Raw genomic sequence first — 461,373 nt, forward strand, 5'->3', positions numbered from 1 at the left:
CGGCTGGGACGGTACCTTTCGGGGCGTAGCCATGCCCTCATCGGACTACTGGTTCCGCTACGAGCTCCAGGGAGGAAGGGCCTTTACCGGGCATTTTACCTTAAAACGGTAAGAGCAAAACAATTTCGTACTTACACCTAGAATATTGCTACATGAAGCCAATCTGTCTGGCGGATTGAACAATCGTTAAATTGGGCTGGTTTGCATCTGTTGACGGTATCAAATGAAAAAGCCCCATAAGATATGGGCTTTCGCAGCGAGAGGGCAAACTGGCTAAGTTTAATTGATACCAGAGTCCAAAACAAGAGATGCTCTAGCCATTCTATTCGGATGTGATTACCAGTTTTTTTGGACTAAGTTCAAATACTTCATCAGGGACAATGGATTTTTTGATGCTGGTCGCTTCTGAAATGGATTTGTAAAGCCCTTCATAAGTATTCTCGTTTCGAATGCTGATAGCCTTTGCTAATTGGACATATCTATTCCAAAACCCGGAATTATAATCCTTATACATTTTAGGGTTCAATTTATACTTTGTGCTGTAGTAATGCATTCCTTGGATAATTAACGGTGGATAATCAGGATGAGTTGTCTCATATTTAAGGACCACATATGCACATTTTTTTCCGAGTACTCTTCTTTTATCCTTTTTGTTCTTTCTTATTTCAAGTAGCGTGCTATTATTTTCTACCAAAGGCGTTTTTACGATCGTATCCTTTTTTTCAAACTCCAAATAAATGTATCCTTCGTCCAAGCGAACTATCTCTTTGGACCATCCATATTCTGCGCTTGAGTTGTAAATAATTACATACTTGTCTTCCTTGATATGGGCGGTAAATGAATCACCGAATTCCTTTTTTAAGTATTCGACAGGGAGATGCGGTGTATATGAATCGTATTCAATTTTAAATTCAATTTGGCCTTCAAAATACTTTTGGGAATATAGTGCTCTGGAAGAAAAAAGTAAAAAAAAAATGACTAAAGGAAGTATGCTTTTCATGGGGTAAAGGTATAGAAAAATAGAACTGGGACATAGGCCATAAAATGATGTTATTTTTCAAATTGTCTTGTTCCGTTTCCCAATGTTTGACCATGATAATTAAGAAAGCCCCTATTGGTAGGGGCTTTTGTAGCAAGAGGGAGACTTGCCTGCCCGTCTACTGTCGGGAACTCCTGACCTCAAGGTTATGAACTCAAATTATAGGTCCGCCCTGGATCTCATAGCTTCAATCCCCACGAAGGCGGGCAAATGATGTGGACTTCCTATTAAACCTTTTCCGCTTGCATTTTTCGATAATCGGCATTGTTGTGAGGTTTCTAGCCAGATATTTGCCGGAGTTTAACCGTTTTGTCGGCTTCTGCCAACAATCATCGATTCGGATCACAAAGGGAAACTACCTACACGTTGGCTATTTGGATTAGACGGAATAAATTATTCTTACCCTGCCATCCGGTACCAATTGACCCGCCTCGAATTGGTTTTTCATTGTGCACTAATCTATCCCATAGGCTTCGAAAAAGGAGCCTACCATTACGACCGTGGCCCCTTTTAAAAGTTTCTTTTTTGATATAAATATTGGGGCAAATGGACTTTTAAAGATATTGAAATCCTTACTTTTAGCCTATTGCTTTCAAGCTTTGATGTAATAAGATTGGCTATTGTGATTCTATGTTTTGTTTGCGTTCAAATGGTTTCCGTAAAGGTAGTCCCTTCCTCTATTTTTATGGAGGGTAGGATACTACAATGCAATAGCGAATCAGTAGTATGGGCCCAGAGCAATGTTACGGAACCCAACTTGTTCAAAGGTGCAGGTTTGCCCGTTTCCGTTTTTAGCCCTGAAGAGTATTAGGAATTTTTTAACTCATTGGAATACAGTTTCTTATGAAATTATTGGTTTTGTTATGTCTAGCAATAGGTTTGGTCTTTTCCTGTAATCAAAAGGACAAGGCGAAAAAAGCAAAGTTTGATAATCTACCCGTTACGAATCTTACTGGGAAGGAGTTGGCGCAAATTCATTGTGCTAGTTGCCATGCTTTTGTAGAACCGGAATTGCTTCCCAGGGCCAGCTGGAAGGACGATGTACTTCCCGCCATGGGCAATCGTTTGGGAATATTTAATGGAGACCGACAACCGGATAGTATTTTTGGCTCTCCACGCGGTCGTGCTATCATTAATCAGGCTAAAATATTTCCTGAGAAACCTTTGTTGGCCCGGGCAGATTGGCTAAAACTGACCCAATACTATATTGAAAATTCCTCGGACTCCCTGATTCCGGCAATAAAGTACAAACCGATTAACATGGGACTTGAACATTTTAAATATAAGGAGCCCCAATATGCCAGTAGGCCACCATTTACATCCATGGTAAAAATACGTTCAGGGAACAAGGGACTTGTATTCGGTGATAGCAAGCCGAGAGGAAGTAGATTGACTTTTTTAACTCCCGATCTAAAAAAGGAGTTTGACGTATCCTTTCAAAATACTCCTGTCGATTTTTATGAAAAAAGGGACACGATATATCTAACCACTATCGGTAGAAACATCTTTCCCAACGATTTCATGGACGGGGGTATCCAAAAAGTACCTTTCCATCATGAGGGTTCGCCTCCAAGCCCTGGGACAACCATTGTATCGGGGCTTCAACGGCCGGTGGATATGGCCTATGGCGATTTAACCGGCAATGGGCTAGAAGATATTGTGGCATGTGAATTTGGCAATCTTACAGGCAAATTAACATGGTTTAAGAATCTGGGGAATAACACGTATCAAAGAAACATTTTAAAGAAAAGTCCCGGTGCTATTTCGGCAATTATCAAAGACTACAACAAGGACGGACACAACGATATTTTTGTGCTCATGGCACAGGGCGATGAGGGGGTGTTCTACTATGAAAACTTGGGTGATGGGACTTTTTCCGAAAAACGGATACTTGTTTTTTCCCCGCTCAACGGCAGTCAATACATTGAACTTGCCGATTTTAACCAGGATGGCCTTGATGATATTGTTTATGTATGTGGGGACAATGCGGATAAAACCCCCATATTGAAGGACTATCATGGTGTTTATGTCTATATCAATGATGGAAGCTTCGCCTTTAAAGAGAAATACTTTTATCCCCTCAATGGGGCATATAAGGCCATGGCAAGGGACTATGACCTTGATGGTGACCTGGACATTGCCGCTATATCCTTCTTCCCGGATTATCTGGATCGGCCCGAGGAAAGCTTTGTTTATTTGAAGAATCATGGCAATTTGAAGTTTGAGGCATACACCTTTCCCCAATCCCCCCAAGGGCGTTGGGCCGTAATGGATGCCGGTGATATTGATGCGGATGGAGATATTGACCTGGCACTTGGCTCGTTTGTCTATTTTCTGGCCAAGGGAGACACAACGGGGCTTAGTAAGAGATGGTTAACAGAAAGTCCTTCTGTTATTTTGTTGGAAAATACGATAAAACCATAAAGTGTCCGTCACTTTGTAACGACCACTTTGGAAAAATATAAACCACTTTCATAAATGTGATACATAATGGAATCCTATTCTCGAAATTTCAATGTCCTGATTCTCGTTGTTCTTTTATCTTCTACAGGCATCATAGCCCAAAATTCACCAGAGCACGATGCCATCCTATTCGTGGAACGTATTTGGGATCGGGCGGCACATAACGCCTTCACCAGTAGTATACATTTCAATGGAAAGCTGTACTGTGCATTCCGGGAAGGAAATGGGCATGTTTCGGATATCAACGGAAGTATACGGGTAATTTCATCCGAAGATGGCCAAAATTGGTTGTCGGTGGCTTTGATCAGTGAACTTGGTATTGACTTGAGGGACCCTCAATTGTCCGTAACCCCTGATAATAGGATTATGTTGAATATTGGCGGCTCAAAATATACGGGTGGTAAATTGGAAGGTATGCGCCCAAAGGTAAGCTTTTCGGATAATCAAGGCACATCGTTCTCAGATCCGCAAAATGTTAGGTTGGATGAGAGGATAAAGACCAAAAAGGACTGGTTATGGAGAGCAACTTGGCACAAAGGTAAAGTCTATGCAGGGGTATACCAACCTACAAAAGAGAAATCGGTTCAGCTCGTAGTAAGCGAAGATGGAATCAACTATGATTACATTACCACCTTTGCAGTCGCCCATGGAAATGAGACTACCCTTAGGTTTAGGTCAAATGATCAAATGGTAGCGATAGTAAGACGGGGGAGCAACAATAACGGTGCCATAGGTTTTAGTGATCCGCCCTATGAAAATTGGAAATGGAATGCCCTGGATAAGAAATTGGGAGGACCCGATGTGCTATTGCTTGAAACAGGAACCATCCTTTGCGCCACTAGGGAGTATAATTTAGGTTCGGAAAGCAAGACTATCCTTATAAAGGTTGATCCAGAAGGCGCTACAACAAAACTCTTAACCCTACCCAGTGGAGGGGATTGCAGTTATCCAGGGCTTGTTTTAAAGGATAGTACCTTGTTTGTTTCGTATTACTCCTTGCATGAAGAAAAAACAGCAATATATCTGGCCCGTATTGCCATGGCAAACGCAATGTTTGAGAACGGCAACGGACAGTAAAAATATAAAGGTAAATTGGAAAAATTCGGATTATTGCTGATAGCCGTATTCGACTTGCCCCTTTTACACCAATTATTCCTAAACTACTTTGGGTACTACATAACCCTTTCTATAATCCCGACTTAGCATTTTATTTGCTTCCTTGTCACGTACAAATGATTCGGCCTTGCCGTCTATCTTCAATTCCCTACCCAATCTGTAAGCAATATTGGCTATGAGGGGCAGTACCGAAGATTTGTGCCCAATCTCAATAGGGCAACTCAATGCCGACCTATCATTATTGCGTATAGATGAAATAAAGTTGTCAAAAATACCTTCCCCACCACTTCCGGTCAGGTTCGATGCGTCGTAGGAGTCATCTTTTTCCCCAGAAGTTAGTCCGGGCTCGTTCTTTCTTCCAAAGAAGGTCTGCCAGTTGCCACCAGCATCGATTTGCATCCAACCTTCCGTGCCCAAGATGATAGTTCCAATTTTAATAGGTCGGGTATCGCTATTGGCCGATATTCTTCCATCTCCGGTGATATTGATATCGGGCAGTAATACGCCCTCAGGATTAGTAAATATGCCTCTTGTACCGAATTCCAATATTTTACCATCGGCATATTCAAAGAGCGATGTTTGAGTATTGGGTGTCTCCTGGGCCGAATTATAGCCGTAGTAACCCCCCATGGAATTTACGCGAACGGGCAGTTCGTCCTTGCCCAAGGCCCAGCGCGCAACATCAAATTGATGTGGTCCTTGGTTGCCTGTATCCCCGTTTCCATAATCCCAATGCCAATGCCAATTGTAGTGAAATCGATTTCTGTTAAAAGGCCTTTCCGGTGCAGGCCCCAACCACATATCATAATGAACCTTTTTAAGGTAAGCTTCGGTATAGGGCGGTTCGTAATGGCTCGATTCTAGGTTCATCCTAAATTTTTCGCCCGCCTTCATGGGCCCATCGGGGTATTTACCGATATCGGCCCTGGGTTTAAAACAGAGTCCGCGGGTCATATATACCTCGCCCAGCTTACCGTCCCTAATAAATTTGATGGCCCTCTGGGTATTTGTAATGGATCGGTTTTGAAACCCTACCTGTACCAATACATTGTATTTGTTGGCGGCTTCTATCATTTTTTGCCCTTCATAAACATTATGACAAGAAGGTTTTTCAACATATACATGTTTACCCGCCTGGGCACCCCAAATGGTGGAAAGGGCATGCCAATGGTTTGGCGCGGCTACGGAAACGGCATTGATTTCCTGATCATCAAAAACCCTGCGCATATCCCATACGGCTTCCGGGCGGTACCCTCCAAAGGCCTCCACCTCGTCCAAGCGTCTTTTAAAGAGATTTTCGTCAATATCCACCAAATATTTAAGGTGAATATTTTTCATTTTACCAAAATTATGAATGTGGCTTCCTCCTCTACCACGAATACCGATAACGGCCATTTGCAATCGGTCGTTGGCTCCTAGGATTCGGCTATATGATAAAGCACTGGTGGACGTTAAGAGGGCCGCACCCGCAAGTCCGGTAGATCCTTTTTTGATGAACTTTCTTCGACTAAGTTTTTTTTTCATGTGCTACTATTTTGTGTTTGTAATAAACGGAATCCCTAGGAATCATACTTCAAGAATTCTGTCATTTTTTGAAGCTTGATATACCTTTCGGAAAGGATATGCGCTTGGCAAAACCTCGTCATTGTCATTACAGTTTTGCACAATACTAAAAATATATATTTGTTTTATGTCATGACCATGTAAGTTGTTAAATTAAATCCATTCTATGGACGTTATGCCCATCCAAGGGAAAAGGGAAAATATTTCGTGTATTTTGGGCAAAATAGAAGAAGCGGTCGCCGTGAGCGCCACCCTATATTTGTTGATGCCCGATCAGAAAAAAAAGGAATACTTGTGGGGACAGGATCGTAGCGGACTCTGGGATGGTCAATGGATAGGCATTGCAGCAAAGAATTGGGAATTCGTATGCGCTTTGTTGGCAGTCCGGCCCGTGTTTAAGATTGCATCTACCCTGCATAGACATTGGGTTTAGTCCCTTGTTAATGGGATAATGGAGAGTTCTCCTAGTAGATAGGGCAATAATAGGGGTTTTATGGACCAATAGGGTCTTGAATGGTCCCTTCTTCAAATTAAATCTGTAAGTATGCCCGATTATAAAGGTAAATTGTTAGCACTCAAATCAGAGGCCGAAAAACACTTGAACCAAGAACTGTTGCCGTTTTGGTTAGACCGTTGTAAGGATACGGCCAATGGTGGTTTTATCACCCATTTTGATAAAATGGGAGAGGACAGCGGTGAGGATGAAAAATCAATGCTGGCTCAGGCCCGCTGCGTGTACACCTTTTCTTCGGCACACAGGGCAGGCTATGGCGAGGGAAAATGTCTTGAATATGCCAAACACGGCGTTGATTTTCTAATTGACAAGTTTTGGGACGATATCCATGGCGGCTTTTTTTGGACTACCGATAGGGCCGGCCAGGTGACCATTGATGAAAAAATCGCCTACGGACACAGTTTCATTATCTATAGCTTTAGTGAATATACCTTGGCATCAGAGGATCCAAGAGGACTTGAGTATGCCGAAAAATGCTTTGACCTTTTACAAAAACATGCAGTAGATACCTTTTATGGAGGCTATTATGAAATGTTTCGTAGAGATTGGACCCTCAAAGGACCCGGTGCATCGGGCGGGGATCGAAAAACATTGGATGTGCATATGCATCTTATGGAGGCTTTTACCACCCTTTATGAGTGCAGCGGAAAAGAGGTGCATCGGCGTAAGCTCCTGGAGATAATCCATGTATTGAACCAAAGAATAGTCCATCCCAAATACCTAACAGGCATTCCGCAATTTACGGTAGATTGGAAAGTGGCCCCACAGATTAAGTTCGACATCGTTTGGGGATGGGATCGTTTCACACAGGATGGTGTTAAGGCCGATGCCGAGGATAATACCAGCTATGGCCATAATGTGGAGTTCGCCTGGTTGTTGATGCACAGCCTTGAAATAGCCGACATCCCTTTTTCGGAGTATGAGACACTAATTCGTAAGCAGTACGACCATGCCCTGGCCGATGGCATCGATTGGGAGTTTGGCGGGGTCTATGTAGAAGGATCGCATGCCGGTGGAGTAACGGACCGTGAAAAGGAGTTCTGGCAAAATGCAGAGATGCTCATTGCACTTCTGCAGGCTTGTTTGGTGTTTGATGCTGAAAAATATCTACCCGCATATGAAAATGTGCATCGCTTTGTGTTCGATAAGATAATCGACCATAAGGTAGGAGAGTGGCGTCCCCTTTTAACCCGACAAGGCGAGCCTATATGGGAACATATGAGCCACAGTTGGAAAGTCAATTACCATTCGGTGCGCGCCATAATACAATCCATTGAACGGATTAGGGTTTTGATTGGCAGATTATGATTTTCCATGGCCTTTTGTCTTAAGACGTTCGGCTTCCCATCCATGGTCGATGTATTCCCATGAAAAGGTATCCCCCGCAATTTTGACTTTCACAAAACCTTCTTTGGTATTATGCCTTCTGCCTTTCCAGCCGTTTCCGGCTATGGAGCCTCCCGTAAGAAAGTGAAACCTATCATTTATAAAACCAAATTCCTTCCAATGGATATGGCCCTGTAGCACCAACTTTAAATTGTGGTTTTCAAGAAGTGTAAATACCTCGTGGGCATTGCCCACCTGTCTACTGCTCGGCTTACCGTGCAACTGACCGTAGGTACATATCATAGGGATATGGGTAGTTATTATTACTGGGGTTTCAGGGGCAACGGTCTTCAGGTGTGCCTCAAGCCACTGAAGCTGGTCTTTGTTAAAGACCCCTCTATAGCGTTTGTTTTCGGTAACATCTAGGGAGTTGAGAGTAATAAAATGCCACCCTTTATGGTCAAACGCATAATAGGTCTCGCCAAAATGTCTTTCCCACATACCATATTTGTAATCCGGATGTTCTTCCGTTTCCGGACTCTCTTCATAGATGGCGAACAGATCATGATTGCCAATACAATTATAAACCGGCATTTTAAATTTTTGTTCCATTTTTTTATAAAGCTGGAACAAGGCCTCGCTTTTTTCAAAATTACCCCGCATTACATCGAATACCAGATCGCCTCCGGTTATCACAAAATCGGGATTAAGGGCATTTACCTTGTCAATGGCCATTTGAAAACCTTTTGGGGCGTTCATTTCGGGTTTTAGGTGTATATCGGTCAAAAACACAAATTCGAAAGCATCTTCCTTCTTGGTCCCGTTAGGACTTTTGGGGCTGTTGGCGTAGGTAGGATGTAAAAAAGGGATCGCGGCTGCTGCTGCTCCGGATCGAAGTAAAAATTTTCTCCTGCCGATAGTATTATTCTTTTTCAAAATAGGTAGTTTTTGGAATGTCATTTTTTAGTATCCAAATCTCGGAGACCTGTGTTCCTCTTTCACCCTCTCCACATGTCCAAGTGATATGGATTTTACCATCCTCAAGACAGGTCTCGGGAATCTTGAATTCGTAAATGGGTTGCATGCCGGTTTTTATGAAGTCATGAACTAATACATTGTCAATGGTCATTTTAACTCTGGACGGAAACCTTCCGGTATAGGCAACCCGTACGGAATAAGATTCGTTAGAGTCCAGATCTTCATAGGTCATTTCAAGTGGGTTATCATAAAGGGTGGAGATCTGGTTCGTCCAAGCGAGTGGGGTATACCTGCCGTCAAAGCCCTTGGCAGAAACCTCGTGTACCCATTCTTCTCCACTTAGGCCAACCCCGAAAGCGACCCGGGGCGAAGCAAGGTTCCCAGGGTCGTACCGCCTATCTTTTCCCTTGGTTACACGTTTCCAACTTTGGGGAGACCCTAAGTTGTCATAAAAACCCCCGGGACCTGGATCGGTACGTTGCAGCATGGTTTGTATCGCCTTACGCCTTTCAGATTCGTTGGGCAGGTTTTTTATGGCCATTAATTGATCCGCGAACCATAGTACATCGTTCAATGGCTCGTCGATCGTATCTATAAAATTACCCCGCCCGGGCATTGCCCCATGTTGCTCTATGGTCAATTGGGCGCCAATGCTAGTGAAGAGGTTGTCCGCCAGTTGAAGACAACGCGCTTTCCATTGTGGCATAATAGGGGTTTCAACTGCTCTTGCCAACGTTTTTAGAGCTGTTCCAATTGCGGTTTGGCTGCCCAAGGTTTTGGCCGATGTTAAGATATCCCGTGCTCGTTGTTCCAATTCGGTTTCATAGAGCAACCTTCGGTATTGGTAAGCATCGAAATACGCTCGGAGCAGGCCCATTTGAAACCTAAAATTGGCAAGGACCTCCTTGGGAGCCTTTTTTTCAAGAGCTTGCCATTGGTGTAGTGTTCGTAGGACCAAGTGGTTTCCCAATAAAGGCCCGTCAAGGTTATTTTCCAATGCCAATAGCCCTTGGGCAACCCCTTCGGTGTAGTCAGGGCCTATAAAATACCTGGCATAATCGCGTAAGGTTTCTATAACCGGTGTTTCGGGATTCCAATCTTGGTCGCTCCATACAATCTTGTTCACGTCATCGTTGGTACCTTCCGAATAGCTTATGCTTCCTTGGGCATATTCGTCCAGGGCGTTGTGTATAAACTTTTGATCGTAGGGCCGCGGATTAATACATTCTCGTCCCAAAGTAATGGCATATGCCAGGTCCCATTTGGGCACAGGATATTGGCTGCTTAAACTATGGGTGATGTCCGGGTACCGACGAATGGGAATATCGGGATGGATGCGTTCTCGGATTTCTTGAATCGGGGTCTTGATCCAAGGACCAAAAACGATGCCACCAAACCAATCGTACCCCTGGTTTATATGGGCATAAAAGGCATCATACCACTTTTTTGTCGGCCTAAAAACTTGTGGTGAAACCCATACTTTTGCTTTGGGATGGTATTTATGAAGAACCGAGGCGACCTTGTCCAACCACCTGAAAAGGTTATCAGGAGTAAGGTCCCCGGGATCTCCGCCGGGAACAAAAAGGGCATCCAATCGTTTTACCTGTTTGAAGACCCTATGCCGTTCATCAATTTCGACCTGTAAAGAATCAGAATGGGTATAGTCCATACCCATATTGGGATACCACATCCAAACGTCCACTCCATAGCTGTCGCAAATCCTTGACTGCTCGGCAATCATTTCAATGGCCGGCATTTCCATGTGAACGCTGCTGAAATCGTCATCCGTTCGGGGAGGTACGATTTCGATACTATTGGCACCAAAAATGACGAGGTCACGAATATACCTATCGAATTGGGCAACCGAGAAAGCATCGTAGGCATTGGTTTTGGGCCTGTAGCCAAGTTGGTGCCCTCGAATGGGGTTTTTGGGTGTAGATGCCAGTTTTAGCTGTTCGGGTATCAATACGCTACCAGGGGATAATATCGCTTTGCGCAATAACTTGCCGACTCCGTATAAGGTTCCACGTTCATCATGACCAATAACCAGAACGGTCCGTAATTTAGGCAGATTTAACAGCTTGTACCCTTCTGGGCCGATAGCGTCCATTTTCGTAAGAGGCTCTAGCAGGCTTTTGGGTAATTTCTTTAATTCGCCTTCTATACCGACCAGGATTTTGGGACGGGAATTTGTAGACCATTTTTTAGCGATAGGTAAGCTAATGTTGCTTTTCAGGGCGATTTCCTCCTGTAGCACTAGAACTGCCCTTTGTGCCAGTTTGCCCTTGCAACTGAGACAAGCGATTTCCGATTTGGAAAAATCGTTTGTTTGGGCTTTTAGGTATAGGCCACCGGACAATAAAAACCAAATAACAATAAAGGGTACCCGTATAGCTCTCATAGTTGGATCGGTTAGATGTTTGGTCCGGAATCTTCCATGAAATTCAAAGTATCGCCACTAGCTTGTTTGATCTGTTTGAGGTCTGCCTTTAGCTTTTCGGCAAAAAGGAACAAATCCGAACTATGTAGCACAATGTTGGCTCCTTCTTTCACCCATTTGATCTGCTGGTCAGGGTGCTTCGGAAAATGAATCCCGGCCGCAATCTGTTTGTTTCGTGCTTTTTTAATGATGTTTTGTACAGTGGCCTCAAAAACGGGGTGATCATACTGTTCGGGCAGACCTAGGTTTATGGAAAGGTCGTGGGGCCCTATAATAACGGCATCCAAACCTTTGACAGCCAATAGGTTATCAATATTGTTTAGCGCAGCGCTACTTTCAATATTGATCAGGCATAGGCCATCTTGGTTGTAAGCACTCAGATACGCCTCCAATTCGGGTGTAAGGACTTCTTTTCCGGAGAGCACATTTTGTAAACGGAACCCCTTTAAAGGGCGGAGTTTCGTGGCTCCGACCAATTGTTTTACCTCTTCCGTATTTTCAATATATGGGGCGAGCACGCCTATGGCACCGGCATCTTTTGCCATGCAGGCCAAATAGGGGTCAGGACTGGGAATACGGACAATGGGCGACAGGTTTAGAGCGGCGTAGGTTTGACACATGGTAGTCAATTGGGCTCTATTCAAGGGGATATGCTCCGTGTCGATAAAAACAAAATCCAGCCCCGCTCCCTTTACCGCTTTGGGCCATATGGCCGAGGGAGATACAATACAGGTACCGTAAATGGTTTTGTTTCCGTGTAATTTTTTGTTTAACGATTCAAACTTTTCCATAACAACAAAATGGTTTGGTCAGGGGTTTACCACATTGATTGGATTTCCTTGCAGAAAAGCCTTTAAGTTACCCACTGCGATGTTCATGAGCCTTGTTCGCGATTCTTTGGGTGCCCAAGCTATGTGGGGCGTAATAAGGCAATTATCTGCGGTCAGTAAGACGTTGTCGGGCGACATGGGCTCCTGATTCACTACATCGATTGCCGCCCAAGCCACCTTGCCCGTGCTCAACCCAGTTTTAAGATCGTTTTCAACGATAAGTGGCCCTCTGGCAGTATTAATGATCATAACCCCATCCTTCATTTTGGCAATGTTTGCGTTATTGATTATTCCTTCGGTCTCCGCCGTCAAAGGGCAGTGCAAACTAATGATATCCGATTGGGCCAAAAGCGTGTTCAAATCGGTATAGCGACAGTTGGGAGTTTCCAGTTCGGGCCGTTTTCTATTGGCTGTTGCCAAAACGTGCATGCCAAAGGCGTTGGCCAATCGTCCAGTGGCCTGCCCAATACGTCCAAAACCAATTATTCCCATGGTCTTACCAGCAAGTTCTATCAGGGGAAAATCCCAAAAGGAAAAATCCTTACTTTCTGACCATCGACCTTGCTTTACGGCCCTATTATGGGCTCCTATCTGATGGCAAAGCTCCAATACGAGTGCCATGGTCATTTGAGCTACTGCGGTGGTGCCATAGCTGGGTACATTGGTTACCGTAATGCCAAGAGACCTTGCGGCCTTTACATCCACTACATTAAAACCCGTGGCCAGTAACCCTATGTATTTTAGATTGGGTGCCTTTTGAAGAACGGCTTTGGGCAAGGGGGTCTTGTTCGTAAAAATGACCTCGGCTTCACCGATAACCTCAAGAATTTTGTCGTTCGCATATTCGGTTCGGTCGTATATGGTAAGTGCCCCCAAGGTGCGAAGATCATCCCAACTTAAATCTCCGGGATTTAGGGTATAGCCGTCAAGAACCGTTAGTTTTAAACTCATGGTAAAAGGAATTCTTTAGATAAATAGTATTTCGTAGAGATGCTTGCGTTCGTCCTCTTAAATTAGGCCCTTCCCCACAAATATAGGCAAACCCCTTTCGGAACAGCTACCTAAAATTTATCTTGAATACATGACATATTAACCTATAGGAAATTTTATATGATCTAGCTTTGTTTTTTGTGTTAAAATCATACATGTTTGTCATGTAGCCATTTTTAAATTTTCTAAGAGAAATGCCCTATTCAAAAGCTGTACTTCCTTTGCTAATTATGTTTTTTTCGGTCAGTTTGGCTTGTCAGGCCCAGACCAAAAACCCTGTAGATTATGTAGATCCCTTTATTGGTACCGATTTCTTTGGTCACACTTTTCCAGGGGCGTCCTTGCCCAATGCCATGGTACACTTGAGTCCCGATGTACATACAGAAGGATGGACATATTGCGCGGGATACGTGTATTCGGAAAGCTCTATAATGGGTTTTAGCCACACCCACTGGAGTGGTGTAGGTATGGTTAATGGAGGAGAAGTACTCTTGATGCCGACTACGGCGAATAAACTTCAGATCGTTCCGGGGACCTTGGAAGATCCGGATGCTGGATATCGCTCAAGATTCGAGCATAAGGATGAAACGGCTTCCCCAGGCTACTATTCGGTTTTTCTTAAGGATGCCGATGTAAAAGCGGAATTGACATCCACACAAAGAGCTGGTTTTCATCGGTATACTTTTCCCGAATCGGAAACTTCTCGGATAATTCTGGACCTGGGCCATCAGATTGGCGAAGGAGCTGAAGAAGGAATTTCGGAACTTAAGATTATAGATGATTATCAAATTGAAGGATCCAAGGCGGCAGGTTTGGGCAAGGTTTATTTTGTAGCAGAATTTAGCAAGCCATTTTTATACTATGGCACTTTTGATGCCAGTTATAAGACCCCCGAGTCCAACGGCAGTATTTTTCCTTATAAAAACGCTGAGGCTGGTGATAAGATTGGGGCTTTTGTACAATATCATACCAAAGCGGGCGAAGAAGTATTGGTCAAGGTAGGTATTTCCTATACCAGTGTGGAGGGTGCGCGTAAAAATCTCAAAAAGGAAATTAAGGGTTGGGATTTTGATGAGGTGCATAAGCAGGCCGAGGAAATTTGGAGCTCGGAATTGTCACGGATCAAGGTCGATAATGGAACCGATACCCAGAAACAGCTATTCTACACGGCCCTTTACCGCTCCTTATTGTCACAGTATATTTCTCAAGACGTTGATGGTATGTATTTTGGGGCTGATGGGGAAATCCATAAGGCTAAGGACCATGATTTTTATGGATCTTTTTCCTGTTGGGACACCTACCGCACCCAACATCCCTTAATGACCCTTATAGCTCCTGAACATGTGGACGATTATATAAAATCTATTGCAGCCAAGGTAGAGAACTATGGATGGTTGCCGGCACAGCATTTTTTGAACGTTTATGGCGAGTCTATGGTCGGTGACCATTTGGTGCCTGTAATCGCCGATGCCTACGCCAAGGGATTTCGCGATTTTGATAGTAACCTGCTGTACAAAGCTATGCGCAAAAAAGCCCTAGAACGCCCAAAACCCCCGGTACCCGATCATATGGGGCGCTCCGGGCTACAATACTACAAGGAAGTAGGCTATGCTCCCATAGATAAAGTTACGGAGGCCGTACCCAATACGCTTGAACTAGCTTATGATGATTGGTGTATTGCCCAATTGGCCAAAACCTTGGGGAAATCCAAGGATTACGAACTTTTTAGAAAACGGGCCTACAACTATCAAAATGTCTGGGATAAACAAACCCAGTTTATGAGGCCTAAGACCTATGATGGCAGTTGGTTGCCCGAACTAAAGGACAACGTTCAAGAAATTGTTAGGGAGGGGGACCATGCGTATTATCGGTACTTTGACCCACTTTTGGTAGGTAGGCGCCCAAACCGGCATTATACCGAATCGAACGCATGGCAGTATATTTGGTCCGTACAGCACGATGTTAAGGGGCTTATTGATCTTTTTGGCGGAAAGGCTCCCTTTATTAAAAAACTGGACACATTTTTTGAAATGAGCCCACTTATTAGCCCTCCAAAATATGTGGGTGTTGTAGGAACTATGGGCCAGTACGTTCATGGCAACCAGCCCTCGCATCATGTGGCCTATTTGTATAATTATGCCGGGCAGCCTTGGAAGACCCAATTTCGGGCCCGCCAAATCACGGAGCAATTGTATAGGCCGGGGCCTGGTGGCCTTTGTGGAAACGAAGATATGGGTTCGCTTTCCTCGTGGTATATATTCAGTGCCATGGGTTTTTATCCCGTAACACCCGGCAGCCCCGTATATAGTATAGGTAGCCCTCTCCTGGACCAAGTAAGTATCAATTTGCCGAAAGGGAAAAAATTCACCATTAAGGCGATTAACAATACCAAGGATAATAAATACATACAGTCCGCTAGCTTAAACGGGAACAATTTTGAGCGCACCTGGATCGGTCATGACGAGATTCTTGATGGCGGAGTCCTTGTCTTTACAATGGGATCTACACCCAATAAAAAATGGGGGATAAACGGACCACCGTCTTCGATGAGTAAATGAACCCAAGAGGAGTTCAAGAAAAACCCTATACTATCCTAACGTTTTTTGATGGAATCTGATTTAATGATGTTGTTCTAGATAAAATAACATTGTTTGTGCGCAAAATTTAAGAAGGAAAGCCATTCGAAATTGAGTTAATTTGTAGAGGAACGTACCGTTCTGGGCTAACCAAAAGTTTAATTTTCCTATGGCAACCACATCCTTATGAGAAATGTATTCCAATTTTGTTTTGTATCGGTTTTTTTGCTCGTTAGCTGTAATCAAGTCTCCGAAAAGGGCCAAAAACCAATGGGCCAAATGCCCGTTTACCAAGATGTTCCCTATTTGCAAGATTTCGCCATAAAATATGACCTTACCGATGATGTTCTTTTGCTGGCCGCCTATGCGGACAGAAATGGTACAATTCAGGCAATCTCCTCTAATGGGCTGTACCGTACGCATGATGGTCAGTTTTTATATCCAGGTGTTTTAACGCCTGATAAGACCTATCGCCCGCTAAGGGATAAAAAGTTGTCCGGCATGACTTTGTATAAAAATCAATTTGTGTATCTGGACGATAAAGCCGTGTTAAGCAATGCCTGGGCAGGAAATTTATATCTAAAACACGATTTACCCAATGCGAATATCATTGCCGCGGGAGGTGATTTTCTATTTCTGATCAGTGATGGTACTACGCTCCAGTTTTTATCCATGGCCAAAACGCCTTGGCAAGGGCAATTGGAAGGGGACATTGTTCAGGATATTCTGTTTGATGCGTCCCGTGAAAAATTCTGGGTTTTGGGTCAAAATACGGTTTCTAGCTTCAATATAAGTACAAGTGAACTTAAAACCGTGCTCCGGGGATCCGATTTTACCTCCTTCGCGATTTTGGACAATAAGGTAATCATTGGCACCAATTCGGGGTATTTTGCGATGGATGCAATATCCGGTGAGCGAGTGGGTGACAAACAGACCAAATTGCCGGTAATAGAGATAACGGATCTGGAAGCTATAGATGGGGACCTTTGGTTTGGTTCAGCCCAGGGTGCGTTTAAGTTACGGAAAGATGGTAAATTCGATTATTATTATGGGAAGCGTTGGCTCCCGGGGAATAAAGTAGTACATATTTCAAAGGGTACCGATGGCTCCATACTAGTAGTTACCGATGCCGGACTTGGCCAGATCGTATTCAAGGAAATGACACTTTTTGATAAGGCCCAATACTATGATAAACAAGTGCGCAACAGACATATTCGCTTGGGTTTTAATGCCTCTTTAACGGACTTGGAGCGAGGTAATATTGATTCGGGGCGACTTACGGATTCCGATAATGACGGGCTTTGGACTACCATGTACCTTGCAGGGGAGGTCTTTCGGTATGCCGTTACCCAATCCGAAGAGGCCCTGCAAAATTGTAGGGAATCCATGGAGGCTATGGAACGCCTCTTCAGTATTAATCCTGTTCCCGGGTTTCCCTCACGTTCTTTTGAAAGGAGCGGCTATATCGAGGTTTTGAACGACCCACATCGCTGGCAACATACCGATGATCCCGAATGGGATTGGAAGGCCACCACAAGTAGTGATGAAGCCATAGGCCATATTTTTGCCTATGGTGTTATGGCCGAGCTTATGGACAATGACCTAAAGGATAGGGCGATTACCCTAATAGACACTTTAATGAGCCATGTGGTACAAAACGATCTGTATATGGTAGATTTTGATGGGAAACCTACTACTTGGGGCAAATGGAACCCTGAGTATGTGAATGCCAGGCCAAAGATGGTGGGAGACCGAAAATTAAACGCCTCCAACATTATTGGTATGCTACAGACGGCCTATTATTTTACCGGGAAGGAAAAGTACAAGGAAAAGGCATTTGATCTTATGGATAACCATGGATATTTCGAAAATCTGATGCGGCCCATCAAAGAAATAGGGCCTGCCCCGGACGATGCAGACGACTGGAGCAAAATGTTGTCCGAATCCTGGAACCATTCTGATGATGAAATGTATTATGTAGGGTACTGGGGGCTGTACAACTATGCTTTTAACGATACTTTAAAGGCAAACTACAAAAAGGCCATTATAGATCATTGGGAAGTGGAACGGCCCGAAAAAGAAGGGGCTTGGAACATTATGACCGCACTTACCGGAACTCCTGAATTTGATTTGGAAGAAGCGGCTTGGTACCTTAGGGAACATCCTATGGATCTTGTAACATGGGATATTAAAAACAGCCACCGAAAGGATATCGATTTTGTTCCGCCAAATTTTAGGGAACAGACCATCCGTGAAGTTCTGCCTCCTGATGAACGGCCCATACAACGGCATAACTCCAACATGTTCCGATTGGATAAGTTAGGGAGGGATGGCAGGCAAGAATATTCGGCCGGAGATATTTGGTTATTGCCTTATTGGATGGGAAGGTATTTAAAGGTGATAAGTGAACCACAACTTTAAATCGTATAATGCTGGGTTATAGTTACAGTCGTATAAAAATGGCCAGGCAGTTAAGGATCATCGCACAGTTGTGGATATCACTTTGCTTGGTTGGGTTCCTCGCTTCATGTACCAAGGATAGTTATAGGACGGAGCGTCAGCTTACGATTGATTTCTCCCAAAACCATGATCTGGATAATAACGATAACTTTTCACCGGACGACCAATGGCTGGTGTATGATACAAGAACAGAGGAAGGTGGGATAGGCGGAAATGGCAAAATTGAAAAGGTACATGTAGTTACCGGCGAGCAGGTAACGCTTTACGAGTTAGACCACAACAAGGCCTTTGGTCCCGGAGTTGGTGCCGTAAGCTACAGTCACACCAACAATCAAGTGGTTTTTATTCACGGACTTTTGAATGCGTCTACCGACTATCCGTATGAACAGTGGAGGAGGACCGGGGTAATCGTGGAGGACGATGCTCCCGGTATTCCTTTGTTTATGGATGCCAGGGACGTTTCCTTTCCATTTAACCCCGGAGCGTTACGGGGAGGAACACATCGTCATGAATGGAGCGGTGATGGCCAATGGATCGGTTTTACCTATAACGATGCCCTAATGAAAAAAAGGGAAGATTCTACCGGGGTAAACTACAATTTGAGGACCATTGGCGTATCAAAAAACGAGAAGAAGGTAATTGTAAAGGACTCGTTAAAGGGAGATAATTTTTCGGGCGATTGGTTCAGTGCAGTGGTGGTTCAGGTAGAACCGAATCCAAGGAACGGCAGTGATGAAATCAGTAGGGCGGAGGCCGATAGTTGGGTAGGAACTTATGGTTATAGTAAGGACGATGGTACAAAACAAAGGGCAAGGGCCTTTATTGGCACTGTAAATGATGCAACCGGAAAGGAAGTTAAGGAAGTCTATTTGGTAGACATTCCGGAATGTCTTTCATGTATTGGGGAAGATGGCCCACTTGAGGGTACCAAAACAAGCTTTCCATCGCCTCCTGCCGGAACAGTCCAACGGAGACTGACCTATACCGTGAAATCCAAATTCCCTGGGTGTGAAGGTGTTGTGCGATCCTCGTATGACGGTGCTTTATTGGCCTTTCTGGCTTATGATGACAATAACATCAAACAAGTGTTTACAATTTCACCTAAGGGCGGTACCCCGGTACAGCAGACCTTTCACCCCAGTGATGTACAAAGCGGGGTGCGTTGGCACCCTAAAGAATATCGTATTGGTTATGTTTGGAATAATGCGGTAGTAAGTCGTAAAATAGGGGAGAGGGCGTTTGAAATCTGGACCAAACCTTCAACCGAACCTCCTATGAATCTTGTTTGGTCGCACGATGGAAACACAATTGCCTATAATAAAATTGTGACCAACACTAAGGGCAGATCCGCAAAACAGATTTTTGTCATTGATCTTTAGCCTATACGAAAAAGTTTAGATCACTTCTTGGAATCGATATTCCCCCTTAACGCCTTCAATTGATTTTCAAGTCCAATAATGTTCATAATATGCCCGTCAGCGATTTTTTGATGAAGGGCATCAAATTCCAGAATGGGTTTTCGACTATTAGGAGTATTGTAAATGCCCTGTTTGAATAAGAGACGCTTAAAAAAGTGAATGGAAATATCCAGATGCTGATTGGAAAAGGCCAAAACGGGTAAAATCCGTTGGAACAACTCTTGCGCCTCTTCAATTTTGCCGCTGCTGTAAAGGCGATATATTTCGGTATAGCTATAGTGCATTCCCGTGGGCATAAATGCGTGGACTCCGCGTTGTAGTCCCTCCAACATTTGGGATACGGCCCAGCCGCCGCTTAAATTCAAGCGTCCTTGGGTCAACTTCAATATTCTTGAATACTTAATACCTGCGGGTACGGTTTCGATCTTTAAGCAACGAAAAGCTTCGCATTTATCAAACAGGTTACAAATAAGGCTATCCGGGAGGCCGTTACCGGAAAAGTCCCAGTCTTGGAGCATTATCATTTCCGGACCCAAATGGGCCAGTTCTGAAAAATGGGTTTTAAATTGGGCATCATTCTCATATGGAATCTGAAAAAGTACATTTTTGCAACCCAAGGCCAGGTGTGATTTTAATAACTTTTTACTTGCGGCAAGGTCATTCGCCCCTATTCCTGCAATTACAGGCACCCCTTCGGAAACTTCTAGGACGGTAGCTACCATTTCAAGTCGTTCGGAAGGACTCAATTTGTAGACTTCCGAAGCCATGGCCGGCACCAAAAATCCAGCCACACCTGCTTGTAAGGCGTACCTAACGTTCTTTTTCAAAGCAGGAAAATCTATAGTATCCTCTTTGGTAAAGGGGGTATTTAAGACGGTAACGATACCGTGGAGTGGAAAAAGTTCCATTGTTTTTACGTATTGTATTCCTTTATTCAATTAAATCCAAGGGTGCGTTTTTAAAAAAATAGAATTTTTAGATTGGCCCGTAAACCTTATGGTAGCTAATAAAACAAAGCAGATAAGACATAGGAAGTTCGTTTTTTGATTTCACGACACTGGCGTTTTCTAGTCTGGTTTCAATTTAAACATTTAATTGGCTATTCGGTTATTTTCGGATCCTGCTTTCCGGCTTTGTACCCATGTAGGGCATAGTACCCAATAAAGGCATAACATACCAGAGGAAGCACATAGGAGAGATGTAACCCTACTTCGGGAATATCGGCAAGCATCCCTTGAAGCAAGGGCAATAGGGCACCTCCTACCGGGGCCATGACAAGGATGCCGGACGCTTTGTTGGTATATTCGCCTAAACCATCAATGGACAGGGCAAAGATATTGGACCACATGATAGAATTAAAAAGCCCGACCGCGAGCATGGACCACATGGCCAACCAGCCATTGCTGGTAAGGGTTACAGCCAGAAGTCCCACGGCCGCAAGGGCAGAAATGAAGAGTACTTTTTGGGCACTGACCTTCCGTAGAATGGCCGATCCTAAAAACCGTCCGATCATAAGTCCCCCCCAATACAGGGCGATATAGTTGGCGGCCTTTTTTTCTTCAAGCCCCGCGATATGGGGCTCGCCCAAAAAATTGACTATAAAGCTGCCAATGGCTACCTCTGCTCCTACATAGAGCATTAAAGCTATGGCCCCAAGGCGTAGTTGACGAAAACGTAACACATTGATTTTTAGCTTTTTTGTTGATGGACTTATTACTTGGGGCAGTTTTAATAGTGCAAATATCCCCGCAATGGCAAAGGCGAAAAGGGCAAGGCCCACGTAAGGCCCTTCAACGGCGGCCGCAGCTTCTTTTGGGGTGGCATAGCTCCCGAGTATAAACAATCCACCGAACAGAGGGGCCAAAGTGGTGGCCAAGGAATTAACGCCTTGTGCCAGATTTAAACGGCTGGAGGCCGTTTCCGGCGGACCTAAAATAATGACATAAGGGTTGGCCACCACCTGAAGGATAACACAGCCGGTAGCCATGGTAAAAAGCCCGAACAAAAACAACGGATAGGAAATGGCCCAGGATGCAGGCAAAAAAAGTAATGCGCCCAAACCAATGGTGAGCAATCCCGCTGAGATACCTTTCTTATAACCGATCCGCTCAATGAGCATGCTTGCCGGAATGGCCATCATAAAATAGGCCCCAAAAAAGCAAAATTGAATCAGCATGGTCTCGGTATAGTCCATGGTGAACAGCCCCTTAAAATGGGGGATAAGAATATCATTCAGCGAAACAATGCCTCCCCAGATAAAAAATAGTAACGTCATTAGGGCAAAAGCACCTCTATAGGAGGTTGAACGACTGGTATTTTCCATAAATTGGGTTTTAGGTTAACGTTAGGGTATCGGGACGGAATCGACTATACTTTTTCTTCATCTTTCCGTATATTTTAGGCTCTAAACCTAGCCATATTTAAAAAAAAGTCTCTTCGAGCGTGATGCATAAAGCATGGTATATGGGTAAGTGGTATTCTTGTACTTCGGCAGTTTGCACGGCCGGCACACATATGGCCACATCACAAAGATTCTTTAGCTCACCACCCATTTCTCCTATCAGCCCAAGGGTCGATACCCCTTTTGCCTTGGCCACGATACAGGCATCGATTACGTTTTGTGAATTGCCAGAAGTGCTGATTGCCAAAAGGACATCTCCCTTTTTTCCTAGGGCTACGACTTGTTGAGCAAAGACAAAATCTCCCCCAATATCGTTTAAAATGGCCGATAATAATGCTCCATGGGCATTTAAGGAAACGGCTGGCAGGGCACCTTCAAGTGTCGAGGCCAAAAGGTCTCCCCGGGTTTCCGAAATGGCCCTTAGATTTTTTGCCAACTCTGAATCCACAGTCCGTTTTTTGGAAAAGGACTTCATTAACTCACCCACAATGTGATCGGCATCCGATGCACTTCCCCCATTACCACACAGCAATAGTTTACCTCCCTTTTTATAAGATTCAATGAGGAGTTCGGCAGCGGAACGTATTTCGTTTTCACAAAATGCCAAAGGTGGGTAACGCTTAATAAGGGTTTTTAGAATGCTATTCATAAGCCTGATTTATTCAAAGATTACTGCATGGCAACGCCCAGGGCCGCATAGTCCCCGATCTTATCCCCTAGTTTGGCGGGCACAATTTCACAGGCATCGAATGCCGCTGTGATAGCTTCACGTTTCAAAACCTTTAGGACCAACGGGCGTAGCAAAGCTTCGTTACGGGCATAAATACTGCCAATTACAATACGTTCGGGGTTAATAATATCTACTAAAAGTGCCAATCCTTTACCTAGGTATTGGGCGGTTGTTTCAATAATTTCCATGGCCAATGGGTCTCCCGCATAGGCCGCTTCAAAAATGGTTTTTGCATCAAGTATATCCAAATCCGTAACTGAACTGCAAAAACCGACATTTATAGCTTGTTCTAGTTTTTCGCGTACACGGATCTTGGCCAGTTGGGCTATTCCCCCACCACTGCAAAAGCCTTCAAAGGAACCGGCCTTGCCAAAACCTATAGGCCCTGAATCGGCCATGCGTACGTGGCCAATTTCACCGGCAAGATCGTTTGCGCCCGAATAGATTTGGCCATTAAGGATGAGGCCGGCACCCATGCCTGTGCCAAAGGTGAGAAAAATCATATTTTCAACACCCTGGCCCGCACCCATTTTCCATTCCGCCAAGGCACCGGCATTGGCATCATTCTGTAGGACTACAGGAACCCCAAATTCATCTTCAAATTGGTCTACGATACCCACCTCGTTCCAGCCCGGTAAATTGGGCGGCGATTTAATGATACCCTTTTTTGAATCCAAAGGCCCCCCACAACTAACACCTATTTTGAGCAAACCCTTGGGGCCATACCGTGTCATCAAGGTTTTGATGTGCGCCTTAAATTCCTCCAAAATGGCCTTATGCCCCCGATCTGCCTTAGTTTCAAAGCGTTTTTTGTCCACAAGCCTACCTTTGGCATCCCCCAATACTATGGCACACTTAGTACCGCCAATATCCAGCCCCAAATAATACGAATCAATTTTTAGAGTTTCGTGCATAACCGGTTTATTTTGAACCGAATAATAAATCTATCGAGGCCTGTAATCGCGAATAATCCGAAAAACCATCTTTTTCTTTTAAACTAGCACTGCTTGAAATGACTCCGATCGCGTTTTCCTTACCAAAAAACAAGTGCATCAGGGCGGAATCGATTCCGCCCAAAAAGGTCGTTATGGTTCCTTGGGCTTGCATACTATTTTTGGTACTTCATATTGAAAAATGGCTTCGACTTGCCCTAAGATACTCATTGTTTTATGACTCACAGACCGGTTCCTCAAGATTGTTTTTCTCCTGTTCAAAGTATTCTCTTCCAGCATATCCATGGTTACTATTTTATAATTATTGGAGGTATTGTTCCCTCTTATTGAATTAAATTTAAATAGCGTCCCATCCAATACGGCAGTAACCAAAAAACGGGTTCTCTTAATTGATGGGGATTCCCACTTATTGCATGGTAAGGGTTCCGATCCCAGCGGATGGTCCTATACTCACTTGGAGGCCTTAACTCGTTTACTTGCAAATCTTCCAAGATCGGCTCACGAACTACTTGTAAATCCTCCCTTTTTCCGTTGTCTATCCTCCAATCGATTAAATCCAAAGGGGCATCCTTTAAAAAGAAAATGGAACTTTCCAGTTCATCCGTACCCTTGGTAAAAAGATTATAGGTGAAATTGACAAATGGACTCTTGGCCCCTTTGTTTTTATGGAACCATTGGTCCAGATGCGTTCTATATTCCTTTTGTAATCCCTTATCTTCCTCCGTGCTCATTAAGGGCGGGTAGCAATACAAGGCAAGATAGGTATCAAAGTAAGTCTCCCAAGCCGGATTGGTGGTATACAGTTCTTTTGCATTTTCGAGGTATTTCTCCTCATGTATTAATTTGAGGTACTCTTTTTGATACTTTTCATCTTTTGTAATATGATAAGCGAACTTTAAAAAGGAAAGCAGTTCCAAAGAATTCAATGCCTTTTCGGGATTCCAATCCAAATCACGATTCAAAAGGTCCGGTGACCAGACGCCCCATTTGGTATGCGTATCGTCTACCCCCACAAGGTTAAAATCATTGCGTATAAGATGGTCCATTATTTTACTAAAATGATGAGCCACCCTTTCTTTTTCATCCTCGTCCGCAACCAGGGTATAATACCAATAGTAACCGAACAAATGCCCGCATAGTTCATCGCTGCTCGTATCTCCCTTCCATTTCCATTTACCATCCTTGGAGACATGCCATCGTTTTTCAACACTCTTCTGTCTCGGATTGGCTATTCTTTCCTCGGCCCTTTGTTTCGCATTGTAGGTTCGGTTCATATCATGCGATTTTTTCCAAGAAACCGGGATAATGGTCCTCGCGAAAAAACCGTCTATTTGGGTCACCTCTCGGAGGTAATGCAAAAACTCGAACGCCTTTTTAGCACGTTCTTTGGCCTCAGGGCTTTTTGTTACGGCATATCGAAACGATTCCATGGCCAGGTACATGGCCGTGTACTCGCCATCATTGTCATCATCTTCCCTTTCAATAACCGTGGTATCCCCGGCTATGGGCAGTCTGGATCGGGCAATTATCCAGGGTTCCCTTACATGATGGTCCATTAAGGCTTTATAAAAGAAATCGGCCTTGCCGGCCAAGGTCATTGTCCGATTTTTTATGGCGCTAATACCCTTTGCCGTAGCTATCCAGGCCGTACCGGAGGCATCAAAGGAGATATCCCGTACCTGATCGGACAATAACCACCTTTGTCCCAACAAGACCGAATAGTCCTTGGAGCTTGGTTCAAATCTTGAAATTCCATAGTTGGTTCCAACCCACATTCGGCCATCCGGACCTTTCCTTACAGCGGTAACATCTCCACTTGGAATACCATCTTTTGGTAATTTCTCGCCGATTTTCTGGTTCTGATCCCTAAGGGTAACGCCGCCCATACCACCCACCCATAATATATTATCATGGTCAAAGTCTAGGCCTTTTACCGCCGCACTGATCAAATCCTCGTTGCCCTGGAAAGCTTTGGTCCCGTTTTCCGCACAATGAAAAAGACCAACATCCGTGCCTATCCACAGTCCACTTCTGCCATCGGATAGTACGGCCCGTATACTTTTAGGGACATGATATTCTTTTTTTTGCCATTGGCCCTTATTAAACAACCAGATTCCATCTGGTCCCAAGGCATATACACCTTCTTTGGCGACGGCCAGTTTGCCAATGGGAAAGTCCAACCCTTGTGTTTTACGTGTTTTTTGGGAGGAATAGGTGTACACGCCGTTCCAAGTGGCCAGCCATAAGGTTCCTTCCATATCCATTTTAAGATCATAGGCAGGACCTTGATTCGCACCTTGAATCATTAATTGCCACGTTTTGGCGTCTTTCTTTTTTTGATACACTCCATGTTTGGTCGCTGCCCATAAGGTACCCGTTTTGTCCGAGTAAACCGCTCTTACGTCATTGGCCTCCGGAATGCGCTTGTCAATGATAAAAGGCTCATGGTATTCCTGAAGAAAGGGTTTATCCACATACGCGTTTACTCCAGCGGATAAATCCTTGTTCCCTTTTTCTTTTTCTGAAGAACCACAGGAACCCAATAAAATGATAAATATGTATAATCCCAGCTTTTGCAGGCCGTTGCGATATGGTTTTTTCATTGCTGATGCTACTCGCTATTGTTTTAGAATCCAGACATCGGTTATCCGAGATTGCTGTCTCCAGTTAAGATGGTCCTCATCCGGTTTATCGAAGGTTATGTTTAGTTTACCATCCGTTATTAACTCTTTGGGAAGCGGAAATTCCTTGAATTGTTCAAATCCCTTTTCGTATTTGCTAGGTTTTAAGAGCTCGCCATTTGCCCTTAAAAGAGCTTCCCCATAACCGGAAACGCGAATGATATACTCCGAATTAGGGTCCAACCCGTAATACGCCAAGGTGGGACTGAACTGAAAGAGTTGTGTGGAGAGCCGTTTTCTACTAAGACCGTTATTTTCCCACAGGTAATCTATAGCATCATCGGTCTTAGAGGTCACATGTTTGGCGTCAGCGCTGGAAATGTTGTCATAGAAGCTTCCTGAACCTGGATCTTCATAGGTTCTAAGGAATTCCAACCGCTTTAATTTTTCATCTTCGGTTTTTAGAAGGCTAATTTTTTTGAATTCATCCTCAAGCCACCATCGGTTGTTCAATGGATGGTCGATAAAGTCGAGAATGGCGCCCCTTTCGGAACCGCTGGCATTGTACTTTTCCACACTTGTTTGGGCTCCTACCGAATGGAACAGGGCTTCGGCATATTCAAAGACCTTATTCTTCAAATGTTGGGATATGGGTTCGTTATCTGCTTTTTGCATATGGGCCAGTGCTTTTTCCATCGCTTTTTCGGCCCCCATTTCCGGGGCTGCCTTGAATATTTCGTAAGCCTCTGACTCCAATTTCTTTTCGTATGCCGAACGATCTTGGATATAGGCGTCATAGTAGGCGCGCATAATTAACTGCTGCCACCGCCAATTATCCCGTAGCCCAGGATTTCCAGTCTCCAAGCCTTGCCAAAGGGCCAAGGTTTTTTGAACCGTGGGATTATCCGATAACGGCCCCTCCCAGTTTTTTTCAAGGGCAAAGATGCCCTCTGCCGCTGTTTCCGCCACTTCCGAGCCAAAGAAGAAACGACAATACTCCGTAATCGTCTTGTTTAAATCGATGTTTGGATTCCATCCCAATTGACTCCATACGACTTTGTTGACATCATCATGGGAACCATCCGAATAGGTAATAAACCCATCCGTATGTTGCGTGTCCTCATTAAAGAGTTTGGCGTAGTGCCGGGGTTGGGGGTTGCAGGGCTCCCGACCTAAGGTCAATGCAAAAGCCTGATCCCAATTAGCCGCAGGGTAGTGACAGCGTACGGTATGGGTAATATCTGGATAAAACCGATGCTTGTATTTTTTAGGCAGTAATTGGCGTTCCAATGCAATGGGAGGGCTGCTGGGCCCGTAAACCAATCCCGTGAGCCAATCTGGATCGTGTTCTTCTAGATAATTGAAAAAGTATTCCGCCTTTTCCTCTTCAAAGCCTTGCAACGAAACCCAAATACCCGCCTTAGGATGGTGCTTTTTAAGTATTTCCGAAAGGTCTTGCAAGTAGGGCATAAGATCCGATGGATGGTTGTCGCCAGGGTCGCCCCCTGGTACAAAAACCCCATCAAGCCGTGGACATCTTGCGTAAAAGGCCTCTTGTTGGGCAAGGCCTTCCTTATGTGCATCCTTTTCCGTTAAATCCCGTGGTGCCGGGGTCCAAGCCCAATAATCGGCCTGGTACTTGTTGCAAATTTTGCTGAGTTCCACTTCCATTTTTTGGGGATGAACCTTAAAATGGACACTGGAATTGGGGTCTTGAAAAGGAATGTTCTCAAAACTATTGGCTCCGAACAATACCTGTTCCCGAAAGTGCTGATCAAATTGTTCCACGGTCCATGAATCCCAAGAATTGGCCGTATTTCGATAACCAAATTGATGTCCCCGAATGGCGTATTTCGGCGATTCTGAAAAATCGGTATCCCTGGCAATTTGTAACTGCCCATTCCCTATTTGCGCCGTACGGAGGAGTTTGCCTAGTCCATAAAGTATACCACGGACGTCTGCCCCTATAACCCAGAGGATGTCTTTTCCGTTTTTCTGAATATGTACCAGGCGATATGCTTCGGCCGGCATTGTTTCCATATCTTGAACCTCAGGTAATGGCTCTCCGAACAAATCAGGGTCGTCTTGCAAGGCAAGACCTATGATAGTTCCGTTTTCCCAATTCTTGCCCATTTCAAGCTTCGGGCCATTGCGTTTGTGGAGCTCTTCGAACAAAATAGTTTTAGAGGTACTTCTAAACTGTTCCTCAAGGGTTGTACTTATTAGGAGGGTGGCCTTCGAAAATTTCAATATATCAGAATCCTTTTTACTACATGCGTTGGTGAAGGGTACTAGCAGTAAGCATAGGAGTAGTTTAAGAATATGGCAACGTGCGATACTTGAATTCATCATACTTAGGCTTCAAATCGTTTTATCGAACAGGTTTCATGATATGAAGTTAGCTACTACATGTAATGGGGTAGGTGATACACAAATCTATCTTAAAATTCCTGAGAAGCTTTATGATATATTATTCGTTCCTCATGTTATTTTACCCGAATCGTCCCATATTTCCATTTCCGTTGGCAGATTGGCAAATATAACATCGGCGGACAACCGAGATTCGTAGAAAGCCCTTGGGTTAGGAAAAGGTGGCTTATTCAATATCCTTTGCGCAACGGAAACCTACGGGATAGGCCCGTATATCCTCTGGTAACAAGTAGTAACGTTGCGTAGTCCGCAAAAAGGACTGGTTGTTAAAATTGGAGCCTCCCCGCATAACCTTGTATGTCTCGCCGTATTCTTCCATAGGTGTTTGGTTTCCGGGATAGGGCTGGTACCAATCATTGGTCCACTCCCAGACTCCACCGGCCATATCATAGCACCCATATGGGCTTTCGGGTTTGGCTATGGCCGTTCCACGGGTACTCTTTTGATCCCAGACCACATAGGTGCTATCATAGGTATCTCCCCAGGGAAACATACGGCCATCCGTGCCCCGCGCCGCTTTTTCCCACTCCTTTTCCGTGGGCAATCGTTTTCCGGCCCATTTGGCATAGGCATCGGCCTGTGACCAAGTAACTACGGCCGCGTTACTCTTCTTGTCTTCAGGAAAACGAAACGTCGGGTCGAACTGGGCAAATTCGGCATTGCTTATCTCGTAGCGATCAATGAAGAAGGCTTTGGTAGAAGCGATGTGTTTGGGCCTTTCATCCGGATCTCCGATTTCGCTGCCCATGATAAACGTTCCCGCTGGAACATAAACCATGCCTTTAGGTGGTTCGGGTGGTTTAGGTAAAGTTTGTGAAAAGGTAATAAAAGTCCCAAGGACATAGAATACCAATAGGCCGAGGTGTTTTGAAAAAAAGTGCATAATAGTGGTATTGTGGTTACCAGTTTTCATCGATCAAGTTATAGTATCTTCCAAACCAATAGTTCCGTATCATGGCGGCGGCAGTACCTTCTTCCTCGGCCACCACTTGTTTATAGGTACCGTCCTCTTGCGGCACGTTGAATGTCCTGGTTTTACGATCAAAACCCCACATGTCCTTTATAGTCTGGATGCGATGGTCGTTCAGTACATTTTCATCCATAAGTACTTGATAGACCATGATAAACCATATGGAACTTTCAAAGCTGAATTCCATATCCTTCCAATCATGCCAGTGACGGTTAAGGTTCATACGATATTTGATCAGCAAGTTAGGGTCTTCTTCGTAGCGCATCACCATATAAAGTGACCTTGCCGCGTGGTAATCGTCTCCCGGGTTTCGCCACTCCTTGGGAAACAAGAGTTTTGAATTTATTTGATCGTCATCGTAGTGATAGCGATCAATGAGCATATGATAGGCTGCGGAATACCGCTCCTTGCCCGTGATTTTATGGGCCACTTTAAGGCCTGCCAACATAATCAATGAATTGAGCGCTTGATGCGGAAGGTCTGGGCAGAGATTGCCCCACAGGGTCATTTTTCCGTCCAAATCGGTCAGTTTAAAATTGTCATCAATGATCCTGCCCACAAAACGATCGATAAGTTGGGCTACTTGTTCTTTGTGTGCTCTGTCGGCGCAAAGTTCCCAATAGGTGCCCAATCCATAAAAAATAGAGGTGAACTTGTCAATGCTAAGGTCACCTAACCACCGATACTCGGGCATGGAGGTAGATCGGTGCCATTCGTTGTACCATAGCACCTTTTCATGCCAAAGGGGCTTGTCCGTCTTGTTGTAACTTCGGGCAAAAAGCCCATCTACACCGGTAACCCTTTCCAATTTTAGTATGGCCTCAAAAATTTGATCGGCAATACGCCTGTCCTTGGGGTCTTTGGTAATGGCGTACTTATGGGAATACGCGGCCAGCATTTCACTAGTGGGATCAAGACAATCGGCTTGTTTACCTATTAGGGGCTTTTCAAGACCTGCTGGCGGAAAAAACACCCGTTGCATAATAGCCCCTTCGTTCCAGTGGTTACCCAACATTAATGCATCGAACATTTCCACCTTTTTGTGCAGGGGATCCGTTTTTCTGGGAAAGGCATTGACTTTTTGTCCCTTTACGGGTACCCACGGCCCACAAAGGCAATTCATGAGTAATATAAATAAAAATCGTTTCCGCATGCTCGTAAAGATAAAACTGCCCGGGTTTCCCCGGGCAATTTAAAACTAACTCAAAACAACATCAAATCAATTTACGATGTTTTTTAATTACCGTACTACCATGGCTCCGTAACGCCTTGCAGTATCCAAGGCTTGGACCATTGGCTATCCCCTGAATCGTTTGAGGGATTACTCTCCGTAAACCCTGTGGTCTCCAAGCGGCCAACGGCATCCAGCCAATTGGCTCCATTAGAATTTTTATCCGAATCATCGTATACAAAGCGAACGGGAATAACACTGGAAACCGCCCAAGGTCCGGGGGCCAGATCAGGAAGTCCTGTACGCCTCCAATCCAAATAGGCCTCGGAAGCCGCGGTGAAGGAAGCAATCCATTTTTGCCACATAATTTGCTCCAAGGTGCCATCATAGGCTATTTCGGGCTGGGCTATGTAATCGTCATATTGATCATCGATGCCCCAGGCTTCAAACGAGGCCCGTATACCTTCTTCATATAATGCTCCCGCATCCCCTGAGCCCCATCCTCTTTGGGCGGCCTCGGCCTTTAAAAAGCTAAGCTCGGAATAGGAGAACATACGGGATTTCAGGTAATCCCCGGAGCGCTCCCTAAATTGGACGTTCAACTCGGAGGTGTGTACGCTGGACACTTCCCTGTCCGTATTGGGGTTTAGGTTATACGCCACGGGATCCGCATTGAGTACCGATACGGGAAGGCCTACATATACGCTACTGGTGTCTATAAGTACGTTATTCCCGTCTGCAGCGATATCGAACCAAGTGTCCGGGTCATAAATAAAATAGTTGTTATTGGCCAAGGAATCCTGATTGATGTACCGAATACCAGAAAGAATGGTATCCCTCACGTTATTTGGAATCTCGTCACTGGGCTGCACTTGAATAGGGATGGCTACGGGTGCAAACCAAATATCCTGTCTGGGATCGTTCCATTCCTTTAACAAATCCACCAAGGTGGCACAGGGACGGATCCGAGTAAATCCGGAGGAGTTTCCTTCCTGAAAGAAATTAGGCCAGGAATCGTCATCGTTGTTGCCAAGGAAAGGAATGGACAACTCCTCGTCCACACTCTCGAACATGGGCTTGGATAGCGTAGCTTCTACCCCGCTTTGGGCAAATGAGGGATCTTTTTCGCTCAATCGCATGTAGTAGCGAAGCGTCATGGCATTGGCAAATTTTTCCCATCGCTCCACATCGCCATTAAAGAAAATATCACTAGTAACGCCAACACCAGCTGGCGGATTGGTCCCAAAAATGGCCGCGGCCTCTTGGAACATCTCAATAATTCCTTTGTAAATGTCTTCAGAGGAATCGTATACCGGGGTGGGATACTCAATGGGATTCAGGGATTGACTAAAGGGAACGTCGCCGTAGTAATCCACCAAAAGGCCATAGTTATATGCTTGCAGTACCTTAACAACCCCAATAAGAAAATTATTGGATTGTTCCGTAGCTAGGTCCTCGGCCAATTGCAGGGTTCTTAGGTTATCGTAAAAGTCGGGCCAGTCAGTATCGCCGGAGCCGTCCCATTCATATTTATGGTCACCCCAGCCCTGCTTTTGGGTGTGCTGCATCCAGGCTCCCAAGTATTGGGAATACCCATCCTCGGTAGTATTCCGTAGTAAGGATACCATAACGTTGGTGACCAAAAAGTTGGGGTCACCTTCATTAAGCCCTACCCCATTGGGGTTTTCATTAATATCGGTAATGTCTTCACAGGATGACAATACCATAACTGCGGCCATGGCACCCAAGACAATTTGTTTTAGATATTTCATTATAATATTCTTTTTATGAGTTATAAAAATCGCTTAGAAGCCAAAATTAAGTCGCACACCAACGGGAATGGCAAATGGGTTGGCATTATAGCGTTCTATACCTTGTTTGAACAAAACTCCGGTGTCGCCCACACCTCCGGTAGAAGGTTGGAAGGCTACTTCGGGGTCTATGCCGATATCCGCCGCGGTCCAAAGAATAATGTTTCGGCTGAACAGGGATATCGAGGCCTTGGTAAACCCTATGCTTTTCAGGTATTTATTAGGCAATGCATACGTAAAGGAAATTTCCCGTAGTTTAACGAAATCGGCATCAAAGGTGGCGTTACGGGTAAAGTCCCAGCCGTAGTGATCTTGATATCGCGTAGTAATGGTTCCGGGACCGCCAAGGTTTTCACCAATAATGTTCCCGTCATCATCCACAATAACCCCGGGCATAAAGACCCCATCGTTTAGAGTAATACCTCCTTCCGTATGCTCCAGACCTCCCATTTCTGCGGTAGGGCCTCCTACCAATACATAGAAATCACCGTCCGGGGATAGGTATTGATCCGCATTGGCCCTTAAGAAGCCGGGAACATCGTCCACTCCGCTCAGATCTACTAATTTGTCCAACCAGCGTTGGGTGCGCATATCCGATTCATTGTAACGATAGGTCTGGGAAACGAATTGTCCGCCCTTGCGCCAGTCGAAGTTCATGGATAGGGTGAAGTTCTTGTAGGATATACTTGTTGTCATCCCCGCATTGAAGTCAGGATTAAAATTACCGATTACATCCGCAACCCTGTTCCCATCGGCATCTTGAAGCGTTCTATCACTACTTTCAAAACCACCTTGATCGATTACCGGCCATCCAAAATACTCGGAATTGGGATCTTCTATACGTACCATTCGGGCGTCCACTATTTGGCCTATTTCATCGCCTTCCCAGGAATAGGCACCACCTCTGGCATCATTCCACAATCGTATAAAGGGCGTACCCTCGGGGAGGTCAACGATTTTAGAGACATTGGTGTTAAAGATAAAGCTCATGTCCCAATTCCAAACGTCATTGTCTACTATAGTAAGACCAAGGGAGGCCTCAAAACCTTCACTGCTGGTCTCACCGGCGTTGATAAGCTGTGAGGAGTACCCGGTGGATGAAGGGAAATCTACGTTAAAAATCTGGTTGGTGTTTCGGGCACTATAGTAGGTCGCATCTGCCCGCAATCGATTTTGAAAAAAGGCCAGTTCTATACCAGCTTCCCAAGATTTACTAAGTTCGGCGGAATAACTCGGGTTCAGCAAAGTGCCCGGTACGGAAAGTGTAGGTGCCGAGCCCCAATAACCCCCATTGCTCAATACGTTGGTTATTGCATAGGGGTTTGTATCATTACCCACCTCGGCATATCCGGAGCGTAGTTTTAACAAGGATACTTTAGGTCCTAAATCTACCAGTTCGTTCACCAATAGACTGGCGGATATCGAAGGGTAGAAAAAGGAATTGTTCCCTTCGGGCAAGGTACTGGACCAATCGTTTCGAGCCGTAAGATCTATAAAAAGCGTATTGGCAAAACCTAGGTTCAAAACACCATATAAACTATTTATCTTTCTATGCGATTCTTCGTTCTCGTACCTGAGGTTTCCAGGTGCAATATTGGAGATGCGGAAAAGGTTGGGTACCTCTAGACCCGTCCTATTTTGGTTCCCTATGAGGGAGTTGGCGCTCTTGGCATCCCGAATATTACCCCCGGCCGAAACCGAAAAGTCCCAGTTATCATAGGCCTTGCGGTATGATAAAAGGAAGTCGGCATTTATTTCACGTTGATCGATGTTTTGAAGTCCATAGGTACCATTTATGGCTCGATCATAGCCACTGGATATTTTGGTTTCCCGTTCTTCGTTATACCCATCATAGGTATAGCGCCCCATTAGGTTGAGTCCGGGCAACAACTCCCAATCTACTTTAATATTGCCAAAGATTCTATTTCGTTTAAAACTGTTTAGGGCTTCGTTGGCCAGGAAATAAGGGTTGTTTTGACTAATGTCCGTGGGGTCTTCTCCAAAGGAATAGGGCGAGTGTTGTCTTAACCCTTCAAAACCGTCCAACCAGTAATCCTCCATTTGCCGAACGTCAATATGAGGGGATAGTTGATACAGGGCATGAATTGGATTTACGCCACGATCCCCCCCAGGTCGGTTATTGGAACCGTTTTTCACATAGTTCAAATTTGAGGAGACCGTAACCTGCTCGCTCAGTTTTACGGAAGAATTAAGGCTGATCCCTGTCCTTTTAAGATCGGTGTTGGGAACAAAGCCGGTATTGTCCATGTTGTTTACCGATAGTCGGTAACTTATATTTTCACTACTGTTTTCAATGGATATGTTTTGGGTAGCGGTAACGGCCGTCTGAAAAAAGTTTTCAGGATTGCTGTACGACCTTAATTCCCGGGCCACGGGTACACCGGATTCGATTTCCTGTTGGGAATAGGGCCATTGAATGGCATTAATGCCCTTGTCCAATTCGGGTCCTGCCCAGGCGGATGCGCCCTCATTGATCAAAAGGGCCCCAAAGGCGTTTGAAGGAAAGTTATCTTCCGTATAAGGACGATCCCCGGAAGCAAAACGCCTGTGAGAATTTATATAGCGGAAGGGAATGTCGAAAACCGTACTTGAGGTTACGGTTATGCCCAACCCTTTTTTCGCCTTACCTGATTTGGTCGTAATCAATACCACCCCATTACCGGCACGTGATCCATATAAAGCCGCGGCACTGGCCCCTTTTAATATGGAAACATTTGCGATATCGTCCGGATTGATATCCGATATGGGATTTCCGAAGTCTACGGTGTTCCGATCTCCGAATCCACTAACGTTGTTAAGGGTGTTAAAAATGGGTGTACCATCGATAACGAATAAAGGCTGGTTGTCCCCCGTTAAGGAATTCGCCCCACGGATGACCATGTTTACGGAAGAACCTGGTCCCCCAGTAGAGTTGATGGACACCCCGGAAACCTTTCCGGATAAGGCGTTAAGTGCATTTTCTTGGGGCACGTTGTCCAGAGCATCACCGTCTACCTCACTAACAGCGTAGCCCAGCGATTTCTTTTCCCTTGTGATACCCAAGGCCGTAACCACAACCTCGTCCAGAGCTTCGGATGAAGTGATCATGGTAACGTTAATGGTAGGTCTACCTCCTACGACCACCTCTTGGGTCTCCATACCAAGGTAGGAAAAAACAAGTACAGATTGGGCGTTGGGTACATTAATGGTGTAGTTTCCATCAAAATCGGAGCTTACACCGGTTGTGGTTCCTTTAATGACAACAGATACCCCTGGAAGCAGTTCGCCATCATCGCTGGATACCACCCCTGAAACCTGCTGCTGGCCGTACAGATATACTGTAAACACGCTGCAGAAGAAGAGTGCTAAAAAACTTAGGTTTTTTCTTTTCATTGTTTGTTTAGTTTTAAATATTGTGTCGGCAGTTTTAAAAATTTAAGTCAAAGCTATTTTAAAATTCCTGTGAAAACATAAAGTATATTATTAGTTATCTATGACATTTTGACCTTGATTTGCGATATGTTAAAATAACTCAATTTTTAGGTTAATATAATATTAGTTTTAAGCAATAAACTTTAAAGTCCCGAATTCTTAAACTTGTCCTAAGGCTCTTTTTTTCAAGCTGTTGTGCCTGGCAAAAAATGGAAAATACCATTCTGGAATTTGGAATTAGAGGGTTCGGATAAATTGTAGGTTTTGCATATTATTTTTGTTTTTCCTATGTATCGCTCGCATTCGAATCCAAACTAATGGGTTTTTAATCCACAGTGTTTCGATTTGTAGGCTTTTAATGGTCTTCAGGGGAAGCGTTTAGCAGATGGCAAACGACCTTGTACAGGAAAATGAGCACTAACCAGGATGAAATTTCAAGGACATAAATCTTGACCCAAAATGGGTGAAAACGAGCCTAGAACATATACTAGGGTTTATATACCATAAAAAGACAATAAGATTTAATAAAACAAATTCTTCTTATTCGATTTAATTTGTATTTCCAACCCATAAAACCTTCCCATATGTTGGCCGGAATCGATTATTTTATAGTAATAGCCTATATCGTTGGAATGCTGTTGCTGGGGCTTTATTTCAAGAAATTTGTCAATAATTCCGAAGACTATTTTCTGGGGGGGAAAAGTTTGCCCTTTTGGGCAATCGGTATGTCTATCGTGGTTTCGGACATTGGAGCACTGGATTTTGTCGGGGTATCCGGCCAAGCCTATAGATACGGTGTGGCGGTAGGTAATTTTGATTGGGTGGGCTCCGTACCCGCAATGCTCTTGGCCGCATTTATATTTATTCCCTATTTCTGGCGCGGTGGAATGTACACCATTCCCGAATACCTCGGCAGAAGGTACAATAAGTCGGTGCGTACCATTGCTTCGGCTACCTGGATCTTGTTCTTTGCCCTGGACCTAGGTGTATTGTTTTGGGCCAGTGCGGTTCTTTTAAACGTATTGATGGGTTGGCCTATATGGATATCCATACTGTCTACTGCCGGTGTTGTGGGCCTCTATACCTATTTTGGTGGAATTACGGCAGTGATCATGACGGACGTAGTTCAAATGATCATCATGTTCATAGGAGGTTTTGCCTTGGTTTTTCTTAGTCTTGATGCGGTGGGCGGATGGGAAAATCTGGTAGAGAAAGTGAATACCATGGGACCGGAATACCGAAGCCATTTCGATATTATCCAACCTGTGGATACCACATCGCCCTTTCCGTGGACCGGAATTTTGTTCGGCCTAACTTTTGTAATGGCCAATGCCTACATGATAGGAAACCAATCCATTGTCCAACGTTGTCTTACGGCCAAAAACGAATGGCATGCCAAGGCAAGCATGATTTTTGGTTCGGCCTTAAAGATGTTTATCCCTATATTGGTCTTGTTCCCTGGTTTAATGGCCGTTGTGGTCCATCCGGATTTGGCCGATGGAGACCAGGCGTTGCCCATGATGATTAAAAGTATTCTGCCCCCCGGCCTGGTGGGCCTCATGTTCGCCGCATTTTTTGCAGGCCTAATGTCCAGTGTGGATTCTTTACTGAATTCAACTGCGACCTTATTTACCAAGGATATTTACGAACCGTTCATTAAAAAGGACGGAGATGACAAGCACTATTTAAAAGTAGGTAGGATAACCACATTGGTGTTATTGATTATTGGGGTTGCAACGGCTCCCATCAGTAGTGATTTCCCGGGCATTTATGTTGCCATACAAACCTTTATGTCCTACTTCCAAGGACCGTTGTTCGCAATTCTAATACTCGGTATTTTCTGGAAACGCACCACACAATGGGGTGGGCTTTCGGCTTTGGTCATCGGTATTGGTTTCGCTATTTTCCTTAATGTATTCAAAACGGAATTCTTTACCATTGAAGATCCCTTTTTGTACATTTCATGGTGGTCATTTCTTTTGGGCTTTATTATCAATGTAGTAGTTAGCCTAATGACCAAAAAGCATACGGCCCTTGAATTGGAAGGTTTGGTGTTCAGTGCCCGAATTTTAACTAAAAGCAAAACATAGAACTATGCTCAATTTTGACTGGCTTTCAGGAATTTCACAGGAAACGGCCAAACTGATTTTTTTTAGCCTCTATCTGCTCATTGGCGTATTGGTTCTCCTATTGCCCGACGAATATGTATATGAGGGAATCCCAAAAGAGAACCGTCATTGGTGGAACAATTTAAAACTTTGGTCCTGGACCGTATTGGCCATATTGGCCGTTGTTTACTACCAATTTTAATCCTAACCCTCCTTGAAACAAATACTATGGATCGTAATGCCAAAATTAAAACCGCCCAAATAAACCAAGCCCTAGGTTTTTTCATCTTCGCATTCGGTATTATAATTACCATAGCCATGGCTTTTACCGAAACTTTTGTCCAGCAAATGACAGATTTGGTCGCAGGTCTTGTCTTAATGGCTATTGGAGGAGGTATGATGTGGAGGTCAAAAAGGATTCTTAAGCATCGAAAGCGAGCAAATGAATAGTATGGATTTAGTGAAAACTTTCAGAAGTCGTCTGTCCGAAAATTGGAAAATACAGTCTTCAAAAGATATTTTGGAAAGGGGTGATGTTGTTTCAACGCCCGGTCATGACAAAAAAGCATGGATTCCGGCCCAGGTTCCGGCTACGGTTCTTGGCATTCTGGTCACGAATGAAATAATTGAAGATCCGTATTTCGGGGAGAATCTGAAAAAGATTCCGAAGGCGCTTTTTGAGGTGCCATGGTGGTATGCCACCCGTTTTACACTGGATGATTCCCATTCTAGGGCATTCGCTACACTTCTTTTTGATGGAATAAACTATAAGGCCAATGTTTGGCTCAACGGCAAGCAGATTGCAGATTCAGATTCCATCGATGGTGCCTATCGCAGAACCGAGTTTGATGTAAGTAAATATATCGTAACCGGGGAAAATGTGTTGGCTATTGAAGTAGTGCCTCCAAGACCCGGAGATTTCAGTATCGGTTTTGTGGATTGGAATCCCCCGGCGCCAGATGGTAATATGGGGGTCTTTAGGCCCGTTACACTGGAAATTCATCAAGGGGTACGTATCAAAGATCCCTTTGTACGGACCAAAATAGATTTGCCCCATTTAACGAAAGCAAAACTCACTGTTTCGACTGAATTAAAAAACGATGCCCACAAACCGCTTACTGGGATTCTTAAAGGAACCATAGCGCAATGTATATTTGAAAAAGAGATAACCATCCCTGCAGGAACAACAATAGAGACTCGGTTTACTTCTGAGGAGTTCCCGCAGTTGGTATTTGAAAATCCAAGGCTTTGGTGGCCCGTGAATTTGGGGGAACCCGAGTTGTACGAACTGCAATTGGAGTTCAAAATAGATAATGAAATTTCCAGTTTAAGCCATACCAGTTTTGGTATTCGTGAAGTGGAGGACTATTGGTTGAACGATATTCATCGCGGTTTTAAGATCAATGGTCAAAAAGTACTGATCAAAGGTGCCGGGTGGACGGATGACCTGCTTCTGATGGATACCGATGAAAATTTGGAGGCCGAGGTCAAATATGTGAAACAGATGAACCTCAATTGCATCCGCTTGGAAGGTTTTTGGGGAAAGGACCATACAATTTACGATCTCTGTGATGCACACGGTATTTTACTAATGGTAGGTTGGAGCTGCCATTGGGAACATGAAATACACATGGGCGTACCTGTAGACGAACGCTTTGGCGGGGTGTACAAACAGGAGCATATTGAACATGTGGCGCAAGCTTGGGAAGAGCAGGTTCTTTGGCTAAGGAATCACCCCAGTATCTTTGTTTGGACCGTAGCCAGTGATAAGGTCCCAATAACCGCCTTGGAACAAAGGTATATAGCAACTTTTGCAAAATACGACCCCACTCGGCCGTATTTGAACTCCACTGGAGGTGTTGGTAGTGATCAGCATGTTATCGGTAGTGAGGACGTTATAAGTGAAATCAGCGGTTCGTCGGGGGTTAAGATGTTGGGCCCTTATGCGTACACCGCTCCTGTATATTGGTTTACCGATACAAATTTTGGAGGGGCCTACGGATTTAACACCGAGACCGGACCAGGTGCCCAGGTCCCAACATTACGCAGTTTAAAAAGATTTATTCCTGAGGATAAGCTATGGCCCATCAATGAAACTTGGAATTACCACTGCGGGCTCTATGAGTTCGCAGACCTCGATCGTTTTGTGAAAGCCATTAACCAACGTTATGGCGAGCCTGATTCCCTAAAATCTTTTGATAAAAAGGCGCAGGTGATGAACTATGAGCTCATGCGGCCCATGTTTGAAGCCTTTCAAGTATACAAACAACGATCTACCGGAATAATCCAGTGGATGCTAAATGCAGCATGGCCTAAGATGTACTGGCAATTGTATGACTATTATTTGATGCCCACCGGGGCTTTTTATGCCACACAAAAGGCCCTTTCACCCTTGCATCTCATTTACAATTACGGGAATCATACCATTTATGCAATCAATGACCATTTGAAGGAAGTTAAAAACCTAAAGGCGTGTATACGGGTATACAATAGTTCCTCGGAGCTGCTTTTGAAAGAACATGTTCCCTTCAATGCCCCGGCGGATAGCTCCCTTTCCTTGTTTGAGGTGGATGTATTGAAAAACTTTTCAACGACCTATTTTCTAGATTTACGTTTGTTCGATGAAGACGAAAGGGAAATCGGGATTAATTTTTATTGGCTGTCTACCGAAGAGGAAGTCCTGGACTATGAGGCTAATTTAGGGGAATTCGCTTATCATACCCCAAGTAAGAAATTTGCAGATTTTCGTATGCTCAATGGCCTCCCACAGGTTGATGTGGTTATTGATAGTCATTTAAAAAAGCAAGGTGAGGAGCAGGTCTTTACCGCCCAATTGGAAAATATTGGGGATGCCATAGCTTTTGTGGTTAACCTGGATATCGTTGAGCAGGGAACGGACAAACCTATACTTCCCATATTTTGGGAGGACAATTTTGTAAGCCTGCTCCCCGGCGAAAAAAGATGCTTGCAAGCCACTTTTAAAAGTGATGCCGTTCCAGAATTAGAAGTGAACGGTTGGAATTTAAACAGAATACGTAATGGAAAAACTAGCGATACTAGGAGGGAAGCCCTGCCGTGATATAGAGGTACGCCCATGGCCGAAGTGGCCCGTCTGGGGCAAGGAAGAAGAAAATGCATTGATAGAAGTGCTAAACAGTGGTGTTTGGTCCTATAACGGTCCGAAAGAAACCGAGTTCAATCGACTTTTTGCCGAGTTCACCGGTACAAAATATTCCATTTGCACGGTAAACGGTACGGTTACCATGCAGCTTGCCCTAGAGGCAATGGGAATAGGAGTACGCGATGAAGTCATAGTTCCCGCCATTACCTGGCAGGCTACGGCAGCAACAGTAATAGATGTAAATGCAACACCTATTTTGGTAGACGTCCTGGAAGACACCTGGTGTATTGACCCCGCAGAAATCGAAAAGGCGATAACCCCAAGAACCAAGGCCATAATGCCGGTACACCTTTATGGGGCTTTTGCCGATATGGACGCCATTATGGAAATCGCCAAGAAACACGATCTGTATGTGATTGAAGATTGTGCCCATAAGCACGGGGGGGAATGGAACGGGAAAAAGGCAGGAAGTATCGGCGATGTGGGTAGCTTTAGTTTTCAATTGTCCAAACACCTCACCGCCGGAGAGGGGGGTGCTGTTACCACGGACGACCCAGGTTTGGCGGAAAAATTGGATGCCCTTAGAAACTGCGGCCGTAGACCCGAGGGAGATTCCCTCATTGGAGCGGATAAGGGTATTGGGGACTATGGCGACGATGGTAATTTCATTCAGTCCGGAAACCTAAGGATTACCGAGTTTCAAGCTGCTATCTTAGTAGAAGGCCTAAAACGATTGCCCGAACAAAACGCAAACAGAGATGCCAACGGGGCCTATTTAAATGGCCTTTTAAAAGAAATTCCTGGTATAACCCCTTTAAAAAGAGATTCCAGGGAAACCAAAAAAGCGTATTTTAATTTTGCTTTTCGATACGATACAAATGCATTTAAGGGATTGTCCATAGAAAAATTCAGAACTGCCTTGGAAGCGGAATTGGGTATTGTGGTAGATGCCTGCTATGAGCCTTTGAGTAACTGTGCACTTTATGTACCGCATACCAAACCGGCGAGGCATAAATTAAACGATGCCTATTGGGCTGCTATAGACCCTAAGAGATTTAAGCTACCCAAAGCGGAACGTATTTTTAAAGAGGAGTCCGTTTGTTTGCATCATAAAATCCTTATGGGGACAAAAGCGGATATGGACTTAATTGCGATAGCAATCCGAAAAATCTATGATAGTGCTGAAGAAATAATGATTTAAATTAACGATGGAAAGTGTGGATTTTTTTAGGAATTTATCGATGTTACTTTCCTTTGTTTTTTTAAGCTTATCCGCAACCGGGCAATCAAAAGTTTCTCATGTCTTGCCGCTACAAGGTATTTGTGCTCATCGTGGTGCTATGCAAACACATCCCGAAAATACAATCGCTGCCTTTAAGGAAGCTATCAGAGTTGGTGTGCAAATGATTGAATTCGATGTACGATTGACAAAGGACGACGAGCTAATAATAATGCATGATGAAACTGTCGATAGAACAACAAACGGCTCAGGTTTTGTAAATGACTTGACACTTTCCGAACTACGGAAACTTGATGCCGGATCATGGAAATCTGAAGAATTCACTGGCGAAAAAGTACCGACATTAAAGGAAGTACTTCAAATAATGCCAAAAAACATTTGGCTCAATATTCACTTAAAGGGAGGAAAGAAATTAGGTGTCGAGACTGCAAAACTGGTTATTTCCGAAAAACGAGAGCATCAGGCAGTAATTGCCTGTGAAAGGCAATCCGCAAAAGGTGTTAGAAAGGTTGATTCGGAAATCAAGATTTGCAATATGGAACGTTTGTCATCAAGATCAAAATACATTGCTGCTACCAAAAAACGAGATTATGTATTTATCCAATTGAAAAAAAGTCGAGATAATAATTATTTAAAGAATGATGTTGAGGACTTAAAGAAAAATGACATTCATGTTAATTATGTTCAGGCTGATGAGGCGAAGGAAATAAGTGCGCTATTAGATCTTGGAGTCGATTTTATTTTTACGGACGATTTGGTGCCTATGGTTCGTGTTTTTAATAGGTATACGGCACTTCATAAAAGTAGAAAATGACATGAAGACCATAAAAATAGCACTTATCGGTGCAGGCTATATCGCGGACTACCATATCCGTGGCCTTCAGTGTGTTCCAGAAGTTGAAATTGTGGCCGTTGTGGCAAGAACCAATGAAAGTGCCCAAAAGTTTGCACTTAAATACGGTGTTGCGTATTCGTATAGCGATGTTTCAAAGGTTGCAAATGACCCCAACATTGATGGAGTAATTATATCCACCCCCAACCAATTTCACGCACCCTATGCCTTGGATTGTCTAAAAAACGGGAAAGCCGTTTTTCTTGAAAAACCAATGGGAATCAATGCCCAAGAAGGAAGGCAAATTGGCAAGGTTGCCAAGGAATATGGCCAATTGGTCATGGTAGGCCATATGTGGCGGTTTGATACGGATACGGATTATGTAAAAGACGCCGTAGCTTCGGGAAAACTTGGAAAAATCTTTAAGACCAAGGGATATGGCATTCATGAGAATTGGGGGCCCTCAGGATGGTTTACAAAAAAAGAATTAGCCGGCGGTGGGGCTTTGGCGGATATGGGCGTGCATGCCATTGATTCCATACGCTACGTGCTTGGGGATCCCAAACCTGTAAAGGTCTACGCAAGAATTGCCACGAATTTCGGGGAATATGATGTGGACGATACCGGAATTTTGGTCATTACTTGGGATAATGGAACGGAAAGTATCATTGAAAGCGGTTGGTGGCACCCGCATATGGACGGGCCAGAGGCCGGGGCCGGGGTCTTTGGGACCAAGGGATACGCCAGTTTATTCCCTACTTTTTTGAAAATCACAAAGGGGGAGGAATCGTTTGAGAAAATTGTACCGGATCTTCCGAAGCGTGAAGAACATTGCGACCAGATTATCTATACCCGGCAAATGGAACATTTTGTTGAATGTATTAGAAATAAGGAAACCCCTGTTCCCGGTATTCTGGAGGGTCAGATAGTACTGGATATTGTGGATGCGGCGTATGAGTCTGCAAAGACCGGGGAAGTGGTCCATCTTTAAATGTGTTCCAGTGACCCCCCCCCATTTGGATCCATAGATTTTTAATCAATCCTTAATGAGCCAATAGGCCTTTACTTTTCAGGCAATTGCTCCAGTAGAAAGCGTTTTAGATTCTCGCCCATAACAGCTCGGATTTCCGTTTCCGTAAAGCCTTGGTCAACCATTTCCTGTACGATCAAAGGTAATCCGGTAACATCGATAGGTGTTGTGGCAGCGCCTTCAAAATCCGAACCTAGGGCCACATATTTTATGCCTACCAGGTCGCGCACATATTTCATTGCGTCTACAATGTCCTTGACCTCGCCTGCGATGGCCCCTTTAAAAAAACCGATACCAATAAGACCATCTGATGCCGCAATACTCTTAATCTGGTCATCCGATAAATTACGGGGACTGTCCTTGGTTCCCTTTACGCCCGTATGTGATACCAAGGTAGGTTTTGTGGTGAGATCTAGGATGTCATTAATCATTTTGGGAGAAACATGGGCCAGGTCGATGATCATGTTCAGTCGATCCATCTCCTTGATTACGGCCCGACCAAAATCGGTTAACCCTTCCCCGGATATTCCGTGGGCCGACCCTCCAAGCTCGTTATCAAAAAAATGGGTAGGAGCCATCATTCGTACCCCTTCGTCATAGAGTTTTTGTACATTTTCCAATTTGCCTTCCAGGCAATGTGCCCCTTCTATTCCTAAAAATCCACCGATGATCGATGGATCGGCCTTCCTCAAGGCGATGAGGCGTTTAAGGTCGTTTTGGGAGGTTACCACCATGAATTTCTCGTCGTACGCTTCGGAATACCCATGTAAGGACCTTGCTTGATATTCCGCTCGGTTGTACAGGCTAAACCATTTACCGGGTCCCCTTCCCTGTAAAAAATTAAGCAAGGTAATCATATCAAAAGTATCCCCGCTATTCTCCCGAAAGTTCTGGCCTTTTGGCGATTTGGTGACTATGGTAAATGCCTGCAGGGCCATATTTGCCTCTTGCATCCTGGGAAAATCAAAATGGGCAAAGTCTACCCTGCGCGTCATATCGCGATCCCAAAGCAGGGCATCGCAATGCAGGTCACCTATAAAATCAAGGGAATCGTAAAGCCTTTGGGTCTCCGGGCTTACCATTATGGCGTTAGTGTATTGTACGGGGTTCGTATCCTTCTCCAAGAGCACCGGTGCGATCAAAACAGCCAATAGGTAAATAAGCAACAGGGAACCTAAAATGTACCTTAATTTTTTTTTCATGATATGGGATATTTAATCGGAGTTTTGGAGCTTTTTATAAACTTATCTTTTTCGTTAATAGGAGGTAGGAAGGAGAACGTAAGGTACGAATGGTAGACCACTATTTTAAAACAGTGGAGAAGTTACGCATAGTATGCGGTTTAAAAAAACAACTGACTCCCCAATCCTGGTTTATAATAGCAACTATCGCTACATTTTGTAATTTCGGCAAGGATACGGTCTTACGAGTACTTCAAAGTAGAAATCAACCATGATAACAACCATAATTTTTGATATGAACGGCGTAATAACCGATGATGAAGATTGTCATGAATTGGCCACAAAAAAAGCATTTGACCAAGTGGGTGTTGCGGTAACCCCGGAAATCTATAGAACGTTCTTTTTAGGAAGACCGGATACTACGGCATTTAGAGAGTTGTTCACGGAATTTCAAGTCAAGGAAAGGACAATAGAAGATCTAATTTCAATAAAGACGCTATTGTATTTAGAATTAATTAAGGATAACTTAGAAATATATCCAGGTGTAGTCCAATTGATTCATAGCCTACATCCAAGATACACTTTGGCGCTTACCACCAGTTCTACCTTTGCGGAGATGAGCACGGTTATGGATAAACTTCAGATAGGAGAATTTTTTAAAGCAAAAGTCACTGCGGAAAATGTACGGCGGGGCAAACCTGATCCGGAACCCTATCTTTTAACTGCCAAACGGCTGGGAGTAGATTGCCAAAATTGCCTGGTCATCGAGGATTCCGAAAATGGGGTACGATCGGCAAAAGCAGCAGGGATGCAGTGTATTGCAATTACAAATACTGAAAAAGCCTCTAATCTTCAACTCGCGAATCATATAGTGGATCACTATTCAGAAATTACGGATATTCTTTTAAAATGAGGAATCTTTAGGTATTTGTCCTTGACTAGAGCTCTATGCATTCGAATACGATTTGACCGTCGAACAAAATTAATCACATGATGTGCTGAGTGCGATTCTCGATGGGAATAGGTAACCATGATTATGGTAGTACCCTCTTGATTCAATTGGGTCAACAGGTTCATGACCTCGACGCCGTTTTTAGAGTCAAGGTTGCCAGTGGGCTCATCGGCAAGTATTAACTTGAGATTGGTTGCCACGACCCGATAAATGGCCACACGCCGTTGTTGCTCTCCGGATAACTGGTGGAGATAGTGCTTTTACGGCATCCGATTTTCATTCGTCCCAAAACCTTATGTTCAGATGGTTTCTTTTGAGTTTTTGTAGTACTTACATGAGTAGGGAATATCACATTAAATACTTATCTTATAACTTTCAAAATAGGCGCTAATCCATAAAAAATTCTTTTGGACACAACCTAGGAGATCGTTGAAACCAAGGAGTTCAGGTCGGCGGGTTTTTATGTATCCTTCGAATAATTGTTTAAAATTTGGAAAACCTCAAGAACAAAATTCTATCCTTTACCCATGTCGATGCGGCTGAGATAGATTATCTCTTCCAGTTCTACAGAAAGATTCGACTAAAAAAAGGAGAGACCCTTATCCGTCCCGGAGAAGAGGCACATAGTTTTTATTATTTAAATACCGGTTGCATTAACTATTACAAAATTGAGGAGGGCGAGGTTAGAGTACTTGAATTCTACACGGAAGACGTTTTTTTTGCCGATTTGTATGCTTATGTATTGAACAAACCGACCACTTCTTTTTTACAGGCCACAGAGGATACGCTGGTTTATGCTATAGATAAGGCCGATGTGGAACACTGTTTTAGAAAATCCCATCAATTGGAAAGATTTGGGAGGTTGTCCATGCAAGATGCATTTGTAAGGACCTTTACACGTGTGGAGCGATTGAACAACAGAACCAATGAAGAACGCTACCTTAGGCTTTTACGCAAACGTCCCGAGCTTTTTCAACGGGTTCCTCAATACCTAATTGCTTCGTATTTGGGCCTAACACCTGTTGGCCTTTCAAAAATTAAAAAACGGCTGGTAAAGAGCTGATGGTTATGGCCTATCTACGGTTTTATTAAACAGGTTTAATGATTTTGAACCAGTATTACCTTTATCTTAGAAAACAGAATTTAAAACCGGAAAAGTATGGCACAGCAATATGTTGACATGGATACCCTAAAATTTTTGTTGTATAGGGTACATGACCTTCAAACTGTCCTGGACCAGGCCCGTTATGCCGATTACGACCAAGCCTCTGTGGATCTTTTTTTGAACGCTACCAAAGACTTTTCGGATAAGGAACTGTTTCCTTTTTTTCGTGAAATGGATGCGGCCCCGGCCCATTTTAAGGAGGGTGAAATCATAGTGCACCCACAGGTGGAAAAATACATGAAAAAGGCCGGTGAAATGGGCCTTATTGCTGCTTTGTTCGATTATGAGGTAGGAGGGTTGCAAATGCCGAATACTGTAGTGTCCGCCGCAGCCTATATTCAGGAGACTGCCAACAACCATCTACCCGGTTATGTGGGGTTGACCAATGGGGCCGCGGAGTTGATCATACACTTTGGCAGTAAGGCGCTGAACGAAACTTATGTGCCAAAAATGCTAACGGGTGATTGGGGTGGTACCATGTGCCTTACAGAACCCCAGGCAGGCAGTTCCTTGTCGGATATTATCACGGTGGCCGAACAGGCAGAGGATGGCTATACCATCTCCGGACAAAAAATATTCATATCTGGGGGCGATTATCGGGAAGCCGAAAATATTGTCCATCTGGTATTGGCACGGATTAAGGGTGCTCCTGCCGGTACCAAGGGAATATCCCTCTTTGTAGTACCTAAAAAACGGAGAACCGAGAACGGGGACCTAATATCCAATGATGTAAATACGGTAGGTGATTTCCAGAAAATGGGCCAAAAAGGATATTGTACCACGCATCTTTCCTTTGGGGATGAAAAGGATTGTAAAGGATGGCTAGTAGGGGAGGCCAACCAGGGTTTAAAATATATGTTCATGATGATGAACGGGGCCCGGATTGCCGTGGGCCGCGGCGCGGCCGCAATCACCATGGCGGCGTATCAAGCGTCCTTGGCCTATGCCAAGGAAAGGCCACAAGGACGTAGTCTGACCCGCACAGGAAAAAAAGATGTTTCCCAGGAGCAGACCTTGATTATTAACCACCCGGATGTAAAACGCATGTTGTTGTTCCAAAAGGTGGTTTCCGAAGGGGCCTTGAGTCTGGTGTTGTTGACGGCTAAGTATCATGACCTCTCCACTACCCATGCAGACCCCAAAGAGCGGGAGAAGTATCTGTTGTTATTGGAAATGCTTACCCCCATTGTTAAGACTTATCCTTCGGAAATGGGCTCCGTTTCGGTGAGCAACGGCCTTCAAGTACTTGGAGGATACGGATTTTGCACCGATTTTATTCTACAGCAATATTTTAGGGACATTCGTATTTTTCCAATTTATGAAGGTACTACAGGTATCCAATCCCTTGATCTTTTGGGAAGGAAAGTCACCATGGAGAATGGGAAGGGGGTTCTGCTTTTGTCCGAGGAGATTGGAAAAACGATCAGGGAGGCTTTGGGCATTGATACCCTCGCGCCCTACGCCAAACAGTTGAGCGGTAAACTGGAACTTTCCCAAGAAGTGCTTCAGTTTCTTATTCCATTTGTCAAAAAGGGAGATTACCAGCGTTTCCTATCTGATGCTACTGTATTTATGGAGTTTTTCGGGAATATTGTCGTAGGCTGGTTGTGGCTGAATATCTCCATCCAGGCGGAAAAAGCTTTGGTGTCAGGAGAAACACAGTATACAGGGGATTTTTATACCAGTAAGATTCATGCCATGAAGTTTTACTTTAAATACGAACTACCAAAAACTACGGCACTTGCCGAGATTTTAACAAATAAAGAGGTACTCACTGTAGCTGAGGAAAATTCATGGTTTGCATAAAGGGAACTGTGGAACGATCAGTTGAAAAAAGAGGGAGCCATTTTAAAGGCAACCAGCTAACAAGGAATTATGGATAACATAAAAGCAAAATTCGATTTAAAGGGTAAAGTAGCCGTTGTAACGGGGTCGAGCAAGGGCATTGGAAAATCCATCGCGGGGGGCTTGGCCGAAAATGGGGCCAAGGTGGTGGTAAGTAGCAGAAAACAGGAAGCGGTGGATGTAGTTGCGGATGAGTTTAAAGCGGATGGTCTTGATGCTGTGGGTATACAATGCCATATTGGGGATTCCGAACAGCGGCAAGCCCTTATCGCCAAAACATTAGAGCAGTATGGTAGCATCGATATCCTGGTAAACAACGCGGCCATCAATCCGTATTATGGCCCCTTGGAAGGTTCGGATGAAAAGGTATTCGATAAAATAATGGAGGTGAACGTTAAAGCACCCTGGGTACTTTCTAACCTGGCCCTGCCCCATATGATAGAAAGAGGAGGTGGTAGCATCATCAATATATCCTCGGTAGAGGGCTTACGACCAGGGTTTGGTTTAGGGCTTTACAGTGCTACCAAATCCGCCTTGATTATGCTTACCAAGAATCAGGCAAAAGAATGGGGGCGCTATGGAGTAAGAGCCAATGTATTGTGTCCGGGATTGATCAAAACCAAGTTCAGTGAAGGATTATGGACCAATGAAAATCTGGTCAGCGGATTTAAGAAGGCCCTGCCCTTGAACCGTATAGCAGCGCCTGATGAAATGGCAGGTATAGTAATGCTTTTGGCTTCCGACGCCGGATCCTATATGACGGGAGGGGTATATGTGGCCGATGGGGGATATATGATTTCGGGTTAGGTAGGGATAAACAACGTAAATATGAATTTTCAGCACAGCGAAAAGTCCATTGCGCTTCAAAAGCAATTAAAGCGTTTTATAGCAGAACATATCCATCCCATTCAAGAGGAGGTGCAAGCATTTCATTTGGACCCTTCCAATGCCTGGAAAAAATGGCCCGGTCTTTATGGTTTAAAGGAAAAGGCTAAGGGGGAAGGATTGTGGAATTTGTTTTTACCCAAACCATATGGGGGTCTGAGCCCAGGGCTTACCAATTTGGAGTATGCCCCTCTGGCCGAGATTATGGGAAGAATCCCTTGGTCTTCCGAGGTCTTTAACTGTAGTGCGCCGGATACCGGAAACATGGAGGTTTTGGCGAAATATGGGAACCAGCAACAACAGGAAACATGGTTGCGGCCGTTGATGAACGGCACTATACGATCTACCTTTTTGATGACCGAACCGGAGGTGGCCTCTTCCGACGCTACCAATATTGAAACGGCCATTGTTGCCGATGGCGATGATTATGTTATTATGGGAAGAAAATGGTGGGCATCCGGGGCTATGGACCCGCATTGTAGGATTGCTATTGTGATGGGGAAAACGGATTTCAATGCACCAAGGCATGTACAACAAAGCATGGTCTTGGTTCCTCTGGACACCCCAGGGCTAAAAATAGAACGGCCCTTGTCCGTTTTTGGATATAACGACTCCCCGGAAGGGCATGCGGAAATTGTTTTGGACAAGGTGCGGGTGCCCAAGGAAAATCTTTTGGTCGGTGAGGGCAAGGGATTTGAGATTGCCCAAGGGCGTCTGGGACCGGGAAGGGTACACCACTGTATGCGTTTGATAGGTATGGCGCAACACGCTTTGGAGTTAATGTCCCAAAGGGCCGTTGAAAGAAGTCCGTTCGGGAGATCTTTGGATACCTTTAGCAGTATCCGTCAGGAAATTGCCCGTTCGGCCTGTGAGATAGAACAAACGAGACTTTTGGTGCTCTCAGCGGCAGACAAAATGGATAGGGTAGGAAACAAGGAGGCCAAAGATCTCATTGCCATGATCAAGATCGTAGCACCCAATATGGCATTAAAGGTAATTGATAGGGCCATACAGATTATGGGCGGTATGGGTGTCAGTGGGGATACCCCCCTAGCTTATTTTTATGCATCTGCCCGGACCTTACGATTGGCAGATGGGCCCGATGAGGTGCATCTAAGCCAATTGGGAAAAAGTACGATAAAAAAATACATAAAGACCTGAACATGTCGCACAAAGAGTTGACAAGGGCCGTTCGAAAAGGGGAGGAGATCCATGAAGAAAATTTAAAACGATTCTTGAGGCAAGCGGGACTTTTGGATGATGAAAATAGCGAGCTTGTGGTACGCCAGTTTTATAATGGATATTCCAATCTCACCTATCTCCTAAAAATTGAACAAAAGGAATATGTGCTTCGGCGCCCCCCCTTTTCTGCACCAAAACGAGGCCATGACATGGGCCGGGAATTTAAAGTGCTCTACCATTTGAACAAGGTATTCTCCAAAACCCCTCGGGCCTATGTCCATTGTGAGGATTTGGATGTACTGGGTGCGCCTTTTTATATAATGACCAAGGTAGAGGGTATAATTTTAACTGCCGGAGAGGCTAAAGAACGGAAGATATCACCCCCTGAATTTAGGACGATAGCAAATACTTGGTTAGACACCTTTGTGGAATTACACCAGGTAGATTATAAAACAGCTGGACTTGAAACTTTGGGAAGACCGGAGGGTTACGTAGAACGGCAGGTCATAAATTGGGGAAAGCAATACCTTGCCGCAGCAACGGAAGAGGTTCCATCGGCATGGAAGGTAATGGCATGGATGGAGGAACGGCAGCCTAGGCAATATCAATATAGTTTGATCCATAATGATTATAAGTACGATAACATCGTTTTCGAAAATGACCAATGGACAAGGGTAGCGGCCATATTGGACTGGGAAATGTGTACTCTGGGAGACCCCTTGATGGATTTGGGAACTTCACTAGGGTATTGGACCACTTTGGATGACGCCGATTTTATGAGACACATGCTCCCTTCCCCAACGATGATGCAAGGCAACCCCTCCCGGACAGAAATGGTACAGCAATATGCAGTAAAAAGCGGAAGGGAAATAGACAATTTGACCTTCTATTTTGCCTATGGGCTCTTTAAGGTCGCGGTTATCGCCCAACAAATCTATTACCGCTTTAAACATGGGCATACGACCGATCCGCGCTTTGCCCAACTAAACAGGGTTTCGGCCGTTTGCTGCGATACGGCCTGGCAGGCTATACAGAAAAATCGAATAGATGGGCTCTACTAAGAGTGTAAGCCCAATGGAATAATACTATGGTAGAGCAAAAGTATCTAAGGTAAACCAGGAAAAATTTAAGATGCTCTCCGCTTTGCCCCCAGATGAGGAAGTTAGGATGTTGAATTTATTGAAGTATAAAGATATTGTGACAGAAACTGGACTTTCTGGAGCCACCTCCTATAGGGAATATACGAAGGCCGAAGACATGTTTTTTGGCACACCGCAGTCTACCCTCATTGGACCGGAAGATGAGGGACTTTGGGATGATGTGCCCATCTTAAAATATAGGAACCCCGGTAGTTTTTTTAGAATGGTTCGAGAAGAGGGGTATCCTTGGGAATTACGGGAGCAGGCCTTGTTGGATTCCAGGTTGATTTATTTTAGGTCGAATCCTGCCAAAAGATTGAAATAGTGACAGTGAACAAAAGTGGAGAACATGGAATTGATGAATAAAGTAGTGGTCGTTACTGGTGCGGGTAGCGGTATTGGTGCGGCAACGGCCACGCTTATGGCAGCACATGGTGCGAAGGTAATGGTAGCTGACATTAACTTAAAAAGTGCCCAAAAAGTTGCGGACGATATTACAAAAATGGGCGGGGAGGCGGTACCGTTTCAAGTGAACGTAACACAGTTTAACGAAGTAGAATCTCTCATCGTGGAAGTAGTTAAAAACCAGGGTTCATTGGACGTTATGGTGAACAATGCGGGTATTGGGGGCAAAAATCAAAAAAGGACGGCCGAGCATACCCTGGAAGATTGGCATAACGTAATTGCGGTAAATCAAACAGGAGTGTTTTATTGTATGAAAGTGGCCCTAGGACAGATGATGGAACAAGGGTACGGAAACATTGTGAATATCGCTTCCTTGGCCGGCCTAAAACCTTCGGGCAATAACCTCTCTTACAGTGCCAGCAAATTTGCTGTTGTTGGGATGACCAAATCGGCCGCTTTGGAATACGGACGAAAAAATATCAGAATCAATGCGGTTTGCCCGGGATATACCCAATCGCCCCTTCTGGATCAGCTATTGTCCAGCCGTTCGGAGATGAGGGATAGACTTAGGGGTAAGATTCCAATGGACAGGTTTGGGGAGGCCACTGAAATTGCCGAAGCCGTTGTTTGGCTGGCCTCGGACAAGTCAAAATACATTACTGGCCAGACGATTACCTTGGATGGCGGGATATCGCTGTAATAATCGGTTTGAAAGAAATTTAGAATGAATACGCTAAAGCTTGAAAAAAAACAAGAATATACCATAGTTCAGATGCATCGCGGTAAGGTGAATGCCATTGACCATGAGATGGTTCAAGAGCTCCGTCAGGTGTTCCGGGATATTGAAAATGACGAGGCAGTAAAGGGGGTGATCCTAAGTGGACAGCCCCACTATTTTTCAGCGGGTCTGGATTTGATCGAACTATTTCGATACAACGAAAAACAAATCAACAATTTTTTTCGCGCTTTTGGGGCACTTTACCTAGAACTGGCGAAGTTTACCAAACCCTTTATTTCTGCAATTACGGGGCACGCCCCGGCTGGAGGCTGTGTACTGGCCGTGACCAGCGATAACCGATATATGGCCGAGGGGGAGCCCTACCGTATAGGTCTTAATGAGGTTGCGGTAAACATACAGATTTCCCAAAACCTTACGGAAGCCTACGCCTTCTGGATGGGTTCTGGTTTGGCAAATCGATATATCCTGGAAGGAAAACTGCTCACCGGTTCTGAAGCCGTCTCCGGAGGTCTGGTGGATTTATTGGTCCCCTTGGATCAGGTGGTAGACCATGCTGAGATGAAAATGCAACACTATCTAAAAACGGACCAAGAAATTTGGGTCAACACAAAAAGGAAACTTCGGAAGCATTGGCACAGTAAACTTGATCCAGACGGACAAAGCTCATTTAAGGAGGCGGTAACCTTATGGTGGAAACCTGAGATTCGGGCCAAGATGGAAGCCCATATAAAAAGCTTTTCCAATAAAAAGAAAACCTAAAGAATGAATAAACAATTGCTCTTTGTAAAAAGACCGGTAGGTAAGGCCGATGCCTCTACCTGGTCCTTGGTAACCGGCCCCATTCCCGAAATAAAGAAGGGCGAAATTTTGGTGAAACAACACTATGTTTCTTTAGACCCGGCGATGCGCGGCTGGATGAATGATACCAAATCCTATATAGCGCCCATGGAAATCGGTTCCGTGATGCGGGCCGCAGCGGTTGGTGAAGTCGTTGCTGCGAAGAACCATCCTAAGTTTAAAGTTGGCGATTTCGTATCCGGGATGGGAGGTGTACAACAATACGCCGTTTCGGATGGAAAGGGATACTATGCAGTGGATCCCAAATTGGCACCATTGCCCACCTATATAGGTGCTTTGGGTATGCCTGGCATGACTGCCTATTTTGGTATTCTGGAAGTAGCTAAGGTCAAAACGGGAGATGTGGTGGTGGTCTCCGGTGCTGCAGGTGCCGTTGGAAGTATCGTTGGTCAGATTGCCAAGATCAAAGGATGTACGGTTATCGGTATTGCCGGTGGCCCGGTTAAATGCAAGTACATTGTAGAAGAGTTGGGTTTTGATGGCGCCATTGACTACAAAAACGAAGATATTAAGGAAAGGTTGAAAGAGGAAACCCCCAAAGGCCTGGACGTTTATTTTGATAATGTGGGCGGTGAAATCCTAGACCTTGCCTTGGGCAGGTTACGGCTTAATGCCCGGGTGGTCATCTGTGGGGCCATATCGCAATACAATAACAAAAATGCCATAAAGGGTCCAAGTAACTACCTTTCTTTGTTGGTCAACCGGGCCACCATGCAAGGAATGATAGTATTCGATTGGGCCAGTAGATATGGTGAGGGAGCAAAGGCCATGGGTACTTGGATGGCCCAGGGAAAATTAAAAAGTAAGGAAGCCATTTATGAAGGAATAGCGAATTTTCCGGAGACCTTTGATCGCTTGTTTTCTGGGGAAAAACTAGGCAAATTGGTATTAAAGATAATTGAAGATTAAGGAAGGATGAAGGCAATACGATGTAAGGCATATGGACCGCCATCTACCTTGGTCCTGGAAGAATTGGAAAGCTTAAGGCCCAGGGCCAAAGAAGTCGTTGTGCAGGTAAAAGCGTGTGGGATTAATTTTCCGGATACGCTTATTATTCAAGGACTATATCAATTTAAACCGAAGCTTCCTTTTACACCAGGAAGCGATATTGCGGGTGTGATACAAGAAGTAGGGGAAGAGGTGCTGCATTTGAAACAAGGGGATGAGGTCTTCGGGTTTGTAGTTTACGGGGCTTTGGCCGAAGAGGTTGTTGTCCCCGCCAATTCCTGTTTTCTTAAACCAAAGAAAATGGATTACCCGGTGGCTGCATCCTTTATGATGGCTTATGGCACCTCCTATCATGCCTTAAAGGACCGCGCCATGCTCAACGAGGGCGAGACATTGTTGGTGTTGGGCGCCTCCGGAGGGGTAGGCCTGGCGGCAGTAGAGCTAGGTAAATTGATGGGAGCAAAGGTCATTGCCGCGGCCTCCACCGATGAAAAACTGGAGCTTTGCCAAGCATATGGGGCGGATCAGATCATAAACTACACCAAAGTAGATTTGAAGTCAACGATCAAGGAGTTGACCGGGGGTAGAGGTGCCGACGTAATTTATGACCCGGTAGGTGGCAATTATTCCGAGGCTGCCTTTAGGGGAATTGCCTGGAATGGCAGATTCCTGGTCGTTGGATTTGCCGCAGGGACCATTCCCAATATCCCTTTAAACCTTCCCTTATTAAAAGGAGCCTCGGTGGTAGGGGTGTTTTGGGGAAATTTTGCCATGGGAAACCCAAAGGCCAATATGAAAAATGCCATGACCTTAATGAAATGGTATGACGAAGGCAAACTTAAACCTCACATTCATAACATCTACGATTTGGAGGATACTCCAAAGGCATTGCAGGAGATGATGGAAAGAAAAGTAAAGGGCAAACTGGTCGTCCGTATGTAGAACAAAAGCTCAAGACGAGTGTATAAACCATAAATTTTTCAAATGAGACTAAAAGATAAAATAGCCATCGTTACCGGTGGTTCGCGAGGAATAGGACAGGCAGTGGCCGAACTTTTTGCAAAAGAGGGGGCCAGGGTAATTATCATGGATTTATTGCCCCAAGGACAGGAGGTTGCGGACGGTATTAATGAGAATGGCGGTAAGGCCGAATACCATAAGGTTTCCGTAACTGATAAAACGGCAGTGGAAACCCTTTTTGAACAAATAAACCAAAACTATGGCAAAATCGATATTCTGATCAATAATGCCGGAATTACGAGGGATCGTACACTGGAAAAAATGAGTGAGGATGAATGGGATGCCGTTATCCGGGTAAATCTAAAAGGCGTCTTTTTGTGTACACAGGCCGCGGTGCCCTATATGAAAGCGAATAAATATGGTAGAATTGTAAGCGCGGCATCCAATGTTGGTCTACGCGGTAATTTTGGGCAAACCAATTATGCCGCCACCAAAGCGGGGGTCATTGCCATGGCCAAAACTTGGACGGTAGAATTTGGAAAACATGGGATTACGGCAAATGCCGTTGCCCCGGGTTTTACCATGACCGATATGGTGAAGGAAATCCCAGAACAACACTTTGAAGCCATTAAGGCAAGTATTCCTTTACAGACCGTGGCACAGCCCATTGATATTGCTTACGGATACCTGTATTTGGCATCGGACGAAGCACGTTTTGTCTCGGGAATTTGTTTGACCATTGACGGAGGAACTTCACGATAGATCAATAGCATGGCAAAACTGGAACTGGATAATTTTGAAGCTTTTAGGGCATGGGAGGGAAAATCCCTTCCTCTTGCGGACTGGCTTACCGTTACCCAAGAAATGATAAACGATTTTGCCAAGGCCACCATGGATTTTCAATGGATACATGTGGATGTGGAAAAGGCAAAAAAACACTCTCCTTTTAAAAAACCTGTGGCCCATGGCTTCATGTCCGTTTCCCTTCTTTCCAAAATGTTAGGGGATGTGGTTCGCATAAAATCTACTACAATGGGGGTAAACTATGGATTGAACAAAGTACGTTTTCCTTGTCCTGTTCTTGTGGATAACCGTCTTAGGTTGGCCGGCGAAATTCAAAAAATAGAGGACTATGGGGAAACGGGCCTAAAGATTACCTGGAACTGTGTTGTGGAAATTGATGGAATCGACAAACCCGCTTGCGTTGCAGAATTCATTAGCCTGATGTTCGAATAGTCCCTAATACGAGTGCTGCATGCTGAATTGGTATAATGTTTCCAAGATTGGAACAAGTTTTACCGGATTACTCTAGATCTTGGATTACTTCCACTAAGGAATTATAGATAAAGGGACCCGTTTCCGGACCCAAGGAGTTTTCCTCCCCATAGGTATCGTGCGGATCATTGTAAAGATAGGGTTTGCCCGTATCCCATTCACTTTTGGGAATAATATACCCGATCTCATCATTGGACAGGCCAAGGTAAAATATGTACCTGTCTTTTATTAAATCCTGAATCGGTGGAATTTCCAAGGGTTGAATGTCAAACTCCCTACCTTCTGGGGCCTCAATACCACCGAATACGAGTTCTGGATAAATTTCCCCGGGAATACTTAAAAATAGGGCAGGCCCCACCCGTATCGCGCCTACTTCCGTTCTGGTCTTAAAATACTCGGGCATGCCCAATTTTATGAGGCCAATGCCACTGGCAATTTTGAAAGTAGTGTTGTCCAGGTCCGGAAATACCGTTTTTGCCCGTACCGAAATATTCGAGCTGCTTACAGTATCCCCCTTCTTTTTAAGGGCCTCCAAGGATAATAAGGCGATTTGATCACCAAGTGCTTTGGTTTTCTCAAAGGTAGGTTCCGCGTAGGCCTCACCCGTAAAAGGATCTGTGATGGAAATGGAAGGATGCGGGGCCATAAGCCCACCAACAACCCCCGAAAAATAGATGGCCACCCCGCCCAGGCCATCCTCCATTTTTTCAGAACCATTAAAAACCCCGTTCTCCATGGCTTCCCGAACATAATGTGGAAAGTCTGAACTGATTAATAGGTTTTGGCTCCAGAGCGTTTCCGGATGATTCGACCAATTGACCAACGTACCTAGGGTGGTATCGTTTTCGGCATCTAATACCTGCATTACGTGAATGCCCGTAGCCTTTACTATAGGTTTTCGGGTATCCTTCATCAGGGCCGCGTCCTTTCCGGAGAGGTCTTCGGCAAAAACCAGTTTTGCAGGTCTAATACTTTTTGCAGCTTCAATAATGGCTGCAACAGTTTGCTCCTTTACATATTCCATCATATCGGGGTTTACTCCCGAATTGAACATGTTTTCCCCCCAAATGCCAATTAGATCATTGCTTTCATGGGTGTGGGTAGAGGAGAGCAAGGTATAGTCAATGTCCAGTTCTTTGGGAATTCGGTTTCTAATATCGATGACGTCGCCATGTAAAAATCCAATGGCGTCCATAGAAATCATGGCAATTCTGCTTTTTCCATCATCCAGGACCATGACCCTGGACCATACGTCGTCATGAACGCCTTGGGCCGGCTTGGCATTGCTCATCCCTGCGATCCAGAAAGCATCGAATTTTCCGTTGTTGTTATTGTCGTTATAGGTATCTCCCTCATCCTCATTGTATTTGTTATTGCCATTGGCATCGTTCCAGGTATCCACAATCGTTGGGGTTATCGGTTTCTTGGCAAATCCGGCCTGGATAATACCCGGCGTTTTGTTTTCAATCCGTACATCAATGGTATAATCCGGGTGCCGATCGCGCCAATTATAAATAACAATACAACTGGCAACTACAATTACTAATAGGATAACCAACCCCAATCCCTTTAAAATCCTTTTCATTTTCTGTTTTGTTTACAATCTTGAATCTGTAAGCTCATTGGCCAATTTAAAGTTCAGTTCCATTAAATAATCCCCCATACTCGGGCCGTACCATCCCATTAACCTTGCCTCATAGGTGTCATAATAGTAATATTTTTGGGGCACGATATAACCTAAATACTGACCGTTAAAACTGGTAAGGGCCGAATTGTATCCGGCCAGTTCCAAGGCATTTTTCAAATCTAATCCGTATTCACCGCTTAATTCGTAGGGCATGGCGATCCAAACGAAATCATTCAGTCGAATGCCCTGCAAATGGATGGAATTCATTTTGGCCAGTAATTTGCTTCCGGCCCATGGCGAAAGTCGTAGACGATCGGAGACGTAAAAGGCCTGTAGCTCGGGAATTTCTATTTCAGTATTTATGGCCGTGAGGGTTACTATGGAATCGTATTGCATTTTAGCGAGTAACACTTGGGCCGAATCGGCCAAGCTCTCGCCAATATATTTCGATTTCTGAAATTTCTCCCCTTTCCCCTTGTTGGAATGGCTGCCTACCGTTCCGGCAAAAAACATGGCCAAATCTATACCCTGGGCCTCCAAGCTTCTTTGAAAGTAACCGGGATAATCACCACTGAAGGTATCGTTCCAGGGGCCAATCGTAGTGGCATGCGCCCCAAAAATCCCAATTACTGCTTTTTTACCATTTTCTTGAGCAAAGCTTACCATGTCCAGTTTGTCGTTTAGCCTTCCCGTTTTCCCAATAATACGATTGCGTATCAAATGAGGGGCCTTTATAAAGCCCGAGGAAAACTTTGCAGGCTTTTTGTCTTTTCGGGCATTCTGTATCAATCGGGTCAATTTCCCACTAAGCCATGTCACAACTTCGGGTCGAAACTCGCCCATAAAACTTTCCCCAACAAATCCGGGGATACAGTTTCCAATACTCGCATGGGTATGTGTTGCGCCAAATATGATCTGCTCCCTTGGTATTTCTCCTTGTAGATTGGATTTTACCTGAAGTACCACTAGTTCAGGGACAAGAACCATATCGGCACTTAAAAATACAAGTTCCTTTCCGTCTACCTCAATCGCTATAGCCTTGGCAAAGAGGGAATCATGAATGCCCACGGCTATTTGCCCATCCCCATAACCGGCCATTTTTATGGCATTAAACTCATCTTTTGAAACATCCGGGGAGACCTCCGTATACTTGGGTGTAATATTAATACGGGCAAAACCTGCCCAAAGCTGCCCTTCGGTCTTCGTTTTTTTCTCGAAGGCCGTATCCATTTTTGCTACGGTATTCTTGTAGTAGGTGCTTTCAAAATAGGGATCGGTTTCAATGGTATTGGTCGAAAAATAGATAAGTAAAACGAGTAATAGGGCCAATACGGCAAAGACCCGTAACAATCTCCGTTGCCACCTTTTAGTACGCATCTATTGTATTTTTGTAGGATCTATAACTACATATTTCACGGTTTTCCGGTTCCAGGTATAGACCAGGTGTATTTTGCCATCTTCCGCTTGTATTATTGTAGGATAGGAGTATTCTTCACCTTCCCTGTCCGTTGTTTCGCGTAAGGGTTCCAGTTCAATGGACCGGTCCCAGTTTTTTCCATCCTTTGAAATTCCCAAGCTTAAAGGCACACGATCTCCCCAATTTTTATCGGTAGGATTGTAAATAAGGATATGGCGACCGTCCTTTAAGGTTACCCCGTCTACACCCGAATTGGGATTGGGAAGTGGGGTTGCTGTCATTTCGCTCCAGGTATTGCCATAATCTTCAGACCAGTTTTGTGAAACTACCTCGTTTTTGGTACGACTTAGCAATTGTAACTTTCCATTTCCATGGTTTAATACCACGGGCTGAATGGCCCCGAATTTTTTTGGGTCGTTCAAAGGCACAGTTTTAGACCAGGTCTTGGCACTATCCATACTTTGCTCCACATGGATGGTCCAATCCCCGGAAGTACTTTCATTGCTTGAAGGCGAAATTATAGTGCCGTTCTTTAGTTGAATAGGCTGATTTTTTATGGGGCCCAAAATACCATCAGGAAGCTTTACGGGTTCGGACCAGGTTTTACCATCATCTATAGAGGTCATATAAAGCCCCCACCATTCTTGCGGACTGGGGCCTACCTTATAGAAAAGATATAGGGGTTGCCCATGAGGTTTAAACAAAACGGGATTCCAGCAGGGATAGCGCGTGCCATCTTCCTGTACCCCATTAACCACCTCCTTGGGCTTGGTCCAAGACCCATTGGTGTTTCGGGATACCCAGATACCCACATCCTTATTTTTTTCCTTAGTGCCACCAAACCAGGAAGCAATGACCGTTCCGTTGCTTATTTCCACCGTGGAGGCATGGCATTCCGGAGTTAGGGCGTCCGCTATTTCGTAAATGAACTCTTGGGTCAAAACAGCAGGGTGATCCGTTGAGATTCGTGGAGGGAAATTGACAGATTCACTCTTTTTGGTCTCCTTACAGCCAAGAAGAAGAAGTAACATAATACAAGGTAATAACAATTTCATAGTTCTATGTCAAATTGGTATGAGTTCAATTCTTTGGGATGTGTTTTTCAAAAAATCGATCCATATGATATTGGGCATAAGCGTTCACTTTAACCGATGCATCCAGTGTATGGGGCCAACCTTCCAGTTTATGATAGTAGGAAGGAACCCCCAACTCTTCTAGTTTTTCATGAAGCCTGTCCGATTGTTCGTAGGGGACAAGTTCATCCAAAGTACCATGGAAGGTAATTGTTGGCGGTGCCATTTTTGTAATAAAATACAAGGGGGAGGCTGCCTTGTACAATTCCGGGGCTTCCTGTTCGCTCTTACCAATAAAATATTCAACCGTAGGTTTATCCTTTTCGGCAACGTCTATCAAGTCGCAAGGGCCATAAAAGTTAACAAGAGCTTGTACCTTGGGGGTAAATGGATCCTTATCCGATGCAGTTTTGGAGCTATTGGTAAAGGCATTCATCATGGCTAGGTGCCCTCCGGCAGACCCGCCCACAAGGGCTACTTTTCCGGGGTCTATATGGAATGCATCGGCGTTTTGTTTCAGCCATACCACGGCATCTTGTACATCCAAAAGTTGTGCTGGAAATTTGGCGACGCCAGCGAGCCTATATTGAACGGTAGCCGTAACATATCCCTTCTCGGCGTAGCTGGTCAAATAGACCAAATAGTCATCTTTATTTCCTTTTTTCCAAGAACCCCCATGAATAAAGATAATTAGAGGGGCCTTGCCCTTGAGACTCTTGGTATGATAAATATCCAACTTTAAAGCGATGGAATCCAATGTTTTATAGGTAACATCCTTGTATTCCTTGATGGTTTCCGGAATAGGAAAATCGGTTTCAACAATTTTTAGGGTCCCTGCTGCGTAAGCCATTTTGAGCATAGCATTGCTGGAATACCCTTTTGGGGGAATGGACACATGCTGTTCGCTCTTGCAGCCGGACAGTAAGGCCATTAACCCTATAAAAATCAATACTTGCTTTTTCATCAACAATAATTGTGTAAAAGGTTGACCTAGTCCAACAGTATTTCGCCTTTGCCGCCCAAACGGTTTCTAAGTAAGATTACTATCGCTGCGGTCCCGAACATCAACAATCCATAAACAGCGGGCACTATGGCAAACTCCGCATTGTTCAAGGCAATGGTTGCAAGGGTTATGGCCAGGGTTCCGTTTTGGATCCCGGATTCAATGGAAATACTAATGGCCTGCGGTTGTTTCAGCTTAAACAGTAAAGCCAATACGAAACCTATACCCATGGTAAAGATATTCAGCAGTATGGCCGGTAATCCCGCCTCGCTTAGATAATCCATAAGGGTATCCTTAATACTATAGGTAACTCCTATGACGACAAGGATGAATATAACGGCAGATGCCACTTTTACCGGTTTTTCCATTTTTAGGGCAAAAGCGGAAAACTTGGCCCTAACCCACATGCCGATACTTACGGGAATAAGGACAACGACCAATAACTGCTTGATCATGGTAAATGCATCGACTGATACTTCTTGGCCCTGGCCCGCGAACTCGTTCATGGCAAAACCCATAATAAAAGGAATCGTAATTATGGTAAGTAAACTGGCCACGGCAGTCAAAGAAACCGACAGTGCCAAATCTCCCTTGGCCAAATGGGTCAACAGATTGGATGTTGGTCCCCCGGGGCAGGCAGCCAATAACATTACTCCTATGGCCGTTACAGGAGATAAGTCCAGACCAATTGTTATTAAATATCCCAAGATGGGGAGGATGATAATCTGACTTGTAAGCCCAATAATCATGGCCTTTGGATACAAAACTACTTTCTTAAAATCGGATAGGGTAAGGGACAGGCCCATTCCAAACATGATAATAATCAAAGAAATGGCTAAGATAATTCCGAAAGTAGAGTTCATATGGGTTTTAATTGATTATTAGAGTTTAAGAGAATATCCAAGCCTTATAAATGGGTTATGGATACCTCTTATTTGCTTCGCATTTTACCGATGTTTCCGTATTTTATTTATCCATTTGTTCAAAACGTTCCATGATTTCTTGCCAGTTGGTAAAGATGATACCTTCATCCTTAAAAAATTGAATCAGGTCCGGATCGGAGAACATTGTAAATTCCCATTCTCTTTGTTGCCAAGAACCTGTAATGCTTTTAAGGTTGTCCGTCAATACCGAAGGGTGAAAAATGATTTCGGTAAGCCCCGGATCTAGGCTTTGGACCAACGTCTTGAAATTAGCAATTTTTTCTTCATAGGTTTCGCCTTTGGGGGCACTGGAAAAATAATCCAATTTGGGCAAGGTATATCCCTTTACCATTTCTACCACTTCATCCGTCAAGGGATAGCCCTTGTCCCGGAATTCTTTTACAACCATGGGATCGGACAGATCAATAATATTGGCGGGAATACCATATTCCTGTGCCACCTTAACGTAGACTTCCATAAAGCTGGGATGCCCGAATAGCGTGCCCATATGCGAGTCTATATGATCGGGCCTATGACCCCAGGTAATGGATTGTTCTATTTGGGCCCGTATTTCCTTTTCCACCTCTGCCGCAGAGGCATTTTCTACCACTTGCAGAACGGAATGCCACATTTTTTTGTCCGGATCCAAGAGGCCCGGGACCTCTTCATGAGGGGTAACCGTTCCCCAGCGGTATGTTTTCCACTCGCTGGTCAAGGTCAGATGTAGGCCTACGTCCATTTTAGGATTGTTTACGGCCCATGAAATAAATTCTTCCGCGTTAGGGCATGGAATCATTACGGCAGCGGATTGTATGACACCGTCTACCAGCTGTTTTTCCGCCGCTTCATTTGCCTCGGGGCACATGCCTATGTCATCGGCGTGCAACATGATTACTTTTTTTCCAGCCGGCCAGCCCAATTTTTCAGCCCATGTACGGGATGCTTCGGTCATTGTTTCTTTCTGCTTGGAATCATCGGCTGTTTCCGTATCACCTTTTTTCTTTTCGCCACAACCGCTAACCAATATTGAGAAACACAGTCCGACCGCCACTTTACTTACATATGATTTTTTCATTCGTACTATTTTATAAATATTCTTTAAACCAATTTAATCCATCCCCATAAATACGATCAATGGGCGCATCCTTGTGTTTAGCATCATACCAAACCATTTCTTTGGGTTCCGCCGCCGCATTAAAAAGCAATTTGCTCATGGCCGGATGCACCACTTCGTCATTCTTGGCATTTAGCATCAAAAATGGCCTTGGCGCAATGTGCTTCACAAAATTCAGCGGTTCTACAATGCCCATAAAATCCTTTGCCTCCCTAGAAAACGCCTTTTCCTTATAGAGCAGGTTCAACTGCCCTCCGGCCAGGGCTATCACGGGAACCTTGACCCTATTCTCCACACCGCAAAAAACGGTACCAATAATACCTCCCAAGCTTATCCCGTAATACCCTATTCTTTTGGAATCCAGCTCTTTTCGGGTTTCTATAAAATCCACCGCCCGGCGGAGGTCAAAAACCGTTTGGGCAATGACGTTGCGTGTCCAGTATTTATAGTCTCCCGTTAAATCGAAATCATAGGTAACGTTTTCCCGGTCCCCATGGTCACTAATATCCAATCGCAATACCGCAAACCCATTTTTCAAGAAAAAACCATTTCCATATTCTACATAATCAACCGCTTTATGATCACCGAGACCATGCATTAAAATGATTACGGGTGAGGGGGTGGTACTTTTTTTGGGAAGGCTCAAAAATCCGGTTACCCTTTTATCGTGAATACTATTGAACGAAACCGAGAACAATGTCAATTCAGCGGTATCTATGACTTTCTCCACAGAATCCTTTAGGGGAATGGCCCGGTCATAACCGTAATACGAGGTTACGGGCAAGCTTTCGCTTGTATCGTTGGCCATCTTGAAGGCGACAAAACCCACAAGGAACAAACCAACGATGGCGATACCCCAATTCCGGACTGTTTTAGAGGACTTCATTATTATCGGTTAAATACATTCTAGTGCTTTTGGTATAGGTTCCCCCATTGTCATCCGTATATTCCAAATCGATGTAAAAAGCTTTGTATCCTTTTTTTGGAAAGGAAACTTTTTGAATCGTTTCTTGGCCCTTGGACGGTGCTATTCTAATCGATTTCCATGCTTCATCCCTAAAATCGCGATCTTCTGAATCTGCAGACCACAAGTATGCGTTCTTAAAATCTTCCGAATTAGATACCACCGAAAGTGTTGCAGAACTTTCATCGGTATGCAACTCGTAGTTCATATCGGCATAGGGTTCTTTGGCCAAGGTCCGGCCCCAAAATCCGCTTAGGGCCTTTAAAGCACTTTCCCCACCATCCAGATTATGACCGGCATTGGGCGTGTAGTGAATGTAGTTCTCTCCAGGGATATCCTTAATATAATTCTTTACGGCGTCAACGGGCCAATATTCGTCATTGGTACCAATGAATATTAGTTTGGGCATGGTCAACTTTTCGCGATACGAATAGGGGTCGATCATTTGGGTCAACGCGTTTCCGTCTTCTGTATTTACCGTCTGTGGAATTTCCAATTTGATATAGTCGTTGATTTGCTCACTATATTCGTTCCAAGCGGTGAGATGGTAATCCAGACTTACAGGCATATTTAGAACGTCGATGACCATGGGGCCTATGGCTTCGACCCTTTTATCACTTGCTCCCGTCAGCCATGTGGTCCATCCTCTTTTGGAGGCTCCGGCAACGGTAAACCGTGTTACGTCCTTCTTAAGGTTTTGCTTTGAAAACTCCTGTATGGCATCCATTCCACGGACGGCACTTTTTACCATCGGAAAGAGCAAGGGCCAGGTAAGGTCTTTGTCCTGTTTGTAATTATGCAGTGTAAACGATATCAATTGGTCTTCAACGAGATCTCCATCATACAAGGGTTGCATGGGAACTTGGCGTATGATGGAAACAATGGCCCTGTTCTTTTTGGCCATTGAGGCCATGGGGGCGGTCTCATCAAGGTCTTCCGGTGAGGTCCATTTGGGTAAGCCGTCTTTTAATCTTCCCCCTGTAATAAAGAGGAGTGCCCCATCGTAGCTGATCTTTTCGGGCACCAAAAGGGTCAATTGGTGTTTCCAGACGTGGCCCCGCCAGGTTTGGCTGGTCAATAGAAGGTCATAGGCCTTTACGTCGTCAATTTCAAAAGTATCCTTTACCTCCCAATGATAGGAATCATCTTCAGTTTTTAAATAGCTTTCCAAAGCGGTTTCAGGGGTTACTATAAGCTCTTCAACTACTTCAGCATCCTTGTTTTTCTTGGGATTTTCGCGGCAAGAGGCCAAAAAACCAATTGCAGCGGCAAGTAAAATCCTAAATCCTGTTTTCATACTAACTTTTTGATTTATTTAATGTGGTTTTGGATTGTTTTCTATCATATCCATTAAATTCGTCACCAAAATCTCCCCGGTCATTTCACCTAAACTCGTGCGACTTACATAGTCATACCTTTTAAAACTGTTGAAATCTTCCTTGGTGAGAATGTACCCAAACGCATCATTGGTAAGTCCGAACAGAAAATCATGTTCGGTGGGCATCTTCCTTTTTAAATAATATCCTATGTTGGGCAATGCCTCTCCAGGAATAGTCAAAATTTGCGCTGTACCTATATTCAAAAGGTTGAGTATAGTACTAATGGAGCTGTCATCCGATGAACCCATACTCAAGGGAGAATACTTTAATATGAAACGCATCATTTCCGAATCGATGGGAAAAGCCACTTTCCTACTGGCACAATGGATAGTCGGATTTTCCTGAACCGGGGCATCCGCTATTATACGTAAAGCTTCATCGGCCAATAAGTTTCCGATTCTTTTACATTCTTCCCAATCACTGGCTTCCTTTCCATTACTTAATCGGTTGTCGGCAGTTACCATTCCCCCTTGGGCGCCATTCATGAAGACGGCCATACCCCCAGTTTTTTCCTCTATCCTATCGTAAAGGGGGCCAACCATATCGGGACTTAATATCCCTCGTTTGTTCCCGATTACTTCTGGATGAATGGCGTAGTTGACCAAAGTGACCAGAGCTTTGTCCTTGTTCTTTCCTATGGTGCCCAGGGCCTGGATTACTCCGCAGCGGGGATCGTACAATTGCGGGGCGTAGTAGTTATAGGCAATTTTCCCCTCTGCTTCGTCAACGGCAATTTTTAGTTTGGCGGGCTCCCTGTTTTTAAAAGCTTCGTTTACGGCCTCGGCAATCTGCACGGTACACCATTCCAGATACTCCAAATCGGCCCCATGTTTGCCGTTTTCATCGGGAAAGGCATACGCGTCGGGTGCACTATGGGTATGGGTAACCCCTATAAGGATATTTTCAAAAGGGATATCTGTAATCAATTTTCTGGATTTGTTACCTAGGGCGGCTGGCCAACCGAGGTTGTCTATGTTAACAATGGCAATTTTTTCATCACCTTTTTCCAAAACCATAGCCCTGGCCCATAAATCTCCTTTCTTCACCTTAACAGGTCTTGGGGTTCCTACGCCACCCGAAACGGCAATCAGCGGATCGGGAGTCAGCAGACGCTTGGCAGCGCCCACTTTTAGTTGTTGAGCATACAAGATACTGCAGGGCAATAAAAATAGTACTACTATTTGAATACAAATAAATTTCGATATATGAAAGAAATTACATCTATAATTTATAGTAAAATATGTTAAAAAAATAGTTTTACCGCCTGTTTTGGACATATTTGGAATATTAACATGATATCACAAAATTAGATCTAATAATCAAAATGGAAGGTTAATATTTCATATGAATTGAACAATATATTTGAAATATCTTCAGCTTATTAACTATAGTTTTGTTAAATAACGACATATTGTTGGTTTATATTAACATAACGTTAACTCTGTATTACGAAAGCTTAAGGCAGCTTGGTGCAAGTAAGGTATGTATAGATATGATGCGATTGACATTATGAATTTTAAAGTAAAAGTTATGTTTAAAAGAAATACCTGGGGATTAATTATATGGTCAACCATTTTGTTGATAGGATTGGGTTCTTGTGACTCGGATGATAATGCTGTTGCGGACATTCCCTTTACGGCGGATGTTTTTAACTCGGTCAATGGTAGACAAGTAGCTTTTCAGGGTATCACAAACAATGCGGTAAGTTGGTCATGGGATTTTGGGGATGGAAACACCAGTACTTCACAAAACCCGGTACATAGGTATGCCGAAGGAGGGTATTACGTGGCCACCTTAACGGCAACCGACGAAAATGGGGCTACCCTGACCTCCGAAGTGTCGTTAGCCTTAGATTTGCCGCCATATGCCTTATTGGTGGGCAATCAGACCGAAGAGGGCTATGATGGAAAAACATGGAGGATCTCTTCCGAGCATTCGGCCTTTGATTATTTTGCCTTTTCGGATGCCGATTTAACTCTTTTTGATGGCACTCCTGCTCCTTTGCCAGCGGGAATTTTCGGTTCGGGCTTAGGTATGGGTGAAATTTATAACGATGAATTTACTTTTTACTTCGACGGTTCCTATAAAATGGACTTAAAGGAAGACGGTACGGCTTTTAGCGGACTAGTTTTTCAGTTCCTGTCTTTTGGTGGTGCGAATATTCGAAACTTGGGAGGTGAGGACTTTGGCCTTTGTACGGCTGCTTATACCCCGGCGGAGGATGCGACTTTTACTTTTACAGAGAGTGAGGATATGACTACCACATCCGCATTCGGGCCAGGTGGAATGATTACTTATGAAGGAGTAACTACCCTTGATTTTTCAGGCACGGAATTCGTGGGGTTCTGGGATTACGAAAACAAGGTCATTCTACAAGATATCACCAATTCTACAATGCGCCTGGTCGTATTTGTAGCAGCTTCCCCGGACGTACCGGGAATCAACACCAACGCCATCATATTGACCTTTGAGGCGGTGGATTGAGCCAATAGCAAACCAAACAGCAATTTTTTAGAATACGACTATGGATATAATATTAAAAAGAGTAAAGGAGAAAAGGAGCTTTAAGGGTTTTTCTTTGTCCTTGCTATTTCTTTTGTTCGGGATAGGAGGCCTTTTGGCCCAAAACCTTCAAGTTACAGGTACGGTTACCGCAGAGGAGGACGGTATGCCCTTGCCCGGAGTTACCATATTGGTGGCGGATTCCAATAATGGGGAAACCACCGATTTTGATGGAAATTATAGTATATCGGTTCTGGCCAACGCAACCTTGGAATTTTCCTATATCGGTTTTGAAACCAAATATGTAGCGGTTAATAACCAATCGTCAATCAATGTGGCATTGAGCGTTAGTGCGGAGGCCTTGGATGAAGTTGTGGTAACCGCACTTGGAATCAAAAGGTCTGACAAGTCTTTGGGTTACGATGTTGAAAAAGTGGGCTCGGAAGAACTTACCCGGGTAGCGCAAGAAAACGTACTTAATAGTCTTTCAGGTAAGGTTACAGGGGTTACTCTTAATAATACCGGGGGAACGGGATCCTCCGTTAGTATGGTGATTCGTGGGGCCATTTCCCTAAGTTCGGATAACCAACCGCTCTTTGTAATAGATGGGGTGCCCGTAGAAAGCTCCTTGAACAATGTTGGAGGTTTCGGGAATCGAAATCGTGTCGATTATGGTAATGCCATTTCTGACTTGGATCCCAACAGTATTGAAGACGTGACTATTCTAAAGGGGGCCAGTGCGGCCGCACTTTATGGTTCACGTGCAGGTAACGGGGTAGTGCTCATTACGACGAAGAAAGCGAAAAAGGGCCAAAAAATGACGATAAACGTGGTAACAAACACGGTCTTTGATATTCCGGTTCGATTTTTAGACGCCCAACACCAATTTGGAAGTGGGTTCCTTTCGTATTCTCCCGAATCACAAGGAGGGAGTTATATTTTGCCCGATGCCTTGCCTGCCGGGGGTAACGGTGGACCCGAGTTGGATCGAGGTTACTATGCTGTTCAATGGAACGCACCGTTGGACGCCAATGGCCAACCTATACCCACAGAGCTGGTATCCCATCCGAATAATGTGGAGAATTTTGTAAATACGGGAATTACCACAACCAATAGTATAACGGTAAGCAACAGCAGTGATGTTCTCAACTATAGATTGGGCGTAACCAATATGGCCAATACCGGGATTATTCCAAATTCGGACATTAAAAGAAACAGCCTCTCGCTTTCGGTGTCCTCTGAGCTTAATAAAAAGTTGACCATTAGCACAAATATAAACTTCGTAAACAGTTATGCCGATAACCGACCGGCCTCGAATAGGGGGGCAAATCCTTTGGAATGGGCCTATAAGGTGCCGGCCAATATTGATATACGTGATCTGCGCGACTATGACCTGCCCGGAACCGAGGTCTTGGGGCTGGGTAACGCGTCCTTTAATAACCCATGGTTTTTGGCCAATGAGATAAACAATAGCTTCTCACGTTATCGTATTTACGGGAATGTAGGTTTGGAGTGGAAGTTATCCCCGAACTTTAGTATCCGTTCATCGTATAATCTCAACTATTTTAATCAAACCCAGGAAACCAAGATGGCACCGGGATACGCCCGAGAAGCCAATAATGGTACGTATGGAATTGCGAAAACAGATGGTTTGGAAACCAATGTCGACATTTTAGCCACCTACACGAAAGACTTTGGTAATTTCGATTTTTCAATATCCGGTGGGGGTAACCTGATGTACCAGAGACAGACGGGCCTTATTAACTCGGCCTTCAACGGAGCAGGACTTATTGCACCCAATCTTTTTACAGTAGACAATATTGCCGCCGGATCCTTGAACTATTCTAGTTTTTTAAGGGAAAGGGGTATAAATAGTGTCTTTGGTACCGGAACCTTTGGTTTTATGGATATGCTGTATTTGGATGTTACTGCTCGTAACGACTGGTCAAGTACGTTGCCCGTTGAAAATAGGTCCTATTTTTATCCTTCCGCTTCTGTGAGTTTTTTGGTCAGCGAGCTGGTAGATATTCCTAAGGTAGACTTGTTAAAGCTGCGTGCGGGCTGGGCCCAAGTGGGGAATGACACTAGTCCGTATCGGTTGGGAACCTTTTTTAACAATGGTGGCCAGTGGGGCAATTCCATCTTGTTCAGTGGGGAAGGAACCTTGAATACGCCCGATCTTGAACCTGAACAGGCTACCTCGCTCGAATTTGGGCTAGATTTGAATATGTTCAACAATCGTTTGCGTTTTGAGGGTACCTACTATACGGTTGAGAACAAGAACCAGATTATTAATGTGCCTTTGGCCGGGTCTTCCGGTTTTAGCAGTGTAAGTATCAATGCCGGGATTTTGGAGAGTACTGGCTACGAACTTGCTTTAGGTTTTACCCCCGTACGCACTGAAAACTGGGACTGGGACCTGAACATCAATTATACCAGTAACGAATCGAAAATACTTGAACTAACCGAAGGGGTGGATTTTATCCAGTTTTGGAGTGAAAATCGTAGTGTTTCACGAGGATACGCCCAAAATGCCGCTACTGGGGAAGATGGTCTGGTGGGTAATATCTATTCCCGAAAAATTTTAAGGGTTACCGATGAGAATTCGCCCTACTTCAACTATCCGTTGATCGAACCTGGGGAGGGTGAGCGTTTGGCCAATACCGAAGAATATTTTAAAGTAGGCAATTACAATCCCGATTTCATCATGGGTTTGCAGAGTAGCTTGCGTTTTAAGAACTTTACCCTTAACATGACCTTTGATTGGCGTTCTGGAGGGCAGTATATGTCACAAACTTCGCGTTACATGGTCGAGGATGGCTATGGACAACAGTTGTTGGATAATATCGTTAATCCAGGTATACCTGATGTAGGTCCGGAGATGAGACAATGGGTCTTAGATCGAGCGGATCAATTATTACTGGCAGAATCGTTTCCAAGGGTAGGAGGTACCCCGGGAAATGGCGGATTGCCAGAGACCTTAGGTGGCCAATTGGTGTTTGATGGAGTTTTTGTTCCAGGTGTAGTAGGGGAATACGATGCGGATGGCAATTTTGTACTGATTTCGGAAAACCTTGGGGACGAGGGTACCTTTGTAATGCCCTTTTCCATATCCAATCCATGGACTTTTGGTACGCCGCACATGTTCGATGCCGACTTCATAAAATTGCGCGAAATTTCCTTAGGATATGATTTGCCCAGCAAATTTACGTCCAGAGTCGGAATCGATAAGTTGAGCTTTGCCGTTTATAGTCGGAATATCATGTTATGGACTAAGGATTCCGCTTTTGGCGTTGATCCGGAACGTGCTTTTGAAGCGGAGACTTCAAGTGGTAATAGAGGAACCCAGTTTAAGCAGGGTATCGAGCGGTATAATGTTGAACCATGGGTGATTCCCGTTGGGATAAGAATCGGTATAACCTTTTAAGAAACTAAAAAAATGAAATTGTGATGAATCCAAGAAAAACTATACGGAGGTTCTATGGGCAATTGGCTTTGGCGATGCTGACACTCGTTTTATTCTCTTGCCATGGACTAGAGGAACTCAATGAGAATCCAAATCAGTTGGATGCTGAGAGTGTTGACCCTAATCTTTTGATTTCCACGGTAATCAATAATACGGGCAAAACTATTGTTGGTTTGGGCTTTGGCGATATCGCCGGTGTGATGCAGCATACTCAAAAGGACGGTTGGTCCGGAGGTCATAATGCCTATGATTGGACAAGTGAAAGCTACAACTGGTCGAGCTATTACCAAACCCTAAAGAACAATCAAACCATGCTCGAAAAGGCAGAAACCGAAAATCTTGATTTTCACGTAGGGGTCGGCCTTGTGCTAAAATCCTATTTATTCGGGATGATTGCCGACCTGTATGGTGATGCCCCATACTCAGGAGCGCTTAGAGGAGATCAAGGAGCGGAGTTCTTTGATGCTCCGTTCGATGCCCAAAGGGATATATATCTTGGTATTTTTTCCGATTTGGAAAGGGCGAATACCTTACTTTCCGGAGATTCCTATTTGAATGTAGAAGCAGATCAAGATATCCTATATGGTGGGGATGCTAGTAAATGGCGCAAATTGGCCAATTCCTTGGCTTTACGTTACTATATGCGCCTGTCCGAGAAGGAGTCCCAACTGGCCCAGCAGGGAATCGCAAAAATTGTGGGTAATCCTGGGACCTATCCATTGATCTTAAACGTGGTGGATGATGCCAATATGGGATATATTGGAAATAGTTCTGCGGATGCATGGCCCACCAATACCGTTTTCGATGAGGACCCCCAGGGCGCCTATATGCGGATAAAAATGGGGAAGACCTTGGTCGATATCATGCAAGATCTGAATGATCCGCGTTTGGGCGTTTGGGCGAATAGAGTGGCCGTTCCCTTAGCGGTAGAAGCAGGGGTTGCCGATGATTTTGATGAAGTAATCAACGGGGAACGACGTGTTTCACAGGCCATAGTTGATAATTATGAGGCCACCTATGGCTATCCAGTGGATTTTGACCCGGACTATGTAGGATACCCTACAGGAATGACCCTTGGTGCGGTGTACAACCTAAGCAAAGATCCTAATCAAGGGACCTTTAATGAACATGCATCCCAGTTAAATGAGATTTACAGGGAGGCCAGTGGTGATTTACTGCAGGCCCGTTTCATGTCGGCCACCGAAGTGAATTTTATATTGGCCGAGGCGGCCTTCAAAGGTTGGATTGGAGGCTCTCCCGAAACCTATTATAATATGGCAATTCAGCAATCTCTTAATGCCTGGGGCGTAGGAAGTGCTTATGGGAGTTACATTGCTGGCCCCGCAGCCTATGGTGACTACGAAGATATAATTATCCAAAAGTGGATAGGTAGTTGGACGGCCGCTACGGAGGCTTGGTTTGATTATAGAAGAACTGGCATTCCCGATTTGCAAACAGGACCAACCGCAAAGAGAACCGTACTCCCTATACGATTCTACTATAACGAAAATGAATTGGAAAATAATACCACGAATGCGGAGGCGGCCATCAATAATCTGGAGACTACTGAATTCAATGGAACAGATCCCCAAAACAGCGCATGGTCCAAGATATGGTTGTTACAGGGTACAAATGAACCCTATTGATTTTATGATATATGTAATGTCCATAAAAAGGTCTTTTCTAAAAAAGACCTTTTTATATAAATATTGGTGTCCACAAGTTTCGTTATCAGTTGATTGGGAATTGGTATAAATATCCATTTGCGATTACCTCTAGCAGTCTATAAAAGCGGGTATATATGTGCTCGGTTTCCTTTTTAAAGTTGCATTCCCCATAAACGAAATAAAGATTGGAAAGGTGTCCTGAAGACGGTTAAAATATAATAGGTTTCCTGTAACATTATGGTTGTACAGGTCTTGATTTTAAGCTTTATTCGGTAAAACAAAATAGTATATTTATGCAATTGCCCTTAAAAGGTATTATTCCACCTATGGTTACTCCTTTGCTTGAAAATAAGGAATTGGATCTTGTCGGTGTTAATAATCTTGTTGTGCATCTTCTTCAAGGCGGAGTCCATGGTATTTTTATTTTGGGTACGAATGGGGAAGGTCCCAGCCTTAGCTATGCCTTGAGGAAACAACTGATAACCGAGGTTTGCAAAATCGTTGATGGGGCCGTTCCGGTGTTGGTAGGTATAACGGATACTTCACTTGAAGGGACCCTGGAAATTGCCCATCATTCCAAAAAAGCTGGAGCCGATGCACTGGTGGTGGCCCCGCCTTTCTATTTTCCAATTTCTGATCAGGAAATGAACACATATCTTGAAGCAGTGGCCCACTTGTTGCCGCTACCCTTTCTATTGTATAATATACCTAGTTGTACCAAACTACACCTAGGAATTGATGTTGTAAGAAGGGCCAGAGATTTAGGGGCCATTGGGGTAAAGGATAGTTCGGGAGACATTGCATCCCTGAACCGGATAATAGAAGAGTTTCGGAATGAACACGACTTTTCCATAATCGCTGGCAACGAACTCTTTCTAGCAGATACCATGCTTAGGGGAGCGGATGGAGCTGTTGCGGGTGGAGCTAACTTTTTTCCGGGACTATTTGTGGAATTGTATAATGCGTGCCTTCGAAAGGATCAGGAAAGTATTGTTGAGCTCCACCGGAAAGTCCAAAAAATTGATGAAACCATATACCAGGTAGAGAATTCCCAGACAAGTAGTATCAAGGCCATAAAATGTGCGCTGTCCCTTATGGGCATCTGTGGCGATTCCATGGCCCAACCCCTTGCTAAACTAAACCCTGAGCAAAGAGCCCAGGTCAAAAACCACTTGGAAGAATTGAATTATGGCGAATACTTCTTTCTATAGTATAATAAACCTGAAAACATTCCTGAAATGAAATGGGCATGATTGCGATAATCCAATGCACCGAGTTATGCCCACCTAAACACTTGGGGCCGGATTATTTTAGCATCAAACCTGTCCGTACTATATGGGTCAAGTTTGCTTATGATCATAGAACAATAATGAAGTGTTTTGGACTTTTCGCGTTTTAGCAAATGGAAAAAGTAGAAACCACTCCAATAAAAATAAATACATGGAAAGAACCAGGATACAAAAGTTTGCCGTTGTAGTACTGATTCTATCAATCACTTTGTTGGCTACCTTTTTCCCTTTTCAAATTCATTTTGAAAATGCGTTATCGCTAAAGCCCGAGTCGGACTACACTATAAAAATAGAATTTTGGCGCATTCTGTTTGAACCATTTTTAGGACCTCTTCTTTATGCGAACAGGTCGCTATACGCCTTGGAAGAGTTGCCTATGATTCTGCTCTGGATACTCATTCTTCATGTGTTTTTTTATGGGATAGGCACTTTTAAATCAGTAGGAAATCGAAAAAAAAAGGGTTTGGAACTACTTGTAAATTTACCGCTCATTGCGGGTATCCTCTTTGCGGTTTTTGTTCTTATCCTCTTTATACCCTTGCCCAATAATACCATAGTGAACAATTCCAAGGATACAATATTGGTTACCACGCATGCCCATACCGAATTCAGTCATGACGGATTGATCTCTCAGGAAAACATGTGGAAATGGCATAAGAGAAATGGCTTCGACGCTTTTTTTATTACCGATCATGCCAATCATAGAAAAACTTGGGAATTTGCCCAAGATCAAAAAAAAGGAAAATTTCCTATGGATCCGTTGGTGATGATCGGGGAGGAATATTCCGCTTCCAATCATATGAGTCTATTGGGACTCAACAATTCATTTGAAACCCGCGGAATGGCCGATAAGACCGTGATCGATTCGGTTCATCATCATGGGGGAGTGGTAATAATCAACCATTGGTTTGATGGAAAGGGCAAGGAAAAGGAGTTGTACCATGAACTTGGTGCTGACGGTTTTGAAATCGAAAATTCCGGGAAGGACCTGTACTATGATAGGAAGATTTTTGAGGAACTCCGGACATTTTGTGAAGAAAATGAATTGCTCATGATCGGAGGTTTGGATTTTCATGGTTATGGAAGGCTATGTTCCCTATACAACGGTTTAGTAATACCTAACTGGGATAATTTGGACTACAATTCAAAGCAGCTGGCAGTTTTGGATGTTCTAAAGAATGGTCCCCAGGAGAAAATCAAAACCCTGCTCTATAAGGACCGCCCCTTTTATCCCAAGACAAATCTATTTCTAAGACCTTTTGTGAATGCCGTTCATTATTTTAGAACCTTGAACCTTTATCAGGTATTTTCCTGGATTTTTTGGTTGTTAGTTTTTCAATTTCTGGGAAAGGCTATTAAAAAAACCCTTGTCCCGCCTAGAACCGGAATTCTTATCTTAGGTATGGTCAGTGCTTTTTTCCTAATAGGTCTCACCATCCTCTACTATTTCAGAGGTGTGACAGTCGAGGGGTATAGTGAATTGTACTGGGAATATAGTGTTGTACTTGGACCTATTGGTCTTGCCCTTTGTTTATATGCTTCAGGGGTCATTTATTTTAGATTTTTCAAAAACCGCTCAAAAGCGATTTCTAGATGAAAAAAAAAGGGATCAAAATAATACTTTGGTCGGTTTTTGGGCTGGCCCTGGTGTCCTATTTTTATTTTCTACTTCCTTTTTGGGGTCTTCCTTTCAACTCGCAACGCCATGGGAATCCACCACTTACCCCTTCGTGGGCACTGGAATGTTGGTTGTGGGAGGATGATGTCAATACATCAGCCTATGTCAACGAATTGTTGGCGGGCTATCGGGAACATGATATCCCTGTACGTACTATCTTATTGGATAGCCCCTGGTCTGTTAGGTATAACGATTTTGAAATCGATACGCTCCGCTACCCAAACCCGGATGCTTGGTTTAAAAATTTGGAGCAAGAGAACTACCGTGTTGTGCTTTGGATGACCAGTATGGTTAATAGTACAAGCAAGGATGCCCAGATTAAGGAAGATAAAGTATGGTATAATGAGATGATGTCCAAGGGCTATCTGGCCAAGTCGGACGCACCCAATAAATGGTGGAAGGGTCATGGAGGGTTTGTCGATTATTCCAATCCGGAAGCCATGCACTGGTGGCAGGGCTTGCAACAGCGTGTTTTTGATTTGGGGATCGATGGCTGGAAGTTGGATGGTACGGCCACACTCTTTTGGAGCAAATTGGGACCAATCCCTTTCTTTTATAAAAGGACGAAAACTGGCCCAATGTCTACAAGAACCTATATGGACCACTATTACCGAGATGAGTACATTTATGGACTTACACGGAACCCGGAATTTGTGACACTTTCAAGAGCTATTGATCGGGGCTTTCATCCAGAAGGTTTTGCACCTATAGATGCATCCCCTGTAAACTGGGTGGGGGATCAAGAGCATAAGTGGGTCACCCAGGAAATGATGAAAACCAAGGACGGTGAACAAAAGGATATTGCTTTAGAGGGAATACAAGGGTTTTCTTCCGCCATTGAGAATGTGCTGGAGAGCGCCAAATTGGGATATAATATCATAGGTTCTGATGTTGCCGGCTTTTCGGGCAAAACAATTCCCCCGAGATTATACATCCGTTGGGCGCAATTTTCAACCTTTTGCGGTTTGTTCCTCAATGGAGGTCATGGAGAAAGAAGACTTTGGAAAAGAACGCCGGAAGAAATGGACATTATACGAAATTATAGTTGGTTGCATACGGAACTGGTGCCCTATATGTACCACTATGTGGTAACCGCACACAAAGGGGGACGCAGGTTACAAACGCCGCTAGGGAAGGGGAAGTACCACTATATGTTTGGGGATGATTTTCTTATAGCCCCCATTTATTCGGATTCCAAGATCCGTGAAGTTTCACTCCCAGAGGGGCAATGGAGGTACTTTTTTAACGATAGGAAAATAGTGCAAGGCCCCACTACTTTTGAACGTAGTTTTTCTTTGGACAAATTTCCGGTATATGTTAAGGAAGGGGCCATTATTCCTTTGGATGTAAAAAGGGATTATACCCATTTAGGCGACAGTACCTCCCAGGGCTTTGTTACCATTTTAATGTACCCTGATGTGCGTAATGATTTTACCTATTTTACGCCGGATACAAGGGAAAAGACCCATATTTCATATCAACAGGTGGAGGATACGCTAAAGATACTTCTGGAAGGAAAAAAGATAGCACATATTCTACGAGTGCACTCCGATAGGGTACCCAAGGAAGTTCTGCTTAACGAGCAAAAAGTGGATTCCCTAGAATGGCGCTATGATACTACCGTCAATAAGATAACCATTCGAACGAATGCCGATTATAGGAAAGGAGAGTATACGATCAAGTTCTAATACTAAACAGAATGAACAATAAGAAGCAAGGATTAGGGATTTTAGTAGTAGCCATGTCATTGGCTACGGCATGGGCCATAAGAGGTCAGTTTGGTCACGAGCAGGGAGCCGCCTGGGCCGGCGCCGTTGGAGCAGTGGCCTTGGTATTGGTTGCCAATAGAAAGGATTGGTATTCCAAAATGCCTATTGTGGCTTTGGCATCGGCCTTGGGTTGGGGAGCCGGAGGTATGATCAGTTACGGTGTAGTGGTAGGATATGGCAAGGCCGATAACTTCATTAATGCATTTTATGGTCTCAGCATGCTTTTTGTCATTGGGGCACTGTTTGGATTACTGGGGGGCGGTCTTGTAGGACTTGTGCTGGATTCTACGAAAAAGAACAGGGTCAATTGGGGCGCATTGGTATCGGAAATGGTAGCAGGAGGCTTGCTGACCTATTTTTTTCTGATAGAACAGATCGGGTTTAAGATGACTCCTCCGCGATCGGAAGCTTGGGCCCTTATTCTAGGAGCTGGGTTGGCCATGCTCCTGCACATGGCACGGACAAAACGAAATTCCGCAATACGGGTCGCTATTTTTGCTGCACTCGGAGGCGGTTTCGGCTTTGGTTTTGGAAACTTTTTGCAGGTTGTTGGCAATGTTATGGAGATTCCCTTTAACATGTGGAATGTTATGGAATATAGTATCGGTTTTTTTGGCGGTCTTGGGATGGCGTATGGGGTGTTTTCCTCCTCTTGGCCGATAGACGAGGAAGAAAGATCCGAAACCTGGATCAATAGGTGGGCTTTGTTCTTACTGTTGATTTTCATCCCTTTAATGGTGTATCGCGAATCGTTGACCTATGACCATTTTTTAAGACGTTTGGGAGAAATACCAAACCTGGAGCAAGTAGCATCTATGAGTACAATTTTCACCGCTGCCGTACTGGTGCTAATGGCCATATTTGTATTTTACAGATTCAAGGATAATACCTTTACGAAAAAAGGTGTTTCCTTGTTTTTGTTTGTATACCTAAGTACATATGCTTTGATGAGCTATTTGGTCACAGGACTTTTTGCCGGAAAAATGGGTCTAAACCATCACTTATACCTTTTGAACATAGTTTTGATTTTTCTACTGTCTCGCAAGGAGGTAATGGAATGGTCCTCCAAAACAACGGATAGCTTGATTATAAAAAAGTGGTTTCTTTATCTAATACTGATTCTTGCATTTCTAGCCGTTTTGTCGCTTATAGCAATAAGCAGTCACGGCGAGTTGCCCGGTAGTCATAACCGCTTTGATATTGGGGTTTTGTAAGATGTACAAAACGATACCTGGATGTGCTATAGGCTATAGGCCCTATCTAAAGTTTTTGCGATAGTCTGACGGAGTCTTGCCCATATTTGCCTTAAAATAGTGATTAAAGTTGGCTAGATTGTTATACCCGCTTTCATAGCAGATTTGTGTGATTTGTTTATCCGTTTCAGCCAAAAGTTTTGCGGCGATTCCCACCCGCACATTCTTTACATATTCCATAAAGGTATGTCCGGTTTTCTTTTTAAAGAATCTACAGAACGAACTGGGGGCCATATTAAGCACGGCGGAAGCTTCTTCCAATTTTATCCCTTCCTGGATATTCTGAAAAACATATTCATAGACCTTGTTTACCTTTTCAATGTTTTTGGAAAACACCGAAGAACCATTAATAGGATTGGACAGGCGCTCCCTATCCTCTATTTTTAGAAGGTTATGGAATATCTTCAGTAGGCCAATATAATATTCAAGCCCTTCACTTTCGGACATTTCTTCTAAAATCTCCCGTATTTCGGTATCGTCCTCGATTTTAAAGCGTATTCCCCGATTCGAGAGTTTCAACAAAGCGACTACTTTTTCAAGTTCCGGCATCTTAAAAAAATCTGAATCAATGATGTTCTCGGAAAAATGGGTAACAATACAGGTGGGCTCTTCCCCATTTTCCGTATCCAAAACTTCCCAGCAATGTGGAAGGTTAGGGCCCAAAAGCACCAAATCCCCTTTTTCAAATCCAGAAATATTATCGCCAACAATTCTTCTGCCAACCCCCGAGCTGATGTAATTCAGTTCAAAGTTTTTGTGGGAGTGTATTCTCGCATTGGAAGACAAGGGTAATTCCCGAGAGATAAAAGAGTGATTGTTTGGGACGAAAATTTTTTCACAAACAAATTCCATATCTTGATATATTAACTCTTCGTACCAATAATAATGATTTTTTTTTAATTAAAGGGTTAATATAATATTACATTTATGTAAAATACTGGTGGTGGAATGAAGCTATTTAAATTTACTTTGTTCTGCTTAAGTAAGCTGTATGCAATTGAATCTACGAGGGATAATCCCCCCAATGGTCACTCCCCTGACCGCAGATAAAAATCTAGACCAACAAAGCCTAAAAGGACTTATTGAACACTTGCTCTCCGGAGGAGTGCATGGCATATTTCTCTTGGGATCTAACGGAGAGGCGCCCAGTTTAACCTATGCCCTTCGAAAAGAATTAGTTACGGAAGCATGCCAAATTATTAACGGAAGGGTCCCTGTTCTTGTGGGTATTACGGATACGTCGTTCGAGGGTTCCATTGAAATGGCCGAGCATGCCAAAGCTTCGGGCGCAGATGCCGTGGTTATAGCCCCTCCTTATTACTTTCCTATTAGTGATGGCGAAATGGAAGCTTATTTAGAAGATCTTGTACCCAAATTACCTTTGCCATTCCTGCTGTATAACATGCCAAGCTGTACCAAGATGAACCTTTCAATGAATACTGTTGAGAAAGCAAAGAATATGGGAGCCTTGGGCATTAAGGATAGTTCTGGTAATCTGGAGTATTTGTATGATCTTATAGAAACATTTCAGGATTCCCCGGAGTTTGCCATAATTGTGGGAACCGAAGGGTTTTTGCCCCAGGCCATCGAACGGGGCGGCCATGGTGCCGTTGCAGGTGGAGCCAATTTTTTTCCGAGGATGTTTGTGGATCTTTACGATGCATCGGTTACCAAGGACGAAAACAAAATTGTTGAAATTCGGGAAAAGGTTACCCATCTTTACGATACCATTTATAATGTGGGGAAGGATTTTTCCCGAATAACCAAAGGAATTAAGTGTGCACTTTCAATTATGGGAATCTGTGATGATTACATGGCACTTCCTTTACGCAGATTTGATGCCGGGGATAGGGAAAGGATTAAAACGTATATTGAAATTTTTGAAAAACAGGGGATAAGGTAAAATGAATTACCAACTTGAATTAGTGGACACCCTTATTTTGATCATTTACGGATTGGTAATGATTGGGATGGGTGTTTATTTTTTAAGGAAAACCAAAACGTCCAACGAGTTCATGGTCGCCGGAAGGGGTATTCCCGCTTGGGCTGCGGGCATAGCAGTAATGAGTGCCTATACGAGCAGCATATCTTATATTGCCGTACCCGGAAAGGCATTCGATGATAACTGGCACCCGCTCATTTTTGCATTGACCGCACTACCTGTGGCCTGGTTTGTGACCAAATACGTAATACCTCATTATAGGAAGCACAAAATAATATCGGTTTATAAATATCTTGAAGATAAAATAGGGAACTGGGGTAGAGTGTATGCCTCTTTGTCCTTTGTGTTGTTTATGGTCGGGCGCACTGCTGTAATCCTGTACCTTTCCTCGCTTTTGCTCACCTCTTTTGTTGATGTGGATATTAAAACATTGATATTGGTCATTGGTATTATGACCATTGCCTATACCTTAATGGGAGGTATGGAAGCCGTTATATGGACGGATGTTATGCAATCTATAATAATGATCGGGGGGCTCCTGTTCAGCGCGTATATTCTGACGACCGAGGTTTTTGCCGAACCTGATTTTCTGATTCAAGAAGCATTTGATAAAAACAAGTTCAGTTTAGGGGATACTTCATTCTCCCTAAGCAGCAGAACAATTTGGGTAATGATCATTTATGGGGTTACCGAAAATATCAGAAACTTGATGGCCGATCAAAACTATACCCAAAAGTACAGTTCCGTGGCCACAGAGAAAAAAGCCAAGAAATCGGTTTGGGTCGCCATGCTGATTTATTTGCCCTTGACTGCTATTTTTCTCTATATAGGTACGGCAATGTTCGCTTTTTACTCGGGCTCTGGCAATGTTCTTGACCCCTCCATAGTTAAGGGTGATGAGGTTTTCCCCTTCTTTATTGCAACGGAATTGCCAACGGGACTTAAAGGGTTAATAATTGCTGCAATTTTGGCAGCATCCATGAGCACAGTGGATTCCGCTCTAAACTCTTCAGCTACTGTTCTTTACCTGGATTATTTTAAAAGATACTTTAGGCCTAATGCTTCTGAAAAGAGCAGTTTAGGTTTTCTTCGTTTTACCACCATTGCCTGGGGTTTGTTGGGCATTGCTTTTGCACTTTTATTGATCAATGCCCAAAGTGCCCTAGATATTTGGTGGCAAATATCGGGAATATTCGGTGGCGGCATTTTAGGCTTGTTCTTGTTGGCACTTTTTAACGTAAAACTTACACCTGCGCAAGGAATCATTTCGGTGGTCTTTAGCCTATTGATTATTGTTTGGGGTACTTTTATGCGGGACCTCCCGCCATCATTGGCTTGGTTGCAATGCGATTTGGATGCTATTATTATTGGTGCGGTAGCCACTGCTGGTCTAATTGTACTGGCACTGCTGTTTGCCATGTTCAACCTAAAGAAACAAAAGCGATAACAGTTTACCTTTAAAACCTAGTTTGTTGAAACGATTGGATAATTTATTAAAACTGTTGGATACGCTTACCAGTCTATTTTGTTCTATAGTTCTAGCTCTGCTTCTTGGCTCCTGTGGTGAACCGATCCCCAAAAAAACGGCTGATAATAAGAACCTTTCATTATCCGAATCCGTACCGTATAGAGATCGGATGTTTGTACAGGAATATCATGAAGCTTTTCCGATGGATAGCAATGAAAAGGGGGCGCAGGAGGTGAAGGCGATATTGCCCCTGGACGATGGAACGGTTTGGATAGCTACCATGGCCGGGGTTTTTCGTAAGTCTAAGGATTTACGCTCTTGGGAACCCATGTTACCCGAAAAGGACCAAGGACCCGCCTTTGATTTGGAAATTGATGGTCAGGGCAGGGTCTGGGCAGCAGTATGGAACGGTGTGTACCGATCAAATGGTAGGGGCAATCTAGAGTTACAGCAAGGAACGCTACCACCAATAGCCGTGCTGGCAAATTCGGAAGAAGGAATGTACGCCCTTGGCCCAAAGGGAATATGGCTTAAAGTTAATGAAGGTTGGTCGCGCAAGGAATACCATACGGGCAGGAGTATTCGCTCAGCTTTGTCCGATCAAAAAGGCGGACTTTGGATCGGGACCGATGTAGGTCTTTTTCATTGCGGACCACAAGGTGTAACAATACATCAAGGAAAAGAACAGTTGATTAGTGCGTATTTGAGCAGTATGGCATACGCTACCCCGGACACGCTCTGGGTAGGTGGTATGGGTGGGGTTTCCATAAGGGCCAATGAAAGAATGGTCGATATGAAAAGACCTAATGACGGACTTCCCCATAGTCAGGTAAACGTGGTAAGGAAGTCTCCAAACGGTGCCATGTGGGTGGGAACCGATTATGGTATTTCGCGCTTTACGCCAGGGATTCCCGATTACTCCGTGCGCCTTAGCCAACGCTGGTTGATGAACAATACGGTAAATGACATTGCCTTTGATACCAAAGGAGATGCCTGGATAGCCACTGAAGGCGGGGTAAGTGTAATCCATTGCTTTCAAATGACCTTGGAAGGTAAAGCGGACTTCTTCTACCAAAAATTGTTACAACGTTATGTACGGAAACCTGGAGCAGTAGGACTTCGTTGGATGGAGATACCTGGTGATACCACAACCTCCAGGGCCAGCGATACGGACAATGATGGGTATTACACCGCTATGTATCTGGCCATGGAGTCCTTTCGGTATGCCGTGACTAAAGATCCAAAGGCCCGGGAACGGGCCAAAAAAACTTTCGATTTTCTACAGTTGTTGCGTGAGGTGACCGAAATACCCGGCTTTTTTGCAAGAACCGTGGTGCCAGCGGAATGGGAGAAGACCCACGACATGAACCGTAGTTACACGGAGCGTGAATATGCTGCGGAAATAGTGAAAAACCCTAGGCAAAAACCCGTAGAAAAGCGCTGGCATGTATCTAACGATGGGAAGTGGAAATGGAAGGGAGATACCAGTAGTGATGAAATGTGCGGGCACCTTTTTGGGTACTACTGTTACTATACTCTGGTGGCCGATGAAGATGAGAAAAAGCGGCTGGTATTTCATTATCGTCAGATTATGGACGCCTTGATCGCAAATAACTATAATTTGATCGGGGTAGATGGAAAGCACACCAAATGGGGCGTATGGTCACCAGATCAACTCAATCGCGACCCAGAATGGCGCCCCGAAAAAGGGATAAATTCGTTGGAGCTGTTGGCATTCCTAAAATTCACTTACAGCATCACAGAGGATTCCAAGTACCAGGAGCATTACACACATTTGATTGAGAAAGAAGGCTATTTGGACAACATTGACCTAATGCTGGATCCCGACCCTGCCTGGGAGACTTATTTTGATATTTACTTGGCATTGTACGTTTATACCCCCTTGATCATGGGCGAAGAGGATGAAGAGATCAAGGCACGTTATCTGAACCATTTGGATGGTTGGTACGAACGGTACAAACCTGCGGGGAGTCCCATGCTCAATTTTGTATACAATTGGTTAAAAGGTGGAGCTGATGGTCTTGAGGCCTCTGTATTCTTTTTGAAAGATGCCCCTTTAGATCCGGTAGACTGGATTATGGACAATGGGGCAAGGGAGGATTTACCCGTGCTTAGGGAGCCCATTTTGGAGGTGCTCCAGGTTCCGCTTAGACCACCGAGCGAATATCGAACTATGCGCTGGGACCGTAATCCATATCATGCCGTCGCCGGCTGGCCGAATCAAGAACGTGACCCGGTATACTGGTTATTACCGTATTGGATGGGAAGGTATTTGGAGTTGATACAACCCAAATAACACGTAGAAGCAACTTTAAAATCGATAGTAAAAATAATTGATGCGGGATAAAATACAATGGGGAATATTAGGGACTGCCACCATTGCAAAGGAACAGGTAATTCCCGCAATGCAGAAAAGCAACCATTGTACTGTGATGGGTATTGCTTCAAGGGATGGGGAGAAGGCGGAACGGATAGCAAAGGAATTCCATATCCCCAAATATTACGAGGGGTATCAAGCGTTATTGAATGATCCGGAGATTGAGGCGGTTTACATTCCGTTGCCCAACCACCTGCATGTAGAATGGGCCAAAAAGGCTTTGATTGCAGGGAAACATGTATTGATAGAAAAGCCAATTGCCCTAAGCAGTAAAGAGGGCAATGAGCTATTGGCGATGGCCATGCAATACCCGGGACTTAAAGTGGCGGAGGCCTTTATGTACAAGTTTCATCCGCAGTGGATCAAGGTAAAACAAATGGTGGATGCGGAGGAAATTGGAGAGTTGAAAACAATACAATCCTCATTTTCCTTTTTTGAGGATGACCCTGACAGCATTGTAAATATTAAACCGTTCGGGGGAGGTAGTTTAATGGATATTGGGTGTTATTCCATTTCTATTTCACGATTCTTATTTGGTAGTGAACCTAAGCGTGTTTTGGCGAATATAGAATATCACCCTGAATTCAAAGTGGATATATTGGCTTCGGGAATTCTTGAGTTTGAAGGCGGTAGTTCTTCCTTCTTTTGTGCCACACAGTTGGTCGAAAACCAACAGGTTCAAATTTTTGGTACAGAAGGGAGTATTAGGTTTGAGCTGCCGTTCAATCCGCCCAATGACAGACCATCTAAGATTTGGTTTACCCGGAAGGAAGTAACTACGGAACTGGAATTTGAACCCTGTAATCAATATACCCTTCAAGCCGATGCTTTTTCCTTGGCCATTTTGGAAAACGAGGAAACAGGCATACCCTTGGAAGATGCAGTGTATAACCTGTCCGTAATCGAAAAAATGCATGAAAGTGCGGCGTCGGGTTGTCGCGTGAGTTTGTAGCGACTAAGATTTTAACCATAGATCAACGGCAGTATGATATTGGAAAATTGGCCTTGGCCTAAGATATAGTGTAACCTAGTTTTGAAAGAAAATAATCGAATAATGAACAAGACAAAGAGATTCCAGATTTTGGTATTGGCGCTGATGCTAAACCTATTCCTGAATGCACAAGAGAAACAACATTATCACGACGGTCATGCACATAGCCATTATATGGACTATGATGATTTATCCGAACATAAGCTTATTTTTCCATCCCATACACCAGACCGGATAATAGCCAATCTCACCGTGGATCCGGCACATAGTTTTGCGGTCAACTGGAGAACCGATCAACAAATAGGGAATGGGGTGGTAGAGGTGGCAAAGGCTACGGACGGCCCTGAATTTTTACTGGGGAATGTCCGTAGGATAAAAGCGGTTTCCCAAAAATTCGAAAATCAAAATAGAAAGGAACCTTTGGTCAAGGCCACCTACCACTCGGCCGTTATAGGCAACCTTGAACCGGGAACCACTTATATATACCGGGTCGGAAATGGGGGGGAAGGCAATGGATATTGGAGCGAGTGGTTCCAATATACAACGGCTTTTGCCGAAACTGCGGAAGAACCTTTTAGCTTCATCTATTTTGGTGATGCCCAAAACAATGTGAAATCACTGTGGTCACGGGTCATTCGAAATTCGTACCGCCAATTTCCGGAGGTGGACTTTATGCTGCATGCCGGGGATTTGATCAACGATAGGGATGCCAATTTGGAATGGGGCGAGTGGTTTTATGCCGGCAGCTTTATTCATGCTACAGTCCCCAGTATGATGACACCCGGAAACCATGAATACAGGGACGGGGTACTCTCTTCCCTCTGGAGACCCCAATTTACATTACCGGAAAACGGACCCATTGAAGAATTGAAGGAAACTTGTTATGCCATAGACTATCAGAATATGAAACTGATCTCCATTGATGCGGAGGGCTTCGATGAGAGTAAACAAGCACGGAAATCCCAAGTAAAATGGCTGGATTCCGTTTTACGTTCAAATACCAAAAAATGGACCGCTATTACCATGCATTATCCCATTTATTCAACGGCTAAAGGCAGGGACAACAAAAGGCTTAGGCAAGCCTTGAAACCCCTGATTGACAAATATGGTGTTGATTTGGTCCTACAAGGGCACGACCATACCTATGCCCGGGGGTATGTAAAGAACGAAGGCAAGGGCCTAACGGTAGTGGACGATGCCGGTACCATCTACGCCGTTTCCGTCAGCGGGCCTAAAATGTATGAATCCCAGGATAGGGAGTGGATGGTAAGACGAGGGGAATTTACCCAGTTGTTCCAGATTATAACAGTTACGGAAGACAGTATCGAATATGGTGCATATACTCCTATAGGTACACTTTACGATGCTTTTGAACTTATAAAGAAGAATGGTAAAAAGAAGTTAATAAACAAAGTACCCAAAAGTCCTATTCGATTAAAGAAGAATTTTATCAAATCGGAGTAGTACCAGAGAAGCGGAAATAACCTTTCAAATAGGTCCAAGAACCTTGTCTAAGGATGTGTTTGGTTTTCTCTAAGAAAATGAAGTAGCTCTTCGGGAAGGTCGGTCTGTATCACATTAATGTATTTTTTTTCACGCAGCTGACTGAATCCGGAATCCTTTTTAAGTCTTTCCATTTGATCGTATTTTCCTAAGGCATTGGACCAGATCCTAGCTCCTGAGCTCCTAATTTTCTGCATAATCCTGTTTTTATAAAAGCTCTCATCGATATGAATGACTTTAATACCTCCAATTTTAAGAATCTTTCTAACATCCTTTCGGGAATAGGCCCTAGGCATTATTTTTATTTTTGGATTCAAATCACGCAATAGTGGAATTAACTGATAATTGTCGTAGATGTAAAAAAGAATCTGTTCTTCCATATGGTGCTTTTTAATCAAGGTATATGCTTTTTTTAGAGCCGTTGGGTCATCTTGTTTAAAATCTACATCAATCATGATTTTACCTTTGGCGATTTCTAACAACGCTTCGAAAGTCGGTATGTGCTCTACAGTAATTTCTTCGTTATGAATCAGATTAACATCTTTCAAAATTGAAAAATCCAAGTCACTTACTTTTCCTTTACCGTTTGTAGTTCTATCTATAGTTTCATCATGCATAAGAACCAATTTGCCATCTTTGCTTCCTCTTACATCGATTTCTAGAATATCGACTCCAAGATCTATGTTTTCCCGAACGGCTGCTAATGAGTTTTCGGGATGTTTTGGATGCATTGCCCTATGGGCAGCAACCATAATATGCTCCGGGTCTTTTATAAAATCATCGATTAAGCCATCAAATCTTTGATTTTGTCCAAAAGAAGATAGACTCAAAAACAGCAGAGCTATCCATGAATTGCTTTTTAAATAGACTTTCAGGAGGTTTTTCATCTTTTGATTTTTAATTTGTAGTGATTTAAACTCTTTTTAGTTTTAAAACAAAAGACTTCCATTAGAAACTAAAGGGCTCCCAATTTTTGGGAGCCCTCATCGGATTATATGTTTACTCATTCTTCCAATAATAGAAATATCCATCTTCGGCCCCTAAAAGTAAGTCTGGTTTTCCATCGGTATTCCAATTCACAAGCGTAGGGCTAGTGGAATGACCGGCCAACTTCAAACTGGAGAAATCACCTTTAAATTTAAAGTCGACTTTATTAGGGGTTTGCCCAACATTTTCGAGAAGAACGGCATTTATTCCATTGATGACGATATCCATGTCCCCATCGGTGTCCCAATCGCCAAAGGCAAGCTTCCTTCGTCCGCTGGAGCCGTACTTCCGCTCGTTGAGCCGCAATGGGCCATTTAAGCTATCTACGAGAATATTTTTTCGGTCATAAGTGCCATTTGTGGTATGAAAAATACGTTTCCCAGGTCTTAGAAAGAGTGTTCCTGCTTCATTTTTATAGCGCTCGTAATAACTTAGGTAGCCTTCTTGGTCCAGCATGATAAGATCCATAAGACCATCTTTGTTCCAATCGATTGCGGTAGGGGTGGTTCGCCATTGGGTGGCCAAGGTGTTGGGTTCGGGGTTCCACCAAAACCATTCGGGCTTGGGAGTGCTATCCTTCCATTTTACCTGGATAGGTTGCTCTTTACCAAGTTCTGGTTTTCCTTTAGAACCTATATTTTTGAACCAAACTACCTTTCCCCAAATGGAATTTACGATGATATCCTTAAGGCCATCATGGTCCCAATCTTCAACGGATAAGGTGGTATATCCCCATTTGGCCTCACATGGCCCCTGAATAGAACCATTTTCGCCTGCTTGGATTCGTATGACCTTACCTTCGCTCTCCAAAAGCTTTGGTGCATCCCATTTGGGGGTATCTCCTCCATCCAAGTTTTCAATAAAGGCGAGATGACCCGCGGAATTTCCACAAATAAGGTCCTCATCACCATCCTCATCCCAATCCGTACTAAAGGGAGTGACCAAGGCCCCGAATTTAACATGCTCTGCCCTCTGTTTAAAATACTTCGGGTTTTCAAAAACGGGCATTCCCGTTTGTACTTTCCCCGTGTTTTCTATAAAGGCGACCCTCCCATCCTCATCACCGACCACCAGATCTATATCTCCGTCCTTGTCCCAATCCAAGGAAACGGGCAAGATCATTTCCAAATCCATGGTAAGGATACCTTCTCGGTTTTTCAGGTATTTTCCTTTCGCATACTCAGGGGCATTACGTGTGCCTATATTTTCGAAATAGGTGAACTTGTCCAGGAATTCCCCGCAGATGATGTCCAGGTCGCCGTCATTGTCATAATCGTCAAAATTCGGGGAAGGTGCGCCATACACATCAATAGGTTTGCCTCCCGCAAGAATTTTATGCTTTAATTCATAGGCGCCATTTACATTTTCAATGAGATAAACAAAACCGTGCAGCGGGCCATTGGTCCAATTTCCTTGGTCATCAAAAGCATTGTCCCAGCCATAATCCTCGCCATCTTGAATGCCCACTACAATATCCAGATCCCCGTCATTTTCAAAGTCAACATATTTCCATTGATTGAAGCGAATTTTGTTGTGCAATTTGGAAAAAGCTTCACTTGGGAAAAGTGCCTTTACCTTTTTAGTAAAGGACGATTTAAAATCTTGTAGCTCCTCTCCAGGTCTTAAAAACCGGGGATTGCCGTTCACATAAGAAACTTGAATGTGTTTGATCGGGTCGCTTACCTTTACCGGAGGCTCGAACACGGGGAATGCCTCGCTACTTGTATTTTCGAAAAAAAAGATGCCGTTAAAGGGGACATCGTTGCAAGATACCAAAAGATCCAAATCCCCGTCCTCGTCATAATCCATGGGAAGTGGAGATGCCCAAAGGCCTACCCCAAGATCTACGACCAGGTCCGGATTGTTATAGGGTAATCTTTCAAACTTTGGTGAAATCTGCTGTACGGTCTCGGGTGCCTTATTCTTTTGATTGCAAGCTAAGATGAGACATAGCATGCCAAGGAATAAGGGTTTTGTCCGTTTCATAATATTGGATTATCTTTTTAAACAGTCTCCAAGAGGGTAGGAATAAATATAGGCATCACAGTGGTGTACTACTTCATGATTTTTGATGTATCTACATGGAAAGTTAACCATAGTATGTGGGCTTTCATCCTGAATTAAAAACCATAATATCCGTGATTTTTCCGGATTTTAATACTCGGAATAGCGATACGGTGGGTTTCATATAAAAAAAATACGAAGCGTACCCTTTGCTTCATTAAATGGTATTGACCAAGAGGAAGGTTAATATATAATATGTTTTAACCAATAATAATGAAACGGCAGGTGGGGTAAAGCACTAATTTTACAAGGTCTTATTTAAACTTTTTGCTTGACTTAAGGTTAAGTGGGCCCAGAAATTAAATGATAAAAACATGAGAGAATTAACACTGATTAGTTACTTAGTAGTATCCCTTACTTTAAACGCCCAGCAATATATGGATAAGCCTTACATCCAGGATTTTGCCGAAAAGTACGAGTTGGGAGGGGTGGTTAGCGACGCATCACTTTGGCAAGTACGCAGCGATAGAAATAAAGCAATAAAGCTGGTTTCCTCCAAAGGGCTTTTAAATGCCTACGACAATACATTATTACCAGATCTGCATTACCGTCCCTTGTCCGATATGAAAATTAAGGCCTTGGAGGTTTATGATGGGCAGTTTATCTATTTGACGGACAAATCCATCCTGAGCAACGCCTGGGGAGGAAAGTATGAGGTGGAACACGGTTTAGATAAGCCGGCTCTTTTCGCCATGGGCCCGAATTTTATGACCTTGGTCGCCTCCGCCGATGAAGTAAAGCTGTTTCAGAATGGAAAGCGTGTTTGGAACAAACAATACAATGGGGTAAATCCCAAAACCATTCTTTTTGACGAAAAAAGCAATGCGTTTCTAATACAAGGGACCCATGGCGTATATAGGGTTACCATGGCGGACCTGGAACTTAGAAAGCTATACGAGGGATCCGATCTAACATCAATGACAATGTATAAGGGTAACCTTATTGTGGGTACAGGAAATGGGGTAGTCCAATTATCCGGGGAGTCTTTTAGCAAAAATGAAACAGATCAGAAATTGCCCTGGACAGAAATTACGGTGGTCAAGACCATTAATGATGAATTGTGGTTCGGATCTACAAAAGGCGCATTTAAACTCCGAGATGACGGCAAATATGACTATTACGCATCAAAACGATGGTTGGTGGACGATTATGTAGTCGATATTGCTCAGGGCCCGGACAATAGTGTGTTGGTGCTTACCAAAGAAGGACTGTCACAGATCAACTTTGTGGAAATGACCCTCTCTGAAAAGGCCGATTATTTTCAAGAAATTCAGCGTTTACGCCATATTCGCTATGGTCTAACGGCCAATTTATCCTTAAAGACCCCCGGAGATCTTGCTACGGGCTATTATCACGATACCGATAACGATGGTCTTTGGACGTCCATGTATTTGGCGGGGGAGCTTTTTCGGTATGCCGTAACCAAAGAGGAGGATGCCAAGCACAATGCCTATGAGGCTTTTGAAGCTATGGAACGTTTAACGGATATTACACCCATGCATGGTTTTCCGGCGCGATCATATGAACGCGATGGCTATGAGGTAGGGCTCCATGCCAATGGATTTTCGGAAGAATGGTATAAAAAACATGTAGAGGAACATGGAAGGGTCTGGCAGTTGGCGGATGACAAAAAGTGGCGATGGAAATCAACCACTAGTAGCGATGAATCCTGTGGACATTTTTTTGCCTATGCCCTCTTTGCAGAACTGGCCCCAGATCAAGAATGGAGGGATCGGGCAGTACATCAGATCAAGATCCAAATGGATCATATTATGGATAATAATTGGTATTTGGTAGATTGGAACGGCCAGCCTACCGCATGGGGCCGGTGGAACCCCAAATACGTAAATAGCTTCCCTATCAACGTTGGTGATAGACGACTAAATTCGACCCTTATACTTTCATTCTTACAAACGGCCTACCATTTTACCAAAGATGAGAAATACCGAAAAGCTGCTCATAAATTGATGAAAAAACACGGCTATGATGAGAACGCCAATCGTTCCGCCACTGTAATCGGTTATGTGGAAGGGGAAGATTTAAGTGATAAGTGGAACCATTCCGATGATGAGATGTACTTTTTAACCATCCCGGGGTTTGTTAACTATTCTTTTTCGGAAGAACAGAAAACGAAGCATTTTGAAACGGTAAAGAGTCATTGGGAAATTGAAAGGTCCGAGAAAAACCCGTTGTGGAACTATCTTTTTGCCCTTACTGGGGGGAATCCCATTGATAGTGGTGCTTCGGCCTGGTGGCTACGTGAATTCCCTATGGATTTGATCGATTGGAAAATTGATAATAGTCATCGGAAGGATTTGATCAAGATAGCCCCGAATTTTAGAAGTCAGACTTACACTGAGGTGTTGCCGGGCGATGAACGCGTTCTGCACAAACACAATGGGGCCTATAGAAATGACGGAGGCAGTAATGGAAACCGGGAGTATGCGCCCTATATTTATCTTCTACCATATTGGGCCGGCCGATATGTTGAGGCCATTAGTGCTCCGTCACCATGACAAATGATGGCCCTCTATCGCTTAGCACGGGTAAGCTGAAAAATCGGTGCTATGCAAGGTTGTAATAATGACTTAGTAAGGGTTTTAAGATTTTAAAGCGATATTGAGACCTATCCGAATAAGGCACAGTACTAGTGAGCGAGGGCCGGAAGTGCGATGCACGGACCACTTCCTCAACGACCACAAACGTTTTAAGGGACGAGTTGATTTAGGGAATTAAATTGCAATTTAATGTTGTACAGAAATGAAAAAACCCAAGACTAAGATAAGATCTTGGGTTTTCTTTGTAGCGAGAGGGAGACTTGAACTCCCGACCTCAGGGTTATGAATCCTGCGCTCTAACCGCCTGAGCTACCTCGCCATTTGGATTAAAACGGCTGCAAATATAAAGCTTAATTTCGTGCCTATCAACACCCATACTTTAAATTATTCCATCGGTTTTATTTTTTTATCATTTGGAAATCTATATATTGCCCGAAGAAAAAACATCGTAATGGATGATAAAATAAAATTTGAACTTGAATTTGTAATACAGTCCTCTCCACAATTGCTGTATCAGTACTTGTCCACACCTTCCGGACTTTCGGAATGGTTTGCGGATAATGTGAATTCCCGTGGGGAAATGTTCAGTTTTATTTGGGACGGTTCCGAGGAAGAGGCTAGATTGTTAAAGCGCAAAAGCGATGAATTCGTAAAATTTGCCTGGGAGGAAAATGAAGATGATTCCTATTTTGAAATGAAGATTATCGTAGATGAGATAACCAAGGATGTCTCACTTTTTATTACGGATTTCGCAGAGGAAGACGAAGTGGATGAAGCAAAAATGCTTTGGGAAAATCAAGTCTCCGATTTAAAGCACGTTTTGGGATCCAAATAACGACTTTTTATATTTAACTCTATATTTGACCTTGATTTTTCAAGGTTTTTTTATGATCAATTTTAACGGTACACTTTTCCCCGAAAATGCGTTCTTTTTAAATCATGAAAATAGGGGACTCCGGTATGGCGACTCCCTGTTTGAAGCTATTAGATATGTCAGCGGCCAAGTGTTGTTATGGGAGGACCATTACCTTCGACTTATGGCCTCAATGCGGATATTACGTATGGAGATACCTATGGAATTTACCATGGAATTCCTGGAATCCGAAATATTGAAAACGGTCAATGCCAATACATCTATTAAAAACTCCCCGGTTAGAATTCGTTTCACCGTTTTTAGGAATGATGGAGGCCTATATTTACCACACAGCAATGAAGTTTCCTATATCATAGAGAGCAAGGAGTTGGTCAATCCCTTTTATGTTCTGGAAGAAAAGCCGATTGAAGTAGAACTTTTTAAGGATTTTTATGTGAATGCGGGTCTACTTTCTACCCTAAAAACCAACAATAGGCTTATAAATGTGGTCGGTAGTATTTATGCCAAAGAGAACCGCTACGACAATTGCTTGTTGCTCAATCAGAACAAAATGGTCGTTGAGGCCTTGAACGGGAACATTTTTCTAGTAAAGGGCTCTTCAATTAAGACACCACCTTTAAGTGATGGTTGTCTCAATGGGATAATCCGAAAAAAGCTTTTGGAAATCATCGGTAACTTAAACAGTTATACATTGGAAGAGGTATCGATATCCCCATTTGAGCTTCAAAAAGCCGATGAGCTGTTTATTACCAATTCTATTTCAGGCATACTGTCCGTTACCAAATACAGAAAAAAGGAGTACGATGTAAAAGTAGCTAGGGATTTGGTGGGTAAGTTGAACGCAATGATACGATTGGGTGCAATAGGTTCGTCTAGTTAAGACTTGGATTTTCTGGGGCGTTGGACCAAAGCAGGTAATTACCACCTAATTCGATCATTTTCTCCTTCCAAAAGGCTACCGAGGATTTTTGGATAATGGCACTTTCATATTTGTTCTTGACCACGATCCAAGATTTTGAAGACAGTTCTTGGTCCAATTGAAGGGAAGACCAACCAGAATAACCTAAGAAGAATCGGATATCGTTTTCCGAAATAACCTTTTGGTTAATAAGGCTTATGGTCTTTTCAAAGTCACCTCCCCAATAAATACCGTCCGAGATTTCTATGCTATTATCGATTAAATGAGGGACCTTGTGGATGAAGTACAGGTTGTCCTGCTCTACAGGGCCTCCATTATACACCTGGAAAGGAATACTAATTTCGGTGACCAAGTCATTAATGTGGTATTCTAAAGGTTTGTTCAAAATGAACCCTACAGAACCTTCCTCATTATGTTCCGCTAGGAGCACAACTGAACGATTGAACGAAACATCCCCTGTTAATGAGGGCTCCGCAATAAGAAGCTTACCTTTTTTAGGTTTTAGACCTACCATAGTTTATATAGTTGTCAATCTAAAATAAGACAATTCCCATAAATACCAAAAGCTAGGATACAAAAAGGCATCCTAAACCTCTTGGTAAAGGATGCCTTGATATATTGTACAATGGTATAAACTAGTTTACCGCGTTGCCTAAATCGGCACCTGCCTTAAACTTAACAACATTTTTAGCTGCAATTTGGATAGTTTTACCGGTAGAAGGATTTCTTCCTTCCCTTGCATTTCTTCTAGATACGGACCAAGATCCGAAACCAACTAGAGAAACTCGGTTTCCACTTTTAAGAGATCCCTCTACATTTCCCAAGAAAGATTCCAATGCCTTTTTTGCCGCTGCCTTAGTGATGCCAGCATCCGCTGCCATAGCGTCGATTAATTCTGTTTTGTTCATAATGTAATTAAATTAATTGTTGTTAAAATAATTTTAATACCTAACAACAAATTTATATGGATTTGCCATGAACACAAGTAAAATGGAGGGAAATCCCCGTTTTTGTTGATAACTCGGGGCGTTTGTTGATAAAGTAGGGCGATTTTTACGTTTCTCGCAGCCCAATAACGGCGGGGCCTTACGCCATATGGGCCGATTTGGACAATTTAAGGCCGTTTAAGATTTCTTGGGACCTCATTTTTCGTTTCCCAGATAATTGCATTTCCAAAAGTTGAATGAAGCCATCCGAAACAGCAACACGAATTTCCTTTTTGTCAAATAGGATCTGGCCATTTTTATGGGAATGATCTTTCCTTTCCATCGCAACGGCGTAAATCTTTACCAATACGGTTTCGGTGTCATTGATTAGCATGGTCCATGCCGCTGGGTAGGGGCTTAACCCGCGGATATGGTCATGGATTTCCTGAATAGGGCTATTCCAATTGATACGACAGGTTTCCTTGTGTATTTTGGGGGCTTTTTTTAGATTTTGGGAGTTACTTTGTTTGTTTCTTTTTATAGAACCGTCTTCAATCTGTTGGATGGTCCTCAATACCAGATCCGCACCTAAAAGCATCAATTTGTCATGAAGCGTCCCTGCCGTATCTGTTTCTTCGATGGCCACTCTCTCTTGAAGTATTATTTCACCCGTATCTATTTTTTCGTCCAAAAAAAAGGTAGTGACCCCGGTTTCCGTCTCCCCATTGATAATGGCCCAATTAATAGGTGCCGCCCCCCTATATTGTGGCAATAAGGAAGCGTGTAGGTTAAAAGTGCCATATTGAGGCATATTCCATACGGCGTTCGGGAGCATCCGAAAAGCGACTACCACCTGTAGATTGGCATTCAATGACCTTAATTCGTTTAAAAAGGATGGGCTCTTCAGATTGGTAGGTTGTAAAATTTTGATATTTTGCTGTATGGCATACTTTTTTACTGCCGATTCCTGAAGTTTTCGACCACGGCCAGCGGGCCGATCTGGAGCGGTAATTACACCCACAATGGCATAGCCGCTTTCCACCAATTTAGACAGTGAGGCTACTGCAAAATCAGGGGTTCCCATAAAGATAATTCGTAATTTCCCCATGTTACATCAGTTCGTATTCGTTTTTGGTATTTATCCGTATTTCTCCATCTTCCAAAAGATTAGCGATGGCTTTTAGGATGCTATCCTCTTCATACGCCAACACTTCTATCAATTGCCTGGATGTTCTTTCTTTTTCCCTTAATAAGGTCAATATTTTTTTGGGAAGCGATTCCAGACTTTCGGTATTTTTAAAAACTCTCTTTAGACAAACATCACATATACCACATTCTTTTGTACCCTTTTCTCCGAAATAAGCCAAAAGTTGTTTGTTTCTACATGTGGAATCCGTGTTGACATAGCGGAGCATATGCTCCATATTTTCTTGCTTAATCCTATTTTGTTCCTCTACATTTTTGGCAAATACGTTTATAGTGATATCATCCTCCCTGGGTACAAGAAATAATACGTTCAGGTCTTGATTGACGGCATTGTATACAATAATGCCATCCTTTTCCAATCGACTCAATATTTGGATGACATTTTCTTCGTTTTGTCCTGTTTTTTTGGATACAAGATTAGTATTTATTTTTGTATCGAAATCGAAAACTCCGCCATAGGTCCTTAATAGTGTTTGGACAATATCTGCCAGGGCGCGATTTTTCTCCAGATATTCAAAAATTTGCTGTTTGCTTGCCAAAAAACGGATGGTACTTGTCTTAAAAAAGGATTCGGAGAGGGATATTACAGAGTTTAAATCCAGGATACGGAACGCGTTATAGGTAAGCCTGGTATTCAACTGATATGCAGCGCAAAATGTATTGAAGTTCAATGGATAGGCTTCGTTGCTTCCACCACCATAAGGTATTTGAAGGTAGTTGTTGAGTCGGTTATATACTTTTTTTAAGAATGATACATCCGGCAAGACACTTAAAAACTGATTCCTTGCTTGTTTTTCATCTGTTTTATTGGTAATAAGAACAGCTTTTGCCGTTTTGCCATCCCTGCCCGCTCTACCAGCTTCTTGGAAATAGTTCTCCAAGCAATCCGGAATTTGGTAATGTACAACGAGTTCTACATCCGGTTTGTCTATGCCCATCCCAAAGGCATTGGTGGCAACGATTGTTTTCACGTGGTTAGTAAGCCATAAATTCAGTTTCCTCTCCTTTTCCGCATTGGAAATCCCACCATGAAAAAAGGTGGCGCTAATAGCATTCGCATTCAAATAATTGGATAATTCCTCTGTTAGGCGTCGGGTGCGGACATAGACGATACTGCTGTTTTTTGCTTTGGAACAAAGCTGTTTGAGCCTGTAAAGTTTATCCTCTTCCCAAATTACGGTAAAGGCAATATTGTTCCTGGCAAACGAGTCCTTAAATACCGAATGTCTTTTGAACTGTAAATTTTCAATGATATCCAGAGCTACCTTTTCCGTTGCAGTGGCAGTAAGCGCCAAAAATGGCACATTAGGATGTAGCTCCCTTAACTTTGAGCATTCAAGATAAGCCGGTCTAAAATCGTGTCCCCATTGTGAGATGCAATGGGCCTCGTCTATAGCAATTAGGTTTACGTTCATCCGCTGTATCCTTTCGAGTACCATTTCCTGTTTTAAGCGTTCTGGGGAGAGATATAGGAATTTGTAATTGCCGTAAATACAGTTATCCAGTAGGTTGCTTACCTCCTCAAATTGGATTCCTCCAGTAAGTGCCATAGCCTTGATGCCCTTTTTTTTAAGACTATCAACCTGATTTTTCATTAATGCTATCAGTGGGGAAACAACGATACAGATGCCTTCCCTGGCCAAGGCGGGCACCTGAAAACATATGGATTTTCCTCCACCTGTGGGCAAAAGCGCAAGTACATCCTCGTCATTTAGGACACCTTCAATGATATTTTTTTGGGAACCCCTGAATTCTGAAAACCCCCAATACTGTTCTAGAAGTTCACTTGGACTTTCCATTACCCAAGATTTAGCAGATTCAATACATGGTTCTTTCTTTCTTCCACCGGAACCTTGGGGACAATATAAAGATCATACCCAAAATGTTCGTAAGTGCTCGTTAAGCATTTATGTATACGTAGGGATTCCTCATAGCTCTCAAATCGTGCGTTGTCCACCATATGGATTTCGGGCCAGGGGGGCATCATCAATACCATGTCATAACGAAACGTCTGGCAGGCCTTTGTGAAGGTATCGTCATATTTCTGTCCAAAGCAGTCCATATAGGCCAGTACGTCCGGAATACCTCTATCAAAAAAAACGATATTCTGATCCATCCCCTCAACGGATTGATGTTGAGCAATTCGCTGCTGTAGCAATTTTGTATTAAATTGGATAGGATCTTGCACGGAAACGATAGGATTTATGGTGAAGGACTCCAGTCCGGCTTGTTCCTTTTCCTCGAGGGTCATGTTTCTGATTACTTCATGGAGACAGGTGAGCCCCATTTTTTCCAAGCTTTGGATTACCGAGGTCTTTCCGGTACTTGGCCCACCGGTAATTACAATTTTTTTTGGATTCAATAGTTATGTATATGATAGTTACAAAAGTAATCAATAGACGTTAGGTTAAGAAATCTGTTGACGAAGCATTATCTTTGCAAAAACATCTTTATGAATACCGAGAAATCAGATGAGTTTTACAGTCGTCTAAGGGAACAGCTTCAAGAAAGCACTAGCTGGCCCTCCAACTACTTGTATAAATTTATAGTCCCTACCGATACCGAGAAGATAAATAGGATACATGGTATTTTTGACAACACCGGGGCAGTAATTGAATCCAAGAAATCAAAAAAGGGAAAATATACCAGTATATCCATAACCGTAAACCGGAAAAATCCGGATGAGGTTATCCAAAAATATAAGGAAGTTGGTGACGTGGAGGGCGTAATTTCCCTTTAAGGTGAGTATTGGGGATATTTTTGTTACTTTGCAAAGATACCCGTAGAACTACTCCTAATTAATTTTTAAGCTAAAACTTTTAATTTGAATCAAGTAGAGAATTTAGAATACAACACGGAACGTCCCAAGTTGATCATACCGGAATATGGCCGTCATTTCCAAAAGATGGTGGACCATGCTGTTTCCATTGCCGATGATTCCGAAAGAAACCGAGTGGCCAAGGCCATCATAAGTGTTATGGGAAATTTGCAGCCACACTTAAGGGATGTCCCGGATTTTCAACATAAACTCTGGGATCAGTTGTTTATCATGTCCGACTTTAAACTCGATGTAGAGTCACCTTTTCCCATTACTTCCAAAGAGGTATTGCAACAAAGGCCAGAACCGTTGGAGTATCCCCAAAATCACCCTAAATACCGTTTTTATGGCAATAACATCAAAAGAATGATCGATGTGGCCGTAAAATGGGAAAAAGGCGATATGCGGGACGGTCTGGAATATGCAATTGCCAACCACATGAAAAAGTGCTACTTAAATTGGAACAAGGATACGGTAGACGATAAGGTAATATTCAAACACCTGCACGAACTGAGCGACGGCCAGATAAACTTGGTGGACGAGAACCTTACTGAAAGTGGGCAATTCCTCAAAAATAGAATCTCCAAAACAGGGCGAAGCGGTTCCAATAAGAAAAACCAAAGAAACAATCGCGGTAAAAAGCGATACTAACATTCCTAATCCTACATGGGAACATTTAAAATTGAAGGCGGCCACCAACTCTCCGGTGAGATCACGCCCCAAGGGGCCAAGAACGAGGCCCTCCAAATTCTGTGTGCCGTTCTTTTGACACCGGAAAAAGTTACCATCCACAATATTCCGGATATCGTAGATGTCAACAAGTTGATATTATTATTGGAGGATTTGGGCGTAAAGATCCAAAAGAAGGGGAAAGGTTCATATACCTTTAAGGCAGATGATGTGAATTTGGATTATCTGCAGTCGGACGATTTTAAAAAGGACGGTAGGGGACTACGGGGATCTATAATGCTAGTGGGACCATTGTTGGCTCGTTTTGGGAAGGGATATATTCCCAAACCGGGAGGCGATAAGATAGGTCGACGTAGGTTGGATACCCATTTCGAGGGCTTCATTAACCTGGGCGCCAAATTCCGATACAATAAGGAAGAACACTTTTATGGTGTAGAGGCCAAAAAGCTAAAAGGCACCTATATGCTCTTGGACGAGGCTTCCGTAACCGGAACGGCCAATATTGTAATGGCCGCCGTTCTTGCCGAAGGCGAGACTACCATATACAATGCCGCATGCGAACCTTATCTACAACAACTTTGTAAAATGTTGAATCGTATGGGGGCCAAGATTTCCGGAATTGGATCCAATATGTTGACCATCCAGGGGGTAGATCAACTGGTGGGTACCGAACACACTATGCTTCCTGATATGATAGAGATCGGTAGCTGGATCGGTCTTGCTGCCATGACCAAAAGTGAATTGACCATAAAGAATGTCAGTTGGAAGGACTTAGGCCTTATTCCCTCTGTTTTTGGAAAACTGGGTATCCAAATGGAACGCAAGAACGATGACATTCTTATTCCGAAACATAAGGATGGATATAAAATACAGAACTTTATAGACGGCTCTATCCTAACCATTGCCGATGCTCCTTGGCCAGGGCTTACCCCTGATTTATTGAGTATAATTCTTGTAGTTTCCACCCAGGCCAGGGGAGAGGTGCTTATACATCAAAAGATGTTCGAAAGCCGTTTGTTCTTTGTGGATAAACTCATAGATATGGGAGCTAAAATTATTCTTTGTGATCCCCATAGAGCTACGGTCATTGGTCATGATTTTAAATCTACCTTAAAGGCCACTACCATGGTTTCCCCGGATATAAGGGCAGGTGTTTCCTTATTGATCGCGGCATTATCGGCAAAGGGCACCTCTACCATTCATAATATTGAACAGATTGATAGGGGGTATGAGGATATTGACACAAGACTTAGAGCTATCGGAGCTAAAATAGTACGAGTTTAGTTCTTGCGCCCAATCAGGAACTTTATGGATTGATTATTTTTCTACTAAAGACCCATCGGGATATTGGGCAAACCTTCCCTTTTCCTTTGGGTGCACGTTATCGGGATAGGGCCATGGCCAACCTCCGAACTGTGTGATACGATATTCTTGCATCGCTTTTTGAATTTCTTCTTCGGTATTCATGACAAAAGGTCCATATTGAACAACAGGCTCGTCCAACGGTTTGCCCTGCAACATCAATAGCGATGCATCTTTTCTTCCGTTTCGGATAGTTGTATCATGAGAAGCGTCCAACGCTATTCCAAAATTTCGCTGAATCACATTATCACCTATCTTGAGCTCCGAACCTTCATAAAAATATAAGGTTCTGTTTATGGGAGTATCTGTTTTTGGGATGCTAAAGGAGGTATTGGCATTTAAATGGATGTTCCAAATAGCAACTTCGTTTTCAGCATTTGCCGCCCATGAATCCGGAGCAGGTTTTGGTGCCGTAACATCCTCATAAAGGCCAGCAACTATTTTTACCGTACCTCCTTCAAACTCAATAGTTGGAATGTCCTCATGCCATAGCATTTTAAAATGGGGATCCACAAATTTGCTTGCTTTGGGCAGGTTTAGCCAAATCTGAAAAAGCTCCAAGGGGTTTTCCTTTTCCGTCTGCAACAAGGGAAACATTTCCGAGTGTTGTACACCTCTGCCAGCGGTCATCCACTGCACATCCCCTTGACCAAAACGACCGGCAGCACCTAATGAATCGGAATGGTCACAATACCCTTTGTTCACTATGGTAATGGTTTCAAAACCTCTATGGGGGTGAGAGGGAAATCCAGGAATAGTTTGCCCATGATACATGCGCCAACCGTCTTTTACGGTAAAGTCGTTCCCCAAATTCCTACCTTCCAAAGTGGCTGCCGGGGACATGTCTTCCTTTCCCTTGGGATAATGGTCCAAATGATACACGCAGAACAAAAATGGATCTTGGGTCTGCCAGGGAAAACCCAAGGGGAAACTATTTTTAACGGGACTTTTCATGAATCACAGTTTTTGGATTTTTGTCTATTTGTGTTTTGAGGTATTATGTATAGTTATAATAATTGCCTTTTAAGATGTTTGATAGTCTATTCTGTTAGGGCTAGGCTTTTTTTGTCGAGATTTTAATACTTGGGGTTATTGGAATTTTGGTGCCTGAGCTTGTCGAAGGCACCCCATATTGGGTATAGTTTCTAGATAACCTTGGTAGCCGGTTATGTTTACCATCTATTAACGCTTCTTTCTTTTTTCTGCTCCAACCTTGAATTTGTTTTTCACGTTGAAAGGCTTCATCAATTCTATTAAAGATTTCCACATATACAAGATTTATTGGTAATCTTTTTTTGGTATGATTTGCTCCCTTTCCATTTTGGTGTTGCCGTATTCGGAGTTCAAGGTCTTTAGTACTTCCGGTATAATAACTCCCATCGGAACATTCCAAAATATAGGCATAGCCTTTCATTGTCCTAATTTATGAGTGATACGTGCCTTCGACAGGCTCAGGCACCCATTTTGAACAAATTTTCCGCGCATAGTTTTACTCGCGATATCAATTCCCTATTTCCTCATATGAAACAAATGCGAATCGTTTATTATCCGGTGCCCATGAGGGTACATTAATGGTCCCTTGGCCACCGGTAAATTCACATAAGGTTCTTATGTCGCCATTGTCCAAATCATAAAGGCGTAAGGCCACCTTTTTCATGGGTGGATGTTTATCCCCTTGGTCTTCCAGATATGAAATAAAAACAAAATATCTTCCATTTGGGGAAGGATGGGCAAACCAGTTGGAATAGGAATCATCCGTTAGTTGCTGGGGAATACTACCATCGGCTTTCATCCGCCATATCTCCATTTTTCCGGATTGCATGGAATTATAATAAATAAATTGACCGTTAGGGGAATATTCCGGCCCATCATCCAATCCCGGGGAATCCGTCAGTCTTTTTTCTTCTCCTCCATCGGAGGAAATACTAAAAATGTCGAAGTTATCATTTCGTTTTGCCGTATAGACCAAGGTTTTACCGTCCGGGGACCAGCCATGCCAATACGACGGATAATCCGGAGTGATCAATTTTGGGGTGTCTCCGGAAATGGGCATGGTATATATGCGCGAGGTACCTGAAGTAGCCCCTTCAATTTTATCATTATTGCTTATAGCGAGGAATTTTCCATCAAAAGAAATACCATGGTCGTTGTTACAATTTTTAAGATTTCCGGTCGGTAGTAATTCCTTCTTGCTGCCATTAACGGCTACTTTGTATAACAAGCCATTTTGGTTGATAATAAAATAACTTCCGTCCAAACTCCAATTGGGGGCCTCAAAATGTGCTTGCTCCTGGAGCACTATTTTTCTTTCGTTTGTTTCGATGTCAAATATCTCAAGTGTTGATTGGATTTGTCCTGATTGGGAATACATAAATAAAGGGAACACGATTAATGGAAAATTGAAAAGCTTCATTGTTCTTAAATATACCGGTTTAACAGAATCCTAAAGATAATGGAAAATGGTGGGTTTATAGTTCTCGTATGACTTTACATGGATTGCCGAAGGCAAGTACATTTTCCGGAATATTTTTGGTGACAACGGAACCCGCTCCAATGGTTGTATTATCTCCAATGGATACCCCAGGCATTAGTACCGAATTTCCCCCGATCCAAACACTATCCCCAATAACAACTGGAAGTGTTGCCGTTAAATAGGACGTTCCTTTTTCTTTGTTTTCAATAATCCTTTCTGAGGCCTTTAATGGGTGAAGAGCCGTATAAATTTGGACATAAGGTCCAATAAGACCATTTTTACCGATGGTAATCGTATTGTTATCCAGGAAAGAGCAGTTGGCATTGATGAAGGTATTTTCGCCAATGGATATGTGTTCCCCATAATCACAAAAAAAGGGGGCTTCTATCCACACACCGCTCCCTTTGTACTTGAAAAGCTGGCCGAGCAATTCACTGCGTCGATTGGTTTCTTCAGATTCCAAACGGTTATATTCTTGAAAAAGCTTCCTCGCCCTATGATATTGGGCGATCAATTCAGAATCTCTGGAATCATAGTTTTGTCCAGAGAGCATTTTTTCTTTTTCCGTCATATCGCGTTTAAGAAGAAGCGGTTAAGGCCTCTATTTTCTTTTGTACTTCATCCGCTTCCGCATATTTGGTATCACTCGCAGAGCGATTACTTTTGGAAAGGTCGAAAGCTTCCTTCATTAATCTTTGATATTTTTTCTGTAGTTTTTCTACTTCCGATTTCTTCTTAAATAGTCCGAACATCTGTTTTAATCCTTAAAATCATTTTTTGAATGTGTACCGTCGCAATACGGCTTGTTGGCCGATCCCCCGCACCTACAAAACGCCGTTGTACGTTTTTTTTCTTCAATACTCCCATCTGCTAAAGTGACGGATAGATTCCCTTGAACCAATAGAGGACCATTAGGGGAAACCTGTATTTGCATCTGGGATGTGGTCTCCATGTTTTCCTGGATATTTTCTTCGTCCATTTCATAGCTCAGCGCTCCAGAAGGGCATTTGGAAATCTGTGTTTTTAATTCTGCCGTACTAGCATTTTCAGCTTTGATCCATGGCTTCTCTTTAGGATTGTACACATTGGGCAACATATTTACGCAAATTGCCGAGTGTATACATAGTTTTGGTTTCCAGACCACAGTTAACTCTCCGTTGGAGTACTTCTTTACAATTTCTCGTTCAGCCATGATTACGCAATGTTAATTCCTTTTAAAACCAATTTTTTCCATTCGGGATGACGTTTAATATACATGGCCACAAACGGGCACATGGGAACTAAAGTCAAGTCCTTTTTTTCGATGTCCTCCAAAACCGCCTTTACCAAGGAAGTACCTATTCCCTTGCCCTCCAAACCTCTTGGAACTTCGGTATGCGTTAGATAAATTTTATCCTTGGCCTTAATGTATTCTATCCTAGGAACAAGCCCATCAACATGAATTTCATATTGTTTGGCTTCCGAATTGTCTATTAATTGTAAATCGTCCATTATTTTATGATCTCAAATTATTTTGTTCCTATCGGCGGGGGTCCTTCGGGTATCATAGGTTTGTATACTTCGCTACCCTTACGCTGTTTGAATTCGGCTTTCACCTTTTCTACCAATTTTGGATTTTCAAAAAGGTCCACTGCGGTCATGCCCAATGCCTTGGTCGCATGAACCATTCCCTTATGGCCTATGGTCATACCTCCACAGGCCACTACTGCCCACGAATGCCACGGCGTGTCCTTTGGGGCCACTGTCACTTTTAGATTGATATTGGGAACATTCCAGCTTACATCACCAACATCCGTGGAACCTCCTCCCGGATGTTCCTTGGTCTCTGCAAAAGGCTTTAGAGCACTATCCATCCCCACCTGAGGTTTGTTCGTAGCCTCCTGAATTTTTTTTCCAAAAGCAATTTCATCTTCGGTATAGGTTAAAGGATCCAAAAGTTCTAGGTTTTTTTGCATAATCTCACCACCGGCCCTATTGACCAAAACTTCATAAATTCCTGAAATAAGTGAAATTTTATAATCTACATTGGCCATAATGGCAGCACCTTCCGCCATTTTTTGTACCTGTTCATATACGGGCAGCATTCCCTTCCTCTTGGTATCGCGTACCCGTACCCAAAGTTTGGAGTAATCTGGAACAACATTCACCACTTGGCCACCATCTTGGATATGGTAGTGGATACGTACCGTAGGTTTTATATGTTCGCGGTAGTAATTTATTCCCGTTGTATAGAGTTCTAGGGCATCTGAGGCACTGCGCCCATTCCAAGGATCACTGGAGGCGTGGGCAGCCTGACCAAAAAATTCAACCTTAAAATCGACCAAGGCCAAGGAACTTTGAACATCGGCTTCTGTTACCGCTGAAGGATGCCAGCTTAAATTAACATCCACACCATCCCATAGCCCATCCCTGACCATCCATATTTTTCCAAAGAACTTCTCCTCGGAAGGTGTTCCAAAAAATTTAATCGTGCCCTTGATCTTCCCTTGCTCCATAAGTTCCTTTACCGCAATGGCCGAACCAAGGCTTGCCGCTCCAAATAGATTATGTCCGCATCCGTGTCCCGCGGCACCTTTATGTAAGGGTTCCTTGGTCGGTTGGGCCTTTTGGGAGATTCCCGGTAAGGCATCAAACTCACCCAAAACACTAATAACAGGATTTCCGGAACCATACGTGGCCACAAAAGCAGTTGGCATACCGGCGACTCCCCTTTCCACGTTAAAACCATTTTTCTCCGCATAATCCGCTAGAATTCGTGAGGAATCATCTTCCTCAAATGCGGTCTCGGCCAGGGCCCAAATGGAGTCGCTTATTTTTATCAATTCCGCCCTGTGCTTTTCAACCGATGCGATAATGGCCTTTTTGTTGGAGGTCAATTTTTGTCCATGGGCAATAACCCCAAGGAAAAGAAGAATTAAAAGTGATGTTCGGGTCTTCATAAGATTGAATTAGCTATTGTATTTCTTTTTGTAATGTTCATAGGTTGAGCGAATCAATGCTTCAAGGGTGTTCATGTCCACGTCCGACAATCTTTTGATATAAAGACAAGACTTGCCCATCTTGTATTTGCCTAACTTGGTCAGAAAGCCTTGATTACGTTTAGCACCTGCACCGACGTACAATGAAAAGTTTTGCTTGCGAGGAGAAAAACCGATACGGAGCATATCACCTTCCCTTCCGGAATCGTACTTATAGTGGTAGCTTCCAAAACCAATAATACTGGGACCCCACATAACAGGAGGTTCGTCCGAGATTTTCTCCATCAGATTCAAGAGTACGTAACTATCTTTTCTTTTATTCCCGTCTTCCAATCGATCCAGAAACTCCTGTACGGGGACATTGGTGGGTACGGTCTTGTTGCTGGACATTTTTTGGGTCTTTGGTCGAATCCTAAATATACTAAAAAAGGTAGATCATCCTACTGCGTCTTTATAGACTTTAAGGCAACGTTCACGGGCTTCCTTATGGTCCACTATTTTTTGGGGATAGGTGCTCTCATTATGCTCTGGGACCCATTTTGAAATATATTTTTTGTCCGAATCAAATTTGGTAATTTGGGTCATAGGGTTAAAGATGCGAAAATAGGGTGCGGCGTCCACACCACTGCCAGCGGCCCATTGCCAATTTCCTACATTACTGCTCATCTCGTAATCCAACAGTTTTTCGGCAAAATAGGCTTCTCCCCAGCGCCAATCGATCAATAAATGTTTGCATAAAAAACTTGCGACCAACATACGTACACGGTTGTGCATATACCCGGTTTCATTCAACTGACGCATTCCAGCATCCACTAATTTATAACCAGTTAAGCCATTCTTCCACTTTTCGAATTCCTCTTCCTTATTACGCCAGGCGATACGATCGTATTTTGGCTTAAAAGCATTTGTTACCGTTCTGGGATAATGCCAGAGAATTTGCATAAAGAACTCCCGCCAAATAAGTTCGTTCCAGAACACTTCATTTTTTTCCGCAATCGCTTTTTTTACCATTTCCCGAACGGAGACCGTACCAAAACGCAGATGCGGTCCCAGACGAGAAGTTCCATTTTCCTTTGCAGGGTAGTCGCGCGTATCCTCATAACTTTGTACTAAATTGGGAGTCACATTGTACCCGGGGATTTCTATTGATGATGTCTTAAAACCGATATCCGACAGAGTGAGATTGGGTAGTTTGGATTGTGTTACAAAATTTTGAAAATGGGGAATAATGTCATGGACTTTTGTATGATCGTTGGCTTTAAACCTTACCTTCCATTTCTTCATATAGGGAGTATATACCACATAGGGACTACCGTCGTCCTTGACTACTTCGTTCTTTTCAAAAATGACCTGATCCTTAAATGTCTTAAATTCTATGTTGTGCTTTGCCAGTAGTTTTTTAATGCATTCATCCCGTTCCTTGGCATAGGGTTCGTAATCACGGTTTGTATATACGCCTTGAATATCATATTCCTTTAGCAAATCTTTGTAGATGGCCTCGGGTTTTCCATAATATAAGGCCAAACCACTTCCGGATTCATTTTGAAGAGTGCCTCGCATTTGCTGAAGCTTTTTGTGTATAAACGTTACCCGTGCATCGTCTTTGGGTAGTTTGTCCAAGATTTCGCTATCGAAGATAAAGATGGGAAGTACAGGGAAATCAGCTGTTAAAACTTTCAAAAGACCAACATTATCATTCAAACGTAAATCCCTTCGAAACCAAAAAATGCAAACTTTAGCCTTCATTTCAATTGATGTTCAGAGTAGATATTCCACCATCGATCCCGATTACCTGCCCCGTCATCCAACTGCTTTTATCACTTAGGAGGAAAACCGCCATATTCGCTATATCTTCTGCCTGGCCCACTCGTTTTAATGGATGTCGCTCAGCCATATTCTCTTTTTTTCGCTCGTTGCTGAGAAGTTTTGAGGCCAGTGGTGTATCTACCAAGGAGGGTGCTATAACATTCACCCGAAGCTTTGGAGCGTATTCGGCGGCCAAGGATTTTGCGAAACCTTCAATGGCCCCTTTGGACGCCGCAACGCTAGTATGGAAAGGCATTCCCTTTCCAACGGCTACGGTACTGAAGAATACCATGCTGGCACTTTGAGCCATTTTTGGTATAATCTCCTTGACTATTTTCACCAGACCAAGAAAATTTATGCGCATGTCCTGTTCAAAGGTATGCAGGTCCATCATCTTAAAGGGTTTAAGGTTTATGCTCCCAGGGCAATATATAAAACCGTGGATTTCTTCCGGTAAGACGGATAGTTCAAAACTATCTTTGGTTGCGTCGAATGGAATGTACTCGCATTGAAGGTCTTCTAAACCCTCTTGGGAACGGGATGCAATAAAAAGGGTATGGGTTTCATGGAGTTGTTGGGCTACTGATTTTCCAATGCCGTGGGAACCCCCAATTAAAAGGATATTTTTCTTCATTTCAAAAAGATTTTAGGGACAGTACGTTAGGGACACCCTCTACCCTCCCGAAGAGTTCGGTAAGCTTTTGTTCGCGATATTTGAAAATCTTTGTCAACTGCTTTCTTACCAACAATGGATGTGCCCATTGTCCTAGAATACCGAACGGGACTTTGTAGTCAATAATATCCTCCATCTCTACACCATCATCAATTGTTTTCAAAAAATGCTTGTGATGCCAAAGTGCATAAGGACCAAAACGCTGCTCGTCCACAAAATACGATTCATCAATAACATGGGTAATCTCGGTTACCCATTTAGTGTTGTAACCCGGAAAAGGGGACACTTTGTATTGTATAATCTGACCTGGAAACATGGAGCGGTCAGCTCCGGTAAGTATCTTGAAACCCATATGGTCCGGTGTAATTACTTTTAGATTGGCAGGGCTTGATAAGAAATCCCAGGCTTCCTTTTTTGTAATGGGCAAGGCCTGCTTGGAATGTAACTGGTATAGTTTCATAACGGAGTTTGTACAAATATAGAATCAAAAATGTTTAACAAAAAAATAAAAAGGTTAAACAAATAATAAATATAACGATTTTACTACTTAAACCATTGAATATCATTTAGTTTGAGTAAACATTTCTATACTTTTTTTGTACATTGAAAATAAAAACTTTTGATAAGGATTATAGTTTCATATTATTTTCTTTTTCTACCTGTTCTTCTTTCGGCGCAACAGGGCATACGAACAATTGGGGAACTTCCTGGAGCAGTTTCGGAAACCTCCGGACTTATTTTTTACAACGACAGATTGATTACGCACAATGACTCCGGGAATGAGGCGAAACTATTTGAAATAGATACCACCTCCCTGCAAGTTTTTCGGGAAGTAGTTGTTTCCAATGCCCAAAATGTGGATTGGGAAGATATGGCCCAGGACGAGCATTATATTTACATAGGGGATTTTGGAAATAATTTGGGCATGCGTAGGGATTTGAAGGTCTACCGCATTTCTAAGGAAGAATATACTACTTCCGATAGGGTTAGTGCAGAAGTCATTTCTTTCGAATATGAAGACCAAGAAGATTTCTCGAATAATGGAAACAGCGATTGGGACGCCGAAGCCCTATTTGTACTAGGCAATGAACTTGTAGTACTTACCAAACAATGGCTGACCTATGGGACAACGGCGTACAGTATTCCCAAGACTCCTGGAGTGCATATCGCCCAGATATTGGATGAATACCCGATTAATGGTCTTGTAACCGGGGCCACATTGAATCCAAATAACGATGTACTGTATTTAACAGGGTATTCGTTTACTCTTAGTCCTTTTTTGGTTAGAGTTAGTGGCATAAGTCCAAGGACTATTTTCACTGAAGATATGGTACGCATAAATTTGGATTTAGGACTTACACAAATAGAGGGTATTACTCATATGGACAACGAATCATATTTCCTTTCTTCGGAAATGTTCTCAAGAACCAATCCTTCGATTACTACGAAACCTATTCTTTTCTCCTTTAACAACAAAAGTATACAGGCGGGGGAAGAAATTCCCATGGATGATCCGATAGATTCTGAAGATAGCCCGGAGGAACTATTGGAAGAGCTTCTCCTTTTTAAAAGGTTTGGTTCGGATTTACTTGAATATAGACTAGCTACTGCGGAATCCGTTTATGGATATGCTATTTTTGATACCTCCGGTAGGCGTATTCAGCACAAAATCCGTCCTGGAGTTCCAGAATCTACAATTGATGTATCCACTTTGAAATCTGCAATTTATTATCTTACCTTTTATTTTGGCAACAAATCCTCAACTAAGCCTTTTGTTTGTCCCTAAGATAGGGTCACTTTTTATTTAAGACTTCCTTAACAAACCTGGCCCAGGTTTATATTTAGTTTTGTGCATAACTCAAAAACTTTAGTACTGATGAAAAAAATAGTGATTATCCTTTTTATTGCTGCTCTTTCCTTTCCTTTGGCAGCTCAAGTGAAAACTCCGGCTCCGAGCCCTTTCTCTAGATTAGAGCAAAAAATTGGATTGACCGATGTTGCCGTCGAATATTCAAGACCTTCCATGAGGGGACGAACCATTTTTGGGGATTTGGTGCCCTATGACAAATTATGGCGTACAGGTGCCAATGGCTATACCTTGGTTACTTTTGGTGATGATGTGAAAATAGCTGGTAACGCGGTAGAAGCAGGAACATATTCCATTTTTACAAAACCTGGCAAAGAATCTTGGGAAGTATTTTTTTACACGGATACGCAAGGTGGTGGTACGCCAAGAAATTGGGATGATAGTAAAGTAGCGGCTAAAGTTACCGTTCCGGTATATCCAATCCCTATGGCGGTGGAAACTTTTACGATTACCCTGGATGATTTAAAGACAAATTCTGCCAATTTAGGCCTGCTTTGGGAAAAGACCTATGTTGCCGTACCTATTGAGGTACCTACCGATGCAGCGGTCTCCAAAAGTATTGAACGTGCATTGAACGGTCCGTCCGCAGGGGACTATTATGCTTCTGCTGTCTACTATCTTATGGAAGGCAAGGATATCAATAAAGCTAAGGAGTGGATGGATAAGGCCATGTCCATGACCGAAGAACCTGCGTTCTGGCAATTACGCCAACAATCATTGATATTAGCGAAAGCTGGAGATAAAAAAGGTGCCGTCGCAACGGCAAAAAAATCTTTGGCGAAAGCTGAAGAAGCAAATAATGCCGACTATGTAAAAATGAACAAAGCGTCCCTAAAAGAGTGGGGTGCCCTTTAGAAGATAATTGAATGTAATTTTAAGCCCGCTTTTAGAGCGGGCTTTTTTTGCATTATACTATCTTTAGGACAACAACGAAACATCCCGATTATGTATAAGGTGCTTTTTTATCTGATGGCCCCCGTTTTTTTAATTTCTTGTAATAGCACTATTGAACGACCTGTTTATACGGCGGAAAAATGGGAAAATCCCGAATGGGAGGACCCGGAAATCTTTCAAATTAACAGGGAGGAACCTACCGCCTCTTTCTACAGGTACGAGAGCATTGACGAGGCATTACAGAACCAAAGTTGGGAGAGCTCTCCCTTGTATAGGTCCTTAAACGGAACATGGGATTTTTATTGGGCAAAAAACCCGCAAGCCCGTCCTCAAAACTTTTATGAAAAGGGATTTAACATTTCTGGCTGGGATACCATAGTCGTTCCCTCCAATTGGGAAATACAAGGGCATGGAATTCCCGTTTATACCAATGTTTCTTATATGTTCCCTCCCAATCCGCCCTATATTCCCCATAAAACTAATCCTGTGGGTAGTTATAAGAGAGACTTTGAAATTCCACAAAACTGGGAAGGCAAAGATATCTATCTTCATTTCGAAGGTGTTAGCGGTGCCATGTACGTATGGGTAAATGGGCGAAAAGTTGGGTACAATGAGGGGAGCAAGACCCCGGCTGCTTTCAACATTACCGATTACGTGGTTCTCGGTGAAAATTCCGTGGCCGTTCAGGTACTTCGTTGGTCCGATGCCAGTTATCTGGAAGACCAGGATTTTTGGCGTTTGAGTGGTATGAACAGGGATGTATATCTATACGCCACCAACAAGACGACCATCAAGGATTTCAGGATAATAGCGGATTTGGAAAATGGATATACCAACGGATTGTTTCAACTTTCCGTAGAAGTTTCAAATCCTGGGAATCAGGAGTTGGAGATACAACTTTTGGATAACGATACCCCAATATTCAGTAGTTCCAAAAAAGTGAACTCAGAAAAAGATGTTTCATCGATTACCTTTGAGGAAAAGCTTCCCAATATACAAACCTGGAACGCCGAAAAACCCTATTTGTATACCCTATTATTAAAGTTAAAGGATGCCGATGGAACTTTAATGGAAGCGGTTAGTTTTAAGACCGGTTTTAGAAACATAGAGATCAAGGACAATCAATTTCTGGTAAATGGAAAACCTGTGTTGATCAAGGGAGCCAACCTTCATGACCATAACGATGTAACTGGGCATGTAGTTACCGAGGACTTGACGTTGAAGGACCTTATCTTAATGAAGCAGAATAACCTCAATGCCATTCGATGTAGCCACTACCCAAAGAATCCCCACTTTTATCGAATGTGTGATCAATATGGATTTTATGTCATTGATGAGGCCAATATTGAAATCCATGGGATGGGGGCCACCAACCAGGGGCTGGATGATAACGAAGAAGCCCAGGCCATACACCCAGCCTATTTACCGCAGTGGAAGGCCATGCACCTGGATCGGACAAAACGCATGTTTGAACGTGATAAGAATTTTACTTCCATCGTTACTTGGTCGTTGGGGAATGAGGCAGGTAATGGCCAAAACTTTTTTGCCACCTATGATTGGTTAAAATCGAAGGACACCACGCGTCCCGTTCAATATGAAGGTGCTACCGCTTATGAAAACACGGATATTCAAGCCCCGATGTATATGCGCATTCCAGATATGATTGCCTATGCAGAAGATGGCCCAGAGCGCCCGTTGATCCAATGCGAGTATGCCCATGCCATGGGAAATAGTCTTGGAAATCTTCAGGATTATTGGGATGTAATCGAAAAATATGATGTTTTGCAGGGTGGATTTATTTGGGATTGGGTAGATCAAGGTTTACTGGCCAAAACTGAAAGTGGTGAAGCCTATTGGGCCTATGGTGGTGATCTTGGCGGACAGGACCTACAAAATGATGCTAATTTTTGTTTAAATGGGGTGGTGAACCCGGACAGGTCGCCACAGCCCTTGTTACATGAACTTAAAAAGGTATATCAATACGTAAACTTTAGAGTCGAAGACGCCAGGTCAGGGAGACTAAAAATTAGCAACCGGTATGATTTTACCAACTTAAATGAATTTAATTTTAGTTGGGAATTAATGGAGGACGGTACAAAGGTAGCTACCGGAAACCTTCCTGAAATTATCTTGAATCCTTCAGAATCGGCAGTATTGAATATAGACTTGCCCAGTATGGAAAAGAATGGTGCCGAATATTTACTGAATGTATATGCCAGGACTAAAACAAAGGCTCCTCTTGTTCCTAAGGACCATTTGGTAGCCTATGAGCAGTTTTCCATTTCGGAGTATACCCCTGAAGTTTTTGAGACCAAAGATTCCGGAAACGGATTTTCCATTGCTTCCGATGGAGATACCCTTATTATTTCCGGAAAGGATTTTGAAATGAAGTTCAATAGTACTCAAGGAAAATTGACTTCTTTGGATTATGGTAATGGGAATATATTGTTACAAGGGATGCGTGCAAATTTCTGGCGACCGACGAACGATAATGATTTTGGGTATAATATGCCCAAAAAACTGGGTGTTTGGAAAGATGCTTCTGAAAGCCAGGATTTCATTGGACTCAATGTGACTTCTGACCGGAGTAATACGTCCATCGATGTTTTAAAACTTGCAGAAAATCCATATGAAGTTGATGATGATAAGCTTAAAATAACCACTACTTACGGATTGCCTTCAGTAGGGGGGAAGGCTACAATTACCTATGACGTAAACGATAAAGGTGAAATACGGATTACGAATCGACTCTTGGATATTAAAGATAGCCTACCTGTAATGCCCCGCTATGGAAACAATTTTATCATCAATGAAAACTACCATCTAGTAAACTGGTATGGGCGTGGTCCGCATGAAAATTATGAAGATAGAAAAACTTCGGCTTTGGTGGGAAGATATGAGGCCAAAGTAGCTGATTTATACTTCCCCTATATCCGTCCTCAGGAAAATGGCAACCGGACGGATATTCGTTGGGTTCAATTTGTGGATGGCAAAGGAAAAGGCATAGAAATTTATGCACCTCAATTATTTGGTTTTAGTGCGCATCACCAATATAATAGCGATTTTGATGCGGGAGAAACCAAACAACAGCGCCATACCTTCGACATCGTAAAGCGAGACTTGGTCAATATCAATATCGATTACCGCCAAATGGGTGTTGGAGGTGATAATAGTTGGGGCCTAATGGCCTTGGAAAAATATCAGATCCCGGCTACCAATTTATCCTATAGCTATATCATAAAACCGATTCGGTAAAATAACGTTTGTCCCATTTATGGTGCTACCTGCTGCGCGGACCATTGTGCCAATTCCCAGACATCCAGTGGGATGTTGTCCCCATTTTGGGTGGTATTTGGACTTTGTTCGAGCTTTAGAGCCAATTGGCCCACACTATGGTTTTCGCCAATCAGTCCCTTCAAATAATCCTTAACCTTTTCGTAGCTGCCGTCATTGAGCCTTTTAGCCGCTAACAGGCCATATAGATGATTGATCGTATTTTTTTGCTCCGAACTTTGGGTATATGACACGATATTTTCCAAAAGGGATTTACTTTCTTGAGATTTGTCCATTTTTTCCAGGGTCATGGCCAAAAGGAAATCCTGCTCGCGCTCATCGGTATCATATGGTTTGCCTACCCCAATATTTTCTGGCCATTCCTTGGATTTTTCTAAAACCTCCTTAGCCTTGGCAAATCGATTTTTTTTGTATTGTTCCATGGCCACTGCCATATGGGCCCTTTCATAAATACTTCGACTTTCCGTGGCATGTTCGTAGGGTAAAATTTGAATTTTATCCAATACCTTAAGTACATCGGCATGACGATTAGTATTTACCGATGCCTTGGCGTGAGACAGACCAATGCTATAGTGGTCCGGGAATTTTCGATACGCTTTTCTAGATAAGACATAAGCGTCCTCATATTTTTTATGCTGTAAATAGAATTGAATATGTTCCTCCCATACCCTCCAATTAGAGGGGTTTAAGCTCAATGCCTTTTTTAAATCATTCAATCGCTGGGGATAAGGATTTTCGTCCATAAATTCCGCTCGGAAACGATAGAAAACATCACTATCCGGTTGTTCCCCTAAGGAATTCAGCAGTTCCTTTCCTTCCTCTTCAAGACCTATGGCTACATAATTCTGAGCCAAATAATAGTTTAATTTCCAATGGCCATTTTGTGCAGCGGCCCATTTCAGGACAGGCAGGGTTTCATTTCGGTATGGAAAGACAAAATCTACGGGATTTTGTGTCAATTCATTCAGTAAAGCGTTACTTTTCGGATTATCGGCATTTCGGGATAAATAAGCAATCCAAAGTTTATTTTTGACGGTTTCACCTTTCCCTAGAACGGCAAAGGCTTCATCCTCCGAACCATAACTGAAGTATTGCAAAGCCAATTCCAACAAAGTTTCTTCCGGAAATTCATTGTGGATTTCCAAATCGACCTTACTGGTAGAATCCATAAACATCTTTTCCGTCAATGCAAATTGGTTTAAAGGATCAATCTCAAGGATGGTTTCGATATGACTATTGAATTCCTCGGTTTTCTTTTCTTTTCTTGACGCCAGGGCAAGAATATACTGAGCATGTACATTGTATCGATTAAAATCCAGAGCCTTTTGAGCATACATTTTTGCCCGGTTATAATTCTTGGAAGCCAAATAGATTTCTGCCATTTTATAAAAGGCAGCATTGCGGTACTTTATATCGCGAGCAGCCCAACCCAAGGATTCCAAGGCATTTATAGTATCACTTAAGGCCCGGTAGGCAAGGCCTGCAAAATAATTGGCCCCTGGGTTATAGGTGTCCAGCCGTAACGCCGTATTGGCATAATCAAGTGCCTTTTCGAAATTGGTCCTTCTAAACTCCAATTCCGCCAATTTTACCAATGCATCTTGGTGGAAAGAATCTAGCTCCAAAAGTTTTGAAAAAAGCTCATGTGCCTTCGCATAATCCCTAAATTTCATAGCCTCCCAACCATCCGTATAAAATTGTTCGACATCTGAAAGCTTGGCGTTTGCATTTGGGTCAAAAGGTCTTTTGATGCGATTCCTTTCCGGATCGTTGACAAACTGTAGCTCGCTTCCTTGGATTTTGACCTCTATTTTGTCAGAAGATTTCGCTGTTACTGTTTGGGAGAAAATTTCCATAGGTTTCAAATCCAACCTCTCCGAATACAACTCTTTATCATTAACAAGAATTTGAATTATTTTATTCAAATTCTGTAGTGCGTTGACTCCAACATAAAGTTCATTGCCTTCCAGTTTTACATTCAAGACCCCATCTTCCGTAGCATCTACCATTCCTCCGATTTCTTTAAAAGGAAACCATATCTCGCGCCAGCGATCCATTACGTAGGGATCAAAATTTGCCTGGGTAATAGGATTAACAGCATTGGAGGGAGAAAATTGATTGAACAATCTACCTGCCTGAAACTCCATATATTGCCCATCGGTATCCGTCAATAAATCCTCCCAAATACCGCCGCTTCGGGACAAGGCCCATAGCCATAGTTTTTGACCTGGCATCTCTTCATAAGGAGCCCAATGTCCGAAACCGAATTTTTTGTTATGGTAATATCCCCCGAAAAAATCTTCATATTCCCCAACTATGTGTTTGGATTTTGAGCCGCCATATCTATTGTTTTTATAAAAGGCCGTATTTCTTCCTTCGCTATCAAAAGGCCATGGGCGGGCAGTTCCATTATGTTCCAGATATTGGTTACCGGGGTAAATAAATTCAAGATCATCGGCCACGACAGCTGCTGCGGTCATCCAATTATAATAGGATTGGTTTACCGAAGTTCCATTGTACCAATAGGCTTTGGTCTCTACATAGGCCTTGTCCGCTTCCAATCGGATTTCAACTCCCCAATTGGTTCGGGAGGTTAAATCCATGGCTCCAACAATACAGCTTACGCTACCGTCCACATTTTCTTTGGTAACGTAGTCAACCGGGGTCGCTGTATCCGGGCTGTGCCCTATCAACCCAAAATTAAACTCGATACCTCCCGATGTCCAAGGCCCTCTCATGGCAATGTTGCGAAACTTCATGACCTCATTTTTGTAAAGGAACTCTTCTCCCGTACTTTTATCGATAGCGCCCCATATCTTACCTCCAACTTCCGGAAGTACAAAGACCTGGATATAATCATTTTCCAAAGTAACTACCTTCCACGGTTTTTTTTCAGAAACCTGATCGTAACCATAAAACTTGAAATAAGGAAAAATTTTAGGATTGTCGACCAAGATGGGTACTGGGTCTGGATCTTGGAAACCATAGGTATCCAACATGAGTGTTTCTTCCTTGATGCTTACGGATTGGCCATGTATAGTCATGTTCCAATTAATTAGTACTGCAAGGAGAAGCGTATAGCTTTTGAAGCATTTCATATTTTTCATTTTTTATAGTCGATTTTGTAAGTAAGCAATGTATCGTTGTTTCTTGCCAATAAAAGTAGCTCTTCATTTTTGCGAAGTTGAACCTTTATAATGTCCCGTACTTCCCCAGTAATATTAAGTCCACTTTTGGAATGGGGTACCGGATCAAAACCTCCTTTTCCGTTTCCTAAAAGAAGTACACCTCTATTGGCATCATATCTTCCATATTTTACACGTGTTCCAAAGAAATTGCCGGCCAATAGCAAATCCAGATTATCATCCTGATTAAAATCATGGACTAAAATTCCATAAACCGGAGCAAATTGGGCAGGATAGGGTAGGGGTGCCAACCGAAAACTTCCATTACTCAAGTTTTCCATATAACTGGTTGCAAAGTTTTTAGATCTCAAGACTTGTGCGTTGGCCAATTCTTCAGCAGTAAATATGTTGGTGATTTTCTGATCGGCGTAATCCGAGTAATTGACGTATCTATTTTTGAGCTCGCTCAATTGCCCGACCAAATCGTCTTTGGAGAAAACCGGATAGCTTTCTCCCATCACATAGGAACATAAAATAGGATCCAAGGAACCGTTGTTGTCAAAGTCCTTGAAATAGAGCTCTGCAGGTTCTTCTGCGGAAGCTTTTAATTGGGAATTTAAGCCAAAATTGCCTAAAATGTAGTCCATATCCCCATCGGCATCAAAATCTGCCTGCTCAATGGTGTTCCACCAGCCCTCAGAATCCTTAAGGCCGGAAGAGTCGGTAACTTCCTCTAATTTACCATTCGAATTTTCAAAAAGACGAACTCCCATAAACTCTCCAATAACTATCAGGTCTACTTTGCCGTCTCCGTTGAAATCGGTCCAAAGGGCATCGGTCACCATTCCGGGATTTAGTAGGGCTGGGTTTACTTCTTGGGTAACATCTGTAAAACCTCCCTTGCCATTGTTCTGCAAAATATAGCTTCGGGGGGCAGTGGGATACTGTCCTGGAGTCAACCTACCTCCAACGAACAGATCAAAATCCCCATCAGCATCATAATCGCCAGCGACTACGGTAGAACCACTCGTATACATTTGGGGTAAAGCGTTTTCATTCCTATTAAAGACACCATTTCCAGAGTTAAGGTAGATGCGGTCTTGTAGTTGAGGGGCATTGCTGTCGAAATCGTTTCCACCACTGATTACGTATAAATCCATGTCGGTATCGTTATCCGCGTCAAAGAATAGTACACCAAGATCTTCGGAATTTCCATCCTCTTCGAAAACTTTGGAATTGGACTCCTGGAAACTTCCGGTTTTGGATTGTAAGAAAAGCTTACCCGAACTACCCTTGGCTCCACCGATGAAAACATCTTCCAGACCATCACCGTTGACGTCCGCTTTAGCCATCTTTGGCCCTTGTGTGGAAAGTTTGTGCGGTAGTAATTGTTCTCGCTTAAAATCGATGAAGTTATTTTCACGGTGCACAAAACTCAATGGACCATCAGTGCTAATGTCCGCGAAATAGGCTTGTTTCAGATTGCTGGGTTTCTCTTGCTGCATTCGGGCATCTTTTTGATGAAGGATCAGTACTTGGTTTGGAACTATGTTTTGTAAGATTTGTATACGGCCGTCAGGCCAAAAAACAGTGAGGCTATCTACAGTCTCCTCTCCAAGTCCAAAAGTTAGGTCATGCCCCATGGAGGATTGATACCCACGAGTAGGAATCATTTCCTGTACCAACTTTTTACCCGCGCTGTATACCGTGACTTTGGCCCCTATACCAAAAGTGTTTTTGCCTTCCCCCTTTAAACGGATTTTCAAATAATCATTCCCAGTTAAGGTTTCACTGTTGTTGCGATATACAAAAGCCTCGGTGTCAATATTGTTCACCACCAAATCCAGATCGCCATCATTGTCCAAATCGGCATAGGCAGCACCGTTGGAAAGTGATTTTTGATCCAATCCCCAAGAAGAGTTGACCTTTTCAAAAGTTAAATCTCCTTTATTTTGATAGGTATAGTTTTCCTCTACGGTAGAAGGAATTTTTTCTATCAGGTCCATAATTGCGGTTTGCTGCCCTGTTTTGTTCTCCTTTAGTTTTTCTTGAACGGCGTAGTTTATAAAATCCATATTGGTGTAATCCCTTTTATAACCATTGGTTATAAAAAGATCTTTATGTCCGTCCAGGTCCAAATCGGCAAAAAGTGAAGCCCAGCTCCAATCCGTGTTGGAAATACCCGAAAACTGACCAATTTCGGAAAACGATGTCCCCTGATTATTGAGCTGTAGCATATTACGCATGGTCTGATTGTAAAACCCCGAATTGACCAAGAGTTGATATTTATCGTAATTATCGGGTCCTGACACCATTTTTTGGCGATAGTTACCTTCAGGAAGCATATCCAAGCTCATGATATCCATGTACCCATCATTGTTGATATCGGCAATGTCCGAACCCATAGAAAACATAGAGGTGTGTCCTATGAATTCTTCCAAACTCTCGGAAAAAGTTCCGTCTTGGTTATTGATGTAGAGATAATCCTGCTCGTTATAATCATTGGACACATAAATATCCAACCAGCCATCGTTATTGATGTCCGAAACGGCCACCCCCAATCCGAAGCCGAGTACATTGGAGATTAAACCCGCCTCATCGCTTACATTGGTGAACTTGCCGTTATCATTACGGTATAACTTATCGGAAAAGGCAGGATTCTTTCGATTTTTTAAAGATGCTGTTATTTGACCAAATCCGGCATATTTCTGTGAAGAGTGATTCAAAATAAAAAGATCAAGATCACCATCTTTATCGTAATCGAAAAAAGAAGCTTGGGTAGAATAACCGGAATCGTCCACACCGTATTCAGCTCCTTTCTCCGTAAAGGTTACTTGACCTGAGCCCGCCTGACCGTCGGGCAGGTCTTTGGAAGGGCCATTATTGATAAAAAGTAAATTTTTCCGTTGGTTTGCCGAAGGCGTCGCAGAGCGGCAAATGTAAATATCCAAAAGCCCGTCTCCGTTCACATCGGCCATGGTAGTTCCGGTGTTCCATAAACCTTCAGCAAAAACCCCCGCCTCCTTGGCAATTTCCTCAAATTCGAAATTACCTTGGTTGATATACAGGTGACTACCGACCATGTTTCCGGTAAAATAAATATCCAAAAGCCCATCATTGTTTACATCGCCAATGGCTACTCCACCACCATTGTACAGATAGCTATATTCCAGTACGTTAAACTCCTTGGTTTCTCGCAATACGTTCTTGAAGGCGACTCCTGTTGCGCTGGGTGCCAACATCGTAAACATTTTACTATTGTCCTCCCGAGTACAAGAGATAAACAGGAAAACTATTATAATTGATAGGAATCGTATGGATGTATACATGGTTAGGTGATAAATATAAACCAACAAGGTACTGAATTAAGGTCTCATTTTGAGGTAGTACAAAAAAGACCGCAATAGTATATTGCGGTCTTTTTTAAAAATATGTGAATGGAATTAATTTTTAACGTCCCACCACAATCTAGTTGTGCCTAAATCTGGACCACCCAACAAATTGTTTACAGCTGCTTCGGTCTCAGGACCATTATTATCATATTCCGTAGCTACATAGGTCATTCTCCTGGGAAGTTCATCCACGGGGATATCCGGATTTACGGAATTTAAGCGGTCATAGAGAATGGGATATCCTGTACGTCTGCGTTCTGCATAAGCCTCTTCACTATCCGGCCACAAGGCTATCCACTTTTGAGTTATGATTTGCTCCAATTGCTCTTCCATAGTTCCAGCAGCATTATACGCCACAGGTACGGTGGATACTGCCGGAGTAGTACCTCCGTCAAATGACGTTGGTGTAAGTGTACTAGTCACATAATCATCACCGGACAAGTTGGTACCATCATAACCTAGTTGTGTATGATTGGCCACAATACCTTGATTGTACAAATCCGCGGCTGTACCACCAGCGGCCCAACCTTCCAAAGCGGCCTCGGCCCTAAGGAAATAAGCTTCTGCAGCTGCCATCACCGTCCATGAAGGTCCGGGATCGCCACCCAAAGTGTAGGGATCTGCCATGTTGGAGGCGAGGTCATTGAATGGCGTAGTGGCCTTAGACTCCGCAGTCTGTCCATTGCGCATCCCCTCATAAGGAAATTCTACGCCTGCCGGATCATCATCGGGATCTGGTGTAGTGGCAGGGGCAAAGTAGGTCTGGATTCGCGGATCTTCATACCCTTTTAAGATACTTTCGATATCCGCACTCATCCGAAATTCCCCCCATTGTGTGATGGTCGTATAGCTATTGGTAAAATTCAAATCGGTATCAATGACCGCATTATCATCATTAGAAGTCATTACCCCACCAGCTATTGCTGCTTCTGCATTACTTTGAGAAAGACCCGGATCTACATACTTTACGCGCATGGCCAAACGCAGACGCAAGGTGTTGGCGAATTTTATCCAAGAATCGACATTCCCTTGAAAGATTACATCATTATCTGCCAAGAACGAAGTTCCACCAGCGTTGGAATTTAGAACCGCTGTAGCTTCCGCTAGAGTCGTGAAGAAATCATTATAAATGTCCTGTTGGGAATCATAAGGCACTGAAGTTTCCTGATTGCCAAAATTGGAGTAAGGAATTGGTCCCCAGTAATCCGTAACCCTATGATAGGCATAGACTCGCCAGACCTTCATCATGGCATTTTCCAAGGTAAAGCCCAATTCTTCGGCCGAATCTTCGGCAAACTTAATGTTGGTTGCCGCCCTTTGGTAGAAATACCGATAGGCGCCATTCAACCAACCGCCTACCAAATCAAACTGATCACTATCAAAGTTAGGGGCCGTGGTGGCAAAGTAATTGGCATACACATCCGAAAAAAGGGAGTGCCACAATTGAAAAGGTCCTCGGGCTTGGTCAAAGGGTAAAAAATTAGGAGTATACAAAGCCCTTTTTACAAACAAGGGATACTCCGAAGAAGTCACTGCATCCTCAGTAAAATTCTTGGGATCAGTATTTATTTCCGTAAAATCGTCGGTGCAACTGGCAATAAATCCGACCAGAAGGACACCTAAACAAAAATTTGTTAATCTTTTTTTCATGTTTTTTTCTTTAAAATTACAATTTTTTTTAGAATCCAAAATTTAGGGAGACCCCAAAAGTTCTACTGGTAGGCGGTGCAAAAGCCTCCCTACCTCCTCCGGAAATTTCCCCGTTATTCGAAGAGGTGGGATCATTTGTAACGGAAGTAAGTACTTCCGGGTCAAAATTCTCTGCTTTGTTGGTTATGAAGAACAAGTTACGCCCCACCAGTGAAATATTGGCCGAAGTAAAAAAGGTCTTGGACAAGATACTCTGGGGTACGGTATACCCTATAACAAGTTCCCGTAAACGAATATTGGAAGCATCACGAACAAAAGCTTCGCCTACCGGGGTATTTCGACCCCCGACCCGGTTCCAAAATTGCTCCGCGGTAACCGCTATAGTATTCGGAGATCCATCCTGTCGGACGGCGGTTTCACCCCCAAAGAAATTGTCGCCAAATACCAATCCACCATCGCGACCTTCGGTGGTATAGTCCAAAACACCGTCACGGGCCAAGATAGCCTCCGTAAAACTGGTCACCGTACCTCCCTGTCGGATATCGATTAACGCACTAAAGTTAAAGTTCTTGTAACGTAAGGAGTTTCGGATACCCCCTGTCCAATCTGGATTAAAATTGGCTACCTTTACCTCATTACGTCCCGGTGTAATCAGCGGAAGTCCCGTGTCGTCGACGATTACCCTATCTTGATCATCACGTTGGTAACCCCTTGAATAGGTATCACCAAATTCCTCACCGGCTACCAATACATAGTCGCGAATAAAATCACTGGTTATGGTCAACCGATCAAAACCTTCCGCAATTTCCAACACTTCAGTTTTGTAGGTAGCGAAATTAAGATCTAAATCCCAGGAGAAATCTGGATTATCGATAATACTTGCGCCTAATACTACTTCGACACCGCGATTTTGAATATCTCCACCATTTTGAAAGATTTCGGAGACACCGGAACCTACAGGGGTGGGGGTTCTAAAGATTTGATCAAAGGTGTTAGTCTTATAATAGGTAAAATCCAAACGCAATCGATTATCCAGAAAACGGGCGTCAAAGCCAAGTTCCAAAGATTCCGTAGTTTCCGGCCTTAAATCCGGGTTCGGCTGTGTGGGGTTGATGTCCAAGGAACCGAATCGAATATCCGCTCTTCGGGATAGTCTAAAGGACTGGGTATCGTTACCCACCTCGGCCCAGTTGGCACGTAGCTTTAGGAAGCTAAGGGGTGAGCTGCTCAAATCGACTAAATCCGTAACCACGGTGGTTAACCCTACGGAAGGATAAAAATAGGAGCGGTTATCCTCGGGCAAGGTCGAACTCCAGTCATTTCTCGCCGTTAGGTTGAGGAAAATGGCATTTTTATACGAAAATTCAGCTAAACCATATACCGACTGCACCTCAAATTTATCAAATTGCTCCGTGGCCAATGGATTTTGGGTATTACTCAAGGCAAAGAAATTTTCGATGGTAAAATTTGTTCCATTGCCCCTTATCTGGTTTCTTTCGAAAACCCTTTGGTTGGCCCCAACGTTTAAATCTATTTTGAAATCGTCCGTGATGTTCTTGTTGTAATTGATCAAAACATCCGTATTCCAATCGTACTGATTGCTGGCCGTTTTTTGGTAACGGCCAAACTGCGCTACGGTATAGGTGTCATTGTACCATAGTTGATCCTCCGATCTGCTGGTACGATCTATAGCTGAACGGGCCAGAATAGAAAGATCATCCGTAATATCGTATTTCAGGGACAACAATCCCAATACTCGTTCATCCAATCGTGGGCGTTTTACGTTATTGGCGACCCAATAGGGGTTGCCCCCCCCATTAAATTGTGGGAGAAAATAGTGTTGTCTTAGTTTCCCTTCCTCATTGATGAATTGAAAATTTTCAAAATCCTGGGTACGGATATTTCTGGGCGTTTTGTACAAATAACGTACCGGGTTATCGTAGCTTTCACCCGGGGTAAGAACATTGGTAAAGTCGTCTCGAATATAATTCAACTTTGCATCAACCTGTAATTTCTCGGTAATATTGGAATTGATCCGGGTAGTGATACTGTGTCTGTTCAAATCGTTCCCCGGTATGATTCCGCCGGCGTTGGTAAAGGTATAGCCTAGAAATACATTGGACTTTTCACTATTAACGTTAACGCCAACATTGGTGGCTATCTCATGGCCTATTCTAAAGAAATCCTCAACATTGTCCGGCTGCGCTTCATAAGTATACGTGCCTCCAAAATCCGGATAGTTGGGGTCATTGGACCAATGAGCCACCTGACTACCGTCAAAACGAGGACCATAAGAAGTGGTTGCCTGTGGTGAATAGGTTCCTCCGGCACCTTGGCCATATTCGTTTTGAAATTCCAATAAGTGGATGGGGCTACTCATCTGGGAGGTGAAACCTACGGTTGCAGAAACCCCTTCACGGGCTCCCTTACCGGATTTCGTTGTAATAATGATGGCACCGTTCTGGGCCCTACTTCCATAAAGTGCGGCCGCATTCGCACCTTTAAGTATCGAAATTTCCTGAATATCATCCGGGGGTATATTATTGATATCCCCATTTAATAAGATACCATCAACAACATAGAGCGGTTGGCTACTTCCATCAATGGAACGTATACCCCTTAAAAGTACCCGAGTGCCCCCGCCCACACCAGTGGCAGAACGGGCAACCGTAAGACCGGCTACCTTTCCACTTAACCCTTCGGTAACGTTAATGGCACGGGCTTTGGTCAATTCTTCGGTTTCCACTTGCTGGTTCGAATAGGAAAGGGACTTGGACTGTCGTTCCAGACCCAATGCGGTAACCACGACTTCATCCAGTTGATTTTCGTCGACCACCATTTGGACATCAACAGTATTTGAGGAGCCAACAGTAATACTTTGTGCTCTCATTCCAATGTAGGAAAAAACCAAAACATTTCCTTCGGCGACTTCTATGGTATAGTTACCATCAAAATCAGTTTGCGTCCCATTCGTGGTTCCCTGAACCAAGACGTTTACGCCGGGTAAAGGTGACCCGTCCGAGGTGTCGGTTACCGTTCCTGTAACGGTTTTGTTCTGCGCCAGCAAGGGATACGCCCCTAATACCAACACAAGAAATACAATTAATTTTCTAGTCATAATGTTAGTTTTTTGATAATGTAGTTAGTTTAACATTTTATTATAATATGTGAATTTAAACTATTTTTTCTATAAAACAAGATGTCCTAGAAAAAATGTGCTCGAACACACCGCCGAAAATTCTCGTTAAACAGGCTTTGATGTCAGAGTATATAGGTGAAACAATTTGCTATGGAATTGTTTGTTAAAAACCAATTTTTAGAATCCCTAGAAATAACAATTAACATTCCTAGACATCAATTTATATAATATTTCACATTCTCCGCGGTCACAATATCTATAGGCAACAATTCTTGGGAGGGCATTTCCTTTTCAAATAGAAAATATTCCGCTAAATAACCGATTCCCAAATAGGCTTGTCTTTTGGGTTTTTGATGGATAAGAAAATCTATTTTTCCCTTGCGTAAATGTTTAAGGTTTTCCTCCAAAAGGTCATATCCTACCATTGTAAAATTTCGGCCATCGGTCCTAAGAAATTCTATAAGCAAATGGGCCTTGGAATTGGTGACAAAAAAGCCGGTTATCCAAGGGTGGCTTTCAAGAAACAAAGTGAACCCCGTTTTGAAGTTATCCGGATTATCTGTTTTGAGATTGTAGGTAATTATTTTTTTTGTATTTCTTTTTTTCTCCTTGAAGTAGTCCCTAAAACCAATTTCCTTTTGCCGCATGTGCAACTCCTCGTCAATATGTATAATTGCAATATGCGTGCCTTCGGCAGTAACCTTGTCTATAAGATTTGCCGCGACCCTACCACTTTGTACCAAATCTTGACCAATGAAATTTTCTATGCTCAAGGAATCTATATGATTGTTGAAGGATGCCAGAAATATTCCTTTTTGCCTACAGTTCTGAAATACCTTGAGTGACTCCTTGTGAAAAATCGGAACCATTAAAAGGGCATCGGGATTTGATTCAATTGCAACATTTGATTGTTCTACAAAATGGACCGTCTTGTTCGGATGATACGGATATTCTTCGACAACCACTCCGAAAGGACCAAATTCCTTGGCGGCTATGCGCACTCCTTCTATGGCCGGAAGCCAATAAGGGTCTATTTCAAAGTCCGGTATGAGGACACAAATTTTGTAGGTTTTGTTGATCTTAAGGTTTCTTGCAATCGGGTTTGGTCGGTAATCAATTTTTTTTAATACCCTGTCCACCTTTTGATAGGCATCCTTGGAAACCCTACCACGTTTATGAAGCACCCTGTCAACAGTACCTTTGGAAACCCCCGCAAATTGAGCGATATCCTTAATGGTGTATTTTTTTTTATTCATACAATAACAGATCGAATCCAATTTTACAGCTATAAATATAGTGCATATTTGGAATGAGCTCGTAAACCTATCAAAGAGAGAATTCTTGGGCAATGCGAAAACAGATAGGTCAAGGGTAGAATAAAAATTCATGGTATTGTCGCTCGTTAGAAAAGCCATTGGGAAGAACAAGGCAAGCCTTTCTTAGAAGATAACTAACTCAAATTAACTAAATCAACCCAATGGCAAAACAAGACTTTCTAAAAACTTTCCTTAAAAGTAGAAGGAATATGGTAAAATGAGTGGTAGGAATAATTTCAATCTTGATAGGATTTTATAAGACCGGTGGTACCCCGTTTATGATTCGATGCATTAAAAACATAAATAAACTTTATTTTGGATACCTCTAAAGATTCTTGGCGAAATGATTAAAACAAGATAAAAAAGAAACAATTAACATAAATGCCACAGCATACATGTAACTTTTTTCTTACATTTAATACGTATTAACCTTTAAGAATGTATTATGAAAAAAGCAAAATTTTCTGGGAAGCTTTCCCTTAGTAAGAAAAAGATTTCAAATTTGGCAGCTCGGTCCATTGTAGGAGGGGCAGGTAGTGATGGTAACAGTTATATACTTAGTTGCTCTATAGGTTGTCCGACAGATACAACTAACAATAACTGTACGTCTGGGACATCAGTCGTTATTTCTTGTTGCTAGAAATTATTTTCATTAGTTTTTTTGACCATTAGTTATCGCACATAACTAATGGTTTTTCTATTAATATGTTCCAATTTCGTCTAAGGCAATCCTTAACTTTAACAAGTTTAAAACTTAATATATTAAATAATTTCTTACATTTAATAAGTATTAATCTTTAAATATTTATCATGAAAAAAGCTAAGTTTTCAGGGAAACTTTCCCTTAGCAAAAAGAAGATTTCCAATTTAACTGCCCAATCGATTACCGGTGGAGCGGAGGCTACACTTTATGATTACACCTGCTCCGAGGGTTGTCCTACCGATACCACAAATAACAATTGCACATCGGGCACTTCCATAGTGATTTCCTGTTGTTAAATTGTCCGTCAGGAATTACTGTTTTTCACCTAACCATCAGTCGCAAACCCTTGCTGATGGTTTTTCTGTTCTATTTACGCTTCAACAATGTGCGTTTATGCCCCTGCAGTACATAATTACCTGGGATTATTGGATAAAGCACCATTGTTTGCGCTAAATCAATGAATTATGGCATGTATGACTTTGCATTCTGGCCTTGAACATAAATTCTGTTATGAGCAAAAAAATTTTGGAAGAACATTTGGCAGAGATTGACGATGCCATTCGAAGGCACTATAAGGAGGAAAAAAATGCCGGGGTGCTGGTTGGATTATCTGGAGTTTCCTTATTTCAATTTTACTATTCCAAATATTTGGATGTTAACTCCAATGCAGATTTTGGTGTAGAAATGCTATCAAAGGTTATCGATGGAATTGACGAGGGGTATGGCTATCCCACATTTTGTGATGGAATTGCTGGTACAGGTTGGGTCCTGGATCATTTGGAACAGGCAGATCTCATGGAAATCGAAACGGATGATCTCCTATCACAATTGGATGGGTATCTGCACACGGCCATGGTTTCCGATATGAAGGTGGGGAATTATGATTTTTTACATGGTGCCATTGGTTATGCCCTATATTTTCTGAATCGATATAGGAATACAAAATCGACAAAGTTAAAGAATAGGTATAAGACTTATCTTTTGGGGTTTATCTCTTTTCTAGATGAATCATCGGAAAAGGATAAGGACAGCAATCTAAAATGGATTTCCGTAAATCCCCGTAATCAAGAAAAAAGTTATAACCTAGGTTTGTCCCATGGGATTGCCGGTATCATTGGAATTATGGTCAAACTATCCCAATATGATGATTTTAAGCCTGTTACCGAAACCATGCTAAAAGGTGCCGTTGGATATGTCATCGGTTTTAAGAAGGAAAACAATTCAATCTCTCTTTTTCCAAATCGTGTACTGACCAATGGGGAAACCGGCGGAAATAGTAGGTTGGGATGGTGTTATGGAGAATTAGGTATTGGATTACAATTGTATTACGCTTCAAAGGTTTTAGAAGATGAAAAACTGAAAAACGAATCGATTTCTATTCTTAAACATGCCGCAGAGCGAACCACGCCGGATACGAGCTTGGTAAAGGATGCCATAGTGTGCCATGGGTCTTATGGAATTGCCCAGATCTTTTCCCGGATTTATAAAGAAACTAAAATTCCAATTTTCAAGGACGCCATGGAATTCTGGATTCAGGATGGTATAAACAAGGCGATACATGAAGATGGTTATGCCGGCTACAAGCAATGGAGGGATGTAAACGAATGGATAGTAGGTATTTCCCTATTGGAAGGAATTTCGGGAATGGGACTGGTCATCATAGATTATTTGGCGGATTTTGAAACTAGCTGGGATGAATGTTTAATGATAAGCTAACCCCAATATGGCCGGCAGCAATCCATATAAAAATTTTTACAACTATGTGTTGAGGACCCCTTTATTGTCCCTGGATTGGTACAAGACCTTTACCTCAAAAAAAACCATCCCAGATGAAGATTTTAAAAAGGCCTTCAATGATCCCGTAATAAAAGAAGCCTTATTCTTGGCATCACCTTCCTTATCCATGGAAATTACTAGGTGGGTGGATGGAGAACAAACGGACAACAAAAAGATAGAAAAGCTCAAATTTTCTATGCTCAAATATCTTACAAGAATGTCCTCAAGGTGTACACCGTTTGGTCTGTTCGCTGGATGTTCCGTAGGAAGGTTTGATGTTCAAACGAACACTGTTTTAAAAGAGGTAGATAAAAACCGCCGGCATACAAGATTGGACATGAACTATCTGGTGGCACTTTCACAAGATTTGGTGAAAAGGCCCGAAATAAAGCATCAACTTCTCTTTTTTCCCAATACCAGTATTTATAAAGCCGGAAAACAGTTACGATATGTGGAATACGAATATATCAACAGTAAAAGGCACCACAATATCGTGGCCGTAGATGACACGGAGTATCTCGATTTAGTTTTGGTCAAAGCGAACAAAGGTGCTTTGCTTCTGGATTTAGTAAATATGTTGGTGAGCGATGAAATTACCACCCAAGAAGCATCTTCCTATATAGAAGAATTGGTAGACAGCCAATTACTGATCAGTGAGTTGGAACCCTCTGTTTCCGGATCTGAGTTTTTAGAACAGATTTGCTCCGTACTCAAAAAATTGCACAATACAAAAGACGTATTATGCACACTGCAAGAAGCGGGAAAAAAAATGCTTCTTATTGATTCAACTATGGGCAACGATCCGGATGAGTATCTTAACCTAACGGAATCCTTAAGGGAATTGGGAACGGACTTTGATCTCAAATTCATGTTTCAGACCGATGTGGCATTGGGCGTTAAGGCCAATACCTTAGATGAAGCTATAATCGATGATGTAAAAAAGGGGCTAATCCTTCTCAATAGGATTTCAATACCGCCCCAAGAGACCTTCCTTTCCAAATTCAAGGAAGCTTTTTACGAAAGATATGAAGAACGTGAAGTTCCTTTGGCAACCGCCCTTGATGTAGAGATAGGCTTAGGATATGTCCAGAATCAGGGCTCAGGGGATATAAATCCATTGGTAGATGGCATCATTCTTCCCGAAAGGGATTCGAGGCAATCGATCGTTGACGTAAAATGGACTACCATCAACTCCATATTTCAAAAAAAACTCAACAAGGCCTTTAGGGAAAACTCATATACCATTACGCTAAGTGATAACGATTTCCAGGAGTATGAGGCCGAGTGGGACGATTTGCCGGATACAATGTCCTGTATGCTGGAGATTATTATTGAAAATGGTCGGCAAAAAATAAAGTTCAGCGGCGGTGGGGGCTCTAGTGCGGCAAATCTTTTAGGTCGTTTTTGTCATGGGGACAAGGAACTTCATGATTACACGATGGAAATAATCGGAGCGGAAACCAAGATAAATGCCGATAAGATTTTAGCCGAAATCGTGCATCTTCCCGAATCAAGGGTAGGCAACATTTTAATGCGTCCCGATTTCCGCGAGTATGAAATCCCATATTTGGCCAAGTCCGTGAAATCTAAACCATTTCAGTTAACGCTTGACGATTTGATGATTTCCATCAAAAACAATGCAATTATGTTGAGGTCAAAAAAGTACAATAAGCAGGTAATTCCACATTTAACCAATGCCCATAACTATTCTCGGGATTCGCTTCCTATCTATCATTTTTTGGCCGATATGCAAACCCAGGGATTTAGAAGTGGTATAGGGATCAACCTTAGTCCGTTTGCGGAAAACTTTGAGTTTCTTCCAAGAATCGAATACCATAACCTGATTTTACAGAACGCCACATGGCATTTAAGGAAGAATCATATTTCGGGCCTTTTAAAAATAAGGAATAACGATGGGCAATTAACCGAAGAGCTAGCCTCTTTTAGGAAAACCCTGAAGATACCCAAATTTGCTATGCTCGCCGATGGTGACAACGAATTATTGGTGAATTTTCAGAATCTTACCTCCGTAAGGATGTTCTTGGATACCGTAGAGAAAAGAACGGATTTTAAGCTCACAGAATTTTTGTTTACCGAAGAGGGAATCGTAAAGAACAAAACAGAGTACTACACCAATCAGGTAATCGTATCATTTTTTAATGAGGAAAAATTGGGTTATGACATCAATAAGGATAAAGCAAAAAAGGGTGCAGAGGAACTACATTTTGGGTGACAGTTGGTTGTACTATAAAATTTACACGGGTCACAAGACATCGGATGTAGTCCTTAGCGAAATCATTAAACCTGTGGTTGAAAAACTAAAAGAGGATGGCATTGTCGATAAATGGTTTTTTATAAGATATGCAGATACAAGGCACCATATTAGAGTGCGTCTACATTATTCAAATCCAGAGAGAGTAGGGGAGGTCATAAACGGACTTTATCCACCTTTAAAGCAATTTATGGATCAAGACCTTATTTGGAAAATTCAACTGGATACTTATCAAAGGGAGATTGAACGCTATGGTGAACGTACCATGGAATTATCGGAAGTCTTTTTCTATTACGATAGCAAAATGATAGTTCACTTTTTGGATATGATAGAAGGTGAGGAGGGGGAGATGCTTCGTTGGTTGTTCTCACTTCGTGCCATGGACTCGCATCTCAATGATTTTGGCTACTCGGACGATGATAAACTACGGCTTTTAGATAGGTTAAAAACCGGATTTGGAAATGAATTCGGAATATCCCGACCATTAAAGAAACAGCTCGACTCAAAGTATCGGGAGGAGCGAAAAAGAATTGAAGAATTCATGATTTTTAATGTTGCGGACAAACCGGATTATGCCCCAATTTTGGATGTTATCGATATTAAGGAAAAAGAGGTTCGGCCCATTGCCTCGCAAATTCTAAATTACTTCAAAAATGGAATTATGGAAATAGGGCTTGATGATTTAATGGCAAGCTATCTCCATATGCATATGAATCGCTTGTTCAAGTCCAAAAATCGGTTACACGAATTGGTATGCTATGACTTTTTACATCGTTATTATAAGTCCATGATCGCGCGCAAAAAATACCAAAAAAGTTGATTTATCACTTGCCCGAAGTTTTTCTAAGCCCATAAAAATTACGTTTCAGGGCAATTGGATCTTCGGGAGTAATTTTTTTGCTCCTCAACAGTTATTACTCAAGATCCATGCATCTTTTTTAATTGGGCTACTGCGGATTCTGCCAATTTTTCTCCTGCACCTATATCATAGGATGTGGTACCGGGTGTAGTTTCATACCCTGTTATCATGGGTGTAAACCCTTCAGGACCTTGTCCAAAGGAAATTTCCGTTGGAAAATAGTTGTAGTCTCCATTGGCCAGATTGACCACCAGGGTATTTTTATAGGGAGAATTCTTTTTGATGTATATTCCAAACTCATTGAACATTTCACCCGGTAGTCCAACTATGGCTATATCGCCAATTTGCATCACCATAACCTCAAGATTATCAATTTCGTCTTGCTCATCATACATATCGATCCACCATTTGGCATATAGTTCCTCCGGAATACCATCCGGTTGTAATTCTGGCATGCCCTCCTTTTCTACGCGTTTCATGACTTTTTGTGCCCAATTATACTGTTCTTCCGTGATAGTCATTTTTTTTAGGGGTACCTCTTCCCGAGAAATCTTTATTATACCATGGCCAGAGGCAGGTTCAGGATTTTTCATAGCTTCCATTGCGGCCACACCTAAAAGGTATCCAATACGTTGGCATTCTTGATATGTATCTAGAAAGCCTACTTTATGATCTACTTGCGTAATATTACCGTTCGGAGCATTTAGAAAAAGTACGCCAAAGTCCTTGCCCATAACTTTTTGCATGGATTCGGTGAGATAACCAGGATAATCGGCGGAGTAGTGCCAGTTGTTTCCTGTAAGCGTGGTCGGGTGGCACCCAAAATTGACGATACTACTACTAATTTCACCTCGTTGTTGTATACTAACGGTAATGACTTCTGGGTCTTTTCCACCCAATGCTTTTTCAATAAAGCCGGGTTCAAATTTCTCCCAGACCATATGGGTAGTGCCATCCACGGCTTTTAATCGTCTATTATGGGAAATACGATTTTCCTTAGTACGGCCTACCAAAAGTTCTGCAGGTTCCAAATTCTTATCCGCATCTAGAATAGCATTTGCCGCTTTTTGAAGATAGTCCTTGGCCTCTGGTGCTTCTAATTTTGATTCCGGGCCACTATGAGTATGTGTGGCGTGAATCAAGATATTTTCAGATTTAATGTCGGAATCCGTAGCTACATGCTCCCGCATCATATCTATAGATTCTACAGGGAGGTTGCAGATATCGACGGAAAGAATGGCTATTTTTTCACCATTGCTGCCCTTTGCTACCATCGCCTTGCCATATAATGAATCATGAATTCCCCGGGAGGCATAATCATCCCCTCGATAATTACCAACCAGATTTAGGCCTATGCGGGGTGTATAGTTTACTTCGGCATAGCCAATTTGTAATCCAGAAGAATAAGAATCCGCGTTGTCCGCTATATCCTTGCAAGACATGAGCATAAAGGTGCCCATAAGGAGAATGAGTGCGGTTTTCCAAATCAGTACTGGGTTATCAGTTCGTATTTTCATTTTAAAACGTTATTTAGGATTCGTAGCCAATTCTTGTACATAATGTTTTCAATATCCATTTTAGTATACCCTCTTTTTAGAAGAATATCCTCAAATTTATATAGGTCCGCTATGGAGTTCATATCATATGGGGTCTGTTCCAGTCCGAACAGGCCATCAAGATCACTTCCAAACCCAATATGTTCTGTATCTCCAGCCATTTGGCATATGTGGTCAAAATGGTCCACCAGACGTTCCATATTGATATTGAGTTCCTTTGGATCATCCACATTCATCTTAAAATTTGGGTGTAGCATCCAAGTATCCAAAGAACCTCCAATAATACCATCCCTTTCCAAAACGCATTTAATTTGCTCATCGGTGAATTGCCGCTCACCCGGCACCAATGCCCTACAGTTTTGATGACTTGCGATTACCTGACCCTGAAAAATATCCAAGGTCTCAAAAAAGCCCTGGTCTGTTTGATGGGTGAGGTCTAAAATTATGCTGAGCGTGTTCATTTCCTTTAGTAGCTCTATGCCAATGGAGGTCAGTCCACTACCATCGGAATGGGTGCCAGCGGCATATCTGCCTGGTCCAAAATGAGAGATGCCAATGGAGCGCAGCCCCTGCTCATAGTACCGATATAAATAATCAAGATTTACAATAGAATCCGCACCTTCTAGCGCAAGAAGGTAACCAATTGGTTTTTTTGACGTATCCAAATTTTCATTCTTCCAAACATCCAAATGTTCCTTTAAATCTTTTTGACTTTTAATTTGAGCCATTTCCCCCAACTCTTCCATCTCTCGGTACCATGCCAATTGGCATTGTGCATTGGCATAGGCTTGTTGAGGGGAGTGCCATCCAGGCAACGCCATGGTATCCAAAGGGTCACCAGCTTCTGAAAAACGGGAAATCATGGTGGTGATGACCAATCCTATGTTGCCTTTGCGGAGTTCAGGGAGGGCAACGGTACCTTTTCCCCGATCCTGAAAATCTGACCATCCGAGATCCTTCTCCTTTTTACGTATGGTCTCAACGCTTTGCGTAAGGTCCCGGTTCATGGACATGGCGTTGGTGGCCAGGTCTAAATGACCATCTACAATAAAAGAGAACTTGGATGTGGAACTCATTTCTTTACTTTAACTGATGAAATGTCGGTTGTTTTATCGGCATATTCTAGGGACAAACGATTAATGTCAAAAGAGAATTTTTCAAAAGTACGCTCCCATTCTTTGGCTTCCTCGGGGCTATAATCGTAAAATCCCTTTCCATTGGAAATTCCGTTGCCCCCTTCTTTTGCTACGTCGTCTATCAACTTGGGCACCGTGGTTTGGTTGCTCAGTTCCGGAAAAAGACCTTTCATTACGGAATGATAGGCTTGTAGTCCTGTCAAATCCATATAGCGAAAAAGTCCACAGAAGGTCATCCAATGACCGCCATCGTTTTTGCAAGCTCGATCTACGTCCTCTATGGTGGCATATCCATTTTCAACCAAATGGAACGCCTCCCGATACATGGCATACATTATACGATTAGTAATAAACCCCCGAATATCCTTTCGTACCAGAGTAGGTTCCTTGCCCCAATTTTTTGCAATGACATACAATTGTTCGCCCACTTCCAGCGGGCTTTTTTCACCACAAATAATTTCTAAAAAACGAGAAGTATATGCCGGTTCGGCCCAATGCATCCCAAAAAAGCGTTGCGGTACCCTGAGATAGTTTTGTAACATACTTATTGGTATTGCAGATGTATTGGAAGCGATGATTACTTTATTCGAGACAGAGGATTCTATTTTGCGATATACGTCCTGCTTGATTTCTAGATTCTCCAATACACATTCCATCACCAACCAACAGGGTTTTAAGTCGGCGTAATCAGAAGTAAAAGTTATATTTTGGAACAAATCTTTAGCCGGGATTGTGCTAAGCCCCTCTCTGTAACTCTCTTCGAGGGAATGCATTATACGGTCCGGTGCAGTTTGGTTCGTATCAGAAATTATCGGTGCCAACGCCACTACCTTTTGACCGTTTATTAATAAAGCTGTGGCTATACTGCTTCCCATTAGGCCAAGGCCAACAATACCTACTCTAGAATTATTATTCAATTCCATACTATCTGTATTTAACGAAAGCCCGCCATTTTCTTAGCATATTCGAATACCTTCGCTTGGGTTGTTATTTGAGTTCCAATAAAACTTCTTTTGCTATTTTTATGGCGTGATCAATGTGCTCCTCTGTATGTACGGCCGATATATACCATAATCCTCTTCCTATTACCCGGACACCTTTTTGCTGTAGGCCATGCACAAACATCTTAGACTTTGGCTGTTCGTATGTCCTAAGTTCCCTAAATTCCTTGACTTTACCCACATTTGTGAAACCGGTGTGGAACATAGGGCCCAATCCTTGGACTAACAAATTTTGTCCGGTTTCCTGGGCCGCATTTCTAAGTCCATCCATCAATTGATGACCAAGACCGTAAATACGTTCATAAGTGCCCTCTTCCTCCAAAATCTCGATTGTTGCCAATGCCGCGGCTATAAGTGGACAAGCTGAGTTCATAGTACCTGCATGGATAACTTTTCCCTCAGCGATGACATGCATCCATTCCTTTTTACCAACTATGGCCGAAATTGGATAACCACTGGCCATGGCTTTAGCAAAAATGGATAGGTCCGGTGTTACACCAAAATGTTTTTGAGCACCTCCCAACCCAGTACGGAAACCTGTAATGACCTCATCAAAAATCAAGGCCGAACCATAGTGGTCACAAAGTTCCCGTAGACCTTCTAAAAATCCTTCTTCCGGAAGTATACAACCACTATTACACATAATAGGTTCCGTGATAATGGCGGCGATGGAGTCATGATATACTTCCATGGTCTTTTTCACCAATTCCAAATCATTCCACGGGAGTAGAATAAATTCATCGGATGAACCTTTGGCGATGCCTTCTGTCCATGCTACGGTATCTGGATTTTCCCTAGGACCCATTTTTTCTTCGTCCAAAGTAAGTCCCCATGAAACGTTGTCCAACCATCCGTGATAATGCCCTTCAAAACGAATGAATTTGTTTCGTCCGGTTTTTGCACGTGCCACACGAAGGGCGGTCTGTACAGCAGTAGAACCATCTAGGCAAAAACGCATCAATTCAGCTGATGGTATATGTTTATTCAGTTTTTCCGCTAGCTCAATTTCCAACAAGTGCTGACCTGCATAAAGCTGTCCTTTTTCACTATATTCCCTAACACGCCTTACTATATGTGGATGGGAGTGACCAACAATCATTGGGCCTTGGCTTAGGGTAAAATCCAGATATTTGTTCCCGTCAACATCATAAGTGTAAACGCCATCCGCATGATCATAAAATAGGGCATGGGGATGATTGAATTTTCGAAATTCCGAGGAAACACCACCTGCTAAAACCTTTTTAGACCTTTCCAACAATTCGGCGGACCTACTATGGTTTAACTTAATATTTATTTCTGACATCTTTAAACCGTGATTTTTCTATTTCGTGCGGGTACCGCCCAAGTTTCTACAAGATTGCCTTCCCGTATTACTTCAAATGTTTCATAAAGGTTTACGGTAGGACATATATGATAGGGCACGGCAAAGAAAGGTTGACCAACGCGATATTCCGATGTGTCCGGAACTGCCACCACCAAATGTTCTTCATATTGACCAACGATCCGCTGATTTTCCAAATCGAGAATTTCAACCCGCGGTTGAGGTGGATCTGCAGCAACCGCCTTACTACCCAAATCAAAACACAACAAATTTTTATCTATGATGGATATAATCCGTGTTAATAGAACCGCAGCTGGAACAAAAGGCAATTCCGGGTAATTGTATTTGTATCCGGCATCCCAAAAGAAAATGGTACCCGGACTACATTCTATCTCATCCTTTTTGGCATAATATGCAAATGAAGGGGAACCACCCAGTACTACATTGATCTTTTTTTCCAGATAGGTCTCAACCTCTTGTCTTAAAAGTATCATTTGTTCAAATATTCTATTTGCTTCAGCTTCTCGGGTTTCTTGATCGGGCGAATGCACATGTCCGTCATAACCATGTAGTCCTACGATATCGAGTCCTTTCAAATCGGAACACGCCCTAACCAAATCTAAAGTTTGTTCTGGTTTTATTCCCGTACGATCCATTCCCAAATTGATATCCACAAAAACATCCATTGGGTGCTCCTGGAATAGTTCAGACAAAAGCCTGGCAGAATCTATAGTATCGATAAGGGATGAAAAAATGGTATTTGGATATATTTTTCGAAGTGCATCGAATCGTAATGCTTTTACCTCTGAAAGCTGATAGCAAAGTAGTACGTCATGAACCCCGGCCATAGCTAAAAGTTCCGACTCTGAAATGGTACTGCTTTTGAAGCGATCAATACCGTGCTGCAGTGCCATTTCTATTACCTCCAAGCATTTAACCGTTTTTACATGGGGTCTCAAGATGGTATTTTCTCCTTTTATAAGTTCATGTGCGTTTCGGATGTTTTGATGTACCAAATCTGGAAAGACCAAAAGGGCAGGGGAATCTATGGAATGAGCAGCCTGGGTATAATATGGATTACTGCTAATCATTATTAACCATTCGGTAATTTGAAAACGATATCAATTTCAACCTTAATATTCTCTCCCAAAACAGATTGTACCGTGGTCCGGGCCGGTTTTATGCCAGTAAAATAGGTTGCATACACCTCGTTGAATTTGTTAAAGTCCTTGATGTCTTTTAGATGTACGGTGCTCTTTAGTGCATCGTCCATAGTTCCACCGGCTGTTTCCACAATGGCCTTAATATTATCCAACGTCCGCCTGGTCTCCTCTTCAATACTTCCCAGTACAAATTTGGAAGTAGCAAAATCTACCGAGGCTTGTCCACTTAAAAATAGCATTCCATTGTAGGCCACCCCATCGGAGTATGCCCCTGTCACAAAATCGGAATCTCGTTGAGGATGGGTGATTTTTATCTTGTCCATAGTAATTCTATTTATGGTGTTTTTTTAAATTTTGTAAAAAAGTCGAATAAAACTCAATTATCATGGCAATTTTGTAGGGGTTTCTTTCAAATGTATTCGTAAGACTTCGAATTTAATAATAGCAAAAACCGATAATCTAATACAAATAATTATATTTAGCTATGAAAAAGGTCAGTTTCATATGAAAAATTTGAAGAAGAGTATCAATATGAATAAAAATTAAGAATGGAAACAACCGAAATTCGATTGTTCAAGGAATCCAATCAATCTTTTATTTACCATGTAGAGGAAAGGGCTTTTAGCATCTATCATCATCATCCTGAGTACGAACTGGTATATATTAAAAAGGGTAGCGGGGTTCGAATTGTGGGAGACAATATTAGCGAATTCAAGAAGGGTGATCTCGTCTTTTTAGGTTCTTATTTACCTCATGTTTGGCGTTGTGACACAGTGTACAACAAGGCCGATGGAACATTTACTGGAAAAGGGTACGTTATTCAATTTTTAGAAGGGTTTATTGGGAGGCAGTTCTTTGATTTACCGGAAAATAGAGGGCTTAAGGCATTTTTTTCCCATGCTTCCAGGGGATGCAGATTCTTTGGAAAAACAAAAAAAAATCTTGTTGACATTATTTTGGCGATGCAACACATGAACCCTACGCAGCGTTTTTATTCCCTATTTTCCATATTTGAGATACTGGCTACTACGGAGGAATACGAATTCATTTGTAGCCCAGTCTTCAGGGAAACAGATCATATGTCCGAAAGTGGCCCTATGCGGGACGTGGTGGAGTTTATTCTAAAAAACTTTAAGGAGGATATTAAATTACGTGATGTATTGGAAATCGCCAATATGTCCAATACCCAATTTTTTCTGGCGTTTAAAAAAATGTACCGCATGCCATTTAAAAGCTATTTATTAAAATTACGTATCGGGTACGCCTGTCGCCTGTTAGCGGAACCAAATAGTAATATTTCACAAATAGCCTATGAGTCCGGTTTCGAAAACTTATCTAACTTTAATAGACATTTTAAAGCCATAAAAGGCTGTACACCTACGGTTTATCGAAAAAAACTGGAGAAACCAATGGTTTCCAAGCCTTAAATTTTTAAAAATTCTAGAGACAAAACCTTTAGCAATCGAAAATTCTTTTCTCAAAATGGATTGGCTGTACTTGATGAGGGATAACTAAGTAAAAAAGATTCCTGATTAATGTTAATTCACCATGATTGTGGAAATCATACAGTTCCAAAATCAACCTAGAAAAAGTTCGTCACCGACATATACTGTTCCCATACCCGAATGCACCAGATTTCTCCCAAAATTTATTTTTTTGTTTTGCAACCGATATTTTGATAAGGTAGTAAGGGGTTCCGTGTTTTCATCAACTTCTCCGGTTTCTGGATTTACAGTTGGAATGGTACATCTCGCACAATTTTCCAAACCTGTGAATTGTATCCCGCTGATAGTAAAATCCTCAATCTCGTCCTCTTGATTTGGATAACCCCCTGAAAAAACAATATTGGGGCGAAAACGCTTAACTGTAAATCTTTGATTGCCCTTATAACGATCGTTTAGATCCTGGACGGATGCTTCCCCTATCATCATAAAGGGATAGGCATCGGCAAAGGATACGAACTTATCAAGAGGTTTGAAGCCAGAGTTGGTATCTACCGGCCGCATGCTATTTTCTGGCATATAAACCAATTTTACATTTGAGCCAAGAACATCGCTAAACCAAGAATCGATTTGTTGAGAGATACTATGGGCTTCTACCTCTGCGTTCCAAATCACTACTTTTTTGATTTCTTTCTGGATATCTTCAAAAGGGATGAACAGGTCCTTGATTTCTGTGTCCAATGATTTTACCCTAAGGCCTTCCTTTTGCAAAATTGGGTGTATACGGGTCATTTTTGGAAATTCACGAATAGTCAAAAAACGATAATCCTCATCTACCAACATAAACCTACGATCATATTTAAATCCTTTTTTTGTGACTTCTGCAGAATTAGTAGAAGTACCGGCCAAGGATTTTATAGGGTAAATGAATAGTTGACTTACTTTTAACATGGTGCATTTTTTTAAACAAGTGATTTTACTTTTCAAATGTGTTTACCAAAGAAACCATTGTAGTTTTTAAGGCTTCCTCTGCTTCACCATCTAAAAAACTACTTCTTGCCCGCCATGTTTCATACCCCCCCCTCTCAAGTTCTTGTGTTGGAGGTACATAGCCGTCGTAGGTATTGGCGAGGCAGATAGTAAAATAGTTGGCGTTCTTGATTTGGTTTTTTAGCCAACGCCCTGTTTCTGTAAACAATTCGCCGCCCATTGCCCCGAAAATCTGACCCCCTAGTTTTACTGCTTGAATGGCAGCGGTGTGGGTATCCGGATATTCGTTCAATAATATTTGCTCTCTGGCATAGACCATACCCATGCCATGGTCATCTACTCTCAAATTATTAAAACTATGTTTCGAAAACAGTTCTTTGGCTTTCTCTAGTTCTTCTTTTGTAGGTTTCCTTATTTTAAGCTTCAATTCTTTATAAGCAACATTAAGGTTAGGATTTTCATTCCATTCCAAATCTTCTAATTTATGCAATACGCCTTCGGCCAAATCTTTTCCCATCATTTCGGTCTTTGCGAATTGGGTTTTAGGGAACTTATTGGGGTTACGGAAATCCCAGGTATTAACATCACCTCCAGTGCCATAACTCATTATAGCAACAAATTTCTTAGGAGCGTCCATGTTTTGGGACAAATGCTGGGCAAAGGTTCCGTAGAAATCCGCTGTAATCGTGTCAGAGTCCCAATCACCTGCATAATGACTACTATAATTGGCCAATATAGATATCCAAGTATCGTCCAACCCCTTTATGGTCACAAAATTCATTTCGGAATCTACAGGTGCAGCGGAGCCTTTTATATACTTTTCTACCCCGAAGGGATTCGTTTTAATGGAATCCGTCGTTTTGGAAACCGGATTTATTGGAGTGTATTCATTCTCCATAAAGTATCTTCGGCAAAGCTGATATCCCGTAACCTCAGAACTCCCCGAGGCAATTTTGGCTCGCTGTATGCGTTTCAATGCCTGGGCAACCGACGTTACAATGCGTTCCGGTAGTTGGTTTCGGTAGTTAATATCAACAGCTCCACCTAAAAGCCCGGCTACATCCCCACCGCCATGAGTATGTGTGCAAGCGAGTAGTATATGTTCTTTTATAATGCCGGTCTCCAATTCAATTTTTTCTTTGATATCATTTAAAAGGTTGGACGGTATAATACAGATATCGACCATGACGAGGGCAAAGGTAGTTCCGTCTTGTTTCAGGACCAGACATTTAGAAAACAATGGATCATTGATAAATCGTGCATAATGTGAAAAAAAACCCACACCGATAAGCGATCCTATTGTCGGGGTGATATCCACTTGCGCGGCACCCGCATATAACTTTTTTGAATCTAGTTTTAAACTTTTCATTGGAGGTCCACTAGTAATACTTATTTGTTAGTTTTTAGGTAATTGACGTTGAATGTCCTTGATTTTTTAGTTGTGGCCATAGCCTGTTTGTTTTTAGTCGAATTGCTCAATCAATTAAAAAAAGGTCAAACCCGCTTTTTCAAATGTATCCGAAATCAAGATATAATGATAATACCAAAAATCAATTTCGCAATACTAATCTTTTAATTGTCTTTTATTATAAAATATGAAATGCACTACGGCTTCGGAAATTTACGTATCCGTGAATATCTTTTGTACGTATCAAAAATCTCTTTTTCCGGACCCACCATTCTCGGATCTCTAGAGTTCAAGAGTTCACCTTGTAGAGATACCCAAAGCTGTTCCCTTGTTTTCTTATAATTTGGATTCTCGTATAGATCAGTCAAACATGAGGGATCATTCGTGACATCATAGAGTTCAAACTCAGGTCTTTTGTCATGCGCTAATCGAAAATAGTGAGCTATACTATCATTTTTATAATTTTCAATCAGGTATGTTTTGGAGGGACAGTCATCAATGTCCGTAAAGGCAGCATCTGGGATATATTTTCCCTGAGAATCAATACCATATTTGGGAAGTATTCGAGTGGTATCATTCGAGTGATATTTTTGAGGAGCCCCTGCCGGCCATCGATCAGGTTTTAGATTCCAAATAAAAACATAGTCCTTAGAAAATATAGCTCGTTGGGGATACCCCCAATTAGCATATCTGGAAGAAGAATGCCGTTCCCTTCCCACATAGCTATATCTTCTAGTAAGCTCTGTGGGTTCATGTTTTTTTGATTCTAGAATTTCCAAAAAACTTTTGCCGGTCATTGCCAACATTTTCTTAGGTCGGACTTGCGCGGCCTCTAAAATAGTAGGTGCAAAATCCTTAAATCCGATCAAGTCATGCACAGTTTCACCTGTTTTGAAATTTTTGGGATAACGTATAGCGAGCGGTACGTGTGCCCCATACTCATAACTATTCGCCTTGGCCCTAGGGAATGCCATTCCATTGTCTGAGGTAACGATGATTATTGTATTGTCCAGCTCTCCCGTGGCTTCCAAATAATTCAGCATTTTTACGAATTGTTTGTCGAACCATTCTATTTCCACAGCATAGTCCAATAGATCACTTCGTATCTCTTGGGTATCCGGCAAAAAGTCGGGCACATCTACATCTGATAATTTTTTGCCCATTTTTTTCCAAGAACCCTTTTCGAATACACGATGCGGTTCATATCCACCAAACCAAAAGAAAAAAGGCTTATCCTTTTTCACATCATCCATGAAGTATTTGAAATTTGCAAAATAATCTAGTTTTGAGATACCAGTGGTCGGCGGAAGTTCAGATCCGTTTCCGAATTGTATTTTGGAATGAGTGATTCCTGCAGCGTTGTTTTTTCTCCATAACGAATCCTTCTCGTTTCTTGCATACTGAAATGGTCCCACTCCCTTACCCGTTCTGCCTATTTGATAACCGGCAACTTCCAATTCATCAATAAAGGGCACATATTTTTTTAGCCACGAGGAAGCATGCTGTCCGGACTGTTCATTTTGCCAATGGTGTCTGCCTGTAATCAGTGCGCTACGGGAAGGTGCACAGCCGGGGGATCCGGCATAGCAATTTGTAAAATATATACCTTCCCTGGCAATACGGTCAAAGCCGGGAGTCTTTACAAATGAGCTTCCAGCAAAACTCGTGTGGAAGTACGATTGATCATCGCTGATTACGAATAAAATGTTCGGCGGTTTTGTTGGCGTGTCCGTACTGGTATCGCTATCCAAACAACCATATTGAAGAGTTAGTAAAAATAACAAGTTAAGATATATACGGAGTGAAGCTTTGCTATTTGCACAATTATAAACCATCTTCTAGTTCTATAGGTCTCAAAACTTAATTCTTAACATTGGCTATTTACCCTTGCTTTAAAGAAGAACAGCACTTTCTTTGGTGCCCTTAAGCTTTTTTTGCTGTTCTTCGCAGCGGAAACTAAGCTCAACGTAGCAGTAAAAAAAGAAAAAGTATACCAGATTATTACGTTTACATGAATCCTTTTCCGCCGATTTATTTCAAAAGTCAGTTTCCTTTAAAAGGAAAATCGGGATTGTCGGTTCTTGAGGTTTCCATTAAAGTCTCGATCTGGGCCACAATTTCAGGATTTTCATCGGCCACATTATTCAATTCTTTGATATCCTTTGATAGGTCATATAATTCTATTGGGGCTTTAGGGTTATCATAAACATTCAATCGAATTCCTTTCCAATCACCAAATCTTATAGCCTGCTTTCCATTTTGTTCATGAAACTCCCAGTATAGGTGTTTGTGCTTCGGTTGATTATTGGTACCTTTTATTGTGGGAACCATAGAAATGCCATCAATGTCTTTTGGAATCTCCGCACCTGCCAATTCCGCCAATGTGGGCAAGATATCCCAAAAGGCCGATATATGATCGGTCTTTCGATTTGGTTTAATGGTACTGGGCCATTTGACTATCATGGGCACCCGAATACCACCTTCATATAAATCCCTTTTCCGTCCTCGAACGATTCCGGAACTATTAAAAAAATCGGGGTCGGCACCACCTTCCATATGCGGCCCATTATCACTTGTAAAAATGACCAATGTATTTTCTGAAATCCTGAGCTGCTCTAGGAGTTGTACTATTTCGCCCACCTGTTTGTCCAGGCGGGACACCATGGCTGCAAAAGTGGCTCTCGGCTTTTCCTGGGAGGCGTAGCCTTTGGGATGGTAATTATCCGCGCCATAGTCGTTCCCTTTCCTTCTTCGGTTCGTGCTTTTATCATTTCCCCATGGCTTTTCTTCATACGTATTTTCAAATCTGTTCCAAATCGAATCTTTGGGCACAATTAATTCTGCATGTGGAATTACAGAGGGCGCATACAAAAAGAAGGGTCGTTCGGCATTGTTTTTTATAAAATCCAAGGCTTTCTTATGGATTAAATCTGGGGCGTATACCATCGTATTCTTGGTGTCATTACCTTCCAAAACTACTTTTTGCTGGTTATCCCATAAATGGGTAGGATAATAGCGATGCGCCTGTCCTTGACAATTGTAACCATAAAACTTATCAAAACCCTGTTTATTGGGATCTCCTTCCGTACCGATAAAACCAAGCCCCCATTTTCCAAAAGCTCCTGTGGTATACCCTGCTTTTTTTAGTACTTCGGCCACGGTCAAGGCCCCTGCTTTTATGGGGAACTGACCTTCTTCCGTATTACTCTTGTTGCCTCGTATGGGTGTATGGCCTGTATGCATCCCGGTCATCAATGCAGATCTAGAAGGTGCGCAGACGGTACTTCCGGAATAGTGTTGCGTAAACAATAGTCCTTGTTCCGCAAGCTTATCAATATTTGGGGTTCGGAACTTTTTTTGGCCGTAGACGCTGAGATCACCATACCCCAAATCATCGGCCAAAATATAAATGATATTCGGTTTTGAGGTTTCTTGAGGTTTAGCTTCCGGGCTATTATGATGTTTACATCCTAAAAAAAGAAGAGCATATATCAAAACCCATTTTAAATTATATTTCTGCATAATTCGTTGGATTCTAATCCAGTTTTTCCTTTTCAAAATCGGTATCATTAACCCAACCTGTGTTCATTTCCTCACCATTCATGAATCTCTCGTAGAAATTACTTTCCTTACCTATATAGGGATAACTTTCAAAAACTTCACCATTTCCCAAAACACGTGGATCTTGTTGGGTTTCCAACGTTGTGAATAGCAGTTCTGAAAGCTCTGTTTTTATGGATTTCATTTCATCCATATCAGCCAAATTATCCATACATAAAGGGTCTTTCCCTATTTGGTAAAGTTCCTCTTCGGGCCTTTTTCCAAAGTTCATCTGCCAATATTCGGCGTTTTCTCCATTCCGCCTTAGATCAAGAATTACCGTTTTTGTGGGAGAACCATCCGTATTGAGATATCCTGTCTCCGGATTTCCTGCAGGCCATCGTGTCGGCTCAAAATTTTTGACATATAAATACTCTTCCTTTACGATTCCACGAATAGGGTAACCTTGGTCCTTGGGTCTGCCTACATCATGGCGTTCCTTCCCAAAAACAACAAAATCCCTATCCGTATTACTTTTTGAGTCGCCAAAAACATCGGTCAGACTTTTTCCTGGGGTAGGGGCCATTTGAGTCTTTTCCCATTCCAATCCGGCGATTTCGATAAAGGTAGGTGCGAAGTCAATGAAACTAACATACTCTTGAACTATCCTTCCTGGATTTTTGATTCCTTTGGGCCACATAATAGCCAACGGCAAATGGTTAGAAAGCTCATATTCCTGTCCTTTTATGCGAGGAAAGGGCATTCCATTGTCCGCAGTGACTACAATAATCGTATTCTCCAATTGGCCATTGGCCTCCAAAGTGGCAATTATTTTTTCCAGATGAAAATCGAAATATTCCACTTCATAAGCATAGTCCAGCATATCGGTTCTAACCATTTCGTTATCAGGCCAAAAAGCGGGTACTTCCGTGATATCCGATAATTCCTTTTTTCCTTTTCCAATACCTGTTCCATATTCATAGGCACGATGGGGTTCATAACCCCCATACCAAAAACACCACGGGGTATTGGTAGAGGCACTGTCCAAAAAGACCTCAAAATTTGCACTATAATCGTTTCTGGAGATTTTGGTCGTCGGTGGGTTGATTGTTTTGTCCTTATATGCCTTTCCCGTAAGCTCACGGGGTATTCCACTGGCGGATACCGCCTTACCCGGGCCCCAGCCCTTACCCGTAAACCCTGTGGTATATCCATTTTCTCCCAGAGCTTCCACATAACTTTTAAATTTCAATGGAAAGTTGTTCCAATGATTGGCAGCTTCCTCCAACTGCCATGAATTACGGCCGGTAAGAATCGCTGAACGAGAAGGGGCACATTTGGCGTTCGGTGTATAGGCGTTCATAAAGAGCAGGCCCTCTTTGGCTACCCTATCGAATGCCGGGGTCTTTACCCAATTTGTCCCGTAAGCACCCATATGGGGAAAGGAGGCATCATCGGCGATACAGAACAAAATATTGGGTCGTTGGTCAACTTCGATTTTTTTTTCGGAACATGAAAATAGACTCAACAGAACGAAAATTGAAATCGTAATCCTTTTCATTTTTTAAGCTTCTTCATTGATTAGGGTAACTTTGTGGATGGACCTTTCAAAATCCTATCAAACGCTTCAAAAATTATGGCGATTGAAATAACCAAAGCCGATCCGATGAAGTTTAACCATAGATACCCTAGTTTTTCCTCTCCGGATGGGTGGATATGTATTAGGTTATAATATAAGACAAAAACAATCAACTGTGTTAATAGGGCCGCAAAAAAGACGGCATTTCCCTTGACAAATTTTAAGAAAAAAGCCAATAAAAATATACCCAGTACATTACCATAAAATATGGAACCGATAATGTTGACCAATTGGATTAAGTTATCAAAAAGGTTGGCAATACTTGCGATGGCAATCGCTACAATTCCCCAAAGAAGTGTAAACAGTTTTGAAACGGTAACATAATGCTTCTGGCTGAAATCACCATTTTTGTTCCGCTTGTATAGGTCTAAAGCGGTAATAGTCCCCAAAGCATTGAGCTCCGAGGCGGTTGAGGACATTGCTGCAGAAAGAATAACAGCCAAGAGAAGACCGATCAAACCTGTAGGCAGATTGTTTAAAATAAAATGAATAAAGACATAGTCCTTATCGTTGGTCTCTACATCATTGTTGGCCTGCTGTATCAGCGCGCGCGCCGTAGCTCTATTGGTACTGTCTTTTTTATTTATGTTCATGATCTGGCGTTCGGCTTCCTCGACCGCCGTATATTCCTTTATCTCCAGCGCCACGGAGAATTTATTTTGAGCCATTCTTTTTTCATCCTCCAGTTTCTTCTGTCCTTCCTGAAGCAATTTATAATCTTCGGCATATTCCGATTCCATTACGGCCTGCGTGGCAGAGGGATTGAAGTTTAAGGGTGAAGGGTTATATTGATAAAAAACAAATACCATAACACCTACAAGAAGAATGAAGAATTGCATTGGAATCTTAAAAATACCATTAAAGACAAGCCCTAACTGACTTTCACGTAAAGATTTACCAGATAGATAGCGCTGAACTTGACTTTGATCCGTGCCAAAATAGGCCAACGCTAAAAACAGTCCACCCGTTATGCCGCTCCAAAAAGTATATCTGCTTTTTGGGTCAAGGCTAAAATCCAAAATTTCCAGTTTATTACTAGCACCTGCCACTTTCATGGCCTTATTAAAGGAAATATCGGCTGGGAGATATCCAAGAATGAAAAAGAAAGTAATGAACATACCCAACATGATCACGAACATTTGCTGTTTTTGGGTAACACTAACAGCCTTTGTACCACCGGAAACGGTGTAAATGATAACCAATATACCTATAATGATGTTGAGCGTTCGCAAGTCCCATCCTAGAACTGCGGACAAAATTATGGATGGCGCAAAAATAGTAATGCCGGCGGCCAGACCTCGTTGCACCAAAAAAAGTACTGCCGCCAATGTTCGGGTCTTAAGGTCAAAACGATTTTCCAAAAACTCATACGCTGTGTAAACCTTTAGCTTGTGGTAAATAGGAACAAAGACCAAACAGATAATGACCATAGCGATGGGCAGGCCAAAGTAAAACTGTACAAAACCCATTCCATCGTGGAAGGCTTGCCCCGGAGTGGACAAAAAAGTTATGGCACTAGCCTGTGTAGCCATTACGGAAAGACCTATTGTCCACCATTTGGCCTCGTTTCCACCACGAACATAGTCGTTTACATTGGAACTGCCTCTGGTTTTCCAAACCCCATAGGCAACAATGAACAATAAAGTTCCGGACAATATAATCCAATCTAAGGCTCCCATTTAGATAAAGGCTGTCATTATGTAGTAAAAGAAAAGAACATATATCAGATTAAGGATCAAGACCAAGGAGTATTCTTTTTTCCAAACTAATTTTTCCAGCATTGTCTATCCTTTTCCTTTTACTTGGGTATCCGTATCGATCTTTTCCTTTCCTAGCGAAAGCATGTTCGAGAATAATTTATAGGCACCGGGAACTCCGGCCGGTAGCTCCCTGAAAAAGCTTAACCCCGTATAAATATAGTGGCCCTTTCCATATGGAGCTACAATAAGGCTGCCGTTAGTCTTTGGTTCACCCTGATCGTTCATGGACAAAATCGGGGTAAACTCTCCGGACCATTTATTGGGAAAGTAAAGCCCACGTTCTTGTACCCATCCGTTAAAATCCTCATGGGTAATGGCGTTGGGAAAATTTACTATAGGGTGATTCTTGGCCAAAATCTCTACATTGGAATTTTCGTCGGTAACCCTATCACGGGATAGTGTAATAGGGTAGGGGGCAATATTAGGGAATTGAGAGTCCCATCTACCTGAAGTATTATATTGAACAATAAGGTTTCCACCATTTTTGGTGTAATCCAATAGGTATCGTTGTTTAAACTTTAATTCGTCCACAACATTATAAGCCCTGATACCTACCACTAAAGCATCGAATTTTTTTAAGTTCTCAGGGGTAATATCCTTTGGATCCACAAGATGAACGGTATACCCGATCTGCTCCAAACTCTCCGGGACCTTGTCCCCAGCTCCCATAATGTAACCGATATTTTCCCCTGTTTTTTGAATGTTTAACCGAACTACTTTGGCTTCCGATGGCAGCAGTACGGATTGAGTAGGAATATGGTCATAGGAAATAGTAACCAATTCTTTCGAAATTTCACTTCCATTGATTTTGACCAAAGGCGTGATGTAACTTTCATCCTCATAAGAGGGCGGTATCATTGAAAAGATCAATGTCTGTTCGTCTCCTTTCTTTGCTATTTTGAAGGACTTTATTTCTTGTTCTACCGTCCAGCCCTTGGAAAAGCAAAGCTGAACCTTCCCCTCAACACTATCAGCATGCGCCTTTACGGTAATTGGAATCTTCTTAGGTTCGGCATTGGCAAAGATCAAAACCTTATCATCGAAACGTGCCGTAGCTTTGGGCAAAATTTCAAAGGGGCGATAGAGTTCCCCTTTATCCCTTTCCGAATAGCGATGTACCACAGGCTTTTTGAAGGATATTGAATTTCCATTGAAATCGAGTACAAATTGGGCTTCAAAGGGCTTGGGGGTTTCCGGCTTTCCGATCCATTCTTGTTTTTCCACGGAATACATACCCAGGCTACCTTTTTTATTTAGCCAGTAGGGACTTGTATAGGCCGTATTTTTAGGAACTTCAAGATTAAGCGTAAGATTAAATTTTTGATTTTCCTTTAGGGCGATGTCTTTTTCGTCCGTCATTTTACCGGACAATAAGACCGATTTCAGCACTACATCCACCTTACTTCGGTTAATAGCCTCTATATCTATTTCAACCGACTCTCCGGGATTTGTATAAGATTCAGCGGCCGAAGCCTCAAGATAAAGCCCTGTTACGTCCAGAATAAGCTTCTTGATCTCTTTGGACTTAATTTCCCGCCAGTGATCGTCCTTAAGTTCCTTAATCAATTCATAAGCCTGTAAAAGCTCATCAATATGTTCCGCTGGGTCCATAAAATTAAAGGTCTTTTCTACTTGGGTCAGGATGGCACCAATGGCTGCTCCACCTTCTAGACGTGACCAACTTGTATCCACCCCTTCAAAAATATTGGTCTTATCCTTGGGTAGCGTTCCCTTTATGAGTTCAAGGTATTCGTTTTCTGATCCCCGGACGGACAATGTTCCAAATCCTTGGGATCTATGTTGACTTCTAGATCGGGACGCTATTTCATTGTTAGAAACGCCCAAAACGGGATAATAGGTGCCAATGTCCGCGGTCAGCATCTTGGATTTATCCGCTTTTTCAAAGTTCTCCCTACTTCCATAGAACCACCAAAATGTATTAAAGAACAACCTTTTGGGTTGCCAAGTCTCCGTATAGGTAAGCTGTTCAGGATATTCTTTAGGGTCTCCCGTTAAATCAAATGCCTCTACACTTAATAGGGCAGATGAAGTATGGTGGCCATGCGTAGTTCCGGGAGTCCTGTGATCAAATCGATTGATAATGACATCGGGTTTAAAATTCCGAATGGCCCAGACCACATCCGCCAAGACCTGGTTTTCGTTCCATATTTTCAGCGTTTCCTTCGGATGTTTGGAATACCCGAAATCATTGGCACGGGAAAAGATTTGCTCCCCACCATCAATTCGACGGGCGGCCAAAAGCTCTTGGGTACGGAGTACGCCCAAAAGTTCCCTAAGCTCTGGGCCTATCATATTTTGTCCGCCATCTCCTCGAGTAAGTGACAAATAGGCTGTTCTGGCCTTTTTCTCATTGGCAAAATAAGATATAAGCCTGGTATTTTCGTCATCAGGATGTGCCGCGACATATAAAACCGATCCCAAAAAATTTAATTTTTGGAGGGATTGAAAAATTTCGGAGGAGGGAGTATTTTTAGCGGTTTGGACATGGCCTTTGAAGGGACTTAGCAGAAGCACAGCAAAGAATACCAAAATATGGCGCATATCAAAGGGTTTTGTCGGCGACCAAATATAGAAAGATTAAAATGGGATGGAATTACATTTAGAACTTCTTTAACAAACTAACAAATTTCCTATTCACCCTTAATTTCTTTAGTGGCATCAATAAGTGCCACGGCTTTTTGGAGGAGAAGATTGTTTGGATAGGTCAAGAGTTCACCATTGTCTTTTCTTAAATACATATGGTAGGCCTTTATATCTTCAATAAGATAGGTCTCGTAATTTGCTTCTTTATCGGCTATGTCCTTATCCATTATTCTTATTCGGTCACCAATTTTGTAGGGGAAGGAAAAAAACAAAATAACCCCTGCGGTAATATTACTTATGATGGACCATTGCGCAAAAAGCGCCACTCCTATTACGGCGAAAACCGAAGAAAATATGAGCCCCAGATCTTTTATGTTCACGCCCCATATTAAGGTTAACGCTACTACACCAATAATAGTAATGGCAATAGATACATACTTGATTATAAGTAAGGTACGGGCTCTGTTTAGGTCACTGATCTTGCCGACCTTCCGAATGGCCTTCTCAAAAATAAACCTCAGTACCAATAGGACAACCAAGGTAGCCAAGGTTGCTATTAATTCCGTCCTGTAGTCAAAAAAGATATTTTCCATGAAGATTATAACCCTAGACTATCGCGCAAAGATACGTGCTCATTTCCATTTTTTTGCCAATAGGGCGATTTTATGGATTTGATTCTCTTGGCCTTTGAGGTCATGGTTTTAGCCCCTTCACCATAACCGCTGATGAAGGTTTCCGTCCAACCTTCAATGGTATACGGGAAGGCTGTAGAAAATTTGATTTTAAGTGTTCTTTGTAATTCTGGATAAACAATGAGGTATTCACTTTCTTCACCGTTTTCGGTCAAACTAGCATTGGCATTATAGGATTTTAATTCTTTATGGGAGAGTCTAATGTATTCCATGGAAGGTACAATCTTAAAATCCCCGATAGGTAAATCTTTCGGATCGATTCGAATTTTGTTCCATAATTCATTTTCCAAAGTAACCTTGTCCAGAGTCAAGTTTTGGTCCGCCTCAGATTCAAAATAGGAATGGGACATTACTTCAAATTGATCTCTATTGTTCAATTGGGCATAGACTTGTCCACACCATTCCTGTGCAGAAAATGTAATCTTCAATGCATGTGCATTGTCATGAACGGGATAAAAACTACTACTCATAATGGAATATGGGTACACCCCGGTAAGGTATTTCTTTGTGCTATTTAGTTTTAACACGGGGATGTTATCTGACTTGTGGGCATCCGCCTTTACCTGTTTATCAGCGGAAAAAGGCTCAGTGACAAAGACTAAAACAGCATGCCCGTCCCGCATTTGTCCATATCGCGGCTGCTGCAAAGCATAGGAGGTTATCTCGGCTTGGCCAGAGTACCAATACTCCTTAAATTCCTGGGAAAGTTTCTTTTTGGGCTTTTCAATAGTAGTTTTCGTACCTTCATTCAAGGCAATGTCCTTGTTTTCTTCAACACCACTTTCCTTACATGAATCCATAGTGGTCACTACAATTGCAAATAACACTATGGCCAATTCAAACTTGATCCATTTTTTCATTACGTCAGTTTTTTCAAAATTACCGAAAAAGCATCAACCCACCATATCAGTTAACGTTTTGTAGACCAAATGAGTGGGCAGGCCTACCACATTTGTATAAGACCCTTTAATTTTTTTAATAGCTATTAGACCTATCCAATCCTGTATGCCATAACCTCCAGCTTTATCAAAAGGTTCATAGGTATTCACGTAAAACTGGATTTCCTCATCGGTAAGCTTTTTGAATTTAACTCTAGTAGTCTCCGTAACTATCCTTTGTTTGGATGTGGTTGTAAAACACACAGAGGTAATAACTTCGTGCCAATCCCCGGAAAGTGTTTTGAGCATGGCGAAAGCGGCGGCAGTATTGACCGGTTTGGCCAAGGATTTTTCGTTGTGCCAGACCACTGTATCCGAGGTTATTAATATTTCGTTTGGCTTTAGTTCACCATTGAAAGCCGTTGCTTTTAATTGCGCCAAATAGTAGGGAATTTCAGGTCCTTTCAGCTGCGCGGGGTGTTTTTCTTCAACGGGCCTTAAACGGATCTCAAAATCCAGCCCTAGTTCTCTAAAAAATTGTTGTCGCCGCGGTGAACCTGAAGCTAAAATTAATGCGTAATCCTTTAACCTTTCCTGTAACATTGGGTCTTAGACCTTTTGGGTTTCAATGGGACTATACCAATGCCCTTTCACTTTTAAGACTTGTTCTATAACGTCCCTTACACAACCATTGCCCCCATTTTTGTGTGAAACATATTTGCAAATGGCTTTCACCTCTTGTACTGCATTTTGCGGGCATGTGGGAAGGGCCACCTTTTGTAGGGGAGGGATATCTGGCAGATCATCTCCCATATATAGTACATTATCCGGATCTATGTCTTGTCCTCTTAAATACTCTTCCAGGGGTGCGACTTTATAATGGGCTCCCATGTAAATGTGGTTTACCCCCAATCCTTTTAATCGCTCCCGAACCCCTTCATTGCTACCTGCTGTAATAATGCATACATTATACCCTTTATCAATGGCCGTCTTAAGGGCGTAGCCATCCCTAACATTCATTTGTCTTAGCATTTCTCCGGAAGTGGTGACCAAAAGTGTCCCGTCCGTAAATACTCCGTCAACATCAAAGACAAACGTGGTAATATCCTTTAAAATTTCCTTATAGTTCTTTTCCATAGGTTTCTTGTATAGACCGACTCAATAATCGGTAAATCTCTTTGTGGTTTTCTTCTTTTAGTAAATCGATATGTTTTTGCATCGTACCTTTATCCGTTCTACGTGCCGGTCCGGTCTGGGATTCATAGGGCGAAAGCGTTTCAATTTTTTTTACGGTCTTGGAAATCAAGGGTTTCAAAATATCGAAAGAAAGGTTGCTCTTTTCACAGATTTCATGTGCAATATGGAACATATGATTGGAAAAATTATTTGCAAAAACGGCAGTTAAATGAAGCTTTTTACGTTGTTCCGAATCAACAAAATATACCCTATTGGAAATGAGCGAGGCCAATTTATGCAATAGTTGCCCATCTGCTTCAACTTTGGTTTCCAGACAAATGGGGACTTCCTTAAAATCTATAGGTTGCCCTTTGGTAAAAGTTTGTAACGGATAAAAAACGCCTGTTCTTAAGTTTGACGGTAATTCGTTCAATGGAGCACTCCCCGAAGTATGAATCACCAGTCCCTTTTTGTCCTTTAGAAACTGGGATACGGTGGAAATGGCATCATCGCTTACCGCTATTATGTAAATATCCGAATCCGTGATTGATTTGAAATCTGAGGAGGCTTTGGTTTTGTTCCTGTAATAGGCAATTGCATCCAGATTACGCCCTATTACCTGGTTCACTTTGATTTCTTTGTGTTTTGAGAAAGTATCCCATAGATGTTTGGCGACATTTCCCGTACCTAATATGGAGATTGAAATCATACGCAAATTTAGAGATATTATTACACCTTTAATTCATTTATCTTTAACAGTTTTGTTTAAGCTTTTAATTGGGTATTGCCTATTTAAAATCATAAAAAGACCGTATTTTTGCCTTCTTTAAATGTAAATCCTTCGGCCAAATGACAAAATTGCTAAAAGAAATTTTCTTTTCCACACGTCTAATGGCAGTTCTTTTCCTAGTTTTTGCAACGGCCATGGCTTTTGGTACATTTATTGAAACTTGGTATAGCACAGAGACTGCTAGAATATGGATTTACAACGCATGGTGGTTTGAGGTCATTATGGCCTTCTTTGTTATTAATTTCATAGGTAATATATTCAAATACAATCTGTTACAGTGGAAAAAGTGGCCGGTGCTTGTTCTTCATCTTTCATGGATACTGATAATAATTGGGGCATTTATTACGCGTTATGTCAGTTATGAAGGGATGATGCCCATTCGGGAAGGGAGCACTGAAAAGGTTTTTTATTCGGACAAGACCTACCTTAAGGCTTATGTAGACGGGCAAATTGATGGGGAACCGAAACGTAAAATCCTTGAAGACGATTTGATCGTTACCGCAGAGGGCCTAAAATCGAACCTTCCCTGGGAGATGGACTTTAACGGGCAACCCTTTACCATTTCATATGTGGATTTCATTGATGGGGCCAAGGAAGGGCTGGTAGAGGATGAAAATGGCAAGGAATATCTAAAGATTGTAGAGGCTGGAGATGGGCAGCGGCATGAACACTATTTGGAGAGTGGTAAGGTGTCCAGCATACATGGTGTACTTTTCACTTTGAATAAGGAAACCGGAGGAGCCATAAATATTTTCGTTACGGACAGTACCTACCAAATAAGCTCCCCATTCGAAGGTAACTTTCTCCGAATGGCAGATCAGTTGCAAGGAACGCTGGTTAAGGATAGTTTACAGGACTTACAATTGCGCTCCCTTTACAATACCGCTGGAATGCAATTTGTAATTCCGGAACCTGTAGTCAAAGGTTCTTATGGCGTAGTTAAGGTTCCTGAATCCCAAATTACTGAAGCTACTTTGGATGCTCTAGTGGTTGAGGTTTCCGCAGGGGGAGAGACCGTCCAAAAAAAATTGTTGGGGGGGAAGGGTACTTCGAATCTTACGGAAAAATTTAATGTAGGCGGACTCGATTTTATGCTTGGGTATGGCTCCAAGGTACATGAACTTCCGTTTAGTATACAATTAAACGATTTTATCGCCGAGAAATATCCAGGTACAGAAAAAGGATATGCTTCCTTTATGAGTAAGATTACCGTTAAGGATGAACGTCCTTTTGACTATGATATTTTTATGAACCATGTATTGGACCATAAAGGATATCGATTTTTTCAGTCTAGTTTCCATCCGGATGAAAAAGGTACCGTACTATCCGTAAATCATGATCAATGGGGTACCTGGATTACCTATATAGGCTACTTTTTACTTTATTTTGGTTTATTGGCTATTATGTTTTTTGGTAAGACCCGTTTTAAGGATTTAGCCAAATCCCTGGAAAAAATAAGGGTAAAGAAAGCGGCAATGACCATCCTGGTCTTGTTGGGATTTGCAATGCCTGTCTTAGGGCAGGAACATTCGGATAACGATGGGCATAACCATAACATTGGACCTGACCAAAAACAGATAGATTCCGTTCTAGAGGCTACTACCGTATCCAAGGAGCATGCGGAAAAATTTGGGAAATTGGTCATCCAGGACGAGGGAGGAAGGATGAAACCCATCAATACCTTCTCCTCGGAACTGCTGCGAAAATTAAGCCTAAAAGATACTTATAAGGACATGAATGCCAATCAGGTGTTCCTTTCCATGATGTTAAATCCGGTGGCCTGGTACAATACGGAATTCATTGCCTTGGATAAAAAGTCTAAAAATGATAGTATTCGGAAGGTTATAGGAGTGCCCAAAGGTCAGGACTATGTTAGTGCCACTGACTTTTTTGATGAAAAGGGACGTTACAAACTGGAACCATTTCTTATGCAGGCGACAGCTACAAATATTCCCGATAAATTTGAACAGGATTTTAAGGATGCACATATTCGTGTGAGTTTGCTAAATCAGGCCTTAAGCGGACAGATTATCAAGATTTTTCCTTTGTTGAATGATGAGAATAATAAATGGATTTCTACAGTAGAATATCGAACAGGCCAATATCAGGTAGCCGATTCCTTATATGCAAATTTTATCCAGAATGCCCTTCCGTATTATTTGGGGACCCTACAAAAGGCAAAGCAAACTGGCGACTATACGGAGGCCGATAAGCTCTTGTCTGCCTTTAAACAGAATCAAAAAAACCACGGTAGCGAGGTATTGCCCCCGGACAAAAAAATCAATACTGAAATCATCTACAACAAACTGGACATTTTTAACCGATTATGGTGGCTATATTTGGCGGTAGGCCTTCTATTATTTTTTGTATTGATTTTTAGGATTTTTAAGGATCGGGAGATATGGAAAATAGGAACCTACTTTCTTATGGGCTCAATTATTCTTCTGTTTCTTTGGCACACAGCTGGATTGATTTTACGTTGGTACGTTTCTGGCCATGCTCCATGGAGTGATGCTTATGAAAGCATTCTTTATGTAGCTTGGGCTACCATTGCCATTGGATTGGCGTTCGGCAGAAAAAGTGATATGACCATAGCCGCCTCAACCTTTGTAGGAGGTATGTTGTTGATGATAGCCAATTGGAATTGGGTAGATCCTTCCATTGCTAATTTGGTGCCGGTGTTGGACAGTTATTGGTTAATGATTCATGTAGCCGTTATTGTTGGAAGCTATGGTCCATTGTTCATAGGGGCCATTTTGGGCCTTGTAAGCCTATTGTTGATTGTACTCACCACAAAGGAGAATAAGAAACGGATGGAAATCAACTTAAAGGAATTGACCATTATAAACGAGTTGGCCCTAACGGTTGGGCTAGTTATGCTTACCATTGGGAACTTCCTTGGAGGTCAATGGGCCAATGAGAGCTGGGGCCGTTATTGGGGCTGGGATCCCAAGGAAACCTGGGCCCTTATATCCATTATGATCTACGCCTTTGTCATCCATACCCGTTTGGTACCTGGGCTCCGCAACAGGTGGTTGTTCAACTTTCTTAGCTTAATTGCCATTGGAAGTATAATGATGACCTATTTGGGCGTCAATTATTATCTGGTCGGTCTCCATAGCTATGGCCAAAGTGGGGCTGCCGCCATTACCCCGGACTATGTTTGGCACATGGTATTGGGTGCCTTGATTTTGGGCGGGGTCAGCTACTGGCGATATAGGGTAAATTACGGAACATCTCGCTGAGGCAAATTTTAGGATTTCTCTCTTTCTCGCTTCTAATTATTCGCTACCCTTTTCGTATTTTTAAGGAAGGTGGGAAAACTCCTAGGAATTTATGTAAAGTCGTTCGTATTGAAAGTTTTGTGTATTCTTTCAATTAGTTTTTGGCAAATTCTCTTCTCACAAGCTCCAAATGCTTTGGCTGATATTAATCTTGCCAACGCCTCCTATGCCGAGAAGATATACGTTCAATTGGATAACTATGCCTATCACAACCGGGATACTATATGGTTTAAGGCTATTGTGACCGATTCTTATTTACATCTCCCATCCTCCAAAAGCAAGGTATTGTACATAGAATTAATTGACCAAGAGGAGGAAATCCTAGAAAAGAAAACCTTAAAACTCCAAGAAGGCCTTGCCAATGGATTCTTTGAATTGCTACAAAATTATCCGGGCGGTAAATATTTAATTAGGGCCTACACAAGATGGAATATGAATTTCGATGATGATTTCATTTTCAAGACCTATATAGATGTTTTTGATTTCGACTTATCCAGTATAGAACAAAAGCCAATAGGGCTAATAACACAGACAGAAATGAGCAATGGAACTTTTCAAATTTCGGCGGAGATATTCCCCAAAATATTGGATAGTCTCCGGACGGCTGATAGTATGTTGTATTTAGATTGGGGCCAAGGGAAGGATTCAATTGCCATCGAAAGAACGGGAAAGAGCCCATTTCGGTTTGTATATGATTTGCCAAAAACCACACAGATACTACGATTGAACCTCACAGCTGGAAACAAGAATTTTGGGAAATCGATTCTATTGAAAAAGGGCGAATTAAGCGTACGGTTTTTTCCCGAAGGAGGAAACCTGGTCAATGGATTGAAGAGCACTTTGGGTGTAAAGGTCTTGGATGAAAATGGCGACGGTCAAAAGGTTTCGGGCTATATTTCGGATAATCTAGGGAACCGCATGGTCGATTTCAAAACGAATTTTCTTGGAATGGGTAAAATTGCGTTTACCCCAGATATTTCAAAAACATATTCGGCAAAAATTACTTCTGCAGAACAAATAAATAGGACATGCCAACTTCCAAAAATAGTTGAAAGAGGAGACGTTTTATCGGTGACCGAAGACAATCTCAGAATAAAAATAAAAGTAACCTCAAACCACAAACAAGATGATAGCCTGTTTATTCGTATTAAACATCGGGGAGCTTCAAAACATCTGATTAAAACAAAGTTTCAAAATGGAACCTGCTTACAATATATCAACAAATCATTTTTGCCCCGGGGTATCTTTGAGATAACCCTGTTGGACCAAAATAAGAGACCTACAAATGAACGTTTATGGTTTGTGGACAATAAAAGACAAAAGTTGACAATAAAAGCTTTGACTGAATTTGATTCTTATACATCTAGGGGAAAGGTACGAATGAATTTGTACACGGCAAACACAAATCTAGGTCCAACACCTTCCAATTTGAGTGTTATGGTTACTGATAACGACTATTACAGGTCACTAAATTTGCAACGACCCAATATTCTGTCGTATTTCCTGCTACAATCCGAACTACGTGGAATTATAGAGAACCCGGCCTATTATTTTCGGGAAGATGCTGATTCCGAAGATTTGGATGCCTTATTGTTGACTCAAGGTTGGCGCAGGTATAAGTATGATAAAGCTGAGCAGGCTCATCCCATCCCTCCGGAAAAGGAGTTGTCCATTTCCGGTCAGATAGAGGGTATAAAGAACAAACGGCATCGAAAGAATCCTGAACTTACTCTAATGACCTTTGGTGAACCTACAAAAGTCTTTCAACCATTAGTAGATAGTATCGGACAATTTAATTTGAATCTTCCCGATTCCTTTGGCCATGGTGTTCCGTTTGTGGCCCAAGTGAAAGATGAAAAGGGTAGGGACAGGGGACTTTCTATACAGATTTCTCCCAAAGCAACACCCGAGGTTAAATATGATCATCAAAGAAATACTGTTCCAGTAGATTCATTGGTCGAGAGACGCGTTGCTGAAACCATTGAAATTGCAAAGCAATCAGATCCGTTCAGTATTCCGGAAAACACCATTGCTTTGGATGAGGTGGTGCTAACGGATTATGCTCTAACACCGGAACGTGAAGCGATGAAAAAGTTGCACGGTCCTCCCAATAGAGTGATTGAGAGTAGAACATTACTAAAAAAAATGAAAAATTGGACGGGATTCCTTTTTGATTGGCTACATTTTAACATGGGAGATGAAATTGATATTATACATAGACCCAACATCAAGTTTGCCAATGTTATTGGGTCTGATTTTACCTACGTAGTTATTGACGGCGAAGTTGTAACCAATTATGGACTTCTTCAAAACATTGCGGTGAAATCCATTAAAAGTGTTGAAATCATTAAGAATACACCCTCTGCCCATGCGAGGTATGCATCCGATGTGTTTCCTGGGGTGCCAATTATTTTTATAAAGTTAGAATTTCCTCTTGCATCTGTTCTTGCCATATATACAAATTCCGGTTCCGGGCTATCAGAAGCTTTGGGAAGGCAAAAAAGTCTTTTTAAAGATATAATCCCGCAATACTCGCCGGTTAAGGAATTTTATATGCCAGATTATTCCCGAATGGAAGATGAAGAAACACAAACTCCGGATTTACGCAAATTACTTCTCTGGAAACCAGCTTTACAGACAAATGAACATGGGGAGGCCAGAGTGGAATTTTATAATGGAGATCTTTTGGGTACAAAGTTGATTATTGTTGAAGGAATTGATAAGGATGGCAATTTGGGGTATAAGGAAATCGAATATAGGGTTGTTGAGAATAAAAGTCCCTGAATTGGAAACTTTTTCTTTTTTTAATAGGCCAGATAAGAAAAATTACGATATTTGCACCATTATGAAGTTATAGAAATTATGTACACCATAGATGTCATAGGGTTTAAACCAAAAAAGTAATCGATTTTCCAATCGGTCTACTTGACATCTTTCTCTTCGTTCAACATAATTTCTTTACATAATGACACATAATAATACACTTACTTTTAAAAAGCTTTTTCAATATTTTATTACCGCTGTAACCGGTAAAGAGACCGAATTTACCACCGGAAGTATTCGCAAGGCCATATTTATGCTTTCCATCCCCATGATCTTGGAGATGATGATGGAATCTATTTTTGCAATAGTAGACATTGCCTATGTTTCGCAGGTTAGCGTAAACGCAGTGGCAACAATAGGCCTTACGGAATCCGTCATTACCTTGGTATATGCCGTGGCCATTGGCCTCAGTATGGCGGCGACGGCGGTTGTGGCCCGTAGGATAGGCGAAAAGGATATACAAGGCGCTAGGGAATCTGCAGTACAGGCCATTTTACTGGGCATTTTGGTTGCTGTTTTGGTCGGAATAATAGGATTCTTGTATGCAAGGGAAATCTTGGCGCTTATGGGTGCGGAGCAGGATTTAATAGATGAAGGCTACGGATACACCAAATGGCTTATAGGGGGCAATATTACCATCTTATTGCTATTCCTTATCAATGCCATTTTCAGGGGTGCGGGAGACGCCTCCATTGCCATGTGGACTTTGGTTTTATCCAATGGACTGAATATAATCCTAGATCCCATATTTATCTTTGGATGGGGACCTATTCCAGAATTCGGGGTCATGGGAGCTGCCATAGCCACTAATATCGGCAGGGGAACCGCCGTACTGTTCCAATTGGGGATACTATTTTTTGGCTGGGGCCGTATAAAACTTGCGGCCAAGGATGTTGTACTGAACTTCAAGGTCATGTTTAATTTGGTAAAGGTTTCTTTGGGAGGAATTGCCCAATTCCTGATCGGAACCTCAAGTTGGGTGTTCCTTATGCGGATTATTTCTGAATTTGGAAGTGAAGTACTGGCGGGTTATACCATAGCAATTCGCGTAATGCTCTTTACGTTAATGCCCTCATGGGGGATGAGCAATGCCGCTGCAACATTGGTAGGTCAGAACTTGGGAGCAAAACAACCGGACAGGGCGGAAACTTCCGTTTGGAAGACCGGTAAATACAATGCCTATTTCATGGCGATCGTTTCCGTCATTTATTTGTTTTTCGCCAAGACCATTGTGGGGTGGTTTAATGATAACCCCGTGGTGATTGAAAATGGGGGTCTTTGCTTACAAATTATTGCGGCCGGATATATTTTCTATGCCTATGGCATGGTAGTTACCCAGGCATTCAATGGAGCTGGGGATACCGGAACGCCCACAAAGATAAATTTGGTGGCTTTTTGGTTATTTCAACTACCCGTAGCCTATCTAGGTGCCATAACTTTTAATTTAGGTGCTATGGGTGTTTTTATTGCCATTACCACCGCCGAGGTTTTGCTTGCCATTATTGCAATTGTTTGGTTTAAAAAAGGGAATTGGAAGCGGGTTCAGGTTTGAACCGTTTTCTTAACTTTGACTATTTCCAATTTAATTAGGGATGGATAAAAATAAAAAGGGACTCAATACCATTTGTACCCATGTGGGCGAGGTGAAGGATAATGAATACAAAGGAGCTACTTCGCCCTTGTATATGAGTACGTCCTATGCCTTTGAGGATGTGGATGTGAAACGGTATCCACGGTATTTTAATACGCCCAATCAGGAAGCTTTATGTAAAAAAATAGCTGCTTTGGAACATGCCGAAGCAGCTTTGATTTTTGGAAGTGGAATGGCTGCAATAAGTACGGCCTTGTTGACTTTTTTAAAGGCGGGAGACCATATTGTGCTGCAGCAAATCCTATACGGGGGGACATATCATTTGATAACGGAGGAATTCAATAAATGGGGTATTGAATATTCATTTACCCAAGGATGGCGACCGCAAGACTTTGAAGATCTTATTAAAGAAAATACAAAAGTGATTTATATTGAAACTCCGTCCAATCCACTCTTGACGATTACTAGTTTATCCGGGATTGCCGAAATTGCAAAAAAACACGGTCTCATTTCAATGATAGACAACACCTTTGCAAGTCCGGTAAATCAGAACCCTATAGATTTCGGAATCGACGTGGTCATCCATAGCGCCACCAAGTACATGGGCGGGCATTCTGATATTTGTGCCGGAGCAGTAGCATCTACAGATGAGAATATTGCACGTATCTTTAGTTTGGCCAAAAATTTAGGTGGAAGTTTAAGTGACTATACCGTTTGGTTGTTGGAACGAAGTATGAAGACCATGGGCATTCGCGTAAAGGCACAGAACGAAAATGCGCAACGCATGGCCGAGTATCTGGATTCGCATGATGATATCCAGAAAGTCTATTATCCAGGACTGCCAGATCATCCGGATTACGACATAGCAAAATTACAAATGAAAGGTTTTGGAGGAATGCTCTCTTTCGAATTAAAGGAAAATTTGGATGCTCTACAATTTCAAAAGGCATTGGAATTGATCAAATCCTCAATGAGTTTGGCCGGAGTGGAAAGTACAGTTTTGTCACCAGCACGCACATCGCATGCTCTTTTAGGAGCCGAAGAACGAAAAAGGCAAGGAATTTCCGATGCGCTCATCCGCTTTTCGGTAGGGATAGAGGAGCCGGAAGATCTAATGGCCGATATAGAGCAGGCTTTGAAAAAGACAAAAAATGCCGGTCAGATGCAGAAACGGTAATTAAAAACTTAACTGACCAAATTTAACTAAACCACAAAAATGAAATTAGACATACTGGTATTCGGAGCTCATCCGGATGATGCGGAATTGGGAGCTGGGGCTACAATGGCAAAAGAGATTGCCAATGGCAAGAAAGTAGGTATCATAGATCTTACGAGAGGTGAACTGGGAACTCGGGGATCAGCCGAAATACGGGATAGGGAAGCCGCCAGGGCAGCAGAGATACTGGGGATAGAAGTACGGGAAAATCTGGAATTTGCAGATGGGTTCTTTGTAAATGATAAAACACATCAATTGGCCATTATCCGTATGGTTCGAAAATATAAACCGGAAATTGTGTTGTGCAATGCGGTTGATGACCGTCACATAGATCATGCCAAAGGAAGCAAATTGGTAAGTGATGCTTGTTTCCTAAGTGGCCTGATAAAAATTGACACCAAATTGGATGGGGACGATAGTTGGCAAGACCCTTGGCGTCCTAAGCAGATCTATCATTTCATTCAATGGAAAAATCTAAAACCTGATTTTGCCGTGGATGTTTCCGGGTTCATTGAAAAGAAGAATGAGGCAATTTTAGCCTATAGTTCGCAATTTCATGACCCAAACAGTGAAGAGCCGGAAACGCCGATAAGCAGCAAGAATTTTCTGGATAGCGTTAATTATCGCGCCAGGGACTTGGGAAGGTTGGTAGGAGTTGAACATGCTGAGGGATTCACCGTTGAACGCCCAATAGCGGTCAAAAATCTGGATACACTGATTTAAACCGCTTTTTGGTATTCCTTGCTGGCCTTGGGTACGGTGAAAAAGAAAGTTGACCCTTTCCGGAGATAACTTTCTACCCAGATAGTTCCACCATTCTTTTCTACCATTTCCTTACATAGGGAAAGGCCAAGACCTGTACCTTTTTCGTTATCGGTGCCATAGGTAGTTATATTGGAATTGTCGTCAAAAATTTTTTCTTGGGTCTCCCGATCCATCCCGACTCCTGTATCACGTACCGAGATTTCCCAATGTTTGTTTTTTTCTATTGCCTTTAAGGTTATCATTCCGTCTTTTGGGGTGAACTTGAGTGCATTACTTATGAGGTTCCTGATCACGATATCTATCTGGTTCGCATCTGACCAAGCCATGGTGTTCGGTGTGAGTTGACTCGTTATTTTAATGGACTTGTTCGTAGCAATTTCGGAAAGGAGATTTATGTTTTCCTCAACAATATTTTCCAAGGGAATTATCCTAGGTTTGGTAGTAGCACCGTTCATTTGGGATTTACCCCATGATAGAAGGTTGTTTAAGGTGAACGCTATATGGTCTATATCCGTACGTAACTTTGGTATAAAGTTTAAAAATTCGGTTTGGTCGATTTCCTTTTCCTTAAAAAGTTTTAATAACCCCTGAAAAGCTCCTATGGGTCCTCTTAGGTCATGGGCGATAATAGAGAAAAGTTTATCCTTGGTTTCATTGATTTCCCGCAGCTCCAAATCGTTTTGTTCCAGTTCTTCCGCTTTTATTTGCAGTCTCTTATTGAGTTTTTTCTGTATTTTTTCACCCCTGTGTACGAGAAAGGTAACTACCACGAAAACTAAAAGGATGGCAAGTGCCGCATTTACATAGTTCCGTTGGGTGGCCAATGCCATTTCATTTTCACGGACCAATGCCATTTTTTGTTTTTCATGCTCTACCTTGGTCTTTAACATCGTAAGACCTTTCTTGTTTTCATTACGGGAAAGCGTATCAGAAAGACTTTGGTAAACTTCATGGTATTTTAAGGCGGTAGCAAAGTCCTGCTTGTTCTTATTAATTTTATAAAGAGTTCCGGCACATTTTTGGGTACCTTCCTTAAAATTTATTTTTGTAGAAATCTTATAGGCCCTAAGTGCATAGTGTTGGGAGATACTGTCATTCTTAAGTCCTAAATGTGCTTCGGCCATTCCGTTCAGCAAATCGATTTCTCCTCGATCATCATCCAACTTTTTGTGGAGCATTTCAGCTTGATTGTACCAGTAAAGGGCCCACTTGTATTTTTCCTGCTTTAAGTAGGTCTTTCCTTTTACCTCGAAAGCAAAGGCGAGCCAATCCCTTATGTCGTGCTTTTCAAAAACAGTAATACTACTATTAATGTTGAACATGGCATAATCCAGTTTTCCCATATCGGCATACACCGAAGCCATATTGCTCATCGTTTCCGCGGAAGTAACTTCATTGCCAATTCCCTGATTTATTTTTTTAACGATTTCGTAAAAATCCAAGGCCTGTTTGTAATCTTTTTGAGTGGCGTATAAATTGGCTATATTTTCATTTAAAATGGATAGCATAAGCTGATCATCCACACGTTTTGCAATCTCTATACTTTCGAGGTAACCACTAAGGGCTTTTGCATAATCTCCGAGATAACCGAATTCACCAGCCAAATTATTTTGTAACCGGAGTATAAGGTTGGGATTGTTTAGTTCCTTGGCCAATACCAATGCCTTTGTGTAGTGGGATATGCCCTCCGTATGATCTCCTCTATCGGAGTAATATTCTGCTATCCCCAACAGGGACATGCTTTCCCCTTTTTGGTATTCCGCGGATTCGCTATGTACAAGAGCTTCTTTGGAAAGTATTAAAAGGCTGTCCAAATTATAAAATCGCAATTCTGCCCCTAGACTGTTTAGCAAATTGATATATGTGGTATCCTGGGGATTAAAATTAGACTGGGACCTAATAGTGTTGATCTGGTCTTCCAGATCAGAACGTTTTGTAGATTGGGCAAAAGGAAAATGTATGGAAAGAACCCCGAAAACGCACAAAAGGATATAGTTTCTCCAATATTTTGGAAAAGATTTAAAGTAGGCATTTATTCGGGACATACTGTGTTGTCTTATAAATGCTTAAAATTAATTTCTCAATCCTAGTTGGTCTAATTAATGTTGTGAAACGGCATTTTTTGTGTGTTTTATCGGTATAAAAAGGTATTTCATCGATGTTTTTGATAAATTAAGCTATCTAAAAAACTACTTGGTTTTTTAAATTAGCCCTGTTAGATTTTGAAAGATCGATTAAAAAAAATTACCTTTGCCACCGCTCATAAATGGTGGTTGTAGCTCAGCTGGTTAGAGCGCTGGATTGTGGTTCCAGAGGTCGCCGGTTCGAACCCGGTCTTCCACCCAATTTTTAGCTTTAAGGTCCCGTTTGCAAAGGCGGGACTTTTTTATTTGCTAACCTTGTCCGCGACTACTTTCCGATCCCGGTTGGCCACTTCCCAAGCGGTATGGAAAATCAATTTGGTTCTGTTCATTAACAGGTCATAGTTGATTTTGTCCGGGGTGTCGCCGGGCCTATGGTAGTCGTTATGCGTACCATTGAAGTAAAAGATTATCGGAATAGTGTTTTTGGCGAAATTATAGTGGTCGCTTCTGTAATAAAAACGATTGGGATCATTCTCGTCATTATAGGTGTAGTCCAGCTCCAAGTTGGTGTACCTCTTATTTACTTCTTCGGAAAGTTGATGAAGATCGGTGCTTAGCTTATCGGATCCTATGAGGTAAACATAGTTTCTATCCCCTTCCCGTTTGGGATCTATCCTGCCTATCATATCTATGTTCAGATTGGCCACGGTTTGGTTTAGGGGAAAAATAGGTTCAAAATCCGTGTAGTATAATGAGCCAAGTAGTCCTTTTTCCTCGCCAGTAACATGAAGGAAAACAATAGAACGTTTAGGACCCTTGCCTGCGTCCGCAGCTTTCTTAAAAGCCTCGGCAATTTCTAACATAGCCACCGTACCAGAACCATCATCGTCCGCACCGTTGTTGACATCGCCATCCAGAGTAACCCCTATATGATCCAAATGGGATGAAATGATGATATATTCATCCGGTTTTTCGGAACCCTTAAGAATGGCAGCTACATTTTCTGAATTCACCATTTCATTTTGACTACTAATCTTAAATTCCAATTGTACCTGGACTGTTCTTGAAGTCGATTCATTTTCAATTTCTGGAAACAAGGCCTTGGCGAAATCCGTGTCAATGAAAAACTTATCAAATTTTTGATCTCCTTTAGATCTTAGCTCCATTTTTTCGTTGTTATTATTTTTCCTATACCGGAACTGGCTTTTGAATCTGCTGTAGTTCGCCGCATCATAATAGAGTATTCCTTTGGCACCCTTTTCCGAAGCCAGTTTCATACGTTTGCCCAAAGATTCCGAAAGATCGCTCCAAATTGACTTTTCCTGGGTACCGGAAATTTTATAGGTACCGTCCATTTTCTTTGGTTCGCCAGATTTCACCAATACCATTTTTCCGGTTACGTCCAATCCTTCATAATCGGAATATCCGTCTTCTTCAATTCCATATCCGGCGTAAACAATCTCTTTGTAGGAGGCGTTGGCTGCATTAAATGTAAGGATATGTTCCCCTAAAGAATATTCAAGGGTATTGAGATTAACACTTCCTGTAGGCAATTGGTTTATTTCTAGAGGTACGTCCTGAAAATAAACACCATTATCCTTGGCTGCGGGAATACCCAGTTTGGTATATTCAGATTTTAAATATTCCACTGCTTTTTTCTGACCGGGCTTTCCGGTTTCCCTACCTTCAAATTCGTCTGAAGCGTAGGTATAGAGATGCTCCTTTAACTCGGCTTCGGTAATAGTCTCCGCAAAAGAAATCGAACTGGTTTCTTGGACTGAATCCTGTGCGGTTTCCAGTACTGGTTTTTGGGAAGAGTTGCAGGCCATGGCCAAACCTACAATTGCAAAAACTATATTTTTCATCGTATCCTAGTGTTATATTCAAAATTCATCAAAAATAGTGAAAAGATTGCGAATAAAAGTTTAGCGGAAGAACCCCGAAAAAGTACGGAACAATGATAACCCATTAAAATAGTATCGGGTTTTCTATCTTTAATTTTTCTTGAATGCAAAACCAAAAAAAGGGTAAACTTTAAGCTCGTTTTTGGAATTTTAGATCGAAAGACTCACCTTTTAATAACCGGTATACCGAACAATAAAAACAAAGTGGGTTCTACATCGCTATTGGCCCTTTTTCTTAATATGGCGAATGCCCTCGTCATATGATATTCTATGGTCTTTTTGGAAACGTTGAGATATTCGGCAATTTCAATATTGCTAAGACCGTCCCGTTTGCCATTAAAGATATTTCCTTGCATTTAGGAGGTAAGTTTTAAATTTCTCGTTGGGCCCTAAAAAGTAGCTTTTCAAAAAATGCCTCGTCCCGCGATACAAATCTATCTAACTCCTCAATGTATTTTTTTTCTAGGGCCGTAACGGATTTTCGTTTTCTATATTGATCAATGAACTCATTGTGTGCCGATTTGTAAAGAGAACTTTTAATATCACTTCCAAGGAACTGGATACCTTGGCTTCGTGGTTAGAAAAAAAGGCAATCCAAAGACCTTTAGATCTTTTGTTGAAATCAATTATACTATAAACTACGCCATGGGGCAATACAATTCTGATAGGACGAAAAAGCATTTGCTTGAAAAAATAGAAAAGGACAAAAGTACCTATCAAAAGCTAAGACTTAGAAAATTGTTCAAGTACGCTGCCGATGCCTTAGTTTTTTTGGGAATAGGATTGGTCTATAAACAGATTTCCACTCCTGATAAAATTGTAGATTCGGAAATGGACCCTGCTGATAAGATTACCTTACAATTATCGGACGGCAGTACAAAGGTCCTTTCAGGAGAAGGGACAACTTCCGTATTGGACAAAGAGGGTATCGCATTGGGCTGCAAAATGGAAATCAACTGATTTATCACAAGTCCTCAGCAGGAAAAAAATCTGTGTATAATATCCGGGTGTCTCCATGTTGGAGAAAAATATGACCAGCCGAATGGGACCGGATAATCTGGAAACCAAGGTTTGGTGGGATCAATAAAAACTAGAATTATAAATTAAAAATCATAGTTGTTAGAGTTAGTTTGGTGATGGTTGACCCCTCCGAGCCAATAGTTTGGGGGAGTTCAACTTTTTTCATTCTATATCATAATTTTAGCTTATTTTCGAGTAGTACCATACTAACTTTCCAATTCAAAATATGTAAAGAAATCATGACAAATAAAAATTTTGTTTTTACCATTCTATTTTTGTGCTCTTTTTTGTTGGCATACCCCCAAGGCGTGGCGTCTACTCCGGAATACATTAAAGAACTGACCTCCAATTGGATAGGCCCGCGTTTTGATGACGGAAGGCCCAAGGTTTCGGATGCCTTGCTAAAAAGATTAAAAGGGATTCAGATGGAAGAAGCCTGGGGCTATCTGAGAGGACATGGCTTTCATAACCAGTACGAGGGTAATTGGCAGATTATTCATCCGGATAGCGTAATGACAGGTCGCGTGGTAACGGCTCAATATATGCCCTTACGCCCGGATTTTAAGCAGTTGATAAAAATTAAGGGTGCCCAGGAAAACCGAGACACGATAGGTGGAAGCAATTCATGGCCCATTGAAATTTTACAACCCAGCGACATTTATGTAGCCGATGGTTATGGCCGCGTAATAGACGGCACCCTAATAGGCTCAAATTTAGGGAATGCCATTTATGCAAATTCCCAGAATGGGGTAATCTTTGATGGTGGAGTGAGGGATCTAAAAGGCTTACGGGATATTAAGGGATTTAATGGTTGGATCCGTGGAGATGACCCTTCCTTTATTAAGGAACAAATGCTTACATCGATTAATGCACCGATTCGTATTGGAAGGGCTATTGTACTTCCCGGCGACGTCGTATTGGCTAATCGTTATGGAACTATTTTCATCCCTTCCCATTTGGTAGCGAAACTGGTATTGGCTTCTGAGGTGGTGGGCTTACGTGATCAATTTGGTTTTCAGCGCCTAAGGGAAAAAACATATACCCCTGGTCAAATAGATACAAAATGGACCGATGCCATCAAGGCGGATTTTAGAAATTGGCTAAACCAATACCCGGACAGTAAGTTACCCATGACCCGGAAGGAATTGAATGATTACATGGACACGCAGAACTAAAAGTCAAAAAGGAATACCGATTCTTCCCTTAATTTGAATACATTCCACTAAATTTCCAAAAAAATGAAAAAACCGATTTTTTATGCAGTTGCCCTCGCCCTGATATTTGTTGCAAGTTGTTCCAATCAGCTTAGTTCCATTGACAAGGATGAAGTTGTAAAAGCTGTAGACGCTTTGAATGAGGCGTTGGTACATCCAGAAAAGGAAAAATTGAAAAAGATTACTTCGGAGAATCTTACCTATGGGCATTCCAGTGGAATTCTGGAAAATCAAAGTGAATTCATAGATGCCCTTGTAAACGGGCCCTTTGATTTTTTATCCATAGCTACATCCCAAGATCAAATTACTATTTATGATGATACTGCTATAGCCCGTCATATTATGACAGCAAAGGGAGCCAATAATGGGGAACCGGTAGATGTAAATATTGGAATCATGTTGGTTTTTCAAAAAAGGGACGGGCAATTGTTTCTTTTGGCAAGACAAGCTTATAAGTTATAAACTTCCTTTGGCGTTTTAAATTTCAATACAAGAAAGAGAATTGTTAGTTTTAGCTATTTGTACCATTTTATGGATCATATCTTGTGCGGAGTTTTTTTGCAAATCGTAATTTTGATTTCTTGTTTAAATAGCTCAATTTTACGAGCGGCTAAAATCAATTGAATACATGAAGAAAGTAGTGACATTTGGCGAGATTATGCTTCGCCTTTCTCCACCCGGATTTTTAAGATTTTCACAGACCACAAGCTTTGATATCGTTTATGGTGGAGGAGAATCCAACGTAGCAGTATCCCTGGCAAATTATGGCGTCCCTGTAGATTTTGTGACCCGCTTGCCAAAGAACGATATTGGGGAATGCGCCTTAATGGAAATGAGGAAAAGAGGTGTTGGTACGGATAAGATCGTTTTCGGAGGTGACCGTTTGGGCATCTATTTCTTGGAGACCGGGGCGGTAAGCCGTGGCAGCAAGGTAGTTTATGATCGGGCACATTCCGCAATGGCAGAGATAAAGAAAGGCATGATAGATTGGGATGCGGTTTTCGAGGGAGTAGAATGGTTTCACTGGACGGGGATAACCCCTGCAATCTCCCAGGGTGCTGCCGATGTTTGCCTAGAAGCCGTAAAAGCTGCAAAGAAACATGGTGTTACGGTATCTACAGACTTAAACTATCGCGCTAAGTTATGGAAATATGGTGTTGAACCTGAGGGTATTATGACTGAATTAACTTCCTATTGTGATATTATTTTGGGCAATGAAGAAGATGCCGAAAAGCATTTTGGTATCAAGCCGGAAGGGTTGGATATCACTACTCAGGGAGAACATGTTAAGGCAGAGGCATTTCTATCGGTTTGCCAACAGATGATGAAAAAATTTCCCAATGCCAAAAAAGTAATAACCACCTTAAGGGGCTCCATTTCCGCCTCCCACAATACTTGGGCAGGAGTTTTATATGATGGAGAGACCATGTATAAATCACCCGAGTATCAAATTACTCATATTGTGGATAGAGTTGGAGGTGGTGACTCCTTTATGGGCGGCTTAATATATGGTTTGTTGCAATATCCTGATGACGACCAAAATGCATTGAATTTTGCCGTAGCCGCCTCCTGTTTAAAGCATACCATCAAAGGCGATGCTAATCTGGTTACCGTAGATGAGGTGCAAAAACTAATGAGAGGTGACGCCTCGGGTAGGGTAGCGAGGTAATCATAGAGTATAGGGGTATTTTATAATATTTGGATATAATGGTTTAGACCTAATCAATAACCGAGAAATATGGCGCAACATACAAGAATAGAAGTGGCCGGTGTAATGAAGGAAACCGGAATGGTTCCCCTGTTTTACCATCCTGATATCGAATTAGGGAAAAAGGTGCTAAAAGCTTGTTACGACGGTGGTGCACGCTTATTGGAATTTACGGCACGAGGTGATTTTGCATTCGAAGTTTTTTTGGAACTGAACAAATATGCCGTGAAGGAATTACCGGGAATGATTATGGGCGTAGGTTCCATTACCGATGCCGCCGCGGCATCCCTATTTATGCAGATAGGGGCCAATTTCATCGTCACGCCTTCATTGCGGGAAGATATCGCCTTAGTCTGCAACCGTCGTAAAATATTATGGTCTCCAGGTTGTGGTTCGCTTACGGAAATAAATAAAGCCGAGGAAATGGGTTGCGAAATCATCAAGCTTTTTCCGGGATCCACCTACGGCCCGGGCTTCGTTAAGGCTATTAAGGGTCCTCAACCATGGACCAGTATTATGCCCACGGGCGGGGTGAGCACGGAAGAATCAAATCTCAAGGCTTGGTTCGATGCAGGAGTGACCTGCGTGGGAATGGGTTCCAAACTTATTAGCAAAGAGATATTAGTGAACCAAAATTTTGAGGAACTACGAAACAGTGTTCGCAGAACATTGGATTTGATTAAAAAGTTGAGAAGTTAATAGCATATGAAGACCTTTATAACCGATGATTTTTTGCTGAACAATGATTTTGCTAAGATTTTATATCATGACTATGCCGAAAAACTTCCTATACTAGACTATCACAATCATTTACCGCCTAATGAAATAGCCCAAAACCGGGTTTTTGAAAACATAAGTCAAGTTTGGCTTGCCGGTGACCATTATAAATGGCGGGCTATGCGAGCGCTTGGAATCGATGAAAAATATATTACCGGTACCGCATCGGATGAGGATAAATTCTTAAAGTGGGGAGAGACTACGCCCTACACGGTCAGAAATCCGTTGTATCACTGGACACATTTGGAACTGCAACGTTATTTTGGAATAACGGAATTATTGACTGGGGAAAGTGCCGCATCCATATACGACCGGACCAGCGCAATGTTACAAGAGCCATCGCATCATACTATTCCCCTGTTGGAGCAACAAAATGTGGAAGTAGTCTGTACAACGGACGAACCTATAGACTCCCTGGAATACCATCGAGATATTTTGGAACAAAAAACAACAAGCATTAAGGTATTTCCTGCCTTTCGACCGGATAATGCTTTTGCCATAAATGGTGGATCCGCTTTTTTTGCCTATTTGGAAAAGTTGGAAAATACTACGGGAAAACCGATCAATTCCTATTCCGATTTGTTGGATACCTTGAGAGATCGTATCGATTACTTCCACGAAAATGGATGTCGCCTGTCCGATCATGGACTGGAACAAATGTATTATTATGAGGAAGGTGTCCATAGTTGCGAAAAACTATTTTCCAAAGCGAAGGAGGGCAAGACACTTTCGACCGACGAAATACACTATTTTAAAAGCCGTACCCTGTTGTTTCTTTGTCGCCTCTATCATAAAAAAGGGTGGACCCAGCAGTTTCATCTCGGTGCTATTCGCGATAATAACCAACGTCTACTTACCCAGTTGGGACCGAATTCCGGTTTCGATTCCATTGGGGATTTTTCCCAGGCCAAGGCCTTAAGGGACTTTTTGAACGATTTGGATAGCACGGACGAATTGGCCAAAACCGTGGCGTATAATCTAAACCCAGCGGATAACGAAGTTATAGCGACCATGGTGGGGAATTTTAATGACGGGTCCATGAAAGGGAAAATGCAATTTGGTTCGGGCTGGTGGTTTTTAGATCAAAAAGATGGTATGGAAAAACAGATGAACGCACTTTCCAATATGGGTCTTTTAAGTTGCTTTGTAGGCATGCTGACCGATTCCCGAAGCTTTCTGTCCTTCCCAAGACATGAATATTTCAGACGAATTTTATGTAACCTTATCGGTCAAGACGTTACCAATGGAGAACTGCCCGCCGATGAAAAATGGTTAGGAAAGATAGTGACCGATATTTGCTATCAAAATGCGAAGGACTATTTTAATTTTGCGGATTAAGTCAATCCATCAATTCTGGAATTGATTTTTTGATTCCCATTTCAAGGCCCCGAAGCTCGGCCAATCCCCTTAAGCGTCCTATGGCCGAATATCCCGGATTGGTTTTCTTGTGTAAATCGTCCAGCATTTGATGACCGTGATCGGGCCGCATGGGTATTTGATAATCGGTCCTTCCAGTCGATTTTCTTCTTTTTTCTTCGGTAAGTACACTTTTTACCATTCCATACATATCCACATTTCCTTCCAAATGGTTGGCTTCAAAGAAATTACCGGTTTTATCGTCCCTTTGGGTACTTCGTAAATGTAGAAAATGGACACGGTCCGCAAAACGCTCCATCATATGTACTAGATCGTTATCCGCCCTGGCTCCCAAGGAACCCGTACAAAATGTAATTCCGTTATTTATTGATGACACTTTTTCAAAAATATAGGCATAATCCGCCTCAGTGCCCATAATCCTGGGTAACCCTAAAATGGAAAACGGCGGGTCGTCCGGGTGGATGCACATCAAAATCCCATGTTCTTCGGCAACCGGTACCACTTCCCGTAAAAAATGCACTAAATGATTTCGCATTTCGGTCTCACCAATATCTTGGTAGGTATCCAAAATATCCTGAAACTTTTTCAAATCATATCCTTTTTCAGGAACAGGATAGCCTTCCGAAGAACCCGGTAGCCCTGCAATGATGGTCTTCACCAATTCCCAGGTATCCGTTTCGGACATTTGTTCAAAATAGGCTTTTGCATTTCGTATTTGGACATCGGAATAGGTCTTTTCCGCATCGGGTCGTTTCAGAATAAATAGATCAAAAGCAGCAAGGGCATCATGCTCAAAGGCTAGTGCTTTGGAATCATCCGAAACCAAGTAGTCCAAGCTTGTTCTTGTCCAGTCCAGCACTGGCATAAAGTTATAGCAAACTACCTTGATCTGGTTTTGGGCCAAATTGACCAAGCTTTTTTTATAGTTTTCAATATGTAGTTTATAATCGCCTGTTTGGGTTTTGATGCTTTCATGAATAGGCAGGGATTCTACTACCGACCATACCATACCAGACTTTTCAATTTCTTTTTTTCTACTCCCGATTTCTTCTACCGGCCATATCTCCCCATTGGGAATATGATGTAATGCAGTAACTATGCCCTGTACTCCGGCTTGTTTGATATCCTGAAGGCTAACGGGATCGCTAGGCCCGTACCATCGCCATGTTTGTAACATATGTATTCTATAGTAAGTTATTTATTAACTCTAAATTTTTGAGACTTTAACCTCAAACCTCAAACCTCAAACCTTCTTATACCCCACTAAAAGTACTGAAGCCACCATCTATGGGTAAGACAACCCCAGTGATAAATCGTGCCGCATCACTACATAAAAAGTGCACGGCACCATTCAATTCTTCCGCTTCCCCAAAGCGTCCCATAGGGGTATTCTGGATAATGGCATTACCACGCTCCGTATAGGAGCCATCGGGATTGGTCAATAATGCCTTGTTCTGGTTTCCAATGAAAAACCCGGGGGCGATAGCATTGACACGAATTTTGTCTCCAAATTTTGTAGCCATTTCAACGGCCAGCCACCGCGTAAAATTTTCCATAGCGGCTTTGGAGGCGGAATATCCCGCTACCCTTGTTATGACACGATCCACGGCCATAGAGGAATAGTTGATAATTACCCCTTCCTGTTGTTCCGCCATTACTTTTCCGAATATTAACGATGGTAGCACCGTTCCATTAAGGTTTAGATCCGTCACTTTTTTAAAATCATCCATGGACATGTCAAAAATGGTCTTATCCGGAGCAATAGTCGCTCCTGGAAGATTGCCTCCTGCAATATTCAGGAGTATGTCGATTCTTCCAAAATCCTTTACTATTTCTTGCTTAACTAATTTTAAGGACGCTTCCGAAAGAATATCTGCCTCGTAACTTTGGGCAACTCCACCTTTGGTACGAATTTCTTTAACCAGACTCCATAGAGCCTCGTTGTCTCTAGTCAGTAAAGCCAGTTTCACCCCTCCTTCGGCAAGGCTAGTCGCAATACTCCGGGCCAAGGCACCACTCGCTCCCGTAATAACGGCAACTCTTTTTGCAATGTTGAACATCATGTTCCAATAGATTAAGCGCCCAAGATAAAACAATATGGTTTAAAAACTAAACAAAGACGTTGTTTGATATAGAAGTATCCAAAAAACGATTAAATTTAGCGGGAATACTACAAATCAATTTACATGCAAATTTACAGGACGGAAGAAGGTGCCATAATCAAGAAGGAAGATTTATTTTATTTTAAGGAGATTGACCATTGGGATGCTTTCATCAACCGAAAAAACCTTCATAAGGCTTTAATGGAAGACGTTAAGGACTTTTCAATAGTTGATAAAAGTGTTTTGCAGAACGTTGTAATCCCAATGGGTACTCAAGAAATATGGGCTTCGGGAGTAACCTATATGCGAAGTAAGGAAGCCCGTATGGAGGAATCCAAAAAAGCAGGTGGGGGTACCTTCTATGACCGCGTATATGATGCGGAGCGTCCAGAACTCTTTTTTAAGGCCACTCCCCAACGAACCGTTGGAGATGGAGGTACAGTGCGCATCAGAAAGGATTCAGGTTGGGACGTGCCAGAGCCGGAGCTTACCCTATTTATCTCCTCGGAAGGAACAATCGAGGGATACACCATAGGCAACGATATGAGCTCTCGGAGCATTGAAGGCGAGAACCCACTATATCTTCCGCAAGCTAAAACTTATGAAGGTTGTGCCGGTCTTGGGCCTTGCATTTATGTACCCGAAGAACCGATTGATTCAAAATCAAAAATAAGACTTGAGATTTTGCGAAAGAATTCAATCGCCTTCTCTTCAGAGATCACAATTGATCAAATGAAGCGAAAGCATTCGGAACTGGTCGATTTTTTGTTTCGGGAGTGCAATTTTCCCAAGGGTTGCTTTTTAATGACCGGAACAGGGATTATTCCGCCGGATGAATTCACCTTACTGGTCGGCGATGAGATTCGGATCAGCATCGATCATATCGGGACCTTGGTCAATTTTGTTGGCCAATGACAAAAATATATTATTTGAAGGCGAATCATTTGTTATAGTCTTTAGGTGATATATGATGTTGTAGAAGCGGTTTTTTCCTGAGTTTTGGTTGCAAACCAAAAGTCCAAAAAGAATGCGTTTCATTCCCTATCTGAAAATTGCATATCCGTTTTTCATTTGTTCGTTTTTTACCTTTACCCTCTATTCACAGGAACTTCCGGAAGGATACCCGGAAACGTCTCGTCAGAAATTGGAAATTAACCAGGGTTGGCAGTTTTATCTGGAAACCAACCAAGGCAATGTTCTCGAGTTGGATGTAAACCGGGCCAAATGGGAAAGGGTCAACGTACCACATACCCTGGAACTTGTGCCTTCCGACGTTTCGGGGATGGATACCACATATCAGAACAAATTCCACCGCAACGTTGGTTGGTATAAAAAGCAATTGCCTATCCGGGCTACCAATGATGAAAGGATATTTTTGGAGTTCGAAGGTGTGCATCAAGTCACCAATCTCTGGGTAAATGGAATACATGTGGGCGAACATGCTATTGGAGGTTATACCCCTTTCCATTTTGATATTTCCGAATATGTAAAACGGGATGGGAGTCCCAATGAAATATTGATAAGTGCCGATAATCGTTTGAATCCAAATATCCCTCCTGATGGAAACCAATATGACTATATCAAGTTTAGCGGATTATATCGCGATGTATTTCTGGTCATTACGGACAATCTGTACGTCACTTTTCCCTGGGAGGCCCAAAATGCCGGTGTTTTTGTGACCACACCATCGGTAACACCCCAGAACGCCACTATAGATATAAGGACTACGGTTCGGAACGAATCTGATAATACACAAGATTGCAGATTGGTTAGCCGTATTGTAGATGCCGATGGAATAGTGGTTAGCCGGATGGAAACCCGGGCAAATATTCCAGCGAATAGTGATTATACTTTCTCGCAAATCGGAGGAATTACTGAAAATGTCAAGTTATGGTCCGCTGATCGTCCCTATCTCTATCGTGTAAATACAACTGTTTATAAAAATAACGAGCCTGTTGATTGTCTGGAAAATCCTTTAGGGATTCGAAAGTTTGAATTTGTCCGGGGGCAGGGTTTTTTGCTTAACGGAAAACCTATTGAATTAATAGGTGCCAATAGGCATCAGGCTTATCCCTTTGTAGGTGATGCGGTTCCCAACTCATTGCATTGGAAAGACGCCTGGCAGTTTAAGCAGGCCGGCTTCAATGTGGTTCGCCTCGCGCACTATCCCCATGACAATTCCTTCATCCAAGCTTGCGACGAATTGGGAATTTTGGTGTATGAAGAACCCCCAAGTTGGATTGGTATTGGTGATGAGCGCTGGTTTACGAATCTGGAGGAGGCCACACGGAGGATGGTGCGGAACCATCGCAATCATCCGTCCATATTAATGTGGGGCGGATCATTGAACCATCGCGGTCCAGTTCCTCAATTACACTATGCTTGTAAACAGGAGGATCCCACAAGGGTAACTGCCTCCAATGGTAGCCCTTGGAGTGGCCCAAGAAATTCAGGGATAACGGATATCTATACCCCAATGGACTATCAGAATATGGATTTGAACCCTAATGAATTTGTTTTTCTTTGTGAGCATGGCAGTTCGGCAGACGCCGGCAGAAATCAGTTTGAGGTTTCCAAAGCAAGGGCTTCGGCCAATCATCTCGGTGTTGCGGTATGGACCGCTCATGATTATCAAGCCTTTAAGCCAAATAGGGGATTGCATCCAAGACGTATATTTTCAATGTATAGAGAACCCAATCCTGTGTATTATTGGTATCAGTCGGAGTTATTGGAAAAACCCATAATACATATTGCCGATGAACGGGCCAGGATGGAAGGAAAGGTTTTAGTTTTTAGTAATTGTGAAGAAGTGGAACTTTACAAAGAAGACAAATTAATTGCCAGACAACAACCCGATCATGATAAGGAGAAACTATACGTGGATCACCCTTCCTTTACCTTTAACTACAGCTGGGAAGAAGGTAAATTGACTGCTAAAGGAATAAGGAATGGCCAACCGGTAACGGAATATAGCTTAACAAAAGCTGGTAAACCCTATATGTTGAAAGTGCTTATCGAGGAGGACAACCGACCGTTTTACGCAAATGGATCCGATATAAAAATGGTAAAAGCCTATATCTTGGATAAGGAAGGAAACCATGTCAGGATGGACTCTACCAAAGTAACCTTTACCATAAACGGGGTAGGGACAATAGTAGGGAATGCTTCAATAGGGGCAAATCCGAATAAAGCCTATTATGGGGTGGCATCTGCTTTGGTCAGAGCTACGGACAAGGTCGGAAAACTAACAATAAAGGCCTCTGCAAAAGGACTAAAGTCTTCTGAAGCTTCAATAACCACTATACCTTATGAAAACAATAAGGTTTTAGCAGAAGCTAAGCCTATCTACGAATTAAGGCAAGCTAAAATAGATTTGGGAGGAGACCAAGAGCGGTTACTTCAATTTGGTTGGACGGAATGGAACCCTTCCTTGAACCCAAAATCTGAAGACTTTCCAAACCTTAAACTAGGAATTAATGCCGAGGGCAATGAATTGGAATGGCAAAATGGTTGGGGACTATCCTCCAATTTGGCCTTGTTGGGATGGATGGTGCCAAAACAAAAGGAGAACTCCGTTTGACCATTTCCGGACTTCCAAAGGGAGAATACACATTAAAAACATATCATCATTTGATGGAAGAAGTCAGCCCTAAGCTTTCTTATAAGTTATTGATAGATAATGGGAGAAGCCAAAGTACGATTTCAGTTGTGCCATCGATGGGCAATCGGATGGGAAACTCGGAACCTACCTCAATATCCCATAGAATACGTTCCGGTGAAAGCAAATCGATTTCAATCCAAATAAAATCCGATGACAAGGACATCCCTGTTATTCTAAACGGACTCGAAATAAGTGAAATAAAAATTTGATTTTGCGAAACATTAGAGCCTGAAATATAATTTGGTATATTTAATTTTTTACTATTGCCGATATATGAAAATGATTTCCTTCACTTATTTTTTGCGAACCATTTGTTTTGTTGGCATCCTTTCCATGACAAATGTTGGTAAGGGGTTGTCGCAAAGTGAGGTTTCTTTTGACCATATAACCACCAATGAAGGGCTTTCCCAAAATGATATCAATTGTGTTTTTCAAGACAAACATGGCTTTATGTGGTTTGGAACACATGATGGCTTGAATAAGTTTGATGGTTATGATTTTACGGTTTATAACCCCGATACAAGTAATGAAGGAAGTATTAATAGCAATCTCATATACAATATTGTTGGGGATAGGAACAGTAACCTCTGGATTGGCACTACGGGTCGTGGGCTTAATTTTTTCGATAGATCTACCGAATCTTTTCAAGCATTTACCCATGAGGAAGGCAATGTAGAAAGCTTGAGCAATGATCATATATCCGACTTGTTCATGGATCATAGGGATAGGCTGTGGATTGGAACGAACAGTGGACTCAACATGTTGGATTTAAACAAAGGTCTCGATTCCGTGGTATTTCAAAAATATCATTTGGAATATGCTTCATACCTCACGGGCTGGGATGGAAAATTGATATATGATGTTTTTGAGGACAATAGAAATCAGTTATATGTTGGGGGCGTAGGTGGTTTGTACAAGATGTCCAGGGACGAGAATGGGGATATTTATTTTCGATCTTTGAATGAAGCTTTAGGGCTGCCCGAGGTCATTGTGAGCTGCATCGTGCAAGATAAGTTCGGAAGGCTCGTGGTAGGTACGGAAAATGGCCTTTTTATACAGGAAGGAGGGCATGACTTTGCCAAGGTACGCAAGCTAGCTGAAGGAAATTACAATACACTTCTCATTGACAACCAAGGAAACATATGGGGAGGCACCTATAACGGACTTCTTTATTTTGAGAATACTTCAGGAAATAAACCACCCGACCTTTTGGACAAGTTTATGTACGATCCCTTGGATGAAAATAGTATAAGCAAAAATATCATTAAATCCCTGTTTTTGGACCGTAGTGGTATTATTTGGGTAGGTACCAATGGAGGTGGCATCAACAAGTTTGACCCTGAACGAAAACAGTTTTTGCATGTCCGAAAGACCTTGGATTCCAAAAGCCTCAGTTATGATAAGATCAGGGCCATGTTTGAGGATAGTCGTGGGACATTGTGGATTGGTACCGAAGGTGGGGGACTCAATATGTTGACCTCTGCGGAAAATAATCGATCCTATGACAACTTCAAGATTTTTCAATCCGTATCCAAACCCTTTGCGCTAGAAGAGATCGGGACAAAGGACAATAGAACATTACTAATCGGGGTCGAAGGCACTCCAGGGCTTTACCAACTTAATATTGATGATCCTGATAAAATTCAGGACAGTGATATTCATCCTTTTCCAGATGTGGCTCAAAGCGTCTTTACCCTTCTAAAGGACAGTGATGGTATTTTATGGGTTGGCACCTATGGAGGTGGTCTTCAACGATGGACACCTAAGGGGAATGATTTTGAAAAGGATATTTTCAGTCACAATACAGCAAATTCAGATGGTATTTCAAGCGATATCATTCGCAATGTTTTCGAGGATAGCAAAGGTAATATCTGGATTGCTACAGGGAATGGATTGTGCAGATTGAATCGCTCCGAAAAGACCAAAATAAGGCCTCGTTTTGATGTTTTTAAGAATATACCGGGAAACCCGAGAAGCCTTAGCCATGATTATATTTTGGCCATATATGAGAGTAGTAAGGGAAACCTATGGATAGGAACTTTTGGAGGTGGGCTGAACAAATTTATTCCTTCGCATGACGGTGGCCCAGAGACCTTTATTTCCTATTCGGAATCAGACGGATTGCCTAACAATGTTATTAAAGGTATTTTGGAAGATGAAAATGGTAATCTTTGGCTATCTACAAACCAAGGTTTATCCAGATTCGATCCCAACAAAAAGGTTTTTACCAACTATGATGTAAACGATGGTTTGCAGAGCAATGAGTTTCAGGAATTGGCCTGCTTAAAGAGAGCTGATGGGGAAATGCTTTTTGGTGGTGTAAATGGTTTCAATTCCTTTTATCCTGATGATATTCAAGAAAATAAGTCCATGGCAGAAACGGTCATCACTGATTTTTTGATATCCAATAGATCTGTCCGGGTGGGTCAGAAAATCAATGGTAGACCTATTTTGAAAAAGACCATTGCCCTCTCGGATGAAATTCGCCTGAAGTACAAGGAAAATAGTTTCTCCTTCGAATTTGCCGCACTTCATTATGCGGCTCCCCGAAAAAATAAATTTGCCTACATGTTGGAAGGTTTTGATGAAGACTGGATAAAGACGTCTTCAAATAAACGCTTCGCTACCTATACAAATCTCGAACCGGGACTATATACGTTAAAAGTAAAGGCCTCAAATAACGATGGCCTCTGGGACCCTACTCCAACTGAAATGAAAATTAGGATAGTTCCACCTTTTTGGCGTACACATGTGGCCTATGGTATTTATGGTTTGCTCGCCCTAGGTCTGCTTTGGCTTTTCTGGAGATACACATTTATACGCACCACGGAAAAACACCAGTTGCAACTGGAACACATGGAAAAGGAGCAATACGAGGAACTACAAAGAGTTAAGCTGGAGTTTTTCACTAACATTTCCCATGAGTTCCGTACCCCGCTCACTCTGATAAAGGGTCCTTTGGAATATTTGCAAAAAAGTGGAAATAATTTGGCACAAAAAGCAGTTCAAGAGCAGTATACGCTTATGCACAAAAACACGAATTATCTGCTCCGTTTGGTAAACCAGCTATTGGATTTTAGAAAAATCAATCAAGGTAAAATGCGATTGGTAGTACGAAACACGGATATCATTGCTTTTATAAAGGAAGTTATTGAACCCTTTCAGTTTTTGGCACTCAAAAAAATGATTCATCTGGAAATTGAGAGTTCCCATAAAAACCTTTTGTCTTGGTTTGACCATGAGGCCTTGGAAAAAATAATCAATAATTTATTATCCAATGCTTTTAAGTTTACTCCGGAAAATGGCAATATCAAAATTGGTATCGGACTAGAGAACTTTCAACGATTGGATTACGTCTCTATACGTATTAAGGATTCAGGTGCGGGAATAGAAAAGGACAAGTTGGAAGAAATTTTTAGACGTTTTTATGTTGAAAAGGAAGGTAAAAAAGTAAACCCTGAAGGGATGGGCATCGGACTTTCATTTACCAAGGATTTGGTAGAATTGCATCAAGGCCGCATTAACGTTACCAGCGAACCCGGCGGAGGAACTGAATTTACCATTCTATTGCCTGCTAAAAAAGAATCCTATCTTAATATAGACGAGATTACCTGCAAGGAGGCCTCGGAGAACGACTTTTTGGTACGTTCTTCTGTAACCGAATCCTTTGCTATTGGTATAAACGACGAGCTGGTAGATGAAAGTTTATCAAAGTCTAGATCAAAATTGCCGGTGTTGCTTATTGTGGATGATAACCCTGACATAAGGTCTTTCATAGGAAAATCACTGGAAAGTCAATATACGATTTGTGAAGCCGAAAATGGAAAACAGGGATTGGAGCTTGCCAACAAAGTAGTGCCCAACGTTATTTTGAGCGATGTCCTTATGCCCGTTATGGATGGTATTGAATTTTGCAATGCAGTCAAAACCCAGGAAGAAACCAGTCACATTCCGATAATAATGCTTACGGCCAAATCATCAGAAGAGAGTAAGTTGGAAGGCCTTAAAACCGGAGCGGACGATTACTTGACGAAACCCTTCAATATGGAACTATTGAAGCTAAAGCTTGCTAATATAGTAAAGCAAAGGAACGAACTTCGCAAACGATTCAATAGGGATATTGCCATACAGCCTAGTGAGGTTACCGTAACTTCCACCGATGAAAAATTCCTGAACCAAGCCATAGAAATTGTCGAGAAGCATATGATGAATACCGATTTCAATGTTGAGATGATGGTAAAGGAAATGGGATTGAGCCGCAGTAACCTCTATTTAAAATTCAAGGAATTAACGGGGTTATCTTCAAGTGAATTCATCAGAAACGTTCGTCTTAAAAGGGCGGTACAGCTTTTTGAGAACAGTGATCTTTCGGTTAAGGAAATTATGTATATGACCGGCTTTAATACGGCCTCCTATTTTTCCAAATGTTTCAAAAAACAGTTTGGGGTAATTCCCAGCGAGTACGTATCAAAAATGAAAAATACAAATGAAGCAGCGGGCCTTTAACAATAACACAATGAAACATCTCAACACTTTCACCAACCTTCTATTTTTTTTCTTTTTGCTTATAGGAACAGGATGTAAGGAAAATGCATCGGTGTCCGAACCCTTGGCCCCAAGGCCTAACGTAATACTCATTGTAACGGATGATCAAGGGTATGGCGATTTAGGATATCATGGCAATCCCTACACAAAAACGCCACATTTAGATCAATTCGCTTCCAAATCCTTGGAACTGACCAATTTTCACGTAGGTACCACATGTGCCCCGACCAGGGCAGGTATTATGACAGGTCGTAACGCCAATCGCAACAATGCCTGGCATACCATTGCGGGGTGCTCTATTTTATTGGAAACCGAAGAGACGATCGCCGAAGTTTTTACCGAAAATGGATATGACACCGCTATGTTCGGGAAATGGCATTTAGGAGATAACTATCCCTTTCGCCCACATGACAAGGGGTTCGGGCATGCCATTTATCATGGAGGTGGGGGAGTGGGACAAACACCTGACTATTGGAACAATGATTATTTTGACGATACCTATTTCCGAAATGGAGTACCCCAAAAGTTTGATGGCTATTGTACGGATGTATGGTTCGATGAGGCAATGGATTTTTTACAAGTACGCGATGTTGACAACCCCTTCTTTATGTACTTGGCTCCGAATGCCGCTCACGGTCCTTTTAATGTTCCGGAGAAATATGCCAAAATGTACGAAGAGGCCGATTTGACCGAAAAGCAAAAACGCTTTTACGGGATGGTATCCAATATCGACGAGAACTTTGGAAGATTGGTCGCCTATCTAAAGGAAAAGAAACTTTTCGACAATACTATCTTGATTTTTACCACGGACAACGGTACCGCTTTGGGGATATCCCGAACGGCCGATGATAAAATGCTGGGTTACAATTCTGGTCTTAGGGGAATTAAGGGTAGCCATTACGATGGAGGACATAAAGTACCTTTTTTTATAAGCTGGCCCAATGGGAATGTCCTAAAGGAAACGAGCTCCAATGAATTGGTATCCCATGTGGACTTGCTACCAACTTTGACCGATTTGACAGGCATTCCATATACGTCTAAAAATCCATTGGACGGTACCAGTATGGCAAAAATCATGACCGGAGAAGAACAAGCCAAGGATCGGATGTTGGTAGTGGATACCCAGCGTAACCAGAGACCCCTAAAGGGTAGGAATCCTTGTGTTATGTCCACGAAATGGCGTTTGGTAAATGGTGTTGAACTTTACAATATTGAAGATGATCCAGGTCAGCAAACCGATATTGCCGGGGAATATCCTGATGTGGTTTCCAAAATGCAGGCGTTTTATGACGAATGGTGGTCAAGTGTGGAACCGGATATAAAATATGCAGAAATTCCCTTGGGTACCTCAGAAGCAAATCCGGTGCTGATTACCATACACGATATGCATACCGTTGATGGACTCCCTTGGAACCAGGTTCAAATTCGTAAGGGTGAACTTTCCCCTAACGGATTCTACAACATAAAAGTAATGGAAGACGGGGATTACCAATTTCAATTGCATCGTTATCCATCAGAATCGGATCTGTCATTAAATGCGGCTGCAAAAGAAATTCCCGGGACACCCTTTAGGGATGGATTACCGGAAGGAAAAAATATATTTCCTTCAAAAGCTATAGTAGAGTTAGGGGATATGGTTCTGCAAGCGGATGTGGACGACAACAAGCCATTTGCAATTGTAAAGGGAAAATTGAAAAAAGGAAGTTATAAATTGAAAAGTAATTTTACTAATGCCCAAGGTAGTGTTATCCCGTCCTACTATACACAAATTGAAAAATTGTAATGTCCATGAGAAAACTACTGATCTTAATTCCATGTCTATTAATTTTTGCTTGCAAGACCGAAAAAAAGGAAGAACCGGCCAAGCCCAATATCGTTTTCATTTTTGCTGATGATATGACATATTCGGCTTTACATGCTTTGGGGAATGATGAAATAGAGACCCCTAATTTGGATCATTTAGTGAGGAACGGTACAAGTTTTACCCATGCCTTTAATATGGGTGGATGGAATGGTGCCATTTGCGTAGCATCCCGTTCCATGATCATTTCCGGGCGAAGTATTTGGGATGCACAGAAAATGGCGACAAGTTGGTCTCAGGGCAAGGAAATGGAAAAGACATGGGGGCGTTTGATGGAAAAATCCGGTTACGAAACATATATGACGGGAAAGTGGCATGTAAAGGCCCCGGCCGATAGTGTTTTTCAGAATGTAGTACACGTTCGCCCTGGAATGCCCCGTGATTCCTGGAGTCATCAGGGTACCATTCCTATAATAAATGAAATGCTTGGTAATGGAGCTTCTGAATCTGAAATTCGGTCTATAGGCTATAACAGACCTTTGAATGAAAATGATACGTTATGGACTCCAACCGATAAAAAATATGGGGGCTTTTGGCAAGGAGGAAAGCATTGGAGCGAAGTTCTCAAAGATGATGCGTTGGGCTTTTTAAATAAAGCGGGAAAGAGTGACAAGCCGTTTTTTATGTATCTCGCCTTTAATGCACCTCATGATCCCAGACAGGCTCCTCAGGAATATTTGGACAAATATCCCTTGGAAAATATCAGTGTACCCAAAAGCTTTCTGCCCGAATACCCCTTCAAGGATGGTATAGGCAATGGTCCCGATCTTCGAGACGAGGCACTGGCACCTTTTCCCAGAACAGAATATGCCGTAAAAAAGCACATCCAGGAGTATTATGCCCTTATTACCCATTTGGACGATCAAATCGGACAGATTTTGGAAGGTTTGGAAGCCACGGGAAAAGGAGATAACACCTATGTCGTATTTACCGCCGACCATGGTTTATCCGTCGGCCGGCATGGTCTTTTGGGCAAGCAATCCCAATTTGATCATAGTGTCCGGGCTCCTTTTATGATTATGGGCCCCGATATCCCTAAAAATAAAAAGGTAGAAACCGATATCTATCTGCAAGATGCCATGGCTACAAGCTTAGATTTGGCGGGAATTGAAAAACCACAATACGTCTTTTTTAATAGTGTCTTGCCCTTGCTCGGTGAAACGAAGGAAAATCAGTATCCATCCATCTATGGGAGCTATGTAGATACCCAAAGGATGATTCGGAAAGAGGGCTTTAAGTTAATGGTCTACCCGAAGTTGAACAAAGTGTTGTTGTTCGATTTGCAGAACGATCCAGAGGAGATGAACGATATATCGGAGAACGAGGAACATAAAGAAAAAGTGAATGAATTGTTTCAAGAATTGTTAGAATTACAGAAAGAGATGAAGGATACCTTGGACCTGTCCCATATTCGGGCATAACCCCATTTAATCTGCGGGTTGAAAAGCAAATTCTTTTATGGTTTTTGTAGTAAGATTTTTTACAAATACGTACCTTTAGTCTAAACAAACAACCTATACGATTACCCATGCAAAAATCAAATTCTTCTTCCAAAAAGAGTCAAAAATCCGACCATCAAATTTCCCGTAGAAAATTTATCTCAAGAACCACGCTTGCCGCAGGGGCTGTTAGTATTATTCCGCGTCATGTTCTAGGTAGGGGATTCATTGCTCCAAGTGATAAAATAAACCTAGGATTCATAGGTTTGGGAAAACAGACTATGGGTCTGGCGCGTGTTTTTTTAGAAAACACTAAAGATGCCCAAATAGTTGCCGGTTCTGATGTATGGACCACTAAAAATGATTGGTTCAAAGGTTATGTGGAACAAATGTATGCTGAGAAAAGACAACAGACCGGCTATAAAGGAGTCAGAACTACCGGGTATTATAAGGAAATTCTGGACAGGAAGGATGTAGATGCGGTTATCATTGCAACTCCGGATCATTGGCATGCCATTCAAGCGATTGACGCAATGAATGCAGGCAAGGATATTTTCTGTGAAAAACCAATGACTCAACGCATCAGGGAAGGAATTGATATGGTGGAAACGGCTCGTAGCACGGAAAGAATTGTACAGGTAGGTAGTATGCAACGTTCTTGGGAAAAATTCAGGAGGGCCTGTGAACTCGTGAGAAATGGTTACGTAGGGGAGATTTCAAAAGTCTTGGTGAATGTTGGCGACCCGGCCATTCCCTTTAATATGGAAACCGAACCTACCCCTAAGGAGGTAGATTGGAACGCATGGTGCGGTCCTGCTCCATTATTGCCCTATAATCACCGACTGTCCCCACCGACCAGTGATCCTTTCTTCCCGGATTGGCGAAAGTTCGAGGAAACGGGTGGTGGAATTTTGACCGATTGGGGTGCTCATATGTTCGATATTGCCCAATGGGGCTTGGGTATGGACCATACCGGTCCGGTACGTTATATTCCTCCTAAGGACAGGTCTGCCGTCCGGGGAATGCGCATGTTCTACGAAAACGGTGTTGAAATGGTCCATGAGGATTTTGAGAAAGGATGGGGTGTTCGCTTTATTGGAAGTGAAGGTACTCTGGATGTAAGCAGAAGCTATTTGGAGACCGATCCCAAGAAGATTCTTACTGCGGAACTCAAAGATTCCGATACCCGACTCTATAATTCCAACGAGAATCACTATCAAGATTGGCTGGATGCCATTAAAAATCGTACCCAACCCATCTGCGATGTCGAGACCGGCCATCGCTCGGCGACCATAGGTAATATATGCAATATTGGTTATGATTTGGGGCGCACATTGGAATGGGATCCCGTGGAGCAACATTTTAAAGGTGATGCGGAAGCAAATGCCTTAATGAATCGTGTAAGCAGGGAGTTTTAATCTGCGATAAGGACTAGATTAAAGAACGTTCCCGACGGAATTCCGCAGGTGTTTTTCCAGTGGTTTTTTTAAAGATTCGCGTAAAATAGGGCGTATTGCCCCAACCTGTCTTTTCTGCAATTTCCTTAATGGAGTTTTTTGTCGTCAACAACAAGGTCTCGGCACGTTCAACCCTTTTGGTTTGTAGATATCGACTGGGACGTATCCCATATTTTTGTTGGAATACCCTCGAAAAATGGTCCGCGCTTAAATGGCAAAAAGCGGCTAGATCAGCGACCCCCAGATCTTCGTGTAAATGCTCCCCTATATAACTGAGAACATCATTAAAATTGTTTTTAGCATTGATTCTGGTCCTATTGGCATTGCGAATAAACCGCGAGAATAGAAGTAGTAATAAGGCCTGTGTTTCTATAAATGCCGGGGTAGAGAGGTTTTCGTTCATTTTCTCAAAACGGGATAACGACTCCCGGTTATCATAGACCTTGGGATTGTCGTCCTTTAAGGAGCGATCCGGATTGAGTTCCAACAGTCTTTTGAAATAATGGATATCCATTTCCGTGGCCTTGGATTCGTAAATGAAGTGTTTTAGGTTGTAAACGGATAGGCCGTTGCCTACCTCTTCCAAAAAACTAATATAGTACTGTTCATGATAGGTATCGCAATGGTAACGGCTATAAGTAAAGCTGGGTACCAAATACAAATAACCTGCCTTAAAATCAAATTCTTGATAGCTATGATAAATCTTAGCCGTACCCTTGGTAATCAAGTAAAGGCGCGAAAAAGGACTGATTACATTGTCATAGTCCCAAGAGGTATCCAGTTGGGCATACCCAATATTGAGTAACGTCAATTTTAAGGATTGCAAGGTTTTCTGCATTTTTTGGACCATAGGTATTATCGGATTTGATACATTACTAAGTTACATCTTTTTAATCATCGTACTGCCATAAATGCCTATGAGATATGTTAAAACAAAGGATTGTGCTATGTGCTTCAGTGATTTCATAAAATAATAATAAGTCGGAAAAGTATAACCCATAGCCTGATTTGTACAAGAATAGATAGCGTTGAAGTACTAATTTTGATGGTTAGGTAACTGAGCAAATGAAAATGATAAGGATAAGGAATGCGGTTTTGTTTTTGGGAGGTATATTTCTTTCCGCTTGTGGTGGCCCGGATTTACCGGAATCGGTGGAATTGGCCTATGAAGGACTCCCTGAAAAAATTGACTTTAACCAACATGTAAAACCCATTCTATCGGACAAATGCTATTTCTGCCATGGGCCCGATAAGACAAAAGCAAAGGCCGGGCTACAATTGCATCTGCCGCAACTGGCTTATGCTGAATCCGAAAACACCCCTGGAACCTTTTCCATTAAACCGGGAAGTCCTGGCAAAAGCGAAGTTGTAAACCGCATTCTTTCGGATGACCCGGAACTAGTAATGCCACAACCGGAATCCCATCTCATATTGACGGATTATGAAAAGGCAATGTTGATTCGATGGATAGAGGAAGGTGCCGAATACAAAGATCATTGGGCCTTTATTCCCCCGAAAAAACCTGAAGTTCAGGCTCTTAAGGAAGAGCAGCACATTGAAAACCCGATCGATAATTTTGTACAGTATAGACTGCGGCAGGAAGGATTGCAACCCATGGAAAAGGCCGACAAGGAAACCCTGTTGCGCAGGGCCACATTTGACCTTACCGGATTACCGCCTTCCCTTGAAGAAATTAATGCCTTTTTAGAGGATGATTCCCCCTCAGCTTATGAAAAGGTCATAGATAGGCTGTTGAACTCCCCTCATTATGGAGAACAGATGGCCTTGGATTGGATGGATCTGGCCCGTTATGCGGATACGCATGGATATACGGTAGATCGTTATCGCGATGTATCCATTTGGCGCGATTGGGTAATCAAAGCCTTTAACGAGAATATGGCCTATGATCAATTTCTGGAATGGCAATTGGCAGGTGACATGATGCCCAATGCATCCAAGGAACAGATTTTGGCTACGACCTTCAATCGATTGCATCCACAGAATTTGGAAGGTGGCATCGTGGATGAGGAATTCCGTTCGGAATATGTTTCGGATAGGACCAATGTCCTGGGCGAAGGCCTTATGGGGCTTACTATGGCCTGTGCCAAGTGTCATGATCATAAATATGATCCCATTACCCAGAAGGACTATTTTGAAATGTACAGTTTCTTCAATAATGTCAACGAATCAGGCCAAATTCCATGGGACTGGTCCATGCCCGTTCCCACTTTGATGCTTCCTACCCAAGAGCAAGAAGAATTTTTGTCCTATGTTGATGACCTCATAAAAGGGAAGGAGAAAGACATTGAAAACACAATTGCAAATGAAGACAATGCCACGGAAAAGTGGATAACTTCCGAAGGCTATAAAAAAATCAACACCCAAAGTACTCCGGAAGAGCTTATTGCCAAAATCGATTTTACAAAAGGGCAATTACATAATAGGTTAAACCCATCCCAGAAAGGTACGATGAAGCGACAGTACGCCCCAAAACAAGTGGCGAATATTGTTGAAGGCACGTCCGGGAAAGGATTGAAATTGGATGGGGATGCCTGGTTAGATATGGACAGAATCGGAATCTTTCAACGGCATCAACCTTTTAGCATTGGTATTGCGATCAACATTCCGGAAGATTTGGAGAACGGGGTTATTCTTCACAAGAATCATGGTACCAGGCTACATAGTTATCGAGGGTATCATTTGGCCCTAAAGGAGAATAAGTTGGAAGCGATGTTAGCGCATGTATGGCCGGATAATGCCATAGTGGAATTGAGTTTACAAGAAGTTCCAAAGAATACGTGGGTACAATTAACGATGACGTATGATGGTTCCAGCACTTCCGATGGCCTTAAGATTTTTATGGATGGTACGGAGCTGAAAACCGAAATCGAGGTAGATAATTTATATAAGGATATCATCTTCAATGCTTATGAGGATTTTATTTATAACAAGCCGATAGAGCCCGGCCTACAGATTGGTGCCCGTTGGAGGGGCAAGGGTATAGGTGGAGCCATAGTGGATGATATTTTAGTTTTTGACAAGGAACTGACCCAAGTTGAGGTATTGCAAATTTCCAATCGGGATGCACTGACAGCATTGCTTTCAAAATCGTCCGATCAGCTTTCCCAAGAAGAGAAGGCGCATTTGGAGCAATATCACCTTGCCAATCATTCCAGAACATATCGAAACTCCCTTAAGGAACTCGAAAAGACCAGAAAGATATATGTGGACAGTGTAGATCGCGTACAGGAAATTATGGTGATGAAGGAGATGGATCAACCACGGGAAACCTTCGTCCTGGAACGAGGCCAATACGACGCCTATGGGGAGCAAGTATACCCCGGCACGCCTGAAAAAATATTCCCCTATCCAGATAGTCTCCCCAAAAACCGATTGGGACTGGCCAAATGGGTGACCCATGAAGAGAACCCCCTGACCGCCCGTGTTGCGGTAAACCGATATTGGCAAAATATGTTTGGCACAGGAATCGTAAAGACTGCTGAGGATTTTGGGAATCAAGGAGAATTGCCGAGCCATCCGGAACTATTGGACTGGCTCGCCATGCAATTCGTACAATCGGGTTGGGATGTAAAATCCCTGCATAAATTGATGGTCATGTCCCATACCTATCAACAGTCCTCATTGACCCGAGCGGAATTGAAGGGTAGGGACGGCGATAATCGTTTATTGGCTCGGGGGCCATCAAAACGATTGACCGGTGAAATGTTGCGGAATAATGCCTTGGCCGCTTCAGGATTGCTCAATAGGACAATTGGCGGTAAAAGTGTTAAGCCCTATCAGCCTAAAGGACTTTGGAAAATAAACGGGGCAAGCTATGAGGAAGATAAAGGCGAAAAATTGTACCGAAAAAGCATGTATACGATTTGGAAACGGTCTGTACCCCATCCGACGTTAGCCACTTTTGACGCACCAGAACGTTCCATATGTACGGTACGCAGACAAGAGACCAATACACCCTTACAGGCACTTGTACTCCTCAATGACCCTACCTATGTGGAAGCTGCTAGGGTACTAGGAAAGAACATAGCGGAACACGAAACGGTCCAGAAGGGAATATCCACAGTTTTTAGACAATTGACCGGAAGAGAAATAAGGCAGGATGAATTGAAGTTATTGTCGGACCTACAAAAGGACGAACTTGAAAACTTCAAACATAATCCGCCCAAAACAGATGGATGGTTGAATACCGGAGAATTTCGTATCGATTCAACCGATGATGCCGCCTTGGTAGCGGCCAATGCCGTGGTGGCCAGTACAATCATGAACTTGGATGCCACGATTACAAAAAGATAAAAACAGACCAAAGTTATGTGTCACCGTCACGACATTTTAAAATCGAACAATAAGGATCTACAACAAGTAGAACAGCAATGGGATAGAAGGAATTTTTTGACCAAGACCTCCCTGGGCCTGGGAGCCCTGGCTTTGGGTTCCCTATTAAATACCGAAAAGGCCTTTGGCGCAATGGCAGGTTCCGATCAGAAAGGTACCAACCTCTTCAATAGAAATGGATTGGGACTTCCCCATCATTTGCCCAAAGCCAAACGCATCGTCTACCTTTTCCAGAGTGGTGGACCTTCCCAATTGGATATGTTCGATTACAAACCCAAATTAAGGGACATGTTCGGGAAGGACTTACCGGATTCCGTACGACAGGGACAACGCCTTACGGCGATGAGTGCCGAACAGACTACTTTTCCGATTGCACCATCGATCATGGATTTTCAACAGTACGGGGAATCACGGGCTTGGGTGAGTGAATTGATGCCGCATACCGCTGAAGTGGTCGATGATCTATGCTTTATAAAATCCATGCAGACGGATGCTATTAATCATGATCCTGCCATTACTTTTCTCCAGACGGGAAGTCAATTGCCCGGCAGGCCGTCCATAGGAGCTTGGTTGAGTTATGGGCTTGGATCGGACAACGATAACCTTCCCACCTTTATTACTTTGATTACCAAAGGCATGGGTGGTCAGCCTTTGTATTCACGCCTATGGGGTAACGGTTTTTTACCAACGGAACATCAAGGGGTACAATTCCGATCGGGCAAAGATCCTGTATTGTATTTAAGCGACCCCAAAAACTATGATGGCAATGACCGAAGGAAAATGTTGGATTACTTGGGAAAACTTAACGAACTGCAACATGATGCCTATGGTGATCCTGAGATAATGGCCCGAATGACACAATATGAAATGGCCTTTCGGATGCAAACATCGGTGCCGGAAGTAACGGATATTTCTGATGAACCGGATTACATTTTTGATATGTACGGGGAAGATAGTAGGGATCCGGGTACTTATGCCGCCAATTGTCTTATGGCCCGGAAGTTATTAGAAAAAGATGTAAAGTTTGTACAATTGTATCACCAGGGATGGGATCAGCATATTGGTTGTCCTGGTGGAGTCCGTAATCAATGTAAACTCACTGATCAGGCCAATGCCGCTTTGATAAAAGATTTAAAGCAGCGGGGAATGCTGGAGGATACCCTTGTAATCTGGGGCGGCGAGTTTGGACGTACTGTTTATTCCCAAGGACAGCTCACCAACGAAAACTATGGACGAGACCATCACCCGAAGGCATTTACCATGTGGATGGCGGGTGCTGGGGTAAAACCCGGATTCACCTATGGGGAAACGGACGATTTTAGTTACAACGTGGTAAAAGATCCGGTACATGTTCATGACTTTCATGCGACATTGATGCACCTTTTCGGTATTGACCATGAAAGGTTGACCTTTAAACACCAAGGTAGGCGTTACCGCCTCACCGATGTACACGGCCACGTGGTGAAGGATTTATTAGCTTAAAGAAGTATCCTATCAACAACCTAAACCAAACAATGACCCAATAATGGAAAGTAGAAGAGATTTCTTGAAAAAAACCACGATGGCAGGTACGGCTATGGCCACCCTTCCTTCTTTTGCATTTGGAATCGTAAAAAATAGATTGCCGGAAGATGAGATAATCGGACATGGGGATTTTAGATACAAGGTCCAAAAGGATTGGGCTAAAATGACGGTAGGTCACAACCCCATTCTCAATTGCCATGAAATGCAAATGGATAGCAAGGGCCGATTGATTATGTTGGGAGATCATACGGACAATAATGTTCTGGTCTTTGATAAATCGGGAAAGCTTTTGGATTATTGGGGTACTAGATACCCTGGAGGTCACGGATTGACCCTTCATGATGAAGGGGGAGAGGACATGCTTTACATTGTGGATTGTGGATGGTTTCAAGACAGGTCCGGAAAGTGGACCAAACAGTCCGGTATGGTAAGTAAGACCACAGTGGACGGCAGACTATTGTTTATGTTACCGGATCCGCGCACTATTGGGGTGTATTCAAAAGATCAGGATTACCTTCCCACAGAAACGGCAATAGGTCCCAACGGGGACATCTATGTTACGGATGGCTATGGCTCCGATTATATATTACAATTCAACGCCAAGGGGGAGTTTATTAGAAAATGGGGTGGCCATGACCATGAGGACGAAAATTTGAACTTGAGAAATGCCCATGGTGTAACCGTGGATTATCGCAATAAGGAAAATCCGGTTTTGATTGTTACTTCCAGAGCTACCAACAGTTTTAAGTTTTTTACTTTGAACGGCCAATACATTAAGACAGTGGAGTTGCCGGGAGCATTTATTTGTAGACCGGTTATGGATGATTCCAACATCTACTCTGGTGTATGTTGGTCCCAGACCCGGGAAGGAAAGGATTATGTGAGGGATACCGGTTTTGTTACTATTCTGGATAAGGACAATAAAGTGGTCTCCAATCCTGGTGGGGAAGCGCCCCAATACAAAAATGGCAAGTTGCAGAAAATGTATCAATCAAAGACCCCAATTTTTAATCATGGGCATGATGTGTGTGTAGATGAGGACAAAAATGTATACGTTTGCCAGTGGAATGCACACCATACACCTCCAATAAAACTGGAGCGGGTCTAATTTTTTGATCATTTGTCATAGATTATTGTTCACCACTTCCGTGAAACTCTTTAGTATTCCCTATTTTTAAAGGGTAAAATATATCCAAATGTCACTTTTTTTTAGAAGTCGGTCTTTCCCCATTTATATTCTTTTTTCAATCTTGATTTTGGCATGTAATACCAAAGAAACACTAGAAACTCAAAATCGGCCCAATATAATTTTCATTATGTCCGACGACCATACCACACAGGCATTGGGAGTCTACGGAAGTCGATTGGCCGGTTTGGATCCTACGCCCAATCTGGACAGGATTGCGAAAGAAGGGTTGATTTTTGATAACTGTTTTGTGAACAATTCTATTTGTGTACCCAGTAGAGCAGCTATTATTACAGGGCAAAGGGCACAGACCAATGGTGTAATCGACCTCGAAGGGCATATAGATCCAGAAAGACAATATTTGCCCAAAGAGATGAAAGAATTGGGATATCATACGGCGATAGTAGGTAAATGGCATTTGAAAAAAGAACCTGAGGCCTTTGATTTTTATCAGGTATTGCCTTCCCAAGGAAAATATTTCGATCCGGAGTTTCGTGTCCGTGGAGATAAGCCTTGGCCGGAAAATATAGTCCAGAGCAAAGGACATTCGTCGGATAAGATCATGGATATTACCTTGGATTATTTAAAGAACCAACGGGATCCCGATAAACCGTTTTTTCTGATGCACCATTTTAAGGCGCCTCACGACGACTTTGAATACGCCCCCAGATATGAGGACTATTTGGCGGATACTTTTATTCCCGAGCCTGAAAGCCTGTACGACAATGAAAATAACGGTTCCATAGCTACCAGAGGAATGAGGGATTCCTTGACCCGGATTATAGGTTCTTCAGTTTCGCACAGGAACCTGATTCGGAACCAGGCCATGAACATTTACTGGAATGATAGCACGATCTACACAAAATATAGGGATGCCAAGGATATTGAATCCCATGAGTTTGTAAAGTGGGATATGGATCCAGCTGAAAGGGAATATACGAGTAAAGTATACCAGGATTACCTAAAGAAATATTTGCGCTGTGTTAAAGGTGTCGATGATAACATACAACGATTAATTGACTATTTGGAGGAAGAAGGCCTATTGGAAAACACAATTATTGTCTATACCGGAGATCAAGGTTTTATGTTGGGCGAGCATGATTATATCGATAAAAGATGGATGTATGATGAATCCATGCGCATGCCCTTTTTTGTTCGTTATCCAAAATCCATTAACGGCGGAACAAGAACCGATGCCATTATCAACAATACGGATTTTGCACCGACCCTCATAGAGTTGGCCGGTGGTGCAACGCCCGACTATATGCAAGGAAATAGTTTTAAATCCATTTTGGAAACAGGGGAGGAGCCGGAAGATTGGCAAAAGGCCACCTATTATCGGTATTGGATGCACTTGGCCCACAAACATCAGAATCCGGCCCATTTTGGTATACGTACGAAGGATTACAAATTGATTTTCTTTTATGGGAAATATTGGGTGGACACGGATGACCCCGATGCCACTTGGAACAAAAAGAGTTGGGGAAATGATTTTGCAAACCACACACCGGTGGCCTGGGAGTTTTATGATCTAAAAAAGGATCCCAAAGAGATGAACAACGCTTATGGCAATCCGGAATACGCTGATATTATTTCAGATCTTAAGCTACAACTGGCAAGGATGCGGAAGGACTTAAACGAAACTGATAAAAACTATCCACATATTCAAAAGGTAGTCGATGCGCATTGGGAGGATTAAACACTTTAGAAGCCGTTTAGGCCTTATTTTTAGTATTGTCTTTTTCAGTGCCATTGGGATATTTACCACATTCGGTCAAGAAAAGCCAAATTTTGTTTTTATTCTAACGGATGACCAATCCTATGGCTATATGGGCTGTACAGATAATCCAATTGTAAAAACACCCCATTTGGATGCCCTTGCTAAAGAGGGAGTACTATTTACCAATGCCCATATTACAAGTGCAATCTGTACACCAAGTCGCGCCAGCATTCTAACAAGTCAATTTGAGCGAAAACACGGCATCAATTTCAATTCCGGCACCAGTATGGCTGAAGAAGCCTGGGAGCAAACCTACCCCATGGTTATGCGCCAGAATGGCTACTACACAGGTTGGATCGGGAAAAACCATGTACCTGTTGGTGAGGGTGGTTATGATAGTGGTATTATGGAGAGTAGTTTTGACTACTGGTATGCCGGGCATGGTCATTTAGGTTTCTATCCAAAGGAACGTCACGAGATTTTTGATGGGGCCAAATCAGAAACCCAGGTGGAAGTTGTCGGTGAAGGAGTATATGATTTTTTATCCAACGAAGAAAAACTTGAAGGCGCCTTGAGGTTTGTTGAAAAAAGACCGGAAAACCAACCTTTTATGCTATCGGTCTGTTTTAATCTTCCACATAGCGCAGGGACCTCCAGTATGGAAATGAGAGAGACGGACGACACCATGTACAAATCCTTATATCGCGATATGGAGATGCCACTTCCGAATCATTATGTGGCCAAAAAAGATATTGAGACTCCAAAACTTCCTCCCACTATACACAAGGCCGAGGATCGGCAAACTTCTTATGCATTTGTGGATACCCCCACTGAGACCAAAGAGCGATACGTACGACAACTACAAGCCATGACGGGAATCGACCGTCTTGTAGGACGATTACGTAAAACGCTAAAGGAGCAGAACTTGGACAAGAATACGATTATTGTGTTTACCTCAGACCATGGTCTTTTTATGGGACAATTCGGCTTGGGGGGTAAGGCTTTGTGTTATGAAGTAACCACACATGTTCCCCTGATTATTTATGATCCTACCTCAAAAAAATCTGCAAGGGGGAAAAAATCGGAAGCACTGGTGCAGAGTATCGATATAGCACCGACATTACTTTCCATGGCCGGTATTTCCGCTCCAACTAGCTATCAGGGAAGAGATTTGACCAATATACTCTCAGGAACGGAAGCTTCTGTTAGGAGCTATCTATATACGGAAAACCTTTGGTCCACGCACTTCGGCAATCCCAGATGCGAGTCAGTTCAAAACAAGGAATGGAAATATATCCGTTACTATAAGAACGAGAACCTTTCGGCCCGTAAAATAATAAAGACGGCCAAGGAAATGGATATAACACCGGCCGGTATGCTTTATAAGGTACATGATTCGGATATAGCCATTTATCGCGATTATGTAGAGGGGCCTTTACAAGGAGAAGCTACAGTATACGAAGAGTTATTTAACTTAAGGGCGGATCCCGATGAGACCACCAATTTGGCCAATGACGCCCTATATGTCACAAAGCTTGTTGAGATGCGGACCGTGTGGAAAAAGGAAATTCAGTATGCCAGGGGCAAAGGTTTCCCTAAGGTGGTACGATATACTGCCGATAGCGAAGTGGAAAGAAGTTCTGGGATTGAACCAAAATAGTGTATAGCCCAACCACCGGGATATGTTCAAACTCTTGGAACCTAAAAAGTAATGGGACTTCCATTTACTTTAATATTATCAATTGTGGCTCTTAAAACATCATCAAGGACCACTGGTTTACGTGCATCCTTGGTCACAGTTTTTATACTAATGTTGTCCAAGGTAAGGCCATCGACATGTCTTGCGTAGATTCCTGAAGCGGGCAAGGTACCGACCAGACTGAATTCGGGCCACCAACCGTTGAGCACTTCTTGGGTATATTCGTTCAAGTCTGTTTTTTTTGCGTCTTTCTTGGTACCCCCTCCTGATACCGTAAACTGAACATCTCTAATGGTAACATCCTCAATATAATGTCCTGGAAAACCGGTCAGGAAAAAAGCAGAATTCTTATCCAGTTTTGAATTGTCCACAACGATGTTGCTAAAAATAAAATTATGCATGCTTTGCAAAGGCTCAAGTTCGCCTTCAGGTGTTTCCACCGAAGCCCTTTGCTGTGTAAACGTCATAAAAATGGGTCTAGGTACATTTTCCATGACCAGGTTGGAGAAAACCATATTTTTCATTTCACCTCCTTCGTTCTGTTGTATCTTCAGTCCTGAATCGTCAATGTCCTTAAAGGTACAATTGGTTACGGTAACCGACTCAATATTGCCCCTGGAGAGTAGTCCTATCCGCATTCCTCCCCATTTTGTGCTAAAATGACAATTACTCACGGTGATGTTCTTGCAAGGTTTATCCGGTCGGGAAGCCTGTAGGCAGATACTATCATCACTATTGTCAAAGTTGCTGTTGGTTACCCGGACATTGGTACATCCATCAAAATCCAAACCGTCACCGTTGTTATTAACTCTGCTGATAATGGTTATACCGCTAACACTAATATTGTTACAATACAGCCATGCAGAAGTCCAAGCGGCCGGATTGAGAAGGGTGATATCATTAAGATGAATGTCCTCACAATTCAAGAACCGAATAAGCATGGGACGACCTTCACTAAAATTCTTACGATAGCCATTGCCATCAATTTTCCCGTAACCTTCAATGGCTATGGACTTGGCATCTTTAGCAAAAATGAGACAACGGTTCATGTGAGGTTCGTTTTTATACATGTTTTTGTAAGTATCCGTTGAATAATCATCGTAATTAGGACTCCCTAATAAAACAGTGCCATTAGCCACATGGAGCGTTACATTATCCTTCAGGTAAATGGTGCCTGTCATATAAGTACCGCCTCCTTTCAACAAAACCTTTCCTCCTCCATTTCGTGTACATTCATTTATAGCGGTTTGAATGGCTACGGTATTCAAGGTAATTCCATCACCGATAGCTCCATAATCCGAAATATCATAGGTTTGCCCGGGGAGCGATTTTGAGACTAATGAGAGACTTAAAATCAAAAGATGGATGAAATATGGTTTCATACGATTGCGTTTAAAAGTTTGCCCAGAACTTATCCTCCCACTGCAGTCCCTTTTTTCTATGTGTTATTAAGCGCTGTCTCAAATCTTCCAATGTCCTGGCATAGCCATTTTCTTTGCTGAGGTCTGTGGTTTCATAAGGATCGTTTTGAATATCGAACAATTGAGTATAGCGCCTGCCCTGTACCACATATTCTATCAACTTAAAACGTTCGTTGCGTAAAGCTCTTTGGGTATGGGTGTACCCAAAATAAAGCTCTTTCCTGATTGGAACGGCGAGGGAATCCTGTATTGATTTCACTAAACTTTTCCCTCTTACAGAATTAGGAACTTCCGTTCCGCTAAGTTCACAGATGGTCGGGAAAATATCAAAAGTATAGCACAAAGTCTCTCGTCTTTCATTTTTGGGAATTCCAGCACCGTTAAAAACTAAAGGAACATGTATGCCGCCATCATCATACAGGTTTTGTTTTCCAAAAAGACCTTGGCTACCCATCCCCAAACCACTATCTGAGGCAAAAATAATAATGGTATTATCCCGTATACCCTTTCGTTCCAATGTTTGCAGTATTTTGCCAATTTGATCATCCATATGGGTAATAATGGCATAATAGTCGGCTAACTGCTTTTTAGTATCAAGCTCCGTTCTGGGGTAGGGTGCCAATTTTTCGTCCCGGATATATAGATCCCCATTATCGAAGGGATGCATCTGTTTGAAATTCAGAGGGAGTTTTATTTTCTCTATGGGATACATTTCATGATATTTAACCGGAGCGTTACGGGTATCATGTGGTGCGTGAAATGGGAGATATAGTAAAAAAGGGTCTTTTTTATCATATCCCTCCAAGAAATCTATAGCCGCCTTGGCAAAAATTTCACTGGAATGTGGCCCGATATGATGCAAATTCTCATCGGGATTTAACTTAATATCATGTTTTTTTCCATCAACGAAATACAAATGCTCCCTACCATAGGCCCCATCCTCCCTAAAGTCCTGATAAGGCATTCTAAAATGAGGGATATAATATCCGTTGGAAAGTCCGTACAGTTTGGCGCCCGCCTTAAAACCCCGCATGGAGGCTTCCGGACCATTATGCGATTTTCCTGTAATAAAAGTGAAGTAACCTGAATTCCCTAGAACGGTAGGCAAGGAAATCATGCTTGCTGGGAAGTAATGCCCGTTGCCATCAGGTAGATCAAATACTCCTCTCCCCGTCAATAATTGTGCACGACTGGGAGCACAAACCGCACCGGAATTGGCCCCTTGGATATAGGCATTGGTAAAGGTGGTGCCGCCGTTGATCAGGGCATCGATGTTAGGGGTTTTTACTTGACCGTTACCCAAAGCCCCGATGGCGTCATAGCGATGATCGTCCGTAAAAATGATAAGAATATTGGGTTTCTCCCTGTTGTTCGGTTGAAACGCTTGTATATTCTGGGAAAAAGCCAAACAAAACAGAAAACCATAAAAACGATACCATAGGCCTATTTTGTTCTTCAAACCAAATTCCCGTAAAGTTTTCATCATCTTTCTTGATGGTAGATTTTATAGGTCCTGTGGCCATAGATGGCTACTACTAAAAGGCATAGCAACGAAAGCACAAAAGAAAAACGCATTTCGCTTACTCCTAAAAAAGAAACGTCTTCATAACCAACCCCTCCAAAGTCTAGCATGTACCCTTGAAGATAAGGTAACAAGGCTCCGCCAACAATGGCCATGACCAAAAACGCCGCTCCAAACTTGGCGTCTTCGCCCTGACCCTCAAGGGCAATCCCATAGATTGTGGGAAACATGATGGACATGAACAGAGATGTGGCTACTAAAGAATAAATCCCCAACATACCGGGCAGAAAGATAGCCCCGACCAGTGTGAGCATTCCGCCTATTCCGAAGAACATCAACAATTTACCGGAATCTATTTTGCTCATTAAGGCCGTACCGATCGTCCTACCCGTTAGGAAAACCACATATCCTGCCAATCCATACCAAACTGCGGATTTGGCGTCGATACCTAGGGTTTCTGCATACTGATAAACATAGGTCCAACACATGATCTGTGCACCCACATAAAATGCCTGTGCAAAAACTCCAAACGCGAATTTTGGTTGTTTCCATAACCTTTTTACGGAATCCACGAAATTGACCTTGGTTTCCTGATGCTTGTTCTGCGGCATTTTAATCACACTGATCAGCACAAAGAAGAGGGCGACCACAATTCCTAAAATGACATAGGGATTTCGGATAATTTCAAGGTCGGAAGTTCTAATGACCGCTTTGGCACTTTCCGATAAGGTATCAAAAATAGGAGTTCCATCGGCATTGGTATCGTCGGACTGCAGGGCACCTAACACAAAATTTTGTGCGATAAGCAAACCTGTAATCGATCCCACAGGATTGAACATCTGGGCAAAGTTTAAACGTTGGGTCGCCGTTTCCTCCGCACCCATGGAAAGGATGTAAGGGTTTGATGTCGTTTCCAAAAAGGCCAGCCCAAAAGTCAAGATGTACAGGGCCGCTAAAAAGAAGCCATAGCTTTCCTTTGCCGCAGCGGGATAAAACAAAAGGGCACCAACGGCGTATAGGACCAAGCCCAATAACACCCCCTTTTTATAGGAAAAACGATTTACAAATAAGGCTGCGGGAATGGCCATGGTGAAATAGCCTCCGTAAAATGCCAACTGTACCAAAGATGCCTGTGTATTGCTTAGTTCCAGTACTTTTTGGAATCCCCGGACCATAGGATTGGTCATGTCATTGGCCAAGCCCCATAAGGCGAATAGGGAGGTAATCAAAATAAAAGGGATAAGTACCGATTTTGATACTACAGGAATTTTTTGGGTCGTTTTCATAATGGGTGGTTTAGTGGTTTTTGTTTGATATGTTCATTTGGTCTATGGCTTGTCTCCCTTTTATTCCGTCAACAGTGCCCGATCTAAATGTACATATCCGCCATCGACGGTAATAAATTGTCCTGTGGTATGCGATGATTTTTCAGAGATGGTAAATAAACAGAGGTCCGCAATTTCCTGTGGGGTGGTCATCCGATTTCCCAGAGGAATTTTTTTGATTATGGATTTTAATTTCTCTTCGCCATTTTCCAATGTTTTTATCCAAGAATCATAGGAAGGGGTCCAGCTTTCTGCAATAATAATGGCGTTGGAACGGATGCCTTCTTTGATCAGATCAACGGCCCACTCACGGGTCAACCCCAAAACGCCTCCTTTTGCAGCTGCGTATCCTGAAGTATTTCCCTGTCCGGTCAATGCCACCTTGGATCCGATATTTAAAATATTCCCTTTTGCCTTTTTGATATAGGGTAGACAATATTTGGTCATGGCAAAAAAACTGACCAAGTTTAATTTCAAGGAATACATAAAGTCGTCAATGGAGGCATCCAAACCGGCCCCGTCATTAACGCCAACATTATTTATCAAAGCATCAATTTGACCGTATTTATCCCCGATTGTTTTTGCAGCGCTTTCTATTTGTACTGGATCCGACAAGTCCGTTTTTACAAAAATGGAATCGATACCTCTTTCCTGCAAAGCGGACTCATAACCATAGCCTCGATCATTACGGCAAACTATAACGGGTATAGCTCCTTCATCGGCCAAAGCCTGGACTATGGTGTCACCAATACTTCCTTTGAGACCGGCAGAACCGGTAACCACTACTACTTTGTTTTTTAAGCCTAAATCCATTGATTATTACTTTAAATTATAAAACTGTATTGCGTTCAAACCCATAATGGCCGTCTGTTCGGTAAGGCTGAGTTTGGAAATGAAATCGGTCACTAATTTTTTTACTTGCTTATATGTACCCGCCACTAAGCAGACCGGCCAATCGGAACCGTACATAAGTCTTGAAGGCCCAAAGGCCTCTAGCACCAGATCCATGTAAGGCGTTATCTGCTGCGGGGTCCAGGATGCATAATCGGATTCGGTAATCATTCCTGATAATTTGCAATGGACGTTTTCGTATTTAGCAATCTCTGTCATAAGAACCGACCAACCTTCATAAAAACCATCTTTAATATACGGCTTGGCAATATGATCTATAACAAATTTTTGATGAGGGAATCGTTTTACAAATTCCAAGGCGGCACCTAGCTGGTGCGGAAAAATAAGGATATCATATACGTAATCGTATTTTTCCAAAAATGAAATACCTCGTAAAAAATCGGCCCTCAACAAAAAATTATGGTCTGGCTCTCCCTGGACGATATGCCGGAAGCCCTTGACCTTTTCATGCTGTTTGTATTCTTCAAGGTTTTCGTCGATATGGTCTCCACGTAAGTCGACCCACCCCACGATACCTTTGATAAACGAATGTTTTTCTGCTAACCACAATAGAAAATTGGTCTCTTCCAGCGTTTGATCTGCTTGTACGGCCACACAGCCATCTACACCATTTTCCTCATACGTCTTTTTTAGATCGGAAGGCAAAAAATCCCTTCGGATAGCGGACATACTTTCATCTATCCACGAATGCTTCACAGGTTCGTACTTCCAAAAATGTTGGTGTGAGTCAATAGTCATTTTTATTGGGATATGGTTACTTCGATTACTGTGGCCAATTCGTCCAATGGTTTCGAGGGTGTTTTGAGCGTCAGCCCCTTTTCCTCGTCATAGCTCCAAACGATTTTTTCGTCACTCCCCAGAACGGAGACATTTTCAATAGTAGGTACATCCAAAATGCTTTTTTTGGCGAATGATTTTAGAATAAGTTCCTTAGCTGGTTCAACAGATCCTAACACGATACCATAAATGGTATAGTCCTTTGTGGTATAGCGAATATCCTTGTTGGAATAGGTAAGCTTCATAAAGGCTTGATGGTTCTCAAAATGACCCTCCGGTTCCTTGGTCGGGCCTTCTCCAAAAGTGTACCATGCCTCTGTATCATAAATGGCCTCTCCATATTTTTTAAGCCAATCACCCATTTGTAAAAGGCCGTCTTTTTGATTATCGGGAATGGTGCCATCTGATTTTGGGGAAACGTTCAATAAAAGCACCCCATTTTTGCTTACAATATCAATAAGCATATGCAATACATCCTTGGCCGGTTTTACACCTAGATTTTCAGTATAACACCAACTGCCGTTACTTATTGTGGCATCTGTCATCCATGTTTTTGTGCCTATTTCGTTTTTTCTGGCCTGTTCCAAATCTTCTACGCTCATACTCAAGGGAAGGTCGTGCTGCTTTCGAACTACTACCACCTCTTGCTCTTTATCTTTGGCCTCATTAAGATAATAGGCCGCAAAATCCTTTCGGTATTCTTGGGGAATTTCTCCCAGTACATAGTCGAACCAGATAATATCAGGATGGTAGTTGTCTATAACTTCCTTCAATTTACCCAACCAAACTTCCTTATACCATTTTTCATGTTCCATATTTCCATACATCAATTGTAGGTCAGGGTCGTTGGAACTTGGTGGCATCCCCTCAAAATAGGGATAATGGCTTAACGATTCTTCTTTCCCCAATTCCGTACTTCGCTGTAGGTTTTTGGCATGGTGAAAGGCAGTAATGAATTTCATGTCCTTGCCCTTAATCGCTTTTTCCAATTCACCTGTAATATCGCGTTTCGGTCCGGTGTCCATAACATCCCAAGGTGTAATTTTACTGTCCCACATGGCATATCCATCGTGATGCTCAGCAACGGGGCCTGCGAATTTGGCTCCTGCATCCTTAAAAAGTTGTGCCCATGAATCTGCATCGAATTTTTCGGCTTTAAACATGGGTGCAAAATCATGATACCCGAATTCCGAAGGTTCACCGTATTTTTCTACATGATGTTTGTAGACTTCGTTGTCCTTAAAGTGCATCCAACGTGGATACCATTCGTTTTTAAATGCCGGGACCGAATATAGGCCCCAATGGAAATAGATACCTAATTTCGAATTTTTAAACCATTCGGGCGATTCGTTATGCTTCCCAAGGGAGGCCCAATCCTCAGAATATTCCTCTTTTTCGATGGCTAAGGCATCTTTTAGAGCGTTAGGGTCGGATTCTTTTTTTTCTGCACAGCCCAATACTCCGATTGCAACGAGAAAGGTAAAAATCTTGAATTTTGAACTTTTCATTTATTTGAATTTATTGTCTTTTGATCGGTCTTATACACTATTTACTGGGTAGATAGAGCATTCATCTGCGCATTTTTAAGCTTGTGCATGAAAGTCCTACTCCCAATCCATGTTTCTGATAGTTTCGAGGTTATTCCATGATTATGATTTAAGGTGCGATGTCAACGCCGTTACCATTCCATGGGCAACGATATCTTGAACATTGCTTTCCACAGCTTCCAATAACCCTGTATACTCAGTAAGATCTTTTCCCCAAAAGGAAATATTCATCAAGGTGTTTTTGGTAATTGAGGAGATGTCTCCCGAAGCCCACTGGGACTTAAAAAAGTCCAGAACCTCATCGTTGTCCTTTATAGGAATGGATGCTCCATTTCTTTCCCCCTTGTAAAAAGCGATTAACGCCGCCAATGAAAACAATAACCTTTTAGGTAACTCATTTTGTCGCTTGATATATTCCAGGATAGATGGTAATACCCTGGTCTTGAATTTGGAAACCGAATTCAATGAAATGCTTAGCAAGGCATGCTCCAAATAGGGATTTCTAAACCTATCCAAGACATCATTGGCAAACTGATCCAATTCTTCCTTAGGTAAATCCAAAGTAGGGCAGATTTCATTGAAAATGGCGTCCTTTAGAAAAGCCCCTACCGTTAAGTCCTCTAAGGACTCCCGAACTTTATCTATTCCATATAGATAGCCCACTGGGACCAATGAGGTATGGGCACCGTTTAATATGCGTACCTTTCGGGTACGATAGGGTTCCATATTGTCTGTGAAAACAACGTTTAATCCACATTCCTTGGCGGGGAACTCTTGTTGTATGGATTCTGGTCCCTCTATGACCCAAAGATGAAACTGTTCACCTTCAACGATTAGATTATCTTTATACCCTAGGTCTTGGGTCAAAGTTTCTATTTTATCCTTGGGGTAGCCAGGAACTATTCGGTCTACTAAGGTGTTACAAAAGATATTGGCTTTTTCTATCCAATCAATGAATTCTCTGCTCAAATCCCAATCATTGGCGTGCTGTAAAACAATTCTTTTCAAGTTATCCCCATTCCTATCGATTAGCTCACATGGAATTAGGATAAGGCCTTTATCCGAATCTCCTTCAAAGGTTTGAAACCTTCGGTGCAGAAGAGCAGTCAGTTTACCCGGGAAACTTTTTTGTGGAGAATCTTCTAAGCTGTCTATTTTGGAATATGCTATTCCCGCTTCGGTGGTGTTGGAAATGATAAATCGCAAATCGGGATTATCCGCGTTTGCCAGGTAATCGGCATAATTTTCATAAGGATTTATCCCTCTTTGGATACAATCTATTACCTGATGTTCGCTAATCGCCTCTCCATTTTTAATACCATTTAAATAAAGGGTGTAAAGCCCGTCCTGATCGTTGAGCATTTGAACCATACCTTGTTCTATGGGCTGTACTACTACGACTCCCGAGTCAAAATCCGCTTTTCGGTTCATTTCATGGATCATCCAGTTGGCAAATGCCCTAAGAAAGTTGCCTTCTCCAAATTGTAATATTCTTTCCGTATAGGAGTTTCCGGAAAATGTGCTTCTATTCAATGCATTCATTTACATTATGTATTATAGGGAAATTCCTCTTTTCCATGGGATGAAATCTTCTTGACCCAAACGAACCGCCGCTGGAACAACCTCTCCACTGGCAACCTTTATAATATATTCCAAAAGTTCCTGACCCATGCTTTCAATGGTATCCTTACCTGTGATGATACTTCCTGTATTGAAATCGATGATGTCCTTCATACGCTCGCTCAGGGTATTGTTACTGGATATTTTGATTACTGGGGCTATAGGGTTTCCGGTGGGTGTCCCCAATCCCGTTGTGAAGCAGATTACATTACAACCGGAACCTGCCAGACCTGTGGTACTTTCAACATCGTTCCCAGGAGTACACAATAAATTAAGCCCTTTTTTTGTTACTTTTTCGGTATAGTCCAGGACGTCTGTTACTGGTGAAGTACCCCCCTTTTTTGCAGCTCCGGCGGATTTCATCGCATCGGTTATCAATCCGTCCTTAATGTTTCCCGGCGAGGGATTGTTCTTAAAACCAGACCCCAAGGCCATTGCTTTGGCCGAATAAGAATCCATTAACTCCGCAAATTTTTTGGCATTTTCAGACGTTTCACATCGATTGATAAGTTCCTGCTCTACGCCGTTAAGCTCTGGAAATTCCGATAGCACTGTGGTACCGTTCAGGGCGACCAACAAGTCCGATGCATATCCCAAGGCCGGGTTAGCGGATATTCCCGAAAAGCCATCCGAGCCACCACATTCCAATCCTAGGACGAGGTTATGTAAAGGAGCGGGCTTACGTTCTGTTTTGTTGGCCTCGATTAATCCCAGAAAAGTCTTTTTGACCGCTTCTTCGATAAAATGACGTTCACTCTCACTTTTTTGCTGCTCCAGGATATATAAAGGTTTTGAAAAGTTGGGGCTGTTTTTTTCTATAGCTTCTTCCAACAACTTCACCTCCGCGTTCTGGCAGCCCAAACTTAGAACGGTTGCACCTGCCACATTGGGATTGGTAATATATCCCGCTAATAGATTACAAAGGGTGTCGGAGTCCAAACGGAATCCACCGCATCCGCCTTCATGGGTCAAAAACTTTACCCCATCTACATTCGGGAAAGTACGTGTAAGCTTTATGTCCTCTGGAGTTTTCATGATTTCCGTGGCAAGCAGATCATCTGTAGAGGCGCCTTTTTTATATTGATTTATTAGCGTTTCAGTATCCACTATGAAATCGGTCGTGGTGTGATAACCAAGCGATTTGGACAAAGAGGATTTCAAAACCTCCACATTTCGGTTCTCACAAAAGACCATTGGGATAACCAGCCAATAATTGGCAGTGCCCACACTTCCATCATTTCTGTGGTAACCGTTAAAAGTGCGATTTTTCCATTTAGAGACATCCGGAGTGTTCCAACTCATCTTTTCTTCGCCCACTGCATATTCCGAGGAAGCATGCACCACGTTTTCCGTAGTGATGGTCTCTCCTTGGGCAATAGGTTTTATGGCCTTGGCGACCAAAGTGCCATACATAAAGATTTCATCACCCACTTGAAGGTCTTGGGTCGCAAACTTATGTTTTGCCTTGGTCTCACCTATCAGGTGAAACGGACTACCGTTGTGTTCAATGGCGGTACCTTTTGGCAAATCTGCCAGGGCTGCCAATATATTGTCATCGGGATGTATCTGTATAAAAGTGTTTGACATAAACTCTAATTCAATAATCTGTTATTTGTTACGATTGAAAATCTACGGTAGCCTTAATTACGCCATTTTTGGGGTCAAGCCAGTTGTCAAAATGGGCTATCATGTCACCATAGCTTACGTTATGGGTAATAAAGGAATCGATGGGAAACTCATCTTTTTCCAAAATGGAAATTACATATTCAAAATCTTCCAAAGTGGCATTTCTACTACACAATATCGAAGACTCCTTGGCGTGGATGGCCGGATGGGTAAAAGTAAGCTCTCCCTTGGAAAGGCCTACCAAGACATATTTCCCTCCATGTGCCATATAATCAGGGCCGGATTCCAAGGCTCCTTTGTGGCCGGTAGCGTCAAAAACAGTGATCGCCATGTCTCCTTTTGTGATTTCCGAAACTTTTTGAACTGCATCAGATCCACCAAGTATGGTGTAATCAATGCCTATTTTTTCTTTTGCATAATCCAGCCGTTGTTGATTCATATCAATGGCGATTACACGTGCCCCTGCAATTTGGGCCAATTTCATAATACCAATACCGATGGGCCCGCAACCCACTACAACAATGGTTTCACCATGTTCTACTTGAGCTCTTCTAATTGCATGTGCACCTATCGCCAATGGTTCCACCACGGCCATTTGGTCGTCGCTTAAATTTTGTGCGGGTATCAAAAGATTTACTGGAACAGAAATACGTTCCTGCATTCCACCATCCGTATGTATGCCAAGGACCTTAAGACTGGTACAGCAATTGGTCTTCCCACTTCTGCAGGCCACACATTGTTTACAGCTCACATAGGGCATGATTACCACATTATCGCCTGGCCCTATCCCCTGCGGATTATCGTCGATTTCGATAACCTGTGTTGCCAATTCATGTCCTAAAATCCGCGGATACGTAAAAAATGCCTGATTGCCTGTATAGGCATGTAGATCTGTACCACAGATTCCTACTTTTTTAACTTTGAGGAGTGCTTCCCCAACCTGCTTATTGGGTTCGTCCTTTTTCTTTAGGACAAATTCGCCTGGCTTTTCGCAAACAATGTAATCCATTCCTGGGCTTAAAAATTCAACATCGAAAAGAGCGCACCAAATGGGCGCGCTCCGAAATTAAAAAAAACTAACTCAATTAACTATTTTATTCGCCTATATCCTAATTTCCAAAACATAGGCGAAGTTTCCGGTTTTCTCTCCCATATTGGAAACCAAAAGTCCCTCCTTAGTCTGATCAAAATCCAACTTTGAACTGCTACCTAAAAGGCTAACACTTTTAATATCCAAATCCTTGGCATATCCACTATCCGTCCCTAAAGTTTTTATGTTAATTTTTCCATCCGAAGGCCAATCCAACAGAATGGCGTATAGTTTGTCTCCCTTTTGGGTAAAACGAATATCCTGGGCAGTAAACCCCTTTTTAACGTTATGCTCGGACATATACCCTCCTTTTACTTCGGTAGGGCCTTCACCAAAAGTCTTCCAATGTTCGGTGCCATAGATGGCTTCCCCATTTGTTTTCAGCCATTTCCCTATTTGTAGCAAGGTTTCCTTTTGATCTTCGGGGATAGTTCCATCCGGTTTAGGACCCACGTTTAGCAACAAGTTTCCGTTTTTTGAAACAATATCTACCAAATCATCCACAAGACTATTGGCTGTTTTGGCCTCTTCATTGGTTACATAGCCCCAAGAATTCTTTCCAATAGACGTATCCGTTTGCCAAGGCAGTTTGCGAATGCCCGGAAGTTTTCCCCGTTCCAGGTCATAAATCACCGTACCTTCCGGAAAAGCTTCATGATAGAGGTTTTTATCGTTTATGACCACCTCTTTGCCCCATTCAATACCTTTATTATAATAGTAGGCCGCTATTTTTGGGCGATACGCCTCAAAATCCGGGATATCCAAATAGAAATCGAACCAAAGGATATCAGGTTTATAGTTGTCGATGAGATCTACGGTTCTATCCCACCATAATTTTTTAAATTCATCCGATACCGGCTCGGTAACATCTTTTCCCTTTTTGGAGTATAAATCCGAATACTCCGGATCAACGGTATCAAAACGGTCCTTTTTATTGTAAAAAGACCAGTTGAACGCGTAATGGGATGACGCCCCCATAGTGAGCCCTTGCTTTCTTCCTTCTGCAAAGAGCTCTCCAAGGACATCGCGATTGGGTCCCATATCCATGGCATTCCAGCGCGTGGTGTTGGATTTATACATGGCAAAACCATCATGATGGTCCGCTACAGGGATTACATATTTTGCCCCGGCCTTCTTAAAAAGATCGATCCAGCTTACAGGGTCAAATTTTTCTGCTTTGAACATAGGGATGAAATCCTTATAGCCAAATGTTTTTTGATCGCCCCATTTCTTTTTATGGTGTAGATAAATCTCGGTGGGCCCGTCGCCCAAGTTTTTAAGTTGTGCCGAAAAATTGGCCGTGTCCATATACATCTGCCTCGGATACCATTCCGAGCCATAGGCCGGTACCGAATACCCTCCCCAATGAATAAAAATCCCGAATTTACTATCATTGAACCACTCCGGGTCTTTGTAGTTCTTTTTAATGGACTCCCAATTTGGCTCAAAAACTGGAGCTTTATTATTTGCGGAAGACTGCGCTACCTGTTTTTCATTTTTACCTCCACAGGAAAACAATATTGAAATAATAAGAAATAAACCAAAAAAATGTTTTGAAATCTTCATGTAAAAAAGTTGGTTAGAGGGCACTTCGGCCATTAAAACTAGAGCTAAGTTGAAGTTTTTGGAGGGAAACCAAAATACCTTATGTTCAAATGACTGCAACAAATGGTTATTTGTGGATATTTGTCCCAATTTTACTAGAGGTAGGCCAGCTTTAGATGTATTACTTGGTAAAATTCGAAGAAAATTTTTTCCGATACACCAAAGGTGAAGACCCCATTATTCTTTTGAATTGCCTATAAAAAAAGGGAAGACTTTCATAACCGCAGGAAAATCCTATTTGCGAAATAGAATGGTCCGTATCCAATAACATACGCGCGGCCATATTGATGCGATATTCGTTGAGGAAGGCAAAAAAGGGACGTCCCATCATTCTACTGAAAAAACGGGAAAAGGACTGTTCGGACATATTTACCAGTCCTGCCAATTCCCTTAGATAGATTTTCCGATTGAAATGCGTACCAACAAAATCGTGGATTTTTGTCATTCGGTTACCGTACTCGGTAGGAATATCATCTGTAAAGCTAGTTTCGGAAAGGGTCTCATATTTGCAATTTGATAACTTCACCAACAAGGTCAACAATCGAACGTACAAATCGTGCCCTTTCAACTGAGGCAGCTTCTTAAATGACTTAATTAGAGGTAAAGTTTCGTTTTTATCAAAAATGATTCCTTTGGAAGCAGTTTTTAGCATTTTAAAAACTGGGGCCAATTCAGGTACTTTTACAAATATACCTTTGTCCCATTGTACCACCACCGATTTGGATTGTCCTTCCAATTGCACTTGATTTTTCCAACAATGCGGTAAGTTGGAACGTACAAGGACCAATTCACCAGGTTCATAGGAACCCACATAATCCCCAATGAATTTGGTGCCTACACTTTCTTCAATATAGGTAAGTTCGTGCTGTGGATGAAAATGCCAAGGTGTTTCAAAATTTTTCTTCGCAAAACAAAACCCTGTTATGGTTTGCTGCTTGTCCAGATGTATGGGTTCTAAAATGGGTTTCATTACCGGATTTTAAGATATTAAGCTATGTATGACCGATTCCCGTATTAAAAATTAAGTCGGCAACTATCTTTATTTATACTTTATTTTAGCTCAAAAACATGAAATTTAGTATAATATATACAGAATAGTTTACTTATTGGTCAAAAAAAGAGAAGCATGCTGCTATTTTTCTAGCAATTTTTGTAACCAAGGAGTAACGATAACGTTTATAAAGATGTAAAATGAAAAAAAGCAAACTTCAAGATCCTTTTGAACAGGCACGTATAAATAAAGGGTATGGTGAGATGAACGATCAAGACGATCCGGTAGTTATGCTTTTATGTCATAAGGATGTACGTAAGTCGGCCCATAATTACAAAACCTTTATATCCGGAGCGACTCCGGGGCGAATCGTAGTGCCGTCTGAAGTTAATATTAGGGATACACGCCAGGTTCCTTTTGAATTGGATCCTCCCGAACATGGTAAGTTCCGGGCACTTGTGGAGCCTTGGTTCAAGAGGCCATTGCAATCGGAGTATCAGGAGCAATTAAAGGAACAAATATACACGGCGATCAATACTGTACTTTCAACGGGTACTGTGGAGGTGGTCAATGAATTTTCCTTGCCCATACAATCCCATGCATTGACTCTTTTATTGAATATACCTTTCTCGGAGGCCGAGACTTGGATTTCTTGGGGCACCCATGTTTTTCGTAGTGAGGAAACTGCGCTTGACGGTGACAAGGCGGCCATTCTTTATGACTATATCGATGAACAGATTGAGCATGCCATCCAACATCCGGGAGAAGACCTTTACTCCGTTTTATTGGCATCCGAGGTAGATGGCAGGAAGCTAACGAAAGAAGAAGTGAAGGGTGTAATGGTGCTTACCTTTGCCGGTGGACGGGATACGGTTATCAACGCAGTAACGAATTCCATTGCTTATTTTGCGGAACATCCCGAATCACTTGAACGGTTACGCAACGAACCCGAAATTATAGGCAATGCCGTAGAGGAGTTGATGCGTTATTTTTCGCCTTTAACTCAAATGGGACGTGTGGTGACCGAAGATACTCAAGTATGTGAGCATGCCATCAAAGCTGATAGCCGTATTTCCTTATGTTGGGCATCGGCTAATAGGGATGCTTCGGTATTCGAGAGACCTAATGAAATAGTGCTGGACCGTAAGATCAATCCACATGTGAGCTTTGGTTTTAGCCATCACAATTGTTTAGGTGCAACGCATGCCCGCCAAATCATGAAAACGTTGATTGCCGCATTGGCGGAAAAGGTAGATTCAATCGAAATCGTGGACTACAAGGAAAACGTAGAGGATTTGGACGAGTTCCAAAGAAAGGTAGGGTATGAAAAAATTCATGTAAAATTCAACAGTTTAACAAAATAGGAATCAAATATGGCAAAAATTACATTTATCACCAGCGATAACGAAACCCATATCGTAGAGGGTGATTCCGGTTCGGTTATGGAATTGGCGGTCAACAATGGCATCCAGGGCATTGATGGCGATTGTGGAGGGGTCTGTTCCTGCGCAACCTGTCACGTCCATGTTTCTCCAGAGGACATTTCCAAAACAGGTGAGGCGAGTGAAATTGAAAAAGATATGTTGGAATTGGATGACAATGCCGATGCGTATAGCCGTTTGGGTTGCCAGTTGGCGATAAGTGATGCTTTGGATGGTATAGTGCTACGTGTAGCCAAATGATCAATTACTAACTAATGGCCGAAAGTCGTTTCAGTAATAGGATATGTGTAGTCTTGGGAGCCAGCCACGCCGGAGTAAACTTTGCATTTTCGCTACGTCGGGAAGGTTGGGACGGTGAAATCTTACTATTTGATTCAGACCCGGAGCTGCCCTACCATAGGCCACCCTTGTCCAAAACCTATTTGACCAATGGGGATACTATTGAAAAAAATCTGTTAAAGCCCGAGGAGAGTTATAAGAAAGAAGGGATTACCCTACGTCTTGGTACTACCGTCTCCACCATTAATAAAGAAGCACATACCATTATCTTGGAAGATGGAGATGTCCAACCCTATGACAAATTGGTAATCGCTACGGGTGCCCGTCCGATTATCCCTCCTATTCCGGGTATCGATACTTCCAAAAACGTTTTCCTGATACGCAGTGCCAAGGACATTGCTGATATTCGGTCTGCCTTAAAACATAGTAAAAGTAAACGGATAGTTATTATTGGGGGTGGTTACATAGGCTTGGAAGCAGCCGCCTCATTAAAAAAAACAGGAGCTGATGTAACAGTTTTGGAACGTGAAGAACGCGTTTTGGCCCGTGTAACGGCCCCTGAAATGTCAAATTTCTTTAAGGAATTGCATACGGAAAATGAGGTTCCGATTTTAACCGCTAAAGATGTGAAGGCCATTGAGACCCAAAAAGGATATAACGAAGTTCTTTGTACAGACGGTTCGCGTTATATTGCGGATATCCTTATACTAGGTTGCGGTATTCGTGTAAACCAGGAGCTGGCCAAGGAAGCGGGATTGGATATCGAAAATGGAATTCGTGTAAATTCCATGGCCCGTACAAATGACAAGGATATTTATGCCATTGGTGATTGTACATTTCATTATAACCCGCACTATGATCGTTTTATTCGTTTGGAATGTGTACAAAATGCAGTAGACCAAGCTAAAGTGGCCGCCGCGGCTATTTGTGGAAAGGAACCGATTTATGATACCATACCTTGGTTTTGGTCCGATCAATATGACGTAAAGCTACAAATGGTAGGACTCTCGGAGGGATACGACCGAGCTTTGGTGCGCAAGGAGGTAAATCGTGACAACTGCTTTTCCATTTGGTATTTCAAAGGTGATACGTTATTGGCGGTAGATGCCGTGAATAATGCCAAGGCCTATGTCTATGGTACTAAATTCATCAAAAGTGGTGAGAAAATCGATACCTCCAAACTTTTGGATTCCTCCATTGAATTTAAGCCATCTAACCTTTTGGCAGAATAATTTTTTGTTTGCCAAAAATTGGTTCACATAAAACCGTTAACTTAAAGATCAATCTCGATTATCTAGATAAGAATAAATATGTCCTTACATTCCAAAAGTGCAATTGCCACGGGAGATGGTAATTTTGTTATAGATCATGTAAACTTGAGCGATTCCAAATCGGACGAGGTCTTGGTGAAGATCAAGGCAGCGGGACTTTGTCATACGGATCATGACTCCTTACATTGGGGAAAGCCGATAGTTATGGGCCATGAAGGTGCAGGAATCGTTGAAGAAATTGGCGCCCAGGTGAAAAATGTAGCCGTTGGGGATAGCGTAATCTTGAATTGGGCGACACCCTGTAGAAGTTGCTTTCAATGTAAGGAGGGAAATGAACACATATGCGAAAACAACTCCCCTGTAGTTGCTGGAGCCAATGGATATACGGAAGGCCATGCCCATTTGGAAGGTACCACATGGAAGAATACACCTATAGAACGCTCCTTTAATATTGGGACCTTGTCGGAATATGCTTTGGTAAAAGCTTCTGCGGTCGTAAAGAACCCTTCGGATAAACTTTCATTTCCTGCCGCCAGTATTATTAGTTGCGGAGTAATGACCGGATATGGTTCCGTAATAAATTCCGCAAAAGTAAAGGAAAATAGTTCTGTTGTAGTTTTGGGAACGGGAGGGGTAGGATTGAGTGTGATTCAGGGTGCAAAAATTAACAAAGCCTCAAAGATTATTGCCATCGATATCAACGAGCAACGCTTGCAAATGGCCCAAATCTTTGGGGCCACCCATCTGTTAAAAGCGAATAAAAAAGATAAAGGACTATTGGAGGCCGCTGAAAAGGTACGGCAAATGACCGACGGGCGAGGTGCCGATTATGCTTTTGAGTGTACCGCCGTGCCCGAGCTTGGTGCTGCTCCCTTGGCCATGGTAAGAAATGCAGGTACCGCTGTTCAAGTAAGTGGGATAGAGCAGGAAATTGTAATTGATATGAATCTGTTTGAATGGGATAAAATCTATATCAATCCGCTATATGGCGGCTGCAATCCTGAACGCGATTTTCCGAAAATAGTGTCCCATTATGAGTCCGGAATCCTTAAATTGGATGAAATGATTACTCGAACCTATCCGTTGGAGAACCTCCAACAAGCTTTTGATGATATGTTAGCGGGTAGGAATGCCAAAGGTGTAATCCTTTTTGATTAGAAAAGAAAAAGATGTTTAGAACTACCGAGTTGTCCGACCCCGGTTTCGAGAATGGAAACCTAAGGTTTATAACCGTAAAAACGCCAAATTTAAAAGGACGTGGGGACATTTGTGTATTTGTACCCCCATTGGAAGCCCTTGAAGACCTGCCCTTGGTCATACTTTTACATGGCGTTTATGGCAGTGCCTGGGTATGGTCGCAAAAAGCAGGAGTGCATTTGTCCGCTTGGCAAATGATGAAAAATGGTGAAATACCTCCAATGGTCATAGCTATGCCTTCGGACGGGTTATGGGGTGATGGTTCCGGATACGTGCCCCATGATGGACGTAACTTTGAAAAATGGATCGTTGAAGATGTTCCCCAGGCTGTGAGGGAAAACATTCCTTCGGTCAGTGAAAACTCAGCTATGTTTATTTCCGGATTGTCCATGGGCGGATTTGGCGCCTTGCGTCTAGGAATAAAATATAGTGAGAAGTTCAAGGCCATATCGGCACATTCTGCCATTACGGATTTAGATCAGATGCCCTTGTTCGTAGAGGAACCCTTGGAAGCTTATCTCCAAGGAGATGAAAAGGAAAACTCGGTCTGGTCCCTAATTCAGGAAAACCCGAATAACTTGCCAAAGCTAAGGTTCGATTGTGGGAAGGAAGATCTGCTGATAGATTACAATCGAAAATTGCACCAACAATTACTGGACCATGCCATAGATCATATTTATGAGGAATATCCAGGAGAACATGAATGGATCTATTGGGCGGAGCACATTAAGGATACACTTCGTTTTTTTGGAGGGTTACAATAGATTTGTACATTATCTTTATATATCAATAAACAAATAGTAAAATCATAAAATTAGGTAGTATGGAATCGGTAAAGGATTTGGCGGATGAGCATGGATTGATATCGGATCTTTTTAAGCTCCCAAAAACATCCGAAGAATGGGATCAATATAGGTTAAATGATGAACAAGTTGCCCACTTTCATGAGTACGGTTATTTGGCCGGTATCAAAATGTTGGACGATGCCCAGATAGAGGTTTTGAGAAGGGAATTGGAAGAAGTCATAGACCCGCACCACCCTGCGCACCACTTGTTTTATGAGTTCCAAAGTAACGAATCTGAAGACCCAAACTCGGTTTTATTCCATTCCTTGGGCCATTGGCGCATTACCCCAGGGTTTCATGATATTTTATGGAACCCTGCTTTTGTAATGGCGGCCTATCAATTATTGGAAAATAGACCTGTTCGGTTTTGGCACGATCAACTGTTCTGTAAGCCGGCAAAGCATGGGGGAGTAGTGGCGTGGCATCAGGACTATTCCTACTGGACAAGGACCGTTGCCATGCAACACTTGACCTGTTGGACGGGGTTGGACGATGCCTCCGTCGAAAATGGATGCCTACACTATATTCCCAAAAGCCATAAATGGGGCTTATTGGATGCACCTGCGTTGGCCGGTGATATGAACGGATTGATGGAGTATCTTACCGATGAACAAAAGGAACAGTTCAAAAACCCTGTGGCCATTGAGCTTAAGAAGGGATACGCTGCCTTTCACCATCCGTTGATGGTACACGGTTCCTATGAGAACAAATCCCATATAAGCCGTAGGGCCTTTGTCCTCAATGTTTTTGCCGACGGTACAGTAAGCAACACCAATGATGAGCTTTTGGCCGGGGTACCACCTATCCCGAAGGGAAATAGGATGGAGGGCAAATTTTTCCCGTTATTGTTTGGAGACTAAGAAAATCTTTAAGTTAGTCAACAGGTTCCAAGGTGTAAGCCCTTACCCAATCGTAATAGGTAGTATTCCTAGAATCATCCGCTAATTCCTCTGGGGTCGGGGGAGTTTCCCAGTTGTAGGTTTCGGTGACCAAGTGCATATACATAGGACGATAAAAAGGATCTTCTCGTATAGCCGTACTTGGATTGATGGTATATACAAATTTACCGTCCAGATAAAAATGAAGCGTAGTGGCATCCACCCACCAACGACCATATACATGATAGGCCTCATTGGCCGGGGGCTTAATTTTAGCACCGGGCCCTGGGGCCGAGATATACTTCTCCTTACCATCACAGGGCGTATCTATAAAATGGGCGTTGGACTTCATGGTGGTCCTAAAATCACCGGCCCTTTTCTGCTGGCCTACGATTTCAACAATGTCCAACTCCTGTTGTTCGGTAACACAACCATTTTTGATCCTTTTGTTCTTTAACCAAAATGTGGAGGACATGGAGATACTGGAGGCCTTTATACGCGATTCATAATAACCATAATGGGCATCCCGGGCCACTGAAGCGACTGCTCCACCGGCTATGTTGTAAATGCTGTCACCCTCCAGGACCGAGTTTTTTATTTGAAGATTGCCATCCTTGACAGAAACCGAATACGCCCTAAGAGTGGCCGGCGGCCTACCATTTACCCAATAAGGTGAACGATCGTACCATTTTTTGGCATCTATTTTTGAGCCGTTAAACTCATCCGAGAACTTTTCGTTAACAACCCATTGATAGCCCTCAGAGGGTTTTGGTGTTTGTGCGCTTAAATGAAAGCAAAAAAATAAAAGGGAGGTGTAGAAAAGAACTTTCATGGTCATTTAACTTTTGGGTGTTATTTTCAATACAAAAGCATGTTCTCCCACTTTTTCAGAGGGGAAGTCAACATGCAATGCATCGTCATTGATTTTATAATCCAAATTCTTTGGATATCCAAGCAATTGAATACTGCTAATTTTTTTATGGTATAGATGATTTCCCTTTTTTAGACTTTCTAATCTGACGGTCTTTTTGGGCCAGTCCAATACTATGGCGTATAGTATGCCATCCTTAGTTGTATATCGAATATCCTTCGCCGTGTTATCTGCATTTTTCCGTTCGCTCAAATGTCCTTCAACGACCTTGGCAGGACCCTCGCCATAAATTTCCCAAGGCCTTGTGCCATAGATGGCTTCACCATTGTTATTAAGCCAAGCTCCAATTTCGAGTAAACGTTCTTTAACCAGTTCGGGAATTTCCCCGTTGGCCTTAGGGGTGATGTTCAAGAGTAGACATCCATTTTTACTTACAACATCCACTAAAAAATCAATGATTCTATTGGCACTCTTGTAATCGGGATCATTGATGTGGCTCCAAGCTTTCCAATCGATGGAATCGTCCGTCAACCAAGGAAAATCTTTCATCTCACTCATTCTGGCCCGCTCTACATCCAGAACTGCAGTGCCTTTGGCAAAATCATAGAACTTATAAGTGGCCACTACCTCTTTGTTTTTTTGGGAAGCATTAGTGTAATAGTATGAAAGGAATTCCTTTCTGTAGGCTTCGCCAATAACATCCATTTTGTTATCGAACCAAACCAAATCGGGATTGTACTTATTCACAATTTCTTTTAACCTATCCAGCCAATCCTGATTGAATTTTTCATCCGCCATGGGATAGTAACCATCGAATCCGTTATCAAGATCATGGGTTGATGGTGGATATTTAAAATCGCCCCTTTTCATTTTTGGACCGTAGAGATCTGCGTATTCTGGATCCGAAGCATCCGTAGTTTCATCCCAGGTCGGATACCAGCCCAACAACCAATGACGATGAAAAGTGGCCACGAATTTCATGTCCCGTTTTCTGATTTCTTGGGACAATTCCCCCATAATGTCCCGCTTTGGCCCTATATCCTTTGCGTCCCATCGGGTCAGTTCACTATCCCACATAGCAAAGCCATCTGCATGTTCGGAGACCGGACCGGCAAATTTAGCACCTGCTTTTTCAAATAGATCGGCCCATTCCGCTGCATTGAATTTTTCCGCTCTGAACATGGGTATAAAGTCCTTATATCCAAATTCGTTCAAGGGACCATAGGTCTTTACATGATGTTGGTAGTATTTTTTCCCCAGCTCATGTTCCGGATTGTTTTCATTACAGTACATCCAATGGGAGTACCATTCATTTTCGAACTCGGGAACAGAATAAGGTCCCCAGTGGCAATAAATTCCAAACTTGGCATCTCTGAACCATTCCGGGGTAGTATGCTGCCTTAACGACTCCCAATCGGCTTGGTATTCATTAGTTTGACTAAATGTTGGCTTTATAAGCAGAACAAGTAACCATAGCGCCAAGGTAATTTTAGGGTTTTGTATGCCGTAATTCGAAATATAGGAGAACAAAGTATTCATAGGTTTATCCAAGAACTGTTTTACCAAATACAAGATGCAATGAATTGTACTATTTTGTGGCTTCAAATGTATTTTTTAATACCATAGATGTTTTTGATGGAAACAATCTGTTCCGTGGTAGCGAACCAGTGAAATTACAAAAGCTAGGCTCTGGGGTAAAATAATGTTATCGTCGGGTAAATTACAACATAGACCATTGGTCATATACGTTTTCATTTGTAATTAGGATATTTAATCGGACGCGGATTACGTAAGTTAAGCGTACTATTTAAAGGATAAATTAGAGCCAATGAATATAGCCAGAATAGAGCCTTTTGTAATCGTAAATAAATTGGACACTCCATTTTACTTTTCACAATGGCAATATGATATTAGAAAAATATGCATCGTAAAGGTCACCTTGGAAGATGGTACTTACGGTTGGGGCGAGGGTTATGGGCCTGCAGGTGTAATAAAGGCCGGAATAGAATTTTTCACTCCTTTTCTATTGGGCCGTGAAGCACTGGGTCATGAGGTTATTTGGCAGGAAATGTACCATCGTTCATTGGACTATGCCCGTAGCGGAACGCTTCAGGCTGCCATAAGTGCTATAGACGTGGCTTTATGGGATATTAAAGGTAAACTTTTGGGACAACCGGTTTCCGTTTTGTTGGGCGGAGTAAAAAACCCGATTATAGAACCTTATGCCACGGGTCTATATTTTACCAAGGTAGATAACCTGGAAGAGGAATTGGTCTCGGAAGCTTTACATTACAAAAGAGAGGGTTTTAAGGCCATTAAGATGAAAGTAGGCCTTGGTATCAAAAAAGATGTCAAATATGTTGCTGCAATTAGAAAGGCTATAGGAACGGATATGCGATTAATGATCGATGCCAACCATGCCTATAATTACAGGGAAGCCCTGGAACTGGCACAGAAAGTATCCTTGTATGATATTTCATGGTTCGAGGAACCGGTTTCCCCGGAAGACTATGAGGGATATAGAAGGTTACGTGAAAACACTACCATGCCTATTGCAGGAGGAGAATGCGAATACCTAAAATTCGGCTTTAAGCGTTTGTTGGAGAATGAATGTGTAGATATTGTGCAACCCGATATTTGCGCTTGTGGTGGGCTAACGGAAGCCAAGGGTATCGCTACCTTGGCCAAAGCCTATAGTAAGGACGTAGTGCCCCATACCTGGGGTACCTGGATCGCTATCAGTGCCGCTACCCATTTTGTAGGAAATTTGGATGAAAATCCAGGGCGAATGTATAACGACTTGCCCACCATGGAATTGGATCGTACCGAGAATGCATTACGTGATGAGGTTACCCAACACAGCTTAAAACTAGGGAATGGTTTACTACATGTTCCCAAAACCCCGGGATTGGGAGTGGATGTGGACATGGATGCCCTCGAAAAATATAGGGAACGCGAAATAGATAGGGATGAAGCAAGTTTTGAAATTCGGACATAAGAAGTTGTATATAAATGGTGCTTTGACCGAGGCCTCTACTATGGAATCCTTTCCGGTTATCTGCCCCGCGGACGAAAAACCAACTGCGACCATAGCCTGGGCTGGGAGGGAAGATGTTAATCGTGCACTTTTTTCTGCGAAAGATGGTTTTGAGCTATGGTCCCGCCTCCCTCTGAAAGAAAGATTGCAATGGATAAAGAAGTTGAGGGACAAAATATCGGAAAAAAGTGACTTGCTCCGCGAAAGTATCATGTATGAAATGGGCAAGACCTGGGAAGGAACCGAAGAGGATCTTTCCAGTATTCTCGATTCCTTGACCTATTATTCCGAAGAAATTATAAAAAGGGAAGATATTGATATTGAAGACCAGGATGGTACACATGAGCACCGCATTGTCTCTCAACCTTTAGGTGTGGTCGTTGCATTTTTGGCTTACAATTTTCCCTTATTAAACCTCGGTTTCAAGTTGGGTCCCGCATTAGCGGCAGGTTGCAGTATTATTATAAAACCATCTGAATTCTCACCATTGTCCGCCTATTTGATCGGGGAGATTTGCGAGGAAATCAATTTTCCCAAAGGAGTAATTACCATACTTTGTGGAGATGTGAAAAATGTTGGTATTCCGCTTTGTGAAAGTAAAATACCGAGTCTGATTACCATGATCGGTTCTACGGAGACAGCACAAAAACTTATTGTACAGAGCAGTAGAACATCCATCAAAAGATATAGTATGGAATGTGGCGGCAACGCACCTTTTATCGTTTGCACGGATGCCGATATAGACTTGGCCATAACCCAGGGCGCAGCCCTAAAAACTGGAAATACAGGCCAGATTTGTGTAGCCCCGAATAGATTCTATATCCATGAGTCCATTATTGATGATTTCATTGAAGGAATTACCGATATATTTAAAAATACAAAAATCGGATTTGGGAGAGAGAACAATCCGGATATGGGACCCTTGGTCAACAAATCATCCGTGGAAAAAATATCCCGAATCGTTAAGGACGCCCTTGCTGAAGGTGGGGAACTAGTATATGGGGGCGCCCCCATGGATGGCCCGGGATATTATTTTGAACCAACGGTAATACGCATGCCGAATAAAAAAGCAGAAATCGTGCAGCGTGAAATCTTTGGACCAGTTGCGTTACTACTTCCATTTTCGACCAAGGAGGAAGTTTTGGAACTCGCGAATAGCACGGAAGCGGGCTTGGCCTCATATGTATATTCCAAAAATGAAGCCACCCTTGCATACTTCGCAGAAAATCTGGCGTTCGGGGAAGTGCATTTGAATGGGTTGAAGTATGCCATTTATCTTCCCCATGGCGGTATAAAAAATAGTGGAATAGGTGTGGATTGTTCTACCTTTGCCCTTGATGATTACTTAATCAAAAAAAGAGTAACGAGAGCATTGAACACGGTATGAACATTACTTCCCATTTTATAAGTTGCGATTGGGGCACTACCAATTTTAGATTACGATTAATAGAGACCGAAACACTCAAGGTAATTTGGGAAAACCGAACCGAGCAAGGTATAAAAAAGTGCTATGCAGACTTCGAAGCCCAAACGGCATTGAACCAAAAAGGTTTCTATTTGGATTATTTGATGAGCGAAATTCAAAAGCTTCCCGACGGACATCGGGGCCATCCTATAATCGCCTCGGGTATGAGCTCTTCCAATATAGGATTGTATGAACTACCCTATGCCGACCTTCCTTTTGACAAAGAAGGAAATACTTTTATTTCTAAAAATATACCCATTTGCCAGGGTCAAGATCTATGGCTCATTTCCGGTGTGAAAAGCGAAACGGGGATGATGCGCGGGGAAGAAATACAGGCGATAGGCCTAGAGGAACATTTGCATTCATATTCCGAGGGAATACTTTTATTACCTGGCACCCATAGTAAGCATATTTCCTATCGACAAGGTAGTTTTTATAGATTGAAAAACTTCATGACCGGGGAGCTGTTTGAGGTTTTGGGCAAAAAAAGTATTCTGTCTAATTCTATTGAAAGGGCAGAATGGAACGCCCAAGGTAAAAAGGCCTTTCTTGAAGGGTTTCATTTAGGATTGGTGGAGGGATTAACTCCGAATTTGTTGGGTATTCGTGCTAGGCATGTAGTCGAGGACAGGAATAAGAAGGACAATTACTTTAGGTTGAGTGGACTTTTAATTGCGGATGAACTGTCCTATTTAAGGGATACCGGGGAAAACGTTTTTTTGGCGGCACCAGGTGCCATTTTCGAATTATACAAAACAGGGCTCGAAACTTTTATCGCCCCCGATAAATTGATACTTTTGAATGATACTGTTCTTGAACGGGCCCTGTTAATTGGCCAAAGAAAAATGCTTCGGCTTCATGCAAAATAATACACCCTTTTCATGGGAATACTTTAAGGAAGCACCCCTTGTGGGAATCATTAGAGGTCTGGACATGGAAACCATCCTTTGGATTGCCCAAATCTATAGAGAAGCTGGACTTTCTACCCTTGAGGTCACCATGAATACACCGGATGCCGCAATGATCATTTCAACTTTAAGAAAAGAGTTTCCCGAACTTAATATAGGCGCAGGGACAGTATGTTCTCCAAGTGACCTTCAAATAGCGCTGGAAGCCGGATCACAATTCATCGTTACCCCTATTCTGGACGAAGAGGTCATAAAAAACTGCGTAGCCCAAAACATCCCGATTTTTCCAGGAGCGTTCACCCCTACGGAAATATACAAGGCTTGGAGTTTAGGAGCTTCGGCAGTAAAAGTTTTTCCCGCTACGCAACTTGGCCCTCAATATATCAAGGATATTCTAGGACCCCTGAATAATATTAAATTGATGCCTACTGGTGGGGTTTCCAAGGACAATATCAAATCTTTTTTTCAAGCTGGAGCTTATGGTGCCGGTTTGGGCGGCTCACTTTTCAACAAAACGTTGATAGGAAATGGTGATTATGAGGGTTTAAAGAATCACTTCAAATCCTTCAAAAAAGAGTTGGAGGGTCTCCTCCCTGAATAAAGCCCATCCACATATTTTTAAAATACTTGGGTTTTTAAAGGGTTTGTTCATATTTTGTCTAGTCCAATAGAACCATTCTGAAAAAGGCATTGCCTACATTTAACGAATGTATTTTAAGGAAAGTTCCTATTGGGTAAACGAAGAATCATTTTAATCCAGTAACCCATGTATCCATTTCAATTCAGAAAACTATTCATCATTTGCACCATTTTTTATGGTTGTATGGCCCATTGTCAGGACATGCTGATAGAAGCCGAAAGTTTTGACAATCCCGGAGGGTGGGTCATAGACCCCCAATTCGAACAACAAATGGGCTCACCTTATTTACTTGCACACGGTATGGGCCGACCTGTTGAGAATGCAAAGACCAAAATAAAGTTTAGTACGGATGGTATGTACCATATCTGGGTTCGTACAAAAAACTGGGTACCCGGCAATTGGGAAGCCCCAGGTAGGTTTCAATTGAAAGTGAATGGTACAACCGTCGGAAAGACCTTAGGTCTCCGTTCGGGATGGGGTTGGGAATATGTGGATAGTGTTTCGGTTACTTCCAAGCAAATTGATTTGGAGTTGGTGGATTTAACAGGTTTTAATGGACGGGTAGATGCCATTTATTTTTCTACGGAAAAGAAGGAACCACCGACTTCCAAGGGAAAGTTAACAGAATGGCGAAAAACAATCAAGGCCGAACCCAATGTGCCTCCCCGGATCGAATCCTATGACCTAGTGGTGGTCGGTGGAGGCATTGCGGGCTGCGCCGCTTCCATAGCCGCTGCGGAACAGGGCTTAAGTGTGGCATTGATTCATGATCGTCCCTTCCTCGGCGGAAATGCCAGTGAGGAAATTCGTGTACATACTTTGGGCATCTACGGAAATTTTGAACGGATCTTAAAAAAACTGGATACGGAGCATTATCCCAATGGCAGTGCTGACGCCAAATTGGACCAAAAAAAACGGGATGACAATGTAAAAAGTTATGAGAACATCGCACTGTTTCTTAATCATAGGGCCTATGATGCCAAGGCGGAGGATAATACCATCCAATATGTTGATGCCAGACATACATCTACCGGGGAGCGTATCCGATTCATAGCACCTCGCTTCGTAGATTCAACAGGAGATGGCTGGATCGGGTATTGGGCAGGTGCCGAATTCTCGTACGGCCGGGAAAGTGTGGACACTTATGGGGAAGATTGGGAGGAGCATGGCGAATTATGGAGTCCTAAGGAGCCGGACAATGCCGTTATGGGGTCGTCGGTATTGTGGGGTTCTAAAGAAACGGACAAGGGACATACATTTCCGGAAGTACCATGGGCAATGCCTGTGGCAAGACAATATGCCAAGGTTGCCGGGGAATGGCAATGGGAGTTCAGTAGACCCGATTTAAACCAGATCGATGATGCGGAAGAGATTCGGGACCATATGCTCCGTGCAATTTATGGGTCATTCTACAATGCCAAGCAAGATTCTACCAATGCCAATCGTAAATTGGAGTGGGTGTCTTATTTGGTCGGAAAAAGAGAATCGCGAAGATTGGTGGGAGACCATATCTTTACGTTCAATGATGCCAAGGAAGGACGTAAATTTCCGGACGGGGTGGTTATTGAAACTAGGGATGTGGACATCCATTATCAAACGGTTCTGGAAGACGAGGAAAACCCTGATTTTATCTCCGAGGCCTTATTTTATAAAACCCCGGAATATTACATTCCCTACAGAAGTTTGTATTCCAGGAACATTTCCAATCTTTTTATGGCAGGTAGAAATTTCAGTTGCTCACATGCAGGACTGGGAGGCCCTCGGGTTATGCGTACAACCGGACAGATGGGCGCTGCCGTGGGATTGGCGGCGGCCCTCTGTAAGAAGTACAATGTGGGTCCTAGGGAAATCTATACAGGCTATCTGAATGAATATTTGGCCCTAATAGAAGAACAGAAATTTGAAAAAATCCCGGAAACAAAAAGATGAAGTTTTTATCAGCCATTCTATTTGTTTTCACACTCTTTCTTACAAATGGGGAAAGTGAATTTCGGGAATCTTTCTCAACTGAAACCTATAATGACATTTTGGACAAGGCTCCCGAGTATTACCTATTGGAATGGAAAGCAGGTACAAAACTGTCGAAAAGGAAAGCAGGCTTGTTTATTAAGATTGATTCCTTTGATGACCAGGAAGTTGCGGTTATGGTCAACGGGAACCAAGACCCGGTACTTTATGCTTCGGACGTTTCTACACCCGTATGCGCAGATGGCGAATGTAAATTGATGCATATTCGCCTGTATTGGACCTTGTTGGGTGAATATGCCGGTTTTGATACCTATCCGAAACTTCCACTTACCAAGCACGACCATGACGAATTCCGAAAGGAGGATTATGAGAAACTTCATAAACTATTGGCCGATGATAAATCCATATTAAAAAGGAGACGAATTGATGAATTGGTGGAAGAGCCTGTCATGCGAAATGTAAACGGGGTAGATGCTCTTTCTGGGGCCACAGTAGCCGAAGTAAAGGAATCCGTGGTGTCAGGCGCGCTTTATTCCTGTTATGTAGCCTGGCATTTGACTCATGGTACCATTCGGGACGAAATAAAGACACATACTCTTTCTACTTTGAATGCAAATATGCTTACGGACATGCTCTATAGCCAGAATACCGATTATCAACTGTTTGCCCTGGAAAAAATGGATTCCAGCCAATTTATTGAACATCATTCGCAAACAGTCCGGATTTTCAAAACAGCCGTTCCATTGGTACGAAGCATTATTGCCAAGGAGATGCCGGAGAAGTTTCGGAACCGACCAGAATTGCAAAGACCATTTTGGGAAGCTTTTCCCGAAATAGATATTGGTAGCCGCAGTCTATTGCTGAGGCATTTGGAAAGTGCTCCGCCGTATGTGGGGGATATTGTTTCTGCACAACTTGGGTCGATGACAAAAAATCAAATAGCGGTATTTCTGGAGTTTCTTTCACCCAAAAAACATACTCCGGAATTGCTCAAGAACTTGCATTCTTTTGCCGATTCCGAAAACGAAGCGTATTCCTACTTGGTCAAAAACTATCTCGAAGAACATGTTCCCTAGAATGAAAACCCTACTTTTTTTCCGGAAACTAAGAAGGTCATTGAAAACGATATATCTAGGGTTGGTTTTTACGCTTATATTTTCTTGTAATAATTCCAGACCAAAGAATAATGAGACTACCGATTCAAAAAAAGGTTTTCCTTGGGATATTCCACAAGAAAAACCGGATAGACCTTTAAGTTCTGCCATGGAACGTCTGTATGATAATTATCTAACCCCTCGCCCGGAGGATAATGAACTTTTTAGCAGTTTTAAGTATACTCCTTTGGAAGGCTTCGATTATAATGACGGAGACGGTACCATTTCACGCCGGGACCCTTCAAAGATTATCAAAGAGAATGGGAAATACTATGTTTGGTATACGAAACGCGATACTCCAGTACCTCCTAGAGGTGCTCAAAATTCAAATGATACTATACCCTCAACCGATTGGGACCTTAGTGACATATGGTATGCGACAAGTGTGGATGGCCTTGTCTGGGAAGAGCAAGGCATTGCCGTACCCAGACCGGCCAGACCCATTGTAGGTTGGCGATCGGTAACCACTACCGATATTCTAAAGTGGAAGGGGAAGTATTATCTGTACTATCAGGGTTTCCTGGAAGCGAGCGGTACAAAAGGAGACCATTGTCCAGTTACAGCTTCCTTTTCGGATTCCCCTGATGGGCCTTGGACACCGGTGAATAAAATAATCATTGAAAATGGAGAACCGGGAACCTGGGATCAATACTCCATCCATGATCCGTACCCATTGATCTACAAAGACAAAATATACATTTACTATAAGGCGGCGTTCGGAGACCGCCCCGATTATCTTCTTGGCAACGGATTGGCCATTGCCGACCATCCACTGGGACCGTTTACAAAACATCCCCTGAATCCACTTTTTAATTCTGGTCATGAAACAACACTTTTTCCTTTTAAAGAAGGTATTGCAGCTTTGGTTACACGAAATGGAAATGAAAATAACACCGTCCAATATGCCAGTGATGGTATAAACTTCAATATCGCCTCCGTTACTCAAATGATGCCAATGGCAGCAGGTCCCTACGTTCCGGATGCATTTGACGGCAATGGTAATGGAAGGGGAATTACTTGGGGACTATCACACTTTATTGGAAGAGGCTCAGGTACTAGTAAGTATTCCATTTTAACACGTTTTGATTGCGACCTTAGTCTGGATATAAATGATACGGAAATGAAAAATACCCAGGTTTGGCTGGAACCGGAGGTTTATTTTTCACAGGGTTTAAGTGAAAAGCAACGTAAAAATCGGCTAAAAGCAAAAGCTGAATAACGTATGAATGCATTTTAATAACCCAGAGAGACTATATATTGAGTTAACCAGGTAAAATAAAGCCATCGCCAGTTAATTTTTGCGAATACGAGCCTAGATGTACGAATTAGTTTTGAACAATGGATAGTATAAAATGAAGAAACCTTTAGTAGTCTTACTTACAATTTGTTTTCATTTCGTATGCCTTGCCCAAGAAAAACCGAATATCGTTTTGCTTTTTGCAGATGATGCCGGTTATGCCGATTTTGGTTTTCAGGGCAGTAAGGAGATGAAAACTCCCAACTTGGATAAACTGGCAAGTCAAGGCGTCAGATTTACACAGGCCTATGTAACGCATCCTACATGTGGACCATCCAGAGCTGGATTGATTACAGGCAAATATCAATATCGTTTTGGTTATGAAGAAAATAATGTGCCCACGTATATGAGCAAGGTGTCTGCGGTAGACGGCCCCGAAATGGGATTGCCCCTCGGAGAGGTTACGGTGGCCGATTATTTAAAAGAACAAGGATATGTTACTGGTTTTTTTGGGAAATGGCATTTAGGCGGAGCAGATCGGTTTCATCCTACAAAACGGGGCTTTGACGAATTCTATGGATTTCGGGGCGGGGCACGGAGTTATTTTGAATATACGGAAAGCCCAAAGGAACCCTTGAATAAAATGGAACAGGGTTTTGGGAATTTCGAGGAACACAATGGGTATTTGACCGATGCCTTGGCCCAAGAAACTTCTGAATTCATCGAAATAAATGGTAAGGCAAAAAAACCATTTTTTGCGTTTCTTTCCTTTAATGCGGTCCATACACCGATGGATGCCAAGGCGGAAGACCTGGACCAATTTCCTCATTTAACGGGGAAACGAAAAATAGTGGCCGCAATGACCTTAGCATTGGATCGGGCTATCGGGAAGGTTTTGGATAAACTAAAGGAATTGGGTTTGGATGACAATACAATCGTGGTATTTACCAATGACAATGGAGGCCCAACAGACGCCAATGCCTCTAGCAACCATCCTCTAAGTGGTATTAAGGCTACCCATTTAGAAGGCGGGATTCGGGTTCCTTTTCTTATGAAATATCCTGGCACCTTAAAACCCGGAACGGTATATGGAAAACCCATAAGCACATTCGATTTACTACCCACTTTTTATTCGGCCGCTGGAGGCAATACAAAAAATTTAAAAGGATTGGATGGCGTTGATCTCATTCCCTATCTCATGGGTAAAACAAAGGGCCGCCCGCATGAGACCCTTTTTTGGAAACGGGATGCCAGGGCCGCAATGCGAAAGGGTGATTGGAAGTTGATTCGTTTTCCCGATCGTCCGGCGGAACTCTTTTACCTACCCGAGGACGAAAGAGAACTGAACAATTTGGCCGATTCGGAACCGGAAAGAGTACGAAAAATGTATAAAGAGCTGTTTGTCTGGGAGACCACCCTGGAACGTCCGAGATGGTTGTTGAAAAAAGTGTATGAAAGGCGCGATGTGGAACGTACAGATGCTTTTTGGCCCAAATATAAACCTGATTAACCCGCAAAAGAATCCAAACATATAATGAACAAAGTACTTGTCACCTTGGGAAGTTTTGCCCTATTGCTTGGTTGCGGGTCAGAAATGGAAAATACAGCAAAGAAAGAGAAACCGGAATCTGACACTAGAAATATTACTATGCTCAAGGATAATAATCGTGGTATTGTTAATAACACAAACAGCCCTCATGTAAAATTGAAAAGTATCGATATTGGGGATTGCCGATGGACCGAGGGTTTCTGGGCGGACAAGTGGCGAACGGCCGAAAAAGTGATGATACCTTATATGGGTACACTTTTAAAAGGTGACATCGGTCATGGCTATAACAACTTTAAAATTGCCGCGGGCCTTAAAGAAGGTGAGCACAAAGGATTTTGGTGGCACGATGGGGATTTCTATAAATGGATGGAGGCCAGCGTGTACATCTATGCCATCAACAAAGATGAGCAGATCATCAATGAACTGGATGAGATTATTGAAGTAATCGGAATGGCTCAGCTAGAGGATGGATATTTATCGACACCGATTATCATTAGAGATGATATCAAACCCTTTTCCAATAGGCGGTACCATGAATTGTACAATAGTGGTCACTTGCTAACGAGTGCTTGCATACATCATCGTGTTACGGGGAAAACCAACTTTTTGGACATTGCCATTAAACATGCAAATTATTTATATGACCTTTTTACCCCTGTACCGGACCATCTGAAAAGATTTGGATTTAACCAAACACAGATTATGGGGCTGGTAGAATTGTACCGAACCACCAAGGACAAGAGATACCTGGCATTGGCGGAACAGTTCATCAATATGCGTGGCACCTACAAAATTGATGATGACGAGACCACAAAGGGATATCCTATTGGGGACATGGTGCAAGAACGGGTTCCGCTGCGTGAAGAGACAGAGGCAGTCGGTCATTCCGTACTGGCCTTGTATTATTATGCAGGGGCAGCAGATGTATATGCCGAGACCGGTGAAAAAGCCTTGCTGGATGCTCTTGATCGTCTTTGGGAAAATGTGACCCACAAAAAAATGTACGTTACCGGTGCCGTGGGTCAAACCCATTATGGAAGATCATCCCGATTGGATAAAATAGAGGAGGGGTTCATAGATGAATATATGATGCCTAATATGACTGCCTATAACGAGACATGTGCTAATATCTGCAATTCCATGTTCAACTATCGCATGTTGACCTTGAGCGGGGATTCCAAACATGGAGATATCATGGAGTTGGTGTTGCACAATAGTGGGCTTTCCGGAATTGGTATTGAAGGCAGGGACTACTATTATTCCAATCCGCTTCGAAAAATAGATGGAGCATTGGATTATGAAAATATGAACGTGGAATTTCCGGAACGCCAGCCCTATTTAAAATGCTTTTGTTGCCCTCCCAACTTGGTACGGACCATTGCCAAATCTCCAGGTTGGGCCTATAGTAAGTCAGAAAATGGCATTGCCGTAAATCTTTATGGGGGGAATACTTTGGAGACTACATTGTTGGACGGCTCTGAAATCAAGCTTTCACAAAAAAGTGATTATCCTTGGGACGGAGCGGTTCAAATTACCATTGAAGAAAGCAAATCCGAACCTTTTGAAATGCTCCTTAGGATTCCCGCTTGGGCAAAGGGAAGTAAAATAAATGTAAATAGTCAGCCAGTAGAAAATATCGTCGCCGGAAGTTTTGCCCGGATAGAGCGGAAATGGTCGGTAGGTGATGTGGTTTCTTTGGAAATGCCCATGGAAGTGAAATTCATTGAAGGCCATCCAAGAATTGAAGAGGTCCGCAATCAAGTAGCTATCAAACGAGGACCTATTGTTTACTGTCTGGAATCTCCGGACCTTCCTAAAGAAACAACTATTACGGATGTCTATATTTCTGGAAGTAAAGAACTTGAGCCAAAATTCCAAACAGACCTTTTTGGTGGAGTGACTACTATAGAAACTGAGGTGATGATTCGAAAAGATACCCTGACGGATATGTACAATGAGGTGAGCAAACCGATACTGGAACCTTTTAGAACCAATTTTATCCCCTACTACGCTTGGAGCAATAGGGGCCAAGGAGAAATGACCGTTTTTATGCCTATCATTTGGGACTAAAAAATCTGTGGGCCATTAAAACCAAAATACAACCAACTAAATTTTAAAGACACATGGTCAACCATAAAAAAAATGCATTTACCTATGCAACTGTTGTAGCCATGGGAGGTTTTGTTTTCGGTATTGATGCCGCGCTAATTTCGGGAACGGTCAAATTCATTACGCAGGAATTTGCGCTTACCGATCTTCAGTTAGGTACGGTAGTAGGAGCTCCTGCTTTTGGCGTTTTGTTTGCCTTGCTCTTAGTAGGGTATGCCTGTAATACATTTGGAAGGAAAAAAGCTTTGCAAATATCCGCCGCGCTGTATCTTATTTCTGCAATTTTTTCCTGTTTGGCACCAACTTACGAAACATTGATAGCCGCTCGTTTTTTAGGAGGATTGGCTTTTAGTTCCATCTCCATGGCCTCCATGTACATTGGGGAAATCGCTCCTCCACGGTGGCGTGGAAAATTGGTTTCGATGATACAAATCAACATCGTTGTAGGTTTATCTGCGGCCTATTTTTTGAATTATCTGATTTTAAATCTGGCCAATTCCGATTTAGTATGGACCAAGGCATTGGGCATGGATGTGTATACCTGGCGATGGATGTTGGGTTCCGAAGTGTTTTTCGCGATTTTGTGGCTTATACTTCTTTTTTTTATACCCAAAAGTCCAGCATGGTTGGTATTCATGGATAGAATAGAAGAGGCAAAGAATACTTTACGTAGGGTAATCCCGGAGAGCGAAGTGTCCGCCCAGATTTTGGAGATGCGGAAAGGGCTGTCCCAGGGCACCGAAGGCCATTCGATAATGGTGCAGTTAAAAGAGATTTTTAGTAGACCTATGCGAATTACGTTGATAATTGCAATTACGATTGCCATAGCCCAGCAGGCCACGGGTATTAATGCCATTCTATTTTATGCCCCTACCATATTTGAACAATTGGGCCTAGGTACGGACGCAGCTTTTGCCCAAGCTATTTGGATTGGTTTGGTCAGCGTTGTCTTTACGGTCCTAGGGTTACTTTTAGTTGATAAAATTGGGCGTAGACCTATGATAATTGGTGGCATGCTATGGATAATCATAAGTTTGTGTATTTGTTTCTACGGATTTAAGACAGCAAGTTATTCCTTAAATAATGAAGCCATCAGTGAAATGGTGGATATTCCCGACTCCGAACGGCTGAATGCCCTTATAAATGTCCCGTTTGAAAGCGATATCGATTTCAAACAAGCTCTTAATAAAACCTTAGGTGAAGAAGATGCCCGGAAACATTCAAGTTTGTTATTGCAAAAAGCCGTAAAGATTAATGCCTTATTAATTTTAATAGGTATCCTAAGTTTTATTGGAGCCTTTCAGTTTTCCGTAGGACCTGTAATGTGGGTATTGTTTTCTGAAATATTTTCGATATCCATAAGGAGCGTGGCCATTCCATTTTTTACATTGATTACCAGTGCCACGAGCTATTTGGTACAGCAGTTTTTTCCTTGGCAACTGGCCACCATGGGGATTAGTGCCACTTTGTTGTTCTATGCCAGTACGGTGGCCGTAGGACTGGTTATTCTTTTTGTCTACCTAAAGGAAACCAAGAATATGACTATTGAAGAAGTTCAATTGGCCTTAGCACCGAAGCGGTAATGGTTATTACGAACAACGTGAACACATGAAAAAAATTTATGGGTACATATGTATTTCAATCCTTATTCTTTCTTGTCAAGAAGAAAGAAAGGTGGAGAAGGCAACCGCCAAAAAACCAAATATTTTGTTTATTGCGGTTGATGACCTACGGCCAGAACTAGGTGCGTATGGATCCAAAATAGCAATAACTCCAAATTTGGATGCTCTGGCAAGTGATGGACTCCTATTTGAAAACGCGTATTGCCAGCAAGCTATTTGCAGTCCGTCTCGGGCAAGTCTGATGACCGGGGCCCGACCGGAAACTATTGGAGTCATTGAAAACTATACCTATTTCCGTGATGCTAATCCTGATATCATAACATTGCCCCAACATTTTAGGAACAACGGATATGAAACTGTTTATGCGGGAAAAATATACCATGGAAGATTTACGGATTCCGCACTTTCTTGGAGCCGACAGCCTGCCATTGACAAGGTCAAATTTAAGAAGCCAAATTATCCTGGGGCCTATGCGCTCACGGAAAATCAAGAAATCTATAAAAAGAATCAAGCGGATATCCGGGCTAAATATAATAGTGTAAGTCACTATGCACTGGGTAGGGGACCAGCATATGAAAGTGCGGACGTTCCGGATCAAGCATATATAGACGGATATCATACCGAATTAGCCATAGCCACTTTAGGAGAATTGGTGGAGAATGACAATAAACCTTTCTTTTTGGGTCTGGGGTTTCGCTTACCACATCTTGATTGGAATGCACCAAAAAAGTACTGGGATTTATACGACAGGGAAAAAATTCCCAGGGCCGAACAAGTGGAAGCACCTAAGGACGGTGCCGCTATGGGCCTACATGCTTCATTTGAGCTTCGCGTTCGGCATGGCATTCCCAAAAGTGGACCAATTGATGGTGAATTGGCCAAGACACTTAAGCATGCCTATTTGGCTTCCGTAAGTTATGTAGATGCCCAAATTGGAAAAATGATTGCCGCCTTAGAGGAAAATGGGGTACGGGATAATACTATCATTATTGTTTGGAGTGATCATGGTTGGCATTTAGGCGATATGGGTGTCTGGGGCAAGGCGACCAATTATGAAATTACCACACGGGTACCTATGATGATATGGACCCCCGATATGCCAAAGGGAACTCGGGGCAAAAAAACGGATGCCTTGGTGGAACTTATCGATATGTATCCCACTTTATCTGAATTAGCTGGCCTCAAAGCACCAGATCATTTAGAAGGACAAAGTTTTGTCCCCCTGATCGAAAACCCGGAAAAGGAATGGAAGAAAGCGGTGTTTAGCCAATTCCCCAGTCCCGCACTTCGTGAATGGGCCGCCAACCCTTTGACGGCAGAAATGCGGGAAACGTATTTTGGCCCTTTGATTGAGGAAGTGGAAGGACGAATTACAAAACAACAGGGCGATGCCTGGAATCGTGATTTTTTTGAGAATGATTTAATGGGGTATTCTATGCGTACCGAACGATATCGCCTTATCGCTTGGAAAGATTATAAAAAACCTGAGACAAAACCTATTTATGTAGAGCTATTTGATCATCACTTGGATCCCAAGGAAACAACAAACATAGCAAAAGAAAATCCGGGACTGGTACATCAATTGATTTCTCAAATGGAAGCTGGTTGGATGGGTAACCTGGCCAACATGGATTAACATGCCCCAAATTTGATTACTGAAAATTTGTGTGGACTAAGAAACAATTTTGAGTACACTATTTTATCTTTAAACTGCCTTTATCAATATTAATTGGGGTAATTTGTTATTTTTAGATTGGGTGTTTGGAAAATAGTTTAAGCAAAAAATATGAAACTCACCTATAAACAAACCGAAAGAAAGCCCGAAAACTCCTTTCTGGTTCGGCAGGATCGAATGCCTTGTATAGAACAGGATTGGCATTTTCATAAGGAATTGGAACTTATTTACTTCATAAAAAGTTCTGGTACCCGATATGTGGGAAATTCCATAGGTAATTTTGCTCCAGGAGAATTGTATCTTATTGGCAGCAATGTCCCCCACCTTTTTAGGAACAATAAAGAGTATTATTCGGACATGCTGGAGGATGAGGCCGTTAATCTCGTTGTCATTAAATTTGAGAGTGAATTTCTAGGAACGGTTTTTTTGGATCTGGCCGAGACCAAAAAACTGCACGCACTTTTTCAAAAAGCCAATAGAGGGGTAAAATTTTCAAAGGCAGTAACACATCTGGTTCACAATTACATATTGGGAATGGTAGGCGATGAGGGATTGTCCAGAATCGTTAGTCTTTTAAAAATACTGGATATACTTTCCATAAGTGAGAATTATGTTCCTTTGTGTTCCGAGGTAATTATTAACAACTATAATCAGAATGAAAAAGACCGAATGGCCCGGGTCATTTCATTTCTAACTGAAAATTTTGATAGAAAAATAGAGTTGGACCAGGTGGCTTCCATCGCCTACATGACCCCGAATGCATTCTGCCGCTATTTTAAGAAAAGGACGAAGAAATCCTTTACGCAGTACCTGAATGAAATTCGTTTACGTCATGCTTGTAAGTTATTGATTGAAGGTGAGCTGCAAATTTCTACCATTTGTTATCAATCGGGATTCAATACGATTACCAATTTTAATAGGCAATTTAAAACTTTGATGGGGGTAACGCCTTCCAATTATATGGAAAGGTATAGGAATGCCGCAGAATTGGTTTGATTATCTTTTCCGATTACCTAAAACATATCTTTTTTGCTCTATTTTTATATTTTGGCGTCCCTAATTTTTCGACCGAAGTATAGATTTATCATGGGTAAAATAGTGCTGGCTAAGGTTAATTTAGGTTCAGAATCCAATATGTTGAATGTGTACGTTTAGGAGGTTTTCACTTAGGTCGTCGCAAAACTGACCCACGGCATAGAAGAGATTTAATGATTGAATGAAACGGGAATTCCGAAATCAAATCGCATAACAAACAAAAAGAATGAATAAAACAAAGAAGAACACCGTGAGTATGAACGTCAAAAAACCAAAATGCTTCATTTTTAGTTCTTTATTGGCACTGGTCGGTATAATGGCCTGCAAGCAACAAGAGAAGAGTGAAAAAGTTACAGAGAACGCAATTTCAAAACCAAACATCGTCATTATTTATGCTGATGATTTGGGCTATGGAGAAATGGGCGCCTATGGCGCCACCGAATTAAGTACGCCCAATTTGGATCAATTGGCCAAGAAGGGTCTGCGTTTCACCAAGGGTTATGCCTCTTCCGCTACCTGTACTCCTAGTAGGTATGCCTTGTTGACAGGGGTTTATCCTTGGCGTAACAAAAAAGCAAAGATCCTTCCAGGCACGGCTCCCTTAATTATAGATACGGCCCAGACCACTATTCCAAAAATGCTGAAAAGACAGGGCTATCACACCGGCATTGTCGGAAAATGGCATTTAGGGCTAGGAAACGGAAATGTAGATTGGAACAAACGGATTGCTCCAGGTCCAAATGAAGTCGGTTTTGACTACAGTAATATCTTGGCAGCCACTCAGGATAGGGTGCCCACGGTGTATATTGAAAATGGACATGTGGTGAATCTAGATCCCAATGACCCCATAGAAGTAGATTATGCTAAAAATTTCCCAGGGGAACCTACCGGGCTTGAAAATCCTGAAATGCTCAAAATGAAATGGCATCATGGGCATAATAATAGTATCGTCAATGGAATTCCCCGCATCGGTTTTATGAAAGGTGGAGAAGCGGCCAAATGGGTAGACGAAGATATGGCCGACTATTTTTTGGAAGAGGCCCAAAACTATGTAAAACAGTATAAAAATGCTCCATTCTTCCTGTATTATGCTTTACAGCAGCCACATGTACCGAGAACACCACATCCCAGGTTTGTTGGCAAATCCGGAATGGGGCCAAGGGGAGATGTTATTGCAGAGGCGGATTGGGTAATTGGTGAGTTCATAAAAACATTGGAGACCGAAGGATTGTTGGAGAACACCCTGATTATATTTTCCAGTGACAATGGCCCCGTGGTCAATGACGGATATTATGATGATTCCGTTGAAAAATTGGGAAATCACAAACCTGCCGGCAAGCTGAGGGGTGGAAAATACAGCTTGTTCGAGGCGGGAACCCGTGTACCATTTTTCACCTATTGGAAAGGGAAAATAAATCCTGGTGTTTCGGATGCCCTGGTATCGCAGTTGGACTTGTTCTCGTCTCTGGCTTCATTGGTGGGAAGCAATGAAAGTACGGATGATAGCGAACAACTGTTGGATGTATTATTGGGCAAGAGCCAAAAGGGTAGGGGTGAGCTTGTGATAGAGGCCACTTCCCGAACTGCCTTTCGCAAAGGAGATTGGGCAATGATTCCACCGTACGAAGGTCCTGCAATAAATACACAAGTAAATATTGAATTAGCGAATGCGGATGAATACCAACTTTACAATTTGAAGGAAGATATTGGGCAGCAAAATAACCTGGCAAAAACCGAGCCCGAAAAATTACAGGAGATGATTACAGCTTTTCAAGCCATTCGCGGTGATGGGGATTCGGAAATCGAACAACTAGAATTGAAATAGGGAAACATGACCGGACTGACCGTTTTAGTCTTCTGCATTGTTTTGCTCATTGTTGCTATCACGGTATTGAAAATACATCCCATCCCCGCTCTTTTAATTACGGGGCTTATTTTAGGATTGGCTTCGGGAAGTTCTGTGGAAGCGGTTACCGAAAGTCTATTAAGTGGTTTTGGCAATACCTTAAAATGGATAGGGCTTGTAATTCTCTTCGGAACCCTACTTGGCGAAATTCTTTCAGTGACCGGTGGAGCAGATGTTATAGCCGAGAGTATCATCAGGCTATTCGGAGTTAAAAATTTGCCTTTGGCCATGGCGGTCATTGGCTTCCTTGTGGGCATTCCTGTTTTTGTGGATGTCGCGTACCTAACATTATTGCCCACAATTACGGCCTTATCCAAAAAATCTGGTCATTCGGTACTGGTTTTGGGGCTATCCCTAGCCAGTAGCTTAACCGTGGCTCATGCGCTTATACCGCCAACACCGGGTCCATTGGCAGTAGCCGCAATATTGGAAACCGATATCGGAGGGATGATTCCTTTCAATATAATAGTTGGTTTAACAGCGGTGGCCGGTGGACTGATTTGGATAAAACTCAATACGAAAAATCTTGTATTCCCAATTCCAGATTTGCGTTTGGAAACAGAAACAAAAAAGATTTCAATACAGGGGATAAGGCGTATCTTACCTTTTGTTTCTTTATTGATTCCTTTATTGTTAATGGGAATCGGCAATTTGTTTTCAGGGGAGAATCCTTTCATTACATTCATTAAGAATCCGGTCTGGGCACTTTTGATCGGGGTTGTTTTTGCCCTACCCCTTCTAGAAAAAAAAGAATTTTCAAAAAAGTTGAATGATTATTTTCAAACTTCCGGTGCCAAATCGGCAACGGTTATATTAATTACCGGGACAGGAGGAGCGTTCGGTCAGGTTATCAAGGATACGGAAGTAGTAAACATGCTGCTACCAGATACCGGAGGACTCGAGGCTGTTGGTATTGTCCTCCCATTTTTACTGAGTTTTATGTTCACCACGGTGACAGGTTCTATTACGGTTTCCTTGATAACCACTGCTTCCATTATGGCTCCCATGGTCGCCAATGGAACACTCCCAGCAGAATTTACAGCGGCTGCCATTGGAGCTGGTTCCCTTGGCATTATACATGTAAACAGCAGTTTTTTCTGGTTGTTTAAAGAAGTACATGAGGCAGGGACTTCCAAACTTTTAAGAACTTTTAGTGTACTTACCGCAATTGTGGCAATCTCTGGAGGGTTGATGGTTTTTTTCCTATACCTATTGGATACACCTTAAACCGTTAGGAAAGATTTACTTCGGACTATTCTAACTCTCATTATTAGTTGCTCTACCCTTGGTTAAAATAATACTGGTACAGGTTATTCTCTGCATAGGTCATGGAATGATCAAAACATATCTTGCCACTATTATAAGTCATAATATGGAAGAGTTTTTTTTCGATATGGATTTAAAATTTACATCTTCTGATCAATTTAGGAACAAAATCATATGTGATAGCTTTCAAATCATATGTTTCCTTGATACCGACTATATCTATAAATCTTTGTTGTGAGTATAGTAAGGTGCTTAATGACGCTATCAATGGACCAAAGGGAGTCTGTAAATAATCTGGACATGATGCAAAGGAACAAGATCAAATTTGAAATCGAAGGACCAAAAGGTTTAACGGTCTTCAGGTATTTTTTTGCCCTTGTCTAGTTTTAGTCTAGTTGTATTAACATTCAAAACAATGCGATATTCCTATTTTTCACACCAGTTAATTGAAATCATGGCAATGAAATGCTCCAACAATTGTCAAGTAAGTAATGAACCAGATGTCTGGAAAGCAAGGTAACATTTAATTTTTAATTCATTCAAAACTCGAACTTTTTCAACTTAAACTTAAACCAAATGATTATGAAAAAACAGTTTTTTAAAGTTTTGGGGAAATTCCTATTAACGGGGATTTTTCTCATTTGCTTTGGGCTTCAACAATTGTATGCCCAGCAGACTATCACGGGAACCGTGACGGACGAGAACGGCCAAGGTATCCCAGGTGCCAACATTGTAGTACAAGGAACAACAAATGGCGTAGTAACCGATTTTGACGGAAACTTTAATATAGAAGCAGATTCCGATGATGTATTGGTATTATCCTATTTGGGTTATGCCACTCAAAATGTTCCGGTCGGAAACCAAACTACTATAGCCATCCAAATGGCTCCAGATGCAGCGCAACTGGATGAAGTGGTCGTTATTGGTTATGGTACTTCTAGAAGAAAAGATCTTACGGGTGCTGTAGCAAGTGTATCTGCCGAGTCTTTTGAAAACCAACCGGTAACAAGGGTGGATGAAGCTTTACAAGGTAGAGCTGCCGGTGTTAGTGTTGCGAGAGCTAACGGTGCTCCCGGAGGTGGTATTAAAGTGCGTATTAGAGGGGTAAACTCCATTACCGGAAACAACGATCCCCTAGTGGTGGTCGATGGTATTATTGGAGGTGACCTTAGTACGCTTAATCCAAATGACATTGAAAACCTGCAAGTATTGAAAGATGCTTCCGCTACTGCCATTTATGGGGTTAGAGGTTCCAACGGGGTTATTCTTGTTTCCACAAAAAAAGGGTCTGGTAAAGCTAAAGTTAATGTGAATTATTTTACTGCGATTTCAGAAGTACCCGATTTTCTTCCAACTCTGGCAGATAATGTTGGAGACTTTGCCAGAATTGAAAATATTAGAAAGTTGAGTATTGGTCAAAATCCTACGTTTACGGATGCCGAGATTGCAGGTTTTGATGCTAATGGAGGGACCTTATATCAAGATGAAATCTTTAAGACCGGTATAAGCGAAAACTTACAAATTTCTTTTAGCGGATCCGAAGGTAAACTGCGTTATTTCTTATCTGGAAACTACAGAGACGAGGAAGGTATCGTAATTAACACAGGATATCAACAATTATCAGTTAGGTCTAATATAGAAGCACAAATTACTGACAAATTGAAGATAGGTGTTAACATTTATGGTAGTCATGGCGAATGGAAAAACAACTTTCAATCCTTTGGAAATGGGCAAGGAAGTTTGGTTGCCAAAGCCTTGACTTGGGATCCTACAACCCCGGTTTTTGATGAAAACGGAGATTATAACAGGCGTTCAACAAGAGGGATTGCCTCTCTAAACTTGAATCCTGTGTTAACTTTAAACGAAAGTGATTTTCAGGACATACAAAAACTCTTAAACGCTACATTAAACGTAACCTATAATATCACAAATAATTTCTCATATCAACTAGTGGCAGGTACTACTTCAAACGATTATAATGTTCAAAGATATGCAGTTGAAGGGCCAAACGATACTCCGGACGCTATCTTTAGAAATGATAAGGACACTTTCTTCCAAGTGAGCAACATCTTTACCTGGCAAAAGGTATTTAACGAAAAACATGATGTAACGTTAACAGGGGTTCAGGAATATTCCAATCAAAAGAATGTTTTCAATAGGTTTACCGCGAATGACCTTATTTTACCTAACGGGTACTACTTTGCCGAGACAGCTGGAGGATTTGAAATTGGGAATAATTTTGAAGAACGTGAGTTACAGTCCTATATGCTGAGAGCAGTGTATACCCTTGACAACAATCTGTCCATTACGGCTACGGGGCGTTATGACGGAACATCAGTTTTTAGACCGGGTAACAAATGGGGGTTCTTCCCATCTATTGCTGCCGGGTATACATTGAATAGTATTGTTGATAACTCGGCCTTCCTAAGCAACCTTAAGATAAGGGCTGGTTGGGGACAAGTGGGTAATCAGGGTGTTGATACATATGGAACCTTTGCCAATTTGGGTACGAATGCGTATTCCTATGATGGAGGAACTCAAGTAACAGGTTCTGAAATTGTTGGTTTTGCCAATCCAGACCTTACCTGGGAGACCACTACGCAGACCAACATAGGTATTGATCTTGGGTTTAATGAAGGTAGGGGCAATTTGAGTGTAGACGTTTTCCAAAAAGACATTAAAGATTTACTTCTTGAAACACCTGTTACCGGATTTAACGGTGGAGATTTTATTAATGAAAATGTGGGAACGGTTGAAAACCAGGGTATCGACGTCACTTTTGGGTATGATATCATTCAAAACGATAACTTTAACTGGAATGCCAACCTCGCACTTTCCTATGTAAAGAATGAAGTGGTTTCTTTATTTGACGGTCTTCAAGAAATTGAAGGGGAGTTTCAAGCACCGGGAGGTCAGGCCAGAAGGCTTAACATCATTCAGGTAGGGCAGCCCATAGGACAATTAAACGGTGCCACCTTTTTGGGTACGTGGAAAAGCTCGGAAGCTGCAGCGGCCGAGGCTGTTGGCAAAGTACCAGGAGATGCAAAATACCTTAGGGACGGGGATGGCAATATTGTGTTTGGTGCTATTGGCAATGGTCAACCTACTACTACATGGGGTTTCAATAATACTATTACGTACAAAAACTGGGACCTAAATATTTTCATCAATGGTTCCCACGATTTTGAAGTATACAATTTAACCAGAGCCATGATTACTGGAGGTGCAGGGGATTCAAGAAGCTTCTTGGCCTCAGACCAAGTGAATCAATGGACACCCTCAAATGAAACCGATATCCCTGCAACGGTACAATTTTACAATTCTTCAAGATATATTGAAAAAGGTGACTTCATTAGGTTGAGTAACTTAAATATTGGTTATACATTTAACAATGTTGCCAGTCTGGAAGGTACAACGCTTAAGTTGTATGCTAGTGGACAAAACCTATTTCTGATTACAGATTATAGCGGTTATGATCCTGAATTATCGTCTAGAAGAACTGAGCAAGGAAATGCGGATGTAGCACCAGGGATAGATGTTGGTAATTATCCTAACTCTAGGACATTCACCCTCGGGATAAAGGTTGGATTCTAAAAAAAATTGTTAATGGAAAAATATATCGAAAATATGAAAACAAGAAAAATTTATAAATCATTAAAGGGGCTTATTGCTGTCTTTGGCTTGGCCGTTATGGCCTTAAGCTTTAATGGCTGTGAGCAATTTGATCTTGAAGAAGACCCTTTGTCTTCTCAATTGCAGGTAGGAACGTATAGTACCATGGCGCAATTAGAATTAGGCGTTACCGGAATCTTCGGCAAATTGAATAAGGCCGCTTGGATGTCTACGTTCTATGTAAACGGATGGTCGGGTGATGATATTACCACACACGTTGCTAGTAACAAAGCTGATTTTAGGGAGTACGATCAACGTTTTGTAACACCGGAGAATTCAAGAACATTAACGAACTGGAATGGAGTTTATGAAATGATTCGTGCTGCAAATACAGTTTTGCAGAGTGTGGAAGGCGTAACATTTTCTCCAGCAGAACCTGAAAAGAGAGAGCGATTGATAGGGGAAACTTACTTCTTAAGAGCTATCATGTTCAATCATTTAATGCGTATCCATGGGAGAATCCCATTGATTTTAACGGTTGATCCTTTTCAACAACCCGGCTTAAACACCCAATTGGAGGTGTTTGAACAAATTGAGAGCGATCTTTTAGCGGCAGAGTCTAGATTGCCCATGTCTACGGCTGTTGGATCGGCAAACCCGAATGCTGGTACTGCCAGGGCGTTTTTAGCACGCCTTTATATGGACTGGGCCGGTTTTCCCTTAAAAGATGCAGGTAAATATGCACAAGCGGCGGCAAGTGCCAAAACGGTCATGGATAATGCAGCGGAGCATAACTTCTCATTAGAACCGGATTTGACCAAATTATGGTCTCAAGCAGGAAGATTTACTGAAGAAGGTGTCTTTACCATTGTTTATAGTCAAAGCGGTGGCAATCTTTCAAATCGCAAAATGGGCAAATTGGGACTGCCATCTGATCCAGGTTTAAATGGATGGCAAGAAACCTTTGCAGAAATTCGCTTTTTTGAGGATATGCCGGCCGGAGCTAGAAAGGATGCCACATATTATGACGTATTACCAGTGGCCGATGATGGGGCAATCGATGTTGCCAACCCTACTAGAATGTTACGTTGGGAAGAGTTTAAAGATCAGCAAAACCCAATTTTAAGAAAAATTGTCGGAGAGTTGGCTGATGGCGATTGGGCCCAATTTCAAACGGAACGAAGTGATTTATTTATGCGTTACGCAGAGGTATTGCTAATTTATGCCGAAGCTTCAGGCGAGGCTGGTACAGCTGGTGCCGATGCATGGGAAGCCCTAAATATGGTACATAGAAGAGCTATGGGACTTGATCCCAATACACCGGATGCAAGTGATTTGACAGTAGCTGATGGAACTATCCAAGATTTAGCATTTACGGAACGTAAATGGGAGTTTGCCGGAGAGTTTATCCGCTGGAATGATTTGGTACGTAAAGAAAAAGTTGAGGAAGCGTTGGGGAATAGAAATCCACAGGTCTCTATTGGTACCTCATTTGACGAAAATGGTGTTGGCACTCCAATACCTTTGACAAGTGCAGCTAACCCAATTTTAGGTTCTTTGGGCACCGATAATTATTTTGCGCCAATACCACTTGAGGAAGTGGAAAAAAATCCAAATTTGGCGAATTAGTATTGAGTTAGTTTTTTTTAGTTTTAACCCATAACGGTAAGATCGGTAGCAAATCTTACCGTTATGTTTTTTAAAGGGATTCCTATAGGATTGGTATCGTTTTAAAGATAGAAAACACCAAATTTTGATACTTACTTCATTTACAAACTATGTACCTTAGCAACACGGGAGACAGGTCATTTTTGAAAGCCAATTCAAGGCATGTCTAAAAAGAGTATCCTAAAAGAAAACGGTTTGCCCTCGGAGTTGTTCTAGGATTTTGCCTATTCGAATACAAGCTTAAATGCAATATTTTTAAATGCTCGATTCAATTATAAATAAAAAGAACATTTCTATTTCTCACATCGTTTTGGGTATTGGATTTTTTTTGTTTTTGGCAAATTGTACCACTGAAAACAAACATGCTGAAGGGAAAGAATTGGCGAAAACTAATTGTGCCTCATGTCATATGTATCCAGATCCTCAAATATTACCCAGAAGGGTATGGGGCGAAAAAGTACTGCCCAATATGGGTTTATTAATGGGAATGTCACATGGACCCATATATACGTATGGGGATACCGAATCCAATACAAATTTAAAACCAACAATTGCGCAAGAAGATTGGGATAAGATAGTACATTATTACATCAATGAATCCGAGAGCAGTATCCCCAAATATTTAATCGAAGACCAAGGATATACCAATGTTTTTGAGCCTCATATTTTTTCGCTTGATTCTTTACCCTTAATTACCATGACCACTTATAATGAAAAAAGTGGAAGTTTGTTTTTAGGGAATGGTAGTAGTTCAACATTGCTAACGTTGGATACTAATGGGGAAATACTTAACTCGGAAGAGTTAGATAGCCCACCAATTAAAATAGTATTTAAGGATTCTTTAGATTATATATTGACAATCGGTAATCTAAACCCCTCAGATGAGGCAAAAGGAAAACTGAAGATTGGAAATAATGTTATAGAAGAATTGATTAGACCTGTTGATTTTTTGATTTACGACATAAATTTAGATGGATATGATGACGTATTTGTGTGTAGCTACGGAAACAATATTGGAGATTTTTCTTTGTTTGAAAATTTAAGGAATGGCACATATAAGAAAAGGGTAATTCATCCAATATCCGGGGCAATAAAAGTTGAAATAACCAATATGGATGATGATGATGAGAATGAAATTGTAGTTTTATTTGCCCAGGAACATGAATTGATTATGATTTGGGATTATGAAAACAATTCTTTTATCGGCAAAAAAGCAGTTCAATTTCAGCCAGCTTTTGGATTTGTAGATTTTCAGCTAAGGGATATGAATGGTGATGGCCTTAAGGATATTATCATTGGCAATGGAGATAATTCAGATTTATCAACAGTGCTTAAAAATTTCCATGGAGTAAGGGTCTTGCTAAATAAAGGTGATAAAGAATTCTCTGAAGACTATTTTTTACCTATTCATGGGGTTAGCAGAATTAGGGCAGAAGATTTCGATTTGGATGGCGATACAGATATTTTGACAGTTTCTAATTTCGGTGATTTTTCAAATTCGCAATTTAAAAGTGTTCAGTTTTTGTCGAATGAAGGAGAATTAAAATTTGAACCAAAATATATTCATAGGCTTCCGGATTTTAGATGGCAGACCTTGGATGTATCGGATTATGATAAGGATGGAGATTTAGATGTGTTCTTAGGTTCCTTTAATTTAAATGTTGGACCGGAAGAATCGGACATATCCAATAAAAAAGATATTTCTTGGGTGAAACTGGAGAATAAAACTAAATGACTTTGTCAGCGCATATCTTCTTCAGATCTATCGGGAACATTAACTATACTGGGTTCTTTCATTAAGGCGATTACATCACTTAGTTCCCTATCACTAAGTTCCGATACGCCTTTTCTGAAATAAAAATTGGCAACCTCTTGTATTCCATGAATATATAGATCAAATTTATAGTTCTCTAAAACCCAATTAAGACACTCTTTCTGAGTCGTTTCTTCTTCCAGTTTCCAAGCTAAAGTGTAAGCTTTACGGTTGGATATTTTTGAACTGTCTTTATCTTGTCTACTGATATCTGAAATCATAGCGGCCAAAAGACTAGGGCTTTTGGTAAAATCATTTGAAATCAAACCATTTAATATCTGTCTATTTAAACTATGGGATAGAATATTGCCATGTTCTTGTTCATACAATTGGTAAAACTTATCCGGCAATTCTTCGGCGAACTTTACTTTTGTTACAAATTCTGTTAGCTCATTTTCAGTTACAAAATCCTCCCAAGTATTCCTTAAATAGTAGTGGACAAAAAAAGGACTGGAAATACCAATGATAAGAACCCAAATTATGATTTTAAAAGCTCGTTTTTTATATATCATTTTTAAGTAATGAAATTATGGGATACTGCTATTTTTTTGATAAACGAAGCTAATTATTTTCTTTTTAGCAACAAATTAATAAGGCTTCCTTTTAAGGATTGAGTATATAAATTTCGAGCTATTTTTGTTTAAGCCATAGCGGTAAGTTTTGTTGCCGGTCCGGCTGCAATGGTCATATATCCTTTTGATACCTGATTAGCGAAAATTACCAATGAAATTTGATGGTTTCCCCTAAAAAACTTCGTATTTTAGGTACATTAATCGAATTACATTCTTGACGTATGCACATGACCCGACATCTATGCTTTTTAACAATATTATGGCATCATAGAGCATGGAGTTTTCTTCTTGTTTTAATGATCATTGCTTGTGATGAATCGAAAGAAGGCCTCATAGATTCTCAGGCGACCAAAATGCAACCTAAATTGTTTACTTCGATATCCTCGAGTCAATCTGGAATCGATTTTGTAAACATATTGGAAGAGACCTTGGAATCAAATTATTACCAATACATGTACACCTACATTGGAGGGGGTGTAGCCTCCGGGGATATTAATAATGATGGGCTGGTTGACTTGTATTTCACTTCAAATTCATCGGAGGACAAGTTGTATTTAAACCTCGGGGAATTTAAGTTCAAGGAAATTTCCCTTGGAGCCGGTATTTCGAAAAATGATGGCTTCAACACTGGGGTTACCATGGTAGATGTCAACAACGATGGATTTTTAGATATTTATGTGTCCCGTGGAGGTTGGAAGGATGGTAACAACAAGTTTGCAAATTTGCTCTATATTAATAATGGCGACCTTACTTTTACCGAACGCGCCGAGGAATTAGGCCTAGCGGATGCAAATAGGACTATACAAGCCACATTTTTTGACTATGACAAGGATAATGATTTGGATGTATATGTTTCCAACACTCCCGATATTACAAGTAGAACACAGGTCCTTGATTTGGACAAAATTCAAAAAGACCCTAAAACTTTGGAGTTAAAGGGGTCTGATCGGCTATATAACAATGATGGTACAGGTCATTTTACCGATGTTTCGGATAAAGCCGGACTTCAATATGATATCGGTTTTGGATTGAACCCTCAAGTTGGGGATTTGAACAACGATGGTTGGTTGGATGTCTATGTTTGTAATGACTTCAATGTGCCCGATTTGGCCTATATCAACAACGGAGACGGTACGTTTACCGAATCCCGGGACAAACTGTTCAAACATATGTCCTTCAATAGTATGGGAAGTGATATGGCGGATATTAATAACGACGGACTATTGGATTTGATGACCTTGGATATGAATCCGGAGGATTATGTCCGTTCAAAAACTACCATGGCCATGACCTCGGTGGACCAATTTGAATTGATGGTGGAAAAAGGATACCACTATCAGTACATGCACAACATGCTACAACTGAACAATGGTAATGGGACGTTCAGCGAAATTTCAAAAATGGCAGGAATGGCCAATACGGACTGGAGTTGGGCACTACTCTCAGCTGATTTCGATTTGGATGGATACAATGATATTTATGTTACCAATGGGGTTTTCAGAGATGTCATTGACCGCGATAAGAACAACGAAATTCTGGAGATACTCCGTGAAAATGGGCGTAAACCGACATCCGAGGATTTTTTGAGATTTGCCAAAATACTTCCGCAACAAAAGCTGAACAATTATTTTTTTAAAAACAATGGTGATACCACCTATGAAGACGTTTCCATACATTGGGCAGATTCTATTCTTACTTTTTCCAATGGAGCGATTTATTCCGATTTGGATAATGATGGCGATTTGGATGTTGTGGTAAATAACATTAACGAAAAGGCAACGCTGTTAAAGAACAATGCTTCGGACTTGGAAATAGGCAATTTTCTAAAATTGTCTTTCAAGGGGCCTGAAAAAAACCCAAATGGCCTGGGAGTCATCGCCAAAGTATACCTGAAGGATAATGAGTGTCAAGTTCGGCAATTGATAAACACAAGGGGATTTCTGTCGTCGGTTTCCAATGTCTTACATTTCGGAATAGAAAAAGAGAATGAGATAACAAAGTTGATAATTCTATGGCCCGACGGGAAGCAAGAAGTGCTTACGGAGGTTACGGTTAATCAACTGCTTACCGTTGACTATGCCAATGCCGTTGATGAAACTGAGGATGATATGTTACCGACGAAGTCACTTTTTTCAAAACTACCTTCTGCCCATAAGCACATAGACCCTTATTTTAACGATTACAATCTACAGGTGTTGTTGCCCCATAAATTGTCTCAGACCGGTCCGGGCGTTGCAAAAGCTGATGTTGATGGAGATGGTTTAGAGGATGTTTATATCGGAGGAGGTCGCGGACAATCCGGACAGTTATTACTAGGAGGACCCAACGGCTCTTTTCGATCTAAAAATATAAGTGCTTTTACGCGTGACGCTCAGCATGAAGATCAGGCCGCTGCCTTTTTGGACGTTGATAGTGATGGTGACCTGGATCTATACGTGGTTAGCGGCAGTTATGAATACTATCAAAACCCCAGACTTTTACAGGATCGGTTGTACCTTAACGATGGTAAAGGTGATTTTTCCAAATCTGATCAGCTACCGGACATGTTGACCTCGGGTTCCGTAGTAGTCCAAAACGATTACGATCAAGACGGCGATATTGATTTATTCGTCGGTGGAAGAGTGATTCCTGGAAAATATCCCTATGCTCCTACAAGCTATTTACTTCTAAATAACGGGAGTACTTTTGACATAGCCACAAGGGAATTGGCTCCGGAATTGGAGACCATTGGCATGGTTACCGATGCCGTTTGGAAGGATATTAATGGCGATTCCAAAATTGATTTGATTGTTACAGGGGAATGGATGGGTATTGAGGTCTTCATAAATGAAGGTAACAAATTGGTCAAAAATAGTGATTATAACAGTTTGTCGGCTGTTAAGGGGTGGTGGAATGAACTTCTTGTAGCCGATATTGATAATGATGGTGATCAGGATATCATCGCAGGCAATTTAGGTTTGAACTATAAATTTCATGCATCTAAGGAAGAGCCTTTCGATGTATATACCACCGACTTTGATTTTAATGGTTCGGTCGATGTTGTTTTGGCCAAAAAGTACAATGGCAAACAGGTACCTGTTCGGGGAAAGAGTTGCATGACCCAGCAGCTACCACATTTAGCGAGTAAGATACCCACCTATACGGATTTTGCCAGCAAAGATCTTGAGGGAATTGTTGGAAAACGTTTGGAAAATGCCTTGCACTACCAAGCTACGGAATTTCGTTCAGGTATTTTTATCAATGGAGGAAACGATTCTTTTTCTTTTCGACCGTTTAACAATAAAGTACAGCAATCACCAATAAACAGCGTACTTTTCGATGATTTTGATGCTGATGGGAACAAAGATTTAGTTCTCGCCGGAAACAACTATCAATCGGAGGTGGAGACTACGCGTGCCGATGCCGGTATAGGCTCTTTCCTGAAGGGAGACGGTCAAGGAGGTTTCGTGTTAATCCCAAATTCTGAATCTGGTTTTTTTGCGGATAAAGACGTTAGAAATATGATTACATTAAATACTCCAACGGATAAATTGTTGATGGTAATCAACAATAATGACTACCATGATATTTTTAAGGTAGAAAATTGATTTGATGTTCCGAAACCAAAAAACATACCCATCTCTTGTTATTTTTTGGTTGTACTGTTTTTTCTTTCTAAGGGTTGGGCATACCCAGGACAGTATCGATAGACCTTTATTGGACGCTGTGGGCACTGCCAAAGTGATGAGATATCAAAACCCGGATAGTTCAGTGATCCTATTACAGGAGGCTTATAATGAATCCATATCTGTCGGCGATACCCTTCAAGCGATAAATGCATTGTTGGAAATGACCGATGTTTATGGGCATCAAGCCAATTATGCCAAATCATATGATTATTTCTGGGATGTTCTTTTTTTGTCGGATAACATTAAGAACGATTCCCTAAGGGCTATTATTTACTATCGCTTGGGCCGCATGTACAGTTTTTACAAGCGTAGGGAAGATGCATTCAAATATTTGCAGACCTCTTTGGATATCAACAAAAACTTGGTGAGCAACGGAAAAATGGACAAGGCCTATTTGGTACAGAACTACTACGCCTTCTGTAATACCTATAGGGAATTGGATGAGCCCAAAACGGCTAAGATTTATCTGGATAGTTGCTTTACATACTATAAGAATGTTCCTGGACAGGTAAATATGGCCTCTCTAAAGTTTGAAAAAGCCTTTATTTTGGGTCAGGAAGGAAAGACCAGTGAGGCCTTGCAGATCATGAAGGAAGTAGAACCTTGGTTTTTGGAGAACCTACCTTCATATTTGGTTCTTGTATATACCTATTGGGGAGATATGTTCCGCAGCGTATCGAATTTTCAGGAAAGTGAATCCTATTATAACAAAGCACTGGAAATTTCAGACACCTATAATAGTCATATAGATTTTACACCTTTGGTTTATGAAAGGTTATCCGATTTATATCTAAAGACCGGAGACTATCAAAATGCTTTTGAAAACCAACGGGCCTCAAAAAATCTTGATGCCCAATTTTTTGATAGTCGCAGTGAGAGAAATAAGCCCTTGTTGGAAATAAAGGATGAATTTCGCCGGGAAAAGGAGCGCCAGGAAAAATTGATACAGCAACAGCGTTTGGAACAATTGGAACAGGAGGATAAAATTTCCTTGCTTCAGCGAATCATTTTATTAGGCAGCTTAATTTTCTTAATAATCATCGGCCTTATCTATGTAAAGCACCTTCGCTCCAAGCATAAGGCGGAGAAACAACTGATCCGCCGTAATAAAGAACTTGAGATACAAAAGGCGGAAGAACTCTTGGAACTCAAAAACAAAGAACTTGCCACATCTGCCCTGCAGCTAGTAGAGAAAGATGAATTTTTGCAAATGTTGAAAGATAAACTCAAAAAGAATGGAGAGAGTGTAAAGGCTTCGGAACTGAATCAAGTACTTAAATCCATTTCTGTGAGCAATACTAGTAACTGGGAAGAGTTCAAACTACGATTCACCGCAGTCAATGAAAAATTCTACAAAGAATTGATTCAAAGATATCCTAAGCTCACGCAAAGCGACCAAAAAATTTGTGCCTTGATCAAGCTTAATTTTTCCAGTAAGGATATGGCAAGACTTCTGGGAATATCCGTTGAATCCGTACATACCGCACGTTATCGACTTAGAAAAAAAATGGGCCTGGACCGAAGTATAAATCTTGAGGAATACATTGCAAGTATGTAAGGACTGGATATCTTATCCCAATCAAGCGTTGTACAGTTTTTGTCTAGTGATCTTTGGATGATTGTACAGTCTAAAATCATACTTTGGAGCGTTGAAAATGACAGTTTCTAAATACTTCAAAGTGTAATCGGAATAAAGAAAGAGTACCCCTCTTTTTAAAGAATCTGAAATAGCAATTTTTGGCAATAATTACAATAAACTGCAAATAACCAATATGACACTATTTAAAAAAATGTTACTCTTAGCTGGTCCGGTTTTACTAATTTCCTGCAATTCAACGTCAGAACCACCCAGTGAAAACAAAGTTGAATCCGCAACCGAACATAAAATGAAGATTACCGATAAACAAATCGACCATTTGGGTATTACCAACAAAGAATTTTTGAGCGCTGCTTCCAAAAGAGCTTTGCAATGGCCGGATATTGGTAACGAGTGGTTTATAGAATTCAGTGGGCCACAGCCTTTAAAGGGCGATTTAGCCTATGAAAAAGGAGTTGTTCGCCGCGATCCAAGTGCCATGATCAAGGAAAATGGTAAATACTATGTGTGGTATTCAAAAAGTACCGGCCCTACCCAAGGCTTTGGTGGAGATATAGAAAATGATAAGGTATTTCCATGGGACCGCTGCGACATTTGGTATGCCACCTCGGAAGATGGGATTACATGGAAAGAAGAAGGATTGGCCGTGGCGCGAGGAAAAAAAGGGGAATATGACGATAGATCGGTTTTCACGGTCGAAATTATGAAGAATGATGGAAAATATTACCTCTGCTACCAAACGGTAAAATCGCCGTACAATGTTCGGGTCAAGAATCAAATTGGTTTGGCGTGGGCCGATTCGCCGGATGGACCTTGGACCAAGAGCAAAGAGCCCATCTTAAGCCCTGCGGACAACGGTGTGTGGAAAGGAGAGGAACAAAATCGTTTTATGGTGGAAAAAAAAGGAGATTTTGACAGCCATAAGGTACACGACCCATGTATACTTCCATATCAAGGGAAATTCTACCTCTATTATAAAGGAGAGCAAATGGGCGAACAAATTACCTTTGGCGGTCGGCAAATACGGCATGGAGTCGCCATTGCCGATAATCCCAAAGGACCTTACGTAAAATCCCCGTACAACCCAATTAGCAATAGCGGGCATGAAATCTGTGTTTGGCCTTATAATGGTGGTATTGCCTCATTGATTACCACAGATGGGCCGGAAAAAAACACGATTCAATGGGCTCCCGATGGAATTAATTTTGAAATCGTGTCTTCCATAAAGGATGCTCCACATGCCATTGGTCTAAATAGAAGTGCCGATAACGAAAAGGAACCTACTGAGATTCTTCGTTGGGGGCTTACACATATTTACAATAATGGGGACGAGCAAAGTATTATGCGGTTTACTTCAAGGCGTAGAACCTCACATACGGCCAAAGGGGAAGCATCAAAATAGTGAGCATAGAAGCATAAAAATTCAAAGACAGAAGATGAAAGCAACGGTTTACCAAGGAAATAAAACCTTTTCAGTCATAGAAAGGGAAATGGAGACACCTTCAAAAGGAGAGGTGAGGATCAAAGTGGCTTATTCCGGTGTATGTGGCACGGATGTACACATTTATCACGGGATGATGGACAAGCGGGTGAACGTTCCGGTCACTATTGGTCATGAAATGTCCGGTATCATTGATGCTATCGGCGAAGGGGTATCCGACTTTTCCGTTGGGGAAAAAGTTGTAGTACGGCCTTTGGATGATCGGGGTGTAAAACCTTCCGATAAGGGCTTCAATCATATTTGCGAGGATTTAAAATTTATTGGTATCGACAGTCCGGGATCTATGCAACAATATTGGAATGTACCGGCCTTTACCCTACACAAGTTGAAACAAGAAACGGATTTAAAATTGGCCGCTTTAATAGAACCGCTTGCCGTGGCGGTACATGACGTACGCCTAAGCGGATTGGTAGCTGGGGAGACGGCCGTTGTTCTAGGTGGTGGACCTATAGGTCTTCTTGTTGCTCTGGTCGCCAAGGAGACAGGGGCAGATGTCATTGTTTCCGAAGTAAATGAAAATCGGATTTTAAAGGCCCGGGAATTGGGATTAAACGCAGTGAACCCTACAAAAATAGATCTGATCGGTTACGTTCAGGAACGGACAAAAGGTCGCAAAGCGGATGTAGTCTTTGAAGTGGCCGGAGTACAGCCGGCACTGGATGTTATGACGGAAATTGCAGGGATACGTGGACGTATTTTGATGGTCGCTATTCACGGACAGAAAAGAGAGGTTGACCTCTTCAAGTTTTTTTGGAAGGAATTGAAGTTGATCGGCGCAAGGGTTTACGAAAAGGAGGACTATGAAAAGGCGATTGCCCTTATTACCGCCAATGAATTACCATTTGAGGAAATGATTACGGACGTACAACCATTAAGCAACATTCAACAGGTTTTTGAGAATATTGATAACAATCCTGACGGTATGAAAGTGCTTATGGATTGCCAGGCTTAAAAAGGAGTGGACAAAGAAATGAAAAAATATACGGTTTTAGTTTTGGGACTACTTTGCATTGGTATTTCTTGTAACACTTCCAAGGAAAAGAAGGAGAAAGCAGTTACCGATATTCCTTTTTCGGAGAAAACCGTAAAACAATTAGGAATTACAAACAAAGACAGCCTTAGTGCCGCATCCAAGAGAGCTCTTGAAATGGGTTATGATGCAGGGCCGGAATGGTGGACCAAGTTTCGCATTTCGGATATAAAAGGAGATTTAGGGTTAGAGGAAGGTGCTATTAAAAGGGATCCAAGCGCTGTAATTAAAGTTGATGGAACATACTATGTCTACTATACAAAAAGCTTTGGAAGGTCATTTGGATTTAATACAGGTGACCCATCAAAAAAAGTGTTCCCATGGGACTTATCGGAAGTATGGTGTGCAAAGTCAAAAGACGGTTATACTTGGAAAGATGTTGGTTTGGCCGTTGGCCGAGGAGAAACAGGATCATATGACGATCGTGCCGTGTTCACCCCTGAAGTATTGGCACATAAGGAAAAGTATTATCTCGTATATCAGACGGTGAAAGCCCCTTATGCGAATCGTGTAAAAAATCAAATAGGAATGGCAATAGCCGATTCTCCCGAAGGACCGTGGAAAAAGTTAGCTGAGCCAATTCTATCTCCAGCCACCAATGGAAAATGGTTAGGTGAAGAGGACAACCGTTTTCTAGTAGTCGAAAAAGGCGATTTCGATAGTCAAAAAGTACATGACCCCTGTTTAATGTTTTATAGAAATAAGTTCTATCTCTATTACAAGGGTGAACGTATGGGTGAAGGTCACACCTTGGGAGGCCGCGAAATCAAATGGGGTGTGGCCATCGCGGATATTATTACAGGCCCATACAAGAAGTCGTCCTACAACCCTGTGACCAATAGTGGACATGAAGTCTGTGTTTGGCCGTACCAAAATGGAATCGCGGCAATGTTGACTTCCGATGGACCTGAAAACAATACGATACAGTGGTCTCCAGATGGAATTAATTTTGAAATTAGGTCACATATCGGTGGGCGTACAAAACCACCTCATGCAGCGGGTCTGGCGAGGTCTTTGGATACTGAAAAAGCTCCGTTAGCTGCTTTGGAATGGGGATTGTGCTTTGACCACAAAGATGGTTGGGATTATATCAAAAGATTTGAAACTTATGTAAAAAAAGCATTGTAAAGTAAATTTTAGTAATAATCAAAAGGATTCCGATTTTAACTGGAATGGCATTAAAAATATTAAGATGAACGTATTGAATCAATTCAGCCTCAAAGGAAAAACCGCACTCGTTACCGGATGTAAACGCGGTATAGGAAAGGCTATGGCACTGGGCTTGGCCGAGGCGGGCGCTGATATCATTGGGGTAAGTGCCTCTTTGGAAAAACATGGTAGTATCGTGCAACAAGAGGTAGAGGGAATTGGAAGAAAATTCAAAGCCTATACTTGCGATTTTGGAAACCGCGAGGCCTTATATGAATTCATTGCGCAAGTGAAGGACGATTTTCCAAAAATCGATATTTTGGTAAACAACGCAGGTACAATTTTGAGGGCACCGGCAGTAGAACATTCTGATGAGTATTGGGATAAGGTAATCGAGGTAAATCAGACCGCACAATTCGTTCTTACCCGGGAAATAGGAAAGGAAATGGTTAAAAATGGTGCTGGGAAAGTTGTATTTACCGCTTCGTTGTTGACTTTTCAAGGTGGAATTACCGTTCCTGGATATGCGGCCAGTAAGGGTGCCATAGGACAAATGACGATGGCCTTTGCCAACGAATGGGCCGGTACGGGAGTCAATGTAAATGCTATTGCCCCGGGTTACATCAGTACCGATAATACGGAGGCTTTACGGAACAATCCGGAAAGGAACGATTCCATTTTAGCTCGTATCCCTGCAGGTCGTTGGGGCCAACCTGAGGATTTCAAGGGGCCTATCGTATTTCTATGCTCAGATGCTTCCAATTACATGAATGGAACCACCATGCTGGTCGATGGTGGATGGATGGGTAGATAAATCAAGAACATTTCGATCCAAACGGATCGGGAATATAAAAGATTAACCGAATCAATATATATCATGTCAAAAATCAAAGAATACCAATTATTCATTGATGGAAAATGGATTCCTTCAGCTTCCGGAGAAACCATTGATGTAATCAATCCCTCCACAGAGGAAGTAGTGGCCAAAGTGCAGAACGGTACTATTGAGGAAGCTCAAATGACGTTGGAAGCGGCTGAGCTGGCACAAAAGTCTTGGCGAAAACTACCAGCGCGCCAACGTGCCGAAATTTTATACAGACTAGCCGATGAAATCAAGGAGAACGCCGATTATTTGGCCGAGCTCTTGGTAAAGGAACAGGGCAAATTGCTAAAGGTCGCGCAAATGGAAGTAGCAGTGACGGCCTCATTTATTGAATACGCTTGTGAGGGTGCCCGAAGAATTGAAGGAGATATTATTCCTTCGGACAATCCAAACGAACAGATTTGGATTCAAAAGGTACCCCGCGGCGTAGTAGTCGCCATAACCGCATGGAACTTTCCGTTTGCTTTGGCAGGGCGCAAGCTAGGCCCTGCCCTGGTTGCTGGGAATACATTAGTGATCAAACCCACTTCCGAAACACCATTGGCCACTTTGGAGCTTGGAAATCTGGCAATAAAAGCGGGTCTGCCCAATGGGGTTCTCAATATCCTTACAGGGCCTGGTAGAGCTATGGGCAATGCATTGGTAGAAAGTTCCATAACCAAAATGGTGACCATGACAGGCTCTACACCCGTAGGACAACAAATAGCGCGCAACGCGGCCCAAAACTTGACCCATGTGCAGCTGGAACTGGGGGGTAAAGCACCATTTATTGTTTTTAAGGATGCCGATTTGGATGAAGCCGTTGACGCGGCCTTACATTCCCGTTTCGATAACTGCGGACAGGTATGCACCTGCAATGAAAGAATGTATGTTCATGAAGATATCTATGATGTCTTTATGGAAAAATTTATTACGAAAACAAAGGCCCTAAAAGTAGGCGATCCGATGCTTGAGGAAACGGATATGGGGCCGAAGGTCAATGCGGCGGAATTAAAACATATGGAACACCTCGTTGCTGTTAGTTTAAAGGAAGGAGCCACTTTGGCTACCGGGGGTGCACGCCCCAAAGGGAATCAGTTCGAAAAGGGATTTTGGTTTGAACCGACCGTACTCACCGATGTAACACAAGATATGACCATAGTTCATGAAGAGTCCTTTGGACCTATTTTGCCAGTTTTGAAGTTCAGGACCTTTGATGAAGTCATGGGCTATGCCAATGACTGTGATTACGGTCTAGCGGCCATGGTCTTTACAAATGATATGAACACCATCATGAAGTGCAATGATGAATTGGAATACGGTGAGATTTATGTAAACCGTGGTCATGGGGAACAGCATCAAGGTTTTCACAATGGGCATAAATTATCGGGAAGTGGTGGCGAAGACGGCAAATATGGTTTCGAGCAGTATTTGGAAAAAAAGACATTTTACATCAGACATAAGGCCTAGATGTTTACACGGATAAAGACCATTGACTGTAACCTGTTCAGAGTGCCTTTGCCAGAGGTTATGAACGATGCCAAACATGGAGACCATACCCATTTTGAGTTGGTTACGACAACCATACAACTGGAAGATGGCGCTCTGGGAACGGGTTATACGTATACCGGTGGAAAGGGTGGGCAGGCCATAAAAGCGATGGTCGTTCATGATATTGCTCCGGCCCTTATCGGAAAGGACGGCAATGACATAGATGCACTCTATGATTTCATGGAATGGCATATGCATTATGTTGGGAGGGGCGGCATTGTCTCCTTTGCCATTTCAACTATTGATATTGCCCTGTGGGACATCAAATGCAGGAAATCTGGACTTCCATTATGGAAAATGGCCGGAGGTGCTGGGAATACCTGTAAGGCGTATTGTGGCGGAATTGATTTGCAGTTTCCTATTCCCAAACTTCTAAAGAAAATGGAAGGTTATTTATCCTCGGGGTTTAATGCCGTAAAGATAAAGATAGGTCGAGAGAACTTGGACGAGGATATTGAACGGATAAAAGCGGTACGGGAATATATCGGTCCTGATATTACTTTTATGGTGGATGCCAATTACTCCATGAGTGTTGAAAAGGCTATCGAGGCTATTAAGCGATTCAAGCCATACAATATTACTTGGTTTGAAGAACCTATAATTCCGGATAACTACAAGGGATTTGCCCAGATTGTTGATGCCACCGGATTTCCCCTGGCCATGGGCGAAAATCTTCATACTATTCATGAATTCGAATATGCGGTAGAGCAAGCAAAACTTTCATATCTGCAACCAGATGCCTCCAATTGTGGCGGGATTTCGGGCTGGTTAAAAGTTGCCCAATTGGCAAACGAAAACCACATCCCCATATGTTCCCATGGTATGCAGGAACTACATGTAAGCTTGGTTTCCGCCCAACCCAATTCGGGCTGGCTGGAAGTGCATAGTTTCCCTATAGATCAGTATACCCACAGGCCTTTGGTGGTTGAAAATCATAGGGCCGTAGCCCCTGATACTCCGGGAGTTGGTGTTGAATTCGATTGGGCCAAACTAAGTTCCCACAAACAATAGAAGGGAAGAATGAAAATTGTCGAAACACATTTTGGAATCCTGGAAGGAAACGAAGTACAACTATACACTTTGGAGAATGACAATGGCATTCGTGTTAAAATCACCAACTATGGGGCGACTATTACATCCATAACCGTACCGGGAAAAGTAAGAGGTCCAGAGGAAGTTGTTTGCGGCTTCGATAATTTTGAAAATTACTTTTCAAAGGAATATAAAGAAAACGCTCCGTATTTTGGTGGGACCATAGGGCGATATTGCTCGCAAATAAAGAATTCCAAATTCAATCTAAACGGTACGGAATTTCAATTGGCAAAGAATTGTGGGGCCAATAATTTACATGGAGGTACAGAAGGGTTTGATAAAAAGATATGGGAGGTAAAGCCATTTGATCAAAACACATCCCAATTAGAGATGAAGCTCCGTAGCGGACATCTCGAAGAGGGTTTTCCGGGAAACGTATACATTAACGTTGTTTTCTCACTTGATAATGCGAATCAATTGCAAATTGCTTACAAAGCACTTTCGGATCAAGATACTCCATTCTCGATGACCAACCACACGTATTTTAATCTATCGGGCTTTGCAGAAACTGTAGAAGGGCATAACGCCCAAATAAATTCGGATAAAAAGCAAATTTGGGACAGTTCGGGTGCCGGGATCAATGAAAACGTTCTATTGGCCGGTTCTTTAGATGATCTTCGTAACCCTAAGACCATTGGTGATGTCCACAAGGCCATGGGAGATGGGTTTGAACATTATTACCTTTTTGAGGACAAAGGTTTTGATTTGGAAAAGGTAGCTGAAATAAAAGATCCTAAAAGTGGTCGTTCACTGGAAATATCCACAACCGAACCGGGCATGCTCTTTTATACAGGCAAATATACCTCTAATGAACTGAAGCGGGAATCAGGGCAACAATATGGCAAGTACAGGGGGTTCTGTTGTGAGACCCATAGGTATCCCAATGGGCCTAACCTTCTCGGTTCGCCAAAAAGCATCTTGAAAAAAGGGGAGTCCTTTGCGAGCACTACCATTTTTAAGTTTGGATGGTAATGGAGGTAGACCTGACAGGTTTTAGAAACCTCGTGGATTAGGAAAATTAAACGAAACATAAATATCAAACCATGATAGAAGGAGTTTTATGGGCCATCTTTGCTGGCCTTATGCTGGGGCTCTATGCCCTACCGGAAAAGTTTACAAAAGGGTTCAAATATGAAAATACATGGAGCCTATTTTTTCTCTTGACCATGTTTGTAGTACCCAGTATTGTTTCCGTAGTACTGATAAATGGTTTTGGGGACATATTTGGAAATATGCCGACCGATATTTGGATTAAAATGGGTCTGGCTAGTTTTCTGTGGGGAATCGGTGTCATGATGTGGAGCAAGGCCATTAACTACATAGGACTTTCTCTCGGTTTTTCAATATTTATCGGTACGGTCATATTGGTAGGTTCGTTGTTGCCTTTTATTGTTGATGGAATTCCCCCAGCAAACGTTCTACTTTTTATAGCCATTGGAATCCTGATAGTTTTATTGGGAATCGTCCTTAATGGAAAAGCTGGTTTGATTCGCGAAAAAGATGAGAAGAAATCCGATAGGGAACAAGAAGTCGATACTTCAAAAGGCTCAATGGCCACGGGAATTTTAATTGCCGTAATTGGAGGGCTTTTGGCTACAGGCTTTAGTTATGCCAATGCCGTAGGCAGGCCTTATCTGCACCAGGCAAGTGTTGCCCAAGGTAACCCTGATTGGATAACCGCGGTAGCCATAATGTTTCCAATTTTTATTAGCGGAGGGATTGTAATGACCGCTTATTTTCTTTGGCAACTGAACAAGAAGAATGCTTGGGGCCATTTTAAAATATCTTCTTTTAGTAAAAACCTCTTCCTAATTTTGATTATGGCCGTGTTCCATTACGCAGCATCCGCGCTTTTTGCTTATGCCGCTTCTAAACTAGGTGCTTCGGGCAATACTGTGGGTTATGCCATTTTCAACACCGCTTCTGTGGCAACAGCCATTATAAGTGGAATAGTAACCCATGAGTGGGTGCGGGCCTCTTCCAAAGCGCGGAAAATTCTATATGCCGGTCTTGGCTGTATGGTTCTCGGCATTTTGGTTATAGCTTATGGCAATGGACAGATGTAACACATAGTTTTGGTTATGCAATTTTTTCGATCGGAAATGGTTTACTTCTTGCTTCTAGTTAGTTTGTCCTGTACCGGGCCTCAAAAGCAAGAAAGGGATTTCACTTCCGAAATCAAACGTCCCAACGTGATTTTAGTAATGACCGATGACCAAGGTATCGGCGATTTGGGCGCTCATGGAAACCCTTGGATAAAAACGCCTAATATAGACAAGTTCTTTAACGAGTCTGTACGGCTTACCGATTTTCATGTGAGTCCCTTATGCACGCCCACAAGATCTGCTTTGATGACGGGCCAATATCCCATAAATAATGGGGTTTGGGCAACTTTCAAGGGAAGGGATATGTTACATGGGTCGTCCATAACAATGCCGGAAATATTTGATCAAAATGGCTATGTTACCGGACTATTCGGTAAGTGGCATCTTGGAAATAACTATCCATCGCGACCAATGGACAAAGGTTTTGATATTGCAGTTCATCATAACTCGGGCGGGGTAGGCGAGTTATCCGATTATTGGGGGAACAACTATTTTGATGATACGTATCTAGTCAATAACACACCAAAACAATTTGAGGGTTACTGTACCGATATTTGGTTTGATGAAGCCATAAAATTCATTAAGGACAAAAAAGACGAACCGTTTTTCATTTACCTTCCAACGAATGCACCGCACCATCCACTTTATGTAGAGGAACGTTATTCCAGACCTTATGATAGCTTGGTCAACAAGAATATACCCAGTGCCGAGTTTTACGGTATGATTACCAACATTGATGATAATTTTGGTAAACTGGATAGAGCACTTAAGGAGATGGGATTGTTGGAGAACACCATTTTAATATTTTGTTCGGATAATGGTAGTCAATTCGGGGTAAGCGAAGACTATAGTTTGGGTTGGAACAAGGGATTACGGGGAAGAAAATCTGATAAATTGGAAGCAGGCCATAGGGTCCCCTTTTTCATTCGATGGCCCAAGGCCGGGATAAAGGACGGTAAGAATCTGACCGACCTAACTTCCCATGTAGATGTATTACCAACGCTTGCAGGTCTTTGCAATATGACACTACCAACAGGTTTTAAGGGTGATGGCATTGATCTTTCAGAAGTACTTTTAGACCCTGACAAACAGATATCGGAAAGAACAGTTTTTGTTCACCATCGGCAGGATTATCGCCAACCTGAACCTATCGAGGGTTCTTGTGTAATGCGCGGAAAATGGCGTTTGTTGAACGGGTCACAACTATATGATATCACAACCGATCCAAAGCAAGAACATAATATTGCCAAAGACTATCCGGAGGTGGTAAAACAACTTCTATCGGATAACAAGACGTTTATATCCAAGGCCATACAAAAAAAGGAATATCAGGAATTGGCCCACAAAAAGGTGGGTAGTAATCTACAAAAGACAACGACACTTACCATACAACATGCCTTAGGTGAAGATGGCCCAATATGGATGCAGGATGAAATTACTGCTGGGATCAAGAACAAAAATGCATTGCATCCCATAGAAATAATGAAAAAAGGAACCTATAGAATTCGATGTAGACGTTGGCCAATGGAATGTCCAGGTACTATTAACGGTATTCCAGAACAGAATCCAAAAGGACTGTTCGAATATAAATCCTTGGACGTCCAGAAAATTGAAATTTCCATGTTCGGTAAATCCTATCAAAAGAATGTCGCGCCTATAGATGAGTATATTGATTTCGAAATTGAATTGAACCCGGGAAAAACGATGCTTAAAACGGAGTTTATTATACAAAATGAAACATATGGTGTGTATTATACCTATGTGGAATTGGTAAAAGAATCGTAAATTCCTCTATTCATTTATATAGGGACAATAGCATCGGTATTGTCCTTATTGATGCTTCAGTGCTTTTAAAGTTTTATCTCCTAGGGAATATGAAAATAAATGACTTCTCCCAAAGTGTTTTCATAACAGGTGCCAATCGTGGTATGGGCCTGGGATATGTAGTTCATTATTTAAAAAAAACCTTTTCAGTTATAGCCACGGCCAAAAATCCAGATAGGGCAGGGGAGTTATTACGGCTTAAAAAAGAATATCCCGATCAATTATCGGTATTGGAGTTGGATGTTAGCTGCGAGGCATCTATTTTGAAACTTGTGGATCAATTACAAAGCATGGGCGTTACCTTTCTTCTGGCCATTAACAATGCAGGTATTTCCTTGGAAGAGGAATTTGGTAAATGGACCAAGGCTACATTTGAAGCTCATTTTAGGGTAAATACCATAGGACCTGCGCTGATCTCGCAAGCGTTACTGCCTTTTTTGGAAAAAGGAGCTAAATTGATACAGGTGTCCTCCGGTTTGGGATCATTGGAAAAAAAGAGTAATCTTAACCATGGTTTGGATGCTTATGCTGCAAGTAAATGTGCCTTGCATAGTATTGCTGTGAACTTGGCCGAAAAACTGAGAACAAAAAATATTATGGTATTTGTTATTAATCCTGGATGGGTCAAAACAAAGATGGGCGGTGACGAAGCTCCCACTTCAATTGATGAAGCTATTGGCAATATAACAGGAACCATAGAACGGTTAACATTTGAACAAACAGGTAGTTTTTTATCAGAAAAGGGAGAGCCAATTCCATGGTAGCCAATATTGAATAAAGAACAAATAAACATTTAAAAAAATAAAAATAAAATGATTAAAGACGTAAAGATTGCAGCTTGCTTGTTAGTGCTTTTATTTATGACGCCGAATACTATAATGGCCCAAGAGATTAAAGGCGAGCTCAAAAAATGGCATAAAGTAACACTGGTCTTTGAGGGACCACAAACTTCGGAAAAAGCAGAGGAAAATCCTTTTTTAGACTATCGTTTAAATGTCACTTTCACGCACTCAGCATCACAGGAAAAATTTGTAATCCCAGGGTACTATGCGGCAGATGGGGATGCCGCCAATACAGGTGCCGAAGCAGGAAATATTTGGAAAGTCCATTTTGCCCCGGATAAAGAAGGAGAATGGACGTATCAGGTAGATTTCAAAAAAGGAAAATGGGCCGCCGTACGTTCATCGGAAAAGATAAAGAGCGCAGAATATATGGATGGCAAGACAGGCAGTTTCACCATCAACAAAACGGACAAAACCGGAAGGGACTTCAGAGGGAAGGGAAGGTTGCAATACGTGGGCGAGCGTTACCTAAAATTTCAGAATGGTGAATATTTCTTAAAATGTGGGTCCGATGCCCCGGAGAACCTTTTGGCCTACGATCAATTTGACGGTACTTTTAAAAATGATGGTCATAAAGATGACTTGATAAAAAAATGGGAAGCTCATCGGCAAGACTGGAAAGAAGGTGACCCTATTTGGAAGGGTGGCAAAGGAAAAGAGATTATAGGAGCAATCAATTATTTGGCTTCCAAGGGAATGAACGCTTTTTCATTTTTAACCATGAATATTGAAGGTGATGATCAAAATGTTTTCCCCTATATAGATTACGATACCTGGGATCGCTTTGATACTTCAAAATTGGATCAATGGGAAATTCTTTTTGAACACGGCGATAAACTAGGTATGTTTTTGCATTTTAAAACCTTGGAGTTTGAAAACCAGGGCCTATTGGACAATGGGGGTACCGGATTGTATACTAAATTATATTATCGTGAGCTCATTGCACGTTTCGGACATCATTTGGCCATGAATTGGAACTTGGCCGAGGAAACGGGGGATTGGACCGAGACACCGCCGACTTTTCCATTGGATGCGGCGGAAAGAATTCGATTGGCCGAATACATTTCCTTTGTGGATCCTTATAAGCATCACCTTGTTATCCATAATGGAGCATGGTACGATGAAATTTATGGTCCGAACACAAAGTTTACGGGAGCCTCCTTACAGACCAATAAAGCTGATTTCAGTAATGTTCACAAATCTGTTTTAAGGATTTTGAACGAATCCAAAAAAGCTGGTAAAATTTGGGCGGTTGCCTGTGATGAACCTGGGGATGCCCAACATTCCTTGATTACCGATACGGAAGACCCAGAGCACAATGATGCACGGAAAAATGGACTTTGGGGCGCCATGATGGCCGGTGCATGGGGCACGGAATGGTATTTCGGTTATAAGCACCCACATTCAGATTTAACCTGTCAAGACTATCGCTCTCGAGACCTTTTCTGGGACCAGGGAAAAATATGCCTTGATTTTTTTAATGAAAACAATATCCCCTTTTGGAATATGGAATCCAATGATTCCCTTATCTCCTCAGAAGGCGATTACGTTTTGTCCCAAACTGGGGAGAGTTATGTAGTGTATCTGAAAAATGGGGGTGAATCAACCTTGGACTTAGGAAATTCAGATGGGGATTATGAGGTTTCTTGGTATAATCCACGGAAAGGTGGAGCATTACAGAAAGGAAAGATCAAATCAATATCCGGCTCAGGAAATCAATCACTTGGCAAACCTCCTGTAAAGAAGGAGCAAGATAAGGATTGGGTGGTTTGGGTTCAAAAGAAATAAGTGTGAAAAAAGTTTTGTTTCCTTTTGTACTGGTGCTTTTCTGGTCCTGTCAGAACCGATCCGATACTATAACGGTATTTATGGAGGATGATTTAAGGAAAAAAACGGCATACGCATTTGACGAGTTGCAGAATAATCTAAAAGGCCATGAACTCAATTTGGTTTTTTCCGAAAACCCAGAAAAGGCCCAATTCGTCGTGAAGACCTCCACATCCAAGGAAAAGGATGCCAACGATGGTTTTTCAATTCAAAAGGAGGGCGGAAAACTAATACTTTCGTCAGAAAATTCAAGAGGAGCGCTTTATGGGGTATTGGACATAGCCGACCAATTGAAAAAAGGTATTGACTGGTATGCTGTCGAAGAAAAATCTATAGCCGCTCATTATCCATTTAGGGCCATTAAATTTAACCTGCCCTGGTTCTCCTATCGTAGCGGGGAAAACTTGTCCCTTCATTACGAGACTTGTCGTGATTTAAAGTTTTGGGAGTCTTTCTTGGACATGATGGTCGAGAATAAATTCAATACACTTACACTTTGGAATTTACATCCGTACATGTTCATGGTACAATCCGAAGCCTTTCCAAAAGCATCGCCTTTTACCAAAGCGGAAATGGAAGAATGGCAAATCTTCTGGAAAAGCCTATTCAAAATGGCCAAGGCCCGTGGTATCGACCCTTATATTTTTAACTGGAATATTTTTGTTTCGGAGGAATTCAGCAAAGAGTACAACGTAGCCGAGTATTCTAAAGATAGTGGTTTTTGGGGCGATGGAGAAACGAATGAACTTATAGAGCAGTATACCAAAGAAATGGTTACCAATACCATTAATGAATATGAAGATTTGGCCGGAATCGGTATTACCTTGGGCGAGCGTATGGGTGGAATGACCTCGGAAGAGCGCCGCGATTGGATAGACCGTACCCTTATTCAAGGGATAAAAGAGGCGGACAGAAAAGTGAAATTGTTTTATAGGGCACCACTTTCAGCCGGAAAAAGCAGTGAAGGCACAACAAGTGTGTCCGCCGAAAAATTGACACGTGAAGCCATAGAAAATATTGGATTGGAAGATGATGTACTCTTAGGTTTTAAATTCAACTGGTCGCATGCCCATTCGTCTCCCAAGGTATCTATTGTACATGGGGGTATTTTAACGGATACCTATTGGAAACCAGCCCCTAAGAACTATAAAGGGGTGTGGACTATGCGCAATGAGGACTTTTTCGCACTGCGTTGGGCGCAACCGGATTTTATCCGAGATTTTATACAACACAACAGCCAAGATTATATTGGGGGGTGTATTATTGGCTCGGAGACTTATATTCCTGCTAAGGATTACATCACCAAAAAGGAATTTCAAACATGGGACTATGCCTATGAACGGCAGTGGTTATTCTATAAGGTTTGGGGTAATCTACTCTATAATAAAATAACACCGGACTCTTATTTTGCAGAGGCCTTGGCCAAAAAATTCGATTTGGAAGATGCCTCGGAACTGATTTCAGCTTGGAAAATGGCCTCTCAGAATGCCAATCGTTTTGCTAGTTTTTTTCGTGGTACCTGGGATGCCACCTTGTATACTGAGGGGATGACCACTGTTGGAGGTAAATTCATTGATATAGAAAAGATGATGACCCATCCTGTTTTGGATTCTTCCTATGTAAACATTTCCGATTTCGTAAAAGGATACTTCAAAGATGATCAGATTACACCATTGCAACTAGCCGATAATACAGAAATGGAAAGTAATGAAGCACAGAAAATTGCCAATAGCATAAAGAATGAAAATCAATCCCAAGAATTGCAGATCGAGTTAAACGATATTGATGCTTGGGGCCATTTCGGTTTATACTTTGCCGATAAAATACGTGGAGGTGTAGCGCTTCAAAAGTATAGAGTCAGCGGAAATGACGAACTTCAACAAGAAGCAGTTTCACATCTAAAGAATGCACTACAACATTGGAAGGATTATACCCAAGCCATGGAAAAATATAACGTATCAACAATGCCTTATCAATTTGATCAAGAGTTCTCATGGCGAAAACATATTGTTAATGCAGAAAATGATATTCGTATCGCTGAAAAATAAGGATTATCAAATTTAATGGCATAAAATGAAAAAGCTATTTCTACTTCTTGGACTAGTATTCGCCTTCTTGGGATGTAAACAGGATGTAAAAGAGCCCCGAAATGTCTCGATAGATGAGATTTCAGGAAGCGAGGAAGTAAAAGAATTTATGGAAACCTTCAATAGTATGGGAATCCAGTCCGACGGTACTCAAAATATATCTCCCCAGGAAGCCCTTAAAAAATTTGATATCGCCAAAGATTTGCAGATTGAATTGGTACTTTCCGAACCAGAGATACATCAACCGGTCGACATTAGTTTTGACCATCGTGGCAGGTTATGGGTGGTACAATACAACCAATATCCCTATCCCGAAGGGGTTAAGGTAACGGATATAGATAGACATAACCGTGCAGTCTTTGATAAGACTCCCAAACCGCCATCTGAAGGCGTAAAGGGTGCGGATAAGATAACCATCTTTGAGGATACCAATAATGACGGCAAGTATGATAAATCTATAGATGCCATTACCGGACTTAACATTACCACTGGTGTGGCCTTGGGACGTAAAAGGATATGGGTACTTACGCCGCCATATTTAGTAGCTTACCCGGATACGGATGGCGATGGTCTTCCGGATGGAAAACCCGAAGTACACTTGGAAGGTTTTGGATTGGAAGACACCCATGCGGTGGCCAATAACCTGCGTTGGGGTCCCGATGGGTGGTTGTATGGAGCCCAAGGGAGTACTACTGTAGCAAATGTAAATTCTGCAGTTTCTAAAAACGTCTATTTTAGCGGACAGGGCATATGGCGTTACCATCCAGAAACCAAGATCTTTGAGGTATTTGCAGAAGGTGGTGGAAATACCTTCGATGTGGAATTTGATAAAAAGGGAAGGGTTTATTCGGGGGACAATGGAACGGCCCGCGGCTTCTATTATAAACAAGGCGGCTATTATCTGAAAAACTGGGGGAAACATGGAGCTTTGACCAACCCCTATGCTTTTGGATTTCTTCCAGGTATGGAACTGGAAGGGGAGAAGTTTCGATTTACACACGCCTGGATCAAATACGAAGAAGCAAATTTACCCAAACGCTATCACGGTAAAATATTGGCTCTGAATCCCTTGCATAATTTTGTTCGGCTTACGCGTATGGAAGAAAAAGGGTCAACTTTTCTTTGTATTGACGAGGAAAAGATTCTAGAGTCTTCAGATCATTGGTTTAGGCCTGTTGATATCAAATCGGGACCTGATGGTGCCGTTTATATTGCTGACTGGAACGATAGTAGAATGTCCCACGTAGATCCACGGGATACCTGGAGCAAGACAACGGGCAGGATCTATAGATTTCGCAATAAGGAAAAATTGACCGTTCCAAATTTTGATTTAAGTACCATGACCAATTCCGAATTGGTACAACTGCTGAGCAACAAGAATAAGTGGTTCCGACAGGAGGCTTTACGGCAATTTGGTGATAGAAGGGATGGCAGTGTTTTACCAGAACTTGAAACGATATTTCATTCTAATGTTTCCGGACAAACTTCCTTAGAGGCACTTTGGGCTATCCATCTGACCGGTGGGTTCAGTGATAAAATAGCGCTTGAAGCCATGGATCATACCGATCCCTATGTTCGACTTTGGGCTATCCGATTGATTGGAGATACTCGGAAAGCTTCAAATTCTGTTGCCCGGAAATTAAAGGAAATGGCTATTTCCGAATCCCATTTGGAAGTTTTGGGACAACTGGCTTCCACGGCCAAGCGTCTTCCCCAGGATGTGGCTATACCTATTATAGCAGGTCTGTTTGAGAATAACTTCCATCAGGAGGATATCGAAAATCAAATGTTTACATGGTGGGCCGTCGAATCGAAAGCAGAAACGGGCAGAAAACTCGTATTGGCACTTTTTAATAAGAAAGAAATATGGGACAAGGCCTTGGTGAAAGATGTGGTTTTGGAACGTCTTATACAGCGTTACGCCATAAAGGGCGGAGATGAAAATTATTCTTCCTGTATAGAATTGTTAAATCTTTCGCCTAGCCATGCACATGCCAAAATACTTTTCACGGGTTTGCAGGAAGGATTACGGGGTCGTAGCCCTTTTGAAATACCAACAGATCTTGCCCAAATGATTCAGAAGTATCAATCCAAGTTCGGGGAAGGCAAATTGGCATTGCCATTACGACGCAACGAAACCGAAGCTGTGGACAAAGTTTTAGAACTGTTGCCCAATGAAGATGCCGATAGGTTAGAGCGACTGGCCTATATTAAAATCTTTGGGGAAATTGACCAGCCCAAGTCAATTCCGGTTTTGTTGGGTATCGCCCAGGATCACAAATATTCAATAGCCGTTAGGGTGGCCTGTTTGGAAACTCTGGGCCACTATAATGAAGAGGTTATCGGAAAGGAAATGGCGGACGCCTATCTTTTTAAACTCAGGGCGGATCTGGACCTAAGAAAGGCGGCCTTTCAACTCTTTGCAAGCAGGGCATCATGGGCGAGTGCTTTTCTCGTAAAGATTAGCGATACCAAGGAAGTTAAGAAAAGTGAAGTGCCTTTGGAAATTATTCGGCAGTTTAAACTTTTGGGCGATTCCGACTTGAGTAAAAAAGTAGATGAATTATGGCCCAGTGTTAAAATGGTCTCTTCGGAGGAAAAGGAGAAAGAAATCAAAAGGATTCAAAAGGCCTTAGTCTCTGGAAAAGGAAATGTAGAGAAGGGTAAAAGTCTTTATGGTATGTACTGTGCAAATTGCCACATCTTGAATGGAGAAGGCAAGGAAATAGGCCCTGAACTGACGGGATATGATAGAAACAACCTTACCTATATGGTCCTGAACATCGTGGATCCGAACGCCGATATCCGGGAAGGTTATGTAAACTACCGGGTAAAGAAAAAAGATGGGCAGGTCATCGTAGGGATACTCACTGACCGTAGCGCGGGAAAAATTAAGATAAAACCTTTAGGGATGGATGAAATAACACTTGTTCCAGAAGCAATAGATGAAATAAAGGCTCAAAAAGCATCCATAATGCCTGAGCGATTATTGGCCGGGTTATCGGAGCAAGATATCCGGGATCTATTTGCCTACATGAACAAAGAATAGGGTTTTTAAAATGATATGGGTTTGACACAGAAATTTAGGATATCCTTGTTTACGGTTTTTGTCCTGTTTACAGTACTTGGTGCTAATTACCATTTGTATGCTCAAGATGGAATAGACCTTGACTTTGCCTTGCGCAAAATTGAGGAGGCCAAAGCAAAGAATGGACTTACATCCTTAAAAATTGATTTTAAGTTGGATTCCAAATTGGGTTCCGAAGCATATACTATTAAAACTTCAGGAAATAGGACAACCATTTATGGCGGCGATGGGAGAGGACTTTTATATGGAGGTTTGGAAGTTGCGGAGCAAATAGTTTTAAACCAAAAAATTGCTGAAACACGACGCAAGCCCTATCTGGAAAAACGCGGTCTAAAATTCAATATCCCATTGGATGCGCGTACACCTAGTTATGATGACACGGGTGATGCTGCTCAAAACAACATTTTGGAAATGTGGAAATGGGAATTTTGGGAAGAATTTCTAGATAACATGGCCTTGCATCGCTATAATACATTGACTTTATGGAACCCGCACCCGTTTCCCTCCATGATTAAAATGAACGATTTTCCGAATGTAGCCCTAGAAGATGTAAAGGTCACTACGTTAAAGCCTATTGGTAAGGAAAATGAATGGGCCGAACCGCAAATGGTATCGAGCAATGTGATGGAAAACTTGAAAACCGTCAAGAAAATAACAATAGATGAGAAAATTTTATTTTGGAAAAAGGTAATGCACCTTGCCAAACAAAGGGGTATCGATATCTACTTTATTACCTGGAACATTTGCCCTAATAGTGTTGCGAAACCTGTACCTCCATTCTATCGTACATATGATGTTGATCCCTATGATGAACCTGCGGGTAAATATGGGATTTCCCATCAGGCAGATGACCCCGAGACCATTGCATATTACCGTACAGCGGTAAAGACCTTTTTGCTCACGTATCCTGATATAAAAGGAATTGGAGTGACCGCAGGGGAACATATGTCAAAACCTTTTGGTGATTACAATCGCGAAAAATGGCTGTGGGAGACCTACGGCCAGGGTGTGCTAGATGCCAAGGAAATACAACCAGAGCGAAAAGTGCATTTCATACATCGGGTTTGGAACTCGAATATGGAACTTATTATGCGCTATTGGAAGGATTATCCAGATCAGTTTGATGTCAGTTTCAAATACGCCAAGGCGAGACTGTATTCCTCGCCGAATATTCCTTTTGCGGATAATCATATTGAGGCAATGAAGCCCTATGGGCTCAAGTCTTGGTGGAACCTTCGCAATGACGATATTTTTGTTTACCGATGGGGCGATGCAGAATATGTTAGGGAGTTTTTAGGCAATTTTCCGAAGGAACATACAGCCGCATATCACATGGGCTCGGATGGTTATGTTTGGGGAAGGGAGTTTGTTTCGAAGGATTCGGAGGTTGCAGGTCAGCTCGAAATTGAAAAACATTGGTACAATTTCATGTTATGGGGAAGATTGGGTTATGACAATACACTCAGTAGAGATTTCTTTATAAAGAAATTGCAAAATCGTTTTCCAAACTTAGATGCAACTTTGTTGTATAATACGTGGCAGTTTGCATCCAAGATAGTTCCCCAGATCAATCGTTTCTATTGGAAGGATTGGGACTTCATGTGGTCTGTGGAATCCTGTTACAACGAGCGAAAAGGTTTTCAGACGGTTCTCGATTTTATGGATAATCCCACTATGGAAGGTAGTGCGATTATCAATCCCAAAACTTATGTAGAAACAACAGGCGAGGGAAACATTGCGGATGGCATAACTCCAATACAAGTTGCCCATAACTTAAACGAGTACGCCACAAAAACAATTGATGGCGCTCAAAAATTGAAAATGACTAACATGGCAATTACCCCGGAAGCCTCTATTTTACTAGATGATATCCTAGCAATGGCTTACTTGGGAAACTATTATGCCGCTAAGATGCAAGCGGCCACTGAGCTATCCTTTTTTATCAAAAATGAAAAAGCCATACACCAAAAAAACGCCATAAGTCTTCTTGAGGAAGCCATAGTTCATTGGATGAATTACGCGGACATTTCAGAAACCCATTATAAGAGCCAAATGCTGGCACGGACAAAAATGATCGATTGGCAGGCTATTTTAAATGATGTAAAACAAGATATTGAATTGGCCAAAAACATAAAATTATAGTGAATTAAGACAGGAGGCGTTTTTCTCCGTTTCAAAATAGTTTAAGAAATGAAAATAACAGTATCTAAATTCTTTACACTTATTAGTCTATTAATTGTTCTTAATGCTTGCAAAGAAGAAGCCAAGCCCAATATAGCGGAGGGGTCAGATAAAAAAATAGAAATTGTTGAAAAACCGGATTTGTTCTACCATTATTCTATTTGGCATGCCTTTGTCAATAAGATTTTTGAAGGCGATATAACCGCTGGAGAATTAAAGACTAAGGGCGATATTGGTCTCGGTTCCTATAATTTTTTGGATGGGGAATTGATCATGCTCAATGGTCAGCTCTATCAGGCCAAAGAAAACGGGAAGGTTGTGAAGCCTTCCGATGACATTAAAATCGCCTATGCCAATGCTACTTTTTTTGATACAGACGATACGTTTAATTTGCAAGAAGTCCCTGATTACGAAACCTTAAGAAAATATATCAATGAAAAATTACCGACAAAAAATATATTCTACGCTTTTAAAATTCATGGGGAGTTTTCAAAAATGAAATGTGGTGGATTGCACAAACAGGAAAAGCCTTTTGACAAGGGTTTGGATTATTTGATTCCTAACCGTCCCATTTTTGAACGGGAAAATTTTACCGGAACTATGGTCGGCTTTTTTTGTCCCGAATTTATAGGCGATATCAACGCATCTGGTTACCATCTACATTTTGTTTCCGATGATGAAACTTTTGCCGGTCACGTAATGGAATTTGAAGCAAAGAACCTCAAAGTTGAAATTGACCAGATACACGAATACCAATTTGTGCTTCCGCAGACTGAAGAATACAGAAACGTCGGTTTTGAAAAGGAATTTCAATATAAGAAGCAATAGCGTATTTTAAGTTCTGCATGGGAAATAGATCACAAGCGACCCGAAAAAGATATAATATTCTCACCATGATATTCGTAACCGTGGTCATCAATTATTTGGACCGGACGAATATCTCCATAGCGGCTTCAGCCATTCAAAAAGACCTCGGTATCAACTCGATACAAATGGGGTATGTTTTTTCCGCCTTTGCATGGACCTACGCTTGTTTACAAATTCCCGGTGGGATTGTTGCGGATAAGATTAAATCAAGGGTATTATACACTTTTATTATGGCCTTCTGGTCCATTGCAACCTTGATTCAGGGATTTGCCAATTCGTTTATTACCTTAATTGGGCTTAGGGCCAGTATTGGTGTTTTTGAAGCACCTTCATACCCCATAAACAATTTAATCGTTACCAGATGGTTCCCTGAAAAGGAGCGGGCATCCGCTATAGGAATTTATACTTCGGGCCAGTTTTTAGGAATGGCCTTTTTGCTTCCCGTGCTTGCCATTATTCAAAATTATCTAGGTTGGCGGGGACTCTTTTTTGTGTCGGGGGCCATAGGCATCCTCTGGGCAGGGATTTGGTATTACTTCTATCGAGATCCCCAAGAACACAAATATGTCAGCGACACGGAGTTGGAACACATCAAATCTGGAGGTGGTCTTGTAGATATAAAGGAAAAAGCTGAAAAGAAGATGGATTTTAAATGGTCGGACATAAAACAAGTTTTTCTTTACCGTAAACTTTGGGGCCTTTATATTGGTCAGTTTTGTCTTGGTGCTACCATTGTGTTTTTCCTAACCTGGTTTCCGACCTACTTGGTCAAGTACCGGGGGCTAGATTTTTTGCAATCCGGATTTTTAGCTTCCATTCCTTATTTGGCGGCCTTTGCCGGAGTATTATTGTCCGGTTTTACTTCTGATTATCTGACTAGAAAAGGCTATTCCGTAGAAATGTCAAGAAAGGCGCCAATTATTATAGGCATGTTGTTATCTACCTGTATTATTGGCGCCAATTACACCAATAGTACTTTTTTTATTATATTCTTTTTGGCCTTGGCCTTTTTTGGTAATGGCCTGGCAAGTATTGCATGGGTATTCATTTCATTAATGGCGCCTAAAAAACTCATAGGACTTACGGGAGGGGCCTTTAATTTTATTGGCGGGTTGGCCGGAATTGTGGTGCCTATTGTAATTGGATATTTGGTAGAGGACGGTGATTTTGGCCCTGCGCTATTTTTTATTGGAGGAATAGCCCTTTTGGGATTCATCTCTTATACTTTTATAGTAGGTAAGGTAGAGCGTATCATTATAAAAGAATAAATTCAATGATAATCCAAAATTCTTTAAAAGTCGACGAATGAAAATATCGGATATCAAGACCTATCCTATTAATATTGGTTCAGGAAGTCAGTTGGTCGTAAAAGTTGAGACAGATTCCGGTATATATGGTTGGGGGGCATCAGGACTTTCGGGAAGGGAGCTTGCAGTAATAGGTGCCATTACCCACTTTAAGGTTTTTTTGATAGGTAAAGACCCTCATAAAATAGAAGCTATTTGGCAGGAATTATACCGAGGACAGTATTTTGAAGGTGGACGGGTTTTGGCGGCGGCCATTTCCGCCATAGATATTGCTTTGTATGATATTAAGGGAAAAACCCTTGGTGTACCGGTTTATGAATTATTAGGAGGGAAGCAGCGTAATTTTGTACCCTGTTTTGCTTCTGTACGATTTACAACCCTTAAGGAATTGTTGGATTATTCAAATACTTGTATTAAGGAAGGCTGGAAAGTTCTTCGTTTGGCACCTGCCGAATTTGAATCGCAGAAGGATAAAAGCCGCTTTGAGCCTACGGAGTCCATAACACTTTTGGCGGATTGGGTCAGAGAATTAAGACACCAAGTGGGTAGGGGAATCACAATCGGAATCGATTATCATACCCGACTCACGGCCGCCGAAACCTATTCCTTTATTAAACGCATGCCCGCGGGGACCTTGGATTTTATTGAAGAACCTATCCGTGATGAAAATCCGGAAGCTTATGAAAGTCTTCGTAAAATGGTGGATGTGCCCTTCGCCATTGGCGAGGAGTTCTCCAGCAAATGGCAATTTCTACCGTTTTTGGAAAAGAACATTGCACAATATGCGCGTGTTGATGTTTGTAATGTAGGTGGAATTACCGAGGCCATGAAAGTAGCGGCCATCGCCGAGGCCCACTACATCGATTTGATGCCGCACAATCCCTTGGGTCCCATATGTACGGCAGCTTCAATTCATATGGCAGCGGCATGTAGCAATTTTAGTTATTTGGAGGAGATAAACACCCCTGCTCAACAGATGGGTACCAATGACCGGAATTTTTATCCGGTGCAGCCTGAGTTGGACGGGACAGGATATCAAGTTCCGGATACCTCTGGACTAGGGGTGGAATTTGACGAGAAATATGCATTGAATCAAGAATTTAAGCCCGTAGAAATTCCTAGGTTAAAAAGAGACGACGGCTCTTTTACAAATTGGTAGGGGACACAGGTTCACCCTCCAAAGGATAATCCGAATCATAAATGTGGGCTTCCTTCATATATGTCTTTAGCTTTTCAAAGACGTCCAGGTGTTCTTCAATAAGATTATTTTCTTCGCCAATATCATTGGACAGGTCATAGAGTTCCCAGGAATCCGATTTATAGATGTGTAGCAACTTCCATTTTCCGCTACGTATGGCCTGCGCATCATGGTTACTTTCGGCAAATTCCCAGTATAAATAATCATGTTGTTTTTGCGTATCGGACTGCCCCATAAGTGTTGGAAGAAACGATATTCCATCCGTAGCCGTAGCTAAAGGATAATCGATTACGTCCGCATAGGTCGGAAGCATATCCCAAAAAGCCGTTGGAAGATCAGATACCGAGTTGGGGGAAATCTTTCCCGGCCACTGGGCAATAAATGGAACTCGGACACCTCCTTCATACAAGTCCCGTTTGGTACCTTTTAGGGCGCCGTTGCTATCAAAAAAATCCGGGTTTACACCACCTTCCTTATGGGGGCCATTGTCACTGGTAAAAATGACCAAAGTATTTCTATCTATTTTCAGATCTTTCAACTTATCCAATATTCTGCCTACATCCGCATCCAGGAGACTTATCATGGCTGCCTTGGCCTTTTCGGGTTCTGGCCAATCCCGATTCTTATAGATTCCTAAATTTGGAACCTCCATCCCATGATCTGCTGTCAATTCCCCTTCATTGTTCGCATGTGGTATGGTCAAGGGTAAGTATAGAAAAAATGGCTTCTGCTTTGGAGCATCCAAAAATCGTAAGGCCTCCTTGATGATCAACGAGTGCGAATATTCATTTTTATCGGTAGCAGCACCTCCTATTCCTTTAGCATAGCCTTCCTTGGCCAGGATTACCTTGTTATTTAAGCGTATTTTTTCTCCATCTTTTAGAAGATGATCGGGATAGTAATTATGTGCGTGAATTTGGTTTAAATAACCAAAATATGTATCGAATCCCTGTACTGAAGGTTCTCCTGTGGAACCTACTTCGCCTAGGCCCCATTTTCCCATTAGAGCTGTGGTGTACCCTGCTTTTTGGAACATTTTTGCCAAGGTAAAGTCATTGGGAGTCAATATGTTGTTATTGTTTCCCCGCACCGGCGCATGTCCCTGATGTAGACCGGTCATCAATGAGGCTCTTGAGGGCGCACATACCGTATTACCGGCATAATGGTTGGTAAAACGGATACCGTTTTGGGCCATTTGGTCCAACCTCGGTGTCCTGATTCTTTCTTGTCCATAACTCCCTAAGTCCCCATATCCCAAATCATCGGCCAGGATATAGATAATATTAGGGGTATTGACCTTTGAAACTTCAGGATTCTCCTTTTTAATCTTACCGCAGGAATTTCCCGCCAATACGGCCAAACCTAATAGAATACTTTTTTTTATCATGCAAAATATACATCAAATCGGTAGTAATTTATTCAATAAATTCAACTAGACCAAAACGATTGGCCTGATGTACATTTTTTGAAATATCATAAATGGGAAATAGGGTGGAAGTAGACCTTCTATTACCGTTTAAATCGTTTCGGTCTTGGCGTACGGCCAAAATGGCCCAATGCGTTCCTTTTTGTATGGGTTCTATCTCTCCTAGTTCACCGAAATTTGAAATGGGTATGGCCATTTCCATGGTCCAACCCTTATCGATATCTGAGTTATCATTGATCGTCCCATCATAGGTTATTTCAACCTTAAACTCAGGATTAAATGTCTTGTAGACCACATCTTTACCCTTATAGTACCTATTGAAATAAATGAAGTCGTTCGAGGCCTTGTTTAGGTTCAGTTCATATCCAAAATGGGTGTCCAGACTATCCGGTGCGGTGATAAAAAAGATTTCCGCACAATCATCAAGATAAGGTTCCCCATCGCGTCGAGTTTCGCGTACGGTAAGAAACTTATCTTCCATTTGGTAGAACAAGTATATGTTTTGCTCATCCCATAACATCCGAAAAGTAGTTTTTTGCTCGTCGTCCTGCTGCTCTATCCTATAAAAATAATCCAACGTCCTTGCCTCGGTTCTCTGCCAAACTTCTTCGTTTAATTTGCCATCTACCACAATCTTCTGATTGGTTTTGGAAGCCTCAAAAATGGATTGTTCCCCAAGGGAAAGTTTTTGAACGTTTTGCCCGACGGCCACGGCAACCCCGGTGAAAATAAATACTAGGGAGACCAAAGCACATTTGTGTGGGTGGTACATTGTCAGGCTTAATTTAGATTTTCCATCATGACTTTTGCCCAAAGGTTGTTCTGGTATTCGCCAAGCGCGGTCTGCAAGAGATGTTCGGCATCGTCTTTCTTTCCAAGTCCAAGATTACCTAAGGCTTCAAGGAAATACGATTGGGAAATTGCTTTTTTATTGGTTGCGGAGGCTTCTTCTACGGCGACCAAAGTATTGCCATTTCCTCGGTTTCTTTGCCGTTGCGCACTTTGAATCAAGTCCTTGAACATACTTTTAGCTTTGTCGGCCTGCCCTAATTTTTCATTGGCCATAGCTTGATAATAGATCAAGTCGTACATACCTCTCCCGTTTTGGGCCGCTGCGCTTTTTTGATAACTATCCTTCGCCTTTTTATTATTTCCCATTTGCGCATAGGCTTCTCCCATATAATAATAGATCATGGCATTTTTTTCATCATGTGTGGGTTTTCCAACTTCCAGATTTTCAGGATATAATAGGGCGCGTTCCAAATGGGAAATAGCCTCTTTGTAGTTGTTGTTTTTTATTAATTCTTTGGCCTTCAACGTATGTGCATCCACATAATGCCAGTACGTTTCCCGGCCTCCTTCCCAGGTTCTAAAATGATGCTTGTCCAAAAACTGAATAGCCTCATCATATTCACCATTGAGATTTAAAAGCTGGACCAGGGTTTTGGGAGCGGCTACGTCTTTTCTAACGATATCGATATTATTTCTTAGTATTTCCAGATTTTCTGTGAAGTCCTCATCGGATTCGTCATAGTACTTGGAGAGTTCGGCATACCACAACGGGTTGTCACCATTCAGTGAAATGGCCTTTGTCATATGTTCAATGGCCTTTTTAGGATTCTTCCCATGATAAAAATCACCAAACGCGAGATTACGCCAAACCATAGGAATACTGGTATCTATGGCACCGGATTTTTCCCAAGCCGCCATGGCATCTTTTGGACGGTTATCATAAAGAAGATTCCCCAAGAGATAATACGCCATAGCGTTTTGTGCATCGATACTTATGGCATTCTTCAATACAACCTCGGTTTCTGCCCTATATGGAAAGCTATATTCCAAAGAGCAATTTTTAGCGGTCGCAAGGTACTCCTTGGCCTTGGCTGCATTTCCCGCTTTACTATGAAACCAGGAAAGATAATAATGCACCAAAGGATTTTTCGGATTCTTTATATTCGACAGTAGATCCATACCATCTTTCAATAGGCCTGAGTTCATATAGTGGGTAACCATCTCCAAATAGTTGTTTTCCACATCCTGCATGTTCCTGTGCCAATCCTCCATGGAAGAATTTCCCTCCAAAAGCCTTTTCTCATATAGGGCGGAAAAATTCAATGGGTCATATGTCAAGTGTTCTTCCAGCAGGGAAAGTGCTTTGGTGGTACCCCCAAGTTTTCGAAGCAAAGAAGCATAGAGTACTGTAATGCGGCCATCCCTAGTATTAGTGGAATGGGCCTCTTTAGTGTATTCCAATGCCTTGGTAAAATCGCCCTTTTGGCCCTCTAACAAAGCCAATTGATAATTGCCAGCTGAAAACCACTGATAGTACCAGGTGGAACGGGCCAAATTCTTATACGCCTCAGCAGTTTGCCCCAATGCCTTATGTGCCATTCCCAAATAATAGAAAAGTTCGCCCTCTTTTGGTTGAAAATATTTTACCTTAAGTTTATCCGCGGCTTTTTGTAAATAGGACAAGGCTTCTTCATATTTCATTTGATTTAACCGGCGCTTGCCTAAAGCGATATTGGTCCGATAATCGTTGGGCGATTTCTCCAAGGCTGCTAAATAATAGTCATCTGGATTAATCCCTGGGCGGTTAAATTGTTCTACAAACCTACCGGTTAGATAAAGGTCCTCGATAGTGGTAAGTTCCTCAGGCTTTTTTACCCTTTCCTGTACCTCTGGTAGTTCTGGTTTCTGAGGTTTATAAGGGGTATAAGAAACCAATTCCCTTCCTTGGTCATCTTTCAATTCAACATAAAGCTGATACTCGTCCAACGGCTTTCGGCTTTTGTATGTTGAAGTAAAGGGCATAGCGGGATCAATATCTATGGTCTTTTCCACCAAAACTTCATCGCCATTCTTCAGAAGTACTTTGGCATTCTTAAAAATGGTCGTTGTATTGAATCCGTAGAAAACCGTTTTGCTATTACGCATTTGAAGTGTTACCGAAGCATCAATGGTGGCGTTCTTTGCAATTTCGATATCCCGTAATGGATACCAATAGTTTTTGGCATCCTTAACGGAGTGTGGCAAGATCCAGCTATAATCAGGTTGATTGTTGGAGAAGGTTCCCGTCATTAATTCCACATAGGCTTTTCCATCATCCGTAAGCTTCCGCCTAGCATTTTGACCTTGTAGTCCCGGGCCAAACTGCCATAGTTTTGATGCGTTGTTCTCATGAGGGTCTCCCACATGTACGGTACCGGCATTTTGTCCATAATCATACCCGCCGATAAAACCTTCCTTAATATCCCACATAAAGAACGATACCGGGTTGGGGTGGTTTTTCCACCAGGTGAGATCAACTCCTTCGGGGTAACTGGTTCGACCATAGCTGTCGGTGGCATTGGAAATAGGCCATTTAATAAAGCTTCTATTGTTGTGGAATACACCTATTTCTTGGCTTGGCGGCCAAAATGTTCGAAAATCATCATTGGAAGTTATGGCTACATTGGCCCAGAAAAGAAACGTTTTCGTTAGTGTGTTGGTATTATTGATACGATAGTCCACTTCAATATAAGATCGGCCAGGACGTAGTGTCATACCAATAACACCTCGCATATCCATCGTTTTTTCGGTCTCCCCGATCCAAATAGTGGCACTACCATCTTCATTTTCGACCATTCTATAGTCGCTTTTCATCATAGTAGTTGTTCTGTGATGATGCGGAAAACACCATTCTATTCCACCGGAAACCCAAGCACCCAACGTACCTATCAAATCAGGTTTAATTACACTATTGGTATGGAACAATTCATGCCCGTTGGTTTTATCTATTGCAGAAAACAACCTTCCCCCAAAGGCAGGAAGTACCTTTACCTTAAGGTATTCATTTTCCAAATAGACCATTTCATACGTAACATCAACCAAAGAATCCCCAAGTTTTGTTTGCGATGGATAAGGATATACTTTGCCCTGTGCTCCTTGAACACCTCGCCCTGTATAAAATATGGGACTTGTTTCGTCCTGGCCTATTTTATAGGTAGGGATTACCTCTGTACCTTCGTAGACTTTTACCTGAGCAAATGCCAAAAAGGAAAAAGACAATAGAAAAAGTGATAAGACTTTCCTTTTACTATTTTTCTTGTGAAGCTTCTTCTCCATGGCGTTACTTGCAGCTATGCAATTTTGCAGTATGGATAATTGATCGGGAAATGAAGTGTACATGGGATTTTTGATTTTATTTTTTAAAAATAAATCAGAACGAAAAAATAAGGTAGTATAAATGGGTCAATCTCTACTACAAATGTTTTGTAGTTTCCCTCTAATTCCGATAAATAGGGCTATACGGATTCCTGAGCCATTTTAGAAATTGCCCTAGCTCTCTTTACTTCTATTTTCTTCAACATCCAATCAGGATAATCGACCGGGTTTTCCGCTTCATAAATCCTTAGGTATTGATCGTCTTGTGGCTTTTTTAGTTCATCCGCTTCACATCCCAAAATAGTGGCAGCAGTATCTACCCCGGAATGGGACGCACCTGCTACACCATGGGATAGGATACTTGCCCCGCACAAATACAGATTTTCAATTTCGCTTTTTGCCTTAAAAGCAAAAGGGCCAATGTGCCTGAGGCTTTTTTCGGTTCCATAGACATTGCCACGGGTAGTATTAATGTAATATTCATTGGTGATGGGTGTTCCCAACTCCATTTGTACTATATGATCCCGGACTCCAGGGATGGCCCGTGAAAGGCCATTGAGCATCTTTTGGGAAAGTATTTCCTTGAACTTGATATAGCCCTCGGACCTAGGTTCCGTCTCTTCCTTGTATTTTTCAAAAGTGCTATAGTCGATTAACGTTATGGCCTCAATAGTATGGTGCTTGCCGTCATAACTAGCGGGATCTTTTAAGGAGGTACAGCTAATGAACATGGCTTCAAAGGCCTCTCCATTAGAAAGATTAGGGGTCATAAGGTCATCATAAAGATCGTCTGTATCCTTGTTGGGCATCAACCAAATATTGCCAGAATCAAGACCGGCCTTGCGCAAATCCATATCTACGGTCAAAAAAAGCATTAACGATGTGCAGGAGTATTTGGTCTTGGACAGTTTTTTTTGAAGTTTGGAACTCAGATTTTCCTTACCAACCAGATTCAAGTAGGTAATTCCGGGATCCGCATTGGAAACTATGGTATTGGCGTAGAGGAGTTGACCGTTTTCCAATGCTACCCCTATTGCACGCTTTTTCCTTTCACCCTGGGTTAAAATCCGATTTACGGTTGTGCCAGTCTGTAGGTGGCCTCCATGTTTTTTCAATGCATTGGTCATGGCCTTTATCAAGGCACCACCACCGCCCATGGGATAATAAGCCCCATTAAAGTAGTGGCTCATTAAGGCACAATGTAGGGGGAAAGCCGCTTTTTTAGGTTGAAGGCCATGGTCCCCACATTGGATGTTCAGGATGTTTTTGAGTAACGGATTTTTGATATGCCAATTGATGACTTTTCTTAGACTAAAAAGCCCATATTTGCCCATATGCCTAGTTTTGTAGGGAATGGTCAGCTTCTGCCAAAAGCCTTTGAAATAGGGTAGGGAATAGATTTGTACACTTACATTGCGCACTAGGTTTAGATAGGTGTGAATGGATTTCCTTTCTTCCGGAAAACGCTCCGTAAGGCGATCGATCAATTGTTCGAGATTTGAGGGAAAGTCAAAACGTTCTTCCCCGATCCAGGCATGCTCATAGGCATCGGGATTCATCCTAAAGAACACTAGGTCATTGGCTATGCCCAGACCTCTATACAAATCATTGGTGGCCTCACCCTCTGCCAAAAGCCCTACATAATGTACTCCCGGCGTAAATCGATGTCCATCCAAATAAAAACTATGGCACCATCCACCGGGAACATCGTGCTGCTCCAATACCAATACCTTTTGTCCGGCCCTGGCCAAACAAATTCCCGTAGCCAGACCACCGGCTCCAGAACCAATGACAATCGTATCCCACTTGTTATCTTCAGGCGAGTTAAGGTTCTTAACGGATACTGATTTATCGTTTTCAGCAGTTTCTCCCATTGGTTTTGTTTTGTTGGGCCTTGGCTTTCTTTGCCAGATTCTCAATTACGCATGGCCGCCTCAGGAAACATATCTTTCCAAATAATGGTTTTATGGGTCTCTGCGGAACGCTTTGCGGCTTCCAGTATTTGCATTACCCGTTTATTGTTTTCCAATGATGAGACATCGTATGCCGGTAGTTGGTGGTTCTCCTGAACCACTTTTTGCAACAACGCAAAAGGGTCATGGAAGCCTTGTGGAAGCGGTTCTGCCTCCAAAGCGCTTGACTCTTGTTTTCTCCCTGTCATGATTTCCATGGCACTTGCATTTTTGCAAATCACATAACCTGTAGTTCCATAAATTTCCATATCCTTTACATGATGTGGCCAATTCCAAGAAGCTTGAATAATGACTTGGTTTTCGGGATAGTCCAAAACTATTGTGGCATCATCATCCACTTTTGGATACAAATTAGGTTTCAATTGTTGGGTGATACAAGTAACGGATTCCGGCTCTTGTCCTTTCATGAACCAAGTCGCCAGATTGGCACCATAGCAACCAAAATCGGTAAGGGCACCTCCACCATTCAAAACGGGATCCGTAAGCCATTCCAAAAACTCAGGATTGCATCCTATTTCAATGGGACCAAAATGGCCTGTATGGAAAACCATTCGACGGATATTCCCAATTTTTCCCTCAGTATGAACAAGGTCATAGGCTTTATAATTACTGCCATACCAAGAGGTTTCATAATTGGTAAGTAAATGAATTTCATGTTTTTTGGCCAGGGCGATCATTTCTTGGGCATGTTCCCAACTTACGGCCAAGGGTTTTTCTACCATTACATGCATGCCCAACGGAGCGCAATATTTCACAGTATCCAAATGGTCATAAATTGAATTGAATGCGGTTACGGCTTCAGGTTGTACCGCTTTAACCATTTCATCCAAGGAATCAAAAACAATATCCATGGAATATCCATGCTGGTCGGCATATCTTTGGGCGAGTTCCCTGTTGGGCTCTACAATTCCCACAATTTCGATGTCGCCCAATTTTTCCCTCCCCAGAATCCAGTGTACATGGGTATGGACCAGTCCCACCACGCCGATTCGTAACGGTTTTTGGGCTTTCCCAATTTCTTTCAATTCCATATTGTTATCATGAGCCGATATCAAGGAGGTAATAGAAAATAACAGTATCAGACCCATCCACTTTTGAGATATGCTGCTCATTCTCCTGAATTTAAAGCTTCTGAAATAGCAATTTCTACAATGGGTTCCATAACCTTATAGCCCTCTGCCGTGGGATGTACGCCATCATGCGCATATTTCTCGGGCAAGCCGTTACGTTCATCCGCCATGGCGGAAAAATAATCCAGATAAATGATATTGTTAAGTTCCGCATAGGTCTTGATCATCTGGTTGAGTGCAACAATTTTCTTTGCCGGTTCCATTCCCGGCTTCCAAGGATAGTCATAGGCGGGCAGGGTAGAGGAGAGCACTACTTTAATGCCGTTGGCCCTTGCCAGTTCGGCCATGGAAATGATATTATCGGATATCATATCCAATGTAGATGGTCCGGTATTCCCTGCAATATCGTTTGTCCCAGCCAAGATTACCACTACTTTGGGCTTTAATTCAATGACATCCTGCCGAAAACGTAAGAGCATCTGAGGTGTGGTCTGACCGCTGATCCCCCTGTTGATATATGGTTTGCCTTCAAAAAAATCTGGGCGCGTCTTGAGCCATCCAATGGTTATGGAGTTGCCCATAAAAACTACCCGGTTCTCTTCTTCTGTAGGAGCTGCCAATTTTTCGTTCGCTTCTTTAAAATGATTCAAATCTGGCCAATCTTGGGCGTTTACCGATGTCATAATTCCAAACAGGACCATCATTATAATACTATTTTTCATAGATTTCATGTATTACTCCAAACCTTTGCGTTGATGTGCGATATCCGCAGCGATAATATTTCCTTTGGTTTTTCCAAATTCCGTTCGAATATAATTTAAAATATCCCTTATTTCGTTATCCTCTAAATTTTTATAGGCAGGCATTTCTCCTTGATAGGAAACACCATTCACTTGTATAGGGTGATTAAGGCCTCCCAAGGTAACATCTATGAGTCTGGCCACGTTGCCGGATACCCATTCACTATCCACCAAAGGTGGAATCTGCCCAACATTTCCCTTGCCATTCGGGGCATGACAGGCAGCACAATGCGTACCATAGAGTTTGGCGCCGTTGTCCAAATCATCATTGGACGTAATAGATCTGTAAATTTCTGGACTTAAACTAATTGCGGTAAGTTCTTCTTTTAATTCGATGGGTTTTTCTAAAGCTGCCAATTGCCGTTGTATACCTTCATCGGCTATTTGTATCTTAATGATACGATCACCATTGGATTTGGGCAAAGAATCATATAACCAAGGCTGATGCCCCTGGTGCCAATCCATATTGCTTGTGGCCAGATAAATCTCACCCTGCTTACCAACCGCTACATCACGCAATCTTCCTAAGAATTTTTGGAAAAAGAGATGCTCTTCATTGATTTTATCACCCTCTGCATTTAATGACAAAACCCGAAAGGAACGACCTTTTAGGGTGGTCAATAGCAAACTGTTTTTCCATTCGGGAATTTGATCACTGTCATAATATTCCAGTCCTGCTGTGGCAATGGTCGGTGTCCATGCCATTAGAGGCTCTTGGGTAACCGAATCCTTGGCATAGGCCTTTTCGTTTTCCAAGTCGATAAAACCATGGATGTCCGGCCAACCATAATTTGAACCTTTTTGTATAAGGTTAACTTCATCATCGTTGTTCGGACCATGCTCGGAAGCATATAGCTTGCCATTCCCAATGGTTATACCGTGAATATTTCTATGACCGGTGCTCCAGGTAGGATTGTTTGGGTATGGATTGTCATCTGGAATACTTCCATCAAGATTGAGGCGCAAAACCTTTCCGTTTAAGGTTTCAATATGCTGAACGGTTCGGGTATCCCCAACATCTCCGGTGCCGATCCATAGCTTGTCCTGAAAAATTAGCATACGACTTCCATTGTGATACGTGTTTCCAGGGATATCCTTTAAAATAAGTTTTGGGTCCACCAGACTGTCCCCTTCCAAAGAATACCGCATAATTTTAGAAGAAATAATATCTAGAAAATTATTGTCCTTTTCTGATACGGTATAATGAACATAAAGGAAAGGATCCGTTTCAAAACTCGGGTGTAGGGCCATACTAAACAATCCTGATGATTTTCGGTAGAATACATCATCCAAAACGGCCAAATTTTGAATTTCGCCGGTGGCAATATCAACTCTATTTATAGTGCCTTTTTGTTCTGTAAAATATAACCATCCATCCGGACCAGGTACCAAATCCCAGGGCACTTCAAGATTTTTGGCCACTTCGGTTACCAGTAATACAGACGAATCCAATTGTACTTGAGCCAAATAATTTTTTCCGTCCCAATTTGGCTTAGGGGGTGTTGAGCAGGCAACGATCAACAGTATACAATAGGTTACGATACCAAATATTAAGCCTCTCCCCATAGTTGTTCTGCTTTTTTCAAGTCTTTTTTCAGGGCGGTGTATACAACTTCTGGAGAGACCGAAATCTCCGATTTTCCATGTGAGGCACCACCCAATGGATATTCTGCATGCAGAATAACCGGAACATTGATCTTATATTCTTTTAAAAGGCTGAAATACTTTTTAAAATCTACCATTCCTTCACCTAAAGGAACGTTTACGACCTTCCAACGACCCCCAACATTTTCCCATTTATAATCTTTTAAAGCGATGGACTTAATGTGGTCCTTAATAAGTCTTAGACCATTTTCCCAAGAAAGACCACCCTCTACCATCGCATGCCTTATGTCATATTGTGCTCCAAAATACTCTTTGTCAGCTCCTTCCAACAGGGTTTTGATTTCCCAAATGGAAGCCCCTACCCAGGTGCCCGAGTGATTCTGATAACAGCCTTTTAAACCTAAGGATCGATTCAACTCACTGAGGGATTTGATGGTCTGTGTATGTTCCTTAAGTGTATCGGGCATGGGTTGGCTTTCATCATATCGGAACCAATTACAACGATAATGGGTGATACCCTGTTGTGAGGCGACCTTTAAGACTTCGGCATCCAAGGGGTCATTTGCATCGTCGATCGCCGTTGTCATCAAATGACAATTTGAACCTCCTTTTTTTATTTCTTCTATCGCCTTGGGTAAATCCTCAGCCACATTTTCCGGAAGAACATGACCTCCAGGTCTAACGGTAAGATCTAGTCCTGCAAAACCCATTTCCGCAGCTTTTTCGCCAGCCGTACGATAGTTTAAAAACTGAAGGTGTTTTGAAAATAGATATACGGGAAACGTATCGTCTAATTTATCCGGTATTTGCGATAAAGTTTGTAGGGGGTGTAAGAAAGGTAGGGCTCCCAAGGCCTGTGTAGTCGTTTTAATGAATTTTCTTCTTGTTGTATTCTCCAATGTTCACTTTTTATAGTATTCGCTTTGTTTCAATTGTTGCTCCTCTGCTTGCTTTAAAGGTAATGCTTTTATCAATCTATTCATTTTGGGTCTTAGCGCAATCATATAGGCTAATAATGAAAGACCTATTACAAGGTACAATGCATTTCCATAGGTATAGTAAATGACCAAAGCAAAAAGGGCAGATCCTTCTAAGAGGGCATATTGTATAAGGGAAGCGGTTTGATATCGGGTTAATTTGGTGGTCAGAGTATCTTTTGGATGAATATTTTGTAGTTGTTTTTGGAACAAAAACTTGCTCAAAAAATAACCTAGAATAGCGATCGTGGGGACAATGTAAACGTATGGGTCTTTGGAATCCGTCCCTACAGTAAAGGAAGGGTTTTGAAAGTAGACGAACAGGGTGAAGGCTATGAGCCCCATGGTTAGAGAACTATGAATAAGCGTAAGGGTCCGCATAAAGGATTTAATCTGCATAAAACGTCTAATAATCGGCCTTCTCGCCGTTTCATATCTTGATAAGTACTAAAATAGTTGTTTTAATCGAAAAGCAATTTCTTTAAGTGCCATTTATAAATTTTACATGAGATAGAATTATTTGGGTGGTTTATTTATATTTTTAAGGCACAAGCAATTGAAACTCAAAAGACATGAATAGAAGAACTTTCAACACCAAATTATCCCAGGGCATAGCCGGAACGGCCCTACTTAGTGGAATTCCCTTAGCCTGTGCCATGGGTGGAGCACAGAATAAAAAGAAATTGGGTATCGCTCTTGTAGGGTTGGGTAGCTATAGTACCTACCAATTGGCCCCTGGGCTTCAGGATGCCGAACATTGTTATTTGGCGGGTATTGTTACAGGCACCCCCGAAAAGGAAAAAGTTTGGATGGAAAAATATGGCATACCCAAGGAAAATGTCTACAACTACGAAAACTTTGATTCAATTGCCAAAAATGATTCCATAGATATTGTATACGTGGTTCTACCGAATAGTATGCATGCTGACTTCAGTATTCGAGCGGCCAGGGCAGGTAAACATGTTATTTGTGAAAAACCCATGGCCATGAATGTGGAGGAATGCGATGCCATTATTGATGCCTGCAAGAAGTCCGGAGTAAAACTAAGTGTGGGGTATCGCATGCAATCGGATCCCTATACCAATGAGATCAAACGACTGGTTAGCGAAAAACCATTTGGGAAAGTGATGTACGTGTCCTCCGATGCCGGCTACATTTCCAGAGGCAATCCGGAGCAATGGCGTTTGGATCGATCGCTATCCGGAGGAGGCGCCTTAATGAATATGGGGGTATATTCCGTGCAGAGCAATATATATGGTGTTGGACTCAATCCCATTTCGATTTCTGCCCAGGAATTCAGCACTCGTCCCGAATACTTCAAGGATACCGATGAATCGATTACTGCCCAAATGGAATTTCCGGATGGGACCGTCGGCCACATGTTCACATCTCATAATGCCAGTGCCAACCGTCTTTTTGTTTCCTTTGAAAAAGGATGGGTGGAACTTAATCCATGTCATAGTTATGGACCAATATCCGGTAGGACATCGGAAGGAAATGAAATTAAGTATCCGCACCAAAGTCAACAAAAAGTACAAATGGATGATTTTGCCAAACATATTCTAATGGGTACCCCAAATGTGGCCCCAGGGGAAATGGGCAAACGGGATATGATCATTGTAGAGGCTATTTACAAATCCATTGCCGAAGGAGGAAAGCGTATGCCCCTGGATTTAGGTGATATGGGAATAGTGAAAAAGAATATTTAACCAAGCAAAGAACCAAATACTTAAAATACCTGAGTTGCTTTTCCATTCTTATGAAATGGAATACTCCGTCGTTGCAATGAATGCAGAACGGTACACCTCTCCTTGTGTCTCAACTCCCCGAGATTTCCTACACATATAACGTCTCTTCCAGGTTTCCTAATCAGTGGGAAACGCTCAATCATTCTCGATAGAGAAATCCTTAATTAGACTTATCCTAAATAGTAACACTAAGTTAACCACTTTAACACAAGGTTAAAGTTATGCTAAAACAATCACCAATCTCAGTTAACATGTTTTGCAAACTCGACCGATACCTTTGATACAGAATAATAACACTAAAAACTTTAAAACAACATGAGAACACTTAAAAATGTATTGCTATGTACCGGAATCATTGCCTTTTCGTCCTGTGACAGATTGGATGATTTCATTGGAGATGGCGGTGGTAGTGATGACGAGCCTATGGGAACAATATTTGAAAACAAATCAAGTTTGGAACCCCTTGTCGCCTTAAAACCCCAATTCAATTTTGTAGATGCATATTCGTTAATTAGCTCAACAGATGTTTTGGAAGATGGCTTTCGATTTGTGGGTGCTGCGGATGGAGCCGGTTTTGTGGCAGATCCAAATAGCGATGGTTACCTGTATTTGGTAAATGCGGAGGACGATTATGCAGTTGCTAGAATAGAATTGGACAAATACTTGACACCAACGGGTGGACAGTGGATGTTGAATTCCGGTGTTGCAGATTTTGCACGCCAGTGTTCGGGAACTATGTGGGAGGCCAATATTCATGGTGGAAGCAGGGATTTATACCTTTCTGCCTCCGAAAGCTTTAACTATGATGTAAAGGGGATAGATCCCTATCAAGCCGTTCCTACACCAACAGCGGATTTTGGATTGGATGCTTTGGGTGAGTTCGCTTGGGAAAACGCCGTACCATTGCCTCAGGGAGCTTACATAGGCAAGACCGTTATTATTGGCGGAGATGATGACTCCAGCGGTTCGGAGGGACAGGTTACCTTGTATTACTCGGAAAATGGTGACGCAGATTTAACCGGGGGAAAAGTGTATGTACTTCGTTTAAAGCAAGTGGATTCCGGAGAGGTAGATGCTGATGGTAATCCTGTCGCCATGGATGTAGAACCTGGTGTACTTTATAATGAAAGCAACTTGGTATTTGGTGAAACCTATGACGTTGAGTTTGTAGAAATTGAAGATGGAGAAGCCTTAACAAAGGATGAAATGGAAGATGCTTGTGTGGCCGTACAAGCTACCGCTTTTATGCGTGTTGAGGATGTGGATTACCAAAAAGGAGATTCCGCTGCTAATAGGAACATATTCTTTGCCGTTACCGGAAGAGGCCCGGGAAGAGGTACCTATAACGATTGGGGTACGGTTTACAAGTTAGAATTGGATGTGGATTCACCGATGAGTGGTAAACTAACCCAGATAATTTCCGGTAATACGGATACCAATAATATGGATGGTAACTTGGCCACTTTACAGAGTCCGGACAACATTACCGTAACCGAAAACTTTGTATATGTTCAAGAAGATCCAAACTCGTTCTCTAGAGGTCACTCGGCGTATATTTATCAGTCCGATTTAAGCGGAAACAATATCAAGGAAGTGTTGGAATTTGTAGTACGTCAGGATTTGGATCCAACTGGAAGTACTGGCTTTAGTGGCGAATATGGTGCTTTGGAAGATATCTCCGATAAAGTTGGGGAACCCAACACGTTTTTATTGAATCTACAGCCTCATTACTGGCAAAGTGATGATTTCAAAAATGTAGATGGGCACAATTTTGAAACACGTCCCGAATTTGAACCAGGTGGTTTCGCAAGGGAGGATAATCAAGGAGGGCAAATCGTTATTCTACGAGGGTTACCCAGATAAGTACAAACGAAGAGAAATAAAGACCTCCATTGCACAATGGAGGTCTTTTCGTTATTCAAAAAATTGCTGAAATGGATAGATTATTGCTTTCAATTTTTATACTGGCAGTTTTTTTTGGGTGCAAACAAAATCCAAAATCAACTGTAGCTTACTTAGCTGAAGACGGAATTGACTGGAAACCCGTACAAGATTATTATTTGGGTCACATTGTAACAGCATATTCCCTGCTGGACACTTTAGACAGTCTTCCCATGACCGGGGATAGAACACAGGAAGTCTTCACGGAAATCAGAAGAGAATTCAAACAGGCCGAACCCTATGCCTCCTACTTGAATCCCGAAGTTGGCCATAGGGCCAATGGACCGGCTTTGCCCATTGTGACCGATGACACACAACGCGTGCTACTGCCAATAGGGTTACAGAAATTGGAGGAGAGTATTTATGATGGTGAGGAGACCGAAGAGCGTTATAAGGAGGAAATTTCAATTATGAAGGGACTTCTTAAAAATCTTATGAATGGCGTAAAGAATCGGGAAGTAACCGCACAACGTTTTTTTATTGCCACCCACCAACAATTGATGCGGATCATTAGTTTAAGTATTTCGGGATTTGATACTCCCGTAAGTTTATTGGGGCTTCAGGAAACCGTAGTTTCCTTGGAAAGTCTAAAAGAGACTTATGAGTTAAGTATTCAACAACTCATTTTGAAAAACGACCCAAAATTGAATGCCAACTTCTTGCAAAACGTAAAAAAAGCACAAAACTTCATAAGCGGGAACCTGGATTTCAATTCCTTTGATCGTTTCACTTTCATACGGGATTACATGAATCCTATTACTCGAAACTGGGTACGGATTAGGAAAACAGCAGATATTTGGGAACCTGTGAACAACAAACCCTTTAATTTTGACGCCCCCACTTTTTTTGAGGACAATTCTTTTAATATCGAGTTTTTTACCCCTCCGATCAATAGAAACCCAACCGATAAAAGAATTGCGCTAGGTAAAAAGTTGTTTTTTGACCCCAACCTCTCAGAAAATGGTAAAATGGCCTGTGTTAGCTGTCATAACCCCGGTAAAGCCTGGGCAGATGGTTTGGTGGTAAATTATGATAAAGATGGAAATCCATTAGAACGAAATACGCCGACATTAATTAATTCCGCCTTTCAAAAGAGCTTCTTTTGGGACGGCCGTTCCCCGAACCTTTTGGACCAGATTACTTCGGTATTCACAAACGACAAAGAGTTTGATAGCTCCGTACATCAATTTTCGACTGAAATTTTGATGGACACCACCTATATTTCCCTTTTTAAGCAAGCGTATGGCGGTATTTCCGGCAGGAATACTGAAATTATCCGTGCTATTTCGTCCTATATTTCAACATTAAATGGCTTCAATTCCAAGTTTGATAGAAACATTAGGGGAGAGGAAGATACATTAACGGAAGAAGAAAAACTGGGCTTCAACTTGTACATGGGCAAGGCACTTTGTGCTACATGCCATTTTATCCCTTTGACCAATGGTACCGTACCGCCATTTTTCAGCGATCATGAAAAAGAAGTAATCGGAGTGCCGGAAACAACGGCGAACCAACAATTGGATGATGATCTGGGGTTTTATTGGCGACACGAACAAAAGCTGGAGGTGCATCGGGGAATGTTCAAAACACCCACAGTTCGTAATGCCGAACTTACCGCTCCCTATATGCACAATGGGGTATACCGGACTTTGGAAGAGGTCATGGATTTCTACAACAAAGGTGGGGGAGGAGGAATGGGCTTCGATTTGGAATATCAGACGCTACCGTTTGAAGAGTTGAATCTGACCCCAAAGGAGCAAAATGCAATCATTGCTTTTATGAAGACATTGACTGACACCAGTGTGCCCCAAGCCGAAGTCTATACCGAACCTGACAATACCTTGTAATCTATTTTGAAAAACAGCACCAAAAATTAAAGAATACCTAACATATAGTTAAAGCTTGATTGACATTAAAGGGTCGGTAAACCCTTAATTTCAAGGAAAATTTAAGAACACTGAAAAATGAAAAGAACCCACACAATTTCTAATCCCTGGCGCTTAGCAATCCCTCTATTTTTATCCCTTCTGGTTTTTGCATGTAGCAAAAATGATGATGATCCGGTTGACTCGGACGGTAATGGGGATGCAATGAATGATGGGGAAAATCAAGAAGAGACCTTGCCCAATCTTGTAGAACTCGCTCAATCCGTGGATGTTTTGGAATATTTGGTGGAGGCTTTGGGGCAAGCTGATGCAGGTTTGGTAGAAGCACTTTCGGAAGAGGGCACAAACACGGTTTTTGCGCCGACCAATGATGCTTTTAAGGCACTATTGAGCCAGTTGGAAGGATTTGAAAAATTGGAGGATTTTGATGAAGCGGCCGAAAAGGAACTATTGGCCGAAATCTTAAAATACCATGTAGTCGGGGGTACTTCGGCATTTTCCGACGCACTTTCGGACGGTACGGTCTTGGAAACCCTTCAAACAGAGGAATTAACCATCAAAGTTGATGCCACCGTACTTGTTCAGGATAAGACCGATGAGGATGCAGAAGTAGTAGGGGCCGATAATGAAGCTTCCAACGGTGTGGTGCACATTGTTGATAAAGTCCTTTTGCCACAAGCAGTACTAGATCAATTGTACCCCAAACCTTCCCTAGTGGAATTGGTCAGCGAGACGGATGACTTATCCCTGCTTCGAGATGCCTTAGTAAAAGCCAATTTGGTTGATGCCCTTAATGCAGAAGGACCGTTTACGGTGTTTGCACCATCCAACACTGCCATAGAGGAACTATTTGATCTCTTGGGTGACGATTATAACAGCTTTGATGATTTTGACAATAGTATTGAACTTCAAATACTGGAACAAATCTTGCTATACCATGTAGTAATGGGGAATATCACTTCCGACGAATTAGCTCCGGGGATGGTTCCTACATTGTTTACGGATAACAGTATTGAGGTAATTGCTTCTGGAGAGACCTTTGTCATTGGGGATGCCTCGGATACCGACGCCAATATAATCGAGGTGGATAAGGAGGCGTCCAATGGCATTGTCCATAGTATTGATAAAATTCTCATTCCCCAAGAAATATATGATTTACTGGGTCTTTCAGGAGATAACAGCGCCAAGAATATTGCCGAATTGGTAGAGGAAACCGAAGGCTTTTCCTTTTTAAAAGAGGCTTTGGAACTCACTGGACTTTTAGAAACTTTGGGACAAGACGGACCGTTCACGGTTTTTGCTCCTTCGGACGATGCGCTTTTTGGGTTATTGGCGTTTTTAGGAGAGGGTTTGAGCGGGATAGAGGACTTTGATTCCGAATTTGAAATAAACCTATTGCGCGAGGTGCTATTGTATCATGTGCTTCCCGGAATTGTCACTTCAGCTGATCTTGGAATCAGCACCGCGGATACCTTGTCCGAAGGAAATTCCCTGGAAATCGTTGCTACTGATGGGGGATTTGGATTGGTCGATGCCACAGGTTTTCCAGTGAATTTCATTACCACCGATATTCCGGCACAAAACGGTGTTATACATACCATAGACCGGGTTCTTGTGCCACAGTCTGTTGTCGAAACAATTGCCACAGAGGCCACCAAGGCTGTACTGGCTTTTGTTGATTCCTTGGATTTAGATCAAGATGATTTGGACTATGCACAATGTCTGTTGGTCCGTTATCATGAACTTTCCCAGGAAGTGTTGCATGAAGAATTCACATTTTTCCTACCTACCAATCAGGCCTTTTTGAATCTTTTCGCTTCTTTGGACGGTTATGATTCCCTGGCAGATTTTGACACCGCCGAGGACTTAGAAATCTTGGCGACTATCTTGTCCTATCATTTTATTGAGGGTACAAAATTGACTTCAGGACAGTTAAGCAACGGTCAGACCGCTACTACCTTACAGGGGGAGGAATTGATAATCAATGTAAATGGCGGCGTATCCATTTTGGACAAGACCGGTAATCCCGCCAATGTAACTTCTCCGGATGCAGAAGTATTGAACGGGGTTATCCACATCATAGACAAGGTTTTGTTGCCCCAAGAAATTTTAGAAGCCCTTTCGTCCTAAAACTTTTCAAAGACCCCTAGTCCAAAAAGCGCGAAATCATATTTCACGGGATCTAGGGGATCCAACCCGCGGAGGTTTTGATCCAATTCAAAAACGGCTTTTGCATTATTTTGTTTACGGGTCAATAGCCCCAGTTTCCGGGCCACATTGCCGGAATGCACATCCAAAGGACAGGACAACTGTGACGGACTTAGGGTTTTCCATAACCCAAAATCTACTCCTGTACTATTGTTCCTCACCATCCATCTAAGGAACATATTAATGCGCTTTGCGGCGGAACCCTTTTTAGGATCGCTAATGTGTTTTGTGGTTCGGTTTAGATGGGGGAGTTCAAAGAAAACCTGTTTCAAAGCGGATATGGCCGATTGCAGTGAATCTGGTCCGGCACTTTTGACGAATATACTTTCGAGCCCACCATATTGCCGATAGATATTTTGAAGACCCCTTATGAAATAGATGAAATCAGTTCCGTTGAAGGTCCTATGGACAAAACCGGATAGCTTTTCCAAATCATCTTCTTGGTGATTCTTTACAAAGTCGGCCGGGGCATTGTCAAGAAGCTCCATCATCGTGGTGGCGTTGTTGATGATACTTTTACGATTTCCCCAAGCTATTGTCGCCGTTAGGAACCCACAGATTTCAATATCCTCCTTCCGAGAGAATCTATGGGGGATTTGAAGGGGATCTGTTTCCAAAAATCGAGGGTGGTTATAGTAATCCACCTTGGTATCCAAAAACTCCTTTAATTCGGTTTTGTTCATTCTAAAGGGATGTCAAGCGTTTTATATAGCAGCACTGGCACCACTAAAATCAGGTTATAACAAGCGTGTAGTGCTATTGCCCAAACGAGGCCAAATCGTATTCGAATATATCCTAAAATAGTGCCCACAACCAATTGGGGCGCGACAAGAACAGGCGCAAGTAAAATGGTGGTCTGGCGCATTTCAAAATTGGTTATATGATAGAACCCAAAAGTCAGTGTAAAGGCATAGAATATCAAAGGAAACGTTCTTTTTTGTTTAAAAAGGCTCAAAGGTGCCCTGAAAATAAGTTCTTCCAGAACAGGGGCTACCATTACAGCTCCTAGCAATACCAGCAAAAGAGAATAGCGTTCAAAGAAATTATCAACCGCATGTTTTCCAAAATCCAGGTCAAAAATAACCTGAATTCCACCGATCAACCAACCTAGGATAAAACTAACGGCAAGGGAAAGGCCCAATAACTGAAAGAATACGCCAGCCCGATACTTAAAATCCCTGTTTTCATCCGTTCGGTACGTGGGATACTTTAAGAAGATGAGAAGTTCGAGGAGCATAGAAAATCAATTGGGTCGGGATTTTGGGCAATCGACCTGTGTTCACTTATTCTGAAAGCACAGCTTTTTGGGAATCTGTTATCCGCCCATCCACCATAGTAAGTTTGCGATCGGCCATATCCGCAAGTTCCTTGTTATGGGTAACGATTACAAAGGTCTGCCCAAATTTATCGCGAAGCTCAAAAAATAATTTGTGCAGATTATCCGCACTTTCCGAATCCAAGTTTCCACTGGGCTCATCCGCAAAAATAATGGACGGGTCATTAACAAGGGCCCTGGCTACGGCCACACGCTGTTGCTCGCCTCCAGAAAGTTCATTCGGTTTATGATGGTATCTGTCGGAAAGTCCAAGAAAATCCAAAAGTTCTTTGGCTTTTTTTTCGGCTGTGGCCTTGGGCGTGTTTTTAATGAATGCCGGAATACAAACGTTTTCAATCGCGGTAAACTCGGGAAGGAGTTGATGAAACTGAAAAATAAAACCAATATGTTCATTACGGAATTTGGCCAGTTCCTTATCCGAAAGGTTTGTGGTGTCCACCCCATTGATTAAGAGTTCGCTGTCCTTCTTGTTGGATTGCTCGTCCAAAGTCCCCAATATTTGCAATAATGTCGTTTTACCTGCACCGGAGGCACCCACTATGGAAACAATTTCGCCTTTATGTATGCTAATATCAACTCCTTTTAAAACTTGGAGTTTCCCATAAGACTTTTGAATTTGGACGGCTTTGATCATGTATAACATCTTAACACTGCTCGAAAGTAAACATTAACCCTAACAATGCAAAAGCCGGAGAAACTTAATAAAGAAGCTTTCGAACTACGAAGAGGACATTAGTTGGCAGAACTTTTTATTTTTGGTACGCTAATAATACGTTAATTTGCGGTTTTAGACTTATAAAAAATGGTTTTGTTCATACTTTTGAAAATAGTATTGAACAAAAATAAATAAAGCTATGGCACCTTATCAAAATTTAGAGGAATACAACTTGGAAATCACAAACGATGTTAAAGAGCGTTTTTCCAAGATTATTTCGGAAATCGGCGAGGATGTCGATCGTGAAGGTCTGGTAAAAACCCCGGAAAGGGCGGCCAAGGCCATGTTGTTCCTCACCCAAGGTTACAAACAGGATGCGGCTGCTATTCTTAAGAGTGCCATGTTCAAGGAATCCTATAACGAAATGGTTATTGTAAAGGACATCGAAATCTACTCGTTATGTGAGCATCATATGCTTCCCTTTTTTGGGAAGGCGCATATTGCCTATATTCCTAATGGGCATATTGTTGGCTTGAGCAAGCTTCCTCGAATCGTGGATGTTTTTGCACGTAGGCTACAGGTCCAGGAGCGTCTCACCGAACAGGTTTTGGATTGTATTAATGATACCTTAAAACCCCAGGGAGTGGCTGTTGTTATCGAGGCCGCCCATATGTGTATGATGATGCGAGGAGTCCAAAAACAAAACTCGGTTACCACTACTTCCGGGTTTCGGGGATCCTTTAAGAATGAGGAAACTAGGAACGAGTTCTTAAAACTGATCAGTTCCAGTCTTTCCTGATATATAGCCTGACCTCAAAAACAAAATGGCTTTTTGGAACTACATTTTCCTTGGCATCCTTATTGCTTTAGAGTAAGTAATGTTTATTTTTAAGTCATGTCAAAAACCAAGGATAAAAAATACAATACACTACTTTTAGGATTACTATTTGATGGTATAGGAATGCTTTCGTTTACCATACCCTTGATCGGTGATTTCACCGATATTATTTGGGCTCCAATTTCCGCTTGGCTTATGACCCGGATATACAAGGGGAAAATTGGCCAGGCTGCTGCCGTATTCAATTTTGTGGAGGAAATAGTACCTGGAATGGATATTATTCCCTCATTTACCATCATGTGGTTTTACACTTATGTTTTTAAAGGAAAGGGGAAACGAAAGGTAATTGAAACCAAATAAAGGAAATAATGTTCTACCAATCCAATGTTAAGTAAAGATAGGCATTTCTTCTACATATATTGACGCCATGATGTAATCCAGGTTACCTTTCCCAACGGTAAAAATCCTAACTTTAGGCATTCCGAAATAAAATGAATCCATGAATAGGAGAAAGTTTGTTAAAAAGACCACTTTGGCCGCAATGACAGGAATTGTAGGCGGGGATATTGTTTTCGGTTCGGTTATGCCGAAAGGGTATCAACCACTTTCGTTTCAGGACCCGGATCCTTTTAAGCTATTCGATAAGGACAGTGCAATGGTAGTTTTGAACGACAAACCCTGGAATATGGAAGCACAAGCCCATTTACTGGATGATAAGGTAACTCCTTCCAAATACATGTTTATTCGCAACAATGGATTGATTCCGGAGGACGTTGATGTAGAAAATTGGGTTTTAACGGTGGATGGAGAATCGGTCAAACAAATCAAAAGTTACTCCTTACAGGATTTGAAATCCAAATTCCAGCATCATACCTATCAATTGACCTTGGAATGCGGGGGAAATGGAAGAAGTGAATTCAATCCCCCGGCAAAGGGAAATCAATGGACCATTGGTGCTGTTTCCTGTGCTGAATGGACGGGGGTAAGGCTTAGGGATGTTCTGAAAGATGTTGGTATAAAGGATGACGCGGTGTATTTGGGATATCATGCGGCCGATATTCATTTAAGCCGAAATCCAGAAAAAGAACCAATTTCAAGAGGTGTGCCTATTCGCAAGGCAATGCAGGACGAGACACTATTGGCCTTTGCCATGAACGGAAAGGATATTCCTTTGGTTCACGGTTATCCGCTGCGTTTGGTAGCAGGTGGATGGCCGGCTTCCACCTCAGGTAAATGGATAAACCGTTTAAGTATTAGAAATATAGTACATGACGGCCCCAAAATGGGAGGTAGCTCGTATAGGGTTCCTTGCAGTCCAGTAGCACCGGGTGCAAAAGTGGCCGATGGAGATATGTGCATCATTGAGTCCATGCCTATAAAATCATTGATCACCTACCCAAAATCCGGGGCAATGATTTCCGAAGGAAAAAAATTGAATATCCGAGGCCATGCTTGGGCGGGGGAATTGGAAGTAAAAAAAATGGAATACTCCATTGACTTTGGATCCACTTGGAAAACCTGTATTTTGGAAAATCCTATAAATCGGCTGGCATGGCAGCATTTTTCTGCAAACATCGATTTCCCAAAAAAGGGTTACTATGAGATATGGGCCAGGGCTACGGATTCCAAAGGTACTTCCCAGCCCATGCTGCTCCCGGGTTGGAATCCAAAGGGTTATCTGAACAACGCTTGTCATAGGATTGCCATAAAAGTGATTTGATGGGAAATGCGCATAAAACATATAGAAAGCGTGCTCGAAGACTCTATCGTATATTGATTGTTATTAGTGTTATGGCCCTCATTACTGCTATTGCCGCATTCTACCTTTATGAGGATGAAAATGCATCAAAAGACAATCCTGAATATTCTGATCCTACGGAGGCAAGGGAAGTAGACCAATTGGAAAAAAGTATTGATTCGGTTTCAGGCTTTATTCAAGCACCGGGTTTGCGGGAGACGATTATAAATTGCACCCCTTGTCATTCGGCACAACTTGTAACCCAAAACCGTATGACCAAAGAAGGTTGGCTCTCCACCATCCGTTGGATGCAAAAGACCCAAAACCTATGGGATTTGGGTGAGAACGAACCCATTATTTTAGAATATCTAGCCACTAATTATGCTCCGGTGGAAAAGGGTAGGAGGGAAAATTTGGAAGTTACGGAATGGTATGTATTGGAAGAATAAATAAACCCGGTTGAACCGTTGGCTACATGATCAACAGTATGGCAAAGTATGGAGATGCATTTATAAACTCCTTTTTGGGAACTCTGGAATGGACCTGGAAATCCATTAAATTTGAAGTTCCCTGGTATACCAATTTCTTTTGGGGTATAATCGTTATATCCCTTTTAGTATGGCTACTTGAGATTCTATTTCCTTGGCGTAAAGAGCAATCCATTTTCAGAAAGGATTTTTGGTTGGATGCTTTTTATATCTTTTTCAACTTTTTTGTTTTTTCTATTGCTATAAGTGGATTTTATAAAGTACTGGAATTGATTTTTATAGACTTAGGAATTTCAATTAAAGATTTAACTGTATTTCATTTAAATGCCTTGCCCTTATGGGCCCAATTATTGATCTTTTTCGTTGTATTGGATTTTGTGCAATGGTTTACCCATATCCTTTTGCACAGGTATAGCTTTCTATGGCAATTCCATAAAATACACCATAGCGTCAAGGAAATGGGTTTCGCGGCCCATATGCGATATCATTGGATGGAGAACATTCTATACAAGCCTTTAAAAACTTTTGGGATAATGGTTTTAGGCGGTTTTGAGCCGGAACAAGCATATATCGTCCATTTCGCTGCTATTAGTATCGGTCACTTAAACCATGCCAACATAAAACTAACCTGGGGCCCCTTAAAGTATGTCTTCAACAATCCGGTTATGCATTTGTATCATCATGCCTATACCTTGCCTGCGGGCAAATACGGAGTGAATTTTGGGATTAGCCTAAGTATATGGGATTACCTCTTTAAGAGCAATTACGTCCCTGAGGATAGTGGATCGATACCCTTGGGGTTTGTGGGAGACGAGAATATACCCAAGGGATTTTTGGGTCAGTTCCTATATGGATTCTTTGGACGAAAAAACCGTGAGAAAGACTAGCAACACCTATTGTTCTGCCTTGGCACATGTCTTTGGAACAGGAAATAGAGCCGTTTGTGTACTAACAAACAGGAAAAAATTGAAACGCTGTGGATCAATAGTTTAGTTTCAATTGCAAAATGAAATTTCGGCCTAAATCGTCAGCGAAAAAACGCTGACGATTTAGGTAATCCCTATAATTGGTATTCAATACATTGTTTATCGTAAGCCCCGTGGTGAGTTTGGTAGACTTCCCAAGAGGAAATTCTATTTTCGAATTGAGGGCTAAAATATGGTAAGCTTCTGGAGGCGTATTTATTTCCAGTAACAGCTCTTGTTGTTGTTCCGGAGAGAAAACCATGATATTCGGTGGAAACTCGTTTTGCCGGAATACATAATTGCTTTCCAGGGAAATTTCAAAATCCCGCCATTCCGGTTGGGTAAACTTTAGCTTGTTCCTAAAATTGGCCGCTGGTATATTGATAAGGGCCAAATCGTTTTCCATATCCTTGCCTTTGACCAAGGAAAATTGATGTTCCGATCTCCAATGGTCGGTCCAATCCACATATGCACTAGCGTCAAGTCCCAATAATCTAGCATTGGTCTGGCGATAGCCCCACACCGGAAATGCACCTCGTATGGTAAACTCTACTCCGTTGGGTTCCAGTAGAATAAAATTCCTAATGTAATTGACATAGGGTTCCAGGGTGAAGCCCCAACGCTCAAAATCCCTTTCCAGGGACATAGAAAGTTTATGCGACGTTTCACTATCGATTCTCAAATCGCCCAACTCAATCCTCGCTGCGGAATGATGTAAGCCATCACTGAACAGTTCCGAAGGATTGGGCGCACGTTGTGAAAGGGCGTAGTTAAACCGAAAAACATTTTGATTTCCGCCAAAGTATTGTAGACCGGTTGTGGCCGAAAAGTTGTGATAGTCAAACACGGGATTGGTAAGTATTTGATTGCCTGCATTTTCAACGATAAAATCCGGGAATTCCTGATCGTATCCCCTTTCTTCCCAGCGAGATGTCTGATAGAATTTTTGGGCATCGATTCTTGTATAATCGTAACGGAGGCCGGCATCAAGCATTACCTTATCCGTAATTTGGTATTCACCGATCAAAAAACAACCTAGATCATACTTTTCATAATCGGGTATCAAACGTCTGACCCCGGTATCCGGATTGGCAAAATTATCCTGATATCTACCCAAAACCCCAACGTGCAATTGAGACTTGCGTTTTGCATCCCATTTAAAATCTGCACCCACGGTATGCGTTGTCAATTCCAAGTCAATGGAAGCCCTATCATCCGACTCACCACGGCGTACATCAAATTCAAATCTACGGTTTACTTGGACATCGTATTGAAAATTTAATTTCCCCAGTCCCTCAAAACGTTTGTAGAACTTTAATTTCCCTAAATGGTGGAAGACTTCTTGTCTTGGATTTTGAAGATCGTAGGTAAAGGGCCTTATGATTTCTGGTTCGCCACTATTTATGCCCCGTATTAAATCATCGACATTACCAATATGGGATGCCCTAAGGATAGCAATTTCTGCATTATAATAAGAGTAGTTTACGTCCCAACCCCAAGTGAACAATTGCTTTCCAAACCGAAGGGATGCACCTACTTCCCGTATACCGGTGTTAGATAGGATATAGTCTGGAGCTTCCTGATCACCTAGGAGTTTGTAGGAACCTTGTCCCTTTAGAAACCAACCTTTATCAAAGACCTTGGTTAGCTCCGAAGTGATATTACCACCCCTGCCATTGGATAATCCGTTCAACAGTGTTTTCCCAAAAAGGGTGTCCTTTGCAGGAATCCGAGCCTGTTCCATAAGAATTACGCCACCAATGGCATCGCCTCCATATTGCAGAGCCGCAGCACCCTTGATCACGGAAATGGAACCGGAAGAATTGATATCTACATTTGGTGCATGCTCATCCCCCCATTCCATGTCCTGCATACGAACCCCATTGTTCAAGATTAAAACACGGCTTCCATTTAGTCCGTGTATGGCCGGTTTTACGATGTTGGCCCCGGTGTTCAAAGAGGAGACCCCTCCCAGCTGCCTTAATGCATCCCCCAAACTTTGGCTACTGAACTGATCAAGGGTTTGTTGCCTTAAAACCTCTTCCTGCGCGGAATTCGTCTTGTTGATGATGGCATCCCCTACCACTTTTACCTCATCCAGCTCTTCCAGATGATGCTCCAGTTTAACGTCCAGGACTGTATTGGCTTTATTGATGTCTACCCTAATAAATTGGGTAACACAGGCTTCATGGGATACCTCTAATTCCAGCGATCCCATACAAAGTGAATTCAATTGATACCGTCCTTCATTATCGGTGTAGGTTATGCTCGTATCACCTGAAATTTGAACCATGGCTCCCACCAGGGGCATACCGTCATGAAAATCAATAACCGTACCTGATAGGGTATTAGAGCAATCCTGCGCCACTATTTTAAAGAATGATACTGTAATTAACAGTACCGTAAACAAAAGTCTCATGAGTAATCCATATCGTTTAGAAATGACTTCGACCAAATAGAAAGGGAAGCTTTAGTGAATCTAAACCATACCTGGTGGAGGCCTACCGTATTCTTTTGCTAAAACACCTTTTAAAATGGGTGAAATATAGGAATTATAATTAGGCTTATCCAAGAAGAAGTCAAAATTGGATATATCCAAATTAAGCGATAGGGGCGAGACCAACTCGTTATTTTCATTTTCGATCGCTAACTCACAGTGTTCACAGGTCTCAATTTGGTCATGACCGTCCTCTGCATGGGAATACACATGTATAGCAGATACCTTAATAAACAATAAGGCCGCAAAAAAAGCGAATAACCAAATATTATAATCCCTGGCCATAATCGACAAAATTAATCCAATGCGATGCTATAGTATAGTTAAAGAAACCATAATTATTTAAAAAGAAAACCCAGTCCAAGGCGCACCAACATTTTCTTTTCAAAATTCCAGAAGAATTTAAACTGTCCGAACAGCCATCCGAAAACTACCAACAAAACTTGATAGACAGGAAAAATCAGTAGAATGCGTAGCGTCCAATATATCCAAGGATTTGTTGTTTCCTGCTGAAAGCCAATAAAACTTGTAAGGGGGTCCGCAAGTTTAGCAGCTGCAGAGCCTGTAATGGCAAATACAATAAAAATTATCAGCAACTGGAAATTGGAATCAATACCCCAGCGCTTTTTTAATTTCTCCATTTATCTCGGATATGGGACAAATATAATCCTTAAATCCGAGGCAGCCAAGGGCCTAAACGCTGGTTATATTTGCGTTGAAAATAAATGAAATAATTATATAATTTAAAATTTACATCGTATCCATAATCTATATTTGGATCATAGTTTATCTGGAGTTCATACAGGTTCGGATTAAAGCGCAGGGGCTGCAATACTCTTTGATTCCAATTGATTACTAATATCTGATTACGGTTTTCCAAATAGGGTTGGGAGTAAAATCCCTTTGGTCTTGCGATACTATTAAGCCAAAAATTAAATCCAGGTTCTATGATAATTATTTCATATTCCGTGGCATCGCTTTTTATTTCTATGGTATCACCGACTGTTTCGCTAAAAGCAATCCTTTCCTTATCCGTAATCTCAAGGGCCTCCTTGGAGCTTTTACAACTATTAAAAGCCAAGCCAAAAAGAAATAGCAGTATTCCAATTTGAAAAATTATTTTATTCATAGTCTAGCCTTCTATTACCTAATCAAAAAGATACAAAAAAGTCGCTCGTATGGACCAGCGACTTTTGTTAAATAAGGTTAAGGTGGTCAGAGCTATTTTCTGAAGAGGCCTCCCAATAATCCTCCAAGTCCACCACTTTTTTTATTGCTTCCCATAACCATACCGGCCACATCGTCCAATACACTACCATCACCATCCGCATCAATTAGGCTCATGATCAAACTTTGGTTTTGTTGCGGTTGACCGCCCAACATACTTCCCAATAAACTGTTTATTCCATTGGCATCGCTAACATTACCATTGTTACGTTCCCTACCTAAGTAACCCATAACGATTGGGGCCGCAATTTTAAGAATACTGGCTATGGTACCTGCATCCAAACCGGATTTTTGGCTTAAGGCATTTTCTACCTGCGGTTGTTTGTTTCCGAGTACGTGGCCCAAAATCCCCGCGCCGTCATCCATTACGGATTGGTCTACACCTCCTCCAAAGAGACCTCCCAGATCATCCAGGATACTACCATTATGCTTATTGGATAGTGCATTCATTAGGCCTTCCGCTCCCTGAGGGGAAGACGCGTTTTTCTTCATCGCTCCCAATAGAAGGGGCATCGCCATGCTAAGTACATCGGCGGTCTTACTTTCTGCTTGTCCGGTTTGCCCGGCCACGCCATTAATTAATTGTTTGCCCATTGGGCTGTTTAGTAAATCTAATAATCCAGACATGTTATAGTTAATTTTAAAATGGAGGGGTAATGTACAAAAACTGTACTAATCTAACAGTCCTACTGGAAAATAAACCTACTTCAACAACGAAATTATCTGCGAGGCCAATTCGGTTCCGATTCGATCTTGGGCTTCTCCCGTTGCCGCTCCAATATGTGGGGTCAACGAAATTTTTGGATGCATCAAAATCTTAATTTCCGGATTGGGCTCGGATTCGAAAACATCCAATCCGGCAAAGGAGATTTTCCCATTTTCCAGAGCATCCACCAGAGCCACTTCATCCACCACACCACCACGTGCCGCATTTACAATGCCAACACCATCTTTCATGATAGCAAATTCCTTTTGGCCAATTACGTACTCTTTTTGTGCCGGGACATGAAGGGTGATAAAATCCGAAGATTGCAATACTTCTTCCTTGGACAAGGAGGCTAAATCAAAAGAAACGGACTGACCGTCAAAAAAAGAAACCTCCAGCGAAGTCTTTTCCAAAAAGGGGTCAAAATAAATGACCTTCATACCAACGCCCAATGCGATTTTCGCGGTAGCCCGGCCAATACGCCCAAAACCGATTACTCCCAAGGTCTTTCCCCTAAGCTCCGTTCCTCCGGCATAGGATTTTTTAAGCTGTTTAAATTTACTGTCCCCATCCAAGGGCATCTGCCTGTTGGCATCGTACAAGTAACGTACCCCTCCAAACAAATGGGCAAACACCAGTTCTGCCACGGATTCCGAAGAAGCAGCGGGGGTATTGATTACATACAATCCCTTTTCCTTAGCGTAAGCGACATCAATATTGTCCATTCCCACACCGCCACGGCCGATTAACTTTAAATTTGGACAAGCATCAATAAGGTCTTTTCGTACTTTGGTGGCACTTCGCACCAAAAGCCCAATGATTTCATTTTCATTGATATAGGGAATCAATTGTTCCTGGGCCACAGTGGTGGTCAATACCTCAAAACCCTCGCTTTCCAAAGCTTGGATTCCTGATTGTGCTATTCCGTCGTTGGCTAATATTTTCATTTTAGTTGTCAGTTGTCAGTTGTCAGTTGTCAGTTGTCAGTTGTCAGTTGTCAGTTGTCGGTGATTGCTTTAGTTACCCTTTGCTTTTACGGTCAACGAACAACTAAAAACGCTCAACGATTATCCTTTTCGTTCCATTTCACTCATTACATCCACAAGTATGCCCACGCTTTCCAAGGACATGGCGTTGTACATTGAAGCTCGGTAACCGCCAACGGACCGGTGTCCGTTAAGGCCGTTGATGCCTGCTTCCTTCCACATGGCATCAAAGGTTTCCTTTAACTTTTCATCGGCCAGGTTAAATGTTGCATTCATATGGGAACGGTCTTCCATCTTGGCAAAGCCTTCAAAAACAGGATTCAGATCAATTTCCGAATACAGCAATTGTGCCTTCTTTTCATTGATTTCCTCTATGGCCGGAATCCCTCCCAGGTTTTTAAGCCATTCCAAAGTAAGCATACAGGTATACACCGCGAACACCGCAGGTGTATTGAACATACTATCCTTGGAAATATGAACTTTATAATCCAACATGGATGGAATTTTACGGGAGACCTTGCCCAAAACATCTTCTTTAACGACCACCAAGGTAGTACCCGCGGCCCCCATATTCTTTTGAGCGCCGGCATAGATTAAATCAAATTGTGTAAAATCCAATTGCCTGGAAAAAATATCCGAACTCATATCACAGACCAACGGAACTGTAGTTTTCGGGAATTTTTTTACCTGTGTCCCGAAAATGGTATTATTGGAAGTTAGGTGCAGGTAATCCAAATCATCAGGAACCGTATACCCCTTGGGAATGTAATTGAAATTTTCATCTTTGGATGAGCCCACTTCTACTACTTCACCAAAAATTTTAGCTTCCTTAATAGCCTTTTCACTCCATGCGCCGGTATTTAAGTATCCAGCTTTCTTGTCCAATAGATTATAGGCCGCCATTAAAAACTCCAGACTGGCGCCTCCTTGTAAAAACAAGGCTTGGTATCCTTTGCCCTCTAAGCCCAAAAGCTCCAGTGCCAAAGTCCTTGCCTTTTCCATGATATCTACAAATTCCTTGCTTCGGTGGGATATTTCAATAAGTGATAATCCGGAACCGTTAAAGTCCATAACGGCTTCCGAGGCCTTTAAAAATACCTCTTGTGGAAGAATACAGGGTCCTGCGCTAAAATTATGTTTTTTCATGTGATGTTCAGTTTATGGGTTCCGAAAATCATTCGGTATTTCAATAGGTTTCTTAAATTAAGCCGTTAAAGGTCATAAAATTATAGGGAATCTTCCCCATGGAAAACAAATAATTCTGTTATGTTTTTAACAGGAAGTCAACAGTATCCACGCCATCCGCATAATCCGTTAAACTTGGGGTTTGTGTCTTCCCGAAAGGAACCTCATTTTTTATATTGCCATGGGATACCACGCATTGTATTTTGTGCTTGTCCTGCTCCAACTTTACTATAATATCCTTCAAGGATGCGTACCTTTCGTAAAAGAGGGATGCGATTGGCGATGCATAACTTTCATCCTCTTTTAACATAAGAAATCCGTTGTCCAAGATCTTGAATTCGCTCATAAGATATACGGCTTTGTTATAATCGTAGTTATTGGCATATTTTTGATGATTTATGATATCTTTATAGGAGTAAATTGCGGTAAAGAATACGTCAAAATCATAATCCATCGGAACAAAGATTTTGGATACACTTCGGCACCCTAGACCATAGTATCTAAAAATATCCTCGCCCAAGGCTTTTAGCTGCTCTGGAGATTCGTTTCCGGTAAGTACGGCGACCGAGTTTCTATTCTTTCGGATCAAGTTGGGTTTTTGAGCAAAGTAGTATTCAAAATATCGTGCTGTATTATCGCTTCCCGTTGCAATTATAGCATCAAATGCATCCAGTTTTTTCTCGGTAAAACGAATTGTATTTTTCAAGGTCGGCTCCATTTCACGAAGATACTCGGCCAAAAATGGAAGTAGGATTTTGTCGTTGGAAGAAAGCTTTACCTGTACGGAATTCCCGGTCAACAGTACCGCCAAAAAATCATGGAAGCCTACTAGGGGAATGTTTCCCGCCGTGATGAGGGCTACGTTCTTTTTTTTGCTTTTTTCCAGATTATAAGCGGATAACCAATGTAGTAAACGGTCTTCCGTCAATAACTTGCTCCAACTCTTAAGGGCAAATAACACATTCTCTTCTGTAAACCAACCGTTAGACTGACCTGCCAAACGAACCTTTTGTTCCAATTTATGAAACCATGGCTTGTTTGGATATCCGTCATGAGCGGTTTTGTTGGAGTATTCGCAAAATTCCCCCATGAATTTTCCAAGTTTAACAAAAGCTTCTATTCTACGTTTGAGGTCTATCATTATATTTGTCTAGTAATTCTGTAGGGTTTACCTTTGCTTTTAAGGAATTGCAAAAATACACATACAAAACTAAAATTGCAGCTGAACGGATTTTGATGTAAAACGGATTCAGTATAAAAAAGAGAATTATGGCTATTATAATAACCGATGAATGTATAAACTGTGGGGCTTGTGAGCCCGAATGCCCAAATACCGCAATCTATGAAGGAGCGGATGAATGGCGCTACAGTGATGGGACTTCCCTAAAAGGTGATGTAGTATTACCGGATGGAAAAGCGGTTAATGCGGATGATGTGCAAGAACCGATAAGCGACGAAATCTACTACATATCCCCGGATAAATGTACAGAATGTATGGGCTTTCATGAGGAACCCCAATGTGCGGCGGTTTGTCCGGTAGATTGTTGTGTCCCGGATGAGGATAGGGTAGAGTCCGAAGAAACGTTGCTTACCAAACAACAATTTATGCATCCGGAGGATTAGGAGAGGCATTCTATCTACTAGGATAAACTAAATTCAAACCCGATAGTGAATATCGGGTTTTTTGTTTCGACCTTTTAGGTTTCAAAACCATTTTGAAAAACTATCTTTGCACGCGAATTGGAAAATAAAAGCTTTTCCGCAACTGTAAACCTAACATCTTCCTCAAATGAAAGCAGGTATTGTTGGCTTGCCCAATGTAGGCAAGTCCACCCTTTTTAATTGTTTGTCCAATGCCAAGGCACAAAGTGCCAATTTTCCATTTTGTACTATTGAGCCCAATATTGGCGTGGTAAACGTTCCCGATTCCAGATTGGAAAAACTGGAAGAGTTGGTTAACCCGGAACGTGTAGTACCTGCCACTGTAGAAATTGTGGATATTGCCGGACTGGTAAAAGGAGCTAGCAAAGGGGAGGGTTTGGGCAATCAGTTTCTGGGGAATATACGGGAGACTGATGCCATTCTCCATGTTTTACGCTGTTTTGATAATGACAATGTGGTCCATGTAGACGGTTCCGTAGATCCCATTCGGGATAAGGAGACCATTGATATGGAATTACAGCTAAAGGACCTTGAAACCGTAGAGAAAAAGTTGGACAAGGTAAAACGTGCGGCAAAAACTGGTAATAAGGAGGCCCAGAAGGAAGAGGTTGTGCTACTGAAATTAAAGGAAGGCCTGGAGGCTGGCACCTCCGTACGCGCCATTGCCGTTGAAAAGGATGCCCGAAAGGAATATGTAAATCCCTTACAGTTCATAACCGACAAACCGGTGATGTACGTTTGCAATGTGGATGAAGAATCTGCGGTGAACGGGAATTCCTATGTGGAAAAAGTACGAAATGCCGTAGCCCATGAAGAAGCGGCCATTCTGTTCTTGGCCGTGGGAACGGAAGCGGATATCACGGAACTGGAGACCTATGAGGAACGGCAAATGTTCCTTGAAGATATGGGGCTGGATGAACCGGGCTCAGCTAAACTGATACGGGGAGCCTACAAATTATTGAATCTGGAAACTTACTTCACTGCCGGTGAAAAGGAAGTTCGTGCTTGGACCATTCCCATTGGGGCCACTGCACCACAAGCTGCTGGAGTAATCCATACCGATTTTGAAAAGGGCTTTATCCGGGCCGAGGTCATTTCCTATGCGGACTATGTAAGTTATGGGAGTGAGCAAAAGGTTAAGGAAGCCGGTAAAATGCGGGTAGAAGGAAAAGACTATATTGTTCAGGACGGGGATGTAATGCACTTCCGCTTCAACGTTTAGAAAGTTCCTCTGAAACCGAAGATTTCTTCAAAGAACGTGGGCTGGCCATCGTAATCCCGCAAAAAAGGATTCGAGCCCATAAACAATCCGCTTTACTTTTATGGAATGTTTAAAAAGTCGTCCGCTTCGGGTATTGGAATCCTACTGGCTATTTTTGGGGTAGTGCTCTTTTCCACAAAAGCCGTTATGGTAAAACTAGCCTACGACTATGAAGTGGACCATGTTACCCTGCTTTTGTTCCGAATGGGTTTTGCCCTCCCTTTTTATATTTTCATTGCACTATGGAAGAAACCCTTGCACCCTAAGGAAATCCGAACTAAAGACTACGTTTGGATCGTATTTTTGGGATTTGTAGGATACTACTTGGCCAGCTTGTTCGATTTTATGGGGCTGCAGTACATAAAGGCCGGATTGGAACGGCTTATCCTTTTCATTTATCCCACTATAGTAGTATTGCTTTCCTGGCTTTTCTTTAGAAAAAGAATCACCAAGTCCCAGACATGGGCCATCTTGCTTACCTATCTTGGAGTAGTCGTTACGTTTTGGAGCGAAATTCAGATTTCAGGTGAATCTGTCCTTTGGGGCGGGTTTTTGATTTTGCTTAGCGCAATTACCTATGCAGCTTATTTAGTAGGTAGCGGTTGGCTTATTCCAAAATTTGGCGTACTCCAGTTTACATCCTATGCCATGATCGTATCTACGCTATGTGTGGGCTTACATTATGGAATTTCGGGGGATTTTACACTTACTAATTATCCTTGGGAAGTATATGCATTGGGGCTGGCTATGGCACTTTTTGCCACCTTGATTCCTTCCTTTTTGGTTTCCGCGGCGATTGAAAGGCTTGGAGCATCCACTTTTTCCATTTTTGGAAGTTTGGGACCAATTTCTACTATCGTTTTGGCCTATTTCTTTTTGGACGAACGGATAACAGGTCTTCAGATGTTTGGGATGTTGATTGTAATAGCAGGTGTAAGTATGGTTTCCGTAAAGAGCAAAGTTAAGCGCTAAAAAGGTAAGGGATCGAAACCTGTACACTACCTATTTCAAGGACGGCCTTAAGACTTCAACTTGGGTCCGGTAACCCCGGCTATCAACAAATTATGTACTTTCGTTGTTAATTACTTTCCTTGGCACCCATTTTGATTTTTGCCTCGAAATTTTATATTAGCAAGGATAAACCCGCATTAAATGGCTGAAACGCAATATACCGAAGACAATATTCGCTCGCTGGATTGGAAGGAGCACATCCGGATGCGTCCCGGAATGTATATTGGTAAATTGGGAGACGGTTCTTCAGCAGACGATGGAATCTATATTCTTCTTAAGGAAGTATTGGACAACTGTATCGATGAATTTGTTATGGGTGCAGGTAAGACTATTGAAATTTCAATTCAGGGTGAACGGGTCATTGTTCGAGACTACGGCCGAGGGATTCCTCTGGGCAAAGTGGTGGACGTTGTGTCCAAAATGAATACGGGCGGAAAATACGATACTCGGGCCTTTAAGAAATCGGTTGGACTTAACGGGGTAGGTACCAAGGCCGTGAATGCTCTTTCGGCCTTTTTTAAAGTTGAATCTACACGGGACGGCAAATCCAAATCCGCGGAATTTGAAATAGGGGAGCTCAAGAACGAAGAGTTGTTGGAAGAGACCGCAAGAAGACGTGGTACCAAGGTTACTTTTATCCCCGATGAATCCATCTTTAAAAAATACAAATACCGCAATGAGTATGTAGAACGCATGGTAAAGAACTATGTGTACCTTAACCCTGGGCTTACCATTGTATTCAACGGCGAAAAGTTCCATTCTGAAAATGGATTGAAGGATTTGCTGGAAGATAACAACAATGCCGAGGATATGTTATACCCCATTATACATTTAAAGGGTAACGATATCGAGGTTGCCATTACCCATAGCAAAACGCAATATAGTGAAGAGTACCATTCTTTTGTTAATGGCCAGCACACCACACAGGGCGGGACGCATCAGGCCGCATTTCGTGAGGCTATGGTAAAGACCATTCGTGATTTCTACGGTAAGAGTTATGACCCTTCGGATATACGAAAATCCATTATTTCGGCCATTTCTATCAAGGTAATGGAACCGGTTTTTGAAAGCCAGACCAAGACCAAGTTGGGCTCTACCGATATGGGCAGCGGTCTACCTACGGTACGTACTTATATCAACGATTTTGTGGGCAGACAACTGGACAATTATTTGCATAAAAACCCGGATACGGCAGAAAAGCTCCAACGTAAGATCATGCAGGCCGAAAAGGAACGGAAGGAACTTTCGGGTATTCGAAAATTGGCACGGGAACGGGCAAAAAAGGCCAGCTTGCATAACAAAAAGCTAAGGGATTGTCGCGTACACTTGGATAATATGAAAAACGATAGGAGGCTGGAAAGCACGTTGTTCATTACCGAAGGTGATTCTGCTTCTGGATCTATAACCAAGTCCAGGGATGTGAATACACAAGCGGTGTTCAGTCTTCGTGGAAAACCTTTGAATTCCTATGGGATGTCCAAAAAAATCGTTTACGAGAACGAGGAATTCAACCTCCTGCAGGCCGCATTGAACATAGAGGATTCCATGGAGGAACTTCGCTACAACAACATTGTAATCGCAACGGATGCGGATGTAGATGGGATGCATATCCGGTTGTTGTTGATTACCTTTTTTCTTCAGTTCTTTCCAGAACTGATCAAGGAAGGGCATTTGTACATCCTACAGACTCCCTTGTTCCGTGTTAGGAACAAGAAGGAAACCATTTACTGTTATAGCGATGAGGAGAAGAGGGAGGCTATGGCAAAACTATCCGGAAAGCCCGAAATAACCAGATTCAAGGGCCTGGGAGAGATTTCACCAGACGAATTCAAGCATTTTATTGGGGATGACATCCGATTGGAACCCGTTATGTTGGATAAGGCGATGTCCATTGAACAACTGCTGAACTTTTATATGGGTAAGAATACGCCCGACCGTCAAAAATTCATTATCAATAATCTTAAAGTAGAAGTAGATTTAGTTGAAGATAACCAATTGTAAAACAAAATTATACGTAGCTGTTCTGAATGGAAGAGAATGAAGAAGTGAACGAGGCTCATGAACAAAATCCGGATAGTCCCCAAGATGCCCTTACCCGGGTCACGGGCATGTACAAGGATTGGTTTTTGGATTACGCCTCCTATGTTATTTTAGAACGGGCTGTTCCAGCTATAGAAGATGGGTTTAAGCCGGTGCAACGTCGTATCATGCATGCATTAAAGGAGCTGGATGATGGGCGTTACAATAAAGTAGCTAATGTCGTGGGCCATACCATGCAATACCACCCCCATGGAGATGCCAGTATTGCCGATGCCATGGTGCAGATCGGTCAGAAGGACTTGTTGATAGATACCCAGGGAAACTGGGGGAACATACTAACCGGAGACAGTGCCGCGGCCTCCAGATACATTGAGGCCCGGCTTTCGAAATTTGCGCTGGACGTTGTTTTTAGCCCTAAGATTACCGAATGGCAGCTTTCCTATGATGGTAGAAAAAAAGAACCGGTAAACCTGCCTGTAAAATTCCCGTTATTGTTGGCCCAAGGTGCAGAAGGTATTGCCGTAGGTCTTTCTACCAAGATACTTCCCCATAATTTCAACGAGCTTATAGATGCCTCCATAAAGCATCTGAAAGGACAGCGCTTTAAGCTATTTCCAGATTTTCCCACTGCAGGTATTATCGATGTTGACAATTACAATGACGGCCTGCGAGGAGGAAAAATACGTGTCCGAGCCAAAATTTCCCAACGGGACAAACACACTTTGGTTATCAATGAGATTCCCTTTGGTACCAATACATCTTCTCTGATAGACTCCATTCTTAAGGCCAATGATAAGGGAAAAATAAAAATCAAAAAAATAGAGGACAATACAGCGGCCGAGGTAGAAATTTTGGTGCATCTGCCAAGTGGCATCTCTCCGGACAAGACCATTGATGCCCTATATGCGTTTACATCTTGTGAATCCTCCATTTCTCCTTTGGCCTGTATCATTGAGGACAACAAACCTTTGTTCATTGGGGTTACGGAGATGTTAAAGCGCTCTACCGATGCCACTGTTGAATTATTGAAACAAGAGTTGGAAATCCAACTTTCAGAACTCCAGGAACAATGGCATTTTGCTTCCTTGGAACGAATTTTCATTGAAAACCGTATCTATCGGGACATTGAGGAAGAAGAAACCTGGGAAGGGGTGATAACAGCTATTGATAAAGGATTAAAACCCCATACTACACATCTAAAAAGAGCGGTTACCGAAGAGGATATTGTACGTTTGACGGAGATTCGCATAAAACGTATTTCCAAGTTTGATTTGGACAAGGCCCAACAGCATTTGGAAAGTTTGGAAGAAAGAATTGCTCAGACCCAATACCATCTGGACAATCTGGTCGATTTTGCCATTGATTATTTCAAAGATTTGAAATCAAAATACGGAAAGGGGCGTGAACGGAAATCGGAAATTCGGATTTTTGATGATATTGAAGCGACCAAAGTGGTCATACGCAACACCAAACTCTACGTAAACCGAGAAGAAGGTTTTGTAGGCACTTCGCTTAGACGTGATGAATATGTAACGGATTGTAGTGATATAGATGATATCATCGTTTTCACAAAGGACGGAAAAATGATGGTCACCAAGGTGGATGCCAAAACTTTTATTGGCAAAAATATTATCCATGTTGCCGTATTCAAGAAAAAGGACAAGCGTACCATTTATAACATGATCTACAAAGATGGTAGGGGAGGTGCCACATACATAAAACGTTTTGCCGTAACCAGTATTACAAGGGATAAGGCCTATGATCTTACCAGTGGTAAGGCAAGTACCGATGTATCGTATTTTTCCGCTAATCCCAATGGCGAGGCCGAAGTGGTTACCGTAAACCTAAGGCAAGTAGGAAGTATCAAAAAATTGAAATGGGATATGGATTTTGCCGATGTACTAATCAAAGGCAGGGCCTCCAAAGGAAATATTGTCACCAAATATTCGGTAAAGCGCATAGAACTTAAGGAAAAAGGATTATCAACTTTAAAGCCCCGCAAGCTTTGGTTCGATGAAACCGTACAGCGTCTGAACATGGATGAGCGCGGAGAATTTCTGGGAGAATTTACAGGGGAGGATCGTCTACTTATCATCAATCAAAATGGTCTGGTAAAGACGGTTATCCCAGAGCTCACACTCCGTTTTGATGATGATATGATCGTGTTGGAAAAATGGGACCCCAACAAACCCCTCTCCGCAATTCATTGGGAGGGCGAGAAGGAGCTATTCTATGTAAAACGATTTTTGATCGAAAACCCGGATAAGGAAGAAAATATCATAACGGACCATTCGAAGTCCTACCTGGAAAAAATGTTTACGGATTATCGCCCTAGGGCAGAAATAGTTTTCTCCAAAAAAAGAGGACAGGACCGAAGGGACAATCTGGAAATTAATTTGGAAGAATTCATTTCCGTGAAAGGGATTACCGCAATGGGCAATCAATTGACCAAGGAGAAAGTACTTGAAATCAATGCTTTGGACCCATTGCCCTATGAACCTCCCAAACCCAAGGACACCATGGATATTGAGGTGGTGGATGAGGAAAATGTAGCTTCGGAAACAAAGGAGGGCAAATCAGACTCTAGCGGTGAGGACGAGGGAAAAAATGATAATGAGCAAACTACGCTTTTCTAATCGGAGTGCTGGATAAGACTTCAAGGGTATACCATAGTTCTGTCCATAAGATTATGGTTAACACAAACATAAAATTAAGATAACTACGAATATATGTTTAAGGAAAGTAGGAAATTATCGCCCAAAAGGCTATAAAAGACGAACATTTTGCTTTTTTGAAAGTAATAGCCTTATATTTAGCCCAAACTGATTGTTAGATGGATTTTACCAACCCCCTGGTGTACGGTGTACCTTGTTTTATAGCCTTTATCTTATTGGAGTTGACATACAGCAAAACCCATGGGGACGATGATCTTTACAATTGGAGAGATCTGTTCGCAAGTGGTTTTATGGGTGTTGGATCGGCAATTTTGGGTCCTTTGTTCAAGGTGATATTCGCCATTGTGTTGTTTGAATACACCTATGAATTTTTCAACCCTGAGATAAATGGGGTTCGTACCAATATCATGGGGTATACTTCCTTTGGTTATGCTTGGTATGTTTGGTTACTTTGTCAATTGGCAGATGATTTTACGTATTATTGGTTTCATAGGGCCAACCACGAAATTAGGGTACTCTGGGCCGCGCATATTGTACATCATTCCTCGGACAATTTTAATTTGGGAACGGCCGTTAGAAATGGTTGGTTCACCATAGTTTACAAACCTTTGTTTTATATGTGGTTGCCCGCAATTGGCTTCCCTCCGGAAATGGTAATGGTATGTTTAGGGATTGAGGCTCTGTGGCAATTTCAGCTACATTCGGTTTACGTTCCAAAAATGGGCTGGATCGAGAAGATTTTTAATACACATACCATGCATCAGGTACATCATGCACAGAACGTGGAATATTTAGACAAGAATCACGGGGGATTCCTTAACATATTTGATAAGCTATTCGGGACCTGGAAAGAACTGGATGATGATATTGATGTAAAGTATGGGGTAATCCATTCGCCTGAATCCTATAATCCAATGGTCATCCTTACCCATGAGTATAAGGATATCTGGAATGATCTTAAAAAATCAAAAAAACTTTCCCATAAGTTGATGTATATTTTTGGCCCACCGGGTTGGAGCCATGATGGGAGTACCTTAACGGTGCGACAACAGCAACGTCTTTTTGAAGAACAGAAAAAGATAAATCCAAAATTGGCCTTTAGCCGACCTAATTAGTCTGTAGTTTCCCAAAAGTCGAATCAATCTTTACTTGCTTTCCAAAGCATCTTCTTTTTTTCGCAACTTCATATTCAAAAACTCTATTAGCAAGGAAAAGGCGATAGCAAAGTATAGATAGCCTTTGGGGATGGCGCCGATTTCCTGATCAAAAATTTTGGTATGGCTTAGATGCGCCGCTTCCGCAATTAACATAAAACCGATAAGTATTAGAAAGGAGAGTGCCAAAAGCTGCATGGAAGGATGCTTGTTGATAAAGACCCGTATGGGATTGGCAAACACCATCATTATTATGATGGAAATGACAACGGCAATGATCATAACTAGTAAGGCGTCCATGGGACTATCGCCTATCCCATTGGTCATACCCACTGCCGTAAGAATAGAGTCTATGGAAAATATAAAATCAATGAGTACTATTTGAACTATCGCGTTTGAAAAACTTGTAATTTTCTTTGCATCCAATTCATCCTTATCATGGGAGGGCAGCTCAACTTTTTCATGAATTTCCGAGGTGCTCTTGTAAAGGAGGAACAGTCCCCCAAAAAATAAAATTAGTGCCTGACCACTTATCCCAGTGGTGAGCCAAGGGGAATCAATATAATAGAAAGGGTTTTTTAGACCTATTAAAAAAGAGACGGCGAACAATAGGATTATGCGTTGTACCATGGCCAACAGTAATCCTATATTGGTGGCCCTCTTCCGTTGGTTTTGGGGTAATTTATTGGCCACTATGGAAATGAACACGATATTATCTATCCCAAGTACGATCTCCAAAAAGGTCAAGGTCAACAAAGCGACCCACGCATCGGGGCTTGCAAAAAATTCAAACATATTCAGTTGGTTTTTATAGCGGTTCCTCTAGATTTTTGACTTTGGCCAACTATATTGTACTCAAACGTATAGGAACTATCGGTAGTTGACAATATCTTCATATGTACGGACTTCTCCTCGGATTTGTTCTTGGGATTTATTTTCTTCACGACGTATTCACAATCGTTTATCCAACGGACGGACGAAGTATCTATCTTTCCCTCAAAATAATCAATTTCAATAGCATCATTACGGTGAAAAGTGGTTGTAACTTCCTCTCCATCAATATGCGTTGTAAAAGAGAAACTCCCTTGCTTAAATCGGGCACAATCCCTTTGTGGTCCATAGCAGGATGCGATTATAAAAATAACAAATAAGGTAGGGATTAGATTTTTGAACATGACACAAAATAAACAAATTAATGGCTAGTCACCACCATAGATTTTGAAACTTCCATCGGAATGAAGAATAATAATTTTGTCGACCGATTTATGATGCTCACCGATATTTGGATTTTGAGCTTTTTTAAGAAGTGATGGGGTAGGGGTCACAGGCAAATCTGTGTCCGAGGATGTTTTGGGAAATGTCCCCTTCCCTTTTAAGAACCAATATAAATCTACTTCAGGAAACGTGTCATTGACCTTAAGTATAAAATCCAAACTTGGCTTGTTGCGACCCGTGAGCAAATGTGAAATACTAGATCGTTGCACACCTATCCTGTCCGCAAATGCGGAAGCGGAAAGATCATAGTAACGTAACAACTTGCGCAATCGTTTTGTAAAATCTTCCTGATTTACCATTGTAACTAATCTTTCCTCTGCGTAACGCTTACCATGATATATATGGAAATGAAATTAACTATTCTCCTTTAAAAACTAATTGCTTCTGTTTAAATAGAATTATTTAAAATACTGATATACAAATATTTAGTAAAACTGTGTAAGCATCAACCCAAAATTGTATACAAATGTACAAATCGATACGTATTAATTGTACACATAAGTAACTTATATGGATACAATTGTAACTAACAATGATATTACTTTTGTAGCATAGCTGTATGCCCAATGTCCTTTCAAGATTTAGATTACTCGAACATTAAAGAAAAAAGTATCCTCGGTCGCTATGTGTCCCACCGTCAACTTGCAAAGTATGTGAATACATTACGCAAACCATTTTCAGTTGAGACCATGGGATTGTCCGTTGAAAACCGTTCCATTGAAAGTATTACCGTGGGCTCAGGAAAGCAACGAATATTAATGTGGTCCCAAATGCACGGTAACGAGTCCACGACAACTAAGGCGGTTTTGGATCTTATGAATTTTTTGAACTCCGAAAAGGGAGAATCCTTAGATATTCTTCAGAAATGCACTCTAAAGATAATCCCCATGTTAAATCCAGATGGTGCGGAGGTCTATACCCGGGTCAATGCCAATAAAATTGACCTTAATAGGGATGCCAAAAAGCTTACCCAACCAGAGAGCAAATTATTGCGAACGGTCTATGAGGATTTTCGGCCCCACTATTGCTTGAATCTACATGATCAACGCACAATATTTAACGTAGGCCATACCCCAAAACCTGCTACGGCCTCTTTTCTGGCACCGGCCAGCGACGAGCAAAGAACTATAACGGAGTCCCGAAAAAAAAGTATGAAGCTCGTTGGGGCTATTGATCACGACCTAAATTCTTGTATTTCAGGACAGATAGGAAGGTATGACGATACTTACAACGCCAATTGCGTTGGAGATACTTTTCAGGCCTTGGGTACCCCTACGGTTTTATTCGAAGCAGGACATTTTGTCGATGACTATGAGCGTGAACAGACCAGAAAGTATATTTTTTATGCCTTGGTTTTGGCCTTGAAGAATATCTCTGAGGATGGGCACAAGCACTTTACTGAAACAGATTATTTTAATATACCGGAAAACAACAAACAGTTTTTTGACATATTGATTCTGAATGCTAGCGCAATAAACTCCTCATTTAATGGAAAAGATAGCCTGGGAATTTTGTATACGGAGGTGTTGAAAAATGGGAAAATACACTTTGTTCCGAAAATTGAAATGGTTGGCGAGTTGGAAGGTTATTTTGGTCACCAATCGTACAACTGTTTAAATAGCAATGATTTAAAACTTTTGAAACAACAGCCTTTTTGGGAAGACATTGCGAACTAGTTTTGTATTAATTTGTCAAAAAATATACATTTATTACGTTTTCGTTAAAAAAACACAAGTTTTACTGCGTTTAATTTCTTAATTTTTTATTTTAGCCGTAAAATTTATAGAGATGGGTAAAGTAAAATTGGATGAAATAGATCACCAGATTTTGGATATGTTGATTGACAACACCAGAACACCATTTACAGATATCGCCAAAAAACTTTTGATTTCTGCCGGAACGGTCCATGTTAGGGTGAAAAAAATGGAAGAGGCTGGTATTATTAAAGGGTCTTCGCTTACTTTGGACTATGTACAATTGGGTTACGCTTTTATCGCTTATGTAGGAATATTTCTGGAAAAAACGCATCAGACCAAATTTGTAATCGAACGTTTGGAACAAATTCCAAATGTTACTATTGCCCATATTACAACGGGCAAGTTCAACATTTTCTGCAAAATCAGGGCAAAGGATACTACGCATGCCAAAAACATTATATTTAGAATTGATGATATTGACGGTATAAGTAGAACCGAGACCATGATTTCCTTGGAGGAAAGCTTCAATGACAAAAAACGGTTAATGCATACTATCTTTAACGAACTCTAAGGCATAGAGAGTTTTTACTTTAATTAATTTTCCCGCACCCTTAACTGATAAGTCAAGAAATACATGAAAACATCGGAAATACAATTGCCAGACGGCGATGTATTCTATAAAACCTATATAGATGTATTAGGTGAAGTGGAACTGATGGATTTTCTGCAAAAACAATTGGAGAACTTTCCCCAATTTATCAATAGTATTCCGGATAGCAAATGGCAGCATGCCTATGAAGAACAAAAATGGACCGTTGCCGAAGTTCTATTGCATATAATAGATGCCGAACGTGTTTTTCAATATAGGGCCTTACGCTTTGCGCGCGGGGACGGGACGGCATTGCCAGGCTTTGATCAGGACGAATATGTTAAATTATCAGGAGCGAATAGAAGATCTAAGGAAAGTCTTATCGAAGAGTATCGAGCTGTAAGACGTGCATCAATAGCTCTTTTTACTAGTTTGGATAGGCAAAGGCTTACGGCTAGTGGTACTGCAAGCGGTATGTCATGGAGCGTTGCAGCTTTGGGATTTGTAATATGCGGACATCAAAAACACCACCGCAATATCCTAAGGGAACGTTACTTATAGGAATCAATCAAAATCCCCGTCGTCGTCCGGTTCACTGTCCGAACTCATTTCCGTCTCCATTTCTTGGGCGTCGACTTCCTCTAGAACGGGCTCCGACTTTGAATCCAATTCCTTTTCTATCGTATCCTCAAAGTTGGAAATAAAATTGGAAAGTGACTTGCTGATCTTTACCAAATACAGAATGTCTTGGGTTCTTAGCTCAACGGCCTCTACAATTTCCCCATGAGCATTTTTAAAGGTAATAATATCATCGTCCCCATAACCATCCGGATAGGTTTCAATAAGCAACGCGGCCAAAGCGTGATCCAATTTTTTGTAATCAACCAATTTTCGTATCATAACTAGGTCAGATTAAATTTGGGTATTAAACTGAGCCTAAACTATATATTTTTTTAATTGGGAAATGCAAAGAGTTGTCAAACCCTCTTTTTAGTATATGTATGCCTTATTCTTTGAAGTATGAGAAAGCGGAATGGAAAAGGTCTTCGGGAATTCTAACATCTACCACCGGTTCACCAATATGTTTTAAAAGCACAAAATTAATAGTCCCATAGGCATTTTTTTTATCAAATTTTAATAAGGTCAAGATACTCTCTATATCCGTATTCTGAAATTCCGGTTTAGGGTACTTGGAAAGAAAAACGGTCTTTATATCCTCCAGTTGATTTTTTGGAAGTCCGGTAAGTTTGAATGAAAGATAGGCTTCCAAAATCATACCAATGGCAATGGATTCACCATGTAAAAGGGTTTCATGTGCTTCACTTTCTAGAAAATATGATTCAATGGCATGGCCCAAGGTATGACCGAAATTCAATATTTTCCGGACATTCTGTTCCCTAGGATCTTGGAGGACCACATTGTTTTTAATGACCACCGAAGTATGGATCAAAGTATCCATTGCTTTAAAATCGGAAACGGATTTTAAGGTATCCCAATATGAAGCATCCTGAATGAGTCCATGTTTTAGCATTTCGGCAAAGCCACTTTGCAATTGCCTTTCTTCCAAGGTTTTTAAAAAATCGGATAGTATCAAAACCATTCTGGGTTGATTGATCACTCCAATCTGGTTTTTAAGGGACCCCAAATCCACGCCCGTCTTTCCACCAACGGAAGCATCTACCATAGATAGCAATGTAGTGGGCACATTTATAAAATCAATACCTCTTTTAAAAGTAGAAGCTGCAAATCCACCTAAATCACAAAGTACGCCCCCACCTAAATTTATGAGCAAGCTTTTTCTGTCTCCATCAAGTTCGGATAATGCGTTCCAGACCTTCACACAGGTATGGATGTTCTTATTTTCTTCCCCTGATTCTATTTCCAAGACCTCAAACGTAAATTCTGTTCGAAGCCCATTGCGAAATGGAGTTAGACAATGCTTTCGCGTATTCTCGTCCACAAGGATGAAAATTTTGGAATACTTCTCGCCGGACAAGTATCTATCAAGCGCATCATAGGCCTTCTGGTTAAAGTGCACGGAATATGAAGAGGTAATAATGGATTCCATCAAGAATTGAATAGTAGTTTTCGCGTGAACGAAAATTTTTATGCTTTAACGGATACAAAATAAAGGTTATTTTTTATCAATGGAATACAATTTCTGTCTTTATATTTGATTCCGCTTGAAATCTATGAAAATGGATCGAATTTTTGAGAATACTGCAACCGCCTTTGCTCTGAAGACGGACTCGGAACTGGAGCGAGCCTATTTCCTATTTAAGCTGATCGCCAATGAACCACTGGTGAAAATGGGGACAGCGGTCACCAACTTTGCGATAAAGGCGCACTTACCTGTGGAAGGATTGATTCGTGCCACGGTCTTTGACCATTTTTGCGGAGGGATAAGTGAAGAGGATTGTATGCCCATAGTGGATAAAATGTGGGAAAAGGGTGTCTGTTCCGTTTTGGATTACTCTGTTGAAGGCAAAGATGAGGAAGACCCCCTGGATAATGCTTTGGCAAAGGTTTTGAAAGTCTTGGATTTTGTAAAGGAAAAGGACGCTATTCCTTTTGCGGTTTTTAAACCAACAGGGTTTGGACGTTTTGCACTTTTTCAAAAGATGAGTGAGGGAAAATCCCTTACCAAAACTGAAAAAGAGGAATGGGAGAGGGTAGTAGGTAGGTATGAGACCGTTTGCAAAAAAGCCCATGACCTTGAAGTTTCCCTTTTAATAGATGCCGAAGAAAGTTGGATGCAAGATGCTGCGGATAGTCTTGCCGAGGATATGATGCGAAGGTTCAACAAGGAAAAACCTTTTATCTTCAATACGTTACAGATGTATCGTTGGGATCGGATGGACTATTTAAAAGAACTACAGAAAAGAGCGGAAAAAGATAACTTCAAGATTGGTGTAAAGGTAGTACGCGGGGCTTATATGGAAAAAGAGAATGAACGCGCCGAAAATTTGGGGTATCCCAGTCCCATTTGTGCTTCAAAGAAAGAAACCGATTTAAATTTTGATATTGCGGTCAGCTATATGATGGAACATTTAGATACTATCTCCATATTTGCCGGCACCCATAATGAAGAAAGTAATTATAAATTATTGGAATTGATCCAAAAGAAGGGTGTCGCCAATTCCGATACTCGAATTTGGTTTGGGCAGTTGTTCGGGATGAGTGACCATATTACTTTTAATTTAGGCAATAGCGGCTATAATGTCGCCAAGTATTTACCTTTTGGTCCGGTAAGGGACGTAATGCCCTATTTAATACGCAGGGCGGAAGAAAATACCTCGGTAATAGGACAGACCAATAGGGAATTGGAATTGTTAAAGAAAGAACGGAAACGCCGAAAGATCTAGAACAAGACGTTTTCTAGAATAGCATTGTTCGCGCAGTTACGTACCTGTAGCACGGCAATTTTTCCTTTCGCAATTCCTTCAATAAAGTAAACTTTACAAGGCTCGGATTTTGTATCACTTTTTGCAAAATCAACATCTCCCTTATTCAAAAAATAAGCAATGTCCGTTGAATCCAACACTTGGGAAATCAGTAGTTCATTTATTTCATCGGAATAGGAAATAGATTTAGATCTAATATCCTTTAAGGTCCTGCAATTTGGGAAGTAACAAAACTCGGTTCCCGTGCCATCGGTTTTTTTCTTGAGGAAAAAGGTCAAAAAAACCAATCCCACGGACAGGCCCAACAAATAGTATCCCAAACGCTTTAAAAAGGGCATATTAAAAAATAAGAAAATTGATATCGCTATATTGGAGATCGAACCACTCCCCAACGGATTTATTGGTAAGTATCCCATGATACAGATAGAGGCCGTTGCGCAACCCTTTATCGAATCTTAGTGAATTTTCCAATCCGCCATCCTCGCCTAGTTTCAACAGATAGGGTGTAAAAATATTACTTATGGAAATGGAGGCCGTTTTTGGATAACGGGAAGGTATATTGGGAACACCGTAATGTATAACACCATACTTTTCAATGGTAGGTTTGTTATGAGTAGTAATTTCACTGGTTTCAAAACATCCACCCATATCTATACTAACATCAATAATTACCGCGCCCTTCTTCATATGTTCCACCATGGTATTGGTTACAACTACCGGGGAGCGATCCTTTCCTCGTGTGGCGCCAATGGCAACATCACATCGTTTTAGGGCCTTCAACAAGTTTTTGGGCTGAATGGTGGAGGTGTAAACCGTTTGTTTTAGATTGGTTTGTATGTTGCGCAATTTGGTAATGGAATTATCGAATACCTTCACATTGGCCCCTAATCCCAAGGCAGATCGTGAGGCAAATTCACCGACCGTTCCGGCACCTATAATGACAACTTCTACCGGTGGTACCCCGCTAATGTTCCCGAACATAAGGCCATTTCCCTTATTGGTCGCCGCCATAATTTCCGAAGCGATAAGCACCGAGGAAATCCCTGCAATTTCACTGAGCGAACGTACGGCCGGATATTTCCCGTCCTCGTCCCGTATGTATTCAAATGCAATCGCGGTAATACGCTTTTTTGCCATTTCTTCAAAATAGCTCTTGGATTGTGTTTTAATCTGCAGTGCGGAAATTACGGTAGATTGAGGGTTTAGAAGGGCAATTTCTGAAAGGCTGGGAGGTTCTACCTTTAACAGCAGGGGACAGGAGAATATTTTTTTGGTATCCCGGGTAATTTCCGCTCCGGCATTGGTATAATCCACGTCAGAAAAATGGGCTCCTTCTCCGGCACCGGATTCTATAAGAACACGATGGCCATGCGCAGTAATGGCGTTTACCGCATCCGGAGTTAGGCAAATCCTTTTTTCTTGATATTGGTTTTCCTTGGGTATCCCTATAAATAACTCACCTTTTTGCTGTAGGACCTCTAATTTTTCTTCCTGGGGAAGCAATTGCTGTTTACTAAAGGGAGAGGTTGGTTGATTCATAGAATGACTTCTACCCAAGTGTTTTTGGATTGAAACTAAAGGTAAAATTACAATAATTTACTGAAATTCAGATAAACACTGTTGTTAGGTACAGAACGTACTACGATTTTAAATGAAGCCAATTTTTGAGGTTGTCCTGTAATTGCTTGAAGTGCGATTCCAGGTTTCGGGTAGACAATAGACGATCTATCTGCTGTGATAGAGTTTCATCCTCCGGTATTACAGGTTCCTCATTTTCTAAATCCTCCGGTTTCTTTTCCGGAACCATACCTTTTTCGCGATAGGTCTGCAATTCTGCTTCCATGGCTTCCAGGTCTATACCATTTACATATTTGTCGTATAGTTTAATCCTGATAAAATATACAAATGGGATAACCCCCATGCAAATGGGTATAATCCACCAAATATTTTCAGTATCTATATTATCATCGGAATCAAAAAGCACTTCAAATACTTGAAAGGAATACATGGCGATTGGAATCAGTATAATATGATACCACCAATCTTTCGAGGTCAAAAACCAAAATACTAGCAAATAAAGGGGTATTATTTTACCCATCATGAACCAGACATAAGTCGATATGTCAGGAAACCCATTATTATCTATGGTAAATCCAAAAAGTGAGAAGGTGGCTTCAGGGTTTTCTGGCAAATAATCGTAAAGCTTGTATAAGAAGGGTGATATTGCTATAAAAAAAACAAAGCAAGATTCAATCAAAATCTTTCTTTTAGCCCTACTTTTTTTAATTGTATCCCTCATCAGTTATTTCTATCTATTATTCGCTAACGATAGAATACGAAAAAAAGTATAAAAAAAGGGACAACTTACATTGTCCCTTGTCATATTAGTAAAAAGAAAAAACTAGATTTTTTTTGTCAATTTTCTCTTTTCTATGCCTTGTTCTGGTGATTGGTCTCCGTCAGCATTACTATATGCTTCTGAAGAAAAAGCCAATAAGGCCACAACAGCCAATAAGCCAAATACGATTCTTTTCATTCTCATGGTCTCGAGGTTTTTAGTTAGAAATTGGACAAATGCTCTAATACAAATGTAGGAAAAATAGGGGTAACAAATCTCCGTGAAATGTTAAAATTGGGTATTTCATCGATAAAACCCTTTATTTTATCGAAAATTATGCATTTCATCGAAAAAATGCAATAAAATTTCAGTTTTGGCGATAAGCGCAAGATTTCATGGGCATATTCACATGTTTTAAAGCTTGCCTAGTACCCGAAAACATCTCGCATAAGTGTTAAAAAAATAGTTTTCGGGTGTGATGATCTATAACTTCAATAGTAATTTTTGATACATCATCCGGGAGAAAGGAATTAATTTTTTCCGGCCATTCCACAAAAATCCATACATCCTGGCTCAAATAGTCTTCCAAGCCCAAATCCAAAGCTTCGGTTTCTTCCTCCAATCTATAAAAATCAAAATGATACCCCAAAACCTCCCCGGTTTTCAAATAGTATTCGTTTACAATACCAAAAGTAGGACTACAGGCGGATTCATCACCACCTAATTCTTTGACCAAAGCTTTGATCAGGGTTGTTTTACCCGCTCCCATTTCCCCGTAAAGACAAACTATTTTGGATTGGGCTTTACGCAAAAATTGTTGTGCTATCTGGTCAATTTGATTTTGTAAATAGATTATTTCCTGCATTTTTAAGATAAAACACGAACAATTCCATAGTAATTCGTAGTTTAGGCAATTAGATAAAGATACAAAAGATGGGGTCGTTTTGGCAACGAAAGTACATACTGGAAGTCTTACTGGCAATGTTCATAGTTTTGGTTCCCTTTTCAATATACATACATCTTTACTTTGATGATAATGCTCAATCTATCCATTTTTTTGGTTTTGAATATCATCATGACCTAGCTAATAATGGAGTATTTCTTTGGTCCTTACTTACCAGGCTTATCCCATTTTTGTTATATATCGTGTGGTTTTTGACCAATCCCTATTGGTGGCGCTACTTTATTTTAGCGCTATTGGTCTATTGGATAGACTCTCTGGCTATAGATATTTTTGTTTACAACGAAGTAATAGAAAACAATCTTCTAGTATTTTCAATTTTCATTAACATAGTTATTATTGGTCTATTGGTAATTTTTCAAAAAAAATCCACAAGAAAAAGTGAAGCTTCAACGGTATTTGGGCTAAAACAAAATGGGTTCACCCAAAAATATCCAAGGCTTCATAAGGTTATTGACAAAGAAGCTCGATTCTTAACAGAGGCCAAGCAGGTTTTACCAAAAAATGAGTACCTCAGGAAATTAATGGTCATAAAGACTTTTATAAAAAACTCCTTGGAACATCCAACCACAAAAAGTGGTGGCCCAAGACCAAAAAAGAAATGGGACTTACTTATGGTAGCATTGTTGGTTTTCACCCTTTTTTTGCTCAATTCCTATAAATTTATTCCAGAAAACGTTAAGGAATACAAGGTTTTATGGTATACGCTTCACAATCATGGTTTTGTAGATGTACACACATTTTATTGGTATGTATGCATAAAGTTAGGAGTTTTCCTGCCCATGGTGATATGGTTCGTTACTTCCCGAGACTGGTGGCGTTATGCTATTCTTTCGCCAATAGTTTTAATATTCTATCAGTTGTTGGAGGGTATTGCGCCCCAAAAAATCACGGATGAAATTTCCCTTTTTAAGGCATTACCTGTAATACTTGCTGTTGTTTGCTTTCTCGGATGGATAGCCTATATGGTAAGACGGAAGACAAAAATCTTGGAACTATATGATACCATTACCCACGAAATAGAGGACATGCTATCCAAAATAGGGTCTAACAACGAAATGTTTTCGGAAAAAGAAGCGGCGTTCAAAGACCTAAAAGAAAATACAAAGGGAATACAAGAAAAGAAACGTATTGATTTACTTAGGGATTTGCGTGAAGAATTGTTGAAGGAATATGCGTTGAAAAACAGAATGTAATTAATCTTTACCGCCCATCTTTTTTTGGGTCTGCTCAATTTCTTCCGTAATCTCTTTTAAAAGTCGCTTCAGTTCTTCTTCCTGGCGTAGTCTGATCTTATGTTCGATTAGCTGTTCGATTTCCTGTTGTTTCTCCAGGGACAAATTGTCCATATTGGCCATAAGCTCTTCCCTATCCTTAAGCATTTTGCCTTCCCCGGTAATAAGCCATACCACGTTGAGTTGCGGGTATACCTTAACAATATTTTCAATCACATCACTGCCAATGGAGGCATGATTCTTTTTCATTCGAAGCGTATAGCCATTGCTAGCCCCGATGGAGATATCAAATTTCCGGGCACTCAGGCCTGCATATTTGATGAATTGCATTAAACGATCTATGGTCTTAAGCATAAGTGAGAAGGTGTTCTATATCTGTTTGTACAAATATAGGATATTCTTACAGCCTTCAAAATAGGTTTTTTTCTGCGAAAATAAAAATATCTATCAAAATTTGGATTTTAAATCATATTGTATAGAATATATACTATATTTATAATATAGTTAAACGACATGAAGTCAATTTTTCCTAAAGAAATTCTGAAAAGCACGGAAAAGTGATACTATGCCCACCAAACTGCGACTGGTAAAATTATCCTTTACCGAAAATCTGATTTGATGGGATGGGTAATATTTGATTCGACACTCGGATTATACCTACTAAGGCCATTACTTGTAGAAGGTACGGCAATACTCCACTGAATCCCTAAATAATGAGTCCTGTAAATCCAATAGATCCCAAATTTACCTCGGTTCCAAAACCACAAAAGGGATAATCATTTCTTCCAAGGATACCCCGCCATGTTGGTAGGTATTGCGATAGTAACTTACATAGTGGTTATAGTTATTGGGATACGCAAAGAACAGATCATTTTTGGCAAAGATGAAGGAGCTGCTCATGTTAATACTGGGTAGATGTATTTTTGCCGGACTCTGTGACTCCAATACGTCCTTGACATCATAGGTAAGGCTACGCCCGGTCTTATACCTTAAATTGAGACTGGTTTCTTTGTCCCCGATAACTTTTGAGGGATGCTTTACGTTAATGGTACCATGATCCGTGGTAATGATCAATTTCAAACCCATAGTCTGCGCCTGCTGTATAATTTCCAACAAAGGAGAATTCTTGAACCAACTTTGCGTTAAGGACCGATACGCCTTGTCATTCGAGGCCAATTCCTTAATAACTTCCATTTCCGTTTTGGAATGCGAGAGCATGTCCACAAAATTATAGACGATTACCGTAAGATCATTGTCTTTTTGAGACCTGAAATTTTGAGAGAGTTGTTTGCCTTGCTTTAAGCTGCTAATTTTATGGTACTCCCATTTTAAATTAAGTCCAAGTCGCTTGATCTGTTCATCCAAAAACTTATCCTCAAAAAGATTTTTTCCACCTTCATCAGTATCGTTTTTCCACCAGTTAGGATATTTCCGCTCCATATCCAATGGAGTGAGGCCAGAGAAGATGGCATTTCTCGCATATTGGGTAGCGGTGGGCAAGATGCTGAAATATGCAGATTCCGTGGACTTTTTATAAAAAGATGCCACCGAATCCTCAAAAGCATACCACTGATCATACCTAAGGTTGTCTATTACGATTAAAAGGGTGGGGGATTCCTTGATTCTCGGTTGCACCCATTCTTTGAATAAGGTGTGGGACATTACAGGCCCATCAGAGGAGGTAAACCAATCCAAATAATGCTTATCAACAAATTTTCCAAATTGATTGTTGGCCTCCACTTTTTGCGATTCCAATATTTCGAACATACCACTGTCCTCAATTTCCTCTAACTGAAGTTCCCAATAGATGAGTCTTTTGTAGAGATCTATCCATTCTTCCCAAGAATTTACCATGGACAGGTCCATAGATATTTTCCGAAACTCTTGTTGATAGTTGGCCGTAGTCTTCTCGGATACCAAACGGGAATGGTCCAAGTTCTTCTTTAGTGATAGCAAAATTTGATTGGGGTTCACCGGTTTAATGAGATAGTCCGCAATTTTAGAGCCTATGGCCTCTTCCATAATGGATTCCTCCTCACTTTTGGTAATCATGACCACGGGTAGGGAAGATACCATCGATTTAATTTCATTCAATGTATCCAATCCTGAAATCCCGGGCATGTTTTCATCCAGAAACACGATATCCACTCGGGAACGGGTCAGTTCTTCCAGGGCTTCCTGTCCACTTTTACAAGTGATTACGCTATAATTCTTGTTTTCCAAGAAAAGGATATGGGGCTTCAACAAATCAATTTCGTCATCGACCCATAAGATGGTTATCTTACTCATTCCTGCTATTCGGTTTTGTATTTAGCTTGACCGGTTTTGGAGGTCGTATTCCGTGCATCGACCTACTATTTTGAATTAGGTTTCAACACAATTGTATAACTTTGGATTCTTATCAAATTATACACCTATTTTGCCTAAATCAAACAAGCTTAAAATCTTCAACGATCCAATTTACGGATTTATTAGAATCCCCAATACGCTTATTTTTGATCTTATAGCCGACCCTTATTTTCAGAGGTTGCGTAGAATCTCGCAGATGGGCCTTTCCTATTTGGTATATCCTGGGGCACATCATACCCGATTTCATCATGCCCTGGGCAGTATGCATTTGACACAGCAAGCCATTCAAGTACTTCGTTTTAAGGGTGTTGAGATTACAAAGGAGGAGGAAAATGGATTGTTATGTGCCATTTTGTTACATGATATTGGCCACGGTCCATTTTCACATGCTATGGAGCATAGCATCGTAAATGGAATTGGACATGAACATATTTCGCTTTTATTCATGGAGGAGCTGAATCAAAGGTTTAACGGAAGTTTAACGATTGCCTTGGAAATATTTAAAGGAAAACATCCAAAAAAATTTTTGAACCAATTGGTTTCCAGTCAATTGGATATGGATAGAATGGATTATTTAAAGCGTGACAGTTTTTACACCGGAGTAGCCGAGGGTAATATCAACGCGGAACGTTTGATTACTATGCTTACCGTGGCCGGAAATGATTTGGTGGTAGAGGAAAAGGGAGTTTACTCCGTGGAGAAATTTTTAATGGCCCGTCGTTTTATGTATTGGCAGGTATACCTGCATAAGACAGGTTTGGTAGCCGAACAATTATTGATACGAATCCTTAAAAGGGCCAAGGAACTTTTGCGGGAAAATAAGAATTTGCAATGTAGTCCAACATTACTTTTCTTCTTGAAAAAGAAAATCACTAAAAACAATTTTGACCCAAATGTTTTGGAAACCTTTTCAAGCTTGGATGATGTAGATATTCTAGCGGCCATAAAGCAATGGCAGGGAAATGAAGATTTTGTGCTTTCCAGATTATGTCGGATGTTGATTAATAGAAGGTTGTTTACCATTAAGTTGAAGAACAAACCTATAGATTCAAAAAAATTGACCAAGCACTTTAAGCGCTTCAAGGAAGCGTACAAACTTTCCGATACCGAGACCGCATATTTTGTTTTTTCAGGAGAAATTGAGAATAGGGCCTATGACGCCCAACAACAGAATATCAACATTTTAAGAAAGAACGGAAAATTACAGGATGTGGCAAGGGCATCCGATCATCTTAACCTAAGGACTCTTTCAAAAACCGTGACCAAGTATTATATCTGTTACCCCAAATATTCTGTTTAACAATTTTTCTTACTTTTGTGCTCATGGTATTTACAGCAGGTCAGATTGCCGGTATTTTGGAGGGTGAAGTAGAGGGAAATCCAGAGATAGCAGTCCATAAACTGGCTAAGATTGAAGAGGGAGAAAAAGGTTCCCTGACCTTTTTGGCCAACCCAAAATACACCTCTTTTATATATACCACAAAAGCATCCATTACCATAGTGAACAAGGATTTTACTCCCGAACAAAATGTGGAGACTACCCTAATAAAAGTGGAGGACGCCTACGAGTCTTTCTCTAAACTTTTGGAATATTACAATCAGGTAAAGAGCAACAAGACCGGAATTGAAGACCCGGTATACCAATCCGATACGGCCACCTATGGAGCAAATTTTTATCTAGGGGCTTTTTCATATTTAGGCAATAATGTAAAGATCGGCAATAATGTAAAAATTTACCCTAACGTCTACATTGGGGACAATGTTACCATTGCGGATAATGTAATCATATTTGCTGGCGCAAAGATTTATTCAGAATCTAGAATAGGAAATAATTGTGTTGTGCATAGTGGCGTTATTATTGGTGCCGATGGTTTCGGGTTCACTCCTGATAAAAATGGGGAATTCAAAAAAGTTCCCCAAACGGGAAACGTCATTTTGGAAGACAATGTAGATGTGGGGGCAGGTACAACTATTGACCGTGCCACTCTGGGATCTACCATTCTGCGGCGTGGCGTAAAATTGGATAATCAGATACAAATTGCGCACAACGTAGAAATTGGGGAGCATACCGTTATTGCCGCACAGACCGGTATTGCAGGTTCGGCCAAAATTGGCAAGCGATGTATGATCGGCGGACAGGTCGGCATTGTAGGGCATATCACCATCGGAGATAATGTAAAGATACAAGCGCAGTCCGGGATTGGGAGAAACGTAAAGGACAACGAAGTATTACAAGGTTCTCCCGCTTTGAATTATGGGGATTACAACAAATCCTACGTACACTTTAAAAATTTGCCTAGAATAGTAAATAGAATCGACCAATTGGAAAAAAGAGATTGACGGTGATCAAAATAGACCAAAAACAGCGGACCATTAAAAAGGAGGTAACCCTTACAGGCGTGGGGCTACATACCGGTGAGAATGTTACACTCAAGTTCTTGCCTGCCGCGGAAAATCATGGATATGCATTTAAACGCGTTGACCTTGAGGGCGAACCAATTATTGAGGCTGATGCAAACTATGTCGTAAATACCCAAAGGGGCACCAATCTGGAAAAACGAGGGGTCAAGATCCAGACTTCGGAACATGTCCTTGCAGCACTTGTGGGGATGGAGATCGATAATGTTTTGATCGAACTGGATTCTCCTGAACCACCCATTATGGATGGCTCTTCAAAATTCTTTGTGGAAGCTTTGGAAAAGGCCGGAATTGTGGAACAGGAAGCTGACCGTGAAGAATATATAGTAAAGGATGTTATTTCCTATAAGGACGAGGCCACAGGAAGCGAAATAACTGTAATTCCTGCCGAGAGCTACAAGGTTACTGCCATGGTAGATTTTGGGACTAAAGTTTTAGGGACACAAAATGCCACCCTGGAAGATATCTCCGATTTCAAGACCGAGGTCGCCGATGCCAGGACCTTTAGTTTTCTTCATGAATTGGAGATGCTTTTGGAAAATGGTCTTATTAAAGGTGGCGATCTTAACAATGCCATTGTTTATGTGGACAAGGAGATTTCCGACGAGACTATGAAACGCTTGGAAAAAGCCTTTAATAAGGAAAAGCTGTCCGTAAAGCCAAATGGTATTTTGGATAATCTTACGTTGCATCAGCCGAATGAGGCGGCACGGCACAAATTATTGGACGTAGTAGGTGATTTGGCATTGACTGGTACAAGAATACGTGGAAAAGTAATTGCCAACAAACCGGGGCATTATGTCAACACACAATTTGCCAAGAAACTGGCCAAACTTATAAAACTTGAAAAACGGAATAATGTTCCACAATATGATTTGAATAAGCCTCCCTTGATGGACATTCATCAAATCATGGCCATGCTTCCCCATAGGCCACCATTTCTTTTGATAGATAGGATTTTAGAGCTATCCGATAAGCATGTGGTGGGTATGAAAAATGTGACCATGAACGAACCTTTTTTTGTTGGGCATTTTCCCGGGGCACCGGTTATGCCAGGAGTCTTACAAGTAGAAGCCATGGCTCAAACCGGTGGAATTCTGGTACTTAGTACCGTTCCCGACCCCGAGAACTATTTGACCCTTTTTATGAAGATAGACAAGGTAAAGTTCAAACAACAGGTCGTTCCCGGGGATACCTTGATTTTTAAATGTGATCTCATTTCTCCCATACGTCGGGGAATCTGTCATATGCAAGCTTATGCCTACGCAAATAACAAACTGGTTTCCGAAGCCGAGATGATGGCTCAAATTGTTAAAAGAAAGGAAGAATGAACCAACCTTTGGCATATATCCATCCTGGCGCAAAGATTGCCAAGAACGTAGTTGTGGAGCCTTTTGCCACTATTCATAATAATGTCACTATTGGCGATGGTACCTGGATTGGGTCCAATGTGACCATTATGGAAGGTGCCAGGATAGGAAAGAATTGTAATATATTTCCAGGAGCGGTAATATCCGCCCCTCCCCAAGATTTGAAGTACGAGGGAGAAGAAACTACGGTGGTCGTCGGGAACAATACCACAATTAGAGAATGTGCTACGATCCATAAAGGTACCTCGGATAGGAACAAAACGGTCATTGGCAAAAACTGTCTTATAATGGCCTACTGCCATGTGGCCCATGATTGTTTGATAGGAAATAACTGTATTTTTTCAAATAATTCAACATTGGCCGGACATGTGACCATTGGCGATAATGTAACCTTGGCGGGCTTGGTAGCCGTAAATCAGTTTGTTGCTATTGGAAATCACGCTTTTGTAACAGGAGGCTCTCTGGTTCGTAAAGATGTACCGCCCTATGTAAAGGCTGCAAGGGAGCCACTTTCTTATGTAGGCATAAATTCCATAGGTTTGAGGCGTAGGGGATATCAAGCTGAAAAAATAAAGGAAATACAGAATATATATCGTATCCTTTATCAAAAGAATTATAATAACTCACAAGCCGTACAGATTATCGAAGCAGAAATGGAGGCGACCCCGGAAAGGGATGAAATACTTCAGTTTATCCGAGACTCTCAACGTGGCATCATGAAAGGCTACTTCAGCACAAATTAAATTATTATGGCATCAACTTCCGATATAAGAAAAGGATTGTGTATCCGGTACAATAACGATATTTACAAGATTATCGAATTTTTACACGTAAAACCCGGCAAAGGACCTGCATTCGTTAGAACCAAACTAAAAAGCGTAACTACGGGAAAGGTAGTGGACAACACTTTTTCTGCAGGCCACAAAATAGAGGATGTACGAGTGGAAACACGGTCTTATCAGTATTTGTATTCGGAAGGGGAAACCTACCATTTTATGAATACTGATGATTACAATCAAATTACACTTCAGGAAAGCACCTTGGATGCCCCTGGACTCCTTAAAGAAGGGGAAGTGGTAACCATATTGTTCAATACCGAGGACAGTATGCCCTTGTCCGTAGATATGCCGGCCAGCGTTATCTTGGAGGTTACCCATGCAGAACCTGGGGTTAAAGGCAATACGGCTACCAACGCAACGAAACCTGCTACTGTAGAAACAGGAGCTCGGGTAAACGTTCCACTTTTTATCAACGAAGGGGATAAAATAAAGATTGATACCGAGAAAGGGAATTATATGGAGCGGGTAAAAGAATAGGATTTTCTCGGATGTTACCATAAAATTTAAGAATTGAACTTGAACACTTTTAGTTGAAATTCCCCACACCATATTCGCTCAAGCAGGTTGCCACCATTATTGGAAGCAAATATGTAGGGCCTGATGATTTTCCGGTATTGGGCATGAATGAAATTCATGTTGTACAACCCGGTGACCTAGTTTTTGTAGACCATCCCAAGTACTATGATAAAGCTTTAAATTGTAAGGCTACGATCGTACTGATCAACAAGGAAGTAGAATGCCCGGAAGGTAAGGCACTTTTAATTTCAGATGATCCTTTTCGCGATTTCAACTTACTTATTCAGTTTTTTACGACGTTTGAAAAATCTCTGAGCTCCATTTCACCGACTGCAAAGATTGGGGAGGACACCATAGTACAGCCCAATGTATTCATTGGTAATAATGTAAAGATCGGTAAGGGATGCATTATCCATTCCAATGTTTCCATATATGACAATTGTGTTATTGGAGATAATGTTATAATACATGCAGGAGCGGTTTTAGGTTCGGATGCATTTTATTATAAGAAAAGACCTGACCGCTTGGATAAGTTAATATCCTGCGGTAGGGTGGTTCTGGAAGATGATGTGGAAATTGGGGCACTTTGTTCCATTGATAAAGGGGTTACGGGGGATACTACCATAAGGAAAGGTACAAAGCTAGACAACCAAGTGCAGGTTGGGCATGATACTGTTATTGGAGAACGGTGCCAAATAGCTTCCCAAACCGGGATAGCAGGGTGCGTAATTATCGAAGATGAAGTTACCCTTTGGGGGCAGGTAGGTATAAGTAGTGCAGTTACCATTGGAAAAAAAGCAGTGATTATGGGACAATCGGGAGTTAGTAAATCGTTACCCGGAGGGAGGAACTACTTTGGTACTCCTGTTGATGAGTCTAGGGAAAAGATGAAGCAATTGGTCCACGTGAAACAAATCCCGGACATTCTCAAGAAATTAGACGAATAATAAACCATTTAACCCTGCAAGTTTAACTACAAACCTATATTTTTGTGCAGCCTAAATTAATTAAGACAATATGAGTGTTCTAGTCAACAAAGATTCCAAGATTATAGTTCAAGGCTTCACAGGAAGTGAAGGTACTTTCCATGCCGAACAAATGATAGCATATGGTACCAATGTAGTTGGAGGTGTAACTCCTGGCAAAGGTGGACAGGAACATTTGGGCAAACCTGTTTTTAATACGGTAGAAGAGGCTGTTGAAAAAGTGGATGCGGACACGACCATAATTTTTGTTCCACCTGCTTTTGCAGCTGATGCCATTATGGAAGCAGCTAATGCAGGAATAAAAGTAATCATAACAATTACCGAAGGAATTCCGGTTGCGGATATGGTCAAGGCCAATAACTACTTAAAAAATAAGGATTGTCGATTGATAGGCCCCAATTGCCCGGGAGTAATTACTCCGGAAGAAGCCAAAGTGGGAATAATGCCTGGTTTTGTTTTTAAGAAAGGAAAAGTAGGGATCGTATCAAAATCAGGAACCCTAACCTACGAGGCTGCGGATCAAGTGGTTCGTCAAGGATTGGGGATTACCACGGCAATAGGAATAGGAGGCGACCCTATAATAGGCACAACTACAAAGGAAGCGGTAGAACTTTTGATAAACGACCCGGAAACGGAATGTGTGGTCATGATCGGTGAAATAGGAGGACAGTTGGAAGCTGATGCCGCAAAGTGGTATCAGGAAAGTGGGAGCAAAAAACCTATCATCGGATTTATCGCCGGAGAGACCGCTCCAGCCGGAAGGACCATGGGGCATGCAGGTGCCATCGTAGGAGGAAGTGACGACACGGCCCAAGCAAAAAAACGTATTATGAAGGAGTGTGGTATCCATGTGGTCGATTCCCCAGCAGAAATAGGAAAAAAAGTAAAGCAAGTAATGGCTTAAACCCCTTTTCCAAAAAATCTATAAATCGGTGTTAAGATAAGTCCCGCTATTATGGTATGAGCGGGATTTTTTTCATCTTTATATGAAACATGCCTTATATTTGAAGAACATCGCAACAAACAAGAGATAGGATGAAACTTTTAGAAGGAAAGAATGTAATTATCACAGGTGCAAGTAGAGGTATCGGCACGGGTATAGCACGAGTATTTGCGGAGCATGGGGCCAATGTAGCATTTACCTATAGTTCTAGTGAGGCACCTGCCTTGGCGTTGGAAAAGGAATTAACAGAAAAGGGCGTAAAAGCCAAAGCATATAAGAGCAATGCGGCAAGTTTTCAGGAGTCCGAAGCTTTGGTCGCCCAAGTTTTGGAAGATTTTGGTGGAATAGATGTTTTAATTAACAATGCAGGAATTACCAAAGATAATCTTCTGATGCGCATGGGAGAGGCGGATTTTGATGACGTTATCGAAATCAACCTGAAGTCGGTATTCAATATGACAAAAGCCGTGCAACGGACCCTTTTGAAACAACGAAAGGGATCCATAATAAATATGAGCAGCGTAGTCGGTGTAAAGGGAAATGCCGGTCAGGCCAATTATGCGGCCTCAAAAGCAGGGATAATCGGATTTACCAAATCCATTGCCTTGGAACTAGGTTCAAGAAATATTCGTTGCAATGCCATTGCTCCAGGGTTCATAGAAACGGAGATGACAGAAAAGCTGGACGAAAAAGTAGTGCAAAGTTGGAGAGAGGGTATTCCATTGAAAAGAGGGGGGACTCCAGAGGATATTGCCAATGCCTGTCTTTTCCTGGCCTCAGATATGTCTTCTTACATTACCGGACATGTCCTTAACGTAAATGGCGGAATGATGACCTAAAGTGTAAATAACCTTGCTTTTTACATTTCGCCCTTAACACTTATCCTTAATTTTATGGATGCCCAAACAGTACTCTTACTAATAGCTGCCGATATATTGGCATTGGGAGTTGTACTGTTTCAGTATCGCTATAAATTTAAGGGAAATAATGGCCTAGATCTTTTATTAGCCTCACTAAGGTTCATTGCATTATTTGGCCTCTTAATACTACTCATAAACCCAAAGTTTACCAAGGAGGAATATAGTCTTGAAAAGACGGATCTCGTCTTATTGACCGATAACTCGATGTCCATTCAAGCTTCGGCCGATACTTTGGTATCCATAGTGAAAACCATTACCCAAAATGAAGGGATTTTGGAAAGGTTTCAGGTAAAACCCTATAATTTTGGCAGTTCATTGACAAATTCGGATTCACTGACCTTTACCGAAACACAAACGGATATTGGTAAGGCCATTTCTTCTTTGAAGGATATTTATAACGGTGCTGACAGAAATATGGCCATACTTTTGGCCACAGATGGTAACCAGACGAAAGGAGAGGATTATAGTTTTATCCTCGAAAAAGAAAAAGTACCCATTTACCCTATTGTCATAGGGGATACTACACGATATGAGGATTTAAGGATCGAACAAGTAAATGCAAATACCTTCGCTTTTTTAAAGAACAAATATCCCATAGAGCTTTATCTGACCTATGAAGGTCCCAAAAGTGTAGAATCAACTTTGAAAGTTACCGTAAATGGGAAAACAGTCCATACGGAAAATGTTGCGTTCAATCCATTGGACAACACAAAGACCATAACCGTTTTGCTTACCGCCGAGACCGTGGGTGCCAAAACGATAGAGATTGGAATAAATCCCCTGGAAAACGAAAGGAATAAAGTCAATAACATAAAAAGCCTCGGAATAGAGGTTATAGACGAAAAAACGAATGTAACCATTATTACTGCCAAGGCCCATCCGGATATGGGCACCTTAAAGAAAGCCATTGAAAGTAACGAGCAACGTTCCGTTTCAATTAAAAAGCCTCAAGTGCCGATCAATGAATTGGAGAATACCGATGTATTTATCATATATGAGCCTAACCGTTCCTTCCTTCCCATATATAGATATATACAACAACGAAAAATAAATTATTTTACAATTTGTGGCGCAAATACAGATTGGAACTTCCTAAACGAAATACAGAATAACTATTCAAAAGATGCCTATGGCGAAACGGAGGAGATACTTCCAATTTTAAACAAGGGTTTTGGTCTTTTTGATATCTCGGGATTTGTAATAGATAATCTACCTCCTTTGGAGGGCGAATTGGGAGAAATACTGATTAGTGCTCCCCATGAAATTATATTGGGACAAAGTATTAAAGGAGTGGAGTTGAGTGAACCCTTGTTGGCCGTAGTGTTTAAGGACCAAACCAAAGAAGTGGTACTCTTTGGCGAAAATCTATGGAAGTGGCGTATGCAGAGCTATCGGGACAATAAGGATTTCAAAAACTTCGATGGGCTTATTGGTAAAATCATCTTATATCTTTCATCGAATACTTCCAAAAATCGATTGAACGTCGATTATGATTTAATATACCAAGGGAGCGATGGCGCCAGTATATCGGCCAGATATTTTGATGAGGCCTTTGAATTGGACCGGAATGCCAGTTTAATCCTAAAAATTAAAGGGAAGGAAAACAACTTCGTAAAGGAAATTCCAATGTTGCTAAAGGATAGTTTTTATCAGGCAGATTTAGGTGACCTTCCTTCCGGAGATTATGCATTTACCGTATTGGTAACCGATGAGAACCTTTCTTCCTCAGGAACCTTTACCATACTGGATTTCAATGTTGAACAGCAATTTCTTTCCAGTGACCATAAAAAACTAAATCGGTTGGCCATGGATAGCAAGGGTAAGTTGTTTTTCCCCTCCAATTCGGACTCTTTGGTTCAAGAACTTATGGAAGACCCGCGTTTTTCTCCAGTACAAAAGAGCAAGGAAAATGTTGTATCTTTGATAGATTTTAGGATACTCCTAATGATAATAGTTGCTGCACTTTCTGTGGAATGGTTTATCAGAAAATATAACGGATTAATTTAACACAAATAGCTATGGATAAATTACCAAAAATAGCCTTGCCGGCCATTTTCATTTCAATAGTACTTATAATTCTAATTACAAAATCTGCAATCACCATTGGATCCGGTGAAGCTGGGGTGCTCTATAAAACATTTGGCGGCGGTGTAGTTACGGATGGGCCTCCTTTAGGTGAAGGTTTTCATATTGTGGCTCCTTGGAACAAAGTCTATATTTATGAAGTACGACAGCAAGAGGTGTTCGAAAAAATGCAAGTATTATCCTCAAATGGATTGGAAATTAAACTGGATGCTTCCGCCTGGTTTGAGCCAAAACGGGAATCTTTGGGCAAGCTGCACCAAGAAAAAGGGGAAGCCTATGTTCAAAGGGTATTACTGCCGACCATCCGGTCAGCGGCACGAAGTGTGGTAGGCAGATATACTCCGGAACAATTGTATTCCAGTAAGAGGGACGCCATACAGGCCGAAATTTATGAAGAAACCAAAAAGATTGTGGATGGGCAGTACATTCAACTCAATGAGATTTTAGTTCGTGATGTTACTTTACCGGCTACTATTAAGGAAGCCATAGAGCGTAAGCTGAAACAAGAACAAGAATCCTTGGAGTATGAGTTTAGGTTGGTAACCGCCCAAAAAGAAGCGGAAAAAGTTCGTATTGAGGCGCAGGGGAAGGCGGATGCCAATAAGATTTTAAGTGCATCATTGACCGATAAGATACTACAGGACAAAGGAATCGATGCTACCTTGGAACTCTCAAAATCACCAAATTCCAAAGTGGTAGTGGTCGGTTCTAGTGGTGATGGTCTACCTTTAATACTAGGCAATAATTAGTATGCTGTATCGTATATAAACCTTTAAACTTAACCTGTTTAAAGGCGCAGTGTGTTATGATTTATAATACGATTATGCGATTTAAATTTTTGTCGAATCAAAATAAGTTTTATTTTTACGCTTTGAAATGAGAAATACTGCTACACATCACCATTTTTATACTTGCTCTCAGGCGAGGTAGAAATGTATTGTAGTTATGTTACAAAATATTTGAACCCGTTTGAGAAATCAAGCGGGTTTTTTGGTTAAATCAGTTTATAGTTTCCACTTAAGGGAAACAACAATACATTATACTAATGACAAACATTCGAATAGCCATACAAAAAAGCGGTCGCCTTAACGAGGATTCGCTCAAAATATTAAAGGATTGCGGTATTTCCATTAATAATGGAAAAGATCAACTGAAAGCTTCGGCCCGTAATTTTCCATTGGAGGTCTTTTATCTAAGAAATGGCGACATCCCCCAGTATCTAAGGGACGGTGTAGTGGATACCGCCATTATTGGTGAAAATGTACTGGTGGAAAAAGGAAAGGACATCGGATGGACGGAAAAGCTTGGATTTTCAAAGTGTAGGGTATCCTTGGCCGTTCCCAAGACAATGAAATACAGCACCGCTAAGGACTTTGAAGGGAAGCGTATAGCAACATCTTATCCCAATACTGTCAATGATTATTTAAAGAAAAAAGGCGTAAAAGCTGATTTACACATTATAAATGGCTCGGTGGAAATAGCTCCCAATATAGGTTTAGCGGATGGTATTTGCGATATTGTTTCTAGCGGGAGTACCCTGTTCAAAAATAATCTGGAGGAGGTAGAGGTGATTCTTAAGAGTGAAGCGGTTTTGGCCGTTTCGCCAAAGATTTCAGAGGAACGTCAGGAAATTTTAAAGAAACTACAGTTTAGGATTCAATCCGTTCTACAGGCTCGACAATCCAAATACATATTATTAAATGCCCCAAATGATAAGCTTGACGCTATTATTGAACTGCTACCGGGGATGAGAAGTCCAACGGTTTTGCCTTTGGCGGAAGAAGGTTGGAGTTCCGTTCATACGGTACTTAACCAGGACAAATTTTGGGAGGTAATCGATGAATTGAAACAAGCCGGAGCAGAAGGTATTTTGGTATGCCCCATAGAAAAAATGGTGCTTTAATGAAAAAAATATATAATCCAAAGCGAGAAGATTGGAAGTCTATTTTAAAAAGGCCTACCCAGACCGTATCCGATATTGAAGATATGGTGGGGGACATTTTTAAAATAGTTGAACAAGAGGGCGATGCAGCAATAAAGCGATACACCCAGAAATTCGACGGTGTCTCTTCGAATGGTATGAAGGTATCTTCCCAAGAAATAGAAAATGCCCAAAATTTGATTACAAAAGAACTAAAGAACGCCATACAGCTTGCCAAGAAGAATATTGAAAAGTTTCACCGAGCACAGAAAACGGATCGGGTTACCGTGGAAACCATGAACGGAGTACAATGTTGGCAGGAAAAACGTCCTATCCAAAGGGTAGGACTCTATATTCCTGGAGGGACAGCACCTTTGTTTTCAACAATTTTAATGTTGGCAGTGCCGGCATCCATTGCCGGCTGTAATGAAATTGTACTCTGCTCTCCGCCTAATCAAGAAGGAAAAACACATCCTGCTATCTTGTATACGGCTGGTTTATGCGGAGTGACGCAAATTTTTAAGGTAGGGGGCATCCAGGCCATTGCTGGAATGACTTTTGGCACCGAAACTATCCCAAAAGTATACAAGGTATTTGGACCAGGTAACCAATATGTCACCGTGGCCAAACAAATAGCCACCAAATATGGAATTGCTATAGATATGCCTGCTGGGCCGAGCGAATTGTTGGTGGCCGCGGACGATACCGCTAATGCAGCTTTTGTGGCTTCGGATCTTTTAAGTCAGGCAGAACATGGTGTTGATAGTCAGGTGATTTTGGTTTCCACTTCAAAGGCGATGATCGATAAGGTGGAGAAGGAAATAGAAAAACAATTGGAAGATCTACCAAGAAAGGAAATTGCAAGTAAGGCCATCGAAAATAGCAAATTAATAGGTTTGGAAAATGATGAGACCGCAATAGAATTTATTAATGAATATGGTCCTGAGCACTATATTATTTGTGTTGCGAATGAAGATTTCTATGTAAAGAATACGATGAATGCCGGATCGGTTTTTATTGGCAACTATACGCCTGAAAGTGCTGGAGACTATGCTTCGGGAACCAATCATACCTTACCGACCAATGGTTATGCCAAACAGTATAGTGGGGTAAATTTGGACAGTTTTATGAAGAGTATGACCTTTCAGAAAATAACTAAGGAAGGCATCAAAAATATTGGTAATGCTGTTGAGCTTATGGCGGAAGCCGAAGGTCTGGAAGCCCATAAAAAGGCAATGACATTGCGTTTAAGAAGTATAGACCAAAATGAGTCCGACTTTGAATAAAAAATGAAACTAAGCACTCCTACTTTTTAAGGAGTCATACCCTCCTGGCATAGGCAGGGGTTTGAACTAAAAATGAGATTAACATAGGTTATTTGGTTATTGAGTTTTTAGGTTATTTTGACGGAGTGCAACAATAACTTAATAACCAAGTAATCCAACAACTTTTGAAAACTGAGTTGCTATTGGAAACCGAAAGTTTTGACTAATAGTACATTGCCTGCCGAAGGCAGGATTTCAAAATAATGATAGTTACCCATGAAAAGGGAATTCGATATAAATAAGCTGGTTCGCGAAAGTGTCAGGGAATTAAAACCCTACTCCTCTGCCCGGGACGAATACGTGTCCGACGGCTCAGAAATGGTCTTTTTAGATGCCAATGAGAATCCTTTTAATAACGGAGTCAATCGGTATCCCGATCCCCAACAAAGGAACCTAAAGGCACTTCTGGCCGAACAGCGGGGTGTAGCCATGGAAAATTTGCTTTTGGGCAATGGTAGCGATGAGGTTTTGGACTTGATTTTCAGGGCATTTTGCGAACCTAAAACTGATAATATTATCACTTCGCCTCCTACCTATGGTATGTATAAAGTGTTGGCCGGTGTAAACGATGTAAAAAACAAAGAAGTTCTGTTAACCTCAGATTTTGAACCTAATGTAGAAGGCATTTTGAAGGCCGTAGATCAAAATACGAAGTTACTGTTTCTTTGTTCTCCCAATAATCCTACTGGGAATTGTTTTTCCGAGAAGCGAATAAAACATCTTTTGGATAGCTTCGAGGGTCTTGTGGTCGTAGATGAAGCTTATATTGATTTTTCGGAGGCAGAAAGCTGGTTGGCACAATTGCAGAATTACCCCAATCTTATTGTAACGCAGACCCTATCCAAGGCCTATGGTCTGGCGGGAATCCGTTTGGGTATTTGTTGTGCATCCCCAGGGATTATATCTGTTTTAAACAAGATAAAACCGCCGTACAATGTGAATGAACTGACCCAACAAAGAGCTTTACGGCATGTGTTGAATCCGAAAATGGTACATGAGGAAGTAAGGAGCATATTAAAAGAAAGGAACGAACTGACCAAGGAATTACTTCAATTCAACTTTGTTCTTAAGATATATCCCACGGACGCTAATTTTGTTTTGGTAAAGGTGGACGATGCCGATAAAAGATACCAGCAGCTACTGGATAAAGGAATCGTAGTAAGAAACCGAAGCACCCAACCACTTTGCGAAAACACATTGCGATTAACTGTTGGGACTCAAGAAGAAAATAAGAAATTGATAGAAGCTCTAAGAAGTCTAAATTAAATATCGAATGAAAGTGGACAATATAAATAATTCTTCTCCTGAAGATAAGACTCGTAAAGTACTTTTTATTGATCGTGATGGTACCTTGATACTGGAACCGGAAGATGAACAAATTGATGGTTTCGATAAATTGGAATTCTATCCAAGAGCCTTTAAGTACATGGGAAAGATTGCCAAGGAATTGGATTATGAGCTGGTGATGATTACCAATCAGGATGGATTGGGTACTGACATCTTTCCCGAAGATACCTTTTGGCCGGTGCATGACTTTGTATTAAAGTCCTTTGAAAATGAGGGAGTAGTCTTTGATGAGGTATTTATTGATAAAACATTCCCGGAGGATAACGCGGAAACACGAAAGCCAAAAACAGGATTTTTGACCAAGTATTTTACGGATCACTACGACTTGGAAAACTCTTTTGTGATAGGGGATAGGCTTACAGATGTGGAATTGGCCAAAAATTTGGGTTCACAAGGAATTTTTATCAACAATAATACACAGTTAGGAACCTCGGAGGTCAGTACGGATACCCAAGAATTGGAAAAGTATATTGCCCTGGAAACCAATGATTGGGAAAAGATTTATGAGTTCCTGAGATTAAACAACCGAACCGCCGAAATTCACAGGAAAACCAATGAAACGGATGTCCGTATTGTTCTTAACCTTGATGGAACGGGGCATGGAAAAATCTCAACGGGACTGGCTTTCTTTGACCATATGCTAGATCAATTGGCACGGCATGGACAAATGGATTTGGACATTGAGGTAAATGGAGATTTGGAAGTAGACGAGCATCATACCATTGAGGATACGGGCATTGCTTTAGGCGAAGTTTTTTATCAGGCTCTGGGAGATAAGTTGGGTATTGAAAGATATGGCTTTTGCTTGCCGATGGATGATTGTCTTGCCCAGGTTGCCCTAGATTTTGGAGGGCGTAACTGGCTGGTTTGGGAAGCGGATTTTAAACGGGAAAAAGTTGGAGACATGCCTACCGAAATGTTCCACCATTTCTTCAAATCCTTCACCGATGGCGCCAAGGCCAATTTAAACATACAGGCAGAAGGCACTAATGAACACCATAAGATAGAGGCTATTTTTAAGGCTTTTGCCAAATCTATAAAAATGGCAATAAAACGGGATACCAAAAAAATGGTCCTTCCCTCCACGAAAGGAATGTTATGAAAATTGTAATTATTAATTACGGAGCGGGAAATATTCAGAGTATCCGTTTTGCCATTCAAAGATTGGGATACGAAGCGATTCTTAGTAATGATCCCAAGGATATCCAAGCTGCGGACAAGGTAATATTTCCGGGTGTAGGTGAAGCCAGCAGCGCCATGAAAAAATTACGGGCTAGCGGATTGGACAATCTAATACCAAACCTAAAACAACCTGTATTGGGCATTTGCCTGGGCATGCAGTTGATGTGCAATTCTTCCGAGGAAGGGAGTACCGAGGGGCTTGGAATATTTGATGTGGATGTGGTTCGGTTTTCCAATCGAGTTAAAGTACCTCAAATAGGATGGAATGAAATATCCAATTTAAAATCAGATTTGTTTAAGGGTATAGGAGAGAAGGAATACATCTATTTGGTACATAGTTATTATGCCCCAATTTGCAATGATACCATTGCGGTTTCGGAATATGAGTTGAATTATAGTGCCGCTTTAGGTAGGGCTAATTTTTATGGTACGCAATTCCATCCCGAAAAAAGTAGTGATGGTGGGGAAAGGATATTGCAAAATTTTCTTGAAATGTAATGGAAGGAGAATTTTACATAGCTACGGAAAGAGAAAAAATGGATACACCATTTATCCATAAATATTTATCCGAGAATTCCTATTGGGCAAAGGGCAGAACCATGGAATTGGTTTTAAAATCAATGGAAAACTCCCTATGTTTTGGGGTTTTTAATAAGAATGATCAACAAGTGGCCTTTGCACGCTTGGTAACTGACTATGTGGTTTTTGCTTGGTTAATGGATGTTTTTGTCGATTCTGAATATGCGAGCCAAGGAATAGGTAAAATGTTGGTCAGGCATATTGTCCAACTCCCCGAATTACGGAATGTCAACGGAATCGGGCTTCGTACAAACGATGCCCATGGATTTTATGAAAAATTTGGTTTTGAAAAAATATCGGAACCACAAACTTGGATGCTAAGAAAGAATAAATGAGAATTATCCCGGCCATAGATATTATTGAGGGGAAATGTGTTCGACTATCAAAAGGCGATTACAACACCAAAAAGATTTACAATGAAAACCCTCTTGAGGTTGCTAAGGAATTTGAAGCCCATGGCATTCAATATTTACATTTAGTAGACTTGGATGGAGCAAAATCCAAACATATTATTAATCATAAGGTTTTATATCAAATCGCATCAAAGACGAATTTGGAAATAGATTTTGGGGGAGGATTAAAAACGGATGAGGATTTAAAGATAGCCTTTGACAATGGTGCTAAACAGGTTACTGGGGGCAGTATCGCCGTAAAGGAGCAATCTACTTTTTTGGATTGGTTGGAAAAGTATGGGGCTGAAAAAATTATTTTGGGAGCGGATGCCCAAAATGAAAAAATAGCAGTTTCCGGTTGGCAGGAGGAATCCAACATGGACTTGGTACCTTTCATTAAATCCTATCAACAAAAGGGAATTAAATATGTAATCTGTACCGATATTGGTAAGGATGGCATGTTGGAAGGACCTTCATTCGATTTGTACAAAAAAATTCTATCTCATACCAAACAAACGGAGACAAGGGTTACCATGAGCGGGGTTGAAGATATTGAAGTGCCCGGGATACATCTTATTGCATCTGGTGGTGTCTCCCAGTTTGAGGAACTACCGAAACTTAGGGAAATAGGTTGTGAAGGCGTCATAATCGGTAAGGCCCTTTACGAAAATAGAATTAGTCTTAAGCAATTGGAATCTTTTAACATACAGGTATGAAGGATATGGTATCTCAATTAGCGGAAGAGTTTTTGGCGCAATCCATATATAGAATGGATGAAAGCACTAGAATGATTCAAATTTGTATGGAACAGTTGTCCGAAGAAGAAATTTGGATCAGACACAATGAATCTTCCAATAGTATTGGTAATCAGATTTTGCATTTATGCGGAAATATAACCCAGTATGCCATATCGGCCCTGGGCCAAGAAACAGATTCCAGGGAACGTGACAAAGAATTTGCAGCACGTTCCGGTTATTCCAAATCTCAATTGGTACGGATGCTTGAGGATACTGTGGAAAAGGCAAAAAGAACTATGGATGGCTCCAAAGTGGAAAATCTGATGCGAAAGCGTAACGTTCAGGGTTTTTACTTTTCGGGAATGGGCATCATTATCCATGTGGTCGAGCATTACTCGTATCATGTGGGCCAAATTGCACAGTGGACCAAAATGCTGAAAAATAAAGAATTAGGCTTTTATGATGGAATAGATTTGAATACAAGGAACAAGGAATAATCTAGGGAGGTCAGAGATAGGAGTTACGAAGTACAAAGTAGGAAATTGAAGTTTATCAATCTAATTATAGAATACAAAGATGCAAGATTTAAAGTCAAGGACTAAAAGATTCGCTGCAGATTGCTGGAGGCTTTGTACTAAAATTCCTAGATCCAAGGAATATGATACCTGGGTGAGACAACTAATTAGATGTTCCGGTTCAGTAGGGGCAAATTATAGAGCATCGCAAAGAGCAAAATCAACTGCGGATTTTATTTATAAACTCAAAGTAGTTGAAGAAGAAACTGATGAATCGATGTATTGGCTAGAACTTTTTCTGGAAATTTCGGATAATCATCATGAAGAAATAGAGCGTTTAAGAAAAGAAGGAGGTGAGTTATTGGCAATTACAGTTTCTTCCATAAAGACCGCTCGAAAAAATCAGAAATAAAAAATGATTTTATGAAAGACATTACTTCGTATTTTACTCCTCTGACCTATTACTTGATTATATGTTGACAAAAAGAATAATCCCGTGTCTGGATATAAAGGATGGCCGTACGGTAAAGGGCATCAACTTTTTGGATCTACGGGATGCGGGAGATCCCGTGGAACTGGCTAAATTCTATGCCGAGGAAGGTGCAGATGAATTGGTGTTTTTGGATATTTCAGCTACGGAGGAAAAACGCAAGACCTTGGCGGAACTGGTCTATCATGTAGCCGAAAAGGTAAACATCCCTTTTACTGTTGGTGGAGGCATTTCATCGGTGGAAGATGTGGATGTCCTCCTGCAAAATGGAGCAGATAAGGTGTCGATCAATTCATCGGCAGTAAAAAATCCGCAATTGATCAATGATTTGGTTGCAAAATTTGGATCACAATGTATCGTTGTGGCCATTGACGCCAAACGGATTAACGGAGAATGGAAAGTACACCTGGTCGGTGGAAAGGTACCCACGGAAATTGAACTGTTTGCATGGGCCAGGGAAGTAGAGGAGCGGGGCGCAGGAGAAATCCTATTTACCTCCATGGACCATGATGGTACTAAAAATGGATTTGCGAACAAGGCCTTGGCCAGAATGTCCAAAGAAAGAAACATCCCCGTTATTGCATCTGGCGGAGCAGGTAAGATGCAGCATTTTACGGATACCTTTGTAGAAGGCAAAGCAGATGCCGCGTTGGCCGCCAGTGTTTTTCATTTTAAGGAAATGAAGATAGAGGATTTAAAAAAAGAGCTTGAAAGATGCGGTATCCCGGTTAGGCTTTAATAATCAAGATTAAGAAAGGAATACATGGAAATAAATTTTGACAAAAATGGAGATGGGTTGTTACCCGTAATTATTCAAGATGCCGTTACTAAAAACATCTTGATGCTGGGCTATATGAACCAGGAGGCACTGGATAGGACCATGGAGACCAAAAAGGTGACTTTTTTCAGTAGGTCCAAACAACGCTTATGGACCAAAGGGGAAGAGAGTGGCAATTTCCTGTATTTGGAGAATATCAAAAATGATTGTGATAAGGATACATTGCTTATTCTGGTAAATCCTGTCGGGCCAACATGTCATACCGGAAGTGATACTTGCTGGGGCGAGAAGAATATATCCAATTTCGGATTTCTTTCAAAATTGGAAAAGGTGATAGAACAGCGAAGGACTTCCTCTACCGGGGAAACCTCCTATGTTGCCTCGTTGTTTGAAAAGGGTATTAACAAGATTGCGCAGAAGGTAGGGGAAGAGGCCATAGAAACCGTTATTGAGGCCAAGGACAATAATGACGAACTCTTTTTAAACGAAAGTGCGGATCTATTGTTCCATTATTTGATTTTACTTCAAGCGAAGGGCTTTACCTTAAAGGATATAGAAAAGGTATTAAAAGAAAGACACTAATTAGAAGTTTAAAACATAATAAATATGGGCATCACATAGGATGCCCATATTCAACAACCACCACCAAAACGTCTAAAATCAGTCGGTTTTAACTATTTCCGATGCACCGGACAACCTTCTAAGATTTACGGTCGCATCTCCCCTGTATCTTAAAGTACTTGCGCCGGAAGCCTCAATATCAATGGATTCCGTTACCGTTAAATAGGCATCACTGGCACCGCTTAGATCTATATCCAATTCTTCTACCGTCAAATCATAATCCTTAAGATCACTACTGCCCGAAAGACGGGCCCTTAGCGATTCGGTATTTCCAAATAAATCAATATTGGAAGCACCTGATGCCTCTATATCCAAATCGGTGAGATCCATCTCACCTGAGAAGGATGATGCCCCTGAGACCTCTAGATCTACCTTACGCGTAATCAAAGGATTTTCCAATGTGATATTGGAAGCACCTGAAATATCAAAATCGGAAATCTCCCTAGTGGTAATAAACACGTTTAAAGTTACATTTCCTCTTAGATTGGTATGTTTCTTTAATCTCACTCGCAGCGTGTTCCCTTCCTTTTGTACAACAATACGGTCATGAATGTTTTCATTGGCCTCTACCTCTACGCTTTCCTCCACATCGGAGAAAGTCACATAAACATTAAAAGCATTGGACACCTTTAAACGTGAATAGTCTGAAAAACCATAACCTATCGTTGAAATTCCATCGGAAGCGCGAATAGTTTCATAATCACAGGAAACCATTTGAAGACTTAAAGCGATCAGAATCGCAAATACTAATACTCTGTTCATTTTTATAAATTTTCTGATTGATTTTCAAGGTTGTTTTTTAACTCCATGACCGGCATCCATTGAAAATTTACCGGAAACCATTGATCTTTGGTTTTTAAGGTAATGGATGATGATGCGGTATTCCCCTTCTTTAGATATACTTGGTTATTTTCCGAAAAAACATGTTGGGTTTCAATTACCTCATGACATACTGGACAAAGACCGTTAAACATATTATTTTTCATACTAAATTTTCTTTTTATAGCGATTCCTGCCCATATTAAAAACACCTATTTTAACTCCTATTCCCGCGGAAAAACCATTGATTCGGGATACCGGACTAAAATCAAGTTCTATTTTATTGGAAAAGCGGTATTTGACCCCAGCTTCAAGCTGTAAATACCTTGAGACATTGAACAACACACTTACCCCTGGTTCCAATACAAAAATGGCATCTACATCATCCTCTGTAAGCTCATAATCCTCGTCATCAAAATTATCGCCAACGTAACCGACGGCACCGGCACCAATCAATAAAGGAAATGAAAGGTTTACCAAAGATTTACTAAAAAAAATAGGTTCCAAGTGCAGGCCGCCGTAAGCTCCAATAAGATCCTCATCACGGGCCAGATCACTATTAAAAAGATCTTGTTGCGAATAGAAGAAGGTCCCCGAGAAACCTACCTCAAATTGTTGGTTGGCCACATAAGCAATTTTGAGACCACCTTGATATGTTGGCTCTCCGTCAATTTCGCCTAAATGAGTGTTCAAACCCAAATAAACGCCATGAACAACATTCTTACGGTCATTAAATTCAAGGTAATCTTCGTCTTCCTGGGCATAGGTAAAGCCTGCAAAAAGTAAAATAATGATTAGAAAAAAAGATTTTTGATGTTTCATGCTTTATTGTTTTTTGATTGTCTTATTCAAAAGACAATGTAGTTGGGAAAAGGTTGCATATTTTCTATACTTTTTTACGAAAATTTTTGCAGATCGGCTATACAGTCTTTTCAAGGTTAGTTCCAAACATATAGAAAATGTTACAGGGTTATAATTCCTTTAAAAGTATAACTCCCTTTATGCCCGTAATGGAAATCTCTCCTGATAAACCCTTACCGTAGGTAGCCGTTATTTCGCGAATCCTTTGTCCCTTGTTCAACATCTTGGTCTCTACGTTCTTAAAGGACTTAGGCAGTCGTAACAGACCTTCTTCCAAAGTAGCGTCGAACTTAAATGAGAAATCGGAAATGGTAAGGCTTACTTCTGATGATTCCTGATCTATTACGATTACCGCATCCGGATTCTGCACCTTGGAAACCCTGAAATCAGCAATTTTCATGGTAAGATTGATCTGTTCATCCACATTGTTGAGTTGCATATTGGTAAATCTTAAATCTCCGTGTACGGCACCTACTTCTTCTATCGTTATTTCATCCTTACTGGAGTAAATCTCCAAGGATGACACACGTTCTATTTCTATATCGGTACCACTACTATTGATGCGTAAGTTTCTGGATTCCTCTACATCCAAACTTCCATTTTTTATACGGATATTCCCATAGTTAACGGTTTTGGTTCTCAATTTTCCATATTTTAAAACAACATCCGCATTGTTAATGTCCTTATTGATCCAAACATCGCCGTGTTCTACATTTGCCTTCAACTTCCCGGACCAATCACCGATAATTACATCGCCAAATTTGTTGGTAATATCCAGTTCTGCATTTGATGGTAGTAGAATCGTGTAGTCTATTTGAACATTGCTTCTATCAAAATCAAAAGGATTTGCCTTATTGAAATACTTGGCAAAAAAGCCTGTACTTTTTTCTGCTATTTCCGAGGTGACGGTAATAAAATTTTCAATTTCCCTTGTGTTGAGCGAAATACGGTCCAGAAGGTTTTTTGCATTTTCCTTTTTTCTGTGTGTGACCGTGATGTCAACGGTAATCGAAACATTGTCCCTGTCCCATCCGGTAACGGTTACATCGCCATATTTGTTCTCCAAATACAACTCTCCGGAATTGGTCATTTCGTAGGATTCGCTAAGCTGCTTCGATACTTTTTCTTGGGCCAATACATAATGGCCGCATATCATCAAGACCATTAAAACAACCCGTCTTTTATAAAATGTATCCATCATAATCTTCGTTTGTTATTTTAGAATCATTGATTTGATGCAATAGATTCTCAATAAGTTCAATTCTCTTTTTGTAGTTGGCAATAATAGCTTCCAGAACAAGCTCGTTGTCCAGATTTTTTTCCATTTCCAATTTTAGAAGTTCATATTCCTTGTCCAACTCATCCATAAACAATAGAAACTCCTCTTTATCCGCATCGGATAGTTTGGGATGGTCTTTTACAAGCTGTACCTGATATGAGACCAAACTCTTGTAATGCATATCAATATCCAATAGTTCCTGGGAAATAACAGTGTTTTGTGTATTGTCACCTTTATTCATCAGGGAAACACCAATGATAGCGGCAATCCCAAATACCAAAACAAAACTGGCCGCGACACGTAGTATCGGAGATCGCCATAAGGGCACAACTTTTGGCTTTGGCCCCTCCAACTCCGAGGCAATATTGGCCCAAAGTTTTGCCTTATCCGCTTTATGTTCATCGAACAACGCCTTATTTTCCCGAATGTGCTTTTCAAAATTGTCCATTATAAGGTGTTTATGATTTCAACTAGTTTTTTCTTTGCCCTATGGTATTGTGATTTTGAAGTAGATGTTGAAATGTCCAATATTTCTCCTATCTCCAAATGATCGTAACCTTCAATGAGGTAAAGACTTATAATTTGTTTATATCCGGCCGGAAGTTTTTCCAAGCCTATTTTTACTTTTTTAATATCGATCGCTTCAACTTTTTCTTCTACATCTTCCTTTAAATAAAACTCATGGTCCTCAAGAGGGGTAATGGGAATTTTTTTTAGCTTTAGATGGTTTATACTTTTGTTTACCACGATTCTTTTTAACCAAGACCCGAACGTACTTTCATATTTGAAGCTTCCAAGATTTTTAAAAGCATCTACAAAGCTTTCCTGTACAATATCCTCGGCATCCTCCTTTATTCCCAACATACGTATGCCTATATTGTACATGGCATCCACATAGAGCTCGTATAGGCGGTACTGCGAGTTTCTATCACCAGACTTGCTACGTTCAACAAGCTCCTTATGTGTAAAGCGAATATTGGTTTCCAATTAAATTGAAATGGTTGTTTAACTCCTTAAAATTAGGCCTACTACATTGCTAAAGACAAATGGGAATCTCAAGGGTTGCATCGATTAGAATAATTTTACCAAATGTAAAGCATTTCTGGAATGCGACTTAGTTTCTAAGTTGGGTCAATAGCTAAAGACCGTAAGGACCCAAACTCATGTTGATGTCTCGCTTATTTTAACAGCTATCTACTATCCTGCTGAAGGAAGTTCTTTCTTTAATGGAGATTTTATCCAATTTAAAAATCGACACTTGGCCGCATGATGTCTAATGTAAGTAATTGAAAACCATAATTATATAAAATTAGTGGGATATAGAGGGTACCTTAAAAATTTGTTAAATATTCCTAAGAATGCTAAACTTTCAAACCTATATGCAACCCTTTATTTTTTAAACTGTCAATAGAGCGTATAAAATTTAAAACCCAAAAAACATTTGAATATGCTCATCAATTCAAAATCAAGAAATCACCCCAAAAAAAGTATCAAAACTGCCCTCACCTTCCTGGGCATACTTATGATCAATGCCTTTGTTTTAGGTCAGGACAGCTATACCATAAATGGGAAAATCACCGATAAGGATAACGGGGAAACCTTATTCGGCGCCTCCGTATTTTTAAAGAACACAAACATAGGGGTGGTCACCAATGAATATGGTTTTTACTCCATTACAGCCCCAAAAGGGAGTTATGTTTTAGTTATATCCTACATGGGGTATTTGGACATTAATCAAGAAATACAATTGGACAAAGACCAAAAATTAGATTTCGAAGTTGAGGAATATACGACCCGTTTGGACGAGATTGTGGTCACCGCGGAGGAATCGGAGCGTATAAGCCTCAAAAAGCCTGAAATGAGCATTGCCAAACTCAATATTAAAACCGTGAAGCAAATGCCCGTGGTGTTGGGGGAAGTGGATATCATAAAATCAATTCAATTGTTGCCAGGTGTCACTAACAATGGGGAAGGATCCAGCGGATTTAATGTAAGAGGTGGAGCCGTTGACCAAAATCTAGTGTTGTTGGATGAAGCCATTATTTATAATACATCCCACTTATTGGGCTTCTTTTCCGTCTTCAATGCAGATGCCATAAAGGACATGAAGTTATATAAGGGAGGGATTCCCGCGCGTTTTGGAGGAAGGGCTTCATCTGTACTGGATATTCGACAAAAGGACGGGAACAGCAAAAACTTTTCCCTTACCGGAGGTATAGGGGTAATTTCAAGCAGACTTGCGGCGGAAGGTCCTATGTTCAAGGATAAAGGTTCTTTTCTGGTTGCCGGCAGAGGTTCCTATGCACATCTTTTATTAAAGGCTTCCGGTGAAGAGAACAGCGCTTATTTTTATGATTTGAACCTTAAGACCAATTATAACCTGAACGAGAACAATAGACTCTTTCTTTCCGGGTACTTTGGGAGGGATGCTTTCGATTTTGGGGATAGTTTCGATAGTAGCTATGGAAATTTATCGGGAAATTTACGTTGGAATCATATTTTTAATGACCGTCTCTTTTCCAACCTCTCCCTTATCTATAGCAAATACGATTATGACCTTGGAATAAAAATAGAGGAGTTTGAATGGATTTCCTCCATCAATAACTACAACCTAAAGTATGACCTTGCTTATTACGTAAACGACAGGTTTAAATTGGACTTTGGGGCAAGTGGAATATATTATGATTTTGATCCAGGTCAAGTACGGCCCACTTCGGAAACATCGGCTATAAACCCCTTATCATTAGACCGGAAAAAAGCCCTTGAAAGTGCAGCATACATAGATGCCGAACACAAGCTTACGGATAAGTTGACCGCACAATACGGATTGCGCTACAGTATCTTCAATCGTTTGGGCGGGCAGGCCATGGTAGATTATGCCAACGATCAGCCTGTAGTGTATAACAGCACCTTGGGCATTTACCAGCGAGGTACCGAAATCGGTGAAACGGACTTTGAAAAAGGCGAGACCATAAAAAGTTATGGCAATTTGGAGCCCCGAGTGTCCCTCGCATACCAATTAAACGATGTTTCTTCCGTAAAAGCTGGATATTCCAGGGTTGCCCAATACATCCATTTGCTATCCAATACTACTTCCGTAACCCCATTGGACGTTTGGACGCCAAGTGGACAATTCATCGAACCTCAATTGTCCGATCAATATGCTTTGGGTTACTTTAGAAATTTCATGGACAAGACCTATTCTTTGGAAGTGGAGGCTTACTACAAAACAATTTCCAATCGGATCGATTATATAGATGGCTCCGATCTTATTGGAAACAATACGATCGAGACCGAGATCCTTAATGGGGAATCACGCGCCTATGGTCTAGAATTTTTGGTACGAAAGACCGAAGGTAGGCTGACCGGGTGGCTTGCGTACACCTTATCAAAATCGGAACAAAGGACCCCGGGAGGTAATGCAGGAGGTCCAGGAATAAATGATGGTAAATGGTACAACACCCCTTTTGACCGTACGCATGACCTTTCCCTTACCGGTGCTTATCAATTGAACGATAAGTGGAGTTTTGGCACTAATCTGGTCTTCCAGACCGGAAGACCCGTAACCTATCCCAATGGTCAGTATGAGTATGAGGGTCTGTCTATTGCCAGTTACTCGGATAGGAATTCGGATAGATTGCCTGCATACCATAGACTGGATGTTTCTGCTACCTATGTTCCCAACAGAAAACCCAATAAACGATGGAAAGGCGAATGGGTATTTAGTATCTATAACTTATACAATCGTAAAAATGCCGCCGCAATTTCTTTTGGGCAAAATATAGAGACCGGGGCCAACCAAGCCACCCGAGTAGCAATTTTTGGAATGGTACCCTCCGTAACCTATAACTTTAAATTTTAATTAAAATGAAGACTCTTTTTAAAACCGCAATACTGTTTTTGACCTTAAGCTTTATATCCTGTGAAGATGTAATCGATGTGGACGTACAAACCGCTCCTTCCAGATTGACCGTTGAGGCCTCTTTGGACTGGGAAAAAGGAACCACCGGAAACGAACAGACCATTAAGTTGAGCATGTCCACTCCTTTTTTTGATACCACTACAAATACTGCCGTAACAGGGGCTTCGGTAAAAGTCACCAATGATTCCAATGGAACCGAGTTTGTCTTTACGGATCAAGGCAATGGGGAGTATAGCACGAGTTCCTTTGTTCCCGTAATCGATCAGTCCTATACTCTGGAAATACAACATGATGGGGAAACCTATAGCGCCACCGAGACCATGATGTCAGTAACGGACATCACCGAAATCAACCAATCCCGCGAGGATGGTTTTGACGATGAGGCACTGGAGGTCAATATTTTCTTTACGGATCCCGAGGAAGAGGACAACTATTATCTCTTTAGGTTTCAGGAACAAGGGGATTTGCTACCGGATTTTGAGGATTTGGATGATGAATTTGTAAACGGAAACGAAATCCCTTGGTATTATGAAAAAGACGATGACGACGATACTGAGGAGTTTGTTCCTGGTGATGTAATTGATATTGCCCTTTACGGAATTTCAGAGGATTACTATAACTATATCCGCATTCTTATCGAACAGTCGGGAGGTGTTGATCTTTTCGGTACAATTCCTGTCGCTCTCAAGGGAAATTGTATAAATCCGACCAATCCGGATAATTACGCACATGGCTATTTTCGGTTGACACAGGTGGTAAGGGCCAGTTATGAGTTTGAATAACTGAAAACATTTGTTGCTGATTTGGGTTTTCCAAAGGCCGTCTAAAGAAATGATATCTTTATAGAAGTGATAGATTCAATTTAGGCGGCTTTTCACCACCATATAACAAAAAATTTGTTGAGCTGGCCATTAGGTTTTTTCATCCAGACCATGGGAGCATTTTTCCTAAGCATGCTAAGGTTGATTTCCATTAAGATTTCCAGGTGGGATAACCACGGCACATTGTTATGTGGAGCGACGACCCATTCCGATTTGAAAGGAATGTAATAGGTGTTAGACCGGAATTCTTTGGTGTTGAAATCATCAAATTTAAGCCAGTACCCAAAAATACAATCTTGGTTTAATGGTCTAATATGCACCTTTGTGTTTCTAAATGGAGCAAACAATTGGGCCTTAAAGCATACTTGATGTTCAATTTTGTCGGGCTCGATAGCTATACCGGACAAAGCTCTTATTCCTTCTTGGGAATGTAACAAAGGGAACTGTTCCTCCCTGATTTTTTCCATTTTGGTGAAGAACATATCCCTTTTATTGGGGCCCATTAAACGATGTATGGGTTCTGATATTTCTGGGTCGATAATGTAAAATTTATAGGTCAGTTCTATATGGATCCATTTTTGGGTTCGGACATCCTTCAGGATAAAATCGATTTCACCAATGGTACGGTTGCCTTCTTTGACCGGTAAACCGTGCAGTACAATTTCATAGACATCACAATGTTCAATGAGCTGTTTAAAAACATGTTCCATCTGATGGCCCAACCGAATGTTTTGAGGAATGGGTTGGGCCAAAAAGTGATTCAAATTGATATTGGGAAAATTAAATTGCTGTATACCAAACTGCTCATTTGTCCATAGGGGCGGGGTGTTCAGAAAACCATGTAGTTGTTTTTGAATCATTCTAACCGGGAAGAACTGCCAATATTACGCATTTATAGGAATTACTTATTTGTGTTTGAACGTAAAATCTGCGTTTGGACCTTATAAAGTTAAGTTTTCTTTAAAACCGAAATTGATTCTACCAAATGTGTTAATTTTATCTAATGGCTATGATGACAAGAAAAGGTTTTCGCTTCGTTCCTTATGAAGCCGCGGAACAAACTCCCTTTGAAAAACTCTTTGACATTTTTCAGGAACTTATTACGCATACCTCAGGTGATTTTGACGAGGCAATCGATTGGTTACGCGAATTGGACAAGGAATATGAGCTCACGGATGAAAACTACACCATAGATGATTTTATTGAAGACTTAAAGGCAAAGGGATATATCCGGGAAGAGTTTGAAGATGGCGACGGACAGCCCAATGAAGGTGAAGATGGGGAAGAAGGTGATGGTGGAAGCGGTTCAATTTCCATCACCGCAAAAATGGAGCGGATAATTCGTCAACGGGCTTTGGATCAAATTTTTGGAAAACTTAAAAGAAGGGGTGCCGGTAATCATAAAACAGGTTCTTCCGGTAGGGGAGATGAGCATACCGGTGATTTTAGGGAATATCGCTATGGCGATGCCTTGGAACATATCTCCATGACCGAGAGCTTAAAAAATGCCCAGATAAACAATGGTATAGGAAACTTTGCCTTAAGCGAAGAAGATTTGGTAGTAGAGGATACCCACTACAAGGCACAAATGAGTACGGTCTTGATGATAGACATAAGCCATAGTATGATCTTATATGGTGAAGATCGGATCACACCCGCGAAAAAGGTGGCCATGGCCTTGGCAGAACTGATTACCACAAGATATCCAAAGGACACCCTGGATATTTTGGTTTTCGGCAACGATGCTTGGCCCATACCCATAAAAGATTTACCATACCTTAAGGTTGGCCCATACCATACAAATACCGTGGCCGGTTTGCAGTTGGCCATGGATATGCTCCGTAGAAAGCGGAATACCAACAAACAGATTTTTATGATTACCGATGGTAAACCCAGTTGTTTACGGTTGCCGGATGGTACCTATTACAAGAACAGTGTCGGTTTGGACGATTATATTGTAGAAAAATGCTACAATATGGCCCGGCAGGCCAGAAAACTACATATTCCTATTACCACATTTATGATCGCCCAAGATCCCTATCTCATGCGATTTATCCGTCATTTTACGGAAGCCAACAAGGGCAAGGCCTTTTTTACGGGATTAAAAGGATTGGGCGAAATGATTTTTGAGGATTATGAAACGAATCGGCGGAAACGATTAAAAGGATAAAAGCGGAAAAATCTATGGATTTGAATTATAAAAAACTTACTACGCTCGGAGAGCTAAAAAAAGCAGGGTATCAAGGTAAAAGTATCAAAGACGAACTGCGCGACAATTTGCGTGAAAAGATTAAAAAAGGGGAGGAGACTTTTACAGGGGTATGGGGCTATGAAAATTCCGTGATACCGGAATTGGAAAGGGCCATACTATCCCGACATAATATCAATTTACTGGGATTACGGGGACAGGCCAAGACAAGATTGGCCAGGCTTATGGTAAATCTTTTGGATGAATGGATCCCTATAGTGGAAGGTTCAGAAATCAATGACGACCCGTTTAACCCGATATCGCGATTTGCAAGACAACGGATTGAGGAACATGGTGATGCAACCCTTATTGCATGGTTGCATAGGGAGGAACGTTTTTATGAAAAATTGGCTACCCCTGATGTTACCGTGGCCGATTTGATCGGCGACGTAGATCCCATTAAGGCAGCCAATCTTAAACTTTCCTATGCAGATGACCGCGTTATCCATTTTGGAATGATACCCCGTGCCAACCGATCTATTTTTGTTATCAACGAACTGCCTGACCTGCAAGCCAGAATTCAGGTATCCTTGTTCAATATACTGCAGGAGGGCGACATACAAATACGCGGGTTTAAGCTGCGACTACCTCTGGATATTCAGTTTGTTTTTACGGCAAACCCTGAGGACTACACCAATAGAGGCAGTATCGTTACCCCTTTAAAGGATCGGATCGGTTCCCAAATTTTAACGCATTATCCGGAAGATATAGAAACAGCTCGGAAAATTACCGAACAAGAGTCCAATCTGGATGCGCGACAAACAAGTCTGGTTTATGTACCTGAAATGGCCAAGGACTTATTGGAGCAAATCAGCTTTGAGGCCCGGAACAGTGAGTATGTGGATTTTAAAAGTGGGGTAAGTGCTAGAACCAGTATTACCGCTTTCGAAAACCTATTGAGTACCGCGGAACGTAGGGCATTGCTATCCGGTTCGGACAACACCAGTGTAAGGCTAAGTGATTTCTTGGGCGTTATCCCATCTATAACCGGGAAAATAGAATTGGTATATGAAGGTGAACAGGAAGGAGCGGATGCTGTTGCGGAAATACTTATTGATGATGCGGTGAAATCCTTATTTCCCAAATTCTTTCCAAAGATCAATAAATTGGAACGAAAGGACGAAGAAACACCGTATGATGACTTGGCACACTGGTTTTTTGAGGGCGAGGGTTTTGAGCTGTTGGACGATTTTACGGACGAGGAATACAAAAGGGCCTTGGACGGCATTCCCGCGCTAAACCAATTAATAAAGGAGTATCAACCGGATTTCCCTCAGGAGGATGTTTATTTTCTCAAAGAATTGTTGCTGTGGGGATTAGTGGCCCATAAAAAATTAAGCAAGCACCGATTTACGGAAGGTTATCAGTTTAAGGACTTGTACGGAAGTTTTATTAGCGGTCTGTAAATATTCCTTCCTTTTACCTCGTAAGCTTTGGAATACTTTTAATAAAAGAAAACGCCCTGACGAACAAAAATTCCATCAGGGCACTTCTTTTCATAGCAACAATTTCCCCGTCAAATTTGATAAGCCGGTAAATTAAAAATAAAGGAACTTCCTTCCCTTGGTTTGCTCAATACGGTTATAGTAGTATCGTGCAAGTCCATAATTTTCTTTACAATGGCAAGCCCAAGGCCGTAACCTTGCTTTTTAGCATCTTTGTTCACTACTTGTTTGTACCGATCAAAAATAAAAGGTTGCTCGTTCATAGGTATCCCATTTCCCGTATCCGTGATATTGATTTCAACGTTTTTGTCCTTTCGTTTTATGGAAAGGGTTACCTTACCATTGGGCTGGGTATATTTTAAGGCATTCTCAATGAGATTTTGTAATGCCCTTTCAACCAAGCTCACATCGGCAAAGACCATACTATTCTCTTCCGGGTTCTCCAAATGAAGGTCTATTTTCTTTTGATCGGCCAATACCCTGAATTTGGCAATAAGATCATGGGAAAGTTCGGTAATCGAAAAAGGTTCTTTTATAGGGGTTACTTGTTCCGCCTCAAGTTTGGAATATTCAAAAAGCTGATCAATGAGCTTGGAAAGCTTGTTTACATTACCATGGGTAATCTTAAGGTATTCTTGTTTGTCGCTTTCTGAAAGGGAATCCCTTTTCATTTGAAGCGTTTCAATATACCCTTTTAGAACGGCCAATGGGGTCCTTAAATCATGGGATACGTTGGCGATGAGTTCCCTGCGTAACAAATCCACGGATTTCATCTTATCCATATTGCCGACGATAGTATCCGCCATAGTATTGAAGGATTTGGCAAAAACTTCAATATCCGATTTTTCAGGGTTTTCAATTCTCGCCTCAAGATCACCTTCTTGAAACCTTCGGATGGTACCCGTAATGAGGCGTAGATTTTTGGTAAGGAACCAAATGCTTAACAATCCGAGTAGCGCTGTAAAAAAAGTGGTCAATAGAACCGCCCGTATTCCCAATTTTGTGAAATACTGCCCCAAAAGATTACTACTTACCAATTGAAACTCCTTGCCTTCAAGAACAATATAAATATATCCCTCGCGTCCATCAATATTAAATTGAGCCGCAGAGAATATCTTCTGTTCCCCGGGATTTCTGGGATCATCGCCCAGCACAAAGTTCTTTCCATCATTCTGTATAAAAGATTTTATAGGGGAAAGGGAAACGCTTTGCTGTGGCGCATTATCTCCGTGATCAAGGACGACAGAATATAAAATCTTACCGTTTTCATCCAATAGATATACCTCTATACTGCGATTTACAGCCATCATATCGTGCATCAAATCACCGAAAAGCGGCTTATTGACACTGCCGTCTTCTAGAAATGGCGAGGCATTTTGAAATTTTTCCTCTATAACATGATTGGCCAGTTCGGCATTGAGGTTTTGCGTAGTCTCCTGATAGTATTTATTGGCAAAATATCCCGTAATAACGATGTAGGATATACCCATTAGGAGTATAAGAAAGACAAATACGAGCCAGAGTTTTTTTACCAATCGTGGCGTAAGGGTCTTTTGGGAATTGCTCATACGGCTATGTCTTCGTTAAACTTGTAACCTACACCCCAAGTAGTTAGAATATAATTGGGTTGGGCCATATCCGATTCTATTTTTGCCCGTAACCGATTTATATGAGAATTTACCGTATGCTCATAGCCCTCAAAGTTGTAGCCCCATATCATATTCAATAATTCCGTGCGGGTATAATTGCGTCCTGGGTTGGAGGCCATTAAGGTGAGCAGCTCAAATTCTTTAGGGGATAGTTCTACTTTTTTGTCCTTCAGCAGTACTTTTCGCTTATCAATATCGATAAAAAGACCTTCCGCCGAAATAGTGGAGGTATCTTTCTTGTCCTTTTGCTCCATATCCGTTCGTCGTAAAACTGCCTTTATCCTGGCCAAAAGCTCCCGTATACTAAAGGGTTTGGTGATGTAGTCGTCTGCCCCGATTTCAAGCCCAAGTACCCTATCAATTTCCTCGGATTTGGCTGTCAGCATAATTATGGGTGTACTTTTCTCGGTCCGCAATCTTTTGCAGATTTCCGTACCGTTCATGGAGGGTAGGGTCAAGTCCAGTAGAATTAGGTCATAATCGTTTTCCAATGCCATTTGATAGCCTAATCTGCCATCGGTAGCCCTTGAAGTAGCGTAGTTAAGATCGGTAAGATGTATCTCAAGTAGCCTTACTATCTCAAGATCATCTTCAATAATCAGTAGTTGTTTCATAGTTAGTTGGATACGAAAGAAATTAAAAAATATCACATAAGTATCACGGGTAATTCAAAAAGACCCTCCAAATTTTATGGATCCAATAATGGATACTTATGGATATGATGAAAACTTAATTTTCTACATAGCCGTAATTTTTCCTAAAGCCTTACATTTCTCGGCAAAGTTTTTTGTTTTTGCGGATAAATGTCTTTCAGGAACCGGCCAGAAGGAAAAAAGAACTCGATGTTTTAGACTTTTCCAGATCTGGTAAAAAAGAATCTTATTCCCAAGAATCGATTTGTCTGTTTATATCATCAAATCGATAATTGCCTATTAGGCTTTTTCGGTAGTGAAATGCCAATAAAGTAAGTCCTAACAATAAAAGATGCAAAGAGAGGATCAAAACCCCGATCGGAAGGAATGTTTTTGGAATTATGTGGTTTTCATACATAGTATAGCTCATCAAAATATAAATGGATTCGAAGAACTTAAACACATAAAGCAGAAATATGATGTAAAGGGCGTATTCCAAATTCCGCATTTGGGGATCGGTAACTTCATCTTGGGTAATCTTAAACCAGAGTACGTATAAAAATGTGAAATGGGCTACCGTAAGCAATGGAAAAATATAATTGTCCGGCTTAAGGAAATAGAATTTATTGGTATAAAGTCCATAAAAGCTAAGGACAATCAATGCTCCAAGTACAAACATGGAAACATATACGCATCGCTTCCAGGGCATCCATCGCAAAATTGAATTCATGTCAAAATATTTTTAGGTTTCGGGGAACCATAAGTTCAAGATCTAGAACGGGACTGTATTGCGGTTTATTTCAAATTTTCGATGAAGGACCATTTATGTTGCCAAATGCTAAAAAAGTGTGGTGTCCTTACGTTTCATCGGAAATAATTTGAGATACGTAAGACTTCGCCAAGCCCATTCCAACGGTCCATAATAGAAATATTTTAACCACCATTTGCTCAAGATGAGTTGACCAAAAATCATGAAAATTGCGATTAAAAAAGTATAGATGTTACGTAACTCGCCCAAATATCCCAATCCCCATCCAAAAAATATAAAAGTACCAACTATACTTTGAAATACATAATTGGTAAGGGCCATCCTCCCGTATGGGGCAAATTTTGCCAACCATCGTCCTGCTTTTACCTTTTTATAAAGTATAACAAAAAGTGCAAGGATAATAAAGGTCATGGCTATATTATTGAGATCAAGGGCCGTTAACCCTAACATGGCCGGCCAATTATCAAATTTTACATCGGGGCCTAATTGTGAAAATAAGGCCATTACCATGCCTATGGATAAAACAAACAGGCCAATGGACCACCACAATACCTTTTTTACCAGCTTTTTATGCTCCATGAAATTCTGAAAGAATTTGAATCGACCTACAAAGAGACCTAAAAGAAAAAATCCAAATGTGAGATAGGCCCTGGAAAAAACACCCAGCTGAAAATGCATTTTCATTAAATGTCCTTCAACGGCATTGGAACGGAAAACATCCCATAGTTCGCCTTCTTTCAAGATATTGTAATAGTTAGCTATAACTGGGCTACTAGGAGACAATAGGTCGTCCTCTATGAACATACTTGTATCCTTGGTAAGCATGAACACGATATAGCGCCCCAAACCAAGAAATATCAAGGTGGTAATGCCTAAGAGCCATGTATTGCTCAATCTATAGAAAGGAATCAATAAAATGCCAAGCACCGCATAGATAGTGAGGATATCGCCACGGTAAAAAAGATGGTGGATATAGCCAATTCCAAGCAGAATGATCAAACGCCATAAAAATCGTCCTCGAAAGTCCTGCCCTTTGGTATGGGCATTGTCCATCTGTATAAAAAAGCTCAAACCAAAAAGAAAGGAGAACAAAGCGAAGAATTTACCTCTGAGAAGTAGAAAAATAAAACCGTCCACAATAGTATCCGCAATTCCCTGGCGGGTAGCTTCCATGGCACCTTCGGGAGTGGGAGCACCGACATAGTTTTCTACCAAGTGTACAATTACGATTCCAGCAAGGGAGAAACCTCTTAAAGCGTCTACAATTTCAATTCGTGACTTAGTTGTAGTGTTGGTCATTTTGCTTTTTTTTGATCCCTAGTATGAGACCACTTTTTCCTTGATAGGTTACAGTAATCCAAAGCAATTTGGAGCTAAAAAAATAGTGTTAGGCCAAAAGAGTCTTCAATTCTTTATCCAAGCCAAAGTTTCCTTGTGGCAATCCGTGCAAAAAACACCAACCCAACACCAATTAAAATAATAAGTATAGGCATACTGATTTCCCCGGGCCCATAAACCTCCAGATTTTTGCTGATAAAAAAGGAATGGATCATTTGTACCAGTATCCCGATTAGGGAGATGATAAGTACGGGTCTCGCCCATTTTTTTCGAAGCAGTAGGGCTACGCAGCCCAACAGACCACCCCAAACCGCTAGGGCAAATGCTGCCGTGGCCCAGGCCGGGCGTGTTTCCAAAAGTAATCTCTCCGGCTCCGACAGGGCCGCTAGGGCTTCTTCGGTCATGAATGCCTGTTGCAGATAAGCCAATACGCCCATAAGGTTCCAAAGTAATGCGACGATACTAACTATCCAGAACCATACGGGTGGTTTTTCCATCGATTTTGCAGTCATAATTAAAGAGGTTTAATGGTTAAATACCCTACAAAATACAAAAAAGCAGTAGTTTGTGGAGAATATTCAATCACCGATATCAGTTGATCATGAAGGAGAACTACAGTTATATCCTAAGAGTGCAATATTTAGGTTTTAGATACAGCGGCTGGCAAAAACAACCCAAACAAAAAACCGTGGAAGGTATGCTTGCCAAAACGCTGAAATTTATAATCCCTGATGTACAGTTCAAAATTTTGGGAGCAGGTAGGACGGATGCCAAGGTATCCGCATTGGCTGCGGCATTTACTTTAACCCTTAGGGAATCTCCTTTGGAAGATATGAATGGTTTTGTAGCGCTCTTCAATGAAAATCTACCACCGGACATCAGGATAGTATCGATACAGAAAGTGAAATCGGACTTCAACGCAATTCAAGATGCTAAAACCAAGGAATATGTGTATTTGTTTTCTTTCGGGCAAAAGAACCATCCTTTTTGTGCACCTTTTATGGCCAATTTTTTGGAAGATTTGGACATTAAATCGATGGAACGGGCGGCCAAGCTATTTGTGGGCACCCACGATTTTTCACCATATACATCCCGATTACAGCAAAACACAAAAACCATCCGTACCATTGCTTCCTGTGAACTAAAAACGAACACCTTGCTTAAGGCCAATTTCTTTCCGGAGCGCAGTTACGCATTACACGTTAGTGGAGCTGGCTTTATGCGATATCAAATCCGAATGATGATGGGCGCATTGGTGCAATTGGGCAAGGGGGAGATCGGCATTGAAAAAATAAGTGCTTCCCTGATATCAGGTTCGGAAACACGGTTTACCTATGTAGCTCCGGGATCCGGTCTTCTATTGAATGGATTGGAATTTACAAAAGATACGCCCTAGATTTCTTTTCGGGGAACATCTAAAAATGTACCGGAGACGGCTGCCTATGCAGACCTATTCAATATTGAAATAGAAATTTTGGGAAACGGTCGTAACACATGCTTTTAAAGGGTTTGGAAAATGGGTTTGTATCATTTTTTGTACATTGTTGAAAAACGCATTGCATGCCATCCTGGTTCTATATTCTGTTTTTGGTCCTTGGTATATACTTGATCATTAGCGTTCTGCTTTATTTCCTGCAGGATTATTTGATGTTCAAGCCGGAAAAGCTTCCCAAGGATTTCCAGTTCCATTATGAAAATCAGGAAACCGAGGAATACAATATTGAGACTAGGGACGGGGCAATTATCAACGGGCTTCGCTTTAAGGCCAAAAACCCCAAAGGATTGGTTTTTTATTTGAAGGGCAATTCAAAAAGCATCCGTGGCTGGGGAAAATTCGCTGTTGATTTTACCCGTCATGGATATGACGTGTTAATGGTGGATTATCGGGGGTTCGGCAAAAGTACGGGCAGGCGTACCCAAAAGGCCATAAAAAGGGACTTGCAGGTTATCTATAATAAGGTCAAGGAGAATGTCCACGAGAAATACATTATTCTCTACGGGCGATCCTTGGGCTCCGGATTTGCCACCAAATTGGCTTCCATGAACAATCCAAGAATGCTCATTTTGGATGCGCCATATTATAGCCTGAGCAAAGTGGCCAAACGATACCTCCCCTTTATGCCGTTGTCCTTGCTGATCAAATTCCCCATGCCGACCAATAAATGGCTGAAATATGTAAAATGTCCCATCCATATTATCCACGGTACGGATGATAAGTTGATACCCTATAAAACCAGTGTTAAACTTTCAAAAATACAGCCAAAATTGACCACTTTGCACACAATTATTGGCGGCGGCCATAAAAACTTGAATACCTTTGAATCCTATCATAAGATATTAACGGATATCATTACTACAAGACCCAAGGAAGTTAATTTAGAAGGCTCCAGTATAAATGTGAGACATTCAACCAAAAAAATCAATGCGCAGACTTAAAAAGGTTGGTATAGCCCTTGGTATTCTTTATTTGGGACTTGTTTTTTTGGCTTATTTTTTTCAAGAACGACTGATTTTTTTCCCCTCAAAGATGCCTATGGAGCATACTTACGATTTTTGCCAACCTTTTGAAGAATTTTTTTTAGATACGGAGGACGGTGCAAGATTAAATGCAGTGCATATTAAAAATAGTGGTAAAAAGGGGGTGGTCCTTTATTTTCATGGCAATTCCGGAAACGTATCGCACTTGTACCATGTCGCCAATCGAATTTCCAATAAAGGGTATGATGCCGTTTTTGTGGACTACAGAACGTACGGTAAGAGTACCGGGGCCTTAAGCGAAGAGGCCCTAAACAAGGATGCCCAACTGTTTTATGATTATGCCTTGGAACATTATAAGGAAAATGAGATTATCGTGTACGGACGCTCCTTTGGTACCGGTATCGCCTCCCGATTGGCTGCAAAAAACGCCCCCTGTCGTTTAGTTTTGGAATCCCCTTTTTATAGTGCTGTGGACTTAGGAAAACATCGCTTTCCTTTTTTGCCCGTATCCCTACTTTCTAGATATCGGTTCCCGTCCCATGAATATCTAAAGGAGGTCAATTGTCCGATCTATATTTTTCACGGTACTGAAGACTCGGTAATACCCTATGATGCGGCAAAAAGATTGTACGAATCCATTCCGGGCAACGCAAAAGAAATGTTCACCATTGAAGGGGGAGGGCATAACTACTTGCAAGCTTCCGCCACATTCCGTCAGGGAATCGGGGAAGCGTTGCGCTAATCTATTCAAACAAATCCGAGGAGAGATAGCGATCACCGCGGTCGCAGACAATGGAAACCAAAGTACCACTTTCCAAAGTCTCCGCTAGGCGTAGGGCCACCGTAGCGGCACCGCCACTGCTCATCCCTGAAAAAATACCTTCTTCCTTGGCCAGGCGTTTGGCCATTTCCTTGGCTTCATCCTGGCTTACCTCCATGATCTTATCCACCTTGGAGGCATCAAAAATCTTGGGTAGGTATTCTTCCGGCCATTTCCGAATACCGGGAATACTGGAATTATCCGTAGGTTGCACCCCAACAATTTGTATGGCCTTATTTTGCTCCTTTAAATAGGTAGAAGTTCCCATAATAGTTCCCGTAGTGCCCATGGCCGATACAAAATGGGTAATTTGGCCCTCGGTATCCCGCCAGATCTCCGGTCCGGTCGTTTTCAGATGCGCCTTCCAATTATCGTCATTGGCAAATTGGTTGACCATGGTAAAACCTTCAGTTGCAACCTTGGCTTCGGCATAGTCTCGGGCACCTTCAATCCCCCTTTCAGAGGACGTTAAAGTAACTTTGGCCCCATAGGCCCTCATGGTCTGCACCCTTTCCTTGGTGGCGTTTTCTGGCATTACAAGTTCAATATTCAATCCATAGACTCCCGCGATCATGGCCAATGCAATCCCTGTATTACCACTGGTCGCTTCGATCAATCTGGACTCTTTTGAGATATCGCCCCGTTCCAGACCACTTTTTAGCATATTGTATGCCGCACGGTCCTTGACACTTCCGCCCGGATTATGCCCCTCCAGTTTAAAGTAAAGCTTTACATTAGGATTTTGGTTCAGTACTCGGGATTCCACAAGGGGGGTATTCCCGATCAAATCCAGGATATTCTTAGACATTGGAAGAGGTTTTGATCTTAATTTCAGGGGTGTGAAAAACGGTGGAATGGGGAGGAATGGAATCGGTCAACCAGGCGTTACCACCAATAACGCTATGTGCCCCAATAACCGTTTCCCCACCTAAAATGGTGGCATTGGCATAAATGGTAACATTGTTTTCAATGGTGGGGTGACGTTTCGTTTTTTGCAAATCCTTGGCAACATACAAGGCGCCAAGAGTCACCCCTTGATAGATTTTAACGTTGTCCTTGATCAGGGCCGTTTCGCCTATGACCACCCCCGTGGCATGGTCGATAAAGAAAGACTTGCCGATTTGTGCCCCGGGATTGATATCCACCCCCGTCTGTCTATGTGCATATTCCGTCATTAATCGGGGAACCAAGGGGAAACCGGTTTTGTAAAGCTCATGTGCCAAACGATAGATGGCAATGGCGTAAAAGCCGGGATAAGCCATATACACTTCCTCAATGGACAAAGTAGCCGGATCACAACTTACAATGGCCTCTGCGTCAAGATTTAAACTTTCCAATATTTCGGGCAATTTTACCACATAGTTGTCCCAAAGCATTTTACAAGGTTTGTCCACCTCCCAACACGCTAGGTTCACCATCGCATCGAATTCCTTTTCCAGATCTTCCAGATTCTCTGCTACGGGCGTATCACTATCGAACAGCGTGTAAAAAAGTCGATTGGTAAAGCCTTCTACCTTTTCCTTTAAGACATACCTAAGATTGGGCTGTTTTTTATGATGATTGATTTTTTCAATTATGGGCCGATAATCCATGGGAAAATTCTTATAGGTTCAAAATTAACCAATATTTCAAAAGCGGTAACCCCTAAATGGTTAACTTTAGCTTAAAATAACAACTGCTAGGTCGTATGTTACAGCCATCAATTACCAAGAAATCCTTGGGGTTTTTAAAAAAACTGGAAAAAAATAACAATCGGGAATGGTTTAATGAACACAAACCGGAGTTTAAGCAGCATGAGGCCGATGCGAAAACCTTTTTCTCAGGGGTGATGGAAAATCTTAAGCTGCATGACGATATAGACAAGATGAAAATGTTCCGAATTTATCGGGATGTCCGTTTTGCCAAGGATAAAAGTCCGTACAAGTCACATTTTGCCTGCTCCTTTTCCCGTGCGGGCGCAAGGCTCCGAGGGGGATATTATATACAGGTAAAGCCCGGCGGAAGTTTTTTGGCCACCGGTTTTTGGGAACCCAACAAGGAAGATCTGTTTCGGATACGCAAGGAATTTGAACTGGATGCTTCGGAAATTAGAAACATCATCAACGACACGGATTTTAAGCAAGTCTGGGGAGATTTGGTTGGGGATGCCGTAAAGACCGCACCCAAAGGGTTTGATAAGGAACATCCGGATATTGACCTTATTAAAAGGAAGCAGTTTATATTTGTCCGTAATTTTTCGGATGATGAAGTTACTTCAGATAGTTTTCCAAAGCATGTGGATGATTCGTTCAAGGCCATACGGCCTTATTTTGATTTGATGAGCGATATCTTGACCACCAATCTCAACGGTGAATCGCTTTTAGACTAGGATAGCCTCCTCAAAAAATTGTATCTGGTCCTTTAACCGATCAATGACCATACCCATCATACGCTTGTTCAATGCCGATGAGTTTTGGATATACTTTTGGTACTCCTCCAGGGTAAATTGACCGATGACCATTCCTTTTAGAGAATTCCTAAACTTAATGTCCTTTTGGATGGCATTTTCGACGTATTCCAAACGCTTTTCCAAGACCAGATCGTGGAAGCGATTTTTATGTTTCGCGATGTAATTGCCAAAAGCGGCTAGGAGCAAAGGGTTCTGAAACTTGATGATGGGCCGTAAGGTTTCGTTCTGGAAACGCTCTTCATCGGTCATTTCAAGGGTGATTTTGGCTTTTGGAATGTTAGGACGAATGTTTAAAAGAGAATGGGACCTATCGCTCATGTCGAGAAGTTTGTATAAAGTTAGCGGTTAATGGGCATCCCAATTTTGGAAAATGGTGAAGTTTTCAACGGGGTTATGAACAAGGGAAAAGGGTTTTAAGTGTTGAATTTTGAGTTTTGGAATTTGGGATTTGAGTTTTGCGCTTAACGTTCCGCGCTCTGCGCTTCGCGTTCAGCGTTTCAAGTTTCCAGTCATTTTCTTTAATGTAACGTAAAGACTATATTTAAACAACTGTTTTATAATCGATAAGGCAATGGATATAGTTATACACCTTGGGACTTTTAGATATTTTTGATTAATAAATAATGAGGAGACTTAATACAGATGAACTTTTGGATAAATTCAGGGATTATGCCTTGGATATTGAGTATTGTGATTTTAAAGATTCATCCACGAAAATTGATCAGTTTTTTAATTTTTTATGGAATCAAGCAATTTCAAAGCGAATACTTGAACGATTTTATGAGGACTTTGAAGAACTCAGGAGCTTACTAAAAGATTGCAAAATATTGAGACCTGAGTATAGAAGGATGGAGTCAATAAAGCAAGCTCTTGTAAACCGCGAATATCAAGGAGCTTTCGGCTTTTTTGCATAGATGAATTATTTAAAAGTATAGAAAGACGGCACGACATCTACTATATTGACCTTGGGGATTTGTGGTATAGTGCAGGAGGAGATTATTTTAATTATCAAAAGAAGTTTAATACACATTTTTTTAAGCCTTTTGTCGGGTTATTCGAATGGTATATGTATGAAAGTAAAACGAGGGATAATGCTGATTACTTTTCTTTAGAGAGCCAGAACCTTATTTTGGAAGAACTATCAGAGATTAAAAGAATGTTGATCCAAAACGGTATAGGGCAAAATATAATATTTGAAGAGATAGAAGAACAAGCCGAGCTAATCAAGTTTTTGGATAAGAAAAATTGGCTTCAACACTTAAAAGGTAAAATTTTTGGTTTAGTAAGTGGAAAGATAATTGAAAGTGAGCAGGCGGAAAGATTGATAAATCAATTGCAAGAATTTGTGAATAGTATACCCAAATAACTTCATAAAATCAGTTAAGCAAAAACAAAGTTAACCAAAGTTCAAATAAACGATTGAAACTCCTGAAATTAAGTTTATGTGTAAACATTGTTTTCTCAAAGAATATTCTTCTTTTGAAAGTGAAAAAATATGGTTAGATTTTGATTTACAACTGGTGAAGAAACTTGGTCAAGGCAACATGAAATTTAAAGAGGTGACTAATGAGGGAGAACATCATTATAGTTGTTTGCATTGCAACCAACAATGGAAACTAAGCGACCCCGACCATGCTTACAGGGTTTTTTTTTAACAGTTCAATAAAACGATGTTGATTAAAGAAATTAAAACACAGCTCTTTGCTGATTACTTTCAATTTTATATTCAGGATGAAAATGTGACTGGAGATTTGTCCAATGCTTGGACTGATGAAGCCGTAGACCGACTTTTAGCCCTTGCACCTGGAACAATAGGTGTTGGCACAGTTAGAAATATGGACGTCCCGGTTACCATAAAAATATTCAATAACAAACCTCAATTATGGGATGATTTGAGTTTAATACATCATATTAACGAGTGTGATTTTGAAACACAATCTGATAAAATAGTAGTTGCAGGATGCACGGATTATTTTCCAGACGCCATGAGAGTCGAAATTGGTAAAGGGCTGTACAAGATCAGAATATATTATGGTAATTTGGACAAACTTAGTGATGACCAGCTTGACGGCGAGGATTTTTATGAAATACAGATTTGGCCAAGTGAAAATAGATCCGGTGTTCAAATTTTAAAGAATAAAAACCATTGCACTTAATAATTGACCTAAGTTCAAATAAACGATTGACCAATATATATCCGAATATTCAAAACAATTGAAAATCTAAAGATATGAAAATTAGAGAGTTATTTTTGATAGTCATGGTTTTTGCACCCTTATCCATTTTGGCGCAAGATGCTACCTATAGTGTTTCTTCGTATCTCAGTGAAGGGAGAAAAGCACCAAACACCCACTATATCGGAGAAGCATGGTTGAATGCAATTGTTCACGATGATGCTGATTTGGGATACAACATAACCAAAGCAACGTTTAAAGCAAATTCGACATTGGATTGGCACAAGCACGGTTCGCCACAGGTGTTAATAATTGTTGAGGGCCAGGGTTATTACCAAGAAAGGGAGAAAGAGCCGGTCATCTTAAAAAAAGGTGATATTATCAAATGTGAAAGGGGTATAGAGCATTGGCATTCCTCGACCAAAGAAACAGATGTGACCTATTTGGCTTTATATAGCGGTGAGCAACCCACCACTTGGACAGAAGTACTCTCACAGGAATATTATGATTCGGTCGCCATTAAGTTGAAAGTTCAATAAAACGATTAAATGAGTTGGGATTTATATGTACAAGATTGGGGAGATTTTGATTCATTAGAACAAATACCTGGTGATTTTGAACCTAAACCAATTGGCAACAGAAGCGAATTAATTGATAAAATTGAAGTAGCTGAACCGACGGTAGATTTTACAAATCCATCTTGGGGTCTTTTGGAAAATGAGTTCTTCTCAATTGAGTTTAACATGGGAGATTCTGAATTGTCCGACGGTTTTGTAATGCATGTTAGGGGTAATGAGCTGGCCATCCCATGCATAGGCAACATTTTGGACTCACTTAACTTAAAGGCTGCAGACGGATCAACTCCTGAATTTTTTGATGTAGTAAAATCCAAGAAGAATATGAAAAAATGGATAGACTATAGAAATTCTATTCTTAACAAATGATAAAGTTCAAATAAACGATTCAAAATGAATATATCTGTGTTTGGGGTAATTGGTATTACTTTAATTCTAATTGAGATTTACTCAAAAACATTGGCGGACTATATTGAGAATTCAATAATTGAATTGCCCAAAAAACTAATACAATTAGCTAAGACTACATTTAATCCTAAAGGTAAGGCGGTAAAACTTAAGAATAAGTTGTTTTTGGTTGGCCTAATCCTTGGGATTGTCGGATTTATTTTGCTAAATATCTCTGATAATCTCTATACAATCGGTTTTGTTTTTATATTTTTTGGGTTGTGGATTCCAGCCTTATGGGGTGTTGCAATGATATGGAGCCCGGTATTAGCTTTTATTTTTAAGGCTTTTAATTTTCTAACCAGAGGAAAGGCCTTAGCCGGTATGGGTTTATTGATGGCTGTATTCGACATTATTTCTTAAGTCTAAAACAAAAAGTTCAAAAAAACGATAATAGATGATAAAGAAATTAATTCTAATTGCTTTGTTCGGCATTACAATCTCCGGTCATTCACAATTATCGGAATCACTTAATCAACTGAAATCTGATCCAGAACCAGATTTTGCCACTTATGAGCAATTATTTTTTGATGCCACAGAATATATCTTCGACAATCCTGTAAATTTTAAATCAGAGGAATTTGTAAGTGCTTGTCGAATCGTGGATTTTTGGAAAAATGAGGACACTGGAATCAACGTTCCTATTTTTGGAAATTTTTATAATTCCTTGAATCCAAAAAGCAATCAGCGTTACTTCTATATGATTGCGATTACGAATTATATTTTGAACGAAAAACTCAACAATAACAGATATTTGAAGAACACTAAAATTGAAGGTCAGAAATATAGTGAACAGGAGGATGTTAAAGAATCTCAGATAGAAGGAGCTAAAATATTTTTGGATTATGTTTCAAATAAAAATAATAGACTCATCTTAAACTCAAAGTCAAAGAAATTTTTGAAAGCTCATGAGAACGGGAGGTTGGATGAAATCTTCTTTGATTAAACTAAAAGTTCAAATAAAGGATAAATAACTATGGAAAGAATATTTAATAATCTATCCGATTCATTACTAATTAGTGATAGTCAAAACCAGAAAATGGGCAAGGTCACAGTATCACTTTACTTAGATGACGTATTGGTACTTCTGAGATTTCTACAAGATGAAAATGGAAAGTTAACAGATGAAAGTTCGGTCAATTTTAATGGTATATGTATGGAGCTACACACATCTATCATTAAGAAATTAAACGGCATAAAAGTCTAAACAGATTATGAGCATTTTTTGGAAAATCATAGCCATAGTTTTAGTCTGGATTTTAGTATTAGCTTGGAACAAATATGTAATCCAAGAAATGGTTGAAAAAGTTGTAAGAATGAATCCAAAGAACAGCTGGTTAGCAAGTAAAAAAGAAATAATTAAGAAAGCGTTTCAAGTTTTCTTTTTAATCTTCTGTGTTTTATTTACAGCCTCAATGGTAATTTCAAAATAAAGTTCAATAAAACGATGACAAATACATCAGAAAGACTAAGTTCCTTGGAAGACCATAAATTGATAGATGTTGTAAAAAACTATCGACAGTATGGTTATGGTGATGAAATTAGGAATGAGGCACTGAGTATTCTGGAAAGTAGAGGTATTGATGAGTTTGAGTTAAGGCTGAAGGGAAATTTTCAAAATTCGACTTATGATCGAACACTGGATTATTATCGAGATTTTGCGCGAAACTCCAAAATAGCTTTCGGCCTCTATTTATATATTATATTCGGAAATATCCTCTTAGCAATTTTGTTACCGGATTGGAAGTATGGTGATATGTTATTGTCGATAGTTTCGATTATTGTATTCATAGGATATTTGGTTTTTATTCTGCTATCATTCATGAATCAATCAAATTTTTACAAGGCGATGGGTAAGCCATATGGAGCAGAAGGAGCATTGGTTTATTTTCTTGTAGGGATGCCATTTTATATTTTCATGTATTTCTATTTCAGAAAACAAATGAAGGAACAATTGAATCTTGTTCATTAAAAATTTCTGTATGAGTGAAAAGTTCAAATAAACGATTTAAAGATTCATGCGGAGTAAAGGTTTTAAAGTTGTTGTTTCTCTAGTTGTGATTCTTTTTGCTTTTGCATTTTACCTTTTCCATTATGTAACCAATGGAATTGGAGAAGCCGCCGAGAAAAGCATAAAAGCTGTTCATGAAGTTTCTAAATCATTGGACTCTACTGATTATAAAAAACTTGATTCTTTGAAGCAGGAAGTAGTACAGAAACTAGATTCTCTTGAAGACAGCAAATCAACTGACTAATAATTGAAAAGTTCAAAAAAACGATGAGCTACTTCAAAACACAGGTCGACAGAAATTTAATGGGGAAGCTACTGGAGAAGAAAGGAAAAATATTGGAAGCCAAAGCTCTTTACGAAGCCAATATTTCCGAGGATTTCGAAGGCAGTTTTCCATACAGGAGGTTAGCAATTATATATCGAAAAGAAAAATCGAAAGCCGACGAGATAAGAGTTCTAAATAAAGCTTTGGTAGTCTTTAATTCCTTAATTCCATCAGAAAGAAAGGATGTTGATGCGAAACTAAGGGAATTCCGTGAAGCTCTGAGAAAGGCTAAATCAAAAATGTAAAAGTCTATTTAAAGGATGAAATTAGTATCATCAAAGAACGTATATGAAATCCTTGAAATAATTAGGGATAAACCAGAGTTGTATTTGACTTCTAAATCGATTAGTTCACTTCAGAACTTTTTGAATGGTTATTTACTTTTAATGCCAAACGATATTAATAGAAATGACGACTATCCACCTTTTGATAAATTCAAACAACATATTTTAAATCAAAAAGAAAGGTTTATTGGAATTAGCAACCCATATAGCTCATTTTTCAAATTAAATAGTGATGGAGATGAAGAACGAGCTTTTGAGCAATTCTTTCATTACTTGGATTTGTTTTAAAAAATCACAAGGAACCTTAAAGTTCAAAAAAAGGATGAAGAACATTATAACAATTATTTTGGCCTCTATATTCATATTCTCTTGCAAACAAAAAACTAGGGAGCCAGAATCGCCATATGGTAAAATAGGGACAGCTAAAGCATTACAAAAGGCAATTAAGGAATCCGAAATTAGTGATCAACAGGATTTCGACCCAATAAGGCCAAATATAAGTGAACTTGAAGCCGAAATAAATAATGGAGGGTTCCACCAATATTTTTTCAATTCTTCAGGCCAGAATTGCTTTGAAACTCTCCGGGCTCTTGAAGAAAAAAATGATGAATATAGTAAGCAACTTGCAGATTTGTTAAGAAAGGCTATTGATGTCGTAAACGTGGATAAATTACCTAATGATATTCTAATTGATAAGATTAGGAAAAGAGAACTGGAATCACTAGAAAATGATTCCATAATTGATGCACTCTATAGTTTGGATAGGACTTATTATGGTAATTAAAGTCAAATAAAGGATTATGGTAATTCAAAGGAGTTTTTACAGGGATTATCCAAGAGCATGGTTGGAAGGTGATGACAAGGTGTTCTATGCTTTTGGCACTATCTGTTTCTTGATGTTAATTTTTTCCTTGTTTAAATTGAAAAGGGCCAATAATACAATCCCCTTATATAGGCGTGTCATTTGGCCTGTAACTTTTTTAGTTGGATTAGTTTTATCAATATTGATAATAGTCTATTAAAACGATGAGCAGAAATCAAGCATTAGAGAAAGTGGGCCGGGCCCGGGTCGCATATTTTCTTCAACAAAGAGGATGGCTTGTTGGGGAAGCTTTTGATAATGGTTATGACTTACTGGCGTTCAATACCGAGACCAAAGATATTTGCTTGATTGAACTTAAAACCATGGATCTTAATAATAGAGGGGCAGAAACCAATTTAACATCCCCGGTTTCCAAAAAAGAGCGTGAATCTTGCACACATATTATTGTTTATCTGGAGCCGGAAGGACGTTGCTTTATCGCCAGAAAGGAAAAGATTCTAACAAAAAAGGGGAATATTTTTGCAGCGACCACAATAGAGGGAAAACTTCGAAAACCCAGAAAAGGTAGCTACAGCTTTGCAGTTTACGAAAACTGTTGGGAAGAACTAAAGTCTAAATAAACGATGGCAAAGCTCACTTTACTTCCCTTTAGTATTTGTTTAAATTAGTTTAGCAAACAGAAGATATATAGACCATAAGAGCTATATTCCTATGTTGAATGTAAACAGTCAGAAAGCATTAAACTTTAAAAAGAATTGGTGGTATTAGAATGGATTGGAAAGAATATGAAAATATTACTAAGTATATCTATGAGGAATTAGGGCGAAAAGCTGGAGTAAAGATAGTTGGATATGGAAAGTCTTTTAAAGTAAAAGGGAACTCAAACGTTTCTCACCAAATAGATGTTTTGACGACACATAGTGATGGTATTCATGATTATCAGACAGCAATCGAATGTAAATACTGGGAGAAAAAGATAAACAAAGACGTTGTAATGAAAGTTGCTTCAATTATCGATGACACTAATATAGATAAAGGAGTAATAGTTTCAAAAAGAGGATATACGGAAGATGGAAAATCCTTCGCTAAACAGAAAAACATAGGTCTTGTTGAACTAAGAGAGTTAGATGAAACGGAAGCAAAAGAAACCAACTTCCCGATAGCTGAAATGATCCTAAATTTTAAAATAAAACGTAAAAGACCAAAAATATTAAATATTGAATTTGATTATGTTGATATAAATACAGAATTGTCCAAAATAGAGCCGAATCAAATGATAATTAGACTTGAAAATGGTAAAGAAGTCGCTCTCAATGAATATATTTTATCCTTTAAAGAAGAGTTGCATAAACAAGAACCAAGTAAGAGAATAAAGAAGTATTTTGAATTAGAAAATGCGAATGTTATTAATTACCTGAGTAAAGAAATAGCTCAAATAAGAGGACTCACAATGTATGGTTTCCTGGAATTAAAAAACATGGATAATAGGCGTCATTTCAATATTGTTGATGAAGTTTGGTTAAAAATGAAATCCATTTTTGAAGGAAATATATATACAATTTCAAAGTTGGGCATGATAAAAAAAGACAATGATTAATTGCCTGGAACTTGCCAACTCATAACCAAGAACTCAGTTAATTCAAAGTTTAAAAAAAGGATTGTGCGATGGCAAATTATAATTTCAACAATAAGAAATTCACGCTACTACAAAATACGGATAATGGGCAGGTGGATTCCAAAACAATTTTCGAGTATAAACAGGATGGGAATCTGGTAACCGCGGATTACTTCGGCGGGTCAATAAAGTACGGTAAGATAATTGCCAAACTCAAGGGGAATAAGCTAAACATGCTTTACCAATGTTTGACTACTGATAATGAGCTCAAAGCCGGAAAAGCGGTTGCCGATATTACCCTTTCCGATAATGGAAAACTCAAATTATCCTTGGTTTGGGAATGGCTAACGGATAAGAATGAAAAAGGCCGATCCGAATATGTTGAAATATGAAAGCAAAGTACTTGAGTAATTAAAAGTTCAAATAAACGATTCTTAACTTCCGTTTGGAAAGAGGATGACTACTGACTAATTTAAATAATTACGCAAACTAAAATACTAGATTTGACTTATAAGTACTCCATTTGTTATCCAGACAAAGAAAACATTGAATATCCTACTAAGTTATTGGGAAAGGAAGAAGTTCTTGATATGGCTCAGAATTATCCATGGATAGAACAACTCAAATTATCCGATAGTCTAACAACAAAAATTTACTATAGTCCTTCAATCGACTTTACACATATCAAGGATGAGCACAGTTTTTGCTTGACAGCAGGAATGAATAAAGATAGGCTTGAGTTTTCGATATGGTATAATAGACCTGTAAAAACCAAACCTCTTTTTGGACTACTTGGAGAAAAGATAAAATTAAGAGTTGTTGATAAATGGTCGTTTGACAAACAAACTGCTTTAAAACATCTGGAAACGTTTTTAAATCAGGATTATAAAAGGATTGAAAGGATTATGACTGAATAAAGGTTGTCTAATCCAGTTATTAAAAGTTCAAATAAACGATTGAAACTCCTGAAATTAAGTTTATGAGTAAACATTGTTTCCTCAAAGAATATTCTTCTTTTGAAAGTGAAAAAATATGGTTAAATTTTGATTTACAACTGGTGAAGAAACTTGGTCAAGGCAACATGAAATTTAAAGAGGTGACTAATGAGGGAGAACATCATTATAGTTGTTTGCATTGCAACCAACAATGGAAACTAAGTGACCCCGACCATGCTTACAGGGGTTATTTTTTAACGGTTCAATAAAACGATGTTGATTAAAGAAATTAAAACACAGCTCTTTGCTGATTACTTTCAATTTTATATTCAGGATGAAAATGTGACTGGAGATTTGTCCAATGCTTGGACTGATGAAGCCGTAGACCGACTTTTAGCCCTTGCACCTGGAACAATAGGTGTTGGCACAGTTAGAAATATGGACGTCCCGGTTACCATAAAAATATTCAATAACAAACCTCAATTATGGGATGATTTGAGTTTAATACATCATATTAACGAGTGTGATTTTGAAACACAATCTAATAAAATAGTAGTTGCCGGATGCACGGATTATTTTCCAGACGCCATGAGAGTTGAAATTGGTAAAGGGCTGTACAAGATCAGAATATATTATGGCAATTTGGACAAACTTAGTGAAGACCGGCTTGACGGCGAGGATTTTTATGAAATACAGATTTGGCCAACTGAAAATAGATCCGGCGTTCAAATTTTAAAGAATAAAAACAATTACACTTAATAATTGACCTAAGTCCAAATAGACGATAAAAACTATCTAATGAACTGGAAAAATTATTTAAAGGACCATTGGGCTTCTTTTTTAGCTAATGGGGCGATATCTTGGATTCTATTCATGATTTTTGGAATATTCTATTTCTTACGATTAGATTCTGTCCTTTATGATTCCTCTGGTGGAAAATTCTATATGGTAACAGAAATGTGGCAACCATTTTATATGGGTGGAATGATACTCGTTATTGGGCTATTATTGATGTTAGTTACAAAAGCATTTAAAAAGAATCTCCTAGTTCTCTTTCTAGGGATTTTGACAATTATTGCGTACTTCTATGAAATTAAGATTGATGGTTTTTAATAACTTCTATACATTAATTGGAATAATTAGCTCTAACAAGTTCAAATAAAGGATGAAGAACAAGGACATAGTACCGTTAATCATTTCAATTATATTGATGTTAGTGTCATTTGGTAAGGTTTTAACTTCTAACTACGTTCTCAACCAATCACACTATATCGGGATGGGTTGCTTGATTATATCGACTTTATTATATTTTCTAAATAAAAGGATTTATATATATGTTTTTGGATTAACCTTATTTGGGGGGCTAATCGGCTTACTCGATTTTTTTTACACAACTTTTAAAATTGGATTTGCTGGGATTGGAGTGAATCCCATTTTTATAGCTCTGCTAATTCTATTTTTTGTTTTTGGAAAAGATGAAATGAATAAGCTTTTCCCAGAAAAACCAACTAAATAGAGATTTCAAAAGTTCAAATAAAGGATGAAGTTAACCAATGACCAAATCGAGGAGGCCGCTTATATTTTCGAAAAGGAAAATGGGCACCCAGGGGATGACTACACCAAAAGGATTCTCGCTGAATCTGAACTTACAGTATTTAGTTCAAAGGAGCTTGAAAAAATAATAGTTGATGGTTTTGATAAAGGGTTTTATAATAATTCTGACACGAAAACAAGTGCTTATTGGGCACTGAGCAAAAGATTCAATCACGACTTAATTCCCTTTTTCAATAGGCGGTTGAAGTCTGAATTGGAAGCTAAAAATTCTGCAGCTGTCTATCAACTTCTGATAGCTCTAGGCAACATGGGAGTGCCTGTTTTTAATAAAGACAGGGAAGGAGGTTCGGCTATTTATGAAACTGAACTGAATTTAAGGGATGCCAAAGAGTATTTAAAAAGGGTGAATAAAGTTTAAATAAACGATTTATTAACTTGACAATAGATATGAAAAATGTAATATCCGTGATGATATTGCCGTTTTAGGTGCTATTTACCTATTAAAAGAAATATGGAAAAAATCCGAAAAATATTTATCTGTTTTATTCTTTCAACAGCATTGTTTCCAATGAACGATTTAATTGGGCAAGATTCAAAGAGCTTGAACGTAAGTGGAACAATTGGCCCGGAAAAGGGTACTTTGATAATTACCGGAGACTGGATTCACGGGATTTTTCAAGATAAATTTTTGGAACTCATAGGTGGGGCGGACGCACCAATTGTTGTCATTCCAACAGCCAGTTCTTCTGAAATCCTTTCTGATGAGTTTTTAGAAAAATACAAACAAAGATTCGTTCAGTCGGGTTTCAATAACGTAACTGTATTGCACACCAGAGATCCAAAGGAGGCCAATACAGATGAGTTCATTGAGCCGATTAAAAATGCCATGGGCGTTATTTTTAGCGGGGGAAGACAATGGCGACATGCGGACTCATATTTAAACACAAAAGCGCATGAAGAATTTTTTAAGCTCCTAGACCGCGGAGGAGTTATCGCAGGAGGGTCGGCCGGTGCTACAATTCAAGGTTCATATTTGGCCAGGGGAGATTCGTATGGAAACACAAAAATGATGGGGGATCATGAGGTAGGATTGGGCTTTATCAAAAATGTGGCGATCGATCAACACCTTTTGAAAAGAAACAGACAGTTCGATATGTTTGAAATTCTGGATAACAGACCCGAGTTATTGGGAATAGGGATAGATGAGGGTGCCGGAATAATTGTTAAAGGTGATTCATTCAAAGTTTTGGGGGAAAGTTATGTAGTCATGTATGATGGAACACGCTGGTCGAAAGAAAGAGATACAATTTATAAATTACCCAAAGGTAGCAGGGAGTTTTACACCTTAAAATCCGGTGATGAATATAATTTAAAAACAAGATCGGTAATCACTTTTGAAACAAAAGAATTTTTGAGCTTAAAAGAAAATGAATTAAAAAAATATTGTGGTGATTACAAGTTAGCGGAGGCAAACACAACATCTAAATTTTTAATTGAGGATGGTTCTTTGTTTTTTAGGGTAAATGACCGAACCTTTCGCCTTTTTCCAGAATCAGAAACTCGATTTTATGTGCAAGGAACTACTATTTATTTAGACTTCCTGCTTGATTCAAAAGGAAAGATAGTAAAGGCATTAATTCCCAGTCATAAGGAAACTTGGGAAAGAGTGGATTAAAAAGTTCAAAAAAAGGATTCTTCACAGCCCAAAGTCAATGGGCAAATAGCCTTCCCCATGCCATAAAATCCCCGATGCATCAAACTACTACTTTTCCAAATGTGCAAGGTAAACGAGTAATCCCATATTCTTGTAACCTTTTTCAAAGTCATCTTGTCAAATAAATGTAAGGTCACAAAAGACCACTACATCACTAATTTTGAAAAGATGAACAAATCAAAAATTCAGCAGTATATTGTTATGGCACTGTTTTTCTCGATGATTTATAGTTGCTGTTCACAATCAGCCATTGAACAAGTCAAGACCATTAGTGGAAAATCCATAAAAGTGATAAAACTTGACTCAGCAATTCAAAGCATCGTGGATTCGGTACAGGTTCCAGGTTTGTCCATTGCCATAATGAATGATTCAAAAATTGTTTATCATAATACTTTTGGTGTTGCCAACATCAACACTCAAGAACCTGTGACCAATGAAAGTATTTTTGAAGCAGCCTCCCTTTCAAAACCACTGTTCGCCTATTTTGTTATGAAGCAGGTTGAGAAAGGAATTCTGGATTTGGACAAACCGTTATTTAATTACTTGCCACATCCGGATATATCGTATGACGAAAGCTATCAATTGATAACCGCTAGAATGGTCCTTTGCCACACCACTGGTTTTCCAAATTGGAGAAAAGATGATAATAAAGATGGCAAATTGTACCTTAAATTTAATCCTGGTACTGGATTTAATTATTCCGGGGAAGGATATCAATATTTAGCCGCCGTGGTTGCTAAAATAAATGGAACCGACCCTAATGGCTTGGATGGAATCTTTCAAAATGAAGTGGCAAAACCACTGAAGACTGAACCACTGTACTACAATCGAAATGACAAAATAAAGAAACATAAGGTATACGGGCATAACGAAAAGGGACCCACTGATAACGCACAGTATGACGGAAATACTTTTGGTGCCGCCTACAGTTTGCATACCGAGGCCGTTTCATATGGTAAATTCCTTGTTGCTCTGCTTAAAGAGGAAGGATTGACCAAAAATTCTTTTGATGAAATGTTGAAGGAACAAGTCCATTTCAAAGATTATAACCACTTGAAACAAGAAGTTGGTCAGACTGGCTGGGGTTTGGGCCTTGCCCAAAAACCTACGGAATATGGGATGATGCATATGCATACAGGGAACAACCACGATTTTCAAGCTTATATGATGATACTTCCTGAAAAAGAATTCGGAATAGTCTTCTTCATGAATGCCGGTAAAGCCATACCCTTTATTCAAAGATTAAACGCTATCATTGGCCCGGTCTTTTAAATAAAAAAGCGTAAGATGACAATGGGAATTTGACTATGGCAGACCAAAAACAGATTCTTGGCATTGCTAATGATTGCGTGAGACAAAACCTTGAATTTGTTTTTAACCAATTCGGTAATAGTGGAAATACATATACCATAAGTTAGAACTGATAATAGAAGAATAATTTAAAGTGCCAAGATATGCAATCAACACAGGATGTAATTATGGGATTGGGCATGATATTAGGGCTGGTGACAATTACCTTTATCATTGCCAAGTACACCTATCAGGTCAAAAAAGCTATGATAGACAGGGGTTTGACGTCCAAAACCCCAAATGAAAAATTACGGTATCTAGACATAGGTGGCATCTTGCTGGGCCTGGGTATTGGACTTATCGTATCATCCATTTTCACGACAATGGATTTATCTGAAGATACCATGGATTTGTTGGTTTGGGGAACAATATTGATATTCGGGAGTTTTGGTCTGGCCTTAGCACACTTCATAAGAAGAAAGCTTGAGTCTTGAAACCCCAAATAACGATATCTTTTTAATCAATAGGATAAAAGATGGAGATACGGGCGCTTTTAGACAACTTGTTGAAAAGTATAAAAACGTATCCCTGTCCCTCGCTTGTTCAATACTAAAAGACGAGATAAGGGCAGAAGATGTTTTACAGGATGTTTTTGTTAAAGTGTTTGAAAAAGTAGATGCATTCAATTTCAACTCCGCCTTTTCTACATGGTTGTATCGCATCGTGGTAAATACCAGTTACAATGAACTGAAAAAGTATAAAAATCAAACAAGTCTTTCCCAAGTTGACTTAAAACCTGAAAAATCAATAGATAATACGGCTCTAAATGACCTTAAAGAAGAAGAACAAGAAAAGTATATACGAGTGGCCCTAAATAGACTAAAGGCCGATCAGGCATTGATTCTCAGGTTATTCTACCTGTGTGATTTAAAAATCACGGAAATAGAAGATATTACCGGATTCAAAAGTTCCAAAATAAAAGTGGATCTTCACAGAGGCAGGATTAACCTGGACAAAGAGCTCAAAAAGTTGTTAGGGAACGAAATACATGATTTATTATGAACGAGAAAGAAACCAAAGAACTCATAGAGAAAAGTATCATCCCAACCTCTGATGGTTTTACCGACAAACTGATGCTGCGTCTCGAAGCTAGGGAAGTCGACAAAAAAACCGCTGTGTGGCGTTTTATACCTACAATCTCTGCTATAACCGTGGTCGTGTTAGCGGTGAATTTTATTGTTTACAAATATCTGGAGTCCGGTGTTACACTATTCTCTACAGACCTAAAAGTTGATGGAATTCCTATTTTCTTGGCCACTACGGTCTTGTTACTTATTGCCATTAATCACATTTTGAAACTAAACCACATTTACAGCATTTCCAAGTCCAATCCTGGTCGTTTTAAAATGGAATCATGATAGATTTAGCTGAGCCTCCTATTACTTCTGGGTGTCATACATTAAACTTTTATAGGGAAAGCTATTTTTATCATTAAATTGAAAGTTCAAAAAAACGATTTATTTCTTTTTTGTCGCCACTATCGACAATAGAAGTGAAAAAGAGTCAAAAAACATAATCAGATCATGAAAAATAACTTTCTTTTTATCCTATGTTCCCTTATGGCAATGCCATTGATTTATCCTCAGGAGACTGTTAGCAATACCGAACAAAGACAAGGAATTTATGACCTGGTCGAAAGTTACGCCCAGGCAAGGGAAAGTAAAGATACCGTATTGCTCGAAAGTATTTTAGTGACCGATGTGGACCAATTGGTCTCTTCTGGAAATTGGAGAAATGGTAAAAAGGAATCTATGAAAGGGATGTTGCGCAGTTCTGCAAGCAATCCCGGAACAAGAACGCTCAAAGTTGAAAAAATACGATTTCTTAACTCAACGAGTGCAATTGCGGATGCCAGATATCAAATACAGAATTCCGATAAGACTATCCGGAAGATGTGGAGCACTTTTATTGTTGTTTACAAAGAGGATAGATGGAAAATTGCTGCTATAAGAAATATGCTGCCCGCAAGACCGCAATAAAGCTTGCCATAGCGATTGATTCAAAGTTCAAATAAAGGAAAATAAATCATCAGGATAAAACTAGAGTTTGGCAACTCTAATACTCGTAAGTCCATCCGCCGATTTGTGTACTTTCGATGTTTCCAGATCCCGGGCATTGATTCTTCCCATTCCATCCAAACGCAAATCGGATCTGTCCGCTTTGCCTGAAAACCTCATGGAACATAATCCATCCAAATCGACTTCTAATCTTTGAACGTCCACTTCAATTTTTCCTCTGATAAGCCCATCGCCTTTTACACTAAAACTATTGCTCGAAACGGGATCAATGGAATAGACATATACCAAACCTTCCACATTAACCCCCTTTAATTCGGGATGCGTCAGATTCACTTTGATCCTAGGAGAGGAATGGCGTTTCCTAGTACCGCCGTAACGTTGCTTTTTACGAAGCCCTATGTACAAGGTGTTATTTTGAACGGTGATTCGATAATCCTCCATTTTTTTCTCATTTCTTGTTTCAAGATTGACCTTGGTCTCAGAACCTTCTTGTAAATATAGGCGTACGTTCCCGTCCAGTCGTACATTATCAAAGGCTTCTTCAATATTTAGGGTTTCGGTATACTGCCCAATGACACTGCATACCGTTAAGAGCATTCCTGCTACTAGTAAACTTGCTTTTTTCATAATCGGTTCATTTTTAAATAGATGAATAGTTCTGCTATTAAAGACTCGGTTGTTTTGCTGTTTGTTACACTTATTTTTACTAATTATTCTGACCTTAAGGACTCGGCAGGATTTGAATACGCGACTTTCAAAGATGTTTTTAAACATGATCTTTTTGATTGATGAGTAAGTAAAATATGTATTTGGCAAACCCCGGAAGTTTGAAATAAACATCCTACGGATGTTTATTCTCGATCTAATATTATGCCAAGAACACAATTAATTAAAAATCAAATGGTTATAGCCATATAACTAAAAATGTTCCCATGTTACTGTAAAAAATATTTACATGAGATGTCCATTAATTGAACACCAGACTTGACTGGAGAGAATTGGTATTGGCTTGTCATTGACAGAAATGAATGCTCCTGTAAAACGAGCCTTTTATAGAAGTTGCATATTAATTTCTATCTTCATAATGTAACTTGAAAGTTCAAAAAAACGATAGGCATATCGAAGTTAGTATTTAATCTCAAAAAGTGATGAATAGAGTATTTCTTGTTTTTTCCTTAATAGCAATACTGATATTTACTTCATGCGGTAAGGATGAAGATGGAAGACAATACTATTGGGAACAAACCAAATGTTCCGATCCCTGGGGAACCGGAGAGAATGATTCGAACCTTGACACGACGAATGCACTGAAAGATTTTTTGAAAGATAATAGCATCAATATCTTGAGTATCAATTTTGATAATAATTCAACTCTGGATGTTCGGTGCGAATCGTGTGGTTGTGGTACCGGGCAAAGGATGTTAATATCCGTACCGGAATTGGATGAAGAAAAAATAGAAAACCTAGGTTTTCTCAAAGTATGAATATGGGATGTGGAAATATAAAAATCTTGGACTTGTGATAGTAATCACTGTTATCGGATACAACGTCTATGATTACTTTAAAGTAAAAAAGAGCATTCGAAAAGACGGAATTGAAGAATGTAGCAAGAAAATCAGAGTAACCAATCCGGAAATCGACAAAAAAATTGCGGATAAATATTGTGAATGTGCTTTTGATAATCTCGGGGAAAATTATAAAAACTCAAATGTTGGAGCGGAAAAAATTCTTGAGAACGAAAAGTCAATAATGCAAGACTGTCTTAATAAGGCCAAACAATGAATAACAAAACCAGAAAGTTTAAAGAAAGGATTGCCAAAATTAATTATTCAGCCTATTGAACATCTGGTACGATTTCAATATCTGTAATTTCAAAAAAATCTGCACATATATCCTCAAACTCGAATGACTCATAGATAAAGCCGCTGAAGTTTACTTTCAAGCCGTCAACTTCAAATTCAATCTCAAGATTGCATGGAAACAGTACACTTGTTGGGTTTCTATCAAGTCGTTCGTCCGGATCAATAAGATATCCGCAATCTCCATTGAAAATAACAGTGCCGTTGATATTATTTACAATGGTTACTATTCTCCTTCCTTCATCTTGAAAACAACCGGCAGTCGGTTCATCATCAGAACAGGAAAAAAGTACCAAAACGCTGAGTAGAAGCGAACAATATTTCATCATGGTTTAAATAAGATGACTAACTTAGTAATGGTTGCTTTTAAATTCAAAGTTTAAATACACGATACCTGTATGCATCAATTACATATCGAAATAGGCGTCTAAAGATGTATTTTACATCTATATAAAAAGTTGTGCTTCATTAAACTCAAAATCATGAAAAAACACTTTTCTTCATTACTGATATGGATACTAGTTTTTTACTCTTGCGAAGAGGAGAAGAAAAGTAAATATGATTTACTGATTTTAAATGCAACTATTATTGATGTTAAAACGGGAACACTAAACAATGGAAGTTTTATTGCCATTTCAAATGATACAATTCGGTTGATTGGTAAGATGAACAACATGAACAAGCTCGAATCATTAGAAACCATTGATGTCGATAATAAATATGTAATGCCCGGTCTATGGGATATGCATGTTCATTTTAGAGGAGGAGATTCTCTTATTCAGGAAAATAAAAATCTTCTTCCACTTTTTCTTAGCCATGGAGTTACAACCATCAGAGATGCTGGTGGAGATATAACCCCTAGTATAATGAAATGGCGAAATCAATTAAGAAATAAGACCCTCGATGGGCCAAATATTTTCACCTCAGGACCTAAACTTGATGGACCAAAACCAACATGGGAAGGCTCAATCAACATCGTCGATTCTAGTCAAATAAAAATGGCCTTAGATTCTCTAGAAGCAATAGATGTTGATTATGTAAAACTTTACAATTACAATTTAAGCAAAGAAATTTTTTATAACATTTTAAAAGAAGCGGAAAAGCGTGGTCTTAAAACAACTGGACATGTGCCCGAAACTGCTAATCTTATGGAAGCTATTGCATATGGATTAGATGGTGAGGAACATATGTTCTCAAGTTTACAAGCTTGCTCAAAATTGGTCGATGGAAGACTTGAATTTGATTCTAAGATTGCCGAGGAGGTATATGCTAAAATGGCATCTAAAGATTTTTATATCACTCCAACCTTACATATTGGAAAAATACTTACCGAGATATTGGATACCAATCATTCGAATGATGAATTATTACCATTTATAGGAAAGGGAATTCAAAAGACATACCAGATGCGAATAAATAGTGCTATAAAAAGAAAAGCTGAAGGAAGTGATTTAGGAGCCAAAACAGAAAAGCAGTTTTCAGAAATGATCGTTCCTATGTACCAAGCCGGAATCAACTTACTTGCTGGTTCAGACTGCGGTCCATTTAACTCCTATACCTATCCGGGAGAATCATTACATGGAGAATTAATAATGTTAGTGGAAGCTGGACTTACTCCACAACAAGCACTTAAATGCTCTATAATTAATGGCCCTAAATTCTTTGGTTTGGAAAATTATTATGGAAGTATAGAAAGTAATACAGTGGCAGATTTGATTGTATTAGACAAGAACCCTCTCGAAAATATTGAAAATATTGAAGAAATTAATACCGTGATTAATAAAGGAAAAGTACTTAGTAGAGGGTCAATTAGTCAAATATTGAAACCTTTGAAACACTAATAACGAAAGCACAACAAAGATGGCTATAAGTAATTGCTTGCCTGCCTGTCGGCAGACAGGTTCTCGCCTACTTCTGAAAATCCTCTCGGATTTTCAGTTTGGTGTACTTGCAACGCGCCCGAACGTAGTTCGGTACGGGCGGGAGTTAAGTGCTAAACCACACAACTACGCATAGCAGAGTACGCTAGCAGCAAGTTGAGAACCAAACACAAAAAAATAAATGATAACAAATTCAAATCTTCACTATACACTAATTAAAGGAATAATCGATAACGGATTTGCACCAAGTGTTGAGGACCTTTCAAAAACACTTAAAGCAACAAAAAACGACATTGAAAACGGGTTAAAAAATTTACAGGAATATCACGGAATTGTTCTGCACCCTAACGAACCTAAAGTTTGGGTAATTCACCCATTTTCTTTGGCACCAACGAATTTCTATGTTAGAACTAAAAACGGAGAATGGTGGGGAAACTGCGCGTGGTGTTCGCTTGGAGTGGCCGCATTGCTTAAAGATGACGTAAAAATAACGACAACTATCGGAGCGGAAACCAAACAAATCGAAATCAACATTATAAGTGGAGAAATTCAAGAAAAGAACTATTTCATTCATTTTCCAATTCCGATGAAGAATGCATGGGACAATGTAATATACACCTGTAGCAATATGTTGGTATTTGAAAATGAACAACAAATTGACGATTGGACAAGAAAGCACAACATTTCGAAAGGTGATATTCAACCGATTGAGAAGATTTGGAACTTCTCACAAAAATGGTACGGAAACCACCTAAACCCCAAATGGAAAAAATGGACGATTGAAGAAGCCAAAGAAATGTTTCGAGAATTTGAACTTAACGGCAGGATTTGGAAACTTGCTGACTCGACTGAAAGATTTTAAAAGCGAATTTCTGCTATATTCATGAAAAAGTTTAAATAAACGATAAATGACCAAATTGGATTTTGGAAAACAAACTATACTCTTGGCATGACTAATTTTCGAATTGAACCTTTAAGAAAGAATAATTGGGGGAAACTACTTGAGCTATTTGGAGAGAAAGGAGCTGGTGCAAATTGTTGGTGCATGCATTTCCGGTTGCATAAATCGGCACATGAGGAAGGAAAAATTAATGACGGAAACAAAAGTGCACTCAAAAAGTTGGTTTGGGAAGGCAAACCAACAGGACTCATTGGATTTTATGATGATGTTCCTGTCGCATGGTGCGCATTATCCCCAAGGGAGGACTTTGCCAGGTTACAAAGGTCTAGGGTACATAAACCAATTGATGACAAAAAGGTTTGGTCAATACCTTGTACGTTCGTTTCCAAAGAGTTCAGAAAGCACGGTATTTCGGTCGAGCTTTTGAAGGGGGCGGTAGAATATGCGAAACAAGAGGGCATAAAAATTTTGGAAGCGTATCCGACAATTCCAACTCAAGATAAATTACCCGATGGTTTTTTATGGATAGGTCATTACAAGTCATTTGAGAAGGCAGGTTTCGAAATTGTTGATAGGACATCTAAGCATCGACCAATGGTCAGGTATTATGTCTAAAATTAAAGTTCAAAGAAAGGATTGAATATAACATGTATATCTAACCTTTGGTCATAATCTCATGCAACCATTTTAATCTTGTATATCCTAAAATATATAACATGGAAGGCCTAAACTATTTGATCGGCCTGGTTCGCAGTTCACCTTCTTTGATACTTGATTAAAAGTATAATATACCAAGTTTTTATGTACTTCTTTTTTTTAAGCAAGCACGCTGCAACTTGACCGAAATAATAAAACCGCGCTTTTCAACGAACCAGCATTGGCAAAAATTGTATATTAGTGAGGGTCGGATTATTACAGTCTGACCTTTCTAAATTCAGTCCTATGGCCTTGTTTATGGATTTTCATAAAATCGATTCGGACGCTTTTACCGAAGAAGATGCCTATAAGGGGCATTTGCGTGATATCGCGGTGCAGAACAAACACGGGTTGGTCTACAAGAAGTACTATCTCAACCTTGCCCAAAAAACAGCTTTTTGCCTAATGGAGGGGCCAAGCATGACCGCCTGTATAGAAAGCCATCAAGAGGCCCATGGCATTGGGGCCTGCAATGTTATAGAAGTTTCTTCTGAGCATGAGTTTTTGCCATATATGGGTGAAGGCGGTCAAAATTCACAAGATTTGGCCTTGACCTTGTCGGGTGATGTAGATAGTGGGTACCGCACACTTCTGTTGGTGGATATCATCGATTTTTTAAATGGGCCAACGGCTTGGAAATTCAACGTGCGCGAATTAATAAAGAGGAACAACGGTAGCTTGGTGAAGTCTCCAACTAGTAATTTAATGGCTTCATTTATCGATGCTTCGGATACCGTAAGGTGTTCCATAGAGATTGCCAAGTACTTTGAAACCTTAGCGGGCAATGCACCCTTTAGTATAGCCTTGGCCACCGGAAAACCGGTAGACGAGTATAGCAAGGATTTGTTCGAAGAAACCAAGAAGAAGGTAGGGGTATTGTCAAGGCTGGGTTTTGCCTTGGGAATATGTATGGATTCCGATACTGAGCTTTCGGCTTTCAAGAAAGGTGATGTTTCTAAATTGGATACCACCGGAATCACCGTTATCGATCAAACGGCCTATGATGAAATGGAAAAACTGGATATGGTGTTGACGAAAAACCTAAACAATTCAGGTTTTAACAACGATGCCCTCAGTACACAGTTGGGTTTAAGTAAGACCCAAGCCTATCGGAAGATTTCCTTCCTATTCGGTATTTCCCCTAAAAAGCTTTTGTCCGAATTGCGTCTGCTGCATGCGGCCAAAGCACTAGCAAAAAGAGGTAAGACAGTCTCAGAGGTTGCCTATGATTCGGGTTTCAATAGTCCTACGTATTTTACCAGGGTATTTCGAAAGCGGTTTGATATGCTTCCCTCTATGATGACCAAGTCCAATCAGAGTTGATTCAAAGACTTACCCATCGACCCATGTCTAATTTGTGTCAGGTTTTGGAACAAAACTTACACCCCGAGTGTTTTTGGCCCTTTAGTTTTACACAATAGAAAACATGTTGGAATGCCCTTTGAATAGTGCTAAGGTTCCATGATGTTTTCTTTGTAAAACGTACAACCAATACATCAAAAAATGAAATCAGGGAAAAACAAGAAAAGAATTTCAATGTTTATCGCCATTTTAATGCTGACTTTCCTTTGTGAGTATCAGCTCATCGCTCAGGAAGTGGTTTTACAAACTGATAATGTTCAAGGGGAAACCCATATATCAAAAGATGACTTTCCAAAAGGAAATATTATCAACATGATTCATGGGTGGGGAGGAATGACAGTCTCAATAAACGAGTTCAAGGGCGGTACCGATTTCACTCCTATCTTACAAGGCTTAAAAGACGACTTATGTCAAGTGCCGCACTGGGGATATTTGGAAAAAGGTAAAATACGTATTATCGATTCCAATAATAGTACTAAAAGTGTAGTGGCCGGAGAAGTTTATTACATGCCCCCGGGGCATACCCTGATTGTGGATGAAGATGCTAGAAGCATTGAATTTAGCCCTGAAAAGGAAATGAAGGAACTCAATACGTTTGTGGAAAATAAAATAGCCCAAATGCAAAAAGAAAAATAAAATGGCAGCTGATATTGAAATAGAAAGACTCAGGACTGAATTACAGGGGAGGATTATTCTCCCCCAAGATTCGGAATACGATGAGGCACGGACCATCTACAATGCCATGATTGAAAAGCGACCTGCGCTCTTCGTTAAATGCAAAAACAAGCATGATGTATCAAAAGCGGTTCATTTTGCAAAAACAAATAACCTAGAAGTGTCGGTCAAAGCGGGCGGGCATAATGGTGCCGGTCTTTCCCTGGTCGATAGCGGTTTGGTCATCGACCTTTCTGAAATGAAGGAAATAGATATCGATCCAAAAAAAGGGATTGCCGAAATAGCGCCCGGAAATACCTTAAGCGATGTGGATAAGGCCACACATGAACATGGTCTTGCGCTCCCCGTTGGGGTAAACGGGAATACCGGAATTTCTGGATTGACCCTGGGAGGTGGGTTGGGTTTTTTGACCCGAAAAGCAGGTTTGACCATTGATCATTTGATAGCGGCCGAGGTCGTATTGGCCTCAGGTGAAATCGTAACGGCTAATGAAAATAGTCATCCTGATTTATTCTGGGCACTGCGTGGCGGAGGTGGAAACTTCGGTGTGGTAGTATCGTTTACTTTTACTTTGGTTCCTATTAAGAACGTCTATGCCGGACCTATGCTCTGGCCCATAGAAAAGGCCAAGGAAGTTATGCAGTTTTTCGATAATCATACTAAAGATGCCTCCCACGACCTCTATGGTTTTTTTGCCTTTTTAACGGTACCCGATGCCAATCCCTTTCCGGAGCACCTTCGCAAGAAAAATGTTTGTGGCATCGTTTGGTGCTACACGGGTGCCTCGGACAAGATTGAAGAAGTATTTGAACCGATCCGAAACTTTGGCCCGCCCATACTCGACTTTGTTGGTGAAATGCCCCTACCGACCTTAAATAGTCTTTTTGATTGGCTTTATCCACCTGGATTACACTTGTATTGGAAAGGGCATTATGTGAATGAGCTGACCGATAGCTGTATAGCTACGAATACGGAATATGGTGCCAACCTACCAACAACACGATCCACAATGCACCTGTATCCGGTAGATGGAAAAGCCCACGAAATCGGACAACAGGATACGGCTTGGGCCCATCGCGACATTCGATGGGTGCAGGTGATACTAGGGGTAACCGACGACCCCAAAAAAAATGGGTTGATTATGGATTGGTCGAAGCGTTATTATGAGGCAATGGTTCCACACAGTAGCGGGGGCGGGTATGTCAACTTTACGATGCAAGATGATGATGCCCGGGTAAAAGAGAGCTATGGGGTGAATTTTGACAGGCTTAGTGAATTGAAAAAGAAATTTGATCCCGAAAACTTTTTCCACCTAAACCAGAACATTAAACCCGCTACTTCCTAAAGCAAAATTGTTTTTATTGTTCGTATGAATACAAGGCCATCAAAATCTCCGCTTTTAGTCGTTCCTATAAAACCAACCTTTCTTGGAAGTAACCTATAATAGGATACTGCACAAGTAATCACACGTTTATTTAAAATTAGCCAAATAACAACTCAAAAGTTCATTATTCAAACTCTTAACAAATCGTACCTTTCATAAAGTGCTCAACTTTATTTTGCCAGCCTATCGATCAAGTCGCTCACTTTTTTGGCCAAAGGACTAGCGCCACGATCATAATTGGACATGACCGCCACAACATACCCCTGATCCAGAAATATATCCAGATTGGAATTAAGCCCTGGAAACCCGCCACTATGCCCTACCACTTTACCACTAGGGGATTGCCGAATTGTAAAACCGTACCCATATCCGGCATTTGAATAATCGGTCCAAAGCAGTTCCAAGGATGCTTTGGATACCAGTTTTTCATTCACCAAGGCCATTGCAAATTTATGGAGGTCCCGTACCGTGGAGAAACCTCCTCCAGCGGGCCCTCCTTTTATGACATGCTTATACAGGTTGTTTGTCCATCCATAGGAATTGTCAGATCGTTCATAGCCCATGGCCAAATTTTCTACGGGCTGATCCATTTCATAAGCGTCGGTATGCAACATCCGTGCGGATTCAAATATGGTATGCTTCACATACTCAAAATAATCCTGTTGGGTTACTTTTTGGATGATCACGCCCAACAATAACATGCCCGTATTGCTATAACCAAAGCGTTCCCCGGGTTCAAATGCAAGGGATTCCCCTTGTACAAGGGGCTTAAAATCATCGATACTCCTATATAATGCCCTGGACGAATTCCAAAAGTCTTCATTAAAGTAACTCCCCAAGCCACTGGTATGAGATAACAGGTGATGTATAGTAATTTTGGAAGTTATGCTTGATGGCAGCCAGGTTTCATCTATATACTTGTCTATCGGGTCTTTTAAGTCGATAAGGCCTTTTTCCACAAGCTGTAAAATGACAACGGAGGTAAACATTTTGTTCATGGAACCCAAATTAAATTTGGTTTCCAAATTATTCTTTACATGGAATCGCTTTGAAGCTTCTCCTCGGGCATCTTCATATAGGATATCGTTTCCTTTGGCCACCAATATAGCCCCTGAAAAAAGGTCGAGTTCGGATAATTTTACTACTGTTTTTTTGATTTCCGCTACGAGCTCACTTTGCGAAATTTGAGATTGGAGGATATCGGTTGGCGTCTCAGCGGGTGAAAAGCCTATCCCTTTGAGAAGCAACCCTTCTTTATCAGCAAATGAAAACATGATTTTTTGCCATGAACCGTAATTTTCATCTTTTGCAATAAGTACGATTTCTTGCTCATTTTTGGGCGTATGGGTTCTAATACTATGAAAGCTAATGCCGCCTGTCTGTCGGTAATAGTTCAAGAAATGTCCTTGATGTGCCTCCATAGGCGCCATATTTTGAAAATCCTCGGTAAAAGTATTTTCGATGAATTCTTTTATGGTATCCCCATCATTGGAATTTATGGTACTGATAATTTTTTGGGTTACCGTTCCTATCCGGCCTTTGGGAAAAGTAGTTTCATCGCTATAGTTAAGCTTTTTAGGCTGGGCATTACAAAGTATGGGGAAACATAGGCATAACGCAAAAATGGACGTGTAAAATTTCATAAGCGTTCTTTCTTAAGGGTTATAACAAGCCAAAATCATCCTCCTTTATGATCAACTGATCGGATTCAAATTAAAGACTGGATAAAAGAAGAGAAGTTACAAAGGTTTAAGAGACTATGTTGAACTATATGATCACATAGCTCTTTTTTGATACTATCTAAGGTAAAGTTTTTTTACGAAGCAGGGGCTATGATACAAAATTTAAACGAGGTAGGGCTCAAAAAGGGTCGACCCATCTGCAAGGGTTGGGCAAGAAAAACCATTGACCTATTTCAAGAAAGGCATTGACGTATTTACTGACCAAGCCGATTTTTAATAAGTCCGGTTAGAATAAAAACTAGAACACTTAGGGCAAAAAGTATGGCTGTAGCCGCGATATAGGATACAATTGGATTCATCTATCTATTTATTTTTCATTAAAGGGCAATTCGTATAGCAGGCGCGTGATTCTTATTTTAATGTGAATCTAACCACTAATCATGGATTTGAGATCTACAATTGTATGAAGTGCTGTCCTTATCGTATAAAATGCATGAAAATCATTATTTTTCGAATACGCCGGTCCATCTAAAATGGATATGCGTTGAGAGAGCAAGGATCAATGAACCGATCAAATCTATAGGGGACATATTGTTATTTACCAAACACCCTTATGCGCAAGCCAAAAAGAATCGGAAAATGATAATAGGACAAGGTTACGGTACAACTGTAATGGACATTTCCAAATTACAGATAGAAATAATGTAACTTACACCTTGGATTAGAATCCGAAAGGATTTTTAATTAATTTAAATCACAATTCATATCAATTTCAATATGCGTATTGTAAAGCCGTTTACCTTGCCCGTTTCCCTATGCTGTATTTTGTCTATTCTAGTTTTAGGCTGCACTGAAAAAAAGAACGCTACAGCAATAGAAAAATCAGCGAATCTTGTAAATCCGGAGGATTGGCCGAGCATCAAACCGCTACCGTTGGATCCAGCGATAGAAGCACAAATAGATGAGCTTCTGCCAAAACTGACGCTAGAACAAAAAGTAGGTCAGGTTATCCAGGCGGACAATGGATCAGTCACGCCAGAGGAGGTGAAGCAATATCGCCTAGGTGCCGTGCTGAGTGGCGGGAATTCAGCCCCTGGGCCATTACCTTATGCAGATACCAAAACTTGGTTGGAAATGGCCGATAAATACTACAATGCTTCGATTGACGATGAAGGTGTTGAGGTGGCTATACCCTGTATATGGGGAATAGATGCGGTACATGGTCATGCCAACCTTACCGGAGCTATAGTCTTTCCGCATAATATTGGACTCGGTGCGATGCACAATCCCGACCTAATCGAGCAAATTGCAACGGTTACCGCCCATGAACTCACGGTATCCGGCCATGATTGGACCTTTGCTCCGACTTTAGCGGTACCGCAGGACTTACGTTGGGGCAGAAGCTATGAAGGCTTCTCCGAAGACCCCGAGATAGTCAGGTCATACGCGGATCGTATTGTCTACGGGCTGCAAGGCCGTTTTGGTGAAGAGGATTTTATGGGAGCCGGTCGCGTTATATCCAGTGCCAAGCACTTTCTCGCCGATGGTGCCACGGAAAAAGGTGTTGATCAAGGTGATGCCCTCATTAGTGAAGAAGAGTTACGTAAGATACATGCGGCGGGTTACTACAGCGCCATACCCGCAGGCGTACAAACCGTGATGGCTTCTTTCTCCAGCTGGCAAGGCAGAAAACTCCATGGCGACAGGGATCTGTTGACCGATGTCTTAAAGGGGCAACTTGGGTTCAACGGCTTCGTGGTAGGTGACTGGAACGGTCATGGCCAAGTTGCCGGCTGTACGAATACCGATTGTCCACAGTCGCTGAATGCAGGTCTCGATATGTTTATGGCTCCCGACAGCTGGAAAGACTTGTATGAAAGCACCTTAAAGCATGTAAAGGACGGAACTGTTCCAATGGAACGATTGGATGATGCAGTGCGCCGTATCCTGCGTGTAAAAATGGCATCCGGTATATTTACCAAAGGTGCACCGAGCACACGAAAAAATGCGGGGGATGAAAGTCTTTTGGGGTTACCTAAAAACAGGGCCATTGCACGCCAGGCGGTTCGGGAGTCCATGGTTTTGCTTAAAAACAACGGCGGTGTGTTACCCTTGGATGCTAAGAAAACGATCCTGGTAGTCGGTGATGGAGCGGAGAGTATTTCCAAGGCATGTGGAGGATGGACACGCTCTTGGCAAGGCGTAGGGCATACCAACGAGGAGTTCCCCAATAGCGAGTCGATACTGGAGGGTATACGAGAAGCGGTCCATAAGGCTGGTGGTAAAGTTGTTTATTCTGCCAATGGAGAAGCTCTAGTGGCTGCCGATGTCGTAATCGCCATCTATGGAGAGGACCCATACGCTGAATTCCAGGGAGATCGTGAAAATCTCGACTTTGTTCCCAATGGTTTTGATGTGAATACATTGGCGAAATTTCAAAGTCAGGGTATTCCAATCGTATCCGTTTTTCTATCAGGCCGGCCGTTATGGAGCAATCCTGAAATCAACTTGTCGGACGCATTTGTCGCCGCATGGTTGCCCGGTACCGAAGGAGGAGGTATTTCGGATCTATTATTTCAAAGGGACCCGTCTTTTGATTTTACGGGTCGTCTATCTTTCTCCTGGCCAGCCAGTGCCGTCGTGTCGGAAGATGCTGAACCCTTGTTTAAGTTGGGGTATGGTCTTACCTATACTGATTCTACAACAGTAGTGGGTCAACTTTCGGAAAACTCCGGGCTGGAAAATAGCGCTATAGCATCTACGGGCGAATTTTTCAGTAAAGGGGCTGCTGTTGCACCTTGGGGATTATGGTTGCGTTCAGGTGATTTGAATAAACAGATTGCCAGCTTTCCAACATCCGTTGGAGGGTTGATCATTAGTAAAATCGACCATGAGGCACAAGAAGATGCCTTGAGGATAAAATGGACTAGATCGGACCATGATCAAATGAGGATCAATGCGGCCTCACCAAGTGATATGTCCCGTCAGGCAAATGGCGCCATGGAGCTTACTTTCTCCGCTAGATCATTTAAGGCCAGCGACGCAGTTGTCCAAATAGGTATGTGTGGTGAAAACTCCCCTTGCGATCAATTCCTTGATATCAACATTGCAGCGAATGACTGGAGCGAATATCGAATAAGCCTAAGTTGCTTTGCCAATCTTGGTGTAGACATGACCAAAGTGAGTTCCGCACTAATGCTTACTGCCGCAGAAGGTGTAGATATTGGACTAAGCAATATTCGCTTGGAATCGGATATCGATGCTAAGCCTGGATGTGACGGTAAGTAGGGATTAAGCTTTAAACTTGATCGTAAAAGTGGTGCCTTTGTTGACCGCGCTATCCACACTGATGCTGCCTCCAAGACTGGTAACATGATTGTATACCAAATATAGGCCCACCCCTTTGCTATCTTCATTACCATGAAATTTCTGGTTCAAATTGAAGATAAGGTCTCCCACTTTTTCCATATCAAAGCCAAGACCATTATCCGAATAAGTAAAGGTTTTTTCTCCCTTCTTTTGGTCCGTAATTATTGAGATAACAGGTAAAACATCCGGCCGTGCGTATTTGATGGAATTAGTAATCAGGTTTAGAAAAATACTCTCCATATAGACGGCATTGAAAGGTATACTTTCCAAGCCTAAAAAATCTACTTGAAATTCTGCACCAGCCTTCCGTATCAAAGCACTTATAGAATTTTGTACTTTCCGGAGTATTGCATTGAAACTGATCTCCTCTAATTTTTCATTCGAGATATCTTTTTGTTTTAAGGCATCAACGGAAGAGTTCAGGGAAGTCTTTAGCCCTTCGGCAGAAAGTCGTATAAAATGGAGTATTTCCCGGGTTTCCTCATCCTCGATCTTGCTTAAATCGATTAAATCGACCATGGAAATCAAATTATTCACAGGTGATCTTAAATCATGGGAGGTCGCATAATTTAATTGCTTAAGCTTCTTGTTTACTTCATAAAGTTGGCCTAAGTGTCCTATGCGCTCGTTCTCAAGTTCTTTTTTGTGGGTAACATCTTTGGCTATGGCATATATTAATTGCTCGTTCTCCACAGGAATGGATGTCCAATGGAGCCAGACAAGCTCTCCGGATTTACAGATATATCTGTTTTCAAAATTGACCAAGGGTACGTTATTCGTCAAATTTTTTCTATGCGCAGCAGTGCGCTCCCTATCCTTATCATAAATGAATTCAGAAATAGGTTTTGAGCTTAGTTCCTCTTCGGAATACCCTAATAACTCTACAAAAGCAGGGTTTATTTTCGCAAAATAGCCCTCATAATTGGCAATGCATAGGCAATCCATCGAAAGGTCAAAGAAAGGTTCTAACTGGAGATTCATAGACTTTGGTGATTTTAATGTTGCATTGGAGGTTATTTCTGGTAATAGATACCCTTTAGTTCACTTTCTTTTTATTCAAACCTGTTTATGGGTCGTTTGGTTGCATATAGTTAGTAACGTATAGAACTGGACAATTATTAGTTTTACATATAAGAAATGTAAATACTTCAATAGGCTATAATTGAATTCAAGAATAATTGCAGCTAAAATTTTTAAAGAACAATGTCAATAAATGATCGTTGATTATGGAGGACATTCTACAATAAAGGATTTTAGCATATCAAAAATCAAACGGAAAAGTTCAAATATAAGGGGTAGCTTCTACAAAAGGTTGTCCCAGGTTTATAGTAGCCCTTTTAAAATGTAATTGTTGGGAATGAATTTTTTAGATAAAAACTATGATTTTAGTTTGAAGTAATGATCTAAAATTTTGAAGGCATCTTCTTCTTCTTCAATTTTAATCTTTTCTTTCTTAATAAACTGGGCCATAGGACTGGAATACTTTCCGAAAAGATTAATGAGCGTCTTTTTCTTTTTAGGAATTTCAATCAATCTCGAGGATTCGGGGCTATGTTCCACAAAATAATACTTGGTACGGCCTTCAATGAATTTCCCGTACTTTGATTCTTCATAATGGACTTTGGTTTCTTTAGGGGGTACATAAAATATTTGTTCTTTGGAATAGAGCGTATAGTGATGGGTCTTCTTTATTTCTTCGAAAAAAGTAATTTTTAAGTCACCCTTTTTATCGTTGTATGAAAGTGTTCTATAGATTTTATTGGAACCATTCAATAATTCGATTGTATATTCTTGGTCTTTTGGCAAGGATATTATTTTGGTCTCACTCTTTTGGATTTCAATAGTATTTTCTACCACATCGAATCGAACTAAATGAGTTTTTTGTGAATCATTGATCTTGGCTGGAGTAAAATCCTCAAAAAGATAACGAGAACCCTCGGAGTTATCATATTCTGGTCTGGGGTTCACAAAACTTGCTAGCTCCATATCGACTTGATTACTTCCTGAATCAATCTGAGCTACAACGCAGAAACTTATAAGAAAAAAAATAAGGCCGGTTAGTTTTCTCATTTTGACAATAATTAGAGTGAGGGTTAAGAATTAGTAATTTAGCATTTTTCGAAGTCCTTCCCTAATTAATTAACATTTAGGAAGTTTGTAGATTCCAAATCTCACATAATTGTACTATGTGTATGTTGGTCATGCGAGTTAATAAAACGTACTTAAAAAACCCTTACTTTGCTATTCTTAAGGAAGTAATTAGAATTAATGTTTAAATACAAAGGATTGTTGTTTTACTTAAATTTTATACTTAAATTGAACCATTATTATTAATATTGGTTCATTATGGCGGTAATTAGAAAATCCATCACATTTACGGAACAACAAGATGCTTATGTCAAAAGCTTGATAGAACAAGGTTTTTACACCAACGATAGCGAATATATCAGGGATATTATTCGAAAGGACCAAGAGAGAAGAAAGCGAATAGTCGATTTAAACGAGGCATTAATCGAGGGAATCGAAAGTGGTCCCTCCGATGCTACCATAGATAGTATTTGGGAGGAGGCCATAAAAGAGCACAATGCCGAAAAGTAAATATGTACTAAGTGCCAAGGCAAAGAGCGATATAAAATCCATTGCCAAATACACCTTGGAAGAATTTGGAGAAAGCCAATCCTTAAGGTACGCTCAAGGCTTAAAGGGGATTTTGGGAGAACTGGCAAATAATCCAGACCTCGGTAGGAGATACGTGGCGGTTAAGAATCAAATGCTTTTGCGGTTTAGGTTTAAATCACACGTAATATTCTATTCTATCAATCAAGAAGGGATTTTTATTGTTCGGGTTTTAGGAGGTAGGATGGATTTTCCTAAACACCTAAAGTAAAGTTCAGCTAAAGCCCTTCTTCCCATTGTACCGGTTTTTTCTTGAAATGTCCAAATCCAACAGATTTATTTCGACCATACTTCTAGAAATTCATAATTTTAAGTAAGCCGAGGACTGTCTGTTTTTATCGAGGCGGATTTCTGTGCAATTAAAATCAGCAAATAGACCTATGAAGATATCTATAAATCCATTCAACAATCAAAAATTATATGAGTTTGAAGAATTGAATGCCGTACAATTGAAAGAAAGAATAGTACAGGCACAGAGCGCATTTCAAGATTGGAAAACAACATCCTTTTCGGAACGTAGCAAATTGATACGGGCCGTAGCCAGGGATTTAATGGAAAACACCAAAGAATATGCCGAGATCATTACCTTGGAAATGGGAAAGCCCATTGTACAATCCCTCGCCGAAATCGAAAAATGTGCCTGGGTATGCGAATACTACGCCACTCATGCCGAAGATCAATTAAAGGATGAAATCATTACAACCAATGCAGCGAAAAGCTATGTCCGTTACGAACCTTTAGGCCCGGTTTTGGCCATTATGCCCTGGAACTTTCCTTTTTGGCAAGTATTTCGTTTCGCCGTACCAAATTTAATGGCCGGTAATGTTGGGGTTTTAAAGCATGCTTCCAATGTGATGAAATCTGCGGAAATGATACAACGAATTTTTGAGAAAGCAGGATTTCCAAAAGGGTGTTTTCAAAATCTGATCATACATAATGATAAAGTAAAGTCGGTTATTGAAAATGATTTTATAAAAGCGGTAACACTCACCGGGAGTACGCCTGTAGGGGCCTCCGTAGCCTCTATTGCAGGGAGCAGTATAAAGAAGACCGTTCTGGAACTTGGAGGTAACAATGCCCTTGTCGTTTTTGAGGATGCCCAACTGGAACGGACGCTGGACAGCTGCGTACAAGCTAGATTTCAAAATACGGGGCAGAGTTGCATTGCCGGTAAACGCCTCTTGGTACAAAACCGCATCGCTATGAAATTTATCCAAGGGTTTAAGAATAAAGTGGCCCAACTCAGAAGTGGAGATCCCTTGGACAAGGACACCTTTATCGGAGTCTTGGCCCGGGAGGATCTGGCCGTGGACTTGGAAAAGCAAGTTAAGGAATCCATTAAAATGGGAGCGGAGCTTATTTTAGGCGGTAAACGTAATGGTACTTATTTTGAGCCCACTATACTCTCGGACGTTACCAGGGATATGCCCATTTTTAGAGAGGAGACTTTTGGTCCGGTCATTGGAATAACTATTTTTGAGACGGAGGAGGAGGCCATGAATTTGGTCAACGATTCGGATTTTGGTTTGGGCGTATCCTTGTTTACCTCAAACCGGGAAAGGATGGAAAGGTTGATTCCCCAGTGTAATGAGGGAGCTGTTTTTATAAATGAATTGGTGAAAAGTGACCCCCGATTGCCCTTTGGCGGGATAAAAACTTCCGGTTACGGCAGGGAACTATCCGCACACGGTATTAGGGAATTCATGAATAGGAAAACAGTGTATATAAAAAACTGATTTTTAGACTTGGAATAAGTCTTATAAATCATAAAATAAATAAAGAACACGATGAAATTTGGAAAAGTAGAACACCCGGAGCTTATAGATTTTAGTATTCCACAAGATCATCCCGATACGGAAGTCTTATTTGCAAAGTATAAAGAGGAAGACCAACCGTTAAAGGTTAACGTAGGTTGCGCCAAATGGAACCGTCAGGATTTGAAGAATTTCTATCCCAGAGGTACAAAGGATGAATTGGCCTATTATTCCTCCCAATTTAACTGTATAGAACTAAATGCCACCTTTTACCGCATCTTTCCGGCGAAGACCTATGAAGGCTGGTATGAAAAGACTCCGGATAATTTTAAATTCTTTCCCAAAATCGTACAGAATGTAAGCCATTTAAGGAGGCTTAATGAGCAAGCGTACCCTATTTTGGAGGAATACCTGAATTTAACGGCCAACCTCAAGGAGAAATTGGGAACTATGTTCTTGCAAATGCACAATAATTTTAGTCCAAAAGATTGGGATAGGGTAGTGCGCTTTGTTGAAAATTGGCCTAAGGAGTTCTCCCTGGCCATGGAGTTTCGGCATACGGACTGGTTTAATGACGAGAAAGTAGCACAGGAATTATATCATTTGTTGGAAGAGAATACTATCGCAAATATTTTGGTCGATACTGCCGGGAGAAGGGACATTATGCATATGCGACTTACCAATAACGAGGCTTTTATCCGATATGTTGGGGCCAATCATGAAAGTGATTATTCCAGATTGGATGATTGGGTTGAAAAGTTGTACGATTGGAAACAAAAAGGTCTAAAAAACATCCACTTTTTTGTACATCAAAACTTGGAATTGGAATCCCCTTTGCTTTCGGTCTATTTTATTCAAAAGCTTAACGAAAGGTTGAATTTGGATTTAAAGATTCCGGAAACACTTATAAAGCCCAATACTCTTTTTTAATAGGTTGCCCCAACTTCTACAAAAGTGTTCTTTGAGTGCCATTTTGGAGCTTCTGGAGAAGCCATACAACAGGTAGAGCCTAGATAGAACAAAGCGATTTCCTCCATCTTTTTTATAGATCCGCCCACTTTTATAGGTTTCGCCAATTCTATGGTACGTACGGCAGGACCGCCGACGATGGACAAATACCAGGTACGGCCTTTGTCATCTGTAATATCCACATTGTAACGCTCGTTCCGAAAAGCCGGTAAGGATGGATTTTGTTTATATATCCAGGGTCTGAGGACGATCAAATCACCGGGGATATGCTGTATTCTGGATATGGTACCGTTTACAGGGGCATGTATCCGATGATAGTTTTTGTTATGTAGGAACACATTGGTAAATGTATATTCTTTGGGAATAGTGCTATCCAGTGTCCCAAAAATTGTGGTTATGGTTCGGTCGTCACTTTTTACTCTTGACTTTTCTATATCGGAAACTTTCCCTTTGTCACACAAGAGTCCTTCGCAGGGCCATACAAATGGAACATCATTTTTAGGCAGTTCCTTAAACTCCCGGATGAAAAAATCCTGAAAGCTTCCAAAGTCACTTTTTCCAAAAGGAGGTTTAAATTTATCCAGATAGTTTTTGTCCGAATAATTGATTCGAATATACGTTTTGATAAATCTTTTTGAAAAAGGTTTATCGTATACCGAAGCATATTTGGAAGATAATTTTCGCTGTATGGGGCTAGGTATATTGCCCCAAACATTCACCGAAAGAAAAGTATATAACTTGGCCCGCCATTCGGGAACCTTGAATACCGTAAAATGTGGCTCGGAGTAGTAGTCGTTCTCAAGATATGTGCTGGCTTCCATTTGCTGCTTTACTTCGCCCTTCTGTTATCCCATAAAACATTAACTATTTTCCATTGATCATCAATCTTGGCCAGGTGTATATAATCCTGAAAATCAAAGGAATCGGTTCCAGTTTTAATACTGGCTGTATTTCCGTTGATATCCAATATTTCTACGTATACCTTTAACGGTTCGTCGGATGTTTTGAGCCATTTTTTAACTGGTGGTTTTGTTAGGGATGCCAGTTCCGAATGTTCCATTTCTTTTGCAAGATGTAGGCCATCCTTATTTTCATTTTGTTCTTTGATAATTTCCGGGTGAATTGCCCTTTTCATTTGCGCTTGATTACCTCTGTCCCGACTTTCCATATAGTCCGTAACCACTTGTTCAATGGCACGTTCTTCCGAAACATTGGCGAATCCCATAAATGAAAAGAAGGAGAGGAGAAGGAGGAGCAGGAACTTTACAATTGTTGTCATGCGAAGTTGGATTAGGTATGGCTTAAATGTATTTCATTACGGCCCAAACCAAAAACCAATTAAGAAAAGTTTATTCTAAGCTTAACAAATTTTATAAGTTAACCCCCATTTCTGTTAAAATTGAAGCTGCTTCCATAAAAAAAGATTCTGGTCTATTGCGACTTCTTAATACGATATGCACATTTTGTAGTGATGCTAACTATCAAAAATTCCATAAAACCGGCTCAAGATTTGCAAATCAAAAAAACGAAAGGATGATATCCATTTTACGGATTTAGCTTCAATTTCTTCCTTAATTTTACAACTTGTAAAATGGCTTAATTATGAGATTCCACACCAGAAAATGGGTAAAACCCGAGGATTTAAATGCCAATCAAACATTGTTCGGTGGCCGTGTACTCGCCTGGATCGATGAGGAGGCTGCGCTATATAGTATTATTCAACTGGAGAATAAGCGGGTCGTGACCAAGTACATTTCCGAAATCAATTTTATGAGCACCGCGGAACAGGGAGATATTGTTGAAATAGGAATAGAAGTCGTGAAATTTGGACAGTCCTCCTTAACACTTAATTGTGAGGTCCGCAACAAAATGACACGGGAGACCATTGTTACCGTTGATAACATCATCATGGTGAATTTGGATGAAAATGGGAAACCAGTACCGCATGGGAAGACCAAAATTGAATTTGTAAAGGATAGATTGGAAGAGGAGGATTAGCCCTCTGACAATTTTTCGGCCGTTTTCTGAACTTCATCCAAAACCCGAAGTAGATTACCGCCCCACAATTGGGCAATTTCGCTTTCGGTGTAGCCGCGTTTCACGAGTTCCAAAGTCACATTAAAGGTTTCCGAGGCATCTAACCAATCTTCTATGCCTCCGCCGCCATCAAAATCGGAACTAATGCCTACATAATCTATTCCCATAAAATCTACCATATAATCAATATGATCCACAAAATCCGAGACATTTACGGCAGGGGGCACCTCCTTCATTCGGGACATCATTTCCTTCGAAATTGTCATGATTTTTGGATGGTTCTTGTAAAATGCCTCTCGTTGCCCTCCTTCCAGTGTATCGAGCTGCGAAAGAAGCCCTAGGGAATCGGCCGCTTTTTGATATATGGCTTCCATAAAGGCGGTCCTTTTGGCATGTTTTTCGGCTTTTAAATAGGCATGCAGGGCGACTGTCTGTACAACTCCGCCATTTTCTTTTATCAATTTCAATTGTTCATCATCTAGATTCCTGCTATGATCACATACCGCTCTTGCGGAGGAATGTGAGGCAATGATAGGGGCTTTGGATAATTGGATCATTTGTTTCATGGCTTCCTTGGAAGTATGGGAAACATCGATCATTATCCCCAATTTGTTCATTTCCTTTACCGCTTCTTTGCCAAGATCACTCAAACCCTTATGCAACCAAATATTGTCGGCCTCTCCGGTATGGGAATCGCAAAATTGGCTATGGCCATTATGCGCCAAGGAAATATAACGGGCACCCAGCTCATGATATTTTTTAAAATTGGAAAGGTCTTCTCCCATGGGATAGGCATTTTCCACACCGATTAGAGCCACTTTTTTACCTTCCGCATACAGCCTTCTTACATCATCTGAAGTTAGTGCCAGTCCTATCTTTTCTGGGGCGATTTTCTCGCATAGCCGATGTATAGCGTCAAATTTTGCCATGGCATTGGCTTTCGCGATGGCATAACCATTGGGATTCAGGGAATCTTGGCCGGTATATACAATGAGCCAGGCCACGTCCAGCCCTCCCACACTCATTTTTGGGAGATCTACCTGGGTATCCAAGCGTTGTGAATAGTTGAGGGAATCAGAGAAGTTCTTAACGTTGATATCGATATGGGTATCTACGGTCATGGTATTTTCATGTATCCGTTTAGCCCTATCATCCAAGCTTTCTATCGTTTTTTCCTTTTCCCCTTTACAAGAGAATAAAGTGACAATGCAGAAAAGACAAATACCATTCTTCATATAGTGGAAATTTTAGACCTACAAATAAAGCTATTTGACAACATAATAGGAAGCCTAGGTAACATTTAATTGTGTACGATATGTGAATTGGTGAGTTTTAACCTAATTAGAATCAGAGTGTTAATAACAATTGGGAAGATATAATAAAAATCAAGGATAACTCTTGATTGTTTTCCCCAATAACCAAATCAAAACCATTGAATCCTAGAAACCTACTTTCTTCCCTAGAGAACATGGAATCCATGCTCAATAATTTTTCGTTTGAAGAGTTGAGCAGCTCGGAAGCCACTCATCTTAAAAAGTCTTTCAAAGCCTTTAAGGAAGATCTGGAAAAAAAAGTATTCGGAGAACCGGGTACCGTGGCAGTAGAGGTTAAAAAGGAACCCACGGACGGGGATATGGAAAGAAATTTAAGCACATCCCCAAATATGCTTATTGCCAAGGTGAGCCATGAAATAAGAACTCCATTAAATGGAATAGTTGGCTTTACCGACCTTTTGAAGGAAGATGGGCTTACTAACAGCCAATTGGAAAAGGTAAATGCTATTCAATCAGCATCCTATTCACTATTGGAGATTATAAATGAACTTCTGGAGTACTCCAAGCTGTCCGCCGGCCTAGAAGACTTTGATACTATAGACTTTAACTTCCATAATGTAATCAAGGATGTGACCTATTTGTGTAAAACCCTTATCACAGATAAGAAGGTAACCTTGGAAACGGATATTGATTCAAGTATACCAAGAATCTTAGTTGGTGACCCTTCCAAACTTTCACAAATTCTTTTAAATCTTTTAGGCAATGCCATAAAATTTGTGGAAGAGGGCAGTATACGATTGGCAATAGCAAAAAAACGAAAAATAAAGGATCAACTATTCCTCGAATTTTCCATTGCCGATACGGGCATTGGTATTGCCGAAAGTAAGTTAGCCAACATTTTTGACGCTTTTAAACAAGCCGACGATAGTACGTTTCTTAAATATGGTGGTTCAGGACTAGGTTTGAGTATAGTGAAGCAACTCATTGAAAATCTGGGCGGTAAAATTTCAGTTTCTAGCACATTGGGTATCGGTACAACCTTCAAATTTGATGTTCCCTATACGTTGGGAGCTAATGAAATGCTTGAACAAAAGCAGAAACCTACAATTCAAAAAGATAAAGTACGGCAATCCATTAAGGGAATGCGGATTCTCGTTTTTGAAGATAATTTGCTCAATCAACGATTAATAGAGGAACGTTTAAAATCATGGGGGTGTACAACGTTTATTACTGAGAATGCCGAATACGGCCTAGACATTCTTAAAAAAACAAAAGTGGATGCCGTTTTGATGGACTTGCGGATGCCCAAAATGAACGGATTTGAAGTTACCCAACAAATTCGCCAAAACAAAAATGCCGCCATACGGGAAATCCCCGTTATAGCACTTACCGCTGATTTTTCATTAGGAGACAAGGATAAATGTAGAAAATACGGTATCAAGGATTGTATCCTAAAGCCTTATGACCCTGATGAACTTATGCTAACCTTACTTAAAAACAAAAAAGACGGAAAAATGGCACTTGCAAAAGAACCCGAAAAAAAATTGGACAATACTCAAGATATAAAGAAGAGTTCTAAAAGAATAGACCTTACTCCAATCCTTAAAGATTGTATGAACGATGTAAATCTTTTACAGGAGTTGATTGAGCTGTACAAATTCAACGCTTTGGAATTCATAGGTTCCGCAAAAACTCATATTAGGTATGGTGATTTTGAAGAGTTGGGGCTTGCTGCCCATAAGATAAAGGCCGGACTTGCCATGATGCAGTCCCATGAACTACACGCCATAGTCGTACAGATTCAGGAGGCTTGTAAGACAGAAGGGGACATAAAACAGCTGAAATCCTTATATAACTGTTTTTTGGATGAATACCCAAAAGTGGAGTTGACCATTGACAAGGCTTTCGCGGAAATAAAACGAACCCAGAAATGATCGAAGGGAAAAAATTGTTATTGGCGGAAGATGATAATCTCTTGGCCGCTCTACTCAGGTATCGTCTAGAAAAGGGCGGATATCAAGTAAGTTTAAGTAAAGACGGAAAAGAAGTAAAGGAATATCTGGCCGAGGAAGTGCCTGATATAATTGTGAGTGATATTATGATGCCCTACTTCTCGGGAATAGAGCTTATAGACTTTGTACGTAACGAACTGGGTTCCAAAACTCCGATCATAATTATTTCCTCCGCTGGCAATGAGGAAAATGTATTGACCGCATTTGAACTGGGAGCAAATGATTTTATTTCCAAACCAGTAAGCCCTTCCGAATTGATAGTACGGGTCAAAAGAGAGTTGAACAACACAAAAATTTGATTGGTAAGGAGTTAACATATCAAAATATACTGTTGATAAGCGCGCCAAAGATCCATACGGATCTTTTGTGGGATTTAACCTTTTTGTTTGTTGGGTTGGCCATACTCTATTTCATGGGCATATTCTTTTTGCGAAACACGATTTCAAATAAGGCGGCTAAAGTGAGCCAACGCAAAAAGGAACTCTCACCCATGGTAAATGAATTTTTATTCCATGAGGAAGATTCAGATATCAAGGAGAAGACAAATTATTTGAACCTTAGAATTGAAATAAGGGAATTGCTCAGGGTAGATTTGAACAGGGTTGTCCTATCGGAAATATTATTGGATTTGAGTAGGGATGTTTCGGGAGATACCAAAAAAAGGTTGTTCAAACTATATCAAGATCTTGACCTGGATAAGGACGCTTTTTACAAACTAAAAAGTTGGCGGTGGGAAGTTGTTTCAAAAGGCATCTTGGAGCTTACTCAAATGCAGGTCACGGAATCCTATAGCTTCATTATCAAGTTCATCAATGATAAAAGGAGCACCATTCGCAAACAGGCAGAGATAGCCACAGTAACCTTAAAACACGAAGGAATCAATTATTTTTTGGATACTACAAAATATAGAATATCCGAATGGCAACAGTTAAAACTGTTGAATGTCATTCGTAATTTGGAAGATTATTGTCCACCCCGTTTTAAGGCATGGCTTACTTCCAAAAATAAGGATGTGGTCCTCTTTGCCATGCGCCTGATCAAATTTTACAATCAGAACGATGCCAGTGCTTCTCTAATAGAACTACTGAAACATCGTAACAACCAAATTAAACAGGAAGCGATCCAATGTATCAAGGAGTTTCATATAGTGGAGGCGCTGGACACCCTTAAGTTGGTCTTCCAAAAAGGGAATATGGATGTTAAGATTTCCATTTTGGAGGCAATAGCAGTTTTGGGAAGTGCCGAAGAAATAGAATTCCTAAAACATGTTGAAGCCAAATATGCCGATTTTGCCATTAAGAGCAAGGCCATAAGTGTCATAAATAGGATTGTTCCCGAAAGTATTATGCCCACCGAAAACATTGATAATGGGCTAGAGCACGACTGGAACAAAAAAACTGTTTCTAGCGATATAGATGACAAAAAAGAGATGGTTATAAACAAAGCCAAGGAATTTTCGGAAATGGACAAGGACAATCCAACCGAGTCCCTAGAAAAAGAAATCGCTCCAATCTCCTTGAGCACAGAGATAAAGGAAGAAACCGTGGAACCCCATTCGGAGGACCGGATAATCAAAAAAAGGGAAACCATCATGGATGATATCCGTATTCCGGAAGAGGAGGAGTTATTGGTCAATTTGGATTTCCTACCCATTGTGGTTGCTCAAAAAATGGGGGAAAAGGATATATCCTTGGGTCAGGAAAATTTCAGATACCGCTATATGGATGACGAAAAACATGACATCGAATACATTTTACAACTAGAGGTAAATTTTGAAGAAATAGGGGCCAATGGAACCAATACCGACCAAATTGAACCGAAAATGGCAGAGCTTGATATTTGGGAAGATCTGGATATATCCGAATTGCATTTTTTACCTATCGTCACAAGCAATGCAAATACGCAGGACGAGGCTCAAAAAAGCATTGATTCTGATCTGAGATCGGATATTGGAAAACACACTGTCCACTATGAACAGGTTTTGCCTCCACAAAAAATCGAACAAAAATCAAACGAGAAAATTCAGTTGGGCAACAAGGATAAAGAAACTCCTTCACCAATAAACAAAGAACAAGATTCCAAAAGACCAAATTCAATAAGCGAAATAAATGGGGAATACATCAGAAGTTTGAAAGTGGAACACGACACCTTGGATGTGGTACCACGGGATAATATAAAATATGAGCCCCAGCAGGAGTATTTTGAGTGGCCATTGGATGAGCTCGATAGTTCAGCAGATCAAACCGATGATCCGGAAAATGAATCCCATTTGGAATTGGAAGACTTCCTAAAGCACCTTCCCAAACCCAAATATTACAATAATGAAATTCTATCCGTACTTCAATTGCTTGATTTAATCGAAGCATTGGGGGACCAACGTGAAATACCCTTATTACATGACATCATGGAACAATCAAAAATGGACTTTATCAAAGAACGCGCCAAGGAACTCATCAAAAGATTTTCCCGTAAGGATGATTTATACGAAGTGGCTTGGGAATTGGACACGTTTCAAGACAACATTGTGGAATACAACATTTTTGAGGAATTATTTACAACCTGTGATACAGATTCCAAAATCATATTAATGAAGGAGATGTTGGTTGTTGGAGATCAAAAAGAAGTTAGGTTCCTTAAAAAACTGCTTCGCGAAGAAACTGAACAGAAAATACAGAATACGGCAAAAAAAGTATTGAGGCAATTACAAGAGCGCTTATTTAAGGAAGAAAAGGATTTCCTGGAACAAGCTAAAAATGAAATGGAAAGCAAGACGGATACCCTTCCTCTGGAGCAAGCCTTTTTAAATGAGGCTCGACAACGAGATTATGATAATTCTGAACTACCCTAAAAAAATTACCGGAAAACATTGAATAGGTAGCATGGATAGTGGACTACTACATATAATCCTGGAATATATAAACATTGTTTTTCTAACGTTTACAGTGGTATTGTTCTCCATGTTCACCGCAATGGGATACTTATCTACACGAAGTTCCATTCATTATAGAAATAAAAATAGTTTTGGTGACATTTCAAAGATTATGGCATCTCCTTTGGCCCCAAGTATAACCATCATTGCACCAGCATACAATGAGGGTATGACCATCGTTGAAAATATCCGTTCCCTGTTGTCCTTACGCTATGTAAATTATGAGGTGATGGTGGTCAATGATGGTAGCAAGGATGATACCTTGGAGAAAATGATAAAGGCCTACGACCTTGAAAAGATAGAACAGGAAATAGATCCCAATTGGCGTTCCAAACCCATTCGTGGCATATACAAATCCAAACACCGCTCTTTTTCCAAACTTACGGTCATAGATAAGGAAAATGGTGGCAAGTCCGATGCTTTAAATACGGGTATGGCACTTTCAAACAATAAATATGTAGGTTGCATAGATGTGGATTGCCTATTATTACCAGATGCACTTTTACATGTTGTAAAATCCTTTTACCAACGCTCTAAAAAACGTGTAATAGCCGTTGGCGGAGTCATTCGTATTGCAAATTCCTGCATAATTCAAGGCGGTCAATTGGAGGAAATTCGGCTGCCAAAAAACTGGCTGGCCAAATTCCAATTGTTGGAATATACCCGTTCCTTCATTTTGGGACGGATGGCATGGGGCCGTATAGATAGTCTACTTATTATTTCCGGAGCTTTCGGGTTTTTTGATCGGGAAATTGCCTTGGCCGTCGGAGGATATGATACCAATACCGTTGGCGAGGATATGGAAATAGTATTTAAAATGCGACGCTATATGCATGAGCGTAAGCAACCCTACACGGTAGAATATATTCCTGACCCTTTATGTTGGACCGAGGTGCCGGAGGATACCAAAATATTGATCAACCAAAGGGACCGATGGGCCAGGGGCAACCTGGAAACCTTGTATAAGCACAAGGACATGTTCTTCAACCCAAAATTTGGACGATTAGGTATGTTGAGCTATCCGTATTGGTTCTTTTATGAATGGCTGGCCCCCATTTTAGAATTTTTTGGTTTTTTCTCCATCATTTTGTTCTATTATTTAGGCATTCTCAACTGGGAGTTTTTCTTGGCCATAACGGCTACGGTATACATGTTTTCCATCATGTTTTCCTTTTACGCGATTCTATGGGATGTCTACTCCTATAATGAATACAAAAAGACGAAGGATATTTTAACGTTGATGTTTTGCGCGCTAATAGAGCCCTTTGTTTTTCATCCCATAGTGGTCTGGTCCGCCATACGGGGTAACTATAAGAAATTGTTTAAGATAAAATCGGGTTGGGGTTCCCAAGTCCGTAAAGGATTCGCAAAAGCCTCTTAATATGCAGGATAATTCAAACATATCCGCTATTTCGGAAAATGGGAAGACACTCAAGGATTTCATCCCTTTGGTCTTCGCATTTTTTGGTTGTTTGGTAGTATGGGCCCTGTACCAAAACATACGATTATACTTCTCCGGAGCTTTGGATGGTTTCCTAAACAAGAGCTTTTTTTTACTTGTGATGCATCATATCGGCTTTTCGGCAGTCTTGGCCCTATGTTCGGCATTCTTGTTCAATTTTTTGGAGCGAAAAAAATTCGGTCTGGGACTTAAGACCGCTAGAATTATTTTTCTGGTCTTTCTGATACTGGAGGGATTTCTTATCGAATACTATGTTCAGAACTATGAAATTCTGGGATTTGGAATTTTCTCCACATTACAAACAAGTAGCTCCGGCTTTTCACTTTTTCCCATGCTACTGACACTTCCCCTGGTGGCAGCTTTATTTTTCCATTTGTGCAGGCGTTTCGTATCCGTGTATAGACCCATTAGCAGAATGTACCCTTTTACAATTATTCTTTTCAGCATTTTTTTGGCAACACTCAATTCGGATAAAAAACCGATAAACGAAAACAAGGCCCAATACTTGATCGTTAGTTGGGCCAAAAACGCCTTCGATTTCAATACGTATGAAGGCACAAAGGACTATCCTCTTTTAGTATCCTATACTCAAAAAGATGATTTGGTACCCTATTTCAATTTAAAAAGAGAGAAACCCCATATCGTATTTCTAATCGTGGAAGGCCTAGGGTCGGATTTTATTGGCCAAAATCCCCGATACCCTGGATTTATCCCATTTCTAGATTCATTGCAAAACAAGGCTTTGGTCTGGGAAAATTTCATAAGTAATACTGGAGAAAGTGCTGCGGCCCTTCCGTCCATAATCGGTTCTTTACCATTTGGAAATACCGGGTTTACCAATGAAGACGGTTTTATCCATAGGCATACCCTCTTTGGTATTCTTAAGGACAATGGATATAACACTTCTTTCAATTATGGCGGGAATAGTGCCTTGAACCGTTTTGATCGTTTTTTGGACGAAGAACGCGTAGATCGAATATTGGACAAGAATAATTTTGGGGATGCATATCAACTTCAGGACGAAGATGCTGCAGGGATTTCTTTGGGGTATCCGGATAAAGATCTTTTTAAGCGAGGCGTATCGGTGCAAGAATCCTTTAACGGTCCAAGAATGGATGTGTTCTTTACCTTAAGTTCCAAAGCACCTTACCTTGTTCCGAATCGCGAATATTATGAGGATAGGGTAGGCGATGTAATGAAAAAATCATCCATAGGAAACCGAGAACGAAAGTTGGTCAGAAACCACAAGGAAATTTTTGCCAGTCTTATATATACGGACGAGGCAATAAAGACCTTTATCACCGAATATAAGCAAAATCCCGAGTATACGAACACCGTTTTTATCATAACAGGAACGCATAACCTTACCGACCTACCTCAAAAGGATGAGTTGAGCAGATACAAAGTGCCATTAATGGTTTATAGCCCTTTGATCAACTCCCCAAAGAGAATCGAATCTTTGGCTTCCCATGTGGACATAATGCCTTCATTGGTTTCCCTTTTGGACAATGAATACGGGCTTAGGGTACCGCAACAAGTTGGATGGCTGGGAGAAGGTCTCTTAAGCCCGGAGACTTTTGACGTACTAAAACAGGTTCCCCTCTTGAGAAGTAAAAATAATATCCAAGATTTTATTACGGGGCCCTATTACTTGACTGATAATTCCATGTATGAAATGGATGAAAATTTGAACTTAAGCGAGTTGGACAATGATGAAGTAGAGGAACGGGTTAGGGACAACTTTATATACTTTAAATCGGTAAATAAGTATGTAACCAGTGCTAACAAGATTATACCGGGAGAAGCGGCCATTTTTGCATCCATAAAGGCAGATTTCAGCAAACAGGATATGGTCTGGATACAAAGTGTATTTAACGGCAATGATTTTGATAGGGCCTATGAAACGGCACGCAATTTAGCCCATGGCCAAGAATGGGGAAGGGCGCTGTTGCTATGCAGGTATATTTTAAATGAAATACCGCGGCATGCGGATACGGAAATTTTAATGGGTAGAATTTATGCTTGGCAAAAGGAGTACGCGCGATCCATAGCAGTTTTGGAAGAAGCTATACGCAAATACCCTACGTATGCGGATGGGTATGCCGCACTATTGGACACTTTTTTTTGGTCGGAACAGCATAATAGGGCAATGGATTTATCCAAAAGGGTAAAACAAAATGGTATTACTTCCAAGGAAATTGAGAACAAAATCTTGCGTGCCAAGAAAAGGCTGAAATCCGAAAAAGAAACCAAGGATCTCAGCTTGGATCAAAACATCATGGCAGAAACAACATTTACGGAAAATTGAAGAATTTCAAAGACATATCTTTTATCCTCATTTGCCTCTATGGTTTGGCATGTTGGGGCCAGGACCTAGCCTACAACGGCAATCCGGACACCTCTTTTTTTACGGCAAGGGATTTGGCATTTGAGGGCAACAGACCGGTGGCTCGAGACACTTTGAGAAGTATTCTTACCAAGTATCCTGACTATGTAGACGTTAGAAACCTCTTGGCCAAAACGTACAGCTGGGACAAAAAATATGATGAGGCCCGGAAGGAGTTCAACAAGATTACGTCGGTAGAGCCTAAAAATAAGGAAGTATGGGTGGCGGCCATAAAAAATGAACTTTATGCCGAGCAACACTATATTGCCCTTGGGTTGGCCAACAAAGCCTTGAATCATCTTCCTTCGGATTCTGACTTGCAATCATTACGTGAGCAAGCCTTAAAAGGCCTATCTGAATTTGGTATCCCTGTGGAATCAAAGGAAACGGAAACCTTGGCAGAAACTTCGGAAGAAAAAACCCTGAAAAATAGCATCGGGATTTCCAATGCATTCGAAATCTTTGATATTGCTTATGAACCCATGATGTATACCAGTTTGGAATACCAAAGGGAAACAAAAGCGGGAAAAATAATTCCACGTTTAAACTATGGTAACCGTTTTGAAATCCAAGGTCTTCAATATGAGTTGGACTTTTATCCCAAGTTCTCCAAAAAGTTTTACGGCTACCTGAATTACGGGATTTCAAAGTCTGCTATTTTCCCCAATCATAGGGTAGGGGCGGAAGTGTTTGCCAATTGGCCAAAAAACATGGAGATTTCTATGGGAATGCGCTATTTGGATTTTGATGCCCTAAAGGCCAATATCATTACCGCTTGCGTGGCCATTTACCAAGGTGATTATTATTTTTCAATCCGACCTTATTTTTTGCCTAATATAAATAAGAGTGTTGGTTTTTCCGGAAACCTTCTAGCCCGGAGATATTTGAAGGATGGATCAAATTATCTAGGAATCAATATCGGAATGGGCTACTCTCCGGAATTAAGACAATTACTGGACGGGGACGAACTCTTGGCGGAAACGGTACTGTATATAGAGTCACAGCAGGCTATATTGGAGTATCAGTTTTCCGGAAAGAAGAACCCTAACCTGTACAGGGCCAATCTTGGTTTAGGACGCCAAGAATTGATTTTTGAATCCGGACGATTTTTTTGGGTGGTATCCGCTGGGATTACCTATCAGGTTAAGTTTTAGAATGAAAAGCATCGGTGAAATACCAATTAATTCGATGAAATACAAAGCTTGAATTGCCCTAAAAACCAGGAGTCAGCAGCTTTAACAAGTTTTACAACTAAAATTATTGAATACACCACAATTAATTGATTTTAGCCTACGTTAATAGTAAGTTTATATCATATAATAAAACAAACCCAAATCAATACCGATAGTTTTCGGCAATAACTTAACCTTAGACATCATGCTTTACGACACCTACGGGGAGGAATACCTGACCTTCTTACAAGAGTTAAATGAAATTTTAAGTTTAAATGAGTTGACCGAACTAGACTATATGTAGTAGAGCGGTATAGTTCATTTTAAAACCAAATCTTATGGCAAATCAAAATCCAGACAACGCAGCATATTTGAATTTCATTGAAGATTTAAATGAAATTCTAGTAGATTTTAATATCAACAAACTAAGTTATTCTTAAGTGTTTAGTGTATTAGTTGTAGAAAACCCCATAGGTTAAAACCTATGGGGTTTGTTCTTTTATAACTACTTGATGTTAGCCCAAATAAGCCTTCAAAAGCTTACTTCTAGAATTGTGCCGAAGCTTACGAATAGCCTTTTCCCTTATCTGCCGAACTCTTTCCCGTGTAAGGTCAAAAGTCTGTCCTATTTCGGCCAAGGTCATAGACTGCTGGTCTCCAATTCCATAATACAGCTTTACCACATCCGCCTCCCTAGGCGATAAGGTATCCAAGGCTCTATTGATTTCCGTATTCAAGGACTGTTGCATCAAAATTTTATCTGGCCGTGGAGATTCGCCAGAACGTAACACGTCGTACAAATTGGAATCCTCTCCTTCCCGCAACGGGGCATCCATGGAAACATGTCTACCCGAATTTTTCATGGATTGTTTTACCTCGGTAACCGTCATTTCCAATTCCTTGGCTATTTCTTCCGCAGAAGGTGGCCGCTCATGGGCCTGTTCCAAATAAGAAAATGTCTTTTTGATTTTATTGATGGAACCTATTTTGTTGAGTGGGAGCCTAACGACCCGGGATTGCTCGGCCAAAGCCTGTAAAATAGATTGCCTTATCCACCAAACGGCGTAGGAAATAAACTTGAAACCACGGGTTTCATCAAATCGTTTGGCCGCCTTAACAAGGCCCAAATTACCTTCGTTTATGAGATCGGGCAGCTTTAACCCCTGATTTTGATATTGTTTGGCCACGGAAACTACAAATCGTAAATTGGCATTGGTCAATTTTTCCAATGCAGCTTGGTCTCCGGCCCGGATACGCTGTGCTAATTCTACTTCTTCATTTGCATTGATCAGATCAATTTTACTGATATCCTGCAGGTATTTATCCAATGATTTTGATTCTCTATTGGTAACCTGCTTGATAATCTTTAACTGCCTCATATATATATTTTGGATTTTGATGTTCTACAAGTTCTCATTATACATTTTTATTGCGTCTTTTCCAAAGACATAAGAGAATTCTTATACAGAATTTATGACAAGTTTATGATTTGTTTTGGGAATCTTAGCTAAATCTATCCAGTTCTTCTATTTTTGGGCTCAAATCCCGATTTTATGGGCAAAAGAGCCCTTGTGAAATATCTGACAGATCTTCCAAAAAAGGAATTGGAAGAACAGTTGCTGGACCTTTATATGCGTTTTCCAGTGGTTAAGGAATACTACGATTTTGTCTTCAATCCCAAAGAAGAAAAGCTCATACAGCAGGCCAAGACCAAAATCTCCAACGAATATTTCCCGGTAAAACGAAAACGACCTAAGGCTCGTAGATCTGTGGCCCAAAAGTCTATCAAACATTTTATAAAATTAGGAGTGGAGCCCTATCTTGTCGCCGATGTTATGCTCTATAATTTGGAGGTGGCCCAAACTTTTGAATCGGAAAAAAATGTTCCGGAAGCTTTTTATAAAAGCATGCTGAACTCCTTCAAGGAAGTGATTCATTTTTTGGTACTAAATGGGGCGATAGAGGATTTTAAAGAAAGAATACTAAAAATTTACCAAAACGTTCAGGATAACCATTGGCCCTATGCCGGGGATTTTTCGCGGGCATTGGATATATTGGAAAACTAATGGCCATCGTAATTATAAGACAGGACGGGAAAATTCCCGAATGGAAGGAAGCATTATCCGCGGCTTCCCCAAGTATACCGATTTACAGTTATTTGGAAGAACACCCCAAGGAAGCGATTGAAATGGCCTTGGTCTGGAAACATCCACCAGGGGCATTGCGGCCCTATAAAAATTTAAAATGCATTTCCGGATCCGGTGCCGGAGTTGATTTCATCTTCAATGATAAGGAGGCGCCATTACATTTGCCCATAACCCGGGTGGTAGATCAAGTACTTGCTAAGGATATGTCCGAGCACGTAATTGGCGTTATTTTGGCTTATTTAAAAAACTTATATACCTACAAGGTGGATCAGGCCAATAAGGTATGGAGACCTTTACCATACAGGCGTATGGGAGACTATACAATTGGTATCCTTGGAATGGGAGCTTTAGGTGTTGTCCTCGCTAAAGATTTGCTCCACTTTGGCTTTCCGGTACAAGGCTGGTCCAATTCCGAAAAAGACATCGAAACAGTTAAGTCCTTTGTTGGAAAGAATGAATTATCGGGTTTTTTGAGCACCACACAAGTTCTGGTATGCCTTCTACCATTGACCGAGAATACCACCGGGATTTTAAACAAAGCCCTTTTCCAGCAATTGCCTAAGGGTGCATTTGTAATTAACGTAGCTAGGGGAGGACATTTGGTAGATGAAGATTTATTGGAAATGTTGGATAACGGACATCTATCCGGTGCCGGATTGGATGTTTACCATCAAGAACCTTTACCTGTATCCCATCCTTTTTGGGCCCATCCCAAAATACATATGACCCCCCATTATGCCAGTGTATCCGACACGCGATCCGTAGTACCCCAAATTTTGGAAAACTACAAAAGACTTCAAGCAGGGGAGCCCCTTTTGAATTTGGTCTCCAAGGAACGGGGATACTAAATTTTTTGATTTCAAGGAATAAATTTCTTCTAAGGACAAAATTCTATTAATTTTGTAAAATTGGGCCGATTGCAATCGGTCCTATTAGAATAAGTAATCAAAACCCCTAAGATTTTTACCTCATTGGAAAACCAAACTACGGAGAAAACACTTTATGATTACCAAAGAGAAGACCTGAATACTATTTTCAAGTATTTGGGTGAAATGCCCCAAGGTTCTAATTTGTTATACCAACTACCAACGGGTGGAGGAAAAACCGTCGTTTTCTCCGAGATTGCCAAAAGGTACATCAACCAGTCACAAAAAAAAGTTGTGGTACTTACCCATCGGATAGAATTGAGCCTTCAAACCTCAAAGATGTTGACCGGGTTCGGGGTAAAGAACAAAATCATTAATAGCGAGGTAAAGGAATTTAGCGATCAGGATGAGTACATGTGCTTTGTAGCCATGGTAGAGACGCTCAATAATAGGTTGCAGGAAGAGAAGGTTGAGATCAAGAATATAGGTTTGGTAATCATTGACGAGGCGCATTATAATTCTTTTCGCAAATTGTTTAAATATTTTGAACAATCCACCATTCTTGGGGTCACGGCGACACCCTTAAGCTCCAACATAAAGCTTCCCATGAAGGATCACTATCAAAAATTGATCGTAGGGGAGTCCATCACTTCTTTGATTCAAAAGAAGTTCTTGGCCAAGGCCAATATGTATAATTACGATGTAGGTCTACAAAGCCTTAAATTGGGCATTAGCGGGGATTATACGGTGAAATCCTCGGACGAACTCTACGGTAATCAAAGTATGCTGGGAAAGTTATTGACGGCTTATCAGGAAATTGCTTTGGGTACCAAGACCTTGATTTTCAATAATGGTATAAATACGTCCCGATATGTACATGAGACGTTCAAAAAGGCAGGATACAATGTTCGCCATTTGGATAACAAGAATAGTGCCGCGGAAAGGCGGGAAATATTAGATTGGTTTTCAAATACCCCGGATGCCATATTAACTTCTGTAAGTATCCTCACCACCGGTTTTGATGAACCCACGGTGGATACTATTATTTTGAACAGGGCCACGCGATCTTTGACACTTTACTTTCAGATGATTGGCCGGGGTTCCCGGGTTTTGCCCAATAAAAATGAGTTTACCGTGGTAGACCTCGGTAATAATATAGCTCGTTTTGGCCCATGGGATGCACCTATTGATTGGCAAGAGATTTTCCATTTTCCGGATTTTTACTTGGAGAACATCAAGAACGATGAGGAAATAGAACGGGAGTTTGTTTACGAAATGCCACTGGAACTCCGAGAGAAATTTTCCAAATCGCATGCAATCGAATTTGATATAAAGGAAGAATATAAAAAAGTCTTTGCGCAAGGCCTCAAATCCAAGACCGTTTTGGAGCGCAGTATAGAACAACATGCTCAAATCTGTGTGGAAAATGCCGAGGATGTTTTTGACGCCCGTATTTTGGCTAAGGCACTCAAGGAAGAGATTGCGTATCGCGTTCGCCAGTATTCCTACTGTATCATGAACAATACCAAGAACTACAAGGAATGGCTGGAAGAGGATTATGAGAGAAAGCTCCGTTCCAGTATCTCCAGGAGATTTGCGGCAAAAATGTAATTCTTCAAAATACGAAATTAGAGGTATGAATTTAGAAATGCTCTGAACTTGGGCTTGATACTTGAATTTGAACTTTGGTTTTGAAAAAACTTCTCATAATTGGTTTCACATGGCCGGAGCCGGCCACAACCGCTGCAGGGAGTCGTATGCTACAACTTATCCGTTTTTTTCTGGGTCAGGATTATCATATTACATTCGGAAGCACCGCCAAGGAAACAGAATATTCCATGGATTTGGAATCTTTAGGTATTAGTAAGGTCCCGTTGTTATTGAACGATTCCGGTTTTGATGTTTTTGTAAAAGAATTGGCGCCTAACATAGTTCTCTTTGATCGTTTCTTAACAGAGGAACAGTTTGGATGGCGGGTGGCCGAATTTGTACCAAATGCCTTTCGTATTTTAGATACGGAAGACCTTCACTCCCTCCGCCATGTACGGGAGAAATGTCAAAAAAACGCAAAGGAATTCTCTTCTTCTTTCTGGAAACAGGACAACATTACAAAAAGGGAAGTGGCCAGTATCTATCGTTGCGACCTGTCCTTGATCATTTCCGATTATGAAATGAGATTATTGGAAAAGGTTCTAAATATCAATTCGGCTCTGTTGTGTTACTTGCCCTTTATGTTGGAATCTAAAGATGTTCCAGAAGTAAGGGAATGGCCGAAGTTTGATGATAGAAACGATATTGTCTGTATAGGAAATGGGAAACATGCGCCAAACGTAGATGCCCTTCAGTGGTTAATCGATTGCATATGGCCTATAATCCGAAAGGAACTTCCAAAAGGACACCTTAAAATCTATGGAGCCTACCTTCCACAAAAGCTGAAGCAATTGCACAATCCCAAAAAAGGGCTTTGGGTGGAAGGTTGGGTAGAGGATATAGATACCATAGTTCAGAATGCAAGGCTGGTTATCGCACCGTTACGCTTTGGTGCGGGGGCCAAGGGAAAACTGATTACCGCCATGCAAAATGGAACTCCCAGTATAACCACTTCCATTGGGGCAGAAGGTATGCAAGGAGAGAATATGTGGCCCGGTAAAATAGCAGATGATGTCAATAATCTGGCCCAGGCCGCCATTGCACTTTATCAAAGTAAGACCGAGTGGAAATTGGCCCAACAAAAAGCAATAGAATTAATCAATACGTTCTATAGCGCAAAAAGGCATTCCCAATATCTAAGTACGCGTTTACAAGAGGTCCAAAAAAATCTGGAAAAGCATCGCGACAACAATTTTGTGGGCAGCCTGTTAATGCAGAATACCTTAAGCAGTACCAAGTATATGGCCAAATGGATAGAGGCGAAGAATAATAAGAATTAACCCAAAGTAATTTCAGCTTTTCGAAGTTCAGCTACGGATTCTACGCCCAACTGTACCATATTATTCTTTAGGTCATCTATTAAAATATGAGCGGTATGGTCTCCTCCAAATTTGCCCAAGGCCGCCACGCCCCAGATGAAAGGCCTTCCGGCAAGTATAAAATCAGCTCCAAGATAAAGGGCGCGCATGGCATCCAGACCGGTACGGATACCACTATCAAACAATATAGGCACCCTGCCCTTTACTTCTTTTACAATATGTGGTAGGGCCTCCAAGGCCGTAACAGCCCCGTTGAATTGCCGACCTCCGTGGTTGGATACATAGATACCATCCAAACCGATTTCCACAGCCTTCACCGCGTCCTCGGGATGGAGAATTCCCTTTAGGACCACGGGGCCTTTCCATAAAGCCTTCAATTCTTGGCAATAGTCCCAATCCAAAGTACCTCCTAATCGGTTGCCTACAAAACCACTAACGAACTTCATATCATTGTTGTTCGCATAGTGTTCCACGGTCCGTAATCGGGGCATGCCACGTAGTAGGGTATGATACGTCCAGTTGGGGTGGGTTATGCCTTGCCAAATCATTTTGAGCGTAATCTTGGGAGGCATAGATAGTCCTGCCCTTTTACTACGTTCGCGCCTACTGGCCATAGGCACATCTGCGGTGACCACAAGGGTGTGAAAACCGGTATCCTTGGCCCGTTGCAAGAGCGAATGCAACAAGGGTTTGTCCTTAGGCGGGTAGAGTTGAAACCAGCCCATATCTCCAACAATCTCCCCAACGGTTTCTGGGGTTTCGGTAGCCACGGTACTTAAACAAAAAGGAATCTGGAGACGTTTTGCGGTGGCGGCTAAAAAATGTTCCGCCTTGGGCCACATCAATCCGGTTAACCCTACTGGTGCCATACCTATGGGAGCGGCATAGGTTTTGCCAAAAAGCTTGGTTTCCGTGTTCACTTGCAGAGGACCCTTGCAAAAACGCGGTATAAAGGCAATCCGCTGAAAAGCGGTATGATTCTGTTGCAACAAGGCTTCATCGCCGGTACCCCCATCCAAATAGGCCAAAGCTACTTGGGGCATTCTTTTTTTGGCCCTTTCGGCCAAGTCCATTACAGTGGGATAACGGTTGGAAAATTGTTCCCGTTTCTTTTCGTAACTCATGGAATGAAAATACAGGAAATTGGTGAAATCCTAGTTTTAAAAGGGTAAAAAGTTAGGAAAGCGTTTCGTCTTTAGTTTAGGTTTGTCAGTTCTTCCTCTATTTGCTTTTTTACCTTTTGCGCCTGTACCTTAATCTGTTGCCATTGTACGATCTGCTCCCGATTGCTACCAAATTTCAAGAGCACCATTTTCCAGAAATCCTTATTGGTTTTAAGGGCTTCCAAATTTATACTTTGCAAGTCAGAAATGTTTTGGACATTCAGCCCCAAGGATGAAAAACCTTCAGGGTTCAAGAAAAGGGTCTCTACGAAAATCGGTGTTATCAACTCATCGGTTACCAAGCGCGCGGTACCATCATTGTCATCTTCCCGGGCATTCCGGTAATAGTCGAAAATGTTTTGCCGTAAGGTTTCATTTTGTACATAACTCATTTTTCCGGAGGAGACTGCTTCATCAAAAATACCGCTATTGCTTTTAAAGTATTGATCAATAACAAATTGGAAGGATTGTTGGATAAAACTCGGTTTATCAATATTATCAGTTTGTTGTAATAGTTGTAAAGTACTGTCCAACCTGCTTAGACGTTCCTGGGATAGTTGGGTATTGTTATCGATTTGCAGGATGTCCAATCCTATTTCGTTGGAAAGGTTAGTAAGCAGTGCCCTTTCTTTGTCCCGTTCCTTTTGATATTCACTGTAATTGTTCAATTGCAGCGCGATTAAAATACCAATGACCACCAATATGATTTCTCCTATGGCATAAAGCAGGTATCTACTGATTTTTTTTTCAGCCAATAAATTTTGACGGATTTTCCGGAAGAATTTTAGCATATGTTTTAGGTTTGTCTTAGGTTATATCCAAGATATTTTATATGATTTGCCTAAAATCGATACTTATAAGTCGTTCTGAACTGTTACGAAGTAAGCCAAAATCCCTTGTATTATCAAAAACTGTTTTAGTGTAATTAACAGAAATCCCGAACATCTCTGCTATAAAAACCCTAAAAATTTAAAATGTTACATTACGTACATCTACCCTTGAAAAGTTTCTATATCTATTTTTTTGTGTTTGTCCAAACTTTAGGTCATGGAAAAGATCGCCAAACGTTTTTAGAAACTTCTTTACGCAAATGATGAATAATGCAGTTTATCCTATTTGTAAATTCCCGTATTTTGTAGTAGCAAAAAATAGCATCGATGAAAACACCCCAATGGAAAACGGTCAAGGAATTTAAGGACATTACCTATAAAAAATCGGATGGGGTGGCACGTATCGCCTTTAACCGCCCTAATGTGCGCAATGCTTTTCGGCCCAAGACGACAAGTGAGCTCTATGAAGCTTTTTACGATGCCCAGGAAGATACCGCCATTGGTGTTGTGCTCTTTTCCGCGGAAGGCCCCTCTACCAAGGATGGGGTCTATTCCTTCTGTAGTGGGGGAGACCAAAAGGCAAGGGGGCATCAAGGTTATGTAGGTGAGGATGGCATGCACCGTTTAAATATTTTGGAAGTACAGCGGTTGATTCGCTTTATGCCCAAAGTGGTAATCGCTGTCGTACCGGGTTGGGCCGTTGGTGGGGGTCATAGCCTCCATGTGGTATGTGACCTTACCTTGGCCAGCAAGGAACATGCCCTTTTTAAACAAACGGATGCCGATGTCACTAGTTTTGATGGGGGTTACGGGTCGGCCTATCTAGCCAAAATGGTAGGACAGAAGAAAGCTAGGGAGATTTTCTTTTTGGGCCGAAGCTATACGGCACAGGCGGCCTATGAAATGGGCATGGTAAATGCGGTGGTACCCCACGAGGAATTGGAGGATACCGCTTATGAGTGGGCGCAGGAAATTTTAGAAAAATCGCCTACTTCTATAAAAATGTTAAAATTTGCCATGAATCTTACGGACGATGGCATGGTAGGGCAGCAGGTTTTTGCCGGTGAGGCAACACGATTGGCATATATGACCGATGAGGCCAAAGAAGGCAGGGATGCCTTTTTGGAAAAGCGAAAGCCCAACTTTGGAAAAAATAGGTGGATTTCCTAGAGGTTCCAGGTTCCAGGTTCTAAAGTTAAAGGTTTGGAAAAGGGTTTGATATGCGTTTCTTTGGAAACAATATGCGCGGTGCAACAAAGTCTTTTCGAGAGATTCCGCCTTTCGGCCTTTGTCGTGTAAAGCCCTGTTGTTTCTGAGATTTAGGACAAACCATTTTCAGGAGGGGTTTAGAAAAAGAGAACTAAGGTTGCTGAGCCTAGTCGAAGTAAACTAAAAAGAGCCCCGTCTTTACGATCAAGGCTCTTTTACGAGAACACTATATGAAAATGAAAAAATTAACTCCTTGTTTTTAATTACAGTGTAAACATACGACCAACATCTATTCGCTAGAAATTATTGTTGTGTGATTGGAGAGATTTGTGGTGTAAGTAGTACTTTTTGATATATAGCCCGTAAAACGTACTTGTATTTAAATGACAATATGAACAAAAAAGATATATCCTACTTCATTTCCGGCTTTTACAGGGAATTCCCTCATATTCCGAAACATGAAAGCCCGTGGAACGTCATTGCACAACTAGAAAATATAATATTGGATAAACTTGCCGAACTTTCCGAAAATGAATATGACATCGAAAACGGAGTGGCCATTCATAAATCCGCACATATTGAAAATGGCGTAACCTTTAAGAAACCTGCTATTATTGGTAAGGATTGTCTGGTAAAGGCAGGTGCCTATTTTAGAAACGGGGTATATCTGTGTACCGATGTGGGCATCGGGGCGAATTGCGAAATTAAACAGAGTATTGTTTTTCCCAAATCGCGAATAGCCCATTTAAACTATGTAGGCAATTCTATTATTGGTAACGATGTTAATCTGGAGGCAGGTTCGGTTTTGGCCAATCATTTTAATGAATATAAAAACAGGACTGTACCGGTTATTCTGGACAATACTATTGTGGATACCGGGGTGACCAAATTTGGTTCGTTGATCGGAGACCATTGTAGGGTAGGGGCCAATGCGGTATTAAACCCGGGAACTATTTTGAGTAAAGGCTCAATAGTGGGTAGGTTAGAACACGTAGATCAATTAAAGGAGTCTCCCTAGGGGATGGCCCGGAGGATATCCTTTAAAAATCCGTTAAAATCAAAGTCCGGGGCTTCGGCCAGACCAGTCCGTACAATGACCAGATCTTTAGAGGGAATGATGAAGACGCGCTGTCCTTGATAACCATTTGCGGAATATAAATCTTTTGGGGCATCAGGATATTTACCATGGGCATTCAGCCAAAAATGTCCACCGTAAGTGCCGTCCGATAAATCTGTAGGTTCGGTAACATAATCTACCCATGTCTTACCAAACAATTGTTCCCCGTTCCAATTCCCATTGTTTAGGTAGAGTAACCCAAATTTGGCCCAATCCCGAGTATTGGCCCAGGCATAGGAGGATCCGACGAAGTTTCCCTTCATATCGGTTTCGATCAACATGGAATGCATTCCAATCCTATCGATTAGAGCTACATATGGGAAATCTACATAGTCCTGATAACTGTCGAATTGATTCCTAAGTATTCCGGAAAGTAGATTGGAAGTTCCCGAAGAATAGTTCCAGATTTCAGTAGGTTTCGCCAAGGCTTTCTTTTCGGCCTGTATCTGGGCCATATCCGAAGCCAGAAAGAGCATTTTGGTGACGTCCGAGATTCCCGAATAGTCTTCGTCCCATTCCAGTCCGCTTTGCATTCGCAACAAATGGTTTAGGGTAATTTCATTGCGTTCATCATTTTTCCATGCATCTACCATCCCGGTCTTACCCAAATCAATTTTACCTTCAAATTCAAGAATGCCGAACAAAGTGGCCAAAACACTTTTGGTCATGGACCATCCCAAAATAGGCGTGTCCTTTGTGAATCCGTCAATATACCGTTCGGCAACGATATGGTTTTTGTATACCACAAGTACGGAGCGTGTCTTTTGTACATCGGAATCGGCAAATGCGTTATATAAGGCATGTTCCATGACTTGGTAATCCACTTCCTGAAATACGGTATCTTTTGCGGCACCATTTCCAAACGGGAAAGGGGTATTATTTTTAGTGAAGGAGCGTTGTGGTTCCGCTAAATTAAAATCGGCATCGTACTCAGCATTTACCAATGTACACCCCAAACCGGGTCGGCATATGGTCTTTCTAGGCATAAGACCGAAAACCGTGGCTGTGGCCGAATTGTTATCTACGTCGACATCCGCAAGTTTTATAAGGGGTACATTGTTGTCTTGAAGAATTACGGAAGCCTCACTCCGTTTGGCAATGGATAGGGTAGAGGCCATATTTTTGGAGGCATAGCCCGAAATGATATTTAGCTTGGGGTAGTTGAGCCATGCTCCCATAACGAGAATAACAAGTAACAATAATAATGAGCGTTTAATCCATTTCATTCCTTACACTATTTAATGAATCGAATATAGCGATTAGTTCTATCTTATTTTATAAATTGTGAAGAGGAAATTTGATTACAATTATGAAGGTTCTGGTTTGTCTTAATATCCCCGATGCGGGTGTGCACCTAATGAAAGAAGCGGGTCTAGAGGTAGTAAAATGGACAAGGGATCTTCCCATGGTTCCTGAAATATTGAATACGGAAGCCAAAAAATATGATGCGCTTTTGACCACTAGCAATTACAAAATTGATTCCGACTTTTTGAGGGACAATAAGCATCTAAAAATAATCTCCCAATATGCCGTAGGATATGATAATATTGATCTGGAGGCGGCGGCCCGCTTGGGTATTCCTATCGCTAACGCACCCAATGCCATGACAGATGCTACTGCGGACATCGCATTTGGGCTATTATTGGCAGTTTCTAGGAAAATGTTCTTTATGCACAAAACTATTGCCAGAGGCGAATGGCAGCATTTTAGACCTCAGGCCAATTTGGGAATAGAACTTAAAAATAAGACTTTGGGCGTATTCGGTTTGGGAACCATTGGTTTAGAATTTGCGAAACGCTGCCAAGGTGCCTATCAAATGAAAATTCTGTATTGCAACCGGACTAAAAATCAGCAGGCCGAAAAAGAATTGAATGCCAAAAAAGTAAGCTTCGAGGAATTGCTTACAGAAAGTGATATAGTTTCGGCTCATTGTGCCTTGACCGATGAAACCAGAAATACATTCGATAGAAAAGCATTTGAACTAATGAAGGCTAGCGCCATATTTTTGAATACCGCACGTGGTGGCATTCATAATGAAACCGATTTGATTCAAGCCCTGAAGGATGCAGAAATATGGGGAGCCGGTCTGGATGTTACCGATCCGGAACCTATGAATCCGGACAACCCCTTATTGGATATGGAAAACGTAGCGGTTCTTCCACATATAGGATCCGCCACGGTTACGGCCAGAAATCGAATGTCGGTTTATGCTGCTGAAAATATTGTTGCTTGTTATAGGGGAGAAGACATCCCGTATCAGGTTACGTAGAAATACATACAATTATGTCGAACATCGGATTGATTATTGAGGAACGAAGTCGTGATATCGGGGATTTTCTGGTAGGCCGATTGATCCCCTTCCGTAAAAAGCGGATGATAGGTCCTTTCATTTTCATTGATCACATGGGGCCCACACAACTAGGGCCGCAAAATTATATGGACGTAGATCAGCATCCTCACATAGGGCTTGCCACCTTGACGTATTTGTTGGAAGGCGAGGTTATGCACGAGGATAGTTTGGGAACCCAACAGCGCATTCAACCAGGATCTGTAAATTGGATGGTAGCCGGTAAGGGAGTATCCCATTCGGAAAGGACCCCGGCCGATATGCGAAATGGGATAATCTTTACGGCTCACGGGTATCAAATTTGGGTGGCCCTGCCCAAGGAATTGGAAGAAACGGATCCCGAGTTTCATCATATTGGCATTGATGAAATCCCAAAATGGGAGGAGGGCAATGCATCCTTTAAATTGGTTGCAGGTAAAGGGTATGGCCGAAAGTCACCTGTTCCGGTCCATTCTCCACTTTTTATGATTGAAGTCACCAATACAGATGCGTATTTTTTAGACATCAAAGATAAGGTAAGGGGCGAAGTAGGTATCTGTATCGTTGATGGAAGTATAGAGGCCTGTGGTGAAACTATTGATAAAGGCAATATTTTGGTCTCAAAAGTAGAGGATACCTGTAAAATAAACCTTAGGCCCAATACCCATCTATTGTTATTCGGTGGCGAACCTTTTCTGGAAGAACGTCATATTTACTGGAATTTTGTTTCTTCCAGTAAGGAAAGAATTGAAAGGGCAAAAACCGATTGGGTTCAAAAAACCTTTCCTATGATGCAAGATGACAAGACCTATGTTCCGCTACCAGGGTCATAATTTTTCCCACATCTTGTCCGGCCCCAAGCGAAAACTGCCCAGATGATCAAAACTACATTCATCTGGGGATATCAAGGACAAAAAAGTACTTTCATCCTTTGCTTTATAGAGATAGTAGGTTCCTCCGGTCACCGGTTCAAAACTGAATTTTGCGTTGTACACCAAGTTATTGTATTCATATTGCTCCATCAGTTTTTGATAGGCCTCTTTAATGGAATCGTACCTCGACTTAAATTGATGGTTGGCCGTAACGATATTGGTGTTTTTCCAAGTGGTGACGTCGGGAGGTGTAATTCTGGGAGCGCCTACCCCGCTGGCATAGGGTAATAGCTTGGCATGATACTCCCGAGTTTCATCATCAAAAACGACAGCGTCCGGTTTTTTTTCTTTTTTCATAGATGTCAAAATTACGAAAAGCAGAAAATAATTTTGGCATAAGTTTCGGTATGGCTATATTTCATTCAAATTCCTTATAAAATATAGTATATGAAGTGGTATCCTTTTAGGTCGTTCGCTTACCCTTTTTTCTTATTTTGTTTCATCATTTTTAGCTCATGCGGTTCTGGAAACAAAAAAAAGGAAGTGGTACTGTATGACACCTACTGTGCCAGTTGTCATTTACCTCCTGCCATTGATGGACTGCCCAAGCATATCTGGAAGGATAACATATTGCCGGAAATGGGTGCCAGACTTGGAATCCGGGATAACGGATATGACCCCCTCAAAGATTTGCATTTTGGTGAACAGGCCATGCTTCTTGAAAAAGGAATATATCCGTTCTCCCCACTGTTGGATATAGCTGATTGGGAATTGTTACGAGATTATATCATTGCCATGGCGCCTGATTCCCTTCCCGATCAACAAAGTTATAACGCCGCTAAACCCTTAGAAGGATTTTCCAAACAGCTTATATCACTTGATGATAAAGACCAATCCCTTTTTACGTACTTAAAGTATGATGAGGAAATCACAAAACTTCGTTTGGGGGATTTAACAGGTTATCTATTGGAATATGATTTTAAAACCGATACGCTTATCCCAAAAGCCCGATTGGCCAGTGCAGTGGTAGATCACTACGACAGGGACGGACTATCTTTTACTACAAGTATCGGTTCCATACGCCCCACCGCCTTATCTACGGGACAAGTGTATACTTGGCAAAATGAAACGCCTATGGCTATGCCCCTAATATTCCATAGACCGGTGCATACCTTGGTCGAGGATTTGAACAATGATGGAAAAAAGGAATTGATCGTTAGTGAGTTTGGAGACCTTACGGGGAGTCTTTCCCTATTGTGGGATAAAGGAAACTCGACCTATGAAAAGAGAATTCTTTTAAATCAACCTGGTGCAATCCGAGTGGTGGCAAAAGATATGAATCAAGATCAAAGAAAGGATCTTGTAGTAATCACCTCCCAGGGGGATGAGGGCATTACTATTTTATACCAAAAGGACGATTTGAACTTTGAATCGGAAAAAGTAATCCGATTTAGCCCATTATATGGTTCAAGCTGGTTTGAGCTCATTGATTATGATGGTGATGGCGATGAGGATATCATTACCGTTAATGGGGATAATGCGGATGAATCTTATGTTCATAAACCGTATCACGGGATGCGAATACATCTTAACAATGGAGAAAACCAATTTGAAGAAACTTATTTTTATCCAATGAACGGTGCTTCGCGAGTGGTTGCCCATGATTTTGATCAGGACGGGGATATCGATTTCGGTTTAGTCTCTACCTTCCCCGACTACGCCACCAGGCCTGACTATTCGTTTGTATACCTTGAGAATATGGATTCCGATAGTTATACTTTTGACCCTCATATCATTAAAAATCCAGATGCTCGATGGTTTTTGATGGATACAGGTGATATCGATGAGGATGGTGATGAGGATATCATTTTGAGTGCATTTACCTATGGATTTACCCCGGCACCCAAGGAATTTACGGAAGCCTGGAAAGAGAAAAAGGTAGATCTTATGGTCCTAAGAAACCAATTGATAAATAAATAGTTATGAATAGGTTTGCCCAAATAGCATCGTTTGGGATCCTTACCTTTTCTTTGAATTCCTGCAATGGGCCGGTGGAAGAGGAAAAGTACAAATGGATTCCTTTGGAAGTTACCGCTACGGCGTATAACTCCTTACCTTCCCAAACATTGGGCAACCCTTCCATTACGGCTTGGGGGGATACATTGGTGCCTGGAATAAAGGCTATTGCCGTATCGAGGGATTTATTGGATATGGGTTTAAAATACAATACGCTTGTCCAAATTCAAGGCTTTTCGGATACGTTCTACGTCAAGGACAAAATGCATAGGAGATGGAAAAAACGGATTGATATTTATATGGGAAAGGATTTTAAAAAAGCCAAGGAATGGGGCAGGAAAAAACTGCAGATCGCCTGCGCCGTACAAAAGGAAGATAGCATAAAAACCGATTAAATTTATTGGGAATGAAACCAATTTCGATCATGCTTATTTTAATTTCTCTAGTTTCCTGTTCGGTTCAAAAGGAAATTTTGGATAAGCCCATTGTCTTTGATGATGAACGTAAGACATTAACTTTGGAGTACCTATCCTCTCGCTATGGCTTGGAACAGCAAGAACCTACTATAAAACCAAAAATGATCGTATTGCATTGGACGGTCATCCCTACTTTTGAAAAGTCATTTGAAGCATTCAACAATGCCACGCTTCCCGATTGGAGACCGGATATCACCAATGTTAGCGGACTTAATGTATCCTCCCAATTTATGGTGGATAGGGATGGAACCATATATCGATTAATGCCTGAAACTACTATGGCAAGGCATGTTATAGGGCTAAATCATTGTGCCATTGGTGTGGAAAACATTGGGGGAACGGAAGATCTACCCTTGACCAAGGCCCAATTAAAATCCAATATATGGCTGGTCAAATATTTGAAAGGGAAATACGATATTGACTATGTCATCGGGCACTATGAATATACCCTTTTTGAAGGGCATCCCCTTTGGTTGGAGATAGATGACGGATATCGTACCCAAAAAAACGATCCCGGTGAAGATTTTATGAAAAAAGTCCGAAAAGCCACCAAAGACCTTAATTTTAAACCCATTCCTACAAAACCTAATATCGATGCAAATTAAATCCTTTCTACTTCTTTTTGTCTTTTTCATGACACTTTCCTTGTGCGCCCAAGAAAAGGAAATCACTTCCAAACTCTATGAGACCTATGAGAATTACAAGGAGCCGAGCTTGAACAAAAGACGGGTAAAGCATCATGAAATCCAACCTTTTATTACGGAGTATCGAAAGAACCCAAAATTTACAGTTAAAACCGTTGGGAAATCTATAGAGGGTCGTGATCTTAATCTGATCAGTATAGGTAGGGGAGAAGTAAGTGTTTTTCTTTGGTCCCAAATGCATGGAAACGAACCAACGGCCACCCTGGCGATTTTTGATATTCTCAGTTTTTTGGACAGCAACGACTTTCAAGCCGAAAAAAAAGAGATTTTGGACAATCTTACGCTTCATTTTTTACCCATGTTAAATCCGGATGGGGCGGAAGTCTACCAACGGAGAAACCGTTTGGGCATTGATATTAATCGGGATGCATTGCGCTTGCAATCACCTGAGGGGCGAACATTGAAAGGAGTTAGGGATAGCCTGAAGGCGGATTTCGGTTTTAACCTTCATGATCAAAGCACCTATTACAATGCTGAGCGTACCGAAAAACCAGCAACCATTTCCTATTTGGCCCCAGCCTATAATCATGAAAAGGAAACCAATGAGGTAAGAAGCAATGCTATGAAGGTCATTGCTTTTATGAACGGTATTATTCAAAAGTATGCTCCGGGACAAGTAGGGAAGTACAATGATACTTTTGAACCAAGGGCCTTTGGGGATAACATCCAAAAATGGGGCACTAGTGCCATTTTAATAGAATCAGGAGGGTATCCCAATGATATTGAAAAACAGGAAATACGAAAGTTGAACTACGTCTCCATTCTTTCCGCAATATATACGATTGCCAAAGGTAGCTATGTGGATATTGCGCTGGAGGATTACGAAAAGATACCTGAAAACGACCGTAAGCTTTTCGACCTAAAAATCGAAAATGCCACCTACTCATTATTGGGAAATGACTATATTCTGGATATTGGCATCAATCAGTTGGAAGTAGACAAGGAAGGAAATACCGATTTCTGGTACAGCAGCCGAATCCTTGATTTGGGAGATTTGTCAACCTACTATGGATACGAAACTTTAAATGCTTCAGGTTACTCCTTAAAAACGGGTAAAGTATACCCGGAAATTTTTGGAAACCTACAACAACTAAAAAGTTTAAACACTAGTGAAGCCTTAAAAAATGGATACACCTATGTTCGAGTGAAAGATATTTCCTTGGAGCAACTGGAATCCCCGTATCCCATTCATATTATAGGCGAAAAATATGAATTGCCGGAGCTCAACTTAGAAGTGGGCGTCAATCCAACTTTTATTTTGGAAAAAGACGGAAAGATTGTTTACGCTGTCGTAAACGGATTTCTAATTGAACTGGACAAAATTGGAAAATCAATACATTCTTATTTTGATGGTAAGAATGCGATGATCTATAGATAGTTTCCTTCTTCAGTACCCAAATTGAATTTTCATATATGGCCCGTACTTAAGTAAGATCACCATCATAGCAAATAGTGTGGTTACAATAGAGGAAAACAATAATAGGACTAAACTCTTATACCATTTGGACCATGGCCCAATAGCACTGTTTTGAATAATTTCGTTGATTACATCCATGACTTTCATTCTTTACGCCTAGCTGTCTCCAGGCTGGATTAAACATCTTCATAGTTTTTAGGATGTAGGTGGTCTATATAAAATTTGAGTCGTTAGTTATATAAGTAACAATATTCGGGCCAAAAACCCTAAAACGTTTGTTCAGTTCTCGATAAACCGCATAAAAAAAGGGAGAACCGTTTGATTCTCCCTAGCATATAATTTGTTATTGATTGTCATTCACATCCCCCGGTAAATCCATTGGCATTAAACTTAGTCTGTACCGCGCCTTGCCTGCTACCCTCTTTTACCTGTATGGCCAAGTTGCTCTCGCCACTACCATCCCGTTTTGGGGTGCAATACTCAAAAAGGTAAAAGCTATTGGCCCGCTGGGACACTCTAAAGGAAATGTCATTAAAGGTAGTTTCCAATTCTTCCTTGTTCCCGGCAAAAACACTAAATGTCTTCCCAATATCGGTCAATACCTGTGTATCGATTTCACCTCCAAGTCCAATAGTGAAAAATGAGATATTGGAATCGGCTTCGTCTACTTTTTTTAAGGCGGCCTCCTCTGTAAAACGGGAAGCTTGATCTGTACCATCTGTAAAAATAACAACTGAGGCGGCCCCTATTTTTCCATCAGAGGTACTTTCGTTCAAAAGTCCGGTAGCGATATCTGTCGATTTTATTACAGCACCATAAAGATCTGTAGAAGGGTCGTTGCTAATATCCTCCGTAATTCCTTCAATGGCTATTGTCAGCTCTTGCTTGGAAGAAGTTGGAGCGTTCAATAAATGAAGTTCGTTCTCACCATCAAACCAATATATGGCCATCTTAAAGGAATCCTCGGGCGTTGCCGGCATTACATTATCAATAAAACTAATACTGGCCGATTTCAGTTCCTCCAAACTGCTGCTGAGCACACTATTGCTCAAATCCAGTACAAGAAGGGTGTTATTGCTAAAAATCTGGGAGTTGGGAGATATGCGGGCTTGGGATTCGGAAGTGGAGATAGTATTAAAACAATCGTCGTTCCGCCCCTGCTCATAAATGGTGAATTGGTCCGCTGTGAGCCCGGGCACAGGATTGTTGTCCGTATCGGATACTCTAAAAAAAATGGAAACTTTTCCAGGAAGTGTTGTGAACTGTTCTTGAATGGACAATACCAAATCGTTTTCACCAAGGTCCAGACATTCGTCAACAGGTTTTCCCTTTCCAAGCCCATCACCAAGGTTAAGATCAAGATTTACATCATCATCGGCATTACCACAGGAGAATAAAAAAAGAGCAATGGAAAAAAGGGTTGGGAGTCTGAAGTTTAATTTCATTTTCATATATATTGGGTTCAACACACAGAACGGGGGAAATGGATGAAAAGTATAACATCTTAAAAAAAATATGTTAAACATTGTTAAAGATGGGAGCTTGGAATTTTGTAGCTTTCATGATTGTTTTTTGATTTTACAAACTCACGATTTATGCACTTGCGCATCATTATTTTTTTCGCATGGGCTTTCCAAGGATTTTCGCTTTTGGGACAGGAGAAAACCGTTGCGGAAAGATTGGGATACCCGGCAGATACCAAATTATTGATTATCCATGCGGACGATCTAGGGGTGGCCCATTCAGAAAATAGGGCCAGTATATATGCCTTGGAAAAGAGCCCGGTAAACTCTGCCAGCATTATGGTTCCTTGCCCATGGTTTCCGGAAATTGTTGCGTATGCCACGGAAAATCCTGAAATGGATTTGGGCCTACACCTAACCTTGACCAGTGAGTGGAAATATTATAAATGGGGACCTGTAACATCTAAAGACTCCGTTTCTAGTCTAATTGGGGAGGACGGTTATTTTTATCCTTTGGTACCTGATTTTGTAGCCCATGCCAAACCGGAGGAGGTAGCCCTCGAATTACGAAATCAGATAAAAAAAGCCTATGCGTCCGGTATAGATGTAACACATTTGGATGCCCATATGGGCGCCGCCGCTAGTACTCCCGAGCACATTGCCACATATATGCGGTTAGGAAAGGAGTTTGGCCTTCCCGTATTATTGGATTCCAGGATACATGCCGTGGATGATGTAAAAATAAAATCGCTTCTAGATGAAAGTACCGTGGTGATGGACTATATCCATAGTATTTTACCAACAGATTTTGAAAAAGGAAGTACCCAATATTACACCCAACTATTGAGAACCCTTAAACCTGGAATCACTTGCCTATTGATCCATTTGGCCTATGATGACGACGAGATGCAAGGTATTGCCGTGGATCATCCAGAGTGGGGTGCCGCATGGAGACAGGCGGATCTTGATTTCTTTACTAGCAAGGAATGTGTCCAACTCTTAAAAGAAAATGATATTGTGCTGGTGACATGGCGAGAGATCAGGGATAAAATTACCAGGGTAAAATAACTACCGGACCAAATCAATGATGCATAAGTTCCTAATTTGTTTTGTAGTACTTTGTATTGCATTTACTTCAAACGCACAAAAAAAGAATGCGTCATATCGCTATTACATCAAAAAAACGACGCTACCCATAACCATTGATGGTATCGGTGATGATGCCGCTTGGGAAACTGCTGATGTAGCCAAGGATTTCTTTATGGTGTTGCCCATGGATACGGACAAGGCCAATGAAAAATCTGAAATTCGTATGACCTATGATGATAGGAATATCTATTTATTGGCCACTTTTTATAACAGTACAAAAGGAACTAATTTTGTGGAATCCTTACGTCGTGACTTTTCATTTGGGAAGAATGATAACTTTTTACTCTTCATAGATCCCTTTAACAATCAGACAACCGGATTCTCATTTGGTTCCAATGCGGCGGGCGCGCAATGGGACGGCACCATGTTCGCTGGAGGAAGTGTAGATTTAAATTGGGACACCAAATGGGTGTCCGAAGTTACCAGGGACGAAGAAAAATGGGTTTTTGAAATGGCTTTGCCCTTTAAGTCCATTCGCTATAAGGATGGGGTTACCGAATGGGGGATCAATTTTAGTCGATTGGATTTGAAGTCCAGTGAAAAATCGAGTTGGACACCTATCCCCAGACAGTTTCCGACAGCCTCATTGGCTTATACAGGAACCTTGGTATGGGATAGGCCACCACCGGCGCCTAGAACAAATTTTTCTGTAATTCCCTATGTATTGGGGACTGTAGAACGCGACCTTGAAGCTGATGGCGATACTGAAACCGACGCTAAAATTGGCGGAGATGTCAAATTCAGCCTTACCTCTTCATTAAATCTAGACCTTACCGTAAATCCAGATTTTTCACAGGTTGAAGTGGATAGACAGGTTACCAATTTAGATCGTTTTGAGTTGTTCTTCCCTGAGCGGCGTCAATTCTTTTTAGAGAACAGCGACTTGTTTGCGGACTTTGGTTACCCAACCATCAGACCATTTTTTTCCAGACGTATCGGGTTAGGGGTGCCCATACGGGCAGGTGCAAGGGTAAGTGGGAACCTGGACAATAATTGGCGCCTTGGAATCATGGATATGCAGACCGCCAGTGTTGATGGTACTGGTCTTCCAAGTCAGAACTTTGGTGTGGTAACCTTGCAGCGAAAGGTTTTCAGTAGATCCAGTATCGGGCTAATGTTCGTAAACAAACAGTCTTTCAACTACCTTAATAGTTCCGATTCCTTAAGAACACAATTTCCCAAATTCAATAGAAACTTGGGGGTAGAGTACAATTTGGCCTCTTCCAACAATTTGTGGAACGGCAAGGCCTTTTTTCTACAATCTTTTGCCCCTCAACAAGTGGGAAATGGCGTTACCCAAGCTGCCCATTTGGAGTATAAAAGCCGAAAATGGAATTGGCGTATACAGGAAGAATGGGTCGGCGAGGAATATACGGCAGAAGTAGGTTTTGTTCCGAGGACAGGATACGTAAAATTCAATTCATATTTGGGCTATCTTTTCTTTTCCAAGCGTGGTAAAATTGTCAGTCACGGCCCACGATTGAACGCTTTCTATTTTTTCAATGAACGTTTTAAGCAAACAGATCATACCACGTTCTTGGAATATCTGATTGACTTTCGCAACCGGAGTAGCTTAAATTTCTTTATATCAGATGATTATGTAGAGCTTCTAGATCCTTTTGACCCTACGCGATTGGGAATAGCTGAACTCGATACAGGCACAAAACATCGGTGGAATGCTTTTGGTTGGGAATTCGCATCAAGACCCCAGAGCCTTTTTACCTATTCCTTTGATGGTAGGTTGGGAGGATATTATCTTGATGGAAACCGGACCAGTCTTTCAACTGAATTGGGGTATCGTTTTCAACCCTATGTAAGTTTAAGTGCCAATTTGAATTATAATCATATTCGACTACCAGCACCTTGGAATACCAATGAATTTTGGTTAATAGGTTCTGAAATAGATATCACGTTTACGAACAAGATATTCTTTGCCAATTTGTTCCAGTACAATGAACAATCCAAAAACTTGAACGTGAATTCAAGGTTCCAATGGCGATACAGCCCGGCTTCGGATTTATTTCTAGTATATACCAATAACTATTTCATTGAACCTTTTGAAGGTAGAAATTGGGCGCTTACCTTAAAGTTTACCTATTGGTTCAATAGATAAAGTGCCGTAACAATTTGTTAAACCAAATCCTACTGGTCTTATTTTTTGATATATTGGAGTCCTAATGACGCACGAACTAAAAAAAATCGTTGAAGCCTTTAAGGATGCCCATGCCAAAGGTGTAAAAACCGTTTTGGCTACCGTTGTCGCCTTAAAAGGATCCTCATATAGACGACCCGGGGTCTCCATGTTGATTAGGGAAGATGGCCAAATAATCGGGGCGGTAAGTGGGGGCTGTGTTGAAAAGGAGGTTTTTAGACAATCTGATAGCGTTTTCAGGACACAAATTCCAAAAGTTATGACCTATGATGGTCGCTATAGGCTGGGTTGTGAGGGGATTTTGTACATTCTCATCGAACCTTTTCGACCATCATCCGAATTTCTAGATCAATTTTTCAAAATACTAAAGGACCGGACGTCTTTTAGGATGTTATCCTATTTTGAAGAAAGGGATATGATAGATCATCACCTTGGGTCGGTTTTACAAATTGGTAGCGCTACATTGCCCTTTAGAGATGGATTCCAAAAAAAACGGGAATTCCAAGTTTTTGAACAAAAGCTGACTCCTTGTTTTAAATTATTGATTATCGGGGCCGAACATGATGCCGTACAGCTTTGTTCTTATGCTTCATTAACGGGATGGGAAGTAACCATTGTGGCACCCCCATCCGAAGAAAAACGTCTCGGGGATTTTCCCGGTGCCCAAGAATTACTTACCATTGAACCGGAAACCCTTCCGGTTAACACTATTGATGAAACAACGGCAATTGTGATCATGACCCACAGCTATGTAAAAGATTTGAAGTATTTAATGGTTTTGAAAGCAACTCGTCCAACGTATTTAGGTCTATTGGGTCCTGCCGAAAGACGCGAAAAATTACTAGCCGAACTGATAGAAAGACTTCCGGAAATTGATGAAGACTTCATAGAAAACATTCATGGCCCTACGGGTCTGGACATCGGAGCGGAAACAGCCCAGGAAATAGCCATTGCCATACTTGCCGAAGTTTTATCTGTTGCTCGGGGAAAAAACCCTATAAGTTTAAGGAAAAAGCAAGGATCTATTCATAGCTAATGGGGAAGACCGTTGAAAACATTGCTATCCTCGTCTTGGCGGCGGGGGCATCAAGCCGAATGGGAACTGCAAAGCAACTTTTACCTTGGAATGGAGCCAACTTGCTGGATTCTGTTATTAAAAATGCTTTGATGTTCTGTCCTGATCATGTAGTTGTGGTATTGGGAGCAAATGCAAGAGAAATCCAAGCTCATAGTATCCACAACAAAGGCGTACAGTTTGTTTTTCACAAGAATTGGAATCTTGGTCTTGGCTCTTCTATTGCCCATGGAGTGGATTTCATTCAAGAAATATCGCAGAATACAAAGGCTATTCTCATTTTATTGGGTGACCAGCCCCTAATAGATTCTGAATATTTAGGCAAAATGGTCCAAGCGCATGAAAGTTCAGGTAAGGGAATAATCGCAACCGAATATGACAAAGGTGTAGGAGTTCCAGCTATCTTCGCTAGAAGCTATTTTTCAGACTTAGCACAACTTAATAAAGATATCGGGGCAAAGCAAATCATAAAAAAATTCAAAAACGATACCTTTTTGCTGGGACCGTCAGGCAAAACAATAGATATCGACACCTTGGAAGATTATCAAAAACTGATTAAAATTAGAAACACACAATTAAACCAGGATTAAATTCACTTTTTAAATATGAAGAAATTACTACTCTTTCTTGCCATTTCAATTTTTGTTTGTACCTCACTTGTTTCCCAAGAAATGGGATTTGAGGAATACAACCCCATTTCTACTTTGGTTATGCCGGAAACCAAAATCAAAAAAGCGAAGTTCCCTTTTATAGACGTGCATAGTCACCAATTTCGAATGGGGTCCCAAAATCTTTCGAATCTTATAAATCCTATGGACCAAATGAATATGGCCATTATGGTAAATCTTAGCGGTGGCTCAGGGAATGGGCTGCAACGGATGTTGGACAACGTTTCAGAGAATTATCCCAATCGCTTTGTGGTATTCGCCAATGTTGATTTTGATGGGGCGGGAGCTAAAGGATGGACAGAAAATGCCGTGGCCCAGTTGGAAAAAGATGTTAAGGCCGGGGCAAAAGGATTGAAAGTTTATAAAAGTCTCGGATTAAGAAACAAGGATGTTAACGGCAACCGTCTCGCGATTGATGACCCTCATTTGGATCCCATTTGGGCCAAGTGTGGGGAATTGGGAATCCCAGTGTTGATACATGCCGCGGACCCAAAACCTTTTTGGGATCCCATGGATAGCAAAAATGAACGATGGTTGGAACTCAAAACGCGTCCCAGACGAAAACGTTCCGATACTAATCCGGCACCTTGGCAGCAAATAATAGATGAGCAACATCGTATGTTCAAGAAACACCCCAATACTAAATTTATAAATGCGCACATGGGCTGGTATGCCAACAACTTGAGTAAATTAGGTGAACTTTTAGATGAAATGCCCAACATGTATGTGGGAATAGGGGCCGTAATCCAAGAACTAGGAAGGCAACCACGGAACGCCAAAAAGTTCTTTACCAAATATCAGGATCGCATTCTTTTTGGTAAGGATGCCTGGAACCCTGATGAGTTCCCTACGTATTTTCGGGTTTTGGAAACCAATGACGAGTACTTTCCCTACTATAAAAAATACCATGCCTTTTGGTCCATGTACGGTTTGGGCCTCTCAGATGAAATACTAAAAAAGGTATACTACAAAAATGCCCTAAAACTGATTCCGGGACTGGATAAAAGTCTGTTTCCCAAAGAATAAGTTTTGGTAAAATCTTAACTATCCTCTGGTTCTTTTGAAAGAAAAAGATGGTTAACTTGAACTAAGAAACCCTAAAATCTTAGTATCATGTGCCAAAATCATCATTGCTTTATTGTGCCGCCCCATATCCTCGAGGGGTTGGCCAAACGTGGAAATCTCGACTGTAAAAGAACACTGAACGATACCTATCGGATTCTCCACAAACGAAATACTGCGCTGGACAATCTATTAATTCGGGAATTGATTCCTGCTAAAGGAGACCGTTTCATTTTCGATTCCCAAAATAAATATGAGCAACGGGTGCTTTTAATTCGAAAGGAAAAAGATCCCGATGTGGAAGATAGAACCGTGAATGAAGCCTATGACACCTCCGGATTTGTACGGGCTTATTTTTCAGGGATCTTTGGACTCAATTCCATTGACAATGAAGGTCTGGATATTATTTGCAACGTTCATTATGGCCAAGGTTATAATAACGCTTTTTGGGATGGGGATGAAATGACCTATGGAGATGGGGATGGTGTAGAATTCACCAATTTTGCCAGTGCCATTGATGTGGTGGCCCATGAACTGGTGCACGGTATAACCCAATTCCTTGCTAATTTAGAGTATCAAGGGCAATCCGGTGCCCTGAACGAACATTTTTCAGATGTATTCGGGACGATTATCAAACAAAAATATTTAAAGCAAAGTATAACCGAGGCCGATTGGTTGATAGGTGACACTGTTGTAACTGAGAAATTCCCCGGAAAAGCCATCCGTTCCATGAAGTCTCCGGGTACAGCAAACGATTTTGATGCCCAACCGGACCATATGGATAATTACTATACGGGAATGGCTGACAATCAAGGAGTACATATAAACTCGGGCATCCCGAACAAGGCCTTTTATTTGAGCAGTATAGAACTGGGTATAGATGATTGTGCATTGATTTGGTTCAATACCTTAAAAAAGCTTTGGCGTACCGCAAAGTTTAACGATATGATGGAAATCAGTGTAGAAACCGCACAGGAACTTCAAAAGCAGGGAGGGATAAATCCGGTTGCTTCGAAGGTAATTGAACAAAGTTTTGCCCAGGTAGGATTAACCCAAGTCATGGCATGAACTACAAAATACGGATAGAGGTTGGCTTTGCTGGAATATCCAAAGAATATGTGGGTGAAGTTATCATGGGTAGAAAAGAAAAGGATAATCTAAAAAGGGTTTTGATTAAAAAGATAGAGAATACAAATCCAAAATTGAGAGACGGCTTTGTTTATAGTATTGATTTGTGGGGTGAGAATTTTGAACACAGGATGACCTATGATGAATCTAACTTGCCTGAATCCGTTAGACAATGGATTGAGAAAACAATTGAAAAATCCGGTTGATAAGGTCAGTAAATCCAGATATGTAGGAATAACTTGGAATAATTGGTATCTTCAAAATAAAATACACAGATGATAGGATTAGGGTTGGAAAACTATATGATTGGCTTTAGGAATAGATTTCTTCTAGTTCTGGTATTCTTTTCGATTTTAGCTGAATATTCCCAAGCCCAAGAAAATCCACATAACCAAAAAATAGTAGGGAAATTGGCATCCTACGCCATGAAGCATAGTCCTGAAAAGGTATACCTACATACGGACAAGCATATTTATACCAACGGCGAAACCATTTGGTACAAAGCCTATTTGGTGGATGGTATACTTCACAAGACAAGCGAGAAAAGTGAGATTATCTACGTTGAGCTCTGGAACGGAGACGATACGTTGATCATACGTCAAAAATTGGTTTCGGATGGGCTGGGTGCACAAGGTTCCATTAAAATTCCCATTAATATAAAAAACGGCAATCTTTTAATACGGGCCTATACTAAATACATGTTGAATGAAAATGAGCCTGCACTATTTCAAAAGGAGATTCCCGTATATGCCCAGGAGTTTGGAGATTATAGGAATCCGGATTTAGTTCAAGATAGCGAATTGGGGAACTATAGTTCAGCGTCCAAAAAGAATCCTACAAAAGACCAAAAACCGGTAGTACAGTTTTCCCCCGAGGGAGGACACCTAGTTGCAGGTCTTACAAGTGTTTTGGGGATAAAGGCAACGGATCGACAGCGTAATGGATTGGCACTGGAAGGAACCATTCAAGATGGGAAGGGCAATACGGCCGGTTTCTTTAAAACTTATGAAGCGGGTCTCGGCAAGGTTACCTTTGTTCCCGAAGCGGACAAAGATTATGAGGCTGTGGTCCTGTACGGTGGAAAGGAATATCGGTTTCCGATTCCAAAGGCCCTGCCCAAAGGATATGTGCTCAGTATTCGGAACAATGGGGACCATATTGTCGTTAACGTAGCTACAAATAGGAACGAGGGACTGGAAGGAACCCTATTGATAGGTCATTTTAGGGGGGATCTCTTTTTCGAAAGGTTAGGTAAAACGGAAGATGGCACCTCCTATTCGGTAAGGCTCAACACCGACCGCCTTTTTGACGGGGTGGCACATTTTACATTGTTTACGGCGAGTGGGAAGCCCATCTGTGAACGACTCGTTTATATAGACCATCCCAAAAATAAGGTAGCACTGGAGGTTTCATCGGATTCCCCTGAGTATGGTCCACGTGAAGTGGTAGCTGTGGATATCAGTGCCCTTGATACGAACGGGACGCAATTGAAAGGTGATTTTTCCCTGTCCGTGGTAACCGGGAGTAACCAACTACCACAAGGTATGGCAGATACCAATATAAAAAGTTGGTTATTGCTAAATTCCGATTTAGCGAATTCAGTGGAGGATGCCAGCTATTTTTTTGAAAGCGATTCCAGGGAACGGAAATATGTGTTGGACGCCCTTATGCTTACCCACGGTTGGCGCAGGTTTTTGTGGCGTGAGTTTTTGGACAATACCCGAGGACAGCGAACCGAACATATTCCGGAGAAAGCTACGGGCACGGTTATTAGTGGATTTACGGCCTTGGCCAAAAACCCTAAGGTTCGCATGAATACAAGGGTATCATTGAGAATTCCCGAATTAAATATCATTGAGGAGAGATCTACGGACAATCAAGGACGATTTAGTTTCGGTCCCTATGACCTCAATGATGGTACGGAAACCTATCTGGAAATTGTTGATTCTAATTTAAAATCGAGAAAGAAAAAGGAAGAGGTTTCAATCTATATGGATGAGGAATGGTCGCTACCAAAGATTAGAAGGACAAAAAAAATACCGATAAAACGCAAGGCAAAAAGGACTGAAGATATGGGCTACGTAACGGATACTTTGGAAGGAATAAAGAATGTCCAAGAGTATTTGGCCAAGGCCTATCGAAAAAAAAGTGCGGATTTTGAATATGATCCCTCCGTTACCCAATTGGATGAAGTGGAAGTAGAGGCAAATATCAAGAAAAAAACCAGGATAGAGGAAATACAATCTAGAACAATGCATGGAAACACGACGATTAGGCTTTTTGCGGATTCCACAGGTACTGCTGGCATGAGTGCCATAGATCTTATAGGGCGGGCCCCAGGGGTATTAATAAGTGGGAATAAGCCGGATCAGACTATTAAAATAAGGGGGTTATCGGGTGTAGAGCCCGGTGGAGGAGAGCCACCATTAATTATTGTTGATGGAAGTGAAGTGAATTCAAACAACCCATATATAAATCCTTTGGATTACATCCAAAATATGGATGCTTCCGAAATTTTATTTGTTGATGTTTTACGGGGTATTGAGGCTGCGATATATGGGCTTAGGGGATATAATGGAGTTATCGTTATAGCCACAAGATCCCAATTGTCCAAAGGAGGTGTCCAAACCAATGCTCCGAAATACGCGGAAAGCGTAATTCCAGGATTCCAAATAGCCCGAGAGTTTTTTTCACCGGATTACACCTATAAAGGACCAAATCATAAACGACAGGATTATAGGACCACCTTATTTTGGAATCCTAACATCAAAATAGAGGACAGCCGCCAACCACCTATACAATTTTATACGGGTGATACCACGGGAACTTTTTTGGTAAAGGTAGAGGGAATAACCCGGGACGGTAGAGTAGCAATGGGTCAATATACTTTCGAAGTACGCGAATAGCAATCTTAAATCAGAAAACCCTTATGCCTTACCTTTTTTTGAAGCATCTTCCAAATCTCCATAGTCCTGGAAAATACCACAAGAATTTTCTTTTTTGATCAAGGATTTTTCATCCTGTTTCTTTTTTTTGGCCAGGATTTCGATCTGGGGGGATAAGTAGCCCATGTTTCAATTTTAATGTTACAGTTTAAACGTATTACTAGCGTAGACTATTGTTCTCGCCATTGTATTTATAGACAAATTCTCAACCCAAATTTAGAAAGTAGTCATTATTCATTATTGTTATTTACCAAAACTTTGTGATATTTTAATGTTCAGCCATACTAATGGTATAAACCAGACCTAAAAATGGTAGATGAAGAGGAATTCGTAAGAGTGATCAAGCAAAATGAAAGGGTGATTTTTAAGATAACCACGGTTTATACGCGTAATGAAGTAGATCAACAAGACCTTTATCAAGACATTGTATACCAACTTTGGAAATCGTTCGATACGTTTAGAAACGAGTCCAAGGTAAGTACTTGGATGTACCGTATTGCCCTGAATACCGCATTGACACGCCATAAAAGACATAAAAAACGTGGACGCCCTGTTCCCATTGAAAAGGTTATACTTCAGCAAACGGAAAATTATGATAGTGAATTTGAGGAACGCCTAGCGCTACTATACAAACAAATACATAAACTGAACAGTTTGGAAAAAGGTATTATGTTGTTGCTGTTGGAAGGCAAAAAGTATGAAGAAATCTCGGAAATCATTGGTCTTTCATCTAGTAATGTCGGCACCAGGATATCCCGAATCAAAAAGAAGTTGAAACAACGGATAAACAAAAAATAGAATTATGGAATTAGAAGAAATTATGACTGTTTGGAAACAAATGAGCCACCAATTGGAAAAGCAGGAGAAATTGACAAAAGAAATTATATTACAAATGACCCAACAAAGGTATAGCACGATATTTAGCAAAGTATTTACTATTGAATCGATGGCCGCTATTATTTCTTATGTAATTGCTTTTGTGCTCATC

The 461,373-nt window shown here is 41.5% G+C and carries 391 protein-coding genes and 2 tRNA genes (1 of these 393 only partly in view); 239 read left to right on the top strand and 154 right to left on the bottom strand.

Translation table 11 applies throughout. The features are described 5' to 3' along the window. A partial coding sequence (locus tag D7Z94_RS26200; protein ID WP_147415846.1) for a T9SS type B sorting domain-containing protein occupies nt 1-112 on the top strand: 112 nt, incomplete at its 5' end. A 210-nt stretch (nt 113-322) separates the two neighbouring features. On the opposite strand, the gene D7Z94_RS07225 is transcribed toward D7Z94_RS26200, so the two are convergent. Continuing rightward, complete coding sequence (locus tag D7Z94_RS07225; protein WP_120710910.1) at nt 323-1,000, bottom strand: hypothetical protein; 678 nt, start codon at nt 998-1,000, stop codon at nt 323-325. An 882-nt stretch (nt 1,001-1,882) separates the two neighbouring features. On the opposite strand from D7Z94_RS07225, the gene D7Z94_RS07230 reads away from it, so the two are divergent. Beyond that, nucleotides 1,883-3,463 (top strand): FG-GAP repeat domain-containing protein, encoded by a 1,581-nt coding sequence (locus D7Z94_RS07230; protein ID WP_120710911.1) that lies wholly within the window; start codon nt 1,883-1,885, stop codon nt 3,461-3,463. A 66-nt stretch (nt 3,464-3,529) separates the two neighbouring features. Next, nucleotides 3,530-4,579, top strand: coding sequence for a sialidase family protein (locus D7Z94_RS07235; protein WP_120710912.1), 1,050 nt, complete (start codon nt 3,530-3,532; stop codon nt 4,577-4,579). Between the two features lie 78 nt (nt 4,580-4,657). Here D7Z94_RS07235 and D7Z94_RS07240 read toward each other — a convergent pair whose 3' ends face one another. Next, nucleotides 4,658-6,142 carry a Gfo/Idh/MocA family protein gene (locus D7Z94_RS07240; RefSeq protein ID WP_120710913.1) on the bottom strand — a complete coding sequence of 495 codons (1,485 nt, stop codon included), beginning with the start codon at nt 6,140-6,142 and terminating at the stop codon, nt 4,658-4,660. Between the two features lie 205 nt (nt 6,143-6,347). Here D7Z94_RS07240 and D7Z94_RS07245 point away from each other — a divergent pair, with 205 nt between their 5' ends. Next, the gene (locus tag D7Z94_RS07245; RefSeq protein WP_147415847.1) at nt 6,348-6,614 is read left to right on the top strand and encodes a hypothetical protein; all 267 of its coding nucleotides are present in this window, start codon (nt 6,348-6,350) and stop codon (nt 6,612-6,614) included. Between the two features lie 111 nt (nt 6,615-6,725). After that, nucleotides 6,726-8,003 (top strand): AGE family epimerase/isomerase, encoded by a 1,278-nt coding sequence (locus tag D7Z94_RS07250; RefSeq protein WP_120710915.1) that lies wholly within the window; start codon nt 6,726-6,728, stop codon nt 8,001-8,003. Here the strand turns inward: D7Z94_RS07250 and D7Z94_RS07255 are convergent. From D7Z94_RS07255 to D7Z94_RS07270, 4 genes are read right to left on the bottom strand one after another with little or no spacing between them, the layout of a single operon-like run. After that, nucleotides 7,998-8,957, bottom strand: coding sequence for a metallophosphoesterase family protein (locus tag D7Z94_RS07255; protein ID WP_158594599.1), 960 nt, complete (start codon nt 8,955-8,957; stop codon nt 7,998-8,000). The two genes, D7Z94_RS07250 and D7Z94_RS07255, sit on opposite strands and share 6 nt — an antisense overlap. Continuing rightward, on the bottom strand, nt 8,944-11,400 hold the full coding sequence (locus tag D7Z94_RS07260; protein ID WP_120710917.1) for a hypothetical protein: 2,457 nt from the start codon (nt 11,398-11,400) through the stop codon (nt 8,944-8,946). The genes D7Z94_RS07255 and D7Z94_RS07260 overlap by 14 nt, the downstream gene beginning before the upstream one ends. Nucleotides 11,401-11,411: 11 nt before the next feature. Then, the gene (locus D7Z94_RS07265; RefSeq protein ID WP_120710918.1) at nt 11,412-12,230 is read right to left on the bottom strand and encodes an HpcH/HpaI aldolase family protein; all 819 of its coding nucleotides are present in this window, start codon (nt 12,228-12,230) and stop codon (nt 11,412-11,414) included. An 18-nt stretch (nt 12,231-12,248) separates the two neighbouring features. Continuing rightward, the gene (locus D7Z94_RS07270; RefSeq protein WP_120710919.1) at nt 12,249-13,220 is read right to left on the bottom strand and encodes a D-2-hydroxyacid dehydrogenase; all 972 of its coding nucleotides are present in this window, start codon (nt 13,218-13,220) and stop codon (nt 12,249-12,251) included. Nucleotides 13,221-13,453: 233 nt separating this feature from the next. Here D7Z94_RS07270 and D7Z94_RS07275 point away from each other — a divergent pair, with 233 nt between their 5' ends. From D7Z94_RS07275 to D7Z94_RS07285, 3 genes are all read left to right on the top strand, one after another. Further along, entirely contained in the window at nt 13,454-15,817 is a 2,364-nt protein-coding gene (locus D7Z94_RS07275) for a GH92 family glycosyl hydrolase (RefSeq protein ID WP_120710920.1), read from the top strand. A gap of 297 nt (nt 15,818-16,114) precedes the next feature. Further along, nucleotides 16,115-18,256, top strand: coding sequence for a ligand-binding sensor domain-containing protein (locus tag D7Z94_RS07280; protein WP_211341759.1), 2,142 nt, complete (start codon nt 16,115-16,117; stop codon nt 18,254-18,256). Between the two features lie 38 nt (nt 18,257-18,294). Next, nucleotides 18,295-19,674 (top strand): DUF3748 domain-containing protein, encoded by a 1,380-nt coding sequence (locus D7Z94_RS07285; protein WP_120711971.1) that lies wholly within the window; start codon nt 18,295-18,297, stop codon nt 19,672-19,674. A 20-nt stretch (nt 19,675-19,694) separates the two neighbouring features. Here the strand turns inward: D7Z94_RS07285 and D7Z94_RS07290 are convergent, their stop codons facing one another. The 7 genes from D7Z94_RS07290 to D7Z94_RS07320 form a co-directional block, all read right to left on the bottom strand. Continuing rightward, the gene (locus tag D7Z94_RS07290) at nt 19,695-20,621 is read right to left on the bottom strand and encodes a dihydrodipicolinate synthase family protein (RefSeq protein ID WP_120711972.1); all 927 of its coding nucleotides are present in this window, start codon (nt 20,619-20,621) and stop codon (nt 19,695-19,697) included. 191 nt (nt 20,622-20,812) lie between these two features. Then, nucleotides 20,813-22,036: a sugar MFS transporter gene (locus D7Z94_RS07295; RefSeq protein ID WP_120710922.1), complete on the bottom strand. Its 1,224-nt coding sequence runs from the start codon at nt 22,034-22,036 to the stop codon at nt 20,813-20,815. Between the two features lie 97 nt (nt 22,037-22,133). Beyond that, nucleotides 22,134-22,763, bottom strand: coding sequence for a D-sedoheptulose-7-phosphate isomerase (locus D7Z94_RS07300; RefSeq protein ID WP_120710923.1), 630 nt, complete (start codon nt 22,761-22,763; stop codon nt 22,134-22,136). Nucleotides 22,764-22,783: 20 nt separating this feature from the next. Next, nucleotides 22,784-23,758: an ROK family protein gene (locus tag D7Z94_RS07305; RefSeq protein WP_120710924.1), complete on the bottom strand. Its 975-nt coding sequence runs from the start codon at nt 23,756-23,758 to the stop codon at nt 22,784-22,786. Between the two features lie 7 nt (nt 23,759-23,765). Then, nucleotides 23,766-23,951, bottom strand: a complete 186-nt coding sequence (locus D7Z94_RS07310; RefSeq protein ID WP_120710925.1) for a hypothetical protein — start codon at nt 23,949-23,951, stop codon at nt 23,766-23,768. Between the two features lie 169 nt (nt 23,952-24,120). Then, nucleotides 24,121-26,400, bottom strand: coding sequence for a ligand-binding sensor domain-containing protein (locus D7Z94_RS07315; RefSeq protein WP_120710926.1), 2,280 nt, complete (start codon nt 26,398-26,400; stop codon nt 24,121-24,123). A 15-nt stretch (nt 26,401-26,415) separates the two neighbouring features. Then, nucleotides 26,416-28,668, bottom strand: coding sequence for a hypothetical protein (locus D7Z94_RS07320; RefSeq protein ID WP_211341760.1), 2,253 nt, complete (start codon nt 28,666-28,668; stop codon nt 26,416-26,418). A gap of 142 nt (nt 28,669-28,810) precedes the next feature. On the opposite strand from D7Z94_RS07320, the gene D7Z94_RS25620 reads away from it, so the two are divergent. Further along, the gene (locus D7Z94_RS25620; protein WP_158594600.1) at nt 28,811-28,987 is read left to right on the top strand and encodes a hypothetical protein; all 177 of its coding nucleotides are present in this window, start codon (nt 28,811-28,813) and stop codon (nt 28,985-28,987) included. A gap of 27 nt (nt 28,988-29,014) precedes the next feature. On the opposite strand, the gene D7Z94_RS07325 is transcribed toward D7Z94_RS25620, so the two are convergent. From D7Z94_RS07325 to D7Z94_RS07340, 4 genes are all read right to left on the bottom strand, one after another. Continuing rightward, complete coding sequence (locus tag D7Z94_RS07325) at nt 29,015-29,761, bottom strand: formylglycine-generating enzyme family protein (protein ID WP_120710927.1); 747 nt, start codon at nt 29,759-29,761, stop codon at nt 29,015-29,017. Further along, the gene (locus tag D7Z94_RS07330) at nt 29,748-30,941 is read right to left on the bottom strand and encodes a hypothetical protein (protein ID WP_120710928.1); all 1,194 of its coding nucleotides are present in this window, start codon (nt 30,939-30,941) and stop codon (nt 29,748-29,750) included. Before D7Z94_RS07330 ends, D7Z94_RS07325 begins: the two co-directional genes overlap by 14 nt. Nucleotides 30,942-31,066: 125 nt before the next feature. Further along, nucleotides 31,067-32,761 (bottom strand): SusD/RagB family nutrient-binding outer membrane lipoprotein, encoded by a 1,695-nt coding sequence (locus tag D7Z94_RS07335; RefSeq protein WP_120710929.1) that lies wholly within the window; start codon nt 32,759-32,761, stop codon nt 31,067-31,069. A gap of 33 nt (nt 32,762-32,794) precedes the next feature. Next, nucleotides 32,795-36,193: a SusC/RagA family TonB-linked outer membrane protein gene (locus D7Z94_RS07340; protein ID WP_120710930.1), complete on the bottom strand. Its 3,399-nt coding sequence runs from the start codon at nt 36,191-36,193 to the stop codon at nt 32,795-32,797. 623 nt (nt 36,194-36,816) lie between these two features. On the opposite strand from D7Z94_RS07340, the gene D7Z94_RS07345 reads away from it, so the two are divergent. Genes D7Z94_RS07345 through D7Z94_RS07375 form a run of 7 tightly spaced genes read left to right on the top strand, consistent with a single transcriptional unit; the run spans nt 36,817 to nt 44,524 of the window. Beyond that, nucleotides 36,817-38,322: a sodium:solute symporter family protein gene (locus tag D7Z94_RS07345; protein WP_120710931.1), complete on the top strand. Its 1,506-nt coding sequence runs from the start codon at nt 36,817-36,819 to the stop codon at nt 38,320-38,322. 4 nt (nt 38,323-38,326) lie between these two features. Further along, a complete protein-coding gene (locus D7Z94_RS07350; RefSeq protein ID WP_120710932.1) occupies nt 38,327-38,542 on the top strand; it encodes a hypothetical protein in 216 nt (71 codons plus the stop codon). 26 nt (nt 38,543-38,568) lie between these two features. Beyond that, nucleotides 38,569-38,790 carry a hypothetical protein gene (locus D7Z94_RS07355; protein WP_120710933.1) on the top strand — a complete coding sequence of 74 codons (222 nt, stop codon included), beginning with the start codon at nt 38,569-38,571 and terminating at the stop codon, nt 38,788-38,790. 1 nt (nt 38,791) lies between these two features. Next, nucleotides 38,792-41,419: a glycoside hydrolase family 2 protein gene (locus D7Z94_RS07360; protein ID WP_158594601.1), complete on the top strand. Its 2,628-nt coding sequence runs from the start codon at nt 38,792-38,794 to the stop codon at nt 41,417-41,419. Continuing rightward, a complete protein-coding gene (locus D7Z94_RS07365; RefSeq protein WP_120710935.1) occupies nt 41,379-42,662 on the top strand; it encodes a DegT/DnrJ/EryC1/StrS family aminotransferase in 1,284 nt (427 codons plus the stop codon). Before D7Z94_RS07360 ends, D7Z94_RS07365 begins: the two co-directional genes overlap by 41 nt. Before the next feature lie 7 nt (nt 42,663-42,669). After that, a complete protein-coding gene (locus tag D7Z94_RS07370) occupies nt 42,670-43,515 on the top strand; it encodes a glycerophosphodiester phosphodiesterase (protein ID WP_120710936.1) in 846 nt (281 codons plus the stop codon). Nucleotide 43,516: 1 nt separating this feature from the next. Then, nucleotides 43,517-44,524 (top strand): Gfo/Idh/MocA family protein, encoded by a 1,008-nt coding sequence (locus D7Z94_RS07375; RefSeq protein ID WP_120710937.1) that lies wholly within the window; start codon nt 43,517-43,519, stop codon nt 44,522-44,524. A 71-nt stretch (nt 44,525-44,595) separates the two neighbouring features. Here the strand turns inward: D7Z94_RS07375 and D7Z94_RS07380 are convergent, their stop codons facing one another. After that, nucleotides 44,596-45,765, bottom strand: coding sequence for a dipeptidase (locus tag D7Z94_RS07380; RefSeq protein WP_120710938.1), 1,170 nt, complete (start codon nt 45,763-45,765; stop codon nt 44,596-44,598). A gap of 250 nt (nt 45,766-46,015) precedes the next feature. On the opposite strand from D7Z94_RS07380, the gene D7Z94_RS07385 reads away from it, so the two are divergent. Then, entirely contained in the window at nt 46,016-46,657 is a 642-nt protein-coding gene (locus D7Z94_RS07385) for an HAD family hydrolase (RefSeq protein WP_120710939.1), read from the top strand. On the opposite strand, the gene D7Z94_RS07390 is transcribed toward D7Z94_RS07385, so the two are convergent. Then, the gene (locus D7Z94_RS07390; RefSeq protein ID WP_317125770.1) at nt 46,624-46,914 is read right to left on the bottom strand and encodes a hypothetical protein; all 291 of its coding nucleotides are present in this window, start codon (nt 46,912-46,914) and stop codon (nt 46,624-46,626) included. The genes D7Z94_RS07385 and D7Z94_RS07390 overlap by 34 nt on opposite strands. A 272-nt stretch (nt 46,915-47,186) precedes the next feature. Here D7Z94_RS07390 and D7Z94_RS07395 point away from each other — a divergent pair, with 272 nt between their 5' ends. The 12 genes from D7Z94_RS07395 (at nt 47,187) to D7Z94_RS07450 (ending at nt 58,058) form a co-directional block, all read left to right on the top strand. Next, entirely contained in the window at nt 47,187-47,759 is a 573-nt protein-coding gene (locus D7Z94_RS07395; RefSeq protein WP_120710940.1) for a Crp/Fnr family transcriptional regulator, read from the top strand. Nucleotides 47,760-47,855: 96 nt separating this feature from the next. Then, nucleotides 47,856-49,667, top strand: coding sequence for an acyl-CoA dehydrogenase (locus D7Z94_RS07400; protein WP_120710941.1), 1,812 nt, complete (start codon nt 47,856-47,858; stop codon nt 49,665-49,667). A 69-nt stretch (nt 49,668-49,736) separates the two neighbouring features. After that, nucleotides 49,737-50,513 (top strand): glucose 1-dehydrogenase, encoded by a 777-nt coding sequence (locus D7Z94_RS07405; RefSeq protein WP_120710942.1) that lies wholly within the window; start codon nt 49,737-49,739, stop codon nt 50,511-50,513. A 21-nt stretch (nt 50,514-50,534) separates the two neighbouring features. Then, nucleotides 50,535-51,752 (top strand): acyl-CoA dehydrogenase family protein, encoded by a 1,218-nt coding sequence (locus D7Z94_RS07410; RefSeq protein WP_120710943.1) that lies wholly within the window; start codon nt 50,535-50,537, stop codon nt 51,750-51,752. A gap of 2 nt (nt 51,753-51,754) precedes the next feature. After that, entirely contained in the window at nt 51,755-52,834 is a 1,080-nt protein-coding gene (locus D7Z94_RS07415) for a phosphotransferase family protein (protein ID WP_120710944.1), read from the top strand. A gap of 70 nt (nt 52,835-52,904) precedes the next feature. Continuing rightward, a complete protein-coding gene (locus D7Z94_RS07420) occupies nt 52,905-53,237 on the top strand; it encodes a hypothetical protein (protein ID WP_120710945.1) in 333 nt (110 codons plus the stop codon). A 24-nt stretch (nt 53,238-53,261) separates the two neighbouring features. Then, entirely contained in the window at nt 53,262-54,017 is a 756-nt protein-coding gene (locus D7Z94_RS07425; protein WP_120710946.1) for an SDR family NAD(P)-dependent oxidoreductase, read from the top strand. A gap of 24 nt (nt 54,018-54,041) precedes the next feature. Continuing rightward, nucleotides 54,042-54,815 carry an enoyl-CoA hydratase/isomerase family protein gene (locus D7Z94_RS07430; protein WP_120710947.1) on the top strand — a complete coding sequence of 258 codons (774 nt, stop codon included), beginning with the start codon at nt 54,042-54,044 and terminating at the stop codon, nt 54,813-54,815. A 3-nt stretch (nt 54,816-54,818) separates the two neighbouring features. Further along, a complete protein-coding gene (locus D7Z94_RS07435) occupies nt 54,819-55,823 on the top strand; it encodes an NADP-dependent oxidoreductase (RefSeq protein WP_120710948.1) in 1,005 nt (334 codons plus the stop codon). Between the two features lie 6 nt (nt 55,824-55,829). Then, the gene (locus D7Z94_RS07440; RefSeq protein WP_120710949.1) at nt 55,830-56,804 is read left to right on the top strand and encodes an NADPH:quinone oxidoreductase family protein; all 975 of its coding nucleotides are present in this window, start codon (nt 55,830-55,832) and stop codon (nt 56,802-56,804) included. A 42-nt stretch (nt 56,805-56,846) separates the two neighbouring features. Continuing rightward, on the top strand, nt 56,847-57,584 hold the full coding sequence (locus D7Z94_RS07445) for an SDR family NAD(P)-dependent oxidoreductase (RefSeq protein ID WP_120710950.1): 738 nt from the start codon (nt 56,847-56,849) through the stop codon (nt 57,582-57,584). A gap of 9 nt (nt 57,585-57,593) precedes the next feature. After that, entirely contained in the window at nt 57,594-58,058 is a 465-nt protein-coding gene (locus D7Z94_RS07450) for a MaoC family dehydratase (protein ID WP_120710951.1), read from the top strand. A 67-nt stretch (nt 58,059-58,125) separates the two neighbouring features. Here D7Z94_RS07450 and D7Z94_RS07455 read toward each other — a convergent pair whose 3' ends face one another. The 9 genes from D7Z94_RS07455 to D7Z94_RS07495 form a co-directional block, all read right to left on the bottom strand. Then, on the bottom strand, nt 58,126-59,682 hold the full coding sequence (locus D7Z94_RS07455) for a hypothetical protein (protein WP_120710952.1): 1,557 nt from the start codon (nt 59,680-59,682) through the stop codon (nt 58,126-58,128). Between the two features lie 12 nt (nt 59,683-59,694). Then, nucleotides 59,695-61,101, bottom strand: a complete 1,407-nt coding sequence (locus D7Z94_RS07460) for a neutral/alkaline non-lysosomal ceramidase N-terminal domain-containing protein (protein WP_120710953.1) — start codon at nt 61,099-61,101, stop codon at nt 59,695-59,697. Further along, nucleotides 61,102-62,172 (bottom strand): sialidase family protein, encoded by a 1,071-nt coding sequence (locus D7Z94_RS07465; protein ID WP_211341761.1) that lies wholly within the window; start codon nt 62,170-62,172, stop codon nt 61,102-61,104. Between the two features lie 49 nt (nt 62,173-62,221). Further along, nucleotides 62,222-63,178, bottom strand: a complete 957-nt coding sequence (locus tag D7Z94_RS07470; RefSeq protein ID WP_120710955.1) for an alpha/beta hydrolase — start codon at nt 63,176-63,178, stop codon at nt 62,222-62,224. Between the two features lie 26 nt (nt 63,179-63,204). Beyond that, nucleotides 63,205-64,080, bottom strand: a complete 876-nt coding sequence (locus D7Z94_RS07475) for a bile acid:sodium symporter family protein (protein ID WP_120710956.1) — start codon at nt 64,078-64,080, stop codon at nt 63,205-63,207. A 103-nt stretch (nt 64,081-64,183) separates the two neighbouring features. Continuing rightward, complete coding sequence (locus D7Z94_RS07480) at nt 64,184-65,215, bottom strand: polysaccharide deacetylase family protein (protein WP_120710957.1); 1,032 nt, start codon at nt 65,213-65,215, stop codon at nt 64,184-64,186. A 10-nt stretch (nt 65,216-65,225) separates the two neighbouring features. After that, entirely contained in the window at nt 65,226-66,140 is a 915-nt protein-coding gene (locus D7Z94_RS07485; RefSeq protein ID WP_120710958.1) for an alpha/beta hydrolase, read from the bottom strand. Then, nucleotides 66,127-67,515 (bottom strand): PhoPQ-activated pathogenicity-related family protein, encoded by a 1,389-nt coding sequence (locus D7Z94_RS07490; RefSeq protein ID WP_120710959.1) that lies wholly within the window; start codon nt 67,513-67,515, stop codon nt 66,127-66,129. Before D7Z94_RS07490 ends, D7Z94_RS07485 begins: the two co-directional genes overlap by 14 nt. A gap of 18 nt (nt 67,516-67,533) precedes the next feature. Next, on the bottom strand, nt 67,534-68,724 hold the full coding sequence (locus tag D7Z94_RS07495) for a hypothetical protein (protein WP_211341762.1): 1,191 nt from the start codon (nt 68,722-68,724) through the stop codon (nt 67,534-67,536). A gap of 403 nt (nt 68,725-69,127) precedes the next feature. Here D7Z94_RS07495 and D7Z94_RS07500 point away from each other — a divergent pair, with 403 nt between their 5' ends. The 7 genes from D7Z94_RS07500 to D7Z94_RS07530 all read left to right on the top strand — a co-directional run bounded on the left by D7Z94_RS07500 (nt 69,128) and on the right by D7Z94_RS07530 (nt 81,182). Continuing rightward, entirely contained in the window at nt 69,128-70,081 is a 954-nt protein-coding gene (locus tag D7Z94_RS07500) for a PKD domain-containing protein (protein ID WP_245967157.1), read from the top strand. Between the two features lie 40 nt (nt 70,082-70,121). Further along, on the top strand, nt 70,122-73,526 hold the full coding sequence (locus D7Z94_RS07505) for a SusC/RagA family TonB-linked outer membrane protein (protein WP_120710961.1): 3,405 nt from the start codon (nt 70,122-70,124) through the stop codon (nt 73,524-73,526). 23 nt (nt 73,527-73,549) lie between these two features. After that, nucleotides 73,550-75,211, top strand: a complete 1,662-nt coding sequence (locus D7Z94_RS07510) for a SusD/RagB family nutrient-binding outer membrane lipoprotein (protein WP_120710962.1) — start codon at nt 73,550-73,552, stop codon at nt 75,209-75,211. Between the two features lie 314 nt (nt 75,212-75,525). Beyond that, nucleotides 75,526-76,443 carry a dihydrodipicolinate synthase family protein gene (locus D7Z94_RS07515; protein ID WP_120710963.1) on the top strand — a complete coding sequence of 306 codons (918 nt, stop codon included), beginning with the start codon at nt 75,526-75,528 and terminating at the stop codon, nt 76,441-76,443. Between the two features lie 229 nt (nt 76,444-76,672). After that, complete coding sequence (locus D7Z94_RS07520; protein ID WP_147415848.1) at nt 76,673-78,118, top strand: PHP domain-containing protein; 1,446 nt, start codon at nt 76,673-76,675, stop codon at nt 78,116-78,118. Beyond that, a complete protein-coding gene (locus D7Z94_RS07525; protein ID WP_120710965.1) occupies nt 78,115-79,887 on the top strand; it encodes a TIM-barrel domain-containing protein in 1,773 nt (590 codons plus the stop codon). The genes D7Z94_RS07520 and D7Z94_RS07525 overlap by 4 nt, the downstream gene beginning before the upstream one ends. Before the next feature lie 11 nt (nt 79,888-79,898). Further along, nucleotides 79,899-81,182 carry a photosystem II biosynthesis protein gene (locus D7Z94_RS07530; RefSeq protein ID WP_211341763.1) on the top strand — a complete coding sequence of 428 codons (1,284 nt, stop codon included), beginning with the start codon at nt 79,899-79,901 and terminating at the stop codon, nt 81,180-81,182. A 42-nt stretch (nt 81,183-81,224) separates the two neighbouring features. Here the strand turns inward: D7Z94_RS07530 and D7Z94_RS07535 are convergent, their stop codons facing one another. Further along, nucleotides 81,225-82,073, bottom strand: coding sequence for an AraC family transcriptional regulator (locus tag D7Z94_RS07535; RefSeq protein ID WP_120710966.1), 849 nt, complete (start codon nt 82,071-82,073; stop codon nt 81,225-81,227). A gap of 139 nt (nt 82,074-82,212) precedes the next feature. Here D7Z94_RS07535 and D7Z94_RS07540 point away from each other — a divergent pair, with 139 nt between their 5' ends. From D7Z94_RS07540 to D7Z94_RS07560, 5 genes are all read left to right on the top strand, one after another. Continuing rightward, nucleotides 82,213-83,124 carry a dihydrodipicolinate synthase family protein gene (locus tag D7Z94_RS07540; RefSeq protein WP_120710967.1) on the top strand — a complete coding sequence of 304 codons (912 nt, stop codon included), beginning with the start codon at nt 82,213-82,215 and terminating at the stop codon, nt 83,122-83,124. Between the two features lies 1 nt (nt 83,125). Then, nucleotides 83,126-84,610, top strand: a complete 1,485-nt coding sequence (locus tag D7Z94_RS07545) for a sodium:solute symporter family transporter (protein WP_120710968.1) — start codon at nt 83,126-83,128, stop codon at nt 84,608-84,610. A gap of 25 nt (nt 84,611-84,635) precedes the next feature. After that, on the top strand, nt 84,636-86,948 hold the full coding sequence (locus tag D7Z94_RS07550) for a ligand-binding sensor domain-containing protein (RefSeq protein ID WP_120710969.1): 2,313 nt from the start codon (nt 84,636-84,638) through the stop codon (nt 86,946-86,948). A gap of 40 nt (nt 86,949-86,988) precedes the next feature. Beyond that, on the top strand, nt 86,989-87,981 hold the full coding sequence (locus D7Z94_RS07555; RefSeq protein ID WP_120710970.1) for a Gfo/Idh/MocA family protein: 993 nt from the start codon (nt 86,989-86,991) through the stop codon (nt 87,979-87,981). A 102-nt stretch (nt 87,982-88,083) separates the two neighbouring features. Continuing rightward, nucleotides 88,084-89,484 carry a purple acid phosphatase family protein gene (locus D7Z94_RS07560; protein WP_120710971.1) on the top strand — a complete coding sequence of 467 codons (1,401 nt, stop codon included), beginning with the start codon at nt 88,084-88,086 and terminating at the stop codon, nt 89,482-89,484. Nucleotides 89,485-89,531: 47 nt separating this feature from the next. Here D7Z94_RS07560 and D7Z94_RS07565 read toward each other — a convergent pair whose 3' ends face one another. Both D7Z94_RS07565 and D7Z94_RS07570 read right to left on the bottom strand, forming a co-directional pair. Further along, nucleotides 89,532-90,410: a glycerophosphodiester phosphodiesterase family protein gene (locus tag D7Z94_RS07565; RefSeq protein WP_120710972.1), complete on the bottom strand. Its 879-nt coding sequence runs from the start codon at nt 90,408-90,410 to the stop codon at nt 89,532-89,534. A gap of 112 nt (nt 90,411-90,522) precedes the next feature. Continuing rightward, complete coding sequence (locus D7Z94_RS07570) at nt 90,523-92,496, bottom strand: FG-GAP-like repeat-containing protein (RefSeq protein ID WP_120710973.1); 1,974 nt, start codon at nt 92,494-92,496, stop codon at nt 90,523-90,525. Between the two features lie 392 nt (nt 92,497-92,888). Between D7Z94_RS07570 and D7Z94_RS07575 the strand changes: the two genes are divergently transcribed. Continuing rightward, entirely contained in the window at nt 92,889-95,090 is a 2,202-nt protein-coding gene (locus tag D7Z94_RS07575) for a hypothetical protein (protein WP_147415849.1), read from the top strand. A gap of 287 nt (nt 95,091-95,377) precedes the next feature. Here the strand turns inward: D7Z94_RS07575 and D7Z94_RS07580 are convergent. Next, a tRNA-Met gene (locus D7Z94_RS07580) sits at nt 95,378-95,451 on the bottom strand. A gap of 132 nt (nt 95,452-95,583) precedes the next feature. Between D7Z94_RS07580 and D7Z94_RS07585 the strand changes: the two genes are divergently transcribed. Beyond that, nucleotides 95,584-95,967, top strand: a complete 384-nt coding sequence (locus tag D7Z94_RS07585) for an START-like domain-containing protein (protein WP_120711976.1) — start codon at nt 95,584-95,586, stop codon at nt 95,965-95,967. Nucleotides 95,968-96,019: 52 nt separating this feature from the next. Then, nucleotides 96,020-96,886, top strand: coding sequence for an aminotransferase class IV (locus D7Z94_RS07590; protein WP_120711977.1), 867 nt, complete (start codon nt 96,020-96,022; stop codon nt 96,884-96,886). Here D7Z94_RS07590 and D7Z94_RS07595 read toward each other — a convergent pair. The 5 genes from D7Z94_RS07595 to D7Z94_RS07615 form a co-directional block, all read right to left on the bottom strand. Next, the gene (locus D7Z94_RS07595; protein WP_120710975.1) at nt 96,879-97,439 is read right to left on the bottom strand and encodes a YqgE/AlgH family protein; all 561 of its coding nucleotides are present in this window, start codon (nt 97,437-97,439) and stop codon (nt 96,879-96,881) included. The genes D7Z94_RS07590 and D7Z94_RS07595 overlap by 8 nt on opposite strands. A 121-nt stretch (nt 97,440-97,560) precedes the next feature. Next, nucleotides 97,561-97,833 (bottom strand): HU family DNA-binding protein, encoded by a 273-nt coding sequence (locus tag D7Z94_RS07600; protein ID WP_120710976.1) that lies wholly within the window; start codon nt 97,831-97,833, stop codon nt 97,561-97,563. A 178-nt stretch (nt 97,834-98,011) separates the two neighbouring features. Continuing rightward, nucleotides 98,012-98,959 (bottom strand): methionyl-tRNA formyltransferase, encoded by a 948-nt coding sequence (fmt, locus tag D7Z94_RS07605; RefSeq protein ID WP_120710977.1) that lies wholly within the window; start codon nt 98,957-98,959, stop codon nt 98,012-98,014. A gap of 1 nt (nt 98,960) precedes the next feature. Beyond that, nucleotides 98,961-100,856: a RecQ family ATP-dependent DNA helicase gene (locus D7Z94_RS07610; RefSeq protein WP_120710978.1), complete on the bottom strand. Its 1,896-nt coding sequence runs from the start codon at nt 100,854-100,856 to the stop codon at nt 98,961-98,963. Beyond that, nucleotides 100,856-101,419, bottom strand: coding sequence for an AAA family ATPase (locus D7Z94_RS07615; RefSeq protein WP_120710979.1), 564 nt, complete (start codon nt 101,417-101,419; stop codon nt 100,856-100,858). Before D7Z94_RS07615 ends, D7Z94_RS07610 begins: the two co-directional genes overlap by 1 nt. 90 nt (nt 101,420-101,509) lie before the next feature. Here D7Z94_RS07615 and D7Z94_RS07620 point away from each other — a divergent pair, with 90 nt between their 5' ends. The 3 genes from D7Z94_RS07620 (at nt 101,510) to murA (ending at nt 103,849) form a co-directional block, all read left to right on the top strand. Further along, a complete protein-coding gene (locus tag D7Z94_RS07620) occupies nt 101,510-101,797 on the top strand; it encodes a DUF493 family protein (protein WP_120710980.1) in 288 nt (95 codons plus the stop codon). An 84-nt stretch (nt 101,798-101,881) separates the two neighbouring features. Next, a complete protein-coding gene (locus D7Z94_RS07625) occupies nt 101,882-102,526 on the top strand; it encodes a DUF4290 domain-containing protein (protein ID WP_120710981.1) in 645 nt (214 codons plus the stop codon). 15 nt (nt 102,527-102,541) lie between these two features. After that, nucleotides 102,542-103,849: a UDP-N-acetylglucosamine 1-carboxyvinyltransferase gene (gene murA, locus D7Z94_RS07630; RefSeq protein WP_120710982.1), complete on the top strand. Its 1,308-nt coding sequence runs from the start codon at nt 102,542-102,544 to the stop codon at nt 103,847-103,849. A gap of 33 nt (nt 103,850-103,882) precedes the next feature. Here the strand turns inward: murA and D7Z94_RS07635 are convergent, their stop codons facing one another. The 12 genes from D7Z94_RS07635 to D7Z94_RS07690 all read right to left on the bottom strand — a co-directional run bounded on the left by D7Z94_RS07635 (nt 103,883) and on the right by D7Z94_RS07690 (nt 112,317). Then, nucleotides 103,883-104,881: a pirin family protein gene (locus tag D7Z94_RS07635; RefSeq protein WP_120710983.1), complete on the bottom strand. Its 999-nt coding sequence runs from the start codon at nt 104,879-104,881 to the stop codon at nt 103,883-103,885. A gap of 100 nt (nt 104,882-104,981) precedes the next feature. Beyond that, nucleotides 104,982-105,341, bottom strand: a complete 360-nt coding sequence (locus D7Z94_RS07640) for a GIY-YIG nuclease family protein (RefSeq protein ID WP_120710984.1) — start codon at nt 105,339-105,341, stop codon at nt 104,982-104,984. An 87-nt stretch (nt 105,342-105,428) separates the two neighbouring features. Then, nucleotides 105,429-106,340, bottom strand: coding sequence for a TolB family protein (locus tag D7Z94_RS07645; protein WP_120710985.1), 912 nt, complete (start codon nt 106,338-106,340; stop codon nt 105,429-105,431). A 55-nt stretch (nt 106,341-106,395) separates the two neighbouring features. Further along, nucleotides 106,396-106,971 (bottom strand): sugar O-acetyltransferase, encoded by a 576-nt coding sequence (locus D7Z94_RS07650; RefSeq protein ID WP_120710986.1) that lies wholly within the window; start codon nt 106,969-106,971, stop codon nt 106,396-106,398. A 7-nt stretch (nt 106,972-106,978) separates the two neighbouring features. Further along, nucleotides 106,979-107,152: a Lacal_2735 family protein gene (locus D7Z94_RS07655; protein ID WP_120710987.1), complete on the bottom strand. Its 174-nt coding sequence runs from the start codon at nt 107,150-107,152 to the stop codon at nt 106,979-106,981. A gap of 5 nt (nt 107,153-107,157) precedes the next feature. Further along, nucleotides 107,158-107,592, bottom strand: a complete 435-nt coding sequence (locus D7Z94_RS07660) for a (4Fe-4S)-binding protein (RefSeq protein ID WP_120710988.1) — start codon at nt 107,590-107,592, stop codon at nt 107,158-107,160. Between the two features lie 2 nt (nt 107,593-107,594). Continuing rightward, nucleotides 107,595-107,891 (bottom strand): GNAT family N-acetyltransferase, encoded by a 297-nt coding sequence (locus D7Z94_RS07665; RefSeq protein ID WP_120710989.1) that lies wholly within the window; start codon nt 107,889-107,891, stop codon nt 107,595-107,597. Between the two features lie 17 nt (nt 107,892-107,908). Continuing rightward, nucleotides 107,909-109,339, bottom strand: coding sequence for an amidohydrolase (locus tag D7Z94_RS07670; RefSeq protein ID WP_120710990.1), 1,431 nt, complete (start codon nt 109,337-109,339; stop codon nt 107,909-107,911). Nucleotides 109,340-109,348: 9 nt separating this feature from the next. Continuing rightward, on the bottom strand, nt 109,349-109,768 hold the full coding sequence (locus tag D7Z94_RS07675; protein WP_120710991.1) for a DUF1801 domain-containing protein: 420 nt from the start codon (nt 109,766-109,768) through the stop codon (nt 109,349-109,351). A gap of 45 nt (nt 109,769-109,813) precedes the next feature. After that, nucleotides 109,814-111,124: a cryptochrome/photolyase family protein gene (locus tag D7Z94_RS07680; RefSeq protein ID WP_120710992.1), complete on the bottom strand. Its 1,311-nt coding sequence runs from the start codon at nt 111,122-111,124 to the stop codon at nt 109,814-109,816. Nucleotide 111,125: 1 nt separating this feature from the next. Further along, complete coding sequence (locus D7Z94_RS07685; RefSeq protein WP_120710993.1) at nt 111,126-111,818, bottom strand: SDR family NAD(P)-dependent oxidoreductase; 693 nt, start codon at nt 111,816-111,818, stop codon at nt 111,126-111,128. Between the two features lies 1 nt (nt 111,819). Further along, nucleotides 111,820-112,317 (bottom strand): SRPBCC family protein, encoded by a 498-nt coding sequence (locus D7Z94_RS07690; protein ID WP_120710994.1) that lies wholly within the window; start codon nt 112,315-112,317, stop codon nt 111,820-111,822. A gap of 159 nt (nt 112,318-112,476) precedes the next feature. Here D7Z94_RS07690 and D7Z94_RS07695 point away from each other — a divergent pair, with 159 nt between their 5' ends. From D7Z94_RS07695 to D7Z94_RS07705, 3 genes are all read left to right on the top strand, one after another. Beyond that, on the top strand, nt 112,477-113,643 hold the full coding sequence (locus tag D7Z94_RS07695; protein ID WP_120710995.1) for a T9SS type A sorting domain-containing protein: 1,167 nt from the start codon (nt 112,477-112,479) through the stop codon (nt 113,641-113,643). Nucleotides 113,644-113,733: 90 nt separating this feature from the next. After that, nucleotides 113,734-114,579: a DUF2911 domain-containing protein gene (locus D7Z94_RS07700; RefSeq protein WP_120710996.1), complete on the top strand. Its 846-nt coding sequence runs from the start codon at nt 113,734-113,736 to the stop codon at nt 114,577-114,579. 90 nt (nt 114,580-114,669) lie between these two features. Beyond that, entirely contained in the window at nt 114,670-117,873 is a 3,204-nt protein-coding gene (locus D7Z94_RS07705; RefSeq protein ID WP_120710997.1) for a glycoside hydrolase family 2 TIM barrel-domain containing protein, read from the top strand. A 17-nt stretch (nt 117,874-117,890) separates the two neighbouring features. Here D7Z94_RS07705 and D7Z94_RS07710 read toward each other — a convergent pair whose 3' ends face one another. The 5 genes from D7Z94_RS07710 to D7Z94_RS07730 all read right to left on the bottom strand — a co-directional run bounded on the left by D7Z94_RS07710 (nt 117,891) and on the right by D7Z94_RS07730 (nt 130,474). Beyond that, the gene (locus D7Z94_RS07710; protein ID WP_158594602.1) at nt 117,891-121,010 is read right to left on the bottom strand and encodes a DUF5107 domain-containing protein; all 3,120 of its coding nucleotides are present in this window, start codon (nt 121,008-121,010) and stop codon (nt 117,891-117,893) included. A gap of 5 nt (nt 121,011-121,015) precedes the next feature. Then, nucleotides 121,016-124,279, bottom strand: coding sequence for a VCBS repeat-containing protein (locus tag D7Z94_RS07715; protein WP_211341764.1), 3,264 nt, complete (start codon nt 124,277-124,279; stop codon nt 121,016-121,018). 201 nt (nt 124,280-124,480) lie between these two features. Then, a complete protein-coding gene (locus D7Z94_RS07720; protein ID WP_120711978.1) occupies nt 124,481-126,079 on the bottom strand; it encodes a SusD/RagB family nutrient-binding outer membrane lipoprotein in 1,599 nt (532 codons plus the stop codon). A gap of 28 nt (nt 126,080-126,107) precedes the next feature. Then, nucleotides 126,108-129,197, bottom strand: a complete 3,090-nt coding sequence (locus tag D7Z94_RS07725; protein WP_120711000.1) for a SusC/RagA family TonB-linked outer membrane protein — start codon at nt 129,195-129,197, stop codon at nt 126,108-126,110. Nucleotides 129,198-129,433: 236 nt separating this feature from the next. Next, on the bottom strand, nt 129,434-130,474 hold the full coding sequence (locus tag D7Z94_RS07730; RefSeq protein ID WP_158594603.1) for a LacI family DNA-binding transcriptional regulator: 1,041 nt from the start codon (nt 130,472-130,474) through the stop codon (nt 129,434-129,436). A 505-nt stretch (nt 130,475-130,979) separates the two neighbouring features. Between D7Z94_RS07730 and D7Z94_RS26205 the strand changes: the two genes are divergently transcribed. The 5 genes from D7Z94_RS26205 (at nt 130,980) to D7Z94_RS07750 (ending at nt 136,105) form a co-directional block, all read left to right on the top strand. Then, complete coding sequence (locus D7Z94_RS26205) at nt 130,980-131,174, top strand: class I lanthipeptide (protein ID WP_211341765.1); 195 nt, start codon at nt 130,980-130,982, stop codon at nt 131,172-131,174. A gap of 170 nt (nt 131,175-131,344) precedes the next feature. Continuing rightward, a complete protein-coding gene (locus D7Z94_RS07735) occupies nt 131,345-131,533 on the top strand; it encodes a class I lanthipeptide (RefSeq protein WP_120711002.1) in 189 nt (62 codons plus the stop codon). Between the two features lie 214 nt (nt 131,534-131,747). Then, entirely contained in the window at nt 131,748-132,953 is a 1,206-nt protein-coding gene (locus D7Z94_RS07740) for a lanthionine synthetase C family protein (protein WP_120711003.1), read from the top strand. 46 nt (nt 132,954-132,999) lie between these two features. Then, nucleotides 133,000-135,246: a lantibiotic dehydratase family protein gene (locus D7Z94_RS07745; RefSeq protein ID WP_158594604.1), complete on the top strand. Its 2,247-nt coding sequence runs from the start codon at nt 133,000-133,002 to the stop codon at nt 135,244-135,246. Continuing rightward, nucleotides 135,221-136,105: a thiopeptide-type bacteriocin biosynthesis protein gene (locus tag D7Z94_RS07750; RefSeq protein WP_158594605.1), complete on the top strand. Its 885-nt coding sequence runs from the start codon at nt 135,221-135,223 to the stop codon at nt 136,103-136,105. The genes D7Z94_RS07745 and D7Z94_RS07750 overlap by 26 nt, the downstream gene beginning before the upstream one ends. A 98-nt stretch (nt 136,106-136,203) precedes the next feature. Here the strand turns inward: D7Z94_RS07750 and D7Z94_RS07755 are convergent, their stop codons facing one another. The 6 genes from D7Z94_RS07755 to D7Z94_RS07780 form a co-directional block, all read right to left on the bottom strand. Continuing rightward, complete coding sequence (locus D7Z94_RS07755; protein WP_120711006.1) at nt 136,204-137,661, bottom strand: neutral/alkaline non-lysosomal ceramidase N-terminal domain-containing protein; 1,458 nt, start codon at nt 137,659-137,661, stop codon at nt 136,204-136,206. After that, entirely contained in the window at nt 137,658-138,776 is a 1,119-nt protein-coding gene (locus tag D7Z94_RS07760; RefSeq protein WP_120711007.1) for a dipeptidase, read from the bottom strand. Before D7Z94_RS07760 ends, D7Z94_RS07755 begins: the two co-directional genes overlap by 4 nt. Beyond that, nucleotides 138,773-139,759 (bottom strand): 3-hydroxyacyl-CoA dehydrogenase family protein, encoded by a 987-nt coding sequence (locus D7Z94_RS07765; RefSeq protein WP_120711008.1) that lies wholly within the window; start codon nt 139,757-139,759, stop codon nt 138,773-138,775. Before D7Z94_RS07765 ends, D7Z94_RS07760 begins: the two co-directional genes overlap by 4 nt. Nucleotides 139,760-139,823: 64 nt before the next feature. Continuing rightward, nucleotides 139,824-141,140 carry an aspartate aminotransferase family protein gene (locus D7Z94_RS07770; protein ID WP_120711009.1) on the bottom strand — a complete coding sequence of 439 codons (1,317 nt, stop codon included), beginning with the start codon at nt 141,138-141,140 and terminating at the stop codon, nt 139,824-139,826. Nucleotides 141,141-141,142: 2 nt separating this feature from the next. After that, nucleotides 141,143-142,249 carry an alanine racemase gene (locus D7Z94_RS07775; protein WP_120711010.1) on the bottom strand — a complete coding sequence of 369 codons (1,107 nt, stop codon included), beginning with the start codon at nt 142,247-142,249 and terminating at the stop codon, nt 141,143-141,145. Nucleotides 142,250-142,251: 2 nt separating this feature from the next. After that, on the bottom strand, nt 142,252-142,644 hold the full coding sequence (locus tag D7Z94_RS07780; RefSeq protein WP_120711011.1) for a RidA family protein: 393 nt from the start codon (nt 142,642-142,644) through the stop codon (nt 142,252-142,254). Between the two features lie 225 nt (nt 142,645-142,869). Between D7Z94_RS07780 and D7Z94_RS07785 the strand changes: the two genes are divergently transcribed. Beyond that, entirely contained in the window at nt 142,870-143,748 is an 879-nt protein-coding gene (locus tag D7Z94_RS07785) for an AraC family transcriptional regulator (RefSeq protein ID WP_120711012.1), read from the top strand. 150 nt (nt 143,749-143,898) lie between these two features. Here the strand turns inward: D7Z94_RS07785 and D7Z94_RS07790 are convergent, their stop codons facing one another. The 12 genes from D7Z94_RS07790 to D7Z94_RS07845 all read right to left on the bottom strand — a co-directional run bounded on the left by D7Z94_RS07790 (nt 143,899) and on the right by D7Z94_RS07845 (nt 159,159). Further along, nucleotides 143,899-144,714: an MOSC domain-containing protein gene (locus D7Z94_RS07790; RefSeq protein WP_120711013.1), complete on the bottom strand. Its 816-nt coding sequence runs from the start codon at nt 144,712-144,714 to the stop codon at nt 143,899-143,901. Nucleotides 144,715-144,739: 25 nt separating this feature from the next. Next, nucleotides 144,740-146,122 (bottom strand): hypothetical protein, encoded by a 1,383-nt coding sequence (locus tag D7Z94_RS07795; RefSeq protein ID WP_120711014.1) that lies wholly within the window; start codon nt 146,120-146,122, stop codon nt 144,740-144,742. A 236-nt stretch (nt 146,123-146,358) separates the two neighbouring features. Next, complete coding sequence (locus D7Z94_RS07800; RefSeq protein WP_211341766.1) at nt 146,359-147,912, bottom strand: sulfatase family protein; 1,554 nt, start codon at nt 147,910-147,912, stop codon at nt 146,359-146,361. 292 nt (nt 147,913-148,204) lie between these two features. Beyond that, complete coding sequence (locus tag D7Z94_RS07805; RefSeq protein ID WP_120711016.1) at nt 148,205-149,683, bottom strand: arylsulfatase; 1,479 nt, start codon at nt 149,681-149,683, stop codon at nt 148,205-148,207. 13 nt (nt 149,684-149,696) lie between these two features. After that, entirely contained in the window at nt 149,697-151,262 is a 1,566-nt protein-coding gene (locus D7Z94_RS07810; protein WP_120711017.1) for a sulfatase family protein, read from the bottom strand. A gap of 20 nt (nt 151,263-151,282) precedes the next feature. Further along, the gene (locus D7Z94_RS07815) at nt 151,283-153,019 is read right to left on the bottom strand and encodes a sodium:solute symporter (protein WP_120711018.1); all 1,737 of its coding nucleotides are present in this window, start codon (nt 153,017-153,019) and stop codon (nt 151,283-151,285) included. Between the two features lie 105 nt (nt 153,020-153,124). After that, complete coding sequence (locus D7Z94_RS07820) at nt 153,125-155,662, bottom strand: PIG-L family deacetylase (protein ID WP_120711019.1); 2,538 nt, start codon at nt 155,660-155,662, stop codon at nt 153,125-153,127. An 89-nt stretch (nt 155,663-155,751) separates the two neighbouring features. After that, nucleotides 155,752-156,297 (bottom strand): mechanosensitive ion channel domain-containing protein, encoded by a 546-nt coding sequence (locus tag D7Z94_RS07825; RefSeq protein WP_120711020.1) that lies wholly within the window; start codon nt 156,295-156,297, stop codon nt 155,752-155,754. A gap of 5 nt (nt 156,298-156,302) precedes the next feature. Further along, nucleotides 156,303-157,256: a septum formation inhibitor Maf gene (locus D7Z94_RS07830; RefSeq protein WP_120711021.1), complete on the bottom strand. Its 954-nt coding sequence runs from the start codon at nt 157,254-157,256 to the stop codon at nt 156,303-156,305. A gap of 33 nt (nt 157,257-157,289) precedes the next feature. Further along, nucleotides 157,290-157,877 carry a Maf-like protein gene (locus D7Z94_RS07835; RefSeq protein ID WP_120711022.1) on the bottom strand — a complete coding sequence of 196 codons (588 nt, stop codon included), beginning with the start codon at nt 157,875-157,877 and terminating at the stop codon, nt 157,290-157,292. A gap of 6 nt (nt 157,878-157,883) precedes the next feature. Next, complete coding sequence (locus D7Z94_RS07840; RefSeq protein ID WP_120711023.1) at nt 157,884-158,411, bottom strand: KdsC family phosphatase; 528 nt, start codon at nt 158,409-158,411, stop codon at nt 157,884-157,886. Beyond that, a complete protein-coding gene (locus D7Z94_RS07845) occupies nt 158,395-159,159 on the bottom strand; it encodes a Rossmann-like and DUF2520 domain-containing protein (protein WP_120711024.1) in 765 nt (254 codons plus the stop codon). The genes D7Z94_RS07840 and D7Z94_RS07845 overlap by 17 nt, the downstream gene beginning before the upstream one ends. A gap of 140 nt (nt 159,160-159,299) precedes the next feature. Between D7Z94_RS07845 and ccsA the strand changes: the two genes are divergently transcribed. The 5 genes from ccsA to bshB1 all read left to right on the top strand — a co-directional run bounded on the left by ccsA (nt 159,300) and on the right by bshB1 (nt 168,877). After that, a complete protein-coding gene (gene ccsA / locus D7Z94_RS07850) occupies nt 159,300-162,485 on the top strand; it encodes a cytochrome c biogenesis protein CcsA (RefSeq protein WP_120711025.1) in 3,186 nt (1,061 codons plus the stop codon). A 174-nt stretch (nt 162,486-162,659) separates the two neighbouring features. After that, on the top strand, nt 162,660-165,308 hold the full coding sequence (locus D7Z94_RS07855; RefSeq protein ID WP_147415850.1) for a hypothetical protein: 2,649 nt from the start codon (nt 162,660-162,662) through the stop codon (nt 165,306-165,308). Nucleotides 165,309-165,489: 181 nt separating this feature from the next. Next, on the top strand, nt 165,490-166,899 hold the full coding sequence (locus D7Z94_RS07860; protein WP_120711027.1) for an MATE family efflux transporter: 1,410 nt from the start codon (nt 165,490-165,492) through the stop codon (nt 166,897-166,899). 40 nt (nt 166,900-166,939) lie between these two features. Next, entirely contained in the window at nt 166,940-168,115 is a 1,176-nt protein-coding gene (locus D7Z94_RS07865) for a trans-sulfuration enzyme family protein (protein WP_120711028.1), read from the top strand. 39 nt (nt 168,116-168,154) lie between these two features. Beyond that, the gene (gene bshB1, locus D7Z94_RS07870) at nt 168,155-168,877 is read left to right on the top strand and encodes a bacillithiol biosynthesis deacetylase BshB1 (RefSeq protein ID WP_120711029.1); all 723 of its coding nucleotides are present in this window, start codon (nt 168,155-168,157) and stop codon (nt 168,875-168,877) included. Here the strand turns inward: bshB1 and D7Z94_RS07875 are convergent. After that, a complete protein-coding gene (locus tag D7Z94_RS07875; protein ID WP_120711030.1) occupies nt 168,874-170,964 on the bottom strand; it encodes a tetratricopeptide repeat-containing sensor histidine kinase in 2,091 nt (696 codons plus the stop codon). The genes bshB1 and D7Z94_RS07875 overlap by 4 nt on opposite strands. Before the next feature lie 223 nt (nt 170,965-171,187). On the opposite strand from D7Z94_RS07875, the gene D7Z94_RS07880 reads away from it, so the two are divergent. Further along, nucleotides 171,188-171,263, top strand: a tRNA-His gene (locus tag D7Z94_RS07880). A gap of 42 nt (nt 171,264-171,305) precedes the next feature. Here the strand turns inward: D7Z94_RS07880 and D7Z94_RS07885 are convergent. Next, the gene (locus D7Z94_RS07885) at nt 171,306-172,868 is read right to left on the bottom strand and encodes a M28 family peptidase (RefSeq protein ID WP_120711031.1); all 1,563 of its coding nucleotides are present in this window, start codon (nt 172,866-172,868) and stop codon (nt 171,306-171,308) included. Between the two features lie 203 nt (nt 172,869-173,071). Beyond that, nucleotides 173,072-173,263, bottom strand: a complete 192-nt coding sequence (locus tag D7Z94_RS07890; protein WP_120711032.1) for a LuxR C-terminal-related transcriptional regulator — start codon at nt 173,261-173,263, stop codon at nt 173,072-173,074. Between the two features lie 217 nt (nt 173,264-173,480). Between D7Z94_RS07890 and D7Z94_RS07895 the strand changes: the two genes are divergently transcribed. From D7Z94_RS07895 to uxaC, 6 genes are all read left to right on the top strand, one after another. Beyond that, nucleotides 173,481-173,867 carry a hypothetical protein gene (locus D7Z94_RS07895; protein ID WP_120711033.1) on the top strand — a complete coding sequence of 129 codons (387 nt, stop codon included), beginning with the start codon at nt 173,481-173,483 and terminating at the stop codon, nt 173,865-173,867. A gap of 299 nt (nt 173,868-174,166) precedes the next feature. Continuing rightward, the gene (locus D7Z94_RS07900) at nt 174,167-175,102 is read left to right on the top strand and encodes an RraA family protein (protein WP_120711034.1); all 936 of its coding nucleotides are present in this window, start codon (nt 174,167-174,169) and stop codon (nt 175,100-175,102) included. Nucleotides 175,103-175,165: 63 nt separating this feature from the next. Continuing rightward, the gene (locus D7Z94_RS07905; RefSeq protein WP_120711035.1) at nt 175,166-175,603 is read left to right on the top strand and encodes a nuclear transport factor 2 family protein; all 438 of its coding nucleotides are present in this window, start codon (nt 175,166-175,168) and stop codon (nt 175,601-175,603) included. Between the two features lie 166 nt (nt 175,604-175,769). Next, the gene (locus D7Z94_RS07910) at nt 175,770-176,810 is read left to right on the top strand and encodes a sugar kinase (RefSeq protein WP_120711036.1); all 1,041 of its coding nucleotides are present in this window, start codon (nt 175,770-175,772) and stop codon (nt 176,808-176,810) included. A 69-nt stretch (nt 176,811-176,879) separates the two neighbouring features. Continuing rightward, complete coding sequence (locus D7Z94_RS07915) at nt 176,880-177,548, top strand: bifunctional 4-hydroxy-2-oxoglutarate aldolase/2-dehydro-3-deoxy-phosphogluconate aldolase (RefSeq protein WP_120711037.1); 669 nt, start codon at nt 176,880-176,882, stop codon at nt 177,546-177,548. A gap of 6 nt (nt 177,549-177,554) precedes the next feature. Beyond that, nucleotides 177,555-178,964 (top strand): glucuronate isomerase, encoded by a 1,410-nt coding sequence (uxaC, locus tag D7Z94_RS07920; protein WP_120711038.1) that lies wholly within the window; start codon nt 177,555-177,557, stop codon nt 178,962-178,964. A gap of 1 nt (nt 178,965) precedes the next feature. On the opposite strand, the gene uxuA is transcribed toward uxaC, so the two are convergent. Together uxuA and D7Z94_RS07930 are read right to left on the bottom strand one after the other, a co-directional pair. Beyond that, on the bottom strand, nt 178,966-180,180 hold the full coding sequence (uxuA, locus tag D7Z94_RS07925) for a mannonate dehydratase (protein ID WP_211341767.1): 1,215 nt from the start codon (nt 180,178-180,180) through the stop codon (nt 178,966-178,968). Nucleotides 180,181-180,256: 76 nt separating this feature from the next. Continuing rightward, nucleotides 180,257-181,066: an SDR family oxidoreductase gene (locus tag D7Z94_RS07930; protein WP_317125772.1), complete on the bottom strand. Its 810-nt coding sequence runs from the start codon at nt 181,064-181,066 to the stop codon at nt 180,257-180,259. 123 nt (nt 181,067-181,189) lie between these two features. Here D7Z94_RS07930 and D7Z94_RS07935 point away from each other — a divergent pair, with 123 nt between their 5' ends. The 7 genes from D7Z94_RS07935 to D7Z94_RS07965 all read left to right on the top strand — a co-directional run bounded on the left by D7Z94_RS07935 (nt 181,190) and on the right by D7Z94_RS07965 (nt 194,029). Beyond that, complete coding sequence (locus D7Z94_RS07935) at nt 181,190-182,020, top strand: fumarylacetoacetate hydrolase family protein (RefSeq protein WP_120711041.1); 831 nt, start codon at nt 181,190-181,192, stop codon at nt 182,018-182,020. A 112-nt stretch (nt 182,021-182,132) separates the two neighbouring features. Continuing rightward, complete coding sequence (locus tag D7Z94_RS07940) at nt 182,133-184,685, top strand: glycoside hydrolase family 2 protein (protein ID WP_120711042.1); 2,553 nt, start codon at nt 182,133-182,135, stop codon at nt 184,683-184,685. Continuing rightward, nucleotides 184,649-184,975 (top strand): hypothetical protein, encoded by a 327-nt coding sequence (locus D7Z94_RS07945; RefSeq protein ID WP_120711043.1) that lies wholly within the window; start codon nt 184,649-184,651, stop codon nt 184,973-184,975. Before D7Z94_RS07940 ends, D7Z94_RS07945 begins: the two co-directional genes overlap by 37 nt. Before the next feature lie 70 nt (nt 184,976-185,045). Next, entirely contained in the window at nt 185,046-189,272 is a 4,227-nt protein-coding gene (locus tag D7Z94_RS07950) for a hybrid sensor histidine kinase/response regulator transcription factor (RefSeq protein WP_245967158.1), read from the top strand. 10 nt (nt 189,273-189,282) lie between these two features. After that, nucleotides 189,283-191,094: an arylsulfatase gene (locus tag D7Z94_RS07955; RefSeq protein WP_120711044.1), complete on the top strand. Its 1,812-nt coding sequence runs from the start codon at nt 189,283-189,285 to the stop codon at nt 191,092-191,094. 5 nt (nt 191,095-191,099) lie between these two features. After that, nucleotides 191,100-192,593, top strand: a complete 1,494-nt coding sequence (locus D7Z94_RS07960; protein ID WP_120711980.1) for a sulfatase-like hydrolase/transferase — start codon at nt 191,100-191,102, stop codon at nt 192,591-192,593. Nucleotides 192,594-192,700: 107 nt separating this feature from the next. Continuing rightward, entirely contained in the window at nt 192,701-194,029 is a 1,329-nt protein-coding gene (locus D7Z94_RS07965) for a Gfo/Idh/MocA family protein (protein WP_120711045.1), read from the top strand. Nucleotides 194,030-194,042: 13 nt separating this feature from the next. Here the strand turns inward: D7Z94_RS07965 and D7Z94_RS07970 are convergent, their stop codons facing one another. Continuing rightward, nucleotides 194,043-194,906, bottom strand: a complete 864-nt coding sequence (locus D7Z94_RS07970) for an AraC family transcriptional regulator (protein ID WP_120711981.1) — start codon at nt 194,904-194,906, stop codon at nt 194,043-194,045. Nucleotides 194,907-195,139: 233 nt separating this feature from the next. On the opposite strand from D7Z94_RS07970, the gene D7Z94_RS07975 reads away from it, so the two are divergent. The 5 genes from D7Z94_RS07975 to D7Z94_RS07995 all read left to right on the top strand — a co-directional run bounded on the left by D7Z94_RS07975 (nt 195,140) and on the right by D7Z94_RS07995 (nt 204,511). After that, nucleotides 195,140-198,382: a DUF1553 domain-containing protein gene (locus D7Z94_RS07975; RefSeq protein WP_120711982.1), complete on the top strand. Its 3,243-nt coding sequence runs from the start codon at nt 195,140-195,142 to the stop codon at nt 198,380-198,382. Between the two features lie 15 nt (nt 198,383-198,397). After that, nucleotides 198,398-199,903 carry a DUF1501 domain-containing protein gene (locus D7Z94_RS07980; protein WP_120711046.1) on the top strand — a complete coding sequence of 502 codons (1,506 nt, stop codon included), beginning with the start codon at nt 198,398-198,400 and terminating at the stop codon, nt 199,901-199,903. Between the two features lie 43 nt (nt 199,904-199,946). Next, on the top strand, nt 199,947-201,053 hold the full coding sequence (locus D7Z94_RS07985) for a twin-arginine translocation signal domain-containing protein (RefSeq protein WP_120711047.1): 1,107 nt from the start codon (nt 199,947-199,949) through the stop codon (nt 201,051-201,053). Nucleotides 201,054-201,261: 208 nt separating this feature from the next. Next, on the top strand, nt 201,262-202,830 hold the full coding sequence (locus D7Z94_RS07990; RefSeq protein WP_245967159.1) for a sulfatase family protein: 1,569 nt from the start codon (nt 201,262-201,264) through the stop codon (nt 202,828-202,830). Next, on the top strand, nt 202,811-204,511 hold the full coding sequence (locus tag D7Z94_RS07995; protein ID WP_120711049.1) for a sulfatase-like hydrolase/transferase: 1,701 nt from the start codon (nt 202,811-202,813) through the stop codon (nt 204,509-204,511). The genes D7Z94_RS07990 and D7Z94_RS07995 overlap by 20 nt, the downstream gene beginning before the upstream one ends. A gap of 41 nt (nt 204,512-204,552) precedes the next feature. Here D7Z94_RS07995 and D7Z94_RS08000 read toward each other — a convergent pair whose 3' ends face one another. From D7Z94_RS08000 to D7Z94_RS08045, 11 genes are all read right to left on the bottom strand, one after another. Then, nucleotides 204,553-205,932, bottom strand: coding sequence for a glycoside hydrolase family 28 protein (locus D7Z94_RS08000; protein ID WP_120711050.1), 1,380 nt, complete (start codon nt 205,930-205,932; stop codon nt 204,553-204,555). A gap of 10 nt (nt 205,933-205,942) precedes the next feature. Beyond that, nucleotides 205,943-207,457: a sulfatase-like hydrolase/transferase gene (locus D7Z94_RS08005; RefSeq protein WP_120711051.1), complete on the bottom strand. Its 1,515-nt coding sequence runs from the start codon at nt 207,455-207,457 to the stop codon at nt 205,943-205,945. Continuing rightward, on the bottom strand, nt 207,454-208,779 hold the full coding sequence (fucP, locus tag D7Z94_RS08010; protein ID WP_120711052.1) for an L-fucose:H+ symporter permease: 1,326 nt from the start codon (nt 208,777-208,779) through the stop codon (nt 207,454-207,456). The genes D7Z94_RS08005 and fucP overlap by 4 nt, the downstream gene beginning before the upstream one ends. A 60-nt stretch (nt 208,780-208,839) precedes the next feature. Further along, nucleotides 208,840-209,631 (bottom strand): SDR family oxidoreductase, encoded by a 792-nt coding sequence (locus D7Z94_RS08015; RefSeq protein ID WP_120711053.1) that lies wholly within the window; start codon nt 209,629-209,631, stop codon nt 208,840-208,842. Between the two features lie 6 nt (nt 209,632-209,637). Next, nucleotides 209,638-210,468: an amidohydrolase family protein gene (locus D7Z94_RS08020; protein ID WP_120711054.1), complete on the bottom strand. Its 831-nt coding sequence runs from the start codon at nt 210,466-210,468 to the stop codon at nt 209,638-209,640. Between the two features lie 2 nt (nt 210,469-210,470). Next, nucleotides 210,471-212,015 carry an alpha-L-fucosidase gene (locus D7Z94_RS08025; RefSeq protein WP_120711055.1) on the bottom strand — a complete coding sequence of 515 codons (1,545 nt, stop codon included), beginning with the start codon at nt 212,013-212,015 and terminating at the stop codon, nt 210,471-210,473. Nucleotides 212,016-212,156: 141 nt separating this feature from the next. Continuing rightward, complete coding sequence (locus tag D7Z94_RS25835; RefSeq protein ID WP_211341768.1) at nt 212,157-213,596, bottom strand: tagaturonate reductase; 1,440 nt, start codon at nt 213,594-213,596, stop codon at nt 212,157-212,159. A gap of 12 nt (nt 213,597-213,608) precedes the next feature. Beyond that, nucleotides 213,609-215,261 (bottom strand): UxaA family hydrolase, encoded by a 1,653-nt coding sequence (locus D7Z94_RS25840; RefSeq protein ID WP_211341769.1) that lies wholly within the window; start codon nt 215,259-215,261, stop codon nt 213,609-213,611. Nucleotides 215,262-215,289: 28 nt separating this feature from the next. Then, nucleotides 215,290-216,309: a zinc-binding alcohol dehydrogenase family protein gene (locus D7Z94_RS08035; RefSeq protein WP_120711056.1), complete on the bottom strand. Its 1,020-nt coding sequence runs from the start codon at nt 216,307-216,309 to the stop codon at nt 215,290-215,292. 93 nt (nt 216,310-216,402) lie between these two features. After that, the gene (locus tag D7Z94_RS08040; protein ID WP_120711983.1) at nt 216,403-217,956 is read right to left on the bottom strand and encodes an alpha-L-fucosidase; all 1,554 of its coding nucleotides are present in this window, start codon (nt 217,954-217,956) and stop codon (nt 216,403-216,405) included. Nucleotides 217,957-218,116: 160 nt separating this feature from the next. Next, nucleotides 218,117-218,965: an AraC family transcriptional regulator gene (locus D7Z94_RS08045; protein WP_120711057.1), complete on the bottom strand. Its 849-nt coding sequence runs from the start codon at nt 218,963-218,965 to the stop codon at nt 218,117-218,119. 221 nt (nt 218,966-219,186) lie between these two features. Between D7Z94_RS08045 and D7Z94_RS08050 the strand changes: the two genes are divergently transcribed. The 6 genes from D7Z94_RS08050 to D7Z94_RS08075 all read left to right on the top strand — a co-directional run bounded on the left by D7Z94_RS08050 (nt 219,187) and on the right by D7Z94_RS08075 (nt 224,880). Next, complete coding sequence (locus D7Z94_RS08050) at nt 219,187-220,350, top strand: cytochrome P450 (protein ID WP_120711058.1); 1,164 nt, start codon at nt 219,187-219,189, stop codon at nt 220,348-220,350. A 9-nt stretch (nt 220,351-220,359) separates the two neighbouring features. Then, nucleotides 220,360-220,668 carry a 2Fe-2S iron-sulfur cluster-binding protein gene (locus tag D7Z94_RS08055; RefSeq protein ID WP_120711059.1) on the top strand — a complete coding sequence of 103 codons (309 nt, stop codon included), beginning with the start codon at nt 220,360-220,362 and terminating at the stop codon, nt 220,666-220,668. Between the two features lie 14 nt (nt 220,669-220,682). Further along, complete coding sequence (locus D7Z94_RS08060) at nt 220,683-221,939, top strand: NAD(P)/FAD-dependent oxidoreductase (RefSeq protein WP_120711060.1); 1,257 nt, start codon at nt 220,683-220,685, stop codon at nt 221,937-221,939. Between the two features lie 78 nt (nt 221,940-222,017). Beyond that, entirely contained in the window at nt 222,018-223,136 is a 1,119-nt protein-coding gene (locus D7Z94_RS08065) for a Zn-dependent alcohol dehydrogenase (RefSeq protein ID WP_120711061.1), read from the top strand. Between the two features lie 11 nt (nt 223,137-223,147). Next, the gene (locus D7Z94_RS08070) at nt 223,148-223,939 is read left to right on the top strand and encodes an alpha/beta hydrolase (RefSeq protein WP_120711062.1); all 792 of its coding nucleotides are present in this window, start codon (nt 223,148-223,150) and stop codon (nt 223,937-223,939) included. Nucleotides 223,940-223,998: 59 nt separating this feature from the next. Then, the gene (locus D7Z94_RS08075) at nt 223,999-224,880 is read left to right on the top strand and encodes a phytanoyl-CoA dioxygenase family protein (RefSeq protein ID WP_120711063.1); all 882 of its coding nucleotides are present in this window, start codon (nt 223,999-224,001) and stop codon (nt 224,878-224,880) included. Nucleotides 224,881-224,893: 13 nt separating this feature from the next. On the opposite strand, the gene D7Z94_RS08080 is transcribed toward D7Z94_RS08075, so the two are convergent. Next, entirely contained in the window at nt 224,894-225,730 is an 837-nt protein-coding gene (locus D7Z94_RS08080) for a family 16 glycosylhydrolase (protein WP_120711984.1), read from the bottom strand. A 6-nt stretch (nt 225,731-225,736) separates the two neighbouring features. After that, nucleotides 225,737-227,308 carry an alpha-L-fucosidase gene (locus D7Z94_RS08085; RefSeq protein ID WP_120711985.1) on the bottom strand — a complete coding sequence of 524 codons (1,572 nt, stop codon included), beginning with the start codon at nt 227,306-227,308 and terminating at the stop codon, nt 225,737-225,739. A 289-nt stretch (nt 227,309-227,597) separates the two neighbouring features. On the opposite strand from D7Z94_RS08085, the gene D7Z94_RS08090 reads away from it, so the two are divergent. The 17 genes from D7Z94_RS08090 (at nt 227,598) to D7Z94_RS08170 (ending at nt 254,355) form a co-directional block, all read left to right on the top strand. After that, nucleotides 227,598-228,767, top strand: a complete 1,170-nt coding sequence (locus tag D7Z94_RS08090; RefSeq protein ID WP_120711064.1) for a mandelate racemase/muconate lactonizing enzyme family protein — start codon at nt 227,598-227,600, stop codon at nt 228,765-228,767. Then, nucleotides 228,739-230,193, top strand: a complete 1,455-nt coding sequence (locus D7Z94_RS08095) for an aldehyde dehydrogenase family protein (RefSeq protein ID WP_120711065.1) — start codon at nt 228,739-228,741, stop codon at nt 230,191-230,193. Before D7Z94_RS08090 ends, D7Z94_RS08095 begins: the two co-directional genes overlap by 29 nt. Further along, the gene (locus tag D7Z94_RS08100) at nt 230,190-231,140 is read left to right on the top strand and encodes a 2-dehydro-3-deoxygalactonokinase (RefSeq protein WP_120711066.1); all 951 of its coding nucleotides are present in this window, start codon (nt 230,190-230,192) and stop codon (nt 231,138-231,140) included. Before D7Z94_RS08095 ends, D7Z94_RS08100 begins: the two co-directional genes overlap by 4 nt. Next, nucleotides 231,130-231,780, top strand: coding sequence for a bifunctional 4-hydroxy-2-oxoglutarate aldolase/2-dehydro-3-deoxy-phosphogluconate aldolase (locus tag D7Z94_RS08105; RefSeq protein WP_120711067.1), 651 nt, complete (start codon nt 231,130-231,132; stop codon nt 231,778-231,780). Before D7Z94_RS08100 ends, D7Z94_RS08105 begins: the two co-directional genes overlap by 11 nt. Nucleotides 231,781-231,945: 165 nt before the next feature. Beyond that, nucleotides 231,946-233,748 carry an FAD-dependent oxidoreductase gene (locus D7Z94_RS08110; protein WP_245967160.1) on the top strand — a complete coding sequence of 601 codons (1,803 nt, stop codon included), beginning with the start codon at nt 231,946-231,948 and terminating at the stop codon, nt 233,746-233,748. Continuing rightward, nucleotides 233,745-234,863: a hypothetical protein gene (locus D7Z94_RS08115; protein ID WP_120711069.1), complete on the top strand. Its 1,119-nt coding sequence runs from the start codon at nt 233,745-233,747 to the stop codon at nt 234,861-234,863. The genes D7Z94_RS08110 and D7Z94_RS08115 overlap by 4 nt, the downstream gene beginning before the upstream one ends. 1 nt (nt 234,864) lies before the next feature. Beyond that, complete coding sequence (locus tag D7Z94_RS08120) at nt 234,865-236,160, top strand: glycoside hydrolase family 117 protein (RefSeq protein ID WP_120711070.1); 1,296 nt, start codon at nt 234,865-234,867, stop codon at nt 236,158-236,160. Between the two features lie 133 nt (nt 236,161-236,293). Next, on the top strand, nt 236,294-237,688 hold the full coding sequence (locus tag D7Z94_RS08125; protein ID WP_120711071.1) for a sulfatase: 1,395 nt from the start codon (nt 236,294-236,296) through the stop codon (nt 237,686-237,688). A 24-nt stretch (nt 237,689-237,712) separates the two neighbouring features. Then, entirely contained in the window at nt 237,713-239,797 is a 2,085-nt protein-coding gene (locus D7Z94_RS08130) for a glycoside hydrolase family 127 protein (RefSeq protein WP_120711072.1), read from the top strand. 53 nt (nt 239,798-239,850) lie between these two features. Continuing rightward, complete coding sequence (locus D7Z94_RS08135; protein ID WP_120711073.1) at nt 239,851-241,419, top strand: MFS transporter; 1,569 nt, start codon at nt 239,851-239,853, stop codon at nt 241,417-241,419. 25 nt (nt 241,420-241,444) lie between these two features. Further along, nucleotides 241,445-243,094, top strand: coding sequence for a sulfatase (locus D7Z94_RS08140; RefSeq protein WP_120711074.1), 1,650 nt, complete (start codon nt 241,445-241,447; stop codon nt 243,092-243,094). Between the two features lie 150 nt (nt 243,095-243,244). Continuing rightward, nucleotides 243,245-244,129: an AraC family transcriptional regulator gene (locus D7Z94_RS08145; protein ID WP_120711075.1), complete on the top strand. Its 885-nt coding sequence runs from the start codon at nt 243,245-243,247 to the stop codon at nt 244,127-244,129. Between the two features lie 355 nt (nt 244,130-244,484). Continuing rightward, nucleotides 244,485-245,993 carry a sulfatase family protein gene (locus D7Z94_RS08150; protein ID WP_245967191.1) on the top strand — a complete coding sequence of 503 codons (1,509 nt, stop codon included), beginning with the start codon at nt 244,485-244,487 and terminating at the stop codon, nt 245,991-245,993. 6 nt (nt 245,994-245,999) lie between these two features. Then, nucleotides 246,000-247,301: a GntP family permease gene (locus D7Z94_RS08155; RefSeq protein WP_120711076.1), complete on the top strand. Its 1,302-nt coding sequence runs from the start codon at nt 246,000-246,002 to the stop codon at nt 247,299-247,301. A gap of 621 nt (nt 247,302-247,922) precedes the next feature. Then, complete coding sequence (locus tag D7Z94_RS08160; protein ID WP_158594606.1) at nt 247,923-250,934, top strand: SusC/RagA family TonB-linked outer membrane protein; 3,012 nt, start codon at nt 247,923-247,925, stop codon at nt 250,932-250,934. A gap of 33 nt (nt 250,935-250,967) precedes the next feature. After that, nucleotides 250,968-252,581 carry a RagB/SusD family nutrient uptake outer membrane protein gene (locus tag D7Z94_RS08165; protein ID WP_158594607.1) on the top strand — a complete coding sequence of 538 codons (1,614 nt, stop codon included), beginning with the start codon at nt 250,968-250,970 and terminating at the stop codon, nt 252,579-252,581. Between the two features lie 298 nt (nt 252,582-252,879). Then, entirely contained in the window at nt 252,880-254,355 is a 1,476-nt protein-coding gene (locus tag D7Z94_RS08170) for an FG-GAP repeat domain-containing protein (protein WP_120711079.1), read from the top strand. A gap of 5 nt (nt 254,356-254,360) precedes the next feature. Here D7Z94_RS08170 and D7Z94_RS08175 read toward each other — a convergent pair whose 3' ends face one another. Further along, a complete protein-coding gene (locus D7Z94_RS08175) occupies nt 254,361-254,945 on the bottom strand; it encodes a transglycosylase domain-containing protein (RefSeq protein WP_120711080.1) in 585 nt (194 codons plus the stop codon). 425 nt (nt 254,946-255,370) lie between these two features. On the opposite strand from D7Z94_RS08175, the gene D7Z94_RS08180 reads away from it, so the two are divergent. The 19 genes from D7Z94_RS08180 (at nt 255,371) to D7Z94_RS08270 (ending at nt 284,742) form a co-directional block, all read left to right on the top strand. Beyond that, entirely contained in the window at nt 255,371-258,592 is a 3,222-nt protein-coding gene (locus tag D7Z94_RS08180) for a VCBS repeat-containing protein (protein WP_245967161.1), read from the top strand. Between the two features lie 4 nt (nt 258,593-258,596). Continuing rightward, on the top strand, nt 258,597-260,231 hold the full coding sequence (locus D7Z94_RS08185) for a hypothetical protein (RefSeq protein WP_120711082.1): 1,635 nt from the start codon (nt 258,597-258,599) through the stop codon (nt 260,229-260,231). Between the two features lie 328 nt (nt 260,232-260,559). Next, nucleotides 260,560-261,672 (top strand): glycoside hydrolase family 117 protein, encoded by a 1,113-nt coding sequence (locus D7Z94_RS08190; protein ID WP_245967192.1) that lies wholly within the window; start codon nt 260,560-260,562, stop codon nt 261,670-261,672. A 34-nt stretch (nt 261,673-261,706) separates the two neighbouring features. Further along, nucleotides 261,707-262,723 (top strand): zinc-dependent alcohol dehydrogenase, encoded by a 1,017-nt coding sequence (locus tag D7Z94_RS08195; protein WP_120711083.1) that lies wholly within the window; start codon nt 261,707-261,709, stop codon nt 262,721-262,723. Between the two features lie 18 nt (nt 262,724-262,741). Then, a complete protein-coding gene (locus D7Z94_RS08200) occupies nt 262,742-263,929 on the top strand; it encodes a glycoside hydrolase family 117 protein (protein ID WP_120711084.1) in 1,188 nt (395 codons plus the stop codon). Nucleotides 263,930-263,993: 64 nt separating this feature from the next. Then, nucleotides 263,994-264,764, top strand: coding sequence for an SDR family oxidoreductase (locus D7Z94_RS08205; protein WP_120711085.1), 771 nt, complete (start codon nt 263,994-263,996; stop codon nt 264,762-264,764). A 63-nt stretch (nt 264,765-264,827) separates the two neighbouring features. Further along, complete coding sequence (gene aldA / locus D7Z94_RS08210) at nt 264,828-266,282, top strand: aldehyde dehydrogenase (RefSeq protein ID WP_120711086.1); 1,455 nt, start codon at nt 264,828-264,830, stop codon at nt 266,280-266,282. Beyond that, nucleotides 266,283-267,374, top strand: coding sequence for a mandelate racemase/muconate lactonizing enzyme family protein (locus tag D7Z94_RS08215; protein WP_120711087.1), 1,092 nt, complete (start codon nt 266,283-266,285; stop codon nt 267,372-267,374). 9 nt (nt 267,375-267,383) lie between these two features. Then, the gene (locus tag D7Z94_RS08220) at nt 267,384-268,427 is read left to right on the top strand and encodes an aldose epimerase family protein (RefSeq protein WP_120711088.1); all 1,044 of its coding nucleotides are present in this window, start codon (nt 267,384-267,386) and stop codon (nt 268,425-268,427) included. 71 nt (nt 268,428-268,498) lie between these two features. Further along, nucleotides 268,499-269,521, top strand: coding sequence for an L-rhamnose/proton symporter RhaT (locus tag D7Z94_RS08225; protein WP_120711089.1), 1,023 nt, complete (start codon nt 268,499-268,501; stop codon nt 269,519-269,521). 15 nt (nt 269,522-269,536) lie between these two features. Further along, nucleotides 269,537-271,345: an arylsulfatase gene (locus tag D7Z94_RS08230; RefSeq protein ID WP_120711090.1), complete on the top strand. Its 1,809-nt coding sequence runs from the start codon at nt 269,537-269,539 to the stop codon at nt 271,343-271,345. An 89-nt stretch (nt 271,346-271,434) separates the two neighbouring features. Beyond that, nucleotides 271,435-272,148 carry an SDR family NAD(P)-dependent oxidoreductase gene (locus tag D7Z94_RS08235; RefSeq protein WP_120711091.1) on the top strand — a complete coding sequence of 238 codons (714 nt, stop codon included), beginning with the start codon at nt 271,435-271,437 and terminating at the stop codon, nt 272,146-272,148. Nucleotides 272,149-272,196: 48 nt separating this feature from the next. Next, on the top strand, nt 272,197-274,014 hold the full coding sequence (locus D7Z94_RS08240) for a DUF5060 domain-containing protein (RefSeq protein ID WP_120711092.1): 1,818 nt from the start codon (nt 272,197-272,199) through the stop codon (nt 274,012-274,014). A gap of 2 nt (nt 274,015-274,016) precedes the next feature. Then, nucleotides 274,017-276,101, top strand: coding sequence for a hypothetical protein (locus tag D7Z94_RS08245; RefSeq protein ID WP_147415851.1), 2,085 nt, complete (start codon nt 274,017-274,019; stop codon nt 276,099-276,101). Nucleotides 276,102-276,126: 25 nt separating this feature from the next. Next, complete coding sequence (locus tag D7Z94_RS08250; RefSeq protein WP_120711094.1) at nt 276,127-279,189, top strand: PVC-type heme-binding CxxCH protein; 3,063 nt, start codon at nt 276,127-276,129, stop codon at nt 279,187-279,189. A gap of 21 nt (nt 279,190-279,210) precedes the next feature. Continuing rightward, nucleotides 279,211-281,370 carry a hypothetical protein gene (locus tag D7Z94_RS08255; RefSeq protein ID WP_147415852.1) on the top strand — a complete coding sequence of 720 codons (2,160 nt, stop codon included), beginning with the start codon at nt 279,211-279,213 and terminating at the stop codon, nt 281,368-281,370. A 48-nt stretch (nt 281,371-281,418) separates the two neighbouring features. Further along, on the top strand, nt 281,419-282,237 hold the full coding sequence (budA, locus tag D7Z94_RS08260) for an acetolactate decarboxylase (RefSeq protein ID WP_120711096.1): 819 nt from the start codon (nt 281,419-281,421) through the stop codon (nt 282,235-282,237). A 17-nt stretch (nt 282,238-282,254) separates the two neighbouring features. Continuing rightward, on the top strand, nt 282,255-283,544 hold the full coding sequence (locus D7Z94_RS08265; RefSeq protein ID WP_120711097.1) for an MFS transporter: 1,290 nt from the start codon (nt 282,255-282,257) through the stop codon (nt 283,542-283,544). A 37-nt stretch (nt 283,545-283,581) separates the two neighbouring features. Then, the gene (locus tag D7Z94_RS08270) at nt 283,582-284,742 is read left to right on the top strand and encodes a mandelate racemase/muconate lactonizing enzyme family protein (RefSeq protein ID WP_120711098.1); all 1,161 of its coding nucleotides are present in this window, start codon (nt 283,582-283,584) and stop codon (nt 284,740-284,742) included. Here D7Z94_RS08270 and D7Z94_RS08275 read toward each other — a convergent pair. The 9 genes from D7Z94_RS08275 to D7Z94_RS08315 form a co-directional block, all read right to left on the bottom strand. Beyond that, nucleotides 284,729-286,168: an arylsulfatase gene (locus D7Z94_RS08275; RefSeq protein WP_120711099.1), complete on the bottom strand. Its 1,440-nt coding sequence runs from the start codon at nt 286,166-286,168 to the stop codon at nt 284,729-284,731. The two genes, D7Z94_RS08270 and D7Z94_RS08275, sit on opposite strands and share 14 nt — an antisense overlap. Nucleotides 286,169-286,196: 28 nt before the next feature. Then, nucleotides 286,197-286,979 carry a carbohydrate-binding family 9-like protein gene (locus D7Z94_RS08280; protein ID WP_147415853.1) on the bottom strand — a complete coding sequence of 261 codons (783 nt, stop codon included), beginning with the start codon at nt 286,977-286,979 and terminating at the stop codon, nt 286,197-286,199. A gap of 8 nt (nt 286,980-286,987) precedes the next feature. Further along, complete coding sequence (locus tag D7Z94_RS08285) at nt 286,988-290,377, bottom strand: DUF5107 domain-containing protein (protein ID WP_120711101.1); 3,390 nt, start codon at nt 290,375-290,377, stop codon at nt 286,988-286,990. A gap of 116 nt (nt 290,378-290,493) precedes the next feature. After that, nucleotides 290,494-292,227: a phytoene desaturase family protein gene (locus D7Z94_RS08290; RefSeq protein WP_120711988.1), complete on the bottom strand. Its 1,734-nt coding sequence runs from the start codon at nt 292,225-292,227 to the stop codon at nt 290,494-290,496. Between the two features lie 41 nt (nt 292,228-292,268). Beyond that, nucleotides 292,269-293,438, bottom strand: a complete 1,170-nt coding sequence (locus D7Z94_RS08295; protein WP_211341770.1) for a Gfo/Idh/MocA family protein — start codon at nt 293,436-293,438, stop codon at nt 292,269-292,271. Then, the gene (locus D7Z94_RS08300) at nt 293,435-294,118 is read right to left on the bottom strand and encodes an SGNH/GDSL hydrolase family protein (protein ID WP_120711102.1); all 684 of its coding nucleotides are present in this window, start codon (nt 294,116-294,118) and stop codon (nt 293,435-293,437) included. Before D7Z94_RS08300 ends, D7Z94_RS08295 begins: the two co-directional genes overlap by 4 nt. Nucleotides 294,119-294,130: 12 nt before the next feature. Further along, complete coding sequence (locus D7Z94_RS08305) at nt 294,131-295,762, bottom strand: PQQ-dependent sugar dehydrogenase (protein WP_120711103.1); 1,632 nt, start codon at nt 295,760-295,762, stop codon at nt 294,131-294,133. Next, the gene (locus D7Z94_RS08310) at nt 295,747-296,700 is read right to left on the bottom strand and encodes a sugar phosphate isomerase/epimerase family protein (RefSeq protein ID WP_120711104.1); all 954 of its coding nucleotides are present in this window, start codon (nt 296,698-296,700) and stop codon (nt 295,747-295,749) included. Before D7Z94_RS08310 ends, D7Z94_RS08305 begins: the two co-directional genes overlap by 16 nt. A 3-nt stretch (nt 296,701-296,703) precedes the next feature. Then, nucleotides 296,704-297,177, bottom strand: coding sequence for a hypothetical protein (locus D7Z94_RS08315; protein WP_120711105.1), 474 nt, complete (start codon nt 297,175-297,177; stop codon nt 296,704-296,706). A 173-nt stretch (nt 297,178-297,350) separates the two neighbouring features. Between D7Z94_RS08315 and D7Z94_RS08320 the strand changes: the two genes are divergently transcribed. The 4 genes from D7Z94_RS08320 (at nt 297,351) to D7Z94_RS08335 (ending at nt 304,483) form a co-directional block, all read left to right on the top strand. Then, nucleotides 297,351-298,487 carry a Gfo/Idh/MocA family protein gene (locus D7Z94_RS08320; RefSeq protein ID WP_120711106.1) on the top strand — a complete coding sequence of 379 codons (1,137 nt, stop codon included), beginning with the start codon at nt 297,351-297,353 and terminating at the stop codon, nt 298,485-298,487. Nucleotides 298,488-298,841: 354 nt separating this feature from the next. Then, nucleotides 298,842-300,389, top strand: a complete 1,548-nt coding sequence (locus D7Z94_RS08325) for a PhoX family protein (protein ID WP_120711107.1) — start codon at nt 298,842-298,844, stop codon at nt 300,387-300,389. Between the two features lie 71 nt (nt 300,390-300,460). Next, entirely contained in the window at nt 300,461-302,314 is a 1,854-nt protein-coding gene (locus D7Z94_RS08330) for a cytochrome-c peroxidase (protein WP_120711108.1), read from the top strand. 117 nt (nt 302,315-302,431) lie between these two features. Next, entirely contained in the window at nt 302,432-304,483 is a 2,052-nt protein-coding gene (locus D7Z94_RS08335) for a fasciclin domain-containing protein (protein ID WP_120711109.1), read from the top strand. On the opposite strand, the gene D7Z94_RS08340 is transcribed toward D7Z94_RS08335, so the two are convergent. Genes D7Z94_RS08340 through D7Z94_RS08350 form a run of 3 tightly spaced genes read right to left on the bottom strand, consistent with a single transcriptional unit; the run spans nt 304,480 to nt 306,531 of the window. Next, the gene (locus tag D7Z94_RS08340) at nt 304,480-305,244 is read right to left on the bottom strand and encodes a TIGR02757 family protein (protein ID WP_120711110.1); all 765 of its coding nucleotides are present in this window, start codon (nt 305,242-305,244) and stop codon (nt 304,480-304,482) included. The genes D7Z94_RS08335 and D7Z94_RS08340 overlap by 4 nt on opposite strands. Then, complete coding sequence (locus tag D7Z94_RS08345; protein ID WP_120711111.1) at nt 305,241-305,798, bottom strand: CPBP family intramembrane glutamic endopeptidase; 558 nt, start codon at nt 305,796-305,798, stop codon at nt 305,241-305,243. Before D7Z94_RS08345 ends, D7Z94_RS08340 begins: the two co-directional genes overlap by 4 nt. Before the next feature lie 46 nt (nt 305,799-305,844). Next, complete coding sequence (locus tag D7Z94_RS08350; RefSeq protein WP_120711112.1) at nt 305,845-306,531, bottom strand: ABC transporter ATP-binding protein; 687 nt, start codon at nt 306,529-306,531, stop codon at nt 305,845-305,847. 220 nt (nt 306,532-306,751) lie between these two features. Here D7Z94_RS08350 and folE point away from each other — a divergent pair, with 220 nt between their 5' ends. The 5 genes from folE to D7Z94_RS08375 all read left to right on the top strand — a co-directional run bounded on the left by folE (nt 306,752) and on the right by D7Z94_RS08375 (nt 310,503). Then, on the top strand, nt 306,752-307,351 hold the full coding sequence (folE, locus tag D7Z94_RS08355) for a GTP cyclohydrolase I FolE (protein ID WP_120711113.1): 600 nt from the start codon (nt 306,752-306,754) through the stop codon (nt 307,349-307,351). Nucleotides 307,352-307,447: 96 nt separating this feature from the next. Then, nucleotides 307,448-307,750: a hypothetical protein gene (locus D7Z94_RS08360; protein WP_120711114.1), complete on the top strand. Its 303-nt coding sequence runs from the start codon at nt 307,448-307,450 to the stop codon at nt 307,748-307,750. A gap of 139 nt (nt 307,751-307,889) precedes the next feature. Beyond that, entirely contained in the window at nt 307,890-309,110 is a 1,221-nt protein-coding gene (locus tag D7Z94_RS08365; protein ID WP_120711115.1) for a sulfite oxidase, read from the top strand. Then, entirely contained in the window at nt 309,110-309,577 is a 468-nt protein-coding gene (locus D7Z94_RS25845; protein ID WP_211341771.1) for a monoheme cytochrome C, read from the top strand. The genes D7Z94_RS08365 and D7Z94_RS25845 overlap by 1 nt, the downstream gene beginning before the upstream one ends. Before the next feature lie 38 nt (nt 309,578-309,615). Next, nucleotides 309,616-310,503 carry a sterol desaturase family protein gene (locus tag D7Z94_RS08375; protein WP_120711990.1) on the top strand — a complete coding sequence of 296 codons (888 nt, stop codon included), beginning with the start codon at nt 309,616-309,618 and terminating at the stop codon, nt 310,501-310,503. 94 nt (nt 310,504-310,597) lie between these two features. On the opposite strand, the gene D7Z94_RS08380 is transcribed toward D7Z94_RS08375, so the two are convergent. The 8 genes from D7Z94_RS08380 to D7Z94_RS08415 all read right to left on the bottom strand — a co-directional run bounded on the left by D7Z94_RS08380 (nt 310,598) and on the right by D7Z94_RS08415 (nt 318,323). Then, nucleotides 310,598-313,000, bottom strand: a complete 2,403-nt coding sequence (locus D7Z94_RS08380; RefSeq protein WP_120711116.1) for a TonB-dependent receptor — start codon at nt 312,998-313,000, stop codon at nt 310,598-310,600. A 60-nt stretch (nt 313,001-313,060) separates the two neighbouring features. Beyond that, the gene (locus D7Z94_RS08385; protein WP_120711117.1) at nt 313,061-313,363 is read right to left on the bottom strand and encodes a hypothetical protein; all 303 of its coding nucleotides are present in this window, start codon (nt 313,361-313,363) and stop codon (nt 313,061-313,063) included. 53 nt (nt 313,364-313,416) lie between these two features. After that, entirely contained in the window at nt 313,417-313,719 is a 303-nt protein-coding gene (locus D7Z94_RS08390; RefSeq protein WP_120711118.1) for a DUF6787 family protein, read from the bottom strand. 29 nt (nt 313,720-313,748) lie between these two features. Continuing rightward, on the bottom strand, nt 313,749-314,207 hold the full coding sequence (locus D7Z94_RS08395; protein ID WP_120711119.1) for a DUF6146 family protein: 459 nt from the start codon (nt 314,205-314,207) through the stop codon (nt 313,749-313,751). 92 nt (nt 314,208-314,299) lie between these two features. Next, nucleotides 314,300-314,932 (bottom strand): DUF937 domain-containing protein, encoded by a 633-nt coding sequence (locus D7Z94_RS08400; protein ID WP_120711120.1) that lies wholly within the window; start codon nt 314,930-314,932, stop codon nt 314,300-314,302. A 75-nt stretch (nt 314,933-315,007) separates the two neighbouring features. Then, complete coding sequence (locus D7Z94_RS08405; protein WP_120711121.1) at nt 315,008-315,958, bottom strand: D-2-hydroxyacid dehydrogenase; 951 nt, start codon at nt 315,956-315,958, stop codon at nt 315,008-315,010. 120 nt (nt 315,959-316,078) lie between these two features. Next, nucleotides 316,079-317,143 (bottom strand): 3-phosphoserine/phosphohydroxythreonine transaminase, encoded by a 1,065-nt coding sequence (gene serC / locus D7Z94_RS08410; protein ID WP_120711122.1) that lies wholly within the window; start codon nt 317,141-317,143, stop codon nt 316,079-316,081. Between the two features lie 118 nt (nt 317,144-317,261). Then, a complete protein-coding gene (locus D7Z94_RS08415) occupies nt 317,262-318,323 on the bottom strand; it encodes an acyl-CoA reductase (protein ID WP_120711123.1) in 1,062 nt (353 codons plus the stop codon). A 128-nt stretch (nt 318,324-318,451) separates the two neighbouring features. On the opposite strand from D7Z94_RS08415, the gene D7Z94_RS08420 reads away from it, so the two are divergent. From D7Z94_RS08420 to D7Z94_RS08445, 6 genes are all read left to right on the top strand, one after another. Further along, on the top strand, nt 318,452-318,805 hold the full coding sequence (locus D7Z94_RS08420; protein ID WP_120711124.1) for a 4Fe-4S dicluster domain-containing protein: 354 nt from the start codon (nt 318,452-318,454) through the stop codon (nt 318,803-318,805). Nucleotides 318,806-318,971: 166 nt separating this feature from the next. Beyond that, on the top strand, nt 318,972-320,066 hold the full coding sequence (gene ychF, locus D7Z94_RS08425) for a redox-regulated ATPase YchF (protein WP_120711125.1): 1,095 nt from the start codon (nt 318,972-318,974) through the stop codon (nt 320,064-320,066). Nucleotides 320,067-320,171: 105 nt separating this feature from the next. After that, entirely contained in the window at nt 320,172-321,077 is a 906-nt protein-coding gene (locus D7Z94_RS08430) for a DMT family transporter (protein ID WP_120711126.1), read from the top strand. A 180-nt stretch (nt 321,078-321,257) separates the two neighbouring features. After that, nucleotides 321,258-323,117, top strand: a complete 1,860-nt coding sequence (locus D7Z94_RS08435; protein ID WP_120711127.1) for a DNA topoisomerase IV subunit B — start codon at nt 321,258-321,260, stop codon at nt 323,115-323,117. A gap of 26 nt (nt 323,118-323,143) precedes the next feature. Then, nucleotides 323,144-325,792, top strand: a complete 2,649-nt coding sequence (locus tag D7Z94_RS08440) for a DNA gyrase/topoisomerase IV subunit A (RefSeq protein ID WP_120711128.1) — start codon at nt 323,144-323,146, stop codon at nt 325,790-325,792. A gap of 197 nt (nt 325,793-325,989) precedes the next feature. After that, nucleotides 325,990-326,946: a sterol desaturase family protein gene (locus D7Z94_RS08445; RefSeq protein WP_120711129.1), complete on the top strand. Its 957-nt coding sequence runs from the start codon at nt 325,990-325,992 to the stop codon at nt 326,944-326,946. 30 nt (nt 326,947-326,976) lie between these two features. Here D7Z94_RS08445 and D7Z94_RS08450 read toward each other — a convergent pair whose 3' ends face one another. From D7Z94_RS08450 to D7Z94_RS08460, 3 genes are read right to left on the bottom strand one after another with little or no spacing between them, the layout of a single operon-like run. Continuing rightward, complete coding sequence (locus tag D7Z94_RS08450; protein ID WP_120711130.1) at nt 326,977-327,780, bottom strand: TerC family protein; 804 nt, start codon at nt 327,778-327,780, stop codon at nt 326,977-326,979. A gap of 2 nt (nt 327,781-327,782) precedes the next feature. Further along, entirely contained in the window at nt 327,783-328,160 is a 378-nt protein-coding gene (locus D7Z94_RS08455; RefSeq protein WP_120711131.1) for a DNA topoisomerase IV, read from the bottom strand. 24 nt (nt 328,161-328,184) lie between these two features. Then, on the bottom strand, nt 328,185-328,559 hold the full coding sequence (locus tag D7Z94_RS08460) for a helix-turn-helix domain-containing protein (RefSeq protein WP_120711132.1): 375 nt from the start codon (nt 328,557-328,559) through the stop codon (nt 328,185-328,187). A gap of 267 nt (nt 328,560-328,826) precedes the next feature. Here D7Z94_RS08460 and D7Z94_RS08465 point away from each other — a divergent pair, with 267 nt between their 5' ends. The 3 genes from D7Z94_RS08465 to D7Z94_RS08475 all read left to right on the top strand — a co-directional run bounded on the left by D7Z94_RS08465 (nt 328,827) and on the right by D7Z94_RS08475 (nt 331,107). Beyond that, nucleotides 328,827-329,936 carry a M14 family metallopeptidase gene (locus D7Z94_RS08465; RefSeq protein ID WP_120711133.1) on the top strand — a complete coding sequence of 370 codons (1,110 nt, stop codon included), beginning with the start codon at nt 328,827-328,829 and terminating at the stop codon, nt 329,934-329,936. A gap of 112 nt (nt 329,937-330,048) precedes the next feature. Beyond that, entirely contained in the window at nt 330,049-330,528 is a 480-nt protein-coding gene (locus tag D7Z94_RS08470) for an Lrp/AsnC family transcriptional regulator (RefSeq protein WP_120711134.1), read from the top strand. Nucleotides 330,529-330,591: 63 nt separating this feature from the next. Next, on the top strand, nt 330,592-331,107 hold the full coding sequence (locus D7Z94_RS08475; RefSeq protein WP_120711135.1) for a DinB family protein: 516 nt from the start codon (nt 330,592-330,594) through the stop codon (nt 331,105-331,107). 3 nt (nt 331,108-331,110) lie between these two features. On the opposite strand, the gene D7Z94_RS08480 is transcribed toward D7Z94_RS08475, so the two are convergent. After that, complete coding sequence (locus D7Z94_RS08480; RefSeq protein ID WP_120711136.1) at nt 331,111-331,446, bottom strand: hypothetical protein; 336 nt, start codon at nt 331,444-331,446, stop codon at nt 331,111-331,113. A 106-nt stretch (nt 331,447-331,552) separates the two neighbouring features. Continuing rightward, nucleotides 331,553-332,614, bottom strand: coding sequence for a 3-dehydroquinate synthase (gene aroB / locus D7Z94_RS08485; RefSeq protein WP_120711137.1), 1,062 nt, complete (start codon nt 332,612-332,614; stop codon nt 331,553-331,555). A 130-nt stretch (nt 332,615-332,744) separates the two neighbouring features. Here aroB and D7Z94_RS08490 point away from each other — a divergent pair, with 130 nt between their 5' ends. After that, entirely contained in the window at nt 332,745-333,911 is a 1,167-nt protein-coding gene (locus tag D7Z94_RS08490; RefSeq protein WP_120711991.1) for a proline dehydrogenase family protein, read from the top strand. Here the strand turns inward: D7Z94_RS08490 and D7Z94_RS08495 are convergent. The 5 genes from D7Z94_RS08495 to tsaE form a co-directional block, all read right to left on the bottom strand. Then, on the bottom strand, nt 333,908-334,288 hold the full coding sequence (locus D7Z94_RS08495; protein WP_120711138.1) for a DUF4258 domain-containing protein: 381 nt from the start codon (nt 334,286-334,288) through the stop codon (nt 333,908-333,910). The genes D7Z94_RS08490 and D7Z94_RS08495 overlap by 4 nt on opposite strands. 1 nt (nt 334,289) lies before the next feature. Next, complete coding sequence (locus D7Z94_RS08500) at nt 334,290-335,489, bottom strand: alanine dehydrogenase (protein WP_120711139.1); 1,200 nt, start codon at nt 335,487-335,489, stop codon at nt 334,290-334,292. Between the two features lie 100 nt (nt 335,490-335,589). Next, nucleotides 335,590-336,141 carry a hypothetical protein gene (locus tag D7Z94_RS08505; RefSeq protein WP_245967162.1) on the bottom strand — a complete coding sequence of 184 codons (552 nt, stop codon included), beginning with the start codon at nt 336,139-336,141 and terminating at the stop codon, nt 335,590-335,592. Between the two features lie 210 nt (nt 336,142-336,351). After that, nucleotides 336,352-336,486, bottom strand: a complete 135-nt coding sequence (locus D7Z94_RS26085; RefSeq protein ID WP_262696929.1) for a hypothetical protein — start codon at nt 336,484-336,486, stop codon at nt 336,352-336,354. A gap of 256 nt (nt 336,487-336,742) precedes the next feature. Beyond that, on the bottom strand, nt 336,743-337,153 hold the full coding sequence (tsaE, locus tag D7Z94_RS08510) for a tRNA (adenosine(37)-N6)-threonylcarbamoyltransferase complex ATPase subunit type 1 TsaE (protein ID WP_120711141.1): 411 nt from the start codon (nt 337,151-337,153) through the stop codon (nt 336,743-336,745). A 68-nt stretch (nt 337,154-337,221) separates the two neighbouring features. On the opposite strand from tsaE, the gene D7Z94_RS08515 reads away from it, so the two are divergent. Further along, nucleotides 337,222-338,445 carry a hypothetical protein gene (locus tag D7Z94_RS08515; protein ID WP_147415854.1) on the top strand — a complete coding sequence of 408 codons (1,224 nt, stop codon included), beginning with the start codon at nt 337,222-337,224 and terminating at the stop codon, nt 338,443-338,445. Here D7Z94_RS08515 and D7Z94_RS08520 read toward each other — a convergent pair whose 3' ends face one another. Beyond that, the gene (locus D7Z94_RS08520; RefSeq protein ID WP_120711143.1) at nt 338,446-338,838 is read right to left on the bottom strand and encodes a hypothetical protein; all 393 of its coding nucleotides are present in this window, start codon (nt 338,836-338,838) and stop codon (nt 338,446-338,448) included. Between the two features lie 390 nt (nt 338,839-339,228). Next, nucleotides 339,229-340,773 (bottom strand): T9SS response regulator signal transducer PorX, encoded by a 1,545-nt coding sequence (gene porX, locus D7Z94_RS08525; protein ID WP_120711144.1) that lies wholly within the window; start codon nt 340,771-340,773, stop codon nt 339,229-339,231. Between the two features lie 130 nt (nt 340,774-340,903). Here porX and D7Z94_RS08530 point away from each other — a divergent pair, with 130 nt between their 5' ends. The 21 genes from D7Z94_RS08530 (at nt 340,904) to hisIE (ending at nt 360,758) form a co-directional block, all read left to right on the top strand. Then, nucleotides 340,904-342,133: an HD domain-containing protein gene (locus D7Z94_RS08530; protein WP_120711992.1), complete on the top strand. Its 1,230-nt coding sequence runs from the start codon at nt 340,904-340,906 to the stop codon at nt 342,131-342,133. A gap of 23 nt (nt 342,134-342,156) precedes the next feature. After that, nucleotides 342,157-343,173: a UDP-3-O-(3-hydroxymyristoyl)glucosamine N-acyltransferase gene (gene lpxD / locus D7Z94_RS08535; protein WP_120711145.1), complete on the top strand. Its 1,017-nt coding sequence runs from the start codon at nt 342,157-342,159 to the stop codon at nt 343,171-343,173. Between the two features lie 11 nt (nt 343,174-343,184). Beyond that, on the top strand, nt 343,185-344,582 hold the full coding sequence (locus D7Z94_RS08540) for a bifunctional UDP-3-O-[3-hydroxymyristoyl] N-acetylglucosamine deacetylase/3-hydroxyacyl-ACP dehydratase (RefSeq protein ID WP_394347434.1): 1,398 nt from the start codon (nt 343,185-343,187) through the stop codon (nt 344,580-344,582). Next, on the top strand, nt 344,579-345,364 hold the full coding sequence (gene lpxA / locus D7Z94_RS08545; RefSeq protein WP_120711147.1) for an acyl-ACP--UDP-N-acetylglucosamine O-acyltransferase: 786 nt from the start codon (nt 344,579-344,581) through the stop codon (nt 345,362-345,364). The genes D7Z94_RS08540 and lpxA overlap by 4 nt, the downstream gene beginning before the upstream one ends. Before the next feature lie 6 nt (nt 345,365-345,370). Further along, nucleotides 345,371-345,937 (top strand): elongation factor P, encoded by a 567-nt coding sequence (efp, locus tag D7Z94_RS08550; protein ID WP_120711148.1) that lies wholly within the window; start codon nt 345,371-345,373, stop codon nt 345,935-345,937. 53 nt (nt 345,938-345,990) lie between these two features. Further along, nucleotides 345,991-346,923, top strand: coding sequence for a UDP-3-O-(3-hydroxymyristoyl)glucosamine N-acyltransferase (locus D7Z94_RS08555; protein WP_120711149.1), 933 nt, complete (start codon nt 345,991-345,993; stop codon nt 346,921-346,923). 70 nt (nt 346,924-346,993) lie between these two features. Next, a complete protein-coding gene (gene sucD / locus D7Z94_RS08560; protein ID WP_120711150.1) occupies nt 346,994-347,866 on the top strand; it encodes a succinate--CoA ligase subunit alpha in 873 nt (290 codons plus the stop codon). A 131-nt stretch (nt 347,867-347,997) separates the two neighbouring features. Further along, entirely contained in the window at nt 347,998-348,744 is a 747-nt protein-coding gene (fabG, locus tag D7Z94_RS08565) for a 3-oxoacyl-[acyl-carrier-protein] reductase (protein WP_120711151.1), read from the top strand. A gap of 54 nt (nt 348,745-348,798) precedes the next feature. Then, nucleotides 348,799-350,832: a VWA domain-containing protein gene (locus D7Z94_RS08570; protein WP_120711152.1), complete on the top strand. Its 2,034-nt coding sequence runs from the start codon at nt 348,799-348,801 to the stop codon at nt 350,830-350,832. Between the two features lie 11 nt (nt 350,833-350,843). Continuing rightward, nucleotides 350,844-351,659: a prohibitin family protein gene (locus tag D7Z94_RS08575; protein WP_120711153.1), complete on the top strand. Its 816-nt coding sequence runs from the start codon at nt 350,844-350,846 to the stop codon at nt 351,657-351,659. 296 nt (nt 351,660-351,955) lie between these two features. Further along, nucleotides 351,956-352,813 carry an ATP phosphoribosyltransferase gene (hisG, locus tag D7Z94_RS08580; protein WP_120711154.1) on the top strand — a complete coding sequence of 286 codons (858 nt, stop codon included), beginning with the start codon at nt 351,956-351,958 and terminating at the stop codon, nt 352,811-352,813. Then, nucleotides 352,813-354,117 (top strand): histidinol dehydrogenase, encoded by a 1,305-nt coding sequence (gene hisD, locus D7Z94_RS08585; protein WP_120711155.1) that lies wholly within the window; start codon nt 352,813-352,815, stop codon nt 354,115-354,117. Before hisG ends, hisD begins: the two co-directional genes overlap by 1 nt. Before the next feature lie 255 nt (nt 354,118-354,372). After that, nucleotides 354,373-355,422 (top strand): histidinol-phosphate transaminase, encoded by a 1,050-nt coding sequence (gene hisC / locus D7Z94_RS08590; RefSeq protein WP_120711156.1) that lies wholly within the window; start codon nt 354,373-354,375, stop codon nt 355,420-355,422. 7 nt (nt 355,423-355,429) lie between these two features. Further along, on the top strand, nt 355,430-356,605 hold the full coding sequence (gene hisB / locus D7Z94_RS08595; RefSeq protein WP_120711157.1) for a bifunctional histidinol-phosphatase/imidazoleglycerol-phosphate dehydratase HisB: 1,176 nt from the start codon (nt 355,430-355,432) through the stop codon (nt 356,603-356,605). After that, entirely contained in the window at nt 356,602-357,183 is a 582-nt protein-coding gene (hisH, locus tag D7Z94_RS08600; protein ID WP_120711158.1) for an imidazole glycerol phosphate synthase subunit HisH, read from the top strand. The genes hisB and hisH overlap by 4 nt, the downstream gene beginning before the upstream one ends. Beyond that, the gene (locus D7Z94_RS08605; RefSeq protein WP_120711159.1) at nt 357,183-357,599 is read left to right on the top strand and encodes a GNAT family N-acetyltransferase; all 417 of its coding nucleotides are present in this window, start codon (nt 357,183-357,185) and stop codon (nt 357,597-357,599) included. The genes hisH and D7Z94_RS08605 overlap by 1 nt, the downstream gene beginning before the upstream one ends. After that, nucleotides 357,596-358,372 carry a 1-(5-phosphoribosyl)-5-[(5-phosphoribosylamino)methylideneamino]imidazole-4-carboxamide isomerase gene (gene hisA / locus D7Z94_RS08610; protein WP_120711160.1) on the top strand — a complete coding sequence of 259 codons (777 nt, stop codon included), beginning with the start codon at nt 357,596-357,598 and terminating at the stop codon, nt 358,370-358,372. The genes D7Z94_RS08605 and hisA overlap by 4 nt, the downstream gene beginning before the upstream one ends. Further along, the gene (locus D7Z94_RS08615; RefSeq protein ID WP_245967164.1) at nt 358,369-358,890 is read left to right on the top strand and encodes a DinB family protein; all 522 of its coding nucleotides are present in this window, start codon (nt 358,369-358,371) and stop codon (nt 358,888-358,890) included. The genes hisA and D7Z94_RS08615 overlap by 4 nt, the downstream gene beginning before the upstream one ends. A gap of 79 nt (nt 358,891-358,969) precedes the next feature. Continuing rightward, on the top strand, nt 358,970-359,320 hold the full coding sequence (locus D7Z94_RS08620; protein WP_120711161.1) for a four helix bundle protein: 351 nt from the start codon (nt 358,970-358,972) through the stop codon (nt 359,318-359,320). A gap of 61 nt (nt 359,321-359,381) precedes the next feature. Then, nucleotides 359,382-360,137, top strand: a complete 756-nt coding sequence (gene hisF / locus D7Z94_RS08625) for an imidazole glycerol phosphate synthase subunit HisF (protein WP_120711162.1) — start codon at nt 359,382-359,384, stop codon at nt 360,135-360,137. A gap of 24 nt (nt 360,138-360,161) precedes the next feature. After that, complete coding sequence (gene hisIE / locus D7Z94_RS08630) at nt 360,162-360,758, top strand: bifunctional phosphoribosyl-AMP cyclohydrolase/phosphoribosyl-ATP diphosphatase HisIE (protein WP_120711163.1); 597 nt, start codon at nt 360,162-360,164, stop codon at nt 360,756-360,758. A 78-nt stretch (nt 360,759-360,836) separates the two neighbouring features. On the opposite strand, the gene D7Z94_RS08635 is transcribed toward hisIE, so the two are convergent. The 6 genes from D7Z94_RS08635 to D7Z94_RS08660 form a co-directional block, all read right to left on the bottom strand. Then, entirely contained in the window at nt 360,837-361,559 is a 723-nt protein-coding gene (locus tag D7Z94_RS08635) for a head GIN domain-containing protein (protein ID WP_120711164.1), read from the bottom strand. A 2-nt stretch (nt 361,560-361,561) separates the two neighbouring features. Then, on the bottom strand, nt 361,562-361,783 hold the full coding sequence (locus D7Z94_RS08640; protein WP_120711165.1) for a hypothetical protein: 222 nt from the start codon (nt 361,781-361,783) through the stop codon (nt 361,562-361,564). A 1-nt stretch (nt 361,784) separates the two neighbouring features. Further along, nucleotides 361,785-362,438, bottom strand: a complete 654-nt coding sequence (locus tag D7Z94_RS08645; RefSeq protein ID WP_120711166.1) for a hypothetical protein — start codon at nt 362,436-362,438, stop codon at nt 361,785-361,787. A gap of 148 nt (nt 362,439-362,586) precedes the next feature. Beyond that, complete coding sequence (locus tag D7Z94_RS08650; protein ID WP_147415855.1) at nt 362,587-363,678, bottom strand: hypothetical protein; 1,092 nt, start codon at nt 363,676-363,678, stop codon at nt 362,587-362,589. Next, nucleotides 363,659-364,204 (bottom strand): hypothetical protein, encoded by a 546-nt coding sequence (locus D7Z94_RS08655; protein WP_120711168.1) that lies wholly within the window; start codon nt 364,202-364,204, stop codon nt 363,659-363,661. The genes D7Z94_RS08650 and D7Z94_RS08655 overlap by 20 nt, the downstream gene beginning before the upstream one ends. Beyond that, a complete protein-coding gene (locus tag D7Z94_RS08660; protein ID WP_245967165.1) occupies nt 364,204-364,743 on the bottom strand; it encodes an RNA polymerase sigma factor in 540 nt (179 codons plus the stop codon). The genes D7Z94_RS08655 and D7Z94_RS08660 overlap by 1 nt, the downstream gene beginning before the upstream one ends. Before the next feature lie 460 nt (nt 364,744-365,203). Between D7Z94_RS08660 and D7Z94_RS08665 the strand changes: the two genes are divergently transcribed. After that, nucleotides 365,204-367,618 (top strand): TonB-dependent receptor, encoded by a 2,415-nt coding sequence (locus D7Z94_RS08665; RefSeq protein ID WP_120711169.1) that lies wholly within the window; start codon nt 365,204-365,206, stop codon nt 367,616-367,618. A gap of 5 nt (nt 367,619-367,623) precedes the next feature. After that, nucleotides 367,624-368,460, top strand: coding sequence for a DUF4249 domain-containing protein (locus tag D7Z94_RS08670; protein ID WP_120711170.1), 837 nt, complete (start codon nt 367,624-367,626; stop codon nt 368,458-368,460). A 92-nt stretch (nt 368,461-368,552) separates the two neighbouring features. On the opposite strand, the gene D7Z94_RS08675 is transcribed toward D7Z94_RS08670, so the two are convergent. Beyond that, nucleotides 368,553-369,359 carry a DUF1853 family protein gene (locus D7Z94_RS08675; RefSeq protein WP_120711171.1) on the bottom strand — a complete coding sequence of 269 codons (807 nt, stop codon included), beginning with the start codon at nt 369,357-369,359 and terminating at the stop codon, nt 368,553-368,555. Between the two features lie 143 nt (nt 369,360-369,502). Here D7Z94_RS08675 and D7Z94_RS08680 point away from each other — a divergent pair, with 143 nt between their 5' ends. Next, on the top strand, nt 369,503-370,669 hold the full coding sequence (locus D7Z94_RS08680; RefSeq protein WP_120711172.1) for a vWA domain-containing protein: 1,167 nt from the start codon (nt 369,503-369,505) through the stop codon (nt 370,667-370,669). A gap of 14 nt (nt 370,670-370,683) precedes the next feature. Continuing rightward, nucleotides 370,684-372,153: a MoxR family ATPase gene (locus tag D7Z94_RS08685; RefSeq protein WP_120711173.1), complete on the top strand. Its 1,470-nt coding sequence runs from the start codon at nt 370,684-370,686 to the stop codon at nt 372,151-372,153. 110 nt (nt 372,154-372,263) lie between these two features. Here the strand turns inward: D7Z94_RS08685 and D7Z94_RS08690 are convergent, their stop codons facing one another. From D7Z94_RS08690 to D7Z94_RS08715, 5 genes are all read right to left on the bottom strand, one after another. Further along, the gene (locus tag D7Z94_RS08690) at nt 372,264-373,760 is read right to left on the bottom strand and encodes a sensor histidine kinase (protein ID WP_120711174.1); all 1,497 of its coding nucleotides are present in this window, start codon (nt 373,758-373,760) and stop codon (nt 372,264-372,266) included. Next, nucleotides 373,757-374,455, bottom strand: a complete 699-nt coding sequence (locus tag D7Z94_RS08695) for a response regulator transcription factor (protein WP_120711175.1) — start codon at nt 374,453-374,455, stop codon at nt 373,757-373,759. The genes D7Z94_RS08690 and D7Z94_RS08695 overlap by 4 nt, the downstream gene beginning before the upstream one ends. 265 nt (nt 374,456-374,720) lie before the next feature. Continuing rightward, nucleotides 374,721-375,203, bottom strand: a complete 483-nt coding sequence (locus D7Z94_RS08705) for a hypothetical protein (RefSeq protein WP_120711177.1) — start codon at nt 375,201-375,203, stop codon at nt 374,721-374,723. Nucleotides 375,204-375,311: 108 nt separating this feature from the next. Next, nucleotides 375,312-376,541: a DUF418 domain-containing protein gene (locus tag D7Z94_RS08710; RefSeq protein ID WP_120711178.1), complete on the bottom strand. Its 1,230-nt coding sequence runs from the start codon at nt 376,539-376,541 to the stop codon at nt 375,312-375,314. Nucleotides 376,542-376,654: 113 nt separating this feature from the next. After that, complete coding sequence (locus D7Z94_RS08715) at nt 376,655-377,092, bottom strand: hypothetical protein (protein ID WP_120711179.1); 438 nt, start codon at nt 377,090-377,092, stop codon at nt 376,655-376,657. Between the two features lie 89 nt (nt 377,093-377,181). Here D7Z94_RS08715 and truA point away from each other — a divergent pair, with 89 nt between their 5' ends. From truA to D7Z94_RS08730, 3 genes are all read left to right on the top strand, one after another. Then, nucleotides 377,182-377,976, top strand: coding sequence for a tRNA pseudouridine(38-40) synthase TruA (gene truA, locus D7Z94_RS08720; RefSeq protein WP_120711180.1), 795 nt, complete (start codon nt 377,182-377,184; stop codon nt 377,974-377,976). A gap of 164 nt (nt 377,977-378,140) precedes the next feature. Then, a complete protein-coding gene (locus D7Z94_RS08725) occupies nt 378,141-379,016 on the top strand; it encodes an alpha/beta hydrolase (protein WP_120711181.1) in 876 nt (291 codons plus the stop codon). Next, nucleotides 379,003-379,800, top strand: coding sequence for an alpha/beta hydrolase (locus D7Z94_RS08730; protein ID WP_120711182.1), 798 nt, complete (start codon nt 379,003-379,005; stop codon nt 379,798-379,800). The genes D7Z94_RS08725 and D7Z94_RS08730 overlap by 14 nt, the downstream gene beginning before the upstream one ends. Nucleotide 379,801: 1 nt before the next feature. Here the strand turns inward: D7Z94_RS08730 and cysM are convergent, their stop codons facing one another. Both cysM and epsC read right to left on the bottom strand, forming a co-directional pair. Further along, entirely contained in the window at nt 379,802-380,686 is an 885-nt protein-coding gene (gene cysM / locus D7Z94_RS08735) for a cysteine synthase CysM (protein WP_120711183.1), read from the bottom strand. Next, a complete protein-coding gene (gene epsC / locus D7Z94_RS08740; RefSeq protein ID WP_120711184.1) occupies nt 380,679-381,470 on the bottom strand; it encodes a serine O-acetyltransferase EpsC in 792 nt (263 codons plus the stop codon). The genes cysM and epsC overlap by 8 nt, the downstream gene beginning before the upstream one ends. Nucleotides 381,471-381,565: 95 nt before the next feature. Here epsC and D7Z94_RS08745 point away from each other — a divergent pair, with 95 nt between their 5' ends. After that, nucleotides 381,566-382,246: a DUF2461 domain-containing protein gene (locus D7Z94_RS08745; protein WP_120711185.1), complete on the top strand. Its 681-nt coding sequence runs from the start codon at nt 381,566-381,568 to the stop codon at nt 382,244-382,246. Here the strand turns inward: D7Z94_RS08745 and D7Z94_RS08750 are convergent. Further along, nucleotides 382,238-382,645, bottom strand: coding sequence for a glyoxalase (locus tag D7Z94_RS08750; protein WP_120711186.1), 408 nt, complete (start codon nt 382,643-382,645; stop codon nt 382,238-382,240). The two genes, D7Z94_RS08745 and D7Z94_RS08750, sit on opposite strands and share 9 nt — an antisense overlap. 305 nt (nt 382,646-382,950) lie before the next feature. On the opposite strand from D7Z94_RS08750, the gene D7Z94_RS08755 reads away from it, so the two are divergent. From D7Z94_RS08755 to D7Z94_RS08900, 26 genes are all read left to right on the top strand, one after another. Next, nucleotides 382,951-383,241: a hypothetical protein gene (locus D7Z94_RS08755; protein ID WP_120711187.1), complete on the top strand. Its 291-nt coding sequence runs from the start codon at nt 382,951-382,953 to the stop codon at nt 383,239-383,241. Between the two features lie 59 nt (nt 383,242-383,300). Further along, nucleotides 383,301-383,693, top strand: a complete 393-nt coding sequence (locus D7Z94_RS08760) for a hypothetical protein (RefSeq protein ID WP_120711188.1) — start codon at nt 383,301-383,303, stop codon at nt 383,691-383,693. 304 nt (nt 383,694-383,997) lie between these two features. Further along, nucleotides 383,998-384,483 (top strand): hypothetical protein, encoded by a 486-nt coding sequence (locus tag D7Z94_RS08770; protein WP_120711190.1) that lies wholly within the window; start codon nt 383,998-384,000, stop codon nt 384,481-384,483. A 74-nt stretch (nt 384,484-384,557) separates the two neighbouring features. Beyond that, nucleotides 384,558-385,040, top strand: a complete 483-nt coding sequence (locus tag D7Z94_RS08775; protein WP_211341772.1) for a cupin domain-containing protein — start codon at nt 384,558-384,560, stop codon at nt 385,038-385,040. Between the two features lie 9 nt (nt 385,041-385,049). After that, nucleotides 385,050-385,445, top strand: coding sequence for a hypothetical protein (locus tag D7Z94_RS08780; RefSeq protein ID WP_120711191.1), 396 nt, complete (start codon nt 385,050-385,052; stop codon nt 385,443-385,445). Between the two features lie 24 nt (nt 385,446-385,469). Next, nucleotides 385,470-385,886: a hypothetical protein gene (locus tag D7Z94_RS08785; protein WP_120711192.1), complete on the top strand. Its 417-nt coding sequence runs from the start codon at nt 385,470-385,472 to the stop codon at nt 385,884-385,886. Nucleotides 385,887-385,920: 34 nt separating this feature from the next. Beyond that, nucleotides 385,921-386,469, top strand: coding sequence for a hypothetical protein (locus tag D7Z94_RS08790; protein WP_120711193.1), 549 nt, complete (start codon nt 385,921-385,923; stop codon nt 386,467-386,469). A 268-nt stretch (nt 386,470-386,737) separates the two neighbouring features. After that, entirely contained in the window at nt 386,738-386,956 is a 219-nt protein-coding gene (locus D7Z94_RS08800) for a hypothetical protein (protein WP_120711195.1), read from the top strand. Nucleotides 386,957-386,970: 14 nt separating this feature from the next. Next, nucleotides 386,971-387,495, top strand: a complete 525-nt coding sequence (locus D7Z94_RS08805) for a hypothetical protein (protein WP_120711196.1) — start codon at nt 386,971-386,973, stop codon at nt 387,493-387,495. A gap of 46 nt (nt 387,496-387,541) precedes the next feature. Further along, nucleotides 387,542-387,778, top strand: a complete 237-nt coding sequence (locus D7Z94_RS08810; protein ID WP_120711197.1) for a hypothetical protein — start codon at nt 387,542-387,544, stop codon at nt 387,776-387,778. A gap of 23 nt (nt 387,779-387,801) precedes the next feature. Next, the gene (locus D7Z94_RS08815) at nt 387,802-388,104 is read left to right on the top strand and encodes a hypothetical protein (protein ID WP_120711198.1); all 303 of its coding nucleotides are present in this window, start codon (nt 387,802-387,804) and stop codon (nt 388,102-388,104) included. A 277-nt stretch (nt 388,105-388,381) separates the two neighbouring features. After that, nucleotides 388,382-388,927 carry a DMP19 family protein gene (locus D7Z94_RS08825; protein ID WP_158594608.1) on the top strand — a complete coding sequence of 182 codons (546 nt, stop codon included), beginning with the start codon at nt 388,382-388,384 and terminating at the stop codon, nt 388,925-388,927. Between the two features lie 242 nt (nt 388,928-389,169). Next, on the top strand, nt 389,170-389,586 hold the full coding sequence (locus D7Z94_RS08830; RefSeq protein ID WP_120711201.1) for a hypothetical protein: 417 nt from the start codon (nt 389,170-389,172) through the stop codon (nt 389,584-389,586). A gap of 149 nt (nt 389,587-389,735) precedes the next feature. After that, a complete protein-coding gene (locus tag D7Z94_RS08835) occupies nt 389,736-390,563 on the top strand; it encodes a restriction endonuclease (protein WP_120711202.1) in 828 nt (275 codons plus the stop codon). A gap of 68 nt (nt 390,564-390,631) precedes the next feature. After that, nucleotides 390,632-390,973, top strand: coding sequence for a hypothetical protein (locus D7Z94_RS08840; RefSeq protein ID WP_120711203.1), 342 nt, complete (start codon nt 390,632-390,634; stop codon nt 390,971-390,973). 111 nt (nt 390,974-391,084) lie between these two features. After that, nucleotides 391,085-391,498 carry a hypothetical protein gene (locus D7Z94_RS08845; protein ID WP_120711204.1) on the top strand — a complete coding sequence of 138 codons (414 nt, stop codon included), beginning with the start codon at nt 391,085-391,087 and terminating at the stop codon, nt 391,496-391,498. A 291-nt stretch (nt 391,499-391,789) separates the two neighbouring features. Beyond that, nucleotides 391,790-392,275: a hypothetical protein gene (locus D7Z94_RS08855; RefSeq protein ID WP_120711206.1), complete on the top strand. Its 486-nt coding sequence runs from the start codon at nt 391,790-391,792 to the stop codon at nt 392,273-392,275. Nucleotides 392,276-392,314: 39 nt separating this feature from the next. Next, nucleotides 392,315-392,629 carry a hypothetical protein gene (locus D7Z94_RS08860; protein ID WP_120711207.1) on the top strand — a complete coding sequence of 105 codons (315 nt, stop codon included), beginning with the start codon at nt 392,315-392,317 and terminating at the stop codon, nt 392,627-392,629. 52 nt (nt 392,630-392,681) lie between these two features. Continuing rightward, a complete protein-coding gene (locus D7Z94_RS08865; RefSeq protein WP_120711208.1) occupies nt 392,682-393,032 on the top strand; it encodes a hypothetical protein in 351 nt (116 codons plus the stop codon). Between the two features lie 24 nt (nt 393,033-393,056). Further along, nucleotides 393,057-393,488, top strand: coding sequence for a hypothetical protein (locus D7Z94_RS08870; RefSeq protein ID WP_120711209.1), 432 nt, complete (start codon nt 393,057-393,059; stop codon nt 393,486-393,488). Between the two features lie 150 nt (nt 393,489-393,638). Further along, on the top strand, nt 393,639-394,745 hold the full coding sequence (locus D7Z94_RS08875; protein ID WP_120711996.1) for a cyanophycinase: 1,107 nt from the start codon (nt 393,639-393,641) through the stop codon (nt 394,743-394,745). 207 nt (nt 394,746-394,952) lie between these two features. Then, nucleotides 394,953-396,056 carry a serine hydrolase domain-containing protein gene (locus D7Z94_RS08880; protein ID WP_245967166.1) on the top strand — a complete coding sequence of 368 codons (1,104 nt, stop codon included), beginning with the start codon at nt 394,953-394,955 and terminating at the stop codon, nt 396,054-396,056. 182 nt (nt 396,057-396,238) lie between these two features. After that, nucleotides 396,239-396,568, top strand: coding sequence for a hypothetical protein (locus D7Z94_RS08885; RefSeq protein WP_120711210.1), 330 nt, complete (start codon nt 396,239-396,241; stop codon nt 396,566-396,568). Next, nucleotides 396,558-397,136: an RNA polymerase sigma factor gene (locus D7Z94_RS08890; RefSeq protein WP_120711211.1), complete on the top strand. Its 579-nt coding sequence runs from the start codon at nt 396,558-396,560 to the stop codon at nt 397,134-397,136. Before D7Z94_RS08885 ends, D7Z94_RS08890 begins: the two co-directional genes overlap by 11 nt. Beyond that, nucleotides 397,133-397,492 (top strand): hypothetical protein, encoded by a 360-nt coding sequence (locus D7Z94_RS08895; RefSeq protein WP_120711212.1) that lies wholly within the window; start codon nt 397,133-397,135, stop codon nt 397,490-397,492. Before D7Z94_RS08890 ends, D7Z94_RS08895 begins: the two co-directional genes overlap by 4 nt. Nucleotides 397,493-397,657: 165 nt before the next feature. Further along, nucleotides 397,658-398,113, top strand: a complete 456-nt coding sequence (locus D7Z94_RS08900; RefSeq protein WP_120711213.1) for a DUF4440 domain-containing protein — start codon at nt 397,658-397,660, stop codon at nt 398,111-398,113. A 60-nt stretch (nt 398,114-398,173) separates the two neighbouring features. Here the strand turns inward: D7Z94_RS08900 and D7Z94_RS08905 are convergent, their stop codons facing one another. Next, the gene (locus tag D7Z94_RS08905; protein WP_158594609.1) at nt 398,174-398,779 is read right to left on the bottom strand and encodes a GIN domain-containing protein; all 606 of its coding nucleotides are present in this window, start codon (nt 398,777-398,779) and stop codon (nt 398,174-398,176) included. Nucleotides 398,780-399,300: 521 nt separating this feature from the next. Here D7Z94_RS08905 and D7Z94_RS08910 point away from each other — a divergent pair. Both D7Z94_RS08910 and D7Z94_RS08915 read left to right on the top strand, forming a co-directional pair. After that, nucleotides 399,301-399,636, top strand: a complete 336-nt coding sequence (locus tag D7Z94_RS08910; RefSeq protein WP_120711215.1) for a hypothetical protein — start codon at nt 399,301-399,303, stop codon at nt 399,634-399,636. 7 nt (nt 399,637-399,643) lie between these two features. Beyond that, a complete protein-coding gene (locus D7Z94_RS08915; RefSeq protein WP_120711216.1) occupies nt 399,644-399,934 on the top strand; it encodes a hypothetical protein in 291 nt (96 codons plus the stop codon). A 52-nt stretch (nt 399,935-399,986) separates the two neighbouring features. Here the strand turns inward: D7Z94_RS08915 and D7Z94_RS08920 are convergent, their stop codons facing one another. After that, complete coding sequence (locus D7Z94_RS08920) at nt 399,987-400,340, bottom strand: hypothetical protein (RefSeq protein WP_120711217.1); 354 nt, start codon at nt 400,338-400,340, stop codon at nt 399,987-399,989. Between the two features lie 153 nt (nt 400,341-400,493). Between D7Z94_RS08920 and D7Z94_RS08925 the strand changes: the two genes are divergently transcribed. From D7Z94_RS08925 to D7Z94_RS08950, 6 genes are all read left to right on the top strand, one after another. Next, nucleotides 400,494-401,852, top strand: coding sequence for an amidohydrolase family protein (locus D7Z94_RS08925; protein WP_120711218.1), 1,359 nt, complete (start codon nt 400,494-400,496; stop codon nt 401,850-401,852). Between the two features lie 220 nt (nt 401,853-402,072). Beyond that, a complete protein-coding gene (locus tag D7Z94_RS08930) occupies nt 402,073-402,753 on the top strand; it encodes an alkylmercury lyase family protein (protein WP_120711219.1) in 681 nt (226 codons plus the stop codon). Nucleotides 402,754-402,840: 87 nt separating this feature from the next. Continuing rightward, nucleotides 402,841-403,407, top strand: a complete 567-nt coding sequence (locus D7Z94_RS08935; protein ID WP_120711220.1) for a GNAT family N-acetyltransferase — start codon at nt 402,841-402,843, stop codon at nt 403,405-403,407. A gap of 327 nt (nt 403,408-403,734) precedes the next feature. Further along, the gene (locus D7Z94_RS08940) at nt 403,735-404,811 is read left to right on the top strand and encodes a nickel-binding protein (protein WP_120711221.1); all 1,077 of its coding nucleotides are present in this window, start codon (nt 403,735-403,737) and stop codon (nt 404,809-404,811) included. 180 nt (nt 404,812-404,991) lie between these two features. Continuing rightward, entirely contained in the window at nt 404,992-405,486 is a 495-nt protein-coding gene (locus tag D7Z94_RS08945; RefSeq protein WP_211341774.1) for a cupin domain-containing protein, read from the top strand. 1 nt (nt 405,487) lies between these two features. Next, complete coding sequence (locus D7Z94_RS08950; protein ID WP_120711222.1) at nt 405,488-406,870, top strand: FAD-binding oxidoreductase; 1,383 nt, start codon at nt 405,488-405,490, stop codon at nt 406,868-406,870. 209 nt (nt 406,871-407,079) lie between these two features. Here D7Z94_RS08950 and D7Z94_RS08955 read toward each other — a convergent pair whose 3' ends face one another. Next, nucleotides 407,080-408,552 carry a serine hydrolase domain-containing protein gene (locus D7Z94_RS08955; protein ID WP_120711223.1) on the bottom strand — a complete coding sequence of 491 codons (1,473 nt, stop codon included), beginning with the start codon at nt 408,550-408,552 and terminating at the stop codon, nt 407,080-407,082. Nucleotides 408,553-409,368: 816 nt separating this feature from the next. On the opposite strand from D7Z94_RS08955, the gene D7Z94_RS08965 reads away from it, so the two are divergent. Then, nucleotides 409,369-411,879, top strand: a complete 2,511-nt coding sequence (locus D7Z94_RS08965; protein ID WP_120711225.1) for a glycoside hydrolase family 3 protein — start codon at nt 409,369-409,371, stop codon at nt 411,877-411,879. 3 nt (nt 411,880-411,882) lie between these two features. Here the strand turns inward: D7Z94_RS08965 and D7Z94_RS08970 are convergent, their stop codons facing one another. Together D7Z94_RS08970 and D7Z94_RS08975 are read right to left on the bottom strand one after the other, a co-directional pair. Beyond that, the gene (locus D7Z94_RS08970; RefSeq protein ID WP_120711226.1) at nt 411,883-412,941 is read right to left on the bottom strand and encodes a PAS domain-containing sensor histidine kinase; all 1,059 of its coding nucleotides are present in this window, start codon (nt 412,939-412,941) and stop codon (nt 411,883-411,885) included. Between the two features lie 396 nt (nt 412,942-413,337). Then, nucleotides 413,338-414,030, bottom strand: a complete 693-nt coding sequence (locus tag D7Z94_RS08975; RefSeq protein WP_120711227.1) for a hypothetical protein — start codon at nt 414,028-414,030, stop codon at nt 413,338-413,340. Nucleotides 414,031-414,306: 276 nt separating this feature from the next. Here D7Z94_RS08975 and D7Z94_RS08980 point away from each other — a divergent pair, with 276 nt between their 5' ends. From D7Z94_RS08980 to D7Z94_RS08995, 4 genes are all read left to right on the top strand, one after another. Continuing rightward, nucleotides 414,307-414,558, top strand: a complete 252-nt coding sequence (locus tag D7Z94_RS08980; RefSeq protein ID WP_120711228.1) for a type II toxin-antitoxin system ParD family antitoxin — start codon at nt 414,307-414,309, stop codon at nt 414,556-414,558. Continuing rightward, nucleotides 414,545-414,847, top strand: a complete 303-nt coding sequence (locus D7Z94_RS08985; protein WP_120711229.1) for a type II toxin-antitoxin system RelE/ParE family toxin — start codon at nt 414,545-414,547, stop codon at nt 414,845-414,847. The genes D7Z94_RS08980 and D7Z94_RS08985 overlap by 14 nt, the downstream gene beginning before the upstream one ends. Before the next feature lie 169 nt (nt 414,848-415,016). Beyond that, nucleotides 415,017-416,372 carry an NAD-dependent succinate-semialdehyde dehydrogenase gene (locus D7Z94_RS08990; RefSeq protein WP_120711230.1) on the top strand — a complete coding sequence of 452 codons (1,356 nt, stop codon included), beginning with the start codon at nt 415,017-415,019 and terminating at the stop codon, nt 416,370-416,372. Between the two features lie 51 nt (nt 416,373-416,423). Further along, entirely contained in the window at nt 416,424-417,320 is an 897-nt protein-coding gene (locus tag D7Z94_RS08995) for a DUF72 domain-containing protein (RefSeq protein WP_120711231.1), read from the top strand. Here D7Z94_RS08995 and D7Z94_RS09000 read toward each other — a convergent pair. Further along, the gene (locus D7Z94_RS09000) at nt 417,317-418,180 is read right to left on the bottom strand and encodes a phosphatidylserine decarboxylase (RefSeq protein ID WP_120711232.1); all 864 of its coding nucleotides are present in this window, start codon (nt 418,178-418,180) and stop codon (nt 417,317-417,319) included. The genes D7Z94_RS08995 and D7Z94_RS09000 overlap by 4 nt on opposite strands. A gap of 8 nt (nt 418,181-418,188) precedes the next feature. After that, complete coding sequence (locus tag D7Z94_RS09005) at nt 418,189-418,638, bottom strand: nuclear transport factor 2 family protein (RefSeq protein WP_120711233.1); 450 nt, start codon at nt 418,636-418,638, stop codon at nt 418,189-418,191. A 323-nt stretch (nt 418,639-418,961) separates the two neighbouring features. Here D7Z94_RS09005 and D7Z94_RS09015 point away from each other — a divergent pair, with 323 nt between their 5' ends. Continuing rightward, the gene (locus tag D7Z94_RS09015) at nt 418,962-419,357 is read left to right on the top strand and encodes an acyl-CoA thioesterase (protein ID WP_120711235.1); all 396 of its coding nucleotides are present in this window, start codon (nt 418,962-418,964) and stop codon (nt 419,355-419,357) included. Here the strand turns inward: D7Z94_RS09015 and D7Z94_RS09020 are convergent. After that, a complete protein-coding gene (locus tag D7Z94_RS09020) occupies nt 419,354-420,631 on the bottom strand; it encodes a dipeptidase (protein ID WP_120711236.1) in 1,278 nt (425 codons plus the stop codon). The two genes, D7Z94_RS09015 and D7Z94_RS09020, sit on opposite strands and share 4 nt — an antisense overlap. Nucleotides 420,632-420,828: 197 nt before the next feature. Here D7Z94_RS09020 and D7Z94_RS09025 point away from each other — a divergent pair, with 197 nt between their 5' ends. The 6 genes from D7Z94_RS09025 (at nt 420,829) to D7Z94_RS09050 (ending at nt 430,613) form a co-directional block, all read left to right on the top strand. Further along, complete coding sequence (locus tag D7Z94_RS09025) at nt 420,829-422,604, top strand: ATP-binding protein (RefSeq protein WP_147415856.1); 1,776 nt, start codon at nt 420,829-420,831, stop codon at nt 422,602-422,604. Then, complete coding sequence (locus D7Z94_RS09030; protein WP_120711238.1) at nt 422,601-422,981, top strand: response regulator transcription factor; 381 nt, start codon at nt 422,601-422,603, stop codon at nt 422,979-422,981. Before D7Z94_RS09025 ends, D7Z94_RS09030 begins: the two co-directional genes overlap by 4 nt. Before the next feature lie 113 nt (nt 422,982-423,094). Next, nucleotides 423,095-425,530, top strand: a complete 2,436-nt coding sequence (locus D7Z94_RS09035; RefSeq protein WP_147415857.1) for a HEAT repeat domain-containing protein — start codon at nt 423,095-423,097, stop codon at nt 425,528-425,530. Nucleotides 425,531-425,561: 31 nt separating this feature from the next. After that, a complete protein-coding gene (locus tag D7Z94_RS09040; RefSeq protein WP_120711240.1) occupies nt 425,562-426,992 on the top strand; it encodes a glycosyltransferase family 2 protein in 1,431 nt (476 codons plus the stop codon). Between the two features lies 1 nt (nt 426,993). Next, nucleotides 426,994-429,381: an LTA synthase family protein gene (locus tag D7Z94_RS09045; protein ID WP_120711241.1), complete on the top strand. Its 2,388-nt coding sequence runs from the start codon at nt 426,994-426,996 to the stop codon at nt 429,379-429,381. After that, nucleotides 429,378-430,613: a YaiO family outer membrane beta-barrel protein gene (locus D7Z94_RS09050; RefSeq protein WP_245967167.1), complete on the top strand. Its 1,236-nt coding sequence runs from the start codon at nt 429,378-429,380 to the stop codon at nt 430,611-430,613. Before D7Z94_RS09045 ends, D7Z94_RS09050 begins: the two co-directional genes overlap by 4 nt. A gap of 533 nt (nt 430,614-431,146) precedes the next feature. Here the strand turns inward: D7Z94_RS09050 and D7Z94_RS09055 are convergent. Then, a complete protein-coding gene (locus D7Z94_RS09055; protein ID WP_120711242.1) occupies nt 431,147-432,010 on the bottom strand; it encodes a sigma-70 family RNA polymerase sigma factor in 864 nt (287 codons plus the stop codon). 174 nt (nt 432,011-432,184) lie between these two features. On the opposite strand from D7Z94_RS09055, the gene D7Z94_RS09060 reads away from it, so the two are divergent. The 4 genes from D7Z94_RS09060 to D7Z94_RS09075 all read left to right on the top strand — a co-directional run bounded on the left by D7Z94_RS09060 (nt 432,185) and on the right by D7Z94_RS09075 (nt 436,574). After that, nucleotides 432,185-432,697, top strand: coding sequence for a DUF6155 family protein (locus tag D7Z94_RS09060; protein WP_120711243.1), 513 nt, complete (start codon nt 432,185-432,187; stop codon nt 432,695-432,697). After that, nucleotides 432,697-433,626 (top strand): 2-hydroxyacid dehydrogenase, encoded by a 930-nt coding sequence (locus D7Z94_RS09065; protein WP_120711244.1) that lies wholly within the window; start codon nt 432,697-432,699, stop codon nt 433,624-433,626. The genes D7Z94_RS09060 and D7Z94_RS09065 overlap by 1 nt, the downstream gene beginning before the upstream one ends. 123 nt (nt 433,627-433,749) lie before the next feature. After that, a complete protein-coding gene (locus D7Z94_RS09070) occupies nt 433,750-435,255 on the top strand; it encodes a DEAD/DEAH box helicase (RefSeq protein ID WP_120711245.1) in 1,506 nt (501 codons plus the stop codon). Between the two features lie 80 nt (nt 435,256-435,335). After that, entirely contained in the window at nt 435,336-436,574 is a 1,239-nt protein-coding gene (locus tag D7Z94_RS09075; RefSeq protein ID WP_245967168.1) for a glycosyltransferase, read from the top strand. Here the strand turns inward: D7Z94_RS09075 and D7Z94_RS09080 are convergent. Continuing rightward, the gene (locus tag D7Z94_RS09080) at nt 436,571-437,737 is read right to left on the bottom strand and encodes an alpha-hydroxy acid oxidase (protein WP_120711246.1); all 1,167 of its coding nucleotides are present in this window, start codon (nt 437,735-437,737) and stop codon (nt 436,571-436,573) included. The genes D7Z94_RS09075 and D7Z94_RS09080 overlap by 4 nt on opposite strands. 71 nt (nt 437,738-437,808) lie before the next feature. Continuing rightward, nucleotides 437,809-438,567 (bottom strand): DUF6090 family protein, encoded by a 759-nt coding sequence (locus D7Z94_RS09085; RefSeq protein WP_120711247.1) that lies wholly within the window; start codon nt 438,565-438,567, stop codon nt 437,809-437,811. Nucleotides 438,568-438,933: 366 nt separating this feature from the next. On the opposite strand from D7Z94_RS09085, the gene D7Z94_RS09090 reads away from it, so the two are divergent. Together D7Z94_RS09090 and D7Z94_RS09095 are read left to right on the top strand one after the other, a co-directional pair. Beyond that, nucleotides 438,934-439,776, top strand: a complete 843-nt coding sequence (locus tag D7Z94_RS09090; protein WP_120711248.1) for a 1,4-dihydroxy-2-naphthoyl-CoA synthase — start codon at nt 438,934-438,936, stop codon at nt 439,774-439,776. A gap of 430 nt (nt 439,777-440,206) precedes the next feature. Continuing rightward, nucleotides 440,207-440,833, top strand: a complete 627-nt coding sequence (locus D7Z94_RS09095) for a DapH/DapD/GlmU-related protein (protein WP_120712000.1) — start codon at nt 440,207-440,209, stop codon at nt 440,831-440,833. On the opposite strand, the gene D7Z94_RS09100 is transcribed toward D7Z94_RS09095, so the two are convergent. Continuing rightward, nucleotides 440,830-442,158: a serine hydrolase domain-containing protein gene (locus tag D7Z94_RS09100; RefSeq protein ID WP_120711249.1), complete on the bottom strand. Its 1,329-nt coding sequence runs from the start codon at nt 442,156-442,158 to the stop codon at nt 440,830-440,832. The two genes, D7Z94_RS09095 and D7Z94_RS09100, sit on opposite strands and share 4 nt — an antisense overlap. Before the next feature lie 83 nt (nt 442,159-442,241). On the opposite strand from D7Z94_RS09100, the gene D7Z94_RS09105 reads away from it, so the two are divergent. Both D7Z94_RS09105 and D7Z94_RS09110 read left to right on the top strand, forming a co-directional pair. Further along, on the top strand, nt 442,242-443,201 hold the full coding sequence (locus D7Z94_RS09105) for a 2-hydroxyacid dehydrogenase (protein ID WP_120711250.1): 960 nt from the start codon (nt 442,242-442,244) through the stop codon (nt 443,199-443,201). Nucleotides 443,202-443,215: 14 nt separating this feature from the next. Further along, nucleotides 443,216-444,091: a pirin family protein gene (locus D7Z94_RS09110; RefSeq protein ID WP_120711251.1), complete on the top strand. Its 876-nt coding sequence runs from the start codon at nt 443,216-443,218 to the stop codon at nt 444,089-444,091. Here the strand turns inward: D7Z94_RS09110 and D7Z94_RS09115 are convergent. Beyond that, on the bottom strand, nt 444,086-444,487 hold the full coding sequence (locus D7Z94_RS09115; RefSeq protein WP_120711252.1) for a DUF2452 domain-containing protein: 402 nt from the start codon (nt 444,485-444,487) through the stop codon (nt 444,086-444,088). The genes D7Z94_RS09110 and D7Z94_RS09115 overlap by 6 nt on opposite strands. Before the next feature lie 186 nt (nt 444,488-444,673). On the opposite strand from D7Z94_RS09115, the gene D7Z94_RS09120 reads away from it, so the two are divergent. From D7Z94_RS09120 to D7Z94_RS09135, 4 genes are read left to right on the top strand one after another with little or no spacing between them, the layout of a single operon-like run. Further along, nucleotides 444,674-446,110, top strand: a complete 1,437-nt coding sequence (locus D7Z94_RS09120; RefSeq protein WP_158594610.1) for an FG-GAP repeat domain-containing protein — start codon at nt 444,674-444,676, stop codon at nt 446,108-446,110. Nucleotides 446,111-446,112: 2 nt separating this feature from the next. Further along, on the top strand, nt 446,113-446,541 hold the full coding sequence (locus tag D7Z94_RS09125; RefSeq protein ID WP_120711254.1) for a 3D domain-containing protein: 429 nt from the start codon (nt 446,113-446,115) through the stop codon (nt 446,539-446,541). Between the two features lie 11 nt (nt 446,542-446,552). Further along, complete coding sequence (locus D7Z94_RS09130; RefSeq protein ID WP_120711255.1) at nt 446,553-447,227, top strand: peptidoglycan recognition protein family protein; 675 nt, start codon at nt 446,553-446,555, stop codon at nt 447,225-447,227. Further along, nucleotides 447,217-448,704, top strand: coding sequence for a M14 family metallopeptidase (locus D7Z94_RS09135; protein ID WP_120711256.1), 1,488 nt, complete (start codon nt 447,217-447,219; stop codon nt 448,702-448,704). Before D7Z94_RS09130 ends, D7Z94_RS09135 begins: the two co-directional genes overlap by 11 nt. Before the next feature lie 392 nt (nt 448,705-449,096). Here the strand turns inward: D7Z94_RS09135 and D7Z94_RS09140 are convergent, their stop codons facing one another. After that, nucleotides 449,097-450,188 (bottom strand): vWA domain-containing protein, encoded by a 1,092-nt coding sequence (locus D7Z94_RS09140; protein WP_120712001.1) that lies wholly within the window; start codon nt 450,186-450,188, stop codon nt 449,097-449,099. Nucleotides 450,189-450,338: 150 nt separating this feature from the next. Here D7Z94_RS09140 and D7Z94_RS09145 point away from each other — a divergent pair, with 150 nt between their 5' ends. From D7Z94_RS09145 to D7Z94_RS09180, 8 genes are all read left to right on the top strand, one after another. Beyond that, a complete protein-coding gene (locus D7Z94_RS09145; RefSeq protein ID WP_120711257.1) occupies nt 450,339-451,274 on the top strand; it encodes a polysaccharide deacetylase family protein in 936 nt (311 codons plus the stop codon). Between the two features lie 16 nt (nt 451,275-451,290). Next, on the top strand, nt 451,291-453,468 hold the full coding sequence (locus D7Z94_RS09150) for a DUF5916 domain-containing protein (protein ID WP_245967169.1): 2,178 nt from the start codon (nt 451,291-451,293) through the stop codon (nt 453,466-453,468). A 64-nt stretch (nt 453,469-453,532) separates the two neighbouring features. Then, nucleotides 453,533-454,543 carry an XdhC family protein gene (locus D7Z94_RS09155; protein WP_120711258.1) on the top strand — a complete coding sequence of 337 codons (1,011 nt, stop codon included), beginning with the start codon at nt 453,533-453,535 and terminating at the stop codon, nt 454,541-454,543. Next, on the top strand, nt 454,543-455,172 hold the full coding sequence (locus D7Z94_RS09160; protein ID WP_120711259.1) for a nucleotidyltransferase family protein: 630 nt from the start codon (nt 454,543-454,545) through the stop codon (nt 455,170-455,172). Before D7Z94_RS09155 ends, D7Z94_RS09160 begins: the two co-directional genes overlap by 1 nt. A 15-nt stretch (nt 455,173-455,187) precedes the next feature. Further along, a complete protein-coding gene (locus D7Z94_RS09165; protein ID WP_120711260.1) occupies nt 455,188-456,276 on the top strand; it encodes an amidohydrolase family protein in 1,089 nt (362 codons plus the stop codon). Nucleotides 456,277-456,363: 87 nt separating this feature from the next. Beyond that, complete coding sequence (locus D7Z94_RS09170) at nt 456,364-457,380, top strand: M4 family metallopeptidase (protein ID WP_120711261.1); 1,017 nt, start codon at nt 456,364-456,366, stop codon at nt 457,378-457,380. Continuing rightward, nucleotides 457,377-457,646 carry a hypothetical protein gene (locus tag D7Z94_RS09175; protein ID WP_120711262.1) on the top strand — a complete coding sequence of 90 codons (270 nt, stop codon included), beginning with the start codon at nt 457,377-457,379 and terminating at the stop codon, nt 457,644-457,646. The genes D7Z94_RS09170 and D7Z94_RS09175 overlap by 4 nt, the downstream gene beginning before the upstream one ends. Before the next feature lie 69 nt (nt 457,647-457,715). Beyond that, the gene (locus D7Z94_RS09180; RefSeq protein WP_120711263.1) at nt 457,716-460,346 is read left to right on the top strand and encodes a TonB-dependent receptor plug domain-containing protein; all 2,631 of its coding nucleotides are present in this window, start codon (nt 457,716-457,718) and stop codon (nt 460,344-460,346) included. Nucleotides 460,347-460,367: 21 nt separating this feature from the next. Here D7Z94_RS09180 and D7Z94_RS25760 read toward each other — a convergent pair whose 3' ends face one another. Beyond that, entirely contained in the window at nt 460,368-460,511 is a 144-nt protein-coding gene (locus D7Z94_RS25760) for a hypothetical protein (RefSeq protein ID WP_170158838.1), read from the bottom strand. A gap of 183 nt (nt 460,512-460,694) precedes the next feature. Here D7Z94_RS25760 and D7Z94_RS09185 point away from each other — a divergent pair, with 183 nt between their 5' ends. Next, a complete protein-coding gene (locus D7Z94_RS09185; RefSeq protein WP_120711264.1) occupies nt 460,695-461,183 on the top strand; it encodes an RNA polymerase sigma factor in 489 nt (162 codons plus the stop codon). 4 nt (nt 461,184-461,187) lie between these two features. Next, nucleotides 461,188-461,373 carry the 5' end (the start) of a hypothetical protein gene (locus tag D7Z94_RS09190; RefSeq protein ID WP_120711265.1) on the top strand. Its footprint extends 429 nt past the window's final position, so 186 of the gene's 615 nt are visible here — the first part of the coding sequence; it begins with the start codon at nt 461,188-461,190; its stop codon lies beyond the right edge, outside the window.

The organism is Ulvibacterium marinum (genome assembly GCF_003626755.1).
GTDB classification, from domain to species: Bacteria; Bacteroidota; Bacteroidia; order Flavobacteriales; family Flavobacteriaceae; genus Ulvibacterium; species Ulvibacterium marinum.

Excerpts from the sequence above, each read along its gene's own strand:
- D7Z94_RS07225 (WP_120710910.1), bottom strand. The coding sequence starts at position 1,000 with ATGAAAAGCATACTTCCTTTAGTCATTTTTTTTTTACTTTTTTCTTCC.
- D7Z94_RS07230 (WP_120710911.1), top strand. The coding sequence starts at position 1,883 with ATGAAATTATTGGTTTTGTTATGTCTAGCAATAGGTTTGGTCTTTTCC.
- D7Z94_RS07235 (WP_120710912.1), top strand. The coding sequence starts at position 3,530 with ATGGAATCCTATTCTCGAAATTTCAATGTCCTGATTCTCGTTGTTCTT.
- D7Z94_RS07240 (WP_120710913.1), bottom strand. The coding sequence starts at position 6,142 with ATGAAAAAAAAACTTAGTCGAAGAAAGTTCATCAAAAAAGGATCTACC.
- D7Z94_RS07245 (WP_147415847.1), top strand. The coding sequence starts at position 6,348 with ATGGACGTTATGCCCATCCAAGGGAAAAGGGAAAATATTTCGTGTATT.
- D7Z94_RS07250 (WP_120710915.1), top strand. The coding sequence starts at position 6,726 with ATGCCCGATTATAAAGGTAAATTGTTAGCACTCAAATCAGAGGCCGAA.
- D7Z94_RS07260 (WP_120710917.1), bottom strand. The coding sequence starts at position 11,400 with ATGAGAGCTATACGGGTACCCTTTATTGTTATTTGGTTTTTATTGTCC.
- D7Z94_RS07265 (WP_120710918.1), bottom strand. The coding sequence starts at position 12,230 with ATGGAAAAGTTTGAATCGTTAAACAAAAAATTACACGGAAACAAAACC.
- D7Z94_RS07270 (WP_120710919.1), bottom strand. The coding sequence starts at position 13,220 with ATGAGTTTAAAACTAACGGTTCTTGACGGCTATACCCTAAATCCCGGA.
- D7Z94_RS07275 (WP_120710920.1), top strand. The coding sequence starts at position 13,454 with ATGCCCTATTCAAAAGCTGTACTTCCTTTGCTAATTATGTTTTTTTCG.
- D7Z94_RS07280 (WP_211341759.1), top strand. The coding sequence starts at position 16,115 with ATGCCCGTTTACCAAGATGTTCCCTATTTGCAAGATTTCGCCATAAAA.
- D7Z94_RS07285 (WP_120711971.1), top strand. The coding sequence starts at position 18,295 with ATGGCCAGGCAGTTAAGGATCATCGCACAGTTGTGGATATCACTTTGC.
- D7Z94_RS07290 (WP_120711972.1), bottom strand. The coding sequence starts at position 20,621 with ATGGAACTTTTTCCACTCCACGGTATCGTTACCGTCTTAAATACCCCC.
- D7Z94_RS07295 (WP_120710922.1), bottom strand. The coding sequence starts at position 22,036 with ATGGAAAATACCAGTCGTTCAACCTCCTATAGAGGTGCTTTTGCCCTA.
- D7Z94_RS07300 (WP_120710923.1), bottom strand. The coding sequence starts at position 22,763 with ATGAATAGCATTCTAAAAACCCTTATTAAGCGTTACCCACCTTTGGCA.
- D7Z94_RS07305 (WP_120710924.1), bottom strand. The coding sequence starts at position 23,758 with ATGCACGAAACTCTAAAAATTGATTCGTATTATTTGGGGCTGGATATT.
- D7Z94_RS07310 (WP_120710925.1), bottom strand. The coding sequence starts at position 23,951 with ATGCAAGCCCAAGGAACCATAACGACCTTTTTGGGCGGAATCGATTCC.
- D7Z94_RS07315 (WP_120710926.1), bottom strand. The coding sequence starts at position 26,400 with ATGAAAAAACCATATCGCAACGGCCTGCAAAAGCTGGGATTATACATA.
- D7Z94_RS25620 (WP_158594600.1), top strand. The coding sequence starts at position 28,811 with ATGAAGTTAGCTACTACATGTAATGGGGTAGGTGATACACAAATCTAT.
- D7Z94_RS07325 (WP_120710927.1), bottom strand. The coding sequence starts at position 29,761 with ATGAAAACTGGTAACCACAATACCACTATTATGCACTTTTTTTCAAAA.
- D7Z94_RS07330 (WP_120710928.1), bottom strand. The coding sequence starts at position 30,941 with ATGAATTGCCTTTGTGGGCCGTGGGTACCCGTAAAGGGACAAAAAGTC.
- D7Z94_RS07335 (WP_120710929.1), bottom strand. The coding sequence starts at position 32,761 with ATGAAATATCTAAAACAAATTGTCTTGGGTGCCATGGCCGCAGTTATG.
- D7Z94_RS07340 (WP_120710930.1), bottom strand. The coding sequence starts at position 36,193 with ATGAAAAGAAAAAACCTAAGTTTTTTAGCACTCTTCTTCTGCAGCGTG.
- D7Z94_RS07345 (WP_120710931.1), top strand. The coding sequence starts at position 36,817 with ATGTTGGCCGGAATCGATTATTTTATAGTAATAGCCTATATCGTTGGA.
- D7Z94_RS07350 (WP_120710932.1), top strand. The coding sequence starts at position 38,327 with ATGCTCAATTTTGACTGGCTTTCAGGAATTTCACAGGAAACGGCCAAA.
- D7Z94_RS07355 (WP_120710933.1), top strand. The coding sequence starts at position 38,569 with ATGGATCGTAATGCCAAAATTAAAACCGCCCAAATAAACCAAGCCCTA.
- D7Z94_RS07360 (WP_158594601.1), top strand. The coding sequence starts at position 38,792 with ATGGATTTAGTGAAAACTTTCAGAAGTCGTCTGTCCGAAAATTGGAAA.
- D7Z94_RS07365 (WP_120710935.1), top strand. The coding sequence starts at position 41,379 with ATGGAAAAACTAGCGATACTAGGAGGGAAGCCCTGCCGTGATATAGAG.
- D7Z94_RS07370 (WP_120710936.1), top strand. The coding sequence starts at position 42,670 with ATGGAAAGTGTGGATTTTTTTAGGAATTTATCGATGTTACTTTCCTTT.
- D7Z94_RS07375 (WP_120710937.1), top strand. The coding sequence starts at position 43,517 with ATGAAGACCATAAAAATAGCACTTATCGGTGCAGGCTATATCGCGGAC.
- D7Z94_RS07380 (WP_120710938.1), bottom strand. The coding sequence starts at position 45,765 with ATGAAAAAAAAATTAAGGTACATTTTAGGTTCCCTGTTGCTTATTTAC.
- D7Z94_RS07385 (WP_120710939.1), top strand. The coding sequence starts at position 46,016 with ATGATAACAACCATAATTTTTGATATGAACGGCGTAATAACCGATGAT.
- D7Z94_RS07400 (WP_120710941.1), top strand. The coding sequence starts at position 47,856 with ATGGCACAGCAATATGTTGACATGGATACCCTAAAATTTTTGTTGTAT.
- D7Z94_RS07405 (WP_120710942.1), top strand. The coding sequence starts at position 49,737 with ATGGATAACATAAAAGCAAAATTCGATTTAAAGGGTAAAGTAGCCGTT.
- D7Z94_RS07410 (WP_120710943.1), top strand. The coding sequence starts at position 50,535 with ATGAATTTTCAGCACAGCGAAAAGTCCATTGCGCTTCAAAAGCAATTA.
- D7Z94_RS07415 (WP_120710944.1), top strand. The coding sequence starts at position 51,755 with ATGTCGCACAAAGAGTTGACAAGGGCCGTTCGAAAAGGGGAGGAGATC.
- D7Z94_RS07420 (WP_120710945.1), top strand. The coding sequence starts at position 52,905 with ATGCTCTCCGCTTTGCCCCCAGATGAGGAAGTTAGGATGTTGAATTTA.
- D7Z94_RS07425 (WP_120710946.1), top strand. The coding sequence starts at position 53,262 with ATGGAATTGATGAATAAAGTAGTGGTCGTTACTGGTGCGGGTAGCGGT.
- D7Z94_RS07430 (WP_120710947.1), top strand. The coding sequence starts at position 54,042 with ATGAATACGCTAAAGCTTGAAAAAAAACAAGAATATACCATAGTTCAG.
- D7Z94_RS07435 (WP_120710948.1), top strand. The coding sequence starts at position 54,819 with ATGAATAAACAATTGCTCTTTGTAAAAAGACCGGTAGGTAAGGCCGAT.
- D7Z94_RS07440 (WP_120710949.1), top strand. The coding sequence starts at position 55,830 with ATGAAGGCAATACGATGTAAGGCATATGGACCGCCATCTACCTTGGTC.
- D7Z94_RS07445 (WP_120710950.1), top strand. The coding sequence starts at position 56,847 with ATGAGACTAAAAGATAAAATAGCCATCGTTACCGGTGGTTCGCGAGGA.
- D7Z94_RS07450 (WP_120710951.1), top strand. The coding sequence starts at position 57,594 with ATGGCAAAACTGGAACTGGATAATTTTGAAGCTTTTAGGGCATGGGAG.
- D7Z94_RS07455 (WP_120710952.1), bottom strand. The coding sequence starts at position 59,682 with ATGAAAAGGATTTTAAAGGGATTGGGGTTGGTTATCCTATTAGTAATT.
- D7Z94_RS07460 (WP_120710953.1), bottom strand. The coding sequence starts at position 61,101 with ATGCGTACTAAAAGGTGGCAACGGAGATTGTTACGGGTCTTTGCCGTA.
- D7Z94_RS07465 (WP_211341761.1), bottom strand. The coding sequence starts at position 62,172 with ATGTTACTTCTTCTTCTTGGCTGTAAGGAGACCAAAAAGAGTGAATCT.
- D7Z94_RS07470 (WP_120710955.1), bottom strand. The coding sequence starts at position 63,178 with ATGAAAAAGCAAGTATTGATTTTTATAGGGTTAATGGCCTTACTGTCC.
- D7Z94_RS07475 (WP_120710956.1), bottom strand. The coding sequence starts at position 64,080 with ATGAACTCTACTTTCGGAATTATCTTAGCCATTTCTTTGATTATTATC.
- D7Z94_RS07480 (WP_120710957.1), bottom strand. The coding sequence starts at position 65,215 with ATGAAAAAATCATATGTAAGTAAAGTGGCGGTCGGACTGTGTTTCTCA.
- D7Z94_RS07485 (WP_120710958.1), bottom strand. The coding sequence starts at position 66,140 with ATGAAGTCCTCTAAAACAGTCCGGAATTGGGGTATCGCCATCGTTGGT.
- D7Z94_RS07490 (WP_120710959.1), bottom strand. The coding sequence starts at position 67,515 with ATGAAAACAGGATTTAGGATTTTACTTGCCGCTGCAATTGGTTTTTTG.
- D7Z94_RS07500 (WP_245967157.1), top strand. The coding sequence starts at position 69,128 with ATGTTTAAAAGAAATACCTGGGGATTAATTATATGGTCAACCATTTTG.
- D7Z94_RS07505 (WP_120710961.1), top strand. The coding sequence starts at position 70,122 with ATGGATATAATATTAAAAAGAGTAAAGGAGAAAAGGAGCTTTAAGGGT.
- D7Z94_RS07510 (WP_120710962.1), top strand. The coding sequence starts at position 73,550 with ATGAATCCAAGAAAAACTATACGGAGGTTCTATGGGCAATTGGCTTTG.
- D7Z94_RS07515 (WP_120710963.1), top strand. The coding sequence starts at position 75,526 with ATGCAATTGCCCTTAAAAGGTATTATTCCACCTATGGTTACTCCTTTG.
- D7Z94_RS07520 (WP_147415848.1), top strand. The coding sequence starts at position 76,673 with ATGGAAAGAACCAGGATACAAAAGTTTGCCGTTGTAGTACTGATTCTA.
- D7Z94_RS07525 (WP_120710965.1), top strand. The coding sequence starts at position 78,115 with ATGAAAAAAAAAGGGATCAAAATAATACTTTGGTCGGTTTTTGGGCTG.
- D7Z94_RS07530 (WP_211341763.1), top strand. The coding sequence starts at position 79,899 with ATGAACAATAAGAAGCAAGGATTAGGGATTTTAGTAGTAGCCATGTCA.
- D7Z94_RS07535 (WP_120710966.1), bottom strand. The coding sequence starts at position 82,073 with ATGGAATTTGTTTGTGAAAAAATTTTCGTCCCAAACAATCACTCTTTT.
- D7Z94_RS07540 (WP_120710967.1), top strand. The coding sequence starts at position 82,213 with ATGCAATTGAATCTACGAGGGATAATCCCCCCAATGGTCACTCCCCTG.
- D7Z94_RS07545 (WP_120710968.1), top strand. The coding sequence starts at position 83,126 with ATGAATTACCAACTTGAATTAGTGGACACCCTTATTTTGATCATTTAC.
- D7Z94_RS07555 (WP_120710970.1), top strand. The coding sequence starts at position 86,989 with ATGCGGGATAAAATACAATGGGGAATATTAGGGACTGCCACCATTGCA.
- D7Z94_RS07560 (WP_120710971.1), top strand. The coding sequence starts at position 88,084 with ATGAACAAGACAAAGAGATTCCAGATTTTGGTATTGGCGCTGATGCTA.
- D7Z94_RS07565 (WP_120710972.1), bottom strand. The coding sequence starts at position 90,410 with ATGAAAAACCTCCTGAAAGTCTATTTAAAAAGCAATTCATGGATAGCT.
- D7Z94_RS07570 (WP_120710973.1), bottom strand. The coding sequence starts at position 92,496 with ATGAAACGGACAAAACCCTTATTCCTTGGCATGCTATGTCTCATCTTA.
- D7Z94_RS07575 (WP_147415849.1), top strand. The coding sequence starts at position 92,889 with ATGAGAGAATTAACACTGATTAGTTACTTAGTAGTATCCCTTACTTTA.
- D7Z94_RS07585 (WP_120711976.1), top strand. The coding sequence starts at position 95,584 with ATGGATGATAAAATAAAATTTGAACTTGAATTTGTAATACAGTCCTCT.
- D7Z94_RS07590 (WP_120711977.1), top strand. The coding sequence starts at position 96,020 with ATGATCAATTTTAACGGTACACTTTTCCCCGAAAATGCGTTCTTTTTA.
- D7Z94_RS07595 (WP_120710975.1), bottom strand. The coding sequence starts at position 97,439 with ATGGTAGGTCTAAAACCTAAAAAAGGTAAGCTTCTTATTGCGGAGCCC.
- D7Z94_RS07600 (WP_120710976.1), bottom strand. The coding sequence starts at position 97,833 with ATGAACAAAACAGAATTAATCGACGCTATGGCAGCGGATGCTGGCATC.
- fmt (WP_120710977.1), bottom strand. The coding sequence starts at position 98,959 with ATGGGGAAATTACGAATTATCTTTATGGGAACCCCTGATTTTGCAGTA.
- D7Z94_RS07610 (WP_120710978.1), bottom strand. The coding sequence starts at position 100,856 with ATGGAAAGTCCAAGTGAACTTCTAGAACAGTATTGGGGGTTTTCAGAA.
- D7Z94_RS07620 (WP_120710980.1), top strand. The coding sequence starts at position 101,510 with ATGAATACCGAGAAATCAGATGAGTTTTACAGTCGTCTAAGGGAACAG.
- murA (WP_120710982.1), top strand. The coding sequence starts at position 102,542 with ATGGGAACATTTAAAATTGAAGGCGGCCACCAACTCTCCGGTGAGATC.
- D7Z94_RS07635 (WP_120710983.1), bottom strand. The coding sequence starts at position 104,881 with ATGAAAAGTCCCGTTAAAAATAGTTTCCCCTTGGGTTTTCCCTGGCAG.
- D7Z94_RS07640 (WP_120710984.1), bottom strand. The coding sequence starts at position 105,341 with ATGAAAGGCTATGCCTATATTTTGGAATGTTCCGATGGGAGTTATTAT.
- D7Z94_RS07645 (WP_120710985.1), bottom strand. The coding sequence starts at position 106,340 with ATGAAGCTTTTCAATTTTCCATTAATCGTGTTCCCTTTATTTATGTAT.
- D7Z94_RS07650 (WP_120710986.1), bottom strand. The coding sequence starts at position 106,971 with ATGACGGAAAAAGAAAAAATGCTCTCTGGACAAAACTATGATTCCAGA.
- D7Z94_RS07655 (WP_120710987.1), bottom strand. The coding sequence starts at position 107,152 with ATGTTCGGACTATTTAAGAAGAAATCGGAAGTAGAAAAACTACAGAAA.
- D7Z94_RS07660 (WP_120710988.1), bottom strand. The coding sequence starts at position 107,592 with ATGGCTGAACGAGAAATTGTAAAGAAGTACTCCAACGGAGAGTTAACT.
- D7Z94_RS07665 (WP_120710989.1), bottom strand. The coding sequence starts at position 107,891 with ATGGACGATTTACAATTAATAGACAATTCGGAAGCCAAACAATATGAA.
- D7Z94_RS07670 (WP_120710990.1), bottom strand. The coding sequence starts at position 109,339 with ATGAAGACCCGAACATCACTTTTAATTCTTCTTTTCCTTGGGGTTATT.
- D7Z94_RS07675 (WP_120710991.1), bottom strand. The coding sequence starts at position 109,768 with ATGTCCAGCAACAAGACCGTACCCACCAATGTCCCCGTACAGGAGTTT.
- D7Z94_RS07680 (WP_120710992.1), bottom strand. The coding sequence starts at position 111,124 with ATGAAGGCTAAAGTTTGCATTTTTTGGTTTCGAAGGGATTTACGTTTG.
- D7Z94_RS07685 (WP_120710993.1), bottom strand. The coding sequence starts at position 111,818 with ATGAAGAAAAATATCCTTTTAATTGGGGGTTCCCACGGCATTGGAAAA.
- D7Z94_RS07690 (WP_120710994.1), bottom strand. The coding sequence starts at position 112,317 with ATGAAACTATACCAGTTACATTCCAAGCAGGCCTTGCCCATTACAAAA.
- D7Z94_RS07700 (WP_120710996.1), top strand. The coding sequence starts at position 113,734 with ATGAAAAAAATAGTGATTATCCTTTTTATTGCTGCTCTTTCCTTTCCT.
- D7Z94_RS07705 (WP_120710997.1), top strand. The coding sequence starts at position 114,670 with ATGTATAAGGTGCTTTTTTATCTGATGGCCCCCGTTTTTTTAATTTCT.
- D7Z94_RS07710 (WP_158594602.1), bottom strand. The coding sequence starts at position 121,010 with ATGAAATGCTTCAAAAGCTATACGCTTCTCCTTGCAGTACTAATTAAT.
- D7Z94_RS07715 (WP_211341764.1), bottom strand. The coding sequence starts at position 124,279 with ATGTTGGCACCCAGCGCAACAGGAGTCGCCTTCAAGAACGTATTGCGA.
- D7Z94_RS07720 (WP_120711978.1), bottom strand. The coding sequence starts at position 126,079 with ATGAAAAAAAGATTAACAAATTTTTGTTTAGGTGTCCTTCTGGTCGGA.
- D7Z94_RS07725 (WP_120711000.1), bottom strand. The coding sequence starts at position 129,197 with ATGACTAGAAAATTAATTGTATTTCTTGTGTTGGTATTAGGGGCGTAT.
- D7Z94_RS07730 (WP_158594603.1), bottom strand. The coding sequence starts at position 130,474 with ATGAATAAAAAAAAATACACCATTAAGGATATCGCTCAATTTGCGGGG.
- D7Z94_RS26205 (WP_211341765.1), top strand. The coding sequence starts at position 130,980 with ATGAAAAAAGCAAAATTTTCTGGGAAGCTTTCCCTTAGTAAGAAAAAG.
- D7Z94_RS07735 (WP_120711002.1), top strand. The coding sequence starts at position 131,345 with ATGAAAAAAGCTAAGTTTTCAGGGAAACTTTCCCTTAGCAAAAAGAAG.
- D7Z94_RS07740 (WP_120711003.1), top strand. The coding sequence starts at position 131,748 with ATGAGCAAAAAAATTTTGGAAGAACATTTGGCAGAGATTGACGATGCC.
- D7Z94_RS07755 (WP_120711006.1), bottom strand. The coding sequence starts at position 137,661 with ATGAAAATACGAACTGATAACCCAGTACTGATTTGGAAAACCGCACTC.
- D7Z94_RS07760 (WP_120711007.1), bottom strand. The coding sequence starts at position 138,776 with ATGAGTTCCACATCCAAGTTCTCTTTTATTGTAGATGGTCATTTAGAC.
- D7Z94_RS07765 (WP_120711008.1), bottom strand. The coding sequence starts at position 139,759 with ATGGAATTGAATAATAATTCTAGAGTAGGTATTGTTGGCCTTGGCCTA.
- D7Z94_RS07770 (WP_120711009.1), bottom strand. The coding sequence starts at position 141,140 with ATGTCAGAAATAAATATTAAGTTAAACCATAGTAGGTCCGCCGAATTG.
- D7Z94_RS07775 (WP_120711010.1), bottom strand. The coding sequence starts at position 142,249 with ATGATTAGCAGTAATCCATATTATACCCAGGCTGCTCATTCCATAGAT.
- D7Z94_RS07780 (WP_120711011.1), bottom strand. The coding sequence starts at position 142,644 with ATGGACAAGATAAAAATCACCCATCCTCAACGAGATTCCGATTTTGTG.
- D7Z94_RS07785 (WP_120711012.1), top strand. The coding sequence starts at position 142,870 with ATGGAAACAACCGAAATTCGATTGTTCAAGGAATCCAATCAATCTTTT.
- D7Z94_RS07790 (WP_120711013.1), bottom strand. The coding sequence starts at position 144,714 with ATGTTAAAAGTAAGTCAACTATTCATTTACCCTATAAAATCCTTGGCC.
- D7Z94_RS07795 (WP_120711014.1), bottom strand. The coding sequence starts at position 146,122 with ATGAAAAGTTTAAAACTAGATTCAAAAAAGTTATATGCGGGTGCCGCG.
- D7Z94_RS07805 (WP_120711016.1), bottom strand. The coding sequence starts at position 149,683 with ATGCAGAAATATAATTTAAAATGGGTTTTGATATATGCTCTTCTTTTT.
- D7Z94_RS07810 (WP_120711017.1), bottom strand. The coding sequence starts at position 151,262 with ATGAAAAGGATTACGATTTCAATTTTCGTTCTGTTGAGTCTATTTTCA.
- D7Z94_RS07815 (WP_120711018.1), bottom strand. The coding sequence starts at position 153,019 with ATGGGAGCCTTAGATTGGATTATATTGTCCGGAACTTTATTGTTCATT.
- D7Z94_RS07820 (WP_120711019.1), bottom strand. The coding sequence starts at position 155,662 with ATGCGCCATATTTTGGTATTCTTTGCTGTGCTTCTGCTAAGTCCCTTC.
- D7Z94_RS07825 (WP_120711020.1), bottom strand. The coding sequence starts at position 156,297 with ATGGAAAATATCTTTTTTGACTACAGGACGGAATTAATAGCAACCTTG.
- D7Z94_RS07830 (WP_120711021.1), bottom strand. The coding sequence starts at position 157,256 with ATGAAAAAATGGATCAAGTTTGAATTGGCCATAGTGTTATTTGCAATT.
- D7Z94_RS07835 (WP_120711022.1), bottom strand. The coding sequence starts at position 157,877 with ATGTTACAGGAAAGGTTAAAGGATTACGCATTAATTTTAGCTTCAGGT.
- D7Z94_RS07840 (WP_120711023.1), bottom strand. The coding sequence starts at position 158,411 with ATGGAAAAGAACTATAAGGAAATTTTAAAGGATATTACCACGTTTGTC.
- D7Z94_RS07845 (WP_120711024.1), bottom strand. The coding sequence starts at position 159,159 with ATGATTTCAATCTCCATATTAGGTACGGGAAATGTCGCCAAACATCTA.
- ccsA (WP_120711025.1), top strand. The coding sequence starts at position 159,300 with ATGACAAAATTGCTAAAAGAAATTTTCTTTTCCACACGTCTAATGGCA.
- D7Z94_RS07860 (WP_120711027.1), top strand. The coding sequence starts at position 165,490 with ATGACACATAATAATACACTTACTTTTAAAAAGCTTTTTCAATATTTT.
- D7Z94_RS07865 (WP_120711028.1), top strand. The coding sequence starts at position 166,940 with ATGGATAAAAATAAAAAGGGACTCAATACCATTTGTACCCATGTGGGC.
- bshB1 (WP_120711029.1), top strand. The coding sequence starts at position 168,155 with ATGAAATTAGACATACTGGTATTCGGAGCTCATCCGGATGATGCGGAA.
- D7Z94_RS07875 (WP_120711030.1), bottom strand. The coding sequence starts at position 170,964 with ATGTCCCGAATAAATGCCTACTTTAAATCTTTTCCAAAATATTGGAGA.
- D7Z94_RS07885 (WP_120711031.1), bottom strand. The coding sequence starts at position 172,868 with ATGAAAAATATAGTTTTTGCAATTGTAGGTTTGGCCATGGCCTGCAAC.
- D7Z94_RS07890 (WP_120711032.1), bottom strand. The coding sequence starts at position 173,263 with ATGCAAGGAAATATCTTTAATGGCAAACGGGACGGTCTTAGCAATATT.
- D7Z94_RS07900 (WP_120711034.1), top strand. The coding sequence starts at position 174,167 with ATGACAAATAAAAATTTTGTTTTTACCATTCTATTTTTGTGCTCTTTT.
- D7Z94_RS07905 (WP_120711035.1), top strand. The coding sequence starts at position 175,166 with ATGAAAAAACCGATTTTTTATGCAGTTGCCCTCGCCCTGATATTTGTT.
- D7Z94_RS07910 (WP_120711036.1), top strand. The coding sequence starts at position 175,770 with ATGAAGAAAGTAGTGACATTTGGCGAGATTATGCTTCGCCTTTCTCCA.
- D7Z94_RS07915 (WP_120711037.1), top strand. The coding sequence starts at position 176,880 with ATGGCGCAACATACAAGAATAGAAGTGGCCGGTGTAATGAAGGAAACC.
- uxaC (WP_120711038.1), top strand. The coding sequence starts at position 177,555 with ATGAAGACCTTTATAACCGATGATTTTTTGCTGAACAATGATTTTGCT.
- uxuA (WP_211341767.1), bottom strand. The coding sequence starts at position 180,180 with ATGTTACAAACATGGCGATGGTACGGGCCTAGCGATCCCGTTAGCCTT.
- D7Z94_RS07930 (WP_317125772.1), bottom strand. The coding sequence starts at position 181,066 with ATGATGTTCAACATTGCAAAAAGAGTTGCCGTTATTACGGGAGCGAGT.
- D7Z94_RS07935 (WP_120711041.1), top strand. The coding sequence starts at position 181,190 with ATGCAAATTTACAGGACGGAAGAAGGTGCCATAATCAAGAAGGAAGAT.
- D7Z94_RS07940 (WP_120711042.1), top strand. The coding sequence starts at position 182,133 with ATGCGTTTCATTCCCTATCTGAAAATTGCATATCCGTTTTTCATTTGT.
- D7Z94_RS07945 (WP_120711043.1), top strand. The coding sequence starts at position 184,649 with ATGGATGGTGCCAAAACAAAAGGAGAACTCCGTTTGACCATTTCCGGA.
- D7Z94_RS07950 (WP_245967158.1), top strand. The coding sequence starts at position 185,046 with ATGATTTCCTTCACTTATTTTTTGCGAACCATTTGTTTTGTTGGCATC.
- D7Z94_RS07955 (WP_120711044.1), top strand. The coding sequence starts at position 189,283 with ATGAAACATCTCAACACTTTCACCAACCTTCTATTTTTTTTCTTTTTG.
- D7Z94_RS07960 (WP_120711980.1), top strand. The coding sequence starts at position 191,100 with ATGAGAAAACTACTGATCTTAATTCCATGTCTATTAATTTTTGCTTGC.
- D7Z94_RS07965 (WP_120711045.1), top strand. The coding sequence starts at position 192,701 with ATGCAAAAATCAAATTCTTCTTCCAAAAAGAGTCAAAAATCCGACCAT.
- D7Z94_RS07970 (WP_120711981.1), bottom strand. The coding sequence starts at position 194,906 with ATGCAGAAAACCTTGCAATCCTTAAAATTGACGTTACTCAATATTGGG.
- D7Z94_RS07975 (WP_120711982.1), top strand. The coding sequence starts at position 195,140 with ATGATAAGGATAAGGAATGCGGTTTTGTTTTTGGGAGGTATATTTCTT.
- D7Z94_RS07980 (WP_120711046.1), top strand. The coding sequence starts at position 198,398 with ATGTGTCACCGTCACGACATTTTAAAATCGAACAATAAGGATCTACAA.
- D7Z94_RS07985 (WP_120711047.1), top strand. The coding sequence starts at position 199,947 with ATGGAAAGTAGAAGAGATTTCTTGAAAAAAACCACGATGGCAGGTACG.
- D7Z94_RS07990 (WP_245967159.1), top strand. The coding sequence starts at position 201,262 with ATGTCCGACGACCATACCACACAGGCATTGGGAGTCTACGGAAGTCGA.
- D7Z94_RS07995 (WP_120711049.1), top strand. The coding sequence starts at position 202,811 with ATGCGCATTGGGAGGATTAAACACTTTAGAAGCCGTTTAGGCCTTATT.
- D7Z94_RS08000 (WP_120711050.1), bottom strand. The coding sequence starts at position 205,932 with ATGAAACCATATTTCATCCATCTTTTGATTTTAAGTCTCTCATTAGTC.
- D7Z94_RS08005 (WP_120711051.1), bottom strand. The coding sequence starts at position 207,457 with ATGATGAAAACTTTACGGGAATTTGGTTTGAAGAACAAAATAGGCCTA.
- fucP (WP_120711052.1), bottom strand. The coding sequence starts at position 208,779 with ATGAAAACGACCCAAAAAATTCCTGTAGTATCAAAATCGGTACTTATC.
- D7Z94_RS08015 (WP_120711053.1), bottom strand. The coding sequence starts at position 209,631 with ATGGATTTAGGCTTAAAAAACAAAGTAGTAGTGGTTACCGGTTCTGCC.
- D7Z94_RS08020 (WP_120711054.1), bottom strand. The coding sequence starts at position 210,468 with ATGACTATTGACTCACACCAACATTTTTGGAAGTACGAACCTGTGAAG.
- D7Z94_RS08025 (WP_120711055.1), bottom strand. The coding sequence starts at position 212,015 with ATGAAAAGTTCAAAATTCAAGATTTTTACCTTTCTCGTTGCAATCGGA.
- D7Z94_RS25835 (WP_211341768.1), bottom strand. The coding sequence starts at position 213,596 with ATGAATGCATTGAATAGAAGCACATTTTCCGGAAACTCCTATACGGAA.
- D7Z94_RS25840 (WP_211341769.1), bottom strand. The coding sequence starts at position 215,261 with ATGTCAAACACTTTTATACAGATACATCCCGATGACAATATATTGGCA.
- D7Z94_RS08035 (WP_120711056.1), bottom strand. The coding sequence starts at position 216,309 with ATGGATTACATTGTTTGCGAAAAGCCAGGCGAATTTGTCCTAAAGAAA.
- D7Z94_RS08040 (WP_120711983.1), bottom strand. The coding sequence starts at position 217,956 with ATGAAGATTTCAAAACATTTTTTTGGTTTATTTCTTATTATTTCAATA.
- D7Z94_RS08045 (WP_120711057.1), bottom strand. The coding sequence starts at position 218,965 with ATGAAACCCATTTTAGAACCCATACATCTGGACAAGCAGCAAACCATA.
- D7Z94_RS08050 (WP_120711058.1), top strand. The coding sequence starts at position 219,187 with ATGAAAAAAAGCAAACTTCAAGATCCTTTTGAACAGGCACGTATAAAT.
- D7Z94_RS08055 (WP_120711059.1), top strand. The coding sequence starts at position 220,360 with ATGGCAAAAATTACATTTATCACCAGCGATAACGAAACCCATATCGTA.
- D7Z94_RS08060 (WP_120711060.1), top strand. The coding sequence starts at position 220,683 with ATGGCCGAAAGTCGTTTCAGTAATAGGATATGTGTAGTCTTGGGAGCC.
- D7Z94_RS08065 (WP_120711061.1), top strand. The coding sequence starts at position 222,018 with ATGTCCTTACATTCCAAAAGTGCAATTGCCACGGGAGATGGTAATTTT.
- D7Z94_RS08070 (WP_120711062.1), top strand. The coding sequence starts at position 223,148 with ATGTTTAGAACTACCGAGTTGTCCGACCCCGGTTTCGAGAATGGAAAC.
- D7Z94_RS08075 (WP_120711063.1), top strand. The coding sequence starts at position 223,999 with ATGGAATCGGTAAAGGATTTGGCGGATGAGCATGGATTGATATCGGAT.
- D7Z94_RS08080 (WP_120711984.1), bottom strand. The coding sequence starts at position 225,730 with ATGAAAGTTCTTTTCTACACCTCCCTTTTATTTTTTTGCTTTCATTTA.
- D7Z94_RS08085 (WP_120711985.1), bottom strand. The coding sequence starts at position 227,308 with ATGAATACTTTGTTCTCCTATATTTCGAATTACGGCATACAAAACCCT.
- D7Z94_RS08090 (WP_120711064.1), top strand. The coding sequence starts at position 227,598 with ATGAATATAGCCAGAATAGAGCCTTTTGTAATCGTAAATAAATTGGAC.
- D7Z94_RS08095 (WP_120711065.1), top strand. The coding sequence starts at position 228,739 with ATGAAGCAAGTTTTGAAATTCGGACATAAGAAGTTGTATATAAATGGT.
- D7Z94_RS08100 (WP_120711066.1), top strand. The coding sequence starts at position 230,190 with ATGAACATTACTTCCCATTTTATAAGTTGCGATTGGGGCACTACCAAT.
- D7Z94_RS08105 (WP_120711067.1), top strand. The coding sequence starts at position 231,130 with ATGCAAAATAATACACCCTTTTCATGGGAATACTTTAAGGAAGCACCC.
- D7Z94_RS08110 (WP_245967160.1), top strand. The coding sequence starts at position 231,946 with ATGTATCCATTTCAATTCAGAAAACTATTCATCATTTGCACCATTTTT.
- D7Z94_RS08115 (WP_120711069.1), top strand. The coding sequence starts at position 233,745 with ATGAAGTTTTTATCAGCCATTCTATTTGTTTTCACACTCTTTCTTACA.
- D7Z94_RS08120 (WP_120711070.1), top strand. The coding sequence starts at position 234,865 with ATGAAAACCCTACTTTTTTTCCGGAAACTAAGAAGGTCATTGAAAACG.
- D7Z94_RS08125 (WP_120711071.1), top strand. The coding sequence starts at position 236,294 with ATGAAGAAACCTTTAGTAGTCTTACTTACAATTTGTTTTCATTTCGTA.
- D7Z94_RS08130 (WP_120711072.1), top strand. The coding sequence starts at position 237,713 with ATGAACAAAGTACTTGTCACCTTGGGAAGTTTTGCCCTATTGCTTGGT.
- D7Z94_RS08135 (WP_120711073.1), top strand. The coding sequence starts at position 239,851 with ATGGTCAACCATAAAAAAAATGCATTTACCTATGCAACTGTTGTAGCC.
- D7Z94_RS08140 (WP_120711074.1), top strand. The coding sequence starts at position 241,445 with ATGAAAAAAATTTATGGGTACATATGTATTTCAATCCTTATTCTTTCT.
- D7Z94_RS08145 (WP_120711075.1), top strand. The coding sequence starts at position 243,245 with ATGAAACTCACCTATAAACAAACCGAAAGAAAGCCCGAAAACTCCTTT.
- D7Z94_RS08150 (WP_245967191.1), top strand. The coding sequence starts at position 244,485 with ATGGCCTGCAAGCAACAAGAGAAGAGTGAAAAAGTTACAGAGAACGCA.
- D7Z94_RS08155 (WP_120711076.1), top strand. The coding sequence starts at position 246,000 with ATGACCGGACTGACCGTTTTAGTCTTCTGCATTGTTTTGCTCATTGTT.
- D7Z94_RS08160 (WP_158594606.1), top strand. The coding sequence starts at position 247,923 with ATGAAAAAACAGTTTTTTAAAGTTTTGGGGAAATTCCTATTAACGGGG.
- D7Z94_RS08165 (WP_158594607.1), top strand. The coding sequence starts at position 250,968 with ATGAAAACAAGAAAAATTTATAAATCATTAAAGGGGCTTATTGCTGTC.
- D7Z94_RS08170 (WP_120711079.1), top strand. The coding sequence starts at position 252,880 with ATGCTCGATTCAATTATAAATAAAAAGAACATTTCTATTTCTCACATC.
- D7Z94_RS08175 (WP_120711080.1), bottom strand. The coding sequence starts at position 254,945 with ATGATATATAAAAAACGAGCTTTTAAAATCATAATTTGGGTTCTTATC.
- D7Z94_RS08185 (WP_120711082.1), top strand. The coding sequence starts at position 258,597 with ATGTTCCGAAACCAAAAAACATACCCATCTCTTGTTATTTTTTGGTTG.
- D7Z94_RS08190 (WP_245967192.1), top strand. The coding sequence starts at position 260,560 with ATGAAGATTACCGATAAACAAATCGACCATTTGGGTATTACCAACAAA.
- D7Z94_RS08195 (WP_120711083.1), top strand. The coding sequence starts at position 261,707 with ATGAAAGCAACGGTTTACCAAGGAAATAAAACCTTTTCAGTCATAGAA.
- D7Z94_RS08200 (WP_120711084.1), top strand. The coding sequence starts at position 262,742 with ATGAAAAAATATACGGTTTTAGTTTTGGGACTACTTTGCATTGGTATT.
- D7Z94_RS08205 (WP_120711085.1), top strand. The coding sequence starts at position 263,994 with ATGAACGTATTGAATCAATTCAGCCTCAAAGGAAAAACCGCACTCGTT.
- aldA (WP_120711086.1), top strand. The coding sequence starts at position 264,828 with ATGTCAAAAATCAAAGAATACCAATTATTCATTGATGGAAAATGGATT.
- D7Z94_RS08215 (WP_120711087.1), top strand. The coding sequence starts at position 266,283 with ATGTTTACACGGATAAAGACCATTGACTGTAACCTGTTCAGAGTGCCT.
- D7Z94_RS08220 (WP_120711088.1), top strand. The coding sequence starts at position 267,384 with ATGAAAATTGTCGAAACACATTTTGGAATCCTGGAAGGAAACGAAGTA.
- D7Z94_RS08225 (WP_120711089.1), top strand. The coding sequence starts at position 268,499 with ATGATAGAAGGAGTTTTATGGGCCATCTTTGCTGGCCTTATGCTGGGG.
- D7Z94_RS08230 (WP_120711090.1), top strand. The coding sequence starts at position 269,537 with ATGCAATTTTTTCGATCGGAAATGGTTTACTTCTTGCTTCTAGTTAGT.
- D7Z94_RS08235 (WP_120711091.1), top strand. The coding sequence starts at position 271,435 with ATGAAAATAAATGACTTCTCCCAAAGTGTTTTCATAACAGGTGCCAAT.
- D7Z94_RS08240 (WP_120711092.1), top strand. The coding sequence starts at position 272,197 with ATGATTAAAGACGTAAAGATTGCAGCTTGCTTGTTAGTGCTTTTATTT.
- D7Z94_RS08250 (WP_120711094.1), top strand. The coding sequence starts at position 276,127 with ATGAAAAAGCTATTTCTACTTCTTGGACTAGTATTCGCCTTCTTGGGA.
- budA (WP_120711096.1), top strand. The coding sequence starts at position 281,419 with ATGAAAATAACAGTATCTAAATTCTTTACACTTATTAGTCTATTAATT.
- D7Z94_RS08265 (WP_120711097.1), top strand. The coding sequence starts at position 282,255 with ATGGGAAATAGATCACAAGCGACCCGAAAAAGATATAATATTCTCACC.
- D7Z94_RS08270 (WP_120711098.1), top strand. The coding sequence starts at position 283,582 with ATGAAAATATCGGATATCAAGACCTATCCTATTAATATTGGTTCAGGA.
- D7Z94_RS08275 (WP_120711099.1), bottom strand. The coding sequence starts at position 286,168 with ATGATAAAAAAAAGTATTCTATTAGGTTTGGCCGTATTGGCGGGAAAT.
- D7Z94_RS08280 (WP_147415853.1), bottom strand. The coding sequence starts at position 286,979 with ATGTACCACCCACACAAATGTGCTTTGGTCTCCCTAGTATTTATTTTC.
- D7Z94_RS08285 (WP_120711101.1), bottom strand. The coding sequence starts at position 290,377 with ATGTACACTTCATTTCCCGATCAATTATCCATACTGCAAAATTGCATA.
- D7Z94_RS08290 (WP_120711988.1), bottom strand. The coding sequence starts at position 292,227 with ATGGGAGAAACTGCTGAAAACGATAAATCAGTATCCGTTAAGAACCTT.
- D7Z94_RS08295 (WP_211341770.1), bottom strand. The coding sequence starts at position 293,438 with ATGAGCAGCATATCTCAAAAGTGGATGGGTCTGATACTGTTATTTTCT.
- D7Z94_RS08300 (WP_120711102.1), bottom strand. The coding sequence starts at position 294,118 with ATGAAAAATAGTATTATAATGATGGTCCTGTTTGGAATTATGACATCG.
- D7Z94_RS08305 (WP_120711103.1), bottom strand. The coding sequence starts at position 295,762 with ATGGGGAGAGGCTTAATATTTGGTATCGTAACCTATTGTATACTGTTG.
- D7Z94_RS08315 (WP_120711105.1), bottom strand. The coding sequence starts at position 297,177 with ATGCAGATTAAATCCTTTATGCGGACCCTTACGCTTATTCATAGTTCT.
- D7Z94_RS08320 (WP_120711106.1), top strand. The coding sequence starts at position 297,351 with ATGAATAGAAGAACTTTCAACACCAAATTATCCCAGGGCATAGCCGGA.
- D7Z94_RS08325 (WP_120711107.1), top strand. The coding sequence starts at position 298,842 with ATGAGAACACTTAAAAATGTATTGCTATGTACCGGAATCATTGCCTTT.
- D7Z94_RS08330 (WP_120711108.1), top strand. The coding sequence starts at position 300,461 with ATGGATAGATTATTGCTTTCAATTTTTATACTGGCAGTTTTTTTTGGG.
- D7Z94_RS08335 (WP_120711109.1), top strand. The coding sequence starts at position 302,432 with ATGAAAAGAACCCACACAATTTCTAATCCCTGGCGCTTAGCAATCCCT.
- D7Z94_RS08340 (WP_120711110.1), bottom strand. The coding sequence starts at position 305,244 with ATGAACAAAACCGAATTAAAGGAGTTTTTGGATACCAAGGTGGATTAC.
- D7Z94_RS08345 (WP_120711111.1), bottom strand. The coding sequence starts at position 305,798 with ATGCTCCTCGAACTTCTCATCTTCTTAAAGTATCCCACGTACCGAACG.
- D7Z94_RS08350 (WP_120711112.1), bottom strand. The coding sequence starts at position 306,531 with ATGATCAAAGCCGTCCAAATTCAAAAGTCTTATGGGAAACTCCAAGTT.
- folE (WP_120711113.1), top strand. The coding sequence starts at position 306,752 with ATGGCACCTTATCAAAATTTAGAGGAATACAACTTGGAAATCACAAAC.
- D7Z94_RS08360 (WP_120711114.1), top strand. The coding sequence starts at position 307,448 with ATGTCAAAAACCAAGGATAAAAAATACAATACACTACTTTTAGGATTA.
- D7Z94_RS08365 (WP_120711115.1), top strand. The coding sequence starts at position 307,890 with ATGAATAGGAGAAAGTTTGTTAAAAAGACCACTTTGGCCGCAATGACA.
- D7Z94_RS25845 (WP_211341771.1), top strand. The coding sequence starts at position 309,110 with ATGGGAAATGCGCATAAAACATATAGAAAGCGTGCTCGAAGACTCTAT.
- D7Z94_RS08375 (WP_120711990.1), top strand. The coding sequence starts at position 309,616 with ATGGCAAAGTATGGAGATGCATTTATAAACTCCTTTTTGGGAACTCTG.
- D7Z94_RS08380 (WP_120711116.1), bottom strand. The coding sequence starts at position 313,000 with ATGAGACTTTTGTTTACGGTACTGTTAATTACAGTATCATTCTTTAAA.
- D7Z94_RS08385 (WP_120711117.1), bottom strand. The coding sequence starts at position 313,363 with ATGGCCAGGGATTATAATATTTGGTTATTCGCTTTTTTTGCGGCCTTA.
- D7Z94_RS08390 (WP_120711118.1), bottom strand. The coding sequence starts at position 313,719 with ATGGAGAAATTAAAAAAGCGCTGGGGTATTGATTCCAATTTCCAGTTG.
- D7Z94_RS08395 (WP_120711119.1), bottom strand. The coding sequence starts at position 314,207 with ATGAATAAAATAATTTTTCAAATTGGAATACTGCTATTTCTTTTTGGC.
- D7Z94_RS08400 (WP_120711120.1), bottom strand. The coding sequence starts at position 314,932 with ATGTCTGGATTATTAGATTTACTAAACAGCCCAATGGGCAAACAATTA.
- D7Z94_RS08405 (WP_120711121.1), bottom strand. The coding sequence starts at position 315,958 with ATGAAAATATTAGCCAACGACGGAATAGCACAATCAGGAATCCAAGCT.
- serC (WP_120711122.1), bottom strand. The coding sequence starts at position 317,143 with ATGAAAAAACATAATTTTAGCGCAGGACCCTGTATTCTTCCACAAGAG.
- D7Z94_RS08415 (WP_120711123.1), bottom strand. The coding sequence starts at position 318,323 with ATGATAGACCTCAAACGTAGAATAGAAGCTTTTGTTAAACTTGGAAAA.
- D7Z94_RS08420 (WP_120711124.1), top strand. The coding sequence starts at position 318,452 with ATGGCTATTATAATAACCGATGAATGTATAAACTGTGGGGCTTGTGAG.
- ychF (WP_120711125.1), top strand. The coding sequence starts at position 318,972 with ATGAAAGCAGGTATTGTTGGCTTGCCCAATGTAGGCAAGTCCACCCTT.
- D7Z94_RS08430 (WP_120711126.1), top strand. The coding sequence starts at position 320,172 with ATGTTTAAAAAGTCGTCCGCTTCGGGTATTGGAATCCTACTGGCTATT.
- D7Z94_RS08435 (WP_120711127.1), top strand. The coding sequence starts at position 321,258 with ATGGCTGAAACGCAATATACCGAAGACAATATTCGCTCGCTGGATTGG.
- D7Z94_RS08440 (WP_120711128.1), top strand. The coding sequence starts at position 323,144 with ATGGAAGAGAATGAAGAAGTGAACGAGGCTCATGAACAAAATCCGGAT.
- D7Z94_RS08445 (WP_120711129.1), top strand. The coding sequence starts at position 325,990 with ATGGATTTTACCAACCCCCTGGTGTACGGTGTACCTTGTTTTATAGCC.
- D7Z94_RS08450 (WP_120711130.1), bottom strand. The coding sequence starts at position 327,780 with ATGTTTGAATTTTTTGCAAGCCCCGATGCGTGGGTCGCTTTGTTGACC.
- D7Z94_RS08455 (WP_120711131.1), bottom strand. The coding sequence starts at position 328,160 with ATGTTCAAAAATCTAATCCCTACCTTATTTGTTATTTTTATAATCGCA.
- D7Z94_RS08460 (WP_120711132.1), bottom strand. The coding sequence starts at position 328,559 with ATGGTAAATCAGGAAGATTTTACAAAACGATTGCGCAAGTTGTTACGT.
- D7Z94_RS08465 (WP_120711133.1), top strand. The coding sequence starts at position 328,827 with ATGTCCTTTCAAGATTTAGATTACTCGAACATTAAAGAAAAAAGTATC.
- D7Z94_RS08470 (WP_120711134.1), top strand. The coding sequence starts at position 330,049 with ATGGGTAAAGTAAAATTGGATGAAATAGATCACCAGATTTTGGATATG.
- D7Z94_RS08475 (WP_120711135.1), top strand. The coding sequence starts at position 330,592 with ATGAAAACATCGGAAATACAATTGCCAGACGGCGATGTATTCTATAAA.
- D7Z94_RS08480 (WP_120711136.1), bottom strand. The coding sequence starts at position 331,446 with ATGATACGAAAATTGGTTGATTACAAAAAATTGGATCACGCTTTGGCC.
- aroB (WP_120711137.1), bottom strand. The coding sequence starts at position 332,614 with ATGGAATCCATTATTACCTCTTCATATTCCGTGCACTTTAACCAGAAG.
- D7Z94_RS08490 (WP_120711991.1), top strand. The coding sequence starts at position 332,745 with ATGGATCGAATTTTTGAGAATACTGCAACCGCCTTTGCTCTGAAGACG.
- D7Z94_RS08495 (WP_120711138.1), bottom strand. The coding sequence starts at position 334,288 with ATGCCCTTTTTAAAGCGTTTGGGATACTATTTGTTGGGCCTGTCCGTG.
- D7Z94_RS08500 (WP_120711139.1), bottom strand. The coding sequence starts at position 335,489 with ATGAATCAACCAACCTCTCCCTTTAGTAAACAGCAATTGCTTCCCCAG.
- D7Z94_RS26085 (WP_262696929.1), bottom strand. The coding sequence starts at position 336,486 with ATGAAAAGAATCGTATTTGGCTTATTGGCTGTTGTGGCCTTATTGGCT.
- tsaE (WP_120711141.1), bottom strand. The coding sequence starts at position 337,153 with ATGCAGGAAATAATCTATTTACAAAATCAAATTGACCAGATAGCACAA.
- D7Z94_RS08515 (WP_147415854.1), top strand. The coding sequence starts at position 337,222 with ATGGGGTCGTTTTGGCAACGAAAGTACATACTGGAAGTCTTACTGGCA.
- D7Z94_RS08520 (WP_120711143.1), bottom strand. The coding sequence starts at position 338,838 with ATGCTTAAGACCATAGATCGTTTAATGCAATTCATCAAATATGCAGGC.
- porX (WP_120711144.1), bottom strand. The coding sequence starts at position 340,773 with ATGAGTAAGATAACCATCTTATGGGTCGATGACGAAATTGATTTGTTG.
- lpxD (WP_120711145.1), top strand. The coding sequence starts at position 342,157 with ATGGTATTTACAGCAGGTCAGATTGCCGGTATTTTGGAGGGTGAAGTA.
- lpxA (WP_120711147.1), top strand. The coding sequence starts at position 344,579 with ATGAACCAACCTTTGGCATATATCCATCCTGGCGCAAAGATTGCCAAG.
- efp (WP_120711148.1), top strand. The coding sequence starts at position 345,371 with ATGGCATCAACTTCCGATATAAGAAAAGGATTGTGTATCCGGTACAAT.
- sucD (WP_120711150.1), top strand. The coding sequence starts at position 346,994 with ATGAGTGTTCTAGTCAACAAAGATTCCAAGATTATAGTTCAAGGCTTC.
- fabG (WP_120711151.1), top strand. The coding sequence starts at position 347,998 with ATGAAACTTTTAGAAGGAAAGAATGTAATTATCACAGGTGCAAGTAGA.
- D7Z94_RS08570 (WP_120711152.1), top strand. The coding sequence starts at position 348,799 with ATGGATGCCCAAACAGTACTCTTACTAATAGCTGCCGATATATTGGCA.
- D7Z94_RS08575 (WP_120711153.1), top strand. The coding sequence starts at position 350,844 with ATGGATAAATTACCAAAAATAGCCTTGCCGGCCATTTTCATTTCAATA.
- hisG (WP_120711154.1), top strand. The coding sequence starts at position 351,956 with ATGACAAACATTCGAATAGCCATACAAAAAAGCGGTCGCCTTAACGAG.
- hisD (WP_120711155.1), top strand. The coding sequence starts at position 352,813 with ATGAAAAAAATATATAATCCAAAGCGAGAAGATTGGAAGTCTATTTTA.
- hisC (WP_120711156.1), top strand. The coding sequence starts at position 354,373 with ATGAAAAGGGAATTCGATATAAATAAGCTGGTTCGCGAAAGTGTCAGG.
- hisB (WP_120711157.1), top strand. The coding sequence starts at position 355,430 with ATGAAAGTGGACAATATAAATAATTCTTCTCCTGAAGATAAGACTCGT.
- hisH (WP_120711158.1), top strand. The coding sequence starts at position 356,602 with ATGAAAATTGTAATTATTAATTACGGAGCGGGAAATATTCAGAGTATC.
- D7Z94_RS08605 (WP_120711159.1), top strand. The coding sequence starts at position 357,183 with ATGGAAGGAGAATTTTACATAGCTACGGAAAGAGAAAAAATGGATACA.
- hisA (WP_120711160.1), top strand. The coding sequence starts at position 357,596 with ATGAGAATTATCCCGGCCATAGATATTATTGAGGGGAAATGTGTTCGA.
- D7Z94_RS08615 (WP_245967164.1), top strand. The coding sequence starts at position 358,369 with ATGAAGGATATGGTATCTCAATTAGCGGAAGAGTTTTTGGCGCAATCC.
- D7Z94_RS08620 (WP_120711161.1), top strand. The coding sequence starts at position 358,970 with ATGCAAGATTTAAAGTCAAGGACTAAAAGATTCGCTGCAGATTGCTGG.
- hisF (WP_120711162.1), top strand. The coding sequence starts at position 359,382 with ATGTTGACAAAAAGAATAATCCCGTGTCTGGATATAAAGGATGGCCGT.
- hisIE (WP_120711163.1), top strand. The coding sequence starts at position 360,162 with ATGGAAATAAATTTTGACAAAAATGGAGATGGGTTGTTACCCGTAATT.
- D7Z94_RS08635 (WP_120711164.1), bottom strand. The coding sequence starts at position 361,559 with ATGAACAGAGTATTAGTATTTGCGATTCTGATCGCTTTAAGTCTTCAA.
- D7Z94_RS08640 (WP_120711165.1), bottom strand. The coding sequence starts at position 361,783 with ATGAAAAATAATATGTTTAACGGTCTTTGTCCAGTATGTCATGAGGTA.
- D7Z94_RS08645 (WP_120711166.1), bottom strand. The coding sequence starts at position 362,438 with ATGAAACATCAAAAATCTTTTTTTCTAATCATTATTTTACTTTTTGCA.
- D7Z94_RS08650 (WP_147415855.1), bottom strand. The coding sequence starts at position 363,678 with ATGATGGATACATTTTATAAAAGACGGGTTGTTTTAATGGTCTTGATG.
- D7Z94_RS08655 (WP_120711168.1), bottom strand. The coding sequence starts at position 364,204 with ATGGACAATTTTGAAAAGCACATTCGGGAAAATAAGGCGTTGTTCGAT.
- D7Z94_RS08665 (WP_120711169.1), top strand. The coding sequence starts at position 365,204 with ATGCTCATCAATTCAAAATCAAGAAATCACCCCAAAAAAAGTATCAAA.
- D7Z94_RS08670 (WP_120711170.1), top strand. The coding sequence starts at position 367,624 with ATGAAGACTCTTTTTAAAACCGCAATACTGTTTTTGACCTTAAGCTTT.
- D7Z94_RS08675 (WP_120711171.1), bottom strand. The coding sequence starts at position 369,359 with ATGATTCAAAAACAACTACATGGTTTTCTGAACACCCCGCCCCTATGG.
- D7Z94_RS08680 (WP_120711172.1), top strand. The coding sequence starts at position 369,503 with ATGGCTATGATGACAAGAAAAGGTTTTCGCTTCGTTCCTTATGAAGCC.
- D7Z94_RS08685 (WP_120711173.1), top strand. The coding sequence starts at position 370,684 with ATGGATTTGAATTATAAAAAACTTACTACGCTCGGAGAGCTAAAAAAA.
- D7Z94_RS08690 (WP_120711174.1), bottom strand. The coding sequence starts at position 373,760 with ATGAGCAATTCCCAAAAGACCCTTACGCCACGATTGGTAAAAAAACTC.
- D7Z94_RS08695 (WP_120711175.1), bottom strand. The coding sequence starts at position 374,455 with ATGAAACAACTACTGATTATTGAAGATGATCTTGAGATAGTAAGGCTA.
- D7Z94_RS08705 (WP_120711177.1), bottom strand. The coding sequence starts at position 375,203 with ATGAATTCAATTTTGCGATGGATGCCCTGGAAGCGATGCGTATATGTT.
- D7Z94_RS08710 (WP_120711178.1), bottom strand. The coding sequence starts at position 376,541 with ATGACCAACACTACAACTAAGTCACGAATTGAAATTGTAGACGCTTTA.
- D7Z94_RS08715 (WP_120711179.1), bottom strand. The coding sequence starts at position 377,092 with ATGACTGCAAAATCGATGGAAAAACCACCCGTATGGTTCTGGATAGTT.
- truA (WP_120711180.1), top strand. The coding sequence starts at position 377,182 with ATGAAGGAGAACTACAGTTATATCCTAAGAGTGCAATATTTAGGTTTT.
- D7Z94_RS08725 (WP_120711181.1), top strand. The coding sequence starts at position 378,141 with ATGCCATCCTGGTTCTATATTCTGTTTTTGGTCCTTGGTATATACTTG.
- D7Z94_RS08730 (WP_120711182.1), top strand. The coding sequence starts at position 379,003 with ATGCGCAGACTTAAAAAGGTTGGTATAGCCCTTGGTATTCTTTATTTG.
- cysM (WP_120711183.1), bottom strand. The coding sequence starts at position 380,686 with ATGTCTAAGAATATCCTGGATTTGATCGGGAATACCCCCCTTGTGGAA.
- epsC (WP_120711184.1), bottom strand. The coding sequence starts at position 381,470 with ATGGATTATCGGCCCATAATTGAAAAAATCAATCATCATAAAAAACAG.
- D7Z94_RS08745 (WP_120711185.1), top strand. The coding sequence starts at position 381,566 with ATGTTACAGCCATCAATTACCAAGAAATCCTTGGGGTTTTTAAAAAAA.
- D7Z94_RS08750 (WP_120711186.1), bottom strand. The coding sequence starts at position 382,645 with ATGAGCGATAGGTCCCATTCTCTTTTAAACATTCGTCCTAACATTCCA.
- D7Z94_RS08755 (WP_120711187.1), top strand. The coding sequence starts at position 382,951 with ATGAGGAGACTTAATACAGATGAACTTTTGGATAAATTCAGGGATTAT.
- D7Z94_RS08770 (WP_120711190.1), top strand. The coding sequence starts at position 383,998 with ATGTTGATTAAAGAAATTAAAACACAGCTCTTTGCTGATTACTTTCAA.
- D7Z94_RS08775 (WP_211341772.1), top strand. The coding sequence starts at position 384,558 with ATGAAAATTAGAGAGTTATTTTTGATAGTCATGGTTTTTGCACCCTTA.
- D7Z94_RS08780 (WP_120711191.1), top strand. The coding sequence starts at position 385,050 with ATGAGTTGGGATTTATATGTACAAGATTGGGGAGATTTTGATTCATTA.
- D7Z94_RS08785 (WP_120711192.1), top strand. The coding sequence starts at position 385,470 with ATGAATATATCTGTGTTTGGGGTAATTGGTATTACTTTAATTCTAATT.
- D7Z94_RS08790 (WP_120711193.1), top strand. The coding sequence starts at position 385,921 with ATGATAAAGAAATTAATTCTAATTGCTTTGTTCGGCATTACAATCTCC.
- D7Z94_RS08800 (WP_120711195.1), top strand. The coding sequence starts at position 386,738 with ATGAGCATTTTTTGGAAAATCATAGCCATAGTTTTAGTCTGGATTTTA.
- D7Z94_RS08805 (WP_120711196.1), top strand. The coding sequence starts at position 386,971 with ATGACAAATACATCAGAAAGACTAAGTTCCTTGGAAGACCATAAATTG.
- D7Z94_RS08810 (WP_120711197.1), top strand. The coding sequence starts at position 387,542 with ATGCGGAGTAAAGGTTTTAAAGTTGTTGTTTCTCTAGTTGTGATTCTT.
- D7Z94_RS08815 (WP_120711198.1), top strand. The coding sequence starts at position 387,802 with ATGAGCTACTTCAAAACACAGGTCGACAGAAATTTAATGGGGAAGCTA.
- D7Z94_RS08825 (WP_158594608.1), top strand. The coding sequence starts at position 388,382 with ATGAAGAACGAGCTTTTGAGCAATTCTTTCATTACTTGGATTTGTTTT.
- D7Z94_RS08830 (WP_120711201.1), top strand. The coding sequence starts at position 389,170 with ATGAGCAGAAATCAAGCATTAGAGAAAGTGGGCCGGGCCCGGGTCGCA.
- D7Z94_RS08835 (WP_120711202.1), top strand. The coding sequence starts at position 389,736 with ATGGATTGGAAAGAATATGAAAATATTACTAAGTATATCTATGAGGAA.
- D7Z94_RS08840 (WP_120711203.1), top strand. The coding sequence starts at position 390,632 with ATGGCAAATTATAATTTCAACAATAAGAAATTCACGCTACTACAAAAT.
- D7Z94_RS08855 (WP_120711206.1), top strand. The coding sequence starts at position 391,790 with ATGTTGATTAAAGAAATTAAAACACAGCTCTTTGCTGATTACTTTCAA.
- D7Z94_RS08860 (WP_120711207.1), top strand. The coding sequence starts at position 392,315 with ATGAACTGGAAAAATTATTTAAAGGACCATTGGGCTTCTTTTTTAGCT.
- D7Z94_RS08865 (WP_120711208.1), top strand. The coding sequence starts at position 392,682 with ATGAAGAACAAGGACATAGTACCGTTAATCATTTCAATTATATTGATG.
- D7Z94_RS08870 (WP_120711209.1), top strand. The coding sequence starts at position 393,057 with ATGAAGTTAACCAATGACCAAATCGAGGAGGCCGCTTATATTTTCGAA.
- D7Z94_RS08875 (WP_120711996.1), top strand. The coding sequence starts at position 393,639 with ATGAACGATTTAATTGGGCAAGATTCAAAGAGCTTGAACGTAAGTGGA.
- D7Z94_RS08880 (WP_245967166.1), top strand. The coding sequence starts at position 394,953 with ATGAACAAATCAAAAATTCAGCAGTATATTGTTATGGCACTGTTTTTC.
- D7Z94_RS08885 (WP_120711210.1), top strand. The coding sequence starts at position 396,239 with ATGCAATCAACACAGGATGTAATTATGGGATTGGGCATGATATTAGGG.
- D7Z94_RS08895 (WP_120711212.1), top strand. The coding sequence starts at position 397,133 with ATGAACGAGAAAGAAACCAAAGAACTCATAGAGAAAAGTATCATCCCA.
- D7Z94_RS08900 (WP_120711213.1), top strand. The coding sequence starts at position 397,658 with ATGAAAAATAACTTTCTTTTTATCCTATGTTCCCTTATGGCAATGCCA.
- D7Z94_RS08905 (WP_158594609.1), bottom strand. The coding sequence starts at position 398,779 with ATGAAAAAAGCAAGTTTACTAGTAGCAGGAATGCTCTTAACGGTATGC.
- D7Z94_RS08910 (WP_120711215.1), top strand. The coding sequence starts at position 399,301 with ATGAATAGAGTATTTCTTGTTTTTTCCTTAATAGCAATACTGATATTT.
- D7Z94_RS08915 (WP_120711216.1), top strand. The coding sequence starts at position 399,644 with ATGTGGAAATATAAAAATCTTGGACTTGTGATAGTAATCACTGTTATC.
- D7Z94_RS08920 (WP_120711217.1), bottom strand. The coding sequence starts at position 400,340 with ATGATGAAATATTGTTCGCTTCTACTCAGCGTTTTGGTACTTTTTTCC.
- D7Z94_RS08925 (WP_120711218.1), top strand. The coding sequence starts at position 400,494 with ATGAAAAAACACTTTTCTTCATTACTGATATGGATACTAGTTTTTTAC.
- D7Z94_RS08930 (WP_120711219.1), top strand. The coding sequence starts at position 402,073 with ATGATAACAAATTCAAATCTTCACTATACACTAATTAAAGGAATAATC.
- D7Z94_RS08935 (WP_120711220.1), top strand. The coding sequence starts at position 402,841 with ATGACTAATTTTCGAATTGAACCTTTAAGAAAGAATAATTGGGGGAAA.
- D7Z94_RS08940 (WP_120711221.1), top strand. The coding sequence starts at position 403,735 with ATGGCCTTGTTTATGGATTTTCATAAAATCGATTCGGACGCTTTTACC.
- D7Z94_RS08945 (WP_211341774.1), top strand. The coding sequence starts at position 404,992 with ATGAAATCAGGGAAAAACAAGAAAAGAATTTCAATGTTTATCGCCATT.
- D7Z94_RS08950 (WP_120711222.1), top strand. The coding sequence starts at position 405,488 with ATGGCAGCTGATATTGAAATAGAAAGACTCAGGACTGAATTACAGGGG.
- D7Z94_RS08955 (WP_120711223.1), bottom strand. The coding sequence starts at position 408,552 with ATGAAATTTTACACGTCCATTTTTGCGTTATGCCTATGTTTCCCCATA.
- D7Z94_RS08965 (WP_120711225.1), top strand. The coding sequence starts at position 409,369 with ATGCGTATTGTAAAGCCGTTTACCTTGCCCGTTTCCCTATGCTGTATT.
- D7Z94_RS08970 (WP_120711226.1), bottom strand. The coding sequence starts at position 412,941 with ATGAATCTCCAGTTAGAACCTTTCTTTGACCTTTCGATGGATTGCCTA.
- D7Z94_RS08975 (WP_120711227.1), bottom strand. The coding sequence starts at position 414,030 with ATGAGAAAACTAACCGGCCTTATTTTTTTTCTTATAAGTTTCTGCGTT.
- D7Z94_RS08980 (WP_120711228.1), top strand. The coding sequence starts at position 414,307 with ATGGCGGTAATTAGAAAATCCATCACATTTACGGAACAACAAGATGCT.
- D7Z94_RS08985 (WP_120711229.1), top strand. The coding sequence starts at position 414,545 with ATGCCGAAAAGTAAATATGTACTAAGTGCCAAGGCAAAGAGCGATATA.
- D7Z94_RS08990 (WP_120711230.1), top strand. The coding sequence starts at position 415,017 with ATGAAGATATCTATAAATCCATTCAACAATCAAAAATTATATGAGTTT.
- D7Z94_RS08995 (WP_120711231.1), top strand. The coding sequence starts at position 416,424 with ATGAAATTTGGAAAAGTAGAACACCCGGAGCTTATAGATTTTAGTATT.
- D7Z94_RS09000 (WP_120711232.1), bottom strand. The coding sequence starts at position 418,180 with ATGGAAGCCAGCACATATCTTGAGAACGACTACTACTCCGAGCCACAT.
- D7Z94_RS09005 (WP_120711233.1), bottom strand. The coding sequence starts at position 418,638 with ATGACAACAATTGTAAAGTTCCTGCTCCTCCTTCTCCTCTCCTTCTTT.
- D7Z94_RS09015 (WP_120711235.1), top strand. The coding sequence starts at position 418,962 with ATGAGATTCCACACCAGAAAATGGGTAAAACCCGAGGATTTAAATGCC.
- D7Z94_RS09020 (WP_120711236.1), bottom strand. The coding sequence starts at position 420,631 with ATGAAGAATGGTATTTGTCTTTTCTGCATTGTCACTTTATTCTCTTGT.
- D7Z94_RS09030 (WP_120711238.1), top strand. The coding sequence starts at position 422,601 with ATGATCGAAGGGAAAAAATTGTTATTGGCGGAAGATGATAATCTCTTG.
- D7Z94_RS09035 (WP_147415857.1), top strand. The coding sequence starts at position 423,095 with ATGGGCATATTCTTTTTGCGAAACACGATTTCAAATAAGGCGGCTAAA.
- D7Z94_RS09040 (WP_120711240.1), top strand. The coding sequence starts at position 425,562 with ATGGATAGTGGACTACTACATATAATCCTGGAATATATAAACATTGTT.
- D7Z94_RS09045 (WP_120711241.1), top strand. The coding sequence starts at position 426,994 with ATGCAGGATAATTCAAACATATCCGCTATTTCGGAAAATGGGAAGACA.
- D7Z94_RS09055 (WP_120711242.1), bottom strand. The coding sequence starts at position 432,010 with ATGAGGCAGTTAAAGATTATCAAGCAGGTTACCAATAGAGAATCAAAA.
- D7Z94_RS09060 (WP_120711243.1), top strand. The coding sequence starts at position 432,185 with ATGGGCAAAAGAGCCCTTGTGAAATATCTGACAGATCTTCCAAAAAAG.
- D7Z94_RS09065 (WP_120711244.1), top strand. The coding sequence starts at position 432,697 with ATGGCCATCGTAATTATAAGACAGGACGGGAAAATTCCCGAATGGAAG.
- D7Z94_RS09080 (WP_120711246.1), bottom strand. The coding sequence starts at position 437,737 with ATGAGTTACGAAAAGAAACGGGAACAATTTTCCAACCGTTATCCCACT.
- D7Z94_RS09085 (WP_120711247.1), bottom strand. The coding sequence starts at position 438,567 with ATGCTAAAATTCTTCCGGAAAATCCGTCAAAATTTATTGGCTGAAAAA.
- D7Z94_RS09090 (WP_120711248.1), top strand. The coding sequence starts at position 438,934 with ATGAAAACACCCCAATGGAAAACGGTCAAGGAATTTAAGGACATTACC.
- D7Z94_RS09095 (WP_120712000.1), top strand. The coding sequence starts at position 440,207 with ATGAACAAAAAAGATATATCCTACTTCATTTCCGGCTTTTACAGGGAA.
- D7Z94_RS09100 (WP_120711249.1), bottom strand. The coding sequence starts at position 442,158 with ATGAAATGGATTAAACGCTCATTATTATTGTTACTTGTTATTCTCGTT.
- D7Z94_RS09105 (WP_120711250.1), top strand. The coding sequence starts at position 442,242 with ATGAAGGTTCTGGTTTGTCTTAATATCCCCGATGCGGGTGTGCACCTA.
- D7Z94_RS09110 (WP_120711251.1), top strand. The coding sequence starts at position 443,216 with ATGTCGAACATCGGATTGATTATTGAGGAACGAAGTCGTGATATCGGG.
- D7Z94_RS09115 (WP_120711252.1), bottom strand. The coding sequence starts at position 444,487 with ATGAAAAAAGAAAAAAAACCGGACGCTGTCGTTTTTGATGATGAAACT.
- D7Z94_RS09125 (WP_120711254.1), top strand. The coding sequence starts at position 446,113 with ATGAATAGGTTTGCCCAAATAGCATCGTTTGGGATCCTTACCTTTTCT.
- D7Z94_RS09130 (WP_120711255.1), top strand. The coding sequence starts at position 446,553 with ATGAAACCAATTTCGATCATGCTTATTTTAATTTCTCTAGTTTCCTGT.
- D7Z94_RS09135 (WP_120711256.1), top strand. The coding sequence starts at position 447,217 with ATGCAAATTAAATCCTTTCTACTTCTTTTTGTCTTTTTCATGACACTT.
- D7Z94_RS09140 (WP_120712001.1), bottom strand. The coding sequence starts at position 450,188 with ATGAAATTAAACTTCAGACTCCCAACCCTTTTTTCCATTGCTCTTTTT.
- D7Z94_RS09145 (WP_120711257.1), top strand. The coding sequence starts at position 450,339 with ATGCACTTGCGCATCATTATTTTTTTCGCATGGGCTTTCCAAGGATTT.
- D7Z94_RS09150 (WP_245967169.1), top strand. The coding sequence starts at position 451,291 with ATGATGCATAAGTTCCTAATTTGTTTTGTAGTACTTTGTATTGCATTT.
- D7Z94_RS09155 (WP_120711258.1), top strand. The coding sequence starts at position 453,533 with ATGACGCACGAACTAAAAAAAATCGTTGAAGCCTTTAAGGATGCCCAT.
- D7Z94_RS09160 (WP_120711259.1), top strand. The coding sequence starts at position 454,543 with ATGGGGAAGACCGTTGAAAACATTGCTATCCTCGTCTTGGCGGCGGGG.
- D7Z94_RS09165 (WP_120711260.1), top strand. The coding sequence starts at position 455,188 with ATGAAGAAATTACTACTCTTTCTTGCCATTTCAATTTTTGTTTGTACC.
- D7Z94_RS09170 (WP_120711261.1), top strand. The coding sequence starts at position 456,364 with ATGTGCCAAAATCATCATTGCTTTATTGTGCCGCCCCATATCCTCGAG.
- D7Z94_RS09175 (WP_120711262.1), top strand. The coding sequence starts at position 457,377 with ATGAACTACAAAATACGGATAGAGGTTGGCTTTGCTGGAATATCCAAA.
- D7Z94_RS09180 (WP_120711263.1), top strand. The coding sequence starts at position 457,716 with ATGATAGGATTAGGGTTGGAAAACTATATGATTGGCTTTAGGAATAGA.
- D7Z94_RS25760 (WP_170158838.1), bottom strand. The coding sequence starts at position 460,511 with ATGGGCTACTTATCCCCCCAGATCGAAATCCTGGCCAAAAAAAAGAAA.
- D7Z94_RS09185 (WP_120711264.1), top strand. The coding sequence starts at position 460,695 with ATGGTAGATGAAGAGGAATTCGTAAGAGTGATCAAGCAAAATGAAAGG.